The sequence below is a fragment of the Lacticaseibacillus porcinae genome (genome assembly GCF_003946305.1).
Classification (GTDB): Bacteria; Bacillota; Bacilli; order Lactobacillales; family Lactobacillaceae; genus Lacticaseibacillus; species Lacticaseibacillus porcinae.
The window spans coordinates 115,343-509,368 of the sequence record NZ_RHNS01000001.1 but is presented as its reverse complement, the minus strand read 5'-3'; the positions used below and the strand labels follow the sequence as shown (position 1 = coordinate 509,368).

Sequence of the window (394,026 nt, the reverse complement as noted above, 5' to 3'; positions counted from 1 at the left end):
AGCGCCTTGAGACGCTGCCGGTAACGGGGGCTTATAGCCCCAGAGCAAGCCACCCGTTTAACGGGTGGTTTTTGACTGCTTTCGTTTAAGCTTCGACCAGACTTGATCACATGATTCTCAGTTTGAAATCATCACTAAATTTGGAGGTTTTCATTTGGATACAGAACAAGCGCAAGTTACCCCGCGCACTTTATTTGCAATTTTTGGCACCACGGCCTTAGCATTCTGTGGGGTTTTGGTGGAAACGTCGATGAACGTCACGTTCCCGACCTTGATCCAACAATTCCACACCTCAATGAACGCGGTGCAGTGGGTCACCACTGCTTACTTGCTCGCAGTTGCAGCGACGATGGTCATCGCCGGTTACGTGCAGTCTCGCTTCACCGCTCGCAGCATCATTTTAACGGCTGGGGCGGCTTTTGCTATTGGTGGGATCTTGTGTGCAATCGCCACTAATTTGCCGGTCATGTTGATCGGGCGGATCATTCAAGCAATCGGTACCGGCTGTGCCATGCCATTAGTGTTCGCCTTGATCATGCGTCAGATTCCGCAACGCAAACAAGGGATGTACAACGGCTTGGCAGGCATGGTGATCGCCTTAGCGCCCTCGCTTGGCCCAACTTATGGGGGGACAATTGTTCAATTCACCACTTGGCGGTTGATCTTCATCATCACCGTGCCGATCGGTGTCATCGCTTGCTTGATCGCGGCTAAAAATGTGCAACAACCATTCCCAGTACAAAAATCCAAGTTTGCGATCGATCAGTTTGCGTTGATCTTGATCGCTTTGATTGCTTTGACGCTCGCGGCTAACACGTTAGGCACTGCAGGCCCTGCAAGCGTCGGATTCATCGTTGCCTTGATCATTGCCGTGGTCGCTTTTGCAGGGTTTATTGTGCGTTCAGCAAAATCACCACATCCGATCTTGCAAGTGAAAATTTTCAAGAACCGTTATTTTGCTTTAGCCATCTCGATTTATTTCTTGATCCAATTCGGACAAATCGGCTTTACCTTCTTGTTGCCGAACTTTGCCCAGTTAACCCTGCATGCGAATTCGATGATCGCCGGCGCCATGTTGTTAGTCGGCAGTATCGTATCTGCGATCGTTTCACCACTGGCTGGCCGTCTAATGGATTCCATCGGCATCAAGCACCTCGTTCGCATCGGGAGTGTGCTGCTGGTCATTGCTACTTTATCATTTAGCTTGCTGGCAAGTCATTTGACTGTCGCGTTGATCACTGGCATTTTCACCGTTTATTTGATCGGGTTTGCCTTGATGTTCAACACCTTGCTGACGTTTGGGTTGCAGCAGTTGGCCCCGCAACAAATGGGGGATGGCAATGCCGCATACAACACGTTGCAACAATACTCCGGCTCCATCGGGACTGCGATCATGGCAGCGCTGCTGGCAACTGGTGCACGGATGGCGCCACACGCCAACACCGCGCATCAAACCTTGCAAGGTGCGCAACTTGGCTTCTACTTCGTCACTGCGATCATGGTGATCGTCTTAGTGCTCAGCTGGATCGTCACCAGCAAAAAGCCTGAAGCACCAAAGGATCTGGATGTCGATTAATTGAATCCGTCAAGGAAGTCGCTTCTCAACTGAAGCGGCTTTTCTTATATACTCGGCGAGTGAAGAGACCTGGCAATTGATCTAGCCTGTCAGCTAAGCAAACCCAGGAATTTATTCCTGGGAAGAATTAGCGCTTAGACAGGCCGTTTTTGTTTTTTAAATTTGGAATTCGAACGCTTGTTTGCTATAATGAAATCATCAAAATTCAAGGAGACATCATTATGGCTGAGCCCTGGGTACAGGAAAAACGCAGCCGTTCCAAGACGTTTGCGTTCACCGAAAAGCTGAAAGTCACATTGTCATGCACACAGATTCTCCAACATGAACGCGCTTTAGTGGTTCAAGATCAGTTATTTAATTATTCATTGAATTATATGTACAAAACTTATGGTCGTAAGCATATCGACCGCAATATTCCAACAGGTCTCAATCGGCACAAGCTCATTAATCTTATCATCAAGAAGTTCCTGAACGAGTTGTACCAGCTTCAGCGCTGGAACGTCAAAGCATTGTCGCTGTCCTCACACAACGCTCAGCTATTTCTTCAAACCCTGATCGTCAACTTCGCCGAATATCAGAAGCTGTTGCGTGCAGGCTTTAAGTGGTCAGACAAGATCAAGTTTCAGTACAAGCAAAACATCATCAAAGACAAACGTGGCAAACACAAGAATCCACACCATAACAGTTGGTACAAACGTGGACATCTCAGTTTTAACTTAAAGTCTAGAACGCGTGCAGTCGAAATTCAAAAGAACACCCTGATTCAAATTCTTTCGGCACATGTGATCAAAGTGCCAAACTTCGGAATTCTTCACCTGCATCAGAATGCGACCGAATATAATTTTACAGACATCAAGATCATCAAGTTGAAGCGTAAAGGTGACGGCACTTATCAGCTTCAACTTGTGCACGTCCAACCAAAGGCAAAATCTAACATTCAAGCAGAACCAGCAATTGGTGTCGATTGGAACATGACCAACAACGTCGCCTATCATGATTCCAACAACAAACAATATCAACTGCCACAAGAAGTGATCGCGAAAGCTGATCGCTTTGAACAACACATCAACAAGTTGAAGCGTAAACGTAGCCTGATGCATGGTCGTACGAAGAACATCACCAAGAAGATTCAGAAAGTTTCAGCCAAGCGTGCGCAATTGCTAAACGAAGCCTATCGCAAAATTGCGATTGAACTGGTCGGCTCAATTCAGGTCTTGGTCATGGAGAAACTCGGAGCTAAGGATATGCGTAAGTCGACTGGGAAAGCTAAGAATCGCAAACTAGCTTTGTTAAAGCCATACGAGGCTAAACAAGTGATTCAAAACCGAGCCTTTAAGCAAGGCGTCACCGTAGTAGAAGTCGATGCTTACAAAACCAGTCAGGTGGAATATGGCACTGACGTCGTCGATAAACATCCATTATCTCAACGTGAATGGATCAGTCCAATTACTGGTAAAGTCATTGACCGAGATCACAACGCGGCTCAAAACATCTTGGAGTGGGGTTTACATCCAAGTCATCACATCAAGGTGAAAATCTTTCCTAAAGTTACCGCCGCCATGGTCAGTTCAATTATTTAGTCAGAAACTGTCATTAATTAAATTTATCTAGGGAGAACAGAACAACTTCCTCCGACCGGTACGAAGATTAGGGACAAGCTGGTCGCAAAGTAAACCAAGACCTCATCACAAGCGTATACCGTTGACCTGCAGATAGAAATATTTGTGGCAAAACACGGTCGTTGTGGTTAGAGTTCGGGCCACCCTAATGGCCTCGTAGAGATTATGAGTAATTCTCATGAATTGCAGTTTACGATGTTTTCAAGAGGGATCTTGGAAACTCTGGAATACATTCCCGAGTAGTTCATTGCCGAGAGGAATTGGTGAGTTGGCGCGGCCGGCTTTATTAACAATTTTGTTGAGTCAGTTCGCTAAGGACGCCTGTATTTTGAAAGTAATTGGCCGTTATGACGAACCGTTTTGTTGCGACGTTACTCACAATCAGCTGATCATCACAAAAAATGACGTGACACCGCACGAATATTTTCGTGGGTATCACGTCGTTTTTAAGTTATTCAGCGCTAAAGCGTTTATAGAACTCAAGTTGTTGTTGGAAGCCATGGGCGTCTTCAGAAAATTGGTAACCGTTGCTTTCATTTAATGTCGCAATCTGCTTCATCTCATCGTCAGTGAGTTCGAAGTCAAAGACGTCCATATTTTGCTTCATACGGTCGACATGCACTGTCTTTGGAATCACAATGATCCCGCGTTGCAGCAGCCATCGAAGGCTAACTTGTGCCGCTGACTTGCCATGTGCTTGCCCGATTTCGTTGAGGAGTGGTTGGGTGAAGACGTTGTGTTGGCCGGATGCCAGTGGGGACCAAGCTTCTATTTGGACGTCGAAGTCCTTCATTGCCTGATGATCTGCCACTCGTTGTGCAAACACGTTAGTTTCGACCATGTTGATCGCAGGACGCACGTCAGTAAAATTGATCAGATCAACGAGACGCTGTTGCGAGAAATTATCAACACCGATTGCACGGATGGTGCCGGCCTTGTACGCTTCTGAAAGATAGCGCCAAGCACCATAGTAATCGCCGACAGGCTGGTGGATCAGATATAAATCAAGATAATCGAGGTCAAGTTTCTTCAGTGAGCGGGCGAGGCCTTGCTTGGCGCCTTCATAGGAGTTATCCGTCAACCACAGTTTGCTTGTGATGAATAACTCTTGACGAGGCACGCCTGCTCGCTTGATGGCACGACCAACTGCTTCTTCATTGGCATAAGCTGCAGCAGTATCGATCAAGCGATAGCCGAGCTTGATGGCTTGATAAACAGATTCTTCGGCGACGTTTAGGTCAGTGACTTGAAAGACCCCAAGGCCGAGCATTGGCATTTCAACACCATTATTTAAGGTGACAGTTTGCATGAGGATTCTCCTTTGTTATGAATGTGCAGTGTCAGGATCAAATTGCATCCTGCCTGCGTAGGTTCCTTTTAGTTGTGGTTATTGATTAATTCAGCTTGTGGTAATGCCAGCCCAACAAATATGAGCATCACAGCGACGATCAATAGGGTTTCAAGCATTTGCAAGCCCTCCTAAGTCTGGTTGATTTTAGTTCGCAAATAGTCGATTTGAGCAATGCGTTGCTCGTTGTCATGGACAGTGACCAAGGCCGCTTGGCGCAATTGCTTAAGTAATAAGCGTTGTTCGCCAGTGGAGGCGTTGAGATACTGCTCAACATTGATTCCCATCGCGTGCATTGATGCGATATCGCAATTTGAATACATGTTTCACCTCGTAGAGAAAAAGCACGCGTGAGGTTTGAACCCTCATCACGTGCTTTAGTATAAGTGCCATACGAAAATATTGAAAATGCTTAGTTTGTAGGTCTAGCCATACAATTATTGTATGGCACGTAACGCCTGAATAAACGCGGTGGTCGCTTTATTATGCAACTGCTGGCCTCGCCAAGCTACCAGCGAGTGCAACGCTAATTTCGGTGCTAATGGCACAAAACGCAGCTGATCGAAGTTCTGATCAAGTTGTAGACAGATCACCACACCAGCATTTTGTTGGGCCAACATTGCGGCATTGTACAGCAAGTTGTAGCGCGCCCAGTTGCGCATTTCTTTTGCATACTCCCCAGACCATTTCGCCAGTTCCTTTTGCACAACAGTATCAAGGATCGTGATCACAGGGGTACCGACCAAGTCGCCTGGCTTAATGACATCATATTGCGCAAAAGGGGAATCGACATGCGCTAAAATCCCCCAGACTTCTTCACCTGGTAAGGTCACTGATTCATAGCGAGTGGTATCGACTGGCTCAAGCAAAAGCCCCAAATCGATAGTCCCTTGTTCAAGCCAGGCGCGAATGTCTTCATTATTGCCGCTATGTAAAGCGAAGTGCACCAAAGGATGTTGACGTTGAAAATCGCCCATTGCTTTGGCCAAGGTGCTCATGCTTTGCAGCTCAGAGCAGCCGATCGCGATTTCACCAGCGACTTCGTCAGATTCTTGCAACTCGTCACGCGCGCGGTTGGCCATGTCGACAATATCTTGGGCCCGCCGACGGAACAAAAGGCCTTCATTGGTCAACGAGACACTGTGGTGATGCCGTTCAAATAAGCGCACATCGAGTTCGTTCTCAAGGGCTTTGAGTTGGCGAGAAAGGGTGGGTTGCGTGAGATGTAATAGTTCGGCGGCTTTAGTGATGTTTTCTTCTCGTGCTGTGAGTAAGAAGTATTCTAGAACACGTAGGTCCATGATGTTTACCTCGAAACTGATTTGGCTCTATCTTACCGCATCTCAAGTTAAGTGCCAAAGCGCTTGACGTTATACTGACAAAAACACAGATTAGAGGCTGAGATGAGTAACCCAGTTTCCATGATCGAATTATTTTATGATTTGGTCTTTGTTTATTTGATCGCCAATGCCACAGAGTTGATGATGTTTTCGAAAGTCATGGCGAAAGTCAGGACTTTTTTTATTGGAAATTTGTCGCCGGTGAGAGTCCTTATTTATTGTGCCGATCAAGCAGGTTATACTGATCGTATAAATGCTAAGGTAGGCAGGAAATATGAGAAATCAACAAACCAAGTTCATTGTTGGGATCTTGTTATTCACCACAATATTGACTGGGGTGTTACTCAAAGGGTACGGATTCGGCACACAAGACGTTTTCCCACGGGCGGGGGAACCGAAAACGACGCAATTAAAGACATCGACGAAAAGTATTTATTCTCAGCGTCACGTGCTTCAAGCTATTCTTCACTATCAAAAATTTACAGACTTGATCGTCCCTGGTAACGACGATGCTGATGAGCCAAGTGTCGATACTTACGCGGTACAACCAGGATTGAAGGCAACGCGGACGCGTAACATAGATACTGGGAAAATCGAAACTTGTACGGGGATGACGCCTCAAGGGGTGACGCCGGCAGGTAAATACCTATTAACGACAGCATATGATCACTACAAGCACCATGCTTCAGTGATTTATGTGCAGAGTTTGCAAACCCATCGCTTTTTGAAAACAATCGTCCTCAAAGGTCATCCTCATGTTGGCGGCATTGCCTACGATAAAAAACATGGCCAAGTGTTGATTTGCGGGCGGCGACGCGGTCAAGCGAGCATCATCGGCATCACCATGAAGCAGATCGAACGTTATCAAGATCACTCTGCCAAGCCGATCACTTATGATCAAGAGGCTGTTTTAGGGACAATCAGTCGCGCATCATATGTGACGGTTTATCACAATCAACTTTATGTTGGCTTGTTTAAGCGGCGCGGGTTAGGCTACGTCCAGAAATATCGTCTGGAAAAAGATGGCGGTGTGGCCGGTGAGGATATTTCCAGTGAATTCTGGACCACTTGGCGAGTGTATGCGGAAGGCTTAACAAATCAACATTTGTTAAAACAGATTCAAGGTTTAGCGGTTTACAAAGGCTACCTCGTGTTATCGCAGTCATACGGGTCGCATCATTCTCGTATCTACTTGTTCAAAGAACAAACTGGGACCTATCGCAAAGACAAAGCTTTAATGACGATCACGGCACCGCCACATCTGGAACAAATTACCGCCTATCGCGGAAAGCTGTATCTTGTGTTCGAAGGCGCTGCGCAACCATATCGTCACAAGGCTAAACGACAAATCGATCGCGTGTTGACGCTGGATATTAAAGACGTGGTGGATTATTATCACGTCCAAGCGCAAAAAGCTAAAAAAGCCGAAAAAGCGCAGCAAGCTACAAAGAAGGTGAAAACCAATGCCAGTTCAAAATGATAAGCAAATGACCTTATCTTGGGTACAGTTCACGATGCTCATGTGTGGCTTTTGGTTGATTGTTTTAGTGGGGAACACGCGCAATCCCCTAGCCAATTATGCTGCAGTTTCAGCTTATGATGTTAAATCAGTTGATTTGACTGCCCAATTAATCATGCAATTGCTCGCTGGACCTTTTGCTGGGGCTTTTGCATGTGTCCTGTTAGTGTCAGTCGTTGGCGGTCGTCACCTTTGGCAAGCGTTGATGCAACCAATCTCAATGCGCGGCTGGTGGTGGTTGGTGCCTGTTTCATTGGGCATAGGCGTTTTGCGTTGGGGTCTGATGGTGTTAGCCGATCAATTGCCTTGGACTTGGGTAACTGGCACCGTGATTTCAGATCTGCAGTGGTGGGATCAACGCATGCTCTGGGTGATCGCACTGCGGGAGCTTTTCACTGTGATCGCGACTTTGTTGATGCTCATGACCATTGACGTTGGACTTAGCGAGCGGCTGCAACCGTCTCGGCACTGGGTCATGTATTTGCTTTTAGGCCTAGTTGCCGCAGGACTTGCGACCACCAGTGCCCAGCCAGCTTTCTTGCGTCAGTTGCTAGTGGTTGGAATCCCAGCGATTGGGGCGATGTTTGTGTTTCATCGTTGGCGAAATCTCTGGTTTGTGCTGTTAGGCTATGAGCTTGTTTTCCGCGTGATCACCGTGGTGTTTGTACTGGCGACTTGGTAAAGCGGTATCGCAAAAACGGTCAATTCCGCTTCAAAGGGATTGACCGCTTTTACTATTTTCTGAAAAACTGACGGTGATTCAACCGCACTGCGATCAATGCCGACAATAATATTGCGATGCCAATGGTGATGAGCCAGCCCCAGTGATCTTGAGTGAAGGGGAAATGCACATTCATTCCAAAAAATCCGAAGACGATGCCAGGAATCGTGAGGACAATCGAATACAGGGTCAATACTTTCATCACATCATTTAAGTTGTTATTAATGACCGCGTTGTAAGTGTCGGTGGTTTCGTGGAGGATCGCGTCGGTGATTTCAGTCATTTCGGTCGCTTGCTGGGTTTCGATCAAAATATCATCGAGTTGATCGATAGCATCATCATCAAAGTTCAACGCATTGGCTTGCTTCAAGTTCGTCAAAACGTCGCGATTCGTTTTCAAACTCAATTTGAAGTAAACCAAACTTTGTTGAATGCCCATCATCGCGTATAAGTCACGGTTGCGCAAATCGCTTTGCAGACGCCGCGCCAAGGTAATGCGTTCTTTGTTGATGGCCCGCAACGGCGGCAAATAATTTCGCGATAAGTCGTAGAGAATCTGCAACAGCACAGCGTTAGCATTTGTTGGTTGTGCCAGCATCGCTTGAATTTTGGTCAAAATGTTTTGGTCGTCGATCATGGTGACAAAACCATTGCCAGTCATAATGACCGTTAAAGGCACCGTCGTGTAAGTTGGTAGATCGGGATCATCTTGCGCAACTGGCGCATCGAAGATCACCAACCCTGTGCTACTGTCATCGTCATATTCGTAGCGCCCACCTTCATCAGGGTCTAAACCATAAGTCAGAAAGTCTTCTGGGATACCGGTTTGAGTGAGTAATTGTTGTTTTTCTTCAGGCGTAGGGTCGATGGTGTTGATCCAAGTGCCTTGAGTTTGATCGGTGAGGTTTTCAAAATGTGTGAGTGTTAGCATGGCAGCGTCCTTTTCGTGAAAGTGATCAAGGGTGATTGTAGCATTTATTTTGTGAGAGGATCGGTCACATTCAAACAATATTGGTGGGGCTCAGACATGATTCGCCATTTCGTGTTTAAAAGTGAAGGCGTATGGGACAACAACAGTTGGAAGTTCACCATCGGCGTTGGTTTGATTTTTTGCGATTATGGTCCGCATCGCTTTGCGCCCTGTTAAGGCGGACACAAATAGTTGAATTCACAGCTTTCGTTATCGATCATCGCGGCTAGACATACAATCCAAGCGTGTACGCTGATGTGGTGTTGTTAGCTCGGCATATTCGAGTGATACAGTTTGAACTTGGTTGATTCAATTATTCGAAAATTTCAATAAACTTGTTATTTAACATCGATAAGTGAATGTTATTTTTACATTATCTGAATATAGCACTAATTCATCTATAAAAATATAAAGGATTTTATAGATATTTGACTACATTTTTCCCGATGAGTTGATACACTCTGTGTATTAGGAGAGCTGTAAGGATTTGGGTAGGATGAGGAGTGAGTTCATGTTAAATCAAGCAAAAAGTAAAATGTTAAACGCTACTGCTGAGCAACGGACCCATTACAAGTTATACAAGTCTGGCCGCAACTGGACGATCGCCGGCTTAACGGTTTTGTTTTCTGGGGTATTGCTGACGCAACGACCGCAGGTGATCCATGCGTCAGAAAGTACTGCAATCGGAGCGACTGAAACCACTGAACAATCAGCGACGCCGAGTGCAACGACCACATTGCAAGGCAATAGTGCTGAACAGAATACCGCTAGCGCTGACACTAGTGCAGTCGCTGCGCCTGTTCAAACCGCTCCTACGCCTGTACCGGCGCCTGCACTGGCCCCAGTCGCTGAAGTTACGACTGTATCAGGAACCATCGGCAATGCGACGAAGACTTATGGTGGGGAAGCCGACAACCCAGCGACCGTGTCGGTGACCTTGAGTGATGGGGCTAAAGCACCAGTCGGTTGGTATTACACCGGTAGCAACAATACTTATTTGGTCAATACCAAGGGTAAAGATTTGACGCTTGACGCAGATGGAATGCCTGGGACGAGCGCCATCACGCTTTCGACCTCCGGCTTGACGGCATTGCAAGCTGCCAATCCTAAGGCATCTATTACTGCAGAGGATGTGACAGCTGGTCAGTTGACCATTAACAAACAACCTGTCGCTGACCGTAGCATCACCATCGCTGATCAAAGTAAAACTTATGATCAAGATGCTAGCACAGACCCGACGACATATCATGTGACGTTACCCGCAGAGATGACAGCACCGTCAGCTTGGTCGGGAGACGCTGTGAACGGCTATGATTTAACCGTTGGTGGTGATATTACAGTCGCAGATACAAGCAGTCAAACACCAGGCGACTATGCTGTCAATTTATCTGATCAAGCGTTAGCGGCATTGCAAGCGGCGAACCCGACGTTAGAGATTACCGCCGCATCAGTTGCAGCGGCACAATTCAAGATTCAGGCTGTCGGCACACTTACAGTTGGGACAAGCGTCGTCGACTCAACGAGCACGAGCTTACCATCAAAAATCTCAGTTGCGGTCACAGGCGGCCTGCAGGTCCCTGATGATTGGGGGGAGTGGGAATACAAAAGTCTTGACGAGATCACTTACGAGGTCCCTTTGACTGCCGATAACTTTGATCTCAATCAAGTTCAGCTTCAAACTCCTGGTAGTTATGATATTCCGTTGAGTGACTTGGTGAAAACTGAAATCCAAAATTTAAACGCTGACGTGGTGCTCAGTGATGATTTGTTTGGAATCGGGGAAATCAAAGTCGCCCAAGCGGCAACTAGTAGCAATATCTATAAGCCTTCTTGGATGTTAGCGACATTTGATCCGAATACGGTCATCTCAGGACAAGCTTATAACTTAACGTTGGATCTTTACACGCTCGATGGGGAAGAAGACGGTGTTCAATATTCTTTATATGATGGCATGACGTCATATGTCATTTTGCCATCAGGCTTCAAGGTTGCAGAAGCAACTGGTAGCAATGTGGAGTCGGCCACACCGACGGCGGTTCTCAAATCGATTATTGATAATGCCCTCGCACCTTCTGTGGCAAGCGGCTTTAAAGGCGTCACTGTTACGCAACTAATGGATTATAAAGGTCGACAGACGTTCCAGATAACGGTACACACCGATGGCTCAAATCGCATCTTTGATTTTTCAGCGATGTATAGTGGTACAAACTCCCCGAGCATGTTAGGTAAGAAATTCGACGTACCAGTCGTTATCGCAGCTGCACCTGCTGGCACCAAAATCACGCTTAATGGTGGGAAAGCAGCGCTACTTCCACCTAGAGGTAGTGATGATGATGTGGTATATCTTACCGATGATCCAAGCGTGACTGGCGGTACTTATAAGCTTGATTTCGGAGTGTATTTTAACGTGCCGAGTGTTTCCAATGCCTTGGGGGTTTTAGACGCGGTCGGATTGGGTGTTGCGACCCTAGGACCGGCTTCGAAAGAAATCATTGTGGTCAACCCAGCTGTGATTCAACCCTTCACGTTGGTTGGCCCGACCGGAGAAATCGGCACCGCAAGTTATACTGGTGCCTTGGACAGTACCTACAACACAGCAGATGTCGTGCCGAATCGAATCGACAACAATGGCATCACCTATGTCCTCGACAAGACGCAACTTTCCGCAAGTGACACGTTGACGCCAGACACTTCTCAAGCAGTGGATACCGAGAATATGACGGTCAACGCTGCGATGCGCACGATCGCTTATCAACAAGTGGTGAATGACGAGTCTGCAATTGTGGTAACAGGCGACTCGAAACTGGAAGACAACGACGAAGGGAACCCAGAAACTTACACTGTGCAATTAAACGATGGGTTAGTGGCGCCAACTGATTGGAAAAAGGGCAGTGCAGACAATGAATACGATGTTGCAGTAGCTTCTGGCGACATTGATCAGATTCCAATTTCCCAACTCCCAGGTCATTCTAAGGTGACCTTAAGTGATGCCGGTTTGAGTAAATTAGCCGCTGTTAATGCCGCGTATCTTTTTGGTCGCGAAGACGTGACGACCGGTGAATTGACCATCAATATGGGCATCAGCGTAAAATACAATTACCCTGAAGATACTGATACCAGCGGTTTGCCAGTTGCGCGTACCGTAGAGATGAGCCCAGACCTCGCAGAGTACACGTTAGGTACCACCGCAGATTCTAAAACTAATGTGATGATCCCAATGCTTGACGGCTATCACGCAACGGTCACTGATGAAAAAGGCAACACCTATCCTGTGACTGCAGAGAAAGCTGCGACGATCACCGCTGACGGGGCAAGTCACCAATATATCGTCAACTATTTACAAAACGCGACCTTGACTGTGCAATACCTCAAGCTGGGTGACCCCGCAGTTGCACTGTCCTCTGATAAGAATCCAGCAATCAAGGCAGGAGAAGCGTATACCACTGATGCCTTAGCGATTGCAGATTATGTGCTGGTGAAGACGTCGATCAATGGGACAGCCAGTGAAACTGTCTTAAATCACGTCACAGGGACAGCCGTTGATGGCAACAATACGGTCATTTTCTACTATGCGCCTCGTGGTCATTATGAAATCACGACGCCGACGCCGGCAGATCAACCAGTTGACACGCAAATCATTAACTATCCTGATGATCCTGAAAAACCAGGCTTCGTCAAAACGCCAACGACTGAAGTGATCGCCTATGTTCCCGGCTACACGCCAAAGACAACTGGGAAGGCATTAACGCCGATCGACCCATCAGATTTGACGAAAGGGTATCACATTCCTGATATTCAAGACCCAAGTCAAAATACAGTGATCACCTATACTCGCAATGCGATTGAAATGTCGCTTGGCACGGTCACGAAAACTGTTCACTATGTTAACCAGGCAGGGGATTCAATCGCCGAAGCTTTCGTTGCTCATGCGAATTTCACTGCACTGATCGACCCTGTGACGGGTAAGCAGTCATATGGTCCAACCTCTGCAACGCTTGGCTTCCAAGCAAATCCAAAGATTGCCGGATATACCCTTGTCACAAGTCCAGCAGAAGCAACTAGCGACCAAACGGTTCAATTTGGGGATCAACCACTTGATTATAAGGTTGTGTATCAGGTAAATCCACTGGTCACGAACTTTGATAAAGTCACTAAGACGGTTCAATATGTCGATCAAGATGGTAAAATGCTCGCCAAAGCCTTTACCGCTGAAGCAAACTTTACTTCCACGACCGATCCTGTGACTGGAGAAAAGAAATATGCACCAGAGTCCGCAACACTAGGGTTCCAAGCTAATCCGACGATTGCCGGATATACCATTGTTACAAGTCCAGCAGAAGCAACCAGCGACCAAACGGTTCAATTTGGCGATGGAGATTTAAACTACACCGTTGTGTATGAAAAGAACCCACTGGTCACAAACTTCGATAAAGTCACTAAGACAGTCCAATATGTCGATCAAGCTGGCAAGACACTCGCCAAAGCCTTTACCGCTGAAGCAAACTTTACTTCCACGACCGACCCTGTGACTGGAGAAAAGAAATATGCTCCAGAGTCCGCAACACTTGGGTTCCAAGATAATCCGAAGATTGCCGGTTATACGGTTCTGACAAGTCCAGCAGAAGCAACCAGCGAACAAACAGTTCAATTTGGCGATGGAGATTTAAACTACACCGTTGTGTATGAGAAGAATCCACTGGTTACGAACTTTGATAAAGTCACTAAGACGGTTCAATATGTCGATCAAGCTGGCAAAACCCTCGCTAAAGCCTTCACTGCTGAAGCAAACTTTACTTCCACGACCGACCCTGTGACTGGAGAAAAGAAATATGCACCAGAGTCCGCAACACTAGGCTTCCAAGATAATCCGACGATTGCCGGTTATACTCTTGTGACAAGTCCAGCAGAAGCAACCAGCGAACAAACCGTTCAATTTGACGATGCGGATTTAAACTACACGGTTGTGTATGAGAAGAACCCACTGGTGACGAACTTCGATAAAGTCACCAAGACCGTCCAATATGTCGATCAAGATGGCAAGACCCTCGCCAAAGCCTTCACCGCTGAAGCAAACTTTACTTCCACGACCGACCCTGTGACTGGAGAAAAGAAATATGCACCAGAGTCCGCAACACTTGGGTTCCAAGAGAACCCAACGATTGCTGGATATCATGTGGTAACTAGCCCAGCAGAAGCAACCAGCGAACAAACCGTTCAATTTGACGAAGGGGATCTAAACTACACAGTTGTGTATGAAAAGAATCCACTGGTCACAAACTTTGATAAGGTCACTAAGACAGTTCAATATGTCGATCAAGCTGGTAAAACGCTCGCTAAAGCCTTCACCACTGAAGCAAACTTTACTTCCACGACCGACCCAATAACTGGGGAGAAATCTTATGGTCCAGAGTCTGCAACGTTAGGGTTCCAAGATAATCCGACAATCAAGGGGTATCATGTGGTGACCAGTCCAGCAGAAGCAACTAGTGATCAAACGGTTCGTTTTGACGACGGGGATTTAAACTATACAGTTGTTTATAACAAGAATACGCCGACAATGAACCTCAAGACGATCACCAAGACCGTTCACTATGTTGACATATTCGGAAATCCGCTCGCCAAGGACTTTACGACTCACGTTAACTTTACGAAATTGACGGATGGCCTGACTGGTGAAGAAACCTTCGCACCAGAGTCAGGAACATTAAGTTACCAAGCTAATCCGACAATCTCCGGTTATCATGTCGTGGTGAATGCTCCTGAAGCAACCCGTGCGCAAACTGTGAGCTATGGTGATGATGACCTCGTTTATAAAGTTGTATACATGCGGAATTCGAATGTTGACATTCCAATTGGCGGTGGGGAAACGACACCACCGGAAAATGGCGGAACAACTCCAACGGATAACGGTGGGGAAACGACTCCAACAGATAACGGTGGGGAAACGACTCCAACCGACAATGGCGGAACAACAACTCCAACCGACAACGGTGGGACAACGACTCCAACGGATAATGTTGGAACGACCACTCCAACGAATAATGGTGAAACAACGACTCCGACAGGAAATGGCGGAACAACGACTCCAGCAGGAAATGGTGGAACAACGACTCCAACGGATAACGTTGGGACAACAACTCCAACGGACAACAGGGGGACAACGACTCCGACAGATAATGGTGAGACAACGACTCCAACGGATAACGGTGAAACGACCACTCCAACAGGAAATGGCGGAACAACGACCCCAGCAGACAATGGCGAAACGACGGCTCCTAGTGGCAACAGCGGTCAAGCCACTCCAACAGCAACAACGCCTGATCGCATAACGCTACCTAATACTGACGCGTCGATTCCAAGCAAGCCAGTAGTAATTGCAAGCAAACGAATTCCTGCAACGCCGAGTGCCCAGAATGACATTAAGCCTGTTGCAAAGCACAAAGCACTTCCGCAAACCGGAGAAACGGCTAGCGTCTTGTTGACATTGCTAGGGGCTGGGATGATTGCCTTGTTCACCTTGGGCGAGATCCGTCGTCAACGTCATTAAGCGAAATGACAAAAAGTGATTCAGTTCTATCGGCGCTGAACACCCGTTGAAAGTTGCTTGTACCAGCGTCTAAGATTTTCGTGGGGATGATGGGTTAGGGAACAGCGAGATCACTAAAAAGATATCGATTGTCAAAAGTCAGTTCGCTGTTTATCTTTAATAAGAAGAAAAACGATTCAGACACAATGTCTGAATCGTTTTTTGTAATGACATGAGATGAAAACACGCGCTGCCTCAATTCTCAGAGATCTGCGGCCTGGTTGCAGGAATTTTGAGTCAGGGATTATTTTGCCAGCCACCCAATGAACAAGGTGATGACTGCTGGTAAGCATTGAATCAAGAAAATTTTCTTAGTTGCGGTAAAGCCACCGACTAACCCGACAATCAACACAAACCCTGCTAAAGCCATGCGCACCGCCCAAGTGGTTGGGTTGTCCGCGAGTAGGCAGGTGAATAAGAACATCGCGCCTAGTGCGCCGTTGTAGATCCCTTGATTGACCAAAGAAACGCGAGCCGGCGCTTGTCGGACGAAAGCTAACGGCATGGCGAACGCCTTGGCTTGAGTCTCGGGTGTTCCCCACAGCTCCAAGGCCATGATCACCAAGTGCAACGCGCCTAAAAGAACCGTTAAAATGAAAAAGATGTTTTGCATATATGCCTCCAAGTTATTCTAGCGTCTATCCTAACAGGGTGGCCATATAGCAACGAGTCAACTTTAATAAAACTCTGTTGTCGGTGACGAAAGTGCCAGGCATTGCTTTGGAAAGTTTAACCAAACTGACGCGCACGCCGTGGTTCTTGGTGTATACTAGCCAAAAAATCACCGGAGGGCATCATGAGTAAACCAGTTTCCATGATCGAATTATTTTACGATTTGGTGTTTGTGTATATGATTGCCAAAGCCACAGAGTTGATCCATGTGCTACATCATGGCGTGGTGGCACCATTCACGTTATTGACTTTTGCCTTTGTGGTGATCGTGTTCATCAACTCCTGGATGGTGCAAAGTGTGTTCGTCAATCGCTATGGGCGATCGTCTTGGACGGATATTGGGTTCATGTTCGCTGACATGATGATCGTGTTGTACATGTCCAATAGCTTCTCGCCTGAGTTGAATGCTGATTTGCGGCCATTTTACCTGGCGGCAGGGCTACTGTCTTTCACCTTATTTCTGCAATATTTACTGGTGCTGGTGAGAACTGATGATCCAGTTGATCAAGCCATTGTCAAAAGGTTCATGGTGATCTTAGCGCTGCGAACCGTGGGCGTCGGGGCTGCGAGTTTGTTGCCGAATCAGCTCGGATTAGTGGTCGCCTTCCTCAGTGTCGCCATCAGTTGGATCGCCCCAGCATTCACGGGGAAACTGACGCGCCAGCATCCAATCATTTTCTCTCATTTATTGGAGCGCCTGACAGAATTATCTATTGTGATGTTTGGTGAAACCATTGTGGGGATCGCCGGGTACTTCACGAAAACGACTTTCTCGCTGGTTTCCGTGATGATCTTTGCCATCGTAGCGAGCTTGTTCTTCACCTATATCACCGTGTTTGATCACTTAGTCAACGAAAATCGTGAAGGCGAATCTGGTAATTTGTTGATCTATTTGCATTATCCGATCATCTTCGGCATCAGCATGATCACCGTGTCGCTGCGCTTCATCACTGAACGCGCGGCCAATGGGGTGTTTGCCATCAGTTTCTTGTATGGCGGCATTGCACTGTTGTATCTGGGGTTATGGTTAGCGCGCGGGTATCAACATGATCAATATCAACTAGGGAATACGCGGTATTGGGTTATCGCCGGAATTCTGCCGGTTGCCTATGTGGCGGCGTTGGTGCTGTCGAGTGCGTTGGGGACGATCGTGGTGACGTTGGTGGCGACGTTGTGCTGTTGTGCGTTGTTGGTGGGGAAGATTTATCAGGCGAGAGCTTAAGAAAGTCGCGTATGGGTAGTGTTCATTATTAGTTCTCAATACTGATTATATCGGTATGTTAAGCGGGAAATTTTCATTTTCAGTATCCGCTGCATGCATGCTGGGAGTACGGCAATCAGTTAGTTATGACTAGGCTGTCACCATGAGTTCGCCACCGTGTTTATACGCAGATACACAAGCGTCTCGGGGATCAAGTTGTACTAAAACTGGCTATGGGTCTGGCAGTGGTTTGAAGCTGGTCGGCATGCTGTTGAGTAACAAAGTTAGTTCACGTCTTGAATTGAAGCGAATCTTAATGCATCGATTTCTTTGTTTTAATGCATGACAAACTCGGAATCTCGTCATTGGGTGTTCGAGAACCTAGTTTATGCGTTCGAGAATATTTCGATTTTCCATAGAAGAATACGTTGCACCATATTCTTCAATTCTCATAATCCTCGTAGTGTTGGCATAAACATGTCAACACCATGAGGATTCTTTCTCTGCATTTATTGGGTTAGAATAAGTGTTGAATTACGGGCAGAAGTTTTAACGACGGGAAGCCTAATAAATGATATGCTCAAGCTAACATAATAATGGAATTAATTGGAGTGAAGCGCTGTGACCAATGTCCAGATGATGATAAATGACCACCTCGAAGAAATGAAGGCCCTCCTGCAGGATAAGGATGTAACAATGATTGCCGACGAATTATATTCGGACTGGGAACCCGAACAAATGCGATATTACTTGGCGGCATTTCAGTACCTTATCAATTCGTACATTGAGTTCATGAATAACAAGTTTCAAATTAATGGACATTATAATGCAGATGAGAGTCGCGGACTGATACAAATTATTCAAATTTATGATGAAGACCGTCGTGGTCTCGTTGGAACGCAATTTGAATATTCGATAAATCTTAATTACGCGAAATACTTTGAATATTGTCGCAAATTTTTGCACATGTCCCGTGGCAGTGACATTCCGGCGGATTATTCGATATTTCCGATTGAAAAATATGCTCCAATCGCGATACATCCTCAAGATGATATGTTTACTGAAGTCGCGCGGGGAACAAAGTTGTCGCTCAAAATGGTCGGCTCAGGATCTTATGCTGATGTGTTCAGGTTTAAGGATCCTTTATATCGTTGTTGGGTAGGAGTAAAACGTTTAAAACCGAATTCCACGAGTGAAGAGATCCAAAGATTTCGTAATGAATATGAAGTGCTGTATAGCTTACATTCTCCGTACATTCTTGAGGTATATTCTTTTAATGATGGAAGGAACGAATACACGATGGAGTTCGCGGACTTTACACTTTTTGAATATTTAAATAAACATCCAGATTTGGATATCAAAACGAGAAAACGTATTGCACATCAAGTACTGGCGGGGTTTCGATATTTACATTCAAAGAATCTTCTACATCGAGATATTTCTTTTAAGAATGTATTGATCTTTGAGTTCGATGATGCCATCATAGCAAAAATTTCCGACCTAGGACTTGTAAAATTTGAAGACAGCACTTTGACTCGAAAGGGTACGAGTATAAAAGGCAGTCTGCGCGATCCTACGCTGGATGAATCTGGATTTGAAAATTTCGGGATGTCCAATGAAATTTATTCCATGACAAGATTGCTGTATTTCATCATGACCAATCGACAAGGCTTGGGTCGGTACCCTAGCGACTCAGTGGAGAAGTTCGTACAAAAGGGAATATCTAACAATGTTGTAGATCGTTATCCAAATGACCGTGAGCTCTTAAAGGCGTTTGAAAAAGTTGATTGGCGATGAAAATTTACAATGGAAGATTTTGTAAAAATAGAAAAGATGGGCTCATGGCACGGTAGTAGGGAATTCGATGCACTCTGGCCAGATACGTCACTAGATTTCTGGAATATTTGTGATGATGAAGAAAAAGTATTCCTGAAATGGAAAGGAAGTCGAATCGAGGATTATTTAGATTTAGCAGACGCTTATTTTGAGTCCGCAGTATCAGTGGCCAATGAAATAATGCACGCTGGTCACGACAATATGAAAGATGATACATGGTTTCTGGCAGATTTATTCTTATTCCGTCAAGCTATTGAACTTATTATAAAGGCAACGATTTATCTAACAACTCCCAGATTAGCCCAAATACAGAAAATCTTTGAAAATTCCAAACATAATCTCATCTCCTTATTTGATCATATTAAAGATAGTGAAAAAGTGGAACTATCTGTCGCAAAGAAGCGTTGGCTCGAGTTGTATCTTGAGGACGTCGAATATTGGGACAAACAGTCCTCTCTGTTTCGATTTCCGTTCAAACTAGAGTTCTTCGACAAGCGACCGCCTGAGTTCTTGAATATCTATGATACAGTTATGAACCTTGGCATTGCATTTTCTTTGCTTCACAAACCGTTTGATGACAAGTTTACAGGTGTTGATAAATTCCAAATTGATCTGCCAAATCAGTTACCTGATGAAAAACTGTTTTTGCCCGCCAATGATGGTATTGGAAACTGTTACCTTACTGGATATGGATACTCCGAGACGTATTTTGCCGTAATTCAAGGATACTTATCAGTAAGTGAATACTGATTAACTAATCATCGCAACAAACTTAGCTCACTGTACTGGATTCCCGCCTTATTTTTGCTTAGACATCTTTTGGAACTAGAGCTGAAACAAATTGCGTCATCAAAGTATTCAAAAATTCAAGATTTGAAAATTAATCGTGGTACACATCTAATCTACAAGAAGTTATGGAAGAAAGTGTATCCGGTAATTGAAGCAGAAAATGATGTCAACAATCAGGATCATACAGGAAAAAATGTTAACGACTTTATTGAAACGCTTGGTAGCATTGATTTTCAAGGTGATTTTTTCAGATATCCGACGGAATTCAATCATCAGTATCACAAGCTCAGTAATGCAATCGATCCAATAAATGTACTAAAGTGTATTAGAGCGGTTACTAATGTTCTCGAGGGATGCGATGCGATGTTTGATCATTTTGCCGATGATGAAGCAGAAATGTATACCGAAAACTAATGAATTGTGGCGTAGATGTGATTGGCATTGTGGACGCTTGTGCGATTCAATATTCTATAAGATAATTAAACTTAGAACAATTTGTATGGGGGAGCAATATGGCAATCACCGAGTACGAGGATCAAATTCAAGAAATCGTGAGCAGACCAGATCACTCTGAGTTTATCTATGACTTTCTAAGCGTCTATGATATTCCAAGAGCGACCGTTACCAAGTTACGTAAAAGAATTAACAACTTGGCGAAAGAACCTGGTGCAGTCTATTTGAAAAACAAGCTATACTTCAGAGAAGGCACCAGTGATTTGATGCAAGACTTTACTGACTTACAAGATCGGGTCGATGAACTCGGGTCCAAGCCTCGCTACCTACTAGTAACAAACTACGAGCACTTGTTAGCTAAGGATGTTAAGACTAACGAGACGCTTGATATCGATTTTACAAAGTTGCCACTGCATTTTGACTTCTTCTTGGCATGGAACGGAATTGAAAAAGCGGATTTCGATAAGGAAAATCCTGCTGATGTTCGTGCGGCGGAACGCTTTGCAAAGCTGTATGATGTTGTGGTTAAGGACAATCCTAATGCAACACGCAAAGGCTTGAACCTCTTTTTGATTCGTATTTTGTTCTGCTTATTCGCAGAAGATACCAATATTTTTAAGCGGGATTTATTCACCAATCGAGTAAACGAAATGACAGCTGATGATGGGAGTGATTTTGATCAATTCATTAGTAGTCTATTTGGTGTATTGGACTTTGAAAAAAGTCAGCGACCAGCAGATACCCCCAGCTGGTTGAATGACTTCCCATATGTTGATGGTGACTTGTTTAAAGATCCGCATGAACCCTTACACTTTAGTGCCAAGTCTCGAAAGCTCATTATTGAAGCTGGGGAGCTGCTCAAGTGGAGTCAGATTAACCCCGATATCTTTGGGTCGATGATTCAGGCGGTTGCCAGTGAAGACAGTCGTAGTCATCTTGGCATGCACTATACTTCGGTGCCCAATATTATGAAAGTTATTAAGCCGCTGTTCTTGGACGGATTACGTGAAGACTTTGAAGCTGCAAAAGGTAACGAAAATAAGTTACAGCAACTATATGACCGAATTGGTAAAATCAAATTTATGGATCCGGCATGCGGATCTGGTAATTTCTTAATTATCACGTACAAAGAATTACGACAATTGGAAATAGAAATCATTAAAGAATTAAATAACATTCCGAATGTTCAAGTTTATTACATTCCTTCGGTGACATTAGATCAATTCTATGGAATAGAGATTGATGACTTTGCGTGTGATGTTACTCGGCTTTCATTGTGGATTGCGGAACATCAAATGAATGTAAAACTACACGAACAGATTAGTGATGCAGTCCGTCCAACTTTGCCATTGCAGCATGCGGGCGCGATTGTTCGAGGAAATGCTTTACTAAAGGACTGGAATCTGATTTTAAAACATTCAAGATCTGATGATGTGTATGTTTTTGGAAATCCTCCATATCTTGGAGCAAGAAAGCAGGATGAATCGCAAAAAAAGGATTTGGCCACTGCTCTGAATTCAGCAAAAGGTATGAACTCGCTGGATTATATTTCAGGATGGTTTTTCAAAGCATCCGAGTTTATCAAAGATAGTCGTGCAAAGTACAGTTTTGTTACAACCAATTCTATAACGCAAGGTGAACAGGTTGCAGTTTTATGGCCGTTACTGTTTGCTCTGAATAGTACGATTATTTTTGCATATAATTCTTTTAGATGGAAAAACAATGCTAAAAACAATGCAGGAGTTATCGTCGCTATTGTCGGTGTTGGTGACTACAGATATGTTGAAGACAGCAAATTATTAATAAACGGTAATTTGGTAAGGCCGGTTGAAAATATTTCACCGTATCTTTCGGATGGGGATGATACCGTCGTTTCTAAATCAAAAGTAAACTTGTTCGGTCTACCTGAAATGACATTTGGAAGTATGCCAAACGATGGTGGAAATTTTATCATTAGCAATGAGGCTTACTCTAAAATCTCAGATACACAAAAACGATTCTTCAAGAAATATGTTGGATCAAATGAATTTATGCAGAACCAGACTCGATACTGTCTCTGGCTCGCTAATATTGAAAGTAATCAGTACAATGGCGTAGCAGAAATAACAAGTCGAATATCAAAGGTGAAATCTTACAGATTACAAAGTAGGAGAGCTGCGACCAGAAAATTAGCAGACAACCCCAGTATGTTTGGTGAAATACGGTGGAAGAACACTAATGCGATTATCATTCCCGAAGTTTCTTCAGGAAACAGATTGTATGTGCCGATGGGAATCGTGGACAGCTCATACGTAATCTCTAATAAGGCAATGGCAATCTATGACGCTGAGCTATGGATTTTGGGTCTGCTTGAATCACGAATGCACATGGTTTGGCTTAATTCTATCGGTGGTAAGTTGAAGATGGATTATAATTATTCAATCACATTAGTGTACAACACATTCCCGGTTCCCAAGATTTCAACACGAAGGAAAAAAGAAATCGAAAGTCTAGTACTAGATATATTAGATATTAGAGAAGAAGAAGATGGAACTTTAGCCACGCAGTATGGTTCACCATTGGCCGAAACACACCCAAAGCCAATGAATGAAAAGCTACTAACAGCTCATCAAAAATTAGATGTAGTTGTTGATCATGCATATCAATCTTCGGGATTCGAAAATGACGCTGATCGATTTAAAATGTTGTTATCGATGTATAAAGAGAGGATTAAAGTAACAAATGAGTGAGAAGAATGTAGTTGCTGTCAATTATCATCGAACTGGTAAAAGCACAAATACGAATGAGTTGGGTATGCGTGAGATGCAGGCACGTGTATATCAACATCGAAATTCTCAGTATATCTTGGTCAAGGCGCCACCAGCGTCTGGTAAATCACGTGCTTTGATGTTTGTTGCACTTGATAAGTTGGCTAATCAGGGTGTTCGAAAGGTTATTGTCGCCGTACCCGAGCGTTCAATTGGAAAATCTTTCCAACATACCGAGTTAGCTAAGTTTGGCTTTTATGAAGATTGGTCAGTAGATTCGAAGTATGATCTTACTTTAAATGGTGGGGATGCGGGCAAAGTTCAGAAATTCATTGATTTCATGAACGACGATACGGCTACCATTCTCATTTGTACGCATGCAACGCTACGTTTTGCATATGAGAAAGTCGATGATGATCACAAGTTCGACAACGTAATGTTGGCGATTGATGAATTTCATCACGTTTCTTCTCAGGACAGTTCTGTCCTTGGAGGTGCGCTGAAGAACATTATGCATAACTCCACGGCACACATTCTTGCAATGACGGGGTCTTATTTCCGTGGTGATTCATCACCGATTCTGTCTCCGGAAGATGAGCAGCAGTTCGATAAGGTTAATTACACATACTACGAGCAACTGGATGGATACAGATATCTGAAGTCGTTCGGTATTGATTACAAGTTTTATCAAGGCAAGTATCTGGATGCCTTAGACGAAGCAATTGATGTAACCAAGAAGACCATTATTCATATTCCAAGCGTTAATTCTGGTGAGTCGACGAAAGACAAGTACACTGAAGTTGATGCTATCTTTGATGTGATTGGTGATCTTGTTTCAAAAAACGAAGACACCGGCATTTACACACTGAAAAGTCATTTCGATGGGAGATTGTTGAAGGTTGCCGATCTTGTCAATGAGGACGGTCGAGATAAGGTTCAAGCATATCTGCGCAAGATGGATCAGGCTGATCAGTTAGATATTTTGATTGCGTTAGGCATGGCCAAAGAAGGATTTGACTGGCCATGGGCTGAACAAGCGTTGACTATTGGCTATCGCCGGTCTTTAACAGAGATTGTGCAAATCATTGGGCGCGTCACGCGCGATAGCTCTAATAAGTCACATGCTCAGTTCACAAACATGATTGAACAACCGGATGCTAAAGACGGCGATGTTCAATTTGCTGTTAACTCGATTCTCAAGGCGATTACTGCTTCATTGCTGATGGAACAAGTACTCGCACCAGAGATTCACCTTAAAGCGCGTAAGCCTAAAGAAGAACACTCTTCAGGCAATGGCGGCGACATCTTTGTCCGGGGATTAAAGAATCCCTCTACAAAAGCTGTACGTAGCATCATTGAGAATGACATGCCAGACTTGAAGGCAGCAATTCTACAAGATAACGCAGTGAAGAATGGCATCGCGGCAAACGTGGACGCAGAGACGATGAACAAGGTATTGATTCCTAAAGTGATTATGACCCGTTACCCAGGGTTGAATGACGAGGAAATCGAAGAAGTTCGTCAGTATGCTGTGGCGGATACCGTGCTGCGGCATGCTGTCGTTGATCAAACGACAGACAAACATGGTAATACCAACGAATTCTTGCGGATGGCTGATAAGTTCATCAACGTCGATGAGTTGGATATCAACTTGATTGATTCCATCAATCCGTTCCAACGGGCCTATGAAGTCTTGTCTCAAAATATCGACAGCGATGTTTTGCGGACAATTCAGCGTTCCATTGACGCTAAGAAATTTGATTTTGATGAAGCGGAACTAGTTTACCTGTACAACCAAACCAAACAATTTATCGTGGATAATGGGCGGGAGCCAGATAAAGGCAGTCACGACGAGCTTGAAGTTAAAATGGCATATGCTCTTGCAACTTTAAGAGACATGCAGGCAAGGAGACAGCGAAATGACTAATCAAGGCCCGATTCGTTCACTTGATGATATTTTCAATGATCCGGATGCTGCATCACTGCTTGCGAGCAAACCGAAAAAGGTGGTAGCTAGCTATGATTCCACAATTGAAGGCTTTAAGGAAATCACTGATTGGGTAATTGCTCATCATGGTCAAGAGCCTCAAAAACTCCGCGATCCATCTCAGATGAAACAGCGTAAGCTTGCCAGTCGTCTGAAAGGTATCCGAGAAGATCCCGAACGCCGTGAGAGACTGATGCCTTATGATACTGCAGGTTTACTCACTGCACATGAAGATGGCCCTACATTCAATGAGGTCGTCAAAGAGGAGAAAAAAGACTTTTCTTCCTTGGATGACATTCTGAATGATGATTCGATTTTGTTTAAGAAGAGTGATCAACAAGTTGCAGGCAGCAAACTCTTCGATACTAAGAACTTGAATGCGACTCAGCGAGAACAGCAGAATCGTCCTGAAGTTATCTCACAGCGTAGAGCGGTGAAAAACTTTGATGAGTACGAAAGCATGTTCAAGCAAGTCCAATCAGAGCTTGCGTCGGGACAACGGCAGCTTTTGCCGTTCAAAAATTATGAATTGCAGGTGCAACATTTTTATGTCCTGAAGGGGCAGTTGCTTTATATTGATGAAATTGGCGAAGAAATTGAACTAAACGATAACAGCAATCGTAAGACTGATGCACGCATGCATGTGATATATGATAACGGGACTGAAAACAATCCTACGAGAAACGGCCTAGCAGCTTCTCTGTATGGTAGACAGGGACGAATTGTAACCGAGATTGAGCATGGCGTTGAATTGACAGGTGATGACCATGTTACAGGGTTCATCTATATGTTGGAATCGTTGAGCAATAATCCACAGATTAAGGAAATCCAGGCGCAACATCCGCTTTATAAAGTTGGTTTTACTACGGGGTCAGTGCGGAGGAGAATTGCTAACGCTGAAAATGAATCAACTTATCTTTATGGACCAGTTCGTCTGGCGGGTGAGCTTAAGGTTGTAAACCTAAAGGCGGAAGCATTGGAGACTGCATTGCATCACGCGTTGGCGCAATATCAGTTGGATGTTGATATAACAGTTGGAAATGGTAGAATCGTCACGCCTCGTGAATGGTTTGTAATTGACCTAGACACGATTGAGGAAATAGCACAAAGAATCGTTACCAGCTTACTTATGGAGAAGAGGTAAATCTAGTTGGCATCAAAGACGCAGAAGGTTAAGTTTGAAGCATACAAATCGTATCATGAAGTTGATGGCGAACTTCATGAGTTAAATATTCAGGTTTTGTTAGATGAAATCAAGTTAATGAGCACGTCACAACGAACTGTAAATTATTTTGGTGTTCCAGTTCGTATAGATTCGATTCATGATGTCACACTGGATGATCAGTCCATCCGAGAGCATCCCAATATGCGATTAACATATTTTCACGTAACCAAGATGCGTGACGAGGGAGCTGCAACCACTGAGATGGAGGACGAAAGCCTGACTGATCTAGAACTTAGTCCTGATGAGTATATCGCTGAGGATATTAGTTGCGTTTATGATGCGGAGCTGAGCGTCCTCTTTTTGCAGAGAAATTTCCATAGTTTATCAATTACTGGTATCTGTGAGATGTTCAAGCACTTATATTCTAAAGTCAAGCTTGGAAATGACGATGAAGCATCTTCAGATACAACCTTAGATCTTCAATTTCGACCTGTGGTTGACAAAAGAGCGTTGTCCAAGGCAATGAGTTCAACTAATTTTCGCAGTTTATCCCTGAAATTTGCTAATGATTCTCGGAATACCCTGCCTAGAACAATTAAGAATTTGCTTGGGGGAATCGGAGATGCATTTAGCGCAAGCTCTGAGGCACAGTTTGGACTCACGATTACTGCTGGAAATCGGAAAAATCCCAGCTTACCCGTAATGGGAACTAGGCAAATAATTGAAGAGATTGGAAACAATAAGAGCATGTTTTCCTCCGCAATTGTTCGAGGTAAGCAAGGCGATATCCCGGTGGAAACCTTTGATCTGCTTAATGGAAAATTATGTATTTTCCATACGTTCTCATCAGTAAAGGATGAAGATGGAAATACCAGAAAGATACATCTTCGGCCAGACTCAGTCGAGGACACGATGGTATTACTTTATTTGAAAGTCAGTGCTGATGGAGCTGGACCTTTTCGGAGTCGCATTGCGGACAATCTGTAGAGAAGGACAAAATGAAAAAACTAGTTAACGATAAGTTGTTCAACTTATTTCCATTTATCTTCGGCGGAATCATTCTACTAGGTGCATATTTGCTATGGAAGAATTTAGGAATGAGTTATTCCAATATTAAAGGATACTCTACACTCCTGTCCTCATTGATAAGTTTTCTCTCCATTATCATCGGTTTTTACAGTGCATTTTACGGAATTATCATTTCACTTTCAAAGTCAAAGGTGATGGTCGAGTTAACCAAATCAAAATATAATGGAGCATTGCCAAAACTACTATTTCGATCATTAGGCTTCTCTTTTTTGGGATTAATGATTAATATGTCGATGCAAGTCTTAGTGCACTACAAGAATACCTGGATACTTGGAGTTTACTTTTGCTGGTCATTTGTTACAGGTGTTTTTCTAGTTTATGCATTTCAGACTGCATTGTTATCGATCGCAATGATTTTTTATAGTGATCCAGAGAAGATTCAAAAAGATGACCTTGAAATGTAGTAATTATTATTTTTTTCAAAGTTAGGAAAGCATGTCTTTAATGCGGGGCCTTCTTTTTTTATGCAAGAGACGCTGTTTTCGATTGTTCAATCGAACCTTACTGAATCATTCACAATCATCGCACAATAAAGACACCGCTACCACCCAGGAGGCTCCCCGCATGAACTACAACCTAAAGCCCGTGAAATACTTCGTCGACGTGGTCCAAACCCATGGCTTCAGCTCCGCCGCTAAACGTAATTACGTGTCTGAAACTGCGGTATCGACGGCAGTCAAACACTTAGAAGATGATCTTGGGGTGCAACTGATCAATCGCACGCCGACGTCATTATCACTCACAAGTGCTGGTCAGTTCTTCTACCAGCGTGCTATTCAAGTACTCGACGCCTACGGAGAAATCTGGCGGCATCCTGAACAAGAGCCAGCGGCGATGCTGCGCGTTCACTTCCTGCAAGGCCTCGCAGATGAAGCGGCGGCGTTTGCACAACAATTGCAAACCAAGCAATTGAGTTTTGATGAAGAACCATTTGCTGACGCGTTCACGCGACTGCTCGCACATGATTATGACATTTTGATCGGCTTTGAGTTGGCGTTTGCGGGAAACGCGAAGTTGCAGACGTTCCCGCTACGCAAAGTCGGCTTTGATGTGCTGTGCAACACGGAAGAAGTGGCGACGCAACCAGACGCGCCGACGCTTAGCAAAAGCAGCAAGCTTTACCTCCAGCACTGGAAGTCTTCTGGCATCGCAGACATTCAAGCGGCAATGCTCAAGCAATACCTGCAACAAAATTGGGGCTATGCGTCGATCGCGCAGGTGAATAGTTTTCAAGCGGCAGCACTCGCCGTGAATTTCAAAGGCGGCGTGGCGCTAGTGCCTGATGATTTCAGATTGCCAGCGCACTGCAACCACTTGACGCGCCTGTCGCCAAAGCATTTGCAACAAGGCTTCAATGTGGTGGCGGCGATCAGTCGCGATCGCCAAGACTTGTTTGAAAAGCTGATTTTAAAGGCGATAAGTTTAAGTTATCGCTGACAACTATTCGATGTTGGTAAACTTTCTGAAACCGTTTTATTCTGAACTTGTAGGATAGTTCACAATCAGAAAGGAAACCCAACTATGAAGACGTTGAAGACTCAAGTTGTGATCGTAGGCAGTGGCTCTGCTGGTTTGTCGGCAGGCTTTGATCTCTATCAAAAAAAGATCCCGTTCATTATGTTAGAACGTGGCGATAAAGTCGGGGGCGCTGGGAAGTTCGGCGCTCACGGCGTTTTTGCCGTGCATTCCAAGCAACAACAAGCAAAAGGCGTGACTTATGATTATGCCGACGCATTCAAAGGCCTCACCGAATACAATCATTATTTTGTCAACGGCGAACTGTTGGCGCGCTTCCTCAAATTGTCTGGCGAAAATATCGAGCGGATGGATGCGATGGGGCTATCGGCCACTGTTGAGCAAAGTGAACAGAAAGCGCACCTCAACGATCCGCTAGTGTATCACAAGTTCAATAACTTCAAATCGAAAATGGACACTTGGGATGCATGGCCACAGAAATTCGCCGACGCTGGGAACCCTGTGTTAACTGAAACTTGGGCAGTTGGCCTCGACTATGACAAAGACGGAGGCCTCAAAGCAGTGCTTGCGAAGAACAACAACGATGAAGACCTCAGAATCGAAACCAGCAAAGTGATTTTTGCCGATGGCGGATATTGCGGGAGTCAGCAAATGATGGCTGCCAAATATTCTGACAACGATGCGCTGTTGAATCTCGGGGAACGCAAAGCCGATGGCACGGGCATTAAGCTCTGTGCCGAACAAGGCGCTAACGTTTCGCACAATCCGGTGTTGTTTGCCCATGGTTGCGCACCAAGCTTGAGGATCAACCCGATGCGCCGGCAAAGTAGTGTGGAGACTTTGACCAACTTGCCGCTGCTGTGGGTCGATCAAACTGGGAATCGTTTTGTCAACGAAGACATTGTGTATGATTTTGCCATGTGGGCTAACGCCGCGCATAACGTCAACGGTAAATACAGTGTGATCCTTGATCAAGCGACGCTCGACCACTTTAAGCAAAACGTGGTGCCGATGGAAGATACGTTTGAGCGGCAATTTTTGGAACCTGGGGAAACTCCGACTGGCACAGTAGGACCGATCCCCAATATTCAAGCAGATTTTGATGATGCCATCGTTCATGGCGAAGTGGTGAAAGCTGACACCATCGAGGCCCTTGCTGAGAAACTCGGGTTGCCACTGACGGCGTTGAAGCGGACGCTTAAAGTTTACAACCAAGCAGTTGCTGACGGCAATGATGATACCTTCCTCAAGTCCGCTGATGAATTGAAGTTCGGCGTTGAACAAGGCCCATTTTACGCGATCAAAGAACGGTGCGCGATTTTAGGAACATTGGATGGTGTGCATGTTGACCGCAACTGCCAGCCCGTCACCAAAGCTGGGCAGCCATTGAAAGATTTGTACATCGTCGGCAACAACGTCAACGGCTTGTACTCCGACGGCTACCCAAGTTATGAAGGCATCGCCAACGGGTTCGCGTTCGTATCAGGTTGGATCGCAGCGACAGAAGCAGGGAAATCTTTGCAGGAGGCATAAATCATGTTAGATAAAAAAGTAGCGTTGATCACTGGTGCGGCACAAGGTATCGGCTATGGCGTCAGTGCAGCATTCGCTGAACAAGGCGCCGACGTCGTGTTGACGGATTATCAACCGTCAGTCGTGGAAGTGGCGCAGAAGTTGAATGCACAATCGGCAGGGACAATCATCGGGATTGTGATGGATGTCACCAAAGACGAGTCGATCGACGCGGCGTTGAAACAAGTGATGTCGCAGTTCGGACGGTTAGATTTTGTCATTAATAACGCAGGCGGCGGGGTGTTGAAGCCTTTTGCCGAATTGACCAATGATGATTTTGACAAAACGGTGGGGCTTGATTTGGTCGGCACCTTCAAGTGCATGCGCGCGGAACTGCAATTATTCCTCAAGCAAGGCTTCGGGTCGATCGTCAACACCGGTGCGCTCGGCAGTTTCTACGCCCCTGGTGGCTTTGGTGCGTACAACGCCGCGAAGAACGGGATCATGGGGATGACCCAAGCCGCCGCTGTCGATTACGCGGATCAAAATATTCGCGTCAACTGTGTGGCGCCTGGCTTGACGAAAACGCCGTTAAACGATGGCGCGTTCATTGAAACCATGACGCCGACGGTACCGATGAAGCGGTATGAAACCGTTGAAGAACTCGCCAAAGTCTTCGTGTTTGTGGCAAGTGAAGCAACCTTCATGACTGGCCAAACGGTGGTGATCGATGGTGGGGTTTCCGCTGGGATGAAAGCGGAGGCGCCTCATGACTGATGTGGTGATCGTTGGTGGCGGCTTGTCAGGTTTAGTGGCGGCAATCGCTGCACGTCAAGCTGATTTATCTTGTTTAGTTGTTGAAAAAGGCCGCTCCCTTGGTGGCGACGGCAATTACGTGGAAGGGGCGATGGGTGTCGACTCACGCCTTCAACAAGCAGCAGGTATTCACATCGACCGCACCCAGTTATTACAAGATGAATTGAATTATTCACACTACGAAGCCAGTGCCCCACATCTAAAGCAATTGATCGACCACTCTGGTGAAACTATCGATTGGCTTGCAGACTTAGGGGTGAAATTCTCTGGCGTTGGCGCTCAAGGGAAAAGCTGGCCGACGATTCATGCTTTTGCTGGCGGTGGCCATGCGGCAGTCGAAACATTGATTGCTAAAGCCCGTGAACTCGGCGTGCAGTTTGTGAGAAGTACCAGCGTGCAGCAGCTGTTGATGAACGACGGGAAGATTTCCGGTGTGTCGTTACGCGATGAAGTTACCGGTTTAACGTCAGAAGTCGCGACGCAACATGTGATTTTCGCAACAGGTGGCTATGTCGATAATCCTGAGTTGATCAAACAACAAACCCCGCTGTCTGATCGCTTGATGAGTGTCTCTGATGGCAAATCCACTGGTGATGGGATGCAGTTAGCCTGGTCAGTAGGCGCAATGCATGACAGCATGGGTGCCTTACAATTTGGTGGTGGTGCGATTTATGACCCGATGTTGCCACCATTCATGCATATGGCGTCACAAATTGGTGTCGCTGCGACGCAAGAAGCGATTTTGTGGGTGAACCAAGCAGGTGAACGGTTCGTCAATGAAGATGTCAATGACAACATGTGTCATGCAGGCAATGCGTTGCTAGGACAAGCGCGGACGTTTGCGATTTTCGATGCCGCAGCGGTGAAGCACTTAAGTGAAGTCGGGTTGTACAAAGCCGTCGGGAATTCACCATTTTCACCAGACACCTTGGACAAGTTACCTGAAGAACTCGCAGGAGATCTCGCGGCGCATCGCAAATATTTGGCGAAGGCTGACACGTTGGCTGATTTAGCTGAGTTGTTGCATTTGCCAAAACTCGTGGAATCCGTTGACCGCTATAACCAGTTAGTTGACGAAGGCGTTGACTCAGACTTCGGGAAAGCCGCAGACTATCTCACGCCGGTGAAAACAGGGCCGTTTTACGCGGTGACCTTAGGTGTGGGGATGGCGTGTGCGTTAGGCGGCTTGCGCATCGATACCGACAACGCCGTGTTGAATCCGCAAGGTTATCCGATCCCAGGGCTTTACGCCATCGGCAACGATGCCGCGGGGATGTTGGTCGGCGACACTTATGCCGTGACTTTGCCGGGGAGTACCGCAGGCTTTGCCGCATTTTCTGGTCGCAATGCGATCGCTGCGATCACACGCGAATAATTTTAGAGAAGCGCATGGCTGAGGCTGTGCGTTTTTTGGTATCATGAGTTAAAAAGGAGGTGCGCGCATGCCAACGAGAATGTTGCATTCTGAACAAACTGCCCTTGAGGCTTTGCAGACGCGATTGCCGCGACGTTTCAAACATGCGGTGTTAGCGGATCGGCCGGATATTCAAGATGTGGTCGAGAGTATTGGTGTGGAAGTGACGGCTGGCGTGCGCGATGACCTTCGCCAACTGCTGGTGCAAGAGCCCACCAAACAAAAACGCCGCGCCTTAGCGAGAATGGGGATCGAAACGCATTTTCGCTTCAACGCCCCTAGTGATCAGCGAGCGTTAGCGTCTGGTGCATTGAATGATGTCGCCACAGCGATTGTTCGTAAAACTGAGAAATTTCCGCAGTACCGCCACTTTAGAGAAAACGACTTATTTATTCACGTCATGCCTGATGCTCGCGCGGAAGTGGCTGGGGTGCTGTCGCGATTAAGCAGTGTGCCTTTTGACAAAGTGTTGTTGTGGGATGGTCATGTGCTAGTGGTGATCGACGTGAAGACGCGAGTGGTGAAGCGATACTAACAAATAGGCCCGATCCAAGTTTTCTGCACTTGGATCAAGCCTATTTTTTTAGGGTCGTTTAGATAAGCGCGTTGCGTGAGCTTTTTCGGCGAGATTCTTGTAGCCTTCAGCATCATAGAACTTGGCATGTTCTTTCACCAGCGTCATGCGAGCGACTTGCTTAGGTTGACCGTAAGTGTTGGTCATCGTTAGTGGTGCTAATGAGTCTATGGCTAATTGATTGTCATCTTTTTTGAGTTTGCCAAAATAATATTTTGCAGGCTGATCGTGATTCATGGCGCCTTCAGTGGCGTATGTCAAGCTGATGTAATTGGTGGCGTGCTGTGAATGGATGTCGCCGTCAGTTTTGACGAGTGGGCGATCGATCACGATCTGGTGATAGGTGTTGTCGGCTTTAGCCTGATACTCAACAATCTCCACGGCGAGTTTTTGATCGTCGGCGACGTAGAAAGCATCGATACTTTTGGTATAGGACTTGTACAAGTTGCCTTCATATTGCTGACTTTTGGCGCTAAAGAAAAGAAAGCCGGCAATAATCAAGGTGATGCCGACGACTGTCAAGATGGAGAAGATCAGTTTAGGATGCTGCTTCAATTGAGAGTTCCTCCGAGAGTTTATTGGCGCCTAGGCGCTGTCTTAACATAACATAGGTGATAAGACACAGTTCTGACGAAAAACTTGTGAAAATATGTGTTCATGTGATGATGGTCATAAGCATATAAAAAGTCGACTCGTTTGAATCGACTTTTAGCTCACTTCAATTGATTTCTAGTTGCTACCGGTTTGCGATGGTGAGGTGGCATTGGCAGATCCGCCTACCGTTAAATCAGTGGTGGTAGACGTAGCAGTTGAGGTGCTGTTATCTGTTGTTGGCGTGGTTGTCGTTGGTTCAGTCTGTGTGTCTGTTGAAGTTGACGGCGTTGTTTGTGTGGTAGTTTCTTGTGATGGCACAGTGTAGGTCCATTGCGTCGTCGCATCGCTATCATCTGTCGTTTGCGTATATGTAGGTGTTTGCGTCACAGTCGTCGCTTGCGTGTCAGTTGCTTGGGTATCAGCGTTTGTTGCAGCAGTCGATGCCGCGGCAGCATTGGCAACGGCGGCAGCTTGCACTTTGGCAGCGGCGTCTTGTTTTGCCTGATATTGTTCGGAAGTTAATGGTTGTGAGGCATCGCGAACTGCCGCAGTGGTTTGGCCAGTGGCCTTGGCAACAAGCTTGATCAGGTTAGTGGCGTAAGTTTTGGTGAGGTACTTAGCGAGGGTTGAATCAAACAGCCATTTCATCGAGGTACGCGCCGTTTGCAAAGTCGTGGTGTTCGGTGCTTTCACCACGGCTAAAATGTTGGTGAAAGTCTCGCGCAGAGTTGTCGTATCTGTATCGGCACCGGAAATAGCGGTTGCTTTAGTCGTGGCATCGGTTAAGGCAGCGGTGATCGCGTCATCAGACTGCCCGGCAAGTTTGGCTTTCACTGCTTTTAATGTGGCTAGGTCAGCGGCTTTCACCACTTTTTGACGTTGCGTTGATAAATTCTCATATGGATTTTCTTGTTTGACTGCGACTTTTTTAACGGTGACGACTTTAGTGGTGTGGTGTTCAGTGGTCGTTGGCTTCGCGCTCACAGCAGCGGCAGTCACGCTAATGAGAGCGACGACCATCACCGCGAAAGCAAGCGCACATTGTGTCTTTTTCCCCAATTCGACATTCCCCTTTGTCTGGTATTTCTTGAAATTAATATTATCATAATTGCGCTTACAAAATTGTGACAAATCATTGCGTGAATGCTTCAAATTTCCTTAATCGATATTCTCGTTTTTTCCAGGTCCTATCTCGAAATCACCCTCATGAAAATGACCTGTTCCCAGCATTGAAGGAAACAGGCCATTTGAGTGTTTAGGAATTCGAAAGTAAAGTTATTTGACTGATTGAGGGATCGGAACAATGACTTTCAACATAAACCACCCGTCTTTGACATTGATCGTCATTTGCCCATTGTATTTGCGGACGATGTAGGCAATATTCTTCAACCCGTAACCGTGAGCTGTGGTGTCTTGCTTCGTTGTTTTGGGGATGTCGCCATCAAATTCTGGGGCACTGTCGGAAACATTTTTGAAGCTTAACACTAACAAGTCCAGTTTTCGGGCAATTCTCACTTCGATCAACCGACGATCGTGATCAGGAATTTTGCTGACAGATTCAATGGCATTGTCTAAGGCATTGCCGAAGAGACTGGCAATATCCATGGCGTCCATAAAGGCTAAAGCACTGCCATCGGCAAAACAGGTCAAATCAATATGTTGGGCTAAAGCTGTGGCGTTTTTTTGTGAAAGGACGGTGTCTAATACGGCGTTGCCAGTACTGATGGTTGCTGAGTAAGTATTGATGGCGTCGTTGAGCTCGGCGAGATATTGACTGCGGACGTCGGCGTTGTCTTCTTGCAAAATCACCGCCATTTGATGTTTGAGGTCATGGAACTGCCGGCGGATCACTTTGCTGGAGGCTTTATAAGCGGTGTATTGATCATATTGGGTTTGAAACATCCGGTCGATGGCAGAAAGTTCATCTTGTAGTCGACTTTCTTGTTGAGAATCCGCTTGTAGCGCCAAAATCAATAATCCACATAAATCAACTAAGGTCCGAAAGACAAAGACAGTGGTCGCATTCCCTAATTGAAATTGGGTCCGCGCCAGCAGAAACCCTAGGTTGGCAACGGCAAATACGATCAATGCGGTCAAAAGTGCTGAAAGCAACGCGCTGCGACCAACGGTAATTGGTTCGACATGCGAATCGCGGCGATTTAACCAACCATAACCCACATTGAGAATGATGTAAGCGACGATCATGACGATCGCGGTGAGCCAACTGGCGCGAATATTGTTTTGCCAAAAGAAAATGCAATAAAGTTGCCAAGCAATACTGGCACTGAACTCAGCAAAGATGAAAGCTTTGGCCAAGGCATAACCGAGATTTGCTAACGGGGCCTCACTACCTAGCCAAATCGTCACGCCCATCCAGAAGACATTTAACAACATCCCCGGCACCCAAAGCACTAGTGTCCAAGTGCCACACCATAGTTGCAAGGCGACTTGTCCCAACCCACATAAAACAAAGTTCAAGCGCCAATGCGGCTTTTTAGCCAGCGGCAACAACACGACCAAGCATGCAAGCCATTCAGCGATGGCCGTATAAAAACGCGGGATATCAGGGAGATTCGTTGTGATCATAGCAGTTCATCTCCTAAATAATCAGTCAGTGCCTGCATAAAGGCTTTCTTTCTAGGGCGACTGATCCGCAATGGTGTGCCTGCAACTAAAGCGTCACCATCTTGAATGCCAGTGACTTGAGCGAGGTTAACGAGATAAGAATTATTGCACCGGAAAAAGTGATGAGGCAATAACGTTTCTTCAATATTTTTCAGTGATTCGATTAATGAGAAGTCTTGGTTTGTGGTATGAACTGTTAAATAATGGCCGTTGCTTTCAATGTAAGTCAGTTCATTGATCGGCAGCTTCACCAATTCCCCATCGATCCGCAAGGTCAGACTTGGCACATCAGCCACGGCGAGCTTGGCTGCCACTTTCTTGAAGTGTTCCGCAAAAGCAAACGCGGTCACCGGCTTTAACAAGAAGTCCAACGCATTGACGGCATACCCATCGATCGCATATTGCACATAATTCGTGACAAAAACGATCAACACCTGACGATCTTGTTGCCGAATGCGTTTGGCGGCAGTCATCCCGTCCATGTGTGCCATTTGGACATCTAAATAGATGACGTCAAATTCTGGTCGATAGTGATCCACTAATCCTAATCCGTCAGTGAAGCGAGTCAGCTGTAGGGTGAGGTCATGTTGTTGACCATAGGCAGTGACTAAGTTGGCAAAGTCTGCTGCAGTGCGGTCGTCGTCTTCTACAATTGCAATTTTCATGTGATCTCCTCCCATAATCAGAATAATCAAATTGGCGATGACTTTCAATTGCTGAACGAACAGGTTATGTAGCGCTTTCGACAGATTATGAAGAAAGCCTTTTCTCAAACTGCACTTGCCGGTATGGTGAAGATGTTGAAAAGGAGGGCGAATATGACCAATCAAAAACTTCAACTTACGCTAGAACAAAAAGCCGCCTTGCTTTCAGGGCGCACGACATTTGATACATTCGGCATTAACAGTGCCAATATTCCCGCTTTAGCGTTATCCGATGGCCCCTCCGGTTTGCGCAAACAAGAAGGGGCTGCCGACCATCTCGGGTTAAACGGCAGTATTAAAGCCACAAGCTTTCCATCTGGCGTGGCGTTGGCAAATAGTTGGGATCCGAAAATTACGGCAGCCGTCGGTCAGGCAATTGGTGAAGAATGTGTCACCGCTGATGTTCAAGGGATCCTTGGCCCAGCCATGAACATTCAAAAAAATCCTTTATGTGGCCGCAATTTCGAATATTACAGTGAAGACCCCATCCTTGCTGGTCGCATGGCAGCAGGGTACATTCGCGGGGTCCAAAGCACTGGAACGATCGCTTGTCCGAAACATTTTGCCGTGAACAGTCAAGAGTTGCGGCGGATGGCGTCTAACTCAGTAATTGATCAACGCGCATTACATGAATTGTATTTGAACAACTTTGAAATCGCAGTCAAAGAAGGCCATCCTAAGGCGATCATGTCATCATATAACCAAATCAATGGGACATACGCCAACGAGGATTCGCAGTTACTGCAAAAAACGTTGCGTGACGATTGGGGATTTGATGGTATTGTCATCACCGATTGGGGCGGTGACAATGACCATATTGAAGGGGTCAAAGCCGGCTCCAATCTTGAAATGCCAAGCACTGGGATGGTTGGCCCGAAAGAATTGATCGATGCGGTGAACAGTGGTCGCTTAGATGAAAAAGTATTAGATGATCGCGTCGCGGAATATTTAAAAATCGTCGCTGATACGCAAGTGCACACCTTGCCGTCAAGCGGAGAAGCTGATTTTGAAAAGCATCATCAAGTCGCTCGTAAAGCTGCGGAAGCTTCGATGGTCTTGTTGAAAAACGAAAGTGAGCTATTGCCACTGAACGCAACGACGAAGGTAGCAATCATCGGCGATTTTGCTGATAAGCCACGGTATCAAGGCGCCGGGTCCAGTGCTGTTAACGCCGAAAATGTTGAATCTTTCAAACAAGTTGCTGGGAAACTTTTGAATGTGGTGGGCTACGCGCAAGGATTTGACCGCGTTGGGAAACCAAACGAGGCGTTGATCGCAGAAGCTGCTCAAATAGCCACTCAAAGTGATGTCGCGTTAATCTTCGTGGGCCTTGATGAAGCAAAGGAAAGCGAAGGCAAAGATCGCGATGATATGGCTTTACCAGCTCATCAAGTGGCTTTAATCGAAGCCCTTGCCAAAACTGATACCCCGATCGTTGCAATCTTATCTGCAGGTGCTCCTGTTGAAATGGCTTGGCAGCAACATGTTTCTGCGTTGATCGACCAAAGTTTGACTGGTGAAGCCAGTGCCAGCGCGTTATGTGACGTTCTGCTCGGGGTGGTCAATCCTAGCGGAAAACTTGCAGAAACCAAGCCGATCAGTTATGCAGAGGTGCCATTTGGTGATGATTTCCCCAGTGCAGATGTGAATGCCATGTACAAAGAATCGCTTTATGTCGGCTATCGTTACTATGATGCCGTCGAGAAACCAGTGGCATTTCCATTTGGCTTCGGGTTGAGCTACACCAGTTTTGAATATCGTGATTTGAAAGTCGATGTAGGCGGCGCACATTTTGTATTAACGAACACTGGCAAGCGCGCAGGTGCTGAAATTGCACAATTGTACATCGCCTCTGCAGATACTGCGTTGTATCACCCCAAACGTGAACTAAAAGGCTTTACCAAAATCAAGTTAGCGCCAGGTGAAAGCCAAAGCGTGACGATCCCATTTGATGACTATAGTTTCAGAGCTTGGGATCCTGCGGCGAATGATTGGGTCATCCCCAGTGGTCGCTACCGCATTGAAGTGGGTTCAAGCTCCCGTGACTTATTGTTATCCGCCGATTGGGAAGTTGAAGGCGTTCATCCGCAATCACAAGTTAACTTACCGCATTACTTCAGCGGCGCCGTGACTAAAGCTGATGCTGAAGAAATCGACCGAATGCTTGCACCTCAGGAAAATGCCGTCGTCGTGACGCCTGGTGTGATCACCACGACAAGTACCATCGGCGATCTTGCCACTGCACATTTATGGTTAGCCCGCACGATCGCGCGATATATCGATCACAAGTTAACCAAGTTAGCTGCTAAAGGGGAATCGAGTTTGAATCTGCTGTTCATTTATAATATGCCTCTGCGCGCCATCGCCAAAATGACCAATGGTACGGTGAGTGGCGATATGGTAGATGCCATGGTGACGGCTGTGAATGGGCACTTCTGGCGGGGGTTAAGTCGATTGATCCGCGGATACTTTGCCAATCGACGTGCCAGTCGTGAATTGCGTGAGAAGTTGGAGGCCCAAGATCATGTTTAAAATCGTCAGTGCCTTACGTGGGTTCAAAGCCCGACATCCAGATTTATATGAATTCATTTTGTTCAATGTCATGAGCAATGCCGCGACGATTACCAACTTCATCGTGTTGTGGTTAGGTACCGGGATCTTCTTCAAATCGCTGGCCACGCAGGCGTTTCATTGGTTCATCTTTGATTATCCGGTGAAAGATGGTGGCTTAGGGGGCTTCACCTCATTTCTTTTGGCTTATGTGCTGGCACAAGTCGTCAATTACTTCGTCCAACGCTACATCGTCTTTGGTGCCAACAATAACATTGCCAAATCTCTGCCGTGGTACATCGGCACGGTGGTGTTTGCAGGACTGGTTTCAGTGTGGTTGCCGCCGCATGTGATCGCCTTTTTAAGCCCATATGTCGGCGGGTTGGCGGCGACGCTTGCCAATGTCTTAAACATCGTGCTTCAAGTGGTGATCAACTACCCGATGTTGAAGTTCAAAGTCATGAAAAAGGAGTGATGAGAATGTCGTTATTAACTGTGGTTGTTCCGGCGTATAATGCCGAAAAAGAATTAAACCGCTGCGTTGACTCATTGCTTGTCGGTGGCCCAACAGTGGAGATCATTATCGTCGATGACGGGTCAATCGATCATACTGGGGAAATTGCCGACGAATATGCCGGGCAAAATCGCAATGTTCAGGTGATCCATCAGGTAAACGGCGGTCACGGGGCAGCAATCAATTCAGGACTGGCTGAAGCCTCTGGGACATACTTTAAAGTGGTCGATTCTGATGATTGGCTGGCGCCTGTTGCTTTTAAGCAGTGGCTATCAGAACTAGCGGCCTCGCCGTTGATCGACTTGGCGTTGACCAATTATGTTTATGATAAAGCAAAACATAATCAACGACCGATGCGGTTTCGTCGTGAGGTCCCACAACATGAAATTTTTGGTTGGGAACGCGTGAAACTGCGAGTCGGAAAATATTTCTTGATGCATTCAGTGACTTACCGGACGCAATTATTACGAGAGGTGAACTTGAATCTCCCGGCGCACACTTATTATGAAGATTCACTGTTTGTGTTTGAGCCGCTGATCGCAGTTCACACCATTCGATATTGGGATTTGGATTTATATCAATATGTGATCGGACGGGTTGGTCAATCAGTCAATGAAAAAGTAATGTTTGGTCGCATTGACCAACAACTCGCAATTAATCACCGCCTGATGCAAGATTATCAAGCGATGCAAGCGCAAGTCGAACCGGCGTTGCGTCGGTATCTCGCCCATTATGTTGCTATTATTACCGGGATCTCATCAGTATTATTACTCCATGATGGGAGTCAGATCAGTCTTTCGCGCAAACAAGCATTATGGCAAAACATGAAACATCAAGAACCGCAATTATATCATCGCGTTCGGCATAGCTTGATCGGACGCAGTGTGAACTTGCCAGGTACCGTTGGTAGGCTCACCACAGTGGGGTGTTACAAAGTGCTGCGGCACGTGTATAAATTTAACTAATTGGAGGGCTTATCATGGCTTGGAAAAAGAAAGGGAAAAAGCGTCTAAAGATGCGCAATGGCTGGTTTATCGGCTTATGGACACCTTGGTTGGTCATTTTGACTGCTCTATTTGCAGTCGCCAGCGTGATGTTGTTCAGCAACTCCGGCATTATTGCCAGCTATATGGGCAGTGGTGCGCGTAAGGTCACCAATACGGAAAAAAGTAGTAAACTCAATGCGAACTATTATCCGCTGAAGACTACCAACACCACTACTGCACGGCAAAACGCTGAGCAAGTGGCACGCAAAGTTGGTGATGAAGGTGAAGTGCTTCTGAAAAATGATGGGGCGTTGCCACTTAAGAAAGCTTCTGAAGTGACGCCTTATGGTTATGCCTATACACATCCGGCATACACTGGGACGGGTGCGGCATCTGCCAGCACTGCTAACAACATCACACCTAATGCGGCTTTGAAGCAGTATTTCAATGTCAATCAAGCGGCTGTCAAAGCAATGAATAATGCCAAGGTCCAGAAGTTGACTGAGGCCAAAGGAACGAGCAAAGCGGTGGGTGCTGGGATTTTGTCCAACGACAGCACGATATATGGATATGATGCTGGTATTTATTCTGATATCAAGCGTAATGATCAATCAACCGCACTTGTATTTATCACTCGGCAAGGTAATGAAGGTGCCGATAAGAAGATGGATGGCTATAGCGACGGTACCCGTCACTATTTGGCATTATCGCAATCAGAAAAACAAACGATCCAAGCAGCTAAGGCCCAAAATAAAAAGGTCGTTGCAGTGATCGTATCTTCTAACGCTATGGAATTGACGCCTTTGATGCAAGGTGAGTATGAAGCAGACGCTATTGTCTGGATGGGCAACCCAGGGTCTCAAGGCTTCTTGTCCCTGGCTAAGATCTTATCAGGGGTTGTAGATCCATCGGGTCGCTTATCTGATACTTATGCGAGTGACTTTACCAAAGATCCAACATATCAAAATATGGGTGAATTTAATTATACAAACGTCACTCGGAAAAATATGTCTTCGTGGGACCCAATCCAAAAATTTCCTGCATATTACTTGGAATATCAAGAAGGCATTTATAGCGGATATCGTTACTACGAAACTGCCGCAAAAATGGACAAAAGCTTTACTTATGGTAGCTTAACTAATACCGGCGCTATCAAGCAAGCAGGTGCTGTTGCGTATCCATTCGGCTATGGTTTAAGCTACACCTCCTTTAATCAGCACATTGCCAAGTACAATGTCAAAAATGGAAAAGTACAAGTCGCAGTAAGCGTTCAGAATACTGGTAAACGGGCAGGTAAGGATGTTGTACAGCTTTATTACTCAGCACCGTATACCAAACTCGATCAAAAGTTACAAATCGAAAAATCTGATGTTAATCTGGCGGCCTTTTCAAAGACCAAGTCTCTGGCACCTGGTGAAACCCAAACACTGAAATTGAGTTATCCGATTGAAGACATGGCCTCATATGCTTATTTGATGAAAAATGATGATGGTAGTCGAGGCGCCTATATGTTAGATGCAGGGAACTATGGCATTTCTCTGCGGAATAATAGTCATGACGTGATTGATACGAAGACTTATCATCAGGACAAGACGATTTGGTATAACAACAAACATCCCCGTCAAAGCGAAAAAGATGCCCAAGTCGCAACTGGTATTAAAGCCTCAAAAGTTACCGCTGCGACAAATCAGTTCCAACAAGAAACTGACTATATGAGGAAATACTCCACCATCATGTCACGTACTGCTTGGGATAAGAGTTTTCCCAAGCAACAAGCTGGCCGTCAAAAAGCGGCGGGTGCTGATGTTGTTGCTGCGATTAAAGCATCAAGTACGTTCAACTATAAAACTGATCAAGAACTTGGTAACGTTAAAGGTAGCAAAGTCTACTCAAGCACTGCACCAAAATCTGGTGAAGATAACGATGTGACGTTATCAGATCTACGTGGTAAATCTTATAACGATCCTGAATGGGATAAATTGTTGAATCAAATCGATTACAGCAAAGACGCGAAGCAAATTTCTAAGATGTTGTTTGCCTCAGGTTATACGACTAGTAAGCTTAATGCCATTGGAAAGCCGACGACATGGGAACAAGATGGCGATACTGGTTTGAAATTCCGTAACTTACAAACCAGTTCTTGGATGAGCAAGCCTGTATTTGCTGCTACTTGGAATCAACCGTTGATTCGTAAAGTCGGGCAGGCAATTGGTCAAGAAGCTTTAACCGCTGGTTTAAGTGGCTGGTATGCACCTGGGATGAATATTCATCGTTCACCTTTTGCTGGCCGTAATCTTGAATACTTCTCTGAAGATCCAGTGTTAACTGGTAAAATGGCGGCATCTGAAATTGGCGGGGCAGGCGATGAAGGCTTATACACCTTCATCAAACATTTTGCTTTAAACGATGAAGAAACAAATCGACAGTACTTCTTGAATACTTGGGCTGATGAGCAGACGATGCGTGAAGTCTATTTGAAGGGCTTTGAAATTGCAGTTAAATCTGCGAAGATGCATGTGCGTTATACAACATCTGATGGTAAGTTGGCAACGAAGATAATGCCTGCTGCGACTGGGTTGATGACCACGCAGTCTTGTGTCGGCACCACGCCAGGGTATGCAAACTATGCCTTGCAGACAGCGGTACTTCGTAAAGAGTGGGGTTTCACAGGCACGACAATCACTGACCTGATTGGGATGAACCAAAACTTGATGGATCAAATGACCCGTGCAGGTGGGGATCTCTGGTTAATGATGAGTTTTATTGCGAACACCAAGCCTGCGGATACAACTAGCCCAACTGCACTGAAGATGCAACGGCGTGCGATTCACGACTTAGCATACACCACGGTCAATTCAGCGGTATTTAACGGAGTTGCCCCAGGTGCTAAAGTGCATTATGCCTTCGCATGGTGGCAATGGTTGATGATTGGTTTAGACTTCTTGGTCGCCGCGTTTGTCATCTTCATGATTTGGCACTTTGTTCGTCGGATTCAAGATGCTAAACAGAATCCTGAGCGTTACAAGCACAGCCGTCGTCGTGCGGCTCGCGCTTAACCTAGAATATGCTTCATTGGGGTCGGTAGTGAAAGGTACTGGCTCTTTTTTTCGACTTATGTCATCAGTACCAGAGAATGTAGACTCAATTAATTCGATTGCTCGATTAAAACAATAAATAGTGATGAAAAGAATTATGATACCGCGATGCTTCAAATTTGCCAGATCTCGCTTTCCGCCATATACTGTCCCTACCTTAGAGGAGGTGTCGTCATGACAGAAGCAAAGCGGTGGCTCGGCCTTGGGGTGTTGGGCATGTTTTTCTTTATGGTGGTGGTCGATGGAAGTATTGTGACGATCGCGGTGCCGACGATGGCGCGAGCGCTACAAGAAGGAACGGCGTCAGTAAATTTGGTGATCAGTGTGTATTTGATCACCATCAGTGCGTTGTTGTTGCCGTTTGGTCAACTCGGCGATCGCATTGGGCGCACGCGGTTATTTCAACTGGGAACTGCAGGTTTTGTGGTGGGGTCGTGGTTGGCAGGGGCGTTTGATGTATTGACTTGGGTGTTAGTTGGCCGCGTCGTGCAAGCTATTGGGGCGAGTATGACGATGGCAACGAGCTATGCGGTAGTGACAGACTTGTTTCCGCCGCAACAACTTGGTCGGGCATTTGGAATCGAAAGTATTTTTATTTCGCTAGGGGCGCTTGCAGGGCCGGGACTTGGCGGCTTGATTCTTGCGACTTGGGGCTGGCGGGAGATCTTTTGGTTGAATGTCCCGATCGGGGTGGTGTGTTTGATCATTTCCTTATGGGCATTGCCGAAGAATTCTCCGCAAGTGAAAAAAGCTGCGTTTGATTGGGGCGGCGCCATCGGTTTATTGGTGTTGGCCAGCGGCTTTTACGCGGTATCGACGACCACGCAGCCAGTGTGGTTACTGCGCGGCTTCTTGTTGTTGAGTGCAGGCGTGTATTTGTGGTTGCGGCATGAAAAAAAGCATTCAGCGCCGTTGCTTGATTTGAAATTGTTGACGCGAGGGACAGTGGGTGCACCATTGCTGGCGAGTTTTCTTAGTTTTATCGCGGCTTATGCCTTTGTGTTGCTGGGCCCAATATATTTGCAACTGGTTGTCAGCCTTGATAGTCGAGTAACTGGTCTCGTGTTGATGGCAGGGCCTGTTGTTGCGCTTGTGGCAAATCCATTAGCTGGTGTTTTCGTTGATCATTTTGGACAGTCGCGGTTGATGACGGCAGGGATGATCGTGATGTTGGTCGCGCAACTGGGAATGGTCGCAATGAATGGCGGCGGAGAACCTTGGTGGTTGATCGGTTGGTCGATTTTGTCAGTGATCGGCACTGCGTTGTTCACCACCGCTTCAAACACCCGGATCATGACTGGTGTCGACGCTGAACACCGCGGTGCGGTGGGGTCGGTGAATTCACTGGCGCGGGAGTTGGGGATGATGCTTGGGGTGAGCTTGTCGAGCGCGATTTACTATGCGGTGTTGTCCCATGAGGCAGGGCATGCAGTGGTGAGTGCGCTGCATCAATCGTTCCCTGCCTTGATCCTTGCCCAGCGTGGTGCGTATTTAGTTGCGGCAGAGTTGTTAGGAGTTGCGCTGTGGGTGTTGATGCGAAAGAAAGAGAAGTAATGTTACGATTAATTTCTACTGAATCCCGAGAAAGAAAGTGCTTTAATTAAAGTAATAATAAGATCATGGGGGATCTGGGGATGAAAGTAGGAATCGAGACAGCACTGGCGCTTGCTGCAGCAGGCTTATTGACAACTGGACAAAAAGTTGCCGCAGATGAGCAAGATTTTAGTTCACAACCAACAGTCACTGCAGTTGGGAATCAACTCTCAACAACTAACGAAGACACCACTGTCTCTGATTCAGTGGCTAGTGGGGTCACAGCACCTAAAGCGACAACGTCAGAACCGGCGGCCACGTTGACCGATGCGCCTGCATCTAATCACGATTCGACTGCACTATCATCAGAAGCTGGTGGGTCAGATCTTGATGAGAATCAATCAAGTACTAGTGGTGACTCGAGTGATACCGAACCAGCTGTACCCACTGACCCAACCATTCAACAACAGCTCCAAAGTGTTGTCTCCACTCAGTTACAAGCAGATGCAAGTGCACAAGTTGTCGCTCAGAGACAGTCCGAACTTGACGCAAAACAGACACAATATGATCAACATCAACAAGCGCTTGATACCAAAGCACAGGCGTACACACAGGCAGTCGATACCTATGCTACCGAAAAAGATAATTTTGAAGCGGCGCAAGCCAAGACGCAACAACTGGTTCAAGCCCACAATGAGCAAACCGCGCAATATCAATTGGAAGCAGATGCCTATAACGCGGCACAACAACCGAGTCAGCAATCCACTTTAGCAATTCAAATTGCGCAATATAATGCCAGTGAATCAACTTACCAACAAGCTTTAACGACATTTGCAACTGAACAAGCAAACTTTAAACAAGATCTGACCAGTTATCAACAAGCCCTGTCAACTTATGACCCTAAAAATACGACTGATGCAGAATCTTCGACATTGCAAACTCGCTACCAGCAATTAAAGACGACCCAACTACAATTACAGGCAACCGCAGCTGCAATCAAAGCGAGTCAAACACAATTTGCAAATTTATATGCGCAACTTCAAAAGGCAGTACAAAAAGACGCCCCCACCGCTTTTGACGCAACAAAATATGAGCAATTAAATGCAAAGCGCCAGGCGTTGTTAGCAGAAGCCAAGGAATTGATCGCCCGGCAAGCATCATCCGATCAAAACGCTGATCGCGCAAATGCGTTGTTGACGACTTATGATCTTTTGAATGAACAACGCGATCAACTGCAAGTTGTTGATGCGCAACTGACTCAAGAAGCGGATGTGCTTTACGATTCCACTGCGAAATTAAATGATGCTCAAGATCGTGCGGATGCTGATCAAGATGCTGCAGATGAAGCAAAAGAATATGCGCGTGATCATATTTCTAGTGCTATTGATGACTTCATCGCATCACTGAGTTCAAACCAAGAAAGCAATGCATCAGCTACCAAAACCCCAGATTCCATCGGCAACAACACCAAACACACTTTAACTGCCGTTGCTGGCTATCTTCATCGGACATTTGCAAAACCAGATACATTACAAGTGCTGACTTGCAATATCGAGATGCCGATGAATTTGGCGACGCGAATGACTGAAATTACAGATTTACCAAGTTTCACTGCACCACAGACATTTTCCGCTGATGATTTGTTGACGGCAGCGATTCTATTGCCAGATGCACCAACTAGTAAGACGGAGACTACTGTGACAAAGCCAGTTACGCGCATTGTTAACGTTTTGGACGCAGATAGTGGCGCCGCAGTTTTTGCCATTACAATCAACGCTGATGATGTCGCGTTGACATTACCAGCTGGCTATCAATTGGCGAGTCGCCAAATTAGTGATGTTCATGCTGATGCTGCCAACGTGACAGTGCGATCTGCGGCAGGCAGCACGGTGGTTTACGTTCAAAAGGACGCGGTCGTTCAAAGTCAAACTTCTCAACCCCATTCCAAGCAGTCGCCGACAGGAACTCAAACCCATGAAAAGGGAGACAGTGTTGTTGCAGCTGATCACCGTCAAAAAGTGACTAAAGTCGGACCAGCACTTAGCGTCAATGCATCCCATTACTATGATAATCGCACTCCTCAAGTAGACGAAGTAATCAAGTCAGCCCCTGCAGTCAGCGTGAGCGCTTCTGAATATTATGATCACCGCGGGACCATCACCAAAGTGGGACCAGCGCTTAGCGTGAGTGCATCAGAGTACTATGATCATCGTGCACCTGAAGAAACTGAAGTGAGTCAGACAGTTCCTACAGTCAGCGTCGGGGCGTCTGATGACGATGATGGCAACGGGACCGTCACCAAAGTGGGACCAGCACTTAGCGTGAGCGCGTCAGATTACTATGACAATCGCGAACCTGAAAAAGCCGAAGTGACCCAGACAGTTCCTACATTCCGCGTCGGCGCGTCTGATGACGATGAATCCAGCGAGACCATCACCAAAGTTGGACCTGCACTTAGCGTGAGTGCACCTGATTACGATGATCATCGACAAACGGCAAAGATTGCTGATGCAGACGCAACTGTAATCGATAAAGGGGCAAAGTCGTCGATCGTATCCGCGGTGGAAACCCAAACGCACAACCATTCTCAACGACGACCAATTCAGTTATCGACAGCTCGAATCATTAATGAAACAACGCCATCAAGCTCAACACCAGCGGATGTTCATTTTGCACAAGCCACGACCCACCGGTATCAAACTCGATATCCTCGCACTGGAGAGCGACAAACAACGATCTTGACGACGTTAGGGATCGGTTTGCTTTCAGCAATGATGGGAATCAGTGAAATCCGGCGTCGGAGCCGTTGATCGTTAACAACTGCTAGGAACTGGTTGATGTCGCGAAAGTCGCAGTGAGCTGGCCTGACATGATATGATAAAAGTAAATGGAGGGCCACATATGAAAAACCTACAAGCAGGCGGCTTCCTGTTTATCGGCGGCGCCATCATCATGACCACCACGCAGTTCGGACGCATCGTCCCAATAGTTGGCGCAGTTTGCGCGTTAGTCGGGGTCGGGAGTTTACTCTATTATTTATTTAGCGACAACGGCAAATATTAAAAAACCAATCGCCACGGTTCAGAAAAATTTCTGAATTGCGGCGATTTCCTTTTTGATCAGTGATTTAATTGAATTGTTCAAGCCAGCGTTGCAATTGCGCCGAAGCCACGCGCGGATGAGCGGAATCAAGCCCTGGTGCGACAAGATGGGCACCGGCTACGCGTTTAAAATCCGCTTCGTAATTGCCGGCGTCACCTGCATCTGTATAAAACGGCGCCAATACCGCTGGTGAATCAGGCAACGCCGCCAAAAAACTCAGCACCGGCGTCGATAATGCCCCAGACCACACCGGACCGCCAACTAAGATGACGTCATACTGCGCGACATCTGGAAGTGGCTCCGTCAACGTCGGCAATTGTCCGCTTTGGCGTTGGGCCTTTGCCTGATCTGAAGTTTCGTACATGTCAGTGGAGAATGTTCCTGCTGGGACGTCGATCTTGTAAGTCTCTGCTTGCGTGAAGGCTTGCAGTTGCGCGGCTAGTGCGCTGGTGTGACCAGACCATGAGTAATAAGCAATTAAAATTTTTTTCACGCGATGACCTCCAATTCTCTCTTTCAGTATAGAACCTTGGAGTCGCTCGAAGGCAAGCACAAAATAAACATATCGGCCTCACCCGACAAACTTCAGGTGAGGCCGATATGTTTATTTTCGCACGATCAACTTGATCGCTTGATCGATTTTTTCATCTTGTGATTCTGGGTCGCCTTTGATCAAGCAGTCTTTCAAGTTCTCAGCGACGATCACGCCGATCAACTTGTCGAGGCTTGACCGCACCGCAGTTAATTGGGTGACGACATCTGAACAGTCGGCTTCTGCGTCCATCATTCGCATGACGCCTTGCAGTTGGCCGTCAGCGCGTTTGAGGCGATTGGCCATCGCTTTGTCATAATGTAAAGTCATTGAATTACTCCTGAGTGATCAAATTAGGTAATACTGGTGCCGCTAAGCTGATGGCACCGTCGAGGTTTTCAACGGTGAAGCCGTGGCCGCGAAGCAATCGTTCAGCGTTGTAGCTGCGCAAGCCAGATTGACAGCTGACGATGTAAGGCTTGCTAGGATCAAGTTCGTCGAGGCGGTCGCGGAGTTCGTCAAGGGGAATATTCACCGCACCTTCAAAATGCCCGCCAGCAAATTCGTCGCGGTCGCGGACATCCAGAAGCGTTTTGCCTGAACGCAAGGCTTTTGGCAAGTCCGACCATTGAATCGTGTCCGACAAGCCTAACACCACGTTGCTTGCCACATAGCCTAACATATTCACCGGATCTTTGGCAACGCCGAATGGTGGGGCGTATGAGAGTTCGAGCTCTTGCAAGTCAAATACCGTCATGTGGGCTTTGATCGCAGTGGCGAGGACGTCGATACGCTTGTCCACGCCGCGAGGACCGACTGCTTGAGCACCATACAAGGCGCCAGTTTTACTGTTGAAAATGAGCTTCAAGTTCATCCCGACTGCATCTGGATAATAAGCGGCGTGATCTTTGCCGATGGTGTGGACGACCTTGAAATCAAGGTTTGCCGCACGAGCTTGCGATTCGTTGAGCCCAGTCGTCGCTGCCACTTGATCAAACACGCGGACGATTGCTGTGCCGATGCCGCCACGGTTCATTGCGGGAACGCCGGATAAAATGTCGGCGACTTGGCGGCCTTGGCGGTTGGCAGGACTGGCTAAAGAAATTTGTGCAGATTCATGGGTGAGTTGATTTTGCACCGCGATGGCATCACCAACAGCGTAAATGTCTGGTGCACTGGTTTGATAGTGGTCGTCAACGGCGATGCCACCAGTGTGTGGGTCAAGTTGTAACCCTGCAGCTTTTGCGAGCGTGGTTTCAGGTTTGACGCCGACGCTCATGAGGATGAGATCGGCAGAAAGCGTCGTGCCATCTTGCAAGGTAACGTTGTGATCGCCGATCGCATTGACTGCCGCGCCTAAGTGTAAGTCAACGCCGTGATTTTGGAGTGCTTGCGTCAACGCTGGGGCCATTTCTTCATCTAAGGCGGGTAACACATGCGATTGCGCATCGACTAATGCTACTTTGAGTCCGCGTTGGGTGAGGCTTTCCGTCATTTCCAAACCGATGGCACCAGCACCGATCACCACAGCGGTTTGTGGTTGATGGGCATTGATAAATTGTTCGATCGCATCCATATCGGGAATATTCCGCAAAGTGAACACATTGTCTGCGGCATCAAGTCCGGGGATCGGTGGGACCACAGGACGCGCACCAGGTGCTAAGATCAAGGCGTCATAAGTTTCCGTATATTCAACACCAGCATTTGGTTGGACGGTGATGGTTTTCTGCTGCGAGTCGATGGCAACGACTTCTGAGTTTTCGCGGACATCTAAGTTGAAGCGGGCTTTAAGTTTTGCTGGGGTTTGCACCAACAAGTCGTCGCGGTTTTCGATTTCGCCGCCGAGATAATAAGGCAAGCCACAGTTGGCAAATGAGACATGCGGACCACGTTCGAAGACAATGATCTCAGCGTTTTCTTGCAATCGGCGTAATCGGGTCGCCGCAGACATCCCAGCGGCGACGCCACCGACGATCAAATATTTTTTACTCATGCGCGCACCATTCCTTTCCACGCCATCATACCACCAGAGACGTTAGTGACGTCAGCGCCTTGGCGATGCAAAATTTTGTAGGCTTGCTTAGAGCGGGCACCTGACTGACAAATCACAAATAGGTGCGTGTTCGCTGGTGGGGTGTAACTGCTGATCCGTCGCAGCGGCACGTTCTTCGCTTGGGCGATATGCCCCGCCCGGTATTCTGCCGGTTCGCGGACGTCGAGCAACAAGTTATGGCGATCGCGCAATTTCAAGCGCAATTGTTGTGGCGTGATCGACTGCACTTTCGAAAATAATCCAAACATGACTACACCGCCAAGGCTTCTGGCCAAGCACTCGTGCCGCCGAGAATGTTGGTGACGTGTTGGCCGTTCGCATTCAAAAATTCCGTTGCCATCGCTGAACGTGAGCCAGTTTGGCAGATCAAGTAAGCACCGTCAGGAATTTCTTGATGGCGAGCGACAAGTTCAGATAATGGAACATTGATCGCACCTGGCACATGACCGGAGGCAAATTCATCGGCTTCGCGGACATCGACGATCACAGTTTGGTCAGTGCGTTGGGTGAGTATGGTGGATGGATCGATATTAGACATTTTGTATTGGACTCCTTTGTTGTAAAATAAATACCCCTATAGGTATAATATATACGGGTAGGGGTATATAGTCAAATTATGCTTTTGTCTTGTCGAGCCACTTTTGCCAATAGTCATCGATCGAGCCGTTATCTAAGTGAATCACTTCTAGCGGGCCGTCATCTTGCGGCGTGGCACTACCTTCTACGCTGAAGGTGTCGATGTCCTCAAACCACAACAGCAATTGACTGGTTTTGACGACGGCCCACCGCGCTGCCAGCAAGTGGTTGACCTCGTCGCGAAGTTTTTTCATTTTGAGTGGGGGCTGGTTCACGGGACCAAAGACTTCAAGTTGAATGCGGTCATACATCGTCGGCATGGGGATGCGGTCAGCCAGATAGTCCTTGATCGTTGCTTCCAAAGCCGCGCGATGATCTTTGTAGCCATAGTGGTTGATCCACTTCCGCAAGGCGCCAAGAATGCGCGTATTGAGCTTCTTGAGTCCTTGGTCGAAGGCGTCGCGCTCACTTTCAGGGACGACGCGCCGTACCAGTACTGGACCATCGACCTCGACGGCGGTGCCGATGTCCATGTCGGTGAAAAAAATTTGTTCAAAAGGCAGCGCTGCGATCGTTGGGTTGTCGTTAGGATCTTGCGTCCATTCAATGTCTTCATCTTTGATCGCCACTTTCATAATGCGGCGGACTTGCGAGTTGGTGCCAGCGACGACCACCACAGCGTCAACGCCGATGATCGTGCCTGTGATCTCTCCTTGCATGGTTGTCCTCCTATAAATGGTATTGTTTCAGTTGCGACGGCTCCCACACTGGTTGGTTGCGTTCGCGTTTGGTCGCCAACCACTTGGGATCATAAAATGGTAGGTCAAGTTGTTGGAAGAGTTGCTTGGTGACTTGGACTTGATCAAATTGTTGTTTGAGATAACCTGGTTCATCGCGGCGTTCGTAGTCGTTGTCGTCGTATTTCATCGCGGTGTCGCGAGCGTCGCCGAATTGGAAGTTCTCGACGCGCTGAACGTCTCGGAACAGATAAACTGGCGGTAAACGCTCGTCGAGGCTACGGTCGAACTTTGCCGAAAGGGCCCATGCATTTCGGACGATGATTGTGGTGCGTTGGCTGAGGCGTGGACCCAAGGCAGAGAAAGCCTTTGTGAATCGGGTCAAAACCATCTCTAAAGTGAGCTTACCTTCCAGATAATCGTCAATATTTCCCAATAGGCGATGCAAAATCTGTGGCCAAGCTTTGACTTTGATATGGTGTTCATGCTCCAGCCAATGCCTTAAGTGATGTCCCAACGTCTTGCGCTGTTGAAATTGCAAATTCATCGCAAAATCGCGATCGCGTGGAGAACCAATCAAATGTACTTTGACTAACACGCCATTGAATAGAATCGGCCTGCCGTAACCCAAGTGCAACTGGGTGCGGAGAAATTCTTGATTATATTCGGCAAAAACAGTTTGTGGCGGCCAATCAAGCGACTCGTTCTTACCGACTCGAGCAAAATTAGTCCCACCAACGACTACGGCATCGATAGTGATTACCGAGCTGTCGGGCAACAAAAAGTCCCCAGTCAGACTATCGGCTACCACGCCGCGGACTCTGATCCGACGTCGACTCTGCATTTCCATGAGCTTCACCTCCTATTGCGCATTATGCAATCGAATTAACAATCTGCCAAATTTGAAGCAATGAAAAAATAATTTTGGCGTGTCAGCGGAAAAAAACTGATTCAAAGTACTTGACAATAGTTTATGAAGGCGTTACCATGATTTGGAATTCAAGGAGGAAGGGGCGACTTAGCGCAGGTCGTCAGTAGTACTTCGCAACGAGGGGCAGTTCCTCGCAAACTGAGTGAGACTGATCCGCAGCGGCTTAGGCCGTTGGATCTCTAGCTTCAAAAGTGCCGGCACCTAAGGGCCCAGTCGGGTTCAGTTAGATCACACCGGATCGATTTCCCCATGGTGACATGGGAAACTTGTGGCGCCTGTGGACGAAAGGCAATGCAGAGCTGAGTAAGCCTTGAAGTGGTTTTGGGCCAATCCCCCAAAGTTGCGCAGAGCCGTCACTTGGTAATATGTTTGGTCACTGCACTGACGTAATTGGATATTGTTGGCATAAAAGCCAGAAGCCCACGAAATGGGAGACTGTTTCGTGGGCTTTGCGTGCAATTGGCTATGATTAATTACGAAATTCGTCAATCCTCTGCAGTATTTTGTCGAGGATTTATGGAATCAGGACTTTACTAGATTTTGAATATAGAAATATTTTAAGGTCAGGGCCAATTTACTGAAAAAATCACAGTGAATATCGATTATCAGTATGAAAAAAATTATCAAAAAAACTCAAAGGTTACGGATGGATTAGAGGTTGATATGTTTCGAAAATCCCTATTTTGTGATATTCTTAGTAGAATATATTATTCACATCAAGACCGGTAACACATTCATTGTTCATATCATATGTTTGAAAAGTAATATTTTTATAGTTTTTATCCAGTCTTTGTGCTAGGCTGAGCCGATATCATATCTGTAGATGTTGGCTAATATATCCTTTATTAATCAATAATTCACCCGGGAGAATAAACATGAGACAGAAAAATTTGCCTCCAAATGCTGCAAACCTGATCGAATCAACTCGATCGATTGGATATTCTTTTGAAATGGCGCTTGCCGATATAATCGATAACTCTATTAGCAATGGAGCGAGAAATGTTAGTATCCAATTTTCCTTGGAAGATGCGCCAGAGAACGCTTATGTTTCTGTGTTAGACGACGGCGTTGGGATGAACTCAGATGCGCTTGCCTCAGCGATGCGGTATGGCAGCAGTGATGTGCACGCGGAAAGAGATCATAACGATTTGGGACGTTTTGGATTGGGATTAAAAATGGCATCAATGTCTCAGTGCCGACAGTTGACCGTGGTTTCAAAACAACATGGGGAATTAACGGCTGCACAGTGGGATTTAGATCACATTCATCAAACTCAAGAGTGGTCCTTGCAGCTTTATAGTGCTGATGAGATTTCGCAATTCCCAGGTGTCGCGGCGCTTAAAGAACGGGTTCAGGGTACGTTGATCCTTTGGATGAAGTTAGATCAGATCAGTGACTCGCCAGAATCCTTTTCAAATGAATTTGCTCGGAAAATGGATTATGCGAGTCAACATTTAGCGCTGGTCTTTCATCGGTATTTGGAGACGATGAGTGTTGAAAAAAGACTGACGATTTCAATGAATGGTCGTGAGCTCAAACCTATTGATCCTTTCCTGCGGTCAAATTCATTTACACAAGTTCTGGAGGAACAAGCGCTCCTTGTTGATCGGAAAGTGGTTAAAATCACACCGTTTATCATGCCCTTTGCCAGTAACATGTCTGTTCAGGAACGTAATGAGGCAGATAGTCTCAAAGGTCTTGGGCTCAACCAAGGACTTTATATATATCGAAATCACCGACTTATTGTTTGGGGAAAGTGGTTCCGATTGATTCGAGATTCTGAATTACGACGTTTGGCAAGGGTTCAAATAGATTTGCCGAATAGTTTGGATGATTATTGGAAAATTGATGTTAAAAAATCTACGGCTCAAGTTCCGGCGCAGCTGCGAGAACGCATCAAACAGATTGTGATTAAAGCGGTCGGTAAAAGTGAACGAGTGTATAGCTATCGTGGCCGAAAACTAGAAACCTCTTCTTTTGATGATATTTGGGAGAAAATCGATAATCGTGGTAATGAGTCGTATCTCATAGATCGGGGCTTTCCAGTCGTTAGCGCGTTTCGTGATGGGTTGAATGATTCGCAAGCACGAATGTTTGAAGGTGTCCTCAAAATAATTGAAGAAGGATTTCCATTTATGTCCGTATATTATGATGTCGCTAACGATCATAAGCTTGAGTCTACGCCGATTGAAGACGAACGAGCTTACGAGTTGGCAAAACAAACGATATCGGCACTTGCAACGACATTGGGAAGTACGCAAGATGCATATCGTGCACTCATGAAAACGGAATGGATTCAAAAAAACTCAAAAGTAAAAAAGATGTTGGGGGAAGATTATGCTGGAGATTAATGAAGAAGGTATCGAATGGCTGGAGCATAATGCCAAATCGCTGGTTGAAGAGGTTGCCAAGAAGAGTCCACAAGGCATTCCGGACGGCAAGATAGAGATCATTGTTCGTCAAATGATACCTCTATGGAAGTGTGATCATGAATCCGAAATTTCTGACAACGATGTTCAACGTGTTGTGTCATTTTTCGAGACGAAGTATAAGGTAACAATGCACGACGGGACAATGTTTGAAGATAAGTCGCGCGCAGATAAGAAATGGTATTTTAATTCTATTTCTGAGCGCGGTTCTGTACATTGGGATGGTTATCAAGAATACCTTAGCGAGGATGCGGGGTTACCGGATCGTGTCATTAAAAAAATTGAATTCGCATCCAATCAAATAATGGATGTTCTCGGAGATCCGCTTTCAGGGAGTCCTTTTCAACGAAAAGGATTGGTCATTGGCTCTGTTCAATCAGGGAAAACCTCAAATTATATTGCTTTGATGAATAAGGCCGCAGATGCTGGATATCGCGTAGTAATTGTTTTAACAGGCATGATTGAGAAACTTCGAAAACAAACACAAACGCGAATTGATGAGGGCTTTGTCGGTGCGGATAGTCGTGAGATAACCGTAAATAGTAAAAACACAAATCATACAAATCGAATTGGTGTAGGACTCAAGCATCCAGATATGTCATTAGCCTTTTCAGTTACATCCACGACTCAAGACTTTAAGCCTAACGTTAATGTGCGAATTAATGGTCTTGCTAAAGGTAATGTTGTAGTATTCACGGTAAAAAAGAATACGTCTGTTTTACGACGACTGCACAAATGGCTTCAAGACAAGAATACGTCGAATGGTGGTATGATCGACGAACCTTTATTATTAATTGATGATGAAGCGGATAACGCATCGATTAATACAAAGGATCCTGAAGAAAAGGATCCTACGGCAATCAATCAGTGTATTCGAAATCTACTGAAGCTTTTTACAAAGTATAGCTACGTTGGCTTCACTGCGACACCGTTTGCTAATATATTCATTGACCCTCATTTTGATGATCCGGAAACAAATGATCTCTTTCCAAAAGATTTTATTTATCTTTTAGACCAACCCTCCAATTATATTGGTCCCTCGGAGGTCTATCAACCAACGGGGAAGAACCATTATTTTGTGCGATACAATGACGATATGGAGGCAATTCTACCACTTAAGCATAAGAAGGAAACTAGCTTTTCAGTTTTGCCAGAATCATTAAAGCGAGCTATTATGCTCTTCCTGCTTGCCAATGCAGTTCGAGATCTGCGAGGTCAAAAGCATAAACACCGCTCGATGCTTATTCATGTATCGCGATTTATTGATGTCCAAAAGCAAGTTCAAGAGGTGGTTTCTGATTACGTCAGAAGACTCCAAACTGAGGTCAAATTATATGGACTCAACTCACAAGAAAACGGTCTGATTGCCAAAATGCATAAATTATTTACCGAGGAATATAAGAACAGTCAAATAACTGTGGATCATTGTAAATTTGATGCAACTGTAATCCCAGAAGCGTGGGAAGATGTTAAGGCCGTATTATTTGAAGCAATTGCGCCAATTCAGGTTTATACGGTCAATAGCTCATCAGCGAGCCAACGTTTAAATTACGATGATAATCCACAGGGATTGCGAATTATTGCAGTTGGTGGCCTTAGTTTGGCGCGAGGCTTGACCCTTGAAGGTTTGACAACCAGCTACTTCTATCGAAACACAAAAATGTATGACACGTTGATGCAAATGGGTCGTTGGTTTGGTTATCGAGATGGATATGCCGATTTGTGTCGACTCTGGACTTCGCGAGAGTCTGCTGACTGGTACCGGCATATTTCTGTCGCTACGGAAGAATTGCGGCGAGAGATCCGGAAGATGTCGAGGCAGAACCGAAAACCAATTGATTTTGGATTACGGGTAAGATCCGCTGAGGATACCCCATTGATTGTTACCGCTCGTAACAAGATGAAAGCAACTGATACGATTCGTATGACGCGTCAACTTAATGGCCAAACGATTGAAACGCCTGTGATTAGTTCCGATTTTCAAACGGTAGATGCTAACATGCGCATTGTAGTGGAATGGTTGAAGGAAATAGAGCAATACCGAGCGCAGGACGTAGGAACACTTGCGCTACCCAAGAAGCCAACGTTTTTGGCAGTGCCGAAGAAGATGATTATGAACGTGGTTGAGCGACTTAACTTTCCACAGATTAGTGAACTTTCAGAAGATAGTTCTGTCGTCAAGGAAATTGATGCAAGCAATAACCCACTGTTGCAAACTTGGGATGTTGTGGTGGCAACGAAAAAAATATCTGATGATAATTCTCGACAGTTTGGCTCGTTGACAATTCAACCGCATGAACGTTCTTTTACTGTGTATGGATCAGATTCGAACATTCGTTTGTCTGGTAATAGCAGTCGTTTAGGTACTCGGGAATATGGTAAAGGCGGTCTTAGCGAGAAGACTGCAATGAAGATCGAAGAAAGTATCAAATTGAATGCAGGACTGAACGCCTTAGGCAAGAAGAATGTCATTAACGAAAATAGTTACTTTGGAACTGGTATTACGCGTCGCCCGTTACTCGTCATTTACCCAATTAAGTTAAAGAAATCGAAGAATCAGAATGAGCAAGTGGATGAGATTGCAGAATCATTTGATAAGGCAAGCTTGCTGGATATTGGTATTAGTTTGGGTGTTCCAGATATCGAAGGTATGCAGACACTAAAATATACCTATGTAACCAATGCAGTGTTTAATCGAGCTTTAATTGAAGGAACTGATGATCAGTCTGCTTGGGCAGAACCTGACGACGAAGACGAAAATGAATTAGAAGAGAGTGACAATTGATGGATGGGACACAAAATCAGTACTTGCGATTAAAAAATACTGAGACGTTCGCAATTTACACCGGTTCAGACATCCAATCTAGGAAAAGCCTTTACGTGAAACTAGTAAAGAAGCCCAGAAAAATTCGATCAAGTAAGTATATTGAAGCACAACTGGTGCAACGAGAGGATAAAAGATTTGGTTTGACAGTTTCTCTTTGTGATGAAAGTTATCGAGGAGTTTTTGATGCTTTTGTGCAGGATCTTTTGGATGCCATTCAACTTGAAGACAACGAGCTGTTGGCCGAAGAAAAATTTTTGAAACGCCTCGACCTGTGGTGGTCGCTCTTTGCGCGTCGGGTTGAATCGGTTCTTTCCTTCGAGCGGATCTTTGGCTTGATGGGCGAATTAATTTTTTTAAAAGACTATATCATTCCCAAATATGGTGCCGAGTATGGTTTAAAAGGGTGGACTGGGCCATTGGGTGCAGACCAAGATTTTTCGTTAGGGAAGACTTGGTATGAAGTAAAAACAAAGTCGATTGATAAGCCATCCATCCACATTAGCAACGCCAGTCAGTTAACTGAAGAGGGGGATGGTTATCTTATCGTAAACAGTTATTCAAAAACAAGTGCCTCGAGTGACAACGGCACCAACATAATGAAACTGTACGATGAATTGTGTCGGCGCCTTGTACTTCCCGAGTTAATTGCACTGTTTAACAAACAATTAGCGATGGCTGGTTTTGTGCCAAAGGAACAATATGAAGAAACGATAATTGAGTTCAAACGCACAGATTTTTATGCAGTTAACAACGACTTTCCAATGATTAAGACTGCCGACAACCAGCCGGCAATTTCACGCATTGAATATGACCTTGCTGTCAATGCGTTATCAATGTATAAGGTGGATGATATCAATGAGCAGTTATCGCGATGATTTAATCAGTAATGTTGTGTCGGTTGCGGAGGCTGAGAAAACTACTGATCGAGAAGCGTTTTTCCAAATTTATACTGAGAAACTAGAAGAATCTGAAATTATAGAGGACCCTATTTATCTTCATTTCATGGGGAATGGACGCCATAACCGCGCCGTTCAGCTGGACGGTTATGCATACAATGAACTCGATCGAAAGCTAAGCTTGTTCGTGATTCCAAGTATTTCTTACTTCGAAGAAATCACTCTTGGAAAATCGGATGCTGAGATGTATCTGAAGCGTGGGCAAAATTTTTATTTTGACGCCGACAAAATTATTGAAAATTCTGAAGAAAGCAGTGATGGTTACGGATTAGCGTTCGATATTGTGCACAAAAAGCTCGTAATTGAAACGGTTGAAGTATTAGTCCTCACTGACTACAACAAAAGTCAAGCACTGCGGTCCATTCCTAGCGAGACTGTTAATGGGATTCGCTGTGAATACGGAGTTTTTGATCTTTCTCGAATTCAACTGATGGATCAATCAGTGAACGGCAAGGAACCGATCTTAATAGACTTAGCTAAAGACTTCCAAGCTGAGGGGATACCGGCTCTGAAGGCATCCGAAACAGATGATTATAGTGCGTATCTATGCAATGTTCCCGGAGAATTATTAGTTCGCATCTACGATAAATACCAATCTCGACTATTGGAAGGAAATGTTCGTTCTTTTCTTCAAGCTCGCGGTAAAGTAAACAAGGGAATTCGCACCACTATTTTGAATAGTCCCGAAATGTTTTTTGCGTATAATAACGGAATTACCGCAACGGCGGAAGAGATGTCCACGAAGATGACGCCCCATGGTTTGGTCATAACTGGATTCAAGTCACTTCAAATCGTCAATGGCGGTCAAACAACGGTTTCTCTAGCAAGTGCATGGACGAATGATGTAGCGCGAGGTTCACACGTACAGATTTCAAAGATATTTGTTCCAATGAAGATTTCTGTTGTTAGTTCGGATCGCGCGGAATCGCTTATTCCAGACATTTCGCGCTATGCGAATAGTCAAAACAAGGTCAGCGATGCTGACTTGGCTTCAAATCACCAGTTCCATCAAGAGTTGGAACTTCTATCCAGACGAATTTTAGCGCCAGCGTTAGGCGATCAGCAACATGGGACGTATTGGTATTACGAAAGAGCGAATGGGCAGTATCGACAGGCAACTTATAAGGCTACCGCAACAGTGAAAAAACAATTTGAGTTGATGAATCCTCGAAACCAAATGTTCAAGAAGGTGGAACTTGCCAAGTATTACAATATCTATCGGATGTTACCGCATACGGCCAGTTTGGGTGCTGCGAAAAGTTTCAAGAACTTTACCGACTGGATGCTGAAACAATGGGACAAAAATCCGCATTTTGTTAATGAGGAATTTTATAAGAAGGTTGTCGCGTTAACAATTCTGTTCAGACGTGCGGACACTATTGTTCGTAGCGCCGATTGGTATACTTCATATAAAGCGAATATTGTTGCATATACACTTGCTGCAATATTCAAACAGGTCGAAGTTCGGCACATTAGTAAAGTCATTGATTTCGAAAAAATTTGGAAAGAGCAATCAATTTCGGTAGCGTGGCGCGAACAAATTGCGACTGTTGCTCCTTTAATGTATCGCAGTCTCACCGATCCTGACCGAGGTGTGGAGAACGTAACCGAATGGGCAAAGCGTGAGCAGGCTTGGAAGATCGCGCAAATGGTACCCTTTGATTTGAATCCAAGATTTATTGAAGAATTGGTGTCTCGCTCTTATGTGGAGACGCAGGAACAAAGTGCCGTCAAACAAAAAAAACAGGATGATGACATGAATGCACTGATTGAGGTTTATCAGCTTGGGTCGGGTTTCTGGAAAGAAGTCTTCGAATATGGGCAGCGTGAGAAAATTTGGACGATGAAAGATATGAGCTTCTTGAAACTTGCGATGAATCTTGAATCGGTGAAGGAAATCACCGATCGACAAGCGAAAGTTATCATGATGCTGTTGGAAAAGGCCCGTGAAAATAGTTTTCCAAAGTAATATGCGTTAGCAAGAAAGAATATTTTCACGAACGTACATTCGTGGTATACTTGTCGTTATTACAATTTGCGAGGAGGAGCGTCACCATGTTGAATGTTTTGGATCTATTCTCAGGTGCAGGAGGGTTGACTGAAGGCTTTCGTTCTGAGTCATTCAATCTACTTGCACATGTAGAAATGGATGGCGACGCATGTCAGACGTTACAGCTTCGCGATATCTTTAGTTATTTGAAGAAAGTTGATCAGTTGGATCAATATTATTCCTACATTACCGGCAAACTTACATGGGCCGAACTGGTCTCTGTCGTGCCAAAGGAAGTGTATGGAAGAGTTGTTCAAGCCACAATTTCCGAGAATTCCATCGATGAAATTATTGCGCGATTGGATGTCTTGGTTGGGGATCGAAAAATTGACGGAATTATTGGTGGTCCACCTTGCCAAGCATACTCTACCGTTGCACGTAGTCGAAATGAAGCGAAAAAAAGTGAAGACGAGCGAGTTTACTTATACAAATTCTATGTTCGATTTTTGGAACATTTCAAACCCGACTTTTTTGTCTTTGAAAATGTAAAGGGACTATATTCTTTTAAAGATGTGGATGGTAAGAAACTTCTCCCCAAGATCAAATACGACTTTAGCCATATTTTCAATGACGGTACTGAAAATTTTGATATTGATGAACGATTGATTAATAGTGCTGATTTTGGAGTTTCGCAAACGCGCGAGCGAATTATCATCTTTGGAAGACGGAATAAATTCAGACCGATTCATTTTTTTGAATCACTTGATAATCTAAGGGAAAGAGGGCCTGTATTACGTCAGTTATTCCGTGATTTACCGGAATTAAATGCTGGCAATACCGTTAATCACTACGGAAGTCTACAGCCTATTGAATTTGTTAAAAAGTATTTTCGAGAAAATGATCCACCGCTAACTCAAAATATTGCACGTCCCAATCGTGATGACGACTTGGAGATATATAGAATCGCAGTCCAAAAAAAGATGGAAGGGGAAAACTTAAAATATAATCAGTTACCTGATCGGTTGGTCAACCACCGTGCGAAGGACATCTTTTTGGATCGTTTTAAGGCATTGGATGGGGACGGATATTCCCATACAGTGGTGGCACATATTGCCAAAGACGGCCATCTGTATATTCATTATGATCTGAATCAAAATCGTTCGATTACGGTGAGAGAAGCGGCACGGATTCAAAGCTTTCCAGACAACTTTTATTTTGAACATTCTAGAACCGCCGCGTTCAGACAAATTGGTAATGCAGTGCCTCCCTATTTGTCAAAGAAATTTGCTTTTGTTATTAGTCAATTTGACAAGAAGCTATCAAATACGATTTGATGTCTTAATTAGTATCCGGACTCTGAGAGTATGGATAAGGAATGCAAGCGTTCTTAACTTATCGTGGAATTGAAAAAATCTCCCTTTTATTGTATTTTACAAACATAATGTAAAATACTTAAGGGGATTTTTTTATGAACGAGCATGATTTAGAATTAGCAGATCTGATACCTGAAAGAATTTATCAACATGAAAAAAGAGTTCCTAATACGATCACAGCCCTGATGAGAGTGAAATCAGGGTATCGATCTACGCCAACAAGTGGTGGTTTTCGACCCTCAACAGTTGAAGATGATCGGACGAAAACCGCATTCTTGGTGTTAACTTCGGGTGACAGTAAAAATAAAGCCGATGCTTGGCAAGACCACATTGAAGATGACACATTGACTTATTTTGGGGATAATAAGAGTAATACAGAGTTGCTCAGTACTAACGGCAACAAACGGTTATTTCATATCTTTAAAGGAGATACAGATCCATATCCAATTTTGTTCATGCGTATGCTCGGTGATCGAAGAGTCGAATTCAGTGGTCTTTGCTTTCCCGTGTCGAATGGCCTAACTATCGTGAATAATGGTACTATTCCTAACTATAAAGCGAAGTTTTATATCGATCAACAAAGCATAGTTACCAAGCGGTGGCTGCTTGAACTCAAAGATGGAATTGGAGTAAACAGCGTTTTATCCCCAATATCTTGGCAAACATACATGACTGGCGGTAGTGAAATGGTTGCAGCTTTGATTAACGGAGTCTATTAGTGATAATCGTAAAGTTTAGGGAGTGGTATTTCTCCATCGAGTCAATCATTTTTTTCACAATGATTGAAATTTCGCCTCGAGTTACCCCCACTTCATGCAGACAAAGCAACTTTATCGTAAGAATTCTCAAAAAAATCACCAGTAACCGAACTGATCCACGATTATCGTGGACGGTCGGTTATTGGCGCTTTTTCATGCATTAATAGTATTTGTCATTTGAATTGGATCAGCGCTGTTGGCTTGTGCTCATTCCGAAAGTAACCCTTCAATAATACTTTGCATAACCACTTCGGCCCGTTGATTGATCTGTTCATTAACACGATCAAACTCCTGCGCTTTCAAGCTGTTAAAGCTGACTTCGAAGCTTTCAGGTGTTGGATAAGCTGATTTTGCGATCAATTCTGTATATTTATCGGCGTCATCAGATTCGTACAGTGTTTTATCTTTTTTCTTGTTATTGTCGGATTTCGGCAAAAGCATGCCATTACCAAGGGAACTTAGTTGGACTTTGGCAGGCGATGGATCAAATTCTAAGATCCGTTTTTTTGGAATAATGTGTTCGAATTCATAATCTTCCGCATGCGGGATGGTCTTTGCCAGATACGTTAAGTTACCATGGATGGCGATCAGAGCTTGTACATCTCGACTGAAAGTCTTACGAATGCCAAGATTCTCGTCACACCAACGTGAAAAAACAGTCATGAAGCGATCGACGGGAATTGAAGCAAAGTAATCTTTGTTGTGGATATTTGGATAGTAGTCACTTAAACGTTGATCGCCATGAGCCGTCCATAGTCCTGCTAAATAATCGTACACATAATATGAAGGCAGGTGGCGCAAGATGGTGGTCGTTTGTTCTTCATCAAGCGTCCACAAGCTTGCGTAATAGGAGAGTAGCTTAAACGTTGTCGTTAACGCAGTAAGATAGGGCTCCTTTTTTGCTTTTTCACGTTTGGCGTGCGCAATCGGCTGTGATAAGATTTTTCCGAATGTGGCTTGTAGTTGATTAGAAATGCGAGAAATTTTAGCCAAAGTTTCCTCAAGCCCATTTTGAATCAGTTCGACTTTGTCATGGACTTCAGCGATGCGTTTGTTATCAACCCCACTGATAATTCCGAGTAAGCCAAAACCAATTTCGTTGGCATTCTTATTCGAGTCTGACATTAAAGCTGGAATCCGACTTAACACGAAACTTCCCAGCGCGCGTGCGAATTCGGCGACATTGATTTCTCGACTTTCGGTAAGATCATCTTCGGAAAAATCAGAGACTTCGAATTGTCCCTTAGAACGCATCTTGCGATAATAATCTTTGACGTTTTCTAGAATTTCATCTGCTTCAGCTGAGTTGGTTGGCAAATGCAACGTATCATTCACCCAAGCAGCGTTGAAGACTTCATACTTTGATAACGGCGTACCGCCTTTGTTGAGGTTTTCGAAGACTTCTGGCAAATCAGTTGGATTACCTTGAAATTTGATCACTGGAATCATCAATGTATCAAGTTGGATGTAGTCTTTGATTTCTTGGCGCGCTGTGATGATCAGCCCGCGGAGTTCTTTGCGAGTTTCTTTGGCCAAGCTGTTCAAATCGTCCGTCCAATCTGCTAACTCGTAATCAGGCTCTAGCAGTTGAGCAAGTGTCTTTTCAGTAATTTCGTCTTCAGGCAGTGAAAGTCGTTGATTAATTTGGTCAAGTAACATCTGACTTGCGTCGACATTCAGTTGCATCCAGTATTGGACTTTGTTTTTTTGATAATCACGGATAGTCGCTAATCGTTGTTGGCCATCTAATAATTGCAAACTATGGTCTTCATCGTGATTCTCAGCAACCAACAATACGCCAAAAGGGAAGCCTTTATGCAAGGTTTCGATGAGGCCATTTTTCTTTGCCTTGGTCCAAACCAAACCGCGCTGATACTTTGGAATATTGATGCGATTTAAATCGTTGGCATATGACAATTGTAAATATTCAAAATTACTCACGATCGAGCCCTCCAATATTACGATTTAATGTGCTTGCACCTTGATCATAACGGGTTGAGATGAATGGATCAATATTTTTGTCTTTATATCTAGTCCAGTAAACAGAATAAAGTGAGTAAACGACCTTTCTAATTGTGCTCGGCATTGGATAACCAGTACAATAGAGTTAGCCAATGCTTGAAAGGAGCTGCTCACATGTCGCATCAACTCAGTCCGCAACTACGGGATTTGATCTTATCAATGAATCTGGGTCACTCGCCAATGCACCGTTTAGGTGGGTGGAACTTATTGGAAATCATGTCCCGGCATGGTAGCGGCTTCGGTGAGCCGATCACGATACGCTTTTTGGTTCGGGAGTATAACGCGGAATATCTTGAACCTGGCGAAGCACCGGTCAGCAATCAAATCTTAGGTCGTTTACTAGATGTGTTGATCAATCAAGCGCGTTTGGTGAGTGAAAATACGCGCAAAGTGCGACTTAACCTGGACGGTAAATATATTGTCAAAACCAGTGCTGTATATCGCATTACTAGTTCTGGCATTGAGTTTTTGAACGCAATGCAACGAGTGGTTAATGCTGAAAACACTGTGGTTGCGTCAACGCGACGGATTGACGAGTTCGTTGATTTAGTGCATCTGATGCGTACCCAGAAACAGTGGCACTCAGAGACGGTGGCCTTCCATGATCACTTCGTTAAGATGCTTGAAGCATTTCAAGATGTGATGAACGGCATGCGGAAATTAGATGCGGACTTGCGGGAAATTGCGACAGATTTGTCATTTAATCACGCTAGCGAAGTCGCGCATAAATTACAACTCATGTTGCAAAAGCAAGCTGTCCCTGCTTATCGCAAATTGCAAGAGGAAGCTCGCACCATTTTAAAAATGTCGCGTGATGAGGCACTGGTAGAAGCCTTGGGACATAGTGCAATGGCTGAAGACAACCTTGATGCGCAAAATGCAGTTGGGGATGCTGGACAATTATTAGTCAATCGCCGCGCGCACATGCACGCGATTCAACGGCAATTGGATACTTTGGCCCAAAGTTTTGATCCCACGCCGAGTGCAATTCAAAATAGCTTTGATTCCATTTATTTGTTATTTGAGACCTTGTGGGCGGCAGTAAAGCTCTTGACCGCGGAATTTGATCACGTTCAGCGACAAACGGTTGATGTCAAAGCCCTTACCAAAACCATTGATGAGCTACTCACCCGAGCAGAAACGCTGCACTTGCCAGCGGCTTTGCCATCACACTTGCCGATGGACCGCCTCAATCCTCAAGAGCTCGAAAAAATTGAACAATACAATGGCGAAGAGCGCACGAAGAAGATGTCTGAGTACATCAGTGATGTGCGTGAAGAGCTGACTGATGCCGGGAGCTTTCCACCGGTTCAACGCTTTGTTAAAGAAGCAGAAGTGCGTGTTTATACGCAAGCAGATAATCCAAAAGTGGTGATTGATTCCTTACAAGTTAGCGACACTAAGGCGGCTATGAACGAATTTGTACAACAAGTGATGCAGAACGAAACGCTTGGTGTGATTGCTGGTGAATTGACATTTCAGCATGCCTCAGCGCGTGATTTGGCGGTGACGTTGTTTAGTGCCACTCAGTATGAAGATGCTGATAGTTTTGCCATTTTTGGTCGGCCGCTAAAACAAGTTGAAGTGCTTGCTGATAGTCAACCGGTTCGGATTCATCTTGCCTCTGAAGCTTATGTCGCAGTATTGCCACACGCTTATCGATTTGAATTGGAGGCTCAATGATGGCCGTTATCAAGAAAACTGATCGGTTGATCATCAACCGGTTGTTTGACCAAGAAATGTTTACGACCACTGCGTCTGCTAAGCAAGCACAACAAGCTATTCTTGCTTATCAGCGGCCAGATACGCAGCGGCGAGTCAATCGTTACTTAACCACATTGATAGGTCAAGTGCCGATGAATTTTCAAGACAACTTATTGTTACTGTCAGGCCCAGGGCGCATCAGTACGATTGATTTGCAAATATTATTGGCAACCATTAAAGCTGTGATTAATTCTCCAGAACAAAGTTTAGCGGATAATGAAGGATTGCTGGCATGTCAGCCTATTGTCACCAGTGTGCGTTCACGCGTGTCGCAATTGGAAGAACGAGATATTCGCAAAATTATCGATGCCATTTTTGTTGACCGCTTTAAGTTGTTCAAAGTGCGTCGACCTGATATTTATGATGATGAACATGATCAAGAGATTGAAGAATATTGGGATATCTCACCAGATTTCTTGGCAGAGGCGCAAAACATCATCATGTATTTGCAATCGCAGACGCAATCTAAGCCATTGACGCCGGTCCAGCAGGTGAATGTTTATTTGTTACAGCATCGTGCAATTGATGCAAGCAAGCATGCGCAGTTATGGGCAACATTGCAAGCCAATAAAGTAGAAATTGCAATGCAATGGGCGCAACTTGAACGCTTTTATCTTGAGTGTAGTGACCATTATGCCATGCTTTTGGATGCGCAGCGTCAACCGCTCAAGTCTAGGGCCTTCTTTGTTGCAGTGAAAGTGAGTCAACACCTTGGTGATGGTGTGGAAGATCAACAGTTGAACACCTTAATCCAAAGTACAGCAGCTAAATTATATCCGCAAGTTCAGGTGACTAACTCGGATGTGCGCGAACTTTTACTGGATTTAGCATTAGCGAAGAAGACTAAAGCTGATTATTGGCGATCTCGGCCAATGATCACGCGCTTTGAAATTGTGGAGGAGAACACTGATGGTGAATAGATTAGTGCCTTGGGATTTTCATTTGCGAAATTTTGCTCAATATCAACAACTTGATTTTGATGCGGCAACTGATGGCAATGTGACTTTTCTTGGGGAAAACAAAGTTGGGAAAACGACATTGGCGAATACCTTTTTCCCTATGCTGGTGGACGGCTCGATTAAGACGCCTTCGTTTAATGCTGCCAGAGATACAGATGTGGTGGGAAAGTCAGACAAACTGCAAAATAGTCCGAAAGATTATCGTAACTTCAATTCGATGTTACTGGGGTGGGGGTCTGGTGCATACGCCATTCGTACCGGCTATAGTTATATGCGCCTCCATTCTGCAACTCGACAAGTCACTTTAGGCATTGGTGCCACGCGGCAAAAAGATGGTAGACGTGAACAAACTTGGTGGTTTGTGATTGAACTTGCTGATCCTGAATCCGACCTTGATCTTAATTGTACAGATGCACAAGGCGACGGACTTTCACGCAAAGATTTCGAATCAGCTAATCAAACTTTAGGTGATGCCTTGCACCTTTTCACCACCGCAGATGCTTACCGCAATTATGTTGCGCAATCTGTGTATGGCTTTGATTCTGGTAAAACTTTGGGCTATTTGGCCAATGCTTATCGCTTGTTAGCTTCACCAATTTTAACTGGAGGGTCTGCTCGCTTTACCCCAATTCCCAAAGCTTTGCGAGAAGCGCAAGAACCCATTGATTCGCGGCAAATCATTCGTCCAGTCGCGGAAAGCCACCGTCAATTAAATCAAATGAAAGCCACTCAGATTCGTTTACAAAAAGCGATCCGTCGTTTGAAGCAGTTGCGGCGGGAGTTGTTTTGGAGCAATCTTAATCAATTGCAATCGCCACAGCTACGTGACTATGTGGCGGCTGTTCAAGCGAGAGATCAAGCCAACGAACGTATTCGTCAAATCGATGTGGATCTGCAAGGACTCGACTCTCAACTGGGCATGCTTGTCAAAAAGCAGACTGAGGGAAAAGCTGCCATTAGTCAGTTGCAAGCGGCCATCGCGGCACAAGCAAATCTCAAGCAACAAAAACAACAAATTGAAACAGAAATTCAATCCGCTCAAAAAGATTTAACGCGTAATTCACAAGCCCAGGCGCAAGTCCAACAATACCAAGCAGACCTAGTTGAACAACAACAGGAGGCAAACACTTGGAAGGCTCAGCTCGACACCTTAGTGCACGATCAAATTCAACCATTAGAAGCAAAATTGATGGCCCAATCAGCTGGTCGTCGTGGATTGACTGCTGTCTTGGCCCAAACGCAATTGAACGATATAATTCCCGCGTTTCGTGATTACTTGACCACCTACCAACAGCAATTAGATGCCTATTTGCGCGTCAGCAAGGCAGTTGCGCAAACCAGTAAAGATGTCAAACTCGTTCAACAAATGGAACAACAAATGCATGTAGCCATTGATAATCGCGTCAAAGGTGGGTTATCCGGTCGAGTAAACTCAGGTTTGCATGAAGACAACACGCACATTCATGAAAATGGTGCCAGTGAAATGAATGCAGCCGTCAAAGTTTTACTTGATGAACGACAGCAATTATTGAACGATTATGTGGACTTGGCTGTATTGGTGAAAAATCCAGTGCTTCTACAAAGCGGTCGTGATTTTTTAACGCAACTGGAGGAACTGAATCAGCGTCAACGTCAATTATCCGATTCGCTTGAACAAAATCAGCGGGATCAAAACCGAACCCAAAATAATATTAAAAACGCTCAAGGCTTTTTAGACGATGGATTCGATGCTGAATCGGCCCAAAATGCTATTAATGATTTAGTCGTTCAACTCAGTCACTTATATCTTGATGAAACACTACAGCCAAAATTAATCGAGGCCGAAGCAGCATTAGCTCGCACTGACGCACAAAAAGACGATTTCCAGCGGCAGCAGATCGCTTTGCAAAGCAGTCGAGAGAATTTACAAAACGTCGTTGCGAAAGCTCAAACCGATATTTCACGCCTTAGTCAAGAACTTGAAGGAGCTCGCAACGTGCTGTTAGATTTCTTGCCTGAAGGGGTGGAGATGCCCGACTTACAATCATTAATCGAGCTTTCGCAGGGGCGTCACAAGTTTATTGATCAACATCAATTCATGAATCTGCAAACTAAAATTGAGAATACCATTGCTGGTGGTAATCAGTCTGGCCATGATGTGACCCAAGCGCTCGACACACTTTTTGAAGATCGCGGGTATCAAACCTTTGCGACTGCTTTGGCACATACGCATTATGTGACCAAAGGCGATCTAATGGTACTTCCGATTGATATCAATGCGGCTATTCAAGCACTTGTTGCAGATAGCCAAGGAGTTGATGCTGCAGTATCGGAGTTAACCAGTGGTAATGAAATGGCCATGGCCAATTATTTGACCGCTGCGGCAACTAGTATTGATCGTCAGTACGATGATGTTGAAACGTACAATCAGATGTTATCAGAAGGGCAACGAGAAGATGGCATTCGCTTGCAGATCTCATTGCATCCGGATCCCGGTGCAACAGCCAGTGCGATTGAGGACATTTTGAAAGATCGTGGCGAGCAACGACTGGCGCAAGTCGTGAATCAAAAGGTCGATCAACTGGTGAAAGAAGCTGAATTAGCTGATGATGAAGACGCATATTTTGCTCAAGCCGAAACGATGCTGGATACTCGTCAATGGTCAACGTTTCAAGTGGAAATCTTCCGAAATCGCAATGCTGCACCCGAATTGGTGAATGACCGTTTCGTCCAATCAGGTGGTTCTGGTGCTGAAAAAGCGCAGGCAATGGTATTGCCATTGTTGTTGGTGCCCAAAATGCGCTTGTCTCGTGCAACAAAAGATGATGCGCCACATTTAGTGATGTTTGACGAATTTGCTGACAAGCTTGATCCAGCTACCGCACGCGCATTTGTGCGGACGATTACCAACTTTGGCTTTAATTTCATTGCGACTATGCCAAGTGGTGGTCAAAACAAAGTGCTGGCAGATGGCGTTGCCAACCGCGCTTATGAAGTATTAGGTCCAAAGCACGCCCAACCAGATGAATTTCATCCCAATCAGTTAGTACCTGTGGTTACATGGAAGGCAGGGTTTGATGAGTAAATATCAAGAAGCATACGAAGCTGATACGGGACACAAAGTTCCAGAATCAGCTTTAGGCTTGTCCGAAATTTTTGAGAAAATCGAGGCTGGCGAGCCCCTACCACCACGTGGACAACAAGCAGTTGATGCTGGGTTAACCGCGCATACTTTAAATGACGCCACTGTCGCTCCAGTCATCTTTGATTATTATCAATGGGTGGTGACTCACTATTTCAAACCTGGACAACTCAATGAACTCTCAGCCAAACTAATCGGCATGGCATTCACTTGTGCCAATATCTTTCAAACGGACTTGCCACAGCCGCTGACGTTGAATCCGTGGCAAGTGGATGCGATGGCGGAACAAGCTTTAGCGACCGGCCAAGCAGTGGTGGTTGAAAATAATGGGGTGTTTATTTTACTGCATCAACGCCATCCCGAGTGGCCGTTGATCAATCAAGGTGGTAATGACTTTCAGCCCGCATATGTGACTTTGATGCGACGTTTAACTGAGCGAGGGTTAAGAATTGCTTACTTAGGGGATTTAGATAGTACTGGCATTCAAATCGCCGATCGCCTGTTGGCACGAATGCCCCGCGTGCACCGGGAGGATTTCTTAAGTTTGCAAACGCCAGAACATGTATCTTGGTGGATCAGTCAAGTCGGCAAGCATAATATCAAACGAAGTCGACGACTGAAGATTGAAGATCCGATTTTGAAGCAAGAGCTAGATACAATCGTTTTTTCGAAAAAATTTGTCGAGCAAGAACAATTGATTTTTGAATATGAACCATTGATCACGGCGTGGCTTAGGGATTAAAGCGGGATGATGTACGACTGAATACAATCCAGAAGGGGCTGCCTGAAGAGCTGAGCGATGCAAGGAGATCGCATTCCCGGATTCGTATTATTCCTCTGAAACTGGAAAATGTATATCCTTTTTTTACAACCGAAATTCTCAAACCAAGAATTTGAGTTAAAAATGACAGCGTCTGCTCTTGAAAAAGTAGGGTACACTCCAAGTGTGAAAATCGCAGAAGAAGATACACTTTTCATTCATCTTTTCTTGCGGCTCTACTACTCAGAAAATTATTGTCATGGGGAGATTGGGAGGAGCAAAAATGCGAAACGCAAATTACAGTGTTGGCTTCGATATTGGGAGTAACAGCATTGGCTGGGTGATCATTGAGCCGAATTGCATTCAACTAGGGTTTCGATCGACGAGATAACGCGCTGTTCTGCTTCTGAGAGCGCGTTATTGCGGGATTTGGCTGTCAAATAAGTGGCATTGACTTGGGGTAAATAATCGTAGTCATACAATCGGAATCCTGAAACGTCAGCGGTGGGATCTTGAGTGAAAATGATGCGTCGAATGTCTTTCTGGTAGCGGTTTATGTTCGTAACGACCTCCTGTGTTCACCCAGACTGCCAGATAATAATTTCACTGTAACTGATGCACATTATCTCGTCAATTACTAGTCTTGACTGCCATATCCTTCCTTGAGAATATAAATTGAGATACGAGCTCACAGGAGGGAACCCATGTCTAAAGTCATCACCGGTACTGTCATTATTGCCGCATCATTACTCACAACAGCCTGCGCCAATCAGGCGAAACCCAGCACCCACGCCACAGAGTACACCGCCACTGAATTTCACGCCAAGGGCCAGCCAGTCCTACGTAATTCAACAGACGCCCAAATGCGTTTGTGGGTGGACGCTAAGCAACAACATGCGGTCACAGAGTTGCGAACAAGTTTGATGGGGGCGAATTTTTATCGCTACGAAGCTTTCACGGTTGAGAAAAAAGGTAAACATTTAAAGCTGACTTCAACTGGTGAGCTACTCGCGGAATCGTTCAAGTCGCGTCAAGCGCTCAACGCCCACAAAACGCCAGAAGGTTACACCTACAACAAACCTGAGAAAAATTCTGAGGTGACCACCTACACCTTCACACCGAAACAGGCCTTTGAGATGAAAGTCACTGATCCCAGTTACGGAAAGTTTGAACGCACCGATGCTGATGCAAAGTTCCAACCAGTCGCCAATCGCCTGAAATTCTTGAAACAAGCAGGCGTCCAAGAAATCAAAGATGGTTTTTGAAGCACTTTCACTTTTTTGTCTCTAACCGGTAAAAACCGGCTTGACAAATTCCAGAGTCACTTACATAATGTAAGCATACTTACGGAAAGTGAGGGAGACAAATGACTAAGAAGATTGGATTCTTGAGTTTCGGTTTCTGGCAACCAGAACATTCTGTGGTGAAGACTGCAAAACAAAGCTACGAAGAAACCGTTCAGCTTGCAGTCGAAGCGGAAAAGCTTGGCGTTGACGGCGCGTGGGTACGGGTGCACCATTTCGCAGATCAAATCGGCACGCCATATCCACTGATGGCGGCGATCGCAGCCAAAACTAGCAAGATCGAAATTGGGACCGGGTTAGTTGATATGCGCTACGAGAACCCGTTCATGATGGCAGAAAATGTCATGAGCACGGATATTTTAGCGCAGTCGCGGATTCAAATGGGCGTGGGTCGTGGCTCACCGGAACAAGTCTTGGACGGTTGGAAGTACTGGGGCTATGACTATTCCGAAGAGGAAATGAAAAATATCGCCCGCGCACGCGGGTTGAAGTTCTTGGATCTACTTAAAGGCGAGCGTTTTGCAGAACCAAATCCACAACCAATGTTCCCACAAGGCCCAGGCCTTCGTCGCCTTGAACCATTCTCTCCAACGATGCAACAGCGTGTCTGGTGGGGTGCTGGCTCGCAAGCTACGGCAATTTGGGCGGCAGAGCATGGCATGAATCTCATGTCTTCGACCTTGGTGAACTACGAAACCAACGAACCATTCCATGTTCAACAAGCTAAACAGCTGCAAGTCTTTAAAGAAGCTTGGAAGAAAGCTGGCCATGACTTCAAGCCACGGACCTTGGTCACCCGTTCGATCATGCCGATCGTCAATGACCTCGACCGTCAACTTTTCGCAGAGAATCAGCAACCGCAAGACGCGGTGGGTTACTTGGCTTACCACCAAAACCCAACGATCTTCGGGAAAATGTATGTCGGCGAGCCTGACAAATTGATCGACGAACTCAAAGAAGATACCGCCATTCAAGAAGCTGACACGGTGTTGATCACTGTGCCTTCCACGCTTGGCGTCGACTATAACGCGCACATCCTCAAAGTCATTATGGAAGATGTCGCCCCAGGCCTCGGTTGGAAATAATCAGCCTTAAAAGACGATGACGCGACACGCCGACCACCGGTGCTCGTGTCGTCGCCTTTTTGCATGCAACTCAAATTTGCGTTAAACTATTACCTATACCAATTTTCAAACGCTCAGACCACAGGAGGATTTTTTGGAAGAACAAGCTAGACCACGTAAACGATTTTATAAGCACGCACCGCTATCTTGGGTGCATCTCAAAATTTATTTGGCAATCATTTTAGGACAATTTGTCTGCGGCTACGCGATCCAAATTTCTGGGACTGCGATCACCGCGGCACAAAAAGTGATGCCGATTTCAGATTTTTGGATCGGGCTGATCGGCGCTGGGACTTTGATCGGTCTTGCCGGGAGTTTGCTAGTCGGCAAACTTTCTGACCGCATCGGACGGCGAAGATTATTGCTGGCGAATATGTACATTCTCGTCGCGGTATCACTTTTGCAATTGCTCACCAGCAATTTACTCATGACCTTCATCTTAAGAGTGCTGGTCGGGTTGATGGTGGCGGTGGACTATACTGCCGGGAACACATTGTTGATCGAGTGGCTCCCATCAAAAGAAGCAGGACGCATTCAAAGTCGCTTGGTGATCTATTGGACCATCGGCTTCATTGCCGCTTCCGTGATCGGCCCGCTGTTCACCAATTGGCAAATGATGATGGCGTCTCCTGCGATTTTTGCACTGATCACCGCAATTTTTCGTTCAGTGGTGAAGTTGCCAACGTCGCCAAGTTGGTTGGTCAACCAAGGCAAACCTAAAGCCGCGCAACGTGTGATCACCAAGAACCTTGGGCGCAAGTGGGGGTTGTCCAAGCAACAAAAAGTCGCTGCCCAAACGCCGAATGAATCGTTTAAATGGACTGTTGTGTTCTCAAAAAAATACTTACGACAAACTGCTGTCGGCGGCGTGTTTTATGCTTCTCAATCGTTCACTTTCTTTGGAATCAGTATCTTTTTGCCGATTTTAGTCAAAGGCATGGGCATCGGCAGTGCGTCTACGGTGAATTATTTATATAACGGCTCGATGATGATCGGGGTGCTGCTCGGGATCGTGGTGTTCAATCACGTCAGTCGCCGACAATTTCTGGTCGCTGACTTTGGCCTGGCAGGCATTGCCTTGTTGTTGTTAGCCTTTGGTAAAAGCTTGCCAGCCACCGTATCCCTAGTGTTATTCAGCTTGTTTGCGGTGATTTTATCCGCCGGCCTTGTTGCCGATTATCCTTACACCAGTGAGTTGTTTGATTCGTCAGTCCGCGGCACTGGCGTGGGGATGGTAGTGACCTTCAGTCGCATCGGCGCGGCAGCCGGGACCTTTTTACTCCCGATCATCACCAATGCTTGGCAAGTGCAAACGGCAATGGGGATCTGCGGCGTGATCTTGGTGTTTGCCGCGAGTTATTGTTTGGCGCGAGCGCCTGAAACCTCACCGAAAATTTTGCATGAACGCGCGGCGCATCATGTGGTACAATCAGGCAAATGATTTTTGGAGGGGATGTCATGCATTTAGAGCCGACGCATCGTTATGCCCAGCAAGCCACTAAGTTGACGCAACAATTATTCATTTGGACGTCGGTGGCGACAGTCCTTTTCATCGCCGCCGCCATTTGGTTGAATCGCTGGTGGGGGATTGGGGTGTTAGCCATCATCGCGTTTTGGGGGATTTATACTGCAAGTATGAAAACTGTGCCAGTTCGCGATTTGACCGAAAAGCGTGACCTCACCATCAATGCTGCAGTATGGAAGGCGTTTAAGACGACGTACCCGAATCAAGTTGCAAAACCTGGCACCAAGTAAAAAAGCATTCGCCCACTTGTAGGAGCAGCTACAAGAGGCGAATGCTTTTTAATTTTATCCCCGCACTAGCGCATCAAAGGCACTCAGCGCAGCGGTGGCGCCACTGCCCATGGCAATGACGATCTGTTTATACGCAGAATCGGTGCAGTCGCCAGCAGCGAAAACATTTTTCATGCTGGTGGCACCAAATTTATCAACTTGAATTTCACCATGATCAGTCAATGCAAGGGTATCGCCAAGCCATTCAGTATTCGGCACTAAGCCGATTTGGACGAACACGCCATCGACGGCAAGCGACTCAGCAGCACCCGTTGCGCGGTCAGTATACTCTAAGCCTGACACCCGACCGTCGCCGACAACTGCAGTGGTTTGCGCGTTGGCGATCAAGTCGACATTGTTCAGGCTGCGCGCCTTACTTAATAACACTGCGTCAGCAGAGATCTCAGAGGCAAATTCCAAGACGGTGACATGCTTCGCGATCCCGGCTAAGTCGATCGCCGCTTCGATCCCAGAGTTCCCGCCACCGACCACGGCAACAGCTTTGTCTTTGTACAACGGGCCATCGCAATGCGGGCAATAGGCAACGCCTTTGTTTTTGAATTCGACTTCGCCAGGGACATTGAGATTCCGCCAGTGGGCACCAGTGGCAACGATGACAGTTTTAGCCCGGAGTTGCGCCCCACCAAGCAAGTCGACACGCACCGGCGATCCTGCAGTCAAGCCGTTGACGGTTTGACCAGATAACACGGTGACATGGTATTTGGTGAGTTGCGCTTGAATGTTTTGCATCAAGTTCTCACCGACAATGTAATCAGTCCCGGGAACATTTTCAATGCCGACAGTTTCAAGCGGTTGGCCACCGAAATGATCGGCGACCACAGCGACAGCTAAACCTTTGCGGGCGGCGTAAATCGCAGAAGCACCAGCAGCAGGGCCACCACCGATGATCAACACATCATATATGCGATCCTTTTGGGCGGCGGTGACAGCGACTGGGCCGTGGTGTCCGGCGATTTTTGCCAGCAAAGCGTTCAGGTCAGCGCGACCGTTGTGCCATTCTTCGCCGTTGAGGTAAACGGTTGGCACGGCCATGATATCATGGGCTTCAGTTTCCGCTTGAAACATGCCGCCTTCGATCATGGTGTGGGTGACGTTGGGGTTGAGGACACTGATAATATCAAGCGCCTGCACGACGTCTGGACAGTTGTGACAACTGAGGCTAGCATATGTTTCAAAATGTAGCGGCTGGTCGATGGCATCGATGGCTTGTTGTTGGTCAGCGGTGATCTTGGGGGCGTGGCCAGAAACTTGTAGCAACGCCAACACGAAAGATTCAAATTCATGTCCCAGCGGCACCCCGGCAAATTCGATGCCAGAAGGGTTGTGGCCGGCGCGGTCGATGGCAAAACTCGGTTGCCGCTTTAACGTGGCGTTTTCCACAGAAAGCCTGGGATCAAGGTCAGCGACAGTCGACACGAACTCGCGCACTTTTTGACCATTGTCATCGGCACCTGCGTCTAAACGAAAGACGACAGGGTCGACGAGATATTGCAAATAGGCTTTTAATTGTTGTTTGAGTTCATCTGTCAGCATTAGAGTTTACCTACGAGGTCAAGGCCTGGGGTCAACGTTTTTTCGCCTTGCTTCCACTTGGCAGGGCAGACTTCACCAGGGTGGGCTTCAACATATTGCCCAGCTTTGATGCGGTCGATGTATTCTGAAGCGTTGCGGCCGATGCCGTCAGCGTTGATCTCCATAGATTGCACCACGCCGTTGCCATCGAGAATGAAGGTCCCGCGTTGGGCAAGACCGGCATCTTCGTCTAACACGTCAAACATCCGGGCAAGTTGATGGCTAGGGTCGCCGATCATTGCATATTGCAACTTCCCAACAGCTTCTGACTCGTCATGCCAAGCTTTGTGGACAAAATGAGTATCTTCAGACACGGAATAAACTTCCACGCCTAAGCTTTGCAAAGTGGCGTATTGTTCTTGCAAGTCTTCAAGTTCGGTCGGGCACACGAATGAAAAGTCTGCGGGGTAAAACATCACGACACTCCAGTGACCTTTCAAGTCGTTGTCAGTGATGGTGGTAAATTCTCCTTTAAGATAGGCATCTGCTTTGAATGGTTCGATCGCTTTTCCTACTAAACTCATTGTGAAATTCCTCCTTAGATTTGACTACGGTTCTAGCATACATTGTAATCATTCTAAATCAACCCTTGACTTTTCCCGACAAATTGAAACCGCCTGCAGGAGTAGGGCTGCAGGCGGTAAACTTTTTTCGAATGATTCTAATTTAGGAAATTCAATGCTGCTGTGCCGACAGCTTGAGCGGCGATCAATAAGGCGCGCTCGTCCATGAAAAAGTCTGGGCTGTGATGGGGATGTTCCAACCCATCATCTTTGGCGCAGCCGATGTATAAGAACGCAGCAGGTAACGCTTGTGCGAAATAAGCGAAATCTTCTGAAGGGTCTTGAGGCCCGCAATCAAAGACTTTGGCCACGACGCCAAACATCACTTCGACACCGTGAACCAGCGTTTGAATTTGTTCGCGGATGACCTTACGGGTGCTTTCTTTCATCACCCGGACATCGCCTTTAAGGGTGACGGTTTGTTTGATCTAGCCTATCAGCTAAGCAAACCCAGGAATTCATTCCTGGGAAGAATTAGCGCTTAGACAGGCTGTTTTTGTTTTTTTAATTTTAAATTCGAACGCTTGTTTGCTATAATGAAGTCATCAAATTCAAGGAGATTTCATTATGGCTGAGCCCTGGGTACAGGAAAAACGCAGCCGTTCCAAGACGTTTGCGTTCACCGAAAAGTTTAAAGTCACATTATCAAGCAATCAAATCCTCCAACATGAGTGCGCCTTATTGGTTCAAGATCAGTTATTTAATTATTCGTTGAATTATATGTACAAAACTTATGGCCGGAAGCATATTGACAGAAATATTCCGACTGGTATCAACCGACACAAGCTCATCAATCACATCATCAAGCTGTTTCTCAATGAGAAGTACCAGCTTAATCGCTGGAGTCACAAAGTCTTGTTCCTGTCCTCGCACAATGCCCAATTATTTCTTCAGACTCTGATCGTCAGCTTTACAGAATATCAGAAACAGTTACGCGCGGGCTTTAAATGGTCAGACAGAGTCAAGTTTCAATACAAACAAAACATCATCAAAGACAAACGCGGCAAACACAAGAACCCGCATCATAACAGTTGGTACAAGCGCGGGCATCTGCGTTTTAATTTGAAATCAAAAACTCGAGCGGTTGAGATTCAAAAGAATACGCCGATTCAAGTGCTTTCAGCGCATGTGATCAAAGTCCCTAACTTTGGCATCCTGCATTTACACAAGAGCTCAAAGGAATATGACTTCTCAGATGTCAAGATCATCAAACTCAAACGTAAAGGCGACAACACTTATCAACTTCAAATTGTGCATGTTCAACCAAAGGCCGAAGCTAACGTGAAAGCAGAACCAGCGATCGGTATCGATTGGAACATGACTAACAACGTTGCTTATCATGATTCCAACAACAAACAATATCCATTACCGCTACAGGTGATTACTAAAGCTGATTGCTATGAACACCTAATCAACAAATTTAAAAGTAAGCGCAGCCTTATGCATGGAAGTGCCAACAATATCACCAAGAAGATTCAACGCCTTTCTGCCAAACGTGCCCAACTATTAAATGAAGCCTATCGTCAGTTGGCCATTAAGCTTGTTGCTCCAATTAAACTCTTAGTGATGGAGAGGCTCGCTGCCAACGACATGCGCAAGTCCACAGGTAAAGCTAAGAATCGTAAGCTTGCTTTGTTAAAGCCATACGAAGCTAAGCAAGTCATTGAGAATCGCGCGTTCAAACAAGGTGTGACTGTCGTTGAAGTCGATGCCTACAAAACTAGCCAAGTGGAATATGGCACTGAGGTCATCGACAAGCATCCATTATCTCAACGTGAATGGATCAGTCCAGTTACAGGTAAAGTGATCGATCGCGATCATAACGCCGCGCAAAACATCTTAGCATGGGGCTTACATCCAAGTCGTCACATCAAGGTAAAAATCTTTCCTAAAGTCACCGCCGCCATGGTCAGTTCAATTATTTAGTCAGAGTCGTCATCGATTTAATTAAACAGGGAGAACAGAACAACTTCCTCCGACCAGTAAAGAAATTAGGGATCAGTTGGTCGCAAAGTAAACAAAGACCTGATTACAAGCGTATACCGTTGACCTTCAAATGGAAACATTTGTGGCAAAACACGGTCGTTGTGGTGAGAGTTCGGGCCACCCTAATGGCCTTGTAGAGATCATGAATACTTCTTATGACTCGCAGTTTACGATGTTTTCAAGAGAGATCTTGGAAACTCGGGAATTTATTCCCGAGTAGTTCATCTTGCAAGTCTTCCAATTCTGTTGGGCACACGAATGAAAAGTCTGCGGGGTAAAACATCACCACGCTCCAGTGACAGTTCAAGTCCGAATCGGTAATGGTGGTAAATTCTCCTTTAAGAGAGGCATCTGCTTTGAATGGTTCGATCGCTTTTCCTACTAAACGAATTGTGAAATTCCTGCTTAGATTTGACTACGGTTCTACCATATATTGTAATCATTCTAAATCAGTCCTTGACTTTTCCCGACAAATTGAAACCGCCTGCAGCCTTACTCCTGCAGGCGGTAAACTTTTTTAATGATTCTAATTTAGGAAATTCAAGGCGGCGTTATTGTTCACTTAAATCATGTAGGTCGCCTGGTTTGCCGAATCGATAGTCAGTGAACCCCTCGCCTTCAAAAGCGCACTCAGCCTAAGCCAGCCAAGGGCTCAGGCCAATTTCGACAGGTAAGCAGTGAAACTTTTTGAAGAAAGCGTTTGACAAGTTCTTTAGAAACCGTTAACATTTAACTCGTAAAGATAGCGTGTTACGGTTCGGCCGGCATAACCTACATTACACACGTACGTACGTGGAAATTGTAGGCTTTTTTTATGCAATTCATTCAGTGAGGAGGCGTTTCAATGCAGTACGTCAAAAATTTCAATAACAACGCCGCGCTGGTTGAAGACGCCCAAGGCACTGAATGGATCGTGTTAGGCAATGGTATTGGCTTCGGCCACAAACCAGGGGATCTTATTGATGAGAATAACGTCGCGCGGTACTTCAAAGCAGACGCTGATCATCGCGAGTCCCTCGACAACTTGCAGAATTTCGATGCTGAGATCACTGATGCCACTTTGGCAGTGGTCAAAGCGGTTGAAGCAGAGCTAGGGGTAAAGTTCACCGATTATCAATATTTGATCTTAGCCGATCATATCGATTTTGCGGTGAAGCGAGCTGACTCTGGGGTAACGTTGTCAGATCCAGCTAGCAAATGGGAAGTGCGGCGCTTATTCCCGAAAGAATTTGAAGCGGCTCGCAGAGCCATTTTACAACTGGATGCGACTTTAGGCATTGATCTTCCAGAAGATGAAGCGTCGTTTTTAACTTATCACTTTGTCAATGTGGAAAATGAGCAAGAGAAGTTGCAAGATACCATTGCGATCTCAAAGCTCACTGCCAGCGTCATCAAAATCGTGCAATTGCAATATCAAACGACTTTAGACGCGGAATCATTCAATTACAGTCGCTTCGTGTCGCATTTGCGGTATTTCTTTATCCGCATGCTTAAAGGCGACAAAGAACCTAGTGAAGCCTTGGATCCTAGTTTATTGATCTTAATGCAAAGCAAATACCCTAGAGAATATGGGGTGGTTGAGATCATTGCGAAATATCTCAACAAAGCGCATGGTTGGCACGTTTCTGACAACGATAAGGTGTATTTGACCTTACATGTTTGGCGCGTGACCCATCGCGAAGAAACCAAATAACGGGTGTGTTACTGCACAGCAGGCATTAACCCAAGGCACGTCAAGATTTTGGCGCGACTTGGGTTTTTGTGTTTTAAAAGGAGAAAAATTATGGCTTATGAAAAATTAGCTGACGAGATCATGAAAGGTGTCGGCGGCAAAGAAAATGTTAACAGCGTGGTGCATTGTACCACACGGCTACGGTTCAAACTCAAAGATGAATCTGTTGCCCAAACGGAAAAGCTCAAAAACACCGATGGCGTCGTCACTGTCGTCAAAAGTGGTGGCCAGTATCAAGTGGTCATTGGTAATCAAGTCGCAGACGTTTACGACACCTTGATCAAGCAAACTGGCTTAGCAGATGGTGGTCAAGTCCCTGATGATGATCCAGATGATGGCAAAAAGTTAAGTGTCTTAGATAAATTCATCGACTTGATCTCAGGCATTTTCACCCCAGCGCTTGGGGTATTGGCAGCCACAGGGATGATCAAAGGCTTCAATGCGATGTTCAGCTCTTTAGGGTGGATCTCCCAAACTGGTGGCACTTACATTATTTTAAATGCCATTGGGGATTCGTTCTTCTACTTCTTGCCAATTTTGTTAGGGTATTCAGCAGCTAAGAAGTTCAAACTTGATAGCTTCATCGGCATGGCAATCGGTGCGGCGTTAGTTTATCCGAATTTAGTCGCCATGGTCCCAGCAAATGTTGCCAGTTCAACGAAGCCTTTGATGACGATGTTTGCCGGCACCTTCTTGGAAACCCCAGTTTATATGAAGTTTTTAGGGATCCCAGTGTTGATGATGAATTACACCAGTTCAGTGGTGCCAGTCATCGTGTCGGTATACTTTGCCGCCAAACTCAAAAAGTGGCTGGATAAAGTGATCCCAACTGTGGTTAAAACTTTCGTCTCACCATTTTGTACGTTGTTGATCATTGTGCCGCTGACGTTATTGATCATCGGACCGATCATTTCTTGGTTAAGTGAAGCAGTATCTGCTGGGGTCGTTGGGTTGTACAACTTAGCACCAGTGGTTGCAGGGTTGATCTTAGGCGGCTTCTGGCAAGTGCTTGTGATCTTCGGTTTACATTGGGGCTTGATCCCAGTGGCGATGTTGAATGTCTCCAACTTAGGCCATGATCCGATTTTAGCGGAAATCGTCAGTGCCTCATTTGCCCAAATCGGGGTCGTGTTAGCGATCACCTTACGAACTAAGAATGTGAAGCTCAAAGGTTTAGGGATCTCGGCGTTTATCTCAGGGATCTTCGGGGTCACTGAACCCGCAATTTACGGGATCACGTTACCTCGGAAAAAGACTTTCGTGTTCTCATTAATCGGCGCTGGTATCGGTGGCGCGTTGATCGGGTTGTTCGGTAGCCAACTTTATATGATGGGCGGCATGGGGGTCTTCCAATTCCCAGCCATGATCAATCCTAAATCTGGGATGGATATGAGTTTCTATGGGATGTTGTTGGCTTGTGCCGTCGCTTTTGTGATCGGGTTCTTGTTAACCTTATTGTTTGCTAAGAAAACGGATATCGATCCTGAACTTGAAACTGTGGCACCTGCAGCTGCTGATGATGCAGACATTCAACCAGTGGCAACAGTTTCGACTGATGCCCAAGCAGAAGTTGAAGATGAAGTGTTACTGGCCCCAGTATCAGGGGATGCCATTAAGTTGACCGATGTCAAAGATCCCGTGTTTGCTTCTGAATCGATGGGGCAAGGCGCGGCAATCGAGCCGACTGGCGAAGATGTTTACGCACCGGCTGCAGGGACTGTCGCTTTAGTCTTTCCAACGAAACATGCGATCGGCTTGCATACCAATGGTGGTGCCGATATTTTGATCCACATTGGCATGGACACGGTGCAATTAGAAGGCAAACACTTTGAATCATTCGTCAAACAAGGTGAAACCGTGACTGCAGGTCAAAAGTTGATGCATTTTGATAAAGCCGCCATTGAAGCTGCCGGCTACTCAGTGACCACACCGATCATCATTACCAACACCACCAGTTACAGTTCAGTCAATGGCTTGAGCAATCAACCAGTGGCAGTCGGCGATGATTTGATCACATTGAAAAAATAGGAGGAACACATACATGACGCAATTTCCAAAAGGCTTTTTATGGGGCGGTGCGACTGCTGCGAATCAATATGAAGGGGCTTGGCAAGCAGATGGTAAAGGCGAAAGTACTGCGGACCACTTGTTAGGCGGGACCTTTGAAACGCCACGGCGGTTTGTTGAAGATGCGACTCAACCTGGCTACTTCCCATCACATGACGCCTCTGATGGTTATCATCACACCGAAGAAGACATTAAGTTGATGGCAGGGATGGGCTTTAAGCTGTACCGCTTGTCGATCGCTTGGACGCGCATTTTCCCAAATGGTGATGAGAAAGAACCTAACCGCGCTGGTTTAGACTATTATCGCCATGTGTTTGAACTGTGTCATCAATATGGAATCGAACCGTTAGTGACGATCTCTCATTATGAAATGCCTTATCATTTGACCAAAGCATACGGTGGTTGGGGCAATCGCAAAGTGATCGATTTTTACGTGAACTATGCGACGACGTTGTTTAAAGAATTCTCAGGGCTGGTGAAATATTGGTTGACCTTCAATGAGATCAACATCGGCTTTATGCTTGGCGGCTATATGTCATTGGGGTTGCCGACGCCTGATGGTTCCTCACCTTTATTAGGTGAACAAAATGACGCCGCGATTCAAGCGGCCTTGCAAGGGTTGCATCATCAATTCGTCGCTTCCGCTAAAGCCGTCCAAATCGGTCACGCGATCGATCCCAACAACTTGATCGGCTGCATGATCGCTGGGCAAGTCACTTATCCTTTGACTGCGTCACCTGAAGATGTCCTGCTCGCCCAACAAACCAACGAACTTAACAATTTCTATTGCGGGGATGTCCAAGTGCGTGGCGCTTATCCTGACTTTGCCAAGCGCTACTGGACCAAGCACCATGTGGTATTAGACATTGATGAAACTGACGCAGAAACTTTGGCTGCAGGGAAAGTTGATTTTTACACCTTCTCCTATTATTCTTCCAGCGCCGAAACTGCCGATCAGTCGAAACGCGAATCCACTGGTAACATGTCCTTTGGCGTGAAGAACCCATATTTGAAATATAGTGAATGGGGCTGGTCGACGGATCCATCAGGCTTGCGGTGGTATCTCAATGAAGTCAATAGTCGCTACCAAATTCCAATGATGGTTGTTGAAAATGGTCTTGGCGCCGTCGACGAGAAAACTGCTGACGGGAAGATCTATGATGATTACCGCATCGATTACTTGAAGCAGCACCTTGCTGCAATGAGTGATGCCTTAGCCGATGGCGTCAATTTGATCGGCTACACCACTTGGGGTTGGATCGACATTGTGTCTGCTGGGACTGGTCAAATGGCAAAACGTTACGGTTTTGTCTATGTCGATCGCAATGATGATCAACAAGGAGATTACGCTCGGACACCAAAGAAGAGTTATTACTGGTACAAAGACGTGATCGCAAACAATGGGTCTGATTTAGATCCTGATGTGAGATATTAATGGGTTGCATCCACTTCAAATGGTGACGAAGTTTAAGCTGACACACGACAATGACTGGACGTTTATCGTGTTTGTTGAAAGCATCTTCTGCGGAAGGTGCTTTTTACATGGCAATAAATCGTACTTTTACCGCTTCCAGGGTAAAATACAATCTGTCGCATGAATAAAGGAGTCGCTAGGACTGAAGCCTTGATCTTAAGAATCACTCTTGAACACCGCAAACATTGACTTGGCAGCGGCTTGCAGTCCCCACCAGCACCACTTATGCGCAACTGCATATGATCATTCAAGCGGCGTTTGCATGGGATAATTATCATATGTACGGCTTTTACCCGGCGTGGAATCGTGAATTGACCTATGACGACACCAGTGCCGATCCTTATGCAGAAGGCACCGATGCGGCAACTGCGCAGATTTTACCGGACTTGCAAAAAGGCACTGTCCAATACACTTATGATTTTGGCGAGTCATGGGATCATCGCATTCAACTCGAAGAAACTCGCGACGTCAAGCGACCTTTGCCAATTTGTTTAGCTGGGCGCGGTGCTGGGTTTTACGAAGATGGTTTAGGGGTGCGTGAAGAAGCGTTTGACCTTGATGCCGTCAACTAAGACCTTCAAGACGCCTCGATGTTAAGCGATTTGCGGTCAACATCAAAGAAACAAGCGCAACGTTTGATCTCGGCGATGCAAAAACCACTGGCAAGTCGGAAAAAATCGTCGCCTTCAAACCGCGCAAATAGCTTCACCAAAAAGCGTTTTGACAACAGTCGGAACGCTTTTTGATTGCCATCAGACTTTCGCCTGAGACATAAATCCTGCCAAAGCCGCGAGTACTTTTGCCAGAAACTTGCTATTGTATGGTTGTACAAAGGGAGGAGCTTTAAAATGGGATTGCATAAATCATTAGACAACCGCGTATTTGCAGGGGTATGTGGCGGGATCGCTGAAAGTTTAAACGTCGATGCGATTTGGATCCGCTTGTTATTTGTTTTCGGCGGTGGGCTGTTGTTTTGGGTCTACTTAGCCTTATGGTTGGCGTTACCAGAATAATTAAATCAAGACTTGCCCAGCGACGAACGCTGAGCAAGTCTTTTACATTGTGGTTGTGAGGATTTCTGACTTGTTTCATTGCGTGCACCAACGTATTGGGCGTATGATAAACCCGACACCTTACAAAGGAGACGTTCAAACAACATGCGCCCATTACAACAAGAGATCATCAAAGCTTTACATGTCCAACCAACCATCGATCCGAAAAAAGAAATTCGTCGCAGTGTCGACTTTCTGAAAAGTTACCTCACCCATTACAGTGGGTTAAAAACCTTAGTCCTCGGTATTTCTGGCGGCCAAGATTCTACCCTTGCCGGTAAACTTGCGGAAATCGCAGTCACTGAACTGCGCGCCGAAACTGGCGACGCGGATTACCAATTCATCGCGGTGCGCTTACCTTATGGCGAACAAGCAGACGAAGCAGATGCGATGGCTGCCATCGACTTTATGCAAGCAGACCAAACCACGCGCGTTAACATCAAACCATCTGTTGATGCGATGGTGCAAGCCGTAGAAGCTAACGACTTGACGGTCACTGACTTCAACAAAGGTAACATCAAAGCGCGTGCCCGGATGATCGCCCAATACGCCATCGCTGGTGCCCAAGCTGGTGTTGTGATCGGCACGGACCATGCAGCTGAAGCAATCACTGGTTTTTACACCAAGTTCGGTGATGGTGGCGCAGACGTCACACCATTGTGGCGGTTGAACAAACGCCAAGGTGCCAGCTTGCTCAAAGCCCTGGGTGCACCAGCGCATTTATATGAGAAAGCACCAACTGCAGACTTGGAAGAAGACCGTCCAGCGTTGCCTGATGAAGTGGCGTTAGGGGTTTCTTATCGCGATATCGACGACTACTTAGAAGGCAAAGCAATCGACACCGCCGCCGCTGAGAAAATCGAAGCTTGGTATCAACGTTCTGCTCATAAGCGTCATTTGCCGATCACCGTATTTGACGACTTTTGGAAAGCATAAGTAAAAATAAATATTATGCTTGCAACTTCACAATGATATCCGGTATACTGAAGTTGTCACATAAGGGAGTAACTAGCGGCGCATCTGCCGCGGCAACGTCACCAACAAGTTATAGCTGGTGTTGCCTTAATTAGTGAGACTTATGAACTGCGCGCGCAGTTTGTAAGCCTCATTTTTTTTACCACAATAAAAAGGAGGACCTCCAATTGACGAAACCCGAATATGCACAAACGATTCAAGAAACGTTGCAAGCAACCAAAAGCCAAGCTGACACTGGCTTAACCACCACTGAAGCCAGTGGGCGTCTGCAACAACATGGTCCTAACGCTTTAGCTACCGGCAAAAAGAAGTCAATGTTGATGCGCTTTGCTGACCAATTCAAAGATTTCATGATCATTGTCTTGTTAGTCGCAGCGTTAGTTGCCGGCTTAATTGTTCATGAATGGGCCGATGCTGGCATTATTTTAGCCGTGGTGATCTTAAACGCGATTTTCGGCGTTTTCCAAGAATCAAAAGCTGAAGAAGCCATCGACGCCTTAGCAAAAATGGCCACCCCAGACGCTCACGTTCGCCGCGACGGCAATGTGTTGACGATCCCCAGCACAGAACTTGTCGTCGGCGACATTGTGCTTGTTGAAGCCGGCGACGTGGTGCCTGCAGATCTGCGATTGATCGAATCAGCAAACTTGAAAATCGAAGAATCGGCGTTAACTGGGGAGTCCGTCCCAGTTGAAAAAGACGTTGACACCTTGCAAGGCGATAACGTTGGCATCGGTGATCGCAGCAACTTAGCGTTTATGAACACCAACATCACCTATGGCCGCGGCGTCGGCGTCGTGATCGCAACTGGGATGCAAACGCAAGTCGGTCAAATCGCGACGATGATCAACACTGCCAAAGAAACGACGACGCCATTGCAAGATAACTTAAAGGCATTAGGGAAGACGCTCACGATCATGATCTTAGTGATCGCAGCCATCGTCTTTGGCGTTGGGATCTGGCGTCACGCTGCTTCAGTGCCAGAAATGTTCTTAACGGCGATTTCCTTAGCTGTCGCTGCTATTCCCGAAGGCTTGCCTGCGATCGTGACGATCATTTTAGCGTTAGGGACTCAGAAAATGGCGAAGCGCTCCGCTTTAGTCCGGAAACTGCCTGCTGTTGAAACCCTTGGCTCCACCGAAATTATCGCTTCTGATAAAACTGGGACGTTGACCCAAAATAAAATGACCGTCGAAAAAGTGTATTATGATGGCCAACTCCATGATGCCTCAGACGGCATCGCCGGCGGGAACTTGTTGATGACGGTGATGAATTTTGCCAACGACACCCAAATTCAACCTGATGGCACGATGCTTGGTGACCCGACGGAAACGGCATTAGTGGCATATGGTCAAAAACAACAGTTTGACCTTGCGGCTGAACTGCAACAAATGCCCCGTGTCGCTGAAGTGCCATTTGATTCTGAACGTAAATTGATGACGACGATTCATCAATTACCAAATGGTCGCTACTTAGTGGCGACCAAAGGCGCACAAGATCAATTGTTGAAACGCGCGACGCAACTTGCGTTTGGCGATCATGCCAATTCGATGACTGAAGGTGACCGTAACGCGATTTTAGATACCAACAAACACCTGGCAACCCAAGCGCTGCGGGTGCTCGGGATGGCGTATAAAGTGGTCGACACGATCCCAGCAACTGTCGATAGTGATTCCGTGGAACATGATTTGATTTTTGCCGGATTAGTGGGGATGATCGATCCTGAACGTCCTGAAGTGCAAGCGGCGGTGGCAGAAGCCAAAGCTGCAGGGATCCGCCCAATGATGATCACCGGCGACCACCAAGATACTGCCGAAGCCATCGCCGGACGGCTTGGGATCATTGAACCAGGCGACGACGCTGCTGTGATCACTGGCGCCCAACTTGATGAACAATCAGACGCAGAGTTCGCCGATAATGTGGAAAAATATTCCGTATACGCGCGTGTGGCGCCTGAACACAAAGTTCGTATCGTCAATGCTTGGCAAGCAAAAGGTAAAGTGGTCGCAATGACTGGCGATGGTGTCAACGATGCCCCAGCATTAAAAGCCGCAGATATCGGCATCGGCATGGGGATCACTGGGACTGAAGTATCTAAAGGTGCTTCCGACATGGTGTTAGCCGATGATAACTTTGCGACGATCGTTACCGCGGTTGAAGAAGGTCGTAAAGTTTTCGCCAACATTCAAAAGTCGATTCAATATCTGTTGTCAGCAAACCTCGGTGAAGTCTTAACGTTATTTATGATGACGATGCTTGGGTGGGACATTTTAGCACCGGTTCACATCTTGTGGATCAACTTAGTCACTGACACTTTCCCAGCGATCGCATTAGGGGTCGAACCCACAGAACCTGGGATCATGAACCAAAAGCCTCGTGGTCGCAAGTCCAACTTCTTCTCCGGCGGCGTCGGTCCGGCAGTGATCTGGCAAGGGTTGTTAGAAGGTGGCTTAACGCTTGGCGTATACTTCATCGCCATCACTTGGCCAGTCCATGCGACCAACGCCGCGATCCACGCTGATGCGTTGACGATGGCTTATGCGACACTTGGTTTGATCCAACTGTTCCATGCCTTCAACGTGAAGTCTGTACATCAAAGTCTTTTCACTGTCGGCTTGTTCCGCAACCGGGCATTTAACTGGGCGATTTTAGCAAGTTTCTTGTTGCTTGCTGTCACGATCTTAGTGCCAGGGTTCAACGGCTTGTTCCATGTGACCAGCCTCGCCTTATCCCAATGGGGTGTGGTGCTTGGCGCCGGGTTCTTGATCATTGTGATCGTCGAGATCGTGAAGTTCGTCCAACGCAAAATCGCAAAATAATGATTGACATGTCACACGGTGATATGACACAATGATGATATGTTTCAGGAGTGCTGACTCCTGCTAATGAATCTGATACTGATCCGGGACTTAAGGGCCCGTGGGTGGCAGGTACCAAAAAAACCTGTGAGTGACGCAGACCTGTATTCCCTGTGTTTTCAGGGATGATCCTGGCCTGTGGATGGCAGACATCAATAAAATCAGCGTAGTCCAGCAGCGATGCTGGGCTTTTTTCATACAACCGTCGAAACGTGTCACGCAAGCGTTTTTCTGTTAGAATGGACGAGATAACAATTGGAGGAATTATAATGGCTAAAATGAACAAAACACAATTGAAATTGATGCATTATGCGCAACTGATCAACTTGATCATGGACGACACGGAAGCCGAACAAGATCAAATGAGTCCTAAATTTGATGCGTTGAAGCAAGCGCTGCTCGATGGCACCATGGGCGAATTCGACACTGACGAATATGCCAAGACGATCGCTAGCTTCCAAGATGGTACCGACCATTATGCCGGCATGTTGGAAAAGCTTGAAGCTGCTAAAGTCCCAGCGAAGTTGATGGGGAACCACAAGTTGTTGACCACTGCTTTTGCAGATTTTCAAAAAGGTTGCCAAGATATGGTCGATGCTTTGCATGAAAGTCCTGCGCAATTTGATGAAGGCGCCTTTTCCATGGCGGAAGCCGATCAAGACGCTTCATCCACGCGCATCATGAAATACGTGCAAAAGATCTCCACCATGCTTGGGTAAGGAGCACATATGAAAAGAATGCTCGCCTTGATCGTGGCGCTGCTGACATTTTTAGGCGTCGCGTTCGTCCAAACTGGTGGGGTGCAGACCCTCACCAAACCTGAAACCCCAACTGTCGGCATTTTGCAGTTGGTGACGCATCCAGCACTTGATGCCATCCATAAAGGCATTATCAAAGGCTTAGCAGACAATGGTTATCACGTCGGCAAAAACGTGAAAATCGACTTTCAAAATGCGGAAGCAGATCAAAGTAACTTAAAAACCATGTCTGAGAAGTTCGTCAACGAACACGCTGACGTGATGGTCGGCATTGCGACCCCTTCTGCTCAAGCCCTCGCTGACGCCTCGTCGAAGATCCCGATCATTTTAGGCGCCATCACCGATCCTAAAGGCGCAAAGTTGGTGAATTCCAACACCAAGCCTGGTGGCAACATCACTGGGGTTTCTGACCAAGCGCCGATCAAATCGCAATTGGCGTTGATCCATCAATTGATGCCGCAAGCCAAAACTCTCGGCGTGATCTCTACCTCTTCTGATGATTCCGCCCAAGTCCAAGCAAAAATGGTTGGCCAACTGGCCCCTAAAGCTGGGTTTAAAGTCAAACAATACACCATCAGCTCGACTAACGACTTAAATCAAGTTGCCGGCCAAATGGTCACCCAAGTTGATGCGATCTTCGTGCCGACAGACAACACCATTGCGTCGGCGATGCAAACGTTAGTCCAAGTGGCCAACACCAAGAAGATCCCAGTATTCCCAACTGTGGATACGATGGTCAAACAAGGTGGCGTTGCCACCATTGGCCTCGACCAATTCGAACTCGGCGTCCAAACTGGTAAAATGGTGGCCAATGTGTTGTCAGGTAAATCAAAGCCTGCGACCACACCGATCCATTTTGAAAAAACTGGGAAGCTGATCGTCAACTTGAAACAAGCGAAATTGCTCGGCATCACGATCCCGCAATCCGTGATCGACAAAGCGAAAAAATCCGGGGAGGTCTTCCAATGAGTTTAGGCGTATCTGCCATCGGCCAAGGGCTGTTGTACAGCTTGGTCGGCATTGGCTTATTTTTAACGTTTCGAATTCTCGACTTCCCAGATATGACGGTTGAAGGGACCTTTCCTTTCGGTGCCGCGGTTGCCTGTGCGGCATTGACCCATGGTGCCAGTCCCATTGTGGCGACGTTGTTATCCCTACTTGCAGGGATGGCTGCCGGTGCGGTCACGGGGTTGTTGACGACTAAAGGTCACATTCCGGTGTTGTTAGCAGGGATCTTAGTCATGACTGGTCTTTATTCAGTGAACTTGCGAGTCATGGGACGCGCGAATTTAAGTTTATTGCATCAACCGAACTTATTTAATGCGAAGTGGCTTAAAGCCTTGCCACCATATTTTGACGCGGTTGCTGTCGGTGTGATCGCCTGCATCATCATCGTGGCGCTGTTGATCGTGTTCTTGAACACGCAAATCGGTCAAGCGTTCATTGCTGCAGGGGATAATCCGGCGATGGCAAGAAGTCTCGGCATCGATCCTGATCATCAAATGTTGCTCGGCTTAGTCGTCGGCAACGGCTTGATCGGCTTAGCTGGTGGCCTGCTGGCGCAAAACAATGGTTACGCTGATGTCTCGATGGGCACAGGCGTCATCGTTATTGGGTTAGCGGCGATCATCATCGGCGAAGTCGTCTTTGGTGAATTGACCTTGAGTCAACGGTTAGTCGCTGTGGTCTTAGGGAGTATCTTGTATCGCTTCGTCTTGTTAGTGGTCTTAGCATTAGGCTTTAACGCTAACGATTTGAAATTGTTGTCTGCAATTATTTTGGCGCTGGCGATCATGGTACCGCAAATCGATCATCGTTTGCGGATCAAGCGCACCTTGCGAAATGGGGTGAAAGCCAATGGCTGAGCAATTAAAACTCGACAATGTCGCCGTCAACGTGGTCGCTGACAACACGGTGAAGTCGCTGCTTTCAGGCATCGACTTAACGCTTATGCCTGGCGATTATGTTGCAGTGCTGGGGACGAATGGTGCTGGGAAATCGACAATGTTCAATGCGATCACTGGCGACATTGAATTTGCTGGTGGGACAATCTCACTTGCAGGTCATGATATCACCCATGAAAAACCGGAAAAGCGTGCGCGTTTGATCGCTCGCGTCTTCCAGGATCCGAAAATGGGCACCGCACCGCGGATGAGTGTCGCTGAAAACTTGTTGCTCGCGTCTCGTCGCGGTCAGCGTTTGACTTTAGCGTCACGTGGTTTGAAGGCACAAATGGCGCATTTTGAAGAACTCGCGGCGCAAACTGGTAACGGCTTAGAAAAAGCATTAGATCGCCCGACCGAGTCATTATCTGGTGGTCAACGTCAAGCGTTAAGTTTGTTGATGGCAACGTTGAAGCGGCCTGAGTTATTACTACTTGATGAACATACCGCCGCATTGGATCCGAAAACCAGTGCCTCGATCATGGCGGTCACTGACAAACTGGTCACGCAAGAGCATTTGACTTGCATGATGATCACCCATCATTTGGAAGATGCTTTGAAATACGGCAATCGCTTGATCGTGTTGTCGCAAGGTCGCATTATCAAAGATTTCAACGCTGAACAAAAAGCGGCGTTGACGCGGGCTGACTTGCTCGATTATTTCGGCTAACATTTTAAAACGCTCCGCAAAGTTGATCACAGCTTTGCGGAGCGTTTGTTCACTTATTGAAGAGGTTTAAATTTGTCAGATCAAGAATTACAAGCATTAGTCGCGGAAGTCTCTCAGCAAAGTTTCCACCGGCCGTTTCTCAATGAGGCGCATTTTAACCCGCGATTGAAAACGACTGGTGGTCGTTTCCATTTAAAAGACCACAACTTAGACTTTAATCCCAAGTTATTTGCCGCCATCACTCGCGACCAACAACTCGGGATCATCAAACACGAATTGTGTCACTATCATCTGTATCAAATGCATCGCGGCTATCAACATCGCGATGCCGACTTCAAGGCGTTATTGCAAGCAGTCGGGGGCTCTCGTTTTGCCCCAAGTTTACCGCGCGCGGCAAAATATATTTATGTCTGTGCGCAATGCGGTACAGAATATCGCCGCCAGCGCCGCATCGACACGCGCAAATATGCTTGTGGCAAATGCCACGGGAAATTACACTTGATGCGTTAAGGTGAGGCTTGCCGGCACAAAGCCTAAACGTTGATAGAACTTGCGAGCACCAGTATCTTCACCTAATACATTCAGTTGAATGAATTCACCATCATGGTCGCGGGTCCAGTCAGTTGCTTTCGCCAATAGGGCGCGGCCAATGCCTTGTTGACGCGCAGTTGGCGCAACATACAAGTCGATCACAAAGCCGAAGCGGTGAAACACCACTTCAGGATCAGCTTGCGTTTCTGCCATCACCACGAGCAAAAAGCCCAGCAACTCACCATCAGCTTCTGCTAAAAACACATCAGCGTTAGCATCTTCAATGTAGTCTGTGAAGTAGCCACTTTGATCGATCGGCGCTGGTTGAATGGTTTGTGGGGCTAATTGACTCATTTCTGCAGTGAGGTGCAAGTATTGACGCGCAACGGCAGGCGCATCTTTTGATGTGGCGATCCGAATATCCATGGCAGACTCCTTTTTGAATGATATGTGCTTATTGTAGCACGGGTGATCAGTTTTCTGATAAAATAAGCCTCAGGGCAAGTGGCAAGTCGCGCTTGTTAGTAAATGTAGAAAGCGTGAGAAGTTGTCAGTCCTCAGTTGTATCGTCCCATGTTATAATTCCGCCGCGTATATGCAACATTGCATCGATGAGCTTCTCAAAGCTGGCGACCAAGTGGAAATCGTGATCGTTGATGACGGCTCCACTGATACCACAGCGCACATCGCCGATGATTACGCCGCGCAAGCACCTGACCGTGTCAAAGTGATCCACCAAGTTAACGGCGGCCATGGCAAAGCAATCATGACGGGGCTGGCGAATGCCTCTGGTGACTATTTTAAAGTCGTGGATTCAGATGATTGGCTGGACCTTGAGGCGTTGCAACAAGTGCTGGCGACGTTGTCAGATCCTGCCAATGATTCGCCTGACATGTTGATCACCAATTATGTCTATGACAAAGTCGGCGTCGACCAACAAAAAGTCGTGCGTTTTGCCCATTTGTTGCCGACAGCTCAAACTTGCACTTGGTCGCGGGTCCATGTGCAAACTGGGAAATATTTTTTGATGCATGCGGTGACCTTTAAAACCGCGATGTTGAAAGCCATTCCGTTGTGGTTGCCAGAACACACCTTTTATGAAGATGATCTGTATGTCTTCCAGCCGTTGCCTTACGTCAAAAAACTCCATTATTTGGATGTTGACTTGTATCATTATTTTATCGGCCGCGACGATCAATCCGTCAACGAATCCGTGATGATCAAACGCATTGATCAACAACTGTTCGTCAACCGCACCTTGATCAAAGAATATGGACAAGCCATCAGCCATTGTGATTCATGGCGGTTGCGACGGTACATGCGCAGTTATGTTGCGATCATCACGGCGATTTCGTCAGTGTTGTTGCTGCGAGAAGGCTCTGCGGAAAGCATCGCTAAAAAAACTGAATTATGGCGCTTCATTCGCCACACGCAACCTAGTTTATATGTGCATATGAGAAATGGGTTGATCGGTCATGCGGTGAACTTGCCAGGACCAGTCGGCCGCAAACTCACCGTCAAAGTCTACAGTTTGGCGCAACGTTTATATGGGTTTAATTAATCAGTCGTTTGGCCTTTGCCAAGCGGCTTTTTATATGCAGTGGGCGTATAATTAACCTATTCGACTGGAGGCCAACCACATGAAAATTCTGATCGTCGGGGCAGGCTTGTACGGCGCGGTATGTGCTCATGAACTTGCCAAACTTGGTCACACCATCACCGTGATCGACAAACGCCCACAAATTGCAGGCAATATCTACACCCATGAAGTCGCTGGGATTCAGGTGCATCAATATGGGGCGCATATTTTTCATACCCAAGATCCTGATATTTGGGCGTACATTCAACAATTTGCGACTTTCAACCGCTTCACCAATCAAGTGGTCGCCAATTACAAAGGGGAGTTGTATAACTTACCGTTCAATATGAACACCTTCCATCAAATGTGGGGCGTCAACACCCCGGCAGAAGCGCAAGCGAAGATCCGTGCACAACAAGCTGAACTCGCTGATCGTGAGCCTCAGAACTTGGAAGAACAAGCCATCAAACTAGTTGGCCGCGATATTTACGAAAAGTTGATCAAAGACTACACCACTAAGCAATGGGGGCAAGCACCGAAAGACTTGCCAAGTTTCATTATTCGCCGCTTGCCAGTGCGCTTTAGCTTTGACAACAACTACTTCAACGACCCTTATCAAGGGATCCCCATTGGTGGCTATACGCAAATCATTGCCAAAATGCTCGACCATTCGAATATCGACGTGCGTTTGAATACCGATTTCTTGACTGATCGGAAGACTTGGCTGCAGGACTTTGATCAAATTATTTATACGGGGATGGTTGATGAATTCTGCGATTATCGTTTCGGTGCACTTGGCTATCGCTCACTACGGTTTGAAACGGAAACCAAGCCTGTTGGTAACGTCCAAGGCAACGCGGTGATCAACTATACCGATGCCGACACGCCTTACACGCGGATCATCGAGCACAAGTGGTTTGAGTTTGGCGCCGGTGATCCTGAGCAGTCAGTGATCACCCGTGAATATCCCCAAACATACATCAAAGGGCGCGAACCTTATTACCCGATCAATGATGAAAACAATAATGCCTTGGCCAAACGTTATTTGGACTTTGCCAAAACGCAGTATCCACAGGTGCATTTTGGCGGACGCCTCGGTCTGTACAAATATTATAATATGGACCAAGTGATTGCCTCAGCTTTACACCTTGTGTCTGAATTTTCAAGGTAGCGACTGCGTTTTGTATCATTATTCGATTAATTGCCAGATTTTGTGAAAATTGCTTGACGTAGACCCCCGTTTTCCCGTATACTATTTCTTGTGCTTGAGAGCGCAAACGCATGATATGCGGGCATGGCGGAATTGGTAGACGCGCAAGATTAAGGATCTTGTGGCCGTTTAGGCCGTGGAAGTTCGAGTCTTCTTGCCCGCATCAGTAACATCACGACCTTCGATCAGTTTTGATCGAAGGTATTTTTTTGCATTTTTTTACCACGCTTCAAATTGGCGTGACATGCGGTCAATATTGTATGCTGGAATTAAGGAGGTGACCACGATGGCGAACTTGAAAGCGACGAAAGACAAAGCGTTAGGCAAAGTCCAAGCAACCACCGGTAAGTTGCTGAAAGACGAGGAAATGGAAGCTAAAGGCAAAGCTAAGCAGCTCAAAGGCGAAGCTGAAGCAAAAGTCGATGAAGCCAAAGACAAAGTGCTTAAAAAGGCCAACGACTTGATCGACGAACACAAATAACAGCACTGGCGACAGACCTTGAGCCTTCAAGGTCTGTTTTTAGGTTCATTCAGGCGGTGCAAGGTATTGACGTAAGTAAATAAAGTCGCGAGTAAATAACCGATCAACCCGATATTGATGATCGCCAAGCCGATCACCACTTTTTCCGCAAACAAGGCGTTCAACCATTGGGCGCGCGCGGCGGCCATCACGGCAAACATCAAAGTGTTCGATAATAAATTAGCGCCAATAATGGCGAGAAAATGCAACCGTTTCGGCATGATATCCCTCCGTATCTTGTCAGTGCGTTTCAACAGGTGGAGTATATCACGACATCTGCTAATGGTAAAATTCTAAGCTTGTGTTCACTTGCACAACAGGTAAAATAGAACCATTCATTCTTTTGGGGGAAGCGGAATTGACAGAGAAACGTACCACCGGCCACATTGCCGCGTTGATCACGATTTTAATTTGGGGCACAACGTTTATTGCGACCAAAGTGTTGTTGCGAAGCTTTAATCCGGTGACGATTTTGCTGACGCGATTTGTGATCGGGTATTTGACGTTGTTGCTGTGGCAGCCTGGTATTTTGCATTTGGCGCAGCGTAAGCAAGAGTGGTTGTTCGTCGGCGCGGGATTTTCAGGGATCACGATCTACTACTTATTAGAGAATCTCGCGTTAACGCAAACCACCGCCAGTAACGTCGGGATCATTGTAACGGTGTCGCCATTTCTCACAGCGTTGCTGTCGATGTGGTTTTTAAAAGCAAAGCGCGCCAATATGTGGTTTTACGTCGGCTTTATTGTTGCCATCAGCGGCGTGATCTTAATTTCTGATCCGGCGACTGCGGCAGGGCAAGGAAGTTTGGTAGGGGATGGGTTAGCGCTGCTGGCAAGTTTCACTTGGGCGATCTACTCAGTGCTCACTACCAAAATCGGAGAGTTGAACTTGAATCTGATCCAGTCGACGCGGCATGTGTTTTTCTATGGGTTGCTGTTTATGTTGCCGATCGCATATTTGCTGGGCTTTGACTTGAACCTCAACGCGTTGCAACAACCGCAAAACTGGGGCAATTTCTTGTTTTTAGGGATCGGTGCCTGTGCGTTGTGCTTTGTGACTTGGAATCTTGCGGTGAAGCGATTAGGCACTGTCGCCAGCAGCGTTTATATCTACTTGGTCCCTGTGATCACGTTGATTTTTTCAGTGATCTTATTGCATGAACCGCTGACGGTGCCGTTGATGATCGGTGCGGCATTGACGTTAGTGGGACTGTGGCTATCGGGACGAAACTAGATCGAAAGTTTTTGCGTCACCTTGAAAGTTATCAAGGTGGCGCTTTTTAATTTGGTCAGAAGTGTCCAAGTCAGTTGTGACCAGAAATCGTTTTTCCCATTCAAAACCCGTTACACTAATCACGAAAACAAATGAAAAGACTATGTGAATAAATAGTTTTGTGTAAATATTTACGCAGATAATTATATACTCGCGGCGAATATCGATGATCTGGTTGTTGGTAAATCGCGGCCTTGCTATATTGAAGGCGTAAACAAGCCCGGCGATAGTCGGGTAACAGTTTTGTACATTCGGGGGAACGTACGTACGGGGGTGGGCGTCTTGATGGCGGCTATCCGAATCAAGGCGACCTTTTGGAAACGGGGGGCGCTGGTATGCAATACATAAATAAACAAATTCGTTCAAAATCCTGGCGATTATTGTTCAGCGCCGGGATCATCTTAATTGGCTGCGTGATGATGTTGATTTATTTCACTCACAATGTGGTCGGTTTAACTCAAAATGCTAACTTAACCATCACCAGTGTTGATGATCAAGCTACTTTTAGTCCGCAAAAATCAAAAACGTTAACTTTAACTAATGCGGTTGATCCTACCCAGCCAGTGACCTTAAAACTACCACAAGGCGTATCAGTTGATTGGACAGTAACCAAAGCGTTATGGGGCGTAGATCATCAAGCGACTGCCACAGGAGAATCATTGATTGCAGATGATCAAACGTTAACAGCTAAAACTGAACAGGGCCAAACCACATTGACTTTTACTTGGCCTAAAGCAACTGCAATGACGTCAACGGCAAAAATGACTTTTGCACTTTCAATGGCAACTGATGTGAAAACAGTGGCGTTAGCCCCAACAATCGGGACTGCAACCATCGGCACCACGTTGAATTTAGTGCTGAAAGATGACCAAGCGTCAATTCCTTCATCTGCTAGCGCTGCATCCGGTTCTAGCAGTGCTTCAAGCATCGCTTCACCGCCAACGAAAAGTGCCAAAGCATTATTAGCTCCTGCACCAACTGCAGATCCTAATGGCGTGTTAACTGTTGCCAGTGGCAATAGCAGTTATATTTTTGCAGACGATGCGCAAATTCCAGTGCTTGTGACCAATACCAAAACTCCAGGCGCCGCAGTGACGATCGGCTTAGGTGGGACGACATTGGATTGGGGTGCAACTTATCGGGCATGGAAAGCTTGGGATGATTCCACCACTAGCAACGACAGCTTTACCGAGTTGACCACAGCTAGCGGCGCAAGTTTAAAAGTCTCAACTCAAAACAACCAGCAAGTGCTCACTATGTATCTCCCCACTGCTGGCGCTCATGCCAACACGGCACCATTTACGGTGAAGCCCACTGCTGGTTTAGCGAACTTTACGCTAACGCCACAGTTTGCAGACGGCACCAAAGGCCAATCACAAAAATGGACCCATATGACCATGGCGGATCCAGATTCAGAAGAATCAATGCTGTACGCCTGGTTAGAAAAAAAAGTGGGCAATAAATATCCTGAAACCACTAACTTTGCCGTTGGCGACACTGGTGTGGTTGAGACCCGATTCGAAAATTTGGATGACCGTTCTGGGATCGTTCAACTGGCAGCCGCAACGACACTAGATTTTTCAGCTACGACGATTGAAAAAAACGCTGATACGACCATTACTAAAACTAGCACCACCACAGGTAATCGGGTCACATATACCTATACGATCGTTGAAACGTCAACCACTGGCATTAGCCACACATCACATGTCACCGTCATTTATGATCAAACTGCCAATCGGATCTATATTAGCTCTCCAGATAATGCGTCACCAGTGTTTAAGTTCTTCTTCACCGTCAATTCCGGCGGCGGCAACTCTGGCTATATGATTTCAGCTTACATGAGCGATGGTAGCGATGGTCAAGCTTGGACGATGAATGTGACTGGGGATGTCACCCCTGCTGAAGAGCGGGTTCAAATTCATAAAGTGGATGCGTCAAATCCAGAAACCAATTTAAGCGGTGCGACTTTCACTTTAAAAGATACAAACGATACGACAGATTCACAACAATCAACAGCGACCAATGACAATGGTCTCACCACCATTGTGCCGAAGAATTCTGGCGTGAGAACGTTGCAATTGACAGAAACCACAGCACCACCTGGCTACAATGTGTCGAAAACAGTGTATGAGGTGCAATGGTCCAAATTGACTGGGATCACCAAAGTACGTCAAGGCGAGGACCCATGGGACACGACCACCAAAGACGGCATGGTGTCAGTCAAAGATAATCAAATTCTGTTTAAAGATAGCAAGACTGGCCAAATCACGGTACAAGCCTATGATCGATCGACTGATACGATGCTATCAACGCAAACCTACATCGGTGATAATGGCCAAAGTTTATCAACCGCACATCCAGGTGCTAATGTTCCAGCCACCCATGAAGGGTTAACGATTTGGGGTAGCACCATGGGGGATGTCACCGGGGAAATCGATCCTTATGATCCTGACAATTTGCCTGATCCCGTCTTTAGCAGCAATGCCCAAACCTTAACTTATGTGTATGACTTGGCAATGTTTGAATTAGATCCTGATGATTCATTGGAATTTGGGCAATTTAGCCCTGATCCTAGTGAAACCAATTACACTATCGGCACCCATGCACGCTTTACAGGTCAACAGTTGCCTTTTGGGGTGACCGTGATCGACCGGATAGGGGTCAGTGGTTGGCAGTTAAGTGTTCAACAAAATGACCAGTTCAAAGGGGATGTCAATCAGTTACCCCTAACTGATGCGAGTCTTTGGTTCAAGAATTTGCAGATTCAAGATGAAAGTCAAGCTGGCATTGGGAATACCCAATTTAATACGATCGACAATTTCACGTTAACTCCTGGTGCAACGCCTAAAACCTTAGTGAAAGCGACCACCACTGCTACGCAACTGAGTCAAAGTGTCCCCAGCCAAACTTGGCGGATCAATTTTGGGGATGCGACTACTGGTGGCAATAGTGTGGGGTTGAATGTGCCCACTAGCACCGCGCGTTCGCGGCAACATTATTCGACAACGTTGACTTGGACAGCCGATCAACTGCCATAACCAAAGGAGGAAGCCATTGAAAAAAGGATTATTTGTCGCATTAAGCTTGGCTTTTGCCATTGGCTTTTACACCATGCGACCAGTGCAAGCCGCTGAAAATAACGATTTTGAAGTCCAGCCAGTGCTACCGGACAATCAAACGGATCAAACAGAAAATTTTTATGATTTGAAAGTCGCAAGCGGCACTGAACAAACTTTACAATTACGGATTCAAAATTTCACCAACAAAACGATCACCGTTCAAAGCGCCATTCGTAACGCTTATACCCAAGTTGGTGGTGGCATCAACTTTGACGCGCACTACACCGATAAAACCTTGCAGCATCCACTGACCACTTTACTCACCCAGCCAAAAACGCAGGCAACCATTAAGTTGTCGCCACATGAGGCTACCACTTTGAATACAACGCTGAAAATTCCTCAAACTGGGATCAAAGGCATGGTGTACGGCGATTGGCATTTTATTGAAAAACCCAATCCTGATGCCAAAGATCACACTGCGGTGAAATCTCATTATGCCTACTCGGTAGGAATTTTGTTACAAGGTAAAGGCTATGCGAGTGCTTCAGCAAACTTGATTTATCAGCATACGCGACCGTTTTTATACAATAAACATCCGGCTATGGCGATTGCTGTGAAGAATGATCAACCCATGGCGATGCGTCAAGTCGCCATTACTGGGGAGATCGCACAAGAAGGGAAAGGCAACACCAAGCGTAGCTTCCGCAACAGCAATGTCACGATTGCACCGAACTCCACGTTGAAGGTCCCAATTTCTTGGAATTATGACAGTATGCAACCTGGCACTTATAAAATTAAGCTTCATGTCAAAGGCCAAAATTACGCCACTCGCTTCCCAATTGATAAAACATTTGTCAAAACTTTCACTGTAGCCAAGTCTACTGCGGATCATTTGAACAAGCACGCAGCTAAAAAGCCGAAAAACAATTGGATCCCAGTCACCATCGGGGTTGCTGGTTTGTGGCTGTTAGCCGTGGGAAGCCTGATTTGGTTACTAGCGGTACGGCCACGATGAAATGGCGTGGATGGCTAGTGATCGGGATGCTGTTGGGGGTATTGATTGGCGGTTCACAAACCGTTCAGGCAAGCACTTCAACGTTTATGATTCGCCCAGAGTTACCAAAAGATAATCGCGTCGGGGAACAAGCGGGCTATTTTGACTTAAAAGTCGATCAATCACGCCGCAAAGTCGCCTTGCGCGTTTATAACCCTGAGCAAACGCCACAAACGATTCGGATTCGCCTGTTGCAAGCAACGACACAAGTGAATGGCAAGCTGGACTATCAACCCGCCCCAGCTCACGTCACAAAACAATTTGACTATGTCACCACCAAGTTATTAGCGCCGAAAGCACAAGCGCAAATCACGCTAACTTTGCCCAACCGTACCACGATTGGTACGGGCACTAAACTCATGGCCATTGAATTGACCACCACCAATGCTAAAGCACACGTTACAGTAAATAACCGCGTGCGCTACCGCATCGGATTAGTGCTCCAAGGGCAAGCGCGGGCGGCAACTCCGCTTGCGTTAACCACAGTTGGCAAACGTGTCGATTTACAAAAACCGACCTTGCATTTCAACTTGGTGGCAAAAGATGGGCGTTTTCGCTCAGCAATGACGGTGCGCACCAACTTGCAACATGCGAATCAGCCTTGGCTGAGTTATCAATTGACGCAAACGCATTTGCGTTGGGCCCCTGATACGACCTTACCTTTGGCAGTGCACTTGGCTGGCAAGCAATTGCAACCTGGTATTTATCGTGTGGTGTTGCAAACACATGCCGGCAAAGAACACCATACCATCACGCGCTATCTCGTTATTTCGCACGATGGGCATGTGGCGTGGACTTCTGCTGAGCGTTTTGCCATTGCGCAACGCTGGTGGTGGGGTGCGATGGCAGCCATTGTGAGTTTGCTGGTGGTCATCTTGGTATTTAGACAAAGGAGGAAACGTCATGCGCAAATTGATCGCTAAGTTTGGTTTTCGTAAAGTCCTGATTGCCACAGTAAGCATGATCGTGGTGTTAACCATCGCGTTGGCAGGCAGTGGCACCATGGCTGTCAAGCGGCAACATCAACTCGATTCTTGGGTGACCTATACCTTGAATTGATCTCGTGAACGGTTTTACTTAATTTCTGTTTATGCCATATTCGCCTCGATATGGAATAAAAATATCTTACAACTATTGGAGGAAACACAAATGAAACTGACTAAAGTGACTGCATTATTATTAACTAGCGCCACTGTACTTGGCGGCTTATTGACTGTAGCACCTGCAACCACTCATGCTGCAACTCAAGAAAACAACGCCATTGCGAACAACGGTGTGGCTTTGCCACAAACTGATACCACCAAAGCAGGGATCTCTTTTGGCGAACCAAATCCTAATGGGAACTCTGGCTACTTGCGTTTGCAAAAAGTCCCTGCGATCTTAGATTTTGGTAACCACGAACGCTTTGATTCAAGCTTCCCACAATTTACTGCAGATGGGTTGAACCTTAGCAATGCGTCTAACAACCGTTATGCTAGCTACAAGTCCACTGAGACGAACATGACGGCTATCTTGAATACTAGTGACTCGGCGTTAACTGAAGTCAACGGCAAAGCCTGGGCTACTGTCGTTGATAAACAAGATACGCGGACTAACGCTGACACCCAAAATACGGCAACTCCAGGGGATTGGCAATTGTCCGTTAAAGCGGATGGTCCACTGGAAAAAGTTGATGACCAAGGCAATTCCTTAGGCAGTCCTACTGATGCCACATTGAACTTTAACAACACCGCTTATGGTGAAACTGGTGCAGTACAAGGGTTGACTAACGAAGCCCAAGACGCTGGCTACACCCCAACTGCTGCTTTGACCAAAGTATCTGACATTAAAAAGAGTGTCACTGTTGATGTGGCGACAACTAGCACGAGTCAACCAGTCGCTAATGCTCAAAATGGTGAAGGTGCTGGCGCTAACGTCTTTGGCTGGGCTAAAAAGGATATTACCTTGACTTTGCCAAGCAGTTTCGCAGCTGAAAACGCCATTTACCAAACCTCTTTGACTTGGACCTTATCTACTGGGATTAACTAAAGATGAGAAAACGTGTAAGCAATTGGCGATGTTTGAGGCAGCATCGACAATCTAAGTACCACAAGGCAACCGCTGGGGAGATGGTTGTCTTTTTTGTTTGAACCTTGGATATGGAGGAACCTGTCGTGAACCGTCAATTTGAAGATCTCTACTTAACCCCAAAAGAAGTTTTTCGTGTGGAGCTGCTATCGGCGTTAAAAGCCGCACAGCAACAATCAGGGGAAGGGCTGAATTTAAAAGCCTTAGCAGAAAGCCTGCAACTTAGCTACAGCACGGTGTATCATACCTATACGTTGTTGTTGAAAGACGTTGCCACCATGACTGGGGAGAACACCGTTTCAGTAGAGGCGTTATTGGCCACGCCTGAAGCTGAGTTGTCGTGGTATTTTGTTCAAGACAGTGTTGCCTACCAACTGCTAGGACATTTACTTGCAGATGATTTGAACAACTTTGACGATTTTTTGCGGTTAACCGCTTATTCACGAGTGACAGTGTTACGCCGTTTGCAACAACTACGCCGCTTAGCACGATCCTTGAGGGTGAGGATCGTTTATGAAACGATGGAAATGATCGGTTCAGAACTTGCCATCAGGATCTTCTTGACGGTGGCGTTTGGTGAGGCGACACAAGGGCTCGTTTGGCCATTTGCGACTATTTCACACCAACAAGCGGCTTTCATCGTGGCGCAAATGTATGAAAATACCAAGTTAGATTTTCACAACCCAGTGGTGAAAGAAAGCCATATTTATTTAGCTGCGGTGACCTTTATGCGGACAAATTGCGGCGATTGGCAAACGCAAATGCCAGAAACGATGTCAACGCCGGTCAGCAATTTCTTCAACTTCGATCATCGTTTAACCAAAATCGCTCAAATTTCAGAATCGCAAGCCATGTTTTTAATCAATGTGTTAACGGCGGTGTATACAGGAACTGATGATCCTCAAATCATGGTCATGTTAGTGAATCAAACGCATTTTGATCCGGCTATTCGTGGCTTTGTCAAAAGTGTGATTCAACAACTCCCACCAGAATTAGTCGGAGGCACTGCAGAGGCGAACCGGCTACATGGATTATTTGAAGTCAGTTTAACAGCCAGTGTGATCAGTGTACTTACATTTGGGTATGACGTCAGCACCACCCTTGCCGATCAGTTGAATCATCATTTAAAGGGCACTAAAGCAGATGAAACGTTGGCATCGATCATACGTCTTGCTTGTCAGTTCGCTGCCCGTGACGGGCAAACGCCAAAGTCGATCGATCGCAATTTTTCTGCGATTACCAATGCGTTATATACGCAGATACTACAGTTGCGTCAGTATCTGAGTCCGAAATCAGTAAAAGTTGGCTTGATTCTGGGCCCTGTGACAATGCAGTATGTGGATCTACTGACATTTTTAGCGCGGCAACCAGCAGTGCAAATTGTCGATGCTCATCATGAACCTTGCGATTTATTAATTGTGACCTCCGCATTGCCAGTTTTAGCCATCGATGCCACGTCTGCAGTGGTGATCCACTGGCAATCGACCCATGCTCAAACGTTGTTAACGCGTTTGTTTCAGTTGATTCAAGAGCTACAACATTAAAAATAGCGACAAAAAAGCTGAGTCAGTGCAATATTTTGCACCTAACTCAGCTTTTTAAAGCGTTCAGGAAACTATTTAATTCATTGCAGTTGATCGATAAGGGCGATAACAGGCTAAACGCTGCATTAAATGGTGATCAGTGGCTTGTAGTCGCGTGATGACCCATCGGGCTTTACCTTCAGGAAATAATAAGGTGATGGCATTTTCTAAAGCAGACAGCTGCCTTTGGGCGTGTTGCGGTTGATTGTTTAAGCGACGTTGGATCACCTTGCAAAAACGAGTTAAAATTTGACTTTCAGGCGTTTGAATCGCATTTAATGCTTGCAATACCATTTGACAAGTCAAGGTCAAGTCAGTGAGTTTTTGATTGGCGATGGCTTGTTGCAACCAGCACCACTGAAAAATCAGCGCATCGTTGATCAAAGCAGGGGATTGGATGGCCTCATCGAAGATGCCACTAGCAGCGAGTTGCGTTAACGTTGTCATCGGCAAAAGTGGCGCAACCTTAGTCAGTAAATGAAAACAAAGCTCTGAGCGGTGATTGCGTTGCAAGAAGTGCTGTGCAAAACGTTGAGCGGATTCGATCGCTTGTTGTTGATCACCAGTGTTTTGCGCAGCCAAGGCTTGACAAACCAGTGCCGCATCAGCAAGCCAAGGCAGACGGCGAGTTTTGGCTAACAGTTGAAATTGTTCTGCCAAAGCAAGGTAGTCGTTGGTCCGGTTAATTTTGGCAAATACTTTTTGTGGGGTTAATTCTGCGACAGCAGGTTCGAGATTTTGCGGGGTGAGGGCAAAATAGTTGACCAAGGCAAAGCATTGGGTCACTTTTAGATCCACAATCCCGGCTTCAATGCGCTGCAACGTCTTTTCAGAGAAATTCAGGCGCTTGGCTAACGCTTGTCGCGATAAATTTTGATCCAGTCGTAACTGTTTAAAATAAGCGCCAAGATGGGCTTGTGCAAGCATGCGAACACCTCCTAGTGGTTGATAACTAAAAGGTAGCATGGCTTGGTCACAAGTGACTAAAAGTGTCTCAAATCTGCGCCATTACTTTTTTGGTACTAGCCAGTCACGTAACAATTGGACTTGTTGATGAACTTCTTGATCATTAAAAGGGGTCACATCTGGTTGAATCACCGTAAATACGGCGTCAATGGTGTGATCTAAGGCAAGTTGATCATGATCTTTGGTGAAGCGGTCAAAGGCTTGATAGATTTGGCGCATCAACGTTGGAAAAATCAACCGTTCAGACATGGTAATGCCATTGAACAACGTTAACAGTTGGTGAAAAGTGTCAGCGTCTTGCTGAACAATCACTGGTTGAAAGCATTGTTGCACCAACTCTGGTTGCGAAGGCAAGAAGGTATCGCCTTGACCAAGCCAAGCATTATTTTTCACCATGAACAAATAGCGGGTGACTTGTTGTAACAAGGTCTGCATCGGTAAAATTTGTAAAACGTTGTACAATAACCCCACGTCTTTGGCATACCAGGTTTCAATGCCGTTGAGATAAGTAATGATTTCGGTTAACGCAGGATTAGGTTGGGTGATGTCTTCATGGTTTTCAAGATAGATCGCCAACGCCTCAGCCGTTAAGCCACTGAAATGTTCATTAGGATAATGGTAAGTGGCATACAAGTCGCGACAAATCGCAGCAGCTTGATGCAAAGGCTCAGGTTGTTTAGTGGTCCATCCAGTATTGAGCAGTTGATTAACTTGCATAGTTTTTTCGCCACCAACATCGCGGCCACGGTTTTGATCGTAAAGTCGAGTCCATTCATCAATCGAGATATTTAAACGTTTGGTCAGTTCGTATAAGTTGGCAGCAGTTGTGTCGATTTCACCTTTTTCAAATCTGGCATAATTGGCACGAGACATTAAGCCTGTGTACATGGCTTTGGCAGTATAGCCGCGTTTGGTCCGTAAGGTTTTTACCGAGGCGCCGATGGAATTTATGGACATATGCGTTCCCCCTTTTCCTGAGATTAGTTTATCACGGAATCACATTGAAACATGGTTGATTACATGATAGTAGGAAAAGAATATGGTATTAAAAGTAGCGATTTCGGCACGGTTGTAAATTACCGAATTGCTGATCGGCGGTAAGGCCAACACCTTCAATTGATGGTGATGTGCTCGTTTCGAAGCATAATTAGGATCAACAGTCAGTGCTAACATCGCAACCATCGCTTGTTAAACGTTTGGGTAGGGGTATAATTTGCATTAATGATAGCGCTGTCGTTATTAGCTGATAAGGATTTGACGGGAGCTGATTATGTGAAGTTTGCCTTGTTTTACACACCGAAGAATTTAGCAGCGGAGATCCGAGCTCATGGTCTGGTTCCTGAGCACAATTATGTGATCGCCAATTACCGCGTTCGTGATGGGTTGAAGGTCTACCAAAGCTATCGCTACAAAGAAATTAGTCCGGATACTGGTACCACAGAGAAACAACATATTCTCGTTTTTACTGCAAAGAGCCTTGACGTCATCGAATTGAGCCGCCAAGCACCAGTGCGACATATTCCCATTGAGACGATTACGAACTTTGGGGTGATCGAGGACGTTGAAGAAGAGTTTGTGATCGATTTTAAAGTAAATGGCCTAGCCAATAGTTTCGGCGTACGTCCTTTTCGCGGTCGCATGCAGTTTATCACGGATAATTTAAAGACGTTACAGGAAAATCATTTTCTCGGTTGGCAAGCTTGAGGAGGGTTTAATATGTCGCAACCACGTCCTGATAGCAGAAAACTAAAAATGAGTCGCTTAGCCGGTCTTGGCATTGAATATGGTGCCATCGATATTCCGATCATCGGCGGTGTGATCACTGCAGCGACGTTGATCGCGATGCCGATTTACGGGATCTATGCACACCGCGCGGCTAAGCGTGAACTCAAAGTCTTGTGGCAGCGGGCTGATGCCTTGGAACTTGATGGCGCAGACTTGAAGCGGTTGTCTGGATCTACCGATTATGGGTCGCTAGATTGGGCGATGAGTCGCAAAGGTGGCATCTATCCGTCGTTGGCGCTGATCCGCAAGGTCAACGATCAACTCGCTAAATTAATTGAATGATCCGTTAAGGTCGCCTTAGCTGGTGGCCTTTTCTTGTCTTCAGTCTTGTCAGCGGGTATAATGCAGTTGACTGATGTGAACGCTTTATAATAGAAGCAACGCGATTTGAGACGAGAATTTGACAATTGCCAGGAGATTCCGCAAAATAGATTTTGAAAAATTTAATTGGGAGGATGCAGACATGAAGCGCTTGAATTTAGTCGGACAAAAGTTTGGCCGCTTGACGGTGATCAGCTATGCAGGTGCCGCCAACAACGGCAATGCCCGTTGGAATTGCGTGTGTGATTGCGGCAACGACTGTGTGGTCGACGGCTACCGCTTGCGCAAAGGCATGACCACTAGCTGTGGGTGTTACCGTCGCGAATACATGAAAAAAGCGATCATGCAAAATCCCAAGACCCGCGCGCAAATGGGTCAACGTGGGCAATTCTCTCATACTGAAGGCGTTAATGTGTCGGCTGCGACAAAGCTCCGAGCGACCAATCGCTCTGGAGTCATCGGCGTGTCGTTTGATCGACAAACGTCGAAGTGGAATGCGCGGTTGTTTCTCAAAGGCAAGTTAGTGTTGAATAAACAATTTGTTGACTTTAAAGCTGCAGTCGCCGCTCGCAAAGCCGCCGAAGCCCAATACTTGGCGCCAATTTTACAACGTACCACCAAATCTAAAAACTAAAGCTTACGACTGCTGGCAGCCGTTTTATTTTCAGGAGGCTCACTTATGACGCGCAAAAGTTCTGCTTATACCATCGCCATCACTGGCATCCTCGCTGCAATGATCATTATGCAAGCCTATATTCCGATGGTCGGCTATATTCGCATCACTCCATTGTGGCCGGCGATCTCCACCATTCACCTGACTGTGATTCTTGCTGGCATTTTACTCGGCGTCCGCGGCGGTGCCGGCCTCGGAGCCTTTTGGGGATGTGTCAGCTTGATCAAAGCGTATACTGATGCTACTGATCCAGTGACGATTTTGCTGTTTCGCAATCCGCTGATCGCGATCCTCCCGCGGATCATGGTCGGCGTCGTCGCCGCGTTGATCTTCAACCACATCGCTAAAAAGCATCAAAAAGATGTCCTCGGCACCATCAAAATGAGTCTCGCCGGCGTTTGTGGTGCGTTGACCAACACCAGTTTAGTGATCGCGTTAACTTGGGTGTTCTTTGCCAATAACGCCAATGCCGTGGTCAAAGGCGCAGACGGCAGTAACCTCGGGTGGCTGTTGATCGGGGCGCTCGCAATCAATGCGATTGCTGAAGCACTGCTGGCAGGGATATTGGTCCCGATCCTAGGCCAAGCGTTGCTTAGATTCAAACGATAAAACATGAGCCTGACTGCAATTTTGCAGTCAGGCTCATGTTTTAAATTATTTCATTTTTAATGCAGCGGCATGCAAGCTTTGCGCATCGGCAGTCACAGATTGTAAATTCGCTTCGACGATGTCAGCTTGTTGCCCCAGTGAGCTATCATATTGATTCAATTGACTCAAGGCGTCTTCAATGCCGGCTTTGTCGCTAGGGTCAGCGGCGACGGTATCAAAGAAATCTTGTTCGGCATCTGTGAGTTCTTTGTAATAGGCATCAAAAGTTTTGTGATCGAGCTTGGACAGCTTCAACGTCGCGATGGTTTTCTTTAATTCAGACTTCGGCAAAGTGGCGTTAGCTTGCGAGTTGATCTTCACCAGTTGATTCGATGCGGATTCTAATTGGCTTTGGGCACGTTCCAGTTGTTTATACGCGGCTTCACGTTTTTGGATCAAGGTGTGGATCTTGCCGGCGTTTTGGAAATCTGCATTCGGGTGGTCGGCATATGCGGTTTCAAACGTTGAAGGAAACGCCCCGATTTGATTTTGGATCGTAGCGATCGCGGCGTTTTGTTTGGCGACTTGGGTGACAATGGTACTTGAGGTTTGTTTGAGCTGGGCTTTTTGATCGAAGCCGGTGGCACACGCACTTAAAAACACCATTAGGCCAAGCAATGGGAGCCAAAGTTTTTTCATGTCGCGCACCTCCAAAACGTTTCTTTTATCGTAGCGTAAATGCAAGAAAATTTCTAGTCATGTCGATTTTAGTTGTCCTAGTCTTGACATTTTGATACACTAACGGAGTACTTCCGTTCATTATGAACGAAGGGCAATTCATGCGCATTTGCGCTAGGAGGATTTTTAAAATGGAACAAGGTACAGTTAAATGGTTTAACGCAGAAAAAGGCTACGGCTTCATCACTCGCCAAGACGGCTCCGATGTTTTCGTACACTTCTCTGCTATCCAAGGCGACGGCTACAAGACTTTAGAAGAAGGCCAAGCAGTGTCCTTCGAAGTTGAACAAGGCGACCGCGGTGCCCAAGCCGTTAACGTTAACAAGCTGTAATTCAACTCAAATGCCTCGCCGAAATTTTCGGTGAGGCATTTTTTCTTTGCTATGGGAAGTGGGGCTGCGGTGATTTGGCACCACTACGTTGAACTGGACAAGTTGCCAGTGCGGCCGGCTCCAGAAATCGACCAAAACCGTCGATGTTCTTCCACCTAGAATTTGAACCAAAGAAAAGCACTTTGTTTCAAATTCTGCCGGTAAAATCTGCGCAAGCCGCCAAAACCCGGCGTCTTCCTTGATTTTACTGCCACCGGCAATTGTCCAGTTCAACTCCGTAGTACCAAATTACCTCCGCCACTGCTTTTCTCCATATTAGGGGACAATGCGTCGCGAAACTACTAGGAGTGAGTAAATGAATTATCGTTGGATCACGTCACCTGATCGTCAACTATTTCATGAATTGTTATTGCTTGGCGACGAAGATGACCGAATGTTGCAACGTTACACCAATGCAGGGGAGTTGCTCGCAGCCTTCAATGGTGATCAATCGGTCGGGGTCGCGTTATTTGTGACCGTGTCGCCTGAGACCGTTGAATTAAAGAATTTGGCAGTGGCGCCAGCTTTTCAACGGCAAGGCATCGGCAAACACTTAATGACGTTAGGCTTGCAACATTATGCTGGTGAGTTCCAGCAAATGCTTGTCGGGACAGGTGACCGCGATGTCGAAAATCTGCGCTTTTATCAACACCTTGGTTTTGTTCAAAGTGGCGTGCGAGAAAACTTCTTTAAACAATATGCAGAACCGATCATCGTGGATGGTCAGCCTTTGAAAGATATGATCCTGCTCACACAAGCGGTGCCTGTTCGTTAGGGTAGTAAAAGCCCCAAGCTTCACGGGCTTGGCTCATCAACACCGCAGTATCATAGGTCCACGCCAGTGTGGGATTATCGCCGGTGTCGACTGCTTTGGCCATATCGATGATTTCGTATGCCAGTGAGTGGTGCCAATCGCCTGCAGTGATAGTTTCAGGTGCCATGCCAGTGACACAAAGCGTCGCATGATCCGCTTTGGAGTAAGTGTCGATGTGCACATACCCGCCTTCATACACCAACAACGCGGCTTTTGGCATCGGCGCTTGTAAACTCAACATCACGGTGGCTTGTTCATCGTTGGCATTAGTCAATAAAAAGCTGCTGCGATCATCGACACCGGTGCTGGCTCGGGTCATTTGCGTCGCGATGAGCTTTGGCGTTGTCGACATGAAGCGGCGGACAAATGATAAAGCGTAGATCCCGATATCCAACAACGCACCACCTGCTAAGTCAGGATTTAATAACCGGTCAGCAGGATCAGTCGCGTTGATCCCCAGTGATACTTGTATCGAACGCAAGGCCCCCAGTGCTTTGACGGCATCATCAAGTGCGGGGTACAGCGGCATATGATAAATCGTCTGGGCTTCCATTAAAATTAAATGCTTTTGTTGAGCAATGGCCATGAGTTCTGAAAGTTGCCGCGCATTGATGGTGATCGATTTTTCGGCAAAAACATGTTTCCCAGCTAATAAGGCGTCTTTGATATTTTGATAATGAAAGTTATGGGTCGTCGCCACATACACGATATCGATTTTTGGATCGGCAAATAGACTCGCATAATCGGGATAAACTTGCGGGATATTGAATTCATTGGCAAAAGCTTTGGCGCGTGTCACATCACTTGCCGCCACCCCAAATAAAGTTTGTGAATCTGGGAAAAATCGCGCAAAGCTATGCGCCATGCGTCCTAAGCCGATCACACCCCAGCGATAATTTGACATCTTTTTTCCTCCAATGTTGCAAACGATTTAAACCTAGTCTACCACCTGAGCACAAAGCCTCAAACATGTTAGAATAAGGTGAGGTGATGAAGATGAATGATACCCATTTGATCGAATTAGCTGCCTTTGTTTTGCAACAGCGTGATGGCAATGCCGATGTGCTCGAAGCCGTGATGCACATTCCCACTGCCGCGATTTTGCAAGGCCAAGCGGCATTATTGCCACAACAACGCGAACAATTGCGTTATTTGTTTACAGATTACGAGTGGATGCTCGCCCAAAAACTGGCTGTACTTGAATCCACCAATCCGATTGAAGGCGGCCTCGCGCAACGTTTTCAAATGGCCAAAACAGTGATCGCAAAAGCTTGGCTGCAAACCCCAAGCTTGACCACGAGTTATGTGAAAGAGCCACTGGGTGCCGGGCGCGTGTCTGTGCACTTACAATTACGTCGAGATTATGGTGTGCATGGTTTAGTGGACATTTTAGATTTTGTTGTCCCAACCACCATCGCCAAGCAACTGCAAACGAAACAGCTCGATTTATTAACTTGGGCTGATGAACATTTAGAGGATCCGGAAGTGAAGTAATGGCGCGACGCCGCAAACCCCGTAGAAAAACGCACCGTCTCAAACTCCCAGTTTTAATTTGGCTGATTCTTTTCGTCATGGCCTTAAGTGTCGGCGTGGTGGGCTGTCAACTGATCGCGCAACGCTCTGCCGATGTCGATACCGTAGCCCAACATACTGATGACACCGCGCAAAAGCAAGCCTTTATCGATAAATTGGCGCCTTATGCCCAACAACTCCAACAAGCGTATGGCGTGATGCCATCGATCACTCTTGCGCAAGCGATTTTAGAATCGGATTGGGGCAATAGCACGCTGGCTTCAAAATATCATAATTTGTTTGGCATTAAAGCCGGCAGCGGTGGCGTGGTGTTGACCACGCAAGAATATCTTAATGGCAAGTGGCATACCGTCAATGGGCGCTTTGCGGTATACGCTTCGGATCAAGAGTCGATGAAGGCTCATGCGCTATTGTTTGTGAATGGCACGGCATGGAATGCCAAGCAATACGCTGAAGTGTTGGCAGCGACGACTTATCAACAAGCGGCCACCGCGCTACACACTGATGGTTACGCCACAGATCCAGATTACCCTAGCAAACTCGTAAAGTTGATCCAACAATGGCAACTTGATCAATACGATCAATAGATTTCTTTTGGAAAACAAAAACAAACAAAATCGTTTATAAAAACCCGAATAATCGGGTTTTTGTTTGTATTTCACTGATTCTTAGGCCTTGACCTTGAGACATCACGCCGCAAGCCGATGAGGACACATGGCTAAACACGAACGGTAACGTGAAAATACGATGTGATTATCGTAAATTGGTTGTTTGACTTTATTTTTTGTGTTAAAATTTGTGAAATTCAATAAATGGGTAAAGGATGTGCATACTGGTGAAATTACTTGAAGACCGGATCAGAAAAGATGGTCAGGTGCTAGGCGCAGAAGTATTAAAGGTTGATAATTTCTTGAATCATCAAATCGATCCAGATTTAATGATGGCATTAGGGGAGGAATTTCACCGTCAGTTCCAAGACACGAAGATCACCAAGATCTTAACGGTAGAAAGTTCTGGGATCGCGCCTGCATTGGCTGCTGGGATGGCCTTTCATGTGCCAGTCGTGTTCGCACGTAAGCACAAGTCACTCACATTAAAAGATGATCTGTACACTGCTGAAGTGTATTCCTTCACCAAGAAAACCGCGAACCAAATCGCCATTGCCCAAAAATTCTTAAGTGCTGATGACCACTGCTTGATCATCGATGACTTTTTAGCCAATGGCCAAGCAGTCGAAGGGTTGATCGATATTATCGAACAAGCCAACGCCACTTTAGAAGGCGTCGGCATTGTGATTGAAAAGTCCTTCCAAAAAGGCCGCAAGCTGTTAGATGAACGCCATATTAAGACGGTATCGTTAGCTCGCATCAAAGCCTTCCATGATGGTCAAGTCGAATTTGAGGAGGAAGCATGAAACAAGCTGACATCTCCGCGCCAAAAGCCGCTGTTTTAGGTCTTCAACACTTACTGGCGATGTATTCTGGTTCCGTGTTGGTGCCAATTTTGATCGGGGCGTCACTGCATTTTAGCAGTGAGCAAATGACGTATTTGGTGTCCATCGATATTTTCATGTGTGGGGTCGCGACGGCCTTGCAGATCTTCTCCAATAAATTCTTTGGGATCGGGTTGCCAGTCGTCCTCGGCTGTGCCGTGCAAGCTGTTGCGCCATTGATTTTGATCGGTCAAAAATTCGATTTTCAAACCATGTACGGCGCCATCATTGCCGCTGGGTTGTTCGTGTTTTTGATCGGGGGCTTCTTCGCCAAATTGCGGAAGTTGTTCCCACCATTGGTTACTGGGACATTGATCACTGTGATCGGGTTGTCATTGATCCCAGTGGCTTTCCAAAACTTAGGCGGCGGATCCACCACTGCTAAAGACTTCGGCTCCATGACCAACTTAACAGTTGGTGCCTTCACGGTATTATTGATCTTAGCGTTTAACGTTTGGGGTCGCGGTTTTGTTCGCAGCATCGCGATTTTGATCGGGTTGATCGGCGGCACCGTATTAGCAGGGTTCTTAGGAATGGTATCCTTTGCGCCAGTTGCTGAAGCGTCATGGTTCCATGTCCCAACGCCATTTTACTTTGGGGTGCCACATTTTGAGTGGAGCTCCATTGTGACGATGATTTTGATCTCATTAGTGTCGATGGTCGAATCAACTGGTGTGTTCTTTGCTTTAGGCGATGTCGTCGGCCGCAAGATCGAGTCCGACGATTTGAAAAAAGGCTACCGCGCAGAAGGCTTGGCAGTATTGCTTGGTGGGATCTTCAATACCTTCCCATACACCACCTTCTCTCAAAACGTTGGCTTAGTGCAATTGTCTGGCATTAAGACGCGCAAGCCAGTGATGTTCTCCGCTTTGTTCTTGATTTTACTGGGGTTACTCCCAAAAATCGGGGCTTTAGCAACGATCATTCCGTCACCTGTGCTTGGTGGCGCGATGCTAGTGATGTTTGGGATGGTTGCGGTACAAGGGATCCGGATGCTCCAACAAGTGGACTTCCACAATGATAAGAACTTGTTAGTGGCGGCTGTTTCCATCGGCTTAGGCCTCGGGGTCACCACTCAACCAGAAATCGTTCAAGCTTTGCCTGAAACCTTACAATTATTGTTCGGGTCTGGCATTTTGATGGCGTCTGTTTCAGCAGTGTTGTTGAATTGGATCTTCAATTCGAAGAACCCGCAACCAGAACTGGAAACTAAAGACGGTTTAAACGAAAAAGACGAGTAGTATCACAGAAAGAAGACTATGATGCCTCAATTTATCAAACCAGGTGCCGTGATCGGCATCATTGGCGGCGGCGTCCGCGGGTATCAAATGGCGCTGGCCGCTCGTCAAATGGGGATGCACCCGATCGTGTTAGCCCCAGAAGATAGTGACATCGCCTTTGATGTCTCGGATATGCGGATTGTCGGTGCCGTCGATGATCAAAGTGCTTTACAACGGTTAGTCGATTTGGCGCAAGTGATCACGTATGTCGATGAGAATGTTGACGGTAATGCTTTGCAAGACTTGGCCAAGCCGCAACAATTGCCTTCAGGCGTCGATATTTTAAGTGTGACCCAAGATCGTTATTTGGAAAAAGTGTTCTTAGATGATCAAAACATGAACATTTTGCCTTATGCCCAAGTGGTCACGCCAAAAGATATCACTGCCGCAGTTGAAAACGTCGGCTTTCCAGCGATTTTAAAGCCGATCCAAAAAGGTATCGGCGTCGATCAACAATTGCGTTTAACGCAACCAGAAGACGTTCGCCGGGCTGAACAATTACTTCAACAGCGGCCTTATGTCTTAGAAGCATGGTTAGATGACCCAACAGAATTCTCTGTATTAGTCGCCAAGGCTGGTGATACCATTCGGGTGATGCCAGTGGTGGAGAATGAGTTTAGTCATCACGCGTTGAAAGCTTCGACCGTGCCTGCCAGTGGCGGTGCCGCAGTTGTTGCAGAAATTCAACGGATTGCTCGGGTGTTGGCGCAATCGCTTGATTATACTGGGGTTTTTGGGATCGAATTATTCATGACCAAAAGCTTAACTTTATATGTCAAGCGCTTGTTCCCAGGGCCGCAACTTAATGGTCATGTGTTGACAGCCACTACTGGCATTTCACCATATCATTTGCATTTACGCGCCTTATTTGGTTGGCCAATGCCTGAAGTGCGTTTGGTGCAAGACGGTGCTTTCTTGCCACTGCGAGTTGACGATCGCGCAGCGGCAATGACTCAGATCCAAATTAAACCTGATTGGCAGTTTACCTTTTATCCAGAAGGGGCCACTGACATCGGGCAGATCGTGATCACAGGAGACATTGACGAAATCAAACAAACGGTCAATGCCACTGATTATTTCCAGATTTAGTCGCTGTTAATGAATAGGTGAGACATTAGGAGGAACCAGTTTATGATCGACCGTTATAGTCGTCCAGCAATGGCACAAGTTTGGACCGAAGAAAATCGTTACAAAGCCTGGCTTGAAGTGGAAATTTTAGCTGCAGAAGCTTGGTCTACCTTAGGTGAAATTCCGGCAGAAGACGTCAAAGCTTTACGGAAAAATGCGACCTTCACCGTTGACCGCATTCATGAAATTGAAGCAGTCACTCGCCATGACGTGGTGGCCTTCACCCGTACCGTTTCCGAATCCCTCGGCGACGAAAAGAAGTGGGTCCACTTCGGCTTAACGTCTACTGATGTGGTGGACACTGCGCAAGGCTCAGTGTTGAAGCAAGCTAACGCGATTTTACGCGCAGACTTACAAGCGTTGACTGATGCTTTAGCAAAGCTTGCTAAAGAATACAAACACACACCAATGATGGGGCGGACTCATGGCGTCCATGCAGAACCCACAACATTCGGGTTAGTGGTGGCTACTTGGTATTCAGAAATGAAGCGCAACTTGAAGCGTTTTGATGAAGCTGCCGCAGATGTGGAAGCAGGGAAGATCTCTGGTGCTGTCGGAACTTTCGCCAACACCCCACCAGCAGTTGAAGCTTATGTGTGTGAACACCTCGGCATTCGCGCCCAAGAGATCTCCACGCAGATCCTCCCACGTGACTTACATGCCCACTACATTCAAACCCTTGGCTTGATCGCCACTTCCGTTGAACGTTTTGCCACTCAAGTGCGCCACATGCAACGTACCGAAGTTCATGAAGTGGAAGAACACTTCAACCCTGGACAAAAAGGCTCTTCGGCAATGCCACACAAACGCAACCCGATCGGCTCTGAAAATGTTTCAGGCTTAGCGCGCGTGATCCGCGGCTACAGCATTCCAGCACTTGAAGATGTCAATTTGTGGCATGAACGCGACATTTCCCATTCTTCTGCAGAACGGATGATGTTACCAGATGCCACTGGGTTGTTGGATTACATTTTGCATCGCTTCACCACGATCATCGAAAACTTGGATGTCTTCCCAGAAACCATGATCGCCAACATGAACAAGACCCATGGCTTGATCTTCTCGCAACGCGTGATGTTGAAGTTGATCGAATCTGGCTTGTCGCGTGAAGCAGCTTATGATCTGGTCCAACCAAAGACGGCGAAGGCTTGGGATGAACATCGCGACTTCCGTGAATTACTGGAAGCAGATCCTAAAGTCACTGATCGTTTAACTGAAGCGCAAATTGATGATGCCTTTGATTATCATTATCACTTACGTCACGTCGATGAAGTGTTTGATCGCATCGGCTTAGGCGACTAATTGAATCTTGAAGCCGAGTATGTTGCTCGGCTTTTTTGATGCAATCGATGTCCAGCAGCGTCAGTATTTCATGCCGCCATCAGGCGACAGTGGTCTAGCTACGTTTCAGTGATTTGAAATTGGGACTCCAGCTGGCTCGTCGGTGCGTAGTGAGGGTCCTCGGCGGAGCTAACTTGGACGCTTCGCTACGCTCATTGCCAAGTGGATCTCCGCTTGCGGATTTCCGTAAGCGGTAAACCGCTAACGGAAATCTCACTACGCACCGACGGCCAGCTTCCGTCCCAATTTCAAATCACTTCCACTATGCTAGACTACTGTCACCTGATGGCTACGAAACTTGTCATGTCTACGTTGATATCATGCTTAGTCACGTGAATGACGTCGCAACATTGGCGTGTTTGATTTATAAGCTAGCGATATCAACGTAGAAAATCTGTGGGCGGAGATGATTTGGCAAAACGGAGGTGAATTGGACAATTGCCTGTGGCAGTGAAATCAAATGAAACGCCGGGTTTTGGCGGTTCGCGCGGATTTCACCGGCAAAAATTGAAACAAAGCGTTCTTCTTTGGTTCACTTTTTAGTCGCAAGAACATCGGCGGGCTTTGCCGATTTCTGCAGACGGCCGCACCGGCAACTTGTCCCATTCACCGCAGTGACGCCAAATCGTCGGAGCCCACAGATTTTCGTGCTGGAGGCATATCGGTATAGGTTGCTGGAACATTAAAGCTGTCGGAGATCATTGTCATCAGAAGTGCCTAGATTCATTTATGTTTCGACCTTTTAGTGGAACCACCGTCAGCTCAAGTGGCGAAAAGCATTCGCAGACAACGAGACGTTTTTGTCAGTAATTGCTGTGAATTTTGAGCTGTTTGGTCATTGAGATATGATAAGCTTTGAATAATCGTGTCACTTGGAGGAAGTTATGTTCTCAATTCTGCTTGCGATCATTTATATCGCGTTCATCAGCTTAGGGTTGCCAGATTCCCTGATCGGATCTGGTTGGCCGGCGATGCATACAGCATTACAAGTCCCAACTAGCTACGCGGGGATCATTACGATGTTGATCTCAGCAAATACGATTATTTCGAGTTTGTTATCTGATCGACTCACACGCAAACTTGGGACTGGGAAGGTCACCGCCATCAGTGTCGGGACGACGGCGTTGGCGTTGTTTGGGTTTTCGTTTGCCCCGAATTTTCTTTGGCTTTGTGTGTTTGCGATTCCTTATGGCCTCGGGGCAGGGGCGGTGGATGCCGCGTTGAACAATTATGTGGCTTTGCATTATAAAAGCCGCCAAATGAATTGGCTTCACTGTTTTTGGGGTGTAGGCGCCGCGATCAGTCCTTATGTGATGAGTTTTGCATTGACCCATCAACTCGGCTGGCAAAGTGGGTATCGGATCATCGGGATCGTGCAAGTGTTGCTGACCATTGTGTTAGTGTTTAGCTTGCCGTTATGGTTGAAGCGTCCCAAAAGTGAAACTGAAGTTGCGGTGAAACTTTCGATGGGTGAGTTGTTTGCATTACCTGGTGTCCCGCAAGTTTTATCTGCTTTTCTCGCTTATTGTGCCCTTGAAGCAACGGCAGGGATCTGGGCAGCAAGCTATTTGGTCCAAGCGCGAGGCGTCAGCGTCCCAACAGCCGCCAAGTTTGCAGCTTTGTTTTACATGGGGATCACGGTAGGGCGTTTCTTATCGGGATTTATTGCTGATCGCTTAGGAGATCGGCGCATGGTGTGGCTTGGAAGTGCGATTTTAGTGATCGGCATCGGGTTAGTGTTGTTACCGTTGCCGGTGCCAGTGGCTTTGAGTGGGTTGTTGATCATTGGTTTAGGATGTGCCCCGATCTACCCGACGATCATCCATGAAACGCCGAATAATTTTGGGGCAGATAAGTCACAAGCTGTGATCGGCATTCAAATGGCCTTTGCTTATGTCGGCTCGACTTTTGCGCCGCCGCTATTTGGGTTGTTAGCAGGTCAATTGAGTATTGCGTTATATCCGGTTTATTTACTGATTTTCACTGCGATCATGATCTTCGCTGTAGCGGGATTGAATCGCCGCGTTCAAGTCAATTAACTGACCAACACCAAGTCCGAGGCTTGGTGTTTTTGTTTGATCAGCTTTTGGGGTAAAATATAACAGATAACAAAAAGGGAGACTGACATGGACGAGTTGAAAGAAGCATTACAAGCGCCTTTTAATGATGAGTGGGCTGAGCAGTTGCTCACCGCTTTACAAGAATTGGCGCAAATCGGCGGTGGCCGCCCAGAACAACTTGCCTTAGTCGACTTGACCCTGGACTTGCGTGGCTTGTGGCCAGCTGCATTGACCTTGAATGGTAATACGATGCCAACTGCAAAGCTGTGGCCAGCGATCACTGCCACTGCGACGCTTGAAGCGCTGCCTGTTACTGGCAAAGCCGTTGATTGGGTGATCCGCAAACTTTTTCGCACTTATGTGACGGCGATGCGTGATCCTGCAAATCTACCGCGCAGTGTCCAACCTCAGTGGGCGTTGGTTCATGCCATGTCCAATCATTTTCAAGCGCTTGGGGCAGTGGTGCATCAATTACACCTCGATGATGACCAGGACCCAGTGAAGATTCATTTGTTTGGCCCGATCGCTGAAGAATCCATCGCCTTGATGACACAATATGGGGTGCAATGGACTCACGCGGAAATGTTGACGCCTTGGGCCCAAGCCTTTTCACCTTTGCGGCATATGGAAGATCTGTCCATCGCCAAAGCCAAGCCGCGTCGCGGTGTTGCAGAAGCAGGGCTGCAACGTGATGTCTTGAACCGCGCTAAAGCGTTGAAGACGCGCCATTTTGCCAAAACCCCAAGCCCAGCGTTCACGCCGCAACGCCCGATTTTACAACCTTTTGGCGGGCGCCCTGATGCCTATACCGTGTTTGATTTAGAATTCTCCAGTGGCAATAAACAAGAAGGACAATTTGCCACTGAGATCGGTGCCATTAAGGTCCGCAACGCCCGGATTGTCGACACCTTTGATTGCTTCGTACAAATTCCGCACGGCATGCGGTTAAACTCACGGTCACAATCGCTGACAGGCATTCATACCGGCTTATTGACGCGCTATGGTCGTCCGGCTAGCACTGCCTTGGCGGAATTTCAGAATTTTATCGGCAAAGATCCATTGCTTGGTTTTGCCGTTAAAGGTGGCGACTTGCTGGTGATGCAGCGGCAGTTCGGATTGTATGCAACCCCTGGGCGGCTGCTTGATGTTGCAGAAATCGCCAAAGCTGGCGGTCCGATGCCTGGTGGCCCTGACGTCGGCCTCGCGAAATATCGCAATTACTTAGGGTTAGATATTCTTGCACATGGGGCAGTGTATGACGCAGTGACCACTTATGCACTGTACGCTTACTTGCAAGGCTCACCATTGTTGCCTGAAGTGGTGATGGCGCAGTTTAATCAAGTCTTTGAACAAACCAGCTTTAAATCACCAAAGAAAAATGTCCGTCGGTATTGAAAAATGCTTCTCATCGAATGAATCGATGGGAAGCATTTTTTAGTGAAGCTTTCCGGAATCAAACAATTGCCGGATCTTGGTTTGGATCAACAATAATGTGGCGTGAGGCTCAGTTTTGAAGCGATCAACTAAAGGTGCTGCCTGTAAACTAGTTTCGGTAAGGAGATGTTGGTTGTTGATATCTTGAACTTCTAAGCCTTGTTCAGTGAAAATCGCCGTAAGATAGCCGCCTTCAATGCCTTCATCTAACAATTCTTGTGCCCAGTTGCGCAAACCGCCTTGAATCACTGAATCAAGGGGTTCATTGAGTTTATCTGCTAAAGCTTGGGCTTGCGCGAGCGTTTCTGGAATTTCATGCATGTTATCTGCCTCCGTTTTGCCTTAAATGTAAGCCTAACGTGTGCATTTGTCTATTCCCATGTCGGATGACTGAATGCTTGTTGCAAACGAGTAAACAAATCGCTGACATGATAACCATCGGCCACAGCATGATTAGCGGTGATCGATAGTGGCATCATGCGTTTGCCGTCGATCACTTCCCATCGACCAGCTTGCAATACTGGCGCAAAGCTTGGGAGACCATTGACTGGCATCGGCGTGTAACTATCAAAATGCACCCATGGCAACATGCCAGCTTCGAACGAATTACTTGGCTGATCGGCTTTGCCAACTGGACCGGCAACTTGTACAGCGGCTTGGGTATCGTCATGCACGCATTGGGAAAAAGTTTGGAAATCAGGATCATATTCACTCCAGCAACTGGTGATGGTGTGATCATCATGGATTACGGTATAGCTAGGATTCAAGTGATCGAAATATCCGAGTTGGCCTTCGTCGTTGCGACCGATGCGAAACTCTGGCATCGTGGTGAGGACTTTGCTCGTCAGGTATAAATACCCTGGAAAGAAGCCGAGGTTTTGTTCGTGCAGCTGGTCGTAAGTTTCAGTGATGTCAAGTTTTGCAGAGATGGTGAAACTCATCGGTGCCATTTTCGTGAAGTAATAAAAATATTGTTGACGCGGCCAAGTGGCCATGTCGATTGGGGTAAATGTCATTGAATGCTCCTTAATATTCTGGGTGAATTTTTTCCGTCCACTCGGCTTTGAGGTCTTTAAGGGTCGCGCGCATGTTGACAACATCGTCATTTTTCTTGTGCCATAACACAGAATAGGTGAACGCTGATTCACCCATGTCATCCCAGTCGCGTTGAAATTCAGTATCGTGATAGGCGCCGCGATTTAAGTTTGTTTGGTAAAAATACCAACGATTCTTAATGTTTGGGACTGCGGCGATAAAACGTTTGTGATTGATCGTGTTTTCAATTTGGATCACGCCGTATTCGACGGGCATGAGTTTGTAAGCTTGAATCGCTTGTTTCTTTTGTTCTTTGTCCATTAATAAATTCTCCAATATTGGCGGCCATCTGCGGTGCGTGCCATGAAACCAAAGTCCACCAGATAGCGGGCGAGTAAACTATGATCTGGGTACCACGAATCGAGGATCGCGTTTGTGTCGCTTAGCGTGTATTGCTGATCAACGGCAAAGTCTTCGACGATACGAGTGCATAGGCAAACGCGGGCGGATTCTTGTTTAGGCCAGTGTTTTAACATAGGGTGCTCACTTGAAAAATCAACGTTTTTAGCAAGGACTTGTTCATCTTGAGCGGTGTTGATTGCCATGATTTGCGCTGGTTTTGGAACTGGCAACAGCTCATCAGTGACTGCTTCACCGAACACCGCTTGATATTGTGCAAGGAACAATCGTGCTTGAGCAGCTTTTTGACGGAAACGATACTTTTGTTGGCGAATGGTGCTGGCAGTGACGCCTTGCGCTTTGGCAATTTCCTTATCGCTAAGCCCAGCAGCAAAGGCTTGCATGAGTTGTTGTTGATTATCGGTCAAGCCACCGGCAGCTAACAACGCGGTTAAGGCACTGTGATGCGCCGCGCTGAGGTGTTCAGTGATTTGCGTTTGTTGATCTAAGCGGACTTTGACGTCGCAATAATTACATTGCCACATGTTTTGTTCGCGATGAAAGCCTTGGGTGAGTTCGGTGATGGTCATGTTGTCGTCCTCCGAGAGTATAAGTTACAGGTGTTGACGGAATCTGTCAACATATTTTTTCTGTTGACGATTTTTGCCAACAAAAAAACGCCGTTGCCGACGTTAAGCGTGATGCAACCAGCCACCGATCATTTGGCGGTTGGCGATCATCACTGGGAGTAACAACACCAAAGCAAGCAAGCCGCACGCTGGAAAGCCCCATAATCCACCAGCGACATCCATCACTGAACCGACGAATAAACTCCCAACAGGCGTAGTGCCTTGATTCAACAACACATACACTGACATGATGCGGCCGCGCAAATGGTTGGGGATGTCGAATTGGAAGCTGGCGTTAGATTGATTCAAAAAGATCATATTGCAAAAGCCGATCATCACCATCATCGTCATCGCCAATGGGTAATTGTGGATCACTAACATCAACGCCTGCAAACTCGCAGTGCCGATCGCCACGATCAAATAAAAGTCGCGCCGCAACCCAAAGCGTGAGAGATAACTCATTAAAAACGCCGCTATCAGCGACCCGATCCCAGTGGCAGACAGTAAATTCGCATAGGTTTGCGCCCCTGAATGTAAGACTTCTTTGGCAAAAATTGGAATGATCACGTTGTTGTTGTAATTCAAGGTGCATACGATCAACATCAAAGTCGCACTCAAGCGAATATCAGCATGCGTCCACACATAATGCAAACCGTCTTTCACGTCTTCCCACACGCGTTTTTTGGAAGGGGTGGCAACCACATGATTTTGCTTAATTAAAAATAACCCTAACAACACCGCTAGATAAGACACAGCATCAACTAAAAAGCAGATCCCCACGGAAAACTTCACCATCAATAAACCCGCTAAGCTTGGTCCGGCAATTTTTGCGAGGTTGAAAATCGTTGAATTCAACGAAATGCCATTCATCAAGTCTTTGTGGCCGACGAGTTCAACGACAAACGATTGCCGCGTTGGGGTATCAAAGCTTTGCAAACACCCGTAACCTAAGGCAATCAATAACACCATCCAATATTGTACGATGCCAGTGAGGACGATCAGCGTCATGATCACCCCTAATGTTAAGAAACCAGCTTGGGTGATCATTAAGATCCGCCGTTTCGGATAACGATCGATCAAGGTGCCAGCGACCAGCGTTAGCGCAAGGATCGGGGCGAATTGACAAGCGCTCAAGATCCCGACGAGCAGCGCCGACTTGGTCATTTGATAGACTAACCACGTTTGCGCGGTACGCTGGATCCATGTGCCCATGACCGATACACATTGACCGATCCAGAAATAACGAAAGTTGGGATTTTTTAACGAGGAGAAGGTACGGGCGAATACTTGCATGGTCGGGCTCTTTTCTGAAAATAGACTTCGCTAACATTTTGCGCTTTCATCGACAATTGTCAATCACGCTTTGGCACAATAAATATAGCGAATAAATATCTTTAAGGTGGTATAATGAGGCCATTAAAGGAGGCGCTGTCATGCCGACAATCAATTTAGATACCCCAGTCCACGATCTTGTGGCGCAACAGCCTGCCATTGTTGACGTGATGGTGGCCATGGGGTTAGACGGAGTCACAGATCTCAAGTTACTCAATACCGTAGGGCGCTTTATGACCTTGCGCAAAGGCGCCAAGATGAAACACATTGACATCGCGGACTTGATCCAACAGCTACAAGCCGCGGGATTCGAGGTGGAAAATGACTGAATCACATGCAGTAGACCGCCAGAAAAAAATCGTTCAGATCCTCCAAATGTTGCATAACGGTGGGTCATTTGAAGAAGCCAAAAAGATTTTTGATGAAACTTTTGATCAAGTGGATGTTTCGGAGATCACTAACGCCGAACGGCAACTGATTGCCACGGGCCTCAACCCAATGGAAATTCAAACCTTGTGTAATGTCCACGCGGCAGTGTTTCGTGGGAAGATCAACAACAACACCAAGACGCCGACTGAAGAAATTCCTGGTCACCCAGTGCAGGTGTTGAAACTGGAAAATACGGTGATCATGAGTTTGCTCAACGACGAATTGTTACCAACGTTAAAGAAGTGGCAACAAGCTGGGTCTGATCCGGAATTATTGACGCGAATGCAACATGCGCTCGCTGATTTAATGACCATCGACAAACATTACTTGCGGAAAGAAAATCTCATTTTCCCATTGATGACGAAATACGGCATCACCGCACCGCCGAAAGTGATGTGGGGCGTTGATGATGAGATCCGCGGCTGGATCAAAGCCGCATTGAAATTGGTGAACACCATGCCGACGCCTGATGCTTATGACATTGAAGCCTCCATCGAAAAAGCTGCCAAAGAAGTCGACGAAATGGTCTTTAAAGAAGAAGAAATCATGTTGCCGATGGACTTGGAGATTTTCACTGCTGCGGATTGGGCGATGATCCAAAGCGAATCTGATGCCATCGGCTATACGTTGATCGCACAACCGTTACCTTGGCAACCAACGGAAGCAGAATTGGCGGTGAAGCCTAAGCCGTCGAAAATGGCGGCAGAACTCAACGCGATGGCAGAAGACTTGGCGAAGTCTCAGAATTTAGCTTCTGATCGCACGCCACAACCAAGTGATCGTGACGTCCTCAAAGAAATTCATCAAGGGGTGCCGATGCCAACAGCGCCTGCGGAAACTTTGGCCAAGTTACAAGCTGCGAAAACTGATGACGGCGACAACGACGTTCACAAACCATCGATTTCCGTCCAAAAGCCTAAACGCCGCCACGTTGGTCCTGATGTGTTTGGGGCAGCGACTTCTGGCACAGACACTGGCCGCATTGAAATTGACGGGATCCATCCCGCTCGCGTGTTGTTGCCAACAGGGGCAATGGATCTTGATCAACTGACCAATGTGTTGCGCTTGTTGCCTTTAGACTTAACCTTTGTTGATGACACCGATACCGTGCGTTGGTTCTCAGATTCTGGCGAACGCGTCTTTCCACGAACGACCGCCGTGATCGGTCGCTTAGTCAAAGATTGTCATCCACCGAAGTCAGTGGATAAAGTAGAGAAGATCTTAAGTGATTTTCATGCAGGCCGTGAAGATCACGCTGACTTTTGGATCAATTTGCATGGCGAGAAAATGATTTATATTCGCTACTTTGCGATCCGCGATCCAGAACGCAATTACCTTGGTTGCTTAGAAGTCACCCAAGATATTTCTGAAATTCAAAAACTCGACGGCGAAAAGCGGTTGGGAGATTAACCTAAAACACCTGAACAGGCTGTCTGTTCAGGTGTTTTATTGCGTCAACGAAAGGTCAAGTAGTTGCCAGTCTGTGATCATGGAAAGTGTTATTGGGGCATGGTGGATTCTCTTAGCCGGACTGAAGGCTTCACCAGCCGAAGTGGATGGGCGGCTGATGAGTGATGTTTAATCAAGTCGACGATAAATTCACCAGCGGTCGTGCCGACCGTCGAGGCATGCTGATCAACGGTGGTGAGGCTTGGTTGACTGACTTCAGCATACAAACTGCCATCAAACCCGACAATTTGCAGCGCTTGTGGAATCTTGATCTGGTTAGCCTGCGCCTGTTGGGCAATCGTCAAAGCGTGAATATCGTTAGCCGCAATCACAGCATCAAAATCATGAAAGGTTGTAAACAAAGCTTCCGCGGCTGAGCGCGCCGCATCTAATGTGAAATCTGAGACAAGCTGGATCTCATAGTCAAGGTGTGCATGTGTGAGTGCTGCAACCGCACCTTCAAACCGTTCACGAATTGGTGGCAGGCTAAGGGGGCCGTGTTGAATGACCACCTTTTGGGCACCGGACTTGATCAACGTCTTTGCAGCTAGCTGTCCACCTGAATAATTGTCGACAACCACTCGATTAATATTGTCGTCGATCAAGCCACTGTTAAACAGAACCAATGGCTTGGTTGGCGTATTAGTTGGTGTAATTGAAAAATCCGAAGAAATGATCCCATCGACATTATTTTGCTCAAATGCGGCGATTGATTCATCATATTTCGTTTGATTTGCACCGGTGTTTACTGCCAGTAGAATCCGATAGCCTGATTGTTGTAACGTGGCGTCAATTGCAGTGACCACATCCGCGTAAAAAGGGTTATTTAAGTCAGGAATGATGACGCCGATCAAACCGGAACGTTTTTGATATAACGTACGAGCGGCTTGATTCGGAACATAGTTGGTTTGTTTGATGATGGCGTTGATTTTGTCACGGGTTTTATCGCTGACGCGTCCAGTGTGATTCAGTACACGCGATACAGTTGCCACTGAGACACCTGCTAAATCGGCAATATCGTGAATAGTCGGCATGATTAAAGGTCCTTTGAATTTGATATTGCCAGTATACCACAATCTTTTGGGTAACCCGTTACATTATTTTTAAAAAGTTGTTGACCTTTGATTATATTGGATGTATTGTAAACGTGTTCCAAAGAGCGTAACCGGTTACGCAAAAAGCAAACACTCGGAGGATACCTGATGAACACAATTGAACAATGGCAAAAAAACGAATTCACATTCCAAGGACCAACCACTGGTAACCCTTTCGTCGACGTAGATTTTTTTGCGATCTTACAACATGAGAACGAACGTCGCACTGTTCGAGGCTTTTATGATGGCGATGGAACCTATGTTTTTCGGTTTATGGCTGATGTCGTAGGGACCTGGTCTTACACAACTCAGTCTAATGTTGCCCAACTGGATCACCAGCATGGACAGTTTGAAGTCGTTGCTGCAACTGGCAACAATCATGGACCGGTCGTTGTATACAACCGTACGAGCTTTCGCTATGCCGATGGGTCACCTTACATGCCGATCGGCACGACTGCCTATGCTTGGGCGTTTCAACCTGAATCTGTTCAAGAAGACACCTTGAACACCCTGGAAGCCAATGAATTTAACAAAGTACGCATGACTGTTTTTCCGAAGTTTTACAATTACAATACTGCCGAACCTCAGTCCTATCCTTATGTTGGGACTCAAACACCAAGCGACCATCCATTTACCTTTGATGACTGGGAAGTTGCGCCAGATCAAATTCATTTTGATTTTGAAAAGTTCAATCCTAAATATTTTCAGCATCTTGAACAGCGCATCGCACAATTAGATCAACTGGGAATTCAAGCCGATTTGATCTTATTTCATCCGTATGATCATTGGGGATTTGCTCGGATGGGTCATGATGCCAACATGCGTTATATCAAATACATCGTTGCCCGGCTAGCAAGCTACAAAAACGTTTGGTGGTCGTTGGCCAATGAGTATGATCTGATGGCGATGTATGATCAAATTCAATTGGGAGAGTGGGATGAGATTGGGCAAATGGTCCATCAAGAAGATCCTTCAAACCACCTGCTTTCCATTCATAATTTCTATGATGTACCGCGTCATCAACTCAATACCAGCAACTGGTACGATTACTCAAAACCGTGGATCACTCATTTGAGTTTGCAAAACTATTCACTTTACATGGCAGTCCAGTGGCAAAATGACTATCAAAAACCGGTGATTTTCGATGAATGTCGATATGAAGGTAATATTGAAATGGGCTGGGGCGATATGTCGGCAGAAGATCTCGTTGACAGTTTCTGGAAATTAATGGCGCATGGTGCTTATGCAACACATGGTGAAACCTATCTCGATCGTCCCAATACGGATCGTCCGATTTGGTGGGCCCATGGCGGTCAGCTGCATGGCGAAAGTTATAAACGGATCAACTTTTTAGCGGACCTCTTTGCAAAGAATCAATTAAGCGACGTTGAGCCTATCGGTATTCAAACTGCGGATTGGGAATTGTACGCTGGACAGTCTCGAGATCAATCTCATGTCGTGATTTACTTTGGAACCAGTCAACCGCGATTTGAGAATTTACCATTTCTCGCATCAGGTAAGCAGTATACGGCACAGCTTGTGAATACATGGAATATGACGATCACAGATTTTGAACCAGTGTTAGACCAGTCGAAATGGTTTGAAATGCCTGCAGGTAAATATCAAGCGCTGTTGCTGACGGTGAAAGGAGGCGACCGTCATGGTAGCGAAGGTGAATGATGAAAGTGATTATCGACCAAAGTTCCTAGAAAAATTTGCCTTTGGGATGGGCGATTTTTGGACGAGTATCGCTTATAACGCGATGGCGACATACTTAACGATGTTTTATACCGACGTGGTTGGGATCAAGGCAGCGACGGCTGCCATTATCCTATTATCCGTCCGATTTATCATTGCGGTTTGGGATATTATTGTTGGTATTTTGGTGGATCGGACGCATACCAAGTTCGGTAAAGCGCGACCGTGGGTGTTATTTGGCGGGATCGCGTTTGGGATCAGTTTCATTTTGCTGTTTACCAATCCATTTGGAGATGGCAAATTAGCATTGATCTACGCCTTTGGCATTTACTTCATTGTTAATTTCTTTTATTCAGCCGTCAATATTCCCTATGGGTCGATGAATTCGCTAATCACGAGTAACTCAGATGAACGCACGAAATTAAATATTTTTCGCATGACGACTGCTAATGTCGCTTCGATGTTGTTGTCGATCATTGGGATGCCAATCATCAATTTGTTTCCGGCAGGCTCTGCTACTGGATGGTTTGTTTTATTTGGTACAATCGGCGTTTTAATTCCATTTGGCTATTACTTTACGTTTAAGTTCACTAAAGAACGTGTAAAGCCTGTCATTAAACAAAGTGAGAACACGCCACATGTCAGCGTTAAGCGCCAGTTCAACGCCTTGTTTAAAAATAAATATTGGTGGTTAACAACGGCGTTTGGCTTGGTGAATTGGCTTTATAACGGCGTTGCCAATGGGATGAACGCCTATATTGCCAAATATGTGTTGAATGATTCCAATTTACTTTCGTTACTTGGCGTTGCAACAGTTTTACCAGTTGCCGTCGGTTTGCCATTTTCAGAACCGATTGTTCGTAAGTTGGGTAAGCGAAATGCAACCGTTGCAGGCTTGATCCTCGTGATTCCTGGTAGTTTGTTAATGCTGATCAATCCTTACAGTAAAACGCTTATGATTATCAGCATTTTGATCCGGATGATCGGAACGATTCCGATGACGGCTGCCACTAATCCGATGTTGACTGATGTGATCGATTACGGAGAATGGCGATTTGGCCTTCGCACTGATGGTTTAGTATTCTCTGCCAATAGCTTTTCCATGAAAATTGGGATGGGCTTGTCAAGCGCAATGGTTGCTTGGATCTTAGCTTTCTCAAATTACGATGGCACGTTGGCAAAACAATCTGCGCAAACAGTCAGCACCATTGTCAATGCCTTTATTTGGATTCCAATCGTTGTCGTGGTCATCATGATCGTGTTGATGCTCTTTTACGATTTAGACAAAAAGGCGCCAAAGATTCGTTCAGAATTAAAAAACATGAGCAACACACACTGACTGAAAAAGAAGCCGATTTCGGCTTCTTTTTTATTGGGGTGAAAACGATTGTCGGTTCAAAGCCTGAAAGTCGCAATTATAATCATTAAGAATAGCTGCGTACACACGTTCGTTTCCCTGTTAAGCCGATGAGTTTTTTGGTACAATTGATACAACTGACTGTATGACGAAAGGACGATAATTCCATGGCGACTGTTCCAATGTTGGACGGCATGAACGACAAGCAAACTGAGGCGGTACTGGCAACTGAAGGCCCTGTACTGATCATGGCTGGGGCCGGTTCGGGTAAAACGCGAGTCTTGACCCACCGTATTGCTTATTTGATCGAAGAAAAAAACGTGAACCCTTGGCGGATCCTGGCGATCACCTTTACTAACAAGGCTGCGCGAGAAATGAAAGAACGTGTCGGCGGTTTGCTTGATGCAGAAGTTGCCCGTGACGTGTGGGTTTCCACGTTCCATGCGCTATGTGTGCGGATCTTGCGCCGCGACATTGAAAAACTTGGGATGAACCGCGCCTTTACCATCGCTGATCCTGCAGAACAGCTGACACTGGTGAAGCATATTTTAGCGGATCTCAACCTCGATCCTAAGCGTTATGATCCTAAAGGCATTTTATCAACAATTTCCAATGCGAAGAACGATTTATTGACCCCAGATGACTATCAAAAACAAGCAGCTGGCCCGATCGAAAAAATCACCGCAGACGTCTACCGTGAATATCAAAAGCGGATGCGCGGCGATCAAGCGTTAGATTTCGATGATTTGATCATGATGACCATTCAATTGTTCCAACAAGATAAAGAAACCTTGGAATTCTACCAACGTAAATTCCAATACATTCACGTCGACGAATACCAAGATACCAACGAAGCCCAATACCAATTGGTGCACATGCTGGCAGAAGGCTACCGTAATTTGTGTGTCGTCGGGGATGCCGACCAGAGTATTTACGGTTGGCGTGGTGCCAACATGCAAAACATTTTGGACTTCCAAAAAGATTACAAAGACGCGCAAGTGATTCTTTTGGAACAAAACTATCGCTCCACCAAAACTATCCTGGATGCCGCTAACGGTGTGATCAAACACAACCAAAAGCGCCAAGTCAAAACCTTGTGGACGCAAAATCCTCAAGGGGAGAAGATCACTTATTATCGCGCACAATCAGAACTTGATGAAGCGTATTTCGTGATCAAGCAAATCGAAGCGCAAATGAAAACGGAACATCGCAAATACGGCGACTTCGCGATTTTGTATCGGACCAACGCGCAATCGCGTTCCATTGAAGAAGCTTTCGTCAAAAGTAATATTCCTTACAAAATGGTCGGCGGCCACAAGTTCTACGACCGCAAAGAAATTCGCGACGCGCTCGCCTACTTCCGCTTGGTGATCAATCCAGATGACGATATGTCCTTTAACCGCATCGTCAACGAACCCAAACGCGGCATCGGCGCCACGTCCATTGAAAAGCTTGAAGCTTTCGCCACCCAAAATGGTTGGAGTTTACTGGAAGCAGCTGCAAACGCTGAACTCACCCCAGTTTCTGGCAAAGCTCGTAAAGGTTTATCAGAATTTGGCATGATGATGCAAAAGCTGGCGGTTCAACGCAAAGATTTCTCCGTTACTGAAATGATGGAGCACATTTTAGATGAATCTGGCTATTTGCCAGCATTGAAAGCCGCCAATAACATTGAAGCCGACACTCGCATTGATAACTTGAATGAATTACTGTCAGTGACCAAGCAATTCGACGACCGCTATGAACCTGAAGAAGAAGATTCAGACATCTTTGTCGACTTTTTAGCCGACTTGGCGTTATTATCTGATCAAGATAGTATTGAAGAAGACGCCCAAGAAGTCACCTTGATGACGTTGCATGCGGCTAAAGGCTTGGAATTCCCTGTCGTCTTTATGGTCGGCATGGAAGAAGGCTTGTTCCCATTAAGTCGCGCCGCCATGGATGAAACGCAGCTAGAAGAAGAACGTCGCTTAGCCTACGTCGGCATCACTCGCGCCCAAAAGAAATTATTCATTTCTAATGCTTATGGCCGCATGCTTTATGGTCAACGTCAAAACAACCCTGCCAGTCGCTTCATTGAAGAAATTGATCCTGAATTGTTAGAAACTGCCGGCCAGGTCCAACCGAAATCAGATATTCCGTTTATCAACCGCACCCAACGTGCCGTGACGCCGACTTACTCACGTCATCCTGTTGGGACGAAAGCTAAGAAAATCTCCGCAACCCCAACGACTGCCGCTGGCAAAGAAAGTTGGACTGCTGGCGATAAAGTGGAACATCGCAAGTGGGGCATGGGGACTGTCGTCAAAGTCAATGGCTCAGGTGATGATCAAGAACTCGATATCGCCTTTGCCTCACAAGGCGTGAAGCGCTTGTTAGCGGCCTTTGCCCCGATCAAAAAAGCGTAATGTTACTTTTGCTGTCCAGCATCATGAGTGTGAATTTGATCTCTCAGCTTGCTATACCACTTGCCTCCGGCACGAAAAGCTGTGGGCTCCGATAAAAAGCGTTCCGGCGGGATAGACATGGAACGCAATGACGCTCGTCGGAGCTAACTCGCAAAGACCGCGAGTGGATCTCCTTCTCGCTGGCCTCTAAGCGATAAATCGCTAAGAGGCCCACGGCTGATGTCTATCCCGCCTCCACGCTTTTTATCTCCGCCCACAGATTTTCTACGTTAATATCACTGGCTTACAAATCAAATACGACGATGTTACGACGTTATTTACATGACTGAACATGATATCAACGTTGACATAACGCGTTTCGTAGCCATCGGGTGACAGTGGGCTAGCGCAGTGGAGGAACTGAAATCATCGAACGTGGCAGAAATATTTGCGGAGACAGTGGGCTTCTGGCTCCGCAAATATTTCAGGTAAAATCAAAGACGCGGGTTTCGTCTTTGATTTTAGGCGAAAGAGCATCGGCGGTTTTTGCCGATCTCTGTAGCCGGCCGGCCACGAGAGATGATTTCAGTTCTGAAACGGAGCTAGTCCACTGGCGCCTGGTGGCGGCATGAAACACTGATGCTGCCGGACAACGAATTTATCAGGAAATCGATCAGTAGGATCAAATGAAGGAGTGTTGAAGATGGCCGAAAAGCCGATCAATGAATACACGCAAGCAGACGCACAAGTCGCAGTTGACGCTTTAGTGGCGCAACTAAATACTTGGCGCGATGAATACTACACCAACGATGCACCGACTGTTGAAGATCATGAATATGATCTGCAATACCGTCGCCTGCAAGACTTTGAAGCAGCATTCCCAGCTTTAGTGCGGCCTGATTCACCGACACAACTGGTCGGCGGTGCCACTGACGATGACTTGCCGAAAGTCCCACATCCGATCCCGATGTTATCGATGGGGGATGTCTTTTCCCTTGAAGAATTGCAAGGCTGGGCAGAACGCTTAGAAGCTGGCGTCGATCGATCCGTTGATTACAACGTTGAACTCAAAATCGACGGCTTGTCATTGTCGCTAGTTTATGAAAACGGCAAGCTTGTTCAAGGCTCCACACGAGGCGACGGGAACATCGGCGAAGACGTCACCAAAAACGTTCGCACCATTCCCGACATTCCCCAAACCTTGCCGGAACCGCTAAATATCGAAGTCCGTGGCGAATGCTACATGCCAAAATCGGCGTTTGCAGAACTTAATGCCAGTCGTGAAGCAGAAGGGCAAGCGATTTTTGCCAATCCACGGAATGCGGCGGCTGGGAGTTTGCGGCAGCTCGATGCCAAAATCACCAAAGCCCGCAAACTGGCGACTTTTATGTATACGGTGATCGAGCCTGCGCAATATGATCTGCACACCCAACATGAGGCGATCGCCTTTATGCAAAAGTTGGGGTTTGCCACGAATCCATCGAGTGTTGTTGCCAAAGATCTTGAAACGATGGATGACTACATTACCACCCAAACCGCTGATCGCGATCACCTCGCTTATGGGATCGACGGCATTGTGGTGAAAGTCAATGATTTGGCACTGCAAGCACAACTGGGCAATACTGTGAAAGTTCCACGGTGGGAAATTGCCTACAAATTTCCACCTGAAGAAGCGAAAACCACGATCCGCGATGTGGAATGGACCGTTGGCCGCACTGGGGTGGTCACCCCAACTGCAGTGATGGATCCAGTGCAATTAGCGGGAACCACTGTGAGTCGCGCGACGTTGCACAATGTCGATCAGATCCAACAAAAAGACATTCGCTTAGGTGATGTGGTGATGTTGCATAAAGCAGGTGACATTATCCCAGAAGTCTCTCGCGTGTTGATCGATCAACGACGGGAAGATTCGCAACCGCTTGAGATCCCGACGGCTTGTCCATCATGTGGAGAAGCGTTAGTGCATCTCGATGATGAAGTGGCGTTGCGTTGCTTAAATCCGCGGTGTCCAGCGCAAGTGGCGTCGCAATTGACGCATTTTGCCTCACGCAATGCCATGAATATTGATGGCTTAGGGCCAAAGATCATTGCCCAGTTGATGAGTCATGACTTGATCCATGATGTCGCTGATTTATATCAATTGACGGCAGATGATTTAACTGGTTTGGATAAATTCAAAGAAAAAGCGATTAATAATCTCTTAAATGCGATCGATAATAGTCGGCAAAACTCCGCAGAACGCCTAGTATTTGGATTGGGGATCCGCCATGTTGGTGGGAAAGCGGCGCAGTTGTTGTTGGCACACTTTGAATCAGTCGATGCGTTGCAACACGCTGACGTTGACGAGATCTCTGCTGTTGACGGCATCGGTCCGATCATCGCCGAAGCGGTAGTCGCTTGGTTTGCGATGCCTGGCGCGCAACAATTATTGACAGAATTACGCGATGCCAAGGTCAACATGCGCTATACTAGTGGACAGGCAGTTGCCACTGACGGCTTTTTCGCTGGGAAAACGGTGGTGATCACCGGTTCATTTGAAATGGCATCACGGCCTGAGTTGACCAAACAACTCACCAGCCTTGGGGCAAAAGTGACAGGGTCAGTTTCAAAGAAAACGGATCTCTTAGTCGCAGGCGAAAAAGCTGGCAGTAAGCTCACCAAAGCGCAAGGCTTAGGCATTGCGGTGATGGATGAGGCGACATTGAAAAACACGTTGCAAGGAGAGGTTTAATCATTGTGAAGAAATTCAAGGCAGTAGCAGCACTGGTGGTGTTAGCCGCAGTTTTGGCAGGTTGTGGGAAGTTGAATTTTAGTTCAGATTCCAACAGCACCGCGACGAGTGGCAGCGGCACCAGTACCAGTAAATATCAAACCACTGGATCTGTGAATTCCGATATGTATCAAGGTGTCATTCAAAACGGAAGCTACAAAACCAGTTCTGCCCGCGGTTTGACGATCGATACCAATACGCAAGGATCAAACACTTACAACATCAAGTCGATGGAGTCGGGGTTGCAGTCGATTTCGATGACTCATTTTTCCACCAGCAAATACTCGTTGGAAGAAGGACAATTGATCTCAACTGCCACTGCTAAAAGTTGGTTGATGCGTCAAGCTGCCACCACCAAATCAACGGCGTTAGTGTCTGAAGGTCCAGATGGGTTAAACCCTAGCCAATATAAAAATGGCAAAAGCGGCGCGGTGATCACTGATTTCCAAACCTCTAAACCTGAGTATTTGGCTACGATTTTGGAACAAGATTACATGCAAACAAGTGGCAACAGCATGAAACTTGGCGGTATCTCGATTGCATTAGGGATGAATGAATACTACTACTACCAAAAGAAACAATATGGTGCGACGTATTCCACCCAGATCCCGCAAGCAGATCTTGAGAAATACGGCAAAGAAATGGCCGCCACTGTCGTCAAGCGCCTGCGTAAAATGTCAGGGGTTTCCAGCACCACGCCAATTGTGGTCGCATTGTATAAAAACGCCGATCAAGATGCCTTAGTCGGTGGGACCTTCTTTGCCTCAACGACCAGTGACTCGGGCAATTCATTGAGTTCGTGGAAGTCGATCGATGAAAAGAACCAAGTCTTACCGGTGGTTGAGAATGAAAAAGCCGTGAACTCGACGGTATCAAATGATTTTTCCAATTTCTCAGATGCCATTGAGAACTTCTTCCCAACTTTAGCTGGGGTGACCGCGCAAACGCACTATCAATCTGGGCAATTAACTGGGATGAACATCACCATCAATACCCAGTTCTACGGGTTGACGGAAATCGAATCGTTTACCCAATATGTCGCCACCACTGCTGAAAAAGATCTGCCAAGTGGGGCAAAAATCGAGATCCAGATCCAATCCACTGGGGGGATCCAAGCCTTTGTGGCACGTGAATCTGGAGAAAAGAGCTTCTATACCCATGTGTTTGGGAGTTATTAATTGAATTTGGCCTGACGTGTTCACGTCAGGCTTTTTTGATGACCTTTTCAGACTTGACGAATTGATGCGGAGAACTCAGCTTTTTTCACGTGAGGTGGTGACTGGTCGCAGGTGGGTCACACTGGTATAATAAACCCATCAGGTATTTTGCGGAGGGTCATTATGGGGGCAAGTTTGCTACATAACATGTTGTTGCGTGAATTGGTGTTAGTTGCATTATTGGTGATCGTCTTGATCAGCTTTTACATTCGCTTTCGCGCCGCTGGCAAAAAAGAATATGTCCGGACGCGTGAACGCCGCTTAGCCCAAGTGGTGAGTTCAGCGCGGAAACAAATCATCGTGGTGTTGGTGTTGTTGGCAGCAGTGTTAGTTTATGACCGGGTGTTGCCGCATTTTGGAATTGGTGCACAAGCAGCGCAAACCGCAACGTCAAGCAGTACCGCAACGAAGAAGCCGACCAAAAAAGAGCAATCATCACGTTTGAAAAAAGCACAATCAGTTTCCAAGCAAGCGAAAAGTTTGTCTCAATCCATTAGCAAATCATCAAGTGTTGCGGCTAAAGCCAGTGCCGCCAGTGCTTCCAAGGCGTCATCTAGTGCAGAAGCGTCAAGTGCAAGTGCTGCTAAGGCGTCAAGTGCGTCAAGTCGTTCACAGGCTACCGTCGATCCCAAAGTCAAAGCCGTTGCCGCTGTGCGTGCACACATGGCTCAAAATCCTAGCGAATATGACGATACCCGGATCGATGGCGTGAGTGTCATTGACTATACCACTGATTACACAGGCGTCCCAGCTTACGAAGTTGGTTTGGATCAAACCCAAGCTGATGGCACCACTGTCGCGGTGCACATGTATTTTTATTACGGTGATGGCAGTGTCGCCAAAGCCTACTAACCTAAAGGAGTTGAGTTTATGTCTAAGGCGCGCTTGAAACGCCGCATTGAAAAGCACCCTCAGGCATTGACTGAAGAACAGAAAGTGGCGATCGCTGAAGGGCGGGTGCCATTGGCCAGTTTGGATATTCCTGGTGGCTTGAAGTTTCGAGAATTTCTGAAGTTAGCTTTGCGGCGCTTCAATGATGCCGAGCTAGGGATGACAGCGGCGGCATTAGCGTTTTATTCGTTGCTGTCGATGTTTCCGATGTTGATCTTGTTAGGAAACTTGCTGCCGCTATTCGGCTTTTCTTATGATGGCATCGCCGATTATTTAGAACAAGTCGTTCCAAGCGATATCATGAGTTGGATCGACCCGATCATTCATAACTTATTGAATTCCACTTCTGGCTCTGCGTTATCGATTGGGGCCATTGCGACGTTGTGGGCGGCAAGCCTTGGCGTCAACGGCTTAAAAAATGGGTTTAACAAGGCTTATGGGATCACGCCACCGCAGAATTTCTTCATTCAGCGGTTGTTGTCGATGGTGATCATTTTCTTGTTGATCGTCGCGTTAGGTGGGGTCATGGTGGCCTTTACCTTCGGCCGTCAGTTCTTGGAATGGCTGGTGCCGCTTGTTGGGTTATCGGATACTTGGCTGAACACCTTTGATAGTTTGCGGTGGCCAGTCACCGTATCAGCGTTAGTCGTGGTGATTGGGTCAGTCGATTATTTCTTGCCAAATGTCAAAATCAAATTCTGGACTATTGTGCCAGGGGCTGCGTTTACCATCATTGGTTGGTTAGGGTTGGCGCAAGTGTTCTCTTTTTATATGCGGGTGTTTGGTTCCAGGTTTACCTCATATGGCACGTTAGGTACCGTGATGATCTTGCTGTTGTGGCTGAATTTCTCAGCGATGCTGTTATTGATCGGCGGGGTGATCAATGCCTTAGTTGCTGAATACTTCACCGGACATTTGCATCACTCACATGGGAAAGTGCATGATTTTGTCAAAAAGCAACGTCAACGCAAATCGTAATCTGCTGGCATTAAAAAACCGTCTGGAATTTCTTCCGGACGGTTTTTTAATGGATGAATTTAGTCAGCGACGCGACGTAACATCACGTTGTTAGTGGAACCTGGTTCGTATAATGGTAAACCAGCGACGATGACGACCACGTCACCAGCTTCAAGTTCGCCACTAGCAACTAACTTGGCTTCAGCGTCTGCCACTAAGTCTTCAAAAGATTGGCCTTTGTCAAAGACAACTGGGGTCACGTTCCAAGAAAGCAACAAGCTAGAAGCAGTGCGTTCGTCGTAAGTCGCTGCCAAGATTGGAGCTTCAGGCTTCAAACGCGAGATTTGACGCGCAGTGTAACCACTAGCAGTCAAGGCGATGATGGCTTTGGCATTGACGCGTTCTGCCGCAGTCACCGCAGCAATGGCAGTGGTAGTGGTGATGGAGCCAGATTGCTTCAATTCATCTAACACTGGGGAATGCTTTGGCAACATGCGATCGGCGCGTTCGTCGATAACAGCCATGGTGTGAACAGATTGCACAGGGTAGTCCCCGTTAGCAGATTCCCCAGAAAGCATGGTGGCATCAGTGCCTTGCAATACCGCAAAGGCCACGTCGGTGACTTCCGCACGAGTTGGGCGTGGGTTTTCTTGCATGGAATCAAGCATTTGAGTGGCAGTGATCACTGGCTTGCCGACTAAGTTGCACTTGTGGATCAATGATTGTTCGACAGCGACAACTTCTTCATAAGGAATTTCGATCCCCATGTCGCCACGGGCAACCATCAAGCCGTCGGCAACGGCTAAAATGTCATCCGCGTTGTTGATCCCTTCTTGTGATTCGATCTTAGGGATGATGAGGACATCTTCGCCACCGACTTCTGCTAAGACATCTTTGATTTCTTGGACGTCAGAGACTTTGCGAACAAAAGATGCAGCGATAAAGTTGATCCCTTGCTTGACACCGAAGCGAATGTCGTCTTTATCTTTTTCAGTGATGCCTTTAAGTTGCAAGGAGACACCAGGAGAGTTCACGCCTTTTTTGGAGCCTAATTCAGCAGGGTTTTGAACTTCAAGGGTCAATTCGCGCTTTTCAGGATCTTTGGCGATGATTTCAGTATCCAACAAACCATCATCAAACAAGACGTGATGACCGATTTCAACGTCGTCGTATAAACCACCGTATGTGATATCAACAGCGCCTTTTTCAGACAATTTGCCAGTGTTCATGGATAATTGGATCTTGTCGCCAGTGTTATACGCCACTTTGCCTTCGTCAGCAGTGGCAGTGGTGCGGATCTCAGCGCCTTTGGTATCAAGCATTAAACCGACTTTGACGCCAGTTTCTTTCATTGCTTGCTTGACCAAGTTCATGCGGCCGAGTTGTTCTTCATGGTCACCATGAGAGAAGTTGAAGCGGAAAATGTTGGCACCAGCATTGATCAAGGCTTTGATGGTTTTCAAGTCGTTGGATGCAGGCCCTAAAGTCGAAACGATTTTCGTTTTACGCATGGGTAAAATTTCCTCCAAAAAGTTATGTAAGCGTGATACAATCACGACTATTATTTTAAAGAATATTAACTAATAAGGCAATAGTTAACGCAAGCCTTTTCATTCCCTTGCCATTTTTTGTTATATTTTCTGACTTGGTGCACATGGCGATACAGCACAAAATGCCAAGAATTTGCATAACACTATGCCATTTGCATCGTTGGTAATCTTTGTTAAATGGGTTACAATCGTAAGTAATGGCATCAGCCGTTACTTTAGTCGTAAGGAGTGATTAATGTGAAGTTTGTCGCAATTGTTGGCTCAAACGCGAACCAATCAGTGAATCGCCAACTGCTTCAATTTATGCAGCGGCATTTTGATGAAGACCAACTGGACTTGGTCGAAGTTAAACCGTTCCCAATGTTCAATGAAAACCACCCAGCCACTGATCCTGAACCTGCTGTAAAGCTCGCTGAACAAATTCAAGCCGCTGACGGTGTGATCATCGCATGTCCCGAATATAACCACAGTGTGCCAAGTGGTTTGAAGTCGGTGATCGAATGGGAATCTTACCGTTTGCATCCTTTCAAAAACAAACCAGTGATGATCGTCGGTGCGTCGAAATTTGCCCAAGGGTCGTCACGGGCGCAATTACATTTGCGTCAGATCTTAGATTCACCAGGCGTGTTTGCCCAAGTCTTTCCTGGCAATGAATTCTTGTTAGGTCAAGCCAAACAAGCATTTACGGCTGAAGGCGACTTAAAAGACCAAGGTACTATCGACTTTTTGACCTTGTGTTATAACGGGTTCAAAGATTTCGTCGCCATGCATCAAGCGGCACAGGAGGCGCAAGCATGAAATTAGTTGCGATCGTCGGCACTAATGCCGATTTTTCTTATAACCGCTTGTTGCTGCAATATATGCAAAAGCATTTTCAAGCGATGGCTGACATTAAGATCTTAGAAATCGACCAATTGCCAGCATTTTCCATTGACGAACCGTTAGATATGAAAGTTTGGTCGTTTAAAAAAGCGATCCAACAAGCTGACGGCGTGATTTTCTCTACCCCTGAATATGATCACTCGATCCCAGCGGCGTTGAAGTCTGCCATTGAATGGGTGTCTTACAAGCAAAATGTCTTGTATCACAAACCGGCGATGATCGTCGGCACCAGCTACGGCCCCCAAGCTTCTGCGCGGGCACAAGAACATTTGCGTCAGATCTTAGCGAGTCCTGATTGCGATGCTTACACCTTGTCAGGTAATGAAGTGTTGATCGGCAACGCCGCCAAAGTTTTTGTTGACGGGAATGTCACTGACGCCAAAGTGCGTGCAGAACTGGAAAGCTACTTTAACAATTTTGTTGATTTCATTGAAACCACTGCCCCTAAGGAGGACGATTCGATGCCTAAACAACCTTATTTAGATGACGCTTATATCAAATTCCCAACTGGGTCTTTGAGCTTCCGTGAAGTCCAACAGATCCTTTCAACGATCCCATTTGAAATTGATTTGATCGATCACACAGATCACTTCACTTGGTATTCCAACAAACCTAACCGCGAACATGTCCGCTATCCTAATGAAATTGGTGAAGGCGTCGATGAATGCCACCCGCCAAAGGCATTGCCGATCGTCATGAAGATCATCAACTCCTTTAAAGATGGCTCTCGAGACAGTGTTTCTCGGCCTTTGATGATGCATGGTCACCGCGTGTTGATCCAATATTATGCGCTGCGTGATGTGGACGGCTCTTATCTTGGGACCATTGAATTCACTGGTAGCGTGGAACACATTTTGAACTTCTATGATCAAGGCGCCTGGGGTGCAAGTGATGGTACCAGTGGTGCTTCTCAAGCTGATGCCACTAGCGGTGCCAGCGATGCTAGCGCTGATGACGCGGCGGACGCCACTTCTGGTGCTTCAGCACATGATGATGCTGCAACAGATGCCCCTGCTGAAAATGCTGACACCACTGATGCACCAGATGCCACTAGCGGGGCTTCCGAACACTAATGTCTCGGTTGACGAAACGCGTCAAAGTCGGCTATGGCTTGGGCACCACCATTACCTTGACGACTTTTGGTGAATTAAGTGATGTTGCGATCGATGCTGCAATGACTTTAGTGGCAGAATATGAAGATCGTTTAACGGTCAATCGCAATGTCTCTGAAGTGATGAGCATCAATCATGCGGCAGGTGATCATGCGGTTGCAGTGTCGCCTGCGACTTATCAACTGGTGAAACGGGCAGTGGGTGCCAGCCGCGAACACTTTGGCTTCAATGCGTTGATCGGACCTTTAGTGAAACTGTGGGCGATCGGCTTTAAAGATGCACATGTGCCAGCTGAAGCAGACATTCAAGCGCGCGAGCAAGTGATCGATCCGACGCAAGTTGAACTTGACGATGACCAATTGACGGTGAAGTTGTTGCAACCTGGCATGGAGCTTGACCTCGGTGGCATTGCCAAAGGTGAAATTGCCGATCGCATCGCTGACTTGTGGCGAGCATATGGTGTGACTAGCGGCATTATCGATCTCGGCGGGAACTTGGTGTTTGTTGGCGAGTCGCCACGACGCCGCGATGGGCGTTGGGTGATCGGGGTCCAAGACCCGCAAGCTGAACGCCATGATGAAGTTGGGCGGACAGTGCTGCCAGCATGCTCAGCGGTGACGAGTGGCATTTACGAGCGCTTCTTGATCGTCAATGGCAAACAATATCATCATTTGCTGGATTCTCGCACCGGTCATCCACTACAAACGAAGCTTGCAGGCGTCACCGTGTTTGCGGAACAGTCAGTGGTGGCAGAAACAGAAGCGAAGCGGTTGTTTTTTGCTGGCGCGCCGATCCCTAATTGGGAAAATCGACCAGGGATCTTCGGTGCGGTGTTCGTTTATCAAGATGGTCGCGTGGTACCAGTCGGCGTTGATTTACAAAGTTAATGGGAAGAGGTTGAGACGTCATTCGTCTCAACCTTTTTTGATGATGATGTCTGGCGACCTGAGCGTTTCATGCTGCTATCAGGCTCCAGTGGGCTAGCTCTGTTTCGGAACTGAAATCATCTCTCGTGGCCGGCCGGCTACAGAGATCGGCAAAGACCGCCGATGCTCTTTCGCCTAAATTCAAAGCCGAAACCCGCGTCTTTGAATTTGCCTGAAATATTAACGGAGACAGAAAACCATTGTCTCCGTTAATATTTCTGCCACGTTCGATGATTTCAGTTCCTCCACTACGCTAGCCCACTAGCGCCTGATGGCTACGAAACGCTGTATGTCTACGTTGATATGATGTCTGTCACGATGAACGATTCACAATGTCTGCTATTTGATTCGTAAGCTAGCGATACCAACGCAGAAAGTCTGTGGGCGGAGATAATTTGGCAGAACGGAGGTGAATTGGACAAGTTGCCTGTGGTAGTGAAATCAAGTGAAACGCTGGTTTTTGGCGGTTCGCGCAGATTTCACCGGCAGATTTTGAGACAAAGTGATTTTCTTTGGCTCAAAATCTAGGGGTAAGAACATCGGCGTACTTTGCCGATTTCTGAAACTGGCCGCACTGGCAACTTGTCCAATTCATCGCAGTGACGCCAAATCATCGGAGCCCACAGATTTTCGTGCCGGAGGCAAGTTGGCATCGCTAACTGGAAAATCAAAATAATTGTACCCAACTTAAGAATTGTTAACGTTGTTTTGAAATGGGTAAGGAGTCGCGTATACTAATAAAGTACAATTTCTTATCCGTCGGGAATTTCGACGCAACGATTTGGAGGATGTTATGGATACCATTGTCATTGTGAGTGCCAAGCGCACCGCGATCGGGAAGTTCGGCGGCGCCTTAAGTTCGGTATCAGCTGTAGAGCTTGGGCAAGCAGCCAGTGCTGCCGCCATTAAAGCTGCTGGGATCTCCCCAGAGCAAATCGACCAAGCAATTTTCGGAAATGTCTTACAAGCAAATTCTGGTCAAAACGTCGCCAGACAAATTGCCTTAGGTGTGGGGATGAGCGACACCAGTACCGCGATGACCATCAATGAAGTCTGCGGTAGCGGGTTAAAAGCGATCCGATTAGGGCAAAGTGCGATCCTGATGGGGGATGCTGACATCGTGTTAGTCGGCGGCACTGAAAATATGAGCCAAACGCCTTTTTACGCACCAAATATGCGCAATGGCCATAAACTAGGGGACGTGTCATTTGTCGATGGGATGATGCAAGACGGGTTATCTGATGCGTTCACCCATGAACCGATGGGCATCACCGCAGAAAATGTGGCCACAGAATATCAAGTGTCACGTGAACAACAAGATGCTTTTGCCTTAGCCTCTCATCAAAAAGCCGTTGCCGCGCAAACAAATGGCGCTTTTGGTGATGAAATCGTCCCAGTGACCGTTCATGGTCGCAAAGGTGATGTGGTTGTTGATGCTGATGAAGGGCCACGCCCAGACACCAGCGCCGAGAAGCTTGCACGCTTGCGACCATCATTTCGGGCCAATGGTACTGTGACTGCTGGTAATGCCAGTGGGATCAACGATGGGGCTGCGGCCATGATCTTAATGACGCAATCCAAAGCTGAAGAATTGGGGTTAACTTGGTTAGCAGCGATCGATGGTTTTGCAGAAGGCGGGATCGCGCCGCGGATCATGGGCTATGCCCCAAAGTCAGTGATCGAAAAGCTGGTCGCGAAAACCGCTACTGAATTGTCGGCGATCGACACGTTAGAACTCAATGAAGCGTTCGCTTCGCAAAGTGTTGCCGTCACTCGCGATTTGCACATGGACATGAGTCGGGTGAATCCACGAGGCGGCGCAATTGCTTTAGGGCATCCGCTTGGTGCCAGTGGGGCGCGATTGATGGTGACGTTGGTGCATGAACTTGCTCAAAATCAACAACATCGCGGTATCGGTGCTTTATGCATCGGCGGCGGGATGGCAGTGGCGATGCAGGTGAGTCGCTAATGGTGAAATTTTACCAAATGACACCGGCACAGCGGCGCGACGCACTGATGCAATCAGGTGATCTAACGCCTGCAGACGCAGCGTTTTGGGCTGATCGCAACGTGTTACCTGAGGCGATCGCCGATGCGTTAAGTGAAAATCAAATCGGACAATTTGCGTTGCCATTAGGGGTGGCGCGAGATTTGATGGTCAATGGTCAAATGTATCAAGTGCCGATGGCGACGGAAGAACCTTCTGTGATCGCTGCGGCTTCCAATGGCGCCCGCATCGCCAAATTAAATGGTGGGGTCACTGCCACCGCTGCTAAGCATGTGGTAGTTGGAGAAGTCGTTTTTGATCAATTAGCTGACTTGCAAGCAGCGCAGTTGGTGATCAATGCCCGTCGCGGTGAGATCAAAAGTTTAGCGGACGCCGCGCATCCGTCGATCGTTCGACGCGGTGGCGGTTTACAACAAGTTGAAACTGAGATCATCGCGCATTTTTTGAAAATCAGTTTGATCATCGATGTCCAACAAGCCATGGGTGCAAATATTGTTAACACGATTTGCGAAGCCGTGGCGCCCCAACTCAGCGACTGGCTAGGGTCACCAGCGTTAGTGGCGATCCTCAGCAATGATGATCGCCAATTGACGACAGCCACTGTTGCTTTAAACGTTGAGACTTTAGCGACTAAAACTACTGATGGTGCCACCATTGCCCGCAAGATCGCAGCGTTAAGTGATTTAGCGCAAGTTGATGGCGCCAGGGCTGTGACCCATAACAAAGGGATCATGAACGGGATCGCGGCAGCGGTGTTAGCTAGCGGCAATGATACTCGTGCCGTCAGTGCGGCGGTGCATGCTTATGCTGCCCACTCTGGACATTACGTTGGGTTGAGTACGTGGCAGCTTGTCGGGGACCAATTAGTCGGCGAGTTAAGCTTACCGATGCCTGTTGGTGTGGTCGGCGGGGCGATCAGTGCCTTGCCGGCTGCCCAAGCGGCGCAGCGTTTAGGCAGTTATCAAGACGTTGCCACTTTGCAAGCAGTATTAGTCGCACTTGGCTTGGTGCAAAACTTAGCAGCCTTGCGCGCATTAGCAGGTCCTGGCATTCAAGCAGGTCACATGGCGCTACAAGCCAATGCCTTAGCGATCCAAGCAGGCGCTGTCGGCGACGAGATCCAAGTTGTCGCCCAACAACTCCAACAACAAACTAAAGATTTGGCCACGGCCAAAGCACTGTTAACGCAACTTCGTCTTCAAAAAGGGGAATAACAATGAGTATCGGAATTGATCGCATCGGGATGGCGACACCAGCTTTTTTCGTTGATTTAATTGAATTAGCCAAAGCCCGCGGGGATGAACCAGACAAATACACCATCGGCATTGGCCAAGACCAACAAGCGGTGGCTCCGAGTTCACAAGATATCGTGACGATGGGTGCCGACGCTGCGGCTAGCATTTTATCACCAGATGACCACATCGGGTTGATCGCTTTAGGCACTGAATCTGGGATCGATGCGTCAAAAGCTGGCGCGTTGTACATTCAAAAATTATTAAACCTCAGCCCATGGGCTCGCGCCGTGGAAATCAAAGAAGCGTGTTATGGTGGTACAGCCGCGTTAATGATGGCGCGCGATTTTGTCGCCGCGCATCCTGATCAACAAGCGTTAGTGATCGCGTCAGACATTGCGCGCTACGGTTTAGCCACTGGTGGGGAAGTGACCCAAGGTGCTGGGGCAGTGGCAATGATCGTGTCACAACACCCCCATATCTTGGAAATTCACGATGATTCGGTGTATCGCAGTGATTCGATCATGGATTTCTGGCGGCCGGTTTATCAAGATACCGCGCTTGCGAAAGGGAAATATTCCACGGCGCAATATTTAGATTTCTTCCAACAATTGTGGGATCGCTACAAAGCGACCACTGGCCACACGCTCGATGATTTCAAAGCGCTGTGTTTCCACTTGCCTTACACCAAAATGGGATTAAAAGCGTTGCGTTTGGCCTTACCTGAAGGAGACGACGCCAAACAAGCCGATTTAATGGCGCATTTTGATCGATCGATCCAATATTCTCGTCGGGTCGGGAATTTGTACACCGGGTCATTATATTTAGGCTTGTTGTCATTGCTTGATCTCGACGACAGCTTGCAAGCAGGCGATACCTTAGGCTTGTTCTCTTATGGCTCTGGGGCCGTCGGCGAATTCTTCTCAGCAACGTTGGTTGAAGGCTTTGAACAATATCTGCACGCAGCTGAACATGCGCAATTACTCGATGAGCGCCAGCAGCTTTCAGTGCCTGAATACGAAGCAGTGTTCAATGACAAAGTGCCATATGCTGCTGATGACTATCAAGCAGATCCGAAGTATTTTGCGGGACGCTTCGTGTTAACTGGCGTCAAAGCTCAAGAACGCCAATACGCAGCCCGTTAGTTGAAAAATGCCCGTCACTGATCGATTCAGCGGCGGGCATATTTTTATTTCAAAATTTTTTCGATCGCAGGGATCATTTTTTCAGGGTTGGTTTTAGGGGCGAAGCGTTCGACCACATGACCGTCGGCGTCAACTAAGAATTTAGAGAAGTTCCATTTGATCGCTTCTCCTAAAACGCCAGGGGCATCGTGTTTCAATTCTTTAAATAAAGGATCAGCATCGTCGCCGTTGACCACTGTCATGCTATGCATTGGAAAAGACACGCCATAAGTTAGGCGGCAAGCTTCTGCGGCAGCTTGGCCATCGGCAAGTTCTTGTTTGAATTGGTTAGATGGAAAGCCTAATACCACTAGGCCTTGATCTTTAAACTGCTCGTATAAACTTTCCAACTGTTTGAATTGGGGAGCGAATCCACATTTGGTGGCTGTATTGACGATCACCAAAGGATGGCCGCGGTATTTGCTCATGGAATACGTGTCACCATTTTCTAACGTTACGTCATAATCATAAATCATGTCGCACACCTGCTTTCTGCCTTAACTATATCACGTTCAAAATAATTGTGCACGATATAAATGCAAAACGCTTTCAGCAATCGTTGCAATCAAAAAGCGCAGGACCTTAAAAGTCCTGCGCTTCGTTGGTTTATAAGCTAGCTTGCTTGTCCACCAAGGCTTTGGTGAAGGCTTCCAGCTTTTTGATGTCATCATCTTCAGGGGCGAGGTCGATTTTCACCGATTCAGCACCTTTGGTCGCACCAGTTTCATCGAAGGCTTTGGCGAAGTCATCGACACTGGTACAAAAGTCATCGTAAAAGGTGTCCCCAGACCCGCAAGTGCCGTACACTTTCCCGGACAAGTCGAGTTCTTTGAGGTCATCGTAAAAATCAACGGCTTCATCTGGTAACACACCATCACCAACATCAGAGTAGGTGTAAGTGGCGACGACGCAAATGTCGACATCTTCGAAATCTTCAGCGTCTGCTTGTGAGACTTCGGTGGTGTCGACCTCAACGCCGTACTTTTCAAATTCTTCTTCTACGATGCCTGCGATTTCTTCGTTATTACCAGTCATGCTGGCATAAACGATTGCTGCTTTGACCATGTTGGACTTCCTTTCGTAACTCACTTTAACCGCCATTATAGCAAATTTAAGCCGCGGCGACTAGTTGCGTAGTGTGGTAGAATATAGACAACATTCTTAGGAGGCGCAACATGTCCAAATACTTGGTAACAGGCGGAGCCGGCTTTATCGGTTCGAACTTAGTCGATGAATTGGTCAAAGGGGATAACCAAATCACAGTGGTCGACGACTTATCGATGGGGTTGTTAAGCAACTTACCTGATAGTGACAAGGTGACCTTCATCAAACATGACATCACCGATCACGACTTCATGTCGGCACTGCTGATCAATGAAAAATTTGACTACATCGTCTTGCTGGCTGCGATCGCTAGTGTTGCCGATTCAGTTGATCGCCCATATTACACCCATGAGATCAACCAAGAAGCCAACCTCAACATCATTGAAACCATTCGTCGCGAACATTTGCCATTGAAGAAATTGTTCTTTGCAAGCTCGGCGGCGGTTTATGGTGAAAACCCGACCTTACCAAAAGTGGAAACGTTAGCCGTTGATCCTTTGACCCAATACGCGGTGGATAAGTATGCGACGGAGCGGGCGATCATCAACTATTCACGGTTGTACGACTTGCCATTTGTCACGGTGCGCTTCTTTAATGTTTTTGGTCCTAAGCAAAACCCAGCGTCACCATATTCTGGGGTGTTGTCCATTATCATGAACGCTTTGCAAAACGACAAACCCTTCACTTTCTTTGGGGATGGTGGCCAAACCCGTGACTTCGTGTTTGTTGGTGACGTGGTGTCTGCCATCATCGGGTTGTTGCACACCCCAGAAGCCCGCGCAGATGTCTTCAACATCGCCAATGGCCAACAAACCACCTTGCAACAAGTTGCAGACGACTTACAAGCCATCACTGGCAAGAAACTCAACGCGACTTACAAAGACGAACGCCTTGGCGACATTCGCGATTCTTACGCTAATGTGGATAAAATCAATGCCTTTGGTTTCATGACTCACACCCCATTGAAGGACGGCTTGAAGATCTACGCCGATTCCGTGAAATAAGTCACAGTTGTGTTACACTGGAATAGAAGAAAAAAATAGGAAGTGCACATTTTGATCACACTGAAATCACCACGTGAAATTGAAGGCATGGCCAAGTCTGGTGCCATTTTAGCAGGGATGTTAGCCAAACTCGACGACATCATCCGCCCAGGCATCTCCAGTTGGGAAATTGAAAAATTCGCCAATGAATGGATCGAATCTCACGGCGCTGTTGCCGCAGAAAAAGGTTTTGAAGGCTATCGCTACGCCACTTGTGTTGCCATCAACGATGAAGTTGCGCATTCGATCCCTCGCAAAGGCTTGATGCTTAAAGAAGGCGACATTGTGTCAGTCGACACCGTTGTCAACTGGCAAGGCTACATGTCTGATGCTTGTCGCTCATATGCAGTCGGCAAAGTGTCTGACAAACGTCAAAAGCTCCTCGACGACACCAAGAAGGCCTTGTACTTGGGCATCGAACAAGCACAAGTCGGTAACCGGATCGGCGATATCGGCCATGCGATCCAACAATTCACCGAAGTTGAAAACAACTACGGCGACGTTCGCGAATTGATCGGCCATGGCATTCAGCCCACCATGCATGAAAGTCCAAACGTCCCACATTATGGTGAAGCAGGGCATGGCTTACGTTTGAAAGCTGGCATGACCATCACCATTGAACCGATGATCACCACTGGGACTTGGAAGATTGCAGCTAAAGAAGTGCCAAATGAAGACTGGGAATATTACGTCACTGCTGACGGCTCTGACTGCGCGCAATTCGAACACACCATTGTCATCACCAACGACGGTCCTAAGATCTTGACCAGCTACGATAAAGAATTTGACGCCAAGTACTTGCTTGACTAATGTCATTTGCCTCATGATGCTTACAACGGTAAGCGTCATGAGGCTTTTTTGTTTTGGTTTAAAAAAGCTTTCGTAACCGCTTGCAATTTAAATTGTGTGATGCTATATTATCGTCAGGAGAAGTGATCAGCTTAGCGCAGGTTGACCGTACCACTTCATGGCGAGGCGGAAGAGCTTCGTTAAACCGAATGAGACAGACCCGCAGCGCCACAGCGACTTTTACGTTTGGTTGTTGTGCAACGTTGGATCTCTCGTATCAGAGTACCGAAACTGTTGGGCCCCTGTGGGGTTCAAACCAGTGACACCGGGTCGAGTTCCCTATGGCGACATAGGAAGAAAGTGACGCCTGTGTGACGAAAGGCTAATGCATTGCTGATTAGTCCCGAACGTGGTCAAGGTCCAATAAGCCAAGGCGACGCAGATACGCACTTGATGTCATCACGCTAGAACGTAATTGAATGGCATACAGCCAAGGATCCACGAAGCAGAATCTTGTTTCGTGGATTTGTTGTGCATTAAATTAAATTCGTCTGCACCTGGTCAAAAAAAGAGCCCAGACATCTCAGTCTGCGCTCCTTTTGCTTACTTCTGATTGAAACTGATGTCCAAATTGACCACACGATTGGTTAAGTAACCTAACGACAAGAAGTCTGCACCACAACCAGCATAATCATGTATGTTGTTGAGTTCGATGCCACCAGAGACTTCCGTTTTGACACCTGCCGGGATCAGCTGTTGCCAAGCTTTCACGGTTTGAGGCGTTTGATTATCGAACATGATGATATCTGCTTGCGCCATGATGGCTTGTTCAACTTGCGAACGCGATTCACATTCAACTTCGATCATTTTCGTTGGACCATTGACGCGACGTAGCAATTGAATCGCCGCATCCAAATCCCCGATCGCCGCCCAATGATTATCTTTGAGCATTGCCATGTCATCAAGGCCTAAGCGATGATTGACGCCGCCGCCGACGCGCACCGCGTATTTATCAAAGACCCGCAAACCAGGAGCGGTTTTGCGCGTATCAAGAATTTGGATGCGGGGGTCAGCTAAAGTATCGACTGCCAATTTCGTTGCCGTTGCGATTCCGGACAACCGCTGCATTAAATTCAAACTCAGTCGCTCTGCCGCAAGTAGCACTGCCAAATCACCATGCACTTCGGCAATCGGGGTGCCAGCCGCGACGACTTCGCCTTCTTGAACCAGTGCGCGATAGTCGACGTCAGCGTCGAGTATGCGATATAAGAATGCTGGTATTTGTAACCCAGCGATCACGCCGCCAGTTTTCGCCAGATATACACCGGCCCCATGGCGTCCAGTCAATAATGGGGCAGTGAGATCGCCGCGACCGAGATCTTCATTTAAAAATTGTTGTAAAGCAGGGGCGACTTGCTTAAAGCTTAGCGGCATTGTCAGCCACCTGCGATTCTGTGACGTCTTCGATGTTTTCATCTTTGACCCCGAACACTAAGACCAGCAACGCGATGATCAACATCCCGACGAACAAGCCGAAAACGCCATGAATGTCAAAACCGGCATCAAACAACCAACCCACTAAAAATGGTCCCACAGTCGCGCCGATACGACCGATCGATTGCGCAGTACCCATCGCCGTGCCGCGAATAATTTTAGGAAATTGGCCAGGAGTCAAGGCAATCAACGTCCCCCAAGCCCCGAGATCAAAGAAGGAAAGCGCAGCGCCGGCGACTAAGATCATCGCAGTGGAGCTTGCGTTACCAAAGACTAACGCTGCGACAATGGTGCCGATCAAGTAGATCCCCATGATCAACTTGCGACTGACCTTACCCATCAACCATGCGGCTAAGTAATAACCTGGCAATTGGGCGATACTCATCGCCAAGGTGTAGCCTAATGAGTTGACGATCGAAAAGCCGCGCATAGTCAACACACTAGGCAACCATAAGAAGATACCGTAGTAAGTCAACATCACGATAAACCACATCACACTTAACGTGGCCAGTGGCTTGAAGTGAGCAGGCTTCATTAATTCTGCAAATGGGGCATGAGCCGTTTTTTCATGAACTGGTTCTGCAGGCAAATGTTCCCGCAAAATAAAGGCATATAATGCCGCGACTAAAGTAGCGGCAACAGCGATCCGCCAACCAAATGTCGGCATCACCAGGTAAGCGATCAAGCTCGCCACGATCCAACCCCAGGCCCAGAAGCTATCGCCTAACACCAACATTTGCGACCGCTTAACGCCGGTGAAGTGATCCGCCAACATCGTCGCTGCCACTGGGAGTTCACCACCAAGGCCAAAGCCGGTGACCACGCGAATGGCCATGAACCATTCAACGTTTGGGGCAAAGGCTAACGCTAAATTACTAGCAGAAAACAAAATCAATGTGCCCATCAACACATGCTTGCGGCCGAACGCATCGGCTAAGCGACCGCATAATAAGGCGCCAAAGATCATCCCGATGGACGTCATCGCACCGACTAAGCCTAATTGGGTTCCCGTCAGTGACCACTCAGTTTTGAGCAGCGGCATAATAAATGATAGCAAGGCAACATCCATGGCATCAAACAGCCAGGCAGTGCCGACGATCAATAATAAGTGCTTAGGTGTCTTCATCTTTTCCTCCGACCTCGATTTGATTTAATAAATGTATTCGAGGTTGATTATGAGCTTACACCCAAGACCTGACACAGTCAAGATATGGCCGTCAATTCAATTGTAAGGGCACGATAAGACATGAGTCGATCAAGTTGTTGGGCACCGATATTAAATCAATCGTGTAAAAACGAAATGAATATAACTAAATTGATAACAATCTATTGACACTGTGTCAACAAACGGTATACTGAATTTTGTTGACACGGTGTCATTTTACACAAAAGGGGAAAAACCATGGTTTCCACAATGTATCAAAATCTCCCGCAACCAAAGCAAAACCGCGTTGAAGCGGCGCTGCTGAAAGAATTCTCTGACCATTCACTGGCAACGGCGCAAGTTGCTCGGATCGTGAAGGATGCTGGGATCGCGCGCGGCGCGTTTTATCATTATTTTTCTGATTTAGAAGATGCCTATTTGTATTTGTTCGGCCAGGTGATGGCAGTGGTGCATCAGCATGTGCCTCGTTCAGGCGATATGTATCAAGCGACTGCCGATTTTATCACTGGCGTCGTCGATTCGCAGTATCACGACTTGTTGCGGCAACATTATGCGCATAACGCCGCGATGTTACCGAGTCACCAACCAACAACCAACTTGTCATCAGTCGCGTGGGCGCAAATGACGTTATGCCATGAAACCATTCGACTCGCGTTGATCGATCCAGCACATCAAAGTCAGCATTTGGCGAATTTGAAACAGGCATTGGCCAAATTGTCTGACTAATAAAGGGGAAATTTTATGTTTTTGGCGTTAAAAGAAATGCGCAAAGAAAAATTGCGTTACAGCTTGATCATTGCCATGATCGTGTTGATCAGCTATTTAATTTTCATTCTCACCAGCTTGGCATTAGGCCTCGCGCAACAAAACACGGATGCGATCAATTCATGGGGCATGCAAAGTATCATTATGAACAAAGATGCCGACATCAGCTTATCGCAATCGTTGATCCAAAAATCCCAAGCGCCAAAAACCTTGCCAAAGTCGCAAGCTTACATCGCCCAAGCTCCGATCGTGGCCAAAAAGTCCGGCCATGACCAAGTGTCAGGCACTTTTATCGGCCTTGATAACAGTCAATTTGTGGCCAAAAACATCACCTTGACTAGCGGCCACTTGGCAAAGAGCCGTTATCAATTAGTCGTCGATGATGCCTTTAAAGAATCTGGCTACAAGCTCGGCGATACGTTCAAACTCAATGGCAATGACCATGCTTATAAAATCGTCGGCTTCACCCACAATGCGAAAATGAGTGTTGCCCCAGTGGTATACGGACGTTTATCTGCTTGGGCCACTTTGAAAAATGTGCCGACGACCATGATCGCCAGTGCGATCGTCTCCACGAAAACAACGCCGAAAGCCGGCAATTCAGCCTTACATACTTACGACAAAAATGCCTTTGTTCAAAAGTTACCAGGATATTCTGCCCAAAATATGACTTTTGAAATGATGATCGGCTTTTTGATGGTGATTTCGTTGATCGTCATTGCGGTGTTCTTATATATTTTGACCATGCAAAAACAACAAAACTACGCGGTGTTGCGCGCACAAGGCATCCCTGGGTCTGTTTTAGTCAAAAGCACCTTGAGCCAAGCCTTTTTAATGGTGATCTCAGGGCTTGTGATCGGGGTGATCTTAACTGTCGCAACGGCTATGGCGATGCCAAGTGCGGTGCCGATGGCCTTTGACGTTCCCATTTTAGGGGCTGTAGCGTTAGCACTCGTCATCATTGCGATGCTCGGCGCGGTGATCCCAGTGCGCAGTATTTTGAAAGTTGACCCTGTCAGCGTGATCGGAGGCTAATGATGCAAGCATTAAAAATTGAACATGTCGATCAATTCTTCGGCACAGGCGCTAGTCGCGTCCAAGTGTTACATGATGTGAATTTTGAAGCCAAAGCTGGCGAACTGAGCTTGATTTTAGGGCCTTCTGGCAGCGGCAAAAGTACCTTGTTGACGATCGCTGGCGGTTTGCTGACGCCGACAAACGGCAGTGTGCAAGTGGCAGGCGTTGAATTAGGGAAAGCCTCTGCCAAACAAAAAGAACAATTGCGTCTCAATCACTTAGGTTTTGTCTTACAGGCTTACCACTTGTTGCCATTTCTCACCGTAAAAGAACAATTTAAGTTAGTTGACCAAGTGAAAAAAACTGGTAACCTAAGCCAAGCGGCACTGGCCCAATTGTTAGAAGAGCTCGGCTTAACGCCATTTGTTAATGCCTATCCTGGTTCGCTTTCTGGTGGGCAACAACAACGTGTGGCGATCGCGCGGGCGTTGTATCCAGATCCTGCAGTGGTACTTGCTGATGAACCAACAGCAGCGCTTGATTCGACCCGGGTCATGCAAGTTGGTGAACTGTTACAACACTTAGCTCATGATCGTCAAAAAGCCGTGGTGATCGTGACCCATGATGTGCGGTTGCGGCCATTGGCAGATCATGTGTACGACATGGTCGACGGGCGCTTAAGTGAAGCAAAGGCGATCGACTAACTTTTTGTTGGTAATTGATGAGAATCGCCGCGCAACAATTGTCATTTAACTGAAACAATTGTATTATATGGATGACAACTGCATGCGCCTAGGTCAAAAGCTGATCCTATGGTCTCGCAACCGCTTAAAATTCTGCAGTGTTCGTCAAAACTTCACATTCTAGGTCTAGGCTTTAGGTGTGATATAATTACTGCGAATTTTTGTTGCATTGGATTTGCAGTCAAGGAGTGAATCATCCATGAAGAACAAACGTGTCTGGATCGGCAGTGTGGTGGTGATCGCATTATTAGCCTTTGGTGGCTACGCAATGCGTTCGCATCATTACCAAAACCGGTTTCTACCAAAAACCCAAGTGCTTGGCGTAGATGTCGGCAACCAGACAGTGACCCAAGCGAACAAGACGTTGCGAAAGCATTTTACCAATACCTCATTGAAGTTTGTTGATCAAAATCAAACAGTTGCCACGGCTTCTGGCACTGAGTTAGGGTTGAAGCAAAACTTTACCCAAACCTTGACCCAGTTGCTTAAAAAGCAAAACCCTTGGGCCATGTCTGCAACTGTGTTGGCCCAAAGCCAAGATAAAGCGACCTTGACCAATGGCAACACCACTTTAGTCAACACCACTAAGCAAATCACCGCGAAGCTCAACCAAACGCGCAAAGCACCAGTTGATGCCAAAGTGGTTGCCCAAAGTGGCAAATATGTGGTGCAAAAAGAACAAGCTGGTAATCAAATTGACGCAACAAAATTGGCAACAGCAGTGACCAAAGCGGTGTCCACCGACAAAACCAAAGTTGATGTCACCAGCACCTATACCCAACCGAAAGTCACTTCTGATTCCGACAGCTTGAAAAAGGCGGCCACGGAATTATCTAAAATTGCCAGCATCAAAGCGCAAGTGAAGATCACCAACCAGTTGATCACGATCCCAACCGATAAATTACAAAGTTGGTTGAGTTATGATAACGGCGTGCAAGTGGATCTGGCCAAAGTGGAAGCTTATACCGCAGAACTGGCTAACACTTACAACACTTACGGTAAGACGCGCACCTTCAAGTCAACGAAACGTGGTACCGTCACAGTGCCAGCAGGGACTTATGGGTGGACTATTTTACAAACGGCGACAGCCAAGAACTTAGTTGCTGAAATCAAAAAAGGCCAAGACTTCACCAAAGAAGTGTCTTACGAAGGCTCCGGCTACCATAGCGATGGCACTGATATCGGTAGCACTTATGTCGAAGTTGACGTCCAAAACCAACATGAGTACTTCTATCAAAATGGCAAGCTGGTGCTTGACTCTGATGTCGTCACCGGTAAACCTGGCCAAGATACCCCTAAAGGTGTCGATTTCGTTTGGGCCAAAAATCGCGATAAAACCTTAACTGGGAAAAACGACGATGGTTCTAATTACGCGTCGAAGGTATCTTATTGGATGCCGATCGATTACACCGGCGTTGGCTTACATGATGCCCCATGGCAACCGAAATTCGGTGGCGATTGGTACAAACAACACGGCTCTCACGGTTGTGTGAACAACCCAGTCGCCTTTATGGCGAAACTATACGACGCGGTGCCACTGGGGACACCTGTGATCGTCTTTTAACACCAAAGGGCAAGACTATTGAAGTCTTGCTCTTTTTTGTTTGCGCGGAAATTTCTCCTGTTGGCAGTCTGCGGTATACTAAGGCCATTATCAAAATGTTCGGAGGTCAGGTTTTTGGATTATCAAACCAGCGTTTCCTATATTCACCACTTACCCCGGCTTGCTAAAGATGGTAGTTTGAATCGCATCACAGCGTTGCTTGAAGCGATGGGTAACCCGCAACAAGATCAAAACTATATTCATGTCACCGGGACTAACGGCAAAGGATCTGTTGCCAATGCCATCAGCCATATTTTAGAAGCCAGCGGGTTAACCGTGGGGCTGTTTACTTCGCCTTTTATTATGCGGTTCAACGAACGGTTGCGGATCGATCATCATGATATTGAAGATGAGCGTCTTGCGGCCCTGACCACGCATGGGGCACAAGTCTTGCAAGATCTGCAAACCCAGCGTCCTGGGTTTGTGGTAACAGAATTTGAATTTATCACGGCACTGGCACTTGCGTATTTCAAAGCAGAACAAGTGGATGTCGCGGTGATCGAAGTCGGGATCGGTGGACGTGAAGACTCTACAAATGTCATCATGCCCAAAGTTGCGGTGATCACCAGCGTCGGCATGGATCATCAAGCATTGTTAGGCAACACGTTGACTAGTATTGCTGGACATAAAGCCGGGATCATTAAACCAAATGTCCCGGTAGTGACCGGCATTTTACCAGCAGAAGCGCAAGTCGTGATCGCTGATCGCGTGGCGGCGATGCACAGCAAGTGGTTGCAATATGGTGAAGATTTTTCCGCCAAGCACCCAACCATTTTTGACTGGGGGATGCATTTTGACTATGACAGCACGAATGATCGGATGCGGCAGTTGACGATGCCGTTAGTCGGGAGTTATCAACCTGCCAATATGGCAGTGGCGATCACCGCTGCGAAAACTTATGCGCAAGCCGTTGACTGGCCATTGAGCGACCGCGAGATCACCAAAGGCGTCAAAGCCAGCGTTTGGCCTGGTCGGATGGAGAAAATTTCTGATCAACCGTTGATCATTCTCGATGGCGCCCACAATCCTCAAGGTATTCACGGCTTAGTGAAAACCCTTGATCGATTGTTTGGTCAACAACCAGTGACGATCATCGCTGGCGTGTTAAAAGATAAAGCCGTGGAAACGATGATTTCAGCGTTATCAGGTCGCGACCATCGTTTGTGGCTGGTGCCAGTGCCAGATACGCCGCGGGCAACAAAAGTCGGCGATTACCCTGACAACGTCACGCACTTTGACTCGTGGCAACAAGCACTGGCAGCCTACACGCAAGAACATAGTGAAGAACCTTTGATCATCACCGGTTCGTTGTATTTGGTATCAGCAGTTAGACAAGCACTGATAGGTACTGGTAATGATTAAGGCGGTGTGCTTTGACCTGGATGGCACGTTGGTGAACTCTGAGCGGTTGTATGTTCAAGCAAACGTTAAAGCAGCCCAACAATTAGGCTATCGCTTGCAGACAAGTGATTTTTTGCCGCTAGTGGGGATCAGTGATGATGCCTTCCAAACTGCACTCGACTGCCTCATCAAGCCCGCCCAACAAACGCAATTTATTCAATTGACGCAAAAGCTCGTTGATCAACGCATCGCCCAAGCCACCAGTCTTGCGCAACCTGGTGCAAATTTATGCTTGCAGCACTTGAAAGCTCGAGGCGTCACCTTGGCGATCGTGACCACATCCGCCGCTGACTACACCAAGCGAATGCTTCAAAATACAGGATGGTCGAAAATGTTTGCCGTCGTGATCACAGGTGTTGCTGGTGCCGCAAAGCCGGCACCTGATTTATATCTGGAAGCACTGAAACAGCTGCAACTGACGCCGCCGCAAGTGTTAGCCGTCGAGGATAGTCCAGTAGGCGTCCAAGCTGCTGTTGCTGCAGGCATTCAATGTGTTCAAGTGCAAGATCTGGCACCACAAAGCGACCTGGCAGACGCTCAAGTCGAAAATTTAATCGAATTGAAAAAAATGTTTTGCGCCTAAATTGCGTATTTATATAGTGAGGGGGAAATACAATGAAACCTGATCTATATGAACGAATTGTCAAAAACGGTGCCAGTGCGTTAAGTGATGCGGAACTTTATCGTGTCTTGTTGCGTAACGGCAGCAAAGGCACCACAATGGCACAAACCGTTGCTGAACTGCAAGGGCGTTTTCCAGATTTTCGCGGGTTGAATGCCGTGGATGCGGAGTTGTTGATGACCTTTGCCGGCATCGGTTTAAGTAAAGCAGCAGGGTTGTTAGCGGCGATCGAATTTGGTCGGCGGGTGATGGAACAAAGTACCAAACGTTATGGTGAAGTGTTATCAGTTGAAAGCTTAGCTGAAGAGTTGATGCCCCGCCTTGGTGCCAGTCCCCAAGAGCATGTGTTGGCTTTTTTGCTGGACACTCAGTTAAAGTTGATTCAAGAAATGCCGGTCGCAGTGGGTGGATTGACGCAAGCAGACGCCGAGCCGCGAGTGGTGTTCAGTCAAGCATTAAAAGTGCATGCCGCAAGTTTGATTTTAGTGCATAACCATCCCAGTGGACATGTCCTCCCGAGTCAAGCAGATATCGACGTGACGGCGCGGTTTGTCCAAGTCGGCGAGTTGATCGGGGTATCTGTGTTAGATCACGTGATCATTGGGGCACATGATTATTATTCGTTTGCAAGCCACCACCAAGGGTTAAATTTTTTCAAATAATCCCTTAACTGTGCGAATTTGCCGGCTGATCACAGCAGTGGGAATGGAAGTTGTGCTATAATCTGTTAGACCACATTACAGAAACGCGTTGAAGGAGAGAACATCTTGTTTGGATTAGGAGCTAAAAATATCGGGATCGATCTCGGCACTGCTAACACCTTAGTTTATGTCGACGGCAAAGGCATCGTTTTACACGAACCTTCTGTTGTTGCCAAAAACACCCAATCTGGCGAAATTATCGCTGTAGGTGAAGAAGCCCGGGCCATGATCGGCCGCACCCCGGCGAACGTGACCGCGATCCGCCCAATGAAAGACGGCGTGATCGCTGATTACGACACGACCGCTGCGATGCTGAAGTATTTCATGGAAAAAGCCCTCGGTGGCAATGGCGCCCATCCAGAAGTGATGATCTGTGTCCCAAGCGGCGTCACTGAAGTTGAAAAGCGCGCTGTCATCGACGCTGCCAAAGTTGCCGGCGCTAAAGAAGCCTTCGTTATTGAAGAACCTTACGCCGCTGCTATCGGTGCAGGCTTGCCAGTCATGGATCCAACTGGTTCCATGGTAGTTGATATCGGCGGTGGGACCACGGATGTTGCCACGATTTCCTTAGGTGGCATTGTCTCCAGTCGCTCTATTCGCATGGCTGGTGACAAAATGGATGAAGCCGTGATCTCTTATGTTCGCCAACAATATAACTTATTGATCGGTGAACGCACCGCTGAAGATATTAAAATGGAAATCGGTTCAGCCTCGATCGAACGGGCCAAAGAAATCGACGGCATGACCATTCGTGGCCGTGACTTGTTGACTGGCTTGCCAAAGACCGTTGAAGTCACTGCCGTTGACATTGCCAACGCCATTAACGAAGCAGTACTTGCCATCATTGATGCCGTTAAGGAAACTTTAGAAGAAACCAGCCCGGAAATCGCAGCCGATGTCATCGACCACGGTATCGTGTTGACTGGCGGCGGTGCCTTGTTGAAGCACTTGTCTGAAGTGATCTCTGATGCTGCGCAAGTGCCAGTGTTCATCGCCCAAGACCCATTGGACTGTGTTGCCATTGGGACTGGCGAATCGCTGAAAAACATTGAGGTTTTGAAGAAACACTAAGCCGTAGAATGAGAGCGAGTGTGACATGAACAAGTTCTTCTCAAATAAAAAACTGATCGTGGTCATGGTCGCGATTTTGCTGAGTTTGGGCATGATCTCTTTTTCAGTGGCAGTGCGCGATAAGAAAAGTACGCCACCAGTGATCCAGCAAGTCGGCAACGACGTGGTGGGCATTGGCGCGCGGATCGTTTCAGCGCCTGCGCAGTGGGTCAAAGGTGGTTTGGATGATATTTCTGATTTGATGAATGCTTACAGTGAAAATAAATCGCTGAAAGCTCAAATTGAAGACCTCGCCCAAACTAAGGTCCAAAACCAAACCTTACGCACTGAAAATAAAGCCTTGAAAAAGCAACTCAAACTCGATGGCACGTTGACAGATTATGATCAAATCAACGCCTCAGTGATGTTACGCAGTCCTAGCGACTGGCGCAACATGGTTACCATCAACAAAGGCTCTGGCGCTGGCGTCAAGAAAAATATGCCAGTAATGTCAGGGTCTGGGGTGGTTGGCCGCGTTGTTGAAGTCAACAAAACCAATGCCAAAGTTGAGATCCTTTCCACGGATAACAAAGCGGCAGATCATTTTGCCGCGCAAATCACCACAGCAAGCGGTGACACGATCAATGGTGTGATCACTGGCTACCAAGCCAAAACCGGCTATTTGATCTTAGGTCAGCTCAATACTGAAAAAAATATCAAAAAAGGCCAGCAAGTGGTCACCTCAGGGCTTGGTGGTGCCACGCCTAAAGGACTGTTGTTAGGGACTGTCGAAACCATCAAAAAAGATGATTACGGCTTAGCCAACACTGTTTACTTGAAGCCAGCTGCCAACCTTGATGACTTAAGTGTTGTCACAGTGATCGCACGCACGATCGCCAGCAACTAACATGGACCGGGACTGCGACTTGTGCGTCCCGGTTTTTGTGTTTAATGCTGTTCCAGTGATTTGAAATTGGGACTCCAGCTGGCTTGCCGCTACATCGTGAGGGTCCGAATCGGAGCTAACTTGGACGTTTCGCTACGCTCACCGCCAAGTGGATCTCCACCTGCGGCTTTCCGTAAGCGACATGTCGCTTACGAGAAGCTCACGATGTAGCGGCGGCCAGCTTCCGTCCCAACTTCAAATCACTTCCACTGCGCTAGCCTGCAGTCACCTGATGGCTACGACTTGTGATACGGAAGTCAATGTCATGGTTAGTTTGATGAACGACGTCACAGCGTCTACGGGTTGATTTGTATGATTGGTACACCAATCAAGAAAAGCTGTGGGCGGAAATGATTTGGCAGAACGTAGGTGAACTGGACAATTGCCTGTGGTAGTGAAAGAACATCGGCGTGCTTTGCCGATTTCTGCAGACGGCCGCACTGGCAACTGGTCCAAAACGCCTTCGTGTCGCCAAATCGTCGGAGCCCATAGATTTTCGAACCGATTGGTAATCTGTTCGATTTTTAGGAGGAACTATGCAAACGAAGCGTCCTTTTACTGGCCATGGCTGGGTGTTATTGATGCTACTAGTAGCACTACTACTTGACGGCGTCTTAAGCTTAGTGCTCGGCCAGTGGATCATGACCGCACAATTTTCTGGGATCCCAGAGTTGACCTTGATCACGTTGTTGATGATCGTGATCTTTTTGCCAGATGAACAATATATCGTGTGGTATGCAGTGGCCTTTGGCTTGCTGTTTGACATGGTTTATACTGGGATCATTGGGATCAACGCGTTGATTTGGCCATTGATCGTCTACATTGCGATGCAACTGCGGCAGTTTATTCCCAAGTCGCCATTATTTGTCGGCGCGTTAGTGGTGATCGCCGTGACGATTTTTTGTGTCGCTGATAATTTAATGAATGAATTTATCGGCTATGGGACCACGAACTTCTCGACGTTGATCTCAGTGCACATGGGGCCAAGTTTATTGGTAAATTTAGTCGGGTTTGCGATTGTGTATTTGCCTTTGAGCCGATTATTGATAAACTTAAAGAGAAGTTAGTGAACGCCACCGGCTTGCCGGTGGTGTTTTAGTAGCGGGGGAGACCCTATGAGAGGTGAGAGCGTGGATGCAGTGATTCTAAAAGGGCGCAAAGACGGTTTCGAGTTACAATTAACCGATACTGCCGCATGGGATGCCATTTTGACAGACCTTGACGCCTTATTGCAAAAATTAGCCAGCGATGCGCCAGAAGGGAATGTTGAATTCAAGTTGTTATCAGGCAATCGCTTGTTAACTGCTGATCAACAAACCCAGATCCAGCGCCTATTTGATCGCTTTGGACGCTTTGAGATCAAGTCGTTGACCGCCAATGTTGAAGACCCCAGCGCCTTCAAAGCGAAGTTATTGGCGCAAGCAACGCATATCGTTGGTGGGATCGTGCGCTCTGGCCAAAGCTTAGAGTTCCATGGTGACGTGGTGTTTGTCGGTACCTTGCATGTTTCTGGCACGTTAAAAGCGACAGGGAGCATTTTCGTTTTAGGTCACGTGGAAGGGTTACTGATCGCTGGCGCGGCTGGCGATACCAGTGCCGTGATCGCCGGTGACATCAGCCATGCTGGACAAATTCGCATCGCCGACACTGTTGAGATCATTGACAAAAATGATTATTCAGCAGATACCTTGTCATATATCAACGATCTACATATTTTGGAACACGGACACGTCGCCGACTTATCGAAGATGCGGCCGAAACTTTTCCGGAAACTGGAGGACTTGTAATTGGGAACAGCATTAGTTGTCACCTCAGGTAAAGGCGGGGTCGGTAAAACCACCACCAGTGCCAACATCGGTACGGCGCTGGCATTACAAGGCAAGCGCGTGGTGTTATTGGATCTTGATATCGGCTTGCGGAACTTGGATGTCGTGTTAGGTTTATCCAACCGCATTATTTATGATATCGTCGATGTCACCACTGGTCGGGCAAAATTGCATCAAGCGTTGATCAAAGACAAACGTTTTGATGATTTGTTATATGTGTTGCCTGCCGCTCAAAATGCGGAAAAAGATGCTTTAGAACCAGAACAAGTCAAAGACATCGTGGCGCAATTACGTGATGAATTCGACTTTATTATTTTGGATTCACCTGCAGGGATCGAACAAGGCTTCCGTAATGCGGTTGAAGGTGCCGATGGGGCCATCGTGGTCACCACCCCTGAGATTTCAGCGGTTTCTGACGCCGATCGCGTGGTCGGCTTGCTGGAACAACGCGATATGGTGTATCCACCACGTTTGGTGATCAACCGCATTCGCTTAAAAATGATGGATGATGGTCGCGCGATGGACGTTGATGAAATCACCCAACATCTAGGCATCGATTTGCTAGGGATCATTATCGATGATGATGATGTGATCGCCACTTCCAACAAAGGCGATACCGTGGTGATGGATCCTGACAATTTAGCGTCTAAAGGCTATCGCAACATCGCTCGGCGTTTGATGGGAGAATCAGTGCCGTTGATGAAGCTGGAACAAAAGAAAGTCGGCTTTTGGCAACGGTTATTCCACCGCGGCTAAAATCTTTGTGAAAAGTTTTCCGCCAAAAGCTTGACAAAACATTAAAAGTTGATTAATGTTAGTCACATAATAAATCAATGCGTTGAGTGGAACTGGTTTTGCGTGATGACGTTAAGCGAGCTTGGAAAGGTGAAAGCCAAGCCGTCACCGCATGACCTCACATCCACGAGTGCACCGCTGAAATCAGTAGGCGATGCCGGTTGGCTCGTTATCGCCGTGGTTGAAAAACACAATGAGGCTCGTGAAGTGATTCATGGGCGAACATGAGGTGGCACCGCGGCATTCAAGTCGTCCTCAAACAGCTTTGGCTGTTTGAGGACTTTTTTTGTTCCTCGAAAATGTTTTTCAACCACACGAGGTTTGCGTTGTGAAGCGCAAGCGAAGTGAGGTGGCACCACGCGTTCAGCGTCCTCTCGTACGAGTATTCGTATGAGTGGGCGTTTTTTATTTTCGACAAAAAGCCAAGGAGGCAGTGACATGAAATATGTATTAGAAATTTTACCGGCATTATTATCAGGGATGAAATTGACGCTTGGCGTCTTCTTTCTCACATTGATCGGCTCCATTCCATTGGGGATGTTGTTATCCGTAGGGTTGATGAACAAAGCCAAAAACATTCTTGGCAAGTTGATCAATTGGTTCTTAACTGCTTATGTGTGGTTATTCCGTGGGACCCCATTATTGCTACAGTTGATCTTCGTCTTCTACGGTTTACCTTTGATCGGCATCGTGTTTGACCGGTTCAACGCTGCAATTTTTGCTTTCATTTTGAACTACGCCGCTTACTTTGCCGAAATCTTCCGCGGGGGCTTTGGGGCGATCGAAGAAGGTCAGTTCGAAGCCGCAACAGTGTTGAACTTAACCCGTTGGCAAACCTTGCGTTACGTGGTGATCCCACAAGTCTTGAAAATCGTTTTACCATCGATGGGGAATGAAATCATCAACTTGGTCAAAGATTCCAGTTTGGTTTACGTCATTGGCTTAGGCGACTTGCTTCGTGCCGGTAACGTCGCAACTGCGCGTGATGTTACCTTAGTCCCATTAGTCTTAGTTGGGGCGATTTACTTGATCATGACTGCATTGTTAACTTGGGCACAAAAGAAGGTCGAAAAGTCCTTCTCTTATTACCGCTAGGAGGCCGCTTATGTTAGAACTGAAAAATATTGCCAAATCATTTAATAATCAAGCTGTACTGGCGGACATCGATTTGACCATTGAAAATCACAAAACCTTAGCGATCGTTGGGCCTTCAGGTGCTGGTAAAACCACGCTGTTGCGGATCATTGCAGGGCTTTCAGCTGCAGATGCTGGGGAATTCACTTGGCAAGGCAAAGCGACGACCCCGCAACAATTACGCAAAGATGGCGTCATCGGCGTTGTGTTCCAAGGTTTTGAATTATTCCCGAACATGACGGTGCTGAAAAACATCACCTTAGCCCCAACGCTTCAAGGTGTTTCTGTCGAAGAAGCTGACAAACGCGCTCGCGACTTACTCGAACAACTTGATTTACCTGATCAAGCAGATGCTTATCCTTTCTCTTTATCAGGGGGTCAAAAGCAGCGGATCGCCATTGCCCGGGCGTTAGCCTTGAAGCCTGAGATCTTGTTATACGACGAACCCACCAGTGCCTTGGATCCGAACTTACGTCACAGTGTCGCGAACTTGATCAACGCCTTTAAAGCACAAGGCATGACCCAAGTCGTGGTCACTCATGATATGGAATTTGCCCAAGAAGTGGCAGACACGACCTTCACAGTCAAAAAGCTAGGTGGTGAGCGTTAATGAAACGTTGGTTGAAATTTCTCCTGGTTGCCGCAGTGGCGGTGATCGCAGTTGGCGCTAGCGGTTGTGCCAGGCGCACCGCCAGCAACTCCTGGCCGCGGATCAAACAAGATAAGAAAGTCGTCATTGGCTTAGATGATTCTTTCGTGCCAATGGGCTTCCGTGAAAAAAATGGGCAACTCAAAGGTTTTGATATCGATTTAGCCAAAGCTGTGTTTAAACTTTACGGCGTCAAATGTGATTTCCAGCCGATCGAGTGGTCAATGAAGGAAACCGAACTTAAGAATCAAACCATCGATTTGATTTGGAATGGGTATTCTGCCACCCCTGAACGAGCCAAGAAAGTCGCTTTCTCCGATGATTACTTGGTCAACCACCAATTGCTCGTCACCAAAACCAAGTATAACGTCAACTCCTATGCGGATATGAAAGGCAAAACCTTAGGCGTTCAAACTGGTTCAAGTGGTGCCGCTGCTTTAGATGCAAATCCGAAACTATTGAAACAATACATCAAAGGCGATCCAGTGTTGTATGATTCCTTCACCAATGCTTTCTTGGATCTCAACTCTGGTCGCATTCAAGGGATCTTTATGGATGAAGTGTATGCCCGCTATTACGTCGCACACCAACCAGATCCTTCAAGTTATAAGATCATGGAATCTAAAGGGTTTGATTCTGAAGCCTTTGCCGTTGGGATGCGGAAATCTGATACCGAATTACAAGCAAAGATCAACCAAGGTTTCAAAGTCTTAGAGCAAAATGGTACCATGGCCAAACTCAAACAAAAGTGGTTTGGCGCCGATGCCAAGTAAATATGCTACACTTAAAAGCGTAACCGAAAGCGGGGACGCTTTTTTGGTACCCGGTGCTAGTCAAGGCGGGTTTAGCAGATCAGTTAGCCTAGCGCAACGGATTGCGCCTGGGTTTAGGCGTGATTCGTTGTGCGTAGCTAACTGTGTCTGCGTTGCTTTGACTAGCACGACGACGATGAAGAAAAAGGGGGGCTCGGGCATGTGGCTAGTTTGGACGATCGCGATCATTGTGGTGATCAATGCGGCGTTGGCAATGATCACAGTGTTTTATCAACCGCGCGATATTGCTGCAACTTGGGCCTGGCTATTGGTGTTATTGTTGCTACCAGTGATCGGCTTGGCGCTTTATTGGGTCTTCGGCCGCAAACTTTCGAATCAAAAACTGGAAGCTTTAGCCACCCAAAAACGTTTAGGGATCGATGACATGGTCGCTGCGCAACAAGAAGCCATCGCTGTCGGCCAAGACTTGATCGGACAACAAGAACTTGCCGGCGTGCCAGAGCTGGTGCGTAGTTTGTTGAAAAGTGACAACGCACTAGTCACTACCATGAATGATGTCAAATTGTTGTTCACGCAAGCAGCCTACTTAAAAGCAATTTTTGCTGATCTTGAAGCGGCGCAAGATCATATCCATTTAGAAGTTTATGCGTTGGCACCTGATGATATCGGGTTGAAGATCCGTGATCTTTTAGCAAAAAAGGCTCGCACTGGGGTCAAAGTCCGCGTGATGTATGATGCGTTTGGCTCCCATCGCTTGAACCGCAAGTTTTGGGAACCGGTGATGCAAGCAGGTGGCCTTGTCGAAGCATTCTTTGCCACCAAATTAGCGCGGGCAAATCCTCGCATCAATTTCCGCAATCATCGCAAAGCCTTAGTGATCGATGGCAAAGTGGGATATTTAGGCGGCTTTGACCTCGGTCGTAGCAAAAAGCGTTGGCAAATCACCCGTGACCTTGAACTACGAATTGAAGGCCAAGCTGTGGCCGTCATGCAGGCACGCTTTTTCATGGATTGGAACACCACTGCCAAAATTAAAAAAGTCCATTTTCAAGCGGCATACTTTCCACAACCTGATGATCACGGCGACGTGACCATGCAAGTCGTGTCTAGCGGCCCTGAACAAACGCATGAAACGTTGAAACTTGGGTACTTGCGGATGTTTGCGCAAGCCAAAACCAGCATTTTAGTACAATCGCCTTATTTTGTCCCAGATGATAGTTTACTGGATGCCTTGATCATTGCGGCAAACGCTGGCATCGATGTCCAAGTGATGGTACCACGGCACACTAATCAACCGTTAATGGCAGCGGCGAGTCGTTTTTACTTAGATCGTGTGGTCGCCGGTGGTGGCAAAGTCTTCTATTATGAAGCAGGATTTTTACACACCAAAGCAGTGATCATCGATGGGCGGATCTTAGCCACTGGGACGGCCAATATGGATATTCGCAGTTTCAAATTGAATTTTGAACAGGCGGCGGTGATTTATGCCCCAAACTTGGCGCAACAAGTCGTGCGCCAGTATCAAATGGATTTGATCAATGCAACGCCTTACACCATGATGGCGGTGACCAAGCGTTCGCGACACTCGCGGTTGACCTCTGAGTGGGCGAGGTTGTTGGCACCAATTTTGTAAGATATCACCAACGGATTCGATAAGGCTTCAAACTTGGATATATTCATTACGCATGTTATGATAACGCTTGTAGTTGAGAATTGTCCGTCACAAAGGGGAGCCATTGGCTGAGAGTGGGGAGACCCAGACCCTTCGAACCTGTTCGTTAATACGAGCGTAGGGATTGTGAACGTCGCAAGTGCGACCTTCTTTGTGGACGGACACACAAAGGAGGAATTGTGATGCAAAGCACTCACAAACATTTACAAATTGTTTTAGAAGTCGCGATCATTGCTGCATTTGCGATGGCGTTGGAATATATCCCGCATAAAACTGGGATCTCTGGTGTGGAAATGAGTTACGGGTTGATCCCCATCAGCGTGTTAGCTTTGCGCCGCGGCGTGGGTCCAGCAATGGCTGCCGGTTTAACTTGGGGTTTGCTTGACATGTTACTCATCGGTATCGGTGAAGGCAGCGTCTTAAATGTCACCCAAGGCATTATCGAATATCCCATCGCCTTTACCGTTGCTGGCTTAGGTGGCTTGTTCTACAAGCCGTTTCAAAAAGCCCTTGCGGATAACGCTCATGCTAAAGTGTTAGGTTGGACTTGGGCAGCCGTCATCCTAGGCGTTGTGGCCAAATACTTGTGCCATTTTTACGCCGGGATCATTTTCTGGGGGAGTTACGCACCAAAAGGGATGCCAGCATGGATCTACTCGTTGGCTGTTAACGGCGGTTCTGCCATTGCCACTGGTTTGTTAGGTTTGATCGTATTATCTGCATTAGTCACCATGGCCAAGCATTTGTTCTTACCAAAAGCTGCTGGGCGTTTAGCCGCCAATTAAAATCAATCTCTTGAAAGGACAAGCAAAAATTGAAGCTTGTCCTTTTTTAATGCCATCGCTGTTCGGTAATTTCATGTTTGCTGTCGCCTGAAGACTATCCAATAGGTATGCCCCAGCTGGTTATGGCATTTGGTTTAATGAACGGCGAGGCAACCTCTGCGGGTTTGATCTGTAAGCTAACGAGACTAACCAAGAAAAGCTGTGGACGGAGATGATTTGGCAAAACGAAGGTGAATTGGACAATTGCCTGTGGGAGTGAAATCAAGTGAAACGCCGGACTTTGGCGGTTCGCGCTGATTTCACCGGTAAATATTGAAACAAAGCGTTCTTCTTTGGTTCAATATTTAGGTGCAAGAACATCGGCCGGTTTTGCCGATTTCTGAAACCGGCCGCACGGCAACTTGTCCAATTCACCGTAGTGACGCCAAATCGTCGGAGTCCACAGCTTTTCGTGCCGAAGGCGTAGTGGTATCGCTGGCTGGAAAATCAAATTGACACTTTCACTGCCGGACATTCATTGGGTGAGATGGTTTAATCGTTTTGAAACGCACGTAAAAATTCCCCTAGGTTTAGTCATTTTTCAATGGCCAAACCTAGGGGAATTTTGATTACGTTAGCCGAATGCGGCAACAGAGCCTAAGATCGCACCAAGGATAGTGACGATGAGCATGGCCCAAGCGGCAATATGGGTGATCCACCAGAATTTCGTTCGTGTTTTCTTCATCATGACACCTCCTTTGTACCGATTTTCTATGAGTTCTAGTTTACCTGTTTCTTAAGTTGGCGGCAAATCATTTTGTGTGTCTTTTTTTGTGCGGTAAGATTAGGTATGATAAATAAAAACAGGAGGTGCCACCATGTTAACGATTTTGGCGATCGGCTTACCGATTATTTTTTGGATCGTGTTGCTGGTGATCATCGGTAAGTTCAACTATCGTCATAATCTTTTGTTTTGGGTGATGATCGTGGTGAACTTTTTAGCGATTTGGCAACTGACGCAACAACATGCGGGCACCTATTTATGGGCATGTTTTCTCGCTGCGATCGTGGCCGCGATTTTAGTGGTTGCCTTGCTGATCATTAATGAGCATGATGTGTTTTTACGCCGGTATGCCCATTTACTGGCCCGTGTCGAGGTATTGGCTACCACATGTTGGTGGTTCGCCGCAATTTTCTTCCAAAAATAGGGCCGATCCCCCACTTTTTAAACCTATGCTGAACCCTTGCAACCACTGTGTTGTGAGGGCTTTTTTGTTACAAATGTTAAGAATGTCACGCAATGGGGGAGAATGTGGGGATGATTGTGGTGGAACGTGGGGGAATGTGGTAGACTTAACTCAACGTTGGGAGGTGATCCCATGCTCATGGGTGAGTTTCATCACAGCATCGATACCAAAGGGCGGTTGATCGTACCTGCGAAATTTCGCGAAGTGCTCAACCCTTCTTTCGTATTGACCCGGGGCATGGATGGTTGCTTGTTCGGCTACCCGCAAGCCGAGTGGCAAAAACTGCAAGAAAAATTAACAGCTTTGCCATTAACGAAAAAAAGTGCGCGGACGTTTTCTCGGATGCTGTTGTCAGGAGCAGCTGAATGCGAACTTGATAAACAAGGGCGCATCAATCTCCCGAACAACTTGATCGAACATGCAGCATTGAACAAAGATTGCGTGTTGATCGGCGTCTCCAATCGCATTGAAATCTGGGCTGCTGAGCGTTGGCAAAAATATGCTGACGAGGCAGAAGATGATTTTGATGAATTGTCAGAAAACTTGATCGACTTCGGGTTATAAACTATGACTGAATTTAAACATGAAACCGTACTATTAAAAGAAGCCGCCGCGAACTTAAAGGTTCAACCCAACGGCACATACGTCGATGCGACCCTAGGGCGTGCCGGACATACTAAAGAGATCCTCAGTCAAATGGATGGTGGCGCGTTATACGCGTTCGACCAAGATCAACAAGCCATTGACGCAGTGACTAAAGCCCTGGATCCACTGCCTGAGAACTTGCATTTGATTCATACTAACTTTCGCAATTTGCAACAAGCACTTGCTGAACGCGATGTCACAGGGGTTGATGGCGTCTTATATGATCTTGGCGTGTCGTCACCACAATTTGATGATTCTAAACGCGGTTTTTCTTATCGCTTTGACGCACCACTGGATATGCGGATGGATCAAAGTCAAACGCTAACCGCTAAAATCGTGATCAATGACTGGTCGTTCAATGATTTGGTCCGGATCTTCAACCGCTATGGTGAAGAGAAGTTTGCCAAATCCATTGCCAGACAAATCGAACAAGCGCGGGCGGATCACACCATTGAAACGACTTTTGAATTAGTGGAATTGATTAAACAAGGGATCCCTGCTAAAGCGCGTCGTACTGGTGGCCACCCGGCTAAACGGGTGTTTCAAGCGGTGCGCATCGCCGTCAATGACGAACTTGGGGCTTTAGAAGCGAGTTTGGAACAAGCGGTCAGCTTGTTGAATCCAGGTGGTCGCATCAGCGTCATCACCTTCCAGTCTTTAGAAGATCGTTTAGTTAAAGCGATGTTTAAAGAACTGACAACGATCAAAGATGTGCCTCATGATTTGCCAGTGATCCCAGATAGCATGCAACCAGACTTTCGTTTGGTATCGCGCAAGCCGATTTTACCTGGAGCCGAAGAACTCGAACATAATCACCGCGCGCATAGTGCCAAACTGCGCGTTTTAGAAAAATTAGTGAAGGAGGGGTAGGACATGCAAGAAAGTACCGCAAGACAATTACAACCACAAGTTGCAGAACCTTTGCAACAACCTAAAGTCGCACCGCAACCAGCCCCTCAAGTGCAAAGCGCGCCACAACCTTCCAAACGTTTTTCACCATTTGAACGGGTGTTAAGCGGGTTATGTGGCTTAGCTGCGTGTGCTGTTTGCCTGCTGTTTTTAAACGCGCAAACGCAATTAGATGCCAATAATCGTACATATCAAGATGTGCAAACCAAGATCGCGACTCAAAATCAGTCAGTGACTGATCTCAAGCAATCAGTTGGTGAGCTATCTAACTCAAGTCGACTCAGTTCTTATGCCAAGGCGCATGGCCTGACGGTGATCGAAGCAAATATTAAGCGTGTGAGCAAGTAATGGCAAAACAATCTTCTAAACGACAGACGAATGCGATCCATCCAACCAAGAATCGACGGAAGTTCGGCATCTTTTTGATGGCGCTTGCGGCGTTAGGGCTGGTCGCATTCGCCTGTCGTTTTGTGTATATTGCGGCAGGTGGTAAAGTCGATTCTGCCAACTTATCAGCTTACCGCAAGAAAGTCGTCGCCAAATCAACAGTACTCAAAGCCAAGCGCGGTGCGATTTATGACCGCGATGGCGGGGTCATCGCTGAAGACTCCAACACTTATACGATTTATGCTGTGCTAGATCACAACTATGTCGATGGCAAAAAGAAACTTTATGTCCAAGACAAAGATAAAACAGCGACCGAATTAGCAAAATATTTACCTTTGTCTAAAGCGAAAATTCTCAGTATTTTAAATCCTGCTAAAGCGAAGTTTCAAGTGGAATTTGGGACTGCTGGGACGGGTTTGAGCCTAGCGACGAAACAAGCGATCCAAAAAGCGAAATTACCAGGGATCAACTTCACTGATTCACCGTCGCGGTTATATCCAAATGGCGTGTTTGCAAGTCATGTGATCGGCTTAGCCCAACCGCAAACCGATGCCAAAACCACCGATCAATTAGTCGGCGTGTTAGGTCTGGAAAAACAATTCAATTCAGTCTTAACGGGGACCAACGGGTATCGCACGTCGCAAACAGATGCTTACGGCTATCAATTGCCAGAATCAAAAGTAAAAACTAAAGCGGCAGTGGACGGCGGATCGGTTTATACCACCATCAATGCTAGTTTGCAAAGTTACTTAGAAACGTTAATGACTGGCGTTGCCGATAAGTATCAGCCAAAATCTCTGTTAGCGGTATTGATGAATCCTAAAACTGGAGAAGTGTTAGCGGCGTCGCAACGACCGACCTTTGATCCTTCGACTGGTGAAGGGTTGTCGAGCATGTGGCGGGATATTTTAGTGGAAGATAATTATGAACCAGGTTCGGTCATGAAGATCTTCACCTTAGCTTCGGCCATTCAAACCGGGAATTATCATCCGAATACCTATTACAAGTCCGGTTCGGTGAAAGTCGCCGACACCACGATCAAAGACTGGGATACTTCTGGTTGGGGGACCATTCCGTTGAGTCAAGCCTTCCCACGGTCTTCCAACGTTGGGATGGTCAAAATCGAACAAACCATGGGTGCGACAGTATTTTCTGAATATTTACGTAAATTTGGTTTTGGTCAACAAACTGGGATCGCCTTACCAGGAGAAACCAGTGGGACTTTTGATTTTGGCAATTACTTAGATTCTGCCATGGCCAGTTTTGGTCAGTCGATTGACGTCAATGCGATGCAATTGATGCAAGCTGCCACTGCAGTTGCCAATCGCGGCGACATGGTGCAACCGCGGATCGTTTCAAAAATCGTCAACAAAAAAGGTAAAACCACGTCATATCAACGTCGCGTGGTGGGTAAACCGATTTCTAAGTCCACGGCTAATCAAGTGATCTCTGCAATGCGTGAAGTGGTGAATGATTCTTATGGGACTGGTTCTGCTTATAAAATGAGTGGCGTGGACCTTGCTGTTAAAACGGGTACCGCTCAAATCGCCGGATCAACTGGTGGCTACCTCACCGGTGATTCTAATTACATTTTCTCGGTGATGGGGATGGCCCCAGCGTCAAATCCGAAATATGTGTTATACATTGCGATGAAACAACCTCAGAAAATGACCTCTCCAGCTGAATCAATCATGGCAGAAATTTTCAAGCCGATGATGACGCGAGCGTTAGCGTTAGATGGCAGCACCCAAACGACGACCCCAGATGAAACCACCACCGTTCCAGCGGTGACCAACAACGCCTTAGCGACGGCGCAACAAAAATTGACGATCGCCGGTTTAACCTCTGCAGTGGTTGGCACTGGCACCAAAGTGGTGCAACAACTTCCGACTGCAGGCGGCAACGCGTTGAAGTCGTCACATGTGGTGTTATTGACGAATGGCGCGATGACAATGCCTGACGTCTCTGGCTGGTCGAAATCTGATGTGTTAAAATTAGCCCAGTTGACTGGGAAAACTTTCAAACTGGTGGGATCTGGTTACGCCACTGCGCAAAGCTTGAAAGCTGGTTCATTACTTGGATCTGCCAAAGTCACGATTCAATTTGCGCAACAGTAAATTACAAAGGGGCATATCATGCAGTTAGCACAAATGTTGATCCCGATGGTGGCAGCTTTTGCCATTACCGTGATCGTGTTGCCGTTATTTATCGGCTACATGCGTTTTAAAAAAGAAGGCCAAATGATCCGTGAAGAAGGCCCGAAATGGCACGCCAAGAAATCCGGTACCCCGACGATGGGTGGGGTGGTGTTTATCATCGCCATTATCATCGCCGCGATCGGTTCTGCGATTTGGCAACACAGCTTAGACATGTCCGTATATGTGGCGCTGTTTATTTTATTGTTATACGGGATCCTCGGGTTCATCGATGATTTCGTCAAGTTATTTCATCATCAAAACGAAGGCTTGAAAGCTTGGCAAAAATTGCTAGGTCAAATTATTGGGGCAATCGTCTTAGTGATCGCCTACTTGCATGATGGCTTCGCGCATGCGATCAGCGTTCCTTTCATCGGTCAAATCAATGCGTTATGGTTCTTCGTGATTTTTGCGATGGTGTGGTTAGTCGGCTTCTCCAATGCCGTGAACTTATCTGATGGTTTGGATGGCTTAGTTGCAGGGCTTTCAACGATCGCCTTTGGGACTTATGCCATTATCGCTGCTCATGATGGCCGCGTGGATGTGTTGATCATTTGCTTGGTGACCATCGGGGCAATGATCGGTTTTCTCTTATATAACCACAAGCCTGCCCAGATCTTTATGGGGGATGTCGGTTCGCTGGCATTAGGCGGTATGTTGGCGACTGTCAGCATTTTGCTCGACCGCGAATGGTCATTATTGTTGATCGGGTTGGTGTTTGTTTGTGAAACTGCCAGCGTGATCATTCAAGTGGCAGTGTTTAAAACGACCGGCCACCGCGTCTTTAAAATGAGTCCGATCCACCATCATTTTGAAATGTTAGGTTGGTCGGAATGGCGTGTCGACATTACCTTTTGGATCGTCGGTATCATCGCAAGTGCAATTTATCTATTAATTTTTCTTTAGAAAGAAGTCTGGGGCATGTTGGAGATCAAAACGTATCAAAATAAGAAAGTTTTAGTGTTAGGGTTAGGCATGAGTGGCGTCAATGCGGCGCGGTTATTGAATAAGCTTGGGGCATTAGTCACCGTCAACGATAAAAAGAAATTCGATGACAACAAACAAGCCCAAGCGTTACTCGCCGATGGCATTAAAGTGATCACTGGTTACCACCCAGTGGAATTGCTCGACGAGAATTTCGAATACATGGTGAAAAACCCAGGGATCCCTTATTCCAATCCCATGGTGCAAAAAGCCGAAAGCTTAGGCATCCCGATCATCACTGAACCTGAATTAGCTTATCAAGTGTCGCAATCACATTGGATCGCTACCACTGGCTCCAACGGTAAAACCACCACGACCACATTGATCGGGTTGATGCTTAATGAAGCGGGTCACAAAGCTTATGATGCCGGCAATATTGGCATTCCAGCTTCTGCTGTTGCCCAAAAAGCAGGTAAAGATGACACAGTGGTGGCTGAACTTTCCAGCTTCCAACTTTGTGGCATCAAGACCTTGCACCCGCATATTGCCGTGTTGACCAACATTTATGAAGCACATTTGGATTGGCATGGTGATCGTGAACATTATGTTGCCGCGAAAATGCGCATCACGATGAATCAAACCCCAGATGATTATTTCATTATGAACTGGGACTTACCGGAAATGCATGAACTGGCCAAGCAATCTAAAGCGCAAATCGTGCCGTTCTCCCGCAAAAATGTTGCCGGCGCGCGCTCAGCTTTAGTGGATGGCTGGTTATGCTTTGATGGTGAACAAATCATGAAAGCTTCAGACATGCAGATCCCAGGCACTCACAACATCGAAAATGCCTTAGCAGCCATTGCCGCGGCCAAACTTTCTGGTGTCGACAACGCGTCGATCGTCGCAGTATTGACCCGCTTCACTGGCGTTAAACACCGGATCCAATATGTCACCACGATCAATGATCGCAAATTCTACAATGACTCCAAAGCCACCAATGTTGAAGCCGCTAGTGTGGCGATCAATGCCTTTACCCAACCGATCGTCTTGTTAGCAGGGGGCTTGGATCGTCATTTGTCGATGGATGACTTGATCCCATTAGTAAAGGCTCATGTCCATGCCATGGTCACTTTTGGGGAAACGGCAGCATTGATGAATGCTGTGGCTGAAAAAGCTGGTATTCCTTATCAACAAACCGAAAATGTCAAAACGGCGGTACCGTTAGCTTATGCGGCATCCAAACCAGGGGATGTGGTGTTGTTATCGCCGGCCGCGGCGTCATGGGATCAATTCCCGAACTTTGAAATTCGCGGCGATGTCTTCATCGACGCGGTTAATGCTTTAGCTGAAAGCGAGGAATAGTCATGCGCGTGATCGTCTCAGGCGGCGGCACTGGCGGCCACATTTACCCAGCGTTAGCGTTGCTGGAACAATTAAAAAAACGCGACTTACTCGATGACGTGTTATATATTGGCACCAAGCGCGGCTTAGAAAGCCGTATTGTACCAAAAGCTGGTATTCCTTTTGACACCATCGAATTGCAAGGCTTCAAGCGCAGTTTAAGTTTAGACAACATTAAAACAGTTTCTCGATTCATCGGCGGCTTGTCAAAGGCTAAACACATTTTAAAAACCTTCAAGCCTGACGTGGTTGTCGGCACCGGTGGTTATGTCTCAGCCGCAATTTTATTTGAAGCGGCGCGGTTGCACATTCCCACAGTGATCCATGAACAAAACTCCGTGGCCGGCGTCACCAACAAGTTCTTATGCCACTTCGTCGATAAGATCGGGACGGTATTTCCTGAAGTGGAATCAGCGTTTCCGGCGAAGAAAGTCCAACGTGTTGGCAATCCTCGGGCGCAACAAGTCGCAAATTTGTTACCTAATGATCGCTTAGCAGACTTTGGTTTAGATCCTAAACGGCGGACGTTATTGATTTTTGGGGGATCACGCGGTGCACCAATGATCAATCAAGCGGCGATCAATGCCATCCCGTTATTTGGAAAAAGCAACTTCCAAACGTTATTTGTCACTGGCCGGCGGCATTTTGACAGCATTCAAAAGCAATTGCCGAGTTTGCCTGATAATGTCAAAGTCGTGCCTTATGTCGATGATATGCCGGCAATTTTGCCAGATATCGCCTTGGTGATCGGTCGCTCTGGCGCCACATCCATCGCAGAACTCACGGCGTTGGGCATTCCATCAGTGTTGATCCCAAGTCCTAATGTCACAGGGAATCATCAATTTATCAACGCGCAAAGCTTGAAGAAAGCCGGTGCTGCGTTGGTCGTACCAGAACCTGAACTCAATGATCACTTCGCGCAAATGGTTGCTGACTTAATGCAAGATGACGTTCGATTACTCGATATGACGCGAGCAGCCAAAAGCTTAGGCGTTCCTGATGCGTCAGATCGTTTGATCGCGTTGATGCAACAAGCCATCAACGAACACTAGAAAGGTGGTGACACGATGCCGTTTTGGCGAAAATCCAAATCTCAAGATCCCTTGACGCCTTGGGAAGCTTATCAAGCCAAACAAAAGCGTGAGCAAAAAGCGGCATCGCATCCGCTACCATTGCCACATCTCACCAAGACGCGGACGAGTCGGCGACGTCGTAACTTGGCCTTGATCTTAACGCCATTAACGGTGTTATTGGTGATCGCGATTTACTTTATGACGCCGCTAGCTCGCGTTGGTGACATCAACGTGCGCGGGGAGTCAACATTGCCGGCACAATCGGTGATCGATGCGTCAAAGTTAGGTCCTAGTCAAATGATCTTGGATCTTTTGATGCATCAAAAGCGCGTCAGTCAACGGGTGCAAAAAGCGTTGCCGCAAGTGCAAAGCATGAGTTTGTCCATCAAAGGGTTTAACCAAGTGACGTTGCATGTTCATGAATATGCGCCGTTAGGTTATGTCCAAAAAAATGGGGAATATCATGTGTTGTTAGCCTCAAGTGTGGTGGTGAAAGATGCCACTCAAACGCCGAAAAGCACTTACCCGATTTTTACCGGCTTTACCAACAAGGAAGCCTTTGACGTTGCCAAAACCGTTGCGAGCTTCCCACAAGCGGTTCGCAAAGCGGTTTCTGAAGTCAAAGCCACGCGCGGTGCGGCGAATCCTTATCAAATCACCATTAGCATGAGCAATGGGAATTTGGTCATTGCTGATTCACGCACAGTGGCCAAAAAAATCAAATATTACCCGCAATTATTAGCTGATGTGAAAACTAAAGGCACTGTAGACTTGGAAGTCGGCGCCTTTTTCACCCCATATGCCAAATAAAACCTACAAAATCCCCAATCTTTATCGTCTATTGATGAGTTGATGGGAGGTTGTGTGGTAAAATCAAAATAGTATTACGTTTTCAATGAGAAAAATTGCAGTCCAGGAGGTTTGCCGTCGTGGGAAATCAAGACATATACGTTGGACTTGATATCGGCACCACCTCGATCAAAGTCATTGTGGCCGAATATATTCAAGGTCAAATGAATATCATCGGGGTCGGCAGTCAACGAACAGCTGGCTTAAGCCGTGGTGTGATCGTCGATATCGATAAGGCTGTCATGGCGATTCGCCAAGCCGTAAGTCAAGCAGAAGAAAAAGCAAGTATTAAAATCGATTCAGTGGTCGTCGGGGTTCCCGCTAACCAATTACAAATCGAGTCAGTCAGCGGCATGATCGCTGTGGGTGATGCCTCCAAAGAAATTACCGATGAAGATGTCAAAGCTGTGGCAGCAGCAGCGTTGGTGCGTAACTTACCACCAGAACGCGAAAGCTTGTCATTGACACCGACTGAATTTATCGTTGATGGTTTTGACGACATCAAAGATCCGCGCGGTATGATCGGTGTTCGCCTTGAAATGCACGGCATTTTGTTCACTGTGCCTAAGACGGTATTACATAATACCAAAAAAGCCTTGAGCAAAGCTGGACTTTCGATCCGTACCGTCGTCATCAACCCATTAGCAACGGCACAAGTCGCCTTAAGTGATGGGGAACAAGACTTCGGTACCGTATTGATCGATGTCGGTGGTGGTCAAAGTACGGCAGCGGTGATCCATGATCATAAGTTGAAGTTCACTTCCGTTGATCCTGAAGGCGGCGAGTTCGTCACCAAAGACATTTCGGTGGTGTTGAACTCCGGCTTCAAAGATGCGGAAAAACTCAAACGTGATTATGGCAATGCGGATTCATTGGCAACGCATGAAGATAATACCTTCCCAGTGACTGTTGTCGGTAAAACTGAGCCGGTGATGATCTCTGAAAAGTATTTATCTGAAATCATTGAAGCGCGGTTAGGTCAGATCTTCAAACGCTTGAATGCGGCGTTGCAACAAGCCAATGCCTTAGACTTACCTGGTGGCATTGTGATCACTGGTGGGACGACTGCAATACCTGGGATCACCGAGCTCGCACAAGATATTTTCAACCATCAAGTGCGCGTCTTTATCCCGAGTGAAATGGGATTGCGGCATCCGGCCTTTACGCAAGCATTGGGGTTGATCCAATATGCCGCGCATTTGACGGATATCGACCAGCTGGTAGCTAGCGTGTTGCCGAATAGTGAAACGCCAGCACCACAAACCACGCAATCATCTGTTAAGGCAGTGCCTGCTGCTAAGCCAGTTGATGACGAGCCTGACACCACCGAAAAGAAGCCGAACGCTTTGCGGCGCTTCTTCGGTAATTTCTTCGAATAATTTCCCTAGGAGGAACGACAATGGAATTCTCACTGGATGCACAAAATGATACTGGCGCCGCAATCAAAGTGATCGGCGTAGGTGGCGCTGGTGGTAATGCGGTCAACCGCATGATCGCCGAAGACGTTAAAGGCGTGGAATTTATCGCGGCTAACACTGACGTCCAAGCTCTTTCAAATTCAAACGCTGAAACTAAGATCCAATTAGGTAACAAATTGACGCGCGGCTTAGGTGCCGGTGCCACTCCTGAAATTGGTCAAAAAGCGGCAGAAGAATCTGAAGAACAAATTCAACAAGCCTTACAAGGCGCTGACATGATCTTCGTCACTTGCGGCATGGGCGGTGGCACTGGGACTGGTGCTGCTCCTGTTGTGGCTAAGATCGCTAAAGACATGGGTGCTTTAACCGTTGGGGTGGTGACACGACCATTTACTTTTGAAGGCCCACGCCGTGCGAAAAATGCGGCAGAAGGCATCGCCAACTTAAAAGAACATGTCGATACCTTAGTCATCATCGCCAACAACCGCTTGCTGGAAATCGTTGACAAGAAGACTCCAATGATGGAAGCCTTCCACGCTGCCGACAACGTGTTACGTCAAGGGGTGCAAGGGATCTCTGATTTGATCACCAGCCCTGGCTTTGTTAACTTGGACTTTGCTGATGTCAAAACTGTCATGGCTAACCAAGGTTCTGCATTAATGGGGATCGGGACGGCCAACGGCGAAAATCGCACCATCGAAGCCACTAAGAAAGCAATTTCTTCACCATTACTTGAAGTTTCCATCGCTGGTGCTAAGCAAGTCTTGCTGAACATCACCGGCGGCCCTGACTTGTCATTGTTTGAAGCCCAAGATGCTTCTGAAATTGTGGCGCAAGCTGCAAGCAACGACGTGAACATCATCTTCGGGACTTCCATCAATGAAGACCTCGGTGATTCTGTTGTGGTCACAGTGGTTGCGACTGGGATCGACGGTGAATCCGTTAAACCACAAAGCCGCGATGCTCGCAAAGCTGAAGCAACGAGTTCAAATGCCAGTGCCAAAGCTGACAGCAGTGACAGTGCCGATCCATTCGGTAACTGGGATCTGCGTCGCGAACCAGCTAAGCACAACAGTCAACCAGCTGAATCAAAAGACTTTGACAACGTGAAGAAAACGGAATTTGATATTTTCGAATCTCAACCAACGCAAAGTCAAGATGACGGTGGCGACGATCAACCACCATTCTTCAAGCGCCGTCGTCAGTAAACCCCAGTGCTTTTTGAAATGGGCTTAGCACAAGCGTAGCTAGACGCAGGTGCGTTGTTTCAAAAAGCACGACGACTTAGCACCACATACTTTCTATCAAAGGAGGGCACGCAGATGGCATTTGAAAACATCGGGAAGAAATTTAATTCATTTTTTGCCATGGATGCAGAAGACGATGAACCAGAAATGGCGACGCCGACTGCTACCCAATCAACGCCACAACAGACTTCGCAAGCGGTGTCGTCGAAGCCGCAATTTCGCGGGAATAAGGTCGTGTCAATGAGTAATCCAAATGAACAAACGGCAAAAATCGTCGTTTACGAACCACGTATTTACTCTGATGCTAAAGAAATCGGCACCAACTTGTTGAATAACAAAGCGGTAGTCGTCAACTTCGATCGCATTGAAAATGATGCGGCGACGCGGATCGTTGATTTCTTGACTGGGACTGTGTTTGCCATCAACGGTGAAATTCGCCGCATTGGGGAGCAGATCTTCTTGGTCACCCCGGCGAACTTCCAAATCGATGGCACTTTAGCGGAGAACTTAGGGACTGATTTCGACTTACAAATGACAGAATAGGAGGACTGCGTGTGTTAGCTACAGGACTCTACTGGCTTTGGCGATTGATCTCAACTGTGATCTCGGCATATAGCTTAGGCATGGCGGTGTATATCGTGATGTCTTGGTTCCCAGATGCTTATGATTCGAAGTTCGGACGGTTGTTAACGCGGATCTATCAGCCTTACTTAGGTTGGTTCCAACGTTTTATCCCGCCGATCTTAGGGTTAGACCTTTCACCGATCCCGGCTTTTGCGGTGATTTATTTAGTCGAAAAAGCCTTTGATATAATTTTTATTAATCTGATTTTAAGGTGAAAAAATGGATAACGTCTTACAGCATTTTCGCAAAGATGAAGCGCCATTCATCGCCCAAGTGCAATCAGACATTGAAACTGCGGCTGGTGAATACCGACCGGTGTTGACCGACTTCTTGGATCCGAGGCAAGTGTATATCACTGAAACCTTGGTCAATCAAGTCGATGGTGTGAAGCTCTTTTCGTTTGGTGGCGTGCCTCAAGCGGAACGTCAACGGGTGTTGATCGCCCCTGATTATTTTGTCCCGACGCCTGAAGATTACGAAGTGGCGGCTTTAGAGATCAACTATCCGCAAAAATTTGCGGAACTCGACCACTCCCATATTTTAGGCACATTGGCCAATGCCGGCATCAATCGCGATTTGTTCGGTGATATCGTGTCAGATGGCAAGCGTTGGCAAGTGATCGTCGCGGCATCGATGAGTACTTGGGTCCAAACCAATATCGATAAAATTGGCCGCATTGGCGTGCGGTTTGAACCGATCGACTTAGATCAGTTGGTGACCCCGACAAATGATTGGGAAAGCGCACAACTGACGATTCCGTCATTGCGGATCGACGCGGTGGTGGCGCATGTGTTCAACATTTCTCGGACCCGCGCCAAAAGCTTAGTTGAACATGAACTCGTGCGGTTGAATTTTGCTGTGATCGCCAGACCTGACGTTGAAGTCGACGTGCATGACATTTTATCAGTGCGAGGATTTGGGCGCTTGCGCATTCAAGCAGTGCTTGGTACCACCAAAAAAGATAAGCTGCGGGTGACCGCGGATGTGATCCATAAATAGTGATTAGGAGGCAGTGACATGGCATTAAGCCCACTGGATATTCATAATAAAGAATTCAACGTCCGCATGCGCGGGTATGATCAAGATCAGGTAAATGACTTCTTAAGCCAAATTATCAAAGACTATTCGGCATTGTTGAAAGACAATGAAGAGCTGCAAAAGCAACTCGGTGACGCACAAGAAAAGGTGAAGTACTTCACTGATTTGAAAGATGCGCTGAACCAAAGTATTATTGTGGCCCAAGAAGCTGCAGATAAGGTCAAGACGAATGCTGAACAAGAAGCTGACTTGATCCAGCAACAAGCTGAAAAGAATGCCCAAGACTTGTTGACCAGTTCTACTGATAAAGCCAACCGCATTGTCGGCGATGCCAGTGAAAAAGCCAAGAAGATCACTGTTGAAACTGAAGACTTGAAGCGCCAAACTCGCGTCTTCCGCCAACGTTTACAAGTGATGTTGGAATCGCAGCTTGAAGTGGTCAAATCCCCTGAATGGAAGGAATTGTTATCGTCTTCTGATTCAGCCGCAGTGGTATTAGATCCAGCAAATCGTGAATCTAACCTTGACAAGCCGGCAGGTGAACCCGTACACTCAGAAGCAACAGAACCTGTTGCTGATGATGCGAGTCAACCTGGCTACACTGAAATCATTTTCCCTCAAGAAGATGACGATGCCCAACCAGACACCGATGATCAACCAACAGACACTGAAGAATAACGTATGGACACGCGTCTAAACCGTGCGCTGGCATAGCGACTCGAGAGCAGGTGAAAGCTCGAGGCAGCAGCGGTGGTGATATCAGTCCGTCAGTTGCGCAGGTGATAAGTAACTTGCGCCGGGTACTCCCGTTAGCAGGCTTGAGGAAGGCAATGTGCCTTTGAAGTTAGGTGGTACCACGAAGATCTCGTCCTATTTGTAGGCGGGGTCTTTTTTTGTACCAGTGCTTTTCTTCGCGCACTTAGCACTAAGTCTAGCCTAGCCATCGGCTTTGAGCCGCACTTTGGCTTAAAGTCGGTGGCGTAGCTAGACGCAAGTGCGTTGCGAAGAAAAGCACGACGCTGCCTCAATCACCCGCGAGCCTAAAATATTGCAATTCATTACCCACGTAACTGACGGACTGACATCCGCGTGACCATACATAAAAAGGAGAACCTCATATGAAAGTCAAAGAGACTTTAAATCTGGGTAAGACGTCATTTAAAATGCGCGCCGGCCTCCCAGCTAAAGAACCAAAGCTTCAAGAAGCTTGGTATGAAAACCATGTTTATGAAGCCCGTCAAAAGTTAAACGAAGGCAAGCCAACGTTTGTTTTGCATGATGGCCCTCCATTTGCAAACGGGAATATTCACATGGGTCACGCCTTAAACAAGGTCACCAAAGATATTATCGTGCGTTCCAAGTCCATGGCAGGCTTCCGCGCCCCTTACGTGCCTGGTTGGGATACTCATGGTTTGCCAATTGAACAACAATTAGCAAAAAAAGGCGTCCGCCGCAAGGAAATGTCCATGGCAGACTACCGTGAAATGTGCCGTCAGTTTGCGATGAAAGAAATCGACAAACAACGCACCGACTTCAAGCGTTTAGGTGTTTTAGGGGATTGGGACCATCCTTACATCACCTTACAACCTGAATTTGAAGCTGAAGAAATTCGTGTTTTCGGTAAAATGGCTGAAAAAGGCTATATCTACCATGGCTTAAAGCCAGTGTATTGGTCATGGAGTTCTGAATCGACGTTAGCTGAAGCTGAAGTTGAATACCATGACGTGAAGTCGCCATCGATTTACGTGGCGTTTAAAGTCGTTGATGGCAAAGACTTGTTAGACAATGACACTTCCTTCATTATTTGGACCACCACCCCTTGGACCATTCCTGCAAACTTAGGGATCGCCGTTAACCCACGTTTTGAATATGCGCAAGTCGCAGTCAACGGTAAGAAATATGTGGTCGCTTCTGAAATGTTGCCAAAAGTCGCTGAAGCACTTGGCTGGAGCGATTACGAAGTCTTGAAGACGTTCCCTGGGACTGAACTTGATCGCATGACGGCACAACACCCATTATACGATCGCACGAGTCTCGTCATGGAAGCTGACCATGTTACCTTAGATGCTGGTACTGGTTTAGTCCATACCGCTCCTGGTCATGGTGAAGATGACTACAAAGTCGGCGTCAAATATGGCTTGCCAGTTTACTCCGTCGTTGATGAAAAAGGCTTCATGACTAAAGATGCACCTGGTTTTGAAGGTGTTTTCTATGATGACGCCAACCGCATGGTCACCAAAGCGTTGACGGAAAAAGAAGCCTTGTTGAAACTCGACTTCTTCACCCATAGTTATCCACATGACTGGCGGACTAAGAAGCCAGTGATCTACCGCGCGACGACGCAATGGTTTGCTTCGGTTGATTCCTTCCGTCAAGAAATCCTCGACGCGATCGATAAAGTGAAATTCAACCCTTCATGGGGGAAGACCCGCTTGTACAACATGATCCGCGACCGCGGCGATTGGGTCATTTCTCGTCAACGTGCTTGGGGTGTGCCACTGCCGATTTTCTACGCTGAAGACGGCACCCCGATCATCGAAAAAGAAACCATCGATCATGTTGCCGACTTATTCGGTGAATATGGCTCGATCGTATGGTCACAACGCGAAGCCAAAGACTTGTTGCCAGAAGGGTACACCAACGAGCATTCTCCTCATGGCAAGTTCACCAAAGAAACTGACATCATGGATGTGTGGTTTGATTCCGGTTCTAGCTGGGCTGGCGTTGCTAAAGCGCGTCCAGAACTTGAATACCCAACTGATATGTACATGGAAGGTTCCGATCAATACCGTGGCTGGTTCAACTCCAGTTTGATCACCAGTGTCGCCAACAACGGCGTGGCCCCTTACAAAGAGATCTTGTCACAAGGCTTCACCTTGGATGGCGAAGGCCGCAAGATGTCCAAGTCTTTGGGTAACACCATTGTGCCTGACACGGTTGAAAAACAATTCGGTGCAGAAATCATTCGTTTGTGGGTCGCTTCCGTTGATTCTTCTTCAGATATGAAAGTTTCCATGGACAACTTCGCTCATACTTCTGAAACTTACCGGAAGATCCGTAACACCCTGCGGTTCATGCTCGCCAACACTGGTGACTACAACGAAGCCGTTGATGCGGTATCGTACGCAGAACTCGGTTCCGTTGATCAATACATGTTGGTCCGCTTGAGCCAAGTGATCAAAACCGTACGCGATGCTTACACCGCCTATGATTTTGCCACTGTGGTAAAGACCATCACCCAATTCTTAACGGTAGATATGTCGGCGTTTTATTTGGACTTCGCCAAAGATGTCGTTTACATCGAAGGTGAAAAGTCCTTAGCCCGTCGTCGCATGCAAACAGTGATGTACAAGTCCTTAGTTGATGTGGTTGAATTGCTTACCCCAATTCTTGCCTTCACTGCTGAAGAAATCTGGCCATTGTTGCATCAAGAACGCGACTTTGCTGCCTTAGCAGACTTCCCAGAAGCGACTGGTTTCACCAACCAAGACGACTTGTTAGCTGAATGGCCAGCATTTATGAGCTTCCGCGACAAGGTGCAAAAAGCCTTAGAAGTTGCGCGTGATGCCAAAGTGATCGGGAAATCTCTTGAAGCCCATGTCACCGTTTATGCTGATGACAAGTTGAAGACTTTGCTTTCCGGCCTAGATGCCAACTTAGCGCAATTGTTGATCGTCTCTGACTTCACGGTTAAAGACGCGGCTGATGCCCCAGCAGATGCGCAAGTAGTTGACGATGTGAAATTAGTCGTTGAACACGCTGAAGGTGACGTCTGTGATCGTTGCCGGATGACCACTACAGATGTTGGTAGCGATGATCGTTATCCACATTTCTGTGCGCGTTGTGCCAAGATCGTGTCTGAAAACTTCCCAGAAACTGCTGCGGCAGATTTCGAATTCGAGGCTTAATATGTTAGGACGCGTAAAAAACTACAATGAAGACAAAGGCTTTGGCTTCATTGAAATTCCAGAACAGCCTGATGTGTTTGTGCATTTTTCCGCCATTCAAGGCGGCGGGCGACAAACGTTAGTGCCTGGTGAAGAAGTGAAATTCGTCATCGTCGAAGGTGCTCGCGGTCCGCAAGCAGCGAATGTCACCAAAGTGCAACCCAAACCTGAAGCCTAGGTGAATGAGCGCCATTGAGAAGCAATTCTCGATGGCGCTTTTTTGATTAGCGGCGTACAATGGAATGATATTTTGTTTGTTGAGGTGAAGGGAAAGTGCAAAAATCACTAGCAGTTTTCATCGGTGGGGTCTTAGGCGGCGTCAGTCGCTATGGCATCGACTTGTGGTTACATGATGCGACTAGTTTGTTAGGGACCTTGACCGTGAACTTAGTCGGTTGTTTCTTATTGACGTATTTGACTTATGGCATCGCCCAACGCCTAGATCTCCCTGATTGGGTGAGTTTGCTGTTAGGAACCGGGTTTGTCGGCGCATTTACGACCTTTTCGACCTTTGTGTTAAACTTGGTGCAACACGTCAATGCTGAGTCAATGGTGATTTTTGCAATGAATTTGATTGGTGGGAGTTTGTGCACACTGATTGCTTTTGTGATCGCTGATCGGAGGCGCGCATGAACCTATTGATGGTAGGCATCGGTGCTGGCTTTGGTGCTTTGCTGCGCTATGCATTGACGCAACTGGGTAAAATCGTGTGGCCGACGCGTCCTTGGATGACCATGGTGATCAATGTCACCGGCGCATTCGTTGCGGGGTGGGTGAGTGTGATGGGGTTACCAAACCATTTACATTTACTCATCGCAACTGGTTTGTTAGGTGGGTATACCACCTTTTCAACCCTGCATGTGGATACGTTAGGCTTGATCAACCGCAAACTTTGGCCGCAAGTGTTCGGCTATTATGTCGGGACTGTGATTTTAGGCGTGCTGGCAGCAAGTTTGGGGATTTGGTTAGGGCGTTAAGAAAACGCAAAGATTAGTAAAACCTGAACCGTGGTTTTGCCGACGTCGTATAATATTAGTTATGATTTGGGGGTGAGTGACATCGCAGATAATTCGCAGGCCAAAGCCGCGTTAGTCAAAGGTTCCGCATGGATGACCGCGGGATCGATTTTTTCACGCGTGTTAGGCGCGATTTACGTCATTCCTTGGGTGATGTGGATGGGCGGGCATTGGACCGCTGCCAATGCGTTGTTTGCCCGCGGGTATAACATTTACAGTTTGTTTTTGATTATTTCGACAGCTGGGATCCCCAGTGCCGTTTCTAAACAAGTGGCGCATTACTTGGCGGCAGATCAATATGGCTCGGCTAAAAAGCTCTTTCACCGCAGTATGATCTTGATGATCGGGTTAGGGGTCGTGAGTGCCGGGGCTTTGTGGTTACTCACGCCGATCCTCGCGATGCAAAACGGACATGTGGATCCGCACATGATCCCAGTGCTGCATGCTTTGGTGTGGCCATTGCTGTTGATCCCGCCGATGAGTATCTTACGCGGGTACTTCCAAGGCTATTCACAAATGGCGCCGAGTGCTGTTTCACAATTATTGGAGCAGTTCGCCCGCGTAGTTTATATGTTGGGGTCCACGTTTTTGATCATGCGTGTCGGCTCAGGCGATTATGTGCAAGCCGTTGCGCATTCAACCTTTGGGGCCTTTGTCGGGGCCGCGATCGCGTTGATCTTTTTGATTTTCGTGTATACGCGGCAACATAAAGAATTTGATTTGGTGGCGACTGACGTTCCAGCACCGACGAAGACCTTACTCGGAGAAGTGCTTCATCAGTCGATTCCCTTCATTATCCTAGATGCTGGGACGGTGTTGTATCAATTCTTTGATCAGTACAGTTTTCCTGAATTCTTGAGTTTCTTCTTTCATGTCTCCAACGATCAAATCAACTACTTATATGGGTTGTTTGCTTTTAACACCAACAAGTTGGTGATGATCGTTGTGTCGCTGGCCTCAGCGTTAGCCGTCACTGCCATTCCGTTATTAGCAGGGGCGTTTACCAAAGGCGATAAACATGGTGTCGCTACGCAAATTGAAAATATTTTGCGGTTGTTTTTCTTGGTGATGTGGCCCAGTGCGCTAGGTATGTCGGCGGTGGCGCGTCCGTTGTACGCGTTGTTTTACTCTGATGATATCGTCGGGGTGCACATGTTGCAGTTCAACGCCTATGTCGCGATCGCGATGGGGCTGTTCACAGTCCTTGCCGCGGTGATGCAAGGCTTGTATCAAAATCGTCAAGCGATCATTTATTTCTTGATCGGCTTTGCGGTGAAAATTATTTTGCAATGGCCATTAGTTTATTGGCTACAAGGTTTTGCGCCTTTGGTGGCCACTGGTATCGGAATGATGGTTTCAGTATTCTTGATGCTTCACGCCTTAGATCAGCGGTATGATCTCGACTGGTCAGTGCTGGGGACGCATATTTCGCAACTATTAGGGTGTGCGCTGGTGATGTTTGTCTTTGCCACAGCAGTAGTCGGCGGCTTCGACTGGTGGCTAGGTGGCGTGCGTAAAATTACTGCGATCCCAGTGTTGTTAGTTGGTGCTGGTGGTGGTGCAGCAGTTTACGTTTATCTCGTGTTGAAGTTGCGGTTAGCCGATGACTTGCTCGGTGGACGCATCGAAGGACTACGAACCAAGTTGCATATCAAATAACTGGAGGCGCCTATGCCAACCTTAGTGATCATTCGCGGAAATTCTGGCAGTGGGAAAACTTCAATGGCTGATACTTTGCAAGTTCATTTTGGGGCAGACGCCTGCTTGGTGATTCATCAAGATCAAGTGCGGCGCGAGTTATTGCATGCTAATGATCATGTGGGCACGCCGACAGTGGCACTGATCAAGGATCTGATTCGCTTTGGTCATGACCATTATCCACTGGTGATCGTTGAAGGCATTTTGCGACGGGATGTGTACGGCGAAATGCTGGAACAAGTTGTCGATGAATGGCAGGGGCCAACGCTGATTTATTATTTAGATGTCCCGTTTGCAACATGTGTGGCTCATAATGCTCAGCGTTTCGACGAAGCCATTCAAAAGCGCTGGTGGCGAGTAGACGATGTACTCAGTGCAGCAGATCGGCGTTTACCCCAACGCGATGTCGCGCTGGTATTATCAGATCTCAATCGAATCTAGGAGGAACGGTCAGTGATGACCGTTTTTTTCTTGCATAAATATTTACAAAAGTGTATTCTAGACCAATGTTGAAAAATGAGGTTGGGTACATGAAAAAAATCTTCGGGCTATTATTTGTTTTATTAATGTTGGTGATCGGCGCTGGGCAGCAAAATGTCCACGCCGCTACTGACGATTCCTTAACGCGCATTCAGAAAAAAGGCACCTTGGTGATGGGCAACTCCCCGAATTACCCACCATATGAATTTCAAGTCAATCAAAATGGCAAAAGTGAAATCGTCGGGATGGATATTTCCATCGGGAAACAAATTGCCAAAGATCTCGGCGTGAAGCTCGTCGTCAAGAAAATGTCGTTTGACTCAATGCTTGTGGCGCTTGAAACTGGGAAAGTCGATATGATCTTATCCGGCTTTTCACCCACTGCTGCTCGTAAGAAACATGTTGATTTCACCGATTCATACTATGTCTCCAAGCAATACATCATCATCAACAAAACCGACAAAGGCTTGTATAAAAACAAAAATTCCTTCAGCGGCAAGAAAGTCGGCGCCGTGGTCGGCACGATTCCTTATGACTTAGTCAAAGAACAAATGCCTGGTGCTAAGCTGGTCGGCATGGAAAATGCGGCGGACTTGGTGTTAGCGTTAAAAGCCCATAAAATTGACGGGTTGGTGAAAGACTCTGCTTCTGCGTTAGCGTACGCCAGTTCAGATCCTGGCCTCACCACGATCAATGGGAAGTTTGAAGTGTCTGGCGACGAAGCTGGTAATGCCATTGCGTTACCTAAAGGTTCGACGAGCTTGACGCTAGCGATCAACCAATCGATCAAAAAAATTCAACAAAAAAATCTCATCAACAAACAATATTTACCAGAAGCTGGGAAGTTGATGAATACTAACACCGCAAATACGTCGATGTGGCATTACTGGTCCTATTTTGCAAAAGGGGTCGGCTACACGGTTGGCATCTCGTTGGTCGCTGTGATCATCGGCGTGTTGCTCGGCGCAGGCCTGGCGTTGATCCGCATCGGTCACACCAAAGTTTGGCACGCGTTAGCAACGGCTTATGTGGAATTTATTCGCGGGACCCCGTTAATGGTGCAAGTGATGTTTATCTACTTTGGCATCGGGATGTTTTATGATATTTCTGCTGTTGTTGCTGGGACGTTAGCCGTCGGGTTGAACTCTGCGGCATATGTGTCAGAAGTCTTCCGTTCAGGCATTGAATCGGTGCCTGTCGGTCAAAAAGAAGCTGCTCGTTCGTTAGGTTTATCCACTAAACAAACCATGCAAAATGTGATCTTCCCGCAAGCTATTGTGACCATTTGGCCGGCGCTTGGAAATGAATTTATTTCGCTGATCAAAGAAACGTCTATTGTCTCCATCATTGGGGTCGCCGATTTAATTTATCAGTTGCGGATCGTACAAGCTGATACTTATAAAGGGGTGCTGCCAATCGTCGTGGCCATGGTATTGTACTTCATTTTGACTTTTGGGTTGTCGCGCATACTGCAGCATTTCGAACACAAATTCAATCATACGAATTAAGCGATGAAAGTCTGGCCTTTTCGGTCAGGCTTTTTGCGTTGTGTTCGTGTCGGGGGAGGGTATACTATACTCGTAAGCGATTACATTTACAAGGAGGAACTTTTATGGGAGTGGGGAGAATCACAGTGGCAACACCAGAAGCCTTGGCAGAGGCGTTGCACCAGCAAGTCGATGAAATCACAGTATCCGCGGCAATGCAGGCGCAAATGCAAGCTTTAGCAAATCGTCAACTGTCTGACAACGATCGCCTCGGATTTGAAATCGGTGGGCGCGGGGTGCTCACTGTGTTGGAACATGGCTTCAACCATGTCCAAGCGAAAATGCAAAAAGGCGACAAACTGCAAGCACAAATCGATGAACGGGTACTCGGTTTGTATAAAGTGGTGATGCAACCAAATGGAGAAGCGTTGCTACGACTCAAACAATTGGATTATTAAACAAACGACGCAGCCACGAAAAGTGACTGCGTCGTTTCAACTTAATAGGTATCTTCGATTTGACCATCATGGGTGCGCGCGACTTGCATGGCGCTAGTGGGGATGTAGCCTAATTGTTTGATTTGCGCATCATCCGTTTGTACCTGATGAATAAACTTTGCAACTGGGGCACTCGGCGCACCGTTGGTATACAAATGTTCATACGCCCAAATTTCCCATCGATTGGTGGTCACGTTAGCATCAGTGGGATTAACACCATTCAACAACAACGGTCGCACACCTGCTTGTAGCGCTGAAAAGGCGACATAGCCGATGGCACCTGGTGTGTTTTTAACTTGTTTGACCATTGCTTGCGATGAATTCAACACATGGCCTTGTACGCCTTGGACGCCGCGCAAGGCGAGGGCTTCAAAGGCAGTGCGCGTGCCAGAACCAGCTTCGCGGACAAACACTTTGATCGGCATGGCTTTGCCGCCAAGTTGTTGCCAGTTCGTCAACTTCCCAGCAAACACTGCTTTGAGTTGATCAGTGGTCAAATTCGATACCCCAGCATCTGGATCGATGATCGGCGCAATGCCGACCACCGCGATTTGATGATCGACCAGTTTCACCGCAGGGGTATTGGAATTTTCTGCAAACATGTCGGCAGCACCGATAGTCACCTTGTCAGTTGCGACCGCATTTAAGCCGGCAGCACTACCACCGCCTTTGATGGTGATGGTATTTTTTTGTGCGTTGGCGGCAGCTTTGAGTAGTGGTTGCATCGCGGTGGAGCCGGCGATGGTGATGGTGGGATCATTTTTGGCGGTTGCTTGGTGGATGCCGCAACCAGTCAAGCCTAATACCAATAGGCTACATAACAGCCAAGTGAGTTTTTTCATGAGTTCTCCTCCTCATTTCAGGATAGCGGCTGAATGTAAAGACATGACTGATTTCTTGTATCGAAGACGTCAAATTGGTAATTTTTTGGTAAATGGGCGTATACTAAAAGTACTTTCAGAAAAGGCGGCGTTCAAATCGTGCAATCTTATGTTCAAGATCCCCAAGTCCAAAAGAATCGTTGGTGGATCATTACCGCGGTGGGGATGTTCACCATTATGTCGACGCTTGATGCGTCCATCGTCAATATTGCGTTGCCAGTGATGTCAAAAGACCTTCATGTGCCAATGAACCAAGCAGAATGGGTCGTGTCGATTTATTTGATCGTCATTTGCGCGTTGTTGTTGTTAATGGGCAAACTTGGCGATTCCTTAGGGAAAATCGGCGTCTTCCGCTTCGGGACGGTGTTATTTACCGTTGGGAGTTTGCTTGCAGGATTCAATCACAGCTTTTATCTATTGTTGTTCGCCCGGGTGATGCAAGCCCTAGGCGCTTCGATGACCATGGCCAACAACAATGGCATTATCACTGAAGTCTTCCCGCAACATGAACGCGGCAAAGCCTTAGGACTCATCGGCTCGTTTGTGGCAGTTGGGTCGATCGCAGGCCCTGGGATCGGCGGCTTGATCTTAGGGGCGCTGCCTTGGGGATATATTTTCTGGATCAATATCCCGATCGGCATCATCACCATGATCGTTGGGCACTTTGTCTTACCCAAAGATCTCCAAACCAGTCATCAACCGATCGACTGGGGCGGCTTTGGGACTTATGTGCTAGCGATCGTACCATTTTTCTTAGCAGTATCGTTAGGGCAAGAAGTCGGTTTTGGCCAACCGCTGATCATCGGGTTGTTTATTTTTGCAGTGGTGTTGTTTGCCGTGTTTATTGCCATCGAGCGGCGGCATCATATGCCATTGGTATCGCTGAAGTTGTTTGCCAATCGTGAATTCACAGTGTCGCTGTTAACCGGGTTCTTAATTTTTGTGACCAATTTCTTCTCCAATGTGATCACCCCATTTTATCTAGAAAATGCGCGGGGATTTTCCGCGACGCATGCCGGGTATTTGATGATGGTGTTTCCGATCGTCCAAGTGATCATTGCGCCACTGTCAGGGTCGCTGTCTGATAAAATCGGTCCATATTTCTTGACGTTAGTAGGGTTAGGGGCGATTTTACTGGCGCAAGTCGGCTATGCACTATGGCATTTGTCTAGTCCATTATGGGTGATCATTGTGATCATCGCCATTAACGGCTTTGGCAACGGGGTGTTTCAATCACCGAACAACACCATCATCATGTCAGCAGTGGCCCCGAAGGATCTAGGTATTGCCGGGGGCTTAAATGCGTTAGCCAGAAACTTAGGGATGGTCGTGGGGATCTCAGCGGCAACCACCACTTTGTTTGCCGCAATGAGTCACACTGCCGGTCACCATATGTCGACTTATCCAACTGGCCATAATCAATTATTCATCAGCGGCATGCGCGTCGCGTTTGTTGTCGCTATTGGGTTATGTGTGATCGCCTTTATCTTAACGGCTTATCGCATGTGGCAAAATCGCAAGCAAACTGCCTGAAGGTGGTTTGCTTTTTTGAATTCATGAAGTATTCACGTAAGATGCATGAATCGTCGTGATGCAATACTTTGAGTTTGAATCGTAACCTTATCAAGACAAAAAAACAGCCAAATCACTTGAGATTTGACTGTGCGGTTCATCACATATTGCCTTTGGTGTAATCCAGCAGGTGATTTTTGAGTTCAGTTTCCATATTGGATAATTCTTGTTCGGCAGCTTGTCGTTTGCTGCGACCTTCTTGTTGAATCTGCAAAGTTTGTTGCAGGGTTTCCACCAAATCGTTTTGGGTTTGGGTGAGGGTTTCGATGTCGACGACACCGCGTTCGTTTTCTTTGGCGGTTTCAATGGCAGAGGTCTTAAGCATCGCCGCGTTTTTCTTCAACAAGTCATTGGTGGTTTCAGAAACTTGCCGTTGCGCCGTGACCGCATCTTTTTGACGCAAGAGAGTCAAGGCAATCGCCACTTGGTTCTTCCATAACGGAATAGCGGTGTTGATCGAGGCTTGGATCTTTTCAGCAAGCGCTTGGTTGGTGTTTTGAATCAACCGAATTTGCGGGGCTTGTTGTAAGGTGATTTGACGGGCGAGTTCCAAGTCATAAGCACGTTTTTCCAAACGGGTTTGGAATTGCTTGAGGTCGTTGACTTCTTGAACTTGCATTTGATCGCCTGAGGCTTGAGCTTTGGCCATAGCTTCTGGGATCGTTGTGGTTTCAAGTTCTTGCAACTTCATTTTCGCTGCAGCGATGTAAATGTTCAACGCGTCAAAATACGCTTTGTTTTGGCCGTAAAGTTCATCGAGCATTTTATTATCGGTGAGCAAGCCTTGTTGTTCTTTTTCAAGGCGTGAAGCGATCGAGTCGATTTGGGCGCCAATTTTTTGATATTTGGCGGTAATTTCAAAAATCGACCGCCGGACTTTGCCGAACAACTTTTTAAAGACATTGTTGTCTTCGGCGCGAAGTTCATCTGGGTTGGCTTCGTTCAACCGCGCCATTAAACTGGTCAACGCGTCCCCGACAGCACCAGTATCTTGCGATTGGACTTTGTTAAGCATGGTTTGGGAGAATTGACCGAGTTGTTTTTGAGCGCTGGCACCGTAGCTCATCACTGCATCAGTAGACTTCACGTCAATTTGATCGGCAAGTTGCTTGGCTTGCGCCTCTTGTTCCGGCGTCAAGCCTTGAGGTACTGCGGTTGGTTGATCAACAGGTTGGGCGACTGGCGCTTCGGTTGCACCGAAAGGATTGGCGAGTAAGTCGTTGACCAAGTTGGTATCCGTTTTTTGTTCTTCTGTCATTGGGCGTGCTCCTTGAGTTTTTGATCGGAGAGATCAACGCGGAGGTTAGCATTTTGCGTTGATTCTGGAATTTGTTTTTTCGCTAAGTTGATATCTGCTTCTAAAGCATCGATGTCGGTTTCAACAAAATGCGCATAGTCATCGCGGATCGCATTGGCAAGATCAGCAGTGGTATTGGCCGCTTGCGTCAACACCGCGTAAGTATCTTCAGTTTTGACTTCGTGATGGCTGATGGCTTCGTATTTTTCGGCGATGCGGACTAAATTAGGTAACTGTTCATAAATGAAGTGGCCTGCTGCCCCCATCGCTAAAGGATTGTGGACGATCGCTTTGAAGTAGGCGTGTAACACATCGACAATGTCAGTGTTAATGGCAATACTTTTTAATTTCGGGACGCGGTTGATGATGTCTTCAAATTCTTGAACTTGATCGGATACGGTATCCATGGTTTCACGAAAGACTTTGACTTCGCTGTCGTCTAAACCGGATTCTTGATAATGGGCTGCCATCGTCGCACTTAAAGGCTTAGTGGCGTTTGGTTGCACGGGACGCGGGCGGGAAAGCTCGCCGATCAAGCGAGCAACGCCAAACACCGCGCCGACAAAAATTGCCATGCCGATGTGACCACTTAATAAGCCAAGCACTGCGCCGCCTGCGATCCAAACCAGCACCCGCCAAGTGCGAATGCGTTTTTGCGTTTTTTTCACCTGGTTCACTTCCTAACTCGTTATGCCACTATTTTAGCATATAACCATCACTTCAATATCAGACTTCGGGTGGAGTTTCATCAAGTTTTCGTTAAGTCCTTGGCTGGATGACAGCACAACGGTATAGTTGTTACAGTAAGTTGTATTTGAGGAGGGCTGATCGTGACCCCAGAGACATTATTATCAGAAGAAACTGTGTTTGAAGGTAAAGTCGTGACCTTAGGCAAACAAACTGTGTGCTTAGCCGATGGCACCACGGCTTTACGCGAAGTCGTGCATACTTCAGGATCTGCTGGGGTGCTTGCGGTTGACGGGGATCGGGCATTGTTTGTCAGTCAGTGGCGCGCACCGTTAAAGCAAGCGACCATTGAATTACCGGCTGGTCGCATCGAAGTCGGCGAAGACCCATTGGTGACAGCGACGCGTGAGTTAAATGAAGAAGCAGGTTTAAAAGCTAGTCAAATGACTTTTCTCACCAAGTTTTATCAAGCGGCTGGTTTTTCCGACGCATTATGTCATTTGTATTTGGCAGAAAACCTCAGCACGATCGCGAACAAACGCCCGCAAGATGCCGGTGAGTTCGTCAACGCGCAGTGGCTGACCCTACAAGAAGCACAACAATTGCAAACACAAGGCGTCATTTGCGACGCGAAAACAATTCTAGGCCTAGCTCTTTGGGCCAATATGAAAGGATAAGCTCATGGACGACGAACCAAAAACTCGCAAAGCCTACCGTGAAGCGCAAAAACATGCGCAGGCAACCGCTTCTGAACGCGATAAAAAGCGCGTTGAAGTTGAGCGGGACTATGCGCGAGAACAACGCAAGAAAAAACGCGGTAAAATGCAGCCAAACGGCCAATTTGATGACATCACTTATAAGCGCGTCACCGGCTTGAAGAAGAAGCTCAACTGGGCGATCGGTATCGTCTTCGTTTTGATCGTGATCGTCTTTTTGGTTTTAGCTTTTGTGTGATTGCGACTTACTTTAAAAAAGCGTATACTAGACTCAGACATTTTTTTGAAAAGAGGACAACTATGACGATCGGCGTGATCTGCGCAATGGAAGAAGAATTGCGCGCATTATTGGCAAAATTAGACGATGAAACTGAAATTTCAGTCGCCAACCAACACTATTTCAAAGGCACCATTGAAGGGGTTTCGGTGGTATTAGTCGAATCTGGTATCGGTAAAGTGCAAATGGGCATGACCACGGCGATCATGTTAGAAAAATTTGCCCCTGATGTGGTCATCAACACCGGTTCAGCTGGTGGTATCGGCCAAGGGTTACAAGTCGGCGACGTTGTCTTATCCAGTGCCGTTGCATATCACGATGCTGATGCGACTGCTTTTGGTTATGACATGGGCCAACTCCCACAACAACCTCAGAAATTCACCGCCGACGCTGACGTCGTCGCCGACATTGCCCGCGCTGCTGAATCAGTTGGATTACACACCAAAACTGGTTTGATCGTTTCAGGGGACCAATTCATCGCTTCAGACGATGCGAAAAAGCGCATCCTCAGCATTTACCCAGAAGCCCTTGCTGCTGAAATGGAAGGTGCTGCGATCGGGCAAGTGGCCACGCAATTTAAGACGCCTTTTGTTGTGATCCGCGCCATGAGTGATACCGCTGATGGGGATGCTGGTCAAAGCTTTGACGAATTTATCGTTGATGCCGGCAAACGTTCTGCCCAAATGTTACTCGCTTATATCCACCAATTAAAGGAAGTTTGATCATGCAACATATTTATCTTGATAATGCCGCGACCACGCCAATGGCACCAGCAGTGGTGCAAGCGATGACCGATCAAATGCAAAATGACTTCGGCAATGCCAGCTCCAGTCACTGGTTTGGCCGCACCGCCCACACTGAACTTGATGCTGCCCGCAAAGTCATTGCGCAATCCATCAACGCCAAGCCTGATGATATTATTTTCACCAGCGGCGCCACTGAAGCCAACAACACAGCCATTAAAACCGTTGCCCATGCCATGGCTGGCAAAGGCAAACACATCATCACCACAGCCATCGAACATCCTAGTGTTTTAGAATCGATGAAGTCGCTTGAACGCGAAGGCTTTAACGTGACTTATTTGCCAGTGTCTGAAACTGGGGAATTAGATCTCGCAGATTTTGATGCGGCATTAGATGATGACACCATTTTAGTTTCGGTGATGATGGGGAACAATGAAGTCGGTTCGCGGTTGCCGATTCAAGCGATCGGTGAGCGTTTAGTCGACCATCAAGCGTTATTTCACACCGATGCCACCCAAACTTACGGGTTGTATGATATCGATGTTGACGCCTTGCATGTTGACTTCTTGTCGACGTCTGCGCACAAGATCAACGGCCCTAAAGGTGTCGGTTTCTTGTATCGCCGTCCAGGCTACAAGTTGTTACCATTCATGAATGGTGGGGAACAAGAAAAGAAACGCCGCGCTGGGACTGAAAATGTTGCCGGGATCGTCGGCATGGCTAAGGCTGTGTCATTGTTGACCCCTGAAGTCAAAGCCAAGCACCAAGCAGACTTTTACGGCTTCAAGCAACAATTGTTGAAGCAACTGGATGATGCAGGCATCGATTACGCATTAAACGGCAGCTTAAAGCCTGACAACCCTAACCATGTGTTGAACTTGTGGTTGAAAGGCTTGTCCACTTATGCGTTGCAAACCAACTTAGACTTAGCTGGCTTTGCGATTTCTGGTGGCTCTGCATGTACAGCAGGGAGTTTGGAGCCTTCTCATGTGTTGATCGCGATGTTTGGTGAAGATTCGCCTCGCATCGGTGAATCTATCCGGGTCAGCTTCGGTACTTACACCACTGCTGAAGAAGTGCAAGCATTCGGTGAAGCGTTGATCAAAATCGCTAATCGCCTGCTTGCTCGCGCCAACAAGTAAATTGAAATGTCGTCGTTGCCTTAGGGTGACGGCGATTTTTTTCGGAAAAACGTTTATAACTTTTAGTACTTGTTTTTTATTTTAGAAGGCGCTATCATGGTGATGAATTCTATGAGGAGTGGGTGGCTGAGCGCAGGTCACCCGTATCACTTCGCGACGGGTGGAAGTGCCCGCTAAACTCTCGGAGACTATCCCGTAGCATCTGGGCTTAACTGTCGAGCGCTGCTAGATCTCCAGTTCCAAAGTGCCGGTACTGAAGGGTCCCAGTCGTGGACTCAAACCAGTTACAGCCGGGAGTAGTGCCCTCACGGTGACGTGAGACGCAAGGCGACGTCTGTTTGCGAAAGGCAGTGCAAAGCCGATTAGCGACGAACGCGGTTGAGGTCTAATAAGCCAAGGCCCGCAGCAACGTCCTTGATTGTTGTTGAGACTGCATGAACGTAATTGAATCGGCTAGAAGCCGCGGATCCACGAAGCAGAATATTGTTTCGTGGATTTGTTGTGCGCTGGTTTCAGGGTGCTGAGTTTTTTCTCTGAACGCCACAAGTAACCGCTTTTCGTGGTAGAATAATGTTAAAGCTTTACAAGGAGGAAGATTATGGCATTAGCAACCACCAGTGCACCACTTGGCAGTCCCAAGACTTACGCAGTTGATCCTGCGGTGAAGCGTTATACCTTGATGGACTTGGGCTTTATCAAAACGAAAAACGGGAACTTCCAATTAGAACGCTCATTGGATCCGAATTCGCCATACACTGCCGCCAACAAATTGCGGATCACCTTTAAAGCCGACCTCACGGCTTTTCAAATGGGTGTGACCACCGGCAATGGGTTAAAAGCCGTCAACATTTTCAAAACCGACAAAACTGCAGAAAACGTTGAACAGTTCAACTACATTGTTGCGGAATTGATCGATCGCCAAGTGATCAAACTCGCTTAAACGCAAATACAGACGCCTCGGAATTTCCGAGACGTCTGTATTTATTTGGCGAGCCAGTCGCTACGCATCAACTCATAGGCGAGTAAATCGATGAAGCGACCGTTGCGGAAGTACTCGTCTTTAAAGCGTCCGGCAAGTTGAAATCCGAGCTTTTCGTAACAGTGGATCGCAGCGATATTGTCAACAAATACCGTTAACTTGATTTTGTGTAGCGGCATTTGGGCAAAGCAGAAATTCATCATCACCGTCAAGGCGTCGGTGCCTAGTCCACGGTGTTGAAAGTCAGGGCTGATGGCGATGCCGACTTTGGCGTGTTGATGCAGGAAGTCCACCCCAAACACCGCAACGCTGCCAGCAAGTTCATGGCTGACGTAAATGCCGAAACAGTGATCTGGGGCTTTCATCGTGGCCATTTTTTCAATGGCATCGGGTGTTTGGGGATATGGTAAGTCGTCGTCTGCTTCTAAGCGGACTGAATTTTCAATTGCCTGTAATGCTGGATAATCTGATTCTGGGATATCGCGTAAGACACACTGGGTGCCAGTTAAATAATCTGGATCCATCGAAGTCCTCCTGAATTAAAAGGCGAAGCGCAATAACAACAAGCCGAACACCAGCAAAGGCAACCCGACAGCAATGCCATTTTGTTTGGTGGCGTTCGCTTTGATCATCGACAACCAGCGGCCTGACATGAATTGCGCGCCTAATACTAATAAGCATAGGCCCATCAACGCTAAGAAAATTTTCAAAACGATCACCTCAATTTTCAGTATACGCTAAAAAACGCGCGGTCATTCTCTTACTTTTGGCAAGCAATTATGGTATACTGGGCGTTACTGGAATCTTGACCTTCAAATCAATGCTTTCAGCAATTTAATGAAATGATGGTGAATCATATGGACAACAGCAATACCCGCGTTGTCGTCGGGATGTCAGGCGGCGTGGACTCCAGCGTGACCGCCTTGCTCCTCAAGCAACAAGGCTATGACGTGGTGGGCGTCTTCATGAAAAACTGGGACGACACCGACGAATATGGCGTCTGTACCGCGACGGAAGACTACGAAGATGTGGCTAAAGTCGCTGCAGAAATCGGCATCCCTTACTACTCGATCAACTTCGAAAAAGAATATTGGGATCGTGTCTTCCAATATTTCTTAACCGAGTACAAAGCCGGCCGCACGCCAAACCCTGACGTGATGTGCAACAAAGAAGTGAAGTTCGCAGCGTTTTTAGATTACGCTGAAGAGCTTGACGCTGACTACATCGCCATGGGTCACTACGCCCAAACGACCACTGACGAAAACGGCATCGTGCACATGTTGCGCGGCGCTGATGGCAACAAGGATCAGACTTACTTCTTGAGTCAGCTTTCCCAAGCCCAACTCAAAAAGGCAATGTTCCCGATCGGCCATTTGCAAAAGCCAGAAGTACGTGCCATTGCCGCTGAGTACGGTTTGGCAACTGCCGCAAAGAAAGATTCCACTGGGATCTGCTTTATCGGCGAGCGTAACTTCAAGCAGTTCTTATCCACCTACTTACCAGCACAACCTGGTAAGATGATGACTTATGAAGGCGAAGTTAAAGGCCAACATGATGGTTTGATGTATTACACCATCGGCCAACGCGGCGGCCTTGGCATCGGTGGGAACTCTGAGAACTCCGAGCCTTGGTTTGTTGTTGGTAAGGACTTATCGAAGAACATTTTGTATGTGGGCCAAGGCTTCAACAACCCACATTTGATGGCCACTAGCCTTGATGCATCTGGTATGAGCTTCTTTACCGGCTCAGCACCTGCGCAAGACTTCCATTGCACCGCGAAGTTCCGTTACCGCCAAGCTGATGTTGGCGTCACGGTTCACTTAGACGGCGACAATGCGCATATCGTTTTTGACGAGCCAGTGCGTGCGATCACCCCAGGCCAAGCAGTTGTGTTATACAACGGCGAGGAGTGCTACGGTGGTGGGACTATCGACGTCGCTTACGCTGACGAGAAAGTTTTACAATACGTTTAATCGTGAGACAACCGAGGCGACTCGGTTGTTTTTTTGTTGAGGGCTGAAAATTTGGTATAATCGGCGCATGAGTGATCAGGAGGACTTCAATGGACAAGTTATCATGGTATTGGCGCTTGACGCTATTTTTTATTTTAGAATTGCTACTTGGGGAAGTGGTGATCGGCTACGGCACCAGATTGTTGCATCTCGCTTATGTCCCGCATTTACTGGTGTATAAAGGTCTTGAGCTAGTCGTAATCTTATTGTTGAACTGGTGGTTGATCCATCAAAAGCTCCATTTCCTCAATTTAAAATGGCGGACTTGGACTTGGCTGTTGATATTGTGGATCGTCGTCGGCGTGGTCACCGTACGATTTGGTCATGCCAGTCGCATCCCCACTGGGTTAGTGGTCGGGATTGTGGCTGCGGCAACGGAAGAATGCATGTTCCGCGGCGTGATCTTCACACAATTGCTGAAGCATTGGCGCAATGCTTGGGCGGCGATGTTAACGTCTGGCTTATTATTCGGGGCATTGCATTTGATCAACCTCACCCATCAAAGTGCTGGGATCACTGCGATTCAAATTCTTCAAGCAGCGGGCATGGGGGTGATGCTTGCCGCAATGTATTTGCGCAGTGGCAGTTTGTTGGTGCCAATGGCGTTTCATTTCAGCTTAGATTATTTTGCGGTGGCGATTCACGGCATGTCTGGGACGCCGACTGGGAGTTTTCAAATCTTGTTGTACGGGTCGCTGTTTTGGGTGATGGTGTACCTGGCAATCGCAGTGATCATTGTTCATGGGAGTCGCAAACCGTTGAAATTGTTCGATCTAGAAGGGAGTCGCTGAGCGGTCAGCGGCTTTTTTTCTCGTAAAGGGGAACTTTTTGCCCGCTGAGTCGTACTAATAGGTGTACGACGAATTGGAGGAATGGGTATGCAAGAATTGATCGAATCTGCACAATCCGGTGATCAAACGGCTTTGGTCATGTTGCTGCAGACGCGCAATGACAAGCTTTATCGCACCGCTTACTTATACTTGCACAACCAACAAGACGCGTTGGACGCGGTGCAAGAAACCGCCTTGCAAGTGATGTTGAGCATCCACAAGTTGAAACATCCTGAATATTTTGACACGTGGTTGATCCGCGTGGAATTGAACTGCATTTTCAAAATGATGCGCAAACATCAGCCGAAGTTGACGGCTTTAGCTGTCGATGAACCAAGCGTCGCCAGCGACTTGCATGCAAATCTGCAAAGTGATTTAGAAAAGTTGCCGAAAGCTTTGCAAGTGGTGATTGTGATGCGTTATTACAACGACTTGCCGCTGGCGCAAATCGCAAAAGTGTTGCATTTGCCGTTGGGTACGGTGAAAAGTCGTTTGAATCGCGGATTGGCGCGGATGCGTCAGGAAGGAGCGGTGCGTGATGCTTACCGAATTTGAACAAATTGAAGTGCCAAAGAATTTAGTCAATGCGGCGATCAGTCAAGGCGTTGCCCAGGCGCGTCCAGTGAAACATCGCCGCCATGTGGTCGTCGGCAGTGTCATCGGCTTAGCCACAGTTGGGTTGTTGGCAACAGTTGCACCGGTTGCGATTCAAGCTGGGGGCATCGTACCTGCTTATCAACAATTACTTGATGAAAGTTCCACGCAATCAAAACGTTGGGATCCAACGCTAAATCAATTGTTAGGGGATTTTGCGAATACCAATGTCTATCATTCGTTGCACGTTGCGGCACAAGACGTCAACGGCATTCAGGTGCAACCGATCGGGACGATGGCATCAGCTGGGGTGTCAGCAGTGATCGTCGATTATTCAGGCCCTGGCATCGACCCCAACAAATTTGATCAAGCCAATGTTTCAGTGAATAACTTAGGTGCTGGCCAAGATATTGATTTTGAAGCTAACGCCGCAAAAGTGGCGCTGGGTCATTATCGACAAGTGATTGCTTGGTATCCGCCAATCACAGGTGATGCCAATACCAAAGGCTTTGATTTGAAATTAAGCAAAGTCAATGGCACCACTCATGACCTCAGCTGGCAGAATTTATCGCTGCCACAGTTTAAAGCAACTACGCGGTCGTTAACGCAAACTCGTAGCGCTCAAGTGATCGGTGGCCCAGTGACCGTTGCCTTAACAAAAGTCCAAGCCAGCGGTCAAAGTCTGGTATTAAATTATCAAACTAGCTTCGATCCGCAACAACTTACGGCATCCTCTCAGCAGAAATATTTGCAAGCGGCCTGGATCTCCCGTGGGGTGGTTTATCAAAATGGGCATGAAGTTGGCGACTTATCTTTGGGGATCAGCGGGCAGAATTTAGCCGTCACACATCACAATGGCTTGACGCAAGCTAATTTTCAATCAACGTTTGCGACTGATTACCGAGGGCGCAACGGCAAGCGCACGGCGTTACAAGCCGGGGATGTCGTGAAGTTCGACTATGAACTTCCTGGCAAAGAACCTAACCGTCAAGTACCTGCTACCTTTGAAGTGCCGGCATCACAATTATTACCATAAGCGCAAAAAAAGTCTGCTCACTGATTTCAATCCAGTGAACAGACTTTTTAAAATGCTAGTGAATCCCGGGCGTCATGCTAGCGCGATAAATATCTTCAACAGCTTGCGCATCCAGTGGCAAGTAAGCATGATCTAACCCACCTGCAGCGGCAGTTTTGGCCATTTCAGCAAAATGCTTGTCGTCTTCGATCCCAATTTCAGGAAGCGTCATGCCAAAGCCTAACCCAAAAATCCAACTCCATGTCGCATCGATGGCTTCTTGTGCGCGGTTGTGCACATTACCGAGCACTGGCAGATCCCAAACCCGATGACCGAACCGCGCGAATAATTTCGCCGAAGATTCATCATGATCTAGGACATATTGCATCCAGCGCGGCGTTAATATTCCAAGGCCAACACCATGCGTCACATCATAAAACGCCGACAGTTGATGTTCCATTGCGTGACATGACCAGCGACTTTCAGTGCCAGCACCCACTAAACCAGAACAAGCATTGGTGGCCGCCCACATTAAGTTTGCACGGGCATCAAGAGAATCTGGTTTGTTGATCGCGACAGGTGCCCAGCGAGTGACGGCTTGCATTAACCCTTCGATCATGCCTTTGGAGACATCATTTGAATCGGAGCGGTCGAAATATTGTTCACACAAATGCGAGAAAATATCCATCGAACCGGCTGCCGTTTGACTAGCCGGCACGGTGATGGTCAATCGTGGATCCAAGAAGGAAACTGCAGGACCACTTGGGCAGCGCGCACCAACTTTAGCGTTGCGACTAGGATCTGAGATCACCGCGTTGACATTCATTTCGCTCCCAGTTGCAGCAAGTGTCACAATATCCACTAATGGCAACATCGTTTGTTGTTGCGCAAGTTCACGATCAACCACTAAGTCCCAAGCATCGCCGTCGTAATGAGCCGCAGTGGCAATGACTTTGGCAGCGTCAATGACCGAGCCGCCGCCAACTGCAAGCACGACGTCGCGATCTTGTGCGAGTTTGACGCCAGCACGAACGGAATCGATTTTAGGATTCGGTTCAACGCCAGGCAGTTCAACGATATCAAAGCCTTTTAACAAATCGATCACCCGCTGGTACAATCCAGTTTTTTTGATCGAGTGACCCCCATACACCAACAATACCTTTTGACCAAAGCGGGCGACAGTATCGGCAAGTTGTGAATCGATGTAATCGCCAAAGCGAATGTCGGTGGGGTTAGCATAAGTAAAATCTTTCACTGAAAAGGCCTCCAAATTTCTGATTACCTCAATTATACCGCCCGCCGGTTGAAAAGGGGGGCAAAAATCGCGATAATAGAAGCAACAACAAGGAGGGCACGACGTTGACACGATTATTTTTTGTGCGGCACGGCAAGACGCAATGGAATTTGGAAGGGCGCTATCAAGGGGCCAATGGCGATTCACCATTGTTGCCAGAAAGCTACGAGCAGATCCACCAGCTTGCCAGTTACTTGAAAGGCACGCATTTTGCCCATTGCTACATCAGCCCACTGCCTCGTGCACAAGCGACAGCCAAGACCTTGTTACAATATCTCGATGAAAATATTCCCACCACGACCACGGTGGGGATGCGGGAATTCAATTTAGGCAAAATGGAAGGCATGAAGTTCACTGATGTTGCCAAAAAGTATCCCAAAGAATTACACGCCTTCCGCGCGGCACCTGGCGAATATGATCCCACTGCCATTGAAGGCGAAACCTTCCCAGATTTGATCAAGCGGATGCAACCGGTGGTGTTAGATGCGGTGAAAGCAGATGTGACTGGCGAAGCGAATTTATTATTTGTCAGCCATGGCGCTGCACTTGTGGCCTTGATCCAAAGTTTGCTTGGCACCCCAATCGCGGATATGCGTAAAATGGGGGGCTTGACCAATTCGTCAGTGACGATTTTAGAAGCCTACGGACCAAAACTCCCGTTCAAGTTGATCAAGTGGAACGACACCGAATATTTGACCAAAAAACTCGATCCCACGGACACGATTTAAGGAGTCATCATGTTAAAAGACAACAAACACAACAACACGTCAAAAAAGTCTCAAGCTCCGAAGAAACCCAAGCAAAACATGATCTCCCAATTTAATCACGGTGATCACGACGGCGCGATTCATGCCGCCATCGCCGCCATTGATGAAAATCCCAAAGACCCCAAGCGTTATGCGACCTTGGCGACGATGCTGATCGCTATTAACGCCTATGATGAAGCCACGCAACTGTTGATGCAAGCCATCGGGTTGTTTCCAGAAGACGGGGAGTTGGTGTATAACTTTGGGTTACTCCAATTCCGTCAAGAAAACTGGCAACTCGCCATTCAATATTTCCAACAACTGACGAAAAATCAAGATAACTTAGGCCAAGACGCGACTTACATGGTCGCTTTATCCTATCAACATTTGGAACAGCCACAAAAAGCCTTAGCCTTTGCGCTAACTGCCCATGAAGCCGCGCCTCATCGCTTAGATGCTGCGTTATTGACAGCGGAGTTGTTATTAGGCATGGGGGCGTTTCAACAAGCGGCTGATATGCTCGAGCCACAACTTCGCACGAAAAATGCGCAAGCTTATTTCACTTACGGCATGGCGTTGACTGGCGCTGGTCAAGATGGTTCGAAATATCTTGATGAAGCCAAACGGTTAGATCCTGATAGCTACGATCAAAAGGCTAACCAAGTCCGCGATATTGCCGGCTACTTACTGCACAAGGAGTCATCGGATGACTGACGAGCCGCAAAGCGTCACCGGCCGGGTCAAAAGCATTTTTTTTCAAAGCCCGACTAGTTTTTTCAAAATTCTATTGATCACTATCACCAAAACCAACCTCACGTGGTTGGAGCCAGAGATTGTGGTGACCGGCTCTTTTGGTGATGTGAAAGAAGATGAAACTTACAACTTCATCGGGAAATTGGTCACCCATCCAAAATATGGGCAACAGTTTGCTGCCGACAACTATCAAGTCGAAAAGCCCAGCGGAAAAGCCGGGCTGATCGGCTATTTGAGTTCAGAGAAATTTCCTGGGATCGGGAAGAAAACTGCAGAACGCATTGTCGAAGACCTCGGCGTTAATGCCATCGATAAGATCCTCAAAGATCCCAGCGTCCTGACCCCGTTGAAGCTCAAGCCTGATCGTCAAAAAACTTTAGTCGATAACCTCAAAGCCAATCTTGGCATGGAGCAAGTGATCATCGGCTTAAATGACTTCGGCTTCACGGCAAACATGGCGGCGAAAATCTACGCGTTGTATGACACTGATGCGCTAGATGTGATCGAAGAAAATCCTTACCGATTGATCGCAGACGTTGAAGGCATTGGGTTTAAGCGCGCTGACGCGATCGCTGCGCACATGAATATCGCACCAGATGCGCCGATTCGCATTCAAGGCGCGGTAATGGAGACGTTGACCAATCAAACGGAAGGCGAAGGCGACACTTACGTTGAATTGCCGGAATTGCTGGATGCGACGATCGGGATGCTTGAAGGTGCGCGGAATGTCGAAATCACGCCAGATGATGTCGCTGATGCCGTGATCGCCTTACGCAAAAGCAATAAAATCATGGCCGAAGATAAACGCATTTATCCTAAGCGCTTGTATGACGCCGAATTTGAAATTGCCAATCGCTTAAAGCAACTCGATCAAGATGTCGACAAACCAAGCGACAAAGCGATTCAACACGCCTTAAAAGATGTGCAAAAAGCCGCCGACATCACCTATGATGATACCCAGCGGCATGCGATCGTCACGGCGATGCAATCAGGGATCTTTGCGTTGACTGGCGGTCCTGGGACTGGGAAAACAACGGTGGTCAATGGTATCGTCCGCACCTATGCGGAGATCAATGATTTATCGCTTGATGTGAACTCCTATAAAGACGAACCGTTCCCCATTATGTTAGCCGCACCGACAGGCCGCGCCGCCAAACGCATGACTGAAACCACCGGCTTGCCTGCTAGCACGATCCACAGGTTGTTAGGCTTAACCATCGACTCTGATGAATATGAACCGAAAGAATTGCCAGATGGGTTGTTGATCGTTGATGAAATGTCGATGGTGGACACTTATTTGTTCCGCACCTTGTTAATGTCGCTACATCCAGGCATTCGCTTGATCTTAGTCGGGGATAAAGACCAACTGCCAAGCGTCGGTCCTGGGCAAGTGTTTGCCGACTTGTTGCGGGCACACTGCCTACCAGCGCAAGAATTGACCCATATTCACCGCCAAGATTCACAGTCTTCGATCATCGACTTGGCGCATGCCATTAACATGGGGCAGTTGCCTGCAGATTGGCAACAACAAAAAGCGGATCGCAGCTTTATTTTATGCCCGCCAAATCAACTGGCTGCCGTTGTCGGCCAAGTGGTCGCCAAAGCGGCACAGAAATTTGACTTGAACGACATGCAAGTGCTCGCGCCGATGTATCGCGGCGCCGGCGGCATCGATCAACTTAATGCCTTATTGCAAAATATTGTCAATCCGAAAAAGTCTGACCGCTCCAAAGAAGTCACATTTGGCGATCGCACTTATCGCATCGGCGACAAAATTTTGCAATTGGTGAACAATCCAGAACAACAAGTCTTTAATGGCGAGATCGGTCGCGTGATCGGCATCACCCCAGCAAAAGAGGCGGATTCTAAAACTGATGAGTTGATCATCGACTTTGATTCTTCAGAGATCACTTACACCCGCAGTGATTTTGCCAAGTTTACGTTGGCTTATGCAACGTCGATCCACAAGGCGCAAGGTAGCGAGTTTGATTTGGTGATTTTGCCGTTGACGTTAGCGTCAAAGCGGATGTTGCGGCGAAACTTGTTGTATACGGCAGTGACGCGCGCGAGTCAGTCATTGGTGTTGATGGGTGACCCTCGCGCCTTTGAACTCGCTGTCCAATCTGTCGCTGATAACCGCAAAACCAGTTTAGTGGCGCGGTTGCAAGCCGTCATGACACCGGTTGACACAAACGAGTTGCTATCAGACAATGAAGAGAGTAATGACGAACCAAAAGTATTTGTATTGACTGAAGCGCTGGTCCAAAGTCAAACGATTGATCCTATGATCGGAATGGCAGGTGTGAAGCCAATGGATTTTGCCTCAGTTGACCCCGCAATGCCCCATAAGGAGTAATTTTTCGAGATGGACGACAATAATATACGCAAAGAACTCACCATTAAACCGGTGACGTTAGAGTATTTGGAACAATTTAACGACTTGTTAGCTTATGTCTTTCAAGTGACCGCCAAAGAAGTTGAAGAATCAGGTTATGAAGAAGGCGAATTGGAACGCGCCAAGCGCCCAGTGTTGGAGAAATCTGATGTGATCGGGTGGTTTCACGATGATCAACTGATCTCCCAACTCGCCATTTACCCTTGTACCGTGAACCTCCACGGCAAACAAGTGAAAATGGGCGGCTTAACTGGAGTCGGGACTTATCCTGAATATGCAGGCCATGGTTTGATGCATGACTTGATCCGCTTAGCCTTGCAACACATGCGTGCGCATAAGCAGTGGATCTCTTATCTTTACCCATACTCCATTCCTTTTTACCGCAAAAAAGGGTGGGAGATCATGTCCGATCATTTGACTTTTGATGTCAAAGATACCCAATTGCCAAAGCCACAACCGACACCAGGTCATGTGGAACGATTGGAAATCGATGATCCTGATGTGATCTCGACTTATCAAACTTATGCCAAGCACAATCATGGTGCCATGATCCGCAACCAACTCAACTGGGATGAATATTGGCGTTGGGAAAACGAAGAAGAACGCATTGCCGGGGTGTATTACGACGCGCAAGACCAACCCCAAGGCTATGTGTTGTATTGGATCGCCAATGAAGTTTTCCACATCAAAGAAATGGTCTACAACACCCAAGAAGCGCGAGTCGGGTTATGGAACTTTGTGTCGGCGCATTTTTCGATGGTGGAACATGTCCGCGGCAACATTTATAAAAACGAACCGCTACATTTCTTGTTATCAGATGGCGACATCAAACAAACCATTCACCCTTACTTCATGGCGCGGATCGTCGACGTTGCCGAGTTCTTGAAAGAATATCCTTTCGCAGAAGTCGGCAAGCCGATCCACTTCAATGTGTCTGATCCTTTAGCAGATTGGAACAATAAGACTTTTGGGTTGTGGTGGAATGAAAAAGGGGAAGTCGAAGTCACCAACCGTCCAGTCGGGGATGCTGTGGACGTCGACATTCAAACGTTGACCACGATGTTGATGAGTTATCGTCGACCGTCTTACTTGGCACGGATCGAACGGCTACATGCGTCAAAAGCTGCGTTGAAAAACTTGGAAAGCATCATCCCAATGGAAGAACCTTACTTCTCTGATTACTTCTGATCGCGTTGACGATTGCGTGTGAGTGTGGTTTAATGAGATTATTCTAATGAACGAAGGATTTCAAAATGTTGAACAACCACTTTCAATTTAACTTTTTCTTTTTCAGATAGCGTCCATGCTGGCATGGACGCGTATTGGCTTGCGTCCATGTCTGAGAAAGATTTTCCTCAGAGGTGGTTGATCTGAGGAAGAGAAATTCAACTTTTCCGCACGATCTTGCAAGCTGCAAGGTCGTGTTTTTATTTGCGCGATATCATTGTCGCTATCCTGCAGCGTCAGTGTTTCGTGCCGCCGTCAGGACACTGGACGAGCTCCGTTTCAGTGATTTGAAATGGGGACTCCAGCTGGCTCGCCGCGACATAGTGAGGGTCCGAATCCGAGCTAGCCGAGATGTGTCGCTACGCTCCCCACTCGCCGGATCTCGACCTGCGGAACGCAGTAGGCGGTAAACCGCCAACTGCGTTCTCACGATGTCGCGGCGGCCAGCTTCCGTCCCCATTTCAAATCACTTCCACTCCACTAGTCCACTGTCACCTGATGTCTACGTTGATATCACGTTTCGTCATTTGAATGATGTCGTCGCATCGACGTATTTGATTGGTAAGCCAGCCATATCAATGTCGAAATCTGTGGGCGGAGATTAAAAACGTGGAGGCGGGCTAGTCATCAGCCGTGGGGCTCTTAGCGATTTATCGCTTAGAGCCCAGCGAGAAGGAGATCCACTCGCGTTCTTTGCGAGTTAGCTCCGACGAGCGTCATCGCGTTCCATGACTAGCCCGCCGGAACGCTTTTGATCGGAGCCCACAGATTTTCGTGCTGGAGGCATATTGGTATAGTTTGTTGAAACACTGACGCTGCCTAACATCATTCGTTACTGAACTTTTTTCTTGGAGGAAACCTATGATCCACACCCTTGGTCCTAAAACCACAGATAGTTATGATGCCGCCACGCATATTCCTGGCATTGCCCATCCAGAGATTCAACTGCACCCAAACTTTGATGAGATCATCGCCGCACTTGCCGATTATGCCGGCGATCAATTCTTGTTACCCGTTGCGTATCAAAGTGCCCGTCCAGATTTTGGTTGGCGGGAATTGTGTTATGAATATTCCAATCAACTGTCACTGCGTCAAGTCTTTCACCGCCCATTGCAGGCGATGGTCTTGATCGAAAATCCGCAATATGCAAAAGATGCCGCCATCATTCATCCGGCAACTGAGAACTTGTTGCGCCATCAATTAGGCGCAGGGGATTATCCTGTTGATTATGCTGGGAGCAAGGCGCAAGCCTATGAAGATTATCGCGAGTGTGGGTATCGTTATTGCATCACTAGCGCAAATTTGTTGCCACAGGATACGCCGATGCTCGCAAAGTTTGAACCAGACATGGTGTGGTGTTTGTACGACATTTTACCAACTGTCTAAGAATTGAATTAAAAAATAACGAAAAAACAGTTGACGAATCCTCATGAACGGTTTATATTAATCACAACACAAGGAACAAAACGTTGAAGAGGATGTGTCGATAGCGTCGCAGCCAGCGAGTCCCGTTTGGTGCAAGGGGATCTGCAAAAGCTATCAGACCGATCACCTCTGAGTTGTACTGTGATAAGTAGCGGTACTGGGTGGCCACCAATATCTGGCCGGCGTATCGCGATCGTTCTTGGCCGAATCGATCGCCGTACGTGCTAAGTGGCACTTGGTGACAAGTGCTAACTCACGGGTGGTACCGCGCAAAAGCGCCCCGTCAGACAAATGTCTGATGGGGCGCTTTTTGTCGACTGCAGCGACGCGTGACCCACCCAGTTGAATAGGTCCGTGTGTTAAAAAATAACAATTGGCACTGCCAATGGAGGCTATTAATATGAGTGAAACCACTAAACAAGAACAAACTGTTGCAAACGACTTGTACCAAGCATTGACCACCAAGAAACCTTTGACGATGGCAGATTACGATGCCAAAGTCACGGATTATGATTCTGCGTATCGCGTGCAATGGGCCTTCACCGCCTTGAAAAACAAGCCAGTCGCTGGCTACAAAGTTTCATTGACGTCAGAAGAAACGCAAAAAATGTTTGATTCTGATTCGCCATTTTACGGCGCTGAAGTTGAAGGCTCTTGGGTCAAATCTGGTGAAACCGTACCTTTTTCAGATTTGATGGATCCTTTGTTGGAAGTCGAATTGGTGTTTACGGCAAACGAAGCGTTGACCCCAGAAGATTCCGTTGAAGACTTGTTGAAGAAAACCAGCGTCTCTGGCGCCGTTGAATTACCAGATTCTCGCTTTGCTGATTGGTTCCCAGCGTTAGGCAAATACTTAGTGGTTTCAGATTCTGCAGTTGCTGGCCGCGTAGTTTATGCGCCAGCTTCCAAAGACAGCTTCACCGTTGATGATCTCGCCAATGTCCATGCGACGTTGACTAAAGATGGTGAAGAACTTGCCAACGGGGCTTCAAGTGAAGTTCTTGGCAACCCCTTGAATTCCTTGAAGTGGTTAGTGGAGAAGCTCGCTGCCCAAGGGCACGACTTCCCAGCAGGGACTAAAGTTTCCAGTGGGACATTCTTGTTGCCACCGCATGCTACCAAAGGCCATTATGAAGCTAAATTCGATAAATATTTTGGTACCGTATCATTTGATTTAAACTAAAAACCATTTTTCTTATTACAAATCATTCAATTCAGTCATGTGAAAAAAACACCGACACGTGGAAAATGTCGGTGTTTTTGTTTGGCGTTAAACGACGAACCAGAAATTTTGTTTTTCAACATGGAAACTTAATTCATAAGGGCGACTGCCGAGTTCTTCCCCATCCATTTGCCCAAATTCAAGCGATGGGGTCTCAAGTTCAATGCGTGGGGATTCAAACACATGCACGCGCTTGTATTTGGTGTGACGACCCAGCAATAACTGTAAACACAAGAATAAGAAGTACGGCGTGTTGAGGTGTTCGACCACGATCAAATCGAGCTTGCCGTCGCGAGGATCTGCCCCTGGTAAAATGCGGACGCCGCCGCCAAAGTAAGGGTGATTGGTGGTGGTGACGAGGAAGGCTTGTTGAATGTAGGTCCGCTTGCCATCGACATAAATCGCCACTGGGAAGGGCTTGCGTGAAAAGAATACACCGATCACGCCAACGATATAAGCTAAACTGCCAAGATGCATGCGGTTGAGGATGGTTTTGAAGCGACTGCGATTAGTCGCTGCCACTGCCGCGGCATCAAAGCCGACGCCAATGTTGTTGACGAAGTACCCAGATTCACCCCGGGTTCTTTCCGTGTAATGGCCAATGTCGATCACAGTGGGGTGGTCGGCAGCTAACACTTGATCTAAGGCTTTCAGTGGATCTTGTGATAACCCGACGCCGCGCGCAAAGTCGTTACCAGAGCCTGCTGGAATATAGGCCACTGGCATATCTGGATGTTCGGTTTGATGTAAACCGGTGATCGCTTGATTTAAGGTGCCATCGCCGCCGATCACCAACATCACCGCATTTTCTCGGTGGTTGAAGCCACCGATTTGTTTGGCAAGTTGAATGGTATGGCCGGAATAACGCGACACTTTGATTTCATAGTCGATATGCTGCGAATCTAAGCGCGCTTGGATCTTTTTAAAGGTGTCCACAGCAGTGCCTGCGCCTGCTGCTGGATTGAAAATGATGTAGTAGAACCCCGCTGCCATAGAATACTCCTCTTTTTCGACGAAAATACTCTATTAATTATACAGAGGCGAATTGACAAAAACAATCACGTTGAGAAAAGTAAGTGCTTAATTTCTGGATGCTGGCAAATTTAAAGTGTCACCAGTGAGTTTGGCGAGCTTTTCAACCTGCGCGATACCTGTTTTCAAACCAGAATTTTGATCGGTTAAAATCGCGATCGTCGCTGAATCGTCACCAGAACCGATTTCCCCGATCGAATTAACGATCCAAGTGTTGTTGTGACCATTCAACCGCCAACCGTTTTTCAATGCGAAATCGCGACTGCCGGCACTGATGCCCCAGTTTTGATCAGCGGCGACATGTTGCATCAGATCTTTGATATAAGCTTTTGATTTCGCCGTGAGGTAAGTGCCATCACCAAAAATTTCATTTAATAAGATTAACTGATCACTAGCTGTAGTGGTGGTGCTGACCCAGCCTGAGGCATAAGCGCGGGATTGCGTCATTTTCAAGCTGCTGAATAAACTGGTCAACCCTTGGCCTTGGCCGATGGCGTGATATAACGTGTTGGCATCAGCGTTGTTGGAATGTTTGATCGCACCAGTTGCCGCAGCGCGTTCAGTTTCAGTTAATGTGGTGTGATGTTGGGCATGTTGATGCAGCAATTGCGCGAGCATTGCGACTTTGACGATGCTGGCAGTGGTGTGGGCAGAGGCTTTGTGATTGTTCATCGCCAAGGTGAAATGATATTGCTTGGACGTTACCGCAATGCTGACCGGTAGGTTTGGCGTTTTGGCCAATTGTTTGGTCCATTGTTGTTTAAGGGTGGCTTTGACTTGCGCGGCAGTGGGTTTGGCTTTGGTATCAGATTGAGTGAGTTGAGGGGCAGGCGTAAGGGTCGTTGCGATCAAGTTGGCGCGCCATTTAAATAAACCTGCTAATAAAAGCACTGTAATCAGCCATAACGCGCGTTTGACATTTGGTTTTAATCGCCGTGGTTTTGTTGACATTAGTAATCCCCCCAATAAGGGGATTATCTCATATTTTGTAATCGCTTACTATTGAAATGCTTAGGAAATTGCAATAAAAAACCGATCTGCGACAAAGCAGGTCGGTTCAAGTTTTACAGTAAGATCAACATCGGTAAGATCACTGGATGGCGTTCGGTTTTATCGAACAAGAAGCTTTGCAGATTTGAAGTGATCGCATCTTTCAGCATGCCTTCAGTGACTTTTTCGTTGCTCTTAAAGGTATTTTTGATGGTGCGGTAAACGCGGCGTTGGGCTTGGTTGATCAATTCACCAGATTCACGCATGTAGATGAACCCGCGAGATAAGAGATCAGGTCCAGCTAATACCGCTTGTTTTTGCATGTTGATAGTCGCCACCACGACAACCAAGCCTTCTTCAGAAAGCGTGCGACGATCGCGGATCACGGCATTGCCGATATCACCGATCCCATTGCCGTCAATGTACACATCAGCAGCAGGGAAGTGACCAGCGCGGCGAGCGGAATCAGCAGTCAACGCTAACACGTCACCATTTTCCATAATGAAGCAGTTTTCTTCTGGAATGTGGGTTTCTTGCGCTAACTCAGTGTGGATCTTGAGCATCCGGTATTCACCGTGGATCGGCATGAAGTATTTCGGCTTCATCAACCGCAACATCAACTTTTGTTCTTCTTGGCCACCGTGACCAGAAGTGTGGACGTTGTTGACTTTACCATGAATGACTTCAGCGCCAGCTTCTTCCAATTCGTTGATCACGTGGTTGACACTAGTGGTGTTACCTGGGATCGGGTTGGAGGAGAAGATCACGGTGTCGCCAGGTTGAATCGAGATCTGGCGGTGGGTACCGTTGGCGATACGCGATAAAGCGGCCATTGGTTCACCTTGAGAACCGGTACATAAAATCATGACTTCGTTGGCAGGCAACTTGTTTAATTCATGGGCGTCGATCAACACGTCATCAGGAATATCCAAGTAGCCAAGCTCGCGGCCGTTGATCATGGCAGTTTCCATTGAACGCCCGAAAACAGCGATTTTACGGCCATGCGCCATCGCCGCTTCAGCAGCTTGCGCGATCCGTGAAATGTTGGACGCAAAGGTGGCAAAAATGATCCGCCCGTCGATCCCATCAAAAATGTGGCGGATCGAGTGGCCGACGAAGCGTTCAGACTTGGTGAAGTTAGGAATTTCAGCGTTGGTGGAATCACTCATCAACAGCAAAACGCCTTCTTCGCCTAAACGGGCCATTTTTTGCAAGTTCGGTGCCGGTTGGTCGCCAACTGGAGTCAAGTCAAACTTGTAATCCCCAGTTTCAACGATCACACCACTTGGCGTGTGGACCGCAACCCCTAATGTATCAGGAATACTGTGGGTGGTGCGGAAGAAGTCAACGGTGATCGGCCCAAACTTCAAGACGGAATCTTCTTTGAGTTCCGTCATTTTGGTTGAGCGGACCAAGCCATGTTCTTCAAGCTTGCCGCGGATCAATGCCGCAGCCAACGGTGGGGCGAAGACTGGGACATTCGGCACTTGTTTTAAGAAGTAAGGAATGCCGCCGATATGGTCTTCATGCCCGTGGGTGATCACCAAGGCTTTGATCTTGTCTTGGTTTTGCACCAAATAGGAATAATCGGAAATCACATAGTCGATACCTAACAGATCATCTTCTGGGAACTTGATCCCAGCGTCAATGACGATGATCTGGTTTTGGTATTGGACCCCATACATATTTTTCCCGATTTCGCCTAAACCGCCGATGGCAAATACGGCAGTTTCGTTGTTCTTAATGTTGAGTTTCATTCAATTAGAACTCCGTCAACTTGAAGTCAGGTTCTTTTTGTTCGAATTCCAAGAATTTGCCTGACAATTCTTGCACGTATTCGATGTTGTATGGGGTGTTTTCTTCCACCAAGCTACGTGCCGCCACAGCGGAGTCGGCGTTGATATAAAGGGTTTGAGTGGTTTCGCGGCGAGGGTTGACCACCTTGTCTTTTTGGTACAATACTTTGTAGATCATAAATAAGCTCCTTTCGAATACGCAAAAAATCGCCCCAGTTGCTGGGGTAAAATTTCACATTGACCGATCATTTGTTGAAAGTTCAACAGTTACTCTATATCTTAGCATAAACAAGACGTGTGCGCCACGGGGCCAACGTGTTACATTATAGATAGTAGAAAAACGTTTTTGAAGGAGGATGCTTATGGCAATCTGGATAATTGGGATCTTGCTGGTGATCGTCATCGCAATTGCTGTGATCCGTTGGCGTGTCGCCCGCCGTAAACGCGCAATGAAAGTGTTAATGCGCCACAACCAAAAAGCTTGTGATGAAGCAGTGACTCAAGCCTTAACGCAACTAGGCGTCTCATCAAAACATGACGTGTCCTCACAACCAGTCGCTGATGTGTGGGGGCATGGGATCATGGCCTTTGAATATCAAATGCCAAAAGTCACGCCGCCGATTGCCTTAGATCGCTTCGAACAAGCTTTACACGCTCAAACTTCAGCAAATAATGAAAATAGCACCAAGCTTTCACCAAGCTTGGTGGTGACCGATTGGTGGACCCGCGATGAACAGGTGCATTTTGACGTGGCTTATGTCTCAAATGCTGCCACTCGTGAATATGTCCAAGACGTCCGCCGCGTTTAAACGTCTTACCTCCGGCACGAAAAGCTGTGGGCTACGACGATTTGGCGCCACTGCGGTGAATTTGACAAGTTGCCGGTGCGGCCGATTCCAGAAATCGGCAAAGTGCGCCGATGTTCTTACATCTAAATATTGAACCAAAGAAGAACGTTTTGGTTCAATATTTGCCGGTGAAATCTGCGCATGCTGCCAAAGACCGGCATCATTCTTGATTTCACTGCCACAGGCAATTGTCCAATTCACCTTCGTTTTGCCAAATCATCTCCGCCCACAGCTTTTCTTCGTTGATGTTGCTAGCTTACAAATCAAAAACGTTGATGTGATGACATCATTCGCAAGCCTAAGCATGATATCAACATAAGCAGAATTTGATTCGTAGTCACCAAGTGATAGTGCCTGGATAGTGGAAGAGATTTGAAATGGGGACGGAAGTTGGCCGCCGCTACATAGTGAGATTTCCGTTAGCGACTTGTCGCTTACGGAAAGCCGCAGGGAAAGATCCGGCTGGTGGTGAGCGAAGCGAGACATCCAGGCTAGCTTTCCCGAGGACCCTCACTATGTAGCGGCGAGCCAGCTGGAGGCCCCATTTCAAATCACTGTCGCCTGATGGCGGGCATCAAAAGCAAAAAATCAGGTTGAGACAATGACGTCTCAACCTGATTTTTTTGTTTTAGTCGATCAAGACTGCGTTGCCTTTAATATGGAAAGGTTCTTCCTTATTGATATGGTCGTAGTACAAGATCCCATTTAAATGATCGATTTCATGCTGGCAAACGATCGCAGGGTAGTTCTTTAAGCGGATCTTTTTGGTTTCGCCATCCATGTTTTGGTAGCGAATGGTGATGCGGTCGTGACGGACGACATAGCCTGGAATGTCTTTGTCGACAGACAAGCAGCCTTCGCCTTCAGACAAAGCCGCAGGTTGCACCGAGTGGCTGATGATCACAGGGTTGATCAAGACTTCTTTAAACAAGATCTCATCATCTGCACCTGGGACAAGGACGGCGGCCATCATTTCACCGACGCCAACTTGAGGGGCTGCTAAGCCGACACCTGGGCGCAACTTGTATTTGGCATTTTGTTCTTCATCTTGGCTGATGACCAAGTATTCCATCATGTCATGGGCCAACTTTTGATCGGCTTCGGACAATGGAAATTCAACTTTGGCGGCATGTTCGCGCAAGACTTTTGCGCCGTCGCGGGTGATATCTTTCATTAAATACACGGCTGTTTCCTCCATTGATAACTTACTTTCTACTCTACCACAAGCTGTGGACTGAAAAAAGCGTCACGCAAGGTCGAACGCAAGAAAAGCACTGCGATAATTTTTGCCGCAAAACGCAATGGCGCCGCAATTCATTCGCATCGACCTGGGCGTGAAAAAACATTTAACGTCGCCGAAGGTAAAAACTTGACACACCCGGCTTGACTCGTTACAATATAGAAGCAAATCAAATACGGTGCTTTCCGTTAGGCGAGGCTCCTATACGAACAATGCTGCTGCTCAGAAACATCCAGAGATGCCAATGAGTCAACCACGCTTACCGATAAGGTTTGTGTTAACGTAGCTGAAGAATTCTTCTAGGCGTATAGTGCTAAAACTTCACGATTGGGATGCAATAATTGCGTGCGCTCAATCGGCGGGCGCTTTTTATATTGTGGGGGTGCACACCCGCAATCAAAATGAGATCCCGGCGGACGGTGAATGAAAGGTGGTGAGCATATGTTACAAACAGCAGTTGATGGTGGTAGTCCCGATAATGCAGATCCCGGAAGATTTGTGACTGTGCCACCACTTCATTTAATGAAATAATCGGCGCATCTCAAACCTCCGGACACGAGGTGAAAACGATGCTGAAGATGCAACAATACGGCGGGTTGTCCCGCGTAGAAGTGCGCAAAGCAAAAATGTCTTTGCGCCAAGCACCACAAGCCAAGTTCTCTTTGGCTTGGACGCCAGTATTGGCGTTAACTGTCGGCTTAAGCGTCGTGGCTGCATTATTGGGTCACGACGTCATGGCGATGAGCTTACTGATCGTGATGGCTGGCTTGGCAGTGATTGCCAACCTGAGCTTACGTCATTTCTTTAATCAATTTGCGTCAAACGATGATAAAGTTTTAGTGGTTCGTGATGGTCTTGCACGGCTGGAACCAGTTGCGGCATTAGTGCCAGGCGACCAATTGATCGGTCAAGCAGGCATGGTGTTGCCAGTGGATGTGTGGACTGATCAAGCGGTAGACATGCCGAAGCTACTTAAAGGCTTGTTGAACTTAGTCGGCGTGACGCCTGACGCAGACCTTGCAATCGCAGGCAGTGCGTTGACGACTGATCAAACTGTGACGGTTGCCGCAGTGGGCGCCTCACGGTTTTGCTTAGATACCTTGCTGCCTGCTTTAATGAGCCGGCCAACCATTGCAGTGATCGCAGGGTTGCAAGTAGGGTTGCGGGTACTGTTTGCGCCAATTGCTTTTGTGGTTGCCCATATCGCAAGCCACCGCACACCGGTAGATCCACAAACCCAAAACGACAACGATTTTGATTCAGACACCTTGGTTGGCCATGTTCGGCATGCAGCGACCTTATCTGCATTCCAATACAACCAAGACCCAGTCTCGTGGACGTCTAGATGATTTTGTCAGTTGACCTCATTCCTGATTTACCGGGTATGAGGTTTTTTATTTTCGTCGACAAAATGACTGCACATTGTAACGGTGGTGTCTTTTTAATCTGATTAAGAATTTGCTAAAATCTAGATAATAAGCTTGGGAGGCTGATCATGCGAAAAGTCGTGATTTGTGGGCAAAGTCGGTTAACGACTGCCGTCATCAAAACCTTAATTGAAAGTTCACTACCATTAGAACTCAGTATTTTATCACCGGATGTGCCATCCATCGACAGCTTAGCGTTGTTGAGTGAAATGGGCCACAATCCGATCGTGAAACTTACGGCAAAAGGGTGGGCCAGTGTCGATGCCTTGGTGGTCACAGATTTTGGTGAAGCCACTGGTTCAGACTTTCAACAAACGATGTTGGATCAACTGCGCAAGGTGATGAGCACGGCAATGGCCGCTGGCTTTCAAGGAAAAGTCTTGATCGCCGCTCATGAAGATGCAGTGTTGACTTATTTTGCCCAACGCTTTTCCGGATTAGCCAAAGAAACAGTGATCGGACTCGGGACTTTTGGGATGAGCGCGTGCTTTGAACGCCTTGCGTCTGCTGCATTGCATGTGCCGCGACGACAAATGACGGCATATGCAGTCGGCACTGCGAGTCAACCGGTGTTATTATGGAGTCGAGCCTATGTGGCGGCGACACCGTTGCTGGCGTTATTGCCACCTGTTGATGGTATGGCCAACCCCTTGTTAACGCAAGTCGCAGATGCTGTCAGTCAATATGCGCAAGGTGAAGCAGCGATTTTTTGGCCGGCATTAGTGCAACGCGTGCTTGCCGGATTCTTCGGCCAGCCGCTACTGGCACCGTTAACGGTGATCGATGAAGCGGCGGCTTGGTCGATCCCAGTGTTAATTAATGAACAAGGCGCTCAAGTCTTAGCCACAATGACTGCAGCTGATGCTGAAATGGCGGCGTTAGAAACCGTGAAAACTACCCAAGCTGCTCAAGTGGCAGCGATTCAAGGAGAATAACCCATGAAACCTAACTACCAATACCCATTGGACATGGATTGGTCCACTGATGACATGATCAAAGTCACCACCTTTTATCAATTAGTGGAAGATGCCTATGAACATGGCGTTGATCGCGACAATTTGTTAGCAGCTTATCGCGGTTTTAAGTCAGTGGTGCCAGACAAAGCCACAGAAAAACAACTCGGTCGCGACTTTGAAGAAGTCAGCGGCTATTCGTTATATACCGTTGTGAAAATGGCCCGCTCCGGCGTCCAACAAAAAGTACGGGTCCACTTATCATGACAATTGACTTAAAACAACTCGACTTAAATGTCAGACAGTGGCTTGCGGCGAGTCGCCAACAAATTTTGTTGGCGATGCAATCACCATTAACGGTGAACACCAAATCATCGCGCAAGGACTTGGTGACCAACGTTGATAAAATGAATCAACAATTTCTGGTGACTCAGATCTTAGCCGCCTATCCTGAAGCCCATATCGAAGGCGAAGAAGGGCATCATGAAAAAATTGATCGCCTCAAAGGCTTGGTGTTTATCATCGATCCTATCGATGGGACGATGAACTTCGTCAAACAAAAAGCCAACTTTGCGGTGATGATCGGCGTTTACCTCGACGGCGCACCATTATATGGGGCGATTTTAGATGTGTGGCGCGATGAATTGATCACCGGTGGGCCAGATGTACCATTGATGAAGAATGATCAATTATTGCCACATCCAGAAGATATGCCATTGTCTGAAGGGTTGCTCGGCGTCAACGGCCCAATGTTGATCAACAATCGCTTACATGTGGCAGACATTGCCTTAGCCTCGTCAGGCCCGCGGTTATTAGGCAGTGCTGGGATCGAATTTAAGTCCGTATCGCTAGGGCAACAAGTCGGTTATATTTCCTATTTACAACCTTGGGATGTGGCTGCTGGCATGGCGATCGGGGCGGCGTTTGGCCTTAAAGTAACCCGGCCAAACGGCGATGCACTGGCATTATTAGAACCTGGCGTCGTCGTTGCGGCAATGCCTAAAGCCCATGCGCAAATCATGGCAATGATGAACGCGTAGATTTATTTTCTGAAAATTATGACACGCGTGGTGCTTTTGTGCTATAATTTCAAATCGGATACTGTGTCGATGTCGGCACGTTTTTTTATGATTAAATAGTTGCACCACCTCGAAAGGAAGTAGAACACTTGAAGACTCGCGACGATATTCGGAACATTGCGATTATTGCCCACGTCGACCACGGTAAGACCACCTTGGTCAACGAAATGCTGAAGCAATCAGATACCTTGGACGAACACATTGACCTTCAAGACCGCGCTATGGATACTAACGCGATCGAAAAGGAACGTGGGATCACTATCTTGTCCAAAAACACAGCCGTTAAATATGGGGATACCACCATCAACATCGTGGATACCCCAGGACACGCGGACTTCGGTGGCGAAGTTGAACGGATCATGAAAATGGTCGACGGCGTGTTGTTGGTTGTGGATGCCTTTGAAGGCACGATGCCACAAACTCGCTTTGTTTTGAAAAAAGCTTTGGAACAACACTTGACGCCAATTGTTGTCATCAACAAAATCGACCGTCCAGGCGCTCGTCCTGCAGAAGTTGTTGACGAAGTCCTTGAATTGTTCATCGACCTCGGTGCCGACGAAGATCAATTGGAATTCCCAATTGTCTACGCTTCTGCCATCAACGGGACTAGCTCTTATTCTGACGATCCTGCTGATCAAGAACACACAATGGTGCCATTGTTTGATACCATTGTGAAGACGATCCCAGCACCAGTTGACAACTCTGACGAACCATTACAATTCCAAGTTTCCATGCTTGACTATAATGATTATGTTGGTCGTATCGGGATCGGCCGTGTCTTCCGTGGCACGATCTCTGTTGGCGACAATGTTTCCGTGTTGAAGCTTGACGGTTCTTCCAAGAACTTCCGGGTCACTAAGATCTTTGGTTTCTTCGGGTTGAAGCGGGTCGAAGTCCAAACTGCTAAAGCAGGGGACTTGATTGCCGTTTCTGGTATGGATGACATTTATGTCGGCGAAACGGTTGCTGACGCAGCGCATCCAGAAGCCTTACCGATTTTGCGGATCGATCCACCTACCTTGCAAATGATGTTCATGCAAAACGATTCTCCTTTTGCTGGGCGTGAAGGTGACAAGGTCACTGCTCGTAAGCTTGAAGACTACCTTAAAGGCAAGCTTCAAACTGACGTGTCCTTACGTGTTGACGACACTGACCAAGCTGGTGCTTGGATGGTTTCTGGCCGTGGGGAATTACACCTTGGCATTTTAGTTGAAGAAATGCGTCGTGCCGGATTTGAATTACAACTGGGTCGCCCAGAAGTTATCTATCGCGAAATCGATGGCAAGCTTTGCGAACCATTTGAAGAAGTTCAAATCGATACCCCAGAACAATACACTGGGTCCATTATCGATGCTATGGCGCAACGTAAAGGTGAAATGAAGAACATGGAAAACGAAGGTAACGGTCAAACCCGCCTGACTTTCCTTGCCCCTTCTCGTGGTTTGATCGGCTACTCCACTGAATTCTTATCTTCTACTGGTGGTTACGGGATCATGAACCACACCTTTGAAAAGTACTTGCCAGTGGTTCGCAACTGGGAACCTGGTCGTAACACCGGTGCGTTAGTTTCCATCAACGCCGGTCAAGCAACCACTTACTCGTTGCAATCCATCGAAGATCGTGGCCAATTGTTCATCGATGCCGGCACTGAAGTTTACGAAGGCATGATCGTCGGCGCTAACTCCCGTGAAATGGATATCGCTGTTAACGCCACTAAGGGTAAGAACTTGACCAACACCCGTGCGTCTGGTAAAGACCACGCCGCTGCGATCAAGACCCCTAAGAAGCTTTCGCTTGAAGAATCGATCGAATTCTTGAACGAAGACGAACTTTGCGAAGTAACGCCTGAATCTGTGCGTTTACGCAAGAAGATCTTGAACACCGGCGAACGTCAAAAAGCCGACAAGAAAAAGAAGAAAGCAACCAACTAATTGATTGCCTTCTATTGAAAAAGCTCATCGCAGATCATCTGCGGTGAGCTTTTTTGTGATTACGGATTACTCAAATCGAGGTGACGCAGACGAATACTGAGAAAGCTAAAGCCAACGACGACCAGACCTGCCATTGCAAACACAAACGGTTGCCACCAGAATGCTGATATCGCCGTGACGCTGAACACTAACGTATATAACCCGACCCCTAAAGGCATCGCCGCCATCACCATCGTGGAAATCAAGTTGAAGACGCGGCCTTGTAAATCTTGCGGAACTGTCGTTTGGACCCAGACGCTGAACGGAATATTCAACCAGTTTTGATTCCAGCCTAGCAATGCCTGGGTGATGACTAATATGATCGTTGCCACAGTGGTGTGGGCATGGAGCACGCCGACTAATCCTAACCCTGCTAACCAGCCACCAAACATCATACTAAATCGCCAAGCGACTTGAAGCGGATGCGTCAGTGGTGGCCGCCGCGATAATTGTAAACTTGCTAGTAGCGTCCCGATCCCAAAAGCGGTGTCGCCTAAGGCATAACGCCAAGCCGGCCAGTGCATCGTTTTCAGTAACATCACTGGCAATCCCACTGCATCGATCGTCCCCAGCAAATTTAAACCGACGGCAATCGTGATAAACGCAAATAAGGCTTTTTGATGGCTCAAGTAGGTGAAGCCACTTTTGAATTGTTGCCAATGCGGTTGTGATTCGCTGGACAATGTTTGATTTTGGGCAAAATGAAAGTTTAATCCCCAAGTTGCGATCAAGGCGATCGCTTCACAAATGACTTCTGCAATGATCAGCCAGACAAATGGCAACATCGCATAAAGTGCTGCCCCAAGCATTGACGCAAAGATCCCAGATAAGCTTTGGCCGACTTGTTGGTAGCCAGTCAACGCTTGAAGTTGCTCGGCTTCAACTAAATTAATTTTTGATGCTTGTTGTGCGGTACTGGTGAATTGATCACTGGCGCGCAACGCGATCAGTAGCATGATACTCAACGCGAACAAATGAGTAGTTTGCGTAAAGGTCAATGCAAAGCCGATCAACGCGATAATACTCGCGAGTTGACTCCATAAAATTACCGCTTTTTTCGAGTGGCGATCGACAAAAGGACCTACCACTGGCATCAAGGCTAAGCCGACGAGAGGTTGGATCACGACTGATAAGGCAAAACTGATATTTGATCCGGTTTTTGCGAGTAGGTATAAACTCAAGCCAAAGCCAAATACTGCACTGCCTAACGTTGAAGCGGTGGCGGCAAGACTTGCGAGCCATAGTTGTTGATGAGATTTTGACATAGGGATTCCTCCTGTTGCAATGTCCCTACAATAGCGGGAAAATAGCGTTGATCAGGGAAAATTATCCAATAGGAGAAAAGATATGCAAAAACTCGGCCCAGTGTTTCGACAGTTGCGATTAGCGCGGCATTTGACGTTGCAACAGGTTGCTGATGATCAATGTTCACTTGCATTTATTAGTAAATTTGAACGTGATGAGCGCGCCATCGGCTTTGCGCGGTTGTGGCATTTGCTTGATCGCATCAATGTCACGCCGGAAGAATTCTTTCAAGCGCTGATCCCACGCACAGCGCTTGCCTGGCAACAAGCCCCAGACATCGCGCCACTTGCAAGTTTGACCACGCCATACGGCCCATTCACTTTAGAACTGGTTGAAACGATCGCCCATAACACCAGTGCGTCGCGTTCGGTGACTCAAGCGCAACTGCTGGCGATGAAACAACTCGGTGCAGGGATCCTAACCGCTGACGGTGGCACTGCGCGTTGGCAACAGTTTTTACAATTGGCTCGAGACATCGGCGTAGTGATCGTCAAATCCAATCAAAAAGCTGACCCGTTGCTTGATGATCAATTATTTGATCAACTTGCGCAAATGAGTCAGCCTGTAGTCGCCTATTTGTTTACCTTAGATGCCTGGGGGATCTTTGAATTTACCTTGTTGCGGTTGTTTGCCACCGCGATCCCACCAGAAACTTTGCATCGCTTGATCAAACTTGCGGTCACGCGTAGTCAGGCGGTGCGTCAATTACCTCAAGGCCAAGCGTTGGTGATGGTGGTATTACAAGGCGCAGTGTCGAAGTTCATCAACAACAAGCAATATGGCTGGGCTGAAGAAGTGTTGGCAGCGCGCACGACGTTGACCCCTGAAGATGGCGTCCGCTGGGCGTTAGAAACCCGTTTTTTAACTGGGTGGTTGCACTTAGCACAAGGGGATGCGACTGGCGATTCGATGTGTCAAACAGTGGTATCGATGCTTGAAACTTTAGGGTTGCATCAGTGGTCAAAGCTGTGGCAACGGCGGTTAGAGATGATCCATCATGCCGTTGCTGAGCCTGATTATTGGGCGATTTATATCTAAAAAGCCTTGACGCAGAGGGACTGACGTCAAGGCTTTTTTTAACATTAGTCGACGAATTCAAGGGCTTGTTTCAAGTCGTCGAGAATATCGTCACTGTTTTCGATCCCAATGGAAACTCGGATCAAATCAGGGGTGATGCCAGCTTCTTTGAGTTGTTCATCGCTGAGTTGCGCATGTGTGGTGGAAGCTGGGTGAATGATCAACGACTTGGCGTCACCAACGTTAGCTAACAAGCTGAACAATTCCAAATGGTTGATCAAGGAGATGGCACCTTCACGGCCGGCTTTTAACCCGAAGGTGAAAATGGAGCCAGTGCCTTTAGGGAAGTACTTCTTGGCAAGATCCGCATACTTGGAGCCCTTAGCTTCTGGGTAGGAAACCCAAGCGACTTTTGGGTTATCCTCTAAGAACTTCACGACTTTGCGGGCGTTTTCCACATGGCGTTCAACCCGCAAGCTCAAGGTTTCAAAGCCTTGCAGTAAGTACCATGCCGATTGTGGTGCAAGGGTGGCACCAGTGTCACGGAGATGTTCAGCGCGGATCTTAGTGGTGAACGCCGCGTCCCCAAGGTCTTTCCAAACGATCCCATTATAAGAGGCAACTGGGGTAGTGAAGCCAGGGTAGCGACCAGAAGCTTCATAATCGAATTTGCCGTTTTCGATTACCAACCCACCAAGTGTTGCGCCATGGCCGCCGATGAATTTCGTAGCAGAGTGAACAATGACATCAACGCCATAATCAAATGGGCGGATCAAGTAAGGGGTCGCAAAAGTGGAATCAACGATCACGATGATGCCATGCTTATGAGCGAGGGCAGTGACTTTTTCAAAATCGACAATGTTGATCGCAGGGTTACCTAACGATTCAAAGAAAATCACTTTGGTGTTATCTTGAATCGCATCTTCAAAGTTTTGGGGATCGTCTGGATCAACGAAGGTAGTGGAAATCCCGAGTTTCTTAAAGGTTTCAGAGAATAATTCCACGGTGCCACCATATAAAGTCGAAGCAGCAACGATATGGTCCCCAGAACCGGTGACATTTAACACTGAAGCAGTCACCGCAGCGGCACCAGAAGCTAAGGAAATTGCAGCAGTCCCACCTTCAAGGGCAGCAGCGCGTGCTTCCAAAGCGGCGTTCGTGGAGTTCGTTAAGCGACCGTAAATGTTCCCAGCGTCGCGTAAAGCGAAACGGTCAGCGGCTTGCTTGGCATCTTTAAAGACGAAACTAGCGGTTTGATAAATTGGGGTAACGCGAGCGCCTGTCGCAGGATCTGGTTGTTCTTGGCCGGCGTGAAGTTGTAAGGTTTCGAAGCGATATTGGTTTTCTGACATGTTAAGCACCTCATAAGTTTTTTGTTGTGTGAGTTGTATAGGAGTGGGGCAGCTGGCTGGCCGGCCTGATCGCGGGGATAAAAAAATCCCGGATCCAGTATTGTACTGGATCCGGGACGACATGTCGTGTTACCACCCGTTGTTTTGATCGTTATCGCTAGCGACCACTCATCAGGTACATGTGGCCACACTGCCACAGATACCTTAGCGCTTTAACGGGCGCTCCCGGACACGGCTTGCAACTTGTTCGCCGGATCACTGGCTCGAAGACCATTTTCGAACGGTTTGCGTGATCGACTTCCACCAAATGTCGACTCTCTTTGCACGCTTGACGTTTTACTTATCTCGTCATTGCCATTTGTTGAGACTAACTTTAATCGCTCCCTCACCAAAAAGCAACCCCTTTTTAAAATATTTTTTGAAAAAGTCTGTTTCATCGGGTTTTCAGCTGCTCGCGCCTGCGCTGAATCAACCATTCTCGACATTAATCGGTTTTTGAAGAAAACGGAGATGGTTTTTCAAAATAAGTTCGCGTTTAAACGGAATTATCTAATTGGTCTACCTCTTCAGTTCGGATTTAAATGTAAAAAATATCACGAACTTTCCTAAACTTGCGGAAATTTCCTGAAAACAATGGTAAAATGATGAGGATTCACAGCCGCAACTCGCGGCCCGCGATTTTTTAAGGGGATGTGATATAATTGAACCAACTTTGCCACGAAAGGGCGATTTGGTTGTGAAGAAGCTGCGTTATTTGGACTACTATATCTTAGTCCCTTACTTGATATTGATCGCGATCGGTGTGGTGATGGTGTACTCTGCCAGTGCCTATTGGATTCAAAATCAATATGGTCAAGCGGAAACCTCAGTCATGATTCGTCAGGTGGCATTTGCGATCGTCGGATTTTTCATTGCGGTGTTCTTTTATTACTTCAAATTGGATGTCTTCACGCATCCCCGGGCGCAAAAGGTCATGTGGATCGTGACCTTTGGGTTGTTGATCTACTTGACCATTTTAAGTCATTTCAGGCCCAGTGCCGCGGTCAATGGGGCCACTGCTTGGATCCAACTTGGACCGATCCACATTCAGCCCACTGAATTAGCGAAAATGACGGTGATTTTGTATTTGGCGCACATGTTTTCCAGTCGTCAACAAACGTTATTTGAACCAGATTTTTCGTTCAAGAAGTTTGGCCAACCGTTAGTGATGGTGGGGCTATGTATCTTGCTGGTATTTTTCCAACCTGATACTGGTGGTGCAGCGATCATCATCGGCATTACCGTCGTGATGTTAGCAGCCAGCGGCATTAAGGTGATCTACGGCGTGTCATGGGCTGGCTTGTTAGCCGTTTTGCTTGGTGCAGGCTATTGGGTCTTGAGCAATGTCTCATTTCCTAAATCTTGGCAACAATCTTATCAAGTGCGGCGATTACTCGCTGCCGTGCATCCTTTTGCGATGCGGAAACTTGAAGGCAACCAAGTGGTCAATTCGCTGGTTGCAATCGCCCATGGCGGCTTCTTCGGCGTCGGGCTTGGCAACTCCAGTCAAAAACTCGGTTATTTACCAGAACCTTATACCGACTTCATTTTAGCGGTGATCGCCGAAGAACTCGGAATGATCGGCGCCATGGTGGTCGTCGGTTTGATTTTCTTTTTGATCTTACGATTTTATTTACTTGGCGTTCGGGCCAAACATACGTATCAAGCATTGATCGCCTATGGTATTGCGACGATGATGTTGATCCAAACGGTGTTCAACGTCGGTGCCGTGTTAGGATTGATCCCAGTGACTGGGGTCACTTTACCGTTTATCAGCTATGGTGGTTCGAGTATGTTGGTATTGAGTGCCGCCATTGGGATCATGTTAAATATTAGTGCGCAACAACAGCGCGCAAAAGCGAAGAAAGAGGCGTAAGCATGCATAAAGTGTTAGTCGCAAACCGCGGGGAAATTGCCATTCGAATTTTCCGTGCGGCTGAAGAACTCGGTTTAAAAACCGTCGGCATCTTTGCTAAAGAAGATGAATTAGCCATCCACCGATTCAAAGCCCAAGAAGCCTATCAAGTTGGGGCCGGCTTGGCGCCGATCGCCGCTTATTTGGATATGGATGACATTATTCGCATCGCCAAATTATCAGGGGCAGATGCGATCCATCCAGGCTACGGCTTATTATCTGAAAATGCTGAATTTGCTCGTAAAGTCCGTGCTGCTGGGTTGACGTTTGTCGGTCCGCGTTCAGAACTGTTGGATATTTTTGGGGATAAAGTCGCTGCCAAAGAAGCTGCTCATAAAGCAGGCTTGACCACGATTCCAGGCACCCCGGAACCGACTCGCGACTTCAACGAGATCCTTGAATTCACCCAAAAACATGGCTTCCCAGTGATGCTTAAAGCCGCCAGTGGTGGCGGTGGTAAAGGCATGCGGATCGTGCATTCTGAAGCAGAACTCCGCGAAGTTTACCAAAATGCCGTCAATGAAGCCAAAGCCAGCTTTGGCGATGATCGCATGTATGTGGAAAAATACATTAAATCCGCTAAACACATCGAAGTGCAAGTGTTAGGGGACCAACATGGACATTTGATCCATTTATTTGAACGTGACTGCTCGGTGCAACGTCGCAATCAAAAAGTCATTGAAATTGCGCCTGCCATTGGTTTGCCGATCGCATTGCGTCAACAGATCTGTGATGCTGCGGTGAAGTTGATGAGTTCCTTGAACTACGAAAATGCCGGTACGGTTGAATTCTTAGTGGAAGGTTCCAACTTCTACTTCATCGAAGTCAACCCCCGCGTTCAGGTGGAACATACGATCACCGAATTGATCACTGATGCTGATATTGTGCAATCACAATTACGTGTGGCTGATGGCGCAGATCTCTATAAAGATCTCCACTTCCCACAACAAAAAGATATCACCTTCCGTGGTGCCGCGATTCAATGCCGGATCACCACGGAAGATCCTGCCAATAACTTTATGCCAGATACTGGCACGATTTCCACTTATCGCAGTCCTGGTGGCTTAGGTGTCCGTTTGGATGTCGGCAATGCTTATGCTGGTGCCGTGGTATCGCCTTACTTTGATTCGTTGTTAGTGAAAACTTCTGTGCATTCTGCAACCTTTGGCGGTGCTGTCCGTAAAATGCAACGCGCATTGCGGGAATACCGGATCACTGGCGTTAAAACCAACTTACCATTTTTACAAAATGTGTTGGATCATCCGACTTTCCAAGCAGGTGCTGCAGAAACCACCTTTATCGACAACACCCCAGAACTGTTCAACTTACGTCCTGTGCGCTCTCGTTCTGGTGAGTTAATGGCTTATGTCGGTGAGATCACCGTTAACGGTTTTCCAGGCGTTGAACGTCATGAACAAAAATATTACCCAGATTGGCACTATCAACAACAATTTCCTAAAGGCCCACTGCATTTACCAGCAGCCACTGGTGGTTTGCCACAACTGTTGAAAGATCAAGGCCCTAAAGCCGTCACTGATTGGGTCTTAAACCACAAACAAGTGCTGTTGACGGATACCACGTTCCGCGATGCCCATCAAAGTTTATTTGCCACGCGGATGCGGACACGTGATATGTTGCGAGTCGCACCTGACATGGCGAATGGTTTGCCAAACTTGTTCTCCATGGAAATGTGGGGCGGGGCAACCTTTGACGTCGCTTATCGCTTCTTGAAAGAAGATCCATGGCAACGTTTAGCCTTGTTGCGTAAAGCCATGCCAAATACATTGCTACAAATGTTGTTCCGTGGCAGCAATGCAGTCGGTTATCAAAACTATCCTGATAACGTCATTCGTCAATTTATTCAAACGGCTGCCAAAGATGGCATCGATGTCTTCCGGATTTTTGATTCTCTGAACTGGGTCCCACAATTGACCCACTCCATTGATGCGGTTAAAGAAACAGGCAAACTGGCAGAAGCGACCCTTTGCTACACCGGTGATATTTTAGGTGACAGTCATCCGAAATATAACTTGCCATACTATGTCAACTTAGCTAAAGAATTAGTTAACGCTGGGGCTGACATTTTAGCAATCAAAGATATGGCTGGGTTATTGAAGCCAGAAGCTGGGTACGCATTAGTTTCTGCATTGAAAGATGCCGTTGATGTGCCGATTCATTTGCATACCCATGACACCACTGGTAACGGGATCGCCACTTATGTTCAAGCCGTCAATGCTGGTGTCGATATTGTTGATGTGGCGCAATCTGCCTTTTCTGGGACAACCAGTCAACCTTCGATGGAATCGTTGTACTACGCTTTGGCCAATAACCAACGGCAACCAGAAGTCGACATCGATCATGCCCAAAAGCTTGATTCTTATTTCCAAAGCATTCGGCCATACTACGCTGACTTCTCAAATGGTGTTGCTGGCCCACTGACTGATATTTACACGGTGCAAATGCCTGGTGGTCAATATTCCAACTTGCAACAACAAGCTAAATCCATGGGCTTATCAGACTTTGGTGCCGTTAAGCAAATGTATCAACAAGTTAACGACTTGTTCGGTGATATCGTCAAAGTGACCCCAAGTTCTAAAGTGGTCGGTGACATGGCGCTGTTCATGTTGCAAAATCACTTGACGCCAGCTGATGTTTTGGATCATGGTGAAACCATTGACTTCCCAGAATCCGTGGTCAGCTTCTTTAAAGGTGACCTCGGTCAACCTGCAGGCGGCTTCCCACATCCCCTTCAAGAAAAGATCCTCAAAGGTCAAAAGCCATTGACAGTGCGTCCAGGTTCATTAGCTAAGCCTGTGGACTTCGAAGCCGTTAAAGCAGATCTGATCAAAGGCGGTTTGGAAAAGCCTTCTGAAGAAGATGTCCTGTCGGCGATTTTGTATCCTGACGTCTTCAACCAATACTTGGCCGATCACACCAAGTATGGGCCAGTAACCACGTTGGATTCCCCAACTTACTTCCAAGGCATGCGTTTAGGGGAAACCATTCACGTAGCGGTACGTCCTGGGATCATGTACATCATGCGTTTAGATGCTGTGGGTGAACCTGATGCCAATGGCTTGCGGACCTTGTATTTCACCATCAACGGTCAAAAACAAGAAACACAAGTCCAAGATGCGAAGAGTCAACACTCCACGTCTGCCCATCAATTAGCAGAACCGACAAACAAGAATCAAATCGGTGCGCCAATGGGTGGTCGCATTGTCTCGATCGCCGTTGAAAGTGGTCAAACCGTGCATGAAGGTGACGACTTATTTGTCACTGAAGCCATGAAGATGGAAACCACGGTGCATGCGCCATTTACTGGTCGCATCGAACATTTATACGTCGAAGCTGGCGACTTGGTGCAAAGCCAAGAATTATTAGCGACGTTAAAGCCAGTGGCTAAAGATTAAGGTGGTGTTTGGATATGATGGCAGTCACCAAACGTGTCGGCTTAGTGGTATGGGTCTACTCTTTAAAGCAGATCCGCGCCCTTCGTCACTATGGCACTGTGATGTATGTCTCAAAGAAAATGAAATATGTGTACTTGTATCTGGATCAAGATCAAGTCGCTGAAACGCAAGCCAAGTTGCAAAAACTGCGCTTTGTGAAGTCAACGCAAGTATCCATGCGCCCGGAACTCGCCACAGAATACGGTCCTGACGCAGATACGGCAATGAATCGGCTGAAAAAAGCAGCCCAGGAGGAAGTTTAATGCGAGTGATCACAGGCGACTTTCGCGGGTTGAAACTCGATGCCGTGCCAGGGAACTTAACGCGCCCGACTGCTGACAAAGTCAAAGAGTCGATGTTCAACATGATCGGCCCTTACTTTGATGGTGGCGAAGTGTTGGATCTCTACGCCGGTACTGGTGCCTTGGGGATCGAAGCGGTGTCTCGAGGGATGAGTCACGGCACTGAAGTTGATCGTCAATACGCTGCCATCAAAACCATTCATCAAAACCTTGAAAAAACTCACGCCGCAGATCGCTTTACGGTGATCAAAGCACCAGTGGACAAGGCGATGCACAACTTAGCGGGGCATCATTTTGATTTGATCATGGCCGATCCGCCTTATGCCAAACAAGCAGTGCTTGATCAACTACAGATGTTTCTTGAATTGGATCTGTTGACAGATGACGGGATCGTCATGTTGGAAACTGGGTTAGATCTACAATATCCAGACGTGATTGCTGGCTACGACATTTTACGGCATCAAACTTACGGGGTCGCACAAGTCTTGATCTTGCAAAAGGCGGTGGCTGAATGAGTCGCAAAGCGATTTTTCCCGGGAGCTTTGATCCGTTTACCAACGGTCATTTAGATACCGTGCAACGGGCATCAAAGTTATTTGATGAAGTGATCATCGCTTGTATGACCAACATCAAAAAACACCCATTGTTTACTGCTGAAGAAAAGCAGATGTTGATTGAAGCCGCCGTCGCTGACTTGCCAAACGTCAACGTCGTGGCTTTGCCGCATCAATTAACGGTCAACTTCGCTCAATCCCTTGGCGCGCAGTACATGGTGCGTGGGTTGCGCAGTCCGCAAGACTTTGCCTATGAAGCAGATGTGGCGACCATCAACAGTCAACTGGCCCCACAAGTGGAAACCGTGTTCTTGTTAGCGGATCCTAAGTATCGCAACCTATCATCGAGTATGGTCAAAGAAGTGGCAAGCTTTGGTGCAGATGTCTCTCAATTAGTGCCTGCTAACATTGCTGAAGCTTTGCATGAAAAGTTTGGTGATCACCATGCGTAAACGCTGGTGGGCAGTGATCGCTATCGCCTTAGTCGCGTTAGCTTGGTTTTGCTTATGGCCGACTGGCAAGTATGTTGAAGTCCCAGGGTCAGCGGAATCGTTGAAACCTTACGTTAAAGTTGCCGGGATGAAAGATACGGCTAAAGGCAGCTACATGCTGACAACCGTCGGGATCGTGGGTCCTGCAAGTCCTGCCGTTTTGCTGTGGGGGAAGTTGCAACCATATTCAGAAGTCGATGCGCAAAGCGACTTAATGGGGGATGACTCCAGTGCTGAATATGATGAATTGCAACGTTACTACATCAAATCTGCTGCTGATAATGCGATTGCGGCCGCGTTTAAAGCGGCAAAGATGCCGTACACCATCGACCACCTTGGCATTTATGTCATGAGTGTGTTGAAGCATTCGCCTTTTGCAGGGAAACTTGCGTTAGGGGATACCATCACCCAATTAGACGGCAAACACTACGATACTGCAGACGCGTATGTCAAAGCGATTCAAAGTCACAAAGTGGGATCATCGATTACGCTAACCTATTTACACAAAGGCAAAACGCATCACGCAACAGGCAAGTTGATGCAATTACCTGGTACTAAAAAAGCGGGTATCGGGATCACCTTAACCGAAAACACGAAAACCACTACCACCCCGAAAGTGACGATCGATGCTGGTTCGATCGGTGGCCCTAGTGCTGGGTTAATGTTTGCGGTGCAAACCTACACCCAGATCACGCAGTCGAATTGGCGCCACGGACAAAATATTGCCGGCACTGGCACCATTGATGCATCTGGCACCGTCGGACAAATTGGTGGGATCGATAAGAAGGTTTATATGGCAAATAAGGAACATGCCAAAGTGTTCTTTGCACCGAATGATCCTGCCACCAAGAAGCTCTTGAAACTCGATCCGACTTATCAAAATAATTATGCCGTCGCGAAAAAAACCGCTAAGCAGTTGCACAGCTCGATGAAAATCGTCCCAGTGCATACCTTGCAAGACGCGTTGAACTATTTGCGGACGCATTAACTTGAATCACCTGAACGCCTTGTCGCGATCAGGTGATTTTTTTGATTAGAATTTGATGAGTGAAGTATCAAATCCCCTTTAAATTGCAAAATCTATTAGTAAGGGGGAATCGCCTATGGAGACATTCAAACTATGGCTGAAACAATATGGCGTGATTGCAGTGCTGGCAACAGCGGCGTTAGGGTTTATTTGGTGGCAAGGGCAAAAAACATCAAACACCAATGATTTAGCACCTGTCGCTGAGTCAGCGACGATGTCGATCACAAGCAGTGTTGCGAGTACGACATCTGCAAGTGCCAGTCGTGTCCCACAAGCCGGCTATGTCGAAATTAAAGGGGCTGTCCTGCATCCTGGCTTGTATCCGGTTGATGGCACCACGACTCGCTGGGATGCTGTGGTGAAAGCAGCTGGTGGGTTGACCAGTAATGCCGATGCCTCAACGATAAACTTAGCTGCTGTTGCCCATGATCAAGAAAGTCTATTGATCCCAGTGATCGGTGCTGCGGCTGCCTCAACAACTACCCCACCGCAGTCTGCAAGTAGTGGTGTGGTGGAAAATAGCAGTACCAACGGTCATTTAGTCAATTTAAACACGGCGACTTCAGAAGAGCTGCAAACGTTAAGTGGCGTCGGACCGAAGAAAGCGGAAGACATTATCGCTTATCGCGATGCCAATGGTGGGTTTCAATCGATCGATGATTTAAAGTCAGTGTCTGGAATCGGTGATAAAACCTTTGAAAAGTTGGCACCATTTATTACGGTGGGACCATGAATGGGCGTTTGTGGCCGTTGTCTGCGGCATTGTTGGCGGGAATTTTGTTATTTGTCGGACCAATGTGGGTCAGTATCATGTTGATGGGGTGGTCATTGTTCAAAACGTGGAAGCTCGTCAAGTGGTGGTTGTTGGTCGCCTTTGCTGGCGGCGCTTTGATCGGCTATCACGAATACCATTTAAGTCAAACGCCGCCGCTACCACAAGGTCAAATTCTAGTGATGCCCACCAGTTGGACAATCACTGGCACTTTTGTGCGGTATTCAGGGATCGCAGCTAATGGGGTCGTTACTAGCGGCAGTGCCAATGTCTCTGCACCAGTTGCCGAGCAATTAGGTCAGCTGACAACACCGGTGATCGTTACCGTGAAGCAACCCCCTGAAAAAATAACTGGAGCCCGCAACGAATATGAATTTGATTATGCATATTATGCTTGGGTGCAGACCCATCAGGCTTTTCAACAACCTACTGAACCGTTAGTTTGGCAAACGCGACCGGCTCAAACGCTCAGCGAGTGGTTGTACGGCTTGAGGGCTAGCCTGCAGCGTCGTATTGCTGCAATGCCGCCACATGTCAGTCGCTATGCCTTAGGCTTGTTGTTGGGTCAAGTCAATGGCGATGCAGATGGCATGCGGCAAACGTTTATTGCGCTTGGCATTTTTCATTTATTTTCGGTGTCAGGGTTACATTTATTTGCGTTGATCGGGGCGTTGTACTGGTTAAGTGATCATTTGCGGATTCCCAAAGAAGCAATCGATTGGGCGTTAATTTTTAGTTTACCAGCGCTATTGATCCTGATTCCACCAGGTGCAGGAATTTTGCGTGCTGTGTGGATGCGAGTTGGGTTGAGTTTAAACAGTCGATTGCATTTGAATCTCAGCACTTTTGATATATTCAGTTTGGTGCTGGCAGGTAATTTATTGTGGCGACCGTTAGTCTTGCATACTTTCGGTGGTCAACTGACGTACTTGTTGACTGGGGTGTTGATGTTATTGCCTGAAATGCCACCATGGCAATTGGCCTGGCGTTTAGTCGGAGCCAGCCTGCCAGTGGTTGTCGCCCAAACTTACCGGATTCATTTGTTGAGTGGTTGGTTTAACTGGTTGTTGATGCCAGTGTTTGAGCTAGCAGTCATGCCATTGCTGTTGGTGGTGGTGATCTTTCCACATACTGGATTGACCAATGGTCTTGAGTGGGCCTTGACTCAAGGCGAAGCCGGCTTAACTGGACTGGCCAATTTACCGGGATTAGTGGTGTTTGGGGCCGTACCGTCAACTTTTGCGATCATTGGGGTGATCATTTTTTTGATCAGCACGGTGCAACACCGAATCCGTTATTTTATCTTGTGGTTAGGTGTCGCTTATGGTGTGGCCCAGTGGCATCCTCAAACACGCGTGATCGTCTTTGATGTGGGACAAGGGGATGCCATTTTGATCGAAGGGGCGAACAAATCAGGCACAATGTTAGTCGATACTGGTGGGAGGATCTTTGGGACTAGCACCAACCCACCAGCATTACGGGTGATCGTCAATTATTTGTATGCGCGCGGGTATTCACATTTGGATACCTTAGTGTTGACCCATGCAGATGCCGATCATGTCGGGGACGCTGCCGTGTTGACCAAACAGTTGCCAGTCACCACGATGATCTCAACGCCATTGGCCATCGATCAATCAGTGATTCAAAATGCCGCCAAAGGGCAAGTCAAACAGTGGCACACCGTATTAGCAGGCGATACCGTGCGTGCAGGCGCTATTGCCATGCAAGTGGTCGCACCGAAATCCACTGATGCCACTGAGAAAAACGCAGATTCGATCGTGCTGTATGGTAAGATAGATAACAGCAATTGGCTGTTGACCGCAGATGCAGATGCTGGTGTCGAATCACGGGAATTGATTCCGCAACACTTGGCAGTCGATTATTTGAAAGTCGGTCATCACGGCTCAAGCACCAGTTCCAGTCCGGCGTTTATTGATCAATGGCAGTTAAAAGCGGCGTTGATCTCAGCAGGCGTGAATAATCGCTATGGCCATCCAACGCCGCAAACCATTACGACACTTGAAGCTGCTGGTGATCCTTGGTATAACACTGCAACCAGCGGGATGCTTTGGGTGGAAGATGATCACTTACATCAATTTTTAAAGGAGTAAGGTATGCGAGTCCCTGAATTTTTACAAAGTTTAACCAAAAACAAACCGCCATTGGTGGTGTTATTAGGGACCGAATCCGCGTTGCAGCAACAAGCCTTGGCGGCGTTGAAAGCATTGATCCCAGAGTCAGAAGCGACCATGAATTTCGCCACTTATGACATGCGGCAAACCCCAGTCGCCGTGGCCTTGGACGATGCGGCGTCACCACCGTTTTTTGGTGATTATCGCGAAGTGGTGATCCAAGACCCATATTTTTTAACTGGGGAGAAAGCCACCGGTAAAATCGTCCATGACTTGGATGCCTTAACGGCTTATTTCAAGGCACCAGTCGATTCAACAATCATGGTATTAGTTGCGCCTTATGCCAAACTCGATGAACGCAAGCGGTTGACCAAAGCCTTGAAAAAATCTGCAGTCGTGGTTGATCTGTCACCATTAGATGAACGTGCTGCTAAAACTGCGGTGACCAATGCCTTGCGCAAACAAAAAATCAACGTCACCCCAGATGGTATTGCCACGCTTGCGCAACGCAGTAATGCTGATTACTCTGTGATGATGGCACAGCTGCCAAAGTTGTCGTTATACGCCGCGAATGGGGCGACACTGGATGCAGAAGCAGTCTCGCAGTTAGTGCCAAAGCAGTTATCTGATCGCGTCTTTGATTTAGTCAGCGCGGTTTTAGCGAAGAATGTGACGCAAGCGTTGAACATTTATCGCGATTTATTGCTCCAAAAAGAGGAACCGATCCGTCTCAATTCATTGTTGATCAGTCAATTTCGATTGTTGCTACAAGTCCAGATCCTCGCGAAAAAAGGCTACAGCCAAGGCAGTGTTGCCCAAACCTTAAAAGTCCATCCTTATCGAGTGAAATTAGCGTGGCGCAGTGCGGAACGGTTGAATCCTACCGCTTTGCGACAAGCTTATCTGGGACTCGTCGATACTGAAGCAGGCATGAAAACTGGACAAGTTAACAAAGAATTGGCCTTTGAACTGTTTGTCTTACAATATGCTGCAACCCGGCGTTAAAAAATACGACCTCACCAAAAAGTGAGGTCGTATTTTTGATAGGGACACTGGATCCACGAAGTACGCTTTAAAATGCGCTGGATACAAAAAAAGCTCCGCCGAAGCGAAGCATCGCGATTACTTGTTGAGTAATGCGGAAAGACGGCTCTTATCGCGGCCGGCTTTGTTCTTGTGGATCAAGCCTTTAGTTTCAGCTTTATCAATGGCGCGCGTTGCATCCTTTAATAATTCAGCAGCGTTGTCCGCACCAGCTGCTTGGGCAGCCTTGAACTTTTTGATCGTGCTACGCATTGCGCTTGCTTGCGCTGCGTTAGCTTGGCGAGAAGCTTCTTGAGTCTTCACGCGCTTGATAGCAGATTTGATTTGTGGCATGAGGTTCACCTCCGGAGTTTATTAGTTGATACCATGGTTTTTGCTTCAACAGCAAACATTATACCCAAGGCTAGAAAGCATTGCAATAAAAACCGTAAAGGAAAATTGCTTGATAGCAAATTTTTCTGAATTGACCACAAGTAAAAAACTTGCAATTGTGCCACGAGTCTTGTAAAGTTAACGAGTACTTTTGAACCTGTCACTTAGCTTTGCGGTTCACCGCGCAATTCTCAGTCTCAGGCAATTATATTTGAAAGGTGGAAATAACTCATGGCTATTTCACAAACACAAAAGAACGAAATCATCGCTAAGTTCGCACGTCACGAAGGCGACACTGGCTCACCAGAAGTCCAAATCGCTGTTTTGACTGCTGACATCTTAGCATTAAACGATCACTTGGATGTTCATCATAAAGACCATCATTCATATGTTGGTTTGATGAAGAAGATCGGCCAACGTCGTAACTTGTTACGCTACTTGCGTAACAAAGATGTTACTCGCTACCGTGACCTCATCAAGGCTTTAGGTCTGCGTCGTTAATATCCAAGCAGCACTCAGGAATTTTTCCTGGGTGCTTTTTTTGTCCAGAGTTTTGAAAAGCGAACTTAGTCGATCAGGTAACCTAGCAGAAGGCGTTGCGTCGGGTTTTGACGTGACGTCTTTTGCGTAGTTAGCTGTATCGACGTTGCGTTTCAAAACTCGACGTCGGTGTGTTGCATGCAAATGCTCGACATCAATGGGGGAGGTATTCCCGAAAACACTTGCATCCAGCAAGCATAGGTTTTCTCAAGTGGGTGTGGTACACTAGTTGTTAGGAAAAACCGTGACCGCGAAATGTGCGGTGATAATTTAATATGAGGTGAAACCATGACGAAAATCAATCTGGTTGCCCTCGGTGGTGTGCGTGAGAATGGTAAGAACATGTATGCTGTCGAAGTGGACGATCAAATTTTTGTTGTCGATTTTGGGTTAAAATATCCTGACAACGAATTACTGGGGATCGATATTGTGATCCCAGACTTAACTTACCTGGAAGAAAACGCCGACCGCATCGCCGGGATCTTCTTGACGCATGGGCATGCTGATGCTATCGGCGCTTTGCCATACTTCTTAGCAGAACATCAAGTACCAGTGTTTGGGAGTGAATTGACCATTGCCTTGGCCAAATTGACCACCAGCACGCATCCAGATGCTAAGAAGTTCAAAGACTTCCATGTCATTGATGAAAAGTCTGTCATTGACTTTGGCAATGTGTCAGTCTCTTTCTTCCGCACCACTCACAGTATTCCTGGGAGCTTAGGGATCGATATTCAAACGCAAGCCGGGCAAATCGTGTACACCGGGGACTTCAAGTTCGATCAAAGTGCTCGTCCAATGTATCGCACTGACTTGGCACGCTTAGCGCATATCGGTGAAAATCGCGTCTTGGCGTTGTTATCTGATTCTGCTAATGCAGAATCTCCTTACACCAATGCTTCTGAACGTGAAATTTATGGCACTATCAAAGAAACCTTCAAATACCATGCAGGCAGGATCATTGTTGCTGGGGTCGCGTCAAACATTGAACGGATCCAACAAGTGCTCGATGCAGCCGCTGCTAACGACCGTCGCGTCGTATTGACTGGTCGCGATGTCCAAAAAATCGTTAAAACTGCCATCAAGATGAAATACATCAAGTTGCCGAACAGCGACATTTTGGCCACGACTAAAGACTTGAAAGAACTTGCCCCTGAACAAACGGTGATCTTAGAAACTGGGCGGATGGGCGAACCATTGAAGTCGTTGCAACGGATGGCGACTTCTAAACATCGCTTGATCCACATTCATGAAGGGGATCTGGTGTTTATCACCACCACGATCTCTCATGCCATGGAAACCATGGCGGCCAAGACCAAAGACTTGATCTATCGTGCTGGTGGCGAAGTTAAAACCGTCAGCGACACCTTACATGCCTCAGGTCATGCCAACAAGCAAGACTTGCAATTGATGTTGAACTTGTTGCGGCCTAAGTTTGTGGTGCCAGTGATCGGCGAATACCGCTTATTGGCTGCCCATGCTGAAATCGCGCATGAAGTTGGCATTCCTTATTCTCACATTTTCATTCCTTCTATGGGTGACATTTTGTCCATTGAAAAAGGCAAAATGCACAACGCCGGCCATGTTGATGCTGGCAATACCATGATCGATGGCATCGGCGTCGGGGATATTGGGAATATTGTGTTGCGTGATCGGAAGATGTTAGCTGAAGACGGCATCTTTATTGCGGTCGTCACCATTGATCGCAAGAAGAAGAAAGTCGTTGCGCATCCAAAGATCCAATCACGTGGGTTTGTTTACATGAAGACGTCCAAGGATCTGTTGCAAGAATCAGCGAAATTGGTGACAGATTCGATTCAAAAAAATCTCGATCACAAAGAATTTGATTGGAGCACCTTGAAACAAGCCGTTCGCGATGATCTGAGCCACTTCTTATTTGATCAAACCAAGCGCCGTCCGGTGATCTTGCCAGTGATCATGGAAGTCAATCAAAACAGCGCCAAACGTCAATAACACTCAACAGCACCTCTGAGCCGATCCAGCTCGGCGGTGCTGTTGTGCACTACAGGGATTTTGAAAGGAGCCAAGGTTTTGGGAAAAGTTGTCACCATGCCAAATAACTCAAGTCGACATTTAATTTTAGGGACCCGCGCATTGCATAGTGAAAATTATGCCAGTGCTGTTGCCCATTTAGAAAAAGCCTTCAAAGAAGCACCGGATTTTGAGGTGGCGAAGTTATTGGTGGCTGCTGAAAACGGGTTAAAGCAGCCACAAGAAGCTGTCGCCTACTTATCTGAGTACATGGAAGATTTTCTGGCCTCAGAAAAAGGTACCACCACGATTTATGACACCTTATTGGCGTTGCCTGATTATCGCTTTGCTTGGGCGGTATTACACCATGTGACGCCTAGTCAAAAAGCGGCGATCCAAGCGCGGATCGAAGCGGCAGAAGCTGAGGATCTGGCCGCGCATGCGACTGAAATCGACGACTTGGCCAAACAATTGCGTCATTTAGGCGGTTTTTCGGCCCATGAACAAGAAAGTATGTTGCAATCATTGGGGCGTTTACCGAAAGCACAATTGATTGCCTCAGCGGCGGCCAACTTAGTTGATCCAGACGTTCATCCAGCCGTGCGGATCAGCTTGCTTGATGCGTTGACCGCAGTCGGGGATGATCGCGAAGTGCAAGTGTTAGGCTATCAAACGCAAGGTGCGGTGATCCCTAACGAATTGCCAGGGGTGTTAAGTGATCCGACGTTGCTTGCCGTGTTGAATCAAGTGCAGTTGCAAGTCGGGTTGAATGATCCAGAGTTGATGAAAGCAACAGTTGAAACTTTACGGTTTGAATTAGGGTACTTGTATCCATTTATCGATCAAGCCATCGACGACCCAAAACATTTTGCGGCAAGTTATTTGCATCAACAAGCAGACACCGTAACCCCAGCCGAGCGAGCCTTATTCAATTGGCTCCAACAACAAACAGGCAAGTTAATGGATATGGCATAATGACGGGATTTTGCTGTAAATGAAAAAAACTTGACGCTATGCCTTTACAAAGTCGTGGATTCTAGATATAATCATTTTCGGAATTCATTTCCAGCCGAAATTTTCCCTTTGGAGATTCGGCGTGAATGTAGTACACTATAACGTAGAGTATACATGGCGTATGCTATGTCACTTTGCACAAAAATACAGGAGGTTCGTTTTTTCATGGCTGAAAAAGAACACTATGAACGCACTAAGCCCCACGTAAACATTGGTACGATTGGGCACGTTGACCACGGTAAGACTACTCTGACCGCGGCTATCACCAAGGTACTTTCCGAAAAGGGTCTTGCTAAAGCGCAAGATTACGCATCTATCGATGCTGCCCCTGAAGAAAAAGAACGTGGTATCACGATCAACACCGCGCACGTTGAATACGAAACCGAAAAGCGCCACTATGCGCATATCGATGCCCCTGGGCACGCGGACTACGTTAAGAACATGATCACCGGTGCTGCTCAAATGGACGGTGCGATCTTGGTTGTTGCGGCTACTGATGGCCCAATGCCACAAACTCGTGAACACATCCTTTTGGCTCGCCAGGTTGGTGTTGACTACTTGATCGTTTTCCTTAACAAGACTGACCTTGTTGATGATGACGAATTAACTGACCTTGTTGAAATGGAAGTTCGTGAACTCTTGTCCGAATACGATTTCCCTGGTGACGATATTCCTGTTCTCCGTGGTTCTGCCCTCAAAGCTCTTGAAGGCGACCCAGAACAAGAAAAAGTTATCATGGAATTGATGGACACGGTTGATGAATACATCCCAACTCCAGTTCGTGATACTGACAAGCCATTCTTGATGCCTGTCGAAGACGTCTTCACTATCACTGGTCGTGGTACTGTTGCTTCTGGTCGTATCGACCGTGGTACTGTTAAGATCGGTGACGAAGTCGAAATCATCGGCTTGAAGCCAGACGTTATCAAGTCCACTGTTACGGGTCTGGAAATGTTCCGTAAGACTTTGGATCTTGGTGAAGCCGGCGATAACGTTGGTGTCTTGCTTCGTGGTGTTAACCGTGACCAAGTTGAACGTGGCCAAGTTTTAGCTAAGCCAGGTTCCATCCAACTCCACACTAAGTTCAAGGGTGAAGTTTATATCTTGACTAAAGAAGAAGGTGGCCGTCATACGCCATTCTTCTCCAACTATCGTCCACAATTCTACTTCCATACCACCGACGTTACCGGTGTTATCGAATTGCCAGATGGCGTAGAAATGGTTATGCCTGGCGATAACGTGACCTTCGAAGTTGATTTGATCAGCCCAGTTGCGATCGAAAAAGGTACGAAGTTCACTGTTCGTGAAGGTGGCCGTACTGTTGGTGCCGGTGTCGTTTCCGAAATCATGGACTAACATCGACTTCACGAAGAACACTCTGCTTATGCAGGGTGTTTTTTTGTGCCCAGCGATTTGAAGCGGATATACCAATGTGAGTAACTAGCCGTCGTTGCGTTGCTTCAAAAAGCGCGACGTCGCCCAGTCTAGATCTCGTGGTACGAAAAAGCGGACAACTGCAGAGAGCCGCCTTCTTGACGTTGTTGGCAAGTTCAGGAAATTGCTGGAAACAAGTGAAGGTCTTGTATTGAGATAAATTCATCAGCGCCAATTAAAGGCATCGAAACTCAGGCAAAATCGACAATTTAATTTCAAGTGCTTGGATGCGCGCAATTTAAATGCATGAAAAAACGCCTCGTCGAATTCAGATTCGACGAGGCGTTTGATGCATTAATGACGATGTTGTTTCCCGGCGTTGCGATTTTGCTTGCCAGAATTACGATTGTTTTTGGTGATCCCAGGTTTGGAAGGATCAAGTGGTGCGGATACTGCCGGTTCAACCGGCGCGTCGAAAGTATGTTCATCAACCACGATCACTGGTGGATTCTTTTCCATTTCAGCATCCAAACGCTTGCGGATGTTTGGCGTGATGATGTAAGTGACGATCAATTGTTGAATCATGATGATCACCCCACCAGCTAAGAAGTAAAGGCCTAAGCCGGCATTATACATCAAACAGAAGACGAAAGTCATGATCGGAGAGATCAACGCGCTAGTTTGCATCGCTTTGCGTTGTTCTGGGGCTACCCCTTGTAACATCACCCAACTTTGAACGAGGTAAAAGGCTGTCGCTGCAAAGGTGATGATCAAGCTGGAGTGGCCAAGTTGAATCCCGAAGAATGTACTTTTAGAAATTTCAGGGGAGTAAGCCACAGCTTGATACAACCCTGAGAAAATTGGCAATTGGATCAGCAGCGTCAAGCAACCCATTGATGGGATCATGCTGGTGCCGTTTTTCTTGTAAACTTCTTGCATCATTTGATTCAAACGCATGGTTTCTTCCTGAGTGATGCCAGGTTTTTTCATTTGCTTTTGAATGATGTCAAGTTGTGGCTTTAAGATCTTTTGTTTTTCTTGGCTAGCTGTCATGTTGCGCTGTTGATTGAGCATGGCAGGCAATAAGACCAAACGTACGACCAAGGTGATCAATAAAATCGCGATCCCGTAGCCGTTAGGGTTGTTTAAGCCTTGCGCGATCCATTCCATTAAATGTTGCAAAGGCTTGCCGATAATGTTGTAAAACATCCCGAAGAACCCAGTCGGTGGCTTCATCACACCAGAGGTCGCTTGTTGCTTACAAGCCGTTAAAAACAACCCTAAGCTGGCGACCCCACCGAGTGTCGCCCATTTTTTTATTCTATGCATGTTGTCTATCCCTTCATACGTTACTGCCAATAACTATACTTGACAGGGGCACGAGTTTCAATACTTCACTTGAAACTCGTCATAAGGGAAGTCCTTATCTAGCACATGTTCTTCGTAAGTCGCGACTCGACCGCTGGGGGTGGGACTTGCTTTGACCGCAGCGGCAAACTTGGCCATATTCAACGCAGGGCCTTGCGCTTCAATATACACTGAGCCGTCCCATTCATTGCGAACAAAGCCGCGAATTTTTAACTGATCAGCAACGCGTTTGGTCATCCAGCGAAAGCCCACGCCTTGCACGAGGCCGGTGACGCGCATTGATTTTGTAATTTCTACCATAGCGAACCCTCCATTAGTATTTTATCACAACCACAAGACTGTTATACTCAAGAAGAAACCTGAGGAGGTTATTATGGAATACATTGCATCACCAAAAAACGAACACATCAAAGCCGCTAAGAAGCTCACGGTTAAAAAATATCAAAAAGGCGGCGACGCTTATTTGTTGGAAGGCTGGCATTTGGTCCAAGAAGCGATCAAATCTGGTCAAACCCCACGGCGCATTTACGCCACTGAAAAATTCATCGAAGAACGTGAACTGCGGCCTTTTTATGAATTGATCACTGAAATCAGCCCAGAAGTGGCGAAACACTTAGCCGAAACGCCAACGCCACAAGGTATTTTTGCGATTATGCCTCGTGAACTCGGTACCTTGCCTGAACAATTAAGCGGGCAATATTTGTTGTTAGACGGCATTCAAGATCCTGGTAATGTCGGGACTTTGGTGCGGACTGCTGACGCGGCTGGGATCCATCAAGTGGTATTTGGCAACGGGACTGCTGATCCGTTCAATCCGAAAGTTTTGCGTGCGATGCAAGGCAGTCAATTCCATGTCAACATCACTCAAGCGCCTCTTGCTGGGGTGATCAAAGACTTGCAAGCAGCTGGCATGCCAGTGTACGGCACTGAATTGAACGTTAATGCTAAATCTTATCGCGATGTTGAACCGCGTGACAATTTTGCTTTGATCGTCGGCAACGAAGGTAACGGGATGAACAAAGACTTGCTTGAAGAAACAGATACCAATTTGTACATCCCGATCAAAGGCTCTGCTGAATCTTTGAATGTCGCCATCGCTGCGGCTGTGGTGATGTTCCACTTAACTGCTTAAGAATATGTAAACTAGCTACCAAATTAAAATAGACCTGTTATAATGAAGGCGTGTTGAACAATTACCGCATAGAAGGGGCTTTTGAATGAGCACTAAGCTTGATTGGACGCAAGACGCGGAATATCGTAGTTACGTTGATGACTTGCTGGCACAACCTGCCGTGCAAAAACTCGCAAACTACACCCAGCACCATTATTCTGATCGTCTGACTCACTGTATCAGCGTTTCTTACCAAAGCTATTTGCTTGGTAAGAAGTGGCATTTAAATGTTCGCGCACTCGCTCGAGCAGGTCTGTTGCATGACTTGTTTTATTATGACTGGCGGGTGACTAAGTTCGACTTAGGCACGCACGCCTACATCCACCCGCGCATCGCTTTGCGGAACGCGGAGAAGTTGACGGATCTTTCGCCAATGGAAAAAGACATCATCATCAAGCATATGTGGGGGGCGACTCTTGCATTGCCGAAGTATAAAGAAAGCTTCGTGGTGTCGTTAGTGGACGATTATGCGGCGATGGACGAAGTGGTGGTCCCTTGGATGCACAAGTTGCGCCACCCATTAGCACACCGCCTGAATAAGGCCTAAAACAAGTCAATCGTCTGAGGTCTGATCCCATGTGGATCAGGCCTTTTTAATTTGGTTTGAGTAAATTAGCCGAAAAAGTTGCATTTTTCTGTGGTTGCGTTATAGTGATACTATACAAAGGTAAGTGTGTAAAACACTATTTTATGAGGTGACCATGATGGAAACAACAGTAGTAACCAGCAATTGTACCAATACCCGTAAACATTCACTTTGCCCCAAGTTTACAGAAAGCTTCAAGATCTTAGGCAAAAAGTGGAATGGCTTGATCTTGGAAGTGTTATTGACGAATGGTCCTTCTCGCTTTAAGGATATCGCGCAAACCATTATCAAGTGCTCTGACCGCGTGTTGGTTGAACGCTTAAAGGAATTGGAACAAGAAGGCTTAGTTAACCGTGTGACTCACGAAAACTCTTCGTTGATCGAATATGTGTTGACCGACAAAGGTGAAGCCTTAGCACCAGTCTTGCAAGCTGCTCATGCTTGGGGCGATGACTGGATCTCTGACGAAGAATGCGACGACTAAAATAATTACGAGCTCGGACTTTGAGTCTGGGCTTTTTCTAGCCTCGCGAGGAAAAAGGTGGACACTGACTGCCGATTGTTGGGGACCTTTTGCGTGAGGATTAGCATGACGCGTTCCCCAAATTATGATAAAAGGTGATGCGACCGAAGTCGGGTGAATGCGTTTGGCAATTGGGCCGGAAGCTGGCCGTCGATGCATCGTAAGAACACAGTTGACGGTTTACCGTCTACTGTGTTCCGCAGGTCGAGATCCACTTTGTCAATGAGCAACGCGAATTGACAAAGTTAGCTCGGCCGAGGACCCTTACGATGCATCGGCGAGCCAGCTGGAGGCTCAATTGCCAAACGCCACTTGACGAACGCGAAAATTTTTGCTAGCCTAAACTTAACTTAACAATTTAAATACGTTGAAAGAAACGCAAGCCGGCGGCCCAGTTAGGGAACAGCATTCATTGACTGCAAGATGCTGATGGGATCATGGCTCGTATTCATTTCTGGAGTAGGTGGCTTGCCACCCGGTATTGCCGTTAATGCTAAGAGTTGTGATGTCGTTTTCGACATTGAACAAGGGTGGTACCGCGATCGCTTCGTCCCTTTTAGGGGCGGGGCTTTTTTTGTGCCATCAATTACACAAGGAGGATTCCACATGGATCTCAAGTCTAAGCTGGAAGAACTGTTTGAACAAAACCAAGCCAAGATCAAAAGTTTACATGATCTTGACGAATTGAACCAAACCCGCATTAATTTATTAGGTAAAAAAGGTCCGATCACCGAAGTTTTACGCGGGATGAAAGACCTTGATGCCACTGAACGTCCAAAAGTCGGCGCTTATGCCAACAAGATCAAAGATAACTTGCAAGATGCGATCGCTGAACGCAAAGCGATCCTTGAACAAGCGGTGATCGATCAAAAGCTTAAACAAGAAACCATTGATGTGACGTTACCAGGCGACGAAGTCAAAGCCGGTACCCCGCACATCCTCACCCAAATCATGGATGATATTGAAGAATTCTTCATCGGCCAAGGCTATCAAGTGATCGATGGCCCAGAAGTTGAAGAAGATCATTACAACTTTGAAATGCTCAACATCCCCAAGAACCACCCTGCTCGCGACATGCAAGATACCTTTTACATGGGCCATGATTTGTTGATGCGTTCGCAAACTTCTCCGGTGCAAGCCCGCACTCTTGAAGTCCATGACTTCTCCAAAGGCCCGTTGAAGATGATTTCTCCAGGCCGGGTTTATCGCCGCGATACCGATGATGCGACGCACTCTCATCAATTCCATCAAGTCGAAGGCTTAGTGATCGACAAACACATCACCATGGCTGACTTAAAAGGGACACTGTTGGCAGTGGCCCAACATGTCTTCGGGAAAGACCGGACCATTCGCTTGCGGCCAAGTTACTTCCCATTCACTGAACCAAGTGTTGAAGTCGATGTGTCATGCTTCCGTTGCGGCGGTAAAGGCTGTGCGATTTGCAAATACTCTGGCTGGATCGAAGTGTTAGGCGCTGGGATGGTGCATCCAAACGTCTTGACTAACGCTGGTGTGGATCCTGAAGTTTATGGTGGGTTTGCCTTTGGCCTCGGCCCAGATCGTTTTGCCATGTTGAAATATGGGATCGACGATATTCGCAGCTTTTATCAAGGGGACCAACGTTTCTTGTCCCAATTCCAACAGGAGGGTTAAATCGTGGACGTTTCTTATCAATGGTTAAAAGAATTAGTCGATGTGCCAGTTGACGCTGATACCTTAGGCGAAAAAGTTTCTCGTACTGGGATCGAAGTTGACAGTGTCACGCATTTAGGCGCTGGCCTTAAAAAAATCGTCATCGGCAAAGTGATGGACTTAGTGGATCATCCAGACTCTGATCACTTGCATATCGCGCAAGTTGACACTGGCGACGACGAATTACGTCAAATCGTTTGCGGTGCCCCTAACATTGAAAAAGGTCAAACCGTGATCGTCGCCTTACCAGGTGCCCGCATTGCGGATAATCAAAAAATTAAACGCGGTAAAATGCGTGGCGTCGTGTCTGACGGCATGATCTGTGCACTGCAAGAACTCGGCTTCTCTGATGCGATCGCGCCTAAAGCCTATAATGACGGGATCTATGTTTTCAACGAAGACTTAAAGCCAGGCAGTGATGCCTTAGTGGCTTTAGGTTGGGATGACAGCATTTTAGATTTTGAAATTACCCCTAACCGTGCCGATGCTTTAGGGATGCGCGGGGTGGCTTGGGAAGTTGGTGCCACTTACAACGAAACCCCACATTTCAACGATCAACCAGTGATCGAAGGCAACAAACCTGTCGAAGATTATTTGAGTGCTAAAGTTGACGATGTCAACGATGCTCCAAGTTATCAAATGCGGGTCGTTGATGGTGTGAAGATTCAAGATTCTCCATTGTGGTTGCAACGCCGCTTGTGGAATGCTGGTGTGCGTCCGATCAACAACATCGTCGACATCACCAACTTGATCATGTTAGGCTACGGCCAACCACTGCATGCTTTTGACTACAACAAGCTGGAAAATCACGAAATCTTGGTTCGTCGGGCACATGACAAAGAAGTGTTGACCACTTTAGATGGTAACGACCATGAACTCGATTCCGAAGATATCGTGATCACCGATGGTCAAAAACCTGTTGCATTGGCAGGGGTCATGGGTGGTTTGAACTCTGAAATCACGGATGACACCACCACGGTTGTGATCGAATCCGCATGTTTTGCCCCAACCAACATTCGCAAAACTGCTTTGAAGTACAACTTGCGCTCCCAAGCCTCGTCTCGCTTTGAAAAAGGCATCAACGTCGCTGACATCAACAATGCGTTAGACGAAGCCGCTCGTTTGATGGCGGAATTGGGCAATGGGACAGTGGCAAAAGGTCACTTATCTGCAAGTGAAATCGTTCCAAAAGATACCATCGTTAACATCACCTTAGATCGCATCAATCATGTTTTAGGCACTGATTTCGACGAAGCATTAGTCACCAGCTTATTCAAACGCTTAGGCTTTGGCGTTGAAACTCATGATGGTGAATTCTCTGTGGCAGTGCCACCTCGTCGTTGGGACATTTCCATTGATTCTGATTTGATCGAAGAAGTGGCGCGTTTGTATGGTTATGACAACTTACCATCGACGTTGCCAACCACCACCATGACCATCGGCCAATTCACCCCTAAACAAGCACGTTTGCGTCGCACGCGCAAGATCTTAGAAGGTTTAGGGTTGAGTCAAGCGATCACTTATAGTTTGGTCAACGACGAAGAAGCCCATCAATTCACCATTGAATCAAGCGAGGGGACAGAAGTTTCTTGGCCAATGACCAAAGACCACGCTGTCTTGCGTGAAAACTTGATCGCTGGGTTGATCAATGCGGAACAATATAATGTGGCGCGCAAACAATCAGATTTAGCGTTATATGAACAAGGTCGCGTGTTCTTACGCAAACCAGGTCATGTCCGTCCTGAAGAACATGAATATGTTGCGGGGTTGTTCACCGGTAACTTAACTAGCAAAAACTGGCATCAAAAAGCTGCAGGCGTTGATTTCTACTACGTCAAAGGCGTGGTTGATCACTTGTTAGGCGACTATCGTTTGGAACAACCCGTTGAATATGTCGCTTTAAGCGATGATCCGCAACTCCATCCTGGCCAAAGTGCCAAGCTTGTGCTTGCAGGTGAAACCATCGGCTTGATCGGGCGGTTGCATCCAGGTTACGAACATGCTGAAGGCTTACCGGAAACCTACGTCTTTGAATTGAACTTAGAAGCGTTGATGAACGCTGATCGTTCAGAAATGGCTGCTAAGCCTGCGCCGAAGTTCCCTGAAATGACCCGCGATATTGCGATCTTAGTCGATCAAGCAGTTGAAAATGCGGCGATCGTGAAAGTCATTGAACAAGTCGGTGGGAAGTTCTTGCGCGATGTCACCTTGTTTGATGTCTATGCAGGTGCCAACATTGAAGGCCACAAGAAGTCTTTGGCTTACACCTTGACTTATCGTCGTGATGATCAAACCTTGACTGAAGACGAAGTGAACACCGCCTTTGAAAAGGTCACCACTGCGCTTCATGATGAATTAGGCGCTACGATTCGTTAAATTTTTTAAAACCTGCTGTTAAAAAGCGATGCTGGTCGCTTTTTGCAGCAGGTTTTTGTATACTGAATGCAGTATGTGTCAGCAGGAGGAAGCCTTTTGAGTCAGCAGGATATGCAAAAAAAAGCCACCCGTACCGCCAAAAAGCGCGCGGTCAATCATATTGTGGCGTGGGTCGTCGGGATCGTGGTTTGTGTCTTGGTCCTTACCGGATTTATGGGTTATCGTTATTTAGATAGCGCGTTAGGGGCAGTCGATGCCAACGATAAAAAAGCGTTGACAGTGTCGATCCCTAGTGGCGCAAGCACGTCACAAATCGCACAAACTTTAGAGAAAAAAGGCGTGATCAAGTCTGCTTTGGTGTTTAACTATTACGTTAAATTCCATAACTACACCAACTTTCAAGCAGGGGATTATACGCTAAGCAAGGCTGAAACCTTGAAGAACATCATTGCCCAGTTGCGTGGCGGCGGTTCTAGTGATAGCACTGGGACGGTGTTAGTTAAAGAAGGGGTCACCATCGACACCATCGGCGACTCGATCGAAAAGCTGAAAGCTAAAGATCCTAACTTCACCAAAGCCAACTTTATTAAATTGATGCAAGATCAAAGCTTTTTTGATGAATTGTACCAAAAATATCCGAAGTTGTTGAAATCTGCAAAAGCGGCCAGTGGTGTGCGTTATCGCTTGGAAGGCTATTTGTTCCCAGCAACTTATTCCGTCACCAGTGGCGAAAGCTTGAAGGCGTTAGTCACGCAAATGGTCGCTAAAACCGATAGCGTCATGAGCAGTTACTACACCTCCATTCAAAAACAAGGCTTCACAGTGCAAGAAGTGTTGACCTTAGCGAGCTTAGCTGAACGTGAAGGGGTATCCAGCAATGATCGTCGTGAAATCGCTGGGGTATTTTTAAACCGGATCGACGCGGGGATGCCATTGCAATCTGATATCTCAGTCATGTATGCATTGAACACCCATAAAACGCATTTGACGAACAAAGATACCAGTGTGGATTCACCATATAACTTATATGTCCACACCGGCTATGGCCCAGGACCCTTCAACTCACCATCAGAAACTTCGATCCGCGCGATTTTAAGTCCATCGGATCGCTCAAAAGGCTATTTGTACTTTGTGGCCAACTTAAAGACTGGCGAAATTTTGTATGCAACGACCTTGTATCAACAAGAAGTCAACACCCAAACTTTTGCCGCAGATAACGGGACAAACTAATGGCAAAACCCATTGTGATCGGCATCGCTGGTGGCTCTGCATCAGGAAAAACTAGCGTGGCGCATGCGTTGTGCGAGGCTTTTGAATCTGGTGTGGTCTTGCTACAACAAGATAGTTATTACAAACACAGCAGCAAGACATTTGAACAACGGAAATTGATCAACTATGATCATCCAGACGCCTTTGATCATCAATTGTTACTCGACCAACTCAAACAACTGATCGCACGACACGCCATCGATGTCCCAGTGTATGATTACGCCACGCATAATCGTGCTGTCCAAACGCGGCATGTGGTGCCGCAAGACGTGATCATTTTGGAAGGGATCTTGGTATTAGCTGATCCTGAATTGCGGAAGCTGATGGATGTGAAATTATTCGTCGACACTGATGCCGATGTGCGGGTGTTGCGGCGGATCCAACGCGATACCCAAAGTCGCGGCCGGAGTTTAAATTCAGTGATCGACCAATACTTGACCACTGTGCGTCCCGCGTATTTAGAATTCATTGAGCCTACCAAACGCTTCGCCGATGTGATTATTCCTGAAGGCGGGCAAAACCGCGTGGCTATTGACTTAGTCCGCACTAAAATCGCTGCCACGTTAGCGTTGCGCGGCGAAAAAAGTTGACAAGTAACGTAAAACTTCTTACCATCGTATCTTGAGGCATCACAAAATTAGAATTGAGGGACTTACATGGCTGAAAAAACATACCCAATGACTGCAGCGGGCAAAGAAAAACTCGAACAAGAATTAGAAAACTTGAAAACTGTTAAACGCCCAGAAGTGATCGAACGCATTAAAATTGCACGTGGCTTCGGGGATTTATCTGAAAACTCCGAATACGAATCTGCTAAAGATGAACAATCACAATTGGAAACGCGCATTGTGACGATCCAAACCCAATTGCGTTATGCTGAAATCATTGACGCAGGGGCCGTTGCTAACGACGAAGTCTCCATCGGCAAAAAAGTCACTTTCGTTGAAGTCGGCGACACTGAAGAAGAAACTTATGAAATCGTCGGCGCTGCTGAAGCTGATGCGTTCAACGGTAAGATCTCCAACGAATCCCCGATCGCCACTGCTTTGATCGGCAAGAAAGTCGGCGACACCGTTAAAGTTTCCACGCCAGGTGGCGACATGGACGTGAAGATCGTCAAAGTCGAAGGCTAAAACATTGCATCAAGAGGTTGAGACATCATCGTCTCGACCTCTTTTTGATTAGGATGTCCGGCAACGTAAGTGTTTCAGCAAACTATACCAAAATGCCTCCGGCACGAAAATCTGTGGGCTCCGATGATTTGGCGACGCTACGGTGAATTGGACAAGTTGCCGGTGCGGCCGTCTGCAGAGATCAGCCCAAACCGCTGATGCTCTTACGACTAAATATTGAACCGAAGAAAATCACTTCGTTTCAATATTTGCTGGTGAAATCTGCGCGAACCGCCACAAACCGGCGTTTCACTTGATTTCACTCCCACAGGCAATTGTCCAATTCACCTCCACTTTGCCAAATCATCTCCGCCCACAGGTTTTCTACATTGATATCGCTGGCTTACAAATCAAATACGTGACGTTATGCCGTCATTCACAAGATTAAACATGATATCAACGAAGACATAACATGTTTCGCAGCCATCAGGTGACAGTGGCCTACGTAGTGAAAGTGATTTGAAATGGGGACGGAAGCTGGCTGCCGCTACATAGTGAGATTTCCGTTAGCGGTTTACCGCTTACGGAAAGCCGCAGGTGGAGATCCACTTGGCGGTGAGCGTAGCGAAACGTCCAAGTTAGCTCCACCGAGGACCCTCACTATGTAGCGGCAAGCCAGCTGGAGTCCCCGTTTCAAATCACTGAAACGGAGCTAGCCCACTGTCGCCAGATGGCGGCATGAAACACTATCGATGCCGGACATCATTTGGATGAGAAGTGTCAAGAGTGATCAATCTATTGGCACTTCTTTTGTATGCTCGAGTTGATATCAGTCTCGCGACCCACGAGGGGACTTGTGTAAACAGGTATAATCAAGCTAGAATATCATTAAAGGAGAATCGATCATGTCGCGTCGTTGGCAGTTATTTTGGCTGGTTGAAGCCGCCATGTTTTTCGTGTTATGTTTTCAAATCGTGACCAACCCGCCGGTACTTGTCGGCGTCGTATTTGGTGTGGTCGCGTTAGTGATCGGCGCTCATGTCCATCGCTTCCAAACGTTTTGGTTGACCGTCGGCGGGATCAGCGTGGTGATCTCAGTGTTTGTCAATCCAATGATTTGGATCATGTTGTTTTTAGCCGCATGTGCGAGCTTGCGGCTGTTCACCGGTCAAAACACCAGCTTTGGCCCTTGGGCGCGGAAACATTTTTTGGCGGTGACGACCAAACAACCACAACCAAAAGCTGGCGCCATGTCCAGTCATCCTTGGTTTGGGGACACCAACATCGGTCAAACGCAATTTGAATGGGACGACATTAACTTAACGGTAGCTGCAGGCGATACCATCATTGACCTTGGTAATACATTGTTACCTAAAGGCGAGAATGTGGTCGTCATTCGCAAAGGCTTTGGGAAAACGCGGATCTTGGTTCCTGTCGGCGTCGGCGTCGCGATCGATCACTCTGCAGTGGTCGGGACGTTGTCAGTGGATGGCAAAGAAGTCCCGATGAAGAATCAAACGCGGAAATATTTTAGTGAAGACTATGATGATGCCAGTCGCCACATTCATATCCTCACAAACGTGTTAGTTGGGGATGTGGAGGTGTTGGCGGTATGATACGCGGACAACGCGTGGTATGGCAGTTTTTTGCAACGCTAGGCTTAACGGGATTGCTGGAAGTTGGGCTAGTGTACATGATGACCGTCCAAACCCACAGTGATTTCGGCAATTTATTGATGCGCAACGTGTATACAGCGCCATTGGTGTTGTATTTGATCGGTGGGGCGATTGTGATCGCCGGTTTGGTGTCTGCAACCAGTTACTACATGTTGCGCCGGCAACATAATCAACTGGCGAAGCGTTTAGCCACGATTTCTGCTGGGCAATATGATGCCCCAATTCTAGCGAAGCAGGCCCAGGCTGCGGCGATTTTAGGCGATGATGTTGCTGGGATGCTTGAAGCCCTCCGGCAAAAAATGATCCGCCTCCAGCGAGAAATCGAACGTTACTCGAATACCCCGGTACTGGTGGCTGGGAAAACTAAAGAAGAGATCCTTACCCAAGAGCGTCATCGTTTAGCCCGAGAGCTGCATGATTCAGTGTCTCAGCAGTTGTTTGCGGCGATGATGATGTTGTCGGCGGTGCGCTCGGTGATGACGACGCAAGATCCTGATAACGCGATGTTGAAGCAGATCACCACCATCGAAGGGGTGATCAATGAAGCGCAAGCGGAAATGCGGGCGTTGTTATTGCACTTGCGGCCAACCACTTTGGAAGGCAAAACCTTAAAAGCAGGGATCATTGCTTTGTTGCAAGAATTGCAAACCAAGATCAAAATTAAAATCACTTGGGAGCTCGCTGATGTCTCATTAGGTGCGGCGATGGAAGATAATTTGTTTCGGATCGTGCAAGAATTACTTTCCAACACATTACGCCATGCCAAAGCGCAAAGCCTTGAGGTATACTTAAAGCAAATTGGCAATGCAGTGGTGTTGCGCGTCGTTGACGATGGCGTCGGCTTTGAACCGGAAAATGCTGACACCACCGGTTCTTACGGCTTATCCAACATTCGTGAACGCGCCGCCAGTCTCGGTGGCACTGCCAAAGTGATCAGTTTCCCTAATCAAGGGACTAGTGTTGAAATTCGCGTGCCGATAACAAAGGAAGTAGCAGATGATTAAGGTATTACTTGTAGATGACCACGAAATGGTGCGCTTAGGCGTATCGACATACTTAGGCGTGATGCCAGACATCGAAGTCGTCGGGCAAGCCACTGATGGGCAAGAAGGCTTAGATCAAGCGTTGGCGTTGCGACCAGATGTGATTTTAATGGATCTGGTGATGCCGCATATGGATGGCATTGAAGCGACCCAGAAGATCTTAAAAGCCTGGCCAGAAGCGCGGATCATTATTTTAACCAGCTTTATTGACGATGAAAAGGTGTATCCAGCCATCGAAGCCGGTGCTGCTAGTTACATTCTGAAAACTGCAACGGCAGAAGAAATTGCCAATGCGATTCGCCAAACTGCTAAAGGGGAATCAGTGCTGGAGCCGCAAGTCACCACCAAAATGATGAATCGTTTGACGCAAAAACCGCAACCGGCATTATATGATGATTTGACGAACCGTGAGCGCGAAGTGTTGCAATTGATTGCGCAAGGGAAGTCGAATCAAGAAATTGCCACTGAGTTATTCATCACGTTAAAAACGGTGAAGACGCATGTGTCTAACATTTTGGCCAAACTTGAAGTTGAAGATCGCACGCAAGCCGCCATTTATGCGTTTAAGCATGGTTTGGTCAAAGATCAAAAAGACGAATAAAGCATCAAAATAGCCGTTCACTTCTGAAATTTGAAGTGAACGGCTTATTTTAATGTTTACGGCGATGTTTACCAGTTGGCGTGAGCACCCACCATAAGCCGACGAGATTCCCACAAACAATCGTGATCAACAAGCCCCACCACAAGTATGGTGGTGTGTAAACCATGGTGATGTGATGCTTACCTTGAGTTAGGGGGATGCTCATCAACAAGCCTAAGCTCGTTTTTGGTTTGACGGTTTTGCCATCGACTTGGACCTGCCAGCCGGCGATATTAGGAATCGTGGTTTGGAGAACTTGACGTGCTTGTTTGATGGTGATGTTGCCACTGATACTGCGATCACCGCGTTCGATGATGTGCCAAGGACTTGCTTGCAGTGATTTCAACTTGTTGGTGACTGTTGCGAGATCGAGGTGATAAAGTTGCAATTGTCCGAAGTCTGCAGAATCTTTCAACAAGGTGAACACTAAGGTTTGCTTTTTACCAGGGGCACTTGGGGTGACATTCAATAATTCAGGATCGCGGAAAGTGTCGTAGATCGGCACGGTGTGACCGTTTTGCGTGAGGGATACCACACTATCAGAGAAGGTCGCTGGGATCTGCAAGTAATAAGGATTGCGCGTTGTCGCAGTGAAGGTGTAAGTGACGGTAGCAATGGAACTGCTAGTTTTCTTTTTCACTGTTGCGCCTGACCAAGCAGCTTCTTTTAAAATCGGTTCAGAAAGATATTGTTTGTGAAAAACCGTTTGGAAGTTGGTGCCGGTGAGCGCCGATAACAACAATTCTTGATTGACCATCGGCATGCCGTCGATCAACTTCGTTTTGAGAATTTGGGTGCTGGCAGCAAACCCTAAGCCCAAGGCATATGGATTTTGATACAAGGCCAAATCTTTGGTGTGACCGATTTTGGTGTAACCGGTGTTGCCGTAACCAAACAGATCAGGGCGTTCGGAGACTTGCGGGATGAAAGGATCACTGGTGCTTGAATCAAATTTCGGATTTAACCAATATTTCAAATCTAAGAAAGCGTCAGTGATCACGGTGCCGTTGGTATAGGCCACAAAGCCGTCACCAGCAGATTGACCCAGTTGTCCGAATAACTTCGGCACACTAGGTTCAAACATCGAGTTGAATTGATCAGTACCCATGTAACCGATTTGCATGGCATCATTTTTGGTTCGTAGCATCGTTTTGCCAATGCGGTAGGTGCCTGAGTGTTTGCTTTGAATGGCGTTGACGCCGCTGCGCAACGACTCAGTGTAAGTGTGGTAATCAGAATGGGAGACGTAGCTTAACTGATTTAACGTGATCGTCGCATTGGTTGCCGCTTCTGCAAGCATCAACACACAAAACAAAATTGCTGTCAGAGGCTTTTCATCTTGACGCAAGGTCAATAACAACAACGCAAACAATGAAAAAATCACGGTGGTCAAGATCTGGGAATCTTTTAAATAGGTGAAAGCTTTGGGATGTAACCAAACAAAAGCGGCAACCGAGAGAATGACGACTAATGAAATCGTCAGCTGCCACCAGTTGATCCCTTCAGGAAGCAATTGCAACGCTCTGGTGCCTAGTACCATCAGCCAAAATACCACGACAAATGAGAAGCGGTAAGGGTACCACACGGGAAATTGCATGCCATGCCAAAATAAATCAAGCGGTTCGACCATCATTGACAAGGTTAAGAAAATTGTCCAAGCTAAGGCAAACAGTCGCTCTTGCCAAGGAATATGCGCTACGACGAAATATAAAATAAACCCGATCATCAACAAACTGCCAACAAATAAATTCGCTTGGCCACTAGGCATTTGATCAAAGTTAAAGCTACCAGTGAAGAATTTGCCGAGCAATTTGTAAGGCTTGTATTCAAACTTCCAAGTCATTTTGGTGACAGTGTAAGTGCCTTTGGACTGTGTCAGTTGAAACAACGTCGGCAACAACACCACTGCCGCCATCCCGCCAGCAAGCAACGCCCCACAAGCAAATCGCCAAATCGCTTGTAAGGTGCGTTTTGGTCCTGACCAATCGCGGCAACATGCATAGCCGAAATACCCGATAATGAACAAACAAAGCATCCAAGCCATGTAGTAATTGGTGATCAATGCCACCAACAACCACCAGATGAAAGGCCATGGGCGATGTGCTTCGACCAGCACGTCCACGCCGTAAGCCACCAGCGGCAAGCAGATCACCACATCAAACCACATTAAATTGAGTTGATTGGCGATCATCCAACCGCTTAACGCATATACGGTACCAAAGCCGACTAACCAAAAGCTTGACCAGCCGCGATGTTTCAAATAAAAGGCCATTGCAAGGCTGGCACAACCATACTTTGCCAAGGTGATCACGGTGATAGCGACATCCAGCATTGATTTAGGGAATAAGCACACGATAAAATTAAATGGACTCAACAAATAATAGGCGAACACGCCATACATGTCGCCGCCGAGATCTTTGTTAAACGCGAAGAATAACTGTCCGGGATGTCCCAGCACGGTTTCTCTAAAATAACTATAAAAATCGATATATTGCTGACCCATATCCACTGTCAACAAGCTACTGTTGCCAAAAGGATAAACGCCGCGACCGATGAAGTAAGCGCCCATGATAATGATCGGCGCCAAGCAGGCGAAGGCCAATAAATGTCGTTGTAAAAAGCGGTAGGCTCGCATAGTGCCTCCAGTTCCCAAAAATTCGGTTAAATCAGGTCAAAAACGTGTTAGAACTTGTAAGAATACTATATCATAGATAACAGATTGGCGTTGACGCCATGAGTTTGCTACACTGGTTTCGTGCCACCAAAAGGCACGCATTGATAAGGAGCTGTATTCGTGAAATACATTCGCACCCCAAAGCCTAAGCGGGCCAAATCCCATATTCCCTTTCGGCTGAATTTGTTATTCTTTTTTGTCTTCTTATTGTTAGCCGCCTTAGTCGGTCAGCTAGCTTATTTGCAGATTTTAAACGGGGGCAAATTCGCCGCCGAAGTTAATCGCACCGACCAAACCACGGTTACTGGGGCAGTGCCGCGTGGGTTGATTTATGATAGTCAAGGCCGTGTGTTGGTGGAAAACAAAGCCAACAACGCCATAACCTTCACTAAATCTGTGAACACCACGACGCAATCGATGTATGACACTGCCAATCGCTTAGCACGCTACATCACAGTCGATCATGACGGTTTGCAAAAGCGCGACTACGCCGATTACGTTTTAGCGGACAGCAAAGCTGCCAAAGCCGTGGTCAAAGAATTACCGAAAGCCCAACAAGCGGAAACGGATAGTTCAAAGCTCTATAAATATGAAGTCGCCTATGTTCAAAAGCACTTGCCAGCTTTTTCTGACAAACAAAAACAAGCGATCGCCTTATACAAGATCATGAATGGGGCGACGCAACTCACTACAGTTTACTTGAAGAACTCAGGTGTCACCACTGATGAGTCTGCGGCAGTTGGTGAAAACCTCACTGCGATGTCTGGTGTGAATCTCGGGACTGATTGGGAACGTGCCTATCCCAATGGCGATTCGATGACGGCAATCATTGGGACGGTTTCCTCAACGAAATCTGGGTTACCTTCTGATGGGTTGCAATCATACTTGGCCCAAGGCTATGCCCGCAATGATCGCGTCGGGATCTCTTATTTGGAAAAAGGTTATGAAAGTATCCTTAAAGGCGCGAAATCTCGCACCCAAGTGGAACTTGGCAATAACAACAACATTGTCAAACAAGTGACGACGTTTAAAGGCCAACAAGGGTCGAACTTGAATTTGACCATTGATTCTGATTATCAAAATAAAGTCCAATCGATCGTTAAATCTGTTTTCAACCAAGCGTTATCCAATGGTGCGGCGGCGCATTCAGATGGGGCGTTTGCCGTGGCGATGAATCCCCAAACTGGCGCAATTTTAGCGTTAGCTGGTGAAAGTCACAATGTGAAAACTGGTAAAGTTACTGAAGATGCCTTAGGGGCCATCAACCGTAGTTTTGCCATGGGGTCTGCGGTCAAGCCGGCGATGGTGCTTGGCGCCTTGCAAGATGGCGTCATCACTGTCAACAACAACACGCAATCTGATGATCCGATTTACTTGCCTTCTACGCCAGTCAAGAAATCTGTTTATCCAGTCGGAACGTTCAGTTCAATGAATGCGACCACTGCGCTTGAAGTCTCCAGTAACATTTACATGATGCGCTTAGCCATGAAGGAAGGGAACGCGAAATACGTGCCAAAGACTTCGATGGTGATGGATAACAATATTTTCACCAAAATGCGGCGCTATTTCTCTGAATTTGGTTTAGGTCAAACTACCGGTGTTGACTTACCAGGGGAAGTGAAAGGGCAATCTGGGGCAACCACATTAAATGGTGCGCTAGCTGTTGGGTCGGCACTTGACTTGTCTTACGGGAACTACGATACCTACACCTTGATGCAAATGGCGCAATATGTGTCCACCGTTGCGAACAATGGCTATCGGATGAAGCCTTACATTGTTAAGTCGATTTCTCAAACCTTATCAGACGGGAGCAATGGTGCCACGATTTCAACAACTAGCCCTCAAGTTCAACTCAAAGTGCCGAACACCCAAGCACAAATTGATTTGGTCAAACAAGGGATGTGGGAAGTGGTGCATGGGACCAATGGTTGGACCACTGCCACGATGTTGAATACCTTAAACCCTGGGGTGGCTGGGAAGACTGGGACGGCGCAAACCTTTACGCGTTCTGATCCGACCAACACCAACTCTGAATTGTTGGAAACCACGACGTTGAGTTTTGTCGGCTTCGCACCTGCGAAGAATCCCCAAATCGCGATCGCTGTCGTGGTCCCTAACTTATCCAACGAAGACGTCAACTACAACGAATTGATCGCCAAGCAAATGTTTGCGGATTATTATTCGATGAATGACGTGAAAAAAGATAGCTCTTACAGTGCGCATCAAACCAGCATTAACGGGTAGGCATTTCACCTAAAAAATGCTACACTATTCAATGAATGTCAGTTCGCGCTGACAGGGTAGTGGTACTTGTTTGCGGGCGTTTCCACCGACAACAGGTTCGCCTGTTGTTTTTTTATTGGTAGCGTTCGATTTGGAAGGAAAGAAGGGACCGCATGCACAACCCGTTTTTAAAAACGCGTTTAGACAACACACCGTTTGTGACGTACGCGTTAGTGATCGTCACCGCGTTGGTGTTTATTGCGGAAACTTTGCTTGGTGGCAGCGACAACAACTTGGTTTTGCTACAATTAGGGGCGCGTTATAACCCCTTGATTTTAGCCGGCCAATGGTGGCGCTTCATCACGCCTGCATTTTTGCACATTGGCATCACGCATTTGGTCTTAAACGGTGTGTCATTGTATTACTTAGGCATGATCTGCGAAAAGATCTTCGGCCACTGGCGGTTTTTGGTGATTTATTTGGTATCAGCGATCGCTGGTAACGTTGCGAGTTTTGCGTTTTCACCAAATTCGATGTCTGCTGGTGCCAGCACGGCGATTTTTGGTTTGATGGGCGCGTTTGTGATGCTGGGGGATGTCTTTCGCGATAACCCGATGGTCAAACAACTCGCCCAACAATTCGCGTTGTTAGCAGGGATCAACTTAGTCATGAATTTATTCATGTCAGGGGTTGATCTGCCTGGTCACATCGGCGGGTTTGTTGGTGGATTTCTGATCGCCAGTGTCGTCGGGGCCCCACGGTTAGGCCGCTTATCGCTAAGTCGCCGGATCATTTTAGGTGCGGTGTTGGTATTCGCTTTAGGCGGATTGATCATGTTGCAAATGAATGGTAGGTGAGTGAATGCAGCTATATCCAACCATGTACACGTATTACGACGTGTTGCAATTATTGAAACGTTTTGGCACGTATATTCACTTAGGCAAGCGCCTGTGGGATATCGAATTAGCAGCTGCTGAAGTCGATCGCCTGCATGAATTGCGCCTGATCCCAGATGATACCTACGCCAACGCCAAAATCGTGTTGCGTCACGCCCATGAACAAGAAGCCAAACACCCATTAATTTAACCCACTGGAGGATAACGATGACTGACAAGAAATTATTAGGCGTCGATTTAGGCGGTACGACCGCTAAGTTTGCGATTTTGACCCAAGATGGCGAGATCCAACAACGCTGGAGCATTGATACAAATATTTTAGATGAAGGGGCCCATATCATTCCTGATATCATCGCCTCCATTCAAGATCATTTGAAGTTATACAACATGACCGCAGCAGATTTTCAAGGCATCGGCATGGGGACCCCTGGGACTGTCGACACTATTGCCGGCACTGTCATTGGCGCTTACAACTTAAACTGGAAGACCTTGCAACATCCAAAACGCGACATCGAAGCTGCCACTGGCATTCCTTTTGCTGTGGATAACGACGTCAACGTCGCTGCCATGGGTGAACAATGGAAAGGTGCCGGCGATGCCTCTGATAACGTCACTTTAGTTGCGTTAGGCACTGGGATCGGCGCTGGCGTCATTTCTGATGGTCACTTGTTGCACGGGGTTGCCGGCTCGGCTGGTGAAATCGGCCACGTCACCGTTGATCCTGATGGTTACATGTGCACTTGCGGCAAAAAAGGTTGCTTGGAAACTGTTGCGTCTGCTACCGGTGTTGTACGTGTCGCTCGTGACATGGCCGAAGAATATGCCGGCGATTCCAAATTGAAGCAGATCTTAGATGACGGCGACGATATTTCGTCCAAAATCGTTTTTGACTGTGCCAAAGAAGGCGACAAGTTGGCACTGATGATCGTTGATCGCGTCAGCTACTACTTAGGTTTAGGCTTAGGGAACTTGGGCAACATGCTGAACCCTGAATATATTTTGATCGGTGGCGGTGTCTCTGCAGCCGGGGACTTCTTGTTGAGTCGCGTGGACAAGTACTTCAAGCAATTCACTTTCCCTAACGTTCGTGAAACCACGAAGTTACGGTTAGCAACGCTTGGTAACACTGCCGGTGTGATCGGTGCCGCTAGCTTGGCCCGTCACTAGGAGGCTTTTACTTGAATATTATGAATTTTTTGTTGATCTTGATCGGTGCCGGGTTGATTGCTTGGGCTGCCAACTACTTGTGGTTGTGGTGGCGTAAGTCTCAACTCAAAGGCATCGGTGGGGAAATCGAACCAGATGAATTTGAAGCCACCATGCGCAAAGCCCAAATCATCGACTTACGTGAAAAAAAGGATTTTGATGCTGGCCATATTTTAGGCGCCCGCAACATGCCTTACTCCGTGATCAAAGAACGGATGGGCGAATTACGTGAAGACTTACCCGTGTATCTCTATGATGCTGCTGGTGAATTATCTGTGCGTGCAGCTGGTCGTTTGAAAAAAGCTGGTTTCCAAAAAGTGAACTGGTTGAAAAAAGGCTACCAAAACTGGTCTGGTAAGACGAAGAAAAAGAAGTCTTTAGACTAGTAAATTAGAGGCCGAGAATATTCTCGGCCTCTTTGCTTGTCTCATTCGACTTATTTTAATGATCCAAACGCCGTCCAACCGCAAGAAAAAACCCACACGTTAACGTGTGGGTAGAGACTAGCCGAGGTGAGCGGAATGACGCTTGCGGTTGGCTTTGGCGCGGTTTTGATTGATTTCTTCAACTTTGTCTTCGACGGGTTCAATGTAGGACTTCTTGAATGCTAAGACGCTGCCGGCGACAGCAGAGATCGTCATGACGGTACCTAGGAAGAAGCCTTTAGCAAATTTATGTTTCATGAGAATTTCCTCCAGTTACTGATTTTGTCTTGCTAAGTCTATTATACTAAAGACAATACCACAACACAAAGGACAAGTGAACGTTTGCACGAAAGGAGGCACCTGATGCCTGGCCAAATTCTAATGATCGGCGGACCGACTGCGGTTGGCAAAACGGCTTTGTCGATTCGCTTAGCCAAAGCGTTTGACGGGGAAGTGGTTAACGCCGATGCTTATCAAATTTACCGCGGCATGGATATCGGTACCGCCAAAGCGACCCTTGCAGAACGCGATGGGGTGGTGCATCATTTATTAGATGTTGTTGAACCTACCGCCGCTTATTCAGTGGCCCAGTTCAAACAAGCGGCAAAAACTGCGATCGCTGACATTCAAAAACGTGGCAAACTCCCAATTGTTGTCGGCGGCACCGGATTTTACATGAATGCCTTGCGATTAGACCTGCCACTTGGTGGGCAAGCGCCGCCGAGTGATTACCGTGAGCACTTACAACAGGCGCTGGTTGAACATGATGAGCAGTGGTTGTGGGCAAAGCTGAATGCGATCGACCCTCAAGCTGCTGAAAAAATTCCACCAGCAAATTCCCGGCGAGTGATCCGCGCCTTAGAAGTGATGCATACCACTGGGGTAAAGTTCTCCCAGCAACCTGAATCAAAGCCTGCCTATGACGCCTTGGTGATCGGGTTGACCACTGAACGACAAGCTTTGTACCAACGTATTAATCAACGCGTCACGTTGATGGTGCAAGCAGGCTTGATCCCTGAGGTGAAACATATCCTTGAGCTGGCGGGACCTGACGCGCAATCGCTCAAGGCCATCGGCTATAAGGAATTGATCCCATACTTACAAGGGACAGCAACGTTAGCACAAGCCGTTGAATTGATCCAAAAAAATTCGCGGCATTATGCCAAGCGGCAGCTGACTTATTTCAAACATCAAATGCCCACGCATTGGTTTGATTTAGTCGCACAGCCGCAATCCTATCAAGAATTATTAACGCTAGTGACGAACTGGCGAAAAATGGAGGAATCATTTTGAGTTGGAAAGATAACTTTGATCCTAAGTTAATTTCAGTCGTCGAAAAAGTCGACCAAAAAATTGCCCCGCGGTTAGCGGAAATGGACGAACAAATCGTCGAAAATCAAGCGAAAGTCTTACGGAGCTTTCAATCACATGATGTTGCAGAAAGTGATCTATATGGCTCCACTGGCTATGGTCACAGCGATGAAGGCCGCGATAAACTTGAAGAAATTTACGCCGATGTTTTAGGTGGCGAAGATGCACTGGTACGCCCACAATTTGTGTCCGGGACCCATGCCATTGGGGTCGGCTTGTTAGGGTTGGTGCGCCCAGGGGATGAAATTTTATATATCACTGGCGAACCTTATGATACCTTGCAAGAAGTTTTGGGATTAGCAGGCAACGGCATCGGCTCACCTAAAGAATATGGCATTAATGTCGATTACGTCGACTTGTTGCCAAATGGTGAAGTGGATCTCGAAGCCGTCAAAAAGCGTCTGCGTCCTCAAACCAAAGTGGTTGCCATTCAACGCTCCCGCGGGTATGCCACGCGTGATTCTTTCACCATCGAAAAAATTGCGGAAATGGTCAAAGCCGTCCGCAGCGTGATGCCTGATGTGTGGATCTTTGCGGATAATGCTTATGGTGAATTCTCTGAAACCCAAGAACCAACGCATGTCGGCGTTGACGTCATTGCCGGTAGCTTATTCAAAAACGCTGGCGGTGGTTATGCGAAAACTGGTGGTTACATCGTCGGTCGCAAAGATTTGATCGAACGCATCAGCTACCGCTTTACAGTGCCTGGTCTCGGTGGTGCAGAAGGGGCGACATTTGGGTCGTTGCGCGACATGTTCCAAGGCTTCTTCGTTTCCCCACAAACCACTGGTAATGCCATTAAAGGCGCGATTTTTGAAGCAGCATTACTTGAAGAACTCGGTTTGACGGTATCACCAAAGTGGGATGCGCCACGCACCGACTTGATTCAAACGGTTAACTTCGGCAATCCAGATGACATGATCAAGTTTGCAGCGGCGGTGCAAGCAAATTCACCAGTTGATTCCTTCGTCACGCCGATTCCCGAAACCATGGCAGGATACGAAGATCCGGTCATCATGGCTGGCGGTTCGTTTGTCTCTGGATCCACCACTGAATTCTCTGGTGATGGCCCATTGCGTGCGCCTTACACCTTGTATATGCAAGGTGGGTTGACTTATGCGCATGTGAAAGTTGCGATCATCGGTGCGGCGCAAGCCACCTTCTTCGATCAAAAATAAAGCAATTGGTTCAGCTTCTCAATGGAGGGGCTGAACCTTTTTGATTGGAAAATGATGAGGTCAGTCTGGGACAATCATGAAGTAAAAATGTTAAGTGTGACCAAGAACCTTGATAAATTCGGCTAAAACCCGAACATTGAAAACGATTGATTCACATTTTTTAGGATAGATGTTAGAATAGGTGACATTGACCGTTGACGGATAACGGTATGGTTGTTAGTATAATCCCTGTTATCGGAAGGAGGCCAAGTGATGCCAGACATCGGCGATTTACGCACGCGGTGTGTCCTACCAATTGGTACAGTGATCCAGCTGACCGACCTCACCGCGCGTCAGATCAGATACTATGAAGCGCAAGACTTGGTTCACCCTGAACGTACAGCGGGGAATCACCGGATGTATTCGCTGAATCATATCGATACTTTGCTTGAGATCAAAAGCCAATTGGCTGACGGTTTCACCTTAGCTGATATCAAACAGCTGATGCATCCGCGTCACCGTGAGCCAAACTCTGATGAAGAAGTTCGTCAGATGCTGCGGGATGAAATGATGAATCAAAGTCGTTTGAATCAGGCCAACAATGTCCGTCAGGGATTTGGTTTCCGGCCGTAACAACACACACAAAGGAGTTCAATAGAATGGCAAAGAAGACGATCACCGCCGAAGCAATTCGACAAAGTGTCAAGGATGAAAATGTGAAGTTCCTGCGTTTGATGTTCACCGATGTTAACGGGATCATCAAAAACGTCGAGGTGCCGATCTCACAACTTGAGAAGGTCTTGAACAACAAGATCGCGTTTGATGGCTCTTCGATCGATGGCTTTGTCCGCATCGAAGAAAGTGATATGCGCTTGTACCCAGATTTCAATTCTTGGTTATTGTTCCCATGGGGCAACGAACACGGCAAAGTCGCACGTTTGATCTGCTCCGTGCATAAATCTGATGGGACTCCTTTTGCCGGTGATCCACGTAACAACTTGATCCGCGTGATCGACAAGATGAAAGCCGCTGGTTTCTCTGATTTCAACATCGGTCCAGAACCAGAATTCTTCTTGTTCAAATTAGATGAAAACGGCCAACCAACTACTAAGCTCAACGATAAAGGTTCATATTTTGACTTTGCACCACTTGACCTTGGCGAAAACTGCCGACGCGATATTGTGTTGGAACTTGAAAAAATGGGCTTTGAAGTCGAAGCTTCTCACCATGAAGTGGCACCTGGCCAACATGAAATCGACTTTAAGTACACTGACGCACTGCAAGCTGCCGACAATATTCAAACCTTCAAGCTGGTGGTCAAGTCCATTGCCCGTCAATACAACTTGTATGCGACCTTCATGCCAAAACCATTACAAGGTATCAACGGTTCTGGGATGCACATCAACATGTCATTATTCAAAGATGACAAAACCAATGTCTTCTATGATGAAAATGGCGAAGATCAATTGTCTGTGACCTCCAAGCATTTCTTAGCTGGCTTGTTGGAACACGCCCGTGGCTTGACTGCCATCAACAACCCCACAGTCAACTCCTACAAGCGTTTGGTCCCAGGATTTGAAGCCCCAGTTTACATCGCTTGGTCTGGGACTAACCGTTCACCATTGATCCGCGTCCCACAATCTCGTGGTTTAGGGACCCGTTTGGAATTGCGTTCTGTTGATCCAACGGCTAACCCATACTTAGCCATTGCCGCCATTTTGGAAGCAGGCCTTGATGGGATCGGCAACGGCTTGACGCCAGAAGATGCGATCGATCGCAACATTTACCGCATGCAAGATGATGAACGTAAAGCCAACCATATCCAAGACTTACCTTCCACGTTGCATAACGCGTTGAAAGCTTTAGCTGCAGATCCTGTGGTCAAAGGTGCTTTAGGCGATCACTTGTATCAATCGTTCAAAGATTCTAAAGATCTTGAATGGGCGGCATATCGTCAATCCGTTTCTGAATGGGAACGCGATCAATACCTTGAACTTTATTAATGTGTGGGGAAGCCTCGTTGAAAAACGAGGCTTTTTTGCTGGAGAAAAACTTTTTGAGATCGGTTACAAAAAATACTTGACAATTGTTTTTGAAGGCGTTATCATGACGTCGAATTCTATGAGGAGTGAGTGGCTTAGCGCAGGTCACTCGTATCACTTCGCGACGGGTGGAAGTGCCCGCTAAACTCTCGGAGACCATCCCGTAGCATCTGGGCTTAACTGTCGAGCGCTGCTAGATCTCCAGTTCCAAAGTGCCGGTACTGAAGGGTCCCAGTCGTGGACTCAAACCAGTTACAGCCGGGAGTAGTGCCCTCACGGTGACGTGAGACGCAAGGCGACGTCTGTTTGCGAAAGGCAGTGCAAAGCCGATTAGCGACGAACGTGGTTGAGGTCTAATAAGCCAAGGCCCGCAGCAACGTCCTTGATATTGTTTTGAACTGTAGACACGTAATTAAATGGCATAGAAGCCGCGGATCCACGAAGCAGAATACTGTTTCGTGGATTTGTTGTGCCTAAAAGCCAGAAAGCAAAAAACACGCCTTCAAATTGCGAAGACGTGTTTGCGTATGATCAACGTATTGGTAAATTGAGTTGGGAGTGGTCGAGGTCTAAATGATAGTTGACCACAGCTGTCGGGCGAATGGTTTGCGCCATGTCGGCACCGTGAATGATCAAGCCAAGTTGACGACCAGCTGGTAAAACGTAATGCGTTGGTTGCAAGTCAAAGTGCACGGTGAATGGCTCACCTGGCGTGATGGTTTGAATTTCATAGGCATTCTCAGGATTTTGAACGTTGACGTGACCATAGCTGATCAACTTTGCGTCAGTTGCTTTAACTGGGGCGAACTCGACGATATCTTGCGTTTTATAGTCATAACCAAGTTGATAGCCGTCGCGAGCCACAGTGCTTGCGGTTTCGCCGAAGCGTTTGGCTTCACCTAAGTCGATCAACCGCACACTTAAAATCGCAGTTGGCGCATCGATCCACAGTTTCAAGGTGATATCAGGTGTGCCGTCTAGCACCAAATCATGATCCAGCGGCGCTTGCGTCAACCACAAGCGACTGTCAGCATAGGCGCTGGTCGGTTGAATGATCGCTGTTTCAAAGCTGGCGCTGGTGTCGTGAGCCGCGTTAAAGGTGGCAGTGGCGTTGTCGGCAAAACTTGAGCGAACGCTTTGCCAGTCTGTTGCTAAATTCAGCGATTCGGTGGTTGACGGGCCAAAAGCATCATATTGATGCCAAGTTTGCGGTTGGACATTATCTTGAACTTGCACATTTGGTAGCGTGTCGTTAGCACCGTTGTCGACGCCGAGCAATTTGTTGGTCAACCACAAATTCATTTGATCAGTGAAATCAAGCGACAGTACATTGTTCAAATAAACATGTTGACCTTGATGCAAAAACAACTTTTTTTGAATCGGCAAGTCTTTGAGCCCTTCAAACAAGCGAATGACATTGGCAGGCTTGACGTTGGTGTCGTTTAAGCCGTGCACTGAGACGATATCGCAGCGAATCTCTTTGAGGTGGTTGCGATAGTTGCGCGCGTCCCACCAAGCGTTGTAATCGCCAGTGGTGCGATCTTGGGCGGCTTCGATGGCTTGTAGTGACGCTTCCCATTTACTTTGAATGCCAAGCATGTCACCAGCTTGCTTCAATCGAGAAAAGGTATCGACAGCTAACACATCCGCGTCTTCACCTTGAAAGCCTCCAGGGGCCACGACTAAACCATTTTCTCGGTAGTAATCATACCAACTAGAAATCGCAGCTTCGGAAATCACCGTCTTCAAGCCAGCGACACCGCTAGTGGCAGCGGCAATGGCTAAGGTGCCGAGATATGATTTGCCAGTCATGGCGATTTTGTGGTTGCACCACCAAGCATCGATGGTGGTGGTGCGGGTGCGATCGGTGAAGGCGCGGCGCGAACCATTGAGCCATTCAATCACAGCCACGGCACTGGCGGTTTCGCTAGGACCACCGACACTGCGTAAGCCGTCAGAGCCTTGGGTGCCGACTCCTGCAGAATAGACCGTCGCAAATCCGCGGCTTAAGAAGTAATCATTTAAGCTGTAAATGCCATTTTCACTACCATAGCTGGTTGCGGTGTGCGTCGTGGCTGAAGCTTCGGCTTTCGGGAGATCAAGTGCTGCTGGTTCATGATAGGTGACGTCAGTTTTGGTATGACTTTGCGTTTTGACCGCCAGTTCAGGTTCAGGAACATGCGTCGCTGCTTCAACTTGTTCATCGTTAGTGCCATGAAAATAAGGGTTGGCAGTGAACAACGCCGGCATTTTTGTGCCGAGATCAGTCGCTTTAGGCCGAAAAATCGTGGTTTCCAGCAAATCGCGTTGCCCGTCTTCATCAGTATCCAGATCTGATTCCACCCACACCACTTCACGAATCAATTGACGCGGATCAAACACGGCTTGGCTTTTCCCATTGAAAAATAAATACTGTGGAACGTCGTGATCATCTTGAAAATTCTTGAAAAAGCCGCGGTTGGCTAAGTCATCAAGGTAAGTCACTAATTTCGGCGTACGGGTATTTAATAGGAGATACAGCGCTTCGAGAAAGTCAGCGGTAGTGGTTAAGTCGGTGTCCACGACTGGCAGTTGTGCCGCTTGCATTTGATCAACAGCACTGTTTAATGATTTGAATTCAGGACGAAAGCTTAACAACTGCAACGCCACGGCGTAAAATTGCGTGCGCGTCATTTGCGTTGGCGCATTTTCGATAAACGTGGCTAAGCTTTGATGGTCATCGACGGCAATGGTGGTCAACGCTTGAGCTTGTTGGGCGGCGTTTAGCGCTTCTGGAAAACATAAACGGTAATTTTCAGCTAAACTTTGCGCAAATGGTAAGTCAGGATCGGCGTTAAAGCCGATTTGGTTGAGTTCTTGAAGTTGAGTGGCGACATTTGGCGTCAGGCGACCAAATTGATTGAGTTTCATTGCATGTTCCTCATTTCGTTCACATAATACTGTTAGTGTAGCGAAGGTATCCGCGCGGTGCAAGCGATTTGAATTGACAGGGCCGATTTGAATATTTATACTAATATGATGAAAACGTGCTAGTAGCTCAGTTGGATAGAGCAATGGTCTTCTAAACCATTTGTCGCGGGTTCGAATCCCGCCTGGCACATTTATCGGTGATTTATGAAAATTGTTGTTGGCATTTTCATGAATAGCTGGTAAGATAGATTTCGGCGATAAGCCACTAGCTTTTCGGGAAATAGCTCAGCTTGGTAGAGCACCTGGTTTGGGACCAGGGGGTCGCAGGTTCGAATCCTGTTTTCCCGACTAATGTATGAAATCAGCCTGAGACTTCAGGCTGATTTTTTTGTCGCCAAAACCTGTTAACATAAAATATGTTGTTATTTGAACGCATAATACTTGACGGTCTTACTTTTATAAAGTATTATAAGTACATCGCTACCAAGAGACCATTCACGTATTAACCGAATGGAGGTAATATTTATGACTTATCGAATTCAACTCGATATGACCACACAACAATTCATCGCTATCGACACCCAAAACCAACATCACACTGGCACTGGGCGCACGATCGAACAAGCTGTGGCCAAACTCAAAGCTTAAGGCTGAGACCGGACTTGTCCGGTCTTTTTTTCTGCGGTAAAATAAAGGTCCTTGGCAGGGGCAGGCGCGAGAACTTTTCGCGCCGGTTTTTGTAAATCAGCACGTGGAGGGCGATCATGAAATCACAAAAAGCATTGCGCAAACTTTTAAAAGCCAAACAACCGGCATTAGAAACTTGGCGGCTGACGTTTACTGATGGTACGACGGTGCAACATCGCTTTAAGTTAGCTGATCACGATTTGATCTTCAAACAACTCCGCGATAAAAAAGGCAGCGTCGACACCAGTGATGGTCGTCATTATGACTTTCGCGATTTGATCCGCTTTGAATGGGCATAAACAACACGTGGCAAAGATCAGATTCGCGCTTAGCCTTTTTCGTTGCAATTGATGTCCGGAATCGTGAGTGTTTCAGCAAACTATGCCAATATGCCTCCGGCACGAAAAGCTGTGGGATCCGACGATTTGGGTTCATACGGTGAATTAGACAAGTTGCCGGTGCGGCCGTCTGCAGAAATCGGCAAAGCCCGCCGATGTTACGGGTCTTCGACGCATTTTGAGCCAAAGAAAATCACTTTGTCTCAAAATCTGCCGGTGAAATCTGCGCGAACCGCCACAAACCGGCGTTTCACTTGATTTCACTCCCACAGGCAATTGTCCAATTCACCTCCGTTTTGCCAAATCATCTCCGCCCACAGCTTTTCTACATTGATATCGCTGGCTTACAAATCAAATACGTTGATGATACGGCGTCATTCAGTTGACAAACATGATATCAACGTAGACGCCACGTGTTTCGTAGCCATCAGGCGACAGTGGCCTAGCGTAGTGGAAGTGATTTGAAATTGGGACGGAAGCTGGCCGCCGCTACATAGTGAGATTTCCGTTAGCGGTTTACCGCTTACGGAAAGCCGCAGGGAAAGATCCGGCGAGTGGGGAGCGTAGCGACACATCTCGGCTAGCTTTCCCGAGGACCCTCATTATGCAGCGGCGAGCCAGCTGGAGTCCCAATTTCAAATCACTGAAACGGAGCTAGTCCACTGTCGCCTGATGGTGGCATGAAACACTCACATTGATGGATATCATCCAAAATAAGAGGTTGAGACGAATGATATCTCAACCTCTTATTTTGGATTTTAGCGTGAATGCGCGGAATGTTTGCTGCGCAACCAGTAGCGCAAGCCGAACAATCCGGCAATGATGAAAAGCATCCATAATATGTACAGTAACATGAATGTGGTGTGCCAAGTGAACATGGCCCCGGCGATCAATGCGAGGATCAATGCTGTGAGCAAGCCGGTCACCAAATTCAAAGGCGTTGGGATGCGGGCGATGATCGTCACTAACAACCCAGCGGTGATCACGAAGATCAAGATGTCGATCAATGCGATTAGCATGGTGCGCCCCCTTTTTTTCTTATAGTATACCGGTGATCAGGCGACGCGACAAGCACGTGTCAAGAGAATTTTCTTTGCAGGGTTGAATCGCCGGTGATTATTTGATACAATCTTTCTGTTGTATTTGTCACCCCTCATCTGCAACCGCACAACGTTAGGTTTCAAAGCACAGCACCTAACTTGGCGAGTCATCAGGGGATTAAGCCTACGGGCAAAACAGGAGGTGCACAAGATGTACGCAATTATCAAAACTGGCGGTAAGCAATACAAAGCGCAGGTGGGCGAAGCTCTCTACGTTGAAAAGCTGGACGCAGAACAAGGTGCAACAGTAACCTTTGACCAAGTGATCTTGGTTGCAGGCGAAGGCGACGCCAAGATCGGCACACCAACGATCGACGGCGCAACCGTTACTGGTAAAGTTGAGAAGCAAGGCCGTGAAAAGAAGGTCGTGACCTTCAAATACAAGCCTAAGAAGCATTCCCATCAAAAGAAGGGTCATCGTCAACCTTATACTAAAGTTGTCATTGACGCGATCAACGCTTAATTAAAAAAAGGCAAAATACATGATCAAAGCACGCTTTACCCGTGATGCTTCTGGGAACTTGGTCAAATTCAAGTTGACTGGCCACGCTGATGCTGGTGAGTATGGACAAGATATTGTCTGTGCTGCTGTGTCGGCAGTGTCCATCGGCGCTGTCAATGGGGTCGAAGCCTTAGCGGGTTTCACGCCTCATGTCGATGCCGACGAAGTCAATGGCGGTCACCTCCAATTGGTGATCGACCAAGAATTGACTGGCGAACAAATGCACATCACGCAGATCCTGCTGGAAAACCTTGAGTTATCTATGCAGAGCATCGCTGAATCGTATGGCGATTATGTTCAGATCGAAACTTCTAATCAATCCTAATTCTACATTCGGAGGTGTATCCACATGTTAAAGATGAACTTGCAATTCTTCTCTCACCATAAAGGGGGCGGCTCGACTTCCAACGGCCGTAACTCTGCAGGTCGTCGTCTGGGCGCTAAGCGCGCTGACGGCCAAACTGTTTTGGCAGGGAACATCTTGTACCGTCAACGCGGCACGAAGATCCATCCGGGTCTGAACGTCGGTATCGGCGGCGATGATACCCTTTTTGCTAAAGCTGATGGCGTCGTTAAATTCGAACGTCTTGGCCGCGACAAAAAGCAAGTATCCGTTTATCCAGCGGCACAAGCTGAATAATCACGAAACGCTCCGGCGACGGGGCGTTTTTTTGGTTTCAAGTTTACGGAGGCACACATGAGTCGCATATCTCGGCTGCGTGAATTACTCAAAGCAAAACATTTAGATGGGTTGTTGGTGACCGATCCGGTGAACGTCAGTTATCTAACTGGCTTTACTGGTGATGAATCGGCATTGTTAGTGACCGCAGATGACAGTTTGTTTATCACTGACTCGCGCTTCACCACCCAATTTCATCAACAAGTCCACAACAGTCGCTTGGTATTACACCAAGACCACTTGTTAAGTGCCGCTTCCGAACATGCCCAAGGGGTGATCGGCTTTGAAGCGGAATACATGACTTATGCTGACTTTTTGAAGTTGCAAGGGCCGGCTCAGTGGCAAGCGACCACCGACCTTGTGTCTGGTTTGCGCGAAGTCAAAGACGATGCGGAACTCGCTGACATCAAACAAGCGATCGCCATTGCTGAAGCTGGGTATCAACATGTCCTTCAAACCATTAAACCTGGCATGACTGAACTGCAAGTCGCCAATGACTTAGATCAGTTTATGAAAAGCTTAGGTGCTTCTGGCACTAGCTTTGAAACGATTGTTGCCAGCGGCTTACGATCTGCGATGCCTCATGGAATGGCTAGCGACAAAGTCATTGTTGATGGCGACATAGTGACGTTAGACTGGGGTGCGGTGTATCATGGGTATGTGTCAGATATTACCCGCACTTTTGTGATGGGCCATGCCACTGCCGAACTTGAACAGATCTACCACGTGGTTTATGAAGCAAATCTTGCCACCACCAAACAAATGCGTGCCGGTGTGTTAGGCAAAACCATCAATGATTTTGCGCATCACTTCATTGATGACGCCGGTTACGGCGAATATTTCGGTCATGGTACCGGACATGGGATCGGGATGTCGATCCATGAAGGCCCTGGCGCTTGGGGACCTTATCGTGAAGTTCCCCAAGCCCCTGGCAATGTTGAAACAGTCGAGCCTGGTATTTATGTACCAGGTGTTGGAGGTGTGCGTATCGAAGACGATATTTTGATCACAGCTGATGATCCGATCGTGCTCACGTCACAAGCCCCGCCGACCCTTGAGGTCGTGCCGGTTTGACTTGCGTGCGTGACACCTGCTTGCTATAGTTAATCTAGTACGAGACAATAATGGAGGAAACACATGATTTCTGTTAACGATTTTAAAAATGGCTTGACCATCGAAGTCGATGGGGCCTTGTGGCGCGTTGTTGAATTCCAACACGTTAAACCTGGTAAAGGTTCTGCTTTTGTCCGCTCCACGTTGAAAAACCTCAACACTGGCGCAGTTCAGGAAATGACTTTCCGTTCTACTGCCAAAGTGGAAAAAGCCCAAATCGACACTAAGACCATGCAATATTTATATGCTGACGGCGACTCGTACGTCTTCATGGATATGGAAACCTACGAACAATTGAGTTTGCCAGGTGACGAGATCCAAGAACAACTGAAGTATATGAAAGAAAACATGGAAGTCAAGATCATCATGCATGGGGCGCAAACACTTGGTGTGGAAGTGCCGAATACAGTGGACTTGACAGTTACTGCCACTGAACCTGGTATTCGTGGGAATACTTCTTCAGGTGGTTCCAAGCCTGCTACTATGGAAACTGGCTTAGTGGTTCAAGTGCCATTTTTCGTTAACGAAGGTGATGTGTTGACCATCAACACGCAAGACGGTACGTACATTTCACGTGCTTAATCATTTTTAAAAAGCTCAAGGAGGCTGCTTATGGCTGAAGATACAAATATCATCCTGGCAAATCGCACGGATGCAGACGGGTCCATCGAAATTGTGCCAGAAGTACTTGAAGTGATTTTAGGGATCGCCGCACAACAAGTGGATGGGGTCTACCAAATGCGTGGCAGCCTCGCCAGCACCATCAACGCGTGGTTCGGCCGCGCCAATCACGGCAAAGGCGTCGAACTGACTGTTGATAATGATACCTTGACCGCAGATGTTTATGTTTACTTGGATTACGGCGTGGCTGTCCCTAAAGTAGCCATGGCGATGCAAGAATCTTTGCGGGAACAATTGCTTTACATGACTGACTTGACCTTGGCGGTTGTCAATGTCCATGTGGTCGGCGTCGTGCCTGAAAAAGCACCGAAGATCGATCCCGATGATTTATTTAAAGACACTGATGAAAACGAGGAAGACGACTAACATGTTAGGCAGACACGAAGCGCGCGAAGCGGCTTTCAAAGCGTTGTTCGCATTAAACGCAAATCCTGACGCTGATCGCGAAACGGTCAACGCAGACGCATTACCTCAAGGCGAAGAAACACCTAGCTACATGACGGAATTAGTCGATGGCGTCTTGGCCCATGAAGCAGAACTTGATGCCGCCATTACCACCCGCTTAAAAGCAGGTTGGCGCATCGATCGCTTGACCAAACCTGATTTGATCACGTTGCGTTTGGGCTTGTACGAGATCCAATACGAAGCGATTCCTGATAAAGTGGCGATCGATGAAGCCATTGAGTTAGCGAAGAAATATAGTGATGACAAAGCCGCGAAGTTCGTCAACGGGATTTTGGCACACTTTGTTAAACCAGATCAGCAATGATCGTTGGCCGGGATGTGAAAACATTCCCGGCTTTTCGTATTTTTACGGCGATAATATTTTTTCAATAGGCGGCTATTGGAGAACTTGTGAGACGATGGCAACGGATGCTGATGACCGCAGTTGAATGATCTACAGCTTGACGTGATAGGATCTGGATGGCGCAGATGAAATCATGAGCGTCGGCGGTTCTGGAGGGGAGTGCTGACGTTCAATGCAAAGCGTTGGACTGAATATGCAATGACAATGTATAATATTAATGGTATGGGTAAACCCTAGGAGGGCACAATCGTGACGACAGTACTTGACGGCAAACAAACTGCCAACGACTTAATGGTTGAATTAAAGCAAACAGTAGACGAATTAAAATCTAAAGGCGTCACACCAGGATTGGCTGTGATCTTAGTGGGTGAAGATCCAGCCAGTGCGATTTATGTCCGCAACAAACATCGCCGCGCTGATAGTTTAGGGATCCGCTCGTTGCAGATCTCCATGCCAAAAACGACAACTGAAGCGGAACTTTTAAATAAAATCGCTGAATTGAATGCTGATCCCACCATCGATGGCATTTTAGTGCAATTGCCATTACCTGAAGGCATCGATGAACAAAAGGTGATCGAAGCCATTGCACCGAACAAAGATGTTGACGGCTTCCATCCGATGAACGTGGGGAAACTTTGGACCAACATGCCGCAAGTGGTGGCATCTACGCCTTATGGCATCATGACCTTACTTGATCATTACCACATCGACGTGACTGGCATGAATGCGGTGATCGTCGGCCGCTCCAATATTGTCGGGCGGCCCATGGCGGCGTTATTGTTGAATCACTCGGCGACTGTGACCATTGCGCATTCTAAAACCAAAGATCTGGCCAAAGTGTGCGCCCAAGCAGATTTGCTGGTGGTCGCAACTGGCCGTGCGGAAATGATCACTGCTGACATGGTGAAACCTGGTGCCATTGTTATCGATGTGGGCATGGATCGCAACGCTGAAGGCAAGTTAGTCGGTGATGTGAATTATCAACAAGTCGCACCGATCGCTTCAGCCATTACCCCAGTTCCAGGAGGTGTTGGTCCCATGACCATCGCCAGTTTAATGATCCAAACAGTTGAATTAGCAAAGAGGCGAGTGCATGCCAACGCATGAGTATCTCAGTGTCACCACGCTGTCAGCGTATTTACAACGTAAATTTGATCAAGACCCGTATTTGAATCGGGTTTATTTAACTGGCGAGCTCTCTAATTTTCGCCTGCGTCCAGGGCATCAGTATTTTTCCTTAAAAGATGACCATGCCAAAATCTCTGCGGTGATGTTTAAATCAGCGTTTAACAAGTTGAAATTTACCCCAGAATCAGGGATGAAAGTGTTAGTGGTCGGCCGGGTCACCATGTATGCCGCGAGTGGTCAATATCAAATCGTGATCGAACACATGGAACCTGATGGTGTCGGCGCATTTTATCAAGCGTATGAACAACTCAAAGCCAAATTGGAAAAAGCTGGGGCCTTCGCGCAAAATCAACGGCCGCTGCGGCAATTCCCCACCCAAGTGGCAGTGATCACCAGTCCTAGCGGTGCGGTGATCCAGGATATTCGCACCACGGTTGCGCGGCGTTATCCTGGGTTGCAATTGACTTTGTATCCTGCTGTGGTGCAAGGCGATGGTTCGGCGAAAGATTTGGTGCGGCAGTTGCATCGCGTTGCTGAACATGGTGACTATGATGCGGTGATCATTGGTCGTGGCGGTGGGTCGATTGAAGACTTGTGGCCATTTAACGATGAAACAGTCGCCCAAGCGGTACTGGCAATGCCAATGCCAGTGGTTTCTTCAGTGGGTCATGAAACGGATACCACAATCGTGGATTTTGTCGCTGATCATCGGGCTGCGACGCCGACTGCCGCTGCTGAATTGGTCACACCAGTCACTTTAGTGGATGCAATCAACGGCATCGCCCAATATCGCAGCCGCATCACCGCCGCGATGCAAAATCGCCTCACTGCGTTGCAAGAACGCTTAGCTCGCAGTCAAAAAAGTGTGGTGTTGACGCAACCCAATCGCTTATATGATCAATATGTCCAACAAGTCGATCAGTTGACGACGCGTTTGCAACAAGTGATGCAAAGTCAATTAGAGGCGTTAGGCCACCGAGTGTCGTTGTGTCGAGCCGCGTTAGCCCCGCGGAATTTGCAGTTACGGTTGAATGCACAAACCCAAGTCGTCCAACAACTGCGACAACGTTTGACCCATGCGACTGCCGTTGAGCTTGTCAACAAGCGACAAGCGATGCAATCAGCAGTCGCCGGCCTTGATCATTTAAGTCCGTTGAAAATCTTAGGTCGTGGTTACACCTATGTGACGGATGATAATGGTAAAATGTTAAAGACCACCTCAGATTATCAAGTGGACGCTACTGTCACCATTCACACCCAAGACGGTGAAGTCGCGGCCCAAGTGCAACAATTAAAGGAGAACAACGCAAATGGCTGAACCAACTTTTGAAGACAACTTAGCGCAATTAGAAAAAATTGTCGCGCAATTGGAACAAGGCGATGTGCCTTTGGAACAAGCGTTAGCCCAATTTAAAACTGGGGTCCAACTGTCGCAAAAACTTGAAACCACATTAAAAGACGCGGAACAAGCCGTCACCAAAGAAGTCACTGATGATGGTTCAGTCAAAGCGTTTGATCCTGACCATGCTTAAGCCGCAGACACAGGCGTATGTGCCAAAGGTGATGGCAACGCTAGACGCCCATTTAAACACCATCACCACTAAGCCGTTGCAAGAGGCGATGCGCTATTCGTTGTTTGCTGGCGGCAAACGTTTGCGACCACTGTTATTGTTGGCGACTGTTGCAAGTTTTGGTGGTTCTGTTGAAGATTGTTTGCCAGCAGCGGCAGCTTTAGAGTGTTTACACACTTATTCACTGATCCATGATGATTTACCTGCAATGGATAATGATGATCTCAGGCGGGGCAAACCCACTAGCCATAAGCAATTCGGTGAAGCCTTAGCGATCCTTGCTGGCGACGGGTTGCAGTCGTCAGCGTTTGACTTGTTGAGTCAAACCCAAACCACACCTGCGCAACTGGTGACATGTCTTCAATTATTTGCCCAAGCGGTCGGTGCTAATGGCATGGTCGGCGGGCAAGTGTTAGATATTGAAGGCGAACACCACCATTTAACCCTCGCACAGCTCAAACATTTGCACGCCTTGAAAACTGGGGCATTGCTGGCAACGGCGGTGGATATGGGGGCAGTGTTAGCTTCAGTTTCTGAAGCTGATGCCGCAAACTTGCATCAATTTGCCGCAAGTTTTGGGTTAGCTTTTCAAATTCAAGATGATATCAATGATCGCACTAAGTCGACGCAAGCTTTAGGAAAAACGGCGAATAAAGATATTGCTGAAGCCAAAAACACCTATCCAGCGTTGTTAGGCTTAGCAGGTGCGCGTAAGGCCTTAGCTGAACAAGTGCAACAAGCGAATGACGCTTTGACGCAACTGTCTCGGCCAGTGCCTGAGTTAGCCGCATTTTTAACTTATTTTGACGCATAAGAAGAGGAATTCATGAGTAAAGAACGTATCGATGTCTTATTAGTAGAACAAGGCTTGTTTTTATCCCGCGAGCAAGCCAAGCGCGCCGTGATGGCTGGTGAAGTGTACGACCAAAACAATGAGCGCTTGGATAAGCCAGGGGTCAAAATTGCCGCTGACAGCATTTTACATGTCAAAGGCAAAACCATGCCTTACGTCTCTCGCGGCGGGTTGAAGCTTGCCAAAGCGTTAGACGTGTTTGACATCGATTTAACCGGGTTGACGGTGCTTGATATCGGGGCATCGACCGGCGGCTTTACTGATGTGGCGTTGCAAGCAGGGGCGAAAATGTCTTATGCCTTAGATGTTGGCTACAATCAATTGGCATGGAAGTTGCGTGAAGATCCGCGGGTCAATGTGATGGAGCGGGTGAACTTCCGTTATTCTAAACCAGAAGATTTCACCGATGGGCCAGTCGAGTTTGCGATGACTGATGTGTCGTTTATCTCATTGAAGTTGATCTTGCCGCCATTGAAGTCGATTTTACAACCTGGTGGTCATGCGGTGGCGTTGATCAAGCCGCAGTTTGAAGCCGGTCCTGCCAATGTCGGAAAAAAAGGCATCGTCCGCGATCCTGAAGTGCATCGCATGGTGTTGAACATGATCGTTGATTTTGCGTTAGGGGCTGGGTTTAATGTGTTAGGTTTAGACTTCTCGCCGATCAAAGGTGGCGAAGGTAATATCGAATTTCTGATCCATTTACAAAATGGCGATGTTACCGGCGTCAAGGCCGATAACGTCAGTGTCGATGACACCTTGGCTTCAGCTTATGCAGAATTAAAGCCGAAGTTTCATTAAACGGTGAGTTGCGTTAAGCTATTGGTAACGATTTCAGTAAAGGTGGCCTTTTGATGCAAAAAAATGAACGACAAGCATACCTCAAACAACTGATCAAAGATCAAGTGATCGAACGGCAAAGTGATTTTGTCACCGCCCTTGAAGCTGATGGCGTACCAGTGACCCAAGCGACGATCTCCCGTGACATCAAAGACATGCAACTGGTGAAAGTACCGACCACAGGAGGGCGCTATCGCTACTCACTGCCTTTGGAAAAGCAACTTTCGCCTTTAGATAAGTTGCGTCGCACCTTGGCCGCAGCTTATCGTCATGGCGATCGCATGGATCAATTCGTGCATTTGGTGATGAATCCAGGGACTGCGCCTGCTGTGGGGAATTTGATCGATCAACTGCATGATCAACGGATCTTTGCGACGATCGCTGGGGATGCCGCGATTTTGATCGTATGCCGCGGTAATGCCCAAGCCAAAGAAGTGTTGGAAATGATCGACGCGATGGTTGGGTGACGCGATGTTACAAGAATTAGTGATCCATGATTTTGCCATTATCGATCAATTGGAATTAAGCTTTGAAACCGGAATGACTGCGTTGACTGGTGAAACTGGCGCCGGTAAGTCGATCATTATCGATGCGGTCAGCTTACTGGCAGGTAGCCGCGGACGAACGGATTTTGTCCGCACTGGCGCGGCTAAAGCGGAACTGCAAGGCTTGTTTGATGCGACTAGCAATCCTAAAACTGTGGCTGTGCTTAAACAATTTGATTTGGATACCGATGACAGTAGTGTGCTGCTTCAACGCGATATTTACGCTTCAGGCCGCAATATTTGTCGGGTCAATGGCCATTTGGTCAACACGTCGACATTGCGCGCAGTCGGTGAAACTTTAGTTGATATTCACGGCCAAAACGAACATCAACAACTGGTCCATCCAGAATCACATTTAGGCCTGCTGGATCAATTCGGTGATGCGACGTTGCAGCAATTGCTCAGCGACTACCAAAGCCTTTACGCGAAATATCAACACACAGCGTCAGCTTTACGTAAAAAGCAAGCCAACGAACAAGAGTGGGCGCAGCGCTTGGACATGTTACAATTTCAAGTGCAAGAAATTCAAAGTGCCAACTTGCATCCTGATGAAGAAACCACATTATCTGCAGAACGCGACCGTTTAGCCAACTTTCAACGCATTTCCACTGCGCTGAATGCCTCTGCGGCGGTGCTCAGTGATGAAGATGATGCGAACCCGTTAGATCAAGTGGCGGAAGCCATGCGGAATATGCAAGATATTGCCGACTTAGATCCAGCGTTTGCTAGCATTGCCAGCGAATTGGAATCGGCGTATTACACCTTGCAAGATGTCCAAAGTGACCTCGCGCGGCAAGTCGATGATCAAACCTTTGATGAAGGGCGTTTAGATGACATCGAAAAACGCTTGGAATTATTTTTACAATTGGAACGTAAATATGGCGATTCCCTACCTAAGGTGATCGCCTATGGCCAAAAGGCTGCCGAAGAGCTCGCTAATATGGAAGCTTTAGATGCTGATGCCTCAGACCTTGAAGATCAAGTCGCCCAACAACATGCAGAATTATTATCCGTCGGCGCCAAACTCACCAAAGCCCGCAAAGCTGCCGCTAAACAATTAGTTGATGCGATCCATCAACAACTCGCAGCATTGTACATGGCTAAGACGATTTTCTCGGTGCAATTCACCCCAGTGGCTCACAATGCTGAGCGTCCTGATGGGTTAGATGTGGTTGAATTTTACATTCAAACGAACCCTGGTGAAGCGGCAAAACCATTAGCGAAAATTGCCAGTGGTGGGGAATTGTCGCGGATCATGTTGGCATTGAAGACGATTTTTGCCAAATCTGATGGCGTCACCAGTATTATTTTTGATGAAGTAGATACTGGGGTCTCAGGTCGCGTTGCCCAAGCCATTGCCAACAAGATCTCAACCATCGCCACGCAGTCACAAGTGTTGTGCATCACCCACTTGCCACAAGTGGCGGCGATGAGCGATCACGAATATTTGATCCAAAAACAAGTTGCAAATGGCCGCACCAAAACCACGGTCACGCCGTTGACGCAAGCCCAACGCGTTGATGAAATCGCGCGGATGTTAGCAGGTGACACGGTGACGGAACTCGCATTAGAACATGCCAGTGAGTTATTGAAAATGGCGGCTACCACTCGTGAACAATTAAGGCAATAATCTTGAAGATCAGCTTAGCGGCTGATTTTTTTTGCGACAACGCAAAAAGCCGCCTTGAACACAAGGCTCAAGGCGGCGAGGGAGGTTTAAACGCGTTTGATAAAGCTCATTTCTGAATCGGTGACCACGCGAACTAAGTTGCTTTGATAAGCTTGTAAAATGAAACGGTGGGCATCGAGTTGCCGCGTGAAGTGACCCACTAAAGCAGGGGAGTCATCTTTGAAAAATACTGCCACGCGATAATGGCGTGCTAAGCTTTGCGCCGTGTTATGCTGGAGTTGAACGACAGGCATGGTCAACTTAGGTGCTTCTAAGGCAAAGAATTGACGATATGAGGCCATGAGATTGTGACGGACCGTTTGAAAAGTTTGCGCTTTGTTTTCCATGATGACTCCTCCGAACGTTTGTTCTTGATGATTTCATTATACGAACGCTTGTTCTAAAATGCAAGGCTTTGGCAAAAATATTTTTTTGGAGATGATTGAATGGCTTTGGCAGTGGTGTTTGGTGGCGGTGGCGTCCGCGGTGCCTTTCAAGCAGGGGTGTGGGAAGTTGTCGGGCCACAGCTTAAACCAGATTTTGTGATCGGTAGCTCCATCGGTGCGATCAATGCTTGGGCCACGACGCGACTGACACCGAAGGAATTGGCCGAGTGGTGGCACACTCGCGTCCCAGATCACTTGTGGCCGCGGCAAACGCAACCGCTGCAACAGTTGATCACAGCTATTTCAAACCGACTGGTGCGCAATCCTTGGCCAGCGTTAGCAGTGGCAACGCGATTGCCGCAACGGCGCGCGCAAGTCGTGACCTTAACGCCTGATCATGCCACTCAATGGTTACTTGCGAGTAGCGCCATGCCTGGTTGGTTTGCCTCGCAGCAAATCAAAGGCAATTGGTATGTCGATGGCGGCGTCGCTAATGACTTGCCGGTGGCGATCGCGCGGGATCTTGGGGCGACCCAAATTTTAGGAATTTCTGCATTGGGGTTAGGGCCAACGCCTCAAATCGGTGAAACGCCGGTGCTTTATCCGCCGAAACATACTGGGGCGATGTTTGATTTTTCGTTGAAGCATCGTCAGCTTTTATTGCAAGCAGGTCGTGACGCTGGGCATACTTGGATGCAAAGCCCGCAAGCACAATCGTTTCTTGCGTCAAGTTTTTAGCCTTTACAAATAAGTGTAAAAAGTGCAAAATGGAAAATAACACTATAGGATGAAAGAGGTTAAAGCATGCAAGAACGGGGAATGCTGATCGTGTTGTCGGGTCCAAGTGGGGTCGGCAAAGGGACAGTTCGGCAAGCGATGCTGGCAGGCGATTATCGCGACTTCCAATACTCAATTTCGATGACCACCCGCAATATGCGCCCAGGTGAAGTTGACGGGGTTGATTACTACTTCCGCACCAAGGAACAATTTGAACATGAAATCGCCACTGGTGGGATGCTTGAGTATGCCCAATATGTTGGCAACTACTACGGCACGCCGTTAAAGTATGTGAACCAAACCTTAGATTCCGGCCGCGATGTGCTGTTGGAAATCGAAGTTAAAGGCGCCATGCAAGTCCGCGAAAAATGTCCCGATGGGGTGTTCATTTTCTTAACGCCACCAGATCTTTCAGAATTGAAGCATCGTTTGACTGGTCGTGGTACTGATTCAGCAGAAGTGATCGAAAAGCGTATCACCCAAGCCGCTGATGAAATTGCCATGATGGCGAACTATGATTATGCCGTCGTTAATGATAAAGTAGACTTAGCGGTGAAACGCATCGAACGCATTATTGAAAGTGAACATTTGCGCGTCCCTCGTGTGATCGATCGCTACAAAGCAATGCTCGATGACGATCCCATTTCTCAGTCCAAATAAGGAGTCCAATCATGATTATCTATCCTTCTATTGATAAATTGTTAGACAAAGTGCCTTCTCGTTACAGCTTGGCTGTGCTTGCAGCAAAGCGCGCCCATGAACTTGAAAGCAACGGCATCAAAACTTTGCCAAGCTACAAGTCGTTGAAAACTGTCGGCCAAGCCCTTGAAGAAGTGGCTGCCGGCGACGTGATCATCGACCCAGCGTCCAAGTTAAAAGAACGTGACGCTGAAAAGCTGGATCACGAATAAAGTATTTCGGAGCCGAGGCCTTGGGTCTTGGCTTTTTATTTTCATTAAAAACCATTTGCGTCGTTTGGTATAATACTTGAGAAAGGAAGTGGCGAACATGTTGCACAAGCATATTGGGGTTTTTGTGACTGGTGGGATCGCAGCTTATAAAGTGCCGAATTTGATCAGAATGTTGATCAAAGCAGGTCATGAGGTGCAAGTGGCGATGACGCCGGCAGCTGGTGCGTTCGTCACTTCGCAAACGTTAGCGACAGTGTCCAAGCATCCGGTATTAACGGATGAACATGAATTTGATGATCCTAGTCATGTTGCACATGTCGCTTTTGCGCATTGGATGGATATGGCGTTGATCGTTCCCGCCACCGCGAATACCATTGCCAAGCTCGCTAGTGGTTTTGCAGATAATGTGGTGACCAACGCTTTACTCGCATTTAACGGTCCAAAGCTGGTGGTCCCTGCGATGAATGATCAAATGTGGCTGAATGCCCAAACGCAAGCGAATATCGCACACCTCAAATCATTGGGGATGGCAGTACTCCCGCCTGCGACTGGCTTTTTAGCTGAAGGTTATCAAGCAGTCGGGCGGATGCCTGAAGAAGCAGTGATTGCGTTATTTGTCGACACCTATCAACCACAACCGACCTTGCAAGGCAAACAGGTGGTGATCACTGCAGGTGGCACCAAAGAACGGATCGATCCAGTGCGCTACATCGGCAATGACTCTTCTGGAAAAATGGGCACTGCGTTAGCAAATATTGCCGCTGCCATGGGTGCCGACGTTGAGTTGATCACCACTGCCAATTTACCGACTTTGCCGCAGGTTCACGTCAGTGCGGTGCAATCAGCAAGTGAAATGCAACAAGCTGTTGCCTTAAACTTTGATGCCAGTGATGTGGTGATCATGGCTGCGGCTGTGGCAGATTATCATGTGGCAACACCTAGTGACCACAAACTCAAGAAAGTTTCTGAAGAGTCAGGTTTAACGCTTGAACTCGCACAAAATCCTGACATTCTCAAATCGATAGGGACAGCAAAGACGCATCAATTGGTGGTGGGCTTTGCGGCAGAAACTGATGAGCTCTTAACGCATGCCCAAGCGAAGTTAGCAAAGAAACATGCCGATCTCTTAGTGGCCAATTTAGTCGGTCACGGACATGGGTTTAATCAAGATACTAACGCTGTGTGGTTATTACAACCAAACCACGAACCAAAACAGGTGCCAGAAGCGTCAAAACTTGAAATCGCTGAACAAATTTTAAACACGATACAACAGAAAATGGGGTGAGTGGGTGCAAATTGCAAAAGTGATCGTTGATGTTCCCACCATGCAAACCGATCGACCGTTTGATTATTTGATCCCTGAATCATTAGAAAATACCATTCAACCAGGGATGCGGGTGTGGGTCGGCTTTGGTAAAGGCTCACGCAAATTAATGGGGATGGTCGTCGCTTTAGCTGATCATGCTGAATTTGACGGGGAATTAAAGCCGATTTTGGCGATTTTAGATGCGGCACCAGTGCTTGATGCAGAATTATTAAAGTTGTCCAAGTGGTTAGCTGACACAACTTTCGCCTTTTGGATCACCTGTGTGCAAACCATGTTGCCAGCGCAACTCAAAGCAGCTGCTGACAAGTGGGTGCACCCATTGACAGCGGCTGGTCAATCGTTGATCCCTGAATCACAAGCGTTAGATGACTTACCAGAATCAGCGTTGGCGCCAGTGTTGAAAGCTGTCCAGCATGGTGATCTGGAAGTTGAATATCGTTTGCATGATCGCGCCAAGGTAAAAACCGTGACCCATATTGTACCGGACAAAACGGCAACCGAATATGCCGCTATTAAAGCAGGCTTGAATGGCAATGCCAAACAACAAGCCCGTTTATTAGACTTGCTCACGCAATGGCAAGCTAATGACGAAACCCCTGCGATCCCAGCCATCAAAAGTGAAATGCCGCGCACTCAAATTACCGCCGCTGCTAAAAAAGGTTGGCTCCATTTAATCGAACAAGAAGTTTACCGCGATCCTTATCCGCAAATGCAAGGCCAAGTGTTAACGCAGCCTTTGACGCTGACCACTGCGCAACAACACGTCGTTGATACGGTGGGTCATGCGGTTGATGCCAATGATCCGCAAACCTTTTTGTTAGAAGGGGTCACTGGCTCTGGGAAAACCGAAGTCTACTTGCAGATCATTGCCAAAGCTTTGCAACAAGGGCAAACCGCGTTAATGTTAGTGCCTGAAATCGCCTTAACGCCACAAATGGTCAAACGTGTCCGCGGACGCTTTGGTGAACGGGTCGCCGTCCTTCACTCTGGTTTGTCTAGCGGGGAGAAATTTGATGAATGGCGCCGCATTGAACGCAAGGAAGCTCAAGTTGTCGTCGGCGCGCGGTCGGCAGTGTTTGCGCCGCTGACCAATATCGGGGTCTTCATTATTGATGAAGAACATGAAACCAGCTATAAACAAGCTGATGCCCCGCGTTATCATGCAAGAGATGTGGTGTTACACCGCGCGCAAACGATGCATGCACCTGTGGTGTTAGGGTCGGCAACACCGAGTCTAGAATCACGGGCCCGTGCAGAAAAAGGGGTTTACACGCGTTTGCTTTTGCCTGAGCGGATCAATCAACAACCGTTGCCGCCAGTGCATTTGATCGATATGCGACAAGCGTATCAAAATGGCGGTCGGGATGATTTCTCCAAACCGTTATTAGACGCGCTAAAACAGCGGCTTGAACGTCATGAACAAAGTGTCTTGTTGTTGAATAAACGCGGGTTTTCCAGTTTTGTGATGTGCCGTGAATGCGGGTATAAGGTGCAATGTCCTAACTGCGATATTTCATTGACTTTGCATATGGATTCCCACAGCTTGAAGTGCCATTACTGTGGCCATGAAGAACCGATCCCGACTGTTTGTCCAAGCTGCGGTTCTAAGAAGATCCGTTACTATGGCACTGGCACTGAAAAAGTCGCCGCAAGTTTGAATGAACTCATCCCCCAAGCGCGGGTTTTGCGGATGGATGTGGATACCACACGGAAAAAAGGCAGTCATGCGCGATTGTTGAAGCAATTTGGCAATCATGACGCGGATATTCTCCTCGGAACGCAAATGATCGCCAAAGGGTTAGATTTCCCAAATGTCACCTTAGTTGGGGTGATCAATGCGGATACTGCGTTAGGCTTACCAGATTTTCGTGCTGGCGAGCGCACTTTTCAGTTGTTGACGCAAGTGTCTGGTCGCGCTGGGCGGGCGGATAAGCCAGGTGAGGTGATGATCCAAACCTTTAATCCTGAGCATTATGCGATTCAATATGCGACCAAACAAGATTACGAAGGCTTTTTCTATGCGGAAATGGCGATTCGCCATCGCGGGGATTACCCGCCTTACTTCTTTACCATGAAGTTGACCGTCAGCCATCCTGATGAAGCGCAAGCCGCAAAGGCGATTTACAGTTTAGCAGCGCAATTGAATGCGGTGTTATCTGACTCTGCACGGGTGTTAGGGCCAACCCCTGGTGCCATTGCCCGGTTAAAGAAACGCTACTACTATCAAATGGTGATCAAATACAAACGCGAACCCCAGTTAAACGCTGCGCTAGCCAAGATTTTAGACGAAACTCAAGCCAGTGTAAAACAAGGCTTTCAAGTCGCGATTGATCCAGAACCACAATCATTTATGTAAACACACCGAGGCGACCCATCGCCACTAAAAAAATTGTATACTAGACTTGGAGGATTCTATGACATCTATCATTTTCTTAGGGACACCCGATTTTGCGGTGCCGATTTTAGAAGCATTAAATACAACCTACGACGTGAAACTGGTGATCACCCAACCAGATCGCAAAGTCGGTCGCAAACAAGTGTTGCATCAAAGCCCAGTGAAACAAGCTGCGGTCCGGTTGAACTTACCGGTTTTACAACCAGAAAAACTTTCTGGTAGTCCCGAACTCGACGAAGCGATCGCCTTACAACCTGATTTATTGATCACCGCCGCTTATGGACAGTTTTTGCCGACGAAGTTCTTGAACGCCGCTAAAATTGCGGCGTTGAATGTTCACGGTTCCTTGTTGCCAAAATATCGTGGCGGCGCCCCGATTCAATATTCGGTGATCAATGGCGATGCTGAAACTGGTGTTACGATCATGGAAATGGTCAAAGCGATGGATGCTGGTGACATGTACGCGCAAAGTCGCTTGCCATTGACCCGCGATGACGATACTGGCACGGTGTTTGAGAAACTCAGCGTGATGGGTCGTGACTTGTTAATGGCGACGTTACCGGAAATCATTGCTGGAAATGAGACGAAAACCCCACAAGATCCCGATCTGGTGACGTTCTCGCCAACTTTGACCAAAGCGCAAGAACATTTAGATATCAATTTACCTGCCACACAACTTGATAACTGGGTCCGCGGTTTGCGGCCTGCAGTCGGTGGGTGGGTGATGCTCAATGGCGTGCGTACCAAGTTATGGGCGATCACGCCGTTAACTGAAACCACTGACTTGCCAGCAGGCACTGTGGTGTTGCGTGAAAAGAAACAACTGCATGTCGCAGCAGGGGATGGCACCGTGTTTGCCATCAACCAATTGCAACCTGCAGGCAAAGCGATCCAGCCGATCGCCGCTTACTTAAACGGCGCTGGCAAATCGATCACACAAGGAGATCAAATCATTGGTGAAGCCTAATCCCCGCGATCTTGCGGTCACTGTCTTAGAAAAAGTTGAAAAACAAGGGAGCTATTCCAATTTAACGTTGGATGCGACTTTAAGTAAATATTCCCTTGATCCTCGCGATGCCCATTTGTTGACCAACATCGTTTATGGGGTGATCCAACATCGTTTGACTTTGGATTTTTATTTGGCGCCTTTTGTCAAAAATCGCAAACTTGATGCTTGGGTGCGCGTGTTACTCCAAGGTGCCGTGTATCAAATGGTGTATTTAGACAAAGTCCCTGAACGTGCGATTTTTTATGACGCGACAGAAATTGCCAAACGCCGCGGAAAACTCGGAGTGGCGAAGTTTGTCACGGCAATTTTACGGAATATTCAACGCCAAGGGGTGCCCAGCCTTGACACCATCAAAGATCCCATTGAACGCTTAAGCATTGAAGCCTCAACGCCGCGGTGGTTGGTGGATCTGTTGATCAAGGAACAAGGGTTGGAAAAAACTGAAAGTATTTTAAGCGTCATCAATCAACCTGCCAGTGCCTCGATTCGCGTCAACACGCAAAAACATACCGTCGCAGAATTGCAAGCACAGTTGCAAGACCGTTTCCCAGAAATCGCGCCTTCAAAAGTTGCGCCTGCAGGCCTTGTGTCTCCAGGTGGCCATTTAGCTGGTGCGCCTGAATTTGAATATGGCATGTTCACCATGCAAGATGAATCGTCAATGTTAGTGGCGCCTTCGATGACCTTAAAGCCAAACTTTGAAGTGCTTGACGCTTGTGCCGCTCCTGGTGGGAAAACCACCCATATCGCAGAATACTTAGATGCTGAAGCAGGCGGCAAAGTCGTGGCGTTGGATCTGCATCCCCATAAAGTGAAGCTGATCGCTAAAAATGCTGCGCGGTTAGGCTTAGCCGATCGCGTTGACGCTTGGGCGATGGATGCCCGCGAAGCTCAAGATACCTTTGCACCAGCCAGCTTTGATCGCGTTTTAGTTGATTCGCCTTGTTCTGGTTTAGGGTTGATCCGCCGCAAACCGGAAATCAAATATGAGAAAAAGCCTGAAGACTTACAACACTTGCCTGAGATCCAAGGCGCGATTTTAAATAGCGTTGCCAGCTTGGTCAAAGTCGGTGGCCGCTTGACCTATAGTACTTGCACCATGGCTAAAGCCGAAAACCAAAATGTGGTCGCTGCTTTCTTAGCGGCACATCCTGATTATCATCAGATCCCAACCCCTGGGCTTGAACGTTTGACCCAAGCGCATAATGCCCCAGCTTTGCAATTGTTCCCAGATGATTATGGCACTGATGGCTTTTTCATTGCGACCTTAGAGCGAGTCGGAGAATAACATGGAATACGCATATCGCACAGACATCGGACGTAGGCGTCCGAACAATGAAGATTATGTCGGCGTGTTTGCCAATCAACAAGCCGTCACCTTAGCCATCGTCGCTGATGGCATGGGTGGCCATCTCGGTGGGGATGTAGCCAGTGAAATGGCAGTATCCCATATTGGCTATGCCTTTGAAAAAACTCGTGACACTGATATTGAAACCATCGTTCGGTGGTTGGTATTTGAGTTGCAACAAGAAAATAGTTTGATCCTCGAAAAGGCGCAAAAATACACCGACTTATCTGGTATGGGCACGACCTTAGTGGCGGTGATCATTTCAGGTTCTCGCTTTGTCGTGGCCAACATTGGCGATTCGCGCGGGTATTTATACCGTCACAATCACTTGGTGCAAATCACTGAAGATCACTCACTAGTCAATGAACTGGTGAAAAACGGGGAATTGACTGAAGAAGAAGCCAAGCGTTTTCCGCAACGTAATGTGATCACCAGGTCCCTTGGCGTTTCTGATGATGTCGATGCTGACGTGACGATTTATGATATGGAATATGATGACTACTTGTTGTTGTGTTCTGATGGGTTGACCAATCAAGTGCCAGATCAAGACCTGGCGAAGATCTTAGCGCAGTCGATTCCGTTAGGGGTCAAAGCGCAAATGATGATCGATCAAGCCAATGCTGCTGGCGGTCCTGATAATATCACCGCCTTGATCATCCACCAAGATTGGAGGGAAGCCCAATGATCGAGCCAGGCTATACTTTAAACGAGCGTTACCAATTGAAGCAAACCTTAGGCGAAGGCGGCATGGCCAATGTCTACTTAGCCCACGACTTGATCTTAGATCGCGATGTCGCGGTGAAAGTCTTGCGTTTGGATCTCCAAAATGATCCTGATGCCGCAAGACGTTTCCAACGTGAAGCCATGGCGACTAGTGAATTGGTCCATCCCAACATTGTGTCGATTTATGATGTTGGCGAAGCCCATGGCCAACAATACTTGGTGATGGAATATGTCCCAGGATCTGATTTAAAAAAATACATTGTTGAACATTTTCCGATCCCTTATCAACGTGTCATTGAGATCATGGGACAAATTTTGTCGGCAGTTGAAGTCGCGCATGATCATCACATTATTCACCGCGACTTGAAGCCGCAAAATATTTTGATCGATCGCGATGGCAATGCCAAAATTTCAGATTTTGGGATCGCTGTGGCGTTGTCAGACAACTCGATGACCCAAACCAACTCACTGTTAGGGTCGGTGCATTACTTATCTCCTGAACAAGCGCGCGGTGGCATGCCGACGCGTCAAAGTGACATTTATGCACTAGGGATCATTTTATTTGAAATGCTGACAGGCACAGTGCCTTTTGAAGGGGACTCGGCGGTATCCATCGCCTTGAAACACTTCCAAGAAGCGATGCCTTCAGTGCGGCAGTTTGACCCTCGGATCCCGCAAGCTTTGGAGAACGTGGTATTAAAAGCGACTGCCAAAGACCCGAATAATCGCTATTCTTCTGCAGATGCGATGAATTCCGATTTAAAAACGGCGTTATCACCAGCGCGTGCCCATGAAGAAAAGTTCGTGCCAAATGCTGAAGAAGATCTTGATGAAACCAAAGTCTTGCCAGTGATCGCTCAAAGCGCAGTGAAAAAGCCTGAGGCCAAGGCGGAAGCACCAGCTGAACCGGCGAAACCTGTCGCCAAGAAAAAGTCGAAGCTGAGTTGGTTGAAAACGCGGTGGCCGTTTATTGCTGCTGCGGTGGCTGTGGCGTTGATCGTCATTGGCGTGGTGGTTGCCTTATCTGGCGGCAATAACGATGTTTCTGTGCCAGATCTGCGCGGGATGTCGCAAACCCAAGCTGAATCTGCTTTGGAAAATGCCAATTTGAAACTAGGCAAAGTCTCCAAAGCACATTCATCAAAAGTTGATAAAAACCGGATCATTTCCAGTGATCCAACCCAAAGTGCTGAAGTCGCGACCAACAGTGAAGTTGATATTGTGTTATCCAGTGGTCCTAAGCGCTTTACACTTGATGATTATACCGGCGAAACTTACAACGATGTGGCCAAAGACCTGCGGAAAAAAGGGTTTACTGTGCATCAAGTGAAAGAATCCAGCAGTGCTGTTGCCAAAGGGGAGATCATCGACCAAGATGTTGACGCTGGCAAGAAAGTGGTGCCTTCTAACACCACGATTATTTTCACTGTGTCTAAAGGCAGTGCAACACCAGATAATTATTCTTCCTCACAAAAAAATCAACTTTCCGTGCCATCAGTTGCTGGGATGACGGAAGCTGATGCCAATGCGACATTACGGGCGAATGGATTTGGCGTTTCTTCGCAAACCGCTACATCTGATTCTGTGCCTGCAGGTAAAGTGATCAGCCAATCGCCTGGTTCTGGGACGCAACTCAACAAAGGGGCAACCGTCACGATCACCGTATCGAGTGGACCAAGCGAACCTGAAGTTGAAAGTAGTAGTGAATCGACGCCATCTAGCACCAGCAGCAGTAGCAGTCAACCAAACACTAATACCGATAGTGGCAGCGCGTCAGATCAAAGCAGTGCGTCAAGTAGTAGCAGTTCCACCACCGCAGAGTAGCGACAGGAGTGAATATGTCAGAAACCTTAGTGGGCCGTGTGATCAGACAGATCAGTGGCTTTTATGATATTCAAGTAGGCGATACCGTATACCGTACGCGTGGGCGTGGGAAAATGCGGCAACAAAAAATCACCCCATTAGTGGGTGATTTCGCGGAATTTACCCCAGGTGATACCCCAGAATCAGGCGGGTATTTATTAAGGTTGAAGTCGCGGCAAAACGCTTTGGTCCGACCGCCAGTTGCCAATATCGATCAAGCAATTTTAGTGGTGGCTGCGGCAGAACCAGATTTTTCTGAGAATTTGCTCGATCGCTTCTTGGTGTATCTTGAAGGCAAGGCGATCCACGCTGAGATCTATTTGACCAAAACTGATTTGGTGACCCCTGAACGTTTAGCAGAGATCCAAGCAACTCTTGCTGGATATGAAAAAATTGGTTATCGGGTGTTTGCGTCAAACCCACCTTTTGATCCGGCGTTGCTGGCAAATGTCAAAGCGACGTTTGCCGATCGCTTGACGATTTTTACTGGGCAAACTGGGGCTGGGAAATCGACGTTGATCAACCATTTGGTGCCAGGGCTAAGTTTAGCGACTGGTGAGATCTCTAAAGCGTTGAATCGTGGGAAACACACCACGCGCACCACTGAGTTGTTTGCGACTGATGGTGGATTAGTGGCAGACACGCCAGGATTTTCCTCATTAGGATTGCTGGATGTGACACTAGACGACTTGCGCGATCGTTTTCCAGAATTTGTGGCTTTAGCAGGAGACTGCAAGTTTCGCGGTTGCCAACACCTCAATGAACCCAAGTGTGCCGTGAAAGCTGCCCTTGAAGCTGGGAAAATTATGACGAGCCGTTATGATGATTATGTTCAATTTCACACCGAGCTAGCGGGCCAACGCCCAACATATCGGAAATAGGAGGAGCTTTTTTATGAAAATTGCGCCATCGATTTTAAGTGCTGATTTTGCGAATTTACAACGTGACGTCCAACTCGTCGAAAATGCTGGGGCAGACTTGTTGCATGTTGACATCATGGATGGTCATTTTGTCCCGAATTTATCGTTTGGACCAGGGATCGTGTCGGCGTTGCGGCCAGTGACGAACTTGCCTTTGGATGTGCATTTAATGGTGTCTGATCCTGAATTTTGGATCCCATTGTTTGCCCAAGCTGGTGCCGATACGTTGCTGGTGCATGTGGAAGCGACGCCGCACATTGCGCGCGCGATTCAATTGATGCATAACCACGGCGTCAAAGCTGGCGTGGTGTTAAATCCTGGGACGCCGTTGAGTGCGTTAGAAGAATTATTGCCGATGCTTGATCAAGTGTTGATCATGACGGTGAATCCTGGTTTTGGTGGTCAACAATTCTTGCCAGCAATGGCAGATAAAGTTTCTCGCTTAGCCAAAGCACGGGAAGCATTAGGTTTGCATTTTGCCATTGAAGTCGATGGTGGGATCAACGATCAAACTGGTGCCGTGGTGGCAAAAGCTGGTGCAGACATTGCAGTAGCTGGTTCTTATGTTTACAATGGCGATCCTGCTGCCCAATTAGCAAAATTGCAGGCCTTGCGATGAAACGGTTGAACTTGTTAGTCGGTGGGCCGAAAGCTTTGTATCCTGCCAATTGGCAACAAATGCCTGGTGAGTGGGTCGGCGTCGATCGCGGCGCATTACATTTGGTTCAAGCTGGGATCACACCATTATTTGTTGTCGGCGATTTTGATTCATTGACAATTGATGAACATCAACAAGTCGTCAAGGCTGTGGCTGAAGTGCATCAAAAGTCTGATCAAGATGAAACTGATACCGATATGGCGGTGCGTATCGCCTTTGTTGACCATCAAGCCACGGAAGTTTGTTTGGTTGGCGCGACTGGTGGTCGGCTCGATCATTTCCTATCGAATCTGTTTTTGCCGACGCAACCGCGGTTTGCAGCCTACACGAACCATATTTCGATGATCGATGCAGAAAATTTCATTCAGTTTTATCAACCAGGCGCCTATCAACTGTCGGCGATGGCAGGTTATCGGTATTTAGGGATCGTACCGTTGACGACAATTGCGCACCTTGAAATTCAAGGAGCGAAATATCCTTTAGCTGATTGGTCAAGTGAGACGCCGTTTTCTTGGGCATCCAATGAATTTCTGCCGGGACAGTCGGCGACAATCAGTTGGACGAAAGGGATTGTTGCGGTGATTCAAAGTCGCGATTTACGTGGGCAGCAACAAGATAATTAACCAAACGCGCCTTCACGAACTTCGTGTCGGCGCGTTTTTTTAGGAAAAATCTTTGACATTGGCGTATGAATTATTCACCAGACCAATTGAAACTGCAATGTCGCAACAAGCGCGAAAAATCACATATTATCGTAGTGTCACGATACAAAACATTTACAATTAAAACGCTTGCAATTTAATTGAACTCGGAGTAGAATTCAGGATGAATTCCGCGAAGATCAAAGTAGTTGAGACTCGAGCTTGGCTTGCAGTCTTTGACCTTCATTGGTACGCTCGCCTTGGCTGTTGGCGACAGCAGTCAAAGTCCTACTACCCAGAGTGCGCATGACGAAACCGCGATCCGAGCTACGGTAACACAGGGTAAGTGAGCAACATGTGGGAGTCCGCCCACAGGCTTGGGTAATCTTGGTAGCCATCCAAGTTCGCGCAGCTGGTGATTCTGCCTGTCTGATCCGGCGGGGAACGAAATCCTCGATATAATACCGCACCACCCTAAGGCGTGTTTCTTGCGCGCCAAAGGAACAAATGAGATAAGTAACGGACCACGGGCCAGTTTTGAAAATGCTGGGCCGTGGTTTTCGTGCGTGCAAAAAAAAATAGCGCTGACTGTTCCCAGTCACCACTTCTCCATGACTATTATACCATGGCTTGTCCAGTCAAAAACAGACTGGTTCTTTGCGTCGATCAGCGTACACTAGTAAGCCGAGGTGATGACATGGATGAATCCCAACACTTGAACGAACTGTACACGCAATTGACCACTGATGTCACGGAACTGACGCAAAAGCTCGCTGATCTGCAATTCGAAGGTCGCGCGGTGAAGCAACAATTAGCCGCAGAAGGCCATTTAGATCTGGGCTCCATGACCGAAACTTTAGACACCTTTGCTAGCATTGAAGCCAACAATCGCCAAATCGACACTTTGAACAGTCGCTATGACGCTGCTGTTGTTCGGTTGTCACATGCCAAACTATTGGTGCCGCAAGCTTATTTTGCCAAGTTGACCCTTGATTATGGTGATGGCCCAGAAGCTTTTTATTTGGGTAAAGTCGGGTATGCGGATACCGATACCAATGATTTAGTTTACGATTGGCGGGCACCAATGGCTGATGCTTATTATGCTAACCGTACTGGCGCAACGACATACACGGCAAATGGCCGTGATATTGCCGTGCAGGTGGTTGGGCGGACCCAATTAGTGATCGATCATGATCACTTGATCCATGCCATTGACAGCCAAACTGCAGTGGGCGATCCACTGTTGTTGGCAGTGCTTGCACAAGATCGCACTGGTGAACTGCAAGAAATCACAGCGACGATCCAACACGAGCAAAATGCGATCATTCGCGAATCAACGCATCCAGTGGTGATCGTGGCTGGCGTCGCCGGCTCTGGTAAAACTTCGGTGATGTTGCAACGCGTGGCGTATCAATTATTTCAACATCGTGGGGAATGGGCCGCAGATCAAATCTTGATCATCACCCCTAACGCGGCTTTTGGGCAATACATTAAAGGGGTGTTGCCAGCATTAGGTGAAGCAGAAGCGATGACAGTCACTTATCCGCGATTATTAAATCAATTGGCCTCACGCTTTGGCGTAGAAGCGATCGATCCTGAAGTTGAACAACTTGCGGCAATCGACGCGGTGTTAAATGAACGGGGATCGACTTTTATCGGCAATGTCGGACAACTTGCGTGGCAGCAAAGCGACGATACCCAATCGTTTCTGTCGCGGATGCAGCGCGTTTGGCGGTGGTTGAAGGCGATGGATCAAATTCCTGATGATTTGTCGCAGTGGCTGAACTTTGAAGCTTTTGCCCAAGCCTTTGCTTTGCCGCCCATGAGTCACTTCGATCAGTTGTATTTGTTACTCCGCATCACTGCCTATCAACAAAGTGAGCTGAAATCTGTCTTTATTGACGAAGCACAAGACTATCCAGATGCCATGTGGCGCGTGATCCGCAATATTTTTGCGAAAAGTGAATTGACGATCGTCGGTGATCCTAGTCAAAAACTATCCGGAGCACCAGTGACGATCGCTGATTATTTTCTTGATCGACGAACGGCTTTGATGCAATTGACGACCAGCTATCGCGCAACTGGCGCGATCACTGAAACCTTTGCACAATATGCCGGCGATCTTTGGGCGGGCAAAATTCAAGCGGTGCAAGCAACAGGCGAGACGCCGCAAACGATTGATGCATCGCAATTGACTGAAGCCTTGACGGGCTTTCACGCGACTGCTACGCAAAGTATCGCGATCATCACACCAGATGCTGAAAGTGCTGAGCAGCTTGCGCAACACATCGATGGCCAACTGTTGACGACTGATAGTCAAAAAACTGTCAGCGCAGGCCTGAATATCTTGCCGGTCGGGTTGGCCAAGGGGCTTGAATTTGATTTCGTGGTGGTTTGGGATTGGGAAAATGCGTATTATCAAGATCCTGAGTTCGGTGATCAGCGCCGGTATGTGGCGACGTCGCGAGGGACTAAACAATTGGTACTGGTGACAGGAGACAAACTTGATTGACTGTGGGTAAAGCGCTAGTCGGTGATTGGCTCAGTTTGCTGCTAAATTTACTGGACGTCGAGCTTTGGAAAACAACGCTGACACAGCTAGCTACATGCGTTTTTCAAAGATCTGGCAACGTCGTGGTTTATGAAGCAACGGCAACACGGCTGGCCTAAGTTCGCTTCTCGTCGAGCTTGTCAAAGCAACGCTGACACAGCTAGCTACGCACAAGGATTCGGACTAAACCCAAGTCCAAATCCTTGTGCTAGGCTATCCGGTCAGCTAAAACCGCTTTGACAAGTTCTGGGGACAAAAAAAGCTTCAGCCAATTGGCTGAAGCTTTTTTTACTCTCCGGATTAGACCCGGGTCACTTTACCTGATTTCAGTGCGCGAGCGGAAACCCAAACGCGCTTTGGCTTACCATCAACTAAAATGCGAACCTTTTGGAGATTTGCTTTCCAAGCGCGCCGGCTGGAGTTTAAAGCGTGAGAACGCTTGTTACCAAATACGGTGTGGCGCCCAGTGATTACGTCTTTTGCCAAAATGCTGACCTCCTTGCTTATTCGCCATCTGCGAATTTTTCACTAGACTAACTTATCATAATCTCGCGGTGTGTGCAAGATTTTTTGCAAAGGAAAATTACTTGACAGCACTTTTTTTGGATCAGTTTGCGAAAAAACGGCTTTGGTGACAAATGCCATGCCCTATGCTAAACTTATTGGGAAATACTACCCTGGGGTAGTTCATTGCGCATTTTAGGAGGTTATAACATGGCGGTCAAAATCAAGACCAAATATGGGACCATTGATATTTCCAACAACGTCATTGCGACAGTCGTTGGTGGCGCGGCAACAGATATTTACGGGATCGTCGGTATGGCGAGTCGTAATCAGATCCGCGATAATCTCAACGATATTTTAAATCGTGAAAATTATGCTCGCGGCGTGGTTGTGCGCCAACTTGATAACGGCGTGGCCGTTGAAGTGAACATTGTGGTCGGCTATGGCACCAAGATCTCAGAAGTGTGCCGCAATGTCCAAGACAAAGTCAAATACAATCTTGAATCGATGTTAGGCGTCACTGCCACAGCAGTGAACGTGATCGTGCAAGGTGTGCGGGTCCTCGGGGATTAATCCCCAACGGCTGGCAATTAATGATAGGCATAGTCCTTGTTTGGAGGATCAGTAGTGGAAGTATCTGAAATTAATGCGGCGAAATTCCAAGAAATGATTCGTGTAGCGGCACATCGCTTAGCGAAGAACGCGGAATTCGTCAACTCTTTGAATGTTTTCCCAGTTCCTGATGGTGACACCGGGACCAACATGAACTTAACATTTGCAACTGGCGCTAAAGCCGTTTTAGAAGCTGATGATCAACATGTCGGCCAACTCGCCAAGAAATTAGGCAAAGGCTTATTGATGGGTGCCCGCGGGAACTCTGGGGTCATTAGTTCCCAATTGTTCCGCGGTTTTGCCAAAAGCGTCGAAGCCAAAGAAACCTTGAATGCTCAAGATCTCGCCGATGCGTTTGCTGGCGGTGTTGAAACTGCTTATAAAGCGGTGATGAAACCAGTTGAAGGGACGATTTTAACCGTTGCTCGCGAAGGCGCAAAAGCTGGTTTGAAAGCTGCCCAATCAAGCAACGATACGGTCGTTGTGATGTCTGCAGTGGTTAAAGCTGCTAAGCGTGCCTTGGCCAAGACGCCAGACTTGTTGCCAGTGTTAAAAGAAGTCGGCGTTGTCGATTCTGGCGGCCAAGGCTTGTGCTTCATTTATGAAGGCTTCCGTGAAGGGTTAGCAGGCGAAGCTTCTGATGATGACTTTGTGCCTGACGAAGCAGAAATGAACGAAATGGTCAACGCCACGCATCATCAAGGTGCGCAAACCAAGTTGAACCCTGATGACATCGTTTATGGTTACTGTACTGAAATGATGGTGGAACTTGGCGTCGGCGACGGGCCTAAGAAACCATTTGACTATGAACCATTCCGGAACTATTTGAATGAACTTGGCGATTCCACTTTAGTTGTCGCTGATGACGAAGTGGTCAAAGTCCATGTCCATACCGAACATCCTGGGACCATTTTCAAATATGGCCAACAATTCGGGGCTTTGGCGAAAATCAAAGTCGATAACATGCGTTTACAACATGAATCGATCATTGAACGCGAAGATGCCATTGCTGCAGAACAAAAGCCACAACCATTAGCAGAATCTGGTGTGGTTGCCATCGCTGCTGGTGCCGGCCTTGGGGAATTATTCCAAAGCCTTGGCGTCAACTATGTCTTAAATGGTGGGCAAACGATGAACCCATCGACAAACGACATTTTAGAAGCGATCAAAGCGGCTCATGCTAAAAACGTGTTGGTATTGCCAAACAACTCCAACATTTTCATGGCGGCTCAAGAAGCGGCTAAAGCCTCTGATGTTGATGTCGCTATCGTCAAAACGAAGACGATCAACCAAGGTTTAACTGCGATGTTAGGGTACAACCCAGAAGCAAGCCTTGATGATAACCAAAACATGATGACTGGCGAACTCGCCAATGTTGTGTCTGGTTCCGTCACTCGCGCGATTCGCGATACTACCATCGATGGTTTAGCGATTCACACTGATGACTGGATGGGGATCATCGACGGTGCCATTAAGATCACCAATGTGGATCGGGTACAAGCCACAGTCGACATGATCAAAGCGATGCTCGATGAAGATTCTGAAATCATCACCTTGATCGTTGGGGCCGATGGCAGCACTGCTGAAGCCGAACAGATCCAAGCGGCAGTTGTTGCTGTGGATGAAGATCTTGAAGTGGAAATTCATCAAGGCGATCAACCGGTTTATCCATACTTGGTATCTGTCGAATAAAAACTTGCTGAGAGGCCAGACCGTCATTGGGCTGACCTCTTCGTTGTTTTCTCACCACAAGAAAGGAGGACACTTGTGGCATTAACTGATCCGGCCACCACTTTGCCAGGCGTGGGCCCTAAGCGTGCAGAAGCTTTGGCCAGCTTAGACATTCACACCGTTGGCGATGTGTTGTTTTACTTTCCGTTTCGCTATGATGATCTGCAAGTGAAATCCTTAGACGAAGCCGCAGACCAAGAAAAAATCACCATCAAAGGCATCGTCGTTGCTGATCCTGTGGTGTCGCGGTTTGGTCCGCGGAAAAATCGCCTGAATGTCCGCGTGCAAGTCGATCGCGCCGTGGTGATGGTGACTTTTTTCAATCAGCCTTGGCTCAAAGATAAATTTGCCCAAGGCATGGAAGCAGCGATTTATGGGAAATGGGATGCCAAACGTCACACGATGACTGGGATGAAAGTCCTCGCCACCCAAACAGAAGATGCGCCTTCCATGGCGGCGATTTATCCCGCCAATAAAAATATTCGTCAAAGCACGTTGGCAGAGCTCGCCAAAGCGGCTTTTGCCAAAGAACAAGGTCATATTCCTGACATCATTCCGCAAGTGATCCGTGAGAAATTACGGTTACTCAGCGATGAACAACTGGTTCAAGGCATGCACTGGCCAAGTTCGCCAACAGAAGCGAAAGCGGCGCGGCGAACGGCAATTTTCCGGGAGTTCTTCTTGTTTGAATGCCAAATTCAATCGTTGCGAGAAGATAGTCAACTGGCTGCCAATGGTTTGGCGATTCCATTTGACAACCAACAAGTGCGCGGGTTGATCCAAACTTTGCCATTTGCCTTGACTACGGCGCAAAAGCGCGTCGTCAATGAGATCTGTGCGGATATGCGCAGTCCCAAACACATGAATCGCTTGCTACAAGGGGATGTCGGCTCTGGGAAAACTATTGTCGCTGCCATTGCGTTATATGCAGCAGTCACCGCGCGCTTTCAAGCAGCGTTGATGGTCCCCACAGAAGTGTTAGCGGAACAACATTTTGCTAAACTGACCAAACTTTTCGCTGATTTTCCAGTGAAGCTCGCATTGCTGACTGGCACCACCAAAGGGAAGCAACGCAAAGCCACCCTTGAAGGCCTTGCCAGCGGGGAAATCGATATCGTCATTGGGACGCATGCGTTAATTCAAAAAGCGGTCGATTATGCGAACTTAGGGTTAGCGATCATCGATGAACAACATCGCTTCGGGGTCAAACAACGGCAGATTTTACAAGACAAAGGCTTAAAACCTGATTTGTTGGCAATGACCGCCACCCCGATCCCACGAACACTGGCCATCACCACTTACGGTGAAATGGACGTGTCGACGATCGACGAACTCCCAGCAGGACGACAGCCGATCACCACCACTTGGGTGCGCCACAATCAAATGCGTGAAGCCTTGCAGCGGATGCAACAAGAGTTGAACGCCCATCACCAGATTTTTGCCATCACGCCATTGATCGCAGAATCAGAAAAAATCGATTTACAAAATGCTGAGCAACTATACGCTGATATGGAAAAAGTTTTCGGGAAAACGGCCAAAGTCGCCTTACTTCACGGCCAAATGAAAGCCGATGAAAAAGATGCGATCATGCGTGCCTTTTCTGATGGGGACATCGATTTGCTGGTATCAACCACTGTCGTTGAAGTTGGTGTCGATGTGCCTAACGCCACCGTGATGTTGATCATGGACGCCGATCGCTTCGGGTTAGCGCAACTCCATCAACTTCGAGGACGCGTTGGGCGAGGAAAGTCAGCGGCATATTGTATTTTAGTCGCAGATCCGAAAAACGACATGGGCGTTGAGCGCATGCAAACCATGGTCACCACCACTGATGGCTTCAAACTTGCAGAAAAAGATTTAGAATTGCGCGGCTCTGGCGACATTTTCGGTGATAAGCAAAGCGGCCTACCAGAATTTAGAGTCGCGGATCCTGTCGCTGACTTTGCCACGTTAGCGGCTGCCCAACAAGTCGCAGCGAGTTTGTTTAAAGCTGATCCCAGTTTATCGGCATCAGAATTTGCTCCATTGCGCGCATACTTAGCCCGACAACAACAGTTAGTCGGCACACTTGATTAGGAGGCTTTTTGATGAAAATTGCAGTAGATGCTATGGGCGGCGACCACGCGCCTAAAGTGGTGATCGACGGGTTATTACGCGCACGTGATGAAAATCCTGATATCGAATTCTTGGTGTATGGGGATGAGGCGCAAGTCAAGCCTTTGATTTCAGACGACACCCGCATCACGTTGATTCACACTGATGAACAAATCGATGGCAACGATGAACCAGTCAAAGCCGTTCGCCGCAAGAAGCAAGCTTCTATGGTATTGGCTGCGCAAGCGGTAAAGAATGGGGAAGCCGACGCCGTATTTTCATTAGGGTCAACTGGGGCGTTGCTGGCGGCTGGGTTGTTTATCGTCGGCCGTATCAAAGGTATCGACCGCCCAGGGTTGATGCCGACGTTGCCCACTGTCGATGGCAAAGGGTTCATCATGTTAGATGTTGGCGCCAACGCCGAAGGCAAAGCCCAACAGTTGGTCAACTATGCCGTCATGGGCGACTTTTACGCCCGTGATTTACGCGGCTTACAAAATCCTCGCGTTGCCTTGTTAAACAATGGGAGCGAACCGCATAAAGGCGACAGCTTACATCAAGAAACCTATCAGTTATTAGAAAATCTCGACAACATCAACTTTATCGGCAACATTGAAGCCGATCAATTGTTGAAAGGCGTCGCTGATGTGGTGGTCACTGACGGCTTTACCGGCAATGCTGCGTTAAAAGCAATCGAAGGCACGGCCAAGACGATTTTGAAATTGGTCAAAGGTGCAATTTATGACACTGGTCTCAAAGGCAAGCTTGGCGGTTTATTATTAAAAGACGGGATCAAAGGCATCGCTAGTACTTTTGATGTCTCCAGTTACGGTGGCGCGGTGTTGCTCGGGTTGAAGGCACCAGTGGTCAAAGCCCATGGTGGCGCTGATGCTGACGCGGTGTACTACACCATCAAGCAGATCCATGAAATGGTGCAAAACAACACAGTGGGTAAGGTTCAAGAATATTTTGCCCGACAAGATGACGACTTGGCATAGACAAGCACACCAAAGTCAGCTATATTAGATTGCGTGTTAAGAAACGGAGGACCGTCATGACTGAGCAAGAAGTATTCGCAAAAATTTCAGGCCTGATCCAAGACCACTTCCAAACCCCGGAAGACAAGATCACCAATGACCTGAACTTCAAAAAGGATTTAGATGCAGATTCGATCGATATCGTTGAATTCGTTTTGGAACTCGAAGATACCTTCGGTGCCGAGATCCCAGATGAAGATGCGGAAAACATTGTGACTGTTGGCGACGCTGTGAGTTACGTCATGGCCCATCAAACCAAGTAAACAGTGTAAGTTAGTTGCCGGGACATCCTACCAATGTCCCGGTTTTTGTTTGGCCTTTTGCGGTTGATGTCCAGCATCGTGAGTGTTTCAGCAAACTATACCGATATGCCTCCGGCACGAAAAGCTGTGGGCTCCGATAAAAAGCGTTCCGGCGGGATAGACATGGAACGCAATGACGCTCGTCGGAGCTAACTCGCAAAGACCGCGAGTGGATCTCCTTCTCGCTGGCCTCTAAGCGATAAATCGCTAAGAGGCCCACGGCTGATGCCTATCCCGCCTCCAAACTTTTTATCTCCGCCCACAGATTTTCTTCGTTGGTATCGCAAGCTTACAAATCAAATACGCCGTGTTACGATCTCATTCACAAGACTAAACGTGATACAACGTAAACATAACGCGTTTCGTAGCCATCGGGTGACAGTGGTCTAACGTAGTGGAAGTGATTTGAAATTGGGACGGAAGCTGGCCGTCGGTGCGTAGTGAGATTTCCGTTAGCGACTTGTCGCTTACGGAAAGCCGCAGGTGGAGATCCACTTGGCGATGAGCGTAGCGAAGCGTCCAAGTTAGCTCCGCCGAGGACCCTCACTACGCACCGACGAGCCAGCTGGAGTCCCAATTTCAAATCACTTGAACGGAGCTAGACCACTGTCGCCTGATGGCGGCATGAAACACTGACGATGCCGGACATTGTGAGTTCACGTCAGAATCATTGAAATCAGGCATAAGTGCAGGTGTTATTTTGGTGTGGCTCTTGTATAATAGACTAGAGAATATAAGGAGGAGTATGGCATATGGTCGCTTCAGAATTTGTATCGGAATTAAGGAATCGCTATGGGATCGAGTTTCATGACCTTTCCATCCTCGATGAAGCATTTACGCATTCTTCCTACGTCAACGAGCATCAAGAGCTCGGACTTAAAGACAACGAACGCCTCGAATTTTTAGGGGACGCAGTGTTGGAGCTGACAGTCAGTGACTATTTATACCGTCACTATCCCAACTTGCCAGAAGGTAAGCTGACTCGCATGCGGGCAGCGATCGTGCAAACTCGCAGTTTTTCGGCGTTTTCAAAAGAAGCACATTTTGATCAATATATTCGCTTAGGTAAAGGCGAGGAAAATGCCGGTGCCCGCAAACGTAAGACCTTACTCGAAGATTTATTTGAAGCGTTCAACGGCGCATTGTATCTCGATCAAGGCCGGGAGTCAGTGATCGAATTTTGTGAGAAAATGATTTTCCCTAAAATTGCGGCAGGGCAGTTTGATGCTAACCGCGATCACAAAACCGCGTTGCAAGAATATTTGCAAAAAGACGGTGAAGTGGAAATCGCTTATCACTTATTGTCAGAATCTGGTCCGGCTCATGCGCGTCAGTTTGAAGTGGACGTTACCGCAGCTGGAAAAGTGTTAGGTACCGGTGTGGGTAAAAACAAGAAAGCCGCTGAACAAGCAGCAGCATTAGCGGCTTTGGAGAAGTTTGACGACAGCGATAAGTAGGATGTGGACGCATGCAGTTAAAAGCATTAACAATCAATGGCTTTAAGTCTTTTGCTGACAAGACGCAAATCGAGTTCGTGCCAGGGCTCACTGGGATCGTGGGTCCCAATGGTTCTGGGAAAAGTAATATTACTGAAGCGATCCGTTGGGCGTTAGGTGAGCAAAGTGCCAAAAGCCTGCGCGGTGAAAAAATGGGTGACATTATTTTCGCCGGTACCGCAAGCCGCCCGCCGTTAAATCGGGCCGAAGTGGTGTTAACGTTTGACAATTCAGATGGGTATTTAGCCAATCAGCCGGCGACGGTCAGTGTCTGTCGCCGGCTTTATCGTGACGGCGAATCAGATTTTTTGATCAACAACCAAGCGGTACGGCTGAAAGATATTATCGATTTATTTATGGATTCCGGTTTAGGGAAAGAAAGTTTCTCGTTTATTTCTCAAGGCCGCGTTGAAGCCATTTTCAACAGTAAACCAGAAGATCGCCGTGGCATTCTTGAAGAAGCCGCCGGCGTGTTGAAGTACAAACAACAAAAAGCCAAAGCCAACAAACAACTCGCCGAATCTGACGACAACTTAGATCGCGTCAACGATATCATTCACGAACTCCATCATCAATTGGAGCCGTTGGAAGAACAAGCATCGATTGCGCGCGACTACGAACGGCAAATGGCGGATTATCAAAAGGCTCATAAAGCAGTGCTGGCTTTAGAGATCAAACAACTTGCCGCAGAACAAACGGCAACAGCGACGCAAGCTAGTGTGACCACCAAGTTACTCGCTGGCCTGAAAGAAAAGCTGACGAGTTTAGAAACGCGGTCGGAAACATTGACGGCTAAAGACGTTGACTTCGATCAACAAGTGGCGCATACCAACGACACGCTTTTAGCCGATTCCATGCATTTGGAGAACTTAACTGGTGAAACCCGGGTGTCTTCAGAACGTGCGACTAATGCGCAAGCGACATTAGCGGATCTGCAAGCACAACTTGATGATGCGACCTTGCAAGCGGCTGAAGCAGAAAAGCAGTTACAAGTCCTCAATGAGAAGCAAGCGGCGCAAGCCAAGCAATTGTCCCAAGCACAAGCAGAATACGCTGCCGCTGAAAGTGCTGCGAGTGATCCGCAAGCGTTGAATCAGCAATTAGATGATGATCAAGCGGCCTACATTCGCTTGTTGCAACAACAAGCCGATTGCAACAACCAATTAGCTGCTGCCAAAAAAGATCAACAAGTCCAAGCCAGTCAAACTGCCGCACAATCTACGCGCAGTCATGAGTTGACCAAACAAGTGCGCGAACAACAAGCCACTTGTGATGACTTAGCGAAACAAGTTGAAGCGGCTAAAACGCAATTGGCAGAGGCAGAAGCTAAATTAGGTGAAACTGCAGAAACGACTCGTCAATTGCAGAGCCAACATGATCAACTGACGAGTGCCTATCAAAAAGCATTAGGGATTTTTCAAGCGACCAAATCACGTTTTGATACGTTGAAGGAACTTAAAGAAGACTACAATGGCTTTTTTGCAGGGGTCAAAGCGGTTTTACAACATAAAGCGCAACTCAATGGGGTCGTTGGCGCAGTCGCTGAATTGATCACTGTGCCGCAACAATATCAACAAGCATTTGATATTGCCTTAGGTGGGAGTTTGCAATCGATCGTCACTGACGACGAACAAGCTGCCAAGTCTGCAATCAGCTATTTGAAGCAAACGCGGGCCGGTCGGGCAACTTTTTTGCCAATTTCAGTGATCAAACCGCGGCGTGTGCCAGCCAATGTGTTAAACACCTTGCAACAACAGCCAGGCTTTTTAGGCATCGGCGTTGATTTGATCCGTTTTGCCCCTAAAGCCGCTGATATTATGGCCAACTTAGCGGGATTGTTAGTGGTCGCCGATAATTTGGACCACGGCATCGCCATGGCTAATGCCACTGGTCACCGTTATCGCATTGTGACTCTTGACGGCGACTTGCTCAATGTCGGCGGTTCGATGTCAGGGGGTCAAGTGCGGGCCAAAGGCAGTTCACCATTGGCGCGGACCCAAGAAGTCCAAACACTAGCCGCCAACTTAAAAACCATGACCACTGCGCTTCAAAGCAAGCACACTGAGATTCAAGCAGTGGCTGAACAGCTTCAAGCTGCGCGCGAGGCGCAAACCAAAGTGCAAGCTCAAGTCAATCAACAAGCAGCTGATCTTAAAGCCTTGCAAGCGCAACTCACGCCGCAACAAGAGCGGTTGACGGCGTTGTCCCGTCAATTACAAGCATTAGGTTTAGACGCGCAAGCCACGACTGACTACCAGGCGTTGATCGCAAAGCTACAAGCCCAAGCCGAAGCTTTCAAGGCGCAATTAGCTGACGCCCAGAAGCAAATCGACACCACCAAAGCGGCGTTGAATTCTGCGACTACAGCGCAAGCCGACCAACAAGCGCATATCAGTGAACTCAAAGCCCAAGTCGCCGTACTTAAAAGTGCGCAACAAACCACGACCAATCAACTTGCGCAGTGGCAACAAAGCCGCGACACTGGTATTGATCGCCAACACGCGTTGCAAAAGCGGATCAAAAATATTGAAGCCTCTGCTAAAGCAGACTCTGCTTCAAGCACTGATCGTCAAGCGCAGATCAAGCAGTTGAAAGCATCAGTCGCCAAACTTAAACAGCAACAAGCCGAGTTGACCAGTGCTAAAGCGGAGAACCGCCATGCGTTAACATTAGTCTCTGCAGAAATCACCACGGCTAATCGCCAACGTGACGATGCGCAAGCGCAAGCTTCTCAACAAGCAGTGGCGTTAAACCGGATCAAGTTGAACTTGGACAGTCGTTTAAACACGTTGTCTGAAGATTATCAAATGACTTATGAAGCGGCACTTAAAGACGTTGAAGAAGACGACGCCGCCTTACCAATGTTGAAAAGTCGCGTGAAGTTGTTGAAGCGCGGCTTAGATGATTTAGGTCCGGTCAATCCCAATGCCATTGCCGAATATGACAATATCAAAACCCGCTATGAGTTCTTGACCAAACAACAAGGGGACTTGCTAGCGGCTAAAGCTGACTTGTTGGAAACAATGAATGAGCTTGACGAAGAAGTCAAAACGCGCTTTAAAGCGATGTTTGATGCCACTGATAAAGCCTTCCAAGAAATCTTCCCGAAGATGTTTGGCGGCGGGCATGCGCATTTGAGTTTAACGGATCCAGATGATCTTTTGAATACTGGCCTTGAAATTGAGGCCCAGCCACCTGGCAAAAAACTCTCCCATATGTCACTATTGTCTGGTGGGGAGCGGGCATTGACCGCGATCGTCTTGTTATTTGCCATTTTGCAAGTGCGGCCGGTACCGTTTAGCATTTTAGATGAAGTAGAAGCTGCCCTTGATGATGTCAATGTCAATCGCTTCGGTGAATTCTTACGTCACTACTCTTCTGACACCCAATTTATTGTCATCACCCACCGTCGCGGCACGATGTTGGCCGCAGACGTTTTATACGGCGTCACCATGCAAGAGTCTGGCGTCAGTCGCATGATGGCAGTGTCATTGGACCAAGCACAAGCAGATTAGGAGGCCCTCATGGGATTATTTGATCGCATTAAAAAGGCATTTACTGGCGAACCAGAAACGCCTGAAACCGAAAAATATGATGCCGGTTTGGAAAAGTCTCGCACCACTTTTTCCGAACGGTTAAATGCGTTATTTGCCAACTTCCGGACAGTTGATGAAGATTTCTTTGATGACCTTGAAGAAATGTTGATCGAAGCAGACGTTGGCTTTCAAACTGCAGTGGATCTCACGGATTCATTACGTGAAGAAGTCAAACTTCAAAACGTTAAAAAGCCGCAAGAAGTCGCGCAAGTGATCGTGCAGAAATTAGTCGACTTATACGGCGAAGCAGGCGAAAACGAAGACAACACCCTGCATTATGCAGATGACAGTCAAGGCCCGACGGTATTCTTATTCGTCGGTGTCAATGGTGCCGGGAAGACCACGACTGTTGGGAAGCTGGCGCATCAACTCAAAGATCAAGGTAAGTCAGTTTTGTTAGCTGCTTGTGATACGTTCCGAGCTGGTGCGATCGAACAACTTCAAGAATGGGGCCGCCGCGATGGGGTACCAGTCGTTGCCAAAGAAGCCGGCTCTGATCCTGCGAGTGTCGTATTTGACGCAGTTAAGCAAGCAAAAGCCGACAATGTCGATGTGTTATTAGTCGATACAGCGGGGCGTTTGCAAAACAAAGTCAACTTAATGAAAGAGCTCGACAAAATCAAGCGTGTGATCGTGCGTGAACTTCCTGAAGCGCCGCAAGAAGTGTTGTTGGTTTTAGATGCCACCACTGGACAAAACGCTTTGAGTCAAGCGAAGCAATTTAACGAAACCACTGATATTTCAGGCATCGTGTTGACGAAACTCGATGGTACTGGTAAAGGTGGGATCGTGCTTGCGATCCGAAATGAATTACATGTGCCAGTGAAGCTTGCTGGCCTCGGTGAAGGCATGGACGATTTACAAGTCTTTGATCCGACGAAGTTTGCCTACGGGTTGTTCAAAGGGTTGATCGACGATCCTGAAAAATAGTGTTTGAGAAAGTCGCCTGTGGTAGGCGGCTTTTTTGAATGGGAGAGGGGTCACAGGTGCGTGTTGTATCACTTTGTTCATCGTCGTGCTTTTTGAAGCAACGTCGATACAGCTAGCTACGCATACGTCTTCGAGGAAAGTGCACCTCAAAGCCGTATGCTAGGCTACCTGATCGACTAAAACCGCTTTTCAAAACTCTGGGTACAAAAAATCCCGCTTGCGACTGAGGCGCAAACGGGAATGATTGTTTATGCTGTAGCTTGGTCCTTTGGCGTGCGGCCAAGGATGACTTGCAAGACGATCAACACCACATAAGCGATGATGACGTAAAGCAACCAGTTGCCGGTTTTGACGGTGTCAGTGAACCAATATTTTTGCCAAGCGGTGTTGGACATGATCCAATAGAAAATGCCAGCCGCGATCAGGCCGAGTGTGTTCAAAATGGCGAAGAACCACAAGTTGCCATTTTCGTGGTTGGAAACATAAATCGCGCTGAAAATCGCGGTCCAAGCCCACCAGCCGCATAAGGCAGCGACAACGCCCCAATAAAGAATGGTTGCGACCATAATAATTCCCTCCAATTCATTTCGCTTTATTTTACCACGAATGAAAGCGCAATACGTCGGTTTTGTGAAAAATCTAACGTGAACTTGAAAAGATTGACGAAACGCCGCCATATCGGTATCCTGTATAGAGTGTACGAGGTAAATTAAATGGAAATCGAAAAAAACAACCGCATGAACTCGCTGTTTGAATTTTACGGCGCGCTTTTAACTGATAAACAACACAGCTATTTGGAACTGTATTATGGGGATGACTACTCTTTAGGGGAGATCGCCACTGAATTTGATGTGTCTCGCCAAGCGGTATATGACAACATTCGCCGCACGGAAGCCTCCCTTGAAGAATATGAAAGCAAACTGCATTTGCTGGCGAATTATCAAGCGCAAAACCAAAGTGTCGACGGCTTAGTGCGTTATGTTCGGGAACATTATCCTGACGACGAACAACTCAGTGAGTTACTGACGCGGGTTGCTGATCAAGCCGCGCGTTAATGATGATCAATTTCATTCATGTTTGTTTGACATCCCGAATTTCGTGATGTTGTCTCAGTTTAATCAATAAGAAATTCAATGATGATAGGAGAAAATAATGGCATTTGAAGGTTTATCCGAACGTTTACAAAAAGCGTTCTCCGGCCTGCGCCGCAAAGGCAAGGTCACTGAAGCCGACGTCCGCGATTCTATGCGCGAGATCCGGTTAGCGTTACTGGAAGCCGACGTTAACTTTGGCGTGGTCAAAGAATTTGTCAAAAATGTCCGTGAAAAAGCAGTCGGTGCAGAAGTTTTAGAATCACTTTCCCCAGCGCAACAAATCATCAAAATCGTCAATGATGAATTGACGGCAACGATGGGTGAAGCCGCTGTGCCGTTGAACAAGTCCCCACATATCCCAACCATTATCATGATGGTCGGGTTGCAAGGGGCTGGTAAAACGACCACGGTTGGGAAGTTATCCAAGCGCTTGATCCAACAAGAAAAAGCCCGTCCGTTGTTGATCGCAGCCGATGTTTATCGTCCTGCCGCTATTGATCAGTTGCAAGTGGTCGGCAAATCTGTCGGCGTCCCTGTTTTTGAAATGGGGACTGACACTGATCCGCGAGAAATCGTCCGTCAAGGTTTAGCCCAAGCCGCTTTACAACATAATGACTACGTGATCATCGATACTGCCGGTCGTTTGCAAATCGACGAAAAGTTGATGACTGAACTTGCAGACATCAAAGACATCGCCCATCCAAATGAAATTTTGCTGGTGGTCGATTCCATGACTGGGCAAGCTGCCACTGACGTTGCCAAAGGCTTTGACGAGCGTTTAGACATCACTGGGGTCGTGCTCACCAAGTTAGATGGTGATACCCGTGGTGGGGCGGCACTGTCCATTCGCAAAGTCACTGGCAAGCCGATCAAGTTCATCGGTCAAGGTGAAAAAATGGATGCCCTGGATGTCTTCTATCCAGATCGCATGGCCAACCGGATCTTAGGCATGGGCGACATGTTGACGTTGATCGACAAAGCCCAACAAAACTTTGATGAAAAACAAGCCACTGAAATGGCGGACAAGATCAAAGAAAACACCTTTGACTTCAACGACTTCTTAGATCAAATGGCGCAAGTGCAAAGCATGGGGCCAATGGAAGACATCATGAAGATGATCCCTGGGATGGCAAACAACCCGGCAATGAAGAACTTCAAGATGGATCCTAAAGACATTGCCCACATGAAGGCTATCGTTTATTCAATGACGCCTGCAGAACGTGAACAACCAGATCTCTTGAATCCGTCACGTCGTCGCCGTTTGGCTGCAGGATCAGGCCGTCCGATCGTCGAAGTCAACCGGATGATCAAACAATTCAATGCCTCCAAGAAAATGATGAACCAAATGTACAAAGGTAATTTCCAAGGCATGGAAGGTTTGATGGGCGGCGGCGTCAAAGGCCGTTTAGGCAAAATGGCGATGAACTCCATGATCAAAAAGCAAAAGAAGAACAAGAAAAAGCGTCTGAAACATGCGAAAAACTTTAAATCCTAGGCAATTTCTGCAAAAATGCTGTTGTAAAGAAAAAACTCTTTACACGCCGCTGAATATTTGCTATTATTTTGAAGTTGAGAAATTTACAGGAGGTGGACTTAATGGCAGTTAAAATTCGTTTAAAGCGGATGGGTTCCAAGCGTAAGCCTTTCTACCGTGTCGTGGTTGCTGATTCTCGCTCCCCACGTGACGGCCGGTTTATCGAATCCGTCGGTTACTACAACCCATTAACCGAACCAGTTGACTTAAAGCTGGATGAAGATTCAATTCTTGATTGGCTCCAAAAAGGCGCACAACCTTCCGATACTGTACGGACCTTGCTTTCAAGCAAAGGTTTGATGCAAAAGTATCACGAAGCGCGCTTCGCTAAGAAATAGGGGACAGCATGGATATCGCGGGGCTCATCCGAGCCATTGTGACACCCTTAGTTGCTCACCCAGAGGCCATTGAGATCCGTCCTCATGAGACGGAAGAATACATGGCCTTCGACTTAACCGTGGCGCCGGACGATGTCGGCCGGGTCATCGGGAAACAAGGGCGTGTGGCGCAAGCTATACGCACGATCGTTTACGCCGTTAAGTCGCCATACTCCAAACGAGTACGGTTAAATATCTTGGATGCCAAACAACCAAGTAAATAAAAATTGGGGCCGGCTGATGTCGGTCCTTTTTTTATCACAAAGGAGGAACTACCTTGCCAGAACTTTATCATGTTGGCAACATCGTTAATACCCACGGCATTCGCGGAGAAGTGCGGGTGATTGCCACCACCGACTTTCCTGAAGAACGGTTTGCCAAAGATGCCAAGCTGGTCATCGATACCACACCGCAAACCAACGTCACTGTTGAATCCAGCCGCAAACACAAAGGCTTCACTTTGGTTAAGTTTGTGGGGATGGACAACATTAATGACGTCGAACCCTTCAAAGGTCACAGCTTGAATGTGACGGAAGCCGAACAACAAGCCCTTGATGACGGTGAATATTATTATCGCGATATCATCGGGTTGACCGTGATCGACCAACATGATCAAAAGCTCGGGGTGGTTTCAGAAATCTTGAGTCCTGGTGCTAATGATGTGTGGGTGATCCCACGTCCTGGCAAATCGGATGTGTTGCTACCTTTCATTAAAAGCGTGGTATTGTCGATCGATGTTGCATCCAAAATTGCCCATGTCGACGTGCCAGAAGGGTTGATCGACGATGAAGATTGATGTGTTGACGCTTTTTCCTGATATGTTTGCGCCGATGACCCAAAGCATGATCGGCAAAGCTTTGGACAAAGGCACTGTTGAATTCAATGCCGTGGATTTTCGTCAGTATTCACATGACAAACACAATCATGTCGATGACACGCCTTATGGTGGTGGTGCAGGGATGTTACTCAAGCCTGAGCCGTTATTTGAGGCCATGGACGACTTAGATGCGCAGGCCCCAGGTCCTAAGCGGGTGATCCTCTTAGACCCAGCAGGGCGCAAATTTGACCATGTAGCGGCTAAGGAACTCGCTCAAGAAGATCACTTGGTGTTTATCTGTGGTCATTATGAAGGTTATGATGAACGCATTCGCAGTTTAGTCACTGATGAATTCTCCTTAGGCGACTTTGTGTTGACTGGTGGGGAACTGCCAGCGATGATGATGATCGATGCCACCGTCCGCTTTGTACCAGGCGTATTAGGCAATGCAGAGTCTGCGGCCACTGATAGCTTTGAAAATGGCTTGTTGAATTATCCAGAATATACCCGGCCGGCAACTTATCGCGGGATGGATGTGCCAGCCGTCTTACAAAGCGGCAATCACCAATTGATCGCGAAGTGGCGGTTGAAAGAATCGTTGCGACGGACTTATCAACGGCGCCCTGATTTATTAGAGGCGATGGATCTGGACAAACATGCGCAAAAGTTGCTTCGTGAAGTGAAAACTGAAGAACACACGAAAACTTTGGAAGCTAAACTTGCTGCTAAACAACCATCACAGCAATAAGATTTGGCGTTTGAGAACATTCTCTCAGACGCTTTTTTGTGACTGAATGTGATATGCTGGCATCAAGGTGATTAAGATGAAGACACGATGGGCATTTCTACCTAGTACTTTAATGTTATGGTTATTCACCCACTTAGCGCAAACACATGGGTTTGATTGGTCGTGGCATTGGTTTGACCTCTATTTATTGTTGAGCTGGCTAGTGTTTGCACCAATGTGTGTGGCATTGTTAACGCGACTTAAAGATGAATCTGCCCGAACCATCAAAGCGCGCCGCAATTTGTATCAGCAAGTCGCGCATAACAGCAAACTCTATCAAGATTTCGTCAATGGGTTTGGCTCAGGATCCAGTTTATGGTTTGAATCTGGGTCGATGGATCAAATCTTTCAAGCTGTGGTTCACTTTGGTTTGAGTGTGCTTGTTCAACTGCTTTCACCGTTGTTGGCAGTCGGATTATTGCTGATTGCAAAACCCGCAAAATAAAAAAGAAGACTCATATGACTAAACCGATGAATCGCCGGAAGCTCTTCTGGTTCGCACTCATCTTAACAATTGTCATTTTAGGCTTCGACTTCACTACTACACCGCAATATTCTCGCTGGGTTCACGGCTTGGAGCTCATCACCATCTTACCGTTGTGGACTTGGTTATTGTGGACGAGCAAGCGTGGTTAATTTTTTAATCGGTTAACTGCAATAGTGTTTGTCAATGACCAACTTTTCTGCTATACTACACTATTGTGATTAGTCACATAACAACGATGTTCCGCTGGCTCAAGGTGGGTGAATGAATGTCGGTATAAGGAGAAGTTTTATTATGACCAAGCAAAACCCATTGATTGAAGAAATCACCAAGTCACAATTGCGTGACGATATTCCAGATTTCCGCCCTGGCGACAGCGTCAAAGTTTACGCTAAGATCGTCGAAGGCGAACGCGAACGTATCCAGTTATTCGAAGGCGTTGTCATCAAGCGCCACGGTACTGGTGTTTCTGCGACTTACACCGTTCGTAAGATCTCCAGCGGCGTTGGTGTTGAACGGACTTTCCCATTACACACCCCACGTGTTGAAAAGATCGAAGTTACCCGTCATGGTCAAGTACGCCGTGCTAAGTTGTACTACTTGCGGGCATTACGTGGTAAGGCTGCGCGTATCAAAGAAAAGCGCCGTTAATCCACTGAAAAGGTCGCAATTGCGGCCTTTTTTTATGCAAGGAGTTTTGTTGAATGGATGATTTGATTTATATTGTGTACTACGCGCACTCGGATTCACCGGTGCGCATCATCAAGGCGTTCCGCTCGCTGACCCGCACCAAAGAATATGTGGGGATGTTGATGAACGCGCCGTTTCCAGGGGAAGACCCTAACGGCTACACATATGCTAGCATTCACTTGAACTAAGGAGATCAAACATGTCACAACCACAAGCAAGACTGGATCGGATCAATGAATTAGCCCACAAAGCCAAAGCTGAAGGGTTAACCGACGACGAGATCAAAGAACGTGCAGAGCTGCGCAAAGCCTATATCGAAGATTTCCGGGCAGGTTTCAAACAACGTTTAGAAACGACCCAATATTTTGATAAAAAAGGTAATGAGATCACACCTGATAAAATCAAAAAAGTGCAACGCGACAACGGCTGGCGGCAAGACTAAAGGAATTTTTAACGATCGGGCTTTCAATGCTGGTCGACGTTTTGTACAATGGTTATTGTCTAATAAGAGGAGGCAGTTTTCGTTATGACATATGTACTCGTATTTGTAATCGGGGCCGCGCTGGGCGTTATCGGCGGTTTCTTCGGTGCCCGTTATTACATGAAAAAATATTTCCAAGATAACCCACCGATCAACGAAGACATGTTGCGCACCATGATGATGCAAATGGGCCAAAAGCCAAGTGCTAAGAAGCTCAATCAAATGATGGCGCAAATGAAGCAAGCGCAAAAAAAGACCAAATAAGCCTTTACGCGTAAGCGACCCGGTGAGCTTTCACCGGGTCTTTGTTTTGCCTTCAATTAATATGAATATATTCATATCAGGATATTCTCGGACGAAAATTAGTCGCGTCCACAAATCGGTATCACTACGGAAAACTAGCCAAGTTGCCGTGCGGCCAGCTTCAGAGATCAGCACAAACCGCTGATGCTCTTCTGCCTAAATATTGAACCAAAGAAGTGTACGCTGTTTCAATATTTGCCGGTGAAATCGGCGCAAGCCGCCAAAAAACGGCGTCGAGCTTTTCTCCGTGCTGTCGATGTGTCTCCACCCTTGAGATTCTGGGTGAGCAAACAAATTACGAGACAAAATAATTCTGTTGAGTGCTGACAAGAACATTGTGAGCTGAACTCATTGAACTTAAACGAACTGCAAACGAGGTGAACTTGTGGGAATTTTTAAAAAATTGGGGTGGTACTTCCGCCAAGAATTCAAGCGCTATGCCATTGGGGTGTTGTGTTTGTTGTTGGTGGCGTCAGTCAACTTGATCCCGCCGAAAGTGATCGGGGCGTTAGTGGATACCATGGCTAAGCGCAATTTAACGATGGATCGCTTGTTGTTGTTCTTAGTGGCCTTGTTATTTGCTGGTATCGGCCAGTATTTGTTCCGTTACGGCTGGCGCAATGCCATTTGGGGCGGTGCCGCTAAACTTGAAAAAACGTTGCGGACGCGGTTGTTTTGGCATTTTATGAAAATGGATGCAACGTTTTATCAAAAACATCGCACAGGGGACTTGATGGCGCATGCCACCAACGACTTGAATGCGATTCAAAACGTTGCTGGCGCTGGGATCTTAACGTTATTTGATTCTGTGATCACCGGCGGGACTACGATCATTGCGATGATCTTTTTTGTGGATTGGCGGTTGACGGTGCTCGCCATTTTGCCGATGCCACTGCTTGCGGTGATGGCGCGGCAACTCGGCATGCGACTACATCACGCCTTTGGCAAAGCCCAAGCGGCGTTTTCACGGTTAAATGATAAAACCCAAGAATCAGTATCTGGGATCAAAGTCATTAAAACTTTTGGCCAAGGTCAAGAAGATACTGCGGATTTCAATCAATTAGTCGATAAAACTGTTGCCATTAACAAACGCGTCAACTTCTTTGATGGGTTGTTTGATCCTACTACCAGCTTGATCATGGGCATGGTGTATGTGATCACCATTATTTACGGGTCGCATTTGGTGATGACCAGCCAAATCACCATTGGTCAATTGGTTTCATTCATTGCTTACGTGGCCGCATTGGTGTGGCCAATGTTTGCCATTGGGCGTTTGTTCAATGTCTTAGAACGTGGGAATGCCTCATATGATCGCATTGACAAGCTGTTAGCTGAAACTAGCAGTATTCAAATTGCCCCACAAGCGATCCAAACGCCTGCACATGGCGATATTCGCTTTAAGATCAATCAATTTTCTTATCCAGATGCCGATACTGCCGCGCTAGTGAATGTGCATTTTACTTTGCCAGCAGGGAAGACCTTAGGGATCGTCGGTCGCGTCGGCGCTGGGAAAAGTACCATTTTCAAATTGTTACTGCGGGAGTTTGATCGCTATGATGGTGAAATCGAATTCGGTGACATCAATATTCGCGATTACAGCTTGGATGCATTGCTCGATGCGATCGGCTATGTGCCGCAAGATAATTTCTTATTCTCGACGACGGTTGCTGATAACATTCGCTTTGCTAGCTATGACAAAGATGCGCAAGCGGTTGAAGCGGCGGCCTCAGAATCTGCCGTGCACGACGACATTTTGAAGTTTACGGCAGGGTATCAAACCATGGTCGGTGAACGTGGGGTTTCGTTATCAGGTGGTCAAAAGCAGCGCCTAGCAATTGCGCGAGCAGTGATCACTAGTCCTGAATTATTGATTTTAGATGATGCGTTGTCTGCGGTTGATGCCAAAACTGAAGCGGCAATTTTGCACAATTTACACAACCAACGTGCAGATAAAACCACGATCATCGCCGCACACCGATTATCTTCAGTGATGCATGCCGATGAGATCCTCGTGTTGGAAGATGGCCATGTGTTAGAACGTGGCACGCACACCCAACTGTTAGCTCATGACGGTTGGTACGCTAAAATGTGGGCGAAACAAGAACTAGAAGCCAAGCTTGGAGGTGACGGCAATGCCTAAATATGAATCAGCATGGGCGCGTAGTATCCCCATGAAAGAACAGTGGCACATTGTTGGTCGCCTGATGCGTTATACCAAGCCTTACAAACGGCAATTTGGCGGTGCCATCGTCGCTGCTGCATTGTTAGCTAGTGTTAACGTCGCGTTGCCATGGTTGCTTCAAGAATTCATGGATCGTTACTTAACGCATCAAACTGCCACCACGCAAATTGTGATAGGCTTTGCGGCTTTATATGCATTCGGCACGATTTTAAAAGCCTTGTTTCAATTCTTCCAGGCATTTTTGTTTGCAATGGGGTCTGAACGCGGGTTAGAAGATGTACGGCGCGACTTGTTTGCGCAACTTCACAAGTTGGGGATGCGCTACTTTGATCAAACCCCAGCTGGTTCGATCGTTTCTCGAGTGACCAATGATACAGCCACTTTATCAGATTTTTGGAATGTGTTGTTGTCGGTGTTAGTCGGGCTATTTTCGGTGGTATCGAGCTTTGTCACGATGTATGTGGTGAATGCTAAAATTGCCTTGATGGTGCTGGCGTTTTTGCCATTGTTGTTATTTGCGATTTGGTATTACAGCCATTACTCCAGCAAAGTCTATCGCCATATGCGAGAGAAACTGTCAGAACTGAACACCAAGTTGAATGAATCGATCGAAGGTATCGGGATTATTCAACAATTCCGTCAAGAAAATCGCATCGCTCAAGAATTTGAAGCTACGAACCAAGAGTATTTGCGCACTCGCACGGCGATGATCCGCGTGAATTCGTTGTTACTCAGTCCGATCATCAACCTATTGTACAGCTTTGCGTTAGTCGCAGTGCTGGCAGCCTTTGGGATCATGTCCATGCATGCTTTCGTCGCGGCTGGGGTGGTTTATGCCTTCACGACTTATGTGTCGAATTTCTTTAACCCGATGACTAACATGATGGATTCATTGTCGAACTTTCAAGATGGTGTGGTCGCAGGATCGCGAATTTTTCGGATTCTAGACAATCAAGAATTTGCCCCAACTTCAAATCCTGGTGCCAGTGCTACACTGACTCACGGGAAAATTGAATTTCGGCATGTGTCGTTTGCTTACGATGGCAAACATGAGATCTTACATGATATTTCCTTTGTCGCCAATCCTGGTGAAACTGTCGCATTAGTTGGGCATACAGGCTCAGGAAAGTCATCGATCATCAATGTGATGATGCGGTTTTATGAATTTGGTCAAGGGGAGATCTTGATCGATGATGTCGATATTCGCGAATACCCGATGGCAGAGCTACGGGCCAAGCTTGGTTTGGTGCTGCAAGATTCGTTCATGTTTTATGGTACCGTGGCCTCAAATATTCGCTTGTTTAATGAGGATATCTCAGATGATCAAATCAAAAAAGCTGCCGAATTTGTGCAAGCCGATCGCTTCATCGACCAACTGCCTGGTCAATACGATGCTAAAGTGATTGAAGGCGGCGCCCAGTTCTCCAGTGGGGAACGGCAATTGATCAGTTTCGCTCGGACAGTCGTGACAGATCCTAAGATCTTGGTGTTAGATGAAGCCACAGCAAACATCGATACTGAAACTGAAGCTGTGATCCAAGAAGGGCTCAAACGGATTCGTCAAGGGCGGACCACCATTGCCATCGCGCATCGCTTGTCGACGATCAAAGACGCGAATTTGATTTTAGTGTTGGATGCGGGTCATATCGTGGAACGTGGAACGCATGATGAATTGTTGGCACAACATGGGCGTTATTATGATATGTATCGCTTGCAAACCGGGATGAGCGATTAAATTGGAATGAACGTGCCATCATCAGATGGCACGTTTTTTTGACGCCAAATTTGACGCCTTGGCGATCCTTGTTAAGCTATGGCTGGAGGTGGTGGGGATGCATTTAGAAATCACCACACCGGCGATCTACAAGCGGACGCATAATCGCTATTATGGCGTGCGTGAAGCGGCGGCGGTGATGGCACTGTGGGCGAATGGCTTTAATTTTAATGGCTGTAGCACACGCTGCGAGTATTGGTGGGTACAATTAGCTGGATTGGGGGTTCAACTCACCTTGTCATTGTTTGACCTGGCGTTGGGGTGGTTCGCTTGGTTATGGACCTTACCGATGCTAAGTTTGACCGTGCGGCGTTATCGTGATGCCGGTGTGTGGTGGCCACTGGCTATGGTGCTACGCGTTTGGTTGAGCCGGTTGCAATGTGAATCAATGACGATGCCGGTTGTGATAATGACGGTAGTGGTAATCGGTGTTAACTGGGGGATCTGCAGTTTGCCGAGTCGGTTGAAGGCGTAAACATTTTCGTCGAGTGACTGCACGGCGAATTTTTTTGGAAGAAGTATGAATATTCGTTGAATAAAAATCAAAACTAGTGTATAGTGTGGCTTATAGAAATTTGGGGAGGAATTCAGTTTTGAAAAAGTTAATGCGTTGGCTGATGGCTTTAGCCGTTGCCATGGTTGCGTTTGTGGGGGTCGCCGCTTCACCGGTTCACGCCGCAGATGACAGTTTGGCAAAGATCAAGGCCAAAGGTACCTTAGTGATGGGTACCAGCCCAGACTACGCCCCTTATGAGTTCCTGGTGAACAAAAACGGCAAGAACCAAGTTGTCGGTATCGACGTGGAAATTGCGAAGAAAATTGCATCAGACATCGGCGTCAAGCTGGTCGTCAAACAAATGGACTTTGATTCGTTGTTAGTCGGCTTGGAAACTCATAAAGTCGATATGGTGTTATCCGCGATGACACCAACGTCTGAACGTAAGCAAAGTGTGGATTTCTCACAGATCTACTACACAGCTAGCCAAGATATCATCGTCAACAAAGCGGATGCTAAAGTTTATAAAAACGCGGAAAGCTTTGTCGGCAAGAAAGTTGGCGCCCAAACTGGTTCCATGCAAGCGGACTTGGTCAAAGATAAAATGACCGACTCCAAGCTGTTGGGCTTAACGAAAGTCACGGACTTGATCCTCGCCTTGAAGTCTCACAAAGTCGAAGGCGTCGTAGCTGAACATCCTGTGGCGCAAGCATATGTCGATCATGACAAACAACTTGCCATCGTGAAGTCAGGCTGGACTTTGGATCCTGAATCCAACGGTCAAGCGATCGGCTTTGCCAAAGGTTCTGACAGTTTAGTCGCAGCCGCTAACAAGTCGATCAACGAGATCAAAAAGCAAGGCTTGATCAAGTCTTACACCAAGACTGCCGGCGACTATATGACCAAAAACACTGCCGACACGTCCATGTTCCACTACTGGAAGTTCTTTGCTAAAGGGATCGAATACACCTTATTGATCACCGCAGTGTCTGTCGTGTTTGGGGTATTGATCGGGACCTTGATGGCGTTGATGCGTTTAGGCAAAAACAAAGTCTTGCACACCATCGCCGTGGCTTACATCGAATTTGTTCGTGGGACGCCATTGATGATCCAAGTGATGTTCGTTTACTTTGGGATCGGGTTGTTTGTCGATGTGCCAGCGTTAACTGCCGGCATTATCGCGGTATCGTTGAACTCTGCTGCTTATGTCGCAGAAATCATTCGCTCTGGGATCGATTCGATCCCAACTGGGCAAACTGAAGCGGCGCGCTCACTGGGCTTATCCACTCGCCAAACCATGACTAGCGTGGTGTTACCACAAGCTATTCGCAACATTTGGCCAGCTTTAGGGAATGAATTTATTTCCTTGATCAAGGAATCATCAATTGTTTCCATCATCGGGGTCACAGATTTGATCTATCAATTGAAGGTCGTTCAAACCGCTACTTATAAAGGGGTCGCACCGATCTTTGTCGCTATGGTGATTTACTTCGTCCTGACCTTCACCTTGTCGAAGATCTTGGGGCATTTTGAAAGGAAGATGCAACATGACTAAACCATTAATTCAAATCAACCATTTGGTCAAGAAATTCGGGGACAACGTGGTGTTAAACGACATCACCGAAACCATCAACCAAGGCGACGTTATTGTCGTGATCGGTGCTTCTGGTGGTGGTAAGTCGACGTTTTTGCGGAGCTTGAACTTACTGAACCAACCGACTAGCGGTGAAATCGAATTTGAAGGCACCAACTTGGTTGGCTTATCGGAAAAAGAACTCGATAAAGTCCGTGAAAAAATGGGCATGGTGTTCCAGCAATTCAACTTGTTCCCGAACATGACGGTACTTGAAAACATCAAGCTGGCACCAATGAAGGTCAAAAATCAAGACGATGCCGCAGCCACGAAGAAAGCCCACGAACTGTTAACGCAAGTCGGCTTGGATGATAAAGCTGATGCTTATCCAACGAGCTTGTCAGGTGGTCAAATGCAACGTGTGGCCATTGCCCGTGCTTTAGCGATGGAACCTGACGTGATGTTGTTTGATGAACCGACTTCTGCGCTTGATCCAGAAATGGTCGGCGAAGTGTTGAAGGTCATGCAAGATCTTGCCAAGTCTGGGATGACCATGGTGATCGTCACTCACGAAATGGGCTTTGCCCGTGAAGCTGCCGATCAAGTTTGGTTCATGGACCAAGGTGTGATCGCTGAAAAAGGCGAACCTGAACAAATCTTCACGGCACCAAAACATGACCGCACCAAAGATTTCTTATCTAAAGTGTTGGCCCAATAATTTTTCAAAACCGCTGATTGTGATCGGCGGTTTTTTTGATGCGTCAAATTCGGCAAATTTGAACTTTTCAGTTACACTCAAGGCAAAGTTTTGGGGGAGCAGGGCAAGGAGGCCTGCATGAAAAAAGTTGCGATTTTGTCGTTATCGTTTTTTACCGTGTTAACTGGTGCGATGTTGGCACCTGCGTTGCCAGCAATTCAACACAGTTACCCTGACATTTCAGCATTTTGGATCCAATCGTTGCTCACGTTGCCTTCTGCGTCGTTGCTTGTGATGCTGTTCATCAGCAGGCGTTTACCTGGGACTAAGAAACAACAAGTCTTAGTCGGTTTGTTGATTTATTTGATCGGCGGGTTATTACCATTGATGGCGATGCCTTTCGTTGGATTAGCGATCGCGCGGTTAATTTCAGGTTTTGGCCTGAGTTTATTTGCGGGACCGGCGATCAGCTTGATCGGCGAACATTATCCAGAAGCGTCGACGCGGCGGCAACTGTTAGGTTGGGCATCGGCAGTCACTTCTGCTGGAACGGTGTGCGCCGTATCGCTAGCAGGTTGGTTGGTGAGTTTCGATTGGCATTGGGTGTTTGCCTTGTATGGCAGTGCCATCGTGCCGGTGATTTTAATTTGGCGGTGGTTGCCTGAAAGGCCAAGTACTTCAACAAACCGCGACAAAAGCTTTAAACTGACTGGTCGACTCGCCATCACTTATGGCTTGAATCTCTTTTGGAATGCGTTATACTTTGTGATCCCGACCACCGTTCCATTTTATTATCAAACGTGGTTACATGATTCAAATCCTGCGCATGCGGGGATATTGATGGCAGGGGTCTCAGCAGAAGCGTTGGTGGTGGGGATGAATTATGCTCACATCAAGGCGTCACCGCAGCGAAAACTGATCACGATTTTCGCGGATCTGGTGCTAGCAGGCAGTTGTTTATTGTTGCGGTTGCCGATTTTAACGATGATGTTTGCCGGCCTTGGCGTTGCGATGGCGATGCCGGTGTTCAACGAACGGGTCATCGCGCAAACTTCACCAGCTGATCGCGACCATGCGTTGAGTATCGGCTATGCGATGGTGTTTGCTGGGCAATTGGTGTCGCCATTTATTTTCAGTTCCTTGAACATCAGTCAACGGTTGTGGGAATTGACAGGTACCGCGTTGGTGTTCGGCTTGCTGGCATTGCGTCGCCGCCTGCAGGTTGCGGCGCCTTAAACAATTGAGTACAATAGTAAGCAAACAATTGTTTGTGGGAGGCAAGAACGTGGCGTCAGAACACATTGAACACAAATTAGCGTTATTACCTGATTTGCCAGGCAGTTATCAAATGAAAGACGTCAATGGCAAAATTATTTATGTGGGTAAAGCCAAGAACTTGAAGAACCGTGTCCGCAGCTACTTCAAATCTTCACATGATGGCAAAACTGCCCAGTTGGTGTCTAATATTGCCGATTTTGATTACATTGTGACTTCCAGTGACAAAGAAGCGTTTTTGCTGGAAATCACCTTGATTCAAAAGTGGCAACCTTACTACAACATCAAACTGAAAAAAGGTACCGGCTATCCTTATATCAAGATCACCAATGAACGCGATCCGAAAATGGAGATCACCGGTGACATTAAAAAAGACAACGCCTATTACTTTGGCCCTTATCCGAATGTTTATGCGGCACAAGAAACCATGCATTTTTTGCAAAAGGTCTATCCACTCAGGCGCTGCAATGGCTATCAAGGCCGGCCATGTTTGTATTATCATATGGGTCAATGTCTCGGGGCGTGCTGGCGAGAAGTCCCCAAAGCCGAATATGATGCGCAAATCGTCAAGATCAAAAGTTTCTTAGATGGCAACACGGCTAAAATCGTCAAGCAATTGAATCATCAAATGACGACAGCAGCAGAAAATTTGGAATTTGAACGTGCCGCAGAAATTCGCGACCAACTTAAATACATCGACATCACCGTTGAAAAGCAAAAAATCATTTCCAATGACAAAACTCAGCGGGATATTTTCAACTTTTACATGGACAAAGGCTGGTTGTCGATTCAGATCTTCTTCATTCGCCAAGCACGGTTGATGAAGCGGGAAAGTCGCTTGTTTCCGATCACGGGTTCGGCTGATGAAGAATTCGAATCGTTTATTTTGCAGTTCTACCAACGTAAAAATGCGGTCCAACCTAAAGAAGTGCTGGTTCCTAAAGGCATTGACGCTGACTTATTAGAATCGGCCTTGAATATTCCAGTGCGGATCCCGCAGCGTGGCGAGAAGAAATCGTTGATGGATCTTGCCCATCAAAACGCCCAACTCAAGCTGGAAGAGAAGTTCCGCTTGCTTGAATTAGACAATCGCACCACAGTTGGCGCTAATAATGAAATTTTTGATGCGTTAGGGTTGCCGCATGGGCATGTGATGGAAGCTTTTGACCACTCGCATATTCAAGGGGCAGATCCGGTTTCGGCGATGGTGCAATATGTCGATGGGCAACCAGAGAAAACTAACTACCGCAAATATAAACTGGCACAAGACGAAGGGGACCATTCCGCTAACGAAGATGCCAACACCCGCGAAGTGATCCGTCGCCGTTATTCGCGTTTGTTGAAAGAACACGCTGCTTTGCCAGATCTGATTTTAATGGATGGCGGGACGATCGAAATGAACGCCGCCAAAGACGTGTTGGAAAACGAATTAAACCTTGATATTCCAGTTGCTGGCATGGTCAAAAACAACAAGCATAAGACCGCGGCGTTGTTATTTGGGGACTGGGATGAACCGCGCGATCTCGATCCGAAATCTCAAGGCTTTTACTTGTTGGAACGGATCCAAGAAGAAGTGCACCGCTTTGCCATCACTTTCCATCGGCAACTCCGCAATAAGAATTCTTTAGCTTCGCGCTTGGAAACAATCACTGGTGTGGGACCACGCACTCGGGTGAAGTTGCTCAAAGCATTCAAAACTGTCAATCACATTAAAGAAGCTAGCGTTGAAGACATTCAGGCACTAGGAATTTCTAAGACGGTGGCCCAAGCGGTGAAAGTATCACTGCAAGGTGACTAATGCAAAAATGATCCGCAACTGTGTCAGTTGCGGATCATTTTATTTGGCGGCGAGCTGATAGCTAGTCGCCATCAACGTCATTAATTGTTCAGTTGAGACGGCACCATCTAAAACGACAGTAAACCAGCTTTTCTTATTCATGTGATAGCCTGGTAAGTAGTTGATGCCATCGACTTGAAGGGGGTCGGCCATGCGTAAGTCCAAGATCTCAAGCGGCTTTTTGCCGGTACGGTTGATGCGGTCAGGCTGCACCGTGAGGATCGCGGCAAACCATTTCTTAGAATCGGTGCGGCGAAAAACGGCATTGGTCGGAAACTTTGCCCATAAAAATTCTGGCGTTAAGTCATAAACTTGGGCAATTTTGTCAATGAGTTCAAGGGTTTGTGCTTGGTGGTAGACGGAGCCTTGCGTAAAGCAAGCATCACGCATATCAGTGAGCGTCGCGATCACTGTTGCTCGTACTTTTGCCACAAACGCACCAGTTGCTGACGGCTGCAAAAACAAGGTGTAAGGCGCTTGGGCGGCTTCGTCGAATACCGTACAAGAGACGGTATCACCAAGCACGGCAACTCTCAATGTGAAGTCAGGCATCAAGGTCGTGGACCACTTGCCATTGACAAAACCGTATTTTTTCAAGGCAGCCGCATTCGCATGCCAGTTTTTAAATAAAGGATCGATCAAATTATTCATCATGAAATTATTGTATCACTTGCAAGTCACGATGTTCACGCGTAAAATACGGCATGATTTATCAGAGGAGTGATGCAGTCTTGGAGAAAATTAAAAGTCGTTTGGATGCCTTTGCTGATGGCATCATGGCGGTGATCATTACCATCATGGTGTTAAACATCGCGCCAGTACTCCATGATTCATGGGCGAATTATTTGGTGTTAGGCAAACATATCGGGATTTTTTTGATCAGTTTCATTTTCGTGGCCAACATTTGGTATCAGCATGCCACTGTGTTTGCCGAAATTGAAACCATCACCTATCGCATCGTGATTTTTGATTTGATCTTTCTTGCGTTTTTGGCCTTGATGCCATTGTTCACCAATATGATGACTGCCAACACTACCCGCATCACGGTGCTTGCTTATGGTGGCTTGCAATTTCTGGTGAATATGATGTTTCGCTATTTGTCTCGGATCATCGTCCACTTGCAATATGACGACAAAGACGCCATGCAAAAGGTTTACCAAAAAATCTATGGCAATGCCAACTTATGGCTTGATGCTTTAGCGACATGGGATCTTGTCGTTGCGTGGTTCCTCCCCAAAATCGCGTTGGTGTTTTACTTAGCTTATCCGATTTTGACTTTCTTCTTGAATGCCCAAGCGCGACAAGAAATGTATGATGTCGAAACTTTACCTGAAGAACAACAACAAGATGTCGCAGCGTTCAATACTAGCGAGTTAAAAGATTTCCGCAAGGCGCAACAAGCGATCATGAATACTCGTGGTGAGTCAAAAACTGACGACATGGCACAAACGCCGACGGTCAATTGGCAACATTGGTTGGATCAAAGTATCGATCCGCGTAAACGTGAACGGATCTTGCAACGTTATGGGCGCTCAACGCCGGAACAACAAGCCCAATTGAGAGATTGGTTTGCTGATTATCATCGTAACGATCGCCATGGGAAACGCGAAAATCGCCATTAATTTAAAAATGTCCTGATCGTCAACTCAGCGATCAGGACATTTTACTTGATTTACAAACGTGGGAGATCTTTATTCATCAATAATTCATCATGGATGGGAATGCCATCATTGCCGATTTCAGGAACTGTTGGCTTCAGGGTGCGGGCAGTATCCACAGAACCGCGGATCACCTTGGCAAAGCGGTAGCCGTGTTTTTGATAAAAACGCATGGCTTCGAGATTGTCGTTGGTGGTGGTGGCGACCATTTTGGTGAGGCCAGTGGCTTGGGCACGAGCTTCAGCGGCCGCCATTAACTTGGTACCGATGCCTTGATTAGGCTGCACAGAATTCAACGAGACAATTTCCATGGCGTTGCCGTGGACGGTATAAGTGATCAAGCCCACCACTTCATTGGTTTCAGTGATGGCGACGATGCCGTTGAGATCAGCTAGGTGATATTCACCAGAGGAAACCACCATGGTGTCGCTTTGCCAGTGATCTTTGAAGAAGGTTCTGGCTTGGTCTTGCCAGGCATCCATTTTTTCATAGCGAATATTCATTACAAACTTCCTTTCACGATGACGCTAGTATAACATAGTCGCATGACGAAGATAGCGTTGTCATCGAACCGTAACCGTGATATGCTCGATGCAATTTCTTAAAGAGGCGATCATATGCAAGTTCCAGCTTCAACCAATCGTTTCCGCTTTGATCATTGGCATCTGAAAGATTTGCCACAAGCACAAGTTTTGTGGGGAGATTCTCAAGTTACCGCGCTGATTTCCAAAAATGGCTTCAGTCCTGGCATGATCAAAGCACGATTACAATTTGAATGTGACAGTGAACAAAACGATGCAGTTGAATACTGGCCATTGTTCACGCTGACAGGGGATTTCATCGGTGTTTGTGGGTTGCACCAGCAACGCCCAGGGACTTACGAACTCGGTTATCACTTGCGGCCAAAATACTGGCATCAAGGCATCGCCACTGAGTCCGCACGGCAAGTGATTCAGTTTGCTCGTGAACAATTGCATGCAGACCACTTGATCGCCGGACATCAACCCGCAAATCTTGCGTCACGACATGTGATCGAAAAACTGGGCTTCAGCTATATCGGCGATGTGATGTATCCACCAACCGGGATCGCTTCGCGCACTTATGAATTAAAACTATAAAAAATCCACCTCGCAAAAGGTGGATTTTTTATAATGCTCATGATTAAGCATTTTCTTTAGCAACTGGACGCCAGATCCCTAAGATGACCCCGGCGATCACAGCACCAATGACTAATGACATGATGAAGCCGAACTTTTGATTGGTCAAAGCTAACGCGACGATCCCACCATGAGGCGCAGGAACGTTCACATGCCAAAGTTGCGTCAAACCACCGGCAATTGCAGAACCGATGACAGAAGAGCCGATAATGTGGACTGGATCAGTCGCAGCAAATGGGATCGCGCCTTCAGTGATGAAGGTTAAACCTAAGACATAGTTGGTGATCCCAGAGTTACGTTCAGTGGCAGTGAATTTCTTGGGGAAGAAGGTGGAGGCAATGGCAATGGCCAAAGGTGGGATCATCCCGCCGATCATGACCGCCGCCATCCAGCGACCATCTTTAAAGTTAGAGGCTTGGTAGATCCCAATGGCAAAAGTGTAAGCCGCTTTGTTGAAGGGACCGCCCATATCGATGGACATCATCGCGGCTAAAATCACACCGACGATGATTGCATTCCCTGTGCCCATGCCTTCCAAGAAGCCGATCAATGCACCGTTGATCGCGGCAAAAATCGGGTTGACGATGAAGAACATGATCAAACCCATCAATGCCAAGCCGATGACTGGATAGATCAAAATGGTTTTCAAACCGTCAAGTGAATGTGGTAAGCCGGCAAATAACTTCTTTAAGCCAACGATCATCCAACCAGCAATGAACCCAGCAGCAAGGCCGCCGATAAAACCGGCAGGGTTTTGCGCTTTAACCACAGAAGCAGCGGCTAATGTCGCCATATAACCGCCGACAAACCCTGGCATCAAGGCTGGACGATCGCCAATCGAAACGGCGATATACGCGGCTAACACTGGAACTAAGAAGGAGAAGGCGTAGTTCCCTAAGTTGTTGGTGAAAGTGAAGGCCATGGAGTGGGCGCCGAACCAGTTTTCAAATAAGAAACTCAGCGCCATGATGATCCCACCGCCGACAACGAATGGTAACATGTTAGACACACCATTCATGAGGTCTTGGTAGATCTTGTTCCAAGTGCTCTTTTGTTCGCCGTCATCAGCTTGCGCAACTGCACCGCCTTCAGCGTGATAAATCGAACCTTTTTGATCCAAAGTTTCTTGAATCAATTCTTCAGGCTTTTTGATGCCGTCGATCACTGGACGGTTCAATAAATGTTTGCCATCAAAACGCGCCATTTCCACTTTTTTGTCGGCAGCGATGATGACCCCTTCAGCTTTGGCAATTTCAGCGCTTGAAAGCAAGTGCTTCACACCTTCAGAGCCGTTGGTTTCGACTTTGATGTCGACACCCATTTTTTCAGCAGTTTCTTTCAAAGCGGCTTCAGCCATATAAGTATGGGCGATGCCAGTTGGGCAAGCAGTGACGGCGACGATATAAGGGCGATCAGCAGGGGAGGTTGCGGCAGCGGCAGCTTGGACTTTTGCTTGTTCAGCTTCCTCATCGGCTTTGTCTTTTGCCTCTTTAGCCGCTTGTGCATCAGAAAACAGTTTTTGCACGTCGTCAGGTGTTTGCGCTTGCTTCAAAGCCGCGACTAAATCTGGATTGATCAATAAACTACTTAAAGCGGCGAGGGCTTGCAAGTGCGTGTTGTTGGCGCCTTCAGGAGCGGCGATCATGAAGAACAAGTGTACTGGCTGGCCATCTAAGGCGTTGAAGTCAACACCTGCATTACTTTTGGCAAATAATACCGTGGCGCGCTTAACCGCAGCGTCTTTAGCATGAGGCATCGCGATGCCATCACCGATACCAGTGGTGGATTCTGCTTCACGTTTTAAAATGTCGGCGCGATACAAGTCTAAATTATCAATAATACCTTGTTCTTGGTACTTGGCAGTCATTTCATCGATCACACCAGCTTTATCAGTGGCTTTGAGATCCATGATCATGACGTCTTTAAGTAGTAATTCTCGAATGTCCATGAGGTCCTCCTAAAGTTTTTCGACAGTAATGGTTTGATAAACGGCATCGATTTTGGCTTTGTCGGCTAAATCGATGGAAAAAGCAGTGGCAGAGCCGCAAGCTAACGCCATTTTGAATGCTTCGATCGCGTCGTTAGTTTGGGCCAGCGTGCCAGTGAAGCCGGCTAACATTGAATCGCCAGCACCGACAGAGTTCTGCACTTTGTCTGGTTTGCAGAAGCCGTGATAAGCAGCGTCTTTGGTGATCATCAAGGCGCCTTTGCCAGCCATTGAAACTAACACATGTTGCGCGCCAAGGCCTAACAATTTGCGACCGGCTTCAGCAGTTGCTTCAAAGCTTTGATATTCAGCATCGCCGAAGAGTTCCGCGAGTTCATGGTGATTAGGTTTAACGACATAAGGATGATCCGCTAAAGTATCCAGCAATGCTTGACCAGTGGTGTCGATCACGAAATCTGCGCCAGCGGCTTGAATGTCAGGGATCAAATCGCGGTAGAAGGTTTCGGGCAAGCCTGCAGGTAGCGATCCTGCCATCACCACCACATCACCTTTTTGCAGGCGATGTTTCAGTTTGGAACGAAAGGCGTTGACTTCATCTGGACGAATCGTCGGACCAGCGGCGTTGAGTTCAGTTTCTTGATCCGCTTTGAGTTTGACGTTGATGCGGGTGTCGTCGGCAACTTTGGTGAAATCAGTTTTCAAGCCAAGGGCGGCAAGACGATCTTGTAAAAACTTCCCGGTAAACCCACCGGCAAAGCCTAAAGCAATCGATGGCAGGCCAAGTTGTTCGAGAATGCGTGAGACGTTGATGCCTTTGCCACCTGGGAGTTTGTGATCAGATTCAAGCCTGTTGACTAAGCCAAGTTCTAGCTTAGGCAGGCCGATAACGTAATCAATGGAAGGATTTAAAGTAATGGAGTAAAGCATGTTAGACCTCCTGAATATTAGGGTAATCGGCGTAAACCGGTGATAATTGCGCAAGTGATGGGGTTAAAATCACGACTTGATTGATTTTGGCGAATAAGGCATTGGAAACTTCACCAAATTTGCTCGCATCGGCCAAAACCACAGCGGTGTGGGATTGATTGATCGCAGTGGTTTTGACGACGGCTTCTTCAGCGTCTGGCGTGGTCAAACCGAATTTTGGATGAATGCCGTTAGTGCCTAAGAAGGCATAATCGAAATGACGTTTTTGCAACCCGCTGACCGTTTCTGCACCAACCGTTGCTTTGGTGGCAGATTTGATTTTGCCGCCTAATATGTAAGCTTCGATGTTGGCATCCGCTAATGCCGAGGCATTATCAACGCCAGTGGTCACGACAGTCACATCGCGGCCGGCTAGCATTGGGATCATTTGCGCCGTGGTGGTGCCAGCATCTAAGAAAATGCAAGCATGCGCTGGCACCATCGCTGCTGCTGCTTTGGCAATTTGTGCTTTAGCAGTTAAATGTTGCGTGGCTTTTTCTTGAACGCTAGGTTCGCTTTTAGTTTGGGGTAAGCGTTCGGCACCACCATGGATGCGGCGGAGTTTACCAGCGTCTTCTAGTTCGCCGAGATCACGGCGGATGGTGGATTCAGAAGCGCCTAAAGCCGTCATCAGATCTTTCAATTTAACGACTGGTGTTTGTTCCAGTTGTTCTAAGATAAAGCGCTGTCGTTCTTCTGTAAGCATTTGCATTCACCTCACAACCATTAGTATACGCAGCAACCGGTCAAAAGCAAGCCTTTTCTTTCAAAAACATTCAAAAAATCGTTCAGAAGCATTCAATTGCGTTTTTGTACCCACAAATTACTGCAAACCCTTTCATTTGTGGGTACAAATATGGTACGCTACTGGTATTAAGGGGGAATGCTTTATGGGCAAATTAGGTGTCTCGGTTTATCCCGAACGCTCCACATATGAAAAAGATGCAGCCTATTTAGAATTAGCGGCTGCTAACGGCTTCAAGCGTGTGTTCACGTCACTTCTGGAAATCAAAGGCGATCAAGACCAAGTGGTTGCTGGTTTCAAGAAGGTGATCACCAAAGCTAACGACTTGGGTATGGAAGTGATGGTCGACATCAACCCAGCGCTATTTAAGCAACTTGGTGTCACTTATGATAATTTGAAATTCTTCCAAGATCTTGGGGCGTATGGTGTGCGTTTGGACCTTGGTTTCACTGGTGCTGAAGAAGCAGCGATGACGCGCAATGAATATGGCATTAAAATTGAAGTCAATATGTCACAAGGGACGCATTATATTGATAACATCATGAGCTTCAATCCCAACCGTGAGAATTTGTTGGGGTCGCATAACTTTTATCCTCATCGCTTCTCAGGCCTTGGCCAAGCATTTTTTGATCGGGCGACGAAGATGTACACCGATTACAACTTGAATACAGCGGCGTTCATCAACTCACAAGCTGCCACCTTTGGACCTTGGCCGACGCAAGATGGGTTATGTTCACTGGAAGCACATCGTGACTTACCAATTGCCACACAAGTTAAACATTACCTATTATTAGGGAGTATCGATGACATTATCATCGGCAATGCTTATGCCAGTGAAGCAGAACTCAAAGCTGCGCATGAGGCCTTTACGGCGCCATATCCGGTGCTAAAAGTGATTCCTGACGCCGAAGCCACTGACCTCGACAAAGAATTGTTGTTTGACAATCAACATTCCTACCGTGGCGATGCTTCTGAATACTTGTTGCGTTCCACACAAACGCGTGTGAAGTATGCGGATCGCGACTTTGCGCCGCATCACACCGTTGACATCAAACGCGGGGATGTGCTGATCGACAACAACGGCTACGGGCAATATAAAGGTGAAACTCAAATTGCCTTGCAAGCCATGCCTAATGATGGTCGCGTGAATGTCGTCGGCCAGATTCATCCTGATGAATTGTTCTTATTAAGTTACTTAAAACCTTGGAGCGGCTTCCGCATGAGTGAAGCTTAACTCAGCATTTGACCCACAGCATCGTGTGTGATGTTGTGGGTTTTTGTATGCTTGACACATGACAAATACACACGCTTGTTTGCCGTGACCGCCATTTCTGGTATACTGATGACAGATTGCCAACATTGCATGGTTGGCGCAACTCGGATATGATAGATGGATTGTCGCAAAAGACATCCAGGGAGGATTTTATGTTTGTCGATCAGGTAACAGTTGAAGTACAAGCCGGAAAAGGCGGAGATGGGATGGTGGCATTCCGTCATGAAAAGTTCGTGCCATTCGGCGGCCCTGCAGGCGGTGATGGTGGCCGCGGTGGGAGTATTATTTTTTATGTGGATGAAGGCTTGCGGACATTGATGGATTTTCGTTATCAACGCCACTTCAAAGCCAAGTCTGGTGGCAACGGCCAAGGCAAGCAAATGTATGGCCGCAAAGCCGAAGACATGCGCGTCGCGGTGCCTGCTGGGACCACTGTCACTGACGCAGATTCGCATGAATTGATCGGCGACTTGACTCACCCTGGTGAAGAATTAGTAGTTGCTCGTGGTGGTCGCGGCGGTCGTGGGAACGTGCATTTTGTTTCACCAAAAAACACCGCCCCTGAAATCGCAGAAAATGGGGAACCTGGGGTCCATCGCTATGTGCAACTGGAACTCAAAGTTTTAGCTGACGTTGGGTTAGTCGGCTTCCCATCTGTCGGGAAGTCCACCCTTTTGTCAGTGGTGACCTCTGCAAAACCAAAAATCGCGGCTTATCAATTTACCACCTTGGTGCCAAACCTCGGAATGGTGAAGCTAGATGACGGCAATGATTTTGTCATGGCTGATTTACCTGGGTTGATCGAAGGGGCATCAACTGGAGTCGGTTTAGGGATCCAATTCCTGCGCCATGTGGAACGGACACGAGTCATTTTACATTTAGTCGAAATGGATCCAGATGATGGTCGCGAACCGATTGATGATTACCATCAGATCCGCCAAGAATTGGCGACTTATGATGATACGATCTTGGAACGTCCACAATTAGTCGTTGCCACCAAGCTTGACTTGCCAGGCGCACAAGAGCGCTTTGAAACCTTCAAAGCCCAATTGCTTGAAGAAGGCGTCAAGGCTGAAGATATCTATGAAATTTCTAGTATTACCCATACTGGTGTCCAAGAATTGATGCGCGCCACCAGCGTTGCCTTGCAATCTGCACCAGCGTTTGCACCGAAATCTGAAACGACAGTCGACTATGAATACTTGGCCGATGCCGATAAGATCAAAGTTGAACGCGATGATGATGGGACCTTCATTTTGTCAGGCAAAGCGCTTGAACGTGTTTTTGCGATGGCAAACTTGGATCACGACGATGGCGTGGTGCGCTTTGCGCGTCAATTACGGCGTTTAGGTGTTGATGATGCGCTGCGTGAAGCTGGCGCAGAACAAGGTGATATGGTTGCCATCGATGATTTCACCTTTGAATTTGTGGAGTAAGTTTTAATGGGGTGTTGATTTGGCGATGAAACGCAGTAAACCAAGGCGTTACATCACAGGCTTTGACGGATTGCGTACCATTGGGGTATTAATGGTGATTTTGTATCACCTCCGGCCAGATATTTTTCGTGGCGGGTATCTCGGGGTGCCAATTTTCATGGCGGTTTCTGGGTATTTGATCACTGATGGCCTGTTGTTGCAGTTGGATCGAACGGGAAAAATCGACTTTAAAACCTTTTTCCTCAAACGGATCCGGCGACTTTATCCAGGATTGATCGCGGTGTTGTTTGCGACCAGCGCGTATATCGCATTGTTTGCGCATAACTTTTTACACAACTTGCACTTGATGGTGTTGTCGAATTTGTTTTATGTGTACAACTGGTTTCAAATTGCCCATGGCGACTCATATTTTACGCGATTTGCCAATAACGAATCGCCGTTCACCCATTTGTGGACGTTGTCGATTGAAGGACAGTATTACTTGATTTGGCCGTTTCTGGTGCTAGGGCTGGTGTTACTGGTGAAAAATCGCGGCAGGATCTTTAATGTCGTGATGTTGTTGGCAGTCGTGTCAGCGGTGTGGATGTTTATTTTGTATCATCTCACCATGACCAGTCCGCAAGCAGATCCGAGTCGGTTGTATTACGGGACAGATACCCGAGCGTTTTCGATTTTGTTAGGGGCAGCGTTGGCCTTCATTTGGCCGTCGGTGCATTTGTCAGAACATATTGGTCGCCAGCAATCGCGGGTTTTAGACGGGATCGGTGTGGTGGCAAGTGTTGGGATGTTGATCTTAATGTTTGCCTTAGATGCCCAGTCGTCATTTCTGTATCAAGGCGGGATGTTCATCTTTTCCTTGTTAGCGACGTTGCTAGTCGCAGTAGTCGCACATCCTGGTGCACATTTTGATCGGTTTTTGACGAATCCTTTCTTCACTTGGGTCGGCAAGCGGTCTTATGGCCTATATTTGTATCAATTCCCAGTGATGATCTTTTTTGAAACGCGATTTGGCAACATCGCCGATCACCCGTTGTTATATCCGATCGTCGAAGCTGTGTTGATCGTGGTGATCAGCGAGTTGAGCTATCGCTACATTGAAACCCCACTAGCACATTTCGACTATCACCAAACGCGGCAGTTCTTATTGGATCTGGTTCGTGGCCGCACTCATGGCGCGCAACGCATTGTGCCATTGCTTGCAGCGGTGATTTTGATCATTGGGATGGCTGGTGTCGTCATGGCGCCGTCAGCGAAATCGACTGCTGATACGTCACCATTAGCCAAGCAGCTGCAAAAAAACAAAACTGATGCCAAACAACAAAAAACTGCTGAAAAAAAAGCCCGTCAACAAAATGCGGCTAGCTTGAAAGCAGCGAAGAACCGTTCGGCGTCGATCAGTTTGTCACAATCACAAAGTGCTGCCGAAGAATCCAAAGCCAAAACCCATCCAGTCAATACTGAGTTTGAAAAGTATGGCTTGACGCAAGTGCAATTGCAAAAAGCCCAAACCTTGCAAGTCACAGCGATCGGGGATTCGGTGATGCTTGATGGCAAGCCGTTGTTGCAAAAACTGATGCCACATGCTTTTGTTGACGCGGCCGTATCGCGGCAAATGGTTGCGACGATCGGCACCGTGCAACATTATGCTGATACTGGGGTATTAGCCAACCAAGTGTTGATCGGCCTTGGGACCAATGGCCCATTTTCCAATGGTGACTTTGATAAAATGATGGCGATCATCGGCGACAAGCGGCAAGTTTACTGGATCAATGTCCATGTGCCGACCCGCACTTGGCAAAATCAAGTGAATGCCCAATTGAAGCAAAAAGCCACGCAATATCACAATTTACATGTGATCGATTGGTATGGCACTGCCAATGGTCATCCTGATTGGTTCTATCGCGATCAAGTGCATATGAATCCAACTGGGAATCCTTATTACGCTAGCTTAATTGTCAAAGCATTGGTGCAATAACTCACAAAACGGGACAGAAATAAGGTCCCGTTTTCTTATGCCTTGAGTGGGTATGGTATACTAATTTGTTGTATCGATAATCGTGAGCTGGCGTTGCGTTTAACGTCAGTCATCAAAACATAACTATTAAATGAAGGAAGGACACCATGGAAATTGAATTCTTAGGGACCGGCGCAGGTTCTCCAAGCAAAACGCGCAATGTGTCAAGCTTAGCTTTGAAGCTGTTAGATGAACGCAACGAGGTGTGGTTGTTTGACTGCGGCGAAGGCACCCAACATCAAATTTTAAAAACGGCGATCCGTCCTCGTAAAGTCACCAAAATTTTTATTACGCATTTACATGGCGACCATATTTTTGGGTTGCCAGGCTTTTTGGCGAGTCGTGCGAATCAAGGCGGTGAAGAACCGCTGACGATTTACGGCCCTGAAGGCATTGAACGTTTTGTCCGCACCAGCCTACAAGTGACCCAAACTCGCTTACCTTATAAATTGAATTTCAAATTATTGTCTAACCCTGGGGTGATTTTTGAAGATACCACGTTTAAGGTATCGTTTGACACGTTAGATCACCGGATCTTAAGCTTCGGCTATCGCATTGAAGAAAAAGCACATGAAGGGGTCTTGCTGGTCGACAAAGTTAAAGCCGCAGGGATTCCTAGCGGTCCTGTGTATGGGCAACTCAAAGCTGGCAAAACCGTGACTTTAGCAGATGGCCGCGTTGTCAACGGTCAAGATTTCATCGGTCCGGCACAACCTGGTCGTACGTTAGCGATTTTAGGGGATACCCGTAAAACACCGCATACCTTAAGCTTAGCCAAAGACGTGGATGTGTTGGTCCATGAAAGCACCTTTGGCCCTGACGAAGCAAAGCTTGCTCGGCAATATTATCATGCAACGAACTTGCAAGCCGCGCATTTAGCGCATGACGCCGGTGCCAAGAGATTGTTGCTGAATCACATTTCCGCGCGATACTTAGGCAAAGGTGTGGTGATGTTAGAAAAATCTGCCCAAAAAGTGTTCCCTAACACCCATGTGGTGCATGATCTTGAAGCCATTGATGTGCCTTTTGCCAAGGAGAACGGTCATGTTAACCAATAAAATTGTGGTGGTCACCGGCGGGTCGTCTGGTTTGGGCAAAGCAATCGCCTTACAAGCCGCGCGCAAACACGCAACTGTCGTGGTGCTTGCCCGCAATCTTGTGGCTTTGCGCCATGTGCAAGCACAAGCGTCAGCTTTATCAGGACGGCCTGCATTTGCATATGCCGTTGATGTCTCAGATCCCACAAGCATTGATGCGTGCGTCAAGCGCCTGCGTGAGGAAGTCGGCATTCCTGATGTGCTAGTCAATGCAGCTGGTTTCGGCCGCTTTGAAAATGCCCTTGATACGGATTTCAAAGTGGTGCAAAAAATGTTTGCCACCAATGTGTTAGGGTTAATGTATTTGACGCAAGTGGTAGGGCGCATGATGATCGATCAACATGCTGGCCATATCATCAATGTGGCTTCAATGGCAGGGTTGATGGCGACACCGAAATCTGCAGTTTATGCGGCGACCAAGTTTGCAGTGGTGGGCTTTGATAACGGTTTGCGACTTGAATTAAAGCCTTTTGGGGTGAAAGTCACCACAGTTAACCCCGGTCCTATCAATACAAACTTCTTTAAAGTGGCCAACGCGACGGCTTATCAACACAGCGTGCAAGCCATCGCGCTAGATCCTGACCGCCTCGCCCAACGCATTGTACAAGCAATGGGGCATTCAGTGCGTGAAATCAATGCGCCACGCTTCATGGCAATTGCAGCCAAAGGCTATACGTTAATGCCACATGTTGGTGATTGGTTAGCAGGCGGCGTGTTTAATCGAAAGTAGGCAAAGTTATGAAACAACAACAGCGTTTGATCGTTGGGATCGTCTTAACCTTAGTGTTAATTATTTTTGCGTTGTTAAATGGACAAAGCGTCACAGTTAATTTCTTTGGCGCGATGGTGCATTGGCCGCTGATTGTGGTGATCGTAGTTTCTGTTTTGATCGGTGCCGTCATTGCTTGGCTTGCATCAAAAAGTTGGGGCAGCAAACCTAAATCCCCTAAAAAGTAACTGTGGCAGACTGAAGCGTATGCTTTGGTCTTTTTTAATGCGCTCAGCCTTACGACGGAGGCAAAAATCAGTCGTAGGCAGAAGCAAAAAGACTGTCTTTGACCTTTATTGACCAATGAATTCTTGGTATAATAAAAGCATCCAAAAACAGTAAAGGAGCAACGTGATGAATCCAGATAAATTCACCCAAGCGGTCACTGAAGCGATCGCCCAAGCGCAACAAATTGCCCAAGTACGCCACCACCAAGACATCGATATTCCTGAATTATTTAAGAGTTTGGTGCAGCCTAACACGTTTGCCACCCAAGTCTTTCAAGAAGCCGGCCTTAACATTGACGGGTTGAACGCCACAATCGACAAAGCTTTGGACGATGAACCGGTGGTCGAAGGTAATACCCAATATGGTCAAAACATGAGTCAAAACTTGTATCAATTGATGCAAGCTGCCGATCGCATTCGCGGAGAGCTTGGGGATGAGTACATCGCCACTGAAGCGGTGGTATTGGCCTTGTTTGATCAAAAGTATTCTGCAATCACCAAGTACTTAACCGATAACGGCGTCACTGAAAAGAAGCTTCGTCAAGTGGTTGAAAAACTCCGTGGCGGCGCCAAAGTCACCAGCAAAAACGCAGAGAACAATTATCAAAGCTTGAAGAAATACGGCACAGACCTGGTGCAACAAGCGCGCTCTGGGAAAATGGATCCGATTATCGGTCGTGATGAAGAAATTCGCAACGTGATCCGCATTTTGTCGCGGAAAACTAAAAACAATCCAGTGTTGATCGGCGAACCTGGCGTCGGGAAAACCGCCATCGTTGAAGGTTTAGCCCAACGGATCGTCCGCCAAGACGTCCCAGACAACCTTAAAGATAAAACCATCATCTCACTTGATATGGGGAGTTTGCTCGCCGGGGCGAAATACCGCGGTGAATTTGAAGAGCGCTTCAAAGCGGTATTAAAAGAAGTCCAAAAATCTGAAGGTCAGATCTTGTTGTTCATCGATGAGATCCACACCATTGTCGGTGCTGGGAAAGCAGAAGGCGCCATGGATGCTGGCAACCTGCTCAAGCCAATGCTCGCGCGTGGCGAACTGCATTTGATTGGTGCCACCACCTTAGATGAATACCGTGAAAACATTGAAAAAGATAAAGCCTTAGAACGCCGTTTCCAAAAAGTGTTGGTGCAAGAGCCAACTGTCGAAGATACAATTTCGATTTTGCGCGGGTTGAAGGAACGGTTTGAAATTTTCCATGGTGTGCGGATCCATGATGCCGCGTTAGTCGCTGCGGCGACGCTTTCTGACCGCTATATCACAGACCGCTTTTTACCTGATAAAGCGATCGATTTAGTCGATGAAGCCAGTGCCAACATTAATGTGGAAATGAATTCTCGGCCAACGGAACTTGATGTTGCCGAACGCCGACAAATGCAATTAGAAATCGAAGCGCAAGCTTTATCTAAAGAAACTGATCCGGCGTCAGCGAAGCGCTTGGAACAACTCCAACATGAACTCGCCGACTTGAAAGAGGAAACTAACCGCCTCAAAGCCCAATGGGACGCTGAGAAAAAAGATATCAATGCGGTTAACGCCAAGAAAGCGGAAATCGACAAAGCCAAACATGAACTCGAAGATGCCCAAGCCAAATATGATTTGGAAGCGGCAGCTCGCTTGCAACATGGCACCATTCCACAGCTGCAACAAGAACTCAAAGACTTAGAAAAAGCTGATCGTCCAGAAGCTTGGTTAGTCCAAGAATCCGTCACTGAACAAGAAATCGCGGCAGTGATTTCTCGGCAAACTGGCATTCCAGTGGCGAAATTAGTCCAAGGCGATCGCGATAAGTTGATCCATTTAGCCGACAACTTGCATGAACGCGTCATTGGCCAAGATACTGCGGTGCAAGCTGTTGCTGATGCGGTATTGCGTTCACGCGCAGGCCTGCAAGATCCGAGTCGCCCATTAGGGAGTTTCTTATTCCTCGGCCCTACTGGTGTTGGGAAAACGGAACTTGCAAAAACGCTTGCTGACGACTTATTTGATTCTGAAAAGCACATGGTCCGTATCGATATGTCTGAGTATATGGATAAGATCTCGGTATCGCGTTTAGTCGGTGCAGCTCCTGGTTATGTCGGCTATGAAGAAGGCGGACAGTTGACTGAAGCCGTGCGGCGTAATCCGTATACCATCGTCTTGCTCGATGAAATTGAAAAAGCCCATCCTGATGTGTTTAACATTTTGTTGCAAGTTCTTGATGATGGTCGCTTGACTGATAGTCAAGGTCGCACCGTCAACTTTAAAAATACGATCATCATCATGACCTCAAACCTCGGTTCAGAAGCCTTACTTGATGGCATGCAACAAGATGGAAAAATCACCGATGAACGGCGCCAACAAGTGATGACCATGATCCAAAGTCACTTCAAGCCAGAATTCTTGAACCGTATCGATGACATCATCATGTTCAACCCATTGCAATTGGCTGACATTGAAAAAATTGTCATGAAAGATCTCGAGCACTTGAATGCACGTTTGCAAGAGCAAGACATTACCTTATCTGTGACGCCAGCGGCTCAAGAGTGGTTAGCCGATAAAGGGTATGAACCTGCTTATGGGGCGCGGCCACTGCAACGCCTGATCACCAATGCCGTGGAAACGCCATTAGCCAAGCAATTGATCGCCGGGGACATTTTGCCAAATAGCACTGTGACCTTAGGCGTCGATGGGGGGGAATTGACCTTCTCCAGCACCGAAAATCCGGCAGATGAGGCGTAATGTTGAAAATGTGCTGTTAAGGTCTTGCCTTGACGGCCATTTTCTAGTAAGATAAATGTTGCTGTGATAGTCTCATACTATCCAATGCATCGGAAGCTGAATTTTGTCTTGCAAATTTCGGCTAGTCCGGTATAGTAGAAAAGAAATCTAATACAAAGGGGTTTTCCGCCATGGCAGTTCCAGCACGCAGAACATCTAAGACTAAAAAGCGTATGCGCCGCGGCCACATCAAGTTGAACGTTCCTAACTTACAATTTGATGCCACGACCGGCGAATATCGCGTTTCTCACCACGTATCTCCAAAGGGTTACTACAAAGGTGCCCAAGTGGTTAAAAGCGACAACGCGAACGCTTAATCAAAAATACCAGCCAAGCGGTTGGTATTTTTTTGTGCCCAGCGTGATTCAAAACGCTTTTAGCCCCGAGGGTAGCCTAGCATGAACCTTAAAGCCTGGTTTTTGGCTTTAAGGTTCATGCGTAGCTAACTGCAGGGGCGTTGTTTTGAATCACGCGACGCTGTTTTTCAAAGCACGACGATACCTGATCACAAATCTTCAAACAAAAATTTTAACCCTTGTTACGTAACAGAAAAACGCCTACAATTCTGTTACGTAACAAGAAGATGCAATCGCTTGCAATTAAATTGTTGCCATGCTAATCTATCATTGGACCGAGGAGAAAGGGGTAGCCTAGCGCCGGCTACCAGTATTACTTTGCAACGGGGGGAAGTGCCCCGCAAACCGAATGAGACAGACCCGCAGCGCCACAGCGACTTTTACGTTTGGTTGTTGTGCAACGTTGGATCTCTCGTATCAGAGTACCGGTACTGAAGGGCCCCAGTGGGGTTCAAACCAGTGACACCGGGTCGAGTTCCCTATGGCGACATAGGAAGAAAGTGACGCCTGTGTGACGAAAGGCCAATGCATTGCTGATTAGTCCCGAACGTGGTCGAGGTCCAATAAGCCAAGGCGACGCAGATACGCACTTGATATTGCTGAACTGCTAAAACGTAATTGAATCGGCGTTAAAGCCAGAAGGCCACGAAACTGAACCTAGCTTCGCGGCCTTTGTGTGTTTTTGGCAGAGTTTCATGAGACAAGTAGTTTCAAACACTAGCTGTCATGGTATACTCAATGCGGAGGGTGATCATATGTCTGAACCGCAATTTCAAACTTATTTAGCGAAACTACAACAAGCCCGTTTACCGCGTTGGTCGGATCTGCCGCAATTTGATCTGTATATGGATCAAGTGGTGCAATTCGTCAACGATGCTATCGTGCCATTAGGCCTGGACGCCTTGACAGCAACGATGGTCAACAACTATGTCAAAAAAGGGGTCATCAAAGCCCCATTAAAAAAGAAATATCAACGTGCCCAGCTTGCTAACATTTTAGTGATCGCGATGTTGAAGCCAGTATTTTCCTTGGACACCATTGCCAGTGGCATCAATTATCAATTGGTAGATCGCCAACCGGCGCAAGCGTTTGATGCGTTTATTTTGGCATTTATTGCCGCGGTGCAACAAGCCAACTCTGATTTCACTGGTGAAGTCACCATCAATCAAGTCAACAAACAAGACACCACGAACATTCAATCGGCGATGGTCAGCTTATCGATCAATGCCGTACTGGAAAAACTATTGGTGGAGTCGATGGCCAATGCCGTTGCCCCTGCACCCACTTCAAAAAAGAAGGGTTAATATGCAACTGACAATTTTATCGACGAGCGATACCCATGGGTTTGTGTTACCAACCAACTATGCGAAACGTGATCAAGCGTTGCCTTTTGGGTTGACTCGTGCCGCAACGGTGTTGGCGCAACATCAAGACGCCGCGACTTTGACTATCGACAACGGGGATTGGTTGCAAGGGTCACCACTTGCCTATTATGCCGCGCGTATTGCCAATGATGTTAGCAAGTTGACCGATGCGTATAATGCCGTTGGTTATGATGCTGGGGTGTTAGGAAACCATGAATTTAACTATGGCGCCAAATACTTAAGCAAGGCGATCGCGCAACTGAATTATCCAATTCTGTGTGCGAACATTTTACGCGATGGCAAGCCTGCTTTTGGTCGCGCTTATCAAGTCTTTGAGAAAGCTGGGGTGAGAGTCGCCGTACTGGGGCTGACCACCAGCTATATTCCACATTGGGAAACGCCGACGAACATTGAAGGCCTTGAATTTGCCAATGCTGTCGATGTGGCCAAAACTTGGGTCCCAAAACTTCATGAATTGGCGGACGTGGTCGTAATTACTTATCACGGTGGGTTCGAACGTGATTTGGAAACAGGGAAACCCACTGAAAAAATCACTGGTGAAAATGTCGGTTATCAATTGACACAGATCCCAGGGGTCGACGCCTTAGTCACTGGCCATCAACATCGTGAACTTGCTGGTGTTGTCAATGGCGTGCCAGTCACACAACCAGGCTATCGCGGCGCCAATGTCGGGCAAATTACGTTGACGCTAGAAGCGACTGCAGCTGGTTGGCAAGTGGTCAAAGGTGATGCCCAACTGTTAAAAACTGCGCAGGCTATGCCTGACTCGTCAGTGGAAGCGGCAGTTGCAACCACGAATGCGGCAGTTGAAGATTGGTTAGATTCACCACTTGGCCATGTCAACGGCGATATGTCGCTACATTCTGCTTGGCAGGCCCGCATTCACGAGTCGGCGTACATCGAATTTATCAACAAAGTGCAAATGGCTGCCACTGGTGCCGATATTTCCGGGACGGCATTGTTCACTAACGATGGCCGCGGCTTCAATCAAACGATCACCATGCGCGATGTGGTGACTAATTATGTTTATCCCAATACGTTAGCGGTGTTGAAATTATCTGGTGCAGATTTGAAAGCTGCGTTAGAACAAAATGCGGAATATTTCTCGTTAGATGATGCCGGGAAGTTGAAAGTCACTCCGCGATTTATCCACCCCAAGCCGCAACATTATAATTACGACATGTACCAAGGCATCGATTATGTCTTAGACATCAGCCGTCCAGTCGGCCAGCGGGTGGTGAATTTAACTTATCATGGGCAACCAGTTACTCCTGACGCCGAGTATGAAGTAGTGGCCAACCAATACCGTGCTGGTGGCGGGGGGAATTTTGCGATGTTTGGTCAAAGTAAAGTGATCCGCGAAAATCAAAAAGATATGACTGAGCTGATCGCTGATTATTTACGCGCACATCCGCAAATCGATGCCACCGTGGACAATAATTTTCAGGTGGTCACCAAAATGTGACACCTAGTCACATTTGAATTGAAAACTTTCATTGACAAGTGTAAGGTGGAATTCAGATTGACGAGATGAAAGGTGTTTACACATGAAAAAAATCGCATTTTTGGCCATTGCGATGTCCGCATTGCTTGGTTTAAGTGCTTGCGGCAAGCAACTGACCACTTCCAAAACCACTTACAAAGCGACTGGCATGGTCGCTGTGATCAAAGGCGAAGCCAGTAGCAAAACGGTGAAATATCAAGCACCGACTGGCAACGGCACCAGCAAAGTGAACTCCGGCTCTTATGTGGTGACGGTGCCAATGAGCCACCAAAAACAAACCGTGAAACTCAGTGCTGACGGTCAAAAAAAGACGGTCACTGTCAAAGCCGCCAAGGCGATCGGCGACTACAAGACGATTTCAACAAAGTATAATCAAGCCATTGTCGCCATGGCCTTACCTAAAGATGTGCAAACGCAATTAGCCGCTGCCCAAAAAAGTGGTGCCAGTGCTGTGGCGGCAATGACCCCAGCGCAAAAAGTCGCTTATGCCAAGCAACAACAAGCCTTGCAAGCAGCCATGGCCAAAGCGCAACAAGCGACGAAATCCAGTCAATTGCCGACTAGCGTTGATGGGTTGAAGCAAGTGTTGTCGACCAATGGTGGCAAGTTGCGGATGAATGTCCAAAACGGGCAATTGATCGCCATCACTGATGTCGTGTCGGTCAAAGCGTTGAAGAACAAAAAAGCAAAAACTGACTTTGGCACCCAATTTGGCCTGATTGCTAACGCCACTGGTGCTGATGCTAAAAAAGTCGGCAAAGCCTTCACCAAAGCCATTAAAGATGCTGGTAGCGGGTCGACGACCATCGACACGATCACTAGCAACGGTGTGAAGTTCAATATCGGCTTATCCACCAGTGATTTGTATATCTACATCACCAAATAGTTCATTGAGGAACGCTCAGTCTGACAAGGCTGAGTGTTTTTGTTTTGAAGCGCAAAAAAATAACCGCCAGCTGGCGGTTATTTTTTAATGTTCACTTTTAGCAGTTGGGTCATTTGCCTTCATGATTGGTGGTAACACACAAAGGATAATGGCAAAGATCACGCTGATGATCAGGCTAGTCTTTGGATCGTATGGGGCGGAGTTTAACGCACCGATCAAAAAGCCAACGACTTGGCCGAGGATTGCTCCCCAAAAAATAGTTGCAAGATAGCGCATATGATCCCTCTTTTCATTTCTCAATCTTAACACCGGTTCAAGATTTTGCAAGCAGAATCAGGTACAATGTCTCTAGAGGTGAAAAGATGTCATTCACACAACTGCAAGTCAAAAGTAGCTTTTCGCTTTTGCAAAGTCCCATCACCATCAAGGCGTTAGTCGATACAGCTAAAGCCCGTGGTTATCAAGCTTTGGCGTTAACTGACGTCAATGTGTTATATGGTAGCGTCGACTTTTATCGCCAAGCCAAAGCCGCTGGGATCAAACCATTAATCGGTTTGACCATTCAAATTGCTGACGCTGAACTGGTGGTGATCGCCCAAACCGACGTGGGGTATCATCAATTATTGAAAATCAGCTCCTACATTAAACTCGCCAGCGACCCAGTGAAATTAGCCACATTACCTGAATTCAGTGGATTAGCGGTGATCGTTTCTGGGGCTTATTTGTTGACACCAGGCTTTCGGGATGTGTGGGGAAGTGGTGACGACTTGCTTGGCGCTCTTCAAGCGAAGTCACCAGCCCAACTGAATATAGGGTTGCGGGTCCAAGAGTTGACCTCGGAGTTGCCTGCGTTTGCCAAAGCTCGGCAATTACCGATTGTTGCCCTTGGCGATGTCAATTACATCGAACCTAATGATGCCTTTAATCAAAAAGTCTTACAAGCCATCGGTGCCGGTACACCATTAAATTTACGCGATCCCACTTTAATGGATCCAGGGACACAGTGGTTGATGCCACCTGACACTGCGGCGCAACCTTTTATCGATGCCGGCTTAGAAGCGGCAGTTCAACAAACGGAAAAAATCGCCGCTCAAGCGGATGTCACCATTCAATTCAAACAACCACAGTTGCCGCATTTTGATACGCCAAATGGACTAGATGCTCCAACATACTTAAAACAACTGGCCACCAAAGGCTTACAATCACGCTTTGGTCAACAAGCGGTGCCCAATGATTACACCAAGCGTTTAGACTATGAACTTGGCGTGATCACCGAAATGGGATTTGCTGATTATTTCTTGGTGGTATGGGATGTGATGAATCACGCCCATCAAGTCAACATTATGACTGGACCAGGACGAGGATCTGCGGCTGGTGCGTTAGTTGCTTGGGCGCTGGCGATCACTGAAGTCGATCCGATCAAATATCATTTGTTATTTGAACGTTTCCTAAATCCCGCCCGAGCGCAAATGCCAGATATCGATTTGGATATTCCTGATAACCGCCGCCAAGAATTGATCGAATATGTGCATCAACGTTATGGCGATGACCACATGGCGCAGATCATTACTTTCGGGACGTTTGGGGCGAAGCAAGCGTTGCGCGACGTCGCCAGAGTCTTTGGCCTCAGTCAATTTGAAAGCAACAAATGGAGTGCTGCGATTCCAAGTGTTTTCCACATCGATTTAAAAACTGCCTACGATCAATCACAACCGTTGCGGAACTTAGTGTCAGACTCTGATCAAAATCAACAATTATTTGCTACAGCGGTTGCCTTAGAAGGCTTACCGCGCCACGACTCCACGCATGCTGCTGGGATCGTGCTTGCGCAAGAGCCATTGACTGATACCGTTGCGTTGCAAACTGGTGGCGACGGCATTGCCCAAACGCAAGTGCCGATGGGGGATGTTGAAGCGCTTGGCTTGTTGAAAATGGACTTCTTAGGGCTGCGGAATTTAAGCATTTTAGCGACGGCTAGTTTTTGGGTGGAGAAACTCACTGGCAAACCTTTTGATCCCAAGACCATTGCTTTAGATGATGAACAAACTTTGCAATTATTTGCCCGCGGCGATACTAATGGCGTTTTCCAATTTGAATCTAGTGGCATTCGGCGCGTCTTGCGCAACCTCAAGCCCACTAGCTTTGAAGATGTGGTGGCCACCAACGCTTTGTATCGTCCCGGTCCAATGGAAAACATCGATCACTTTATCGCCAGAAAACAAGGTACTGAGCCGATTACGTATGCAGCGCCTGCGCTAGAGCCGATCTTAAAGCCCACTTATGGGATCTTGGTTTACCAAGAACAAGTCATGCAAGTGGCCAATGCCATGGGTGGCTTTAGCTTAGGTGAAGCCGACTTGCTGCGGCGGGCAATGAGTAAGAAAAAACAAGCGGTGCTAAAAGAAGAACGGGCACGTTTCTTAGCTGGGGCCCAAGCCAAAGGGTATTCGGTAGAAGTGGCAGAAACGGTGTATGACTATATCGATCGGTTTGCCAATTATGGCTTCAACCGCAGTCACGCGGTGGCGTATTCGATGATCGCCTTTTGGTTAGCGTATTTGAAGTGTCACTTTCCGACCGCATTTTTTGCGGCGTTGATGAATACTAGCTTGAGCAATACGGAGAAATTGCGGATCTATGTCCAAGAGCTCAAAGATCGCCAAGTGCCACTGTATGGCCCAGACATCAATCAAAGTGCCCGCTATTTCACGTTGCAACAACAAGGGATTCGCTTTGGCCTCAGCACGATCAAAGGCGTCCGTCGCGATTTTGTCGAAGCCATCCTCACTGCGCGCAAAAATGGGCCGTTCAAAGATCTGCGTGATTGTTTATCGCGCCTGGATGCGAAATGGTTGAAGAAAGAAACGTTTGCGCCGTTAGTTTATGCTGGGGCGTTTGATAGTTTCGACCACAACCGCGCCAAGACCTTGGCCAACCTTGATGAATTGATTCAAAGCATCGCCTTATCTGGGAATAATATGGAATTGTTTGCAGTGTTGGCACCTAAAGCCGTCGATGTTCCAGATTTCTCACCAGTCGAACGCCTTGATCAAGAAGCAGCGGTGCTTGGGGTGTATTTATCTGGTCATCCTGTCGATCGTTATGTCAAAGCCTTAAAGACGTTTCAATCACTGACCGCAGTGGCGGACTTTGAAGTCAACAGTCGCGTGACTACAGTGCTAGTGGTGCGGCGCATTAAGTCGATCCGCACTAAAAAAGGTCAGGCCATGGCGTTTATTGACGGGCAAGATGGCACTGGGAGCACCAGCGTCACGGTTTTCCCCCAGGTTTTTCAACGCTTGCCAGAACTCAGTGCCGGTCAAGTGATCGTGGTATCTGGGAAAATCGAATCTCGTGATGGCCTGCAAGTTTTAGCGGATACCGTGCAACTCGGGGATGATGCGCTTTCGCAATTGCCGAAAGCCAAGTTATTCTTACAATTGCCTGAAAATTTCAGTGATCAAAGAAATTTGCTGAAAACATTAAGCGGCGCTCATGGCCGCATTCCGGTGATTTTGGTGCAACAACCACACCGCCAAGTGACCCAATTAGCCGAAAAATTCTGGGTGAACGGGGACTCGCAATTGCTGCAAGAACTGCAAAAACAGCTGGGTTCAGCCAACGTTGTGTTGCAAGAAAAATGACAAGCTGGTGAAAATCTAGATAAAAGCGTGTTTTTAGGCGACACGATTTCTGAAAAGTGTTAAGATGAATGAGTATTTGAGATCAAGTCATTGATCTTAAAAAGATTATGCATGAGGTGAAATGATGAAACGCATTGGGATTATGACCAGCGGTGGCGACGCCCCTGGTATGAACGCTGCGATCCGTGCCGTTGCTCGCAAAGCAATGCACGAAGGCTTGGAAGTATTTGGGATCAATTATGGTTTTGCTGGCTTAGTGGCTGGTGACATTTTCCAAATGACAGCACAATCTGTCAACGACACGATCAAACGCGGCGGCACGATGCTTTACTCCGCTCGTTACCCTGAATTTGCCCAAGAAGAAGGCCAACTCAAAGGGATCGAACAATTGAACAAGTTCGGGATCGAAGCTTTGGTTGTCATCGGCGGTGACGGTTCTTATCATGGTGCCCTGCGCTTGACTGAACATGGCTACAACGCCATCGGCTTGCCAGGCACGATCGATAACGATATTCCTTACACAGACTTCACTATCGGCTTTGACACTTCTGTCAACACTGTGGTTGAAGCCATCGACCGTTTGCAAGATACTGCTGCTTCTCACGAACGCACCTTCGTCGTTGAAGTAATGGGCCGTGGCGCCGGCGATATCGCCTTATGGGCAGGTGTTGCAGGGGCTGCTTCTGATGTCATCATCCCAGAACATGACTTTGACGTGAAGAAAGTGGCTGAAAAGCTCCGTGCTTCTCGTGAAGCTGGTCAAAAGCATGCGGTCATCGTCTTAGCTGAAGGTGTGATGCACGCTGACGAATTCGCCAAGGAATTATCCGCTTATGGCGACTTCCAGTTACGTTCCACTGTTTTAGGTCACGTGGTTCGTGGTGGTTCTCCAACTGCCCGCGACCGTGTCCTTGCTTCTGAAATGGGTGCCTACGCCGTTGATTTGCTGCTTGCTGGCAAAGGCGGCTTAGCAGTCGGTATCCAAAACAACAAGTTGGTCAACCACAATATGCTTGACCTATTCGACGCCAAGCATGAAGCCCAATTAGATCTTTATGATCTGGCTCATGACTTGTCTATCTAATTTCTGTTTAAACTGACGTCCAGTCATTTTAAAAAAATTGTCAAAGGAGCGATTTCTTTTATGAAAAAAACCAAGATCGTTAGCACGCTTGGACCTGCATCTAACAGTACTGATATCATCGTTAAGTTGATCGAAGCGGGGGCTAACGTTTTCCGGTTTAACTTTTCTCATGGTGACCATGAAGAACATTTATCCCGTTTAAACATGGTGCATGAAGCAGAAAAGATCACTGGCAAGACTGTCGGGATCATGCTTGATACCAAAGGTGCTGAAATTCGTACCACTGTCCAAAAGGGCAAGAAGTTCGAATTACACACTGGTGATGTAATGCGTATTTCCATGGATGACTCTATTGAAGGCACCCCTGAAAAGATCGCCGTTACTTACCCTGGCTTGTATGACGATACTCATGTTGGTGGCCACGTTCTGTTTGATGATGGTTTGATCGACACGTTGATCACCGAAAAAGACGAAGCCAACCGTGAATTGGTTGTCGAAGTTGAAAACGGTGGGATGCTTGGCTCCCGTAAAGGTGTCAACGCCCCTGGTGTCGGCATCAACTTGCCTGGTATCACTGAAAAGGATGCTTCTGACATCCGCTTCGGTTTGGACCACGGTATCAACTTCATCGCCGCATCCTTCGTTCGTAAGCCTCAAGATATCTTGGACATTCGCGAATTGCTCGAAGAAAAAGACGCCCTTAACGTCCAAATCTTCCCTAAGATCGAATCCCAAGAAGGTATCGACAACTTCGATGCTGTCTTGAAAGTTTCCGATGGTTTGATGGTTCCTCGTGGTGACATGGGTGTCGAAATTCCATTCGAACAAGTGCCACTCGTTCAAAAGACCATGATCAAGAAGGCCAACGCTGCTGGTAAGCCAGTTATCACCGCTACTCAAATGCTTGATTCCATGCAAGAAAACCCACGCCCAACGCGTGCCGAAGTTTCTGACGTTGCTAACGCCGTCTTTGATGGTACTGATGCAACCATGCTTTCTGGCGAATCTGCTAACGGGGATTACCCAGTAGAATCTGTTGCTGCTATGGCTCGTATCGACGAATACGCCGAAAACGCAATGCAAAACAGCGACACTTACGCTTTGAAGTCATTCGCTAACAAAGAAAACGTTACGGAAGCTGTTGGCCAATCTGTTGCCCACACTGCACGTAACCTTGGCGTTAAGACCATCGTTGCTGCGACTGAATCCGGCTTCACTGCCCGCATGATCTCCAAGTACCGTCCTAAGGCTGACATCCTTGCCATCACTTTTGATGACAAGACTCGTCGCGGCTTGACGGTTAACTGGGGTGTCTTCCCAATCGTTGCTGACAAGCCAGACTCAACTGATGCAATGTTCGAATTAGCCACTAAGAAGGCTGTCGAATTAGGCTTTGCTCAAGAAGGCGACTTGATCTTGATCACTGCCGGTGTTCCAGTTGGTGAAACTGGTACCACTAACGTCATGAAGGCGCAATTGATCGGCTCCAAGCTGGTTGAAGGCTCTGGTGTTGGCGACGAATCCACTGTTGGTAAGGCTGTCTTAGCAAGCAACGCTGATGAAGCTGCTTCTAAGATGAGCAAAGGCGACATCCTTGTCGTTAAGACTACCGACAAAGACTACTTACCAGCCATCGAAAAGGCAGCTGCTTTAGTTGTCGAAAATGGCGGTTTGACTAGCCACGCTGCTGTTGTTGGTATCGCTATGGGTATCCCAGTTGTTGTCGGCGCTGCCGGCGCTATGGATGCCATCACCGATGGTCAAGTGATCACCGTTGATTCCCGTCGTGGTATCGTCTACAAAGGCGCTACTAACACCCTGTAATTTCTAATTACATCGTGTGACGAAAAGAACCAGTACTCAATTCGTTGAGTACTGGTTTTTTTGTTGGGTCGGATGTAAACTATACTTAACATGATGACTGTTATGTTTAACGTACTGGAAGGTGAGCGTTTGGCAAAAAATCTTAAATTACGGGCAGCTCGCGCGGCCAAAGATCTCACCCAAGAGGACCTCGCAGCGCGTGCAGGGGTGACGCGGCAAACCATCGGCGCCATTGAAAAAGGGAATTATAATCCCACGGTGCAATTATGCATCACGATTTGTAAAGTGCTGGACTGTACTTTGGATGATTTATTTTGGGAGGAATAAGCGATGCGACAATTGGATGAGCGGCAGCGACAATTGCTACTGCACGGGGTGTTTGGGGCGTTTATTGCGTTAGTCGTGATTTTTCTTTCCATTATAAGTGTCCAAGTTTTAGTCGGGCATGCGCTGTTTGTTGATGAGACCTTGATGATCGCATTACCGTTGACTGCCGTATTAATGAGTTTGGTTGGCTACGAGATCTTGCAAGATATTTATTTAGGCCAACAACGCGGCAACCTGCTGATATTATTTGCTGGTGTGTTTTCTTGGACGGCAGTTGAGCAGTGGTTTGACATTTATGATAGTTATCAACGTGGGATCGCTGATGTGATTTTTGCACATGATCAAGTGCAATTCGGGGCCTTGATTTGGCTGATGGCGATTGCTTGGAGCAGCTTAGCGGGACTTGCATGGTTTAAAGTGATGCAAATCGATCAACGCCTTCCTTTCACTAAGTTGCAAGCGGGACTTGCACTGGTTTGGGTGATCTTGTTGGTGATCACGTTATGGCTTCGTGCTCATGTGGGCACTATTCGCACACCAGTGATGACGACGATCGGAAATTTTGTCCTCGCAGGCTTACCGTTAGCTGGATTGTCATTGATCCAAACTCCTAAGCGTTGGTATTGGATCGCTGCTTGGGCGTGGTTAGGATTATGGGTGTATCTGTCATGGTTTCACTAAAGCTGGCTGGCGCCGGCTTTTTTGATTCAACAAGTTAACATAATTCGCCGAAAAGACTATGATTAAGACAAAGATTCAGGTAAAGTAGACAAAGACGAGTTTTTTAAGGAGGCACCAATGGAAAGTTGGGTATTTCTTGCCGGCATCTTCTTAATTGCGACTTTGGCTAAAAATCGCTCTTTGATGATCGGTGTTGGGTTTGTGATGATCTTAAAAGCTTTGCCGCCGTTGCAACCGCTGTTGAAAACCTTGCAAAGTCAAGGCATCAACTGGGGCGTGACGGTGATCTCAGCTGCGATCATGGTACCGATCGCCACAGGGGAGATCGGCTTTAAAGAATTATTGAAAGTTCTGCGAGAGCCTGCAGGGTGGGTCGCCATCGCCATGGGTGTGTTGGTCGCGGTGTTATCTGCTAAAGGCGTGGGCTTGCTGGCACAAAGTCCGGAAATGACTGTCGCGTTAGTGTTTGGAACGATCATGGGGGTCGTGTTGTTGCGTGGGATCGCAGCGGGACCGGTGATCGCAAGCGGTATGACTTACGTGATTTTGACGGTTTTTAATTTGATCCCGCAACATTAAGGAGAACAACATGAAGTTAAATGGACAGATCCTGACGGCCACCGTCAGTGATCACAATGATAAAAATGTTTTTGCACAATATCAAGGCGACACCTTCGCCATCGACCCCGCAGAATTTGACAAGATCCCTGAAACTGGTACCGAGGTCCACGGCTTTGTTTATGAAAATCAGCATGGCGATGCGAAAATGACCACCAATGTGCCGAAGGTCGGCCATGATCATTTTGCTTGGGCGACAGTGGTGGAAGTGCGCCATGATCTCGGCGTTTTCGTGAACATTGGCTTGCCAGATAAAGATATCGTGGTATCGCTTGATCAACTGCCTGAACTCAGCCGCTTGTGGCCGGCTCGCGGCGATAAGTTGATGGTCGCATTGACTATCGATAAAAAGCATCGGCTTTGGGGTAAGTTAGCAGATGTTGACATGATCAAAGCCGTTTCCAACATCGGTAAACAAAGTCAAATGAATGCCGATGTCACTGCAACGGTTTACCGCTTGAAAATGGCAGGCACCCATGTGGTCACCGATGATTATGTCTTAGGGTTCATTCATCCTAGCGAACGCGATATCGAACCACGCCTTGGTGAAGTGGTCCATGCCCGCGTGATCGGTGTGCGGCCTAATGGTGAATTGAACTTGAGCTTGAAGCCACGTGCTTTTGAAGCCATTTCTGATGATGCAGCGATGATCCTGGCTGTGTTGGAACATTCTGAAGATGGGACCATCGCTTTCACCGACAAATCTGATCCTGAAGCCATCAAGTTGGCGTTTGGCATCAGCAAAGGGGCCTTCAAGCGCGCCTTAGGGAATTTGTTGAAAGCCAAGAAGATCAAAGAGCATGATGGCGTCACTGAATTATTGAAATAGAGGTCAAAAATGGAGCAATTAATTGCTGATTTTGTCCATTATTTAGATGTTGAACGTGGGCTGGCAGCGACGACGCAAACCAGTTATCAACAAGACTTACGTGAATTTGCAGCGTGGTTGGAAGCTGAACAATTAACAGAATTCCCCGTTGAACTCAGCGTGATTCAAGAATTTTTGCGGGTCCAAACCTCCAATAAAGCGGCGAGTTCGATGAGTCGAATGATCTCGGCAATGCGGAAGTTTTATCGCTACTTGTTGCGCGAGTCGGTGATCGATCAAGATCCGATGACGTTAGTTGCCTCACCAAAGCCTGCGCAACATTTGCCAGCCACGCTTTCTGGCAATGAAATCGACCGCTTAATGGCAGCACCGAATGTGGCGAAGCCTTTGGGATTGCGCGATCGGGCGATTTTTGAATTAATGTATGCGACTGGACTGCGGGTTTCTGAAGTGGTGAACTTGCGGCTTGAACAATTGCATTTAACATTGAACTTACTGCAAGTCACTGGTAAAGGCGACAAAGAGCGGATCGTGCCGATCAGCCCACAAGCCGTCGAATGGGTGCAAGAATATTTAAACACAGCGCGACCACGGTTGATCAAGCAAGATCAACCCGCTGTTGTTTTCGTCAATTTCCACGGTCATCAACTGACCCGTCAAGGCATTTGGAAAAATCTCAAAGCGTACATCGATGCGTTAGGCATTGAAAAAAATGTCACCCCGCACACTTTGCGGCATAGTTTTGCGACGAATTTGTTAGCCAATGGCGCGGATCTCAGGGTGGTGCAAGAACTTTTAGGGCATAGCGACATTTCCACCACGCAAATTTATACGCATTTGGATAATTCGCATCTCGTTGCGGTGTATCATAAGGCCCATCCACGCGGATAAGGGCAATGGCATGAGCAGGTAAATTTGTCCTTAATTTGCGGATATGGTACAGTAGCTTCTGAGAGTCATTAATCTGGAGGCTATGATGCTGACGAAATTTAAGCAAGATTATGCCAAGATCGCCATGGGCTTTTTATCGTTCATCCCTGATCTTAAAGACATGAGTCATTTGCAAACGGAGTTAAAACTCTATACTGAAGATCCCACTCATGTTTTATATTTATACCGCGAAGATCGTGACGCGGACTTTGAAGGCGTGGTCGGCGTGGAATCCGCCAACGATTTTGTGATGTTGCGGCACTTGTCGTTATCTCCGGCTGTGCGCGACGAAAAAACGCAATTTGCAGCTTTAAGTGATTTGGTGGCGTTGTATCCTGATCAGAAATTGATGGGATCCATGGAAACCGCCAGCTTAGTTGCGAAGTTCAACACGTTTAGAAAAGAGGAACAAGATGGCACTGACCTTAGTGCTAGATGACTTTTCTGGGCCGCTGGATCTGTTATGGCATTTGATCCGCACCAATGAAGTCGATATTTATGACATTCCGATCGCTGAGATCACTAGCCAATACCTTGACTACTTGCATCAAATGCAAGAGTTAAGCCTAGATGTGGCTGGTGATTATTTTGTCATGGCTGCAAGTTTGATGGCGTTGAAAAGTCAATTGTTGTTGCCGCAACCAGAAATCGACGTCGATGACGACGAATATGTCGATCCTCGCGCCGACTTAGTCAGTCAACTGCTGACCTATCAAATGTATCAAGCCGCAGCCAAGCAATTACAAACTCGCGAAACGCAACGTGCGCAGTCTTTTGCCAAAGACCCGACGATGCCTGATAGCGACTTGGCAGTGCCGATGGCGCCTGGGGCGGTGAAGTTGCGGGATTTAGTCAAAGCGATGAGTGCTGTCGTTGCCAATCAACTGGCCACGGCGAAAACCATTGCCCATATTGAAGCAGAGCCGATTTCGTTGACTGAACGGATCGGCGCAGTGATGAAACAACTCAGCCAGTCCCATCAATGTTTGTTTGAAGACTTATTAGCAGAGCATTCAGTCGATGGGGTGGTGACCACCTTTTTAGCGATTTTAGAATTGATGAAAAATGACCAAGTGGATTGCGCGCAAGCTGAACCGTTTGCGCCGATCACAGTGACGTTGAAGGAGGCGGCTTGATGCAAGGTGTGATCGAAGCAGTTTTATATACTGCCGGCACTGCTGGCGTTGAATTGCAAGATTTTGCTGGGATCTTAGGCATCAGCACTGCTGCCATGCGCCAGCAACTTGAAGCTTATCAACAAACGTTAGCTGAAGATGACAACGCTGGCTTATTCATCCGCCAAAGTGGTGAGCGATACTACTTGTTGACCAAGCCTGAGTACGCAGACGCGTTGCGGAAATATTTTGCTGGGCCACCAGCGCAAGGCTTGTCGCAAGCAGCTCTTGAAGTGTTGGCAATCATTGCGTATCAACAGCCGATCACGCGCATTGAAATTGATGAAGTGCGCGGGGTGCAATCAAGTGGGTCGCTGACGACTTTGGCCAGTCGCCAACTGGTTAAAGAAGCTGGGCGCAAAGAAGCACCTGGGCGTCCGATTTTATATGCGACGACGCCATTATTTTTAGATTACTTTGGGTTAAAAACCTTAAAAGATCTGCCACCGCTGGATGAACATACCGCCCCAAGTGAAATTGATTTGTTTGATTTCAATGCGGCGTTAGAAGGAGAAACACATGAATGAAGAACTCGTTCGCTTACAAAAAGCGATCGCTAACGCTGGGGTGGCTTCACGCCGGCATGCAGAAGAATTGATCGCTAAAGGTCACGTGGAAGTCAACGGCCAAGTGGTCACCGAAATGGGTGTGAAAGTCTCATCAAAAGATGAAGTCTTAGTCGACGGCGTTCCATTATCCAAGCCGATCGCTCGCCATTACTTATTTTACAAACCACGCGGCGTGATCACTGCCGTTACCGATGATAAAAAGCGTAAAGTGGTGACGGATTATTTTGAAGACGTTCCAGAACGCTTATATCCTGTCGGCCGCTTGGATTATGATACTAGCGGTTTGTTGATCATGACCAACGACGGGGAATTCGCCAATCAATTGATGCACCCAAAGTTTAAAATCGAAAAACATTACATTGCCAAAGTGCAAGGCATTCCCAACCGCGCCGCTTTAGACCCATTGCGCAAAGGGATGAAACTTGACGGCAAGAAGTTAGCCCCAGCGCGCTACAACATTATTTCTAGTGACAAAGCCAAGAAAACAGCAATCGTGGAATTGACCATTCACCAAGGGGTCAACCACCAAGTTAAAAACATGTTAAAAGCAGTCGGTTTCCCAGTGATCAAGTTATCCCGACCACAATACGGTCCGTTGACGTTAGATGGCTTACAACCTGGCGACTATCGCCCGATGAAGCCACGTGAAGTCGATGCCTTGCGTAAGTTAGCTAAAGGCGAAGACTTACGTTAACCCATTAGTCAAGACAATTCATTGTCTTGGCTTTTTTGTATGATCACTGTTCGACAGTGTCAGGCGGCTGCGTTCCAGTGATTTGAAATGGGGACTCCAGCTGGCTCGCCGCTACATGGTGAGGGTCCTCGGCCGAACTAGCCGAGCTGTCTCGCTACGCTCCCCACTCGCCGGATTTCGACCTGCGGTTTCTCGTAAGCGGTAAACCGCTAACGAGAATCTCACCATGTAGCGGCGGCCAGCTTCCGTCCCCATTTCAAATCACTTCCAATACGTAAACCACTGTTATCTGATGGCTACAAAACACGTGATGTTGTTATATTCAATCTGATGATCAAGGTTGCAATGTTTGCGTACTTGATTTGTAGGTGAGTCATACCAACGAAGAAAAGCTGTGGGTGGAGATGATTTGGCAGAACGGAGGTGAATTGAACAACTTTGGGAGTGAAATCAAGCGAAACGCCAGTTTGTGGCGTTTCGCGCAGATTTTACCGGCAAAAATTGAAACGGAGTGATCTTCTCCGGTTCAATTTGCGTCGAAGACCCGTAACATCGGCGGGCTTTGCCGATTTCTCCAGACGGCCGCACTGGCAACTTGTCCAATTCACCGCAGTGACGCCAAGTTATCGGAGCCCAAGATCAACTTTTCTAACTTACTGTTGACAAGTGAATCTGTAAGAGGTTACAATGCAATTGTAATTAAATATACTGGTTCGTCTTCAGGGGCAGGGTGAAATTCCCGACCGGCGGTAACAGTCCGCGACCCGTGCTTGTGCGCGGTTGAGTAAGGTGTGATTCCTTGACCGATAGTTAAAGTCTAGATAAAAGAAGATGGGGCTTATTGAATCCTAACATTCAAATAAGGCCTGTTTGCCCTTGGGTAAACAGGCCTTTTTAGGCTCTTCTGAAGCGACCAACATGGAGGAATGTTCTATGTCTGGTTCTAAGGTGCATCGCCTAGTTGGCATTGCGTTGTTGTCTGCTGTGGGTTTTATTTTGCAAATGTTTCTTGAGTTTTCGATTTTGCCGATGTTTCCGTTTTTGAAACTCGACTTATCCGATCTCACGGTATTGCTCGGGGGCTTATTGTATGGGCCGGTTGGCGGGATCGCAGTCGCCTTTGTCCGCTCGCTGTTACACTTTTTGATGACTGGTGCTGGGATCGTCAACTTAGTCGGCGACTTGGCAAGCTTCATTGCCAGTGTCGGCTTCATGTATCCAGTGGTGATGTTGATGAAATCTAAGAACTCCTTAGGGCGTCAAATCGCTGGCCTTGCTGGTGGTACGATTTCATTGACGGTGATCATGAGTATTTTGAATTTAGTGGCGATCATGCCGATGTACTTAGCGGTGATGAATTTCCAACTAGGGATGTCTACCACCAAATATGTGTTGATCGGGGTCGTCCCATTCAACTTGATCAAAGGCGTTGTGGTATCGGTTGTGTTCTTCGCTTTAGCCAAAGCTTTGATGCCTTGGTTGGATAAGCAACAAGCGATCCAAGCCCAGCGGATGCAACAAATGCACTAAATGTAAAAAAATAAACCACGCTTTAACGGCGTGGTTTTTCTTTGGGTTCAAAAGGTTGGTCAGCGTGTTGAATCGCGCCAGTGGGACAGCGACTGAATGCTTTTTTGAATAAAATTGCTTGTGCTGGGGTCAACGGCTGAGAGCCAGAGTTGTGATCTGGGGTGTAGCTGGCGATCCCATTTTCATCGTAATCGAATAATTCTGGGGCGAGCATTTGGCAAAGGCCGCACGCAATACATGCGTCGCGGTCCACCTGCGCGTATAATGGATGCATAGATTCCCTCCAAGGTGGTGAGTACATGTTAGATGATTTCCTGTTACAATTCTTTGATGATCAACCGCGGCGTGCCACCAGTGTGTACCTGTTATTGACAGGGAAAAAGACCTTGTCAGTGTTATTTGCGGCGTTGCAACATCACCAATTGCAATGGCTTCACTTGTACCCTACGCTGTCGCGCCGTGATTTTCAAGCGGCGATTGACCACTTGCTGGCTGGGCATCAACTGGTCAACGTTGACGATGGGTTGATTGCAGGTGATCAAAAGCAACAACCGGCGGTCGATTTGCCTGATGCCTATCAGCCTTGGATGGGTGTGCAGGCTTTTGAGGCGAAATTTCACTTGGCGGTGCAAATGCTATCAGAAGCAAGTTTTCATAACGCCCGTTATCGCCCAGTCACACAAGATTGGGCGCTGCAACAACAACTGCGGCAGTGGTGGCAAACGGTCAACGTTGAAACGGCAATTGCAGAATTGAAAACCTTGCTTGAAGGCCTTGGCGATGTAACTGCGGAAATATTGCTCAGTGGTGTGATCGGGCATGAATTTGTGGGCAGCGGAGAATTTAATGAATGGCAACAGCTTCAAGCTCTGTCGCAATTGATTGCAATCATTGATCAAGGCGCTGCGCCAAGTTGGCAACGTTTGTGGGGTGGGCGTAAACCACTGGGGACTAAAACCCAATATCTCGCCTTGCAAATGATCCAACAAGGCGCCACCCGCGAACAAGCTGCCCGGCGGTTGCAGTTGAAGCCTTCAACAATCAATGAACATTTATTGACGGCGGTGATTTTTGGTGCCGATTTACCATTACCGCAAATTTACCCTGAAGCGATGACGCGAGCCTTAAGTGATGTGAATCCGCAAACTCACTATCAAACCTTGCTGGCACAAATTCCTAACAGTGATTTCTTTGAGATCCGCTTATTTCAAATTCTGAGTTTACAAGGGAGGTGGCCACATGGATAAACTTGACAGCTTGCTTCAAGATTATTTTGGCTTCGACCACTTCCGTCCTGGACAAAAAGCTTTGGTACAAGCCGTTCTTGATGGTCGTGATGCCTTAGGAATTTTGCCGACTGGCAGTGGTAAAACGCTATGTTATCAATTACCGGCATTGGTGATGCCAGGTCTTTGTGTGGTCGTGGAACCATTGCTGGCATTAATGGATGATCAAGTCGCGCGATTGCAAAACGCTGGCCAAAAACAAGTGGTGACCTTGTCTTCTCGGTTGACGCCACCGGATTTTCAATGGTTGCTGCGGCATTTAGATCAAGCAAAATTTTTATTTGTGGCCCCAGAGACTTTGATGCGACCAGACGTGCTGGCACGGTTAAGTGAGTTATCGATCAGTTGTTTGGTGATCGATGAAGCCCATTGTATTGCGCAATGGGGACCAGATTTTCGCCCGGCGTATCTGCGGTTAGGCGAAGCAATCCAACGTTTAAATCCACGCAGTTGTTTAGCGCTGACGGCAACGGCTCCAAAGCGAGTGCAAGAGGAAATCGTGTCGCAACTGCATTTACAAGCACCGGAATTGGTGATTTCAAGTGTGGATCGTCCGAACATTTTTCTCGGCGTTAATCAAGTGGCCAGTCCTGCAGATAAACAACAAGTCGGCATGCAGTTGATTCAACAAGTGAAGGCCGCGACGATCGTCTATTTCGATGCGAAAGTTCAAGCAGAAACTTGGGCCAAGGCGCTGCAAGCTCAAGACATTGCCGCAGATTTTTACCATGCTGGGTTATCCGCGCAACAACGAGAGCTGATCCAGCGACGCTTTATGGCAGGCGATTTGCAAGTGATCTGTGCCACCAGCGCCTTTGGGATGGGGATCGACAAAGCTGATGTGCGCTTGGTGATGTATACTTACGCCCCGGAATCGCTAGAAGCCTATTCTCAAGGTATCGGCCGCGCTGGTCGCGACGGCAAAAATTCTGCCAGTGTGGTGTTATTGGCACCAGGAGATCTCAGTCGGCAGGCGCAATTTGCCCAAAGTTTACCTGATGCGCAACTGATCAAAACCATTTACGCCCATCCTGATGCGTATGTCGACTTTGATGACCCACAAATCGCGTTATTGCAAGCTTATGTGCAATCAGGCTTTTCACAACAACAGGTGCAGCAACTGCTTGCTCAGCGTGCAGCAGAAAAACTCACCAGTGCCCAAGCAGTGGCAACGTATCTAACTAGCAGTGGCTGTAAGCGCGCAATGTGGTTACACTATTTTGATGCACCAGCGACTGCACACCACGATCAATGTTGTGGTGAGTTGTTATCGCCACAAATTGAGGCGTTAGCAGGTAGTACTTGGCATACACCACAAAAAAATACCTGGCGATCAGATTTTGCCCGTTTATTTAATGAACTCTAAAACCTTTTCAGTAGTTTATATGATACAATAATTGCAGTATGTGAGGGGGGATCGGTTTGCGCAAGAAAACCACCAATAAAGAGGAACCAGTCCAACAAGACGCTTCCGACCAAACCAAACCATGGAATAAGCAATTTGAAGATGATCGCGATGACAACGGTAACTTATCGCGAGTAGCGACACGCAAGAAAAAGCGTGGCGGCTCCATTTTAGCAATCGTGGTATGGGTGGCGTTGGCATTGGTGATCATTATTCCAGTCACGTGGCAGGCGCTGCGAAACAATTCAGCCAATGCCAATAACTACACGAATGATAAGATCACAGTGTCGTCGACTTCGAAGAAAGCCAAGTCGCATTCATCGAGCAAAAAGTCTGAAAGTAGCAAAAAATCCAGCAGCTCGACGTCAAGTTCTGAATCCAGCAGCAGTGAATCCAGTGTCGCTTCCAGCACACCAGCTTCAAGCTCTAGTGTTGCAAGCAGCAGTTCAAGTGTGGCCTCAAGCTCTAGCAGCACAGCAGCAACTGGGACATACACTGTTAAAGCTGGCGATAACTTGTATCGCATCGCCGTTAACCACGGGATGACGCTGAGTGAATTATTGCAACTCAATGGGATGTCCAGCGGTGCAAGTATTTCCGCCGGCCAAACCTTGAAAGTAAACCAGTAACCACAGTTGAGTCGGCGACGGCTCAATTTTTTTGGGGAAAACGTAAAAGAGGGATACAATCATGCAAATTGCAATTGACGGGCCAGCAGGCTCTGGAAAAAGTACCATCGCCAAACTTGTGGCCCACAAGCTCGGCTATATCTACTGTGACACCGGCGCGATGTATCGCACAGTGACTGTGATGGCGTTGCGTTTAGGCATTGATTTGGACGATGAAGCGACGATCATGGCCAAACTCAAAGACTTAGACATTCGCTTTGTGCCTAGCGAAGACGGTCAAAAAGTCTTAATGAACGGGACTGACGTGACGTTAGCGATTCGCCAACCAGAAACCACCAATAACGTGTCGCAAGTGTCCGCGCTGCCAAAAGTGCGTGAAAACTTGGTCCAACGCCAACGCGATATTGCAGCATCGAACGATATCGTGATGGATGGCCGCGACATTGGCACAACGGTATTGCCAAATGCTGAAGTGAAAGTCTTCATGGTTGCTTCTGTTGAAGCGCGTGCCGTCCGTCGCCACAAAGAAAATGTGGAAAAGGGGATCATGACGCCGATCGCCAAATTAGAAGAAGAAATCGCCGAACGCGATCGCAAAGATTCCACCCGCAAAGTCTCGCCATTGCGCAAAGCAGAAGACGCAGTGGAAATCGATAGCACCAAAATGACCATCGACGAAGAAGTCGCCGAGATCATTGCATTAGTACCCAAACATTCTGCATGATTTTCAACGAAAAAGTTGGCATTTTTCACGAGAGTTATGTACAATAGACAATGTATGACAGTCGTATAGGAGGATTTTTTTGGCATGAGTGAAAACAACGTAAACGAAAACGCCCAAACCATGGCGGATGCTTTAAACAGCGTCGAAACCGTTCATATCGGTGACACCGTGAAGGGTGAAGTATTAGCCGTAGAGGACAAGCAACTGATCGTCGGTATCGAAGGCACCGGTGTAGAAGGTGTCGTTCCTCTGAAAGAATTATCAACTCAGCCAATCGATGATATTCGTTCGGTTGCTAACGTCGGCGATGAGATCGACCTGGTGGTCATCTCCACGATTGGTAAAGATAAGGAAAACGGCCAATACCTGCTTTCCAAGCGCCGCTTAGAAGCGCAAAAAGTTTGGAAAGAAATCCAAGCGAAATTTGATGCGGGTGAAACCATCACTGCACCTGTTACTTCCATTGTTAAAGGCGGCTTAGTGGTTAACGCAGGCGTCCGTGGCTTCGTTCCTGCATCCATGGTTGAAGATCACTTTGTTGAAGACCTCAACCAATACAAGAACCAAGAACTCGAATTCAAAATCATTGAAATCGAACCATCTGACAACCGTTTGATCCTTTCCCACCGTGCGATCGTTGAAGCTTCTAAAGCTGAAGCCCGCAAGGAAATCTTCGCTAAGCTCCAACCTGGCGATGTGGTTGAAGGTAAGGTTGCTCGCTTAACGAACTTCGGTGCCTTTGTTGACCTTGGTGGCGTTGACGGTTTGGTCCACGTATCAGAAATTGCTTTTGATCACGTTGACAAGCCATCTGACGTCCTTAAAGTTGGCCAAGAAGTTAAGGTTAAAGTCCTCGCCATTGACGTTGACAAAGATCGTATCTCCTTGTCCATCAAAGCAACGTTGCCTCAACCTTGGGACAACGTTGAAACTGAAGCCCCAGCCGGTGCAGTGCTTGACGGTACTGTTCGTCGCTTGACTAGCTTCGGTGCCTTTGTTGAAGTATTCCCTGGTGTTGAAGGTTTGGTTCACATTTCCCAAATCTCTCACGAACACATCGCTACCCCTCAAGATGTCTTGAAGGAAGGCCAAGCTATCAAGGTCAAGGTTCTGTCCGTTGACCCAGAAGCACATCGTTTGGCATTATCCATCAAGGCTCTTGAAGAAGCTCCTGAAGGTGCTGCTGAAGAAGAACAACGTTCAAGCCGTCCTCGCAACAACAACCGCGATAACAGCCGCAACGATCGTCCTCGTCGCAACAACCGTCAAGAACGTACGTCCATCCCAGCCGAATATCAACAAGATGATTCCGGCTTCTCCTTAGGCGATATGCTCGGTGATGCTTTGAAAGACTTTGGCAAAGACGAAAAGTAATTTTCATCAATGCAAATAAAAAGGCGGGACAAAAGTGATTTTGTCCCGCTTTTTGTCGGTTTCAGCAGGGGCTTCGGTGTTTTGAATTTGGGCCTCCAGCTGGCCGGCACACCATAGTGAGGGTCCTCGGGAAAGCTAACTTGATTCATCGCGATGCGCTGAATCAAGTGGATCTTTCCCTGAGGCTTTCCGTAGGCGGTAAACCGCCAACGGAAATCTCACTATGGCGTGCCGGCCAGCTTCCGGTCCAAATTCAAAACACCTGCGCATGGCGAGGTCGATAACGAATCGTTCAGTCATCATTTGGACTGGATCTGATTGAATCGACTTTATCTGCAGATTTGTTTGTAGATCTCTGTACATCTCTGTACATTTATTGACTGCCTCCAGGCTCGTTGTCTTTCGGGATGATGGTCATGAGGCGTCGCCGCGATTTGAATTTGAGACGGAGGCTGGTCGCTGCTACATAGCGAGATTCTCGTTAGCGGTTTACCGCTTACGAGAAACCGCAGGGAAAGATCCGGCGAGTGGGGAGCGTAGCGAGACACTCGACTAGCTTTCCCGAGGACCCTCGTTATGTAGCGGTGGCCCAGCCGGAGTCTTAAATTCAAATCGCAACCTAGTAAGTTCCAACTCGAGAAGACCATTACCTGAAGGCCTTCGGAAACAAGTAAAGGAAGTGACAAAATGGTATTACCAACTCTGGCCATTGTTGGCCGCCCAAACGTCGGGAAATCGACGATTTTTAACCGGATCATTGGCGAGCGGATCTCCATTGTCGAAGATACTCCTGGGGTCACTCGGGATCGCATTTATGGCAAAGCAGAATGGCTCGGCAAAGAATTCGCTTTGATCGATACTGGTGGGATCGATATGGGGGATGAACCGTTCTTATCGCAAATCACCCAACAAGCAGAAATTGCTATTGAAGAAGCTGACGTCATTTTGTTTTTGACGTCTGTGGAAGCAGGGGTGACAGATGCTGATGAAAAAGTCGCCCAGATCTTATATCGTGCGGACAAACCAGTGGTGTTAGCGGTCAACAAAGTCGATAACCCAGAACGTCGTAGCGAGATCTATGATTTCTACTCATTAGGCTTTGGCGAACCATATCCTTTGTCTGGGACCCACGGGATCGGCTTAGGGGATGCGTTAGACGCAGTGCTAGCAGCCTTTCCTAAAGAAGGCACTGATGTTGAAGATGATTCGATCAAGTTCTCTTTTATTGGGCGGCCCAATGTCGGCAAGTCCAGTTTGGTTAATGCCATTTTAGGTGAAGAGCGCGTGATCGTGTCTGATATCGAAGGCACGACGCGCGATGCGATCGATACGAAATTTGTCGATCACGATCAAGAATTCACCATGATCGATACTGCTGGGATCCGCAAACGTGGGAAAGTCTACGAAAGTACTGAAAAGTACGCCGTGATGCGAGCACTGCGGGCGATCGATCGCTCTGATGTGGTGTTAGTCGTGTTAGATGCTGAAACTGGCATTCGCGAACAAGATAAAAAAGTCGCCGGCTATGCCCATGAAGCCGGGCGTGGGATCATTATTGTGGTCAACAAGTGGGATACCTTGCACAATAAAGACAACCACACCATGCAAGAGTTTGAACAACACATTCGCGATGAATTCCAGTATTTGGACTACGCACCGATCGTATTTGTGTCTGCTAAGACCCATCAGCGGTTGAAAAACTTGCCTGATATGATCACGATGGTTTCTGAAAACCAAAACCGTCGCATTCAAAGTGCAGTATTGAACGATGTCTTAATGGATGCCATGGCGGTGACGCCAACGCCAACCATTAATGGCAAACGTTTGCGGATCTATTATCTGACCCAAGTGGCGGTCAAGCCGCCGACATTCGTGGCTTTTGTCAACGATCCGGACTTACTCCACTTTTCGTATCAGCGCTTTTTGATCAACCAATTGCGGCAAACTTTCGACTTTGATGGCACGCCGATCCACTTAATTGCCCGAAGCCGCAAGTAATCAAGCTTGTCGGCGCTTGCAAGCAGATGAGGCAATTTTCAATGAATTTTAGGCTGATTGTGGTCAACTTTTGGCTTAAAAACGCGAAAACCCTTGCTACACCGGCGTTGGTGTGCTATCTTTAAGCATGAAATAGTGATACGTATTGGTCATTGTTTCCTCATGCTGTGAGGCAACTCACAGTTGGGACTTTAAGTGGAAATCACTTAAATCTATATGGAGGTGAAATTGCTCATGGCAAACAAAGCTGAATTGATCGAAAGCGTTGTGGAAAAGACTGGTTTAACCAAGAAAGACGCAACTGCTGCGGTTGACGCCGTATTCTCTTCGATCCAAGATAACTTGGCTGCAGGTGCTAAGGTTCAACTGATCGGTTTCGGTAACTTCGAAGTGCGCGAACGCGCTGCTCGTAAAGGCCGCAACCCTCAAACTGGTGCAGAGATCGAAATCCCTGCTTCCAAAGTACCAGCATTCAAGCCTGGTAAGGCTCTCAAGGACGCTGTTAAGTAGTCTCCTGAGACAATGATACACATAACGGCTGAGTCCCCATGGGATTCGGCCGTTTTTTCGCGAATGGATGGAGGTACCCATGAGCTTTTCAGAACAAATGTTAGCGGCTTTAGAAAAAGGCGATCAAGCCCAAGCCCGGGAGTTATTCACCCAAGCTTTGCAACAAGACGATGATGAAACGTTGTATAACCTGGCAGGGGAATTATATGCGTTAGGCTTTATCGGCCAAGCGCAACGCATTTATGAAGAATTGCTAGGCAAATATCCTGAAATGGATGATTTGCGCGCAAATCTTGCCGATATTGCAGTTTCTAATGGGGATCCAGATAAAGCGTTGAACTATTTGGCCCAGATCCAACCTGATTCCGATAGTTATGTTGCTGGGTTAATGACCCAAGCGGATGTTTATCAAACGCAAGGGTTATATGAAGTCAGCGAACAAAAATTACTCACGGCCCAACGCTTAGCCCCTGATGAACCAGTGGTGACTTTTGCGTTAGGGGAATTGTATTTCGACTGGGGCAAAGACTCACAAGCCGCAGTTGCCTATTCTGATTTGATTGCCGCAGGCGTTGACGACATTGCCAATGTGTCGGTGAAAGCCCACTATGGTGCCGTGCTCGCTAACCTCGGCCAATATGAAGATGCTGTGGCGGTGTTTGAAGAACTCGGCGATACCCTTGATTTCAACAGTCGCTTTACGCTAGGGAGTTTGTATCTACAACTCAAAGACTATCCGCGCGCCATTGACACCTTAAAAACCGTGTTGGAAGAAGATCCAAGCTTTGCCAATGCCTATTTGCCATTGGCACAAGCACAAGTTGCTGATCACCAACAACAAGAAGCGTTATCGACGGTACAATCAGGGATCCAAGTTGATGACACGAATCCTGACTTATTTGCGGTTGGCGCAGATTTGGCGTTGAAGGAAGAAGACAACGACTTGGCGACGACTTATTTACAAAAAGCCCGCGCCATTGATCCAGAAAACCAAGCAGTGATGTTGTCATGGAGTAATTTGCTCTTAGCCAAGCACGAAGACGACGATAATATCGCCTTTTTGGAAGCAATCGACAAATCGGGCGATGTAGATCCGCAGATCTATTGGAATTTGGCGAAATCTTATGATCGCATCGATGACGTTGATCACGCGCGGGAGAACTACTTGTTGGCCTTTGGTTCTTTCCAAGATTCTCCAGACTTTTTGCGCGATATCATCGACTTTTTCCAATCTACTGCCGCCATCGCCGAACTCAAAGCCGCGCTTACGCGGTATGTGGCGTTGGTCCCTGATGACGATCAAATGCAAGCTCGCTTAGATGAATTAAACGCAGAAAACTAATTTCTGGTATAGTTGAAGCGAGGTGTTTTTATGCAAATTGATTTAACGCATCCAGATTTTCAAGCAGCGATCCCGATTTTACAAGCCATCGAAGCGGCGGGATATGAAGCGTATTTTGTCGGAGGCAGTGTCCGCGACGCGTTGTTAGGGTTGCCGATTCATGACGTCGACATCGCCAGCTCCGCTTATCCTGAAGAAATTAAGCAGATCTTTCATAAAACTGTCGACACTGGCATTCAACATGGCACTGTGATGGTATTGCAGCATGGCGTCGGCTATGAAGTGACGACTTTTCGGACGGAATCGACATATCAAGATTTCCGCCGTCCCGATCATGTGACGTTTGTGCGGTCGTTGTCAGAAGACTTAAAGCGCCGCGACTTCACCGTCAATGCGTTAGCTGCACGCCATGATGGCACGGTGGTAGACTTATTTGGTGGCATCGACGACATGCATCATCAGGTGTTGCGCGCCGTGGGGGATGCCCATGAACGCTTCCATGAAGATGCGCTGCGGATGATGCGGGCGGTCCGCTTTGAAAGTCAATTGAACTTCTCGATTGAAGCAGCGACCAAACACGCCATTCAAGAAAATGCCGCCTTGCTGGAAAAAATTTCCGTGGAACGTATTGCCACAGAATTTGTCAAAATGATGTTAGGGCAAGCGCGAACTGCTGGTTTAGCAGATTTTGTGGCCACAGGGCTCAGTGAACATGCCCCAATGTTTGCCGGTCATCAACAAGCGCTGGAGAATTTAGCGGCGATCGATCCGACGCCGATCACTTCAGAAGCGGTGGTGTGGACGTTGATCGCAGCTGGGTTGAATTTACCGGTAGTTAAGTTGATGAAAGCTTGGAAGCAAGCCAATGCCTTGAGCAATACGGTGCAGCGGGCAGTGGCATTGTTACCTAAATTGTCCGCCGATGACCCTTGGGCGTTATATGAAGCCGGCCTTGAAGGTGTGACAGCCGCCGCGGCTGCGCAACAATATTTACAACCAGGCTTTGACGAACAAACGATTTTGAATGCTTACGTTGCATTGCCGATTAAATCCAGCAAAGCGTTAGCAGTCGATGGTGGCATGTTGATCAAACATGGCATGAAGCCAGGTCCAAAGCTCGGCCAAACCCTTCATCAACTGGAGCAAGCAGTGGTATCTGGCAACTTGCATAATGATGAAACTAGCTTGTTGAACGCTGCGTTAAATGACTAATCCGAAGATCGCCTCGGCGGTCTTTTTTGTATGCCGCGGTAATTTTTGTTAAACTAAAGCTTAGAACAACGAGGAGCATTTACATGCAAACATTAAGCGCAACAGGCGTCAGCAAGGCGTATGGCGACAAACAATTATTTAAATCGATCGACTTTTTGATCAATCAAGGCGACCGCATCGGCTTGATCGGCGTCAATGGGACAGGGAAAACCACGTTATTAAACGGTTTAGCCGATACCGATCCCTTTGATGCAGGCACGGTGGAAACCAGTAAAACTTATCGGATCGCGTATTTGGCCCAGAAACCTGAACTTGATCCCAATAAAAAAATTATGGATGCCGTATATGGCGGCCAAGGCCCAGTATTTGCGGCACTGCGTCAATATCAAAGCGCACTTGCGGCTTACACCAAAGATCCTATGGACGCCCAAGCGCAAAGTCGCTATGAAAAAGCGGATGCTGCCATGACCCAAACAGATGCATGGTCGGTGGATACAGACATTAAAACCATTTTGACACAGCTGCATTTACCTGATCTTGATCAAACAATCGGGAGTTTATCTGGTGGTCAACAAAAGCGGGTAGGCTTGGCACAAGTGTTGATCGAATCACCTGATTTGTTGATTTTAGATGAACCGACCAACCACTTGGACTTTGATTCGATCGCTTGGCTAGAAAAGCGCCTCAGCACTTACAAAGGCGCCTTGCTGGTGGTCACGCATGATCGCTACTTTTTAGATCGCGTGGCCAATGCCATTTGGGAACTCGACCACGGGACACTTTATCAATACACGGGTAACTATGAAGCCTATGTTGAGAAAAAAGCTGAGCAAGTCGCAGCCGACACCGTGGCGGCCCACAAAGAACAACAGCTTTACAAACAAGAACTCGCTTGGATGCATGCTGGTGCGCAAGCGCGGTCAACGAAACAACAAGCGCGGATCAATCGCTTCAATGACATTAAACAAAATATGAATGATCGCCCTGAAGCCCAAGGGCAAGTGGAAATGAAAGTTGCTTCCACGCGCCTTGGTAAGAAAGTGATCGTTTTTAAAGGCGCGAACTTAACGATCGGCGATCATCACATTCTCAATGATTTTGATTGGTTGGTGCAACCCGGTCAGCGCATCGGCATCACCGGACAAAATGGTGCCGGGAAATCCACATTGTTGAACGTGATCGCAGGTGCACGCAAACTCGATTCTGGGGTTTTTGAACTTGGTGAAACGGTGAAACTTGGCTACTACACGCAATTGTCCCAAGACTTACCCAATGACAAGCGGGTGATCGCCTATTTGCAATCGATCGCCGAAGGGCTAGTCACAGATTCAGGTGAACGTATCACGGTCACTCAGCTTTTGGAGCAATTCTTGTTCCCACGCAGCATGCATGGTGAATTGATCGGTCGTTTGTCTGGTGGCGAGAAACGCCGGTTGTATCTGTTAGCGATTTTAATGGAACAACCCAACGTCTTGTTGTTAGATGAACCCACCAACGACTTAGATGTGGCGACGCTAACAGTGTTAGAAGACTATTTGGAACAATTCCCAGGTACTGTGATCACCGTCAGCCATGACCGCTACTTCTTAGATAAAGTCGCCGATCACTTGTTGATTTTTGACGGCAATGCCAAAATTGAGCGCGCCGTGGGCATGTTTACGGATTATTTGGCTAAGCAGGCTGATCAACCCGCCGCGCCAACGCCGACGGCAAAACCTAAAGTGGCACCAGTGGATGCCGATACCCCTAAAGTTAAAACCAAGTTAACCTACGCCGAATCCATCGAACACGACCAGCTGCAAGAAAAAATGGATGCGTTAGATGATCAGATCTCAGCTTGGCAAGCAGAAATGGATGCCACTGATGGCAACGATTATCAAAAACTTGGTGGTTTGCAACAACAAATCGATGATGCCAATGCGCAACTTGATGAAATGTTTGACCGCTTTGCTGCATTGGATGAATACGTCAACTAGGAGGACATCATGGCTAGTCTTGAACAACCATATTTGGATCTTTGCCAACAGATTTTAAACGAAGGTGACTTCAAAGGCGATCGCACTGGTACTGGGACTTATAGTCACTTCGGTGCGCAGTTACGATTTGACTTGAGCCAAGGCTTTCCGCTGCTAACCACTAAAAAAGTGCCTTTTGGATTGATCAAAAGCGAATTACTATGGTTCTTGCACGGCGATACCAATATTCAATATTTGCTCAAGCACAAAAACCACATTTGGGATGAATGGGCCTTTGAACGTTATGTCAATTCGAGTACCTACACCGGCCCTGATATGGCGAATTTCGGGCAACGCCGGCTCAAAGACCCCGAGTTTGCAAAAGTTTATCATGAACAAATGGCCAAATTTAATCAACAAGTGCTTGAAGATGATGACTTTGCGGCTAAATTTGGTGATCTTGGCAATGTTTACGGCAGTCAGTGGCGTGCTTGGAAGACCTCAACTGGCGACACCATTGATCAACTTGGGGATGTGATCGAACAAATCAAAACCAACCCTAACTCTCGCCGCTTGATTGTCAGTGCTTGGAATCCTGAAGATGTCCCGACCATGGCGTTGCCACCATGCCACACGATGTATCAGTTTTACGTGAATGATGGCAAGTTGTCGCTGCAATTGTATCAACGCTCTGCAGATATGTTTTTAGGGGTGCCATTCAACATCGCCTCATATGCTCTACTGACACATTTGATCGCGCAAGTGTGCGATTTACAAGTCGGCAACTTCATTCATACCTTCGGCGATGCCCATATTTACACCAATCACATCGATCAAATTCATGAGCAACTCAGCCGCACGCCACGCCCGGCGCCGAAGTTGTGGTTGAATCCTGACATCAAAGATGTGTTTGATTTTCAAATGGACGATATCAAAGTCCTTGATTATGACCCTTATCCGGCGATCAAAGCGCCGGTGGCTGTATAAAGGAGTAAACGATGATCGCATTTTTATGGGCAGAAGACGCACAAGGCACCATCGGCAAAAATGGCTCGCTGCCATGGCATTTGCCAGATGATTTGAAATACTTCAAACAACAAACCTTAGGGACACTGACCGTGATGGGGCGCAAAACTTATGTTGCCTTGCCAAAACGACCATTGCCTGGGCGGACTAACGTCGTGTTGTCGCGCGACCCCAACTGTGATGCTCCTGGCGCCATTGTGGTGCATTCAGGCGCTGAATTGCGGGAGTTACAGGCACAACACCCAGATCAAGATCTGGTGATCACAGGTGGCGCTGGGGTGTTTGAAAGTCTGAAAGCCTGGCCTGATACGTTGTTGGTGACGCGCCTTGCTGGGACCTTCGATGGGGATGTGACCATGGTCGACTTACCTTGGTCTGACTATCAATTGGTTTCCTCACGGCTTGTAGAAAATGATGATCCCGCGTTGACACATGTGTTTGAACGTTGGGAAAAGCGTTAGTTAACAACGTCGTAACCTAAGTGGTTACGGCGTTTTTTGTCAAAAAAATCGGCCAAGCCGCATCCGACTTGACCGAGAAATTTTAAACAAATAAGTAAATCGATGCATACATGCACGCTGAGCCCAACATCACAAACAAATGCCAGATCACGTGAATGTAAGGAATTTGTTTTTGTGAATAAAGCACAGCGCCGAAGGTATAAGCAACACCGCCTGCTACTAACAACCAAAAGCCGATGGGACCAAGCCCGGCCCACAGTGGGCGAATGCCGATCAAACATAGCCACCCTAAAATCACGTAAATGCTGGTTTCCAAATATTTCAGCTTGCCGATAAAGAAGCATTTATACAAGATACCAGCTAAACACAAACTCCAAATCGCGATCAACAAGCCGAGTCCTAAGCCACCGCCGATGGTGACTAGGCAATAAGGCAAGTATGAGCCGGCGATCAAAATGAACACCCCGGAATGATCGAGGACTTGCAGCACATGGCGGGCTTTGGTGAAGTAGAAACTATGAAACGCCGTTGATGCTGAATAAAGCAAAATCAACGCGATGCCAAAGCCGATAAATGTCACCAACCTCAGCGGCGAGTCGCCAGCGCGAAAGGCTAACGCAATGGTGCCGATGATCGCCATCCCTAAGCCTGTGGCGTGGGTGGTGGCACTCAAGGTTTCATTAGTGAAGCGATAATTTGTATTTTGTTTGGTCAATTGCATACGCAACCTCCATATCTGGTATTGGAAACTAGATGTTGTTTACGAACTCATTCTAGCATGTTAGAATACGGTATGCAATGATAACTAGTTTTCAATACTAGATGACAACTACTGACAATCACGCCACTGTTTGTTATACTATAGCGGTGTGAATTAACCTATAAGAAAGTGTGGCCGCGACATGGCAAAGATTAAACTCGTTACTGATTCTTCGATCCAACTGACCCCGGAGGAAGTGGCGCAATACGATATCCGCGTGGTCCCGTTGACCATCATGATCGACTCCACCGTCTACATCGATGGTGAAACCATCACCCGTACAGAATTTATGGAAAAAATGGCAGAAGCCAAAGCGTTACCTAAAACTTCACAACCAGCACCTGGGACCTTCTTAGATGTGTTTAATGAACTGTCTGCAGATGGTAGCCAAGTGCTGTGCGTCAATATGTTGCAAGCCATTTCAGGTACGGTCAACTCAGCGCGGCAAGCTGCTGAAATGTCTGATGGCGACGTGACCGTCGTTGATTGCGACTTTACTGACCGCGCGATGGCCTTTCAAGTGATCGAAGCGGCCAAAGCCATTGAAGCCGGCGCTGATATGGATGGCGTGTTAAAGCGCATGGCCACTGTCCGTGATCACACCATTTTACAAATGGGTGTGTCAACGTTAGACAACTTAGTTAAAGGCGGCCGTTTGTCTAAGGCGGCTGGTGTGGTCGGTAGCTTGTTAAACATCAAAGTGGTGTTACAAGTCGCTGATGGCGAACTGAAAGTGATGCAAAAAGGCCGTGGCGTCAAAACCTTGCATCGCTTCGTTGATAGCTTCGTGGAAAAGTTGCAAGGTCTTGAAAACCTCAAAGAAGTGGGGATCAGTTTTGCCGGCGGTGAAGCTTATGCTCAAGAAATCGGCAACAAGATCAAAGCCGTTTTGCCAAACTTGCCAGTGCTGGTGCGGCCGACTGATCCGGTGATCGCAACCCATACTGGTGATGGCGCCTTTGCCATCATGTGCTACACCGACTAAATCATACTGGCAGGAGGCTGACTCCTGCCATTTTTTAGTTGTGGGTGAACAGATCATGACAAGAGGTGAACGAGATCAAACATTTATGGCAAAATTTAGCAACCGTGCTGATCGTTGCACTGCTTGCTTTTGGCGGGTGGGAGTTATTCGGTCCAAAAGTTGAACCCACGCGCTTAGCTGGGGTCACCACGAAAGTCAAACATTTAAACGTCGTCGGCGTCGGTGATTCGTTGACGCATGGGGTCGGGGATGCGACCAATGCCGGTGGTTATGTGGCATTGATCAAACGTGATTTGGAACAAAGTGGTGACTATACCGTCTCAACGTCAAACTTTGGGGTGACTGGCAACACGGCACCACAAGTCCAACATCGCTTAGACACCCAACTTAAACTTCAAAAAGCCGTTAAACAAGCCAACATCATCACGTTGACTGTTGGTGGCAATGACCTCATGGCAGTGCTGCAAAAGCATTTCTTTGATATGACCACCAAAGATGTTGCCAATGGCAATACGCAATTTCAAAAACGTTTAGCAAAGCTCGTGGCAACCTTACGCAAAGATAATCCTAAGGCCCCGATTTACGTGTTTGGGATTTACAATCCTTTTTATGTGTACTTCCCGAATTTAACTGCGATGACCACGAGTGTGCAAAATTGGAATGCGGCCACCAAGAAAACCTTGGCGACGATCGATCACGCGTATTACGTCGACATTGATTCCGTTTTGTCCAAAGGCAACACCAGCGACAAATCGAAAGCCACCAAACAAGCCTTGAAAGATGCTGTAGCAGGTGACAGCAATGCCAACCCGCTGATCTTTACACAAGATCATTTCCATCCTAACAATGCTGGATATGCGCAAATGACCAAGCAATTATGGCATGAAATGACCAAAACCAAGCAACAATGGGAGCAATAATATGAAACGACAAAAACACACCAGTCCCAAAAAAACGATCAATTGGTGGCGTTGGGCGACGTTGATCTTGTTAGGGTTGATCATCGGTTCTGGGATCTGGTTTACCACCAAAGTCTTAACCCCTTACAATGATAAAATCGCCCAAAGCGCTGATAGCGATGATTCACAAGCCGCGTTTTCCGTGCAATTGACCAAACGGCAAGTCAATCACATCGTTGATTACTATTTAAATGATTATTTAAAAGATTCCAAAATTAAGTACACCTTGACGGTTGGCGATTCTGCTGTGCTCGGTGGTCATTTCGAATTCTTTGGCGCCACCATCAAGTTCGGCTTGCAATTTGATCCGTTAGTTCGGCCAAATGGCGATGTTGAATTAAAAGCAACGAAACTCAATATTGGGAGTTTGCCTGTGCCGATTTCATATGTGTTGAATTACGTCGGTCATAGCTATAAATTACCAAGTTGGGTCAAACTCAATAGCTCACAAGAAACGGTTGTGTTAAAATTGAGCAAATTCAAACTGCAAAACGGCATGCAGATCAAAGCCACGAAAATCGACTTACCAAACGATGATATCGACTTTTCGGTTTACTTGCCAAGCAGCTCAACAAAGGACTGATTGAAATGAAAGAAACTGCAATTTTTGCTGGTGGGTGTTTTTGGTGCATGGTCGAACCTTTTGAGACCCAACCTGGGATCTTAAATGTTGTTTCCGGCTACACCGGCGGCCATGTTGCCAACCCTACCTATGAACAAGTCAAAAGCCACACCACTGGCCATACGGAAGCTGTTGAGATCACTTTTGATCCTGACATTATCACCTATGCGCAGTTGGTTGAGATCTATTGGCAACAAACGGATCCCACTGACGCGATGGGGCAATTCCAAGATCGCGGCGACAACTATCGGCCAGTGATCTATGTGGCGAATGCCGAACAACGCGCCATTGCTGTGGCTTCCAAAAAGGCCTTGGCAGCTAGCGACCGCTTCGATCAACCGATCGTCACCCAAATCGTGGATGCCTCAACATTTTACCCTGCAGAAGAAGAACATCAAGAATTCTATCAACATAACCCGCGGCGTTACGCACAAGAACATGCCCAACGTCAATCGTTTATTGATCAGAATTGGCAGTAGTTTGAAAGGAGTCGGGCATGCGCCAGACCTTTTATCAGTATTTAATGACCTTGCGCAACCCCAATGATCACGGCGAAATCGCTGGTTTTGCGCAAAACGCGTTTTTAGACCACAGTTTTCCCAAGCAAGAAACAGATTTTGACGCACTCAGCGAATATTTGGAGCTTAATGGCAACTATTTGCAAAGCATGAGTGTATTTGACGATGTCTGGCGTGAATACCTCGCGTCTGAACAGATCGGAGGATAATTGTGGCAAAAAAACATTTACAAGTCCCAGCTTGGCTACTTGCCGTTGGGATGAGTGTGACTTTAGTCGGTGGCGGCTTGATCGGGTACTATGCTCATGGCCTACGGGATTCAGCGGTTGGCACAACAGCTTCGAATTTACCAGCAGGCTTTGACAAAGTGCTCAGTACTTATGCAACGATCGAAAATAGTTATTACAAATCTACGGATAGCAAAAAGTTAGCCAACGGTGCGATCAAAGGCATGGTCAACTCTTTAGGCGATCAATTTTCCACTTATTTGACCAATGATTCTAAATCAAGCCTTGATTCCACGCTTTCAGCTTCTTTTGGTGGGATCGGTGCCACGGTGCAACAAGGCGACAACAAACTCACCATCGAAGGTGTGATGGCCAATACCCCAGCTAAAAAAGCTGGCATGAAAACTGGTGATATCTTGATCGCCGTCAACGGCAAAAACGTTGCCAAAGATGACGTCAACACCGCCGTTGAAAAGATCCGCGGGAAAATCGGCACCACGGTGAAAGTCACCGTGAAGCGCGACGGCAAAACCATGACTTTCTCAATGAAGCGGGCCAAGATCACCACTGACACAGTTGAAGGCACGATGTCAAAAACCAACAAAACCATTGGCATCATCACCATGGATACTTTCTCTGATCCGACGGCGAAGCAATTTGAATCAACCGTCAAGAAACTCCGCAAGCAAGGGGCTAAGTCCTTTGTCTTAGACTTGCGTGGCAATCCCGGTGGCGAGTTGACCCAAGCGTTAGCGATCGCTTCGATGTGCTTGAAGAATGGTCAAACCATTGTCAAAGTCCAAGATCGCTCAGGTGCCGTACAAACATATAAAGCTGCCAAGAAATACGACAAAGGCTTTAAAGTCACAGAACCAATGGCGATTTTGATCGATGGCAACTCAGCTTCAGCTTCAGAAATTTTGTCTGCGGCTTTAAATGAAAATAACAAAACCCCATTAGTGGGGGAACAAAGTTATGGCAAAGGCACCGTGCAAAACGTTGCCGCCATGTCTTCAAGTGCCGAATTGAAGTTGACAGTGGCCAAATGGTTAACGCCAAATGGCACATGGATCAACAAAAAAGGCCTCACCCCAACTATCAAGGTGAAATACCCTGATTACATGAACATCACCGCATTTTCAGTGACGTCGATGAAACTCGGGGATGAGTCTGGTGATGTGAAGTCGTTGCAACAATTGTTGAAGGCGTTAGGCAATGACCCAGGCACCGAAAATGGATATTATGGGCCAACCACACAAGCGGCAGTGAAAGCTTTCCAATCTGCTCATGGATTGACAGCTGATGGCACTGCCAATACCGCAACCTTACAAGCATTGGTGACTGAGCTTTCGACAAAATATGCCAATGATGATCCGCAACTCAACGCGGCAGTCAAAGCGTTAACGAAATAGATGCAAAAATCAGGCCTTGTGCCTGATTTTTTTGCGCTGGATAGCGTTTGCGGGAAATAGCGGGATTTGTGTTACACTGTGGGTATTGAAAAAGTGAGGTCAAGTCAGATGTCGGATCGAAAAATGCCTAGTGTGATGTGGAGTCGTGGCAAAGCGATCGTTGCGGCTCACAAAGTCGAGATCATTGCCATTGATCCTGATTTGAAAGTGATCGAAGCGCGGGTATATGGCGAACATGCTTATGATGTCATCGTAGGGATCCGGGCGAGTCAAGATAGTTGTAGCTGTCCTTTTTTCCCAACCCATGGCTACTGCAAGCACATTGCTGCAGTGGAATTGTATTTCAAAGCGCAAGATCAAACCATTGAAGCAGCCGTCGCGGCCAATACCAATTTGCCGCAACATGGCGATGCGTCGCAAGGGGCGCGGTTTGTCGCCGCGTTGGATCTGCCAGAACCGCAATATTTTCATGGATTGAAGCCAGCGACCAAAAATCAGTTATTGCTTGAAGCAACGCTAGAGATCCACGCTTACGTGGCTGCTGACTGGACCAAAAAAGCGCGTTTATTTGTTAAATTGCGTTTGGCCAACGCGACTGATGGGCGTTTTTTTGCGGTGCGCGACATGCAAGAGTTTCTGATGGCATATCACAGTCATGAACGCCTGGCCCTTGCTGGCCATAAACATGTTTTTACCTTATCACCACAAGCCTTTGGTGAACCGGAACGGCGGTTGATCGGGATTTTAAGCAACACGCAACCGGTTGAGCAAGTACGCCTCAGTGGCTCGGCATCAATCTACCGACGGCTGGCGCTTTTAAATCCCGGGGACTTTTCGCGAGTTGTGAAACCTTTGCAACAAATGGCACATGTTGTGTTTGTGGATTTAGGGAATCAAACGGCTTATGATCAGTTAACCATTTTGCCGTTTGCGGCGTCAGAGGCGTTATTTACCGGCTCAGTGACCAAAACCGATGACGGCTATCGCTTTGATTTTCACGAAGATTTCGATGCGGTGGTGATCAGCGATGAGTTGATGATCCGCGGCGGAAACTTTTATCAGGCGACGCCTGCGCAATTTGATTTGATTCAGCGGGTATTAGAAGAATTTTTCGTTGAACGGGATACCTTGTCGTTAACGTTTAGTTTTGATGAGCGAGAAAGCTTGCGGCAGTTGTTGACCTATCTGCAGCCGATCGCGTCGCTTGACACGCCTAAGATCATGCATGTGCCGAAGATGACACCAAGGTTTGACCTCGGCAAACAAAAGCAAAGTTTGATCCTCACTTTACGCTTTGATTATGGCGATGAGGTGTTAACCCCAACCGACGTGGTCAAACGCGATGCTGCCTTGCGTAACTTAGCCCAAGAACGCCAAGCGCAAGCTTATCTTGAGGCTTTAGGATTTAGCGTTGATGATGACGGCTGGCGTAAAAGCTTTCGCGATCCAGATGTCTTATACACCTTTTTTGTGGCGGAATTGCCAAACTTGAAACAAAACGGGGTGGTCACTTTAGATCCTGAGCTTCAAGCGATGTGGCAAAATAGTGCAACCTTGGCGCCAAAAGTTGCAGTGAAAGCAGCAGATGGGTTGTTGGCGATCAATTTTTCAATGGTAGGCGTTTCTGCCAGTCAAATTGACGACATGTTGGCGCAGTTAGATGTGGATCGCCCATATTTGCAACGAGCCGATGGTGCATTGGTGCCGATCGATGATCAATTGCGCCGCGTGTCCAAGGCGTTGCGACAACTGCGCACCCAAGCGAAGTTTGACCATGGCCAACTCCAAGTACCTGCCTCACAAGCATTAGCAGTCCGCTCGGCGTTAGGTGACGAGGCTGCTTTTGATGAGGCGTTTGAAGCGATCGCCAATGATCTGGCACATCCAGAACAGTTTGAGGTTGTGGGCCAGCGTCCAATCAATGCTGACATGCGCCCTTATCAACAGCGTGGGGTCCAGTGGTTGGAAATGCTGAATAGTCATGGCTTTGGTGGTATTTTAGCGGATGAAATGGGTTTAGGGAAAACCTTGCAAATGATCAGTTTCTTGAATAATCATCAAGATCAAACCCATACGAGTTTAGTGGTCGCACCAGCGTCTTTGTTATACAACTGGAAAGCTGAATGTGAAAAATTTGCCCCAGGTTTACAAGTTGCAGTGGTCGACGGCACTAAAACTGAGCGCAAAGCCACATTAGCACAATCAGCAGACTTGTGGATCACCAGCTACAATAGCGTTCGCAACGATATTGATTTATATACCCATGTCCCACTTGGCTACTTGGTGTTGGATGAAGCCCAATTTGTCAAAAATGGTGCTTCTAAAACCCATCAAGCGTTGCGTAAGTTGCATCCGATCAATACTTTTGCTTTGTCTGGGACTCCAATTGAAAATCGCACCGATGAAATTTGGGCGATTTTTGCATTGGTGATGCCAGGCTTGTTGCCAGGGCTTAAAGCTTTCAAGCAGCTGACACCAGAGACTGTTGCGATCCGCGTTGCCCCATTTATTTTGCGTCGCGACAAACAAAGCGTCTTACCAGACTTGCCGCCGCGTGTGGAATCAAACCTCACCAATGAAATGACCAAAGCACAAAAAGCGGTTTACTTGGCGCAGTTGCAGCAAATGCAAGTGCAAGTCAGAGGTTTAGATGCCAAAAGTTTGGTGAAAAATAAACTGGCGATTTTAGCTGGGTTGACTCGGCTGCGTCAACTTTGTGATACGCCGGCATTGTATTTGCCAGACTATCAAGGCGGCTCTGGGAAACTTGAACAATTGATGGACCTCTTGCAAGAAGCCGTTGCAAATGGCCGCCATGTGTTAGTATTTTCACAATTTACTGGGATGTTGGATCAAATCGCCAATGCATTAGATGAGGCGGCATTAACTTACTTCACCTTGCGTGGTAGCACGCCACCGCAAAAACGATTAGGCATGGTGGATCGCTTTAACGCTGGCGAAGTGCCAGTGTTTTTGATCTCGTTGAAAGCCGGTGGCACTGGGCTGAATCTAACTGGCGCCGATCTCGTGATCTTGGTGGATCTGTGGTGGAATCCCGCAGTGGAAGATCAAGCCATTGCGCGGGCACATCGGCTAGGCCAAGCACATGAAGTGGATGTTTACCGGTTGATCACGAAAGGGACCATTGAAGAGCAAATTGCCAAACTTCAAGCTAAAAAACGCGACTTAGTGGATGTCGTCATGGCTGGCGCGCAAAATAAAGCGACCTTAAGTGACGATGATATTCGCTCGATTTTAGGGCTGGATCCTGAGCTTTAGTCAAAACGTGCGTCGCGTGGCGTTTTCCGGTATAATAATATTATTAAATTTGCGAATATTCGCAGAACTCAGTACGGAGGGATTTTTTTTGATTTTGAATCAATGGGTATTGCACCGATTACACGGCGTTGGCCAAATTGTCAACGTCCAAGGTGACTTGGTCACGGTACGTTTTTCTGAAGGCGATATGGTGTTGGGTTTAAGTCAAGTGATCGCACATGGGACGATGAAGTTCCTCGATCCAAATGTGGCAGCAGCGTTTTTGGCGCAACAACCTCAAACCCCTGCAAAACCAGCATCACAAACCGCTGCTACGCCAACGTTTATCGTTGATCAAACCTATACTAACGCTGAAATTAATCAACACTTTGATGGGCAAACCTCTGGTCGGATCCGTCGAGGCGAAAACGCTTTGGTATTGATCGCAGAAGCTGACGATCAACGTAATGCTCAAAGGCAGCTACTGTTTTCTGGCGTTGGGCAATCAGGGGACCAAAGCTTGACCAAGGCGCCAAACAAGACGTTGGCCAATGCACAAACCCAAGCACTTTATGTCTTCGTACCAGCGCCACATCGTCGCTATCAATACTTAGGGCAAGCGACCAAGGCTGCAAAACCGATCGCGGTGTCACAACCTGATCGCCATGGGGTCGATCGCCAAGTCTGGCAGTTCCCATTGCAATTTAACTGATTTCATTTCCTCGCTGAACCTAGCGGGGATTTTTTTGTCCTTGTGCGAATCTGTGGGATTTCTTGAAGTTTCGCCAAAACGTTGATTCTAAAGTGAAGTTCGATAATAATCAACATGTGAAGCGCTTCCTTTACCGTCAAGACAAGCTTTTTTGCGAAATCTTGGTCGTTTTATCAGCGCCGGTGGCTTTACAATAAACTTCACATCGACGCACAGTGAGGTGGAATATATGAAAAAAACTTACGGGTTCACACTGTTATTACTCTTCGGCTTTTTTATCGGGTTAAGTCAGGCCCATTCAGTGGTTGCTAGCACGACCACTGAAACTGTGGCTTATCAAGTCAACAAAGCTGATACCACGACACCGTCATTGGCCAATGCTTTCTTTTCGCATGAGGCGACAGTGACGGTGAAAGATGGCCAAGCGACCAGCGTGACCTTACATATCACCAAAAATGCTTTCGCGATCAAAAGCTTTTCGATCGGGAACCAAGCGGCTAAAATCACCGATCAAACCACCAATACTGCGGATCTGACTTTTGCGGTTGATGATCAATTTAAAGCGACGACTTTGCAAGCAACAATGTCAGTGATGAACATGACGCAAAAAGCTGACTTGGTGTTTGCCAAAGCGTTACTGGCACCCGACAGCGAACAGGTCAAATTTCAAGTCAACAAAGTTGGAACGTCGACGCCATCGCTGGCAAATAGTTTCTTTTCACCAAAGGCGACAGTCACGATGGCGGACGGACGCCCTGCAACCGTGACCTTACATTTGATCAAAAATGCCTTTGCCATCAAAAGTATTGCCATTGGGTCGCAAGTGGCGATAATCACTCATCCGACGGCAGATACCGCAGATTTGACGTTCAACGTGGATGATCAGTTCAAAGCGTCGACGATCACGGCGAAAATGTCGGTGATGAATATGACGCAACAGGCGGATCTGGTGTTTGAACACAGTCTGCTACCAGCAGTTGCGAGCAAGCCAGCGGCGATCGCGCAACAGCAGGCGACACAACCAGTCGTTAAACCCGTTGCGAACCCAGTCGCCACTAGCAAACCAACCGCTTCAACTTCAACAAACGCAGCCAAAGGGTCGGTATCTGCTCGATTGTATCAAGCAAACAATGGCAAACTGACCACGACGCCTTCAGCAGCGCAGCAATTTATCGATCCTACTGCGATCGTGGTGCGTAACGCCACCCATACGACAATGACCTTGCATACCACTGGTGCCGAATATATCAAAGCAATTCGCGTGGCGGGACAATTAGGGAAAATCACCAATCAACATGGTGATTCTGCAGATCTGGTCTTCACCTTGGCGAATGCTGAACTAAATTATGCGATGCCTGTGACCTTTTCACTTTCAGTGCCAGGAGCAGCGCAAATGACTCAAAACGCCTTTTTACTGATCGACTTAGCCCCACAAAAGGCACAACTAGACCCCAAGGCACCAAAGTTGCGTTACCCCTCAATGGTCAACAACGCCGTACCTTCTGGCGTCAACAAAAACGCGCATGCGATCAATGCGAGCCTCGCGCAACAAAATGTGAGTTATACGGTTTTGGATGCTAGCGGTAACGCCATTTCAACGGCGAACCAGTATTTCACCCATACCGCCCACATTGTGAAAGATGCGACTGGTTTTATGGTATTGTTAACGGTTCGTGTGCCTGCTGGTATGGTGCAATTCACCCCACAAAGTATTAATGGCGGGAAGGTGTTGCAATTGACGCATACCACTATCGGCGGGGAAG

The 394,026-nt window shown here is 47.2% G+C and carries 358 protein-coding genes, 3 tRNA genes, 5 pseudogenes, 3 riboswitches and 2 other annotated features (1 of these 371 running past the window's edge); of the genes and pseudogenes, 296 read left to right on the top strand and 70 right to left on the bottom strand.

The window, feature by feature from the left end:
• The first annotated feature begins 154 nt into the window (after nucleotides 1–154).
• Both EKM92_RS02315 and EKM92_RS02310 read left to right on the top strand, forming a co-directional pair.
• A complete protein-coding gene (locus EKM92_RS02315; protein ID WP_225420699.1) occupies nucleotides 155–1,576 on the top strand; it encodes a DHA2 family efflux MFS transporter permease subunit in 1,422 nt (473 codons plus the stop codon).
• 221 nt (nucleotides 1,577–1,797) lie between these two features.
• Complete coding sequence (locus EKM92_RS02310) at nucleotides 1,798–3,156, top strand: RNA-guided endonuclease InsQ/TnpB family protein (protein WP_125707467.1); 1,359 nt, start codon at nucleotides 1,798–1,800, stop codon at nucleotides 3,154–3,156.
• Nucleotides 3,157–3,646: 490 nt separating this feature from the next.
• Here the strand turns inward: EKM92_RS02310 and EKM92_RS02305 are convergent, their stop codons facing one another.
• The 3 genes from EKM92_RS02305 to EKM92_RS02295 form a co-directional block, all read right to left on the bottom strand.
• Nucleotides 3,647–4,504 carry an aldo/keto reductase gene (locus EKM92_RS02305; RefSeq protein WP_125707465.1) on the bottom strand — a complete coding sequence of 286 codons (858 nt, stop codon included), beginning with the start codon at nucleotides 4,502–4,504 and terminating at the stop codon, nucleotides 3,647–3,649.
• Between the two features lie 170 nt (nucleotides 4,505–4,674).
• The gene (locus EKM92_RS02300) at nucleotides 4,675–4,866 is read right to left on the bottom strand and encodes a hypothetical protein (RefSeq protein WP_125707463.1); all 192 of its coding nucleotides are present in this window, start codon (nucleotides 4,864–4,866) and stop codon (nucleotides 4,675–4,677) included.
• 114 nt (nucleotides 4,867–4,980) lie between these two features.
• A complete protein-coding gene (locus tag EKM92_RS02295; RefSeq protein ID WP_125707461.1) occupies nucleotides 4,981–5,844 on the bottom strand; it encodes a LysR family transcriptional regulator in 864 nt (287 codons plus the stop codon).
• A gap of 313 nt (nucleotides 5,845–6,157) precedes the next feature.
• Here EKM92_RS02295 and EKM92_RS02290 point away from each other — a divergent pair, with 313 nt between their 5' ends.
• A complete protein-coding gene (locus EKM92_RS02290; protein ID WP_125707459.1) occupies nucleotides 6,158–7,363 on the top strand; it encodes a YncE family protein in 1,206 nt (401 codons plus the stop codon).
• Nucleotides 7,347–8,084, top strand: a complete 738-nt coding sequence (locus EKM92_RS02285; protein ID WP_125707457.1) for a hypothetical protein — start codon at nucleotides 7,347–7,349, stop codon at nucleotides 8,082–8,084. Before EKM92_RS02290 ends, EKM92_RS02285 begins: the two co-directional genes overlap by 17 nt.
• A gap of 52 nt (nucleotides 8,085–8,136) precedes the next feature.
• Here the strand turns inward: EKM92_RS02285 and EKM92_RS02280 are convergent, their stop codons facing one another.
• Nucleotides 8,137–9,054, bottom strand: coding sequence for a magnesium transporter CorA family protein (locus tag EKM92_RS02280; RefSeq protein ID WP_125707455.1), 918 nt, complete (start codon nucleotides 9,052–9,054; stop codon nucleotides 8,137–8,139).
• A 550-nt stretch (nucleotides 9,055–9,604) separates the two neighbouring features.
• On the opposite strand from EKM92_RS02280, the gene EKM92_RS02275 reads away from it, so the two are divergent.
• A complete protein-coding gene (locus EKM92_RS02275) occupies nucleotides 9,605–15,640 on the top strand; it encodes a mucin-binding protein (RefSeq protein WP_164509866.1) in 6,036 nt (2,011 codons plus the stop codon).
• A 283-nt stretch (nucleotides 15,641–15,923) separates the two neighbouring features.
• Here EKM92_RS02275 and EKM92_RS02270 read toward each other — a convergent pair whose 3' ends face one another.
• The gene (locus EKM92_RS02270) at nucleotides 15,924–16,292 is read right to left on the bottom strand and encodes a DUF1304 domain-containing protein (protein ID WP_125707451.1); all 369 of its coding nucleotides are present in this window, start codon (nucleotides 16,290–16,292) and stop codon (nucleotides 15,924–15,926) included.
• A gap of 183 nt (nucleotides 16,293–16,475) precedes the next feature.
• Here EKM92_RS02270 and EKM92_RS02265 point away from each other — a divergent pair, with 183 nt between their 5' ends.
• From EKM92_RS02265 to EKM92_RS02200, 14 genes are all read left to right on the top strand, one after another.
• Nucleotides 16,476–17,573, top strand: a complete 1,098-nt coding sequence (locus tag EKM92_RS02265; protein ID WP_125707449.1) for a low temperature requirement protein A — start codon at nucleotides 16,476–16,478, stop codon at nucleotides 17,571–17,573.
• Between the two features lie 600 nt (nucleotides 17,574–18,173).
• Nucleotides 18,174–19,349 carry a protein kinase domain-containing protein gene (locus tag EKM92_RS02260; RefSeq protein ID WP_125707447.1) on the top strand — a complete coding sequence of 392 codons (1,176 nt, stop codon included), beginning with the start codon at nucleotides 18,174–18,176 and terminating at the stop codon, nucleotides 19,347–19,349.
• Between the two features lie 9 nt (nucleotides 19,350–19,358).
• Nucleotides 19,359–20,138 carry a hypothetical protein gene (locus tag EKM92_RS02255; RefSeq protein WP_125707445.1) on the top strand — a complete coding sequence of 260 codons (780 nt, stop codon included), beginning with the start codon at nucleotides 19,359–19,361 and terminating at the stop codon, nucleotides 20,136–20,138.
• A 69-nt stretch (nucleotides 20,139–20,207) separates the two neighbouring features.
• On the top strand, nucleotides 20,208–20,591 hold the full coding sequence (locus EKM92_RS02250; RefSeq protein WP_125707443.1) for a hypothetical protein: 384 nt from the start codon (nucleotides 20,208–20,210) through the stop codon (nucleotides 20,589–20,591).
• 98 nt (nucleotides 20,592–20,689) lie between these two features.
• On the top strand, nucleotides 20,690–23,359 hold the full coding sequence (locus tag EKM92_RS02245; protein WP_125707441.1) for a class I SAM-dependent DNA methyltransferase: 2,670 nt from the start codon (nucleotides 20,690–20,692) through the stop codon (nucleotides 23,357–23,359).
• Nucleotides 23,352–25,304, top strand: a complete 1,953-nt coding sequence (locus EKM92_RS02240; protein WP_125707439.1) for a DEAD/DEAH box helicase — start codon at nucleotides 23,352–23,354, stop codon at nucleotides 25,302–25,304. Before EKM92_RS02245 ends, EKM92_RS02240 begins: the two co-directional genes overlap by 8 nt.
• Nucleotides 25,297–26,508 (top strand): GIY-YIG nuclease family protein, encoded by a 1,212-nt coding sequence (locus EKM92_RS02235; protein ID WP_125707437.1) that lies wholly within the window; start codon nucleotides 25,297–25,299, stop codon nucleotides 26,506–26,508. The genes EKM92_RS02240 and EKM92_RS02235 overlap by 8 nt, the downstream gene beginning before the upstream one ends.
• Before the next feature lie 6 nt (nucleotides 26,509–26,514).
• Nucleotides 26,515–27,516 carry a DUF6731 family protein gene (locus EKM92_RS02230; protein ID WP_125707435.1) on the top strand — a complete coding sequence of 334 codons (1,002 nt, stop codon included), beginning with the start codon at nucleotides 26,515–26,517 and terminating at the stop codon, nucleotides 27,514–27,516.
• A gap of 11 nt (nucleotides 27,517–27,527) precedes the next feature.
• Nucleotides 27,528–28,022, top strand: coding sequence for a hypothetical protein (locus tag EKM92_RS13650; protein WP_191988939.1), 495 nt, complete (start codon nucleotides 27,528–27,530; stop codon nucleotides 28,020–28,022).
• 160 nt (nucleotides 28,023–28,182) lie between these two features.
• A complete protein-coding gene (locus tag EKM92_RS02220) occupies nucleotides 28,183–29,055 on the top strand; it encodes a LysR family transcriptional regulator (RefSeq protein ID WP_125707433.1) in 873 nt (290 codons plus the stop codon).
• Nucleotides 29,056–29,139: 84 nt separating this feature from the next.
• Complete coding sequence (locus EKM92_RS02215) at nucleotides 29,140–30,627, top strand: FAD-binding protein (RefSeq protein WP_125707431.1); 1,488 nt, start codon at nucleotides 29,140–29,142, stop codon at nucleotides 30,625–30,627.
• Between the two features lie 3 nt (nucleotides 30,628–30,630).
• Nucleotides 30,631–31,383: an SDR family NAD(P)-dependent oxidoreductase gene (locus EKM92_RS02210; protein ID WP_125707429.1), complete on the top strand. Its 753-nt coding sequence runs from the start codon at nucleotides 30,631–30,633 to the stop codon at nucleotides 31,381–31,383.
• Nucleotides 31,376–32,797 (top strand): vinyl phenol reductase, encoded by a 1,422-nt coding sequence (locus EKM92_RS02205; RefSeq protein WP_125707426.1) that lies wholly within the window; start codon nucleotides 31,376–31,378, stop codon nucleotides 32,795–32,797. The genes EKM92_RS02210 and EKM92_RS02205 overlap by 8 nt, the downstream gene beginning before the upstream one ends.
• A gap of 67 nt (nucleotides 32,798–32,864) precedes the next feature.
• Nucleotides 32,865–33,371 carry a hypothetical protein gene (locus EKM92_RS02200; RefSeq protein ID WP_125707424.1) on the top strand — a complete coding sequence of 169 codons (507 nt, stop codon included), beginning with the start codon at nucleotides 32,865–32,867 and terminating at the stop codon, nucleotides 33,369–33,371.
• Nucleotides 33,372–33,419: 48 nt separating this feature from the next.
• Here the strand turns inward: EKM92_RS02200 and EKM92_RS02195 are convergent, their stop codons facing one another.
• From EKM92_RS02195 to EKM92_RS02180, 4 genes are all read right to left on the bottom strand, one after another.
• Nucleotides 33,420–33,965, bottom strand: a complete 546-nt coding sequence (locus EKM92_RS02195; protein WP_125707422.1) for a hypothetical protein — start codon at nucleotides 33,963–33,965, stop codon at nucleotides 33,420–33,422.
• A 174-nt stretch (nucleotides 33,966–34,139) separates the two neighbouring features.
• Nucleotides 34,140–35,063 carry a hypothetical protein gene (locus EKM92_RS02190; RefSeq protein WP_125707420.1) on the bottom strand — a complete coding sequence of 308 codons (924 nt, stop codon included), beginning with the start codon at nucleotides 35,061–35,063 and terminating at the stop codon, nucleotides 34,140–34,142.
• A 216-nt stretch (nucleotides 35,064–35,279) separates the two neighbouring features.
• Complete coding sequence (locus EKM92_RS02185) at nucleotides 35,280–36,590, bottom strand: sensor histidine kinase (RefSeq protein ID WP_125707418.1); 1,311 nt, start codon at nucleotides 36,588–36,590, stop codon at nucleotides 35,280–35,282.
• Nucleotides 36,587–37,294 carry a LytR/AlgR family response regulator transcription factor gene (locus tag EKM92_RS02180; protein WP_125707416.1) on the bottom strand — a complete coding sequence of 236 codons (708 nt, stop codon included), beginning with the start codon at nucleotides 37,292–37,294 and terminating at the stop codon, nucleotides 36,587–36,589. The genes EKM92_RS02185 and EKM92_RS02180 overlap by 4 nt, the downstream gene beginning before the upstream one ends.
• Before the next feature lie 153 nt (nucleotides 37,295–37,447).
• Here EKM92_RS02180 and EKM92_RS02175 point away from each other — a divergent pair, with 153 nt between their 5' ends.
• The 7 genes from EKM92_RS02175 (at nucleotide 37,448) to EKM92_RS13540 (ending at nucleotide 49,074) form a co-directional block, all read left to right on the top strand.
• Entirely contained in the window at nucleotides 37,448–39,865 is a 2,418-nt protein-coding gene (locus tag EKM92_RS02175; protein ID WP_125707414.1) for a glycoside hydrolase family 3 C-terminal domain-containing protein, read from the top strand.
• The gene (locus tag EKM92_RS02170) at nucleotides 39,858–40,358 is read left to right on the top strand and encodes a GtrA domain-containing protein (RefSeq protein WP_125707412.1); all 501 of its coding nucleotides are present in this window, start codon (nucleotides 39,858–39,860) and stop codon (nucleotides 40,356–40,358) included. Before EKM92_RS02175 ends, EKM92_RS02170 begins: the two co-directional genes overlap by 8 nt.
• A gap of 5 nt (nucleotides 40,359–40,363) precedes the next feature.
• On the top strand, nucleotides 40,364–41,362 hold the full coding sequence (locus EKM92_RS02165; protein ID WP_125707410.1) for a glycosyltransferase family 2 protein: 999 nt from the start codon (nucleotides 40,364–40,366) through the stop codon (nucleotides 41,360–41,362).
• Between the two features lie 14 nt (nucleotides 41,363–41,376).
• A complete protein-coding gene (locus tag EKM92_RS02160; protein WP_125707409.1) occupies nucleotides 41,377–44,439 on the top strand; it encodes a glycoside hydrolase family 3 C-terminal domain-containing protein in 3,063 nt (1,020 codons plus the stop codon).
• Between the two features lie 213 nt (nucleotides 44,440–44,652).
• Nucleotides 44,653–46,032 carry an MFS transporter gene (locus EKM92_RS02155; protein WP_225420698.1) on the top strand — a complete coding sequence of 460 codons (1,380 nt, stop codon included), beginning with the start codon at nucleotides 44,653–44,655 and terminating at the stop codon, nucleotides 46,030–46,032.
• Nucleotides 46,033–46,112: 80 nt separating this feature from the next.
• A complete protein-coding gene (locus EKM92_RS02150) occupies nucleotides 46,113–48,821 on the top strand; it encodes a coiled-coil domain-containing protein (RefSeq protein WP_125707405.1) in 2,709 nt (902 codons plus the stop codon).
• Nucleotides 48,822–48,912: 91 nt separating this feature from the next.
• Nucleotides 48,913–49,074, top strand: a complete 162-nt coding sequence (locus tag EKM92_RS13540) for a hypothetical protein (protein ID WP_164509865.1) — start codon at nucleotides 48,913–48,915, stop codon at nucleotides 49,072–49,074.
• A gap of 64 nt (nucleotides 49,075–49,138) precedes the next feature.
• Here EKM92_RS13540 and EKM92_RS02145 read toward each other — a convergent pair whose 3' ends face one another.
• The 7 genes from EKM92_RS02145 to EKM92_RS02115 form a co-directional block, all read right to left on the bottom strand.
• The gene (locus tag EKM92_RS02145; RefSeq protein ID WP_164509864.1) at nucleotides 49,139–49,606 is read right to left on the bottom strand and encodes a flavodoxin; all 468 of its coding nucleotides are present in this window, start codon (nucleotides 49,604–49,606) and stop codon (nucleotides 49,139–49,141) included.
• A gap of 111 nt (nucleotides 49,607–49,717) precedes the next feature.
• Nucleotides 49,718–49,975, bottom strand: coding sequence for a metal-sensitive transcriptional regulator (locus EKM92_RS02140; protein ID WP_125707401.1), 258 nt, complete (start codon nucleotides 49,973–49,975; stop codon nucleotides 49,718–49,720).
• Between the two features lie 4 nt (nucleotides 49,976–49,979).
• Entirely contained in the window at nucleotides 49,980–51,638 is a 1,659-nt protein-coding gene (locus EKM92_RS02135) for an FAD-dependent oxidoreductase (protein ID WP_125707399.1), read from the bottom strand.
• Nucleotides 51,635–51,946 carry a rhodanese-like domain-containing protein gene (locus EKM92_RS02130; RefSeq protein ID WP_125707397.1) on the bottom strand — a complete coding sequence of 104 codons (312 nt, stop codon included), beginning with the start codon at nucleotides 51,944–51,946 and terminating at the stop codon, nucleotides 51,635–51,637. The genes EKM92_RS02135 and EKM92_RS02130 overlap by 4 nt, the downstream gene beginning before the upstream one ends.
• Before the next feature lie 2 nt (nucleotides 51,947–51,948).
• Complete coding sequence (locus EKM92_RS02125) at nucleotides 51,949–52,236, bottom strand: rhodanese-like domain-containing protein (protein WP_125707395.1); 288 nt, start codon at nucleotides 52,234–52,236, stop codon at nucleotides 51,949–51,951.
• A gap of 76 nt (nucleotides 52,237–52,312) precedes the next feature.
• Nucleotides 52,313–52,993, bottom strand: coding sequence for a hypothetical protein (locus EKM92_RS02120; protein ID WP_125707393.1), 681 nt, complete (start codon nucleotides 52,991–52,993; stop codon nucleotides 52,313–52,315).
• A gap of 10 nt (nucleotides 52,994–53,003) precedes the next feature.
• Nucleotides 53,004–53,861 (bottom strand): hypothetical protein, encoded by an 858-nt coding sequence (locus EKM92_RS02115; protein WP_125707391.1) that lies wholly within the window; start codon nucleotides 53,859–53,861, stop codon nucleotides 53,004–53,006.
• A 956-nt stretch (nucleotides 53,862–54,817) separates the two neighbouring features.
• Here EKM92_RS02115 and EKM92_RS02110 point away from each other — a divergent pair.
• The 6 genes from EKM92_RS02110 to EKM92_RS02085 all read left to right on the top strand — a co-directional run bounded on the left by EKM92_RS02110 (nucleotide 54,818) and on the right by EKM92_RS02085 (nucleotide 64,236).
• A complete protein-coding gene (locus tag EKM92_RS02110; protein ID WP_125707389.1) occupies nucleotides 54,818–56,293 on the top strand; it encodes an ATP-binding protein in 1,476 nt (491 codons plus the stop codon).
• Complete coding sequence (locus EKM92_RS02105) at nucleotides 56,280–59,156, top strand: Z1 domain-containing protein (RefSeq protein ID WP_125707387.1); 2,877 nt, start codon at nucleotides 56,280–56,282, stop codon at nucleotides 59,154–59,156. Before EKM92_RS02110 ends, EKM92_RS02105 begins: the two co-directional genes overlap by 14 nt.
• The gene (locus EKM92_RS02100) at nucleotides 59,156–60,073 is read left to right on the top strand and encodes a PD-(D/E)XK motif protein (RefSeq protein ID WP_125707385.1); all 918 of its coding nucleotides are present in this window, start codon (nucleotides 59,156–59,158) and stop codon (nucleotides 60,071–60,073) included. Before EKM92_RS02105 ends, EKM92_RS02100 begins: the two co-directional genes overlap by 1 nt.
• Nucleotides 60,054–62,123, top strand: coding sequence for an AIPR family protein (locus EKM92_RS02095; RefSeq protein ID WP_125707383.1), 2,070 nt, complete (start codon nucleotides 60,054–60,056; stop codon nucleotides 62,121–62,123). The genes EKM92_RS02100 and EKM92_RS02095 overlap by 20 nt, the downstream gene beginning before the upstream one ends.
• 86 nt (nucleotides 62,124–62,209) lie before the next feature.
• Entirely contained in the window at nucleotides 62,210–63,478 is a 1,269-nt protein-coding gene (locus tag EKM92_RS02090; RefSeq protein WP_125707381.1) for a DNA cytosine methyltransferase, read from the top strand.
• Nucleotides 63,479–63,612: 134 nt separating this feature from the next.
• The gene (locus EKM92_RS02085; protein ID WP_125707379.1) at nucleotides 63,613–64,236 is read left to right on the top strand and encodes a hypothetical protein; all 624 of its coding nucleotides are present in this window, start codon (nucleotides 63,613–63,615) and stop codon (nucleotides 64,234–64,236) included.
• A 246-nt stretch (nucleotides 64,237–64,482) separates the two neighbouring features.
• Here EKM92_RS02085 and EKM92_RS02080 read toward each other — a convergent pair whose 3' ends face one another.
• Nucleotides 64,483–66,216: a GmrSD restriction endonuclease domain-containing protein gene (locus EKM92_RS02080; protein WP_164509863.1), complete on the bottom strand. Its 1,734-nt coding sequence runs from the start codon at nucleotides 66,214–66,216 to the stop codon at nucleotides 64,483–64,485.
• Between the two features lie 195 nt (nucleotides 66,217–66,411).
• On the opposite strand from EKM92_RS02080, the gene EKM92_RS02075 reads away from it, so the two are divergent.
• The 8 genes from EKM92_RS02075 (at nucleotide 66,412) to EKM92_RS02040 (ending at nucleotide 77,084) form a co-directional block, all read left to right on the top strand.
• Nucleotides 66,412–67,980 (top strand): hypothetical protein, encoded by a 1,569-nt coding sequence (locus EKM92_RS02075; RefSeq protein ID WP_125707375.1) that lies wholly within the window; start codon nucleotides 66,412–66,414, stop codon nucleotides 67,978–67,980.
• On the top strand, nucleotides 67,977–68,981 hold the full coding sequence (locus EKM92_RS02070) for a hypothetical protein (protein ID WP_164509862.1): 1,005 nt from the start codon (nucleotides 67,977–67,979) through the stop codon (nucleotides 68,979–68,981). Before EKM92_RS02075 ends, EKM92_RS02070 begins: the two co-directional genes overlap by 4 nt.
• Nucleotides 68,971–72,084: an SbcC/MukB-like Walker B domain-containing protein gene (locus EKM92_RS13685; protein WP_225420697.1), complete on the top strand. Its 3,114-nt coding sequence runs from the start codon at nucleotides 68,971–68,973 to the stop codon at nucleotides 72,082–72,084. Before EKM92_RS02070 ends, EKM92_RS13685 begins: the two co-directional genes overlap by 11 nt.
• Nucleotides 72,077–72,883, top strand: a complete 807-nt coding sequence (locus EKM92_RS02060; RefSeq protein ID WP_125707371.1) for a DUF2399 domain-containing protein — start codon at nucleotides 72,077–72,079, stop codon at nucleotides 72,881–72,883. The genes EKM92_RS13685 and EKM92_RS02060 overlap by 8 nt, the downstream gene beginning before the upstream one ends.
• 722 nt (nucleotides 72,884–73,605) lie before the next feature.
• Nucleotides 73,606–74,166: a hypothetical protein gene (locus EKM92_RS02055; protein WP_125707369.1), complete on the top strand. Its 561-nt coding sequence runs from the start codon at nucleotides 73,606–73,608 to the stop codon at nucleotides 74,164–74,166.
• Nucleotides 74,167–74,267: 101 nt separating this feature from the next.
• Nucleotides 74,268–75,290: an LLM class flavin-dependent oxidoreductase gene (locus tag EKM92_RS02050; RefSeq protein WP_125707367.1), complete on the top strand. Its 1,023-nt coding sequence runs from the start codon at nucleotides 74,268–74,270 to the stop codon at nucleotides 75,288–75,290.
• 133 nt (nucleotides 75,291–75,423) lie between these two features.
• Nucleotides 75,424–76,770 carry an MFS transporter gene (locus tag EKM92_RS02045; RefSeq protein WP_125707365.1) on the top strand — a complete coding sequence of 449 codons (1,347 nt, stop codon included), beginning with the start codon at nucleotides 75,424–75,426 and terminating at the stop codon, nucleotides 76,768–76,770.
• A 17-nt stretch (nucleotides 76,771–76,787) separates the two neighbouring features.
• Nucleotides 76,788–77,084: a hypothetical protein gene (locus EKM92_RS02040; protein WP_125707363.1), complete on the top strand. Its 297-nt coding sequence runs from the start codon at nucleotides 76,788–76,790 to the stop codon at nucleotides 77,082–77,084.
• A gap of 54 nt (nucleotides 77,085–77,138) precedes the next feature.
• Here the strand turns inward: EKM92_RS02040 and ahpF are convergent, their stop codons facing one another.
• The 3 genes and pseudogenes from ahpF to EKM92_RS02025 all read right to left on the bottom strand — a co-directional run.
• Nucleotides 77,139–78,677, bottom strand: a complete 1,539-nt coding sequence (gene ahpF, locus EKM92_RS02035) for an alkyl hydroperoxide reductase subunit F (protein ID WP_125707361.1) — start codon at nucleotides 78,675–78,677, stop codon at nucleotides 77,139–77,141.
• Nucleotides 78,677–79,240 (bottom strand): alkyl hydroperoxide reductase subunit C, encoded by a 564-nt coding sequence (gene ahpC / locus EKM92_RS02030; RefSeq protein WP_125707359.1) that lies wholly within the window; start codon nucleotides 79,238–79,240, stop codon nucleotides 78,677–78,679. Before ahpC ends, ahpF begins: the two co-directional genes overlap by 1 nt.
• 137 nt (nucleotides 79,241–79,377) lie before the next feature.
• A pseudogene (locus tag EKM92_RS02025) lies at nucleotides 79,378–79,707 on the bottom strand (amidohydrolase); the annotation flags it as partial.
• A 139-nt stretch (nucleotides 79,708–79,846) separates the two neighbouring features.
• Here EKM92_RS02025 and EKM92_RS02020 point away from each other — a divergent pair.
• On the top strand, nucleotides 79,847–81,205 hold the full coding sequence (locus tag EKM92_RS02020; protein ID WP_125707357.1) for an RNA-guided endonuclease InsQ/TnpB family protein: 1,359 nt from the start codon (nucleotides 79,847–79,849) through the stop codon (nucleotides 81,203–81,205).
• Nucleotides 81,206–81,485: 280 nt separating this feature from the next.
• On the opposite strand, the pseudogene EKM92_RS02015 reads toward EKM92_RS02020, so the two are convergent.
• Nucleotides 81,486–81,656: pseudogene (locus tag EKM92_RS02015) on the bottom strand (redoxin domain-containing protein); the annotation flags it as partial.
• Between the two features lie 453 nt (nucleotides 81,657–82,109).
• Here EKM92_RS02015 and EKM92_RS02010 point away from each other — a divergent pair.
• From EKM92_RS02010 to EKM92_RS01955, 12 genes are all read left to right on the top strand, one after another.
• On the top strand, nucleotides 82,110–82,958 hold the full coding sequence (locus EKM92_RS02010; RefSeq protein WP_125707355.1) for a PRD domain-containing protein: 849 nt from the start codon (nucleotides 82,110–82,112) through the stop codon (nucleotides 82,956–82,958).
• A gap of 90 nt (nucleotides 82,959–83,048) precedes the next feature.
• On the top strand, nucleotides 83,049–85,025 hold the full coding sequence (locus tag EKM92_RS02005) for a beta-glucoside-specific PTS transporter subunit IIABC (RefSeq protein WP_125707353.1): 1,977 nt from the start codon (nucleotides 83,049–83,051) through the stop codon (nucleotides 85,023–85,025).
• Between the two features lie 13 nt (nucleotides 85,026–85,038).
• Nucleotides 85,039–86,499 carry a glycoside hydrolase family 1 protein gene (locus EKM92_RS02000; protein WP_125707351.1) on the top strand — a complete coding sequence of 487 codons (1,461 nt, stop codon included), beginning with the start codon at nucleotides 85,039–85,041 and terminating at the stop codon, nucleotides 86,497–86,499.
• A 224-nt stretch (nucleotides 86,500–86,723) separates the two neighbouring features.
• The gene (locus tag EKM92_RS01995; protein WP_125707349.1) at nucleotides 86,724–87,110 is read left to right on the top strand and encodes a plasmid pRiA4b ORF-3 family protein; all 387 of its coding nucleotides are present in this window, start codon (nucleotides 86,724–86,726) and stop codon (nucleotides 87,108–87,110) included.
• 276 nt (nucleotides 87,111–87,386) lie between these two features.
• Nucleotides 87,387–87,551 (top strand): PspC domain-containing protein, encoded by a 165-nt coding sequence (locus EKM92_RS01990; protein ID WP_082611765.1) that lies wholly within the window; start codon nucleotides 87,387–87,389, stop codon nucleotides 87,549–87,551.
• A gap of 144 nt (nucleotides 87,552–87,695) precedes the next feature.
• Nucleotides 87,696–88,526 carry an ammonia-dependent NAD(+) synthetase gene (gene nadE / locus EKM92_RS01985; protein ID WP_125707347.1) on the top strand — a complete coding sequence of 277 codons (831 nt, stop codon included), beginning with the start codon at nucleotides 87,696–87,698 and terminating at the stop codon, nucleotides 88,524–88,526.
• A 206-nt stretch (nucleotides 88,527–88,732) separates the two neighbouring features.
• Nucleotides 88,733–91,384, top strand: a complete 2,652-nt coding sequence (locus EKM92_RS01980; RefSeq protein ID WP_125707345.1) for a cation-translocating P-type ATPase — start codon at nucleotides 88,733–88,735, stop codon at nucleotides 91,382–91,384.
• Between the two features lie 308 nt (nucleotides 91,385–91,692).
• On the top strand, nucleotides 91,693–92,142 hold the full coding sequence (locus EKM92_RS01975) for a hypothetical protein (RefSeq protein WP_125707343.1): 450 nt from the start codon (nucleotides 91,693–91,695) through the stop codon (nucleotides 92,140–92,142).
• A 9-nt stretch (nucleotides 92,143–92,151) separates the two neighbouring features.
• Nucleotides 92,152–93,150: a tryptophan ABC transporter substrate-binding protein gene (trpX, locus tag EKM92_RS01970; RefSeq protein ID WP_125707341.1), complete on the top strand. Its 999-nt coding sequence runs from the start codon at nucleotides 92,152–92,154 to the stop codon at nucleotides 93,148–93,150.
• Nucleotides 93,147–94,046: an ABC transporter permease gene (locus EKM92_RS01965; protein WP_125707339.1), complete on the top strand. Its 900-nt coding sequence runs from the start codon at nucleotides 93,147–93,149 to the stop codon at nucleotides 94,044–94,046. Before trpX ends, EKM92_RS01965 begins: the two co-directional genes overlap by 4 nt.
• Complete coding sequence (locus tag EKM92_RS01960) at nucleotides 94,039–94,794, top strand: ABC transporter ATP-binding protein (protein WP_125707337.1); 756 nt, start codon at nucleotides 94,039–94,041, stop codon at nucleotides 94,792–94,794. The genes EKM92_RS01965 and EKM92_RS01960 overlap by 8 nt, the downstream gene beginning before the upstream one ends.
• A gap of 72 nt (nucleotides 94,795–94,866) precedes the next feature.
• On the top strand, nucleotides 94,867–95,304 hold the full coding sequence (locus EKM92_RS01955) for a SprT family protein (RefSeq protein WP_125707336.1): 438 nt from the start codon (nucleotides 94,867–94,869) through the stop codon (nucleotides 95,302–95,304).
• Here EKM92_RS01955 and EKM92_RS01950 read toward each other — a convergent pair.
• Nucleotides 95,287–95,751: a GNAT family N-acetyltransferase gene (locus EKM92_RS01950; protein WP_125707334.1), complete on the bottom strand. Its 465-nt coding sequence runs from the start codon at nucleotides 95,749–95,751 to the stop codon at nucleotides 95,287–95,289. The two genes, EKM92_RS01955 and EKM92_RS01950, sit on opposite strands and share 18 nt — an antisense overlap.
• 121 nt (nucleotides 95,752–95,872) lie before the next feature.
• Between EKM92_RS01950 and EKM92_RS01945 the strand changes: the two genes are divergently transcribed.
• The 4 genes from EKM92_RS01945 (at nucleotide 95,873) to EKM92_RS01930 (ending at nucleotide 98,595) form a co-directional block, all read left to right on the top strand.
• A complete protein-coding gene (locus EKM92_RS01945; RefSeq protein ID WP_125707332.1) occupies nucleotides 95,873–96,886 on the top strand; it encodes a glycosyltransferase family 2 protein in 1,014 nt (337 codons plus the stop codon).
• A 79-nt stretch (nucleotides 96,887–96,965) separates the two neighbouring features.
• Entirely contained in the window at nucleotides 96,966–98,075 is a 1,110-nt protein-coding gene (glf, locus tag EKM92_RS01940; RefSeq protein ID WP_125707330.1) for a UDP-galactopyranose mutase, read from the top strand.
• Nucleotides 98,076–98,192: 117 nt separating this feature from the next.
• Nucleotides 98,193–98,277 (top strand) — tRNA-Leu (locus EKM92_RS01935).
• Nucleotides 98,278–98,400: 123 nt separating this feature from the next.
• The gene (locus tag EKM92_RS01930) at nucleotides 98,401–98,595 is read left to right on the top strand and encodes a CsbD family protein (RefSeq protein ID WP_125707328.1); all 195 of its coding nucleotides are present in this window, start codon (nucleotides 98,401–98,403) and stop codon (nucleotides 98,593–98,595) included.
• 26 nt (nucleotides 98,596–98,621) lie between these two features.
• Here EKM92_RS01930 and EKM92_RS01925 read toward each other — a convergent pair whose 3' ends face one another.
• Nucleotides 98,622–98,855 carry a hypothetical protein gene (locus tag EKM92_RS01925; RefSeq protein ID WP_125707326.1) on the bottom strand — a complete coding sequence of 78 codons (234 nt, stop codon included), beginning with the start codon at nucleotides 98,853–98,855 and terminating at the stop codon, nucleotides 98,622–98,624.
• Nucleotides 98,856–98,992: 137 nt separating this feature from the next.
• Between EKM92_RS01925 and EKM92_RS01920 the strand changes: the two genes are divergently transcribed.
• From EKM92_RS01920 to EKM92_RS01895, 7 genes are all read left to right on the top strand, one after another.
• Nucleotides 98,993–99,868 (top strand): DMT family transporter, encoded by an 876-nt coding sequence (locus EKM92_RS01920; protein ID WP_125707324.1) that lies wholly within the window; start codon nucleotides 98,993–98,995, stop codon nucleotides 99,866–99,868.
• 374 nt (nucleotides 99,869–100,242) lie between these two features.
• Nucleotides 100,243–102,948 (top strand): WxL domain-containing protein, encoded by a 2,706-nt coding sequence (locus tag EKM92_RS01915; protein ID WP_125707322.1) that lies wholly within the window; start codon nucleotides 100,243–100,245, stop codon nucleotides 102,946–102,948.
• A 16-nt stretch (nucleotides 102,949–102,964) separates the two neighbouring features.
• The gene (locus EKM92_RS01910; protein WP_125707320.1) at nucleotides 102,965–103,984 is read left to right on the top strand and encodes a WxLIP family cell surface protein; all 1,020 of its coding nucleotides are present in this window, start codon (nucleotides 102,965–102,967) and stop codon (nucleotides 103,982–103,984) included.
• A complete protein-coding gene (locus EKM92_RS01905) occupies nucleotides 103,981–104,946 on the top strand; it encodes a WxL protein host-binding domain-containing protein (RefSeq protein ID WP_125707318.1) in 966 nt (321 codons plus the stop codon). Before EKM92_RS01910 ends, EKM92_RS01905 begins: the two co-directional genes overlap by 4 nt.
• Complete coding sequence (locus EKM92_RS13535) at nucleotides 104,927–105,082, top strand: hypothetical protein (RefSeq protein WP_164509861.1); 156 nt, start codon at nucleotides 104,927–104,929, stop codon at nucleotides 105,080–105,082. The genes EKM92_RS01905 and EKM92_RS13535 overlap by 20 nt, the downstream gene beginning before the upstream one ends.
• Nucleotides 105,083–105,172: 90 nt before the next feature.
• The gene (locus EKM92_RS01900; RefSeq protein ID WP_125707316.1) at nucleotides 105,173–106,051 is read left to right on the top strand and encodes a WxL domain-containing protein; all 879 of its coding nucleotides are present in this window, start codon (nucleotides 105,173–105,175) and stop codon (nucleotides 106,049–106,051) included.
• A 125-nt stretch (nucleotides 106,052–106,176) separates the two neighbouring features.
• The gene (locus EKM92_RS01895) at nucleotides 106,177–107,634 is read left to right on the top strand and encodes a helix-turn-helix domain-containing protein (protein ID WP_164509860.1); all 1,458 of its coding nucleotides are present in this window, start codon (nucleotides 106,177–106,179) and stop codon (nucleotides 107,632–107,634) included.
• Between the two features lie 75 nt (nucleotides 107,635–107,709).
• Here EKM92_RS01895 and EKM92_RS01890 read toward each other — a convergent pair whose 3' ends face one another.
• A complete protein-coding gene (locus tag EKM92_RS01890) occupies nucleotides 107,710–108,600 on the bottom strand; it encodes a helix-turn-helix transcriptional regulator (protein WP_164509859.1) in 891 nt (296 codons plus the stop codon).
• Nucleotides 108,601–108,681: 81 nt separating this feature from the next.
• Nucleotides 108,682–109,596: a helix-turn-helix domain-containing protein gene (locus tag EKM92_RS01885; protein ID WP_125707310.1), complete on the bottom strand. Its 915-nt coding sequence runs from the start codon at nucleotides 109,594–109,596 to the stop codon at nucleotides 108,682–108,684.
• Between the two features lie 315 nt (nucleotides 109,597–109,911).
• Between EKM92_RS01885 and EKM92_RS01880 the strand changes: the two genes are divergently transcribed.
• The 4 genes from EKM92_RS01880 to EKM92_RS01865 all read left to right on the top strand — a co-directional run bounded on the left by EKM92_RS01880 (nucleotide 109,912) and on the right by EKM92_RS01865 (nucleotide 112,027).
• Entirely contained in the window at nucleotides 109,912–110,343 is a 432-nt protein-coding gene (locus tag EKM92_RS01880) for a hypothetical protein (protein ID WP_125707308.1), read from the top strand.
• Nucleotides 110,344–110,355: 12 nt separating this feature from the next.
• On the top strand, nucleotides 110,356–110,706 hold the full coding sequence (locus EKM92_RS01875) for a hypothetical protein (RefSeq protein WP_125707306.1): 351 nt from the start codon (nucleotides 110,356–110,358) through the stop codon (nucleotides 110,704–110,706).
• 181 nt (nucleotides 110,707–110,887) lie between these two features.
• On the top strand, nucleotides 110,888–111,379 hold the full coding sequence (locus EKM92_RS01870) for an alcohol dehydrogenase (protein ID WP_125707304.1): 492 nt from the start codon (nucleotides 110,888–110,890) through the stop codon (nucleotides 111,377–111,379).
• 45 nt (nucleotides 111,380–111,424) lie between these two features.
• On the top strand, nucleotides 111,425–112,027 hold the full coding sequence (locus EKM92_RS01865) for an ECF transporter S component (protein WP_125707302.1): 603 nt from the start codon (nucleotides 111,425–111,427) through the stop codon (nucleotides 112,025–112,027).
• 45 nt (nucleotides 112,028–112,072) lie between these two features.
• Here EKM92_RS01865 and EKM92_RS01860 read toward each other — a convergent pair whose 3' ends face one another.
• Complete coding sequence (locus EKM92_RS01860) at nucleotides 112,073–112,705, bottom strand: hypothetical protein (RefSeq protein WP_125707300.1); 633 nt, start codon at nucleotides 112,703–112,705, stop codon at nucleotides 112,073–112,075.
• 170 nt (nucleotides 112,706–112,875) lie between these two features.
• Between EKM92_RS01860 and EKM92_RS01855 the strand changes: the two genes are divergently transcribed.
• Both EKM92_RS01855 and EKM92_RS01850 read left to right on the top strand, forming a co-directional pair.
• Nucleotides 112,876–113,076 (top strand): cold-shock protein, encoded by a 201-nt coding sequence (locus tag EKM92_RS01855; RefSeq protein ID WP_054720182.1) that lies wholly within the window; start codon nucleotides 112,876–112,878, stop codon nucleotides 113,074–113,076.
• Nucleotides 113,077–113,431: 355 nt separating this feature from the next.
• A complete protein-coding gene (locus tag EKM92_RS01850) occupies nucleotides 113,432–113,890 on the top strand; it encodes a GNAT family N-acetyltransferase (protein WP_125707298.1) in 459 nt (152 codons plus the stop codon).
• Here EKM92_RS01850 and EKM92_RS01845 read toward each other — a convergent pair.
• Nucleotides 113,865–114,833 (bottom strand): Gfo/Idh/MocA family protein, encoded by a 969-nt coding sequence (locus EKM92_RS01845; protein ID WP_125707296.1) that lies wholly within the window; start codon nucleotides 114,831–114,833, stop codon nucleotides 113,865–113,867. The genes EKM92_RS01850 and EKM92_RS01845 overlap by 26 nt on opposite strands.
• 92 nt (nucleotides 114,834–114,925) lie before the next feature.
• Here EKM92_RS01845 and EKM92_RS01840 point away from each other — a divergent pair, with 92 nt between their 5' ends.
• From EKM92_RS01840 to EKM92_RS01805, 8 genes are all read left to right on the top strand, one after another.
• Entirely contained in the window at nucleotides 114,926–115,423 is a 498-nt protein-coding gene (locus EKM92_RS01840) for a hypothetical protein (RefSeq protein WP_125707294.1), read from the top strand.
• Entirely contained in the window at nucleotides 115,423–116,049 is a 627-nt protein-coding gene (locus EKM92_RS01835) for a glycoside hydrolase family 73 protein (RefSeq protein ID WP_125707292.1), read from the top strand. Before EKM92_RS01840 ends, EKM92_RS01835 begins: the two co-directional genes overlap by 1 nt.
• Nucleotides 116,050–116,297: 248 nt before the next feature.
• Nucleotides 116,298–116,876 carry a xanthine phosphoribosyltransferase gene (locus EKM92_RS01830; protein WP_164509858.1) on the top strand — a complete coding sequence of 193 codons (579 nt, stop codon included), beginning with the start codon at nucleotides 116,298–116,300 and terminating at the stop codon, nucleotides 116,874–116,876.
• Complete coding sequence (locus EKM92_RS01825) at nucleotides 116,873–118,195, top strand: nucleobase:cation symporter-2 family protein (protein WP_125707288.1); 1,323 nt, start codon at nucleotides 116,873–116,875, stop codon at nucleotides 118,193–118,195. Before EKM92_RS01830 ends, EKM92_RS01825 begins: the two co-directional genes overlap by 4 nt.
• Before the next feature lie 21 nt (nucleotides 118,196–118,216).
• Nucleotides 118,217–119,323 (top strand): ATP-grasp domain-containing protein, encoded by a 1,107-nt coding sequence (locus EKM92_RS01820; RefSeq protein WP_125707286.1) that lies wholly within the window; start codon nucleotides 118,217–118,219, stop codon nucleotides 119,321–119,323.
• Nucleotides 119,324–119,365: 42 nt separating this feature from the next.
• Nucleotides 119,366–120,664 carry an adenylosuccinate lyase gene (gene purB / locus EKM92_RS01815; protein WP_125707284.1) on the top strand — a complete coding sequence of 433 codons (1,299 nt, stop codon included), beginning with the start codon at nucleotides 119,366–119,368 and terminating at the stop codon, nucleotides 120,662–120,664.
• A 923-nt stretch (nucleotides 120,665–121,587) separates the two neighbouring features.
• Entirely contained in the window at nucleotides 121,588–122,742 is a 1,155-nt protein-coding gene (locus EKM92_RS01810; RefSeq protein WP_125707282.1) for an MFS transporter, read from the top strand.
• A gap of 87 nt (nucleotides 122,743–122,829) precedes the next feature.
• Nucleotides 122,830–124,158, top strand: a complete 1,329-nt coding sequence (locus EKM92_RS01805; protein ID WP_125707280.1) for a 3'-5' exonuclease — start codon at nucleotides 122,830–122,832, stop codon at nucleotides 124,156–124,158.
• Between the two features lie 39 nt (nucleotides 124,159–124,197).
• On the opposite strand, the gene EKM92_RS01800 is transcribed toward EKM92_RS01805, so the two are convergent.
• The 5 genes from EKM92_RS01800 to EKM92_RS01780 form a co-directional block, all read right to left on the bottom strand.
• Nucleotides 124,198–124,518, bottom strand: coding sequence for a hypothetical protein (locus tag EKM92_RS01800; RefSeq protein WP_125707278.1), 321 nt, complete (start codon nucleotides 124,516–124,518; stop codon nucleotides 124,198–124,200).
• A 50-nt stretch (nucleotides 124,519–124,568) separates the two neighbouring features.
• Entirely contained in the window at nucleotides 124,569–125,213 is a 645-nt protein-coding gene (locus EKM92_RS01795) for a CatA-like O-acetyltransferase (protein WP_125707276.1), read from the bottom strand.
• Nucleotides 125,214–125,223: 10 nt separating this feature from the next.
• On the bottom strand, nucleotides 125,224–125,553 hold the full coding sequence (locus EKM92_RS01790; RefSeq protein ID WP_125707274.1) for a GIY-YIG nuclease family protein: 330 nt from the start codon (nucleotides 125,551–125,553) through the stop codon (nucleotides 125,224–125,226).
• A complete protein-coding gene (locus EKM92_RS01785; RefSeq protein WP_125707272.1) occupies nucleotides 125,553–126,221 on the bottom strand; it encodes a DUF2087 domain-containing protein in 669 nt (222 codons plus the stop codon). The genes EKM92_RS01790 and EKM92_RS01785 overlap by 1 nt, the downstream gene beginning before the upstream one ends.
• Nucleotides 126,222–126,323: 102 nt before the next feature.
• Nucleotides 126,324–127,553 carry an MFS transporter gene (locus EKM92_RS01780; protein ID WP_125707271.1) on the bottom strand — a complete coding sequence of 410 codons (1,230 nt, stop codon included), beginning with the start codon at nucleotides 127,551–127,553 and terminating at the stop codon, nucleotides 126,324–126,326.
• Between the two features lie 140 nt (nucleotides 127,554–127,693).
• Between EKM92_RS01780 and EKM92_RS01775 the strand changes: the two genes are divergently transcribed.
• Both EKM92_RS01775 and EKM92_RS01770 read left to right on the top strand, forming a co-directional pair.
• Entirely contained in the window at nucleotides 127,694–127,921 is a 228-nt protein-coding gene (locus EKM92_RS01775; RefSeq protein ID WP_125707269.1) for a DUF1858 domain-containing protein, read from the top strand.
• Entirely contained in the window at nucleotides 127,914–129,431 is a 1,518-nt protein-coding gene (locus tag EKM92_RS01770) for a DUF438 domain-containing protein (RefSeq protein WP_125707267.1), read from the top strand. Before EKM92_RS01775 ends, EKM92_RS01770 begins: the two co-directional genes overlap by 8 nt.
• 89 nt (nucleotides 129,432–129,520) lie before the next feature.
• On the opposite strand, the gene EKM92_RS01765 is transcribed toward EKM92_RS01770, so the two are convergent.
• Nucleotides 129,521–130,504: a LacI family DNA-binding transcriptional regulator gene (locus EKM92_RS01765; protein ID WP_125707265.1), complete on the bottom strand. Its 984-nt coding sequence runs from the start codon at nucleotides 130,502–130,504 to the stop codon at nucleotides 129,521–129,523.
• Nucleotides 130,505–130,672: 168 nt separating this feature from the next.
• Here EKM92_RS01765 and EKM92_RS01760 point away from each other — a divergent pair, with 168 nt between their 5' ends.
• From EKM92_RS01760 to EKM92_RS01730, 7 genes are all read left to right on the top strand, one after another.
• Complete coding sequence (locus tag EKM92_RS01760) at nucleotides 130,673–132,244, top strand: DUF5060 domain-containing protein (RefSeq protein ID WP_125707263.1); 1,572 nt, start codon at nucleotides 130,673–130,675, stop codon at nucleotides 132,242–132,244.
• The gene (locus EKM92_RS01755) at nucleotides 132,225–133,601 is read left to right on the top strand and encodes an MFS transporter (protein ID WP_125707261.1); all 1,377 of its coding nucleotides are present in this window, start codon (nucleotides 132,225–132,227) and stop codon (nucleotides 133,599–133,601) included. The genes EKM92_RS01760 and EKM92_RS01755 overlap by 20 nt, the downstream gene beginning before the upstream one ends.
• Before the next feature lie 185 nt (nucleotides 133,602–133,786).
• Nucleotides 133,787–136,027, top strand: coding sequence for a DNA helicase PcrA (pcrA, locus tag EKM92_RS01750; RefSeq protein ID WP_125707259.1), 2,241 nt, complete (start codon nucleotides 133,787–133,789; stop codon nucleotides 136,025–136,027).
• Between the two features lie 682 nt (nucleotides 136,028–136,709).
• Nucleotides 136,710–138,737, top strand: a complete 2,028-nt coding sequence (ligA, locus tag EKM92_RS01745; protein WP_125707257.1) for an NAD-dependent DNA ligase LigA — start codon at nucleotides 136,710–136,712, stop codon at nucleotides 138,735–138,737.
• A 5-nt stretch (nucleotides 138,738–138,742) separates the two neighbouring features.
• Complete coding sequence (locus tag EKM92_RS01740; protein ID WP_125707255.1) at nucleotides 138,743–139,954, top strand: CamS family sex pheromone protein; 1,212 nt, start codon at nucleotides 138,743–138,745, stop codon at nucleotides 139,952–139,954.
• 162 nt (nucleotides 139,955–140,116) lie between these two features.
• The gene (locus EKM92_RS01735) at nucleotides 140,117–140,845 is read left to right on the top strand and encodes a hypothetical protein (RefSeq protein WP_125707253.1); all 729 of its coding nucleotides are present in this window, start codon (nucleotides 140,117–140,119) and stop codon (nucleotides 140,843–140,845) included.
• Nucleotides 140,846–140,863: 18 nt separating this feature from the next.
• Entirely contained in the window at nucleotides 140,864–141,862 is a 999-nt protein-coding gene (locus EKM92_RS01730) for a YihY/virulence factor BrkB family protein (protein ID WP_125707251.1), read from the top strand.
• 59 nt (nucleotides 141,863–141,921) lie between these two features.
• Here EKM92_RS01730 and pyk (EKM92_RS01725) read toward each other — a convergent pair whose 3' ends face one another.
• On the bottom strand, nucleotides 141,922–143,352 hold the full coding sequence (gene pyk, locus EKM92_RS01725; RefSeq protein ID WP_125707249.1) for a pyruvate kinase: 1,431 nt from the start codon (nucleotides 143,350–143,352) through the stop codon (nucleotides 141,922–141,924).
• Nucleotides 143,353–143,628: 276 nt separating this feature from the next.
• Here pyk (EKM92_RS01725) and EKM92_RS01720 point away from each other — a divergent pair, with 276 nt between their 5' ends.
• From EKM92_RS01720 to EKM92_RS01695, 6 genes are all read left to right on the top strand, one after another.
• Nucleotides 143,629–144,189: an NADPH-dependent FMN reductase gene (locus tag EKM92_RS01720; protein ID WP_125707247.1), complete on the top strand. Its 561-nt coding sequence runs from the start codon at nucleotides 143,629–143,631 to the stop codon at nucleotides 144,187–144,189.
• Nucleotides 144,186–145,346 carry an NAD(P)H-dependent oxidoreductase gene (locus tag EKM92_RS01715; protein ID WP_125707245.1) on the top strand — a complete coding sequence of 387 codons (1,161 nt, stop codon included), beginning with the start codon at nucleotides 144,186–144,188 and terminating at the stop codon, nucleotides 145,344–145,346. Before EKM92_RS01720 ends, EKM92_RS01715 begins: the two co-directional genes overlap by 4 nt.
• Nucleotides 145,346–146,272, top strand: a complete 927-nt coding sequence (locus EKM92_RS01710; RefSeq protein WP_125707243.1) for an FAD:protein FMN transferase — start codon at nucleotides 145,346–145,348, stop codon at nucleotides 146,270–146,272. The genes EKM92_RS01715 and EKM92_RS01710 overlap by 1 nt, the downstream gene beginning before the upstream one ends.
• A gap of 832 nt (nucleotides 146,273–147,104) precedes the next feature.
• Nucleotides 147,105–148,280, top strand: coding sequence for an acetyl-CoA C-acetyltransferase (locus EKM92_RS01705; protein WP_125707241.1), 1,176 nt, complete (start codon nucleotides 147,105–147,107; stop codon nucleotides 148,278–148,280).
• A 2-nt stretch (nucleotides 148,281–148,282) separates the two neighbouring features.
• On the top strand, nucleotides 148,283–149,533 hold the full coding sequence (locus EKM92_RS01700; RefSeq protein ID WP_164509870.1) for a hydroxymethylglutaryl-CoA reductase, degradative: 1,251 nt from the start codon (nucleotides 148,283–148,285) through the stop codon (nucleotides 149,531–149,533).
• 2 nt (nucleotides 149,534–149,535) lie between these two features.
• Nucleotides 149,536–150,696, top strand: coding sequence for a hydroxymethylglutaryl-CoA synthase (locus tag EKM92_RS01695; RefSeq protein ID WP_125707237.1), 1,161 nt, complete (start codon nucleotides 149,536–149,538; stop codon nucleotides 150,694–150,696).
• 44 nt (nucleotides 150,697–150,740) lie between these two features.
• Here the strand turns inward: EKM92_RS01695 and EKM92_RS01690 are convergent, their stop codons facing one another.
• Both EKM92_RS01690 and EKM92_RS01685 read right to left on the bottom strand, forming a co-directional pair.
• A complete protein-coding gene (locus EKM92_RS01690) occupies nucleotides 150,741–151,211 on the bottom strand; it encodes a glutathione peroxidase (protein ID WP_125707235.1) in 471 nt (156 codons plus the stop codon).
• A gap of 130 nt (nucleotides 151,212–151,341) precedes the next feature.
• Nucleotides 151,342–151,800 carry a flavodoxin gene (locus tag EKM92_RS01685; RefSeq protein WP_125707233.1) on the bottom strand — a complete coding sequence of 153 codons (459 nt, stop codon included), beginning with the start codon at nucleotides 151,798–151,800 and terminating at the stop codon, nucleotides 151,342–151,344.
• A 110-nt stretch (nucleotides 151,801–151,910) separates the two neighbouring features.
• On the opposite strand from EKM92_RS01685, the gene EKM92_RS01680 reads away from it, so the two are divergent.
• Together EKM92_RS01680 and map are read left to right on the top strand one after the other, a co-directional pair.
• A complete protein-coding gene (locus EKM92_RS01680; RefSeq protein ID WP_125707231.1) occupies nucleotides 151,911–152,843 on the top strand; it encodes an NAD-dependent epimerase/dehydratase family protein in 933 nt (310 codons plus the stop codon).
• A 51-nt stretch (nucleotides 152,844–152,894) separates the two neighbouring features.
• A complete protein-coding gene (map, locus tag EKM92_RS01675) occupies nucleotides 152,895–153,692 on the top strand; it encodes a type I methionyl aminopeptidase (RefSeq protein ID WP_125707229.1) in 798 nt (265 codons plus the stop codon).
• Between the two features lie 582 nt (nucleotides 153,693–154,274).
• Here map and nadC read toward each other — a convergent pair.
• Both nadC and EKM92_RS01665 read right to left on the bottom strand, forming a co-directional pair.
• Nucleotides 154,275–155,105 (bottom strand): carboxylating nicotinate-nucleotide diphosphorylase, encoded by an 831-nt coding sequence (nadC, locus tag EKM92_RS01670; protein WP_125707227.1) that lies wholly within the window; start codon nucleotides 155,103–155,105, stop codon nucleotides 154,275–154,277.
• Nucleotides 155,089–156,291 carry an MFS transporter gene (locus tag EKM92_RS01665; RefSeq protein ID WP_125707225.1) on the bottom strand — a complete coding sequence of 401 codons (1,203 nt, stop codon included), beginning with the start codon at nucleotides 156,289–156,291 and terminating at the stop codon, nucleotides 155,089–155,091. Before EKM92_RS01665 ends, nadC begins: the two co-directional genes overlap by 17 nt.
• Nucleotides 156,292–156,567: 276 nt before the next feature.
• Between EKM92_RS01665 and EKM92_RS01660 the strand changes: the two genes are divergently transcribed.
• The 17 genes from EKM92_RS01660 to thiT all read left to right on the top strand — a co-directional run bounded on the left by EKM92_RS01660 (nucleotide 156,568) and on the right by thiT (nucleotide 172,812).
• Entirely contained in the window at nucleotides 156,568–157,056 is a 489-nt protein-coding gene (locus EKM92_RS01660) for a TetR/AcrR family transcriptional regulator (protein ID WP_125707223.1), read from the top strand.
• Between the two features lie 15 nt (nucleotides 157,057–157,071).
• Nucleotides 157,072–158,130: an ABC transporter permease gene (locus EKM92_RS01655; protein WP_125707221.1), complete on the top strand. Its 1,059-nt coding sequence runs from the start codon at nucleotides 157,072–157,074 to the stop codon at nucleotides 158,128–158,130.
• Between the two features lie 2 nt (nucleotides 158,131–158,132).
• Nucleotides 158,133–158,816, top strand: a complete 684-nt coding sequence (locus EKM92_RS01650; RefSeq protein WP_125707219.1) for an ABC transporter ATP-binding protein — start codon at nucleotides 158,133–158,135, stop codon at nucleotides 158,814–158,816.
• 238 nt (nucleotides 158,817–159,054) lie between these two features.
• Nucleotides 159,055–160,419 (top strand): L,D-transpeptidase family protein, encoded by a 1,365-nt coding sequence (locus EKM92_RS01645; protein WP_125707217.1) that lies wholly within the window; start codon nucleotides 159,055–159,057, stop codon nucleotides 160,417–160,419.
• Between the two features lie 114 nt (nucleotides 160,420–160,533).
• A complete protein-coding gene (locus EKM92_RS01640; RefSeq protein ID WP_125707215.1) occupies nucleotides 160,534–161,820 on the top strand; it encodes a bifunctional folylpolyglutamate synthase/dihydrofolate synthase in 1,287 nt (428 codons plus the stop codon).
• A complete protein-coding gene (locus EKM92_RS01635) occupies nucleotides 161,813–162,442 on the top strand; it encodes an HAD family hydrolase (RefSeq protein WP_125707213.1) in 630 nt (209 codons plus the stop codon). Before EKM92_RS01640 ends, EKM92_RS01635 begins: the two co-directional genes overlap by 8 nt.
• A gap of 32 nt (nucleotides 162,443–162,474) precedes the next feature.
• Nucleotides 162,475–163,143 (top strand): RadC family protein, encoded by a 669-nt coding sequence (gene radC / locus EKM92_RS01630; protein ID WP_125707211.1) that lies wholly within the window; start codon nucleotides 162,475–162,477, stop codon nucleotides 163,141–163,143.
• A gap of 105 nt (nucleotides 163,144–163,248) precedes the next feature.
• Nucleotides 163,249–164,253: a rod shape-determining protein gene (locus tag EKM92_RS01625; protein ID WP_125707209.1), complete on the top strand. Its 1,005-nt coding sequence runs from the start codon at nucleotides 163,249–163,251 to the stop codon at nucleotides 164,251–164,253.
• Nucleotides 164,254–164,278: 25 nt separating this feature from the next.
• Nucleotides 164,279–165,139, top strand: coding sequence for a rod shape-determining protein MreC (gene mreC / locus EKM92_RS01620; RefSeq protein WP_125707207.1), 861 nt, complete (start codon nucleotides 164,279–164,281; stop codon nucleotides 165,137–165,139).
• 575 nt (nucleotides 165,140–165,714) lie between these two features.
• Complete coding sequence (mreD, locus tag EKM92_RS01615; RefSeq protein WP_125707205.1) at nucleotides 165,715–166,245, top strand: rod shape-determining protein MreD; 531 nt, start codon at nucleotides 165,715–165,717, stop codon at nucleotides 166,243–166,245.
• Between the two features lie 63 nt (nucleotides 166,246–166,308).
• Nucleotides 166,309–166,965 (top strand): septum site-determining protein MinC, encoded by a 657-nt coding sequence (locus EKM92_RS01610; RefSeq protein ID WP_164509857.1) that lies wholly within the window; start codon nucleotides 166,309–166,311, stop codon nucleotides 166,963–166,965.
• Nucleotides 166,966–167,760, top strand: a complete 795-nt coding sequence (gene minD, locus EKM92_RS01605) for a septum site-determining protein MinD (RefSeq protein WP_125707201.1) — start codon at nucleotides 166,966–166,968, stop codon at nucleotides 167,758–167,760.
• A 477-nt stretch (nucleotides 167,761–168,237) separates the two neighbouring features.
• Complete coding sequence (locus EKM92_RS01600) at nucleotides 168,238–168,894, top strand: amino acid ABC transporter permease (RefSeq protein ID WP_125707199.1); 657 nt, start codon at nucleotides 168,238–168,240, stop codon at nucleotides 168,892–168,894.
• 10 nt (nucleotides 168,895–168,904) lie between these two features.
• Nucleotides 168,905–169,543 carry an amino acid ABC transporter ATP-binding protein gene (locus EKM92_RS01595; protein WP_125707197.1) on the top strand — a complete coding sequence of 213 codons (639 nt, stop codon included), beginning with the start codon at nucleotides 168,905–168,907 and terminating at the stop codon, nucleotides 169,541–169,543.
• A complete protein-coding gene (locus EKM92_RS01590) occupies nucleotides 169,543–170,355 on the top strand; it encodes an amino acid ABC transporter substrate-binding protein (protein ID WP_125707195.1) in 813 nt (270 codons plus the stop codon). Before EKM92_RS01595 ends, EKM92_RS01590 begins: the two co-directional genes overlap by 1 nt.
• Nucleotides 170,356–170,554: 199 nt before the next feature.
• Nucleotides 170,555–171,988 (top strand): cardiolipin synthase, encoded by a 1,434-nt coding sequence (gene cls, locus EKM92_RS01585; protein ID WP_125707193.1) that lies wholly within the window; start codon nucleotides 170,555–170,557, stop codon nucleotides 171,986–171,988.
• A gap of 83 nt (nucleotides 171,989–172,071) precedes the next feature.
• Nucleotides 172,072–172,168: riboswitch (TPP riboswitch) on the top strand.
• 41 nt (nucleotides 172,169–172,209) lie between these two features.
• Entirely contained in the window at nucleotides 172,210–172,812 is a 603-nt protein-coding gene (gene thiT, locus EKM92_RS01580) for an energy-coupled thiamine transporter ThiT (protein WP_125707191.1), read from the top strand.
• 613 nt (nucleotides 172,813–173,425) lie between these two features.
• Here the strand turns inward: thiT and EKM92_RS01575 are convergent.
• A complete protein-coding gene (locus tag EKM92_RS01575; RefSeq protein WP_225420695.1) occupies nucleotides 173,426–173,536 on the bottom strand; it encodes a DUF4044 domain-containing protein in 111 nt (36 codons plus the stop codon).
• A gap of 133 nt (nucleotides 173,537–173,669) precedes the next feature.
• Here EKM92_RS01575 and EKM92_RS01570 point away from each other — a divergent pair, with 133 nt between their 5' ends.
• The 24 genes and pseudogenes from EKM92_RS01570 (at nucleotide 173,670) to EKM92_RS01460 (ending at nucleotide 195,834) form a co-directional block, all read left to right on the top strand.
• Nucleotides 173,670–173,999 carry a hypothetical protein gene (locus tag EKM92_RS01570; RefSeq protein ID WP_125707187.1) on the top strand — a complete coding sequence of 110 codons (330 nt, stop codon included), beginning with the start codon at nucleotides 173,670–173,672 and terminating at the stop codon, nucleotides 173,997–173,999.
• A gap of 171 nt (nucleotides 174,000–174,170) precedes the next feature.
• Nucleotides 174,171–174,602: a division/cell wall cluster transcriptional repressor MraZ gene (mraZ, locus tag EKM92_RS01565; protein ID WP_125707186.1), complete on the top strand. Its 432-nt coding sequence runs from the start codon at nucleotides 174,171–174,173 to the stop codon at nucleotides 174,600–174,602.
• Between the two features lie 3 nt (nucleotides 174,603–174,605).
• Nucleotides 174,606–175,553, top strand: coding sequence for a 16S rRNA (cytosine(1402)-N(4))-methyltransferase RsmH (gene rsmH, locus EKM92_RS01560; protein WP_125707184.1), 948 nt, complete (start codon nucleotides 174,606–174,608; stop codon nucleotides 175,551–175,553).
• A 3-nt stretch (nucleotides 175,554–175,556) separates the two neighbouring features.
• Nucleotides 175,557–175,940: a cell division protein FtsL gene (gene ftsL, locus EKM92_RS01555; protein ID WP_125707182.1), complete on the top strand. Its 384-nt coding sequence runs from the start codon at nucleotides 175,557–175,559 to the stop codon at nucleotides 175,938–175,940.
• Nucleotides 175,940–178,096 carry a penicillin-binding protein gene (locus tag EKM92_RS01550; RefSeq protein WP_125707180.1) on the top strand — a complete coding sequence of 719 codons (2,157 nt, stop codon included), beginning with the start codon at nucleotides 175,940–175,942 and terminating at the stop codon, nucleotides 178,094–178,096. The genes ftsL and EKM92_RS01550 overlap by 1 nt, the downstream gene beginning before the upstream one ends.
• A gap of 18 nt (nucleotides 178,097–178,114) precedes the next feature.
• Nucleotides 178,115–179,080: a phospho-N-acetylmuramoyl-pentapeptide-transferase gene (gene mraY / locus EKM92_RS01545; protein WP_125707178.1), complete on the top strand. Its 966-nt coding sequence runs from the start codon at nucleotides 178,115–178,117 to the stop codon at nucleotides 179,078–179,080.
• A 15-nt stretch (nucleotides 179,081–179,095) separates the two neighbouring features.
• Complete coding sequence (gene murD, locus EKM92_RS01540) at nucleotides 179,096–180,460, top strand: UDP-N-acetylmuramoyl-L-alanine--D-glutamate ligase (protein WP_125707176.1); 1,365 nt, start codon at nucleotides 179,096–179,098, stop codon at nucleotides 180,458–180,460.
• A 2-nt stretch (nucleotides 180,461–180,462) separates the two neighbouring features.
• Nucleotides 180,463–181,551: an undecaprenyldiphospho-muramoylpentapeptide beta-N-acetylglucosaminyltransferase gene (murG, locus tag EKM92_RS01535; protein ID WP_125707174.1), complete on the top strand. Its 1,089-nt coding sequence runs from the start codon at nucleotides 180,463–180,465 to the stop codon at nucleotides 181,549–181,551.
• A gap of 15 nt (nucleotides 181,552–181,566) precedes the next feature.
• Nucleotides 181,567–182,382: a cell division protein FtsQ/DivIB gene (locus EKM92_RS01530; protein WP_125707172.1), complete on the top strand. Its 816-nt coding sequence runs from the start codon at nucleotides 181,567–181,569 to the stop codon at nucleotides 182,380–182,382.
• Between the two features lie 119 nt (nucleotides 182,383–182,501).
• Nucleotides 182,502–183,800, top strand: coding sequence for a cell division protein FtsA (gene ftsA, locus EKM92_RS01525; RefSeq protein WP_125707170.1), 1,299 nt, complete (start codon nucleotides 182,502–182,504; stop codon nucleotides 183,798–183,800).
• Between the two features lie 20 nt (nucleotides 183,801–183,820).
• Nucleotides 183,821–184,772, top strand: a pseudogene (gene ftsZ / locus EKM92_RS01520) (cell division protein FtsZ); the annotation flags it as partial.
• A gap of 86 nt (nucleotides 184,773–184,858) precedes the next feature.
• Nucleotides 184,859–185,047: pseudogene (locus EKM92_RS13870) on the top strand (cell division protein FtsZ); the annotation flags it as partial.
• Nucleotides 185,048–185,161: 114 nt separating this feature from the next.
• The gene (locus EKM92_RS01515; RefSeq protein ID WP_125707166.1) at nucleotides 185,162–185,629 is read left to right on the top strand and encodes a cell division protein SepF; all 468 of its coding nucleotides are present in this window, start codon (nucleotides 185,162–185,164) and stop codon (nucleotides 185,627–185,629) included.
• 11 nt (nucleotides 185,630–185,640) lie between these two features.
• Nucleotides 185,641–185,925, top strand: coding sequence for a YggT family protein (locus EKM92_RS01510; RefSeq protein WP_225420694.1), 285 nt, complete (start codon nucleotides 185,641–185,643; stop codon nucleotides 185,923–185,925).
• A gap of 4 nt (nucleotides 185,926–185,929) precedes the next feature.
• Nucleotides 185,930–186,709, top strand: coding sequence for a YlmH family RNA-binding protein (locus EKM92_RS01505; RefSeq protein ID WP_125707164.1), 780 nt, complete (start codon nucleotides 185,930–185,932; stop codon nucleotides 186,707–186,709).
• Nucleotides 186,710–186,727: 18 nt separating this feature from the next.
• Nucleotides 186,728–187,426 carry a DivIVA domain-containing protein gene (locus EKM92_RS01500; RefSeq protein ID WP_125707162.1) on the top strand — a complete coding sequence of 233 codons (699 nt, stop codon included), beginning with the start codon at nucleotides 186,728–186,730 and terminating at the stop codon, nucleotides 187,424–187,426.
• Between the two features lie 440 nt (nucleotides 187,427–187,866).
• Nucleotides 187,867–190,656 carry an isoleucine--tRNA ligase gene (gene ileS, locus EKM92_RS01495; RefSeq protein WP_125707161.1) on the top strand — a complete coding sequence of 930 codons (2,790 nt, stop codon included), beginning with the start codon at nucleotides 187,867–187,869 and terminating at the stop codon, nucleotides 190,654–190,656.
• 1 nt (nucleotide 190,657) lies between these two features.
• Entirely contained in the window at nucleotides 190,658–190,873 is a 216-nt protein-coding gene (locus EKM92_RS01490) for a cold-shock protein (RefSeq protein WP_125707159.1), read from the top strand.
• A 95-nt stretch (nucleotides 190,874–190,968) separates the two neighbouring features.
• The gene (locus tag EKM92_RS01485) at nucleotides 190,969–191,328 is read left to right on the top strand and encodes a fluoride efflux transporter FluC (protein WP_125707157.1); all 360 of its coding nucleotides are present in this window, start codon (nucleotides 190,969–190,971) and stop codon (nucleotides 191,326–191,328) included.
• The gene (locus EKM92_RS01480) at nucleotides 191,325–191,672 is read left to right on the top strand and encodes a fluoride efflux transporter FluC (protein WP_125707155.1); all 348 of its coding nucleotides are present in this window, start codon (nucleotides 191,325–191,327) and stop codon (nucleotides 191,670–191,672) included. The genes EKM92_RS01485 and EKM92_RS01480 overlap by 4 nt, the downstream gene beginning before the upstream one ends.
• A 72-nt stretch (nucleotides 191,673–191,744) precedes the next feature.
• Nucleotides 191,745–193,370 carry a putative polysaccharide biosynthesis protein gene (locus EKM92_RS01475; RefSeq protein WP_225420693.1) on the top strand — a complete coding sequence of 542 codons (1,626 nt, stop codon included), beginning with the start codon at nucleotides 191,745–191,747 and terminating at the stop codon, nucleotides 193,368–193,370.
• Between the two features lie 12 nt (nucleotides 193,371–193,382).
• Complete coding sequence (locus EKM92_RS01470) at nucleotides 193,383–193,850, top strand: AAA family ATPase (protein ID WP_125707153.1); 468 nt, start codon at nucleotides 193,383–193,385, stop codon at nucleotides 193,848–193,850.
• An 89-nt stretch (nucleotides 193,851–193,939) separates the two neighbouring features.
• Entirely contained in the window at nucleotides 193,940–195,397 is a 1,458-nt protein-coding gene (locus tag EKM92_RS01465; RefSeq protein WP_125707151.1) for an ABC transporter substrate-binding protein/permease, read from the top strand.
• Between the two features lie 104 nt (nucleotides 195,398–195,501).
• Nucleotides 195,502–195,834, top strand: coding sequence for a hypothetical protein (locus EKM92_RS01460; protein WP_125707149.1), 333 nt, complete (start codon nucleotides 195,502–195,504; stop codon nucleotides 195,832–195,834).
• Nucleotides 195,835–195,875: 41 nt separating this feature from the next.
• Here EKM92_RS01460 and EKM92_RS01455 read toward each other — a convergent pair whose 3' ends face one another.
• Complete coding sequence (locus EKM92_RS01455; protein WP_125707147.1) at nucleotides 195,876–196,715, bottom strand: phosphate ABC transporter substrate-binding protein; 840 nt, start codon at nucleotides 196,713–196,715, stop codon at nucleotides 195,876–195,878.
• A 138-nt stretch (nucleotides 196,716–196,853) separates the two neighbouring features.
• On the opposite strand from EKM92_RS01455, the gene EKM92_RS01450 reads away from it, so the two are divergent.
• Nucleotides 196,854–198,287, top strand: coding sequence for an MFS transporter (locus EKM92_RS01450; protein WP_125707145.1), 1,434 nt, complete (start codon nucleotides 196,854–196,856; stop codon nucleotides 198,285–198,287).
• A 139-nt stretch (nucleotides 198,288–198,426) separates the two neighbouring features.
• Here the strand turns inward: EKM92_RS01450 and EKM92_RS01445 are convergent, their stop codons facing one another.
• The gene (locus EKM92_RS01445) at nucleotides 198,427–199,584 is read right to left on the bottom strand and encodes a toxic anion resistance protein (RefSeq protein ID WP_125707143.1); all 1,158 of its coding nucleotides are present in this window, start codon (nucleotides 199,582–199,584) and stop codon (nucleotides 198,427–198,429) included.
• The gene (locus EKM92_RS01440; protein ID WP_225420692.1) at nucleotides 199,581–200,291 is read right to left on the bottom strand and encodes a 5-bromo-4-chloroindolyl phosphate hydrolysis family protein; all 711 of its coding nucleotides are present in this window, start codon (nucleotides 200,289–200,291) and stop codon (nucleotides 199,581–199,583) included. The genes EKM92_RS01445 and EKM92_RS01440 overlap by 4 nt, the downstream gene beginning before the upstream one ends.
• 162 nt (nucleotides 200,292–200,453) lie before the next feature.
• Here EKM92_RS01440 and EKM92_RS01435 point away from each other — a divergent pair, with 162 nt between their 5' ends.
• The 5 genes from EKM92_RS01435 to EKM92_RS01415 all read left to right on the top strand — a co-directional run bounded on the left by EKM92_RS01435 (nucleotide 200,454) and on the right by EKM92_RS01415 (nucleotide 204,128).
• The gene (locus tag EKM92_RS01435) at nucleotides 200,454–200,987 is read left to right on the top strand and encodes an NUDIX hydrolase (RefSeq protein ID WP_125707141.1); all 534 of its coding nucleotides are present in this window, start codon (nucleotides 200,454–200,456) and stop codon (nucleotides 200,985–200,987) included.
• A gap of 4 nt (nucleotides 200,988–200,991) precedes the next feature.
• The gene (locus EKM92_RS01430) at nucleotides 200,992–201,264 is read left to right on the top strand and encodes a hypothetical protein (protein ID WP_125707139.1); all 273 of its coding nucleotides are present in this window, start codon (nucleotides 200,992–200,994) and stop codon (nucleotides 201,262–201,264) included.
• A 62-nt stretch (nucleotides 201,265–201,326) separates the two neighbouring features.
• The gene (locus EKM92_RS01425; protein ID WP_125707137.1) at nucleotides 201,327–202,025 is read left to right on the top strand and encodes a 5'-methylthioadenosine/adenosylhomocysteine nucleosidase; all 699 of its coding nucleotides are present in this window, start codon (nucleotides 201,327–201,329) and stop codon (nucleotides 202,023–202,025) included.
• A gap of 2 nt (nucleotides 202,026–202,027) precedes the next feature.
• Nucleotides 202,028–203,188, top strand: coding sequence for a cysteine desulfurase family protein (locus EKM92_RS01420; RefSeq protein ID WP_125707135.1), 1,161 nt, complete (start codon nucleotides 202,028–202,030; stop codon nucleotides 203,186–203,188).
• Nucleotides 203,189–203,786: 598 nt separating this feature from the next.
• On the top strand, nucleotides 203,787–204,128 hold the full coding sequence (locus EKM92_RS01415) for a DUF1831 domain-containing protein (RefSeq protein WP_125707133.1): 342 nt from the start codon (nucleotides 203,787–203,789) through the stop codon (nucleotides 204,126–204,128).
• Between the two features lie 41 nt (nucleotides 204,129–204,169).
• Here EKM92_RS01415 and EKM92_RS01410 read toward each other — a convergent pair whose 3' ends face one another.
• Both EKM92_RS01410 and EKM92_RS13530 read right to left on the bottom strand, forming a co-directional pair.
• Nucleotides 204,170–204,691, bottom strand: a complete 522-nt coding sequence (locus EKM92_RS01410) for a GNAT family N-acetyltransferase (RefSeq protein WP_125707131.1) — start codon at nucleotides 204,689–204,691, stop codon at nucleotides 204,170–204,172.
• A 15-nt stretch (nucleotides 204,692–204,706) separates the two neighbouring features.
• Complete coding sequence (locus tag EKM92_RS13530) at nucleotides 204,707–204,877, bottom strand: hypothetical protein (protein WP_164509856.1); 171 nt, start codon at nucleotides 204,875–204,877, stop codon at nucleotides 204,707–204,709.
• A 132-nt stretch (nucleotides 204,878–205,009) separates the two neighbouring features.
• On the opposite strand from EKM92_RS13530, the gene mnmA reads away from it, so the two are divergent.
• From mnmA to EKM92_RS01390, 4 genes are all read left to right on the top strand, one after another.
• Nucleotides 205,010–206,140: a tRNA 2-thiouridine(34) synthase MnmA gene (gene mnmA / locus EKM92_RS01405; RefSeq protein ID WP_125707129.1), complete on the top strand. Its 1,131-nt coding sequence runs from the start codon at nucleotides 205,010–205,012 to the stop codon at nucleotides 206,138–206,140.
• Between the two features lie 89 nt (nucleotides 206,141–206,229).
• On the top strand, nucleotides 206,230–206,970 hold the full coding sequence (locus EKM92_RS01400) for a CPBP family intramembrane glutamic endopeptidase (protein ID WP_125707127.1): 741 nt from the start codon (nucleotides 206,230–206,232) through the stop codon (nucleotides 206,968–206,970).
• An 87-nt stretch (nucleotides 206,971–207,057) separates the two neighbouring features.
• Nucleotides 207,058–207,564 carry a sigma-70 family RNA polymerase sigma factor gene (locus tag EKM92_RS01395; protein ID WP_164509855.1) on the top strand — a complete coding sequence of 169 codons (507 nt, stop codon included), beginning with the start codon at nucleotides 207,058–207,060 and terminating at the stop codon, nucleotides 207,562–207,564.
• The gene (locus EKM92_RS01390) at nucleotides 207,548–208,639 is read left to right on the top strand and encodes a hypothetical protein (protein WP_125707123.1); all 1,092 of its coding nucleotides are present in this window, start codon (nucleotides 207,548–207,550) and stop codon (nucleotides 208,637–208,639) included. Before EKM92_RS01395 ends, EKM92_RS01390 begins: the two co-directional genes overlap by 17 nt.
• Before the next feature lie 55 nt (nucleotides 208,640–208,694).
• Here the strand turns inward: EKM92_RS01390 and EKM92_RS01385 are convergent, their stop codons facing one another.
• Complete coding sequence (locus EKM92_RS01385) at nucleotides 208,695–209,873, bottom strand: iron-containing alcohol dehydrogenase (RefSeq protein WP_125707121.1); 1,179 nt, start codon at nucleotides 209,871–209,873, stop codon at nucleotides 208,695–208,697.
• Between the two features lie 104 nt (nucleotides 209,874–209,977).
• On the opposite strand from EKM92_RS01385, the gene EKM92_RS01380 reads away from it, so the two are divergent.
• The 6 genes from EKM92_RS01380 (at nucleotide 209,978) to EKM92_RS01355 (ending at nucleotide 217,641) form a co-directional block, all read left to right on the top strand.
• Complete coding sequence (locus tag EKM92_RS01380; RefSeq protein ID WP_125707119.1) at nucleotides 209,978–210,640, top strand: histidine phosphatase family protein; 663 nt, start codon at nucleotides 209,978–209,980, stop codon at nucleotides 210,638–210,640.
• 78 nt (nucleotides 210,641–210,718) lie between these two features.
• A complete protein-coding gene (locus tag EKM92_RS01375) occupies nucleotides 210,719–211,372 on the top strand; it encodes a tetratricopeptide repeat protein (protein ID WP_125707482.1) in 654 nt (217 codons plus the stop codon).
• Nucleotides 211,365–213,767, top strand: a complete 2,403-nt coding sequence (recD2, locus tag EKM92_RS01370) for an SF1B family DNA helicase RecD2 (RefSeq protein ID WP_125707117.1) — start codon at nucleotides 211,365–211,367, stop codon at nucleotides 213,765–213,767. The genes EKM92_RS01375 and recD2 overlap by 8 nt, the downstream gene beginning before the upstream one ends.
• Before the next feature lie 9 nt (nucleotides 213,768–213,776).
• Nucleotides 213,777–214,994, top strand: a complete 1,218-nt coding sequence (locus EKM92_RS01365) for a GNAT family N-acetyltransferase (RefSeq protein ID WP_125707115.1) — start codon at nucleotides 213,777–213,779, stop codon at nucleotides 214,992–214,994.
• 900 nt (nucleotides 214,995–215,894) lie between these two features.
• Nucleotides 215,895–216,419 (top strand): hypothetical protein, encoded by a 525-nt coding sequence (locus tag EKM92_RS01360; RefSeq protein ID WP_125707113.1) that lies wholly within the window; start codon nucleotides 215,895–215,897, stop codon nucleotides 216,417–216,419.
• A 439-nt stretch (nucleotides 216,420–216,858) separates the two neighbouring features.
• Nucleotides 216,859–217,641 (top strand): 2-keto-4-pentenoate hydratase, encoded by a 783-nt coding sequence (locus EKM92_RS01355; RefSeq protein ID WP_125707111.1) that lies wholly within the window; start codon nucleotides 216,859–216,861, stop codon nucleotides 217,639–217,641.
• Nucleotides 217,642–217,728: 87 nt separating this feature from the next.
• Here the strand turns inward: EKM92_RS01355 and EKM92_RS01350 are convergent, their stop codons facing one another.
• The 4 genes from EKM92_RS01350 to EKM92_RS01335 form a co-directional block, all read right to left on the bottom strand.
• Nucleotides 217,729–218,673 carry a diacylglycerol/lipid kinase family protein gene (locus EKM92_RS01350; RefSeq protein WP_125707109.1) on the bottom strand — a complete coding sequence of 315 codons (945 nt, stop codon included), beginning with the start codon at nucleotides 218,671–218,673 and terminating at the stop codon, nucleotides 217,729–217,731.
• A gap of 87 nt (nucleotides 218,674–218,760) precedes the next feature.
• Nucleotides 218,761–219,663: a serine hydrolase gene (locus EKM92_RS01345; protein WP_125707107.1), complete on the bottom strand. Its 903-nt coding sequence runs from the start codon at nucleotides 219,661–219,663 to the stop codon at nucleotides 218,761–218,763.
• 113 nt (nucleotides 219,664–219,776) lie between these two features.
• Nucleotides 219,777–221,459 (bottom strand): ribonuclease J1, encoded by a 1,683-nt coding sequence (gene rnjA, locus EKM92_RS01340; RefSeq protein ID WP_125707105.1) that lies wholly within the window; start codon nucleotides 221,457–221,459, stop codon nucleotides 219,777–219,779.
• A 4-nt stretch (nucleotides 221,460–221,463) separates the two neighbouring features.
• Nucleotides 221,464–221,676 carry a DNA-directed RNA polymerase subunit epsilon gene (locus EKM92_RS01335; RefSeq protein ID WP_125707103.1) on the bottom strand — a complete coding sequence of 71 codons (213 nt, stop codon included), beginning with the start codon at nucleotides 221,674–221,676 and terminating at the stop codon, nucleotides 221,464–221,466.
• 184 nt (nucleotides 221,677–221,860) lie between these two features.
• Here EKM92_RS01335 and EKM92_RS01330 point away from each other — a divergent pair, with 184 nt between their 5' ends.
• Nucleotides 221,861–222,307, top strand: coding sequence for a hypothetical protein (locus EKM92_RS01330; protein ID WP_125707101.1), 447 nt, complete (start codon nucleotides 221,861–221,863; stop codon nucleotides 222,305–222,307).
• A gap of 667 nt (nucleotides 222,308–222,974) precedes the next feature.
• Here EKM92_RS01330 and def read toward each other — a convergent pair.
• Nucleotides 222,975–223,529, bottom strand: coding sequence for a peptide deformylase (def, locus tag EKM92_RS01325; RefSeq protein ID WP_125707099.1), 555 nt, complete (start codon nucleotides 223,527–223,529; stop codon nucleotides 222,975–222,977).
• Nucleotides 223,530–223,763: 234 nt separating this feature from the next.
• A riboswitch (M-box (ykoK) riboswitch) is annotated at nucleotides 223,764–223,925 on the top strand.
• Nucleotides 223,926–224,155: 230 nt separating this feature from the next.
• On the opposite strand from def, the gene EKM92_RS01320 reads away from it, so the two are divergent.
• The 5 genes from EKM92_RS01320 to typA all read left to right on the top strand — a co-directional run bounded on the left by EKM92_RS01320 (nucleotide 224,156) and on the right by typA (nucleotide 228,976).
• Entirely contained in the window at nucleotides 224,156–224,935 is a 780-nt protein-coding gene (locus EKM92_RS01320) for a hypothetical protein (protein ID WP_125707097.1), read from the top strand.
• A gap of 146 nt (nucleotides 224,936–225,081) precedes the next feature.
• Nucleotides 225,082–225,948 (top strand): lactate dehydrogenase, encoded by an 867-nt coding sequence (locus tag EKM92_RS01315; RefSeq protein ID WP_125707095.1) that lies wholly within the window; start codon nucleotides 225,082–225,084, stop codon nucleotides 225,946–225,948.
• A gap of 3 nt (nucleotides 225,949–225,951) precedes the next feature.
• Nucleotides 225,952–226,233, top strand: a complete 282-nt coding sequence (locus EKM92_RS01310; protein ID WP_125707093.1) for a UPF0223 family protein — start codon at nucleotides 225,952–225,954, stop codon at nucleotides 226,231–226,233.
• A complete protein-coding gene (locus EKM92_RS01305; protein WP_125707091.1) occupies nucleotides 226,230–227,006 on the top strand; it encodes an inositol monophosphatase family protein in 777 nt (258 codons plus the stop codon). The genes EKM92_RS01310 and EKM92_RS01305 overlap by 4 nt, the downstream gene beginning before the upstream one ends.
• Nucleotides 227,007–227,134: 128 nt before the next feature.
• Complete coding sequence (gene typA / locus EKM92_RS01300; protein ID WP_125707089.1) at nucleotides 227,135–228,976, top strand: translational GTPase TypA; 1,842 nt, start codon at nucleotides 227,135–227,137, stop codon at nucleotides 228,974–228,976.
• A gap of 59 nt (nucleotides 228,977–229,035) precedes the next feature.
• Here the strand turns inward: typA and EKM92_RS01295 are convergent, their stop codons facing one another.
• Nucleotides 229,036–230,280, bottom strand: coding sequence for an MFS transporter (locus EKM92_RS01295; RefSeq protein WP_125707087.1), 1,245 nt, complete (start codon nucleotides 230,278–230,280; stop codon nucleotides 229,036–229,038).
• Between the two features lie 82 nt (nucleotides 230,281–230,362).
• Between EKM92_RS01295 and EKM92_RS01290 the strand changes: the two genes are divergently transcribed.
• Nucleotides 230,363–231,358, top strand: a complete 996-nt coding sequence (locus tag EKM92_RS01290; protein WP_125707085.1) for a helix-turn-helix domain-containing protein — start codon at nucleotides 230,363–230,365, stop codon at nucleotides 231,356–231,358.
• A gap of 44 nt (nucleotides 231,359–231,402) precedes the next feature.
• Here the strand turns inward: EKM92_RS01290 and EKM92_RS01285 are convergent, their stop codons facing one another.
• Nucleotides 231,403–232,689, bottom strand: coding sequence for an O-acetylhomoserine aminocarboxypropyltransferase/cysteine synthase family protein (locus tag EKM92_RS01285; protein ID WP_125707084.1), 1,287 nt, complete (start codon nucleotides 232,687–232,689; stop codon nucleotides 231,403–231,405).
• A gap of 109 nt (nucleotides 232,690–232,798) precedes the next feature.
• Nucleotides 232,799–233,050: a binding site (T-box leader), on the bottom strand.
• Nucleotides 233,051–233,425: 375 nt separating this feature from the next.
• On the opposite strand from EKM92_RS01285, the gene EKM92_RS01280 reads away from it, so the two are divergent.
• The 9 genes from EKM92_RS01280 to holA all read left to right on the top strand — a co-directional run bounded on the left by EKM92_RS01280 (nucleotide 233,426) and on the right by holA (nucleotide 244,378).
• Nucleotides 233,426–234,604, top strand: a complete 1,179-nt coding sequence (locus tag EKM92_RS01280) for an FtsW/RodA/SpoVE family cell cycle protein (protein WP_125707082.1) — start codon at nucleotides 233,426–233,428, stop codon at nucleotides 234,602–234,604.
• A 2-nt stretch (nucleotides 234,605–234,606) separates the two neighbouring features.
• Entirely contained in the window at nucleotides 234,607–238,056 is a 3,450-nt protein-coding gene (locus tag EKM92_RS01275; RefSeq protein ID WP_125707080.1) for a pyruvate carboxylase, read from the top strand.
• Nucleotides 238,057–238,070: 14 nt separating this feature from the next.
• Nucleotides 238,071–238,358, top strand: a complete 288-nt coding sequence (locus EKM92_RS01270) for a YlbG family protein (protein WP_125707078.1) — start codon at nucleotides 238,071–238,073, stop codon at nucleotides 238,356–238,358.
• The gene (gene rsmD / locus EKM92_RS01265) at nucleotides 238,358–238,912 is read left to right on the top strand and encodes a 16S rRNA (guanine(966)-N(2))-methyltransferase RsmD (RefSeq protein WP_125707076.1); all 555 of its coding nucleotides are present in this window, start codon (nucleotides 238,358–238,360) and stop codon (nucleotides 238,910–238,912) included. Before EKM92_RS01270 ends, rsmD begins: the two co-directional genes overlap by 1 nt.
• The gene (coaD, locus tag EKM92_RS01260; protein WP_125707074.1) at nucleotides 238,909–239,403 is read left to right on the top strand and encodes a pantetheine-phosphate adenylyltransferase; all 495 of its coding nucleotides are present in this window, start codon (nucleotides 238,909–238,911) and stop codon (nucleotides 239,401–239,403) included. The genes rsmD and coaD overlap by 4 nt, the downstream gene beginning before the upstream one ends.
• Nucleotides 239,396–240,430 carry a SepM family pheromone-processing serine protease gene (locus EKM92_RS01255; RefSeq protein ID WP_225420690.1) on the top strand — a complete coding sequence of 345 codons (1,035 nt, stop codon included), beginning with the start codon at nucleotides 239,396–239,398 and terminating at the stop codon, nucleotides 240,428–240,430. Before coaD ends, EKM92_RS01255 begins: the two co-directional genes overlap by 8 nt.
• A gap of 115 nt (nucleotides 240,431–240,545) precedes the next feature.
• Nucleotides 240,546–241,202 carry a helix-hairpin-helix domain-containing protein gene (locus EKM92_RS01250; RefSeq protein ID WP_125707070.1) on the top strand — a complete coding sequence of 219 codons (657 nt, stop codon included), beginning with the start codon at nucleotides 240,546–240,548 and terminating at the stop codon, nucleotides 241,200–241,202.
• Nucleotides 241,199–243,352: a ComEC/Rec2 family competence protein gene (locus tag EKM92_RS01245; RefSeq protein WP_125707068.1), complete on the top strand. Its 2,154-nt coding sequence runs from the start codon at nucleotides 241,199–241,201 to the stop codon at nucleotides 243,350–243,352. Before EKM92_RS01250 ends, EKM92_RS01245 begins: the two co-directional genes overlap by 4 nt.
• A 3-nt stretch (nucleotides 243,353–243,355) precedes the next feature.
• A complete protein-coding gene (gene holA, locus EKM92_RS01240) occupies nucleotides 243,356–244,378 on the top strand; it encodes a DNA polymerase III subunit delta (protein ID WP_125707067.1) in 1,023 nt (340 codons plus the stop codon).
• Between the two features lie 117 nt (nucleotides 244,379–244,495).
• On the opposite strand, the gene rpsT is transcribed toward holA, so the two are convergent.
• Nucleotides 244,496–244,750 carry a 30S ribosomal protein S20 gene (gene rpsT / locus EKM92_RS01235; protein WP_125707065.1) on the bottom strand — a complete coding sequence of 85 codons (255 nt, stop codon included), beginning with the start codon at nucleotides 244,748–244,750 and terminating at the stop codon, nucleotides 244,496–244,498.
• 270 nt (nucleotides 244,751–245,020) lie between these two features.
• On the opposite strand from rpsT, the gene rpsO reads away from it, so the two are divergent.
• From rpsO to tuf, 4 genes are all read left to right on the top strand, one after another.
• The gene (gene rpsO, locus EKM92_RS01230) at nucleotides 245,021–245,290 is read left to right on the top strand and encodes a 30S ribosomal protein S15 (protein WP_125707063.1); all 270 of its coding nucleotides are present in this window, start codon (nucleotides 245,021–245,023) and stop codon (nucleotides 245,288–245,290) included.
• 327 nt (nucleotides 245,291–245,617) lie between these two features.
• Nucleotides 245,618–247,300: a ribonuclease J gene (locus EKM92_RS01225; protein ID WP_125707061.1), complete on the top strand. Its 1,683-nt coding sequence runs from the start codon at nucleotides 245,618–245,620 to the stop codon at nucleotides 247,298–247,300.
• A gap of 78 nt (nucleotides 247,301–247,378) precedes the next feature.
• Entirely contained in the window at nucleotides 247,379–248,293 is a 915-nt protein-coding gene (locus EKM92_RS01220; RefSeq protein WP_125707059.1) for a hypothetical protein, read from the top strand.
• Between the two features lie 204 nt (nucleotides 248,294–248,497).
• Nucleotides 248,498–249,688 (top strand): elongation factor Tu, encoded by a 1,191-nt coding sequence (gene tuf, locus EKM92_RS01215; protein WP_056962329.1) that lies wholly within the window; start codon nucleotides 248,498–248,500, stop codon nucleotides 249,686–249,688.
• A gap of 372 nt (nucleotides 249,689–250,060) precedes the next feature.
• On the opposite strand, the gene yidC is transcribed toward tuf, so the two are convergent.
• Both yidC and EKM92_RS01205 read right to left on the bottom strand, forming a co-directional pair.
• Entirely contained in the window at nucleotides 250,061–251,035 is a 975-nt protein-coding gene (yidC, locus tag EKM92_RS01210) for a membrane protein insertase YidC (RefSeq protein WP_125707057.1), read from the bottom strand.
• Nucleotides 251,036–251,092: 57 nt separating this feature from the next.
• Nucleotides 251,093–251,374, bottom strand: a complete 282-nt coding sequence (locus EKM92_RS01205; protein WP_125707056.1) for an acylphosphatase — start codon at nucleotides 251,372–251,374, stop codon at nucleotides 251,093–251,095.
• A 73-nt stretch (nucleotides 251,375–251,447) separates the two neighbouring features.
• On the opposite strand from EKM92_RS01205, the gene EKM92_RS01200 reads away from it, so the two are divergent.
• From EKM92_RS01200 to EKM92_RS01150, 11 genes are all read left to right on the top strand, one after another.
• Entirely contained in the window at nucleotides 251,448–252,206 is a 759-nt protein-coding gene (locus EKM92_RS01200; protein WP_125707054.1) for a TrmH family RNA methyltransferase, read from the top strand.
• 85 nt (nucleotides 252,207–252,291) lie between these two features.
• The gene (locus tag EKM92_RS01195; RefSeq protein ID WP_125707049.1) at nucleotides 252,292–252,792 is read left to right on the top strand and encodes an HD domain-containing protein; all 501 of its coding nucleotides are present in this window, start codon (nucleotides 252,292–252,294) and stop codon (nucleotides 252,790–252,792) included.
• 157 nt (nucleotides 252,793–252,949) lie between these two features.
• Nucleotides 252,950–253,315: a winged helix-turn-helix transcriptional regulator gene (locus EKM92_RS01190; RefSeq protein WP_125707047.1), complete on the top strand. Its 366-nt coding sequence runs from the start codon at nucleotides 252,950–252,952 to the stop codon at nucleotides 253,313–253,315.
• A gap of 645 nt (nucleotides 253,316–253,960) precedes the next feature.
• A complete protein-coding gene (gene pheS / locus EKM92_RS01185; protein ID WP_125707045.1) occupies nucleotides 253,961–255,007 on the top strand; it encodes a phenylalanine--tRNA ligase subunit alpha in 1,047 nt (348 codons plus the stop codon).
• Nucleotides 255,008–255,010: 3 nt separating this feature from the next.
• Entirely contained in the window at nucleotides 255,011–257,422 is a 2,412-nt protein-coding gene (gene pheT / locus EKM92_RS01180) for a phenylalanine--tRNA ligase subunit beta (RefSeq protein ID WP_125707043.1), read from the top strand.
• A 111-nt stretch (nucleotides 257,423–257,533) separates the two neighbouring features.
• Nucleotides 257,534–258,652 carry an endolytic transglycosylase MltG gene (mltG, locus tag EKM92_RS01175; RefSeq protein WP_125707480.1) on the top strand — a complete coding sequence of 373 codons (1,119 nt, stop codon included), beginning with the start codon at nucleotides 257,534–257,536 and terminating at the stop codon, nucleotides 258,650–258,652.
• Nucleotides 258,652–259,281: a uridine kinase gene (udk, locus tag EKM92_RS01170; protein WP_125707042.1), complete on the top strand. Its 630-nt coding sequence runs from the start codon at nucleotides 258,652–258,654 to the stop codon at nucleotides 259,279–259,281. Before mltG ends, udk begins: the two co-directional genes overlap by 1 nt.
• 66 nt (nucleotides 259,282–259,347) lie before the next feature.
• Nucleotides 259,348–259,824: a transcription elongation factor GreA gene (gene greA / locus EKM92_RS01165; protein WP_125707040.1), complete on the top strand. Its 477-nt coding sequence runs from the start codon at nucleotides 259,348–259,350 to the stop codon at nucleotides 259,822–259,824.
• An 884-nt stretch (nucleotides 259,825–260,708) separates the two neighbouring features.
• The gene (gene liaF, locus EKM92_RS01160) at nucleotides 260,709–261,419 is read left to right on the top strand and encodes a cell wall-active antibiotics response protein LiaF (protein WP_125707038.1); all 711 of its coding nucleotides are present in this window, start codon (nucleotides 260,709–260,711) and stop codon (nucleotides 261,417–261,419) included.
• A complete protein-coding gene (locus EKM92_RS01155; protein WP_420812552.1) occupies nucleotides 261,419–262,483 on the top strand; it encodes a sensor histidine kinase in 1,065 nt (354 codons plus the stop codon). Before liaF ends, EKM92_RS01155 begins: the two co-directional genes overlap by 1 nt.
• Nucleotides 262,476–263,123, top strand: a complete 648-nt coding sequence (locus tag EKM92_RS01150) for a response regulator (protein ID WP_125707036.1) — start codon at nucleotides 262,476–262,478, stop codon at nucleotides 263,121–263,123. Before EKM92_RS01155 ends, EKM92_RS01150 begins: the two co-directional genes overlap by 8 nt.
• A gap of 49 nt (nucleotides 263,124–263,172) precedes the next feature.
• On the opposite strand, the gene EKM92_RS01145 is transcribed toward EKM92_RS01150, so the two are convergent.
• Nucleotides 263,173–265,797 (bottom strand): YfhO family protein, encoded by a 2,625-nt coding sequence (locus EKM92_RS01145; protein ID WP_125707034.1) that lies wholly within the window; start codon nucleotides 265,795–265,797, stop codon nucleotides 263,173–263,175.
• A 159-nt stretch (nucleotides 265,798–265,956) separates the two neighbouring features.
• On the opposite strand from EKM92_RS01145, the gene EKM92_RS01140 reads away from it, so the two are divergent.
• From EKM92_RS01140 to EKM92_RS01120, 5 genes are all read left to right on the top strand, one after another.
• The gene (locus EKM92_RS01140; RefSeq protein WP_125707032.1) at nucleotides 265,957–268,080 is read left to right on the top strand and encodes a peptidoglycan D,D-transpeptidase FtsI family protein; all 2,124 of its coding nucleotides are present in this window, start codon (nucleotides 265,957–265,959) and stop codon (nucleotides 268,078–268,080) included.
• 152 nt (nucleotides 268,081–268,232) lie between these two features.
• Nucleotides 268,233–268,916, top strand: a complete 684-nt coding sequence (locus EKM92_RS01135; protein ID WP_125707030.1) for a rhomboid family intramembrane serine protease — start codon at nucleotides 268,233–268,235, stop codon at nucleotides 268,914–268,916.
• A 22-nt stretch (nucleotides 268,917–268,938) separates the two neighbouring features.
• On the top strand, nucleotides 268,939–269,145 hold the full coding sequence (locus EKM92_RS01130; RefSeq protein ID WP_125707478.1) for a YqgQ family protein: 207 nt from the start codon (nucleotides 268,939–268,941) through the stop codon (nucleotides 269,143–269,145).
• A 17-nt stretch (nucleotides 269,146–269,162) separates the two neighbouring features.
• The gene (locus EKM92_RS01125; protein WP_125707028.1) at nucleotides 269,163–270,122 is read left to right on the top strand and encodes an ROK family glucokinase; all 960 of its coding nucleotides are present in this window, start codon (nucleotides 269,163–269,165) and stop codon (nucleotides 270,120–270,122) included.
• A gap of 17 nt (nucleotides 270,123–270,139) precedes the next feature.
• The gene (locus tag EKM92_RS01120) at nucleotides 270,140–270,547 is read left to right on the top strand and encodes a rhodanese-like domain-containing protein (RefSeq protein WP_164509868.1); all 408 of its coding nucleotides are present in this window, start codon (nucleotides 270,140–270,142) and stop codon (nucleotides 270,545–270,547) included.
• Nucleotides 270,548–270,664: 117 nt separating this feature from the next.
• On the opposite strand, the gene EKM92_RS01115 is transcribed toward EKM92_RS01120, so the two are convergent.
• A complete protein-coding gene (locus EKM92_RS01115; protein WP_054713788.1) occupies nucleotides 270,665–270,844 on the bottom strand; it encodes a DUF3042 family protein in 180 nt (59 codons plus the stop codon).
• A 105-nt stretch (nucleotides 270,845–270,949) separates the two neighbouring features.
• Here EKM92_RS01115 and miaA point away from each other — a divergent pair, with 105 nt between their 5' ends.
• The 4 genes from miaA to glnA all read left to right on the top strand — a co-directional run bounded on the left by miaA (nucleotide 270,950) and on the right by glnA (nucleotide 275,117).
• Nucleotides 270,950–271,879: a tRNA (adenosine(37)-N6)-dimethylallyltransferase MiaA gene (gene miaA / locus EKM92_RS01110; protein WP_125707026.1), complete on the top strand. Its 930-nt coding sequence runs from the start codon at nucleotides 270,950–270,952 to the stop codon at nucleotides 271,877–271,879.
• On the top strand, nucleotides 271,876–273,135 hold the full coding sequence (locus tag EKM92_RS01105) for a methionine gamma-lyase family protein (protein ID WP_125707024.1): 1,260 nt from the start codon (nucleotides 271,876–271,878) through the stop codon (nucleotides 273,133–273,135). The genes miaA and EKM92_RS01105 overlap by 4 nt, the downstream gene beginning before the upstream one ends.
• Before the next feature lie 252 nt (nucleotides 273,136–273,387).
• On the top strand, nucleotides 273,388–273,747 hold the full coding sequence (locus EKM92_RS01100; RefSeq protein ID WP_125707022.1) for a MerR family transcriptional regulator: 360 nt from the start codon (nucleotides 273,388–273,390) through the stop codon (nucleotides 273,745–273,747).
• Between the two features lie 26 nt (nucleotides 273,748–273,773).
• A complete protein-coding gene (gene glnA, locus EKM92_RS01095; RefSeq protein WP_125707020.1) occupies nucleotides 273,774–275,117 on the top strand; it encodes a type I glutamate--ammonia ligase in 1,344 nt (447 codons plus the stop codon).
• Nucleotides 275,118–275,687: 570 nt separating this feature from the next.
• Here glnA and EKM92_RS01090 read toward each other — a convergent pair.
• A complete protein-coding gene (locus tag EKM92_RS01090; RefSeq protein WP_125707018.1) occupies nucleotides 275,688–278,066 on the bottom strand; it encodes a Xaa-Pro dipeptidyl-peptidase in 2,379 nt (792 codons plus the stop codon).
• A 116-nt stretch (nucleotides 278,067–278,182) separates the two neighbouring features.
• Here EKM92_RS01090 and EKM92_RS01085 point away from each other — a divergent pair.
• The 4 genes from EKM92_RS01085 to EKM92_RS01075 all read left to right on the top strand — a co-directional run bounded on the left by EKM92_RS01085 (nucleotide 278,183) and on the right by EKM92_RS01075 (nucleotide 279,052).
• Nucleotides 278,183–278,256 (top strand) — tRNA-Arg (locus tag EKM92_RS01085).
• Between the two features lie 84 nt (nucleotides 278,257–278,340).
• Nucleotides 278,341–278,414: transfer RNA gene (locus tag EKM92_RS01080), tRNA-Pro, on the top strand.
• Nucleotides 278,415–278,591: 177 nt separating this feature from the next.
• Nucleotides 278,592–278,714, top strand: a complete 123-nt coding sequence (locus tag EKM92_RS13805) for a hypothetical protein (protein ID WP_263853882.1) — start codon at nucleotides 278,592–278,594, stop codon at nucleotides 278,712–278,714.
• 116 nt (nucleotides 278,715–278,830) lie between these two features.
• Complete coding sequence (locus EKM92_RS01075) at nucleotides 278,831–279,052, top strand: hypothetical protein (protein ID WP_125707016.1); 222 nt, start codon at nucleotides 278,831–278,833, stop codon at nucleotides 279,050–279,052.
• 797 nt (nucleotides 279,053–279,849) lie between these two features.
• Here EKM92_RS01075 and EKM92_RS01070 read toward each other — a convergent pair.
• A complete protein-coding gene (locus EKM92_RS01070; protein ID WP_125707014.1) occupies nucleotides 279,850–280,110 on the bottom strand; it encodes a hypothetical protein in 261 nt (86 codons plus the stop codon).
• A 132-nt stretch (nucleotides 280,111–280,242) separates the two neighbouring features.
• Nucleotides 280,243–280,312 (top strand) — a sequence feature (ribosomal protein L21 leader region).
• A 30-nt stretch (nucleotides 280,313–280,342) separates the two neighbouring features.
• On the opposite strand from EKM92_RS01070, the gene rplU reads away from it, so the two are divergent.
• The 14 genes from rplU (at nucleotide 280,343) to recN (ending at nucleotide 290,538) form a co-directional block, all read left to right on the top strand.
• Nucleotides 280,343–280,654 carry a 50S ribosomal protein L21 gene (gene rplU / locus EKM92_RS01065; RefSeq protein ID WP_056962314.1) on the top strand — a complete coding sequence of 104 codons (312 nt, stop codon included), beginning with the start codon at nucleotides 280,343–280,345 and terminating at the stop codon, nucleotides 280,652–280,654.
• Between the two features lie 19 nt (nucleotides 280,655–280,673).
• Nucleotides 280,674–281,018: a ribosomal-processing cysteine protease Prp gene (locus EKM92_RS01060; RefSeq protein WP_125707011.1), complete on the top strand. Its 345-nt coding sequence runs from the start codon at nucleotides 280,674–280,676 to the stop codon at nucleotides 281,016–281,018.
• Between the two features lie 24 nt (nucleotides 281,019–281,042).
• Nucleotides 281,043–281,333 (top strand): 50S ribosomal protein L27, encoded by a 291-nt coding sequence (rpmA, locus tag EKM92_RS01055; RefSeq protein WP_054713775.1) that lies wholly within the window; start codon nucleotides 281,043–281,045, stop codon nucleotides 281,331–281,333.
• A gap of 57 nt (nucleotides 281,334–281,390) precedes the next feature.
• Nucleotides 281,391–282,446: a M24 family metallopeptidase gene (locus EKM92_RS01050; RefSeq protein ID WP_125707009.1), complete on the top strand. Its 1,056-nt coding sequence runs from the start codon at nucleotides 281,391–281,393 to the stop codon at nucleotides 282,444–282,446.
• A 63-nt stretch (nucleotides 282,447–282,509) separates the two neighbouring features.
• Nucleotides 282,510–283,067 (top strand): elongation factor P, encoded by a 558-nt coding sequence (gene efp, locus EKM92_RS01045; protein ID WP_125707007.1) that lies wholly within the window; start codon nucleotides 282,510–282,512, stop codon nucleotides 283,065–283,067.
• A gap of 30 nt (nucleotides 283,068–283,097) precedes the next feature.
• Nucleotides 283,098–283,532, top strand: coding sequence for an Asp23/Gls24 family envelope stress response protein (locus tag EKM92_RS01040; RefSeq protein ID WP_125707005.1), 435 nt, complete (start codon nucleotides 283,098–283,100; stop codon nucleotides 283,530–283,532).
• A 1-nt stretch (nucleotide 283,533) separates the two neighbouring features.
• Nucleotides 283,534–283,935 (top strand): transcription antitermination factor NusB, encoded by a 402-nt coding sequence (gene nusB, locus EKM92_RS01035; RefSeq protein ID WP_125707003.1) that lies wholly within the window; start codon nucleotides 283,534–283,536, stop codon nucleotides 283,933–283,935.
• A 288-nt stretch (nucleotides 283,936–284,223) separates the two neighbouring features.
• Nucleotides 284,224–285,081, top strand: coding sequence for a bifunctional methylenetetrahydrofolate dehydrogenase/methenyltetrahydrofolate cyclohydrolase FolD (folD, locus tag EKM92_RS01030; RefSeq protein ID WP_125707001.1), 858 nt, complete (start codon nucleotides 284,224–284,226; stop codon nucleotides 285,079–285,081).
• Complete coding sequence (gene xseA / locus EKM92_RS01025) at nucleotides 285,068–286,420, top strand: exodeoxyribonuclease VII large subunit (protein ID WP_125706999.1); 1,353 nt, start codon at nucleotides 285,068–285,070, stop codon at nucleotides 286,418–286,420. The genes folD and xseA overlap by 14 nt, the downstream gene beginning before the upstream one ends.
• Complete coding sequence (locus EKM92_RS01020; protein WP_125706996.1) at nucleotides 286,413–286,634, top strand: exodeoxyribonuclease VII small subunit; 222 nt, start codon at nucleotides 286,413–286,415, stop codon at nucleotides 286,632–286,634. The genes xseA and EKM92_RS01020 overlap by 8 nt, the downstream gene beginning before the upstream one ends.
• Complete coding sequence (locus tag EKM92_RS01015; RefSeq protein ID WP_420812551.1) at nucleotides 286,627–287,487, top strand: polyprenyl synthetase family protein; 861 nt, start codon at nucleotides 286,627–286,629, stop codon at nucleotides 287,485–287,487. The genes EKM92_RS01020 and EKM92_RS01015 overlap by 8 nt, the downstream gene beginning before the upstream one ends.
• Nucleotides 287,488–287,499: 12 nt before the next feature.
• Nucleotides 287,500–288,324, top strand: coding sequence for a TlyA family RNA methyltransferase (locus EKM92_RS01010; protein WP_125706992.1), 825 nt, complete (start codon nucleotides 287,500–287,502; stop codon nucleotides 288,322–288,324).
• A 53-nt stretch (nucleotides 288,325–288,377) separates the two neighbouring features.
• Nucleotides 288,378–288,830 carry an arginine repressor gene (locus tag EKM92_RS01005; RefSeq protein WP_125706990.1) on the top strand — a complete coding sequence of 151 codons (453 nt, stop codon included), beginning with the start codon at nucleotides 288,378–288,380 and terminating at the stop codon, nucleotides 288,828–288,830.
• Between the two features lie 4 nt (nucleotides 288,831–288,834).
• Nucleotides 288,835–290,538, top strand: a complete 1,704-nt coding sequence (recN, locus tag EKM92_RS01000) for a DNA repair protein RecN (protein ID WP_125706988.1) — start codon at nucleotides 288,835–288,837, stop codon at nucleotides 290,536–290,538.
• An 86-nt stretch (nucleotides 290,539–290,624) separates the two neighbouring features.
• Here recN and EKM92_RS00995 read toward each other — a convergent pair whose 3' ends face one another.
• Nucleotides 290,625–290,924: a hypothetical protein gene (locus tag EKM92_RS00995; protein ID WP_125706986.1), complete on the bottom strand. Its 300-nt coding sequence runs from the start codon at nucleotides 290,922–290,924 to the stop codon at nucleotides 290,625–290,627.
• Between the two features lie 99 nt (nucleotides 290,925–291,023).
• Between EKM92_RS00995 and EKM92_RS00990 the strand changes: the two genes are divergently transcribed.
• From EKM92_RS00990 to EKM92_RS00930, 13 genes are all read left to right on the top strand, one after another.
• Nucleotides 291,024–291,701: a patatin-like phospholipase family protein gene (locus EKM92_RS00990; RefSeq protein WP_125706984.1), complete on the top strand. Its 678-nt coding sequence runs from the start codon at nucleotides 291,024–291,026 to the stop codon at nucleotides 291,699–291,701.
• Between the two features lie 66 nt (nucleotides 291,702–291,767).
• Complete coding sequence (gene gmk / locus EKM92_RS00985) at nucleotides 291,768–292,400, top strand: guanylate kinase (protein WP_125706982.1); 633 nt, start codon at nucleotides 291,768–291,770, stop codon at nucleotides 292,398–292,400.
• Nucleotides 292,401–292,411: 11 nt separating this feature from the next.
• A complete protein-coding gene (gene rpoZ / locus EKM92_RS00980; protein ID WP_054713760.1) occupies nucleotides 292,412–292,651 on the top strand; it encodes a DNA-directed RNA polymerase subunit omega in 240 nt (79 codons plus the stop codon).
• 97 nt (nucleotides 292,652–292,748) lie between these two features.
• Nucleotides 292,749–293,936, top strand: coding sequence for a bifunctional phosphopantothenoylcysteine decarboxylase/phosphopantothenate--cysteine ligase CoaBC (gene coaBC / locus EKM92_RS00975; RefSeq protein WP_125706980.1), 1,188 nt, complete (start codon nucleotides 292,749–292,751; stop codon nucleotides 293,934–293,936).
• A gap of 40 nt (nucleotides 293,937–293,976) precedes the next feature.
• Nucleotides 293,977–296,334 carry a primosomal protein N' gene (priA, locus tag EKM92_RS00970; RefSeq protein ID WP_125707476.1) on the top strand — a complete coding sequence of 786 codons (2,358 nt, stop codon included), beginning with the start codon at nucleotides 293,977–293,979 and terminating at the stop codon, nucleotides 296,332–296,334.
• A 58-nt stretch (nucleotides 296,335–296,392) separates the two neighbouring features.
• Nucleotides 296,393–297,340: a methionyl-tRNA formyltransferase gene (gene fmt, locus EKM92_RS00965; RefSeq protein ID WP_125706978.1), complete on the top strand. Its 948-nt coding sequence runs from the start codon at nucleotides 296,393–296,395 to the stop codon at nucleotides 297,338–297,340.
• The gene (gene rsmB / locus EKM92_RS00960) at nucleotides 297,327–298,670 is read left to right on the top strand and encodes a 16S rRNA (cytosine(967)-C(5))-methyltransferase RsmB (RefSeq protein WP_125706976.1); all 1,344 of its coding nucleotides are present in this window, start codon (nucleotides 297,327–297,329) and stop codon (nucleotides 298,668–298,670) included. Before fmt ends, rsmB begins: the two co-directional genes overlap by 14 nt.
• 1 nt (nucleotide 298,671) lies before the next feature.
• Nucleotides 298,672–299,415: a Stp1/IreP family PP2C-type Ser/Thr phosphatase gene (locus EKM92_RS00955; RefSeq protein ID WP_125706974.1), complete on the top strand. Its 744-nt coding sequence runs from the start codon at nucleotides 298,672–298,674 to the stop codon at nucleotides 299,413–299,415.
• Nucleotides 299,412–301,277, top strand: coding sequence for a Stk1 family PASTA domain-containing Ser/Thr kinase (gene pknB, locus EKM92_RS00950; RefSeq protein WP_125706971.1), 1,866 nt, complete (start codon nucleotides 299,412–299,414; stop codon nucleotides 301,275–301,277). Before EKM92_RS00955 ends, pknB begins: the two co-directional genes overlap by 4 nt.
• A 14-nt stretch (nucleotides 301,278–301,291) precedes the next feature.
• A complete protein-coding gene (gene rsgA, locus EKM92_RS00945) occupies nucleotides 301,292–302,197 on the top strand; it encodes a ribosome small subunit-dependent GTPase A (protein ID WP_125706969.1) in 906 nt (301 codons plus the stop codon).
• 13 nt (nucleotides 302,198–302,210) lie between these two features.
• Nucleotides 302,211–302,855 carry a ribulose-phosphate 3-epimerase gene (gene rpe / locus EKM92_RS00940; protein ID WP_125706967.1) on the top strand — a complete coding sequence of 215 codons (645 nt, stop codon included), beginning with the start codon at nucleotides 302,211–302,213 and terminating at the stop codon, nucleotides 302,853–302,855.
• Entirely contained in the window at nucleotides 302,852–303,517 is a 666-nt protein-coding gene (locus EKM92_RS00935; RefSeq protein WP_125706965.1) for a thiamine diphosphokinase, read from the top strand. Before rpe ends, EKM92_RS00935 begins: the two co-directional genes overlap by 4 nt.
• A gap of 715 nt (nucleotides 303,518–304,232) precedes the next feature.
• The gene (locus EKM92_RS00930) at nucleotides 304,233–306,047 is read left to right on the top strand and encodes a UvrD-helicase domain-containing protein (RefSeq protein ID WP_164509854.1); all 1,815 of its coding nucleotides are present in this window, start codon (nucleotides 304,233–304,235) and stop codon (nucleotides 306,045–306,047) included.
• 339 nt (nucleotides 306,048–306,386) lie between these two features.
• Here the strand turns inward: EKM92_RS00930 and rpmB are convergent, their stop codons facing one another.
• The gene (gene rpmB / locus EKM92_RS00925) at nucleotides 306,387–306,572 is read right to left on the bottom strand and encodes a 50S ribosomal protein L28 (protein WP_054713751.1); all 186 of its coding nucleotides are present in this window, start codon (nucleotides 306,570–306,572) and stop codon (nucleotides 306,387–306,389) included.
• Nucleotides 306,573–306,800: 228 nt separating this feature from the next.
• Here rpmB and EKM92_RS00920 point away from each other — a divergent pair, with 228 nt between their 5' ends.
• From EKM92_RS00920 to ftsY, 8 genes are all read left to right on the top strand, one after another.
• The gene (locus EKM92_RS00920) at nucleotides 306,801–307,163 is read left to right on the top strand and encodes an Asp23/Gls24 family envelope stress response protein (protein WP_125706961.1); all 363 of its coding nucleotides are present in this window, start codon (nucleotides 306,801–306,803) and stop codon (nucleotides 307,161–307,163) included.
• A 54-nt stretch (nucleotides 307,164–307,217) separates the two neighbouring features.
• Nucleotides 307,218–308,894: a DAK2 domain-containing protein gene (locus tag EKM92_RS00915; RefSeq protein ID WP_125706959.1), complete on the top strand. Its 1,677-nt coding sequence runs from the start codon at nucleotides 307,218–307,220 to the stop codon at nucleotides 308,892–308,894.
• A 75-nt stretch (nucleotides 308,895–308,969) separates the two neighbouring features.
• Nucleotides 308,970–311,009 carry an ATP-dependent DNA helicase RecG gene (gene recG / locus EKM92_RS00910; protein WP_125706957.1) on the top strand — a complete coding sequence of 680 codons (2,040 nt, stop codon included), beginning with the start codon at nucleotides 308,970–308,972 and terminating at the stop codon, nucleotides 311,007–311,009.
• A gap of 11 nt (nucleotides 311,010–311,020) precedes the next feature.
• Entirely contained in the window at nucleotides 311,021–312,025 is a 1,005-nt protein-coding gene (gene plsX / locus EKM92_RS00905) for a phosphate acyltransferase PlsX (protein WP_125706955.1), read from the top strand.
• A gap of 56 nt (nucleotides 312,026–312,081) precedes the next feature.
• Nucleotides 312,082–312,327 carry an acyl carrier protein gene (acpP, locus tag EKM92_RS00900; protein ID WP_054713745.1) on the top strand — a complete coding sequence of 82 codons (246 nt, stop codon included), beginning with the start codon at nucleotides 312,082–312,084 and terminating at the stop codon, nucleotides 312,325–312,327.
• Nucleotides 312,328–313,118: 791 nt separating this feature from the next.
• Complete coding sequence (gene rnc, locus EKM92_RS00895) at nucleotides 313,119–313,823, top strand: ribonuclease III (RefSeq protein WP_125706953.1); 705 nt, start codon at nucleotides 313,119–313,121, stop codon at nucleotides 313,821–313,823.
• 11 nt (nucleotides 313,824–313,834) lie between these two features.
• Nucleotides 313,835–317,377 carry a chromosome segregation protein SMC gene (gene smc, locus EKM92_RS00890; RefSeq protein ID WP_125706951.1) on the top strand — a complete coding sequence of 1,181 codons (3,543 nt, stop codon included), beginning with the start codon at nucleotides 313,835–313,837 and terminating at the stop codon, nucleotides 317,375–317,377.
• Between the two features lie 9 nt (nucleotides 317,378–317,386).
• Complete coding sequence (ftsY, locus tag EKM92_RS00885; protein ID WP_125706949.1) at nucleotides 317,387–318,388, top strand: signal recognition particle-docking protein FtsY; 1,002 nt, start codon at nucleotides 317,387–317,389, stop codon at nucleotides 318,386–318,388.
• A 248-nt stretch (nucleotides 318,389–318,636) separates the two neighbouring features.
• Here the strand turns inward: ftsY and EKM92_RS00880 are convergent, their stop codons facing one another.
• Entirely contained in the window at nucleotides 318,637–318,954 is a 318-nt protein-coding gene (locus tag EKM92_RS00880) for a hypothetical protein (protein WP_125706947.1), read from the bottom strand.
• Nucleotides 318,955–319,101: 147 nt separating this feature from the next.
• Here EKM92_RS00880 and EKM92_RS00875 point away from each other — a divergent pair, with 147 nt between their 5' ends.
• The 18 genes from EKM92_RS00875 (at nucleotide 319,102) to uvrC (ending at nucleotide 334,750) form a co-directional block, all read left to right on the top strand.
• The gene (locus tag EKM92_RS00875; RefSeq protein WP_054713739.1) at nucleotides 319,102–319,443 is read left to right on the top strand and encodes a putative DNA-binding protein; all 342 of its coding nucleotides are present in this window, start codon (nucleotides 319,102–319,104) and stop codon (nucleotides 319,441–319,443) included.
• Between the two features lie 97 nt (nucleotides 319,444–319,540).
• Nucleotides 319,541–320,977 (top strand): signal recognition particle protein, encoded by a 1,437-nt coding sequence (gene ffh / locus EKM92_RS00870; RefSeq protein ID WP_125706945.1) that lies wholly within the window; start codon nucleotides 319,541–319,543, stop codon nucleotides 320,975–320,977.
• 101 nt (nucleotides 320,978–321,078) lie between these two features.
• Nucleotides 321,079–321,354, top strand: a complete 276-nt coding sequence (gene rpsP, locus EKM92_RS00865) for a 30S ribosomal protein S16 (protein WP_054713737.1) — start codon at nucleotides 321,079–321,081, stop codon at nucleotides 321,352–321,354.
• A gap of 8 nt (nucleotides 321,355–321,362) precedes the next feature.
• Complete coding sequence (locus EKM92_RS00860; RefSeq protein WP_125706943.1) at nucleotides 321,363–321,617, top strand: KH domain-containing protein; 255 nt, start codon at nucleotides 321,363–321,365, stop codon at nucleotides 321,615–321,617.
• 53 nt (nucleotides 321,618–321,670) lie between these two features.
• A complete protein-coding gene (gene rimM, locus EKM92_RS00855; RefSeq protein ID WP_125706941.1) occupies nucleotides 321,671–322,189 on the top strand; it encodes a ribosome maturation factor RimM in 519 nt (172 codons plus the stop codon).
• Entirely contained in the window at nucleotides 322,179–322,958 is a 780-nt protein-coding gene (trmD, locus tag EKM92_RS00850; RefSeq protein WP_125706938.1) for a tRNA (guanosine(37)-N1)-methyltransferase TrmD, read from the top strand. The genes rimM and trmD overlap by 11 nt, the downstream gene beginning before the upstream one ends.
• A 76-nt stretch (nucleotides 322,959–323,034) precedes the next feature.
• Nucleotides 323,035–323,442: a hypothetical protein gene (locus tag EKM92_RS00845; protein WP_125706936.1), complete on the top strand. Its 408-nt coding sequence runs from the start codon at nucleotides 323,035–323,037 to the stop codon at nucleotides 323,440–323,442.
• 333 nt (nucleotides 323,443–323,775) lie between these two features.
• Nucleotides 323,776–324,132 (top strand): 50S ribosomal protein L19, encoded by a 357-nt coding sequence (gene rplS / locus EKM92_RS00840; RefSeq protein WP_054713729.1) that lies wholly within the window; start codon nucleotides 323,776–323,778, stop codon nucleotides 324,130–324,132.
• 53 nt (nucleotides 324,133–324,185) lie between these two features.
• Nucleotides 324,186–324,359 carry a hypothetical protein gene (locus EKM92_RS13525; RefSeq protein WP_164509853.1) on the top strand — a complete coding sequence of 58 codons (174 nt, stop codon included), beginning with the start codon at nucleotides 324,186–324,188 and terminating at the stop codon, nucleotides 324,357–324,359.
• 11 nt (nucleotides 324,360–324,370) lie between these two features.
• A complete protein-coding gene (locus EKM92_RS00835; protein ID WP_125706934.1) occupies nucleotides 324,371–324,613 on the top strand; it encodes a DUF896 domain-containing protein in 243 nt (80 codons plus the stop codon).
• A gap of 84 nt (nucleotides 324,614–324,697) precedes the next feature.
• Complete coding sequence (locus EKM92_RS00830) at nucleotides 324,698–324,916, top strand: YneF family protein (RefSeq protein WP_054713724.1); 219 nt, start codon at nucleotides 324,698–324,700, stop codon at nucleotides 324,914–324,916.
• A 424-nt stretch (nucleotides 324,917–325,340) separates the two neighbouring features.
• A complete protein-coding gene (locus tag EKM92_RS00825; protein WP_125706932.1) occupies nucleotides 325,341–327,095 on the top strand; it encodes an ABC transporter ATP-binding protein in 1,755 nt (584 codons plus the stop codon).
• Complete coding sequence (locus EKM92_RS00820; RefSeq protein WP_125706930.1) at nucleotides 327,088–328,872, top strand: ABC transporter ATP-binding protein; 1,785 nt, start codon at nucleotides 327,088–327,090, stop codon at nucleotides 328,870–328,872. The genes EKM92_RS00825 and EKM92_RS00820 overlap by 8 nt, the downstream gene beginning before the upstream one ends.
• A 97-nt stretch (nucleotides 328,873–328,969) precedes the next feature.
• The gene (locus tag EKM92_RS00815; protein WP_164509852.1) at nucleotides 328,970–329,386 is read left to right on the top strand and encodes a DUF805 domain-containing protein; all 417 of its coding nucleotides are present in this window, start codon (nucleotides 328,970–328,972) and stop codon (nucleotides 329,384–329,386) included.
• A gap of 118 nt (nucleotides 329,387–329,504) precedes the next feature.
• Nucleotides 329,505–330,962, top strand: a complete 1,458-nt coding sequence (locus EKM92_RS00810) for an ABC transporter substrate-binding protein/permease (protein ID WP_420812548.1) — start codon at nucleotides 329,505–329,507, stop codon at nucleotides 330,960–330,962.
• Nucleotides 330,955–331,698, top strand: coding sequence for an amino acid ABC transporter ATP-binding protein (locus EKM92_RS00805; RefSeq protein ID WP_056962287.1), 744 nt, complete (start codon nucleotides 330,955–330,957; stop codon nucleotides 331,696–331,698). The genes EKM92_RS00810 and EKM92_RS00805 overlap by 8 nt, the downstream gene beginning before the upstream one ends.
• Nucleotides 331,699–331,815: 117 nt before the next feature.
• A complete protein-coding gene (locus EKM92_RS00800) occupies nucleotides 331,816–332,913 on the top strand; it encodes an MFS transporter (RefSeq protein ID WP_125706926.1) in 1,098 nt (365 codons plus the stop codon).
• A 49-nt stretch (nucleotides 332,914–332,962) separates the two neighbouring features.
• Nucleotides 332,963–334,750: an excinuclease ABC subunit UvrC gene (gene uvrC, locus EKM92_RS00795; RefSeq protein WP_125706924.1), complete on the top strand. Its 1,788-nt coding sequence runs from the start codon at nucleotides 332,963–332,965 to the stop codon at nucleotides 334,748–334,750.
• A gap of 39 nt (nucleotides 334,751–334,789) precedes the next feature.
• On the opposite strand, the gene EKM92_RS00790 is transcribed toward uvrC, so the two are convergent.
• A complete protein-coding gene (locus EKM92_RS00790; RefSeq protein ID WP_164509851.1) occupies nucleotides 334,790–335,431 on the bottom strand; it encodes an MmcQ/YjbR family DNA-binding protein in 642 nt (213 codons plus the stop codon).
• Between the two features lie 89 nt (nucleotides 335,432–335,520).
• Here EKM92_RS00790 and EKM92_RS00785 point away from each other — a divergent pair, with 89 nt between their 5' ends.
• Nucleotides 335,521–336,411, top strand: coding sequence for a TMEM175 family protein (locus EKM92_RS00785; RefSeq protein WP_164509850.1), 891 nt, complete (start codon nucleotides 335,521–335,523; stop codon nucleotides 336,409–336,411).
• Nucleotides 336,412–336,461: 50 nt separating this feature from the next.
• On the opposite strand, the gene EKM92_RS00780 is transcribed toward EKM92_RS00785, so the two are convergent.
• Nucleotides 336,462–336,950 carry a GNAT family N-acetyltransferase gene (locus tag EKM92_RS00780; protein WP_225420686.1) on the bottom strand — a complete coding sequence of 163 codons (489 nt, stop codon included), beginning with the start codon at nucleotides 336,948–336,950 and terminating at the stop codon, nucleotides 336,462–336,464.
• Between the two features lie 114 nt (nucleotides 336,951–337,064).
• On the opposite strand from EKM92_RS00780, the gene EKM92_RS00775 reads away from it, so the two are divergent.
• Entirely contained in the window at nucleotides 337,065–337,565 is a 501-nt protein-coding gene (locus tag EKM92_RS00775; RefSeq protein ID WP_125706918.1) for a GNAT family N-acetyltransferase, read from the top strand.
• A 43-nt stretch (nucleotides 337,566–337,608) separates the two neighbouring features.
• On the opposite strand, the gene EKM92_RS00770 is transcribed toward EKM92_RS00775, so the two are convergent.
• From EKM92_RS00770 to EKM92_RS00760, 3 genes are read right to left on the bottom strand one after another with little or no spacing between them, the layout of a single operon-like run.
• Complete coding sequence (locus EKM92_RS00770; RefSeq protein WP_125706916.1) at nucleotides 337,609–339,552, bottom strand: PTS fructose transporter subunit IIABC; 1,944 nt, start codon at nucleotides 339,550–339,552, stop codon at nucleotides 337,609–337,611.
• Between the two features lie 9 nt (nucleotides 339,553–339,561).
• Entirely contained in the window at nucleotides 339,562–340,479 is a 918-nt protein-coding gene (pfkB, locus tag EKM92_RS00765) for a 1-phosphofructokinase (protein ID WP_125706913.1), read from the bottom strand.
• Between the two features lies 1 nt (nucleotide 340,480).
• Nucleotides 340,481–341,224 (bottom strand): DeoR/GlpR family DNA-binding transcription regulator, encoded by a 744-nt coding sequence (locus tag EKM92_RS00760; protein ID WP_125706911.1) that lies wholly within the window; start codon nucleotides 341,222–341,224, stop codon nucleotides 340,481–340,483.
• Nucleotides 341,225–341,408: 184 nt separating this feature from the next.
• On the opposite strand from EKM92_RS00760, the gene EKM92_RS00755 reads away from it, so the two are divergent.
• The 11 genes and pseudogenes from EKM92_RS00755 to EKM92_RS00705 all read left to right on the top strand — a co-directional run bounded on the left by EKM92_RS00755 (nucleotide 341,409) and on the right by EKM92_RS00705 (nucleotide 354,983).
• Entirely contained in the window at nucleotides 341,409–342,497 is a 1,089-nt protein-coding gene (locus EKM92_RS00755) for a DUF871 domain-containing protein (protein WP_125706909.1), read from the top strand.
• A 191-nt stretch (nucleotides 342,498–342,688) separates the two neighbouring features.
• Nucleotides 342,689–343,972, top strand: a complete 1,284-nt coding sequence (gene obgE, locus EKM92_RS00750) for a GTPase ObgE (RefSeq protein WP_125706907.1) — start codon at nucleotides 342,689–342,691, stop codon at nucleotides 343,970–343,972.
• Between the two features lie 25 nt (nucleotides 343,973–343,997).
• Nucleotides 343,998–345,947 carry an acyltransferase family protein gene (locus EKM92_RS00745; RefSeq protein WP_125706905.1) on the top strand — a complete coding sequence of 650 codons (1,950 nt, stop codon included), beginning with the start codon at nucleotides 343,998–344,000 and terminating at the stop codon, nucleotides 345,945–345,947.
• A gap of 146 nt (nucleotides 345,948–346,093) precedes the next feature.
• The gene (rnz, locus tag EKM92_RS00740) at nucleotides 346,094–347,044 is read left to right on the top strand and encodes a ribonuclease Z (RefSeq protein WP_125706903.1); all 951 of its coding nucleotides are present in this window, start codon (nucleotides 346,094–346,096) and stop codon (nucleotides 347,042–347,044) included.
• Entirely contained in the window at nucleotides 347,031–347,813 is a 783-nt protein-coding gene (locus EKM92_RS00735; protein ID WP_125706901.1) for an SDR family NAD(P)-dependent oxidoreductase, read from the top strand. Before rnz ends, EKM92_RS00735 begins: the two co-directional genes overlap by 14 nt.
• Before the next feature lie 8 nt (nucleotides 347,814–347,821).
• Nucleotides 347,822–348,025 (top strand): annotated as a pseudogene (locus EKM92_RS00730) (lipopolysaccharide assembly protein LapA domain-containing protein); the annotation flags it as partial.
• 181 nt (nucleotides 348,026–348,206) lie between these two features.
• A complete protein-coding gene (gene clpB / locus EKM92_RS00725; RefSeq protein ID WP_125706897.1) occupies nucleotides 348,207–350,813 on the top strand; it encodes an ATP-dependent chaperone ClpB in 2,607 nt (868 codons plus the stop codon).
• A gap of 170 nt (nucleotides 350,814–350,983) precedes the next feature.
• The gene (gene rpmF, locus EKM92_RS00720; RefSeq protein ID WP_125706895.1) at nucleotides 350,984–351,169 is read left to right on the top strand and encodes a 50S ribosomal protein L32; all 186 of its coding nucleotides are present in this window, start codon (nucleotides 350,984–350,986) and stop codon (nucleotides 351,167–351,169) included.
• Nucleotides 351,170–351,963: 794 nt separating this feature from the next.
• On the top strand, nucleotides 351,964–352,512 hold the full coding sequence (locus tag EKM92_RS00715) for a DUF1836 domain-containing protein (protein ID WP_125706893.1): 549 nt from the start codon (nucleotides 351,964–351,966) through the stop codon (nucleotides 352,510–352,512).
• Between the two features lies 1 nt (nucleotide 352,513).
• Entirely contained in the window at nucleotides 352,514–354,058 is a 1,545-nt protein-coding gene (locus EKM92_RS00710) for a bifunctional metallophosphatase/5'-nucleotidase (protein WP_125706890.1), read from the top strand.
• Nucleotides 354,059–354,140: 82 nt separating this feature from the next.
• Nucleotides 354,141–354,983: a hypothetical protein gene (locus EKM92_RS00705; RefSeq protein ID WP_125706888.1), complete on the top strand. Its 843-nt coding sequence runs from the start codon at nucleotides 354,141–354,143 to the stop codon at nucleotides 354,981–354,983.
• An 84-nt stretch (nucleotides 354,984–355,067) separates the two neighbouring features.
• Here EKM92_RS00705 and EKM92_RS00700 read toward each other — a convergent pair whose 3' ends face one another.
• A complete protein-coding gene (locus tag EKM92_RS00700; protein ID WP_125706887.1) occupies nucleotides 355,068–355,259 on the bottom strand; it encodes a YjzD family protein in 192 nt (63 codons plus the stop codon).
• An 86-nt stretch (nucleotides 355,260–355,345) separates the two neighbouring features.
• On the opposite strand from EKM92_RS00700, the gene EKM92_RS00695 reads away from it, so the two are divergent.
• The 13 genes from EKM92_RS00695 to EKM92_RS00635 all read left to right on the top strand — a co-directional run bounded on the left by EKM92_RS00695 (nucleotide 355,346) and on the right by EKM92_RS00635 (nucleotide 368,888).
• A complete protein-coding gene (locus EKM92_RS00695; protein WP_125706885.1) occupies nucleotides 355,346–358,627 on the top strand; it encodes a DNA polymerase III subunit alpha in 3,282 nt (1,093 codons plus the stop codon).
• A gap of 124 nt (nucleotides 358,628–358,751) precedes the next feature.
• Entirely contained in the window at nucleotides 358,752–359,711 is a 960-nt protein-coding gene (gene pfkA / locus EKM92_RS00690; protein WP_125706883.1) for a 6-phosphofructokinase, read from the top strand.
• Between the two features lie 60 nt (nucleotides 359,712–359,771).
• On the top strand, nucleotides 359,772–361,535 hold the full coding sequence (pyk, locus tag EKM92_RS00685; protein ID WP_125706881.1) for a pyruvate kinase: 1,764 nt from the start codon (nucleotides 359,772–359,774) through the stop codon (nucleotides 361,533–361,535).
• Between the two features lie 129 nt (nucleotides 361,536–361,664).
• Complete coding sequence (locus EKM92_RS00680) at nucleotides 361,665–361,862, top strand: helix-turn-helix transcriptional regulator (protein WP_125706879.1); 198 nt, start codon at nucleotides 361,665–361,667, stop codon at nucleotides 361,860–361,862.
• A 3-nt stretch (nucleotides 361,863–361,865) separates the two neighbouring features.
• Nucleotides 361,866–362,543: a hypothetical protein gene (locus EKM92_RS00675; RefSeq protein WP_125706877.1), complete on the top strand. Its 678-nt coding sequence runs from the start codon at nucleotides 361,866–361,868 to the stop codon at nucleotides 362,541–362,543.
• Nucleotides 362,544–362,660: 117 nt separating this feature from the next.
• On the top strand, nucleotides 362,661–363,122 hold the full coding sequence (locus EKM92_RS00670) for a DUF441 domain-containing protein (RefSeq protein WP_125706875.1): 462 nt from the start codon (nucleotides 362,661–362,663) through the stop codon (nucleotides 363,120–363,122).
• Between the two features lie 10 nt (nucleotides 363,123–363,132).
• Nucleotides 363,133–363,990 (top strand): CvfB family protein, encoded by an 858-nt coding sequence (locus EKM92_RS00665; RefSeq protein WP_125706873.1) that lies wholly within the window; start codon nucleotides 363,133–363,135, stop codon nucleotides 363,988–363,990.
• Between the two features lie 9 nt (nucleotides 363,991–363,999).
• Complete coding sequence (gene xerD, locus EKM92_RS00660) at nucleotides 364,000–364,881, top strand: site-specific tyrosine recombinase XerD (RefSeq protein ID WP_125706871.1); 882 nt, start codon at nucleotides 364,000–364,002, stop codon at nucleotides 364,879–364,881.
• Between the two features lie 85 nt (nucleotides 364,882–364,966).
• Nucleotides 364,967–365,359 (top strand): N-acetyltransferase, encoded by a 393-nt coding sequence (locus EKM92_RS00655; protein ID WP_125706869.1) that lies wholly within the window; start codon nucleotides 364,967–364,969, stop codon nucleotides 365,357–365,359.
• Nucleotides 365,334–366,056, top strand: a complete 723-nt coding sequence (locus EKM92_RS00650) for a segregation and condensation protein A (RefSeq protein WP_125706866.1) — start codon at nucleotides 365,334–365,336, stop codon at nucleotides 366,054–366,056. The genes EKM92_RS00655 and EKM92_RS00650 overlap by 26 nt, the downstream gene beginning before the upstream one ends.
• Entirely contained in the window at nucleotides 366,056–366,622 is a 567-nt protein-coding gene (gene scpB, locus EKM92_RS00645; protein WP_125706864.1) for an SMC-Scp complex subunit ScpB, read from the top strand. Before EKM92_RS00650 ends, scpB begins: the two co-directional genes overlap by 1 nt.
• Nucleotides 366,615–367,358, top strand: coding sequence for a pseudouridine synthase (locus tag EKM92_RS00640; protein ID WP_125706862.1), 744 nt, complete (start codon nucleotides 366,615–366,617; stop codon nucleotides 367,356–367,358). Before scpB ends, EKM92_RS00640 begins: the two co-directional genes overlap by 8 nt.
• 711 nt (nucleotides 367,359–368,069) lie before the next feature.
• Nucleotides 368,070–368,195: riboswitch (FMN riboswitch) on the top strand.
• A 96-nt stretch (nucleotides 368,196–368,291) separates the two neighbouring features.
• Nucleotides 368,292–368,888 carry an ECF transporter S component gene (locus EKM92_RS00635; RefSeq protein ID WP_054715192.1) on the top strand — a complete coding sequence of 199 codons (597 nt, stop codon included), beginning with the start codon at nucleotides 368,292–368,294 and terminating at the stop codon, nucleotides 368,886–368,888.
• 22 nt (nucleotides 368,889–368,910) lie between these two features.
• On the opposite strand, the gene EKM92_RS00630 is transcribed toward EKM92_RS00635, so the two are convergent.
• A complete protein-coding gene (locus EKM92_RS00630; protein ID WP_125706860.1) occupies nucleotides 368,911–369,162 on the bottom strand; it encodes a ferredoxin in 252 nt (83 codons plus the stop codon).
• 25 nt (nucleotides 369,163–369,187) lie between these two features.
• Between EKM92_RS00630 and EKM92_RS00625 the strand changes: the two genes are divergently transcribed.
• The 12 genes from EKM92_RS00625 to EKM92_RS00570 all read left to right on the top strand — a co-directional run bounded on the left by EKM92_RS00625 (nucleotide 369,188) and on the right by EKM92_RS00570 (nucleotide 382,810).
• Nucleotides 369,188–370,135 carry a helix-turn-helix domain-containing protein gene (locus tag EKM92_RS00625; RefSeq protein ID WP_125706858.1) on the top strand — a complete coding sequence of 316 codons (948 nt, stop codon included), beginning with the start codon at nucleotides 369,188–369,190 and terminating at the stop codon, nucleotides 370,133–370,135.
• Nucleotides 370,128–371,540 (top strand): RecQ family ATP-dependent DNA helicase, encoded by a 1,413-nt coding sequence (locus EKM92_RS00620; protein ID WP_125706856.1) that lies wholly within the window; start codon nucleotides 370,128–370,130, stop codon nucleotides 371,538–371,540. The genes EKM92_RS00625 and EKM92_RS00620 overlap by 8 nt, the downstream gene beginning before the upstream one ends.
• Before the next feature lie 56 nt (nucleotides 371,541–371,596).
• Nucleotides 371,597–372,208 (top strand): LysM peptidoglycan-binding domain-containing protein, encoded by a 612-nt coding sequence (locus EKM92_RS00615; protein ID WP_164509849.1) that lies wholly within the window; start codon nucleotides 371,597–371,599, stop codon nucleotides 372,206–372,208.
• Nucleotides 372,209–372,269: 61 nt separating this feature from the next.
• The gene (gene cmk / locus EKM92_RS00610) at nucleotides 372,270–372,932 is read left to right on the top strand and encodes a (d)CMP kinase (protein ID WP_125706852.1); all 663 of its coding nucleotides are present in this window, start codon (nucleotides 372,270–372,272) and stop codon (nucleotides 372,930–372,932) included.
• An 84-nt stretch (nucleotides 372,933–373,016) separates the two neighbouring features.
• Nucleotides 373,017–374,306, top strand: coding sequence for a 30S ribosomal protein S1 (gene rpsA / locus EKM92_RS00605; RefSeq protein ID WP_125706850.1), 1,290 nt, complete (start codon nucleotides 373,017–373,019; stop codon nucleotides 374,304–374,306).
• 687 nt (nucleotides 374,307–374,993) lie between these two features.
• Nucleotides 374,994–376,304, top strand: coding sequence for a ribosome biogenesis GTPase Der (gene der / locus EKM92_RS00600; protein WP_125706848.1), 1,311 nt, complete (start codon nucleotides 374,994–374,996; stop codon nucleotides 376,302–376,304).
• Between the two features lie 234 nt (nucleotides 376,305–376,538).
• Nucleotides 376,539–376,814 carry an HU family DNA-binding protein gene (locus EKM92_RS00595; protein ID WP_054715215.1) on the top strand — a complete coding sequence of 92 codons (276 nt, stop codon included), beginning with the start codon at nucleotides 376,539–376,541 and terminating at the stop codon, nucleotides 376,812–376,814.
• A 79-nt stretch (nucleotides 376,815–376,893) separates the two neighbouring features.
• Nucleotides 376,894–378,156 carry a tetratricopeptide repeat protein gene (locus tag EKM92_RS00590; protein WP_125706846.1) on the top strand — a complete coding sequence of 421 codons (1,263 nt, stop codon included), beginning with the start codon at nucleotides 376,894–376,896 and terminating at the stop codon, nucleotides 378,154–378,156.
• 30 nt (nucleotides 378,157–378,186) lie between these two features.
• A complete protein-coding gene (locus EKM92_RS00585) occupies nucleotides 378,187–379,368 on the top strand; it encodes a CCA tRNA nucleotidyltransferase (protein ID WP_125706845.1) in 1,182 nt (393 codons plus the stop codon).
• An 83-nt stretch (nucleotides 379,369–379,451) separates the two neighbouring features.
• Complete coding sequence (locus EKM92_RS00580) at nucleotides 379,452–381,344, top strand: ABC-F family ATP-binding cassette domain-containing protein (protein WP_125706844.1); 1,893 nt, start codon at nucleotides 379,452–379,454, stop codon at nucleotides 381,342–381,344.
• Between the two features lie 9 nt (nucleotides 381,345–381,353).
• The gene (locus tag EKM92_RS00575) at nucleotides 381,354–382,310 is read left to right on the top strand and encodes a thymidylate synthase (protein WP_125706843.1); all 957 of its coding nucleotides are present in this window, start codon (nucleotides 381,354–381,356) and stop codon (nucleotides 382,308–382,310) included.
• An 11-nt stretch (nucleotides 382,311–382,321) separates the two neighbouring features.
• On the top strand, nucleotides 382,322–382,810 hold the full coding sequence (locus tag EKM92_RS00570) for a dihydrofolate reductase (RefSeq protein WP_125706842.1): 489 nt from the start codon (nucleotides 382,322–382,324) through the stop codon (nucleotides 382,808–382,810).
• Between the two features lie 82 nt (nucleotides 382,811–382,892).
• Here the strand turns inward: EKM92_RS00570 and trhA are convergent, their stop codons facing one another.
• Entirely contained in the window at nucleotides 382,893–383,531 is a 639-nt protein-coding gene (gene trhA / locus EKM92_RS00565) for a PAQR family membrane homeostasis protein TrhA (RefSeq protein ID WP_125706841.1), read from the bottom strand.
• Between the two features lie 181 nt (nucleotides 383,532–383,712).
• Between trhA and EKM92_RS00560 the strand changes: the two genes are divergently transcribed.
• The 9 genes from EKM92_RS00560 to EKM92_RS00520 all read left to right on the top strand — a co-directional run.
• Complete coding sequence (locus EKM92_RS00560; RefSeq protein ID WP_125706840.1) at nucleotides 383,713–384,555, top strand: DegV family protein; 843 nt, start codon at nucleotides 383,713–383,715, stop codon at nucleotides 384,553–384,555.
• 65 nt (nucleotides 384,556–384,620) lie between these two features.
• Nucleotides 384,621–385,475 carry an SGNH/GDSL hydrolase family protein gene (locus EKM92_RS00555; RefSeq protein ID WP_125706839.1) on the top strand — a complete coding sequence of 285 codons (855 nt, stop codon included), beginning with the start codon at nucleotides 384,621–384,623 and terminating at the stop codon, nucleotides 385,473–385,475.
• Nucleotide 385,476: 1 nt separating this feature from the next.
• Nucleotides 385,477–386,097 carry a YpmS family protein gene (locus tag EKM92_RS00550; RefSeq protein ID WP_125706838.1) on the top strand — a complete coding sequence of 207 codons (621 nt, stop codon included), beginning with the start codon at nucleotides 385,477–385,479 and terminating at the stop codon, nucleotides 386,095–386,097.
• A gap of 5 nt (nucleotides 386,098–386,102) precedes the next feature.
• On the top strand, nucleotides 386,103–386,615 hold the full coding sequence (msrA, locus tag EKM92_RS00545) for a peptide-methionine (S)-S-oxide reductase MsrA (RefSeq protein WP_125706837.1): 513 nt from the start codon (nucleotides 386,103–386,105) through the stop codon (nucleotides 386,613–386,615).
• Between the two features lie 17 nt (nucleotides 386,616–386,632).
• The gene (locus tag EKM92_RS00540; protein ID WP_125706836.1) at nucleotides 386,633–386,863 is read left to right on the top strand and encodes a YozE family protein; all 231 of its coding nucleotides are present in this window, start codon (nucleotides 386,633–386,635) and stop codon (nucleotides 386,861–386,863) included.
• A gap of 2 nt (nucleotides 386,864–386,865) precedes the next feature.
• Entirely contained in the window at nucleotides 386,866–388,293 is a 1,428-nt protein-coding gene (locus EKM92_RS00535; RefSeq protein WP_225420685.1) for a S41 family peptidase, read from the top strand.
• 108 nt (nucleotides 388,294–388,401) lie between these two features.
• The gene (locus EKM92_RS00530) at nucleotides 388,402–391,572 is read left to right on the top strand and encodes a DEAD/DEAH box helicase (RefSeq protein ID WP_125706835.1); all 3,171 of its coding nucleotides are present in this window, start codon (nucleotides 388,402–388,404) and stop codon (nucleotides 391,570–391,572) included.
• A gap of 88 nt (nucleotides 391,573–391,660) precedes the next feature.
• On the top strand, nucleotides 391,661–392,263 hold the full coding sequence (locus EKM92_RS00525; RefSeq protein ID WP_125706834.1) for a hypothetical protein: 603 nt from the start codon (nucleotides 391,661–391,663) through the stop codon (nucleotides 392,261–392,263).
• Nucleotides 392,264–392,492: 229 nt separating this feature from the next.
• Nucleotides 392,493–394,026, top strand: partial view of an NEAT domain-containing protein gene (locus EKM92_RS00520; RefSeq protein ID WP_125706833.1) — the 5' portion only. It continues 413 nt past the right edge of the window; the window shows 1,534 of its 1,947 coding nt (coding positions 1–1,534); the start codon lies at nucleotides 392,493–392,495; the stop codon falls past the right edge of the window.

Bases quoted from the DNA above. Each gene is read 5' to 3' on its own strand.
- EKM92_RS00835 (WP_125706934.1), top strand. From the start codon at position 324,371: ATGTCACAACCACAAGCAAGACTGGATCGGATCAATGAATTAGCCCAC.
- trpX (WP_125707341.1), top strand. From the start codon at position 92,152: ATGAAAAGAATGCTCGCCTTGATCGTGGCGCTGCTGACATTTTTAGGC.
- fmt (WP_125706978.1), top strand. From the start codon at position 296,393: ATGACATCTATCATTTTCTTAGGGACACCCGATTTTGCGGTGCCGATT.
- rnjA (WP_125707105.1), bottom strand. From the start codon at position 221,459: ATGAAACTCAACATTAAGAACAACGAAACTGCCGTATTTGCCATCGGC.
- xerD (WP_125706871.1), top strand. From the start codon at position 364,000: ATGGAGCAATTAATTGCTGATTTTGTCCATTATTTAGATGTTGAACGT.
- EKM92_RS01835 (WP_125707292.1), top strand. From the start codon at position 115,423: ATGGCGCGACGCCGCAAACCCCGTAGAAAAACGCACCGTCTCAAACTC.
- EKM92_RS02285 (WP_125707457.1), top strand. From the start codon at position 7,347: ATGCCAGTTCAAAATGATAAGCAAATGACCTTATCTTGGGTACAGTTC.
- EKM92_RS02235 (WP_125707437.1), top strand. From the start codon at position 25,297: ATGACTAATCAAGGCCCGATTCGTTCACTTGATGATATTTTCAATGAT.
- EKM92_RS02135 (WP_125707399.1), bottom strand. From the start codon at position 51,638: ATGAGTAAAAAATATTTGATCGTCGGTGGCGTCGCCGCTGGGATGTCT.
- pyk (WP_125706881.1), top strand. From the start codon at position 359,772: ATGAAAAAAACCAAGATCGTTAGCACGCTTGGACCTGCATCTAACAGT.
- EKM92_RS02245 (WP_125707441.1), top strand. From the start codon at position 20,690: ATGGCAATCACCGAGTACGAGGATCAAATTCAAGAAATCGTGAGCAGA.
- EKM92_RS01860 (WP_125707300.1), bottom strand. From the start codon at position 112,705: ATGAAAAAACTTTGGCTCCCATTGCTTGGCCTAATGGTGTTTTTAAGT.
- EKM92_RS01685 (WP_125707233.1), bottom strand. From the start codon at position 151,800: ATGGTCAAAGCAGCAATCGTTTATGCCAGCATGACTGGTAATAACGAA.
- rpmA (WP_054713775.1), top strand. From the start codon at position 281,043: ATGTTAAAGATGAACTTGCAATTCTTCTCTCACCATAAAGGGGGCGGC.
- EKM92_RS01415 (WP_125707133.1), top strand. From the start codon at position 203,787: ATGGCATTAGCAACCACCAGTGCACCACTTGGCAGTCCCAAGACTTAC.
- EKM92_RS13685 (WP_225420697.1), top strand. From the start codon at position 68,971: ATGGTGAATAGATTAGTGCCTTGGGATTTTCATTTGCGAAATTTTGCT.
- EKM92_RS01390 (WP_125707123.1), top strand. From the start codon at position 207,548: ATGCTTACCGAATTTGAACAAATTGAAGTGCCAAAGAATTTAGTCAAT.
- EKM92_RS01040 (WP_125707005.1), top strand. From the start codon at position 283,098: ATGGCTGAAGATACAAATATCATCCTGGCAAATCGCACGGATGCAGAC.
- mraZ (WP_125707186.1), top strand. From the start codon at position 174,171: ATGCTCATGGGTGAGTTTCATCACAGCATCGATACCAAAGGGCGGTTG.
- EKM92_RS01760 (WP_125707263.1), top strand. From the start codon at position 130,673: ATGAACACAATTGAACAATGGCAAAAAAACGAATTCACATTCCAAGGA.
- EKM92_RS01505 (WP_125707164.1), top strand. From the start codon at position 185,930: ATGGATAACGTCTTACAGCATTTTCGCAAAGATGAAGCGCCATTCATC.
- EKM92_RS02240 (WP_125707439.1), top strand. From the start codon at position 23,352: ATGAGTGAGAAGAATGTAGTTGCTGTCAATTATCATCGAACTGGTAAA.
- EKM92_RS01060 (WP_125707011.1), top strand. From the start codon at position 280,674: ATGATCAAAGCACGCTTTACCCGTGATGCTTCTGGGAACTTGGTCAAA.
- EKM92_RS01650 (WP_125707219.1), top strand. From the start codon at position 158,133: ATGCAAGCATTAAAAATTGAACATGTCGATCAATTCTTCGGCACAGGC.
- EKM92_RS01775 (WP_125707269.1), top strand. From the start codon at position 127,694: ATGCCGACAATCAATTTAGATACCCCAGTCCACGATCTTGTGGCGCAA.
- EKM92_RS00655 (WP_125706869.1), top strand. From the start codon at position 364,967: ATGCTGACGAAATTTAAGCAAGATTATGCCAAGATCGCCATGGGCTTT.
- EKM92_RS02070 (WP_164509862.1), top strand. From the start codon at position 67,977: ATGATGGCCGTTATCAAGAAAACTGATCGGTTGATCATCAACCGGTTG.
- EKM92_RS00595 (WP_054715215.1), top strand. From the start codon at position 376,539: ATGGCAAACAAAGCTGAATTGATCGAAAGCGTTGTGGAAAAGACTGGT.
- EKM92_RS01090 (WP_125707018.1), bottom strand. From the start codon at position 278,066: ATGAAACTCAATCAATTTGGTCGCCTGACGCCAAATGTCGCCACTCAA.
- EKM92_RS01270 (WP_125707078.1), top strand. From the start codon at position 238,071: ATGATGGCAGTCACCAAACGTGTCGGCTTAGTGGTATGGGTCTACTCT.
- EKM92_RS02110 (WP_125707389.1), top strand. From the start codon at position 54,818: ATGAGACAGAAAAATTTGCCTCCAAATGCTGCAAACCTGATCGAATCA.
- EKM92_RS01590 (WP_125707195.1), top strand. From the start codon at position 169,543: ATGAAACGTTGGTTGAAATTTCTCCTGGTTGCCGCAGTGGCGGTGATC.
- EKM92_RS02020 (WP_125707357.1), top strand. From the start codon at position 79,847: ATGGCTGAGCCCTGGGTACAGGAAAAACGCAGCCGTTCCAAGACGTTT.
- greA (WP_125707040.1), top strand. From the start codon at position 259,348: ATGGCTGAAAAAACATACCCAATGACTGCAGCGGGCAAAGAAAAACTC.
- nusB (WP_125707003.1), top strand. From the start codon at position 283,534: ATGTTAGGCAGACACGAAGCGCGCGAAGCGGCTTTCAAAGCGTTGTTC.
- EKM92_RS01900 (WP_125707316.1), top strand. From the start codon at position 105,173: ATGAAACTGACTAAAGTGACTGCATTATTATTAACTAGCGCCACTGTA.
- mreC (WP_125707207.1), top strand. From the start codon at position 164,279: ATGAACAAGTTCTTCTCAAATAAAAAACTGATCGTGGTCATGGTCGCG.
- EKM92_RS00625 (WP_125706858.1), top strand. From the start codon at position 369,188: ATGTTAGATGATTTCCTGTTACAATTCTTTGATGATCAACCGCGGCGT.
- EKM92_RS01680 (WP_125707231.1), top strand. From the start codon at position 151,911: ATGTCCAAATACTTGGTAACAGGCGGAGCCGGCTTTATCGGTTCGAAC.
- EKM92_RS01470 (WP_125707153.1), top strand. From the start codon at position 193,383: ATGCCAACCTTAGTGATCATTCGCGGAAATTCTGGCAGTGGGAAAACT.
- EKM92_RS01245 (WP_125707068.1), top strand. From the start codon at position 241,199: ATGAATGGGCGTTTGTGGCCGTTGTCTGCGGCATTGTTGGCGGGAATT.
- pknB (WP_125706971.1), top strand. From the start codon at position 299,412: ATGATCGAGCCAGGCTATACTTTAAACGAGCGTTACCAATTGAAGCAA.
- clpB (WP_125706897.1), top strand. From the start codon at position 348,207: ATGAATCCAGATAAATTCACCCAAGCGGTCACTGAAGCGATCGCCCAA.
- EKM92_RS13535 (WP_164509861.1), top strand. From the start codon at position 104,927: ATGCGCAAATTGATCGCTAAGTTTGGTTTTCGTAAAGTCCTGATTGCC.
- EKM92_RS01765 (WP_125707265.1), bottom strand. From the start codon at position 130,504: ATGCCGACTATTCACGATATTGCCGATTTAGCAGGTGTCTCAGTGGCA.
- rpoZ (WP_054713760.1), top strand. From the start codon at position 292,412: ATGATTATCTATCCTTCTATTGATAAATTGTTAGACAAAGTGCCTTCT.
- EKM92_RS01840 (WP_125707294.1), top strand. From the start codon at position 114,926: ATGAATGATACCCATTTGATCGAATTAGCTGCCTTTGTTTTGCAACAG.
- EKM92_RS01845 (WP_125707296.1), bottom strand. From the start codon at position 114,833: ATGTCAAATTATCGCTGGGGTGTGATCGGCTTAGGACGCATGGCGCAT.
- EKM92_RS01850 (WP_125707298.1), top strand. From the start codon at position 113,432: ATGAATTATCGTTGGATCACGTCACCTGATCGTCAACTATTTCATGAA.
- rplS (WP_054713729.1), top strand. From the start codon at position 323,776: ATGACCAAGCAAAACCCATTGATTGAAGAAATCACCAAGTCACAATTG.
- EKM92_RS01925 (WP_125707326.1), bottom strand. From the start codon at position 98,855: ATGCCGAAACGGTTGCATTTTCTCGCCATTATTGGCGCTAATTTATTA.
- rpmF (WP_125706895.1), top strand. From the start codon at position 350,984: ATGGCAGTTCCAGCACGCAGAACATCTAAGACTAAAAAGCGTATGCGC.
- ffh (WP_125706945.1), top strand. From the start codon at position 319,541: ATGGCATTTGAAGGTTTATCCGAACGTTTACAAAAAGCGTTCTCCGGC.
- EKM92_RS02100 (WP_125707385.1), top strand. From the start codon at position 59,156: ATGGATGGGACACAAAATCAGTACTTGCGATTAAAAAATACTGAGACG.
- EKM92_RS00665 (WP_125706873.1), top strand. From the start codon at position 363,133: ATGAAGTTAAATGGACAGATCCTGACGGCCACCGTCAGTGATCACAAT.
- EKM92_RS00875 (WP_054713739.1), top strand. From the start codon at position 319,102: ATGGAAATCGAAAAAAACAACCGCATGAACTCGCTGTTTGAATTTTAC.
- EKM92_RS01795 (WP_125707276.1), bottom strand. From the start codon at position 125,213: ATGACATTTACCCCAATCGACATGGCCACTTGGCCGCGTCAACAATAT.
- EKM92_RS01135 (WP_125707030.1), top strand. From the start codon at position 268,233: ATGCACAACCCGTTTTTAAAAACGCGTTTAGACAACACACCGTTTGTG.
- EKM92_RS01550 (WP_125707180.1), top strand. From the start codon at position 175,940: ATGGCAAAACAATCTTCTAAACGACAGACGAATGCGATCCATCCAACC.
- EKM92_RS02170 (WP_125707412.1), top strand. From the start codon at position 39,858: ATGTTTAAAATCGTCAGTGCCTTACGTGGGTTCAAAGCCCGACATCCA.
- EKM92_RS00560 (WP_125706840.1), top strand. From the start codon at position 383,713: ATGGCAAAGATTAAACTCGTTACTGATTCTTCGATCCAACTGACCCCG.
- EKM92_RS01930 (WP_125707328.1), top strand. From the start codon at position 98,401: ATGGCGAACTTGAAAGCGACGAAAGACAAAGCGTTAGGCAAAGTCCAA.
- EKM92_RS13525 (WP_164509853.1), top strand. From the start codon at position 324,186: ATGGATGATTTGATTTATATTGTGTACTACGCGCACTCGGATTCACCG.
- EKM92_RS01200 (WP_125707054.1), top strand. From the start codon at position 251,448: ATGGAATACATTGCATCACCAAAAAACGAACACATCAAAGCCGCTAAG.
- xseA (WP_125706999.1), top strand. From the start codon at position 285,068: ATGCCAACGCATGAGTATCTCAGTGTCACCACGCTGTCAGCGTATTTA.
- EKM92_RS00920 (WP_125706961.1), top strand. From the start codon at position 306,801: ATGGCGGTCAAAATCAAGACCAAATATGGGACCATTGATATTTCCAAC.
- EKM92_RS00575 (WP_125706843.1), top strand. From the start codon at position 381,354: ATGGCTAGTCTTGAACAACCATATTTGGATCTTTGCCAACAGATTTTA.
- EKM92_RS02270 (WP_125707451.1), bottom strand. From the start codon at position 16,292: ATGCAAAACATCTTTTTCATTTTAACGGTTCTTTTAGGCGCGTTGCAC.
- purB (WP_125707284.1), top strand. From the start codon at position 119,366: ATGATCGACCGTTATAGTCGTCCAGCAATGGCACAAGTTTGGACCGAA.
- rpsA (WP_125706850.1), top strand. From the start codon at position 373,017: ATGAGTGAAAACAACGTAAACGAAAACGCCCAAACCATGGCGGATGCT.
- rpsO (WP_125707063.1), top strand. From the start codon at position 245,021: ATGGCTATTTCACAAACACAAAAGAACGAAATCATCGCTAAGTTCGCA.
- mreD (WP_125707205.1), top strand. From the start codon at position 165,715: ATGCAAACGAAGCGTCCTTTTACTGGCCATGGCTGGGTGTTATTGATG.
- EKM92_RS02115 (WP_125707391.1), bottom strand. From the start codon at position 53,861: ATGGAAATGCAGAGTCGACGTCGGATCAGAGTCCGCGGCGTGGTAGCC.
- EKM92_RS02050 (WP_125707367.1), top strand. From the start codon at position 74,268: ATGACTAAGAAGATTGGATTCTTGAGTTTCGGTTTCTGGCAACCAGAA.
- EKM92_RS01050 (WP_125707009.1), top strand. From the start codon at position 281,391: ATGAGTCGCATATCTCGGCTGCGTGAATTACTCAAAGCAAAACATTTA.
- EKM92_RS00635 (WP_054715192.1), top strand. From the start codon at position 368,292: ATGTCTGGTTCTAAGGTGCATCGCCTAGTTGGCATTGCGTTGTTGTCT.
- pyk (WP_125707249.1), bottom strand. From the start codon at position 143,352: ATGCGTAAAACGAAAATCGTTTCGACTTTAGGGCCTGCATCCAACGAC.
- EKM92_RS01885 (WP_125707310.1), bottom strand. From the start codon at position 109,596: ATGTCCATAAATTCCATCGGCGCCTCGGTAAAAACCTTACGGACCAAA.
- EKM92_RS00585 (WP_125706845.1), top strand. From the start codon at position 378,187: ATGCAAATTGATTTAACGCATCCAGATTTTCAAGCAGCGATCCCGATT.
- EKM92_RS02175 (WP_125707414.1), top strand. From the start codon at position 37,448: ATGACCAATCAAAAACTTCAACTTACGCTAGAACAAAAAGCCGCCTTG.
- EKM92_RS01570 (WP_125707187.1), top strand. From the start codon at position 173,670: ATGTTAACGATTTTGGCGATCGGCTTACCGATTATTTTTTGGATCGTG.
- EKM92_RS00700 (WP_125706887.1), bottom strand. From the start codon at position 355,259: ATGCGCTATCTTGCAACTATTTTTTGGGGAGCAATCCTCGGCCAAGTC.
- EKM92_RS01115 (WP_054713788.1), bottom strand. From the start codon at position 270,844: ATGAAACATAAATTTGCTAAAGGCTTCTTCCTAGGTACCGTCATGACG.
- EKM92_RS01855 (WP_054720182.1), top strand. From the start codon at position 112,876: ATGGAACAAGGTACAGTTAAATGGTTTAACGCAGAAAAAGGCTACGGC.
- EKM92_RS02155 (WP_225420698.1), top strand. From the start codon at position 44,653: ATGACAGAAGCAAAGCGGTGGCTCGGCCTTGGGGTGTTGGGCATGTTT.
- EKM92_RS01375 (WP_125707482.1), top strand. From the start codon at position 210,719: ATGATCTCCCAATTTAATCACGGTGATCACGACGGCGCGATTCATGCC.
- EKM92_RS00550 (WP_125706838.1), top strand. From the start codon at position 385,477: ATGAAACGACAAAAACACACCAGTCCCAAAAAAACGATCAATTGGTGG.
- coaBC (WP_125706980.1), top strand. From the start codon at position 292,749: ATGTTGCACAAGCATATTGGGGTTTTTGTGACTGGTGGGATCGCAGCT.
- EKM92_RS02060 (WP_125707371.1), top strand. From the start codon at position 72,077: ATGAGTAAATATCAAGAAGCATACGAAGCTGATACGGGACACAAAGTT.
- EKM92_RS01870 (WP_125707304.1), top strand. From the start codon at position 110,888: ATGAAGCGCTTGAATTTAGTCGGACAAAAGTTTGGCCGCTTGACGGTG.
- EKM92_RS13650 (WP_191988939.1), top strand. From the start codon at position 27,528: ATGAAAAAACTAGTTAACGATAAGTTGTTCAACTTATTTCCATTTATC.
- cmk (WP_125706852.1), top strand. From the start codon at position 372,270: ATGCAAATTGCAATTGACGGGCCAGCAGGCTCTGGAAAAAGTACCATC.
- EKM92_RS02200 (WP_125707424.1), top strand. From the start codon at position 32,865: ATGCCAACGAGAATGTTGCATTCTGAACAAACTGCCCTTGAGGCTTTG.
- EKM92_RS01785 (WP_125707272.1), bottom strand. From the start codon at position 126,221: ATGACCATCACCGAACTCACCCAAGGCTTTCATCGCGAACAAAACATG.
- EKM92_RS01330 (WP_125707101.1), top strand. From the start codon at position 221,861: ATGGCAATCTGGATAATTGGGATCTTGCTGGTGATCGTCATCGCAATT.
- EKM92_RS02210 (WP_125707429.1), top strand. From the start codon at position 30,631: ATGTTAGATAAAAAAGTAGCGTTGATCACTGGTGCGGCACAAGGTATC.
- EKM92_RS01425 (WP_125707137.1), top strand. From the start codon at position 201,327: ATGACGATCGGCGTGATCTGCGCAATGGAAGAAGAATTGCGCGCATTA.
- EKM92_RS01255 (WP_225420690.1), top strand. From the start codon at position 239,396: ATGCGTAAACGCTGGTGGGCAGTGATCGCTATCGCCTTAGTCGCGTTA.
- rpe (WP_125706967.1), top strand. From the start codon at position 302,211: ATGAAAATTGCGCCATCGATTTTAAGTGCTGATTTTGCGAATTTACAA.
- EKM92_RS01465 (WP_125707151.1), top strand. From the start codon at position 193,940: ATGAAAAAAATCTTCGGGCTATTATTTGTTTTATTAATGTTGGTGATC.
- EKM92_RS00990 (WP_125706984.1), top strand. From the start codon at position 291,024: ATGGCTTTGGCAGTGGTGTTTGGTGGCGGTGGCGTCCGCGGTGCCTTT.
- cls (WP_125707193.1), top strand. From the start codon at position 170,555: ATGTGGCTAGTTTGGACGATCGCGATCATTGTGGTGATCAATGCGGCG.
- EKM92_RS00705 (WP_125706888.1), top strand. From the start codon at position 354,141: ATGAAAAAAATCGCATTTTTGGCCATTGCGATGTCCGCATTGCTTGGT.
- scpB (WP_125706864.1), top strand. From the start codon at position 366,056: ATGCAAGGTGTGATCGAAGCAGTTTTATATACTGCCGGCACTGCTGGC.
- EKM92_RS01715 (WP_125707245.1), top strand. From the start codon at position 144,186: ATGAAATTAGTTGCGATCGTCGGCACTAATGCCGATTTTTCTTATAAC.
- EKM92_RS01305 (WP_125707091.1), top strand. From the start codon at position 226,230: ATGACAATTGACTTAAAACAACTCGACTTAAATGTCAGACAGTGGCTT.
- EKM92_RS00640 (WP_125706862.1), top strand. From the start codon at position 366,615: ATGAATGAAGAACTCGTTCGCTTACAAAAAGCGATCGCTAACGCTGGG.
- EKM92_RS00880 (WP_125706947.1), bottom strand. From the start codon at position 318,954: ATGGTCGCAACCATTCTTTATTGGGGCGTTGTCGCTGCCTTATGCGGC.
- recD2 (WP_125707117.1), top strand. From the start codon at position 211,365: ATGACTGACGAGCCGCAAAGCGTCACCGGCCGGGTCAAAAGCATTTTT.
- EKM92_RS02305 (WP_125707465.1), bottom strand. From the start codon at position 4,504: ATGCAAACTGTCACCTTAAATAATGGTGTTGAAATGCCAATGCTCGGC.
- plsX (WP_125706955.1), top strand. From the start codon at position 311,021: ATGAAAATTGCAGTAGATGCTATGGGCGGCGACCACGCGCCTAAAGTG.
- EKM92_RS01430 (WP_125707139.1), top strand. From the start codon at position 200,992: ATGGACGACGAACCAAAAACTCGCAAAGCCTACCGTGAAGCGCAAAAA.
- EKM92_RS00590 (WP_125706846.1), top strand. From the start codon at position 376,894: ATGAGCTTTTCAGAACAAATGTTAGCGGCTTTAGAAAAAGGCGATCAA.
- coaD (WP_125707074.1), top strand. From the start codon at position 238,909: ATGAGTCGCAAAGCGATTTTTCCCGGGAGCTTTGATCCGTTTACCAAC.
- EKM92_RS02095 (WP_125707383.1), top strand. From the start codon at position 60,054: ATGAGCAGTTATCGCGATGATTTAATCAGTAATGTTGTGTCGGTTGCG.
- nadE (WP_125707347.1), top strand. From the start codon at position 87,696: ATGCGCCCATTACAACAAGAGATCATCAAAGCTTTACATGTCCAACCA.
- rplU (WP_056962314.1), top strand. From the start codon at position 280,343: ATGTACGCAATTATCAAAACTGGCGGTAAGCAATACAAAGCGCAGGTG.
- udk (WP_125707042.1), top strand. From the start codon at position 258,652: ATGGCAAAACCCATTGTGATCGGCATCGCTGGTGGCTCTGCATCAGGA.
- EKM92_RS02075 (WP_125707375.1), top strand. From the start codon at position 66,412: ATGTCGCATCAACTCAGTCCGCAACTACGGGATTTGATCTTATCAATG.
- EKM92_RS01250 (WP_125707070.1), top strand. From the start codon at position 240,546: ATGGAGACATTCAAACTATGGCTGAAACAATATGGCGTGATTGCAGTG.
- EKM92_RS01905 (WP_125707318.1), top strand. From the start codon at position 103,981: ATGAAATGGCGTGGATGGCTAGTGATCGGGATGCTGTTGGGGGTATTG.
- tuf (WP_056962329.1), top strand. From the start codon at position 248,498: ATGGCTGAAAAAGAACACTATGAACGCACTAAGCCCCACGTAAACATT.
- EKM92_RS00930 (WP_164509854.1), top strand. From the start codon at position 304,233: ATGGATGAATCCCAACACTTGAACGAACTGTACACGCAATTGACCACT.
- EKM92_RS01355 (WP_125707111.1), top strand. From the start codon at position 216,859: ATGAGTGAAACCACTAAACAAGAACAAACTGTTGCAAACGACTTGTAC.
- EKM92_RS01965 (WP_125707339.1), top strand. From the start codon at position 93,147: ATGAGTTTAGGCGTATCTGCCATCGGCCAAGGGCTGTTGTACAGCTTG.
- EKM92_RS01655 (WP_125707221.1), top strand. From the start codon at position 157,072: ATGTTTTTGGCGTTAAAAGAAATGCGCAAAGAAAAATTGCGTTACAGC.
- EKM92_RS02205 (WP_125707426.1), top strand. From the start codon at position 31,376: ATGACTGATGTGGTGATCGTTGGTGGCGGCTTGTCAGGTTTAGTGGCG.
- EKM92_RS01645 (WP_125707217.1), top strand. From the start codon at position 159,055: ATGAAGAACAAACGTGTCTGGATCGGCAGTGTGGTGGTGATCGCATTA.
- priA (WP_125707476.1), top strand. From the start codon at position 293,977: ATGCAAACCGATCGACCGTTTGATTATTTGATCCCTGAATCATTAGAA.
- EKM92_RS01195 (WP_125707049.1), top strand. From the start codon at position 252,292: ATGAGCACTAAGCTTGATTGGACGCAAGACGCGGAATATCGTAGTTAC.
- EKM92_RS01665 (WP_125707225.1), bottom strand. From the start codon at position 156,291: ATGAAGACACCTAAGCACTTATTATTGATCGTCGGCACTGCCTGGCTG.
- EKM92_RS00670 (WP_125706875.1), top strand. From the start codon at position 362,661: ATGGAAAGTTGGGTATTTCTTGCCGGCATCTTCTTAATTGCGACTTTG.
- miaA (WP_125707026.1), top strand. From the start codon at position 270,950: ATGCCTGGCCAAATTCTAATGATCGGCGGACCGACTGCGGTTGGCAAA.
- rnz (WP_125706903.1), top strand. From the start codon at position 346,094: ATGGAAATTGAATTCTTAGGGACCGGCGCAGGTTCTCCAAGCAAAACG.
- EKM92_RS02120 (WP_125707393.1), bottom strand. From the start codon at position 52,993: ATGCAAGGAGAGATCACAGGCACGATCATCGGCGTTGACGCTGTGGTG.
- mraY (WP_125707178.1), top strand. From the start codon at position 178,115: ATGCAGTTAGCACAAATGTTGATCCCGATGGTGGCAGCTTTTGCCATT.
- EKM92_RS01315 (WP_125707095.1), top strand. From the start codon at position 225,082: ATGCGAAAAGTCGTGATTTGTGGGCAAAGTCGGTTAACGACTGCCGTC.
- EKM92_RS01395 (WP_164509855.1), top strand. From the start codon at position 207,058: ATGCAAGAATTGATCGAATCTGCACAATCCGGTGATCAAACGGCTTTG.
- EKM92_RS01335 (WP_125707103.1), bottom strand. From the start codon at position 221,676: ATGATCTACAAAGTATTGTACCAAAAAGACAAGGTGGTCAACCCTCGC.
- ftsL (WP_125707182.1), top strand. From the start codon at position 175,557: ATGCAAGAAAGTACCGCAAGACAATTACAACCACAAGTTGCAGAACCT.
- EKM92_RS01125 (WP_125707028.1), top strand. From the start codon at position 269,163: ATGACTGACAAGAAATTATTAGGCGTCGATTTAGGCGGTACGACCGCT.
- EKM92_RS00630 (WP_125706860.1), bottom strand. From the start codon at position 369,162: ATGCATCCATTATACGCGCAGGTGGACCGCGACGCATGTATTGCGTGC.
- recN (WP_125706988.1), top strand. From the start codon at position 288,835: ATGTTACAAGAATTAGTGATCCATGATTTTGCCATTATCGATCAATTG.
- EKM92_RS01070 (WP_125707014.1), bottom strand. From the start codon at position 280,110: ATGCTAATCGCATTGATCGACATCTTGATCTTCGTGATCACCGCTGGG.
- EKM92_RS01575 (WP_225420695.1), bottom strand. From the start codon at position 173,536: ATGAAGAAAACACGAACGAAATTCTGGTGGATCACCCATATTGCCGCT.
- EKM92_RS00540 (WP_125706836.1), top strand. From the start codon at position 386,633: ATGCGCCAGACCTTTTATCAGTATTTAATGACCTTGCGCAACCCCAAT.
- EKM92_RS01800 (WP_125707278.1), bottom strand. From the start codon at position 124,518: ATGCATGAAATTCCAGAAACGCTCGCGCAAGCCCAAGCTTTAGCAGAT.
- EKM92_RS00770 (WP_125706916.1), bottom strand. From the start codon at position 339,552: ATGGACATTCGAGAATTACTACTTAAAGACGTCATGATCATGGATCTC.
- EKM92_RS00760 (WP_125706911.1), bottom strand. From the start codon at position 341,224: ATGCTTACAGAAGAACGACAGCGCTTTATCTTAGAACAACTGGAACAA.
- rpsP (WP_054713737.1), top strand. From the start codon at position 321,079: ATGGCAGTTAAAATTCGTTTAAAGCGGATGGGTTCCAAGCGTAAGCCT.
- EKM92_RS00735 (WP_125706901.1), top strand. From the start codon at position 347,031: ATGTTAACCAATAAAATTGTGGTGGTCACCGGCGGGTCGTCTGGTTTG.
- EKM92_RS00805 (WP_056962287.1), top strand. From the start codon at position 330,955: ATGACTAAACCATTAATTCAAATCAACCATTTGGTCAAGAAATTCGGG.
- EKM92_RS01490 (WP_125707159.1), top strand. From the start codon at position 190,658: ATGTTAGGACGCGTAAAAAACTACAATGAAGACAAAGGCTTTGGCTTC.
- EKM92_RS02310 (WP_125707467.1), top strand. From the start codon at position 1,798: ATGGCTGAGCCCTGGGTACAGGAAAAACGCAGCCGTTCCAAGACGTTT.
- EKM92_RS00845 (WP_125706936.1), top strand. From the start codon at position 323,035: ATGAAGACACGATGGGCATTTCTACCTAGTACTTTAATGTTATGGTTA.
- EKM92_RS02295 (WP_125707461.1), bottom strand. From the start codon at position 5,844: ATGGACCTACGTGTTCTAGAATACTTCTTACTCACAGCACGAGAAGAA.
- EKM92_RS01890 (WP_164509859.1), bottom strand. From the start codon at position 108,600: ATGCTTGCACAAGCCCATCTTGGCGCTTATTTTAAACAGTTACGACTG.
- EKM92_RS00580 (WP_125706844.1), top strand. From the start codon at position 379,452: ATGCAAACATTAAGCGCAACAGGCGTCAGCAAGGCGTATGGCGACAAA.
- EKM92_RS01600 (WP_125707199.1), top strand. From the start codon at position 168,238: ATGAAATATGTATTAGAAATTTTACCGGCATTATTATCAGGGATGAAA.
- EKM92_RS01820 (WP_125707286.1), top strand. From the start codon at position 118,217: ATGCCTCAATTTATCAAACCAGGTGCCGTGATCGGCATCATTGGCGGC.
- rnc (WP_125706953.1), top strand. From the start codon at position 313,119: ATGGTCGCTTCAGAATTTGTATCGGAATTAAGGAATCGCTATGGGATC.
- EKM92_RS13540 (WP_164509865.1), top strand. From the start codon at position 48,913: ATGAAAAACCTACAAGCAGGCGGCTTCCTGTTTATCGGCGGCGCCATC.
- EKM92_RS02055 (WP_125707369.1), top strand. From the start codon at position 73,606: ATGTCTAAAGTCATCACCGGTACTGTCATTATTGCCGCATCATTACTC.
- acpP (WP_054713745.1), top strand. From the start codon at position 312,082: ATGACTGAGCAAGAAGTATTCGCAAAAATTTCAGGCCTGATCCAAGAC.
- EKM92_RS01810 (WP_125707282.1), top strand. From the start codon at position 121,588: ATGTTCTCAATTCTGCTTGCGATCATTTATATCGCGTTCATCAGCTTA.
- EKM92_RS01445 (WP_125707143.1), bottom strand. From the start codon at position 199,584: ATGACAGAAGAACAAAAAACGGATACCAACTTGGTCAACGACTTACTC.
- EKM92_RS00815 (WP_164509852.1), top strand. From the start codon at position 328,970: ATGCATTTAGAAATCACCACACCGGCGATCTACAAGCGGACGCATAAT.
- glnA (WP_125707020.1), top strand. From the start codon at position 273,774: ATGGCAAAGAAGACGATCACCGCCGAAGCAATTCGACAAAGTGTCAAG.
- EKM92_RS01275 (WP_125707080.1), top strand. From the start codon at position 234,607: ATGCATAAAGTGTTAGTCGCAAACCGCGGGGAAATTGCCATTCGAATT.
- EKM92_RS01350 (WP_125707109.1), bottom strand. From the start codon at position 218,673: ATGGCAGCGGGGTTCTACTACATCATTTTCAATCCAGCAGCAGGCGCA.
- EKM92_RS01205 (WP_125707056.1), bottom strand. From the start codon at position 251,374: ATGGTAGAAATTACAAAATCAATGCGCGTCACCGGCCTCGTGCAAGGC.
- EKM92_RS01310 (WP_125707093.1), top strand. From the start codon at position 225,952: ATGAAACCTAACTACCAATACCCATTGGACATGGATTGGTCCACTGAT.
- EKM92_RS01130 (WP_125707478.1), top strand. From the start codon at position 268,939: ATGTACACGTATTACGACGTGTTGCAATTATTGAAACGTTTTGGCACG.
- EKM92_RS00650 (WP_125706866.1), top strand. From the start codon at position 365,334: ATGGCACTGACCTTAGTGCTAGATGACTTTTCTGGGCCGCTGGATCTG.
- ahpC (WP_125707359.1), bottom strand. From the start codon at position 79,240: ATGAGTTTAGTAGGAAAAGCGATCGAACCATTCAAAGCAGATGCCTAT.
- mnmA (WP_125707129.1), top strand. From the start codon at position 205,010: ATGATGGTGAATCATATGGACAACAGCAATACCCGCGTTGTCGTCGGG.
- EKM92_RS01960 (WP_125707337.1), top strand. From the start codon at position 94,039: ATGGCTGAGCAATTAAAACTCGACAATGTCGCCGTCAACGTGGTCGCT.
- EKM92_RS01075 (WP_125707016.1), top strand. From the start codon at position 278,831: ATGAAATCACAAAAAGCATTGCGCAAACTTTTAAAAGCCAAACAACCG.
- murG (WP_125707174.1), top strand. From the start codon at position 180,463: ATGCGCGTGATCGTCTCAGGCGGCGGCACTGGCGGCCACATTTACCCA.
- mltG (WP_125707480.1), top strand. From the start codon at position 257,534: ATGCAAAAAAAAGCCACCCGTACCGCCAAAAAGCGCGCGGTCAATCAT.
- EKM92_RS00745 (WP_125706905.1), top strand. From the start codon at position 343,998: ATGAAACGCAGTAAACCAAGGCGTTACATCACAGGCTTTGACGGATTG.
- EKM92_RS01735 (WP_125707253.1), top strand. From the start codon at position 140,117: ATGGGGGCAAGTTTGCTACATAACATGTTGTTGCGTGAATTGGTGTTA.
- EKM92_RS01020 (WP_125706996.1), top strand. From the start codon at position 286,413: ATGGCTGAACCAACTTTTGAAGACAACTTAGCGCAATTAGAAAAAATT.
- ahpF (WP_125707361.1), bottom strand. From the start codon at position 78,677: ATGCTGACAGATGAACTCAAACAACAATTAAAAGCCTATTTGCAATAT.
- EKM92_RS02180 (WP_125707416.1), bottom strand. From the start codon at position 37,294: ATGAAAATTGCAATTGTAGAAGACGACGACCGCACTGCAGCAGACTTT.
- EKM92_RS01790 (WP_125707274.1), bottom strand. From the start codon at position 125,553: ATGGACAAAGAACAAAAGAAACAAGCGATTCAAGCTTACAAACTCATG.
- EKM92_RS01295 (WP_125707087.1), bottom strand. From the start codon at position 230,280: ATGTCAAAATCTCATCAACAACTATGGCTCGCAAGTCTTGCCGCCACC.
- nadC (WP_125707227.1), bottom strand. From the start codon at position 155,105: ATGCCGCTAAGCTTTAAGCAAGTCGCCCCTGCTTTACAACAATTTTTA.
- EKM92_RS02090 (WP_125707381.1), top strand. From the start codon at position 62,210: ATGTTGAATGTTTTGGATCTATTCTCAGGTGCAGGAGGGTTGACTGAA.
- rsmD (WP_125707076.1), top strand. From the start codon at position 238,358: ATGCGAGTGATCACAGGCGACTTTCGCGGGTTGAAACTCGATGCCGTG.
- EKM92_RS01460 (WP_125707149.1), top strand. From the start codon at position 195,502: ATGGGAGTGGGGAGAATCACAGTGGCAACACCAGAAGCCTTGGCAGAG.
- EKM92_RS01420 (WP_125707135.1), top strand. From the start codon at position 202,028: ATGCAACATATTTATCTTGATAATGCCGCGACCACGCCAATGGCACCA.
- EKM92_RS01975 (WP_125707343.1), top strand. From the start codon at position 91,693: ATGGCTAAAATGAACAAAACACAATTGAAATTGATGCATTATGCGCAA.
- EKM92_RS00710 (WP_125706890.1), top strand. From the start codon at position 352,514: ATGCAACTGACAATTTTATCGACGAGCGATACCCATGGGTTTGTGTTA.
- EKM92_RS01290 (WP_125707085.1), top strand. From the start codon at position 230,363: ATGCAAAAACTCGGCCCAGTGTTTCGACAGTTGCGATTAGCGCGGCAT.
- trhA (WP_125706841.1), bottom strand. From the start codon at position 383,531: ATGCAATTGACCAAACAAAATACAAATTATCGCTTCACTAATGAAACC.
- EKM92_RS01360 (WP_125707113.1), top strand. From the start codon at position 215,895: ATGATCCACACCCTTGGTCCTAAAACCACAGATAGTTATGATGCCGCC.
- EKM92_RS02185 (WP_125707418.1), bottom strand. From the start codon at position 36,590: ATGATCACAACGAATCTCCCTGATATCCCGCGTTTTTATACGGCCATC.
- EKM92_RS02140 (WP_125707401.1), bottom strand. From the start codon at position 49,975: ATGACTTTACATTATGACAAAGCGATGGCCAATCGCCTCAAACGCGCT.
- EKM92_RS02275 (WP_164509866.1), top strand. From the start codon at position 9,605: ATGTTAAATCAAGCAAAAAGTAAAATGTTAAACGCTACTGCTGAGCAA.
- EKM92_RS01990 (WP_082611765.1), top strand. From the start codon at position 87,387: ATGGGATTGCATAAATCATTAGACAACCGCGTATTTGCAGGGGTATGT.
- holA (WP_125707067.1), top strand. From the start codon at position 243,356: ATGCGAGTCCCTGAATTTTTACAAAGTTTAACCAAAAACAAACCGCCA.
- EKM92_RS02165 (WP_125707410.1), top strand. From the start codon at position 40,364: ATGTCGTTATTAACTGTGGTTGTTCCGGCGTATAATGCCGAAAAAGAA.
- pfkA (WP_125706883.1), top strand. From the start codon at position 358,752: ATGAAACGCATTGGGATTATGACCAGCGGTGGCGACGCCCCTGGTATG.
- pfkB (WP_125706913.1), bottom strand. From the start codon at position 340,479: ATGCTTTACTCCATTACTTTAAATCCTTCCATTGATTACGTTATCGGC.
- smc (WP_125706951.1), top strand. From the start codon at position 313,835: ATGCAGTTAAAAGCATTAACAATCAATGGCTTTAAGTCTTTTGCTGAC.
- thiT (WP_125707191.1), top strand. From the start codon at position 172,210: ATGCAAAGCACTCACAAACATTTACAAATTGTTTTAGAAGTCGCGATC.
- EKM92_RS02215 (WP_125707431.1), top strand. From the start codon at position 29,140: ATGAAGACGTTGAAGACTCAAGTTGTGATCGTAGGCAGTGGCTCTGCT.
- EKM92_RS01710 (WP_125707243.1), top strand. From the start codon at position 145,346: ATGTCTCGGTTGACGAAACGCGTCAAAGTCGGCTATGGCTTGGGCACC.
- EKM92_RS01480 (WP_125707155.1), top strand. From the start codon at position 191,325: ATGAACCTATTGATGGTAGGCATCGGTGCTGGCTTTGGTGCTTTGCTG.
- ftsY (WP_125706949.1), top strand. From the start codon at position 317,387: ATGGGATTATTTGATCGCATTAAAAAGGCATTTACTGGCGAACCAGAA.
- obgE (WP_125706907.1), top strand. From the start codon at position 342,689: ATGTTTGTCGATCAGGTAACAGTTGAAGTACAAGCCGGAAAAGGCGGA.
- EKM92_RS02010 (WP_125707355.1), top strand. From the start codon at position 82,110: ATGCAGTACGTCAAAAATTTCAATAACAACGCCGCGCTGGTTGAAGAC.
- EKM92_RS01595 (WP_125707197.1), top strand. From the start codon at position 168,905: ATGTTAGAACTGAAAAATATTGCCAAATCATTTAATAATCAAGCTGTA.
- EKM92_RS01755 (WP_125707261.1), top strand. From the start codon at position 132,225: ATGGTAGCGAAGGTGAATGATGAAAGTGATTATCGACCAAAGTTCCTA.
- EKM92_RS01005 (WP_125706990.1), top strand. From the start codon at position 288,378: ATGCAAAAAAATGAACGACAAGCATACCTCAAACAACTGATCAAAGAT.
- EKM92_RS01705 (WP_125707241.1), top strand. From the start codon at position 147,105: ATGGATACCATTGTCATTGTGAGTGCCAAGCGCACCGCGATCGGGAAG.
- EKM92_RS02300 (WP_125707463.1), bottom strand. From the start codon at position 4,866: ATGTATTCAAATTGCGATATCGCATCAATGCACGCGATGGGAATCAAT.
- ileS (WP_125707161.1), top strand. From the start codon at position 187,867: ATGAAAGTCAAAGAGACTTTAAATCTGGGTAAGACGTCATTTAAAATG.
- EKM92_RS00620 (WP_125706856.1), top strand. From the start codon at position 370,128: ATGGATAAACTTGACAGCTTGCTTCAAGATTATTTTGGCTTCGACCAC.
- EKM92_RS01695 (WP_125707237.1), top strand. From the start codon at position 149,536: ATGAGTATCGGAATTGATCGCATCGGGATGGCGACACCAGCTTTTTTC.
- EKM92_RS01500 (WP_125707162.1), top strand. From the start codon at position 186,728: ATGGCATTAAGCCCACTGGATATTCATAATAAAGAATTCAACGTCCGC.
- EKM92_RS01225 (WP_125707061.1), top strand. From the start codon at position 245,618: ATGACGAAAATCAATCTGGTTGCCCTCGGTGGTGTGCGTGAGAATGGT.
- EKM92_RS02000 (WP_125707351.1), top strand. From the start codon at position 85,039: ATGACGCAATTTCCAAAAGGCTTTTTATGGGGCGGTGCGACTGCTGCG.
- EKM92_RS01915 (WP_125707322.1), top strand. From the start codon at position 100,243: ATGCAATACATAAATAAACAAATTCGTTCAAAATCCTGGCGATTATTG.
- EKM92_RS02290 (WP_125707459.1), top strand. From the start codon at position 6,158: ATGAGAAATCAACAAACCAAGTTCATTGTTGGGATCTTGTTATTCACC.
- EKM92_RS01015 (WP_420812551.1), top strand. From the start codon at position 286,627: ATGCTTAAGCCGCAGACACAGGCGTATGTGCCAAAGGTGATGGCAACG.
- glf (WP_125707330.1), top strand. From the start codon at position 96,966: ATGAAAATTCTGATCGTCGGGGCAGGCTTGTACGGCGCGGTATGTGCT.
- EKM92_RS00830 (WP_054713724.1), top strand. From the start codon at position 324,698: ATGACATATGTACTCGTATTTGTAATCGGGGCCGCGCTGGGCGTTATC.
- EKM92_RS01950 (WP_125707334.1), bottom strand. From the start codon at position 95,751: ATGGATATTCGGATCGCCACATCAAAAGATGCGCCTGCCGTTGCGCGT.
- EKM92_RS01150 (WP_125707036.1), top strand. From the start codon at position 262,476: ATGATTAAGGTATTACTTGTAGATGACCACGAAATGGTGCGCTTAGGC.
- EKM92_RS02005 (WP_125707353.1), top strand. From the start codon at position 83,049: ATGGCTTATGAAAAATTAGCTGACGAGATCATGAAAGGTGTCGGCGGC.
- EKM92_RS01515 (WP_125707166.1), top strand. From the start codon at position 185,162: ATGGCATTTGAAAACATCGGGAAGAAATTTAATTCATTTTTTGCCATG.
- EKM92_RS01825 (WP_125707288.1), top strand. From the start codon at position 116,873: ATGAAACAAGCTGACATCTCCGCGCCAAAAGCCGCTGTTTTAGGTCTT.
- radC (WP_125707211.1), top strand. From the start codon at position 162,475: ATGAAACCTGATCTATATGAACGAATTGTCAAAAACGGTGCCAGTGCG.
- murD (WP_125707176.1), top strand. From the start codon at position 179,096: ATGTTGGAGATCAAAACGTATCAAAATAAGAAAGTTTTAGTGTTAGGG.
- pcrA (WP_125707259.1), top strand. From the start codon at position 133,787: ATGGCGACTGTTCCAATGTTGGACGGCATGAACGACAAGCAAACTGAG.
- EKM92_RS00935 (WP_125706965.1), top strand. From the start codon at position 302,852: ATGAAACGGTTGAACTTGTTAGTCGGTGGGCCGAAAGCTTTGTATCCT.
- EKM92_RS01805 (WP_125707280.1), top strand. From the start codon at position 122,830: ATGGACGAGTTGAAAGAAGCATTACAAGCGCCTTTTAATGATGAGTGG.
- gmk (WP_125706982.1), top strand. From the start codon at position 291,768: ATGCAAGAACGGGGAATGCTGATCGTGTTGTCGGGTCCAAGTGGGGTC.
- pheS (WP_125707045.1), top strand. From the start codon at position 253,961: ATGGATCTCAAGTCTAAGCTGGAAGAACTGTTTGAACAAAACCAAGCC.
- EKM92_RS01730 (WP_125707251.1), top strand. From the start codon at position 140,864: ATGTCTAAGGCGCGCTTGAAACGCCGCATTGAAAAGCACCCTCAGGCA.
- EKM92_RS02085 (WP_125707379.1), top strand. From the start codon at position 63,613: ATGAACGAGCATGATTTAGAATTAGCAGATCTGATACCTGAAAGAATT.
- rsgA (WP_125706969.1), top strand. From the start codon at position 301,292: ATGTCAGAAACCTTAGTGGGCCGTGTGATCAGACAGATCAGTGGCTTT.
- EKM92_RS00570 (WP_125706842.1), top strand. From the start codon at position 382,322: ATGATCGCATTTTTATGGGCAGAAGACGCACAAGGCACCATCGGCAAA.
- EKM92_RS00755 (WP_125706909.1), top strand. From the start codon at position 341,409: ATGGGCAAATTAGGTGTCTCGGTTTATCCCGAACGCTCCACATATGAA.
- EKM92_RS00995 (WP_125706986.1), bottom strand. From the start codon at position 290,924: ATGGAAAACAAAGCGCAAACTTTTCAAACGGTCCGTCACAATCTCATG.
- EKM92_RS02125 (WP_125707395.1), bottom strand. From the start codon at position 52,236: ATGTCTAATATCGATCCATCCACCATACTCACCCAACGCACTGACCAA.
- EKM92_RS01145 (WP_125707034.1), bottom strand. From the start codon at position 265,797: ATGCGAGCCTACCGCTTTTTACAACGACATTTATTGGCCTTCGCCTGC.
- EKM92_RS01010 (WP_125706992.1), top strand. From the start codon at position 287,500: ATGAGTAAAGAACGTATCGATGTCTTATTAGTAGAACAAGGCTTGTTT.
- EKM92_RS01345 (WP_125707107.1), bottom strand. From the start codon at position 219,663: ATGTCAACAAAACCACGGCGATTAAAACCAAATGTCAAACGCGCGTTA.
- EKM92_RS00860 (WP_125706943.1), top strand. From the start codon at position 321,363: ATGGATATCGCGGGGCTCATCCGAGCCATTGTGACACCCTTAGTTGCT.
- EKM92_RS02255 (WP_125707445.1), top strand. From the start codon at position 19,359: ATGGAAGATTTTGTAAAAATAGAAAAGATGGGCTCATGGCACGGTAGT.
- rpsT (WP_125707065.1), bottom strand. From the start codon at position 244,750: ATGCCACAAATCAAATCTGCTATCAAGCGCGTGAAGACTCAAGAAGCT.
- EKM92_RS00780 (WP_225420686.1), bottom strand. From the start codon at position 336,950: ATGAATATTCGCTATGAAAAAATGGATGCCTGGCAAGACCAAGCCAGA.
- yidC (WP_125707057.1), bottom strand. From the start codon at position 251,035: ATGCATAGAATAAAAAAATGGGCGACACTCGGTGGGGTCGCCAGCTTA.
- EKM92_RS02040 (WP_125707363.1), top strand. From the start codon at position 76,788: ATGCATTTAGAGCCGACGCATCGTTATGCCCAGCAAGCCACTAAGTTG.
- EKM92_RS01690 (WP_125707235.1), bottom strand. From the start codon at position 151,211: ATGATTTATGATTATGACGTAACGTTAGAAAATGGTGACACGTATTCC.
- EKM92_RS13805 (WP_263853882.1), top strand. From the start codon at position 278,592: ATGACTTATCGAATTCAACTCGATATGACCACACAACAATTCATCGCT.
- EKM92_RS01865 (WP_125707302.1), top strand. From the start codon at position 111,425: ATGACGCGCAAAAGTTCTGCTTATACCATCGCCATCACTGGCATCCTC.
- ligA (WP_125707257.1), top strand. From the start codon at position 136,710: ATGGCCGAAAAGCCGATCAATGAATACACGCAAGCAGACGCACAAGTC.
- EKM92_RS01400 (WP_125707127.1), top strand. From the start codon at position 206,230: ATGGACAAGTTATCATGGTATTGGCGCTTGACGCTATTTTTTATTTTA.
- EKM92_RS00820 (WP_125706930.1), top strand. From the start codon at position 327,088: ATGCCTAAATATGAATCAGCATGGGCGCGTAGTATCCCCATGAAAGAA.
- liaF (WP_125707038.1), top strand. From the start codon at position 260,709: ATGTCGCGTCGTTGGCAGTTATTTTGGCTGGTTGAAGCCGCCATGTTT.
- EKM92_RS02130 (WP_125707397.1), bottom strand. From the start codon at position 51,946: ATGTTTGGATTATTTTCGAAAGTGCAGTCGATCACGCCACAACAATTG.
- EKM92_RS02150 (WP_125707405.1), top strand. From the start codon at position 46,113: ATGAAAGTAGGAATCGAGACAGCACTGGCGCTTGCTGCAGCAGGCTTA.
- rsmH (WP_125707184.1), top strand. From the start codon at position 174,606: ATGACTGAATTTAAACATGAAACCGTACTATTAAAAGAAGCCGCCGCG.
- EKM92_RS02105 (WP_125707387.1), top strand. From the start codon at position 56,280: ATGCTGGAGATTAATGAAGAAGGTATCGAATGGCTGGAGCATAATGCC.
- msrA (WP_125706837.1), top strand. From the start codon at position 386,103: ATGAAAGAAACTGCAATTTTTGCTGGTGGGTGTTTTTGGTGCATGGTC.
- EKM92_RS01635 (WP_125707213.1), top strand. From the start codon at position 161,813: ATGATTAAGGCGGTGTGCTTTGACCTGGATGGCACGTTGGTGAACTCT.
- EKM92_RS02280 (WP_125707455.1), bottom strand. From the start codon at position 9,054: ATGCTAACACTCACACATTTTGAAAACCTCACCGATCAAACTCAAGGC.
- EKM92_RS00955 (WP_125706974.1), top strand. From the start codon at position 298,672: ATGGAATACGCATATCGCACAGACATCGGACGTAGGCGTCCGAACAAT.
- EKM92_RS01285 (WP_125707084.1), bottom strand. From the start codon at position 232,689: ATGTCAGAAAACCAATATCGCTTCGAAACCTTACAACTTCACGCCGGC.
- EKM92_RS00775 (WP_125706918.1), top strand. From the start codon at position 337,065: ATGCAAGTTCCAGCTTCAACCAATCGTTTCCGCTTTGATCATTGGCAT.
- EKM92_RS01455 (WP_125707147.1), bottom strand. From the start codon at position 196,715: ATGAAAAAACTCACTTGGCTGTTATGTAGCCTATTGGTATTAGGCTTG.
- EKM92_RS00675 (WP_125706877.1), top strand. From the start codon at position 361,866: ATGCGACAATTGGATGAGCGGCAGCGACAATTGCTACTGCACGGGGTG.
- efp (WP_125707007.1), top strand. From the start codon at position 282,510: ATGATTTCTGTTAACGATTTTAAAAATGGCTTGACCATCGAAGTCGAT.
- EKM92_RS02160 (WP_125707409.1), top strand. From the start codon at position 41,377: ATGGCTTGGAAAAAGAAAGGGAAAAAGCGTCTAAAGATGCGCAATGGC.
- EKM92_RS00800 (WP_125706926.1), top strand. From the start codon at position 331,816: ATGAAAAAAGTTGCGATTTTGTCGTTATCGTTTTTTACCGTGTTAACT.
- trmD (WP_125706938.1), top strand. From the start codon at position 322,179: ATGAAGATTGATGTGTTGACGCTTTTTCCTGATATGTTTGCGCCGATG.
- EKM92_RS01875 (WP_125707306.1), top strand. From the start codon at position 110,356: ATGTCGCAACCACGTCCTGATAGCAGAAAACTAAAAATGAGTCGCTTA.
- EKM92_RS01100 (WP_125707022.1), top strand. From the start codon at position 273,388: ATGCCAGACATCGGCGATTTACGCACGCGGTGTGTCCTACCAATTGGT.
- EKM92_RS01780 (WP_125707271.1), bottom strand. From the start codon at position 127,553: ATGCAAGTATTCGCCCGTACCTTCTCCTCGTTAAAAAATCCCAACTTT.
- EKM92_RS00715 (WP_125706893.1), top strand. From the start codon at position 351,964: ATGTCTGAACCGCAATTTCAAACTTATTTAGCGAAACTACAACAAGCC.
- EKM92_RS01660 (WP_125707223.1), top strand. From the start codon at position 156,568: ATGGTTTCCACAATGTATCAAAATCTCCCGCAACCAAAGCAAAACCGC.
- EKM92_RS01530 (WP_125707172.1), top strand. From the start codon at position 181,567: ATGCCGTTTTGGCGAAAATCCAAATCTCAAGATCCCTTGACGCCTTGG.
- EKM92_RS00695 (WP_125706885.1), top strand. From the start codon at position 355,346: ATGTCATTCACACAACTGCAAGTCAAAAGTAGCTTTTCGCTTTTGCAA.
- EKM92_RS01410 (WP_125707131.1), bottom strand. From the start codon at position 204,691: ATGGATCCAGATTATTTAACTGGCACCCAGTGTGTCTTACGCGATATC.
- EKM92_RS01770 (WP_125707267.1), top strand. From the start codon at position 127,914: ATGACTGAATCACATGCAGTAGACCGCCAGAAAAAAATCGTTCAGATC.
- EKM92_RS00530 (WP_125706835.1), top strand. From the start codon at position 388,402: ATGTCGGATCGAAAAATGCCTAGTGTGATGTGGAGTCGTGGCAAAGCG.
- EKM92_RS01365 (WP_125707115.1), top strand. From the start codon at position 213,777: ATGGACGACAATAATATACGCAAAGAACTCACCATTAAACCGGTGACG.
- EKM92_RS01190 (WP_125707047.1), top strand. From the start codon at position 252,950: ATGGAAACAACAGTAGTAACCAGCAATTGTACCAATACCCGTAAACAT.
- EKM92_RS01320 (WP_125707097.1), top strand. From the start codon at position 224,156: ATGCTGAAGATGCAACAATACGGCGGGTTGTCCCGCGTAGAAGTGCGC.
- der (WP_125706848.1), top strand. From the start codon at position 374,994: ATGGTATTACCAACTCTGGCCATTGTTGGCCGCCCAAACGTCGGGAAA.
- EKM92_RS02220 (WP_125707433.1), top strand. From the start codon at position 28,183: ATGAACTACAACCTAAAGCCCGTGAAATACTTCGTCGACGTGGTCCAA.
- EKM92_RS02265 (WP_125707449.1), top strand. From the start codon at position 16,476: ATGAGTAAACCAGTTTCCATGATCGAATTATTTTACGATTTGGTGTTT.